The organism is Chryseobacterium paludis (assembly GCF_025403485.1).
GTDB classification, from domain to species: domain Bacteria; phylum Bacteroidota; class Bacteroidia; order Flavobacteriales; family Weeksellaceae; genus Chryseobacterium; species Chryseobacterium paludis.
Genome location: NZ_CP099966.1, coordinates 4,671,542 through 5,050,391 on the forward strand (window position 1 = coordinate 4,671,542; position 378,850 = coordinate 5,050,391).

The window sequence follows — 378,850 nt, forward strand, 5'->3', positions numbered from 1 at the left end:
CGCAGCAGGATATGTGATCTATGGTTCTTCCACCATGATTGTTTACACCACAGGAAATGGAGTGAACGGCTTCACCTTAGATCCTTCTTTAGGCACCTATTATCTTTCGCATCCAAATATGAAATTTCCGGCAACCGGAAAGATTTATTCCATTAATGAAGGGAACTATATTAAATTCCCTCAAGGAGTTAAAAATTATCTGAAATATTGCCAGATGGAAGAAGGCGATCGTCCTTATACATCCCGATATATTGGTTCTCTCGTGGCTGATTTTCATAGGAATATGCTAAAAGGAGGAATTTATATTTATCCATCCTACTCTCAATCACCTAATGGTAAGTTGAGATTATTGTACGAATGTAATCCTATGGCATTCCTTGCAGAACAGGCAGGAGGAAAAGCGACAGACGGATTCAGAAGAATTTTGGAAGTTGAACCTACTGAACTTCACCAAAGAATTCCATTTTTCTGTGGAAGCGTTGATATGGTAGAGAAGGCCGAGGAATTTATGCGAATAGATAGTGTAAAATAAATGATAGCTAAATATTCTAGATATTTATTAGAATTCAAACGCCCGAGTGGAACATCTCGTGGCGTTTTGCATGAAAAAGAGACCTTTATTCTTGAAGTTTCAGAAGGTGAGCAAAAGGGAGTAGGAGAGTGTGCTGTTTTCAGAGGATTAAGCTTTGACGATAGACCTGATTATGAAGAAAAATTGAAGTGGCTTTGTGAAAATATCGATCAGGATTCCCAGTTTTTAAAAGAACAGTTAAAAGAATTTCCATCCATTTGGATTGGATACGAACAGGCCATTCTCAATTTGCATAATGGTGATCACCTTTATTTTCCAAGTGAATTTACAAGAGGACAGATTCCCATTATTATCAATGGATTGATCTGGATGGGAGATGTTAGTTATATGGAAGAACAGATTCAGGAGAAACTTGAAAATGGCTTTCATTGTATTAAGTTAAAAATTGGTGTTGATTGGAAATCTGAACATACAGTTCTTCAAAAGTTAAGAGAAAAATTTCCGAAAGATGCATTAGAGTTGCGTGTTGATGCTAATGGTGGATTTAATACAGAAGAAGCAAGAATGGTCTTAAAGCAACTTTCCGATTTGCATATTCATTCTATAGAACAGCCTATTAAAGCCGGAAACTGGACCGATATGGCTGCATTATGTGCGGAAACTCCAACACCCATTGCTTTGGACGAAGAATTAATTGGGGTAACTGAAAATGATGAAAAGAAAAAACTCTTAGAAGCCATCAGGCCACAATACATTATTCTAAAACCCTCATTAATCGGAGGTTTTTCAGGATCTGATGAGTGGATTAATCTCGCAGAAGAACAAAAAATAGGATGGTGGATAACTTCAGCTTTGGAAAGTAATATCGGGTTAAATGCGATTGCACAATATACATTTACAAAACATAGTAAATTGCCTCAAGGCCTTGGCACTGGAGGCTTATTTACTAATAATTTTGTCAACCATATGAAACTAACTGGGGAACGCTTGCTTTTTAAAGCATGATCTAAACATGGAAATGTGTTAAGGTTTCCTGTTTGAAGGCATCTAACTAAATCTCATCATTTATGAAAATCGTTTTTTTAATGTTTTCTAATAAAATAGAAAACTTTTCTTTAAACTTTTTCATTGCCGGAAATTTTAATTAATTCTCTAGTCTAAGAAATATGCAATCTTCATGCCATTTCGGGCTTTTTACAAATATTAACACATTATTTTATTGTTAACTCTAAATTAATTAATCATTTTGAGACAATGATGAAGGTGTTTTCATTATTGCTTATTCTATTGGTAATGAGGTTGCTGTCGGTTCCATTTAAAGTTTGGAAAATATCATTTTGAACCTGCGAGCTGGATAGGTATCCCCAATGATTTCCAAGTTCAAATTTCAGACCATTCTTCAAATCATTTTCAATAAAAGTACAGTCGATGATAGAAACAATATCCTTAAATTTCTGAATATCACTTGGACCATGTTTTCCCAGCCTTGGCGTAAGAATATTTTTGTGAATTGTGAAATACCGAGGACTGCGTCTTTTCGGTTTAAATAAATTGAAATCCGGTTGGCAAGTAAGGGAAGTTTATTAAAAGAATCTTCAGAGTCTTCGAAAACTTTGTAAGTTACATCGGCGTTTAGCAATAATACCTGATCAATAACTCTTAGAATATTTTCACTTTTTAAGCTATAGAGCATACTTTGGAGTACTCTGTTTCCCAGAGAATGTGCCATCAGATGTATTCTCTGATTACAGGGAGCAAGATCCCGGTTGGAAAAAATATCTTTTAAGAACTGGGTATAGAAATAGAACAGCCTCATTAAAGAGGTTCCTGAATTGATACTTGAAGCCTTATCATCAAAATATGTTAGAGGAACAATACTGCTTGAAGCCGGCCAGCTAACGAATAGAATATGCTCAACAGGAGATTCAGGGCTATCAATAAATAGCTTTTTCAGATCGATGATGGCTTCTAATTCATCATCAAAATCATAGGCATAGCCATGAATAAATATTAACACATCACTTCTGGACTTTGTAGAGGACATGTTTTTATATAATTCATAAAACAACCTTTGCGTTCCCCCAAGGTTGTTGGCAGTGAGCTTTGATTTTTTTATCTTTTTCTCACTTAATAATACTTCAAGAACATCTTCGTATCCTTGCTTTTCCGGTTCCGAGAAAAGCTGATAATTTAAAATATTCCTGTTGGTATAATCTTTTTTCTTTTTTGCCTGAGCAGTAGGTTCTGTATAATTATCGAAATCACATTTTGCAATTCTGAAATTAGGGATAGAGTACTCGTCATTGGAAAATGAATCAATGGTTTCGTTTTTATGACGAATGATCTTCCGATTACTTAATATATAAACGGCCATAATGAATGATTTTGTGAGTGGTTTTTAACTTTATAAATTTCGGAAAAATTATTGGATAATAGTTCATTGTAGTTTTCATTCATTACTTTCATAAACCCTAAATTTTCGCTAAATTTGCACAAAGTCCACGAGCTTTATAAAGTTAATTTAATGGAAGAAGAAAAAAAATCACTCAATTTTATTGAGCAAATTATAGAAGATGATTTGGTAAACGGTTTGAATAAAGATCAAATCCGTTTCCGTTTTCCCCCTGAACCTAATGGGTATCTGCATGTAGGGCACACAAAAGCGATCTGCATCAATTTTGGGTTGGGTGAAAAATACAATGCTCCCGTAAACCTTCGTTTCGATGATACAAATCCTGAAAAAGAAGAGCAGGAATTTGTGGATTCCATCAAAAAAGATGTAGAATGGCTAGGTTTCAAATGGGATAAAGAATTGTATGCATCCGACTACTTCCAGCAGCTTTATGATTGGGCTGTTAGACTTATTAAAGAAGGGAAAGCTTATGTAGATGAGCAACCATCAGAAGTAATTACAGAACAGAGAAAAAACCCTGCAGAGCCAGGAGTTGAATCTCCATTCAGAAATCGTCCTGTAGAAGAATCTATTGATTTATTCGAAAGAATGAAAAATGGAGAATTTGAAGAAGGTACGATGTCTCTTCGTGCTAAGATTGATATGATCTCGCCAAATATGAATATGCGTGATCCTGTGATGTACAGAATATTGAAAAGACCTCACCACAGAACAGGGACACAATGGAAAATCTATCCAATGTATGACTGGGCGCATGGAGAATCGGATTATTTGGAGCAGGTATCTCACTCATTGTGTTCTTTGGAATTTGAAAACCACAGACCACTTTACAACTGGTATTTAGATCAGGTATATGAAGAGCCTAAAGTAGCGCCAAAACAGAGAGAATTTGCAAGGATGAATGTTACGTACATGATTACTTCTAAAAGAAAACTGCAAAGGTTAGTTGCTGAGAAGGTGGTAACAGGCTGGGATGATCCTAGGATGCCTACTATTTCAGGAATGCGTAGAAAAGGATTTACACCAGCTTCTATCAGAAACTTTATTGATAAAGTTGGGGTAGCAAAAAGAGAAAATCTGATTGAAATTCAGTTATTGGATTTCTGTGTTCGTGAAGACCTGAATAAAGTAGCTAAACGTGTGATGGCTGTGGTAGATCCTGTAAAATTAGTGATCGAAAACTACCCTGAAGGACAGGAAGAATGGTTGGAAACTGAAAATAATCCTGAACAGGAAAATGCAGGAACAAGAGAAGTCCCTTTTTCAAGAGAATTATATATTGAACGTGAAGATTTTAAGGAAGAGGCAAACAATAAGTTCTTCAGATTAAAGTTAGGAGGTGAAGTTCGTTTAAAATCCGCGTATATTATCAAAGCTGAAAGAGTGGAGAAAGATGAGAACGGAGAGATCACAACTATTTACGCTACTTACGATGAGAAGAGTAAGTCTGGAAGTGGAACAGAAGAGAGCTTAAGAAAAGTAAAAGGTACGCTGCACTGGGTATCAGCAAAACATGCAATTCCTGTAGAAGTAAAAATTTATGATCAGTTATTTACTGTAGAACAGCCTGATGCTGAGAAAGATGTTGATTTCTTAAACTTCATCAATCCTGAATCTGTGTCAACAATTCAAGGATTTGCTGAACCAAGTCTGAAAGATGTAGCAGTAGGTGAACCACTTCAGTTCCAAAGAATTGGATACTTCACGAAAGATCAGGATTCTACAGAATCTAATTTGGTATTTAACCGTACGGTAACATTGAAAGATTCTTACAAACCAGAGTAGGATCATTCCAATATAAAATAAAACAGGATCTATTTTTTAGGTCCTGTTTTTATTTTTACATGTTTTATTTAGGCTTAGAAAATAAATGACATTACTTCAGGAAATTTTTCTTTTCAAATGCCGGATCAGGGTAAGCATAAAACCCCTTTCCAGAAACAATACCTAATTTCCCTTTATCCACGTACTCCTTCTTTAATTTCTTTGAAATTTTAATTTTAATAGAAGATTTTGTGGAATCTGCTGCTATTTTATTGATGTTATAAACTGTAGTAATACCAACTACATCCATTATTCCAAAAGGACCCATTGGTGCTCCAGTTGCTACCATCCATGTTTTATCAATGGTTTTAATATCTGATATCTTGTTCACCCACAACTCTAATGCAGAACTTAGTAAAGGCATTAATAACGAATTGACGATATATCCAGGCTGTTCTTTATGGATAGGAAGTGTAACCATTCCAATTGCTTTGGCAAAGTCAATGACAGCATTAAAAACCTCTGCTGATGTTTCAGGATGTTTCATTACCTCTCCGGTATTATGTTTCCAGATTTCATTGGCGAAATGTAATGCAATAAACTTTTCTGGTCTTCCTGTTTTTTTTGCAAGCTTACTGGGAAGTAATGATGAAGAGTTCGTTGCAAATACCGTTTTTTCAGGAGCGACTTTTGATACCTTTTGGTAAAAATCAATTTTGATCTTAAGGTTTTCAGGAACAGCTTCTATCAATAGATCAGCGTTTTTTAATGCTGCCGAAAGATCAGAAGTATAATTTAGGTTTTTAAATGCCACGTTCAGTTGCTTCTGAGTGGCATTTAAATCTTTTTTAAAAGCTTCACTAAGTATATTGAATTTTGTCTTTGCCTTTTCTAAGATTTCGTCACTGATATCATAAACTGTGACATTGAAGCCATAAAAAGCTGCTTGAAAAGCTATTTGATATCCCAATACACCGCTACCGGCAACAGTTACATTTTTAAAATTCATAAAATTTAAATTTAATAAACCATATTAGTAAGAATTAAAAACCGAACAATGGTACGTCCGGTTTTCATAAAATTTATTTTAACTTTTTATACCTTTAATCCAGTCCTGGAATTTATTGATTTGCTCCATAAAAAAGGATTCATGCTCTTCTTTTTCTACCGGATTATTGACCAGGATATGTTCAAAATAAGTTCCTTTTAATATTCTTCTTAGAATTCCCTCACCAAGGAACGGTTGATAGTCATTTAAGGCTTGGGTTGCTTTTAGAAGATGACGGATGTCATATTGCAAAGGATTTATATCCGGAACCTGTTTATTCAGGTTGAGTAAATTATAGACCGCTAATCTTCCAGTCCTTATAGAGCTCTCCATAGTAAATACCACATCATTATTGGTTTCTACAAATTGTCCCACCAAAGCTAAATTTTTACAGCCTTCTGGAACGACTCTTGGACGGTCACCTTTTGCTCTCGGCATAAACATCGAAGTGATATAAGGCATAAATGAAGATCGAACGATTGTGTTTTCAATGACATTGTCCAGCTGATCAATAATTCCAAGATGATAACATAGTTCAGCTAAAATTTCATCCCCTGTACATTCAGGCATCGTTTTCTTTACATAATTACCCTGTTTATCCATTAGTAATGAATATACCCAAAGAACAAGGACATCGTCAGGTTGGGTTGGAAAATGGGGCTGTCTGTTGCAGGTAAAACTCATCACCCAGTTAGAATCTGTAATGGTAATGATGCCTCCCGTAACTGTTCTTCCTGAATAGGGATCATTAACGGATAGTTCTTTTAATTTATCAACAAAAGCCGAAGGTTTACAGGTAAGCGTTGCAGATTCCCAGGCAGATTTTTCAATATTACTACAGAATTTTTCAGGTTTTCCAAATACTTCTGATTTTGCAGCGAGGTTTTTCCATAGCATCCATCCGGCACTTTGTCCGCTTGTACTATTATCGATATTGATAATTGGAGCTTTTTTGTTATCTCCATAGAAAGTGCTTTCGGTCATAGATCCTGTTGTTACGATCACATAATCATCTTTACCCACAGGGATTTTTACTTCCTTACCATCCTGCTCTGTAAGAATACCTTCAACTACTTTTCCTTCGGTATTAATGTGGATATCCAAATCTTTAACCAGTGTATTTAATTGGATTTGTACCCCTTTTTCAGTAAGGAATTTTCTTAATGGAGTTACGAAGGTGTCATACTGATTATACTTCGGAAACACTAAACATGAGAAGTCTTTCATACCATCTATGGCATGTAGAAATTTGTGCATATAAAGTTTTAATTCCAATAAACTGTGCCAGTTTTCAAAAGCAAACATAGACCGCCAGAAAAACCAGAAATTGCTGTTTAAAAACGATTCACTGAAATAATCCTCAATTGATAGATCATCAAGCTCTTCTTTTTTCTTTAATAAAAGCTTTATAATAGCAAGCTGATCTTTTTTTTCCAATCCGAATTTACTGAAATCCTGTATCTGTCCCTGATTATGAATTAATCTTGCTTTGGAATAATTAGGATCATTATCATTTACAAGACGGTATTCATCTAAAACAGTATAAGGAGCGGGTAGTTCTACAGCAGGAATATCCTGGAAAAGATCCCAAAGATTTTCGTAAGTCATATCCATCTCACGACCACCACGAATAATATATCCATCCTCTGGATTTCCCGCACCATCCAATGAACCTCCATCTATATGCAATTGATCTAAGAAAATTATATTTTTTCCGGGAACATGTCCGTCACGGATAAAGTAATAGGCTGTAGCCATTCCTGCAATACCACTTCCTACAATATAGATTTTACTGTTTTCGTAGGATTGGGTAGGAATACCTTTATTACGTTGATAGTTTCCAATCTGATCGGAAAAAGGCATTGTCTTTCCGGGGGTGTTAATTTGAACTTCCTTGCTTGAATCTGGTTCGTGATTTACTTTTCCATACTCATTTGAAGCTTTTAAAACTTTGTCGAATTTAGAATTGATCGTACTCATTTTATATTGTTTTTTTATTAACAGAATAAAGGTACATCTATTCTAGAGGGGCAATATGTCCCTAATGTCAGAATTAATATCCCCTAATTCTTAAGGCTGAATTTTTTTTTCCGATATTCAGAAGGGGAAAGAGAAGTCTGTTTTTTGAAAAAACGGCCAAAGGCTGACGAAGAATTGAACTGAAGCTGAAAGGATATCTCTGATATCGTTATCTCAGGAGTTCCAAGTAAAACATATGCTTCCTTTAATAATGCTTCATCTATCACTTCATGAGGTGTTTTTCCGGTTGCCTTTTTTACGATCTCTATAAGATATTTACTTGAAACAAAAAGATGATCAGCATAAAGCTGCACTGTTCTGTAGTGGTGGATGTTTTCACGGACTAATTTGCAAAACCTAAGATATAGATCGGTCTTTCCTTCTTCTTTTTCTTCAAGGTTATCGTCCGCATTGTTGAGTATTTCGGCAACTTCCAATAGCAGATTAAAAATGGTAGTTCTGATAATTTCTTCAGAATATTTTCCTTTTTGCTCTGCTTTTTTTTCCATATATCCCATTAAGTCTATTAGTATAGATGCATTTTTATTGTTTGTTTTTAAAAGACTATAAGAATTGTTGTGAAATAAATTCATTTTCTCAATGATAAAAGGATCTGAGATGTTTTTGAGTAAAAAATTCTTATCAAAAAATAACAACTTCATGGTGAAGTCCTTATGGGTATTCATAAACCTGACAATAGTAGAAGGCGCTGAAATAAGACAGCTGTTAATTCCCAGATGATATTGATTACTGTCTATTTCAAGATCTATTTCACCACCAGTGCAAATGCAGATGGCATAATAATCCATCCTGAAAGGAGTGTCGGGAAACTCAAAAATTGTTTTTCCGGAAGAAATATAATAGGATTTATGACAATCTATACTATAAAATGATAAGGTATCCTGTAAATTTTCGTAAGTTATCATTCTAATATTGAGTTGATTTAATTTAGTTAGATCCTAAAGATTTGTATAATGAATCTTGCTTTAACTGCAATTTACGAATTTTATAAAATTGAAATAAGGCAATGAGTTAAAATAATACTTGTTTTTTTATCATTTTCACTTTGTTTTTTATTTCTTCATAAAAATTAGGATTTTACGTTTATGCTCTGGCTTAATTTACCTAATTTTGTGTCTTCTAATTTTTCCCCAAACAAAATCCGTGAAATTATTAAGTATCTATACAAGCTCCTTTAAAGGGCTTTCTAAAGAAAGCTGGATGTTGGCATTGGTAATGCTTATCAACCGTGCCGGCTCTATGGTACTTCCTTTTTTGGGAGTATATATGACTGCTCATTTGAATTTCAGTATTGAAAATTCAGGAATAGTCCTGAGCTTTTTTGGAATTGGTTCTGTAATAGGTTCATGGCTTGGAGGGATGATTACCGATAAGATCGGTGAGTATAAAGTTCAGAGTTTAAGCTTGCTACTCAGTGTTCCTTTATTTTGTATGATTCCTCTCTTTACAACAGAAGTAGGGTTAGCGGGAATTATTTTGGCACAGAGTATTGTAAGTGAGACTTTCCGTCCTGCCAATTCAGTAGCGATCACTAAATATGCGAGACCTGAAAATATCACCAGGGCCTTTTCGTTGAATAGAATGGCCGTGAATTTAGGATTTTCAATAGGTCCGGCTTTAGGAGGTATTTTATCTGCTATTTCTTATGAGTTTCTATTTTATAGCAATGCTTTGGGAGCACTTATAGCAGGAATAACCTATGTTGTATTTTTTAGAAAACGAGATAAATTAGCAACTAGGAAAGCTAAAAAAGTAAAAGAAACTATTGCTATTGCCAAAGAAGGGTCACCTTATCGGGATGGAAAATTCTTGATATACTGTTTCTTTTGTATGCTGTTTGCCATATGTTTTTTTCAGTTATTCAGTACACTGACTATTTTCTATAAAGACACGGCACATCTTAGCCAGGAGCATATCGGTTATTTATTAGGGTACAGCGGTTTTCTGATTGTATTGCTGGAAATGTCATTTGTACAAATTGCTGAAAAGTATTTTAAATTAGGTGTTACGATGCTTTTAGGAACTTTCTTATGTGGTTTTTCATATGCAATGATGGCGTTTGATTATAGTATCATAACATTGCTTATTTCAATGACCATCTTATGTATTGGCGAGATATGGACACTTCCTTTTATGTCTACTATTACTGCCTTAAGATCAGGAGCCAATAATAAAGGAGCTTATATGGGATTAAATGGAATGTCTTTTTCCATTGCGTTTATTGTAACTCCTTACGTAGGAACTTTAATTGCTGAGAAATTTGGATTTACAGTACTATGGATAGGTACCGGAGCTCTCGCAACTCTAATTGCCATTGCATTTTATTTTATTGTTCCATGGATGTTAGCTGAAAAAAACTCAAAAGAGGAAACAGTTTAAAGAATCATTTGCTAGTTTTGTAGTATGGTGAGGATCTGCTTTTTACTCTTTATCATTGCTTGCCCATTTTTCTCTTCACAAAAAAGAGATTCTGCTGAACTGATCTCAGAAGTGAAAATTGATGCATATAAAAAGCCAACTACTTATATTACCTCTACAAAATCTGTTTCTGTAATTTCAGGAGTGCTTCTCCGTCAGAACACACCAGAGAGAATGCTTGAATCCATTAATCAGATCGCTGGAGCAAGAATAGAAGAACGTTCTCCTGGAAGTTACAGGATTTCGGTGCGTGGAAGCACGCTAAGATCACCTTTTGGGGTAAGAAATATTAAAGTATACCTGGATGACTTTATCCTGTCTGATGCTTCGGGAAATACCTATTTTAATCTCATCTCCCCTGAATTGATCGATAGGATAGAAATATATAAGGGGCCGGAAGGAGGTGATTATGGGGCTGCAACTGGTGGGACACTTCTTCTTCAGACAAGATCTTCAGAAAATTTATCTGCTCATCTTTCTGTCGGTAGTTATGGGGCATTTAACCAAAGCTTTGACCTTTCAAAGCAATTGGGAAAGCATTTTTTTGAAATTTTTCAGAATTATTACAGAACGGATTCTTATCGAAAACAATCTGCTGTAGAGAGGAAACAGATTTTTTTAAAAGACAGATTTCAATATACTAAAAAAGCATCATTGAATACCATGCTTTTATTTTCTGATCTTGATTATCAAACACCTGGTGGCCTTACATTAGAACAAATGCAGGTGGATAGGAAACAGTCAAGACCAGCGACCACTACAATCCCTGGTGCCAGTGAGCAAAATGCGGGAATAAGAAATAAAATGATTCTTGCAGGAATTTCTCATCAGCTGGAACTTAGTCCGAAACTTTCACATTTCATGATGTTGCAAGGTTCATATGTTGATTTTGAAAATCCTTTTATTACCAATTTTGAAAATAGATTTGAACAAAATTTTGCATTGCGAACCCATCTTAATTATACAGAACACTGGGATAAAGTTGAAATGGCATGGCGATTTGGATTTGAAGGTGGGATTAATTCCATTCTGGTTAAAAATTATGATAACAATATGGGATCAGAAGGAAGTCCTCAAAATTTTGACAAACTAAGGAACAGATCCGGATTTTATTTCCTTTCACAAAAATTTAGTTTTAATGAAAAATTATTTACAGATATTTCACTAAGCCTGAATTCAAATTCATACCAATGGGATAGGGTATATCCAAGTAATGAAAGTGGAAAGATAAATTTTAAAAAACAATGGCTTCCAAACATTGGGCTGACCTATCTTATAACAAAAGGATTTTCTGTAAGAGTGAAAGCCGGAAAGGGAAATTCGGCTCCGACAAATGAAGAGATCCGATCTTCTGATCAGCAGTTCAATCTGAATCTTGCTCCTGAATATGGTTGGAATAAGGAGATTGGAATCCGAAAACAATTTGGCGATATTTTGTTCGTAGAAGGAAGCTATTTTGATTTCAGAATGAAGAATGCTATTGTGAGAAGACAAAATGAAAAGGGACAGGAATTTTTTATTAACCAGGGAAGTGCTGTTCAAAAAGGATTTGAAACCTTAATAGAATCAAAGAATTTCAACTTTCGCAGTGAAGTGTTGAATCATTTCAAATTCAGACTTTCCGGTAGTTTTTATAGATTTAGATTTGAAGATTATAAACAGGATAACAAGGATTTTTCTGGAAATAGCTTAACAGGGGTTCCTGCAACGACAATAAATAGTTTGCTCAATTTCATGGTTTTAAAAATCATTTCTATTGATTATTCTCATTTCTATACTTCAAAAATTCCTTTGAACGACGCCAATTCAGTATGGTCTACATCAACACTCATTGGTAATTTACAATTCAGGGTTCCTGTTCAATTTCAAAAAACAAAACTCGATGTATATCTTCAGATTCAAAACCTGTATAATACAGATTATGTTTTAGGATTTGATACCAATGCATTTGGCAACCGCTTTTACAATCCGGCTGCAAAACGGAATTTTATTTTTGGTGTAAAAGCCGATTTTTAGTATTTTAATGTTGGGACCTTAGTGTATTTTTCTTGTTTTTTACTTGAAATGGGTTGGATTTTCATCTTCCGTTTCCCTTGGAATCATGATTGAGATTGCTTCGCTTCGCTACCAATGACGGCCAAATCTTAAAAACTCAGAATTGGAGAAAAGTTGTGTCTTTGTGATTAACCAAGAGATGAAAGAGTCGCCAATATGTTCTTTATAATCATTCTGGCATGAATTCTGGAGTTTTCAATAAACCACAGATGGGTATCTTTTCCTCCACAAACAACTCCCGCCAGATATAGATTTTTAATGTTCGTTTCCATTGTTTCAGGATGGTGTACAGGCTTAAGACAATCTCCCTGTAATTCAATTCCAGAATTTTTTAGAAAATCAAAATCGGGTAGGTAACCAGTCATGGCAAGGACAAAATCATTTTCAATCTCATTCATCTGACCTTTTTCATCCTTAAACACAACGCTATGCTGTTTTATCTCAATAATTTCAGAATTAAAGTGGGCATGGATGCTGCCTTCTGCAATTCGGTTGTCGATATCCGGTTTTACCCAATATTTTACACTTTTTGATATTTCAGAATGTCGGACGATCATCGTTACTTCAGCTCCTTTTCTGTACGTTTCCAAAGCTGCATCTACGGCTGAATTACTTGAGCCTATAATTGCGATCTTTTGTTTAGCATAAGGGTAGGGTTCAGAATAATAATGTTTTACTTTTGGTAAGTCTTCACCGGGAATATTCATCAGATTTGGAATATCGTAGAAGCCTGTGGAAATGATCACATTCTTTGAGTAATACTTGGCTTTGGAGGATTCAACTTCAAATATACCATCTGTTTTAGAGACTTTAATAACCCTTTCATAAAGGTGAATGTTAAGGTCTTTCTGTCTGGTAATTCCCTGATAATATTCTAATGCTTCTTGTCTGCCTGGTTTTGGTGCTGTGGATATAAAAGGGATTTCTGCAATTTCTAATTTTTCAGCCGTAGAAAAGAAACGCATATATAAAGGATAATTATACAATGAATTAACAATTGTTCCTTTTTCGATAATTAAATATGAGAGATTGTTTTTCTGAGCTTCGAGTGCACAATTTAACCCAATAGGTCCTCCTCCGATAATGAGAATATCTAAAACTTCCATTCAACAAATTTACTTATTTTTCTGGCATTAGTTTTGGTGATTTTCTATAATTAACATTAAAAAAAGATGAAGAAACTATTCATTTCAATATTGATATTAAGCGTTATAGCTTGTAAAAAAAATCCGGAGAAGCCTGCAACAAACTCTATCGATTCTATTGCTCAGACAAAAACGGATAGTACAGCTGTTCCGAAAATGAGTGAAGCTGAAAAAAAAGAAATTTTAAAGAAAACTAATGATGAGGTTTTGCAGACTCTAAAAAGTAAAGATTATCAGAAATTTTCAGAATTTATTCACCCACAAAAAGGGATTCGTTTTTCCATGTATGCTTTTATAGACATTAAAGAGGATAAGCACTTTTCGAAGACTGATTTTGAAAAATATGTTCAGACACAAACGCAATTTACCTGGGGTTCACATGACGGTTCAGGAGACTTGTACAAAGAGACGATCAAAAACTATCTTGGGAAATGGGTCTTTTCAAAAGATTTTACAATATCTTCCTATTCTCTTAATGAGTTTCAGGGAGGTGGAAATTCATTGAATAATTTAAAAGAGATCTATCCAAAGCATGATTTCACAGAAAATTATATTAAAGGAACAGAGAAATATGGAGAGATGGATTGGAAGACCCTTCGTTTTGTATATGAGGAATTCCAGGGGAAATATTATTTAATAGCTGTTATTAATGATCAGTGGACAATTTAAGCTAATACTTCAGCTAACTTTTTAGTGAGATTTCTTCTTGAGAACTGTTCAATATTCTGAGCATTTTCAAGAAGATTTCCATTTTTCCAAAGATCAAATTTTTCTAATATAAAAGCTTTTATTGCATCATCATCTTGATAACTGAAATGCTTGCCGGATTGAGTTTCTTCAAGTATTTTGGAAACGTCAGCTTTATCAGGACCAAATGAAATGATTTGTTTTCCTGTGGCTAAATATTCAAATATTTTTCCGGGAATAATGCCTTTTGAAGATTCATTTGGAAAATTAGTGATCAACAGCATATCAGAAGATTGCATTTCTACAATTGCTTTATCATGGGAAAGATATCCCAAATCTAAAATGTAATTTTTTAAACTTGAATTTTTTAGAGATTCTAAAATCTTATCATCCACTCTTCCTGCAAATTTCAGCATAAAATACTTAGCAAAATCCGAATTTGTCTGTACAAGATCACTAAGTATTTTCCAAAGGTTTTCAGGATTACGAAGCTGTTCTAAAACACCAATATAACTCAATATAAAATGAGTGTTTGGGTTTGAGGATTCAAGAGATTGTATATTATTTTTGATTTCACTATTATTTTGCCCGCTCGTTTTTTCATCGGTTAAGTTGAGCGAAACATCTTCATCAAATCCATTGGTAATACAAATCGCATTGGCACCATTTTTACGGAAGTTTTCAGCATCTGTATAGCTTGTTGCCAGAGTTATATCTGCGTTTTTAAAAACTTCACTTTCTAGCTGTCGGTGCTTTTTATCTGAACTTTTGGTTAGCCTTAAATGCCTATAATAAGAAATCTCTGTCCATGGATCACGAAAATCTGCAATCCATTTTAGTGTTGGAAGTTTCTTTTTAAGTTGCAAACCAATGAGGTGTAAGGAATGAGGTGGCCCCGAAGTAACCACAACATCAATTTTATTTTGTTTTAAATAATGCTCTAAAAATTTCACAGAAGGCTTTACCCAGAAAATCCTGGCGTCAGGAATGAAGAAATTTCCTCTTACCCAAATAGAGAGCTTAGATTTCCAGCTTTGATTTTTACCAACATCAAACTGTCCTGCTTTAAACTTTTTATTACTTTTATTAAGTTTTTCGGCAAGCTGATAAGGTTCCCAAATAGGCGTCTTTATAATTTCTAGATCTTGAGGAACATCTTTTATTAAACTCTCATCCAATAAAGGGTAGCTGGGGTTTTCAGGTGTATAAATAATAGGATTCCATCCAAAATCAGGTAGGTATTTTGCAAATTTCAACCACCTTTGAACACCCGGACCTCCTGCAGGAGGCCAGTAATAAGTGATGATAAGAATTTTCTTCTTTTCCATGGAATGTCAAACCTCGAACTTAAACTTTAAGCAGTTTTTTTAACTAGGTCTCTCTTCTTTTTGTTCACCCAGAAAATACCAAAACCACTTAGAGCAATGAATAATCCGAAAGAAAGCAAAGATATCCATTTCCCTTTTTCAATAACCTCGGGTTCGAAAACCATTCTGATGTGGTGATTTCCAGCAGGAACATGAACAGCACGAAGTAAATAGTCTGCTTTAATATAAGGTACCTCTTTTTCATCCACAAACATCTTCCATCCATGAGGATAGTAGATCTCAGAAAATACGGCCAATTGTGGAGTCTTAGATTTAGATTTAAACTCTAACTCGTTAGGCTGGTATTTTGTTAAATTAATAAATGCTGTAGAATCAGCCTGAACTGGTTTATTGGTAAAATATGATTTATCTTCAGAAGCAACAACTGCCGTTCTTTTGCTATTGATAACACCAATTGATTTTATTTCTTCATTCGGTGTATTGGCAAATTGGATATCACTTACAAACCAAGCATTGCCGTTGGCTTTTGTATTTGGCATTGTTTGTGGTTTTTCCGGACCTCCAAGAACCCAATATTTTGCATTCAATAGACTAAGAACATTCGGAACTTTTACAGAATCCATTACCTGGAAATACTCGTTGATCACATCATCATATCTTCTTAGTTTTACAGCATGATAACCTCCAATAGAAGATTTGAAATAAGAAGTATTCGTTTCACTGAAAGTTCCTAAAATATTATTGAAAATTCTATAGTGTGTTTTATCTTTTTCAGCAATTGTTTCTAATGTTTTATTGACATTCACGTTAGCTAAAATAGATCCAAGAGCCGGATTAGCCTGTACTTTTTCTGCCAGAAGATCAGAGCTTTCAGTCTGAAATGGATTTTCAGCAAATACTTTATCTACATAGTTTTCGTCATTCAGATATCGCTTGTTTACGGTCCATAGGTCAAATAAACTTACCACACCAATTATAACTAAAGCAATATTCTGATTTAACCTTTTCTTCATAGTAAGGAATAGAACTACAGCCGCTATTGCTACGTAAAGAAATGCTTTGATTGCATCTATTTTGAATAATTTAAATCTCTCATCCACCAGATAATCCAGTAGGAAAGGAGGGAAATATAGCTTCTCGTTGTCTGTGGCAAAACCTAACAAACCTTTACCAAAGATTAAAAGAATTAATATGAATCCTAACGTTCCACCTCCTACATAAAAAAGTATTTTCTTTTTATATTCTTCGGTTAATTTTTCATCCGTAAAGAATCTATACAATCCAATAATAGCAATTAATGGAAATAAGAGTTCAACAACAACTAAAATAGAAGATGGGGCTCTGAACTTGCTATAAAATGGTATGAAATCTATAAAGAAGTCCGATAATGGCATAAAGTTACTTCCCCAGGCCAATAATATGGTAAGAATGGAAGCACCTAAAATCCAATAACGGTATTTTTTCCATGCGAAAAAGAAGCCTAAAAGAGCCAGAAAACATACAATAGCTCCCTGATAAGCAGGTCCTGATGTTCCGGGCTGATCTCCCCAATAGGTCATTCCAGCAAAGCCTTTAGAAATTCTGTCCATTTCTTCCTGGCTGGAAACATTTTCCTGAACCATTTCCTGAACTTTATTCATCATTTCTTTGGCCTCAGGCTCCTGGCTTCCACCACCCATTAACCTTGGAATAAATAAGTTCAGTGTTTCCAGTTTTCCATAACTCCACAACAGAATACTTTCTTTATCCATTCCTGATTTTCCTGCAGTATGGCTATCGGTATTTAAAATTTGTTTTCCACGAACGGTTTCTTTGATATATTCCGAATTGGCCATGATTCTCTGTGAATTCATTCCAACACCGATTACACAGGAAGCTGCAATAATAGCTGAAGAAATAAGGAAATGCTTCATCAGAGTCTTTTTCTGAATAACTCTGATCAATTCTGAGATAAATAAGAATCCTAAGGCAAGAAATAAATAATAGGTCATCTGCGGATGGTTTGCCGCAATTTGTAATCCCATAAATAGCGTCGTGACAATAAATCCGACGATATATTTCTTACGGATATAAACCAGTAAAATACCGGCTAAAAGCGGTGCGAAATATTCAATAGTATTAACTTTACCGTTATGTCCCGCTGCAATTATAATGTAAAAATAGGTTGAAAGACCAAAGAAAGTGGCTCCTAATAAAGCGTATTTCCAGTTTCTGACCACAACCATTCCTAAGAGGAAAAATCCAGCAAAAAGTAAAAACAGATAATTAACAGGTCTTGGAAGAAAGTTCAGGTTACTGTCGATTTTTTTTATGATATCACCTTTAAACTGGCTACCCATTTGATACGTTGGCATTCCTCCGAACATAGAATCACTCCAATAGGTTTCCTTTTCATAATTAGCTCTATAATCGAGAAGTTCTTTTGCACCCCCTCGATACTGAACGATATCATGTTGGAAAAGCTGTTTCCCTGTAAAAACAGGAGTGGAATATAAAAATGCTAAAACTATAAATACAACTAATGAAATTGCAATATAAATTAAGTTTTTATTTTTCGCCATGCTGGTTATTATCTTTTATTTTCTTGGAATTTATCTTTTATCCTTAGTCTCTTTTACTTCTTCATAATCAACAGTTTCTGCGTCCCAGTTGATTTTCTTATTAATATCCTTGTTTGAGTTTTGTATATCCTGCTTTTTATTATTCTGGTTATTGAATCTATAACTATAGAAGGTCTTAAAGAAAAGTCTTCTAAGAATATTCCAGACAAAGAACATAATAATAGCGGTAAGTACTAGCTCAAGAATCCACTTCATATCTTTTAAATTTTATAAACCTAAACTATTTAGCAGATGGATTTACCATGACCGAAGAATTAGAAACACTTTTCATGGACTGAGATTGTTTTCCGTCTGAAATAGTTTCTACCTGAGTTGTTTTTACCGTGATATTTTGGTTGGTAATCCATCCCGTATTCTCGTCAAACTTAATAGTACCATTTTGTTCCAGTTCACTGCTGATGCTGTGAGTCATAGGTCCCTGTGCCTGTTTGTCTGTTTTTTTTGGAATTCCACCTGTTACAGCAATTTCAGCAACACCGTTACCTACACTTTTTAACTGATAGTTTGAGGTAACTTTAATTTTACCATTTGGATCAGCATTTTCTGTATTAGTCCATTTTTCTCCAACTTTTACCCCTTTTTTAGGCATAATAGTAAGGTTTTTACTGAACTGATCTTTCAATACTTTTTCATTAAAGCTTTCCTTAAGACTAGCTACAACACTTGCTTTTTGATTGGCATCTTTTACCAAAGTACCTACTGCATTGGAAACTTTAGTATAAACAGGCTCAAAACCTGTAATGGAAATTACATTTCCTTTAGTATCCATTTTCATGCTCAGCTTGTTGCTTGTAAGAGCTCTGTTGATATTCCAGATCATTTTAAGATCATCCTCTTTAGGAATAGGTTGTTTGGTGTCTACCACAATTGTTTTTCCTTCTGCAGTCTGAGAATTTCTCTTGGCAATAAGATTCAGCGTAATATCATAAACATTATTCTTAACATCATTTACAGTAAAACTCATCTCATCAGTAGATTCACTTGTTCCGTTCAATGTTTTTCCCTGTGGGTCAGTCATTGTCTTTACATCTCTCTGATACGTTGTTAAAGGATATGTTTTTCCTATTTCAAGCTTGAAAGTTTGTTTATAGACGCCTGCCGAATCTTTAATGGCAGCATTCTCTGCAACCTTTGCAATTGAATCAGCCGGAACTTCCACTGTAATGGTTTTCCCTGTTTTTGGATCTACTTTTGTAATTTTTGCTGTTTCTTTTTTACAAGAAACTAATGCTATTGATATTAGCGCTATCGCTGCTATATTTTTCATTTAATATTTTTTTAATTTTACTACTATTTTTGTTGTCTATGGATTGGGAATCACAGACATTTTCTGTCTTACTGCTTCATATAAAATCGCTCCACATGCTACGGAGACATTTAAAGATTGAGTTTTCCCTTCAATTGGTAATTTTATTTTTTCATCCGAATGGTGTAAAACTTCTTTGGATATTCCTGTTTCCTCATTACCCATAACAATAGCACAAGGTCCAGCAAAATTAACGTCATAGATCAACTTCTGTGCTTTTTCAGTAGCTGAATAGACTGCAATTCCACTTTGTTGAAGGAAATCCACAGTGTGTGCTAAATTCGCTTCTTTACATATTTTTACATTGTAGATAGCTCCTGCTGAAGTTTTTATGGCATCTGAATTAATTGGAGAAGCTCCTTTTTCAGGTATAATTACGGCATCAATTCCCACGCATTCAGCTGTTCTGCAAATGGCACCAAAATTTCTTACATCAGTCAATCGATCAAGAATTAATAAAAAAGGAGTTTTTCCTTCTTCAAATAGTTGTGGAACAATGTCTTCTATTTTATGAAACGGAACATCCGAAATAAAGGCAACAACCCCCTGGTGGTTTTTTCTTGTAAAACGGTTCAGCTTTTCAATTGGAACGTAGTTTGGACGTATTTTATTTTGTGCTAAAACTGTTTTCAGTTCAGCATAAATAGGACCTTGAAGTGCATTTTGCAAAAAGATCTTGTCAATAGTTTTTCCCGCCTCAATAGCTTCTATTACGGGGCGTAGCCCGAAAATAAAATCGTCTTTCTTATCTGTCATTTTAATATTTTTCTCCTAAAATTGCTCTTTTCTGTGACATGATATAGCCATAATGAAGGCTTTCATGCATATTGTTAAAGATGATAGCATCCTGAATACTCTTCAGATCCATACCAAAACTTGTGGTATAGGGTGTATAATCTGCAAAGAAATCACTGTCATAATCTTTCATTAAAATTTTTGAAGTTTCGGTTAATAAAAACTCCAGATCTTCAACCTCAGACTTTTGAACATTTAAGTTCGGTAAGGTTCCTTTTTTGTAAGTTTCAATCCAATATTTATCAATTCGGAAGGGGTTACCACTTAGGTAATAGTGCAGAAGCTGTTGTGTTGCAACAGTATGTGCAATATTCCAGTACATGTTATTGTTGAAGCCATCCGGGATGAGCAAAAGATCTTCATGGGAGGTATTTTGCAATATTTCCAAAAGGTTTCTTCTTACCTGTCTGTGAGCTTGAAAATGATAATTCATTTTACAAAAATTTTAATCACCAAAAATAGTTTAATAAACTGAAAATGACAATTTTTTGGCTGGAGTATTAAAGTAAAAGTTTGTAAATCCTAATAAATGCGGTCTTTATTATTTTCTTTTTTGCAAAAAAATCCCACCAGTGAAAAAAATTCAAAGGTGGGTTTTATTGTTGTTCAAATCATGTGATTTGGAGATATGAGTTAAAGTAATTGTACTTTAGTAGGTTGTTACACCGCATTGGTAACTCTTCTCATGTTTATTTTTTGATGATCTTATGTTTAAAAGTGGTTCCATCTTTTAGCACAATATTCAAAAAATAAATTCCTATACTATAAACTGAAAGATCTATCCTGTTTTCATTGTAATTTTCAGATAGTTTTTTTCCATCTATACTGAAAAGACTGATCGAAGCTACATCTGCTTTTGATTTTATATTAACGAAATCGGAGGTAGGATTAGGGTATATGTTGACGTCTATTGTTTTAACATCACTTACATTTAAAACAGCATTGCTTTTACCTTGCATATAGACTGATAAATAAACATCTCCTTGCTGCTGATTGAAAACAGCTGTTGGTATTGTATGTTTCAGGGTGTGATTGCCGGCAGTCATTGTAGGTAATGTAAAGCCTCTGATCGGAACAGAATTACCAGGACACCAGTTGTTCCATGAGGTCCAGTCTGCGAATGTTTTTGGAGTAGCTCCATAAATTCCGTTACCTTGCGTATTATAGACTCTATAAGGTTCGCAAGAGATTCCCCCTGGTGTATAAGTCAGTACCTGGACATCATCCATGTATGTGTAGTTTTGTCTTCTTACATATTCCTCGCCACCACTATTGGCACCATGAGGGGTTGATATTACAAAAAAGCGGGCATTGCTAACAGCAGTTGGAAGGTTAAAATTTACTATTCTAACGGTTTCACCGGTCACGTCAGTACTATTATAATTATTAAGCCTGCTGTAAGTAAGTATAGGAACCAAACTATTATGATCTGTTGACGTTGCTCCTGTATTTGTTGAAAAAAAAGTTAGTGTTCCGGAAAAAACATCAATCCTACCAGAACATCCTGCGACCTGAGTCTGCGCCGCATATGGAACGCCAAAAACATCGAGTTCCATATATAGATCTGATGTGCTGCGTAAACCGGTATCATGAAATACGTTGTACAAATTACTCAGGTCATAAGTATAAGGAACCTCTAGAGGAGAGCGGTTTTTATTCATAAATGGAGTAATGTATCTCCCAATTTCAATTCTTTTTACATTAGCATCGTTGATGGTGTATGTGGGTTGGTTTTTAGGAACCATTGCCAAAAAGACGCTCCCCAGACGGTCATAATTGTCGCATAGAGCACCTATAGTCACTCTCATTGCGATCTTTGCTTTAAAAGAATCGAGTTCAGCATCTGTAAGTTTTCTTGCATATCTTGTATTCGATAGTCGGATTAATCCAGGAGGTACCGGAGTTGATACAGTAGCTGCATAGCCATCATAATAAGTTGCCTGTGAAATCACATTCGTCATTGTTGTGGTCTGTGATTTGAAAAGGCCAATAAAAAGAAGACTTAAAAAAAATAGCTTTTTGTGCATATTATTGGTGTTTGATACAAATATATTAAGATGTATGGTTAATTAATCATTTTTATTATAAAAATTAAAACTTTAATGCTAAATTAGCATGTCATACCTTATTAATTCTATCATATATGAAAAAAATATTACTTTTGTCTTTGTTATCAGCAGTATTGATGCTTAATGCTCAAATAAACTTAAATATTGGAAGTACAAATGTCGGAACAGCACCAATAAGTAGTTTTTTTTCCTATTCGTACGTTCAGCAGATATATCCTAAACAGGAAATAAATACCAATGCTGCAGGAAATATTACAGGACTTGCATTTTATTTGGATTCCTCCGCAAGTATTAATGATTCTTCAAATTGGACGGTCTATCTTGGGCACACAACAAAAACATCCTTCACATCCGGAACAGACTGGATACCTTTTTCACAACTTACTCAGGTTTTTGCAGGAACAATAACCAATAATAATGGTAAGGTAGAAATTTCTTTTACAACACCATTTGCTTATAATAATACAGATAATTTAGTTGTAGCTGCAAAAGAAAACGCTCCAAGTATTGATATTAATAATTTTGACGAAGTTTTCCGGGTTTATGATCATATTCCATATTCTACTCTTTATTATAAAGGAGATAATGCAGTTGTTGATCCGGCGTCTCCACCAGGAGGAATAAGAGCTGATTATAAATCATCGGTTACAATTTTAGGATTAACACCAAGAACTACTCCTGCTTGTCCTTTTGTTGTTTATCCTGTAAATAATGCCCCATCAGTTCCTTTATCCCCCAATATTAAATGGTTTCCAGTTTCAGGAGCAGATTCTTATAAAGTTTCAATAGGAACCACTCCGGGAGGAACAAATGTTATTAACCAGCAAGTAGTTACTGCTACTAATTTTTCTCCATCAACGGCACTTAATCCCGGAGTTAATTATTATTTAACAGTTACTTCTGTTTCTGGTGGTGTTGAATCGTCTGGTTGTGCAGATGTTATTTTTAAAACAGTTCCTCCAGTACCGACAAATGATGCTTGTTCGGGAGCTCTGTTAGCGTCTGTTTTCCCTTATACCTATACACAAAGTGATGCTATATCCACTACTAATAATGCTGGGAATATCAGTGTGTGTGCTGATGCGATGAATGATGGCACCTGGTTTAAATTTGTTGGCGATGGTAGTCAATATACCATTAAAGTAACAATGCCTTCAGGTAGTGCTTTTGACCCTCAAATAGGGATATATAGTGGTACTTGTACCAATTTAGTATGCGTAAATACGGTGGATAATGGAGGTGCTGCTGCTGCTGAAACGATAACTATTACCACAACAGCAGGAACTGAATATTACATAAACGTAGGGTCGTATGAAGAAACAACAGATGTCGCGGAAGATACTTTTACTATTACAGTGACTAAACTTTAATATTCCAAATAAACATATATTATTTCATCATGTTTGTCGATTTTTATAGTCAATTATAGGCATGAAGAATTGTTGTGATAGATGGTGTTGAAGTAATAGAACAGCACTGGATTCTTCTTTAAACGCTGGAATATTTAACAAACTTTAACTCAAAAATGGCATTTATTGTGTTGATTAATGCGAGTATTTATTAGAAATTTACCAATTATTTTAAATTAAGCTATGTCAGATACATACCAAGCAGAAGATATTCGTCAGTTAACAGAGAAGGTAAAAGAAAAGAATTACTTGTTTTCTCTTCTAAGACAGGAAATCAACAAAGTTATTATTGGACAGGAATATATGATAGACCGCCTTTTGGTAGGTCTTTTGGGGAATGGACATGTTCTTTTGGAAGGTGTACCCGGTTTAGCCAAGACTTTAGCTATAAAAACTTTGGCAGAAGCTGTTCATGGTGATTTCTCCAGAATCCAGTTTACTCCTGATTTACTTCCTGCTGATGTTGTAGGAACGATGATATTCAATATTAAAGACAATGATTTCTCCATAAAGAAAGGTCCTGTATTTGCTAATTTTGTACTTGCAGATGAGATCAACCGTGCACCGGCAAAGGTACAGTCAGCACTGTTGGAAGTGATGCAGGAGAAACAGGTTACGATTGGAGATGAAACCATGAAGCTTCCTAAGCCATTTTTGGTATTGGCCACTCAAAACCCGATTGATCAGGAAGGAACCTATTTATTACCTGAAGCTCAAAGTGACCGTTTTATGCTGAAGTGTAAAATAGATTATCCTGAATTTGAAGATGAAAGAAAGGTAATGAGAATGGTCTCTACCTCTCACCAGCCTACCGTTCAGCCAGTAATAGGTCTTCAGGATATTGTAGATGCAAAAGAGCTTATCAATCAGATCTATCTGGATGAAAAGATCGAGAAATATATTCTGGATATGGTTTTTGCAACCCGTTATCCTGAGAATTATGGACTTTCAGATCTTAAAAATTATATCAGTTTCGGAGCTTCACCAAGAGCTTCCATCAACTTAGCAATAGCTTCAAGAGCCTATGCATTTCTAAGAGGAAGAGCATTTGTAATTCCTGAAGATGTAAAAGAATTGGCTAAAGATGTTTTAAGACATAGAATAGGTTTAACATTCGAAGCTGAAGCAGAAGAAATTTCATCAGAAGAAATCGTTAATAGAATTTTGGCTAAAATTCAAGCTCCTTAATATTATTTTATGAATGATGTTGTTATAAGAAAAGCTTTTCAGGAAGACTGCGTTCCAATGTTGGAGCTTATTAAAGAACTTGCTGAATATGAAAAGGCTTTGCATGAAGTTACTGTTACTTTAGAGGAATTTATAGATGCCGGATTCGGGAGTTCTCCTGTCTGGGGAGCTTTTGTAGCGGAAGTTGATGATGAAATAGTGGGGATATCTTTATATTATAACAGATATTCAACATGGAAAGGAAGGAGATTGTATTTAGAAGATCTGGTAGTGACTGAAAGAATGAGAGGAAAACAGATTGGGAAGAAATTATTCGATGCTACCGTGGAATTCGGAAAATCAAATAATTATAGTGGAATGATGTTTCAGGTATTAAACTGGAATGAGTCTGCGATTAACTTCTATAAAAAGTACAACCCTAAATTTGATGATGAGTGGCTTAATGTATCCATTGAGTTTAAAGACTAAAGCAAGAAGTTGAAAATTTAAAGTTGAAAGTTGAAAATTTTTGGTTTAGCACAAATAATTTGTAGTTCATCACTTTCACTTCTCCATTTTCAACTTTCAATTACCAATTAATCTATGCAGATAAAAGATATTGTAAAAAAAGTAAAACAGATAGAAATCCGTACCCGCAAGAAAACGGAGGCTACTTTAATGGGACAATATCATAGTGCTTTTAAAGGGCAGGGCATGACTTTTTCTGAAGTTCGTCCTTATCAGTTTGGAGATGAGATCCGTAGGATAGATTGGAATAAAACAGCTCGTTTCCGGGAACCTTTCGTAAAAGTAATGGAAGAGGAAAGGGAACTGACAATGATGATTCTGGTCGATATATCGGCATCGATGGACTATGGAACAAAAAAACAGCTCAAAAGAGAATATGTAGCAGAGATTGCTGCGAGCCTTGGATTTTCAGCTGCAGGAAATAATGATAAAGTAGGATTGATCTTATTTGCAGATAAAGTATATAAAGTAATTCCACCTCAAAAAGGGAGAAAACATATCCTTTCCATTATCAGTAATATTTTAACTGCAGATTATGTACCTGCGGTTTCAAAGGTTGATAAAGCTTTAGAGTACATGATGGGAATTTTCAAAAGAAAATCACTCGTTTTTCTCTTTTCGGATTTTGATGATGAATATGATTCTAAAATGTTGAGGGTCACTTCAAAGAAGCATCAACTATTGGGAATGAGGATTTATGACGAAAAGGATAATGAGATTCCGGATGTAGGATATGCATTATTTTATGATGCGGAAACAGGAAAGCAGGTTTGGGCAAATACATCAAGTGCCAGATGGAGGTATACCTTTGCGGAGGCACAAAAGCAAAAAGTACGGGCATTAGAAGAAGATTTTGCTAACAGCTCTGCTAGTTTTATGAATGTAGCTGCAGGTGAAGATTATTCAAAATTATTATATAATTATTTTCAAAAAAAGTAATTGTATCAACAGGTGTGATTTTAAGAACGCACAATAATAAAAAACAGGTAGGGCTTTTCAGCCAAAATTGAATTGAAATTGAAAAAAATACTATTTATAATATGTTCTCTGGTCTGTGTAAATACTTTTTCACAGATCCTTTCTTCCCATCTTGAAAAACAGACTCTTGCTTTAGGAGAAGTGAATCATTTTGTTATTAAAATTGATAACCTGAACAATCAGCAGGTGGGTGCAGCAGCTAAAAATGAACTGCTGCCTTTCCATTTTGAAGAGGTGAAAGACAGCATTGGTACTAAGCCAGATTTATATGAGAGAAAGATCGAATTTGCTGTTTATGAAGAAGGGAAATTTACCATTCCTGAACTCGAATTTAAAGTAGGAGATAAAATATTAAAAACCATTCCTTATGAAATAGACGTCATTAATACGGCCCAAAAAGGGGATCAGATTAATGATATCATGAAGAATAAAGAAGTAAAACTGGGAACTAAAGATTATTGGGAGCTTTATAAATGGTATATTTTGGCTGCCTTATCGGTTATTGCCCTTATCATTGCAATCATTATGTATCTGAAGTGGGGAAGGAAATCAAAAAGCTCTCCTGTCGTAGCTACCAATCAGACACTGAAGGAACTGGACTCGCTTAAAAAGAAAAAATATATAGAAGAAGGAAATTATCGTTCTTTTTATGTTGAATTAATTGAAATTTCAAGAAAATTTATCACTAAACAATATCATTTACCGGCGGATGTATTGCTTACAGATGATCTTGTACATTTAATGAAAGAGAATAATACAATATCATTGGAGAATGAAAAGGTAGTTGAAGAGGTCTTTCTAAGGGGAGATTTAGTGAAGTTTGCCAAAACTTTCCCTGATCAGAAGACCATGGAAAATGACTTTGCAGATATCAGAGAGTTTGTAAAAAGATCATCAAAAGATCTGGAATTTGAAAACTTAAGAAAGGATGTTTAATTTCGAATTTTATAGCCCCTGGTTTTTTCTGCTTTTTCTGTTGTTTATTCCTCTTTTGTTTAGAGACATAAGCAAGCAGAAGAAAAAAGGTATAAAAGTACCTACAGTAAAAAGTATGGATAGCAGCAATGGAATTGTGGCTGTATTATTTTTACTTAAAATATCAAAGTATATTATACTTTCTGCACTTATTATTGCGATGGCAAGACCAAGAACCTTTACGATCTCTCAAGACAGAGATGATACAAAAGGAATTGATATTATGCTTTCTGTGGACGTATCTTTAAGTATGCTTGCTAAAGATTTAACACCCGACCGATTAACGGCTCTTAAAGATATTGCAATAAAATTTGTTGAAAAACGACCTAATGACAGATTAGGTTTGGTGACCTACTCAGGGGAGGCATTTACAAAGGTTCCTGTGACATCTGACCATCAGGTGGTGATAGATGAATTAAAGAATCTTAATCCACTGGAACTTCAGCCGGGAACAGCTATTGGCGAGGGACTTTCTGTAGCGGTAAACCATTTAAAGAATAGTAAAGCAAAAAGTAAAATTATTATCCTTATGACAGATGGTGTAAATACCATTGAAAATGCGATGCCTACTCAGGTGGGTGCAGAGCTGGCAAAGAATAATAACATCAAAGTATATTCTATTGGGATTGGAACAAATGGATACGCTCTAATGCCAACCCAAACCGATATTTTCGGAGATCTTGTCTTTACGGAAACAGAAGTTAAAATTGATGAGCCTATTTTAAGAGAAATTGCTCAGACAACGGGAGGTAAATATTTCAGGGCTACCTCAAACAGCAGTCTGGAAGAAGTATATGACGAAATAAACCAATTGGAAAAGTCTGATGTGAAAGTTTCCAAACTGTATAATTATCAGGAATATTTTAAAATTTTCCTGTGGATCGCTTTAGGGATGCTCGTTATTGATGCATTTCTAAGATGGTTTTTTTATAAATTTTTGAGTTGATGGATTGGTATTTAGGGAATTATTGGTATTTGTTGTTGCTGTTGCTTTTGCCGCTGCTCGGTTTTTTATTGGTTCGTTACCTGAACTGGAAGGATAAAAGAAAAGTGATTTTTGCGGATAATCAGTTTCATGAAGATCTTTTTGAAAAAAAATCAGGATTTACCAAAGTATTTCCCGTCTTATATCTTTTGGGAACCCTCTTTTTAATTTTTGCAATTATTGATTTATTAAATGGTTCTGAAGAAATTAAAACCAATCAAAAATTAAATAATGTCATTTTTATGCTTGATGTTTCCAATTCGATGAATGCGGAGGATATCAATCCAAATCGGTTGAATGAGGCAAAAAATCTAATGATCAATACGATGCAGAAGATGAAAAGTGATAAAATAGGAATTGTGATTTTTGCAGGTGAAGCTACTTCTATAATGCCTTTGACAACGGATTATACTTCCGCTGAAACGTATATCAACGCAATTGAAACGAATTCTATGCAAATCCAGGGAACCGATTTTCTTAAAGCCATGCAGGCAGCGGTCAGTAAGTTTAAAAATGTAAGCAAAGGAGCCCGGAAGGTTGTCTTATTAAGTGATGGAGAAGATAATGAAGGGAATGATAATGCAGCAATAAAACTTGCTAATAAGGAGGGTATTATGGTTACTTCTGTAGGAATAGGTTCGGATGAAGGAGCGCCAGTCCCGGAATATGTATTTGGCCAGTTAATGGGATATAAAACCGATAGAGCGGGAGAAACTGTTATTTCAAAAAGACAGACCGGAGCACTAAAAAAAATAGCAGAATCTACAGGTGGATCATACGTTGATGGTAATAATATCAATGAAACACCAGACCGAATTATTGATGCCTTAAATAAAAAAATGTCTTCCTCAGAAACACTGGTAAAATCTCAAAACGCAAATCATTATTATCAATACTTTTTAGCAGTGTCCTTATTGTTTTTTTTCCTAATTTACATTTTCAATCCAAAAAGAGATTTTAATGTGTGATTTTTCTAGTTTTTTTCCTATTTTTTCACCAGATACTTTAACCCAATTTTAACAAATAAAAGCCTGTTTATTAACATATAAAGGAATAATTTTGCATATAATGAATACTAAAATCATTTTTTTATCGTTTATAATTGCTTTTCTAGTGTCAGGGACGTTGTTTGCTCAGGAAAACTACAAGACTTTGGTGTATGAAGGCAATCAAAAATTCAATGGTAAAAACTATGATGGCGCATCTTCTAAATATATGGAAGCTATAAAATCCAATGAAAAAGATTTTACAGCACATTACAATTTAGGAAATGCATTGTATAAAAATAAAAAATATGAAGAGGCCAGGACTGAATTTGAAAAAGCACAAAAGCTATCTCAGACCTTGCCGGATAAAGCAGCGGCTCTTTATAATTTAGGGAATACTTATATGCAGATGAATCAACCTGATAAAGCTGCAGATTTTTATAAGCAATCCTTAAAACAGGATCCCTATAACGAAGCTACGAGAAAGAATTATGAAATTGCTAAGTTGAAGGAAAAAGAAAGCCAGCAAAAGAAAAACCAACAGAGTAAATCTGGAAAAGGTGGCGGTGGTAAAGACCAACAACAAAATGATGATCAAAAAGGCAATCCAAAAGATCAAAAACAAGATCAGGGCAAAGGCCAGCAAAATCAAGGTGAAAGTCAGCAGAACAATGATCCTGACCAAAACCAGAATAATGAAGGTAAAATGCCAAAAGATCTTGAAAATGCAATATTGAATAAAGTAAGCGAAAAAGAAAAAGAGACCGCCAAAAGAATTTTAAATAAAGATTCTTACTCAATGCCTGAAAGCAATGAGAAAGATTGGTGATGCAATATAAACTGTTTTACATACTGGTTATCCTTACTTCCGTAATTTCTTACGGACAGGTAAATATTTCCGTAACCCCAGATAAAACAGATTACAGCAGCAAGGACATTGTAAACCTTACCATTATTCTTGAATTGAATGGGAGTGAATATAATCAGCAAACACCACTTCGTTTACCCGATCTATCAAAATTTAATATGGTGGGTAGTGGATCTGTAAGCAGTGGCTATATGGATCCTGAAACCAATACTGTGATTACTCAATATGTAACCAGAGTAGCCCTTGAACCTAAACAGAAAGGAAAAGTAAAAATCGGGTCTGTACTTGTTACCATAAATAATAAAATTTATAAAACCGAACCTTTCGACATCTTTGTGAAAGATGTTGAAAAAAAATCTGTTGCTAATGCTTCAAATGATGTCTATCTTAATATGGAGATTGAAGACAGAGAGGTTTATCAGGATCAACCAACTATTGCCGTTTTAAAAGTTTATTCTAAAAATATAGACAACTTCAGAAAGGTGAAAAATATTCATCTTCCGGATCAGGATAATATCAATGTTCATCCCATTAATTTCAACAGATCAGAAATTGATCCTTCAGGTTACGGAAATATGGCTTCGCAGGTTTTAGCTATGTTCATGGTTTTTCCAAATGAAGCAGGATATGTCGAAGTTCCCTCTGTTTCAGCTTCTGTAAGTACATATGCGAACAAGAATAAAATTTTGTCAAATAAGGTTAAGCTTAATGTAAAAAAACTACCCGAAGGTTCACCAGAGTATTTTAAAAATGCAGTAGGAAATTTCAATGTGAGCGTTTACAATACTTCCAACGAAAAAGTAGAGGTTAAGAAACCATTGAATATCATTGTAAAGGTTTCCGGTGTAGGAAATTTAACAGATATGATTTTGCCAAAAATTGTTGAATCTCCGGATTATGATTTATTTGCACCTAAGATCACTTCGAAAGTAGTTCCTGATATGACTGGAATAAAAGGAGAGGTTTTAGCAAACTATGTTGTGATTCCCAAGAAAGCAGGTCCTATATCAATTAAAACTGAACAGTTTGCATTCTTTAATCCTAATAGTAAGGAATATATAGATCTGGGTCAGGAAACATTAGCCGTAAACGCTTTTTCACATGATCAGATTATGGAAGCCCGCTCTACGGTTGAAAGAGTAAATGAATATACCAATACTCTCCTGGAAACGGTAGATACTCCGGTATTAAAGACTACAACATTTAAAGTTAAAGAGAAAAACAAGTTCCATTGGAGTATCCTTTTAACGAATATTGGAATTCTTTTAGGCTTATTTATTGCATATATTCTATTTAAGACTTGGCAAAAAAAACGTAAATTAATTAAAGAAACTGTACCGATGAAACCTCTTGGATCAGTTGCTGAAACAGAAAATGAAATAAGACAAAGACTGAAAACTGATGTCAATGATTATTTCAGTTATTTAGAGAATCTTAAAGATAGTGAAGATTATCAAAAGTTCTTTCAGACGGTTGATGAATTAGATGAAGAAGTTAGAAAAGAGTATTTTCAGGGCTCTACAAAAGATTTTGGAAAATTTTTAGAAAGTTATAAAGGGATTGCTATTGCTGAAGAGTATAGAACGCTTTCACAAAAGATTCAGATTGAAAAGTTCTCACCTGTGAAATCTTCAGAGGGAATTGATGAACTTTTAGTTGCTATTGTTAATTTGTATTCTAAGATTAGCAAATAGTCAATTTTTTTTCATATTTTTGCGAAATTTTTAATTACAAAAGATGGAAGTTTTTGATCATTTTTCTTTAAAAGAAGTTCTAACCTGTTTTATGGTTCTTTTTGCTGTAATCGATATTATAGGCTCTGTTCCCATTGTTGTTAGTTTGCAACAGAAATTCGGGCAAATAGAGGCTGGAAGGGCATCGATAACGGCAGGAGTAATTATGATGGTCTTTTTATTTGTGGGAAATAAAATTTTGAAATTCATCGGAGTGGATGTTAATTCTTTTGCTATTGCCGGTGCTTTTGTAATTTTTATTATTGCTTTGGAAATGATCTTAGGAATTGAAATTAATAAAACAACAGAGGCTAAATCGGCGTCTATTGTTCCTATTGCTTTTCCTCTTGTTGCCGGAGCAGGAACGCTAACTACCACATTATCGTTGAGAGCTGAATTTCATGATATTAATATTATTTGTGGAATTATTCTCAATACAATTTTCGTATATTTGGTGCTGAAATCAGCTAAATGGCTGGAAAGAAAAATGGGCGAGGCCACATTGGCAATTTTGCAGAAAGTTTTCGGAATCATCCTTTTAGCAATTTCAATTAAATTATTTACCGCTAACTTTGCCCAATTGGTGCAGAACTATATTAATTTTTAAGAATCATGCAGAAGTTTTATAAAGTATTTTTAGTACTATTTATCGTTTTCATCGCAATTAATCTTTATGCGTTAGACTGGCAGTCAGAAGTTTTATCAGAAGATAATCTGAAGTTTGTTTTTTCAATTGCTTCAGCGGTTATCGGATTGATCTTGCTTTTTGTATTGAATACCTGGAGTAAAATCGGAATAAAGAAGTAATCTTAATATTAAAATCAATTATAAAACCTCTTTAAATTTTTTTGAAGAGGCTTTTTTATTTTAAGATAATGAAAAATAAGACAGTAGAAATAAATAATTTTCTATTGAAAATTAAAGAAGAGTGATTACAAGATTTTGAAATTGTTGATCTTTGTGAAGCAGATACCACTGCCATAGGATTGACGAAAAACAAAAATTAGTATATATATTTACTTTTCATTATAATATCAAGATAAAGTACAACATAGTTGTAGAAGAATATAAGCCAGGCAAGTTATTAAAGGGTGAAAAAGAATGCTCCTATCAAGGATTAATTGACACTCTTAATAATTTGTAATATATTCTATATTATTAAATTTGATTATGAAATTTTTTTTGGATATTGATGGAGTGATGGTTCATGCTAATCCTTATAAAAAAGTTGATATAGAGAAAGATGGATTTTATAAGTTTAATGACGCTGCTATTACAATAATAAATTCTCTTTATGATTTTAATATAGAGATTATTTTATCAACTTCTCACAGATTTAGATTTACTATTTCTGAATGGAAAAATATTTTCCTAGGAGAAATATTAAATTTAAAGAAATCTCTATTGTAGATATACCGTTGAATATTAAAATATCAAGAAGAGAAGAAATAGAGAAATGGATCAATGATAATGAAATGGATCCCGATGATTTAATTATTATCGATGATGATAAATCATTACACGAATTACCTGAGCGTTTAAAATGGAGATGGTTACAAACTGATTCTTACATCGGTTTAATTAATTCAAGAGAGTTAATTAATATCTTAGAAAAGGACAGGAAATAATATTAATAGTTGTAAAAGATGATAATAACAGAAATAGAACAACAGACCCTAGATATAGATTGGTTTCTCACAGATGGTAAATACATCGGATTCATGGCGTCCGGAGGAGGGAAATTACCAGATTCAGTGGCTAAGTCTGCAGAAAATCATAAAAAAATGGTTTCTTATTTTAGGAACTTGCCTGAAATATCAGATTTTGTAATTAATCCTGAATTAGATGCACTATTGATCAAAAGATCTGGAACTGGCGCCGATGAAAGGTATCTAACAGATTATGTTTCGATGACCAAAAAAGGATTATATTCATTTGATAAAAGTAATTTTAATAATTTTCTTGATGGTCAATATCATTTAGTTGCAAGTCCTGTAAAACCTATGACGGTTGGTGATTTACCAAATGAAATATTAGAGATTTTCATGGAAACTCAATGTTTAGATAGTATGCGAAATATTATAGATATTAATACAATAGAATAATATCCCGATTATATTCTTACTTCACCAAATCCCGTGGTGCATTTCCAAAATGTTTTTAAAGGCAAAAGAAAAATGAGAAACGGCTCATAAAAACAATAATTACTTTTTCAAATTAGTCCTTATCTTTTCTTTGTTATATCGAGCCAGACGGTTCTTGCGAGCAGTACAAAATTCTCTGGGGTTCATGGTGTAATTTTGCTGTCCATCATAACCATTAATTTTTCCTTTAATTAAAAACAAAAAGAAACGTTCAGGAATAAACTGTTCCGGAGATATCTCAGGACCTATCTAACACGATTTTATTTCTGTCAATTTCTAAGATATACTAATTTAGATCATTCAAAGGGAAATAAGTATTAACGGACATTTTTCCACCATTCCTTAAATGGTTGTTGAGGATTATCTAATTCTACCAACTCACCGATCATAGGGGTTGCTAAACGATAGGGTTGATTTTTAGACAGGGCAGAGATTTTTTCCAAAGGTTCTTTCCAGGGATGATTTGCCAGGGTGAATTTAGAATTATGTACAGGTAATAGGTTTTGTGCTTTAAGCTCTTTTGTAGCCAGAGCAACTTCTTCAGGGAGTTCATGTACCGACTGCCAGGCTTTGTTATATTGGCCACATTCCATAATTGCCCAATCTATTTTTCCATATTTTGAACCGATTGTTTTAAAGCGGTTATCACGTCCGCCATCACCGCTGTAATAAATATTCGTTGAGGGTGTCTGAATGAAATAAGATAGCCACAAAGCTTGTCCGCTTGTAAAACCGCGACCGGAATCATGGTGGGTGGATTCTGTCAGTATTTTAAATCCGGGTTTTACATCAACGGATTCATACCAGTCTTTCTCAATGATCTGCTTTGGTGTATAGCCCCAACGCTCAAAATGAGCCCCATTTCCAAGTCCGCAAACGACGAATTTTACTTTGTTTTGTAGTGCTTTTATAGTTTCAAAATCCAGATGATCATAGTGATCATGGGATAAAAGTAAATAATCGATGTCTGGTAAATCATTCACTGTGTAAATGTCACTTCCTTTATAGGCTTTTACACCGCCCGGTAAAGGGGAAGCTTTTCCACTGAATACAGGATCTGCAAGGATCTTTATGCCATCCAGTTGAAGGAAAAACGAAGAGTGTCCAAACCATACTAACACATTTTTTTGAGTATCAATTATTTTTAAATCCGTTTTCACAGAAGGAAGGGAATCAATAGGATATCTATTGGGGAATTCTGTAAACAGTGTTTTATACAATACGCCCATCATGTTGTATCCTTTAGTAATTGTAGGTCTCTCCACCAGATTCCTGAATCGGCCATTTTTATAATGGGGTGAAGATTTCACGAGCTCCAAACGTTTTCCTTCAGGTAAAGATCCAAATTCCGCTCGCCTCATATAGAAAAAGATGGTTACACTAAGAACCACCAGGATAACTGCTAATACAACAAATATTCTCTTAAATATTTTAATCACTTTCTTCATTTTAATAAAGTGTTAATATTTTTTATTTCAGAAATGTTCTCAACCATGGAATCTTTATTGCCTTTGATGGCTTTGTTATTCTGTGGACATTCTGGCAAAAGATCTTTGTTTACCATGCTTTTTGCTCTGGCAATAATGCTATTCATATGGGTGTTTTTATAATTTCCAAGTTACAATATTCAATCAAGAAATGAAAGATCTTGGTCAAGTTGTTGTAGTGAATTGTATTGAACTAAGCTTTTTAAAGTGGCCAGAATAGCATCTTCATTAGTCTGGGGTTGCCAACCCAATACCGTTTTAGCTTTTGCATTACTGGTCTTTCTATTGACTCCCGGTAAAGCAACAATTGCTTTAGCTTTCTGATACAAATTTCTGCCAAAATCTTAATATTCTATTTTGTTGAAAGGTTCAGATTAACTTTGTTGAAAAATCCTTTTCCTAATCTAAGGGATCGCATATATACATAAAAAAGCCCCAAAAATGGGGCTTATGAGTGATTTGATATTATCTTATTGAAATATCTGGAAAACTATGCAAGTTTTACGTTTACTGCGTTTAATCCTTTTTCACCTTTTTGTACTTCAAAAGTCACTTTATCATTCTCACGAATGATTCTAGTGCTTAATCCTGAAGCGTGTACAAAAATATCCTCTCCTCCGTTTGATGGAGAAATAAATCCGAAACCTTTTGTTTCGTTAAAAAATTTTACTGTGCCTTCTTGCATTGTAATTGTATTAAAATTGTTGTTGTTATTATTATTTATTTGACCAATTGAATATCAATAGCAGAAAATCCTTTCGGAGATCTCTCTTTTTCAAATGATACTTTATTTCCTTTCTTTACTAGTTCCGTGCAGTTGTTGGTGTGGAAAAATACATTTTCCTTACTTTTATCTTCAGTAATAAAACCATAACCCTTATCACTGAAAAAAGTGATAATTCCTGTCTTACGGATTTCTTCTTCGGGAATAGGTGCAGCTCCTAACTGGATATCATCAAGATTGATTTCATGTGTTTCTTCAGGTGGAGTAGAGGTAAGTCTTCCATATGAGTCAACATATGTTAACATCTCATCAAGTCCTTTTCCCTTATTGTTATTAGTTTTACGGTCTTCACGACGTAAAGCCTTTTCTTTTTGTTTTTGAATTTTTTTCTTGAAATTTTCTTTTTTAGAGAAAGAATCTGCCATAAATTAATTTTATTATTTAGTTATTGTATTGAAATATTTTTTCGGACTGCAGGCATTATATAGCCTATCCGTTTTTTCTTTTTTTTCAACAAGAAATACTGATTGATCAACAATTTTCGCTGTAGAAGAAATAGGACTTGCCTTAATTTCTATAGGATTGTTTAAGAGCATGTCAGCAAATTTCCGAATATTTTCTGATATTGTTGAAGAAAAAAGTAAGGTCTGTCTTTTTTGAGGAATAAGTTTAAGAACTTTCTTCACATCATTTATAAAACCCATATCAAGCATTCTGTCTGCTTCATCCAAAACCAAAATTTCGATCTTGGAAAGATTAATATGTCTTTGGTTAATTAGATCGAGTAGTGCAGCAGGTGTTGTTATAAGAACGTCCACTCTTATCCTTAAAGCGGCAAGTTGATTTCCTTGTGAAGTTCCATCATGAATAGTAAGTTGGGACAATGGAAGGTATTTGCTGTACACTCTGAAGTTTTCTTCAATCTGAATACCCAGTTCCTGAGTAGGTGTTAATATAAGAGTTCGTACTTCTTTATGTTCAGGAGAACTTTTTTTCAGTAATTGAATAACCGGCATTGCAAATGCAGCCGTTTTTCCCGTTCCCTTCGGAGCATAACCAAGAATATCTCTACCAATCAGAATTTGTGGAATAGCACCACTCTGTATTTCTGTAGGTTTTGAATATCCTGCTTCTGTTGCAGCGCGGATAATGGGATTTATTAAATTTAAATTCTTGAAATTCATCTATAAGGGTTGCCGAATCTTCGACCTTTTATCAATTCTTTATCAGAAATTGAAATATTTATTTTACTATTGGTATATGGTTAAAATAAAGAATTAATTCTTCGTCTTTCCATTATTTTATTTTGCTTTGTTCACCAATAATCTGAATATATAAAGATCGTTGCTGAGTTTGCAATAGCGTGTCATGCCTCGTGTTAGTTGAGCACTTCTATACGCCCGTAAACCCTTGAGCCTGCGGAATGGTCTTCTTTTGTAATTTCTACTGAGAGTAAATCTCCTAAAGGAGTAAAAGGATGTTCAAATTGTTTTTCTATTGTTTGAGTTTTAAAGTTGCCGATATAAATATTCATTCATGAAATAAATAAGGGTTAATTTTTGGCAGCTGAAAAAGCAAAAACTGAAAGAAAAAAATAAGTATTCTAAACTGTAACAGAAAGCAAAGGCAGAGGCCTGTTTATTTATTATATGCAAATATACAAAAAAATATGGAATAAACTATGTTTTAAATGATTGATTTTCAAAAAATTGTTTGTAACTTTATATGTAATCTAAGTTGTTTGCAGGTGCAGATGATTTTAATCTTCTAACCATGCGACCATATCCCATCAACCAGCCCCAAGAACAATCTTTCAGAAGTCTTTCTCCGGAATCAGTGAAGATTGCTTACTTTATTATGGTTCATGATAAACCGGAAAGATTTGTTAACTTGTTTCACAAGATATATTCCAGGGATCAGTTTTATCTTATTCATATCGATCGAAAGGCTAGTGCAGAGGTAACTGAGGAAATTCAGTTGTTTCTGGTACAGTTTCCAAATGCCTATATTCTGGAAAGTATGAATATTACTTCCGGGGGATTCAGTATGATCCAGGCTGAGCTGGATGCAATGGAGTTTTTGTTGAATGTAAGTAAGGATTGGGATTATTTCATTAATTTAAGTGGTGAAGATTATCCTTTAAAATCACAACATATCATTCGTCAGTTTCTCAGTATCCGTAAAGGTAAAAACTATTTATTCTATTATGATCAAAAATTTTACAGACCGGATACCCTGCAGAGGATACAAAATCATTTCACAGAACTGGCGCACAAGATATCTTCTTTAATCTATAAAAGAGAATTTATGAAAGGAGTTGTTCCTTATATTGGGGGCAAGTGGGTCATTCTTACCAGAGACACTTGCGCTTTTTTAAGTAATAATAAGAAAGTAATGGATTTTGAAGATTATTATCTAAACACTCTTTTACCAGGAGATTCTTTTTTTCAAACTGTTCTAATGAATACTTCTTTTCATGATATTATCGTAAATGATGATAAGAGGGCTGTAATTGGAAAGAAATTTTGTACAACCGAAAGTCCGGAAGAATTTATTGAGTATTTAAAATCAAACAATCAACTTTTTATAAGGAAAATAGATGACGCCACGGATGAGAGTATTATCCAGTACATTCATGAAAGTTATCATATTCCATTACCTGATGTTAATGAGATCGAAAGGGAACTCAGAGCCGGTGGTTGGCAAAATAACTGAATCTAATGCATTAACAAAGCATCACATACTCTGGATCCCTGCACATTATTTACAGGGATTATTAAATTATCGTAAAAAACATATTATGAAAAAGCCATCCAACTGCTTTTTTCATGGATATCATCCAATGCGTTAAGGTTTTTATGGTGGTGCATGGAAGCGAGAATACTTACAATTTCATGTCTTATCATCTGAATGGTATGATCTGTAAGGTCTTGATTAAATCCTGAATTATTTAATTCTAATAAATCATTTACAGTAATAATTCGCGCAATTACTTTTCCTAAATCGATCATTTTTCTCTGTGATATTACTGCATCGATCTTGAAATTCAACTCTTTGCTGTATAATTTAGAAGCATTTTGTGTTAACTCATTTACAGCCAGATAATCTCCGAAATGTTCCGTTTTCTTTTTCTTCATGTCTTTCAGAATTCCTTCTGATATCTGAGTGTATAGCATTTCATTGGAACCCTCAAAGATCTGAAAAGGACGACTGTCCATAATTCCTCGACCTCCAATATGGGAAGTTCTGTATCCTTTTGCTCCGGAAAGCTGAACATATATTTGAGCGGATTCCTGCATCATATCAGTGACCAGAGCTTTCATACTGTTGGCATGAATACCACTTCCGGAAACATCATTATCAATGCCGCTTATTTTACAGCTTTTTGCACACATTGCAGAGCAAAGGGTAAAAAATGACTGCATTTTTGACAGCTGATACTGAACCTGATCCAGACAAAAAAGGTTAGAAGTTCCTACGATCCTATCTTTGCAGTGTTGGGTAGCCTCATCCAGCATTCTTTTCAGAAAACCCATTCCCATTCCTGGAAACTGAAACCGACTGCGGTGCAAAGTATCTAACATTATTTTTAAGCCCGTAGATTCCGGAATAAGCTTATAATGTTCCGGAACTTTAATATCAATCTTATTAAGGCCATAAGGAATCATGTATAATCCAGCATTGTCATAATATTCAAGAACCTGAATATTCTGATCTTTTTGATGAGTGTCTGCAATAAAGAAATCAACATCTCTTGACAATTTTCCTTCAGCATTTAAATTTCGTGAAGTAATCAGCCAGTAATCCGCCATTCCTGTTAATCCCTGCCAATGTTTTGTTCCTTTTACATGATAATAATCTCCTATCAGCTCATTCTGTGTCCTCATATTGAGTGCATCACTTCCATAATCAGGCTCTGTGATCATTAATCCTCCCATCGCCTTATGATTTAAAAAATCGTTGAAAACAGGGCCTTTTGCGGATTCACTGCCATATTTTGCCAGAGGCTCAAGAAAAAGGGCGATGTTGATTCCAAATGTTAAGGACAGAGAGAGTGATTCATAAGATGCAGCCGATAGGACTCCCAGACATTCTTTTACGTGTAATCCCCGTCCTCCAAATTCTTCCGGAATTGCAACAGAGAGTGGTTTTAAATTCATGATCTCCTTCCATACATTAGGAGGTAGACCCCGCGAAAGGCTAAGCTGATCTATATTTTCTTCCTGAAAAAGTGTATTTAATGAAGTTTTGAAATGGTCAAGAAATTCCGGGTATGTTTTTTGGGGTTTATCAAAAGCGAATCCATTCATAGTAGTATTGAAGTTTAAATGCTGCACGCCATCTATACAACAATATCATAAAGCGAAGCGAATGGCAACAGAACTTAAAAATCAAAATATCGGCAGCTCCACGTATATTTATGTAAGGTACAATTAATTAAATGGTTCTATTTAAACTGGGTGTGAATTATTCTTTTTTTAACGAAGTTCATCACACTGCCCTGAGACTGCTTTAAGTTTTCTTTATATCCAATTCGTAAATATGGCCAGGAAGGGAAAATGCTTTTAAAATGATATTTTCTTTAAAAATAAATCCATGATCCTTTAAAAATGAAATAATAGGGCTATTTTCAGCAATACTGATCCATATACTATCGGTAAATGTAATAGCTGATCTGCTTTTGCTCCATAATGACTGTCTTACCTCGGGTTGATCATATTCCGGAAGTATGGCAAAATCTATAATCTCCGTCATTCTTTTTCCTTCAGAAGAGCCGGAATAAGTGGAGCCACTTTTAAAAAGGCAGTAGCCAACGGGTTCATTGTCCGCAAATACCATGATAAGCTGAGTTGACAGATCGTTTAAAATATTGATCATTTTTCTATACTCAACATGTTCGCTAAGGTATTCTTCTATTTTTTCCGGTGAAATATTTTCGTGATAGGCATTTCTGATATAAGGTCTCATAACGGCAAAGAGATTGTCGATCCCCTGATCTGATCCTACTGTGAATTTTGAAATGATCTCCATTTAGATTCTTTTTTTATTCAAAGCTACAGGATTATTAAACTAAAATGTGGGTACAGTTCGCGACAATTGAGTCGGTACAGTTTATTATTTTATGCCAGTACATTTGTACATTTGTTCTGAAAAAGATGAATCCTTATGCAGACGTACAGATATGAGATTTTTACTTCTATCATTGAAAACAAAATAAAAAAAGGAATATTAAAACCGGGAACCCGATTACCTTCGGTCAGGGAAATTAAGGCGGACTATCATTTAAGTATAAGCTCCATTCAAAGCGGTTATGATCTTTTGGTTATTAAAGGATTGGTTAAAAACGTTCCTCGTTCCGGGTATTATGTCGCTTCGGATGTGCATCAAAGCATTTCTGAGCCTTTATTAGAACCATATGCTGTCGCGAAAAATGGGGCTTTCAATAAAAATATTGCGTTGACCTCTGTCAGAAATAAACCTTCTGAATATAGCTCTTTTAATGCAGCAACCCCAACCGATCTGTTGATACCACAAAAGCTTATTTTAAGAAAGATGCAGGAAGTCATTCGTGAAAAAGGAGCTTCTCTTCTTCGCTATTATCCATCCAATGGTCTACCAGAATTGAGGAGTCAGATAGCTGACAGAGCCTTACAATATGGATGTAGATTCAATCCTGAAGAATTGATCATCACAGATGGTGCATTGCAGGCACTTTATATTGCTTTGGCAAGTGTTACCAATGCGGGTGATCTTATTGCTGTTGAAAGCCCATGTGTTTTTTCTGTTCTGGAGGTGATCACTAATCTTAAGCTTAAAGTCCTGGAAATCCCTATTCATGGTGAAGACGGATTTGACACAGAATATTTGAAAAAGGTTTCTGCTGCCAATGATATCAAAGCACTTGTTGTTACCCCAAATTTCCATAATCCAACAGGGAGGTTAATGACTGATAATACCAAAAAGGAGCTGTTATCCATTGCCATGGATCATCAGTTTCCGATCATTGAAAATGATCTGTATGGAGATCTTTATTTTGGTGATGAACGTCCTTCCAGCATACGCAATTTTGATGAATATGGCTGGGTGATGACCTTTTCTTCTTTTTCTAAAACATTGGCACCGGGTATTCGTCTCGGTTGGTTACATTCAGGGAGGTACCATGCAAAGGCAGAGAGGCTGAGGTTTTCTCTGGGAAGATCGGTAGCTCCAATATATCAGGAGTTATTGCTTAAATTACTTGAAGATCACAGCTATAGTAAGCATTTACGTTCGTTTCGTAAACAATTGTATGATCAGGCTAGAGATGTTTTACAGGCGTTACGTACTTCTTTTCCAGAGGGTTCATATTTTGAGGATCCGCAAGGGGGATACAGCATTTGGGGAAGCTTATCAAAAGCAGTTGATATGAAGATGTTTTATAGGTATTGCGATGACCAGAGGATTTTATTTACCCCAGGAGAAATCTTTAGTTTGACAGATCAGTTTAGTCATCATTTTCGGATTGTTTTTGCTGACCGTATTACTTCTCACAGTTTAATATCTTTGAAAAATGCAGGCGAGAAAGTTAAAGAGCTTTTATAGCTGTTTTTTGCAATATAGTATACTTTTAACCTGACTTTTTTCAAAATGAAACAGGAAGAGGTGATTATGAATTTTAGTTTTCTCTCAATTCGCATGAGATCTTTTTTGATATTTATAGCATATGTTTTTTCTAAAAAACGTCCTTAGCATTCCTTTTCGACAATTTATTTTTATATGATTTTTGTCATTTAGTTATTTTTTTAAAATTTTGAATTACTTTTAATTGTCATATTTACAGGCTGTTGTAAAATCCTAACGCTTGTTCGTGAATTAATATATTAACGTTTCAATAAAATAGTTATATTTACCACCAAGGAGTTCATTTAAACTTCTTTATCAACCGAAACTGGTTACACTTAGCTGTGAATTAAAAGGGAATCGTGTGTAAATCACGAACTGTCGCGCAACTGTAAGTAACACTCAAAAGGTTTTTATCAATCAAGGTCCACTGTTCGCTCTTGTGAATGGGAAGGACGATAAAAATCGTTACAAGTCAGGAGACCTGCCTATTTCGAATTGACGATGCTTTCGCGATCTGAAGCTTATAGTCAGGTATGATACGTTTTGATAATCGTGCACAACTTTTTCTGGGTACATTATCATAATTTAGAGATAGTTTGTAGTATTAGCTTTTAAAGTTATGCTGTATCTATAACTCTGGCGTATCACCCCTTTCCATAATTTTCTCTCTTACAAAGTATTGTGAAGTTTATCACCCTCTTTTTATAATGATTTATAAACATTAAAAAGATGATTGTATACCCATTCAGCCGTTCGCTAAGGTTTATAGGTCGTTTGATTAATTTAACAGAATTTAAAAAAGATAATTTTTTAAATTGTTGATGGTATGTGAGTTAAATACATTAAAACGAACAATAATATTAAAGATGAGTAAAAATGTTAGTTTAGAGTCTGCCGGATTACGGTTTCGGGAGGCGATGCAAAAAGAAAGTCCTCTTCAGATTGTAGGAGCGATCAATGCTAATCATGCATTGTTGGCACAGCAGGCAGGTTTCAATGCCATTTATCTTTCAGGAGGAGGGGTTGCTGCAGGTTCTTTAGGAGTTCCCGATCTGGGAATAACAACCCTTGAAGATGTATTAATCGATATTCAACGGATAACCAACGTATGTGATCTGCCATTATTGGTGGACGTGGATACGGGCTTTGGTCCTTCAGCATTTAATGTGGCAAGAACTGTAAAATCCTTAATTAAAGCTGGAGCTGGGGCTTTACATATTGAAGATCAGGTAGGAGCAAAACGTTGTGGACACCGTCCTGGTAAAGAAGTAGTGAGTAAAGATGAAATGGTAGACCGCTTAAAAGCTGCGGTTGATGCAAGGACAGATGAAAATTTCGTTATCGGAGCAAGAACAGATGCTTTTGCGAATGAAGGATTAGAAAGAACATTGGAAAGAGCAGTTGCTTACAAAGAAGCCGGGGCAGATTTTATATTTGCGGAAGCTGTTCCTGATTTAAGCTATTACCAAAAATTTGTCGATGCAACAGGTATTCCCGTATTAGCCAATATCACCGAATTTGGAATGATCAGAATGTACACTGTTGATGAACTTAAAAGTGCTGGAGTAGGTTTGATTTTATATCCACTTTCGGCCTTCCGTGCAGCGAATAAAGCTGCTCAGAATGTTTATGAACATATCCGAAAGGATGGCACTCAGGTTAATGTACTTGATACTATGCAAACCCGCGACGAGCTTTACAAAAGTATCGGCTATCACGACTATGAACAAAAATTAAATAACCTATTTCAAAAGAACAAAAATATCAATGAATAATGAACCTATTTTTAAGCCCAAAAAAAGCGTAGCGCTTTCGGGTGTAACAGCTGGTAATACTGCTCTCTGCAGTGTTGGTAAAAGCGGAAATGATCTCCATTACAGAGGTTATGATATTTTGGATCTTGCGGAAAAAGCACAATTTGAAGAGGTAGCTTACCTTCTTATTTATGGACAATTACCAACAGCAGCTCAATTAAAAAACTATAAAGCCAAATTAAAATCATTGAGAGGACTGCCTCACTCTGTAAGAAATATCTTAAAAAGTATTCCGGCAGCTGCACACCCGATGGATGTCATGCGTTCAATGGTTTCAGCGATTGGAAGCATTCAGCCTGAAAAAGATGATCATAATGTAGCAGGAGCAAGAGATATTGCTGACAAATTATTGGCATCATTCAGTTCCGGGCTTTTATATTGGTATCACTATACTCATAATGGGAAAGAGATTGATGTAGAAACTGATGATGATACTATTGGTGGACATTTCCTGCACTTGTTGCATGGTAAAAAGGCTCCTGATTCTTGGGTAAAAGCAATGGAAGTATCCCTTAATCTCTATGCCGAGCATGAATTTAATGCTTCTACTTTTACTGCTCGTGTTATTGCTGGTACATCTTCAGATTTCTATTCCTGTATAACAGGAGCAATCGGAGCATTAAGAGGCCCTAAGCATGGCGGTGCTAATGAAGTTGCTTTTGAGATCCAAAGCCGTTATAATTCTCCTGATGAAGCGGAAGAAGATATTAAAAAACGGATTGCCAACAAGGAAGTAATTATTGGATTCGGACATCCGGTCTACACCATATCAGATCCAAGAAATGTAGTGATAAAAAAAGTAGCTAAAGAACTTTCCGAAGAAGCTGGAGATATGTTGCTTTATAATATTGCAGAAAGATTGGAAAAAATCATGTGGGACGAAAAGAAAATGTTCCCTAATCTGGATTGGTTTTCAGCGGTATCTTACCATTTAATGGGAGTTCCCACCTTAATGTTCACTCCATTATTTGTCGTTTCGAGGGTAACAGGATGGAGTGCTCATATCATCGAGCAGAGACAGGATGGAAAAATTATTCGTCCAAGTGCCAATTATACAGGGCCTGAAAACAAAGATTTCGTTCCTATTGGAAGCAGATAATAAATTCAATTCAAATAAATAATAATTCAAATCAAAATAATAAAGATGTCATCACACATTTCAAATGAAAGACCACAACCGGATCGTGTATTAACCGATATTGCAGATTACGTATTGAACTACGAAATTAAAAATGATTTAGCCTGGAAAACGGCTCATTACTGCCTTTTAGATACTATTGGATGTGGGCTGGAAGCTTTAACCTATCCTGCCTGTACCAAATTGTTGGGACCAATCGTAAAAGGAACTGTTGTTCCGAATGGCGCTAAGGTGCCGGGAACTCAATTTCAGTTAGATCCGGTTCAGGCTGCTTTTAATATTGGGGCCATTATTCGTTGGCTGGATTTTAATGATACCTGGTTAGCCGCAGAATGGGGGCATCCTTCAGATAACTTAGGCGGTATTTTAGCAACTGCAGACTGGTTATCAAGGACCAATATTGCGGAAGGAAAAGCACCTTTGAAAATGAAACAAGTGTTAGAGGCAATGATTATGGCTCATGAAATGCAGGGTGTTATAGCTCTTGAAAATTCATTTAACAGAGTAGGCCTTGATCATGTACTATTAGTAAAGCTTGCGTCTACTGCCGTTGTAGGGAAATTAATTGGATTAAGCCGTGATGAGTTGATCAATGCTATCTCTCTTGCCTTTGTAGATGGACAGTCTCTAAGAACCTACCGTCATGCTCCAAATACCGGAAGCCGTAAATCATGGGCTGCAGGAGATGCTACTTCAAGAGCGGTACGTTTAGCATTAATTGCTAAAACAGGAGAAATGGGATATCCTTCAGTGCTTACTGCTAAAACATGGGGATTCTATGATGTTTCATTTAAAGGAAATGAATTTAAATTTCAGCGTGAATACAGTTCTTATGTGATGGAAAACGTATTATTCAAGATTTCTTTTCCAGCAGAATTCCATTCACAGACTGCAGTAGAGGCTGCTATGACCTTGCATCATAAATTAAAAAACTTGGGTAAAACTACAGACGATATCAAAAAAATTACCATTCGTACGCATGAAGCTGCGATCCGGATTATTGATAAAAAAGGACCATTAAACAATCCTGCTGACCGTGATCATGCGATTCAGTATATGGTAGCAGTGCCACTTATTTATGGAAGGCTGACTGCAGCAGATTATGAAGATAACATTGCTTCAGACCCTAGAATTGATATACTCCGTGATAAAATAGAATGCGTTGAAGAAGTTCAATTTACTCAGGATTATCATGATCCTGAAAAACGTTCTATTGCTAATGCATTAACAGTTGAATTAAATGACGGAACTGTTTTGGATGAAATAGTGGTAGAATATCCTATCGGACATAAAAGAAGGAGAGATGAGGGTATTCCTGAGTTGATTAAAAAATATAAAGTTAATCTGGCTCGTATTTTCCCTGAGAAACAACAAAGACAAGTGTTAGAAAACTCTTTAGAATACGATAAACTAATCAGTCTCAATGTTAATGAGTTTGTAGATCTATTGGTTATTTAATTAATGCAAAGTTGAAAATTGAAAGTTGAAAAATGGAATCCAGTTCTCAACTTTCAATTTCTACCTCTCAATTCACTAAAATAGTATATCAGAAAAGTGAAAATATTAATCGATGGAGCTTTTATAGAAAGTAAAGCTATCGAACACTTACCTGTTGAACATCTAACTACACGAGAAGTACTGCTGAAGTACCTTTAACATGCTTATCAGAAATTGATGAAGCGATAGAGGCTGTAACATAAGTGTTTAAGACTCCAGCTAGGTTTGTCTTTTTGTGTAATTCTTTTTTTTGTTGCGGGAATAACACAGCTAATTGAAGAAGAAAAAGCAGGAAAGCCGCCAAGTGTAAAATCAGAATACTATTGAATAAAATCATGATATTAAAATTTTATGGTTTTTTAAATAATAGAATCCACAGGACAGACAAATGATAACGGCGATTAGATGTGAAATTAAATGGCCTGTTTTAAAGTCGGGATGAGATAATACCACACAAAAATCCATTGCAGGAATTATTGTTCCCAAAATGAGAATTAAGCCAAGAGCAAATAATTGTTTCTTCCATAAAAGAATGATAATAATTAATCCAAAGAAAAAATCCCGCACACCTTTAATATACTGAAAAGAAAAATCTCCATTGGTTACGGTATGAATGCCATAATCGATTTCTGCACCTATCGGGTTAATAAAAAAACGGATGCCGATGTAAAGAAGGCCAATCCCTGAAAGAAGGCTAAGCCAAAATGCTGTTTGTTGTTGTAAACGTTTCATAAGAATTTTGTTTTTGTTGATACAAAATTCTTCAACTCTTGATAAATATTAATGCACCTGGGTTAATAAATCAAAAAAGGGATATTCTTTTTCTGATCCGGCTTAGAGATTGTGGCTTTACACCTACATAAGAAGCAATGTAATATTGAGATAACCGTTGTTGCAAATCAGAGTGTTCTTTAAGAAACTTCTCATAACGGGATTTTGGAGAATCAGTATAGAATGAGTTTCTATCTTTTAATGTTTGAATGAAAACCTGCTCAATAACAATCCTTCCAAATCTTTCCCCGAGCTCTATTTCTTCATAAAATTTCTGCAGATTTTCATAAGAAATTGTCCAGATTTCAGTATCTTCTAAAGCCTGAATAATCTGATTTGATGGGGTTTGTGGGACAAAACTTTCATAATTACAGGTAAACTCATTTTCTTTTGAAAAGCCATAGGTTTTTTCCTCTCCATCATCATTGATGTAATAACGTACAATACCATTTTTGATAAAGCCCACATACTTACAAACTTCGCCTTCTTTAAGAAAGAAATCTCCTTTTTTATATTCTTTTAATTTGAATAAGTCTTGAATTATTTCTTCTTCATCCGAACTTATTTTTATTGTACTTTGTATGGCTAGAAGTAGTGTGTTATTCATTTTAAAAGCAAGTTAATTACAGCTTCTAAGGTACTGCTTTTACTAAAAAAGGAAGGAGATTACTCCTTTTGTATTTTACCTTTTCACTTTTTACTTTTTAGAGTGCCTTGTAATCATATTCAATATTACTCCATAAAACTTCATCACCTGGTTCGGTCATTTCAGATGGTGTAGTAAATGAACTATTTCCGAATATGGTGGTGTATTGAGAAATTCCAAAAGTACTATTACGAGAAACAAATAAAGGAGTAGAATTATTCCTGGGAACTTTTTTTACATATTGAAAAGTTCTTTTTAGAGTAAAAGATGGCTCTTTTTGATTGAAAGTTCCTATATACTTCAGTTCATTATTGTTAATGATAAACAAAGAATCTTTTGAAACTTTAATCGGATACGATACATCTGCAGATGTCCCGGAAAGCAATTTTATCAAATTGCTTTTTGTATCTACACTGATCTTTTTCCAAATCGGCTCCTTATAAGAATTCCAGTAATTGTTTAGATATGACTCCCCGGGATCAGATTCATGAGCGATGGGTCCTTTGTAAAGGACAATATTTTTCAAATGGTAATTTTTATACTCGAAATTGTGTACATTCTTTTCTGCTGGCTGTGGATTTTCGGAAGTGTCATCATTTCCGCTGCATGAGACTGCTAATACAGAGGCTAAAAGGATCGTGAAAATAGTCTTCATTGTGCTGTTTAGATTTCTCAATCTGAGATTGGTTTTGTTTATAAATAATTCACTATAAAGGTACATATTATTGTTTGAAATCAGTGCTAATATAATGTAGAAAGGCGATTAGAAATATATTTATTGATGCAATGAGCTTGATTTTAGCTATTTAAAATTTATTTATTTTTATTAAATTTTGTTAATGAGGTTATGTTATTGAATGTTGAGTTGTTCTATTAATGAACGCTTAAGTTAGCACTACGATATATTATTAAACTATTTCCAAAAGAACATTTTATGAGAAGAACAGTCTCTACTTACATTTTTTGCTTGGTACCATTATTTATATTTTCTTTTATCTCTGGTCAAAGAAAGGATGTTGTCACATTTTTTAAAGAATTACACGCTGACCAACAATTTAATGGCAATGTATTAATTGCTGATAAAAACGGTATTGTTTATCAGCAGTCGCTGGGTTTTGCTAACTTAACAACGCAACTACCTCTTTCATCAGATTCTAAATTTCCAATAGCTTCTATTTCTAAAACCTTTACATCAACGGCTATATTGCAGCTTAAACAAAAAGGAAAGCTTAAACTTAGTGATCCTGTCCAGAAATATCTTGCCGATTTTCCATATAAAGAGGTTACTATAAAGCATCTGCTCAGTAATACTTCAGGTTTGGTAGATTATTATCACCTCTTTGATTCTGTAATGGAACAGAATCCTGATAAGATTATAACCAATAGTGATATTATTCCGACATTGATTCAGTATAAAGTTCCACTTAGCTTTGCTCCCGGAGAAAAATGGGAATATAACAACGTGAATTTCTGCATTGCGGCACTGATTGTTGAGAAAGTTTCAGGAATACCATATTCCAAATATTTACAGGAAAATATCTTTAAACCAGCTGGGATGAAAAACAGTATACAGCCCTTTGATAGAAGTGTTTTACAGGAAGGAGAGGTTGAGCGTTATAGTTTTAGAAATCTTTATACAACAAAGCTTGAGAATGTTCACAGCATGCCGGAAAATTTCAAAATAAGTGAGCATAGCAATTTTTATGGGAATGGAGGAATAGTAAGCACAGCGGAAGATCTTTATCTTTTTGACCAGAGTCTTTACAGTGGTGTGTTGCTGGGACAAGAGGAACTCAATGAAGCATTTACCCGGGTAAAACTTAATGATGGAAAAACAGCAGTATATAAACTTGATGAAAAAGAAGTAGGATATGGATTGGGATGGGAGATATATTTGGATGAAAGTAATGGAAAAATTGTTTTTCATGATGGGTCTATAACGGGTCTTACAAGTATATTAGTGAGAAATATTTCTCAAAAACAGTCCGTTATTCTACTGGAAAATAATGGAAGCAATGCTGTTTTTTCTGCATCAAATGCCATGATAGCATTATTGAATCAGAAACAATATGATCCGGTTCGACAGGCTTTTTCAAGGATATACGGAAGTACACTTGTAGATAAAGGAGTAAAAGAAGCCAATCAACTGTTGAACAAATACAATAAAAACCCTCAAAAATATAGGGTCACCGAAAGAGAATTGATTCGAATGGGTTATGAACTTGCCCGACAGAAAAAATTAGCTTCAGCACTTCATGTTTTTAAAACCACGACTCAAATATTCCCGGAAAGTTGGAATGCATTTGATAGTTATGGAGAAACTTTATTACTAAATAACGAAAAGGATGAGGCGATAAAAATGTACAAAAAATCAATAGAACTCAATCCTAAAAATGAAAATGGGAAAAAAGTTTTGAAGGGATTGGGTGAAATTTGATAGTGTAAAGAATAATATCTTAAAACGATACGAAAGTGTTTTTAAAAAAGGTGAAAAAAAAACCTCTGAATTTTTCAGAGGTTTTTTTGGGAGATTATACTAAGTAATGACTTAATCGAAAAAAGGTAATGACAGTATTTTTTAACAAATGGTAATTGTCAACTCAATGACAACCAGTAACTTTACAATTGTAAAACGGAGTACCTGTTCTCGAAATAGAACTTTTGTTATAATAATTTTAAAAAATAACAGTACGGAAATTTTATATACACGAAACTGGGAAACAAATGATTTAAAAATTATTTTGTATTCAATTAAAATATCATAAAAGAGATTGCTATTTTACTCTTTTTTGAAATTATTATTACTGTATTTCTAATGATAATGATTAGAGTTTTTCATTAAAACATTAAACATTAAAAAAAAGATCATGAACAATAAAAGAGTTTTATTAACAGGGGTGTCTGGCTTTTTAGGTCTACACACAGCAATCCAGCTTTTGGAAAAAGGATATACAGTTATCGGGACATTACGAAACCTCGAAAGGGCAGGTGCCATTAAAGCAATCATTGAAAAACATACCTCAAATGCTCAAAATATTTCTTTTGTTGAAGCAGATTTGAAATCGACAGATGTTTGGTTTCAATTGACAGAAAATATTGATTTTATTCAACATATTGCATCACCATTTCCTCGTGTTTTACCTAAAAAAGAAGAAGAACTCATAGAACCTGCAAAATCAGGTACTTTAAATATACTAAAAGCGGCATCAGCAAATGGTGTAAAGCGTGTGGTGATAACTTCGTCCCTAGCATCAGTAATGTATGGCAAAACAAAAAATGAACTTGCTTCAACATTAAATGAAAACCACTGGACCGATGAAAATAATAAAAAAGATACAACACCTTATATCAGAAGTAAGACAATTGCAGAAAAGTCAGCATGGAAATTTATTCAAAAAGATAGATCTGGTTTAGAATTAACTACTGTTTTACCAGGAGCTATATTAGGACCTGTATTAGAAGATGATTTCGGTACTTCTGCAAATATAGTGATCAAATTAATGGATGGAAGCACACCAGCATTACCTAAAATAGGATTTGATATCGTTGATGTTCGTTCTGTTGCAGACTTATTAATAAGGGCTATGGAATTGCCACAGGCAAAGAATCAGAGATATATAGCTTCATCAGGATATTTGACTTTTAAAGATATTGCAGCAATACTAAAATTACATAATCCAGACAGGAAAATACCATCTAAAGAGCTTCCAGATATATTTGTAAAATTACTTTCTAATTTTGATACCGCTTTAAAGCCAATTTTAATAGATTTGAGAATAAAAAGGAAAATAGATACTTCAAAAGCAATAAATGAACTACAGTGGAAACCATTATCTTTAGAAGAAGCTGTTTTATCCTGTGCAAAAAGTATCAGTGAATTGGGAATTATAAAATAAAAATGGAAAAGTTAAGATCATCTTTAAGTTTTGGAGGTATTTTATCACAAGAGAGCATAGATCATGTCTCATTGTTATTCAAAAAAAATGAACTCAAAGCTAATGAGCATTTTCAACAGATTGATGGAGTTTCAAATAAAATTGGGTTTGTAGAAAATGGGATAATAAGGGGTTATTCTATTGGTAAAAATGATACAGAGGTTACAAAATACTTTGTTCGTGAGAGTCAATTCTTTGTTGATCTGGAGAGTTATTATGCATCATTACCAAGCAAGGATGCTTTTCAGGCGGTTACAGACTCAACAATTTATTCGATCCAAAAATCGGTTATTGAAAAACTGAGTGAAGATCTTCCCAACTTTTATATTTACCTGAAAAGTATAACCGAAGCGCAACTTTTAAACAAATTAAAAGACAATGATTTTTTAAATTATGGTGATGCTAAAACGAAATATCTTGAATTTATTAGCCGTTATCCAATTTTAGCATTACAAGTACCACAACAATATATTGCTTCTTATTTAAAAATAACACCACAGTCTTTAAGTAGGATTAGAAATATAATTTCGAAAAAAAGCAAGTGACTTATTATATGTATAGCTTGTTATCATTTTCGGCTACTGCCTTTTTGCAATTGTGATTTCCTCATAGGTATCACCCATTACTGTATTGAATTGTGAAACGGTTAATTCATCTCCTTTAATTGAAGCATTATAAATAACCCCATTGAATATCATACTTCCATTGCCAAATGTTCCTTTTTGTGTAGTGTAATGATCACAGGTAGAGTAGGATACAAAAGTAGCATCACTAGGCTGAGTGATTTCATAATATGACTTTGCAGTGCAGGTGCCTTCATGTATCACAGTAAATGTTACGATATTATTTTTTCTGGTTAGTGATTTGTAAACAAAATATTTTGTAGATTTTTTGATTTCAGGAGGAGGAGCATCATAATCACCCAGGCATGAATTTAATAGGAGAATTGAAGATAAAATAAATACTAATAATTTCATTTTAAAACACTGATAATTGTCTTACGTTAGTTCGCTGATTTCTTTTTTTCCAGCCGTAAGTCTTTTAAGAAAAGCCCATTGTTTTAGAGTAGTGCGTGCTTCGGCAGCAGGATAACCAAGATAGGTTTTACCAGCAGGTACATCGCCTACAACACCAGACCCCGCACCTATAGTGGCGCCATCGCCAATAGTAGTATGGTCTTTAATAGAGGCGCTTCCACCAATAATAACACCATTACCCAGAGTAACACTCCCTGCAAGTCCACTGTTACCAGCCATAATACAAAACTTACCCAGTATACTGTTGTGACCGATTTGCACAAGATTATCGATCTTACATCCATCGCCAATAATGGTAGAGCTAAATTTACCACGGTCAACACAAGTACCGGCACCAATTTCTACCCAATCCCCAATGATAACATTACCAATTTGTGGGACTTTTGCCAATCCCCTTTCAGGGCATGGTCTAAACCCAAAACCATCTGCACCAATAGTTGCATTGGGATGAATTATTGTGTTTTTACCAATATGACAGTTTTCTCTAATAACAACACCGCTCCATATAGTACTGTTTTTACCAATAGTGCTTTTGTCTAAAATCGTAGCATTTGGGTAAATGGTTACATTGTCACCCAATTCTACATTAGGGCCAATATATGTACCTGCACCAATACGTACACCTACACCAATAATAGCAGAAGGGTGTACCGAAGCTGTAGTATGAATATCTGTATCGAATTGTGGATGAAGGGGTGCAAACAATTCCAGTATCTGCGACATGGCAAGGTCAGCATTATTAACCTTTATAAATGCTCTGTTTTCACCGGGCTCAATAGATATATCATTATTTACAACAGCTACCGATGCTTTACTGCATGCCCAAAGTTTTTCGTATTTTTTACTACCTATAAAAGTAATTTGATGATTTCCGGCGAGCTCTATTTGCTCAGGAGAGGAAACAGAATGCGACGTACCGCCTACTATGTAACCTTTTAATAACGTATTAATTTCTAATGCTGAAAATGATTTCATAAGTAGTTGTTTTTGCTGTTTTTGCAGTAATCAAATGTTAGTGAGGGGATTACCATAAACTAAAAAGGAAAGTAATGACATTTAATTGTTGGTTTATGGGCATATATTAGTAAAACGCAAAAAAAAGAAAATTATTTTAATAAACAAGTATTTTTATTGTTAAGTTTTTAATAACCAGTCGTCAATATAAATTATTTCGATAAAATTTATGATGAATTTTTCATTTTTTGTTAATTGGAGATGGTGGGAATCTTCCCTTCTGTACTGGTGTGAGAGTCACTTTAGGGATAAAAAATAATCCTGAAAAACTGATTGATAGGCTTTTACGGCTGTATTTTGTGAACTGATATACTATGTGACAGTTTGATAATTGGGTCATTTTTCCGAAGGAAATACAAGTTGTAAAGCTATTTATATTATTGCAGTATAATTTTATAGTATCCTTTTTCTTCTTTAACATCAAAACCTACTCCCGTAAATGTCAGTTTGTTTATTTGGAACCCATCACAGCCTCCTTTGAATTCGGACGACTGTATTGAAAAATTAAAAGTTTTGACTGAAGAATAGAATGTGTAATTTTTTGTGCCATTATATTCACCTACATTCTCTAAAATAATCTTGTCATCATCTGTTTTGGAAGCCTGTATCACAACTTGATTTTCGTCTTTGACTGAAAAGTTATTAAGAGTTCCGTTGGTAATTAGGTTTACATTATCAACATCAACGAATTCAAAAATGATAGGCAAAGGAGCATTATAACAATCGTTTCCACAGGCTGTCAAAACAAAAGTCATTAAAAGAAATAGTATTATTTTTTTCATGTGAGAGATTAATTCGGTGAAATGTGAAGTTAATCATTAAACGAATGTGGTCAAAATTATAAAGAATATTCTTTACATCTCGGATCTGCAAAAATTGAGTGGTATAACGAATCACCAGAAGCAATGTTTTTCGGACGTATATTCTCTAAATTAACAATCGGTTACTAAAAAATAAAGCCGGAAAAGCATCGCTTTTCCGGTTGAGTACCATAACCGAAAATGTAGTTTGAAAAAAAACACTGTTAATCAGTGATAAGTCTTATTAACTTTCATTTTTGGAGTTGCGATTTTAAAAACCATACATACCACCCGAAACGGAAATTTGCTCACCCGTAATCCAGGCTGCATCATCTGAAGCCAGGAATACCGCAGCTTTTGCAATATCTGCAGGCTGTCCTCTGCGGCCAAGTGGTGTTTTTTCGATAAACATTTTTTCATACTCACTGCCGGCGGTAACGCCTGCACTGGTTGCACCTTCTGTTTCCGTAGCGCCGGGCAAAATAGAATTGATACGGATATTTTTTCCACCCAGTTCTTTAGATAATGCAATGGTGAACGCATCTATTGCGGCCTTGGTTGAAGAGTATAATGATGCATTTGGAAGTGGGTATTTACTTGCACCCGAACTAATATTGATGATGTTTCCGCCCTTATCTCCAAAAAGTTTCAGAGCTGCCTGGATAGTCAATACAGTTCCTAACACATTGACGTTGAAACTTTGGTGGAAATCCTTTACCGAAATTTCTTCAATAGGTGCATATCCCTGAGATACCGCATTATTGACTAAAATATCCAGGGTGCCGAAAGCATTCTCGGTTTCTTTAAACAACCTGATCACATCTGCTTCGTTCGATACATCTGCTTGTACTGCAATGGCTATTCCACCATTATTTGTTATTGCTTTAACGACTTTGTCTGCTCCTTCTTTGCTGGAGGCATAATTTACAACAACCTTTGCACCTGCTGCTGCAAAATGTTTGGCAATAGCTGCACCAATTCCTTTGGAAGCACCGGTAACTATCGCTACCTTGTTTTCTAATTTACTCATGATTTCTATTATTAATTGCATTGAAATTCTTCAGGTTTTTTTCCTTCTGAAGTATATGCAAAGTTGCTGCATCATAACGAGCTGCACGTTGAGATGGATCATTGATTACAAGTGACAAATATCAATTCAAAGTGATGATTTAAATCAAATAGATATGTTAAAAGGTTGTAAAAAAGCGACTTATGGAAAATGTGAAAATGAAAAAAAGAGAATGCTAAAGGATCACAAAGGCATAAATTGCATCATTAAGTACTTTTTCATTGGGGGAAGGGACAAAATTGCATAATCCAAATTGGGGTATCCGGCGGAGGTAATTTACAAATTATACAAATCCGGGCATTGATTTATAGGATGTTTATGTCAGGTGGGTAGAAGATCCTTAGGTGATTCAATCTAACAGGCGTAAAATGATAGCGAATCCTAAGATAGTTAAAGGATCTATTTTAAAGCGTTTTTCTTTATCCTGCTCAGAGTTTCAGATGTTAATCCAAGATAAGAAGCGATCATGTTTTGCGGAAACCGCTGAAGAAAATAAGGATAATTTTTGACGAATTCCTCATAGCGCTCTTCAGCTGAATAGTTAATAGCCAGCATCCTTTTCTGAGCTGCAATAGTATTGTTTTGGCTAATCACGTTCGACATCGCAGAAAAAGCAGGGATATGCTTGAGAAATTCTTCAATTTCCGCGTTTGTTGATTGTAGGATCTCAAGTTCCTCCAACGCTTCAATATTAAAGCGGCTTGGTGTTAGAAGGTAAAAGCTTTCAAAATCTGTCAGCCACCAATTTTCTATAGACAATTTTAGTATATTTTCATGTCCTTTCTCATCTACTGTAAAGGTTCTGGCGGAGCCCTTTACAATAAATCCAATATATTTGCAAACGTCTCCTTCCTGTAAAAAATATTGTCGTTTTCGAAGTTTTTTGGGTTTGAAATGTACTGTCAATAATTGCTTATCATCTTCTGATAGCAATTTTCCTGATATTTCTTGAATGTAATCAAAAAACGTTTCAAAATTGGACATTATAAAAGTATCTTAATGGTTTGCAATTTACTCAATTTAAAACATATCTCTATAATGCAGAAAACATATATTAGGGTACTGCCTTTTGTAATTTGTTGATTATCAAAGTGTGTTAAATAAAATGGCACTAACTGTTTTTAGTTAGTGCCATTTTTCTTTTGTACCCAGTACCAGAATCGAACTGGTACATCTTTCGATACTAGAGTTTGAGTCTAGCGCGTCTACCAATTCCGCCAACTGGGCTTGTTTTAAATTGGTGTGCAAATATAGAAACTTTTCTGAAAATTTAAAAATTTTTTATGAACTTTTCTTTAAAATTTTATTTCCAAACCGTCGTAAGCAAGGTGCATTCCGGGTGGAAGTAGTTTATCTTCAACATCATGCAAACCTAGGTGATGGCTTATATGAGTAAGAAATAATTGTTTAGGTTTTAGTTCTTCATGGAGCTGGATAGCATCTGGAAGAATAAAATGAGCCGGATGGGGATCAAATTTTCGGATGACATTTAAAATTAAAACATCAAGATCTTTTAATTTTTCTTTTTCAGTTTCAGAAATAAAGCTGGCATCCGTGATGTAGGCCAGTTTTTTGAACTTATATCCAAAGATAGCTATTTGATGATGCATTACCTCGATTGGAGTTATCTCTGCATCTAAAATATGAAAAGATTTATTTTCAATTTCATGAAGATCAAAAGCTGGGGCGCCGGGATATCTCACGTCGGCAAAAGCATAAGGAAAGCGCTCTCTAATTTCATTTCCTACTCTTTTATTACAGTAAATAGGCATGTTTTCGCCACTTTTGAAAATAAGTGGCCGCATATCATCTAGCCCGATGATATGATCATTATGCTCATGGGTAATTAGAGCGATATCTACTGTATTTTCGTGGTTTGCCAACATCTGCTGCCTGAAATCCGGGCCGCAGTCGATGAGTATTTTTCTGTTTTCTTCTGTAGAGATCATTACGGAAGATCGCAAGCGATTGTCTTTTGGATTATCCGAAGTACAGACCTCACAAGTACAGCCAATAACGGGTACGCCCTGAGAAGTACCAGTTCCTAAAAATTTCAACTTCATTTTGTTTTGAGGTTGGTATTATTTTGGTAAATTTACAAAAAATTTAATGTCCTAATGTATCAGAAACTAACTCCTAAACAAAAAGCATTAACAATTAATCTAGATCCTACTATTTATGGTACTTTCGCGGAAATTGGAGCAGGGCAGGAGACTGTTCGACATTTTTTTAGAGCAGGTGGGGCTTCCGGTACAATTGCTAAGGCGATGTCTGCATATGACAAAGATTTTAGTGATGCCATTTATGGGAAAGAGGCTAAAAACAGGTATGTTACTCAGAACCGACTTCGCAAAATGCTTCGATATGAAGTTGCATTGATAGAAGAAAGGATTTCCAGAGAAAACAGTCCAAACAGAAAGTTCTTTTCCTATGCTAATACGGTAACTACCATTAATTTTGATAAGACCCTTAAAGGGCACGGTTGGGTAGGAATCCGTTTTCAGGTAAAAGAAAATGAGGACTATAACGAAATTGTTATCCACGTAAAATTCAAAGAGAATGATGCTACTTTACAGCAGGAAACTCTTGGAAATTTAGGGGTAAATCTTATTTTCGGAGCCTTTACTTATTATGACAATCCACGAACATTAATTGAGTCTTTATATGATGATGTAGCGACTGACAATCTTGAAATTGATATGATCGATTTCAGTGGTCCTGCCTTCGACTATGTGGATAACAGATTGATGTCTTTACAACTGGTGAAAAATAACATGACTGATGCTGTTATTTTCAATAGCCAGGGTAATAATATGTTACCGGCAGATATTCTTTACAAAAAAAATATTTTTGCGGTAAGGGGAAGTTTCAGACCGGTAACCAAAGTAAATATTGACATGCTGCAAAATGGTATAGATATGTTTATGAAAGATGCTGCTTGTACCCAGGAACAAACCGAAATTTTAATTGAAATTACAATTTCCAACCTTCGGGCTGATGGTGATATCGATGAAAGGGATTTTATGGATAGGGTGGATATCTTAGGGAAATTAGGATATACGGTAATTGTTTCGAACTTCTCAGAATATTATCGATTGATCGATTATTTTGCTTCCTATACTACCGGAAATATTGGAGTGGCAATGGGAGTAAATAATCTGTTGATGGTGTTTGATGAGAAATACTATAAAAACCTGTCAGGTGGAATTCTCGAAGCCTTTGGTAAGTTTTTCCGTAACGGAATGAGAGTGTATCTTTATCCATATAAAGATCCGGAAACACACGAATTACTGGATGCTTCTACGCTTAAGGTAGAAGAAAATTTGAAAGAGCTTTACAAATACTTCAAATTGAACAATCGTATCGTAGACATTAAAAATTATAATCCGGAGTTCCTGGAAATTTATTCCAGAGAAATATTAAGAAAAATTGCTTGTAATATCAAAGGCTGGGAAACTCAGGTTCCTGAAGGTGTTGCGGAAATGATTAAAGAACGTGGGATGTTCGGATATAAAGAAGAATTTTCATTAAAACAACTCTCTTAAAACAACAATATAATGTCAGAATTAAAGAAAAGGCTTTCTTCTATTCTTGAAAGCCCAAAACATAATACAGAAGAAAAACTTCAGAAAGTTTGTCACCTGCTGGATCAGGAAATTTCCTATTTCAATTGGACGGGTTTCTATTTTAAAAATGGAGATAAGGAGGAATTGATTTTAGGTCCTTATGTAGGAGCTGAGACGGATCATACTATTATTCCATTTGGAAAAGGTATTTGTGGTCAGGTTGCAGTTTCTAATGAAACCTATGTAGTCCCTGATGTTAAGCAGGAAAGTAATTATTTGAGCTGTTCAATTGATACCAAGGCAGAAATCGTAGTTCCGATTTTTAAAAATGGAGAAAATGTTGGACAGATCGATATCGATTCTCATAAAATAGATCCTTTTACGGATGAAGACCGTGAATTATTAGAATGGCTTTGTAAAGAAGTTTCCAAAATTTTATAATCCATCTTAAAGAAAATACAACTCCGGTCACAAGCCGGAGTTTTTTTGTTTTTATGGTCTTAGCATTTATTCTAAAGTATCTGCGGGCAATAAAACATATTCATTTATTTAATAGAAATGGGCATAGTCATAAATTATTTAGAATCTGAATCTATCTCAGCAATCAATTCTTTAAAATAATCTTCACATTTTGCAATGTGTGTTCCATACCAGGAAAATGCTTCCCCATCAACAATCATCATTTTTTTATCGGGATAATATTCTTTTAACTCTGCAATATGTTTTTCTTTAAATGGAAAGGGTTCAGAAGAAAGCATAATGATATCGGTTTCAGCAAGATCTTCGACCGTAATTTCCGGATATCGGGTTCTGTCCTGGAAACTGTTTTCAAATCCTATTTCCGTTAAAATCCGGTGAATGAAAGTGTCTGAACCTATTGTCATATAAGGGTTTTTCCAAATAAGATAGGCTACTTTGATTTTTGAGTTGATTTTTGCAAGATTTAATACCTCATAGATCTTCAGATTATATGCTTTCGCTTTTTCCTCTTGATGGAAAATGTTTCCTAAGTTTTTTAATAGATAATAGTTGTCTTCTATGGTTTCAACATTTGTCACTATAACTTTAAAATCTTCCATCAGAGCTTCAACCTGTTCTTTAATATTCTCTTCTTTATTGGCAAGAATAAGATCTGGTTTTAAGCTTTTAATCTTTTCAATATTCAGGTTTTTTGTTCCACCGATAATGGGAACATTTTTTACTTTTTCCTGGGGATGAATACAAAATTTTGTTCTTCCAATAATCTCATTTTCAGTTAACCCTAAATCAAATAATGCCTCCGTTATAGAGGGTACCAGAGAAATAACTTTCATTTTTAGACTTTGCCTAAAATTACAAAAGTTTACCGGTTAAGAAAAGTCCGGCTACGGAAAAGTAAATAATTAATCCTGTTACGTCCACTAACGTAGCTACAAAAGGGGCGGATGAGGTAGCGGGGTCAAGTTTTAATTTTTTTAATATAAAAGGGACCATAGAACCTGAAAGTGTTCCCCAAAGTACAATTAACACTAAAGAAACCGCGACACTTAAACCTACATATACCCAATGGGCACCGTAACTGAAGAAGCCTGCTTCATGCCAGATCATAATTCTTAAAAAGCCAATAATACCAAGGATTCCTCCTAAAAAGAGGCCTGTAAAGATTTCTTTCTTCATGACATACCACCAGTCCTTTAAGCCTATTTCCTGCAGTGCCATAGCTCTAATGATAAGCGTTGCGGCTTGTGAGCCTGAATTTCCACCACTGGAAATAATTAATGGAACAAACAGTGCCAATACAACTGCCTTTTGAATTTCGTCTTCAAAATATCCCATTGCTGATGCTGTGAGCATTTCAGAAAAGAATAATATGATCAACCACATTCCTCTCTTTTTTACCATTTCGATAAGCGAGGTTTGTGTATAAGGTAAATCTAATGCTTCAAGACCCCCAAATTTCTGGATGTCTTCCGTGTTTTGTTGTTCGATCTGGTCAAGGATGTCATCAATAGTTACAATCCCTACAAGGACGCCTGATTCAGTGATAATAGGAAGTGCAGTACGGTCGTATTTTTCAAAATATGTAACGGCATCCTCTTTTGAGGTCATCGTTGTTATAGCCACAAAATGATTATCAGTGAGATCAGATACCAAAGTGTCTTCCTCTGCTAATAATAAACTTCCTACTGCTAAGTCATCAATTAAACGGTTTCTTTCATCCACCACATAAAGATGGTTCATTGTTTCAACCCTTTTTCCAACCTTCTTGATCTGTTGCAGACATTTCTTTACTGTCCACTCTTTACGGATCTGGATGTAGTAGGGGGTCATTAATCGGGCAATGGAATCAGAATGGTATCCCAAAAGTTTCAATGCAATCCTTCTTTCCTGTGGGTTAAGATGATTGATGGAATATTTAATAAGTTCATCCGGAAAATCTTCAAACAGTGCCGTCCTGTCATCTGGAGTCATCGCATTCAGGATCTCTGAAACATCATCACTTCCAATACTTCTGATAGTTTCTTCCTGGAAGTCCGGATCGAGATGAGAGAATACCTCTGCTTTGTATTCTTTGGGAACTTTCAAAAATGCCAATAGCCTCTCATCAGCAGGAAGATCGCTAAGAGTTTCGGCAATGTCGGCAGGATTTAAGATAAGTTCGTCAGTATAATTCAAAACGTGAGATTTTTGGATACGCAAAAATAATTCAATTTTTTAGAATTGCCCAATGATGTGGCAAAATTAAGGATTTATTAAAGTTTTATTCTTGTGATCTGTGGTAATTGGCATTGATCTATAGGGGATATTAATGAAAAAACATCTGTGGGGGACAGATGTTTAAATTAGTTTAAAAAAAAATAAGTTTTTTATTCAAGCGGTTCGCAAACAGGAAAGGGAGATACCATACAAATTCCTCCACTGCAGCATTCTCCAGCCCAGCATTGAGTTGAATCTTTGCACTTTCTGATAAGCCCGCTGCCATTTATTTCTTTTTGCATCAGCCTGTCCAGTTTTTTTAAATTTACATTTTTCATGGTATTTGATTTAAATTAATCTTCAATACAAGCTTGCGGTACACAGATTCCATTGCAGCACCATGCTCCAAAACATTGTGCGTGGCTGGTGCATCTTTTAAGAGCTCCGCCATTAATTGCTTTTTGTTCTTGTCTGTTAAGTTTTTTTAGATTTTTCATAAGGTTTTAATATAAAGTTAAACTGATAGGTGTTATTAATCTTCAAAGCACGCATCCAGAACGCAAACCCTGTGGCAGCAAAATCCTCCAAAACACTGTGAGTTGTCAGTGCATTTTATAATTCCACCTCCATTAATTGTTTTTTGTTCTTGTCTGTTGAGTTTTTTTAAATTTTTCATAGTGTAAAGTATTTGGTTTTAATGTGTTACTAAAATAATGAAAATATTTATATTATTCACTCATTTGTAGAGTTAATTGTTTCCTGCTAATCTTTATCAGATGAGAATTATGGTATAAAAAACAAAACACCCGCAAAAATTGCGGGTATAATAATGAATTTAAAAAATGAAGAGATTTATTTTGTTTAATTAAACTTCGGGTAGGTGGTGAGTACGATATACTCTTTTTCGACATGATCTATCAGTACATCTAAAATGCTTAGTTACATCTCAAGCTGTAACACTAGGGTTTCAATGCTTGCTTCGGGTTGGTTTTTGATTTTTCATGGTCATTAGTTTGTTAGTATGAAACTAAATTAATCAAAATATTTGAATTATTCACAAATAAATTGAATTATTTTTATCAAAATTTATTAAAATTTTGATTTCTAATGAGATGTGTGGAATGTAGTGATAGTGATGTAAAACTAAAAACCAGATTCTGAAGAAGGTTTTAGTTTTCTTAATTTTTTCAGAATACTTTTTATTGCTCCGTTGGTTCCTATCTTGATAGAGTTCTCTGCTGAACCTAAAAGACGCATATTTTTACGGTAAGTATCATAATCCGATTCTGTAATAAAATTCCCCGATGCATCAAAAAGTTTCATACTTACAATAACCTGATTGGAGAAAACATACTTTCCAATTCCTACTTTGAAATATTTTACCTTAGGAACGATCGCAAAATCAGCATCATTGTTGATGCAGTAGTCAGCAATGGTTTGGGTATCTACACTATCAAAAGGGATCTGGACTTCAGTTCGAAGCATTTTATTTTTCTTATAGCCGCTTAAATGATCTGAGACAGCACTAAAAAATGCATGATTGGTAGGCTCTTTTATTTCTTCAATATCAGGTTCTACTTCAGGATTAAAGTATAGAACTTTTTTTATTTTGTCCTCTGAAGCACCTTTTTGTGCTTTTACTGAAGCGATACCGATCAGTAAAAGAGTAGAAGCCGTGGTAAAAAGTAAAATTTTTCTCATTTGTATTCGTTTGCAAAATTACTGTCTTTTAACGGGATGGCATAAAATTTATTAAGAAATTTTTAACATTTTTTTCTATCATTTTTGATATATGAAATCAATAATGTTTTGCTGACTTAAAAAATAGTTGTACTTTTGCACCCGTTACATAATAATCATTAAACAATATTGGAATGTACTTAACAACAGAAAAAAAGCAGGAAATTTTCTCAAAACACGGGAAATCTGCACAAGACACAGGAAGTGCTGAAGGACAAGTAGCTCTTTTCACTTTCAGAATCAATCACTTATCTCAGCATTTAAAGGCTAACCGTCACGATTTTGCAACGGAAAGATCTTTGGTGAAATTAGTAGGTAAAAGAAAAAGTTTATTAGATTACCTTAAAAATAAAGATATCGCAAGATATAGAGCAATTATTGCTGAACTAGGTTTAAGAAAATAATCTACAAAGATTTTCAAAATAAAAAGCAACTTCGAAAGAAGTTGCTTTTTTGTTGGTTTAATAGTAATTTGAAATTTAATTTAAATAATTATTAATTTATTGTGAATGAATGGTTAGATTTGCCAGTCTTTAAACTAAATTGATGTTTTTTAGGTATTTCTGTCTGATTGTACTTTCTTTAATTTTTGATTTTTGCATTGCGCAGGAAAAAGAAATCATAGTGCCATCTTCTTTGGCATTCTCCGGTGGAACGGAGTACGGAAATTTTTTTCGCACCAATGACCCCCTGAAAAGTTATCAACGAAGTGACTATATGGGATATTCTTTTCAGGTTTTAAAACAGACCAATGGTAAGAAGGATTGGGAAAAGGCTTATAATTATCCTCAATATGGTATTGGATTTTTCGCTTTTGACTTTCTCAAAAACAAGGAAATGGGAAGTCCATTTGGAATCTATGGTATTTATAATGGAAAGCTCAAGCAGTGGGGTAAGCTGAAATGGTATCATAGTGTTAACTTCGGAATTTCATTTAATTCTAATCCATTTGATGAAGATCATGGCTATTACAATACATCTGTAGGATCTAAAACGAATATGTTTATCAGTTTAGGAACCGGAATGTATTATGAATTAGGAAAGCATTTTGATCTAGGATTAAATCTCAAGTTTAATCATCTTTCCAACGGATCATTAAAATTCCCGAATAAAGGTCTTAATACTTATGCCCCTCAGTTAAGTCTTGTTTATTATCCCGAGCGGGCAGTATCTCATGTACGAGATACCGTTTTTGTTGATCATAAAAGGTATAATACACTGGAATTCTCAGTTTTTGGAGGACGGAAAAATATCTTTTATCGAGGTGGACAGCGTGATGAGTTAAGAAAACGGTATGATGGGTTTAATTACTCAGTATATGGTGCAGAAGCTTTTTATATGCGGCAATATTCTCCAAAATCAGCTTATGGAATCGGTATTGGTGTTACTCATGATGAGCAATATAATCACACCATGTATATATCAGATAGTACACTGTATCAGAAAAAACGTTTCTCGAATGATCGGTTGCTATTCAGTGTTATTCCTACTTATCGGTTAATGATTGGTAAATTGTATGTAAATATTGGTGCAGGATATTACATTTTTAGAAAAGAACGGAAATATGACAGTCCAGCTTTTTTTCAAAAAATAGGCTTGCATTATCAGATCACCGACCGGCTTTTTGCTTCATTTGGAATTAACGCGTATGATCTACATATTGCTGATTATCTTGAATGGAGATTAGGATATACATTTTCTAAAAAAGAAAGAAGATAGATCCGAAATCGAATTTTAAAAATTAAATAGGCTTCATTAAAACCAGTTCTAATCATTCAGGTGATCGATTTTAATGAAGCCTAAGCTTTTATAATATAATAAATTAGTTTAATGTCCTGACTTGGCTTCTGTAGTTTCTACATGTCCCAGATATTTAGTGCAATAGGCTCCGAAAATCAGAATGACCAGATAACAAAATACTGGAATAATAAAGGAGTGCTGCACGCCAAACTGATCAGCAAGGAATCCCTGGAAAATAGGAACAATAGCACCTCCTAAAATGGCCATAACCACTAGAGATGAACCCTGGCTCGTATATTTTCCTAATCCTGAAATAGCAAGTGTGTAGATATTAGAGAACATGATAGAATTGAAAATCCCGATTCCTAAAATACTATACATGGCCAATTCACCATGATTCACCATAGCGGAAATCAGCAATATGACATTTACTGCAGCGAAAATAGACAATGTTCTTGCAGGAGCTGCCTTACCAATGAAGAAAGCAATAAAATTAAGTACGATAAATACAAGGAAAAAGCTAATCTGAGAAAAGGTAAGATTAACGATACTGAAGATGACTAGAAAGACAACAGTAGCAGCTCCAAGCATGTAAATAGCCTTTTTTCCCTGACTGATCGATTGGTTTAAAGAAATAGCTCCTAAAAAACGTCCGATCATAGCGCCACCCCAATATAAAGAAAGATAGTTCTTGCTGATGATTTCATTAAAGCCCATCACTTGTGGCTGCTCCAGGAAGCTGATGATAAAACTTCCAACAGCTACCTCCCCACCTACGTAACAGAACATAGCAAAAACGCCAAATTTCAAATGGCTGAATTCCAATGCTCCCCAACCTTTTATAATTTCTTCTTCATTAGTCTGAAAAGAGGGAAGTTTTACTCTTGAGATCAATAAAGCAACTAACAAAAGGATTCCTGCAAAGATTAAATAAGGGATTCTTGTTGCTACTGCACTGAATGATCCGTCTGGTGCTGAGAAAAATTCGAAAATTAAATGTCCGCCTAATACCGGAGCAATAGTTGTCCCAAAAGCATTGAACGCCTGAGTCATATTTAAACGGCTGGAAGCAGATTCTTCACTTCCTAATAAAGAAACATATGCATTCGCTGTAATTTGTAATACGGTGAATCCCAGGCCTAGAATAAACAGGGCACCCAGAAATAAAGGGTAGTAAGAAAAAGTAGCGGCTGGATAGAATAGAACACATCCAAAGGCAGCCAGGAAAATACCAAATATAATTCCTTTTTTATAACCAACTTTATTAATAGGATCTCCACTAGAAATAGAAATGAAAAAGTAAATTAATGAACCAATAAAATAAGCTCCGAAGAAACAGAACTGTACCAACATAGATTCGAAGAAGGTGAGATTGAAAAGCTGCTTGAGATAAGGGATCAAAATATCATTCATACAGGTAATAAATCCCCACATAAAAAATAACAAGGTGATGGTGATCAAAGGAACCGTATAATTCCTGCTTTGCGACTTTACTTCTTTATTTTTAATCATAAACATTTATTTAAAAGAAAGAGATGATGATATACTCTTTCAACGAGTTATAAAAGTTGGAACTTTAAAACTGTTTTATCATACATAAAACAGACTTTAAAAAGCAAGGCAAATATAGGGGAACAACTTTTTTTTCTGCAACTTTTCTTAACCTTTTTATGTTAATTTTATCCTTAAACACAATTATTATCTCTGATTGAGACAAAAATAGACCAAGAAAATTTTCATAGATAAATAAAAGAGTGAAAAGTGGAGTTAACTTTAATAGATATACTTTTGAATTGCTCAATATGATAAGCTTCACAGTTTGAAATGGGCAGTGACTTTTAAAAATCTGACTAAGTTGTTGCTAGATAGTTATTTAATGACTGGATCTCTTTTCTTTTTTATGCTGGCAGTTACCGAGAAAATAGCTTATATTTGCAAACGAAATTTTAGACGAATTTATATCAATCACACTCAATACGGAGTGTTTAAACAAAAATTATTTATGAGTATACCTCAAGCGTTTACAGAAACGATTACTCTTGCAGACGGCAGAGAAATCACAATTGAAACAGGTAAATTAGCAAAACAGGCTGATGGTTCTGTAGTAGTAAAAATGGGTGGAACAATGCTTTTAGCAACTGTTGTAGCCAATAAAGAAGCTAATCCTGGAGTAGATTTCTTGCCATTAACAGTAGATTACAGAGAAAAATTCTATGCAGGAGGAAAGATTCCTGGAAACTTTTTCCGTAGAGAAGCAAGACCTTCAGATCAGGAAATTTTAACAATGCGTTTGGTGGACAGAGTTCTTCGTCCGCTTTTCCCTGAGGATTTTCATGCTGAAGTTCAGGTTATGATTTCCCTTATTTCTTATGATGGAAAATCTATTCCTGATGATTTAGCAGGTTTAGCTGCTTCTGCTGCAATTGCTATTACTGATATTCCTTTTAACGGACCAATGTCAGAAGTTAGAGTAGTAAGATTTGACGGAAAACTTTCTGTTAATCCAAGTTATGAAGATCTTAAGAACTCTGAGCTTGATATTATGGTTGGAGCTACTAAAGATTCAATTGTAATGGTAGAAGGAGAGATGAAGGAGATCTCTGAGCAGGAAATGCTGGAAGCGATCATCTTTGGACATGCCGAAATTAAAAAGCAGATTGAAGCTCAGGAAAGATTAGCTGAAAAAGTTGGTAAATCTTTACCTAAAAGAGAATATAACCACGAAAATCACGATGAAGCAATCCGTGAAAAAGTGTGGAAAGAAACTTACGATAAAGTTTATGAAGTTGCAAGAACTCCATCTGGTAAAGAAGAGAGAGGAGAAAAATTCAAAGCGCTTCGTGAAGAGTTTTTAGCTCAATATGTTGATAATGCTGAAGAATTAGAAAGAGTAACACCTTTCGTAAAAGTATATTATCATGATGTAGAGAAAGAAGCAATGCGTCAGATGATCTTAGAAGACAATATCCGTCTTGATGGTCGTGATCCTAAGACGATCCGTCCTATCTGGTCAGAAATTGATTACCTTCCGGGAGCTCATGGTTCAGCAGTTTTCACAAGAGGTGAAACTCAGTCTTTAACAGCTGTAACTTTAGGATCTGTAAAAGATGCTAATATGGTAGACAGCGTTATGGCAAACTATGATGAGAAATTCTTCTTACATTATAACTTCCCTCCATTCTCAACTGGTGAAGCAAGACCTTTAAGAGGAACTTCAAGAAGAGAAGTTGGACATGGAAACTTAGCTCAGAGAGCTTTACAGGCGGTTATTCCTGCTGAAAATCCATATACGATCAGAATTGTTTCTGATATTTTAGAATCTAACGGTTCTTCTTCTATGGCAACAGTTTGTGCTGGAACATTAGCATTAATGGATGCTGGGGTACAGATTACAAAACCAGTTTCTGGTATTGCAATGGGTCTTATTACAGATACAAAATCTGGAAAATTCACCGTACTTTCTGATATCTTAGGAGATGAAGATCACTTAGGAGATATGGACTTTAAAGTAACAGGAACTGCAGATGGTATCACAGCTTGTCAGATGGATATCAAAATCCAGGGACTTTCTATGGATATCATGGAGCAGGCTTTAATGCAAGCTAAAGACGGAAGATTACACATCTTAAATAAAATTACAGAAACTATTGCAGCACCAAGACCAGATGTGAAACCTCATGCTCCGAAAATGGTAGTGTTAGAAATTTCTAAAGACTTTATTGGTGCGGTAATCGGACCTGGTGGAAAAATCATTCAGCAGTTACAGAAAGATACAGATACAGTTATTGCGATTGAAGAAGTTGGTGAAATCGGACGTATTGAAATTGCAGGAACAGACAGAGAGAAGATCAATGCTGCTATTGCAAGAATCAACGAAATTACTTTCGTACCTGTAGTAGGTGAAGTATATAAAGGAAAAGTAGTGAAAGTAATGGATTTTGGAGCTTTCGTAGCAATTGCGAAAGGTACTGAAGGTTTACTTCACATTTCTGAGATCGAATGGTCTCGTTTGGATAAAGTTCCTTATGCAGAAGGTGATGAAGTGGAAGTGAAATTTATGGGTTATGATGACCGTAAGAAAATGAAGTTGTCTCGTAAAGTTTTGTTGCCAAGACCTCCAAGACCGGAGCAGAAGCCAAGACAGGAACAACAAGCAAGACCTGAAGGTGACAGACCTTCAGCTCAAGCTCCAACAGAAAATCAAAATCCTTCTTCTGAAGCATAAAATTTTAGTCTTACTAATATATAAAATCCCTCTTTATGAGGGATTTTTTTGGAATAGAACTATTTCTTTTAATAGCTTTTCATAATGACTATACTTGCTATATCATTTTAAATAATCTATCGATTTCTTTTTTAGTAGAGTCATTTGGGCTCACTTTGTAAAATTCCTTAAGTAAATCTAAACTTGTGGGCTTTTTCGGATATTGATTATTTAAAAGGAAGTTTTTCAAGGCCATATTTACCTTTTCTTCTCCAAGCAGTTCACTTAGTTTTACCATTGCGACGGCCCCTTTCGAATAGGCAATATGTGGGTTATCTCCTGATACCCTGTAAATAGGTTGGTTTTCGGATAAACCTTTTTCATTATCATAGATCTGCTGATGCATTTTTATTCGATCCATCATTTTTTCTTTTCCATGCATTTTTTTATAAAGCATCATTTCAGTGTACATGGCAACCGTCTCTGTTAGCATTACTGAGCCTTCTCTGTCGTCAGGATCGATCTGGCTATTTCCCCACCAGAGATGGGAAAGTTCATGACCCGCCAGTTCATTGATAACATCCTGTTCTTTATCTGCATGAATATTAGCATGAAAAACCATGTCTTCGGGCATAAAGATCGCTGAAGGATAAGCAGTAGCAGCAAAGCCTTTAGTAAAAGAGGAAATTTCCGTAAAATTAATTGATTTAAAAGGATATTTTCCAAAATTCCTGATACAGTAATCTAAGGTGATTTTGGCATTTTCAATAAGATGATCTACGTTTTCAATATGTTTTGATGGTAGTATAGATTGATAGCAATTCCTTTATAGTTAGTACCTTTATGCATATAGCTTGCTGAAGAAACGGCAAATCGGAATGGGATACTATTGACCTTATACTGAAAATAATTTCTATTGCCATTTGTCCATTGTTTTATTAAATCTCCAGTTCCGATCGCTGTTTGATCCTTCTCTGTTGAAACAGTCATATTTAAATTAATAAAATCCTTTTTAAATACTTCCTGAGCTTCAAGTCTTTTGAGCTTTGAAGCTTTTCCCAATTTGAAGTCTTTTCTTCTTTTTTCATCCTCAATTTCATAACTTTTCTGATAGCCAATACTTGGATAATATCGGCTTATTCTCATAAAAGAACCATTTTCAATAATAGCATTAAAAGATTCATGGCCGTTTACAGCGACCCATTGATAGGATAATCTGAAATTTAAAGTTGCTGTCTCATTAGGTTGTAAAGATCGTTTTAAATGAATTTCTGTCACTTCCGCACTCATTTTCTTTGATTCGAAAGAGGTTGCAAAAACGGCTGATTGTATCTTTAAATTTGGATTAAAATTAATTAAAACCTTTTCCATCATTTTATCCGTATCATTGATAAGTGTATACTTTCCTTCAATTATATAAGAGTTTTCTGAAGGATGCAGCATAATTTCCGTAACAACATCCGTTATCGTAGGTTGAGGCAGATTTTCGTAAACTCTGAATTTTTTTTCATAATGAACCGCTTTTATAATCGTTTCTTCATCATCATGAGGAATAAAACCCCTCATAAAAAGAGATCCGCTGATCATTCCTGTGACTAACATGATGAAAGCGAAAATTGTTTTTTTAATCGTCCATTTTTTAGTTTTAATTAATGGAAGGATTATCCATAAAAATATGATCAAACCCGCTCCAAATAAGAGTCTCCCGGCAAAAGAGTTCTCATAGATCCCATAACCGTTGAAATCACTGTATACACCTTTGAAATCAGAAAATATTCTTAACAAAGGATAAGTGATGACTTTTTTTGATATTGGGCCGGTCAATAGGAAAACAGCCAAAACAGAAATTCCCAATGCTACAAACCTGTTTTTAATACTGTCATTGATGAGTAATAAAAAACCGGAAAAAAGAATTAATGGTAAAGTATTAAAAAGGATAGTACCAAGATATGCACTCCAATCAATATGAAAATAACGGTATCCCAACTGAAAGATCAATCCTTCAATAATATGGATCCCCGTGAAAAAGAAGATCAGAATACTTGCTGAAAGGAAATGTCCACCCAATTTATTACTTGAAAAATATGTGCTTTTTTCAATCATGTAAAATCCTGAAGACTGACTTCTCCAATAAAGATCGTTAATGAAATAGGTCATAATCAATAGACCTATAAAATGAAAATTTTCAGAAATAGTTGTTGCCATCAATCCCGAACTGGCATATTTTTGTGGCAGTCGGATTCCCTTTTCGATTTCAGCATACATTTCCATACCTACAGCAAATAGTAACAGGATAGAAATAGCTATGATGGTAATACTCTTAAAAAGGTAGATCAAATCAATTTTCGCAAATGATAAAACAGATTTAAAAGAGGTTATACTTCCGAAGTCTGATTGTGTAATATGATAATCTGATATAATCGTTTTAAGGGAAGCAAAGGATTCATTTTTCTTTTTGGATTTTTTGTTTGAAAGACCTCTAAAAGAAAAGAATCGATAGGAGAGTACTAGGAATAATATGGACAGGATGATGAAAATAGATCTGTTGATCAAAAGATATCCTGAGAATGGGACGACCAATTTGTTTTTCTGATGAATTGTATATTCTTTAGCATCAAAAAAGTAAGATGATATACCAAACGGATCAAGTAAAGCCGACAGTTGTTGTGCTTTTTCTGATTGGGGCAGACTTCCTGCCATAAAAGGGGAATTAGAAAATAGCAGGACTACCATATACAGAACATAAAGCAGTAAACCACCGACTACGACCAAAAGTTTTCTTTTAGTAGAAAAGGATATGAGGAATAAAAGACTACAGACTAAAAAACAATTGATAAAACCTAAAATAAATAGAGGATATATATAATACCAAAGATTAAAATAAGGCTGTATTTCTGTTCCTGTTCTTATATTTTGACCGATTATAAAGCCTGATATCAATAATACAAAACTGAGAAAAGTCTGTAGAAAATAGGATATAAATTTTCCTGTCAGGTAAGTCCATTTTGAGAATGGGAAAGAAAAAAGGATACTATCAAATTTTGAATCCCAGTCTTTAAAAAGCTGTTGGTTCGCGTAAATGATTGCCAAAAAAAGTATGGAAAGACTTAACATCCCAATCATAAAACCTATTGTATATGGTGAATTGAGATAAATCCCTTCCCCAACACTAAGATTGAACTGATTTCCACAAAAGACACCAAGCATTACGAGGGTTATGGCAACAAGATAACTTAGCCAATGCTTACTGCTGCGCTTGGCTTCGAATAAAAATAATGGATTCATGATTAAGGTTTTTGTCTGAGAGTATGGAAGTAAACGTGCTCCAATAAGGGAGAAACAGAGTTAAAGCCATTTGGCTGCTCTTCGGAAAATGTCGTGATATACAATTCCCTTTCAATCAGCTGCTGACTGATGATATGGTGGCTCAGCTGATAGGTTTCCCATTCATTTTTATCAATAGGTTTTGACCAGATTCTGTTTTCGAGTTCAGAAATAAGATCATTGGGTTTTCCTTTTCGGAGAACCTGACCCTTATCCATAATAGCCATTTCAGAACATAAATTTCTGACATCTTCTACAAGATGAGTAGAAAGGATCACGATAACCTCTTTACTGATGTCGTTTAATAAAGAATTAAAACGGTTACGCTCTTCCGGATCTAAGCCTGCTGTTGGCTCATCAACGATAATGATCTTAGGATTTCCCAGTAAGGCCTGAGCAACTCCAAAACGCTGTTTCATACCGCCGGAAAAAGTATGGACTTCTTTATTTCTGAAATCAGATAAATTAACTTTTTCCAATAAATTAAAGACCTGATCCTTACGCTCAGAATGCTCTTTAATCCCCTTTAGAATAGCTATATGATTCAATAGATCATAAGCTGAAATTTTTGGATAGACTCCAAAATCCTGTGGTAAAAATCCTAGATTCTGTTTTATGCAATCAGGGTTTTTAGAAATGTCGTTTCCATTAAAAAGGATATTTCCGGAACTGGGCTTCTGCAGACCGACAATTGTTTTCATTAAAGAAGATTTTCCGGCTCCATTCGGGCCAAGCAAACCGAACATGCCGTTTCCGATCTCCAATGAAATGTCTTTAATTGCCTGAGAGCCATTTTTATAGGTCAGGCTGAGATGGTTGATAGATAATGTGTTCATAATCTTGAGTTTGGGTAATAAAATAGCTGGCAATGTTTCCATTGCTTTTTGAAAATGATATGTGGTTGTGATTAGTTGATGATGATGTAGGAGGGATTTATGATTTTTAGAATAAAGAATAAAGAGAAATAAAACTTTAGAGGTTCAATTTTAAACTTTTATTCCAGATCCTTACTACTCTCTATACTCGAGAATATCTCCGGGTTGGCATTCCAGGATTTTGCATATTGCTTCCAGCGTATCGAAACGGACACCTTTGGCTTTTCCTGTTTTTAGAATAGATAAATTAACAGGTGTAATTCCTAATTTTTCTGCCAATTCTTTACTCTGCATTTTTCGTTTGGCAAGCATCACATCTAAGTTGACTATAATCGGCATATTATATAAATAGGTCTTGTTCGTTTTGCAAATGTAGTCCTTGCTTGAAGATATTAGCAAGAAACAGACAGAAAATTCCTAACATGAAATGGATAAAAACCAGTCCCCATATCATACTTTCCACTTCCACGAAAAAACTTGCTATAATCACAATAGGCAAAGGAAGGAAAATATTGTATATGTAAAATCTTTTAAGCTGTATGATATTTTTTTCGTTGAATAGCTTTGGTTGAAAAAAAACTTTAAAAACTCTCGCCGAAAACCAGAAGAAAATACCATATGTAATTAAAACTGTCATAAATGAAAATAAAATGTAAGGATAATTATTCTCAATATTGAGAAAAGGCTGATCCGTAAAAGGAAAATTGATATGAAGAAATTTGTTTTCCTTGTATGGAGTAGTAGCAAAGCCTGTAATAAGACAGAAAACAGAATATACTGCCGTCAACATATAACCTGCTGACAATACAAGGCAGAGATAGTAAAGAATCCTTGAAATAATTTTAGTCTGGTTCATAGCACGATTAATATTAATAATGCAAATGTATAATTAATTATCGTAAAACAATAATTAATTTACTTTTTATTTTTTGCTAAAAAGATAAAAGCGAAAAAACCTCCGAGAAATAGGAGGTTTTTTCTAATTACTACAAATTAAAACGAACAACTTTTTATAAAGTTATTTTTGCGGTTGATGAATTTGGATTATCCTTTCCAAACAATATCTTTATAACATCTCAACATGTCAATTTAGCATTACTTAAGTGATCATTTTCTGTGCAGTTACTTTAGGGATTATAATTAAATAATCATAGCCACCCAGTAAATTTTTAAGAGTACCTGATTTAACAGAAGTATTTTGTTTCTTTATCTCTTCGTTAATTTTAGTGAGGTCAAATAAGAGCCATTGATTTTCCTTATTGACCAATCGATAAAAGGGTCTTAAGAATAAAACATATTCAGCGTCATTGCTTTCCGAAAGAAAAGAGCCGGTTTTACCAGATTTTTGTATAATAGCGATATGTAAAGATTTTTCCTTTTCTGAATCAGCTAAAGCAGAAGCTAGATTTCCAATATCAGAACTGTTTTGTAATAAGCTTTTATCTTTAGCAGCATGGTTTGCTCCAAACTTAAACAAATTTCTTTTGCCTTTAATTTTATCAAGATTTTCAAGAAAATTCTCTTTCATCGACGAGCTTCTCAAAAAGTTAGATTCTGCTTCTTTTTCTTTATTTTCGAGGATGTATATCTCGTTGCTGGTTTTCAGTTTATTGATAGCACGATATTCGTAGTCTGACAGTTTTAATTTTTGAAGCTCTGCAAGATTCTTACCCAGATCATCAGAAAACAGATAAGGGCGATTGGAACCATCCTTAAGCGGAACCAGGTTTGATTCTTTTTTATATCTATCCCATCGGGTTGTGGATTCTTTTAATAAAGCTTGATATTTTGTTTTTGCTACTTTATTGGTTGTTATTTTAATAAGTTCCTGGAAAATAACTGCATCAGAATTGTAATAAACCTGATCAAGACCTATCACAGTCTTATTGTTTTCGAAAAAATAATCTAATAGATTATGATCTTTATTAAATGAGAAAAAAGAAAATTTATCATTAGAGTTAGGTGCAATAGACTGATGGTCTTTATTTTTTTTACAATCTTTTTTAAGGATATCAATAGTGAACTGATCAGTTTCTGTGATATAATTGTCGAAGTTGATATGATTAGTAAGGTAAGTTGTAAAATCCAGGACTTCATTATTAAGATGATCCTCACCAATTAGAACATATTTATGCTTTGCAATAGTCTGAGTAAGGTTTGTAATTCCTTCACCCGAAAAATGGTTATTCTCGAAATTTATAATTTGATAATGTTGTGACGCAATCTTAGTAACTAAAGAATCCTGTGCCTGGATGGTGAAGCTAAGCAAGAATGCAGTTAAAAAATATACTACTTTCATTATTTTTTTTACAAATTTAGATTACTATCAGCGCCAAAAATTGTAAAAATGTAAAGCATATCTATACACTAAATCTGTCATTGCGATGAATTAATCTCTAAGTCAACTCTTAGTACTTTCAATTTTAACCATACAATCTTTCTCTTATTTCAACCAATATCTTTGTTGTCTTTTCCAGATCCGGTTCTTCAGGAAGTGTAGAAACTGAGTGGTATTGATCAATAGACTTTACCAGATCTTCAGCTTTTTTCATTACCTCATCATAAGACCAGTTTCCAGCTTTAATATCTAATAATTCATCTCGATTTTCAACACGGATATGCATCGATCCAGTTTTAAAAATATGTTCACAAGACTGCAATAAACGGATGGTATGCATCATGTTTTTGCTGTCATAGTTTTGTCCATGATTTTGATTCACGTTATAACGGTCTTCATTTCGTTCTGAGACCCATTTCCAGTATTCTTTATAATCTTTACAATACACAGAGTAGGCATCAAGATTGCAAAAGAGATAGGCAGCGGTTTTTTCTCCTTTAGGAACAGAGGATACTGAAACCTGATTAGCTTCCTCATTCCGGATAATTCCTTTATAACCTAATGTGTGGGTATTATCATAAAATAAAGCAAACATTCCTTTAGTATGATCGATGCTGACCAATCCACATTTCTCCTGAACTTTTTCATTTCTGAAAAGCCATTCTTTCAACGGTACTGAGCGGTGATCTTCAAGAATAAAACAGAAATCGAGAATGGATTTCCTTTCTTGATCTATAGGATTTAGGATTTTCTTATTTAATCCTTTAGCCTTTTTGATCTGTGAGATAGCATATCCTGCAAAGGTGTCTTTGCATAATTTTGACAGGAAGTCTTCGGGTTTTAGAAGATCCATCAGAGGGTGTTTCTCTAAAATACAATCTTCCGGACTGGCCAGAATCTCAAGAATGTTCGGATTGTTTTTTTGCAGTAGCTCTATGAGCCTTCCGATTTCATAGTAGGTAATATCATTAGTCTCATTAGAGATTTGCGGAACATAATTCAGTCCAAAAAAATCTTCTTTCGGAATATAATATATCCCTCGGATATCGGTGTCAGAATTTTCCGTCGCCAATCCGAAAGCACGGCTTCCGGAAATGGCTTCGAAAAGGATTAGTTTTTTATTTTTAAGATCCTGGATCGTCATATTGAATTGTTATTATTACTGAAATTCTATGTTTTTCAAAAGCTTTAATATATTGAAATACTTATCATCTTTTATCTAGTCTGCTAATATTTCCCTAAATACTTTTTCCATCTCAACTTTATCCGCTTTTCTAGCAGATAAACTCTTTGCTCTATCCTCAGTCTCAGTAACTACACTTTCAAGAAATCCGAAAAGTTCCCAATCGTTGGCGTGATAATAAAATTCTCCTTTAGTCGCTTTTAGAGCAACAAGGTTTTCTATTTTAACTCTCGTAAAGTCATCTACTAAAACCAATAGATCACTGAATAAAACCGGAGGTACAGTTCCTTTTTCTAATATCCATTTTCCGGTAAGCGCCGTTCTAAGACAGTAGAAATAACTTTTTAATTTTACCTCATCATGTCTGCAGGCTTCCAGATATTTCTTACTCATACTTAAATAGTGATAAGAAACGGCTACGGGAGAAAAACACGCGTCTGCCAATGGTTTAAATAATTCCACAAATTTCTCGTTTTCCATATAAACGATAGACGAGTAGGACCAGCTTAATAATGCAGCATTGGATTTCAACAAAAGATGAAAAGTCTTTCGAAGGTCCCAACCAGAACCATCTAGATCATCTTCTGTCATAAATTCTATCGTTTCATCTTTATCCCAGGGAGAAAGATACCAGTCTTTTTTATGTCGGTATATAAACCGTATATCATAATCACTGTCCGGAGAGGCAAAACCCCAGGCTCTGCTTCCTGATTCTACGGCAAGAAGTACTTCTATACCACGTTTTTCTTCAACTTCTTTTAGTTTTTCTAATATTCTATCTTTCATTGTTGTTGTTTTATGATACAAATTAATAAATGATTTGCGCGGTCTTTTTGCGCAGTAGATTTTATTTGCGGATTAGAATATTATTGAATAAAAAATTGAATTTGTAAGATTTGCAGTTTTAAATAATTTTAATGCATCAATGAATGTTTTTACCAAGGCGATTACATTTTTTGTAATATTGTAATTTAAACAAGAAATATGACATTAATAGGTGATCTGGGCAAAATTATTGCTTTTTTGTTTTTGCTGCTTGTGATCTTTTTGATAACAGCAAAAAGTAAAAGAAAATTACCTAATTATTTATTTGCTTCATTTCTTCTCGTTTCTTCCATTGATTTATCGGGTCTTTTTTGGTCTCCTTCCAGCACTTTTTTTAGAAGCTTTAAATCTGCCAGTGTCTTATTACAGATGCCTCTGTATTATCTGTATGTAAAATCAGCCTGTTATTATAATTTTAACTTAAACAAAAAACACCTTTTACATGCATTACTATTCTTACTTTCCTTTGTTTTATTTATTTCAACAGACATTTCAAAACAAGGCTATCGGTTATTTGATATGCTATTGACAGTACAATATTACTATTATATTGTTGCCGTATTTCTTGTGCTGAGAACATTTAAGAAACTATACCGGGAAAATTACTCGAGCAATCATCAACAAGTTTATCAATGGTTGTTAAGAACTACAATTTTATTTTTAATAGGTAATTTTTTTGTACTGCTCAGGGGTTTCATTAAGAATAACGACATTCTGTTGTATTTGTATACATTTACAGGTTTCTTTGCATTATTTATGATCAGTTGGTTTGTGTTAAATTGCTTATACAGACCGGATTTATTTGCTGGAATAGATAAAGATTTAGTTCCGGTAAAGAAAGCTCCTGACTTTAAGGAGGAATCAGAACAGTTAAAAGATCTCCTGATTCTGATGGAGATGGAAAAGCCTTACTTAGATGATACGTTAACGTTACAAAAACTAGCAGAGAAAATCAACTTGCCGGAAAAACAACTATCATTGTTGATCAATCAGTCAGTGGGAAAACATTTTTTTGATTTCATTAATGAATTCAGAATTAACAGTGCTAAAACTCTTTTAAAGGAAAATCCACAGCTAACAGTCTTGGAAGTATTGTATCAGGTAGGTTTTAATTCTAAATCTTCATTTTATACAGCATTTAAAAAAGAAACGGGTGTTACCCCTACAGATTACAGAAAATCAATCAGTTAAATACTGTTCGACTTTAAGTCGGACTGATTTTTCTAAACAAAAGAGTCCGATTTTCGGTATCCGGATATTTATTTCAGCGCAAAGTTTCAGATTTGTTTCATTAAAAATTTAAAAATGAAATCACACATTAAACTTGCGTTATGTATTTTCTTTCTAATGGGCTTTGGATTAGGATTATATTCCAGTCAATTCACTCCAAAAAATGAAATCAGAAAAGCCGATTCGCTATTAAATACATATGCTAAGGCGAATGCTCCCGGAATGGCCATAGGGATCATAAAAGATGGGAAAGTAATCTATAAGAAAACATATGGGCAGGCCAATCTGGAGGATCAAATTTCCGTAACAGATTCCACTGCTTTCAATATAGCATCAGTTTCCAAGCAGTTTACAGCGTTGGTTGCACTTATGGCCGTAAAGGAAGGAAAGCTTTCTTTAGATGATGATATCAGAAACTATCTTCCTGAGCTTAGCAGTTTACCTTATAAAATCAGCGTCCGCCAATTGGCGAATCATACCCATGGCTTACCCAATTTTACGGAAATTAATGAATTACAAGGTTTTGGTGATGAGTTCAGACTGACAAATAATGAAGCTGTACAGACCGTTTTAGGAATTAAAAGTATTAACTATACTCCGGGAGAACAGTATCAATATAATAATACAGGTTTCATGCTGCTTGCGGAAATCCTCCGCAGAGTATATAAGAAGGATTTTGCCCAGATACTAAAGGAATTCATTTTTAATCCACTTGGTATGAAGCATAGCGTAGCAATAGATGATCCTGAAAAAATAATCCCAAATAAGGCAGAACCATACCTGCAAAAAGGAAATATATTTTTAAAATTTCCAATCGGACAAATGGTTTATGGAGCATCTAATATTTATATTACTTTAAATGATTTATGTACATGGGCCATCAATTTTCAAAAGCCAACCGTTGGCAGTCGTGAACTTTTTAATACCATGCAGAAAAATACAATATTAAATAATGGAAGTCATATCGAATATGGTTTAGGACTGCAAACAGGAACGTATAAAGGGTTGAATTTAGTTTTTCATGGTGGTGGTACTGCAGGTTATTGCTCTTATATTCTTCATATTCCTTCTCAAAACTTCTCTCTTGTTGTATTAGGAAATAAGAGGGCTTTTGACGGTTTCTTAATTGCCTATCAGCTGATTGATTTATTTCTTGCCAATAAGCTAACTCCAGATATTAGACCACAAAAAACAACATATACACCATCAGAATTAAAGAACTTTGAAGGGGTATATGAACTGAGTCCGGGAAACTATCTTGAAATTTCAGCAGATGGGAAAGATCTTTATGTAGGGACCTATAATCATAAAGGTAAAGAAGTTTTACCAGGAGTAGGGGACGGTAAATTTAATATTACTTCTATTCCTACCGCAAGTCTTACATTTAATGGAGGATTAGTGACCTTTAGAATTGGTGATTTTACATACACCGCAAAAAGAGTAACATTGAATCCGCCTAAAGCAGAGACCATGGATTTGAAACAGTTTGTTGGATTTTACAGAAATGACGAGTTTAATACAACTTATCAACTGGTTATTGAAAATAATAATCTGGTAGCAAAACACCCTATAAATGGCGATATTCCAGTATTTCCTCTAAAACAGATGAGTTTTAATTCGACGCAATCCTATTTTGGACAGCTCGATTTTAAAGTGGGAAAAGAAGGTGATATAAGCGGATTTATGCTGTCGGGTTCCAATCTTGTCAATATAGAATTTAAAAAAATAAACTAACAGTTTTATTGTCTTAAATGATTAATACCCTTGTACTTATAAAGCGCAAGGGTATTTAAAAAAATATACTTGTAATTGATTATAATTAAATTTTTTTGAATTACATAATTTAATCTCTTGCAGGTTTTACAATTGTGGCAGATTAATATTATAAAAAATCTACGTGATCTGCTTAATCTGCGAGAGTAAAATATATTCAATAATCAATCAGGCTTAGTATCAAGCCTTTTTAAATTTCCTTTTCTTTTTCCATGGGGCATTTTTTCCGACATCACCTGCCATGATACATCCGTAAGGCATCACCTCATCCAGTACTTCACATAATCCATATTCCTCGATTTGAGCTCTTACGTTTTTAGCGCTCTTATAGGCGGTAGGTAATTCAGAAATGTCAATTTCATTCGAGAAGAATCGGATATCCAGTCCTTCGGTTTCTTCAGCAAAAACTTCTTCAATGGTTTTATGAGCCAATGATCTTTTATGCTGACTTCTGCTGAAATTTCTTCCTGCTCCGTGAGGGGCAAACCCGAGATTTCTCTCATTGGTTTTTCCCTGAACGATCAGAACGGGTTCTGCCATATTTAGTGGAATCAATCTTGGTCCCGTAATATCAGGCATAAATTTATCATCCAATGGAGTAGCCCCTTTTGCATGGTAGAATAAATCTCCATCCTTGAATACGAAATTATGCTCGTTCCAGAATCTGTTTTCTTTTTCAACTTCCATCTTATTTAAAACAGCATCATGAATAGATGTATGGTTTTCTTTCGTCCATGTTCTGATCAATTGAAGTGCTTCCCAATATGATTTTCCTTCTTCTGTATCATATGGGATCCAGGAATTCTCTTTTAAAGTTTCCGGTGAAATATCCTGTCTGAAACGGTTTGCAACTTTCATTCCTTTATCATACAAAGCAGCACCCGGAGCTCTTGATCCGTGATGGGTTACCAACATTGTATTTCCCGTATTTTTAGAAATTCCAACGAATAAAAAATGATTTCCATCTCCCTGGGTTCCCATATGAGAACGGGCAATACTGATCAGTCTTTCATCATTCAAAAAATAGTTTTCCCTGAACGCATCCATTAGTTCCTGAGACATTGGCATTTGCTCACCTCTTGGTCTTCCACCGTATCCGAAATGTGTTATTGAATGTGCAGCATCCAGTACTTCTTTAGGATTCGCCTTTCCAAAGTCTGTCAACATAACGGAACAACAGATATCTGCGCTATGAAATCCTGGATGGATAGCATTTTTAGCGACAACAACTCCGCCAACGGGAATATGACCTTCCGGACCAGTAGGGCAGGCATCAGGCATTAAAGCTCCATCCACTAATGTTGGTGTTTTCATTAAAACCTGCATTGTTCTGATTACTTTTTCTACATTGTCAAGTTCACTTTCGTTCTCAGCTCTGATGTTAATAATGAAATCTTTTGGAGTTTCATGCAACGGCATCTGATCCGGTTGTTCGAACTGTTCCAGATAAATTTTAATCTCAGATTCATCCAGATTGTTAATGTTGATATATCCGATTGCTTCTTTAAACCATTTTGCTGGTCTATATCCTAATTCTATTAAGTGATTTCCGTTAAATTCCATGTGTTCTCTCATTTTGATAATGCAAAGTAATTACGCAAGTGTGCAATGTTTTTGCGTAGATGATTTTTTTTTGATTATTTTTACATCAATCTTTTTAAAAAATAAATATTGTATGTTATTGGAACAATTAAAGAACTCACCTGAAGAGATTCATTTCAAAGACGTTATTACTTATATCGATGAGAATTATAACTTTACACCAACAAAATTTAAAAACGGAACTACAGCGAATGAAGCAGATCAAAATAATGGATCTTGTAAAGTATTTAGTTTTGCAAAGCTGAATGATCTGTCAAAAAGGGATGTTTTAAATCTTTTTGGAGAATTTTACAGAGAAGATGTTCTTAAAAATCCTGAAGGGGTTGATCATCAGAATATCAGAAACTTTATGGAGTTCGGATGGGACGGGATTGTTTTTGAAGGGGAAGCGTTAAGAAAGAAATAATTCTGGCACAGCGATAGTAAAATACGATGAATGAGATTGCTTCACCTTCGGTTCGCAATGACGATGTAGCATAAGCCAGCCAATACCCACTAAACACAAGAAAAATGTCATCCAATAAAAACGCTCTGATCCGCTATAAGACTCTGGATAAATGCCTTAAGAACAAATACCGCCAATACACATTAGAAGACCTGATCGATGAATGTTCCGAAGCGTTGTTTGAGTTTGAAGGAAAGGAATCCTTTGTAAGCAAACGTACCATACAGCTGGATTTGCAGAATATGCGCAGCGAAAAGTTCGGTTATGAGGCTCCTATTGAAGTTTATGAGAGGAAATATTACCGATACAGTGATCCTGAATACAGCATTCATAATATTTCGGTGAATGAAAGCGATCTGAAAGCAATGAACAATGCCGTTCAGATCTTGAAGCAGTTCAAAGATTTTTCTATGTTTAAAGATATGAATGGGGTGATCCAGAAACTGGAAGATTCAATTCATTCAACCAATCAGAAATCCATTATTCATCTCGATAAAAATGAACGGCTGAAAGGATTGGAACATATTGATATTTTATATGAAAGTATTTTAAACAGGAGGGTATTAAAGATTCTGTATAAAAGCTTTAAAGCAAGGGAATCTGATTATTACATCGTTCATCCGCAGTTACTGAAAGAATATAATAACCGTTGGTTTCTTATCTGTTGGTATAAAAATAAAATGTATAATCTGGCATTAGACAGGATGGAAGAAATCTCTATTGAAGAAGCTGTTACATACATCGATAAGGAGTTTGATTCTGATCGTTATTTTGGAGAAGTGATCGGGGTTACTGTTTCAGATGGGCAACGTCCTCAGAATGTTATTTTTAAAATCAATGCCAAGCACGCTCCGTATGTTAAAACAAAACCTTTTCATCATTCTCAGGAAATTATAAATGAAGATGATAGTGGGACAACATTTAAAATATGTGTGCAGCTTAATTTCGAATTAGAAAGGATGATCCTGGGATTGGGTGAGTTTATTACTGTTTTAAAACCGGAACGGCTTAAGAGAAGAATCCAGGCCAGCCTGAAAGAGGCTTTTCAGAATTATCAGAATCTTAATGAAGGGGTCTGATTTAATAAATGGCGCAAAAATTGTAATTGTTAATCAAAATAAATAAATATGAAATCAAGAATTCTTAAAGCAGTCATTGCTATAGTTGCCCCACTTGTTATCGAGTATATCGTAAAAAAAGTGAGTGAAAAATTAGATAAAAAGGATGAGGCTAAAAAAAAGCAGATTACAGCTTAAGTTAGACATCATTCACTATGATAAAAAGGCTGTCTGTTATGGACGGTCTTTTTTATATAAAATCATAGACACCGTTTTTCCAGCCCAATACTTTTGAAGAATCTGCTTTTAGCCAGTTCCTGAGGATCGTAGCATATACTTTCCTGAAATCTTCAGTATAGATCAGATCACCCTCATTCAGGTTTTGTAAATCGGGAAGGGTATTTAGAAATCCTTTCTTTTTAAGCCCGCCACTGATAAAAAACATTTGATTTGCTGTTCCATGATCGGTTCCATTACTGGCATTCTGAGCAACACGACGTCCGAATTCTGAAAAGGTAATTAGAAGGATGTTGTCAAAGAGCCCGTTCTCCTTCATATCGGCCACAAAAGATTTTACTGCTTCATTGATATCTGTGAATAGCTTTTGTTGCCTTTCATTCTGATTAACATGGGTATCGAAACTTCCTACGGAAAGATAATAGACCTGTGTATTAATGTCTGATTTGATCAGTGATGCTATTGTTTTGAAGTCTTTACCCAATGTTGAATTTGGGTAGGTTTGATCCGTTTGTTTGGATTTGCTTTTTTCAAAAATGTAACTGGCATTATTGATCGTAGAACCTAAGGTCTGATAAAGATAAGAGACAGTTTCATCTTCGTGATGGTGGTCATAAAGTGATTTGAAATATTTTTCCTGACTGGTTTGATAGAGTCTCTTTGGATCTTTGAAAGCAAATGCCTTATTATTTTCGCCTTTTAATGCCAGGCTCAGCATATCATCAACTTCCAGAGCCTGAGTAGGATGTTCACAACGGTAACATTCTTCATCGAGAAAGCGTCCCAACCAACCAGTTTCTAAGAACTCATCACTTTTACTTGCGGACTGCCAGATATCCATGCTTCTGAAATGTGATTTGTCAGGATTCGGATAGCCGACATTGTTCAAAATAGCCAATTCTCCATTGTCGAAAAGATCTTTGAAATAGGAGAGAGCAGGATTGATTCCTGTTTCATCATTTAATCTTAGAGAATTATTGATCGCAATATTTTTTCTTTCCCTGAAGTACACATCATTTTTTATCGGAATAATTGTATTTAATCCGTCATTCCCTCCTGTAAACTGTAGCACGATCAAAATATTTTGACTGGGTTGTAGCGCGTTATCCAACCTCATGGATCTCAGGAAGTTTGGAACTACCAGTGAAGCTGTCGCTAACGAACTTATCTTTAGAAATTCTCTTCTTTTAATTAACATCTTACTGCTTTTAAGGAGGTTACATCAATTGATACTCTGGTGTGGACATCAGATTAATTATATTCATTTTTACACTCTGATCAGAAAAGTTTTTCACAGAACTCATATCCAGGGATTTCGAGTTTTGGAGAAGATAGTCCTCCCCTTTTTTATTCTGAAAAACCTTTTCTACACGATTCCAGTCGATGGTGATATTTGGATTTTTAAACGCTTTATTTAATGCTGTTTCACGGGACTTCATTCCCATATCAATATCATCATCCTGTCGGGGGCTGTATTCTAAAGGTCTTAATCCGGACCAGATCTGAGGGATCTGAAGTCTTAGCATCAGTGTAGAACTGTCGATCCAGGATTTCCCACTCGGCCATCCCGCCACATTGGGTGGATAAAGAAGCATCTGTCCTAATAGTTTTTGATAGACGATGAGGTTTTCAGGAGCTTGAATATTCATAGGTAAAACTCTCATCATTCCTACCATGAGCTCAATAGGGGATTTTATTTTTGTTCCGATATTTTTTGGATCATAAAACCATGAACCTGAAAAAATGTGCTGCAAAAGCTTTTTTATATCGTAACCTGAATGGTAAAAATCCTCACTTAATCGATTGATAATGGTATTGTCAATGTTTTCGTTAACGAAAAATTTATAAATTTTAGTTGTTATGAATTTGGCCGTAGCCTTTTGTTCCAGAATAATATTTAAAATATCATCGCCTGTGAAATTTCCAGTTTTTCCTAAAAACGTTTTGGTTCCTGTATCGTGAAGTCTTTTTCTTTCATTAAAATTTCCATCCTTATCATATCCCCATCCTGTAAAGGCTCTGGCGGCTTCTCTGATATCTTTTTCATTATAATTTCCCCGTCCCATGGTAAATAATTCCATAACCTCGCGGGCGAAGTTTTCATTGGGATGGTCTTTTTTATTCTGTTGATTGTTGAGGAAACTCAACATAGCAGGAGAGCGGCTGACATCAAAAAGCAACTCTTTAAAATTACCCAATGCATTTTTTCTGATACTGTTTAATAACTGTCTGTTGAATTTTGAATTATTAATTCTTGTAGCGAAATGGCCATGCCAGAAAAAAGCCATCTTCTCTCTGAGTTGATCTGGACTGTTGATCATGCTATCAAGGAAATTAAGGTTAAGCTCATTATTCTGCTCTCTGTTGATCTTCTGATTTTCTTTTCTCTTTTCGGCAGGTGTTGGTGAGTTCATATAATCAACAGCAGCTACATCCGGGGTATTATAGGTCAGTTCAGTAAAAGCTTTTTCTTTAAACAATTCATCGATCAAAGTTTTATTTGATAGAGTTTGTATGTCTTCAAACTGGCTAATGCCGGGACCAAAGCCTGCACGCCAAAGTAAGTGCTTGTTATGAAGTATTACAGGAAATGCCATGAATAGATTTGTATTTTGGATATCATAAACTTAAAGAGGTTAAAAATTAGAACGTTTAATACGTTCATAGATTGTTTTTTTAACATTAATTAAACATTTATTTAAATTTTAACAAAAATTAACTATTTGATTTTCATGCGTTTGTGTTTCTTGTAGATGTTAAAACAGTGAAAAAGTGCCTGGTTGGCATGATTTTTACATCATACTGATTAGTAAAATTTAAAGATCAGAAATTATGAAAATGTTTAAACAAGCAGTTTTATTAGCTGGAATTTTAACAGCAGGTATTGCAAGTGCACAAAGCGTACAAATGAATAATATGCTTAAAGTAGGAGCAAATGTTGGATTAGCTGTTCCTTCAGATAATCTTTCCGCTGCTGTAGGGGTGGATGTGGCTTACCAAAATCTGATTACTCCGGGATTCGGATTAGGTATCGCAACTGGTTATTCCCATTATTTTGGAAAAGAAAACAATGGATATAAAAATAATGATGTGGGAGTAATTCCTGTTGCAGCATTAATAAGAATTTATCCAAAACAAACTGGTTTCTATTTTGGAACTGACTTAGGGTATGGTTTCTTGGTAGGTGATGATAAAGTAGCTTCAAATACTTTGGTTGACAGACCAAGTGGAGGTTTTTATATCAAACCTGAAATTGGATACCATAACAAAGACTGGAATTTCTTCGTACAATATCAGAAGGTATTTACAGGAAGTAAAGGCGATTTAGTGAATCAAGACTACAATGTGGGTAACATTGGTGTTGGATTTTCTTACAATATTGCGTTAGGAAAGTAGTTAGATTTATATATAAACAATTATTAGCCAAAACCTTTTCATTTTTTTGAAAAGGTTTTTTACTACCATATACGATTTCCGAAAACTATTATTATATTTGATAAAATTTGTGATTATGAACTTAAATCCAAAATTTCCCCTTTATTTACCGGGTGTAAAAGACAGTAATAATGATGATGTTTCTATCATTGGAGCAAACTTACGTGAAGATATTACTACATTGGGTTATTACATATCTGGCAACGGAGGACTCGATATAAAATTACAAACCAGCTATCCGACAAAAGAGTTTTCCTCTTTTTCGGCGATCCTGAAAAAGTTTATTCAGGAGAATCAGCTGAATAATGTAAAACGTTTAGGAATAGCTGTTCCGGGACCTGTCCTTAACGGGAAAAGTAGTCCTGTAAGATTGGGCTGGAATTTCGATGTTGAAGAATTTAAAAATGAATTCGGTTTCGAAAAAGTTGATATGCTTAACGACCTGGAGGCATCTGCATATGGAATGGGACTTCTAGAGGATAGTGAACTGGACGCAATTTATACAAGCGGGCATCTGGAGAAAGGAAATGTAGCTATTTTAGCACCAGGAAATGGGCTGGGAGAAGCGGGGTATTTCTTTGATGGAAAGTATCTAAGACCATTTGCAACAGAAGGTGGTCATTCTGAATTTTCTCCAAGAACAAATGTTGAAGTGGAGTTTTATCAATTCTTAAATAATATTTATGGAATTGTAAGTTGGGAAAATGTTCTTTCTAAAACAGGATTATTTAATATTTACAGATTCTTAAGAGATGTAAAAAGACACCCTGAACCGGAGTGGCTGGCAGATCGTTTGGCAAATGGAAACTTCTTACAGGAAATTTATAAAGCCGCTGTAGAAGAAGATGTGCTGATCTGTAAAATTGCTTTGGATACATTCCTTGAGTTTCTTGCAAGGGAAGCTAATAACCTTACTTTAAAGGTTAAGGCTACCGGAGGTTTATTGATCTCAGGAGATATTCCTCAGATGCTGATCGACTATATGGATAAAACGAAATTCTATGAGAAGTTTAAGATAAGCGACAAAATGGAGGATATGCTCAGAAATATTCCAATCTACCTTATTAAAAGTAAGCTGACAGGATTACATGGCATAGCGCTTTATACCGCCTACTATGAATAAATAAATATCAACTCCGGAATTTCCGGAGTTTTTTTATGCCTGATATTATTCATGAAAATAATTGATTTTATTGATCTACATCAATAAAATCTATCGAATAAGATAGCTACATTTGTATCGTTAAATAAACAATTAAATAACTTTATTCAATGAAAAAAATATTATTATTAGCGGTTTTAGCTAGTGGATTGGTTTTCGGACAATCAAAAAAAGTAGTAGCATCTGATGTACACTGGTGGGGATACAAAGTAGCAAAGTCTGAGGCTAGTTCTCACGATGGTACTGTAAAAGTGAAGTCAGGAAATCTGGTAATGAAAGGAAATAACCTTGTAGGTGGATCTTTTGTTCTTGATATGACTTCTATTACTTCCACAGATCTTACCGGAGAATATCAGACTAAATTAAATGGTCACCTTAAAACAGGAGATTTCTTTGAGGTTGAAAAATATCCTACAGCTGCTTTTAAAATTACTTCTGTAAAGAAAAACGATGACAAAGTATATAACTCTTTAGTAACTGGAGATCTTACAGTAAAAGGAAAAACAAACAGTATTTCTTTCCCTGCAAAAATTGCTTACAGCAAAGGAGTAGCAAGTTTAGTATCTAACAAATTCTCTTTCGACAGACAAAAATTTGATATTGCTTACAAATCAACAATGCAAGATGTTTTTGTGAAAGATGACATTGATATGCTTGTAAAAGTGACTGCTAAATAATTTAATCAAAAAAAGATTGTTAAAAGTGTAGAAGTTCTACACTTTTTTTTATTTTTGTTGAATTGTAAATAAAAAAGAATGAAAAGATTACTATTGTTTGCTATGATGTGTGTGAGCATATCATTTGTTTCTGCTCAAAGAAAATTTGATAAGGTTTCTAAAGTTACTTCTTCTGAGATAAGATGGACTGGCTATAAGGTTGTAAAAACCGTGGCATCATCACATTCGGGTACCGTAAAACTGAAAAGCGGAAAATTCAATTTTGATAAAACAGTTTTGGTAGATGGTGAATTTGTAATTGATATGAGAAGTTTGATGGCTGGAGATGTTTCCGATGAGGATCAGATCAAGCTAACCAACGATCTTAAGAGTACTAATTTCTTTGAAGTTAAAAAATTCCCGATCGCTCTATTTCATTTAACCAAAATTATTCCTTTGGCAAACAGTGAGTACAATTCAACAGTATATGGAGATTTTACATTAAAAGGGGTTAGAAAGACAATTACTTTCCCGGCTAATGTTTATGTTACTCAGTTTACTGTTGTTGTAGAGTCTGCTAAGTTCTCGCTAAACAGAAGAGACTTTAAAGTATTCTATCAGTCTTCATTAAAAGATTATTTCATTAAAGACGAAATGGACATTCAGTTCAAAGTTTCTACTGAGAAATTGGATAACGATAACAGAATTCCTGTAAAGAAAAAATAAAAGGAATTACTTTTAACAATAAATTAGATATGGGCAGCTTTAAATAGTTGCCCATATTTTTTATTTTAGCAATATGAAAATTTACATAGTAAGCGGACTCGGTGCAGATTTTAAAGTGTTGGAAAAATTACAGTTTCCAGATCACCTTGAAGTGGTGTTTATTGATTGGCTGATCCCGGGACTGAATGAGAGTTTTCTGGAGTATATCAACAGAATGGCATCTAAGATTAATGATTCTGAACCTTTTTACCTTTTAGGGTATTCGTTTGGTGGAATCATGGTACAGGAGATCAATAAAATAAAGCCTGCTGAAAAAGTAGTGATCCTGGGAAGTATAAAATCTGATAAAGAAAAATCCAAATTAATAAAAGCAGGACAGATTACCGGAATCCCCAAGATTCTGCCGGTTCGTTTCTTTAATGAAAGGAGCGCAACGGCTTACTCTGTTATGAGAAAATTTTTCGATCCTAAGAACCCGAAGGTGTTACAGTATTTCAGAGTTAAAGATCCTTATTACCTAAAATGGTCTATAGAAAAGATATCAGATTGGAGTTTTGAAGAAAATCCTGATGTAATTCAGATATTGGGAGATCGAGATATTGTTTTTCCTGTGAAAAACTCAAAACCCAATTATATCATCAAAGGTGGGACGCACCTTTTTCCAGCCACAAAACCTAAAGAAGTTTCAAAAATTCTAAATGAAATATTTCAGTGAAATATTATTATTTTGATTTTATCTTAAAATATTTAGGGGTATTTTTGTTTTAAAATATGTTTTTATAAAATTTATCTCTATTTTTGATAGGGTTAAAATTAAATTTTATGAAAATTGGTTTAAAATGGAAGATCTCCTTTGCTGTGATCACAATTGTAGCGATTGGAGGTTTATTCTGGACTCCGGCAGCAGATCTGCCTAATTCAGGTGAATTTTTAAGCGAGGATAAAATCGTTGGCGCCGATGTCGCATGGATCTTAGCAGCCGCAGGTCTCGTCTTGCTTATGACGCCGGGATTATCATTCTTCTATGGTGGAATGGTAGGTAAGAAGAATGTTATTTCGACCATGCTGCAAAGTTTTATTGCTTTAGGAGTAATTTCTATTTTATGGGTGGTCGTTGGATTTTCGTTATCATTTGGTGATTCTCTGGGTTTTGAAATGAATGGAGAACATTATGGATTAATAGGTAATCCTTTAAGCTATCCATTTTTCAACCATGTCGGTGTTTTACCGCATAAGGCTATGGCTTCTACAATACCGTTTATTCTGTTTGCCTTATTTCAGATGAAATTTGCTGTTATAACCCCCGCGCTGATTACCGGTTCTTTTGCAGAAAGGGTGCGTTTTATTTCCTATCTGTTGTTCATGGTTCTTTTCAGCATCTGTATTTACACCCCACTTTGTCATATGGTCTGGCATCCAGATGGCCTTTTGAATAAATATTTTGGTGTCAAAGATTTTGCGGGTGGAACAGTCGTTCATATGAGTGCCGGATTTGCGGCATTAGCTGGTGCGATGGTTGTTGGAAACAGGAAGAATCCTCATCACGAACCTTCTAATATTCCTTATGTTCTCTTAGGTACAGGAATGCTTTGGTTCGGATGGTTTGGGTTCAATGCGGGATCTGCTTTAGGAGCTAATGCGACAGCTGCCACAGCCTTTGGAACCACTACCATAGCATCTGCTTCAGCAATGATGACCTGGATATTTTTTGACAGGATCAATGGAAGGAGTGTTTCTGCATTAGGAGCATGTATTGGTGCAGTAGTAGGATTGGTAGCCATTACACCTGGTTGTGGTTTCGTCTCCATTTCGGAAAGTCTTTTCATAGGTTTTATAGCTGCGATCGTTTCCAATATGATGATGAACTGGAAAAAACTCAAAAAGATCGATGATACACTGGATGTGTTTGCCTGCCATGGAGTAGGGGGAATCATGGGAATGATCTTAACAGCTATTTTTGCTCATGGTGAAAATGCCAGTCTTCTGCATGGTGGTATTGAGGTTTTCGCCCATCATATGATGGCTCTGGTTTTGGTTTCTGCATTTGCCTTTTTTGGATCTTTAATGTTGTATAAGATTACAGATATGATCATTACTTTAAGAGTATCAGAAGAATCGGAAAATATAGGTCTGGATATCTCTCAGCATGAAGAGAGTTTGAAGTGGTAGAAGGTGTTTAAATATTTATTTAATCCTTAGCTGAAGAGAAGTAAGATAAAGATTTATCATGTATCTTTGTTATGAGGAAAAATGATGAATCTTTTATGGAATCAATATCAGTATTTGAAATTATTAAAGTAGGGATAGGTCCGTCGAGTTCGCACACGATGGGACCTTGGAATGCAGCTTCTGCATTTATCAGAATTATAAAAAGGGAAAGATCAATCGCAGAGGTGAAGGAAGTTTTCCTTGAATTTTTTGGGTCTTTAGCGAAAACCGGGATTGGACATGGAACAGATATCGCCGGAATGCTGGGACTAAATGGTGAAGATTTTAAGACCATCAATACTTCAAAAATTGATGAAAAAATAGAGAAAATAAAAAAAGACCAGATTATTAACCTGGGTGGAGAAAAAGAAATTCCTTTTATCTATGGCTATCATTTGATTTTAAATATGCAGAAATCTCTGGATTTCCATCCCAACGGAATGATTTTTAGAGCTGTTTTTGAAGATGGAACCGAGCTTGTTCAGGATTTTTATTCTGTAGGTGGTGGGTTTATTGCAAGTCAGGAAAAAAACTCTATAGAAAAACACTGTATCCGAACGCTGTACCCATGTCATCATGGTTCAGATATTATAAAATATTGTGAAAAGTTGGGATTTCAGAAGTTTTCAGATCTGATCCTGATCAATGAAGAAAGCTGGAGAACTCAGGAGGAAACAAGACAAGAGGCACTGAATATCTGGAAACAGATCAAAGAATGCGTCTATAAAGGAGTAAACAAAGAAGGAATTTTGCCGGGTGGTTTAAATGTTACCAGAAGGGCAGCCGGGATCAACAGAAAACTTTTAGGAGATAAGATCTATAAAAATATCGATGAATGGTTTCAGCAGGTAGTTGACGCCGAAGAAAACTTTACCAATATCAATAAATGGATCGCCTGTTTTGCATTAGCCGTGAATGAGGAGAATGCGAGCTTCGGAAGAATTATCACAGCTCCTACGAATGGAGCAAGTGGTGTTATTCCTGCTGTTTTAATGTATGCTCAGGCTTTTACCCCTTTTACAAGTGAGGATGATATTGTAAGATTCCTATTGGTTGCCGGAGAGATCGGAACCTTATTTAAAAAGAATGCCACTATTTCCGCTGCAATGGGTGGATGTCAGGCTGAGGTAGGCGTTTCTTCTGCAATGGCAGCAGCGGGCTTAACTGAGATCTTGGGCGGAAGCATAGGCCAGGTATTGATGGCTGCTGAAATAGCAATGGAACATCATTTAGGTTTAACCTGTGACCCTATCAAAGGACTGGTACAGATTCCGTGTATTGAAAGAAATACAATGGGTGCTATGAAAGCCATTACTGCAGCCAATATCGCTCTTGAAAGTGATCCTGCAAAAGCAAAAGTAACTTTAGATGAAGTTATTCAGACCATGTGGGAAACCGCACAATCGATGAGTGACCGATTTAAGGAAACTTCTGAAGGTGGATTGGCTATTGCAGTGAATGTTCCTGAATGCTAGGTATATATATTGCTATTTTTCTCTGTCATTCCGACGAAGGAAGAATCTCAATAAATTATAAAATTAACATTTAGTAATTCCTTTTCTTTTGTCTTGAAACAAAAGAAACAAAAATTCAAGACTGGAAACTACGACTAAAAATAAGATTCTATTCTCTAAAAACTCTAAAACTCGTGCGGATTTTAAGTATGTTTATTATTAACTATTTATCCCGCACTCAGACAGTAGAATTTTTTATACGTTCATAGAATTTATTTTTTTAACGTCTCCGCTTCCTAGGTCGTTATTTAAAAATATAAAATAAGAGGATTACTTATCAAGTATTCCTCTTATTTTATTAGCATTGGAAATTAATTCCGTCAAATATTCATAATTCTCTTTTTCTAACGCGGCTTTAAACTTTCGGAGCTGAGAGATATGTTCATTAAGGACATCCAGTACATTTTCTTTATTCTGCTCGAAAATAGGAACCCACATTTCAGGATGTGATTTTGCCAATCTTACGGTACTGGAGAAGCCTGAACTCGCCAGCTGAAAAATGGTATCTTCCTCTCTTTCTTTCTCTAAAACCGTATTAGCCAAAGCATAAGACGTAATATGGGAGATATGGGAGATATAAGCAGTATGTACATCATGATCTTCAGCATTCATATAGATGAGGTGCATATCAAGACCCGCTACAATTTTTTGAACAAGCTCCAAAGCATCGGCTGCTGATTCTTCTTTATTGCAGATCACCCCGGCTTTTCCTGAAAAACTCTCGGCAATAGCGGATTTTGGACCACTATTCTCGGTACCCCACATCGGGTGAAAAGCTACAAATCTTGATCTTTTCGGATGGTCTTTTACACCATTCACAATTCCGGCCTTTGTAGATCCGGCATCCATTACGGTTTGATCATCAGAGATCAGATCCAAAACTGCAGGTAGGAGCTTTCTTGCCGAATCCACAGGAATAGCTATGATAACAAGATCTGAGTTTTTAATACCATACTCCAGATCTACCTTTGCATCAATGATCTTTAAGCTTAAGGCTTCATCAAGATGCCTGCTGCTGTTATCTATTCCATATATAAAATCAGCAATCCCTTTTTCTCTTAGTTTTAAAGCGATAGAACCTCCAATGAGTCCTACACCAATAATACTTATTTTCATCTTTTTAATATTTAAAATAAAAAACCCCGTCCTAGGACGAGGTTGTATATCATTTATAAGAATCCCTATCCCAGATCTGAGCTAAATATTCTATAGTAGTATGTTCCGTTATTTGTAATCACGAAGCGAAGGTATAAAATATTTTTTAAATGATAAATATGATTTTTATGTAAAGTGACTGAATGTTGAGTTTCACTTCAAATAATGACCCTCTACTTATTCTTCCCCAGAACTTGCAGATAGCTTTCGAAAATGCCGGTCAGTTTTTCTTTAGATTCACTAGACGATTGCAAATTTTCTTTTTCTTTTGAAGCTATTTTGGAATTAGAATTCTGATATCACTTTATTACATTAATTATTTTACTATTAATCATTTTGTTATAATCTCCTTCAAAAAGATTATTATCATATTTCTTATAAAAATCAAGCTTATTTGTTGAAAATATATAATACGAAAGACCATTCTTTGAAAATTGTTTGCCATCAAGATAATTTGGATAATTTTTATAATCTGAATCTTTTTCAATAAAATATTTACTTGGGATTTTAACTGAAATACTATCTTTCAATTCGTAAATCTTTAATATGTCAGAATAATTAATATTAGATTCTTCATATTCAGGTTTCCAGTACATCACTCTTTGACCTACCGGATACAAAATTTTATTCTTATATAAGTAAATTTTCCAACCAAAGTGATTGTCCCCGTCAATTGGAAAGAAAATAATATGATTTTTAGATTTACTAGAAAAATATATCAAAGGTGTAGATGTCTTCATATCTTCATTATTAATTTTTCGAATGATAGCTTTTTCTATATCTTTAAAAGAAATGGTAACAAGCTCGTATTTATTATTACCATTTCCTTCTAATACAGTATTTGATATTTTAATGTTATAGCACTTTAATGTATAATTTGGAGAATCAGATTTTTCTGGCTCACAATTGATTTTAATTAACTCAAATGGTTCTTTCTGTAATACTTGATTAATTTGATCAGCTTGTTTTGTCTTTCTGTATATTTTTTTAATGGCCAATTTTTCAAAACGTTCTGATGTTTCAGTCTGTTTTTTCTCATCTTTATCTTGTCCTTTACAAAATTGTAAAGGATTAAATACTAAAACGGAAATAATTAAGTATAAAAATTTATGCATTACTTTTCTTATAGTGATAAGTGTAAAGTGTTTTTATTTTAGTAATATAATACAATAAAAATATTTTCAATTTTTAAATTTCTTGAAAATATAGGGTGACTTTACTTTGATCCGTATTGCATTGCTCAAATTTTCTGACTCTGTAATATCATCAGATATACCATAAAATTTCTTTCCATTTTTATATAAAGTTAAAACTGGGCTAATGTTAATTCTATTCATTTCTTTTGGTTGTTTATCTGTATTATTAGTTTTCTCAAATAGACTTATCGTGTCTCCGGTGATTTTATAATTACATTTATAATTAATATATAATCCCCCTGGAGACTCTGTAGGGAATTCTGATTCCATTCTTTTATCACTTTCAAAAGTTATTTCATCTGCTTTTATGGTCAGTTTATACCAACCTACTCTTTTTATAATAGAAGCATATGATTCCATTTTTTCTATATCTGTATTTAAATATACACCATGCCATGCATTTAAGCTCTTTTGAATTTTAGAGGAATCATCAAAAAACAAAGTATATTCTTTTTTAAAATTAACTAAGTCTACATTTTTAAATTTTTTATTCTTGTATAATATTGAATACCAGCTACTATTAAATTTTGGGATAGTTTTTATTTTAAACCTATCTATATAAGCTATTGTTATGTTTTCATATTGGTTTGAATATTTTCCATGTAACGAATCCATAAATTCTATTGCATTGGCATAGTAGTAATTGGCATCATCTGCGATAATGTAAAAATCTTCTCCATGTTTTTTTTTCAATTCTTCAATTCTTTTGCTACTAGGTAATATAAACAAAACAGTGTTCTCTTTTAATAATAGAGTGTCTTTATTTGTAAGACTGATTTTGTCTACATTTTTTTTACAAGAAATTGGAAAAAAAAATATTGATATGAATATTATTATAAATATATTTTTCATAAATATTATTGTTTTATTTCGATGTGATAACAGCGATTTTCATCTAGTACTTTATACGCTTTTAAAGTAATCTCGTACTTGAAATCTTTTGGATTACTCATCGTTTGAGCTACGTCAAATACATTCATTATTTCTGGATCTTCACAATGTTTAGACACGGTTGTCGCTCCCAATTCACGTATTTTAACTTCCATCTCTTTAATTGTTTCTTGCTTATTTTTGTTTTTTGATATCTCATAAATATCCAATACTTTTTGTCCTGGAACTTTATAAATTTTTCTTTGTTCTTTTATTCCTGTCTTTGCTATATTCTCGTACATAACTCTCGCTTGGCTGTATGGATCTCGTGCTGTGCTTGTAATTGTTATAATAAAATTTTTAGTTTTTTCTCCTACTTCTTGTAAAATACGTAATGATTTTTCGCTAATTACAGATTCATCTGCGTTACTTCCAAATTTGATTATTACTTTTGATGTACCTTGATGTTTTGAATTTAACTTTTTTCTCGATATACATTCATCAACGCGAAATATAAATTTCATTGAATCTTCTTCCTTAATGGTATATGACTTTTTTGAGGTATCATCATCTATATACCATTTTCCACCAAGAAGATAAGCGATTCTTTTTGTTTTTGATTTTGTAGCACTATTAATAATTTTGATAACTTCTAAACATACATCTTTGGTTAAACCTTTTTTAGCAGGAATATACATTTTATGAAAATGCCAGTCACCAAGACCAGATAATAAGGCTTCTGTTGGTGTGAATTTAGAATTGTATTTTCTACCTGATTTAATACTTAAAATGTTCTTACCTAAAACAAAATTGACATGTTTTTCTACATTGATGTAATTATTTTTTCCAGTAATTTGGAGCATTCCTCTACCTCTGTATCTCCAACCTTCATTAAAAACTTCGCTTAAGTTTTTATTATCTTCTGGAGCAACATTTCCCAAATCTTTAGCTTTTGGATTTAGTCCATAAATAAAATTAGCAATCTTAATTTGTCTTTCTATTGATAAAGAACCCTCATTCTCTTTTCTCCCCAAATCTCTAGCCATTTCGATTCCGTTTTTATTTCCAAATAGATATCTGGAGGAAACATTTTTTAATCCAGTATTTAGTAATCCACTTATAGAGTAGTTCATACTTTCACCATCAATAGCTGGAGATAAGGAATCTGTACTTTCTTGTTTTGCTTGTGCAAAAAAATGTGCCTTTAAGGTACAAGTATTGATATTAAATTTATCACAATATAGATTAAATGAGCTAACAATTTCTGTGATTAATTTCTGATTTAGTGCGTACGGAAATACTGCTTTTAGCTCTTTTTCTGTAAGTTTTTTGCATCGTGGGCATTCTCCATCTTTATTTTTTTCCAGACTTTGTTGATTTTGTACAATTATTGGACTATTTCCTGTATCCAGTAGCTTCGGTTCTTCGAGTAACCCCACATCAATAATCTGTGATTTTGTAGAGATACTATGAAAGATTACTTCTGCAAAAATTTCCTGCCACCTTCCGGTCCAGTATTCACAGCTCTCTGGATTTTTTGGATCTTTACCTACTTCACCTATTTTACGCATTTCATCAGTTAGAGTAATTAGTACTTCTTGCTTATCTGCGTTAAAAATATGGGTATTATTGTATACCAGATCATTGTCTCCGGTGTTATCATGTTCCCAGAGTTTGAGAGTGTATTTTTTTCCAATAACATCTTTACCTTCTATAATGAGTTTTATGGTTTCTCCGAAGTTCGGTTTTCTGGAAAAAGCTTTCCCGTTTTTATCTACGAGTTTTATGTTGTGGATATTTCCTTTTTGGTCAGGCTTATTATTTGTTGAATTTGGGTTAGTAGATCCTTTAGGGGTTTCAGGTTTGGGTTGAGGCTTTTTAACGGATAGGGGAGGAACTTTGTATTGTGGATTATTGGTATTTACGTTATCGGAAGCTTGTATCTTTCCATTGTATTCTGCGGTTACGTAATATTCCTGATATTTTTTATTGTCCTCTCTTTTAAGGGATAACGTTACAAAAGTTGGTATTAGATTGAAATTCCAACGGGCATAGCCTTTAGTATCGACCAAAATAGGTGGGGATTTAATAATCAGTTTGTTCTTTTTACTGTGACCATTACCTTTTTCATAATTTTCCCAAAGCCCTAAATTAATGAATTGTCCCTCTAAGTTTTTGCAATGTGCAATAGCACGAAGTCTATCCCTATAACTTAGTGGTTTGGTCACTCTCGAGCCGTCTTGGTAAGTAATTTTCACCCCTGTAATGGCTTTTTCTTTTGACAACTTTTCGTTGCTTAGCTGAGGCTGAACGATAATAGCCATTGGTTCTTTACCTTCAGGTCTATGCAGGTAGCCTTCTACTTTGAAAGTAAATTGATGACTTTTTCTTCCAAAAGTAAATTCACCGATTCCTCTTTTTTTGATACCCGTTGTTATAAATCTGCCATCTTTATTTTTCCTGAATAACTCCCAGACGATCATTGATTCTTTGCGATCGGAGGAAGGGGTATCAGGATACCATTCTGTAACTTTGTACAAAGTTTTATCTCCTGTTTTAGGTTTACTGTTGCCCGTGATTTTATAAACTCCTTTTTTAGCCATACCAGTTTGTATTAAAGTTACCAAGCATCGGCTTCATTTTCTTCCATTTCCTCTTTGAATTCATCAAAATTAACCACAGGATTGTAGATTTGTTGCTCTAGGCACTGGGCATTACCGATCTGAATATTGGTTACCTCACTCTGTTGCCCATGTTTAAAAATACTTATCTTTCCTCCTGTACAGCACGTTAATTCAGAAATTTCAGTAAGGCAGCTTTTCCCCATTATTTTCACTTTTTCATATGTTTTCTGCCATTTTCCTGAAGGGATATAGGTGCAAGGTAAATATCCTCCAGAAGTTGGTTTTAATTTACATTGTCCAAATGGCTGTACACTAGGATCAAATTGCAGGTCATCTTCTGTAACAGCAAGATAATCGGCTTTACCTTCCGAATCATTCCAGTAGTGTTTTTGGTGGCTGGTTACTTTAAATTTTGGAAATTTAAAACCCTGATTGCATTGAACCAGTCCTTTTTGTACAATAAAATATTTGCTTTCATGAGAACTCTCTTTCTTTTCATCTTTTTCTAATGTCGTTTTTTCTTGTCCCGGATCATTATAGCGGCTATTCATATGATTAACAAGAAATGGAGAATTGTTTTTTACCCTTTTACTTTCTTCTAACAGGAACTGCGGATCTTGGGGGATGAGAATACTTTTACCGGGAATAGGTTCCTGCATGATATCTTCCTGACGGCAATAAAGATTATGGTAGGTCTTTAATGTTCCTTCATTCTTGATTTTGAATAGTTTTGAAAGCGAACTGAAAGTATCACCTTTCCGGATAACATAATTTTTCATACGATTTGTGTTAGAATTAGATTGTGTTTTTGATATAGTATTCCTTCATGAGAGATCACCATAGTAGATTCTGCTTCAAGTAGGTTTTTATTTATTTTGTCGGTTTTATACTTTATGCATATTTCTGCATTTAAAGCTTCCTGGGAGTCTCTGTCGGGATCTCTTACTCCTCGTTTTAATTCCTGTAAACTGTAAGATTCTTGTAAATTTCCTTTAATCATTGTTTCTACAAAATCAGGATGATTATGATCTGTTTCAGTTTTTAATACAAATGGAACGGAAAATGAATTTTGGAAGAGATAAAAATTCTCTATCCAGGAATTTTTTCGATGGAACCAATCCATTTTTGGAAATAAGGTTTGAAAAAGAAAAGTGGATTGGAGTTGCTTAAAAAAATACTTTTCATCACAAATAGATTTTTCAAAAGAATCGATATAAATTTTCGAAGCTTCACCGGTATAAAACTCTTCTAAATCAAAACGTAGGTCTTTGAACCTCTTAAGAATCTGATCATAATCATGAAATCCTGCTATTTTCCCTGTAGGTGTTAAAATGATGGAAATAGGAGAGATGTTTCGCATACAAGCCAGAGAAAGATCACTCATTTTATCATCAGGTGATTCCCCATTGGTTTTAAAATCTTGTCGATCAAAATTTACAATCTGATATTCATTAAATTTATCAATCCCTAGATTTACAATATAATTTATGAAAAAAAACTTTTTAAATGGATCTTCAATGGTTTCCTGAGCAGCATATTTCTTAGAATAAAAGGAATCAAACAATTCTAAATATGGAAGCTCATTCTTTCTATCACTTTCTTTTTGATTTTCTGTTTTAAAATGAAGTGGGATAAGAAGAAAATCAACATAATTGAGATTGGAAAACCAGATAACATCCATTTTTTCGCAATGGGTATTATGGAACAGCTTAAGTTCCTCTTCAGTAATGCCTAACCGAAGGGATATAGAGTTGAGTGTATCACCATTTTGTATTTTGTATTTTAAAAATTCCATTTCTTTTGAAAATGAATTCGAATAAATCTATAAAAAAAAATTAAAATGGATTTTTGGATGATTATAATAAGCTTTTGTATTGCTGCAGAATTATTTCCTTATAAAGATTTATAATACGACAATTTTTGTCGCATTAGAGGGATAACTTTGTAAAAATGAAAGAGATGAGGCTCATTATTTTTAATGATTTTTTTTTGCTGTGACGTAAAAAGAGTATTTTTGCGGAATTATAAAATAAAACTAAAACTCATTAAACATAAGGCATGAAAAAACTCTATATGAGTGCACTTTCACTGTGCATCATGGGCGTATCTGCCCAGCAGGTCATTTGGCAAAAGGATATTAAATCCAGTACACAGGATTTCCTGAGCCAGGTGACAACAACGATAGACCAGCAGTATTTAATTACTGGAAGTGCAATTCAGGCATCTAAAACAGAAGGTGAACAAAATAATGGGTACGATTTTCATTTGGTGAAACTGAATCAGCAGGGAGATCAGGTTTGGGAGAAATACTTTGCAGGAAATAATCATGATTATCTTTCTTCAACTGTAACAACGCAGGATGGAGGATCGCTTATTTCAGGAACCACTTTTTCTGGAAAATCATTAGACAAAAAAGAAGATTCTAAAGGTGGATCAGACATTTGGCTCATTAGAATCAATGAATTTGGCGATGAATTGTGGCAAAAGACTTTAGGAACGAGTGCTGATGAAGAAGCAAGATCAGTTATCCAAACTACTGATTTAGGTTTCTTTGTAGCAGGTAATGTACAAAACTCTGCTAAAGGTTATGGTTCAAAAGATGTCTTGATTATAAAACTTGACAAAAATGGAAAAGAACTGTCACAATCTGTATTTGGTGGAAGAGGAAATGACGAAGTTGAAAAGATGATACCAACTCGTGACGGTGGAGCTTTGTTAGGAATCTATTCCAGAAGTAGTGCTGGAGGTTCAAAACAAACTGAAAACTTTGGTGAAGGTGATTTTTGGATTATAAAACTTTCAAAAGAAGGAAAAGTAGAATGGGAAAAGAACTTTGGAGGAAAAGGAGATGATCATTTGAGAACACTGGCTCTAACTTCAAATGGATATATCATTGGTGGAGAATCAAGATCTGAAAGATCAGGAAATAAAACTGTAGGAATTGAAGAAGGAACTGATGTTTGGTTAATTTCTTTAAATGAAAGAGGTGATGAGCAGTGGCAGAAATCTTACAATTTTAAGAATAGAGATGTTTTAATGGGAATTAGTGTGATTCATTCTGCAGATGATAAAACAAAAGGAATTCTATTAGGTGGTTATACCCAGGCGGAGGGAAGAATAGAAGCTGATGATGAGAAATTCTGGATGCTATATCTGGATCAAAACGGAAATGAACAGTGGAGGAAACATGTGGAAGGGGAATCCAGAAAGAGAGAGGAAAGGTTATCTGATATTAAGCTCAACAGAGATGGCTCAATCATACTTGCAGGAACAAGTGCAGAAGAATTAGGAAAGGAGAACTGGAAGATTATCAAACTAGGTGACAAACAATTGGATCAGTTAATAGAGAAACAAGATATTAAAATTTATCCAAATCCGGTTTCTGATTATGCGTATGTAGAAATTGGTTTTGACTTTAAAGACGCAGATATCACATTATATGATATGGGTGGAAGACAATTACAGAGTTTGAAAACGAAGAATAAAGTAACGAAGATCAATACTCAGGCATTGATCCAGGGAGCATATTTGATAGTCATCAAAACGGATACTAATAAAACAGCGAATGCTAAACTGATTAAGAAATAACTATGAAAAATTATATAAAAAAAACTTTACCTATCCTATTAAGTTTTTTATCCATTTCTTTTTATGCACAGGATTATAACAGTTTGTTCTCTTCAAAAGGGGCAGCAGACGGGACTGATGCTTTTAATATTGTTCCTCCTTCTCCCGAATCATTTTTCAGGACGCAATTTGGAAACCTAAACTTTAATGAATTTAAGGGATCCCCAAACATCCAAATCCCAATACATGAACTAAAAAACGGAAGTTTAAAGCTTCCCGTTTCTTTAAATTATTCTAAAGTAGGGGTGAAGGTGAATGATATTCCTAATAGTGTAGGAATGAACTGGATCTTAGAGACTGGTGGTATCATTACCAGAACCATATATGACCTTACAGATGAGCTTGCATCACAAAGATTAGTTCTCAGTCAGACGGAGTTAGGTAATTTATCTTCTCAGGCCGGAGCTCAGGATCTGGGAGTTTATTCCCATGATATATCAACCTCAATAGATAATGAAATTGATGTATTTAATTATTCAATTCCGGGATATAGTGGAAGCTTTTATTTAGATAAAACCTTCAAACCTGTACTTCTGACTCAGGATTATAATCTTAAACTTGAAGCTGTAGATAATAACTTTAAAGTAAGTAACGCCTTTACCATTACTACCTATGACGGAACAAAATATACTTTTGGTGGAGTGGGAGCTACAGAAAAGACATTTGTAAGACTGCAGGGAAATCGCAGTGGGATCACCAGCTTTTATTTAAAAACAATTGAAGATGTTTTGCATAATAAAATTGAATTTAATTATAATCAGGCGAATTCAAAAATAATTCCATTAGGTGAACAGGAAACAGGACAGTTGGAGTCCTCAGCCACAGCCTCAGGAACAATAGATGTAGCACCATCTGGCGCAGGCATTGGGACTTCTGGTAAAGTACTTAATGTAGTTGAAGCTAAATTTCTTGATAAAATTACTGCTGGAGATGAAATTATCCAATTCAATTACATTATAGAAACAAACAGTCCTTTTCAAAAGTTGGGGAACATAGTTATTTCTCAAAAAGGGGTTAATATCAAGAAAATGTCCTTCGATTATCTTAATAGCGCTGGGGCAACAGTCAGTGAAAAAAGATTTTTCCTGACATCTGTTAAAGAATATGCCATCCATAGCAATGTAGATACTTTTGTCAATGAGTATACTTTAGACTATAATAATGCATTAGATCTTCCTAAAAGACTATCCAGAAGTGTTGATTATCTTGGATACTTTAATGGTAAAAATAATACAGCATTATTACCTAATCTGAAATTATTTGGAGAGCAGTATGCCCTTTTTAATATGAATGGTAATTATGCAGACCGCAGAGTTAACTTTGGTTATGCGCAATTTGGAACCCTGAAATCTATTACTTATCCTACAAAAGGAAAGACGATGTTCGAATATGAGTCAATAGAGGCTAAAATTCCCATCAATTATATTGGTGATTGTGTCATTGGAAATACAAATTATTTAAATCTTCCTTTGGTTTTCGAACAAGATTGGCTCCCATTAACCAATGAATCAACATTTACCCACCATGTTTCAACGATAGATGGAAATAGTGTCAATGCTCAAATTACTTTGATGCTTCATTCTGACAAGGAAATAAATCAACCCAACAAAGCAAATGCATTATTTGAAATTACAGATCTGGCAACCAATCAAGTGGTCTTTAGTAAAACGATCACTGTAATAAAAATGATCCAGGATATAACCAATACATATACTTTCACATTAGCCAATAACAAATCTTACAAATTCAATTTTAAAGTAAAAGATATTTGTTATGAATGTAACGGAAATGCACATATAGAATATCCGAATGTCTGGCAAAGAGTAGAAGACTCTAATATCAGGCTAAAAAGACAGTATGATGTTTCTGAGACCGGAACGATCAATATTAAAAGACTGTATTATACAAATTATCAAAATATTAATAATTTTGATGTTCTTAGTGCGCCTTTACATCCTGGATTTAAGTCCTATGTATATAATCAGGTACAAGGGACTACTACATTACCGCCGCCAAATGACTGTGCTACTTGTTTTTCTACCATGTATGAAACGCTTTTTCATTCAGATATTCAAAGCACAAGAATGGGTTCGGTTTTACAGGATGGAGAAGAGACTTATATTGATCTTAATGATCCTGTATATCCCTTGGTTACAATTAGCTATGGGGGAGATAACTTTGAAAAAGGAGGAGAAGAAAAGATATTTGATATGAAGGCTTATACAGTTCTTAATACTATTCCTTTCAGGTTGCCAAATGTAAGCGGAATGGCTAACAGTCAAATAGATAATTCAAGCATTTTAAATTTATTATCCGGGTCAGCTGAAAATACCCTGTATAAGCAGTTACCATTAGGTAATATTCAGGGGAAATTAATTTCACACCGTATATTTAATAATAAAAACGGGACTTTATTTGTAAAGAACAGTGTTAAAAATGATTACACTGCAACAATGGGAAATACGGTTTATAGTGTTGCCGGTATTCAGCTTTATCCATATGTAACCCTGCCTCCAGGAGTAAATGCGTCTACCTCATTAGATAATATGTACATTGGAGCTTATAGATTTCCAACGTATTCTTCTTTCCTGAATTCAAGTAAAACTACAGAATATTTAGAAGATGTGCCTCTGAATGTTACAGATGATACTTCTTATAAAAAATTGATTACAACTACAAATTACGTATATGACAGTTTAGATAAGCAGCTTTCAAAAAGCACCACGCAGACCACTGATGGTAGTGTTCAGGAAACAACTTATTTGTATGCACGTGAAAAAAGCAATCAAAAGTTGATTGATGCCAATATGATTGGTATTCCTTTAGAAACTATAGCAGTTCAAAAGCAAAATACAGGAGATTCCGGAAAAGTAGTTTCCAGATCAGAAACAAAGTATGATGCCCTTAATAGTTGGCTTCCAAGTTCTGTACTGTCCTACGATATGTTAAATAGTACGCCTTCCACAGAAATTACTTATGACTGGTACGATGGAAAAGGACATATCATGCAGTATACTCCAAAAAATGGAATTCCGGTTACTATAATCTGGGGATATGGTAGTACCCAGCCTATTGCTAAAATAGAGGGAATTGCCTATAGAGATCTACTTAGTATTGCTCAGGCTAATGTTACACAGATTATGACGGCTTCAGATTCAGATCTAATTAATTCGGCTACTGAACCTGCACTGATAACCGCATTGGATAATTTCAGAAAGAACGCTGATTTGTCAGCTTATCAAATTACAACCTATACGTATGATCCATTGATCGGAGTTACCAGTATCACTCCACCTTCGGGAATCAGAGAAGTCTATATCTATGACACAGCCAATCGATTAAAAGAAATCCGTCAACAGGAAAAAGACAGTTCTGGAAATATGGTATATAAGGTGGTTAAAGAGTTCAAATACAATTATAAAAACTAAGACACGATGAAAAAAATACTCATTCCAATAGGAGCTTTGCTAATGAGTGGACTGGTCCATGCGCAGCTTTCTCCTACAGAAAACTATATATATTCAAAAACCTATCTGGATTATAACGGAACTCAGCCCTCAAAATTTTCAGAAACTGTTCAGTATTTTGATGGATTGGGAAGACCTAAACAGGTAGTTAATATCAAAGCATCTCCGACGGGAAAAGATTTAGTAACCCCTATTTTATATGATGGTTTTGGAAGACAGACCAGAGATTATCTTCCTGTTCCTCAGCAGTCAACTACTGGCGGAGCCATATACAGTCAGACTCCAGGTTTGATTGATTTCCCTGTAGGTGATCCTTCCGGAATGTATCCGGGAGAAAAGGCTTTTTCTGAGAAAAAGCTTGAAGAGTCGCCTTTAGACCGACTACTGGAACAAAAACAGGTTGGAACTGCATGGAATGATAAACCTGTCAGATTTGAATATGGCACAAATGTGGCATCAGAGGTTAAAAAGTATGTAACCGTAACAACCCCAGCCAATGGTACTACATCTTCAGCAATAGGCTCAACTACGGCTACCTATGGTGCTAATCAATTATACAAAACTACGGTTACTGATGAAGATGGAAACAAAACCATAGAGTTCAAAAATGGAAAAGGACAGGTTTTATTAGTGAGGAAAGTAATTAATGCTAGTGAAAGTGCAGACACATATTATGTTTATAATGAATATAATCAATTGGCTTTTGTCATTCCCCCAAAAGCATCTGTAGTTGCTAATGTAAATACTGTATTAGGTAGTCTATGCTATATTTACAGGTATGACGGAAGAAATAGGCTTGCGCTTAAAAAATTGCCTGGAAAAACCTGGGAATATATGGTGTATGATAAACAGGACAGGGTTATCATGACTCAGGATGCTGTAATGGGAGCCAATAAACAGTGGCTTTTCACCAAGTATGACCAGTTCGGAAGGCCAGCTTATACCGGAATATATACCTCAACACAAGCTTATGGGCTTGTAGGAAGAGAAGTGGAACAGACAAAGGCAGATGCAGCAGGCAGTAACAATGTAGCTAGAACCGCTTCTGTAGGATTTAATGTTGGTGGACGTGGGGTATATTATGACAACACCGCTTCTACAAGCTATCCTAATTCCATTACTTCGCTTTTAAGTATTAATTATTACGATACCTATCCTGTATATGGATTTAATCCAACATTTCCGACCAATATTTTAGGAATCCCTGTAATGACAGATAATTCGACAGGAAACTCTGTAAGTACAAAAAGTCTTCCTGTGATGAGTATGGTAAGAAATATCGAAGATACTAACTGGACCAGCAATTATACCTACTATGATAACAAAGGAAGAGCCATAGGAACTCATTCTGTTAATCACTTAGGTGGGTACACAAGAACAGAAACTGAACTGGATTTTGCCGGGATAGCTAAGAGAACTAATACAACGCACCTAAGAAAGCTTGGTGAAATAGGGGTCAGCATACAGGAGCGTTTTGTTTATGATGCTCAAAACAGGTTAAAGCAACATTACCATCAGGTGAATAGCGGAGCTGAAGAGCTTCTGACAGATAATTCTTACAATGAGCTATCACAGCTGAATAACAAAAAAGTAGGAAACAATCTTCAAAGTATAGATTATAGCTACAACATAAGAGGCTGGTTGACCGATATCAATAAAAACCAGATGTCGGTAGCCAATCTGGAAGGGAAACTGTTTTCTTATAAAATTAAATACAACCAGAAAGAAGGGGTTACCAACCCTGATTCGGTATTGTTTCCCGGTAAAAATGTTGAGGCTAAATACAATGGAAACATTGCCGAAGTAGATTGGAGAGCCGTGGAAGCAATTGGAGCTAATCCGTCACTTACACCCAAAAGATATGGTTATGTTTATGATAAGCTAAACCGACTAACGGCAGGTTATTATCAAAATCCAAATAACCCCAACAGTAAAGAAAATACAGAATCTTTAACCTATGATTTGAATGGAAACATTACCAATCTTTACAGAACCTCTGTATTGCAAGGGACAATCGCCACAAAAATTGATGATTTAGAATATACTTATCTAGGAAATCAGGCAATATCAATTAAAGACAACAGTGGTAACAGTACCGGTTATGAGGGTACTGCTGGTCTTCCGATCACTTATGATCTAAATGGTAATATGCAAACGATGGCTGATAAATCTATTTCAGGCATTGCATACAACCATTTAAATTTACCTGATCAACTGGCAATAGATAAAGGGACACAAGTTGCCGAAATTTCCACCAAATACAGTGCTAACGGAATGAAGTTGAGGAAAGAAAACTATACCTCTTCTTCAGGAGTTGCAGGGACAACATGGTCAAAAGTAGTTACAGATTATCTTGATGGATTCCAGTATGTGAATCAAACCAGCTCAGGAGGAGGTAGTGGTGGTGGAAGTACCGAGATGATGATGGATAAACTTGAAACATCAAGAGCTTTGGAAATGGAAGCTTATTCTGTAGAACCAGTAAGTGCTATGGTTGGTTTAGAATCAAAGAATCCTGAGCTTCAGTTTTTCCCAACAGCAGAAGGATTTTATGATTATACAAAAGATCAGTATATTTACCAGTATAAAGATCATTTAGGAAATGTAAGAATAAGTTTCGGAAGAAACAGCGCAGGTGCTCTTGAGATTACAGATGCTAATGATTATTACCCATTTGGGATGAATCATTTAAAAACAGGAAATTCTTTCTTTAGTCCGAGTGCTTATAAAAACTATAAGTACAATGGCAAGGAGCTACAAGAGACGAGTATGTATGATTATGGAGCAAGGATGTACATGGCGGACATTGGTAGATGGGGTGTGGTAGATCCGCTAGCAGAAATATACCCTTCAACAAGTCCATTTAATTACTGTAATAATAACCCCATTATGTTTATTGATCCTACTGGAATGACAATAGAAGATCCTGATGATCTAGTGAAAAAACAGAAAGAGATGTTAAAGGATACAAATAGTGCAATTCAACAATTTGTTAAAAGTGGGGGTATGGATGCTGATTTGGGAAATAAATTAATTTCTTTTAATGAAAAAGTTCTTGGAGAGATTTCAAGTCTAGAAAAGTCTGACCAGGTTTATAATGTTTCAGATGTTGGTACGGGGGAGAGTGGAATGTCATATGATGCTAGTAATGCTAAGGTAATTATAAAATCCGAAAATGATTATGGATTACTTGGACATGAATTAAAACATGCATACCAATTTGAAAAAGGAGAAACATCACTTGCAATTGATAACAAAAGCTATGGCAGTTTATATGATGTTAGTGATGAAACAGAAGCATACAATAGGGAGAGATATCATAAATCCGGTAGAGATTATATTGAAAAATCAAGTACATATGTTTGGAAGAACTCGGATGTACTAAAATTTGGTACTACAATGACTCCTCCGGCATATCAAACTTTACCAGCAGGTCCAATAAGTATTAACTCTAAAGAAGGTAAGGAATTAATAAAAAGAACAATAGAAGCTGGTAAATTAGGAGTTCCTGCTAAAGAAGTATATAAAGGATGGCAAAAAGACTATCAAAAAGGAAGTGAAAAAAAATAATGTAATCATGAAAAAAAAAATTAACCTATGTTTCATTTTAATGTCAATTTGTATTTTTTCACAAAGTAAATCAGGTGTATATTCATATAAAGCACCTCATTATTTTGAAAGTATAAATTTATTAAAAAATGGAACTTTTAAATATTACAAAAAAACAGAATTTTTAAAAGAGGAAATATTTGGAAATTGGCAGCTAAGAAATGATAGTATACTCGTATTAGATAGTTATCCTCAAAAGTCAAAATTAAACGTTATTGAAGGATTAATAAAGAAAAAGAGGACCATTATTCATGTTAAAGATTTTAGTGACAATCCGTTTCACTATTATTTATATTCAATATCAACTCAAAATGACACAATTATTTATAAAGATCAATTTGAAACAACTATCATTAAGGAGAAGCCTATTTCTTTTTATTTAATAAGTTCAGAAGGTTTACATTCTCCTGTTTATAAGATCAAAGGAACAAGAAGTAATTTTTTCGATGTAAAATTTGAACGACAAAGGATATTTGAAAATGAGCAATGGAAGTTTTTAGAAAATAGTTTAATTCCCTTAGGTCTAGATGGTAAAAATTCAAATTATAAATTAGTAAAAGAATAACCTACGCTGCCGCACGAATCGTTTCGTGTGGCATTTTTTATTAGCGATACAAAATTTATAAGTTATTGATTAATAAGAACATGTAAATTATTACTTTCGATAGGCTTCTTATCATCACTGATAATGTATGCTCAAAAGGACATTGAGTATAAATTTTTAACTAATAATCAGTACAAAAATAAAATCTACGAAAAGTTTGAAAGGCAGGAAGGTGATAAAATTTATGTTTGGCATAATGAAGAACAGGCATTTGAAAACGATCCATCGACAGCATTTACCGAATATTACTTACAGATAGATTGTAAAGCTAAAACTAGTGTTTTAAAAACCATAATTTAAAAACTAAGTTTCTAAAGTTATTGAAAAAGTATTACAGTTGAAAAAGTAAAAAAGACATTTTAAAACAAATGTAAGTTTGTAATCTTTAGAAAAAATATAATTGTAAAATCTATTGATTTTATGATAATTGTGGAAAAGTCTTCTTTTGAATAAGGGAGACTTTTTTTTACATTTACATATTATGAAATATGATAATGACTATATTAGAAAAGAAGCTGATGACAAACTGAAAGGTAAATTCAGAAATCTTTTTATGCAAAATAATATAAAGTTAAAAGAACATTCGGGTTCAGCAGGAGAAGATAATGGAACAAACTTTTATTTTGACGTAACAAATGAAAATGAGGAACATATTTTTTTCATTATAAATCAGAATAAAGGAACTTGTACGGATTTACAGATTAAGAATGAAGAGATATAAATTTTGGTAAAATATATCACAGAATTAGTCTAATAAACGCAATCAACTATTATACTGAATTTGACGAAGCAATAATTTTCACGATATGTGATTTGGCAAATAATAATATTTATTGGTATGATATACAAAATGATATTATTTTAAGAGACAGGATTTTAGAGCAAAAAAGTAATGATATTGACGCTAGTCAAATATATATACCAACGGAAAATATTTTGAATGAGAGTACATTTAATGATTTTCTTAATAAGATTGAAAATGCGAAATTAATTCAAATTCGAAAGAAAAATATTTTAAATGAAAATTACGAAGCTGATTATTCCAAAATAGAAACTGAAATAAGTGAAAAACGTACTATTGATAAAATTGATTATACATTAAATTTATTTGAAGGAATAAAGGTTTTTCCTACAAAAGTAATTTGTAAATTATTGTCTTTTGGTGAATCTGACGATAGTAAAAGCCACATAAGTGGATTTAGTTTTTACACTTATAATGAAGAGTTCTTTAGTTTAATGGAAAAAGTAAAATTGTCAAATAACCAATTTACATTAACAGATAATGAATCATTTGTCAATAATCAAAATGAAAAAATAAAAAATATAGTTTCTTTTTTACTAATAAATCATATTCACCATATCTGGTGGAGAGGAAAAGAACAAAAAGAACAGATTTGTGTACATAAGTTTCATTATAATAAATGTAATTGTGAGAGATGTAGTTTAGGAAGATGTAAAAAAGTATTTTAAAATAATAGTATGAAAACTTACGACCTTAATTTTACCCCTTAGAGGTCATTGAACTTTTTATTTCCAATATTATATATGAAATTTAATGGCACAACAGAATTTTAAAATCGTCGAAACAAATTATAATCTTAATGATTATGAGTCAATTAGAAAGGATTTACTAAATTTTGAATTTTTTAGACAAAATCTAAATACACATAGAACCTGTACTAAACACAAGGCAAAAGATGAATTTAGAGTTATGGCGAATGATAACAAGAAATTCTTTTTAATGATAGATAATGAGGAAAATGCATTAGCTTTTTTAAATGCCGATGAAGCACTTGATTATGGATTATTGGAAACGGACTTTCAGGAGGAGATAGAAAAAATCACTTCAGAAAACATTGAGAAAAAAGCTGAAGAATTTTTAAACCGCTTTAATAAAAAATTCCAACTTGATGTCAATTATAATCCAAGCGAATCAGATATTGAGGAAATCGACAGGAGAGTAAAAAAGACTATCTGGGATAAGGAAAATCGTTTTCTATTAAATTTTTACATGATGGCGGTAACCAAAAGAAAATTCAATTTTTCTGAATGGAAGTTTGAAAAGATAAATACTTTTAATCCTTTTTATATTCCTCAATACGTTAGAAGGAATGGTTCTTTTAACACTTATTACGGTATTTTAAATCCAAAGTCAAGAAAATACTTTGATTTCAAACAGTATATAGGGCTATAAAAGATATTAATTGCCACAAAGCAGGCGATAATATATTACAGAAGAGTGACGAGGGTTTTAAAGACAAACCGAAATTTAAAATTATGTATATACAAAATATAGAAAAGAAATATGAGATAATTACTAAAAAAAGAGCCCACGCCGTTGTATATACTATTAAGTATTCAGTGAGTGTTCATGACCGCAACTTGTGGATGTACAAGTACCCTCGTAATTTTTTTCCAGTTTTCCAATGATTAATTCGATACCAGCCATTTCTGCTTTGTATTTTATTTTGGTCTGCAATTCCTATCTTCTCTTCCTGATTTTTAAGAATAAGTGTGCCCGGCTGTTGTTTGATGCAGAAATCGATATGCCTCCTGCTGTACAAATGAAGCCCATGACTTACATACCTGCTTTCCAAATTCTCTGTTTTATAAAGAGCCCTTTGTTTCTGTTAGCTCTTTTCCGGAACGTGCATAGGCAATGCCGGTTTGAATCCTTTTTCGACTTGCCTGCATAATCACCTGGGTGGGTATACAAAAACAGAGACAGAACTTTATTTTGCAGGGTACCTAAACAGTACAAAGTCTATCATAAAAGGCTTTCTATAGATATAGAAAGCATCATCACTCAGACATTTAAAAGAAAAAAAAGCGGACAACTTGGTGGCTTTTATTAATAAATATAGGGACAAATCCGGGACTGCTTTTCACAAACCCCAATTAGCTTATTATTTTGTAAGTCTCTCTTAAAATCTTCCTAATGCTGGTGTATTCTATGACAAATTTTAATGAAACATTTTTAAATATAAATTGATCTATAAGGGCTCTCATAATCTTGAGGTTTTTTTAATTATAAAATTTGAGACATTTATAGCCAAACAATACTACATTTTACTTTCTACATTCATTAAAGCCTTATTGCTTTATAACTTTATTCACTTATGTAATGAAAAAATGGAAAAAGAAAATAGTGTAAATGATAGGGTAGAAAAAGTAAAAGATACTTTACTGGTATTAAACAATACGATCAATACCATCGGACTTGTTCAGGGTGTTGATAAAGAAGGCAATCTCAAAGAAGTTTTACCTAGAAATACAGATTCCCAACAAATGATCAGTATTGATGCCGATGAAGGCTCATTCACCAGTTTCTTTACGGATTTTTACAGTCAGCTTAAAAACCCTTCTGATTTCTCCCCCTTGCTGGCGCGAGCGTCACGCTCGTGTCCGAATAAAGATTAATCTATAAATAAATCCGGGAAGGTATACTTTCTCGGATTTTTATTAGCTATGTTTTTAGAATTATACAAATACTATTTCTTTAGAATTAAGTAATATTAAAGGTTTTTGAACAAAAATTAAATTACACCCATCAGAATCCTATTGAACGTGGTTTTGTAACAGAGCCTTATGCATGGAAATATAGTAGTGCAAGAAATTACTATAATGATGATCAGGAAATTTTGGAAATAGAGTTAAATTTGTAATTAATGAATAGGCAACGAGCGTGACGCTCGCGCCAGCGTGGGGAGATAATAGTAAATAATCTAGATTTCAAATACAATCAAGAGCATCATTATGGAAACCAATAAAATGATAAACCAATTAAATTTTTTATTTGAAAGGTTAGACTTTAAAACAGTATCAACTTCAGATAATAATGATTTTAGAACATTAGCGCATAGTTTCTTCACACAGATAAACAAACTTAGAGATGAAGGCTTGATTTTAAATGATGATTTTAAAAAATTGATCAATGATAAACATATTGAATATGATGATGATAATTATGGAAGTGATCCACTTTTTGAAGAAAGAATGCAGCATATTCTCTCTGAATTAACAGGATTCTGCTCACCTCCTTGGTTTTGGAGCACGCCATTTGATGAATATCTGGCTAATAAATGGTAATATCAGGTCGATTTTGTTATTGATATAAGTTCGTCTCTTAGTAATGGGAAAAGAAAGATAGATAAACTATAATCTTATGAGAAAAATAAAAATAATTACGAATACTATATCTATTTTATTACTAGCATATCTACTGGTGGATTTAGTTTTCTTTAGAATAAACACAATGCCTATTCTAACTCAAATCAAGCATGATGATTTTATTAAAGAAGCTGAAAATATAAAGGATTTAGCTAAATCTAAAACGGAACTAAAAAAATGGATCAATGAGAGATATCGTTCTGCGTATTCGCAGAATGATTTAAATGTGAGATACCTCTATATTGTTGTTTCCTTATTTTTAATAAATGTTTTTAACACCTTATTTAACGGTAGAAATAAGCATAAATATACGGAATCCAAAAAAGTGAATAAGTTTTCAAGATAAGTAGAATGGGAAGGGAATGAGCATGACAATGTTTCTAAGTTTTTAACAAAGGAATATTTATTTTTAGGGTAGTTAATAATCCACAATAAAACGACAAACCACAATTTTCTTTATATTTGTACAAAGCACATTTAAGATCACTATGGAAAAGCTAAAAAGTCTAAGAAAGCAAAGAGGATATACTCAGGAATACATGTCGAACATCTTATCAACAGATGTTTCTAATTACTGCAGAAAGGAAAATGGAGATGTGAAAATATATGATGATGAATGGGAAAAACTGGCTAAAGCTTTAGAAGTTCCAGTGGAAGAAATTAAGGAAGAAAGAACTCCTGCTGTAGTGCAGAATAATGAAAACTTTAGTGATAATGCTGCAGGGATAAATTACAATTACTATAACGTTCCCAATCAGATCATGGATAACCTACAGGATTATATTAAAATGCTGAAAGAACAGGTTGAATTCCTGAAACAGGAATTGGAGAAATCGAGATCTGAAAAATAATTTGTTATTAAAATAACTGATCATAAAACAAATGCTGCTTCATCATGGAGTGGTATTTTTTGTTAACTATATTAATGTGTTTTAATTATGGCAAAATAAACCGATTCAAAAAATTTTCCTCAATTTATTGCTCGGAATAATAAAACACAAAGTTTGCTAACAGTTCAAGAAGTCTTTAACCTCATTAAAGAAGAAAGAAAATTTCTAGGCAATTATGGGTATTAAAAAAGCTACGTAAAAAACAAATAATTATGAAATATTCAATCTTTTTTTTACTGATTTTACTAATGAGTTCCTGTGCTTCATATGTAGATATATCAACGAACAGTATACATAACGACAGTATGATATTTGAGTATGGTAATAAAGAAAATAAGTTTGGGTATACAAGTAAGGTAAATGCTTCCACAGATCATGAAATATATTATACAACTAATTTTTCAATAATTTTACCCAAAGGGATAATAAATTGGACAATGAATAATAATAATTTTTTCTTTGAATATGATAATAAGCAAATCATATACATATATTCTGCTTATAAAAATGAAGGAAATGAATCTGATAATTGGAAATTATCAGAAGTCGAGTTAGGTGAATTGAAAAATTATTTAAGCGATTACTGGGATAAGAGAGGGTATAAAGAAAAATATCTATTGAAAGAGCACGTTGGAAGAATATCCAAAGTTTATACAAATGGGAAATATAAAATATTGCTTTATAATATAAAAAGTGAAAGATTCTCTATATTTATTCAGAGCGCAAAAACATTTACTACAAATTTATAAATATTAAGAAACAATCTCGTTTTTAGAGCAATTCCTCTACGCCACTAAGCAGTCTATCATAACCAAACAAAAAAGACCAGCTTTCAAAAGCTGGTCTTTTAATACCTGTATTCTCATACAGGTAACGATCAAACAAATTATGGATTAGATATAATAAGAGCTGAAGGAATATCGGATAACCAGATACTTTTGGTATCGATCAATCCTTTCCAGCTTTTACTGCTGATGAGCATAAGATCCTGGGAATTTAAAAATTCTTTTTCGATCTTTTTCTCGTTATATAAAGTGATGTGATTGGGTGCAACCTGTTCGATGCTTCTGATGAGTTCTTTCACTTCAATATTATTGCGGATCTGTCCTGCGACATCCAGAATAATGATCTGTGAATTGTTATTGTTGATCAGTCTTTTAGCATATTCCAATAAATAGAAATCGCTAAGATTGAAGATCGGAACAAATACTTTATCAGCGCTTTTGAAATCTTTTTCTACAAGGACACCGACTGGAATGTTGGTCTTATCTAAAATCTGTAAAGTAAAATCGTCAAAAGGAGAGTTGTTGAAAATATAACCTTTTCCTTTTACGGTATTCAATAATTTTTCAGGGTTAATGATTTTCGTTGTGAAACCTAATAACCTGCCCAATAAACTTCCTTCATACATCGATTTCCCAAGCATGATCAGAAGAAGGTCATAATTGCCTTTGTTGGAGATGCTGGTAAGGTCATTTTCAATATCTGTAGAAGCTTTGAAAAGGGTAGTTACTTCCAATTTCAGGTCATGGGAGGTTTCTATGACATTCTTAAACTGTTCATTCTCATATTCATTGATCTCATAAGCGTGCATTTCTTCCACCGGAGCGATATTCATTGCGGTAATACTTTTGTTACCATTCATTTTATTGGTGAAATCGTGGGCAAGCTTCAGTAAAGTACTTCCTGATTCAGGATTATCGAAAGAGAGTAAAACACGATACTTGGAATCATTATGCTCCTGAGGTATTACTTCATCCTTTTTAGATTTAAAAACATAATTGATGAAATCCAATGCCGGACCAGTCATAAAAGTGGTAAATAATGCCATAATGACTAGCATAGCGAAGATCTCAGGACCTAATACCCCAAGGTCATATCCAATGTTCAGGACGATTAATTCCATCAATCCTCTGGTGTTCATTAATGCACCGATCGTTAAACTTTCCTTCCAGTTGATGCCAAGGAATTTAGCGGCCAATGCACTTCCTGCAAACTTACCGGCAACGGCAATCAGAATAATAAATCCTGCAGTCATCCAAAGGTGACCATCGTTTAATAATCCTATTTGCGTACGAAGTCCCGTAAATACAAAGAATAAAGGCAGTAAAAGAACCAAAGCAACATCTTCTACTTTATCGATAAACATCGTACGGAATTTAGCATTTTCAGGCATGATCGCTCCCGCCATAAATGCTCCGAATAAAGCATGGATTCCAATAACTTCCGTCACATAGGCAGAAAGGATAAGGGTTAAAAAGAAGATGGCAACCATCGGCTTATTGATGGTGTTTTTACCAGCCTGTAAATCTCCTATCCTTTTAAGGAAAGGTCTTACGATTTTGATCATGAAAAATACATATCCGATCGCCATTAAGATCACATAGATGGAACTGGCAAAAGAACCAGCTTTTACAATAGCGATCACTGCGGCAAGGATACACCATGCGGTAATATCATCGGCTGCAGCACAGGTAATAACGATGGTTCCCAGTTTTGTTTTCTGAAGGTTTCTCTCCTGAACGATCCTTGCCAATACCGGAAAGGCCGTTATACTCATCGAAATAGCAATGAATAAGGCAAAAGAGGTAAACTGAATACCATCCGGAGCGAACTCCTGATAGATATAATAGGAAAGACCGATACCCAATGCAAACGGAATAATGATACTTGCATGACTGATCACAACAGCATCATGAGCCTTTTTTCTCAGAACGCTAAGGTCAAGTTCCATTCCAACGATATACATAAACAGGATCAATCCGATCTGACTTAAAAACTGTAAGTTACCCAATGATTCTTTTGGGAAAAGGAAACCTGAAAAATCAGGAAAATACATTCCCAGTAATGAGGGGCCTAAAACAATACCTGCAATCATTTCTCCGATTACGGTAGGTTGTTTTATTTTCATACAGATCCATCCGAATAATCTGGCTACCAGGATAATGGTAACGATCTGAGCCAGCAGAAGGGCTAATGGATGATGAAGATTTGTTTTAAAGGCTTCTACAAAGTTATCCCAGGTAGATCCTGTATTGGTTTTTACAACAAGGTTTTCTTTTACCTCCAATGTCTGTCCTTCAATAATGAAGTAGTACATCAGGCAAGAGAAAACAGCAATCGTGGTTGCATAAAAAATTATATTTCTGTATTTCCCCCAATTCATAGTACCGTTATTTTAGTGTAAATTTCTAAAGAATATATGGATAGTAGATATTTTTTTTCGCAAAATGTAATAAATGCCATAAATAATGTAATGAAAAATCTATTTTAAAGAATATCCTAAGCCAATACCCATTTTCCAGCTTCCATTTTGTGTGGAGGTCTTGGTGTTATAATACACAGGAATCTGAAGGGCTATTTTTTTATAGACAAAGGTAAGACCTGCTCCAAGATTGGGAGTGATCAAATTGTTTTTTGTGCCTTCTGACTTGTCTTCTTTTATTCTCAGGGATGGAAGCATTCCCAGGATAAATTTTGTGTTGCGCCAGGTAACATTGATATTAGGCCCTGTAAAGTTGATGAATGCCCCATGATCTACATATCCTGCTACTGCCACTCCGTCAAAAAATGCTGCTTTAACTTTAGGAGCAGATTCCTGAGAAAAGCAAAAGCCGGATATGAGAATTCCACATGCATAAAGAAGTCTTTTCATTATCAAATCATTTAATCAGATGCAAAAATACATCGACAAAACGTTTTAAATAGGGACTTGTAATGAAACGGCTGAATTCTGCAGTGAAAACCAAATTCTTTGAAAGATCTACTTTCCAAACATTTCCATTAAAGAATTTTTGTAGGTATCTCCAATTTGCAGTTTAAGGAAATTATCGTCTTCTGTTTGCATCGTTGTAATAATTTCGTTGGTTGAAAATACTTTTATGGCAGACAGTGCAATGATCTCTTTTTTGTTGACCTGGGCAAAACCTTTAGCGGGAAGCATTTCCAAAAGATTTTTGAAATTAAGGTTTTTCAAAACGATATTCGTACCGTCATTGAGGACAATATCCTTATCACGGCTGTCAATCTCGGACGTTTTGATATAAGCGATCTGTTCCGTGAAAATAATGGTTTTCCCAATATTGGTATTCCACTCGATAAAGTCTTTTTTCTGTGGAGCAGCAACCAGCTCTTTTGCTTTTTCAAAAGCTTGTATCAGTCTTTCTTTTTTGATCGGTTTCCGTACGTAGTCCACCACATTAAGGTCAAAGGCTTCAGCAGCATATTCCTTATAGGCAGTGGTAAAAATGATTTTTTTTGAATCAGAGATGAGTTCCGCTACCTGAAGACCTGTCATTCCAGGCATTTCAATATCTAAGATGCAAACATTGCAATCGATGGAGTTGATTTCACTGAGAAAGATCTTAGGGTCGTTGAACGCCTTTACGACCTCTACATTATCGATCTGTTCGCATAGAAGTTTTAAATAACTTATTGCCAGCAATTCATCATCAAGAATAACGCATTTTATCATAGAATTCTCCTAAATTGATTTGTAATTCTGCGGTGAAGATACCGTTTTTTGAACTTTTATGAAGCTGATAGTGGGTATTGTAAATCATTTTCAATCTCTGATCTAAAGACTGACTTCCAAAACCGCTTTTTTCTTTTTCTAAAACCGTTTTCAGGGAAGCTTTATTGCTTACCTTCATTGTATAGATGCCATCTTGAAGCTCCAACTGAATGGATATAAATGAATCCTGAGCTAAGAAATCGGTGTGTTTAAAAGCGTTTTCAATAAGATCAACAGAAATGAGCGGGGCAAAAACCTTCTCCTCAAAAATACGATCCGATTTATCGATTTTAGATTTGATTCTAAAGTCAAAAAGAGGGTTGATCTTGATCTTATTGATTTCAATAAGGCTCAATGCAAAAGTGAGCTCTTCCTTCGGGCTTACAAATTTGTTGTTGCTTTCATATAAAATATAATCCAGAACGTTCGCCAACTTGTCCAGAGACATGTAGGTCTGATAGGCATGTGACTGAACTGAATTAAGGATGTTTTTAAACAGGTGCGGATTAAGCTTGGTACCGATATGTTCCAGCTGAACCTCATTCAACCGTTGTTCGATTAATTTATTGGTTTCAGAAAGTTTGGTATTCCGCTGTTTGTATTTTTTATTCTGACCAAACAGATAAATGCTTACCGTAAGAAAAAAGAAAATGGCAAAAACTCCAATGAATATCAGATAATCATGAATCATATAGTAGTTGCCGTCCATTACCGTTTTCTTTGAATATAATTGTTTATTTCAATTTTTTCAGGCCGTTCAACATAAGGGTTTCCTCACATTTTTCGTACTCTATTTCGTAGGTAGGATTCGTTTCAGGATAAACCAAAATATAGCTCGGACAAGGTTTCTTCTGAGCGTGGCTTCTATCAAAATCCACCTTTCCTTTAGTGATGATGCTGTCTTTTAAAAACTTTTCATCAATCTTATAGGTTTTCATTTCAGTGGTGAAACTTTCAGAATACTTAAAATCCTTTGAAAGTGATTCAGCGATCACACGGCTGTTGGGTAGATAACCTGTACAGCTTGCGCCTTTCTTGTTTAAAATAAAAAATACAATGATAAGCCCCGGAATAAGGCCTACTAAATAGAACTTCAGTTTTTTCATTAGAAAATTAAAAGATTGATATCATGATAAGTAAGTCCGAAACGGTCGCAGATAATTTTTTTGGTATGTCTTCCTTTATACATATAAAGACTCTGCTTCATTTCATTTTTGCGGATCAGCATGTTTTCGAAACCACCTTCTTCGTCGTAATTTAAAATATAAGACAGGAAGAAATTAGAAATAGCCTTTGTCGTTGTTCTGGGCATTTTTGAAGTCAGGTTAGGAAGTCCGCAATGGATAACACCATGTTTGATAATATAAGGCTCTTCCATAGTAGTAAGCTCTGATGTCTCGATTACTTTACCATTATCAATCGTAATATCAATGATCACACTCCCTTTTTTCATTTTCATCACCATATCTTCGGTAACGATAGGCTGCATATTTAATCTTGGAAGCGCTCCGATCACAACATCGGCACGTCTTAATGCTTTGCCAAGTTCTTTAGGATCGATAATAGAGGTCGGAACTCTGCTGTCAACTATCGTGTGAAGTCTTCGTAATTTTGAAAGTGAGTTGTCAAAAACCCTTACACTTGCTCCAAGTCCGATGGCAGCTTTTGTAGCAAACTCACCTACGATTCCTGCACCGAGAATAAGAACCTCTGAAGGTCGCACCCCAGTAATTCCACCTAACATTAATCCATTGGACAATGCCAGTAATTCTGAAGCATATAATATAGAAACAGTTCCGGCAATTTCACCTACCAATCGTACCAAAGCAAGCTGTTTATATTCATCAATGATAAACTCGAAAGCTATAGCATTGATTTTTTTCTCAGCCAGTTTTAAGAAATATTCTTTTTCTCTTAAATTGATCTGAAGAGCAGAAACCAGATAGGTATTAGGCTTCATAAAATCAATTTCCTCCTCTGTAGGTGGATTGATTTTTAAAATTAAATCCTGTCCGAAAGCTTCTTTAGGATCCGTAGTGATCTTTGCCCCTGATTCAGAATACTGTAAATCTGTAAAAAAAGAACCTTCTCCGGCTCCGGCCTCAATGATGATCTCATGACCGTGATCTACCAATACCTGTACTGCATCTGGTGTTATACAGGTTCTTCTTTCGTGAAGACACGTTTCTTTAGGAATACCAATGCTAAATTGTTTGCCCTTTTTTATAACTTCCAATTTTTCCTCTTTCGGCATTAATTCTTCTTCAGTAAAAGGAGTGAAAATATTTGTAGTACTCATTCTTTACATTAATTATGTCTTACAGATAATTGTTTTACAATGAAATTTAGTAAGCAAAGATACATAATATTTACTCGAATGTAATTTCTCTGTTTTCTCCGGTATTCAGAATGCTCATACTATGATATTTTAAACCATACAGCTCTTCTTCATACACTTCAGGCCATTCTATAATACATAAAAAAGCATTGTCAAGATATTCTTCAATACCAATATCGTAAACCTCTTCAATATTTTTTAACCGGTAAAGATCGAAGTGATATACCTTACCTTTCGGTGTATTGTATTCATTGACGATAGAGTAAGTAGGGGAGTTAACCTCATCCTTACTTCCCAGGTTTTTAAGCAAAAACTGGGTGAACGTTGTTTTTCCGGCTCCCAGATTTCCTTTTAAAAGAAAGATGTTATGCTGCAACTGAGGGACGATCTTCTCGACAATGCCCTGCCAGTCTTCGAGACTTTTTATATGAAATTCCATGAAAGTAATTTGTTGCAAAAATAGGAATTTTTGGATTGTTTAGATGTGATAGAATGAGAGCGTTTTAAGGTTTGAAAGCAGTGGATAATAATGGAAAGTTAATGACAGGGTTTAAAGATTGAATTTCGATTAAACTAAGTCTAACATCTAACTTCTGATACCTAACATCTACTTAAATTTCCTTATTTTTACATCATGATTTCCAAACAGACCATAGATAAGATATTCTCCACAATCAGGGTAGAAGAGATTGTAGGAGAATATGTGCAGTTGAAGAGGGCAGGGTCGAATTACAAGGGGCTCAGTCCCTTTCATGAAGAAAAATCTCCCAGTTTTGTTGTTTCTCCCAGTAAGCAGATCTGGAAAGATTTCTCAACCGGAAAAGGAGGAACTGCGATTTCTTTCCTTATGGAAATCGAAAACTTTACCTATCCTGAAGCACTTCGCCATGCAGCAAAGAAATATGGAATTGAAATTGAAGAAGATCAGCGGGAGTTTTCTGAAGAAGCTAAAAATGCACAGTCTGAAAGAGACCTGCTGTATAAAATTCATGAAGTTGCGAATGATTATTTTCAGAATTTTCTTTGGGAAGCTGAAGAAGGTAAATCAATTGGTTTTGCCTATTTTAAAGAGCGTGAGCTAAAGGATGATATCATCAAGAAATTCCAGCTTGGATATTCTCCGGAACAGAAAAATGCTTTTACAGCGTATGCTTTAGAAAAAGGATATGCTAAAGATATTTTAGAGAAATCAGGACTTTCAATTTTCCCGGAAAATGCTCCGAATGGTATTGACCGCTTTCGTGAAAGAGTAATTTTTCCTATTCATAGTTTTTCAGGCCGGGTACTGGGTTTTGGAGCAAGAATTCTTAAGAATAATGTTAAAACAGCCAAGTACCTCAACTCTCCGGAAACCGAGATCTATCACAAATCAAATGTTCTTTATGGTTTAAATCAAAGTAAACAGGCGATTTCCAGAAAAAACATCTGTCTTCTGGTAGAAGGATATATGGACGTGATCTCACTTCATATGTCGGGGATTGAAAATGTCGTGGCAAGCTCAGGAACTTCTTTGACGACAGAGCAGATCAAACTCATCAAAAGGCTTACAGAAAATGTAACCATCCTTTTCGACGGAGATAACGCAGGGATTAAAGCCAGTTTCCGAAGCATCGATATGTTGCTTACGGAAGGAATGAATATTCGTGTATTGTTATTCCCGGAAGGGGATGACCCCGATTCTTTTGCCAGAAAGCATCCGCAGGATTATGTGGAAAAGTTCATCGAGAATGAAGCGATGGATTTTATTGATTTTAAAGCTGAAATACTTTTAAAAGAAGCAGGAAACGATCCCATTAAAAAGGCTGAAGCAATCAGGAATATTGTAAAATCAGTAGGATTTGTTCAGAATGCTCTTAAAAGAGAAGTTTATTTAAAAGAGGTTTCCAATAAGTTCGGACTTTCTGAACAGAGTTTATTTAATGAGCTGGATGTTCAGCGTCAGATCACTCAGAATCAAACCCAGCACGTTCAGCAACAGAAGGAACATACTCCCATAAAGATGGATCTTGTGCCTCTTGATGAAGACAAAGGTGATCCCTTTTTATATGATGTCCTGTTTATGGAAAGTAAACTTGTTGATCATATGCTGATGTTTGGCGATATTGTTTTAAAACGAACTGATGACAAGGATCAGGAGTACCAGATTACAGTGATTGAAGAGATTCTTCATCATTTTGAGGAAGAACAATATGAGTTTTTAGTGAAGGGAAATGAAATCATCATTAATCAGGTAAGAGAGGGGATTCAGCAGGATGAGCTTAGAAGTGGAAACTTTTTTGTAACTTTTATGAACGAAGAAATTACGGCTAAGGTTGTAGATGCATTGATTCCTTTAGATGAGCTTGAAGATTGGGCCTCCAGAAATATTTTTCCACCCAATTATGGTGATAAAGTGGCAGAGCAGATCAAAGGAGACGTATTATTACATAAATACAGATATATCGATTATCTGATCAAAGAAACAGCAAAGGAACTTGATCAGCATAGTGGTACTGATGAAGAGAAATATTTTGAGTTGATTAAAAAGATCACCTTACTGAAACAGGCTTCAATGAAACTCAGCGATATGATCGAATATTCACCTATTAAAGGTATTTATAGAGACCGAAAGAAGTAATATTCAGACAAACTGTAGATGGATAGATGAGGTATTCCTGACAAAAAGTCCTATAAAATTTTAGGAATAAAAGTTGTAATTTAAACTTTAGAAAAATTTAAAATAATACCAATAGAAATATGGACATTAAAAAAGAATTCAGAGATTTCTCTGTAAAGCATTTAGGAAACAGCGGTTTGGTTACCGATCAGTATATGGGAATGTATGGTCCAACAAATCTTACACCTTATATTATGGAAGAGAGAAGATTAAACGTTGCTCAGATGGACGTTTTCTCTCGTTTGATGATGGACAGAATTATTTTCCTGGGAACTGGAATTGATGATCAGGTGGCTAACATCGTAACAGCACAGCTTTTATTCTTAGAAAGTGCTGATCCTTCAAAAGACATTCAGATCTACATCAACTCTCCTGGTGGTAGTGTATATGCCGGTTTAGGTATTTATGATACCATGCAGATCATTAAACCTGATGTAGCAACGATCTGTACGGGTATTGCTGCTTCAATGGGAGCTGTATTATTGGTTGCAGGAGAAAAAGGAAAGCGTTCTGCTCTTAAACACTCAAGAGTAATGATCCACCAGCCTTCAGGTGGCGCACAAGGTGTTGCTTCTGATATGGAGATCAACTTAAGAGAAATGTTGAAATTAAAGCAAGAGCTTTATGACATCATTGCCGAACATTCAGGACAAACGTATGAGTGGGTTGAAAAATCTTCTGACAGAGATTACTGGATGACTTCTGAAGAAGCTAAAAACTTCGGAATGGTAGATGAGGTTTTACAAAGATCTAAAGAGAAGAAATAATTTTCTTTAAAATACTAATGAAAGCGTGCCAATAGGTGCGCTTTTCTTTTTTAGGGTTTCAATTTACTGAGAGATATTCGATTTACCGTCAGTTCGAGTGTTTTTCTCAATACAGGATGTAATCCTGCGAACGTAGTTCAGGAGAAAAATATATCGAGAACATTATTCTACTCAAACCACCAAAGCCACAAAAGTTTTTAGAATCTTCTATTTTCACTGCAGAATACTGTATAAGAAGTATATACATAAGTTTCTAAAAAATCTTTGATTTCTTCGTCGAATCTCCGATTTCAAGACAAAGGAAATTAAGCAATATTTAAAATACAATTATCATTCAATTCAAGATAAGTTCACACTTGCTGTTTACATTCGCAACCATAAAAAGTAAACATGAAAAAACTTCTTCTTTCATCTCTTATCCTTGGTGCTTTATGGTCTTGCAATGATAGTGACGATATGGTAAGCAATCAGGATATCAATTATTCTAAACTACCTCAGGAATTTCCTTTTACCACAGTAGCTACGGTAAATGGAGTAGCGGTTATTAACGGCGGTTTTGGTTCTGGTGCCACAGCCCACCCAACCAGAAAAGGAGAATTTTATGTGATTACGGATCGTGGTCCCAATACAGCCTATTTGGATGGGATAAAATTTCTGATTCCCAACTTTACACCAACAATAATGCATTTTAAGATCAATGCTGAAGGAAATATTGAGGTTATTAAATACATCAAACTTAAGAATCCTTCCGGGCAGCCTATCACCGGGCTTCCAAATCCTCAGGGAATGGGAAGTACAGGTGAAATTGCTTATGGTGTTAATGGTAATGTTTTAGGGACGGATAATTATGGATTAGACAGTGAAAGTATTGTGGCTGCGCCTGATGGTACATTCTGGGTTTCTGATGAATATGGTCCTCACATTGTGCATTACAATGCAGATGGTGTTGAAATGGAGCGAATCAGCCCGATCGGAGTGAATACAGGAAACAGAAAACTGCCTGCCGTATTTGCAAAAAGAAGACCCAACAGAGGGATGGAAGGCATGTGTATGACACCAGACGGAAAAATGTTGGTGGGCACTATGCAGTCAACGATGTATGTTCCTACAAAAGTTTTAGCGACCAATACTACTTTAACGAGAATCGTAACGTTTGATCTTGCAACGGGACAGACAAAACAATACTTATACAAACAGGATGGCGGAGCTTCTGATTCTGTATGCGACATTACAGCAATTAGCAATACTGAGTTTCTAGTCATCGAAAGAGATGGAAAATTTGGATCACAGGGCGGGTTGAAAAAAGTATACAAGATTAATCTGACAGGTGCATCAGATGTTAATGGACCTGATCTTGCAGCTGTTGATGGATTGAAAATTAATGGAAAAGCTCTAGAACAGTCAACGTGGGCTGAGATTGCATCTGCTGGATTGCAGCCTGTTTCTAAAGCACTGGCGGTAGACCTGGTTACAAAAATAGGTTATGAACATGATAAATTTGAGGGAATAGTTTATTTGGGAGGAAACAAGCTTGCTGTTTTCAATGATGATGATTTCGGTGTTACCGATGATGGAAACGGAAATCCAAAAGCTAAGATTCTACCAAAAACAGGAAAAGTAGATAAAGGAACGATGTATGTTGTCGATATTCAATAATTAGATTTTTTAAAAAAGAAAAGCGGCGGAATGAAATTCCGCCGCTTTTTATTTCCGTGATATTTTTCAATAGGAGTGGGCTTTAGCCCTTTTTTTAATTATATATTCCAATGGCTTTAGCCAGGACATATAATCTTACCTAATATCTATACTAGTTAAAAGCCTCAATAATTTTAGAGAAATCTTCTAGCTTTAAAGCGGCTCCACCAATTAATCCACCATCAATATCCGGTTGAGAGAAGATCTCTTTTGCATTATCAGGTTTTACAGAACCTCCGTAAAGGATAGAAACTTCATCAGCTACTTCCTGTCCATATTTTGCTGCAATAATACTTCTGATATGAGCGTGGATCTCCTGAGCCTGTTCAGGGCTTGCTGTTTCTCCTGTTCCAATTGCCCAAACAGGTTCGTAAGCGATGACTACTTTTTTGATTTCTTCAGCAGAAAGTGTAAACAAAGCAACTTCAGTCTGGTTTTTAACCACTTCAAAATGTTGTCCTGCTTTTCTTTGCTCAAGAGTTTCTCCGTTGCAGTATACAGGGATTAAACCTTTATCTAGTGCTAATTTTACTTTTCTGTTACAGTGTGAATCAGTTTCCCCATGGTATTGTCTTCTTTCAGAATGTCCGATCAAAGAACCGGTTACATCAATAGATTCCAACATATCCGCAGAGAGTTCTCCCGTGTAAGCGCCACTTTCATATTCACTCATATCCTGGGAGAAAACACCTATTTCATCCTTTTCATAGATGTCCTTTGCCATCATAAGATACAAAGATGGTGGTGCAATCCAAATCTCACAATTGGTCGTACTAGTGTTTTTATAGCTTAGTAATTGGATCATTAATTGCTGAGCATCAATTACATTTTTGTTCATTTTCCAGTTTCCTGCAACTATTTTTCTTCTCATAATTATTCTTATTTTAATCTTCTTCTATTTTAGTATCAGTGAATGTATAAGTAGTATCTTTTTTACCCATTAATTCGATTGATTGAAAGTTGACGTCACCATTATCCAGTACCTTATAATTATATACATCAGTGACATTGTCATATTTATGAAGCTCATAATATTTACCATCTTTAGTCCACCAGCTACCATTTTCGGTCTCCTGAGTTACATTGCCATCTTTGTCAATGGCAACAAACATAAGTATACTTTTTCCTTTTTCAAGTCTGCATGAAACCCAATATTTTGAAAAACCTTCTACTTGTTGATTGCTCTCAGAACCTTTATAGCATCCTATCATGTTAGGATCAAAATCCTTTTGTTGGGCTGTTATCCCTATTCCCACTAAAAGTAGAGATAAGGTAATTAATTCTTTCATAAATTATTTGTTAATTCCTTCTAGTTTAAACATAAAAGCATAGACCAGAGCAGTATCCTTCAGGTAATCAAACCTTCCTGATGCACCACCATGACCATAAGCCATATCTGTTTTTAAGAACAGTATATTTTTATCGGTTTTCATATCCCTTAATTTAGCTACCCATTTTGCAGGCTCAAAATATTGTACCTGAGAATCATGCAAACCGGTTGTTACCAAAAGATTAGGGTAATTTTTCTTTTCTACATTTTCATATGGAGAATAAGATTTCATGTAGAAATAGGCTTCCTTATTGTTAGGATTTCCCCATTCATCATATTCATTGGTTGTCAATGGTATGCTTTCGTCAAGCATTGTGTTCACTACATCTACAAACGGAACATGAGCAATGACGCCATTCCATAAATTCGGACTCATATTAGCGATAGCTCCCATTAGCAAACCTCCTGCACTTCCTCCTTGAGCATACATATGTTTTGGAGAAGTGTATTTTTCTTTAACTAAATATTCTCCGGCATCAATGAAATCAGTAAAAGTATTTTTCTTTTTCATCATTTTACCGTCTTCATACCATTGTCTGCCCATTTCCTGACCTCCACGGATGTGTGCCATCACATAAACGAAACCTCTGTCTAAAAGACTTAGTCTGGGGCTGCTGAATGATGCATTCGAAGAGTTTCCATAAGAGCCATAAGCATAAAGCAATAAAGGACTGTTTCCGTCTTTCTTAAATCCTTTTTTGTAAACAATGGAAAGAGGGATCTTAGTGCCGTCTTTTGCTGTAGCGAAAAGTCTTTCAGTTACATAATTTTCTTTATTATAACCTCCCAGAACTTCCTGTTGTTTCAGTAATGTTCTTTTTCCGGTTTTAAGATCCTGCTCAAATTGAGAATTGGGTGTGATCATAGAGGTATATCCGAAACGGAAATTGTCTGTATTATATTCTGGATTTCCTGAAGGAGATACTGTATAAGTAGGCTCATCAAATTTCACAAACTCCTTTTTACCGGTTTTTCGGTCATAGATCACCAGTTGGGAAAGTCCATTCTGTCTTTCGCTGAAAACCAGATAGTTTTTGAATTCACTGATTCCCTGCATCAGTACATCTTTTCTGTGTGGGATGAAATCTTTCCAGTTTTCAACACCTGTTTTGTCTAAAGGTGTTTCTACGACTTTAAAGTTTAAAGCATCTTTATTCGTTGTGATCAGGAATTTATCTTCTAGAGGAGTTACATCATACAATACATCCTTTATTCTTGGCTGAAAAACTTTAAATGTTCCATTAGGATCATCAGCGTTCAGGTATCTTGTCTCAGATGAAGTGGTTGCTGCAGAGTAGATCATAATGAATTTTTCATTCTTTGATTTTCCTACTCCGATATAATTGGATTTGTCTTTTTCTTCATAAACCACGACGTCCTTGCCTGGATCCGTCCCCAATGTATGTCTTTTGATCTTTTCAGATAATAAGGTTACCGGATTGTTTTCAGTATAGTAAATGGTCTTATTGTCATTAGCCCATACGGCATCACCTTCGGTATTTTTAATGCCAAGATCTACAGTTTTTCCTGTTGAAAGGTCCTTTAAAAACAATTTATACTGTCTTCTTGAAACATCATCTACACCGTAAACTAATTTAGTGTTGTCCGGGCTTATACTAAATCCTGAAGCAGAATAATAAGGATGACCTTCTGCTAGCTGATCTACATCCAGTAGAACTTCCTCAGAGGCTTTTAGATTTCCTTTCTTTCGGCAATATTTGAAATACTGTTTTCCTTCTTCAGTACGGGTATAGTAATAATATCCGTTTTTGAAAGAGGGAACAGACTCATCTTTTTCTTTGATCCTAGATTTCATTTCCTGAAAAAGCTTATCCCTGAAAGGTTCTGTATCTTTCATCATCCCCTCCCAATAGGAATTTTCTGCCTTTAAATAATCAACAACTTTCGTTGAATCTTTTCCTTTCTTGAAATAGTCGATCATCCAGTAATACGGATCATTTACTTTATCACCATGTATAGTCCTAATATGTTCCTTTTTTTCGGCAATAGGAGCTTTAAGGTCAGGAAATTTTTGAGATTGAATTGTGGAAGCACTCATGATTAATAATCCTAGATAAAATTTTTTCATGTTAATATTTTGTTTTTTTGTGTGTCTTGGTGCTTAGCTTAAATGCCACATATTCTTTAAAAGCTTATAGAAAGTATGCTCTTCGTCGGTTACTTTGTTGTCAGCTTTTATAAGTGTTTTGGCAAATTTCGCAAATTTTACGCGCTCCTCTTCCGTAGAATCATCATGAAAACAACGTGCGTGGAATTCGAAATGATCTTTCCATTCTTCAGGTTGAAGTAGAGCAATCGTTTCCAATTCATTGTCTAAATTCATTTTAAATGGAAATTCATCAGCTAAATATTGTTGAACAAGCATTCCTTCTTCAGGAGCAAATTCTCCGTCTACAGAAGATAGAATCATTAACAGGTGGTATCCGGCGATTGATTTATTTGATTTTTGCATTTGTTGAGTTAAAGTTTAGTGTTTAAAGTTGAATGTTGGTGATGAACACTTCATGTATTTCATTATTCATCATATTATTTATTTAATATAATCTTTTGCAGGCTGTTTGTCTACAATTTTTCCGTTTTCTAATATCAATACGAATGGATTACTTCTGGCAATCGTTTTGATGGCTGTTCCATCCATCATTACATTCTTAATTGTTTTGAATGTACTGGGCTCTGTTGAAACACCATAAATTAATGCGCCTTTTTGAGCGTTCACTTTGGCTTCAATTTTTTGAAGTAATTCCGAAGAAACTTCTTTTGGATGATAAGAGAATACTAAAATTGCTTTAGGAGCTTTAATAATTTCATCCGTAACCTCAAGTCCTGTCGGGTCTTCAATTTTAAATTTAACAATTTCAGATTTATAACCTTCTTTTACAAGAATAGATTCGTTCTTTCCTTCCTCAATTTTCCACGGCGAACCTTCAGCCCAATATTTTGTTTCTTTAATGTAATCATCCTGATTTACCTTTAAAACTTCTCCCGTCTTTTGGTTTTTAAGAGAGTAGAACGTTTTGTATTCAGAAGGGTTTTTATTGATTTTTTCTTTTTCACTCTTGAGATCTGTATCTATTTTATAATCCCGGAAATCGATCGTAGGCTCATGCATAAGTCCTTGTGCCATAATATAGATCATAACAAGAGCGAAAGCGCCTAAAATATAGTATTTATATTTTGCAGGAGATTTTTTTACAGTATTGCTATATTCATCTTTTTTAACGAACTCTTTTCTGTATAAAACAAACAGAATAATAAGTCCTACCAGAAGTACAACGTCCTTAACAAAGCTCTGCCAAGGAGTAAATTTTATAGCATCCCCAAAACATCCGCAATCTGTTACTACATTAAAGTAGGCTGAATAGAATGTAAGGAACCCAAAGAATATACAAAGTACAATTAATGCTGATAAAGTGAACTTGAGTTTTAATTTTATTAAAAGCATAAATCCAAGGAAAAGCTCCAGGACGACCACAATGATAGAAAAGAGTAAAGCAAACTTTTCCAGAAAAGGCATATTGAAAACAGAGGGTGAAAAGTATTCTTCCATTTTAAAGGAAAAACCTACCAGATCCACTGCTTTTACAAAACCTGAAAGGATGAAAATAACAGCAATAATAAAACGAAGTACACCTTTGATCATTTTAAATAGTTTTAGGTTCGAAATTGTTTTCTTTTTCAGAGAATTTTATAAGGCAGAAAACAGCATAATTCAACATGTCAAAATAGTTCGCATCCAAGCCTTCAGAAACAATCGTTTTTCCTTGATTGTCTTCAATCTGTTTAGTTCTTAAAACCTTTTGATAAATCAGATCCGTAATTGAAGAAATTCTCATATCTCTCCATGCTTCACCATAGTCATGGTTTTTTCTTTCCATTAATGCCTGAGCCTCAGATGAATATTTATCATAAAGACTTAGAATTTCTTCATTGTTTTCGTTGAAATCATTAGAAAGACCTTTTTCAAGCTGAATAAGTCCGATAATGGAGTAGTTCACGATCGCGATAAATTCATCTTCTTCACTTTCCTCTATCATTTTTTTATCAGTCATCTGCAGGGTACGGACCCTATTGACTTTAATATAAATCTGATCCGTAATTGAACTTGGTCTTAAGACCCTCCATGCTGCACCGTAATCCTGTAGTTTTTTACTGAAAAGATCGCGACACTGACTGATAATTTTCCCGAACTGTACTGAAGTTTTTAACATAAATTCTCTTAATAGCCCAAATATACAAAATTAGGTATTAGGTTGCAGGAATTAGGTTTTAGTTTTTACTTTTGTACAACATAAAATAGTGTGTGATTATTAATGTTTAAAATATGAAATTTTAACAAAATACAACTGATAATCAGACATCATATCAACTATAACGTATCAATTATCATTTATGAACAATCACTCCATCAACTGTAACGGTAAACTTATAGATTTAACGAGCCCTAAGATTATGGGGATTTTAAATCTTACTCCAGATTCTTTTTCTGATGGCGGGAAATTTAATAATGAAAAATCGGCTTTAGAACATGCTGAGAAATTGCTAAAAGATGGTGCAGAATTAATTGATATAGGTCCTCAGTCGACTCGTCCAAATGCAGAGTTTCTTAGTAGTGATGAGGAGATTAAAAGATTAGGAAACCTGATTTCTAGGATCAAAAAAGAATTTCAGGAAGCATTGATCTCACTGGACACATTTTATTCTGAAACCGTAAAATTTGGCTTTAATGAAGGAATTGATTTGATCAACGATATTTCAGGAGGTCAGTTTGATGGGAGGATGTTCGACACCGTAGCAGAAACTCAACTTCCTTATCTATTAATGCACGTAAATCCTTCTTATGAAACAATGCATGACAAAAAGAAATTTGAGGATATTACATTGGAAGTAAATAGATATTTTAGTGAAAAGACAAATGAACTTCTACAAAAAGGGGTAAAAGATATTCTATTGGATCCAGGTTTTGGTTTTGGGAAAACGGTAGCAGATCAAATGAAAATGCTTGATGAAGTAGAATTTCTTGGATTTGGAAAATTCCCTCTATTAATTGGTATTTCAAGAAAGTCTTTTATTTATAAACCACTTGGAAAATCTCCTTTGGATATCAATGAAGAAACGCAAAAACTACATTTAAAAGTTTTAAAACAGGGAGCTAAAATCCTCAGGGTACATGATGTTGCGGAAGCAAAGAAAACACTGGAGGTGTTCTTGCATGGAAATTACTGATAAAAGATTTGGTTAATCGCAAAGGTGCAAAAGTTTTTTTAAAGGCGCCAGAATTTTAGTGTCGTCATTGCGAGGAGTGAAGCGACGAAGCAATCTCTCACAAATTGAAGCCGTTATTGTAAGGGATTGCTTCGCCTTTAGCTCGCAATGACGAAATCTGAATGATCTATAGTTAAAAATAAAACCACAAAAGTCACAAAAGTTTTTAAACACTTGAGTTATTTTAAGTACCAGAATGCTGCATAAGAAGTATACCTAATTTTTTTTAAAATCTTTGATTTTTATGATTGCTTGAATTTTAAAAGGTGTTATAAAAAAAACTTTGCGTTGAAAAAAATCCAGCGCAAAGTTTTCAAGCTCTATTTTCAAGCCAGTATTTTATCTTTCCAGTATAAAATTCGGGATAAGCTTAGGGCGTTCAGTTTCATTGGCAACTTTCCAAGAAGTTCTGTACATCCATTCCGTCATTTTATATAGTTTTTTGTAATTAATATTTTCCGATTCATCCTGTGGTGTGTGATACTGATCATGTAAAACACTCGTAAAGAATATAGCCGGAATTCCAACTTTAGCATACGGAAGATGATCACTCCTAAAATAGAAATATTCCGCATGGCTGGGAGAGTCCCAGTCTTTAAGATATCTGAATTTTGTGCTTTCATTATTGGCATCTTCAGCCATTTTTACCAATTCTTCAGAGTTTTTGTGTGGAGCATTTCCGCCTAATAAAGCAGCTTCTTCAAGGCTGTTTCTTCCGATCATATCACCATTTAATACAGCAACAATCTGCTCTTTTGGAACAACAGGATGCGATGCATGCCATCTCGATCCCAGCAAACCTCTTTCTTCGGCACCATGGAAAACAAAAAGAATACTTCTCTTACCAGGTTGTTTTTTATAAGCCCTTGCCATAGCTAATATAGCGACACACGTGCTGGCATTATCATCGGCGCCATTGTAAATGGTGTCGTTTTTTACAGGATGCCTGATTCCATCATGATCCTGATGTCCACTCATTAAAACATATTCATTTTTCAATTTAGGATCTGTTCCTTCAATTTTCCCGATTACATTAACGGAAGGGTATTTATAAGTTTCAGTGATCAGGTTTATGGAGATCTTAGGGTTGTTTTTCACCCAGTTTGCATTTTCTCTTTTGATCCATAGAACAGGAATATTATTAGTGATGGTTTCTCTCAACCCCTCAACTCCGTAGGAACCTCTCGTCATTTGAGGAAGAATTTCTACCCAACTTTTTTCCGAAGTATCATCAGTGATGAAGATAATGGCTTTAGCACCAAGGCTCAGTGCTGTGTTATAATATTTTGTTCTTACAAATCCGGGATACCTTCTTACAAAAAGGGTCATTTCCTTTTCAATATTTTTATCAGATGCATTTACAGCAAGAACTTTACCCTTAAGATCGAGTTTTGATAAATCTTCAGGTTCTGTATTTCCGGCATATACAATATCAGTATCCAAATTAGCATTTACGGGCTCAGCAACGAGGAAATCTTTCCATAATTTTAAAGTCGTGTTACCTATTTTTACAGTACTTTGAGGAATGACCTGATGTCTGTACATATCAAAATACTGGAAAAAAGTTCCATTGTCACCCGCAGGAGCCATTCCTGCCTCTTTAGCTTTGTCAGCAAGCCACATCGAAACTTTAAGCTCATTTAAAGTTCCTGCCTCACGTCCCCAAAATTGGTCAGCAGCCATTTCGTACATATCTTTTTTAATATCCGACTCTTTAATAGCTGATACCAAAGGTTTTTTGTAATTCTGGCCGTTTGTGAAACTGATGATAAATAAACCCAACAGTGAAAGAAGATAGTTCTTATTCATAACTTTTAATGTTAATTCAGATTGGATAATTTCTCAGAAAACTGCTTCGAAAATTCTTTTCTGTCCTCTTCCAGTTTCTCTTTTTCTGCAGGTAGAATATAGTTAAATAAGACCTTTTCTTCACGGTCGATAAAAATGATTTCTTTTTCTTCTCCATCGATCATTTGTAAGAATATCTCCCACATAGAAACGTCTTTTAATCGTAATAACTCAAAAAAATCGTCTGCTTTTATTTCTATTTTTTTCATGTCTTAATTATTAAAATTCCAATAGCTTTAATTTAAACTGTACCGCAAAATTTTGCTTAAAATTGGAAGTTGTATAATATCCAACTCTATAAAATACTCCTAAATTAAAATAACTCGAAAGGAAGTTATTCCATTCCAAACCTACTTCCTGATACAAATGGTCCAGCTTTTTGAATCTGAAATCATGATATTCAGGATGTTTCATATCTCCGATAGTTCCTCTTAATACAAAGTCGAAACTGGAAACATTTTGTCCGATACTTTTTAAATAAAACGGAAGTTTATGGGTAAAGTAATAGGCAATAAATTTATCGTTGTAATATTTTCCACCTTCCAATGTGGCAAAGCCCAGATATGAAGTAAGGTTAAAATTGATATCTCTGCTCGGAGAGGCAAGACCATTCATGGTGAAATTTTTCCAGATCGGAGCTTCTCCCAAAACCAATCCACCATATAACCTTACGCCAGTTGTTCCTAAAACAGTTTTAAAGTTGTGAACAAAAAGCGCATCAAAACGGGTGTAATTGAAGTCACCACCTAAAACTTTATAACTCTGTTCATAATTAAAATAAAGTTCAGGATATTTCTGATCGATAATAGATTTGCCTTGAGGCGTCATAATATTCGTGGAATTCGGAGAAAACTTTAAGGTAAATAAAGTATTGAAATTTTCAAACGAGGAACCGCTATTTCTGAATTGATAATCGAACATGGCCTGCTCAAAATTTCTTCTCGCGGCAAAAACCAGGGTAAGACCATTGGTGACGTCATTTAAGTAAGATAGGGAAGCTCCTCTAAAATGATAATACCTGTCATTATTAAGGTTGTTCCCGTAGTTCATCATTCTCATTTTGAAATTCCAGAGCCTTCTGTAGAATTCGCCTGAAGCTGTTACATCATTGTAGTATTCAATTCTGAAAAAAGAGTTTTTTTCCAATGTGGTCTTCATATCAAGACCAATTCCGTATTTCCATTTATCATCCTTGAATCCATAGGCAAAATAATAATCCGGAGAAAAATAAGGATTAAAAGTTTCGTTCAATTTAGCTTTTAATCCCAGTCTGAAACCTTCATACAAGTTATAATTTACAATTTCGTCCACCGCAAAATCAACAATACCAACTCTGATTTGCCCATTGATAAGTCCTGTTAGTATTTTCGCTTTGTTATCGATATTATAAATTTTCCCCAGGCTGTCTATCGTCGTATAAGTATTCCTTTCCCGTTCTGTTAAAGGATCTGTCCTGTATTGATCCAATGATGTTCCGTCAGAATTTTTTACAGAGAAAGTATAACCTTTAAAATCTTTGGAATTTTCCTCAATAGGAGAGTTGAAGTCAAAATATTTTGAAGTCAGAAAAGCATACGTTCCAAAACTATTTTTAGATTTTTTGAGGGAATCATTATCATCATTTTCTTTACCTTCATCTTTCATCGCCATTTTACTCATTCGAAGTTTTACCTTTTCATGAGCTAAAAACCACTTGTTATTATAGAAGACCCATGTACTCGTAATAATCCCATCGTTTTTATTTTTACTGATATTTTCAATTTTCTTAATACCATATGTTTCGGTATCTACATAAATTGCTCCGTTATACTTTCGCTTTTTATCCGATTTCTTATAATTCACTTCACGAAAACGGATCACAAAATTCTTTCTGCCATCCAATTCGATCGTATCAGTAAGAAAATACCTGTATAAACCTCTGTTTTCCTGTTTGATCTGATTCGGAATACGGTCCCTGTTACTTTGTTGTAGGGCGATCATTTCATAAATAGGTTGCTTAAGGCCCGAGATCCTGTTATCCAGAATATTGATCTTCTCCCCATATTTTTTTGAATACATAAATTCCTGAGCCCTTTCCCAAAGGAACAGTTTGCTTTTTGAGAATATCTTTCTTGCAGAAATGTTGTTTAATGAATCTTTCTCCCTTTTCTTTTTGAAAAAATTGGTGTCATTAAAAAATTCATTAAACTGAGAAATGCTGTCTTCATCAATATCCAAAGAGACCTTCTCATAGGATTTGTAAGCATAGGAACTTAGACTTTTCGGAGAATTGTCTTTGAAATATTTATTGACCTTATTAAGGATTTCCAATGCCCTCGGATCACTCTTGTCTTGTAGAATAACGGTTTCAATAGCCGTAGTTTTTGAAGAAGTTTTAAGAAGTGAAACCTGCATACGATCTTCTACCAAAGCAATCTCATTCTGGTAGTGATTTGCCTGAATTTCGACACTCTTGCATTTAGTTTTAAATTCAAAGGTACCCTTTGAGTCTGTTTCTCCCAGAAGCTTATTGTCACAAAATACTTTTGCATTGGAAATAGGGAGTTTGTCTACTTCGTCTATGACCTGGATTTTTGATTGTGAGTAACCAAAAATAAACGTCCAGAAAAATATAATAAATAGAACCCTTTTCATGAAATAAATGTAATCCAAAATTAATGATATTTCTTGTTCCGAAAAAGTTTTGTTATAGTTATTAATATAATTTTCATCTTGATTTACAGGACTGTTTTAGTAGAAATGCAACTAAATAATATTATACAGGTTATAGCAAAATAAAAACTCCCAAAATTTTTGGGAGTTTTTATTATTATCTATAAAATATTGCTATTTAAATATTTTAAAGGATACTTAATTTTATCTTTATGCCAAAGTTGTCTTTAAATTGAGATGTTTGATAATGTCCTAATCTGTAGGATAGTCCTACACCGAAACTTGTGCCCAAAAATCTGTTCCAGATAAATCCAACTTCCTGATAATAATGATCGAGTACCTGAAAATCAAACTGATGGTCACCTCTGTTTTTAAAGTTTCCTATAGCAGATTGATATTCAATTTCTATGTTGGAATACTTTGTACCTAAAGTTTTGAATCGGAATGGCAGATATTGGGAAATTTTAAATGCAACAAATTTATCCGCAAAGAAAGTCCCTGAAGGCATTGTTGTAAATCCTAAATTAGATGGAGTATTAATATTTGAATACCACTTGTCAGAATTTTGATCTTTTTGCCCGGCTATTTCAAAATTCTTCCAGATAGGAGCAGTTCCCGAGGATATTCCCCCGAAAAGTTTAATGTTGGTATATCCTAATTTAGATCTGAACTGGTGAATAATCAACGCGTCTAACCGGTGATAATCCAGATCTCCACCTAAAGCATCAAATCCTTTTTCATAATTTACAAAAAACTGAGGGTAACTTTTTTCATAGGTGTATTTTCCACTGGGAGTCATGATGTTTTTGTCGTTGGGAGCATATTTTAAAGATAATGTTGTACTTACATTGTCAAAGCTATTACCCAGATTTTTATACTGATAGTCGAAAAGAGCCTGTTGTTTTTCTTTATTTACAGCAATTTTCATGCTTAATGAATTTGAAATATCATAAAGAAATGAAGCTCCCCATTTTTGGCTTTTATAAAAAGTTTCGTTATGAAGATCTAAATTGATATCTGAAACTTTCATCATCATATCCCACATATTGTTGCTAAATCTACCCGCTGCAAAGACATCATCTACATAATCAATACGGAAAACAGATGTCCTTTTGTGGGATAATTTCACATCCAGGCCTAATCCATATTTCCAGTGGTGATCTTTAAAACCATATCCGACATATCCATCAGGAGAAAATGTTTTGTTGAATTTTTCGTTGAGTTTTAGACCTGCTCCCAAACGTAAACCCTGGTACTTGTCATAACTCAAAAATTTAGTAAGATCAAAATCAATCATTTTGTAACGCAGATTTCCTCTCATTAACTGTGTTAAAAAACCTAGTTTCTTTTCAAAATCATGCTTTTGAACAAAACTATCGATTTTAGCATAGGTAGCACTTTCTCTTGTAGTAAGACTGTCGGTTCTGTATTTCTGAAGCAAACTTCCATCGGAACTTTTCATTTCAAGAGAGTAGCCTTTGAAGTCGGATGCTTTCTGCGCTTCGTTGATTTCAAAATCAAAAAATCGGTTTTTTACATACAGATAGCTGCCAAATCTCTTTTTGTTATATTTTACCTTTTCTCCTTCTTTTAAACTGTCTTTTTTAGACGTATTAAAGCTTTGGCTGCTCATTTTTAATTTAATGTCTTCATAATCTAAAAACCATTTGTTATTAATCGGTTTCCAGACAGAAACGATGTTTCCTTCGTTCTGTTTTTTATTAACACTTTCAAACTTTTTTAATGCAAAACTTTCCGCATCTACATATATTTTTCCGTTGAATTTTCTTGGATTCTGTTTTTTCTTATCAGTAATTTCTTTGAATTTGATGACATAGGTTTTTCTTCCATCAAGCTGTAAAGTGTCAGAAAGATAAAAATTAAACAATTCCCTGTTTTCCGGTCTCAGTTGTCTCGGGGTTCTGTCTAAGTTCGAAATATTAATTGCCAATGCTTCATAAATTGGATTTTTAAACCCTGACATTCTGTTGTCTATAATATTGGTTTTTTCGCCAAACTTCTTAGAATATTTGTATTCTGTAGCTTTTTCCCAAAGGAACATCTGACTTTCCTGGGATGCATTAAGGAAATCTTCGTTAATCAGCGAATCTTTCTTCTGACCTTCTTTCTGTTTAAAATTCTTATGATCTACCTTGGAAAGAGAATCTTTTCTTATCGCTAAAAAATTTTTAAAGGTTTCGACGGAGTCTCTATCGACATCAATAGAAGATTTACTATATGATTTAAAACTGTAAGAATCTAAAGACTTCGGAGCATTATCTTTAGCTCTCTTATTAACTTCATCCAGTATTTTTAGTGCTCTCGGATCACTTTTATCATTAATAACAACCCTGTCGATATTGTCCATTTTTTCAGACAAAGGCTGAAGTGATATCTCCATTGTTTTTTTTACGTCAACCGTAGCATCTTCAAAATTGCTGGCTAGAATTTCTACTTTTTTACATTTTGTTTTAAAAGATAATAAGCCTTCATGATTGGTTTTTCCAAGGAGATTATCATCACAGTAGACCGCCGCATTTTGAATAGGCTTATTATTGGTTTTACCAAATACCTTCAATTGTGTCTGACCGAAAATTAATACCGTAAAAAATAAAAATAATAGAGATGAAAATTTTGCCATTAGCTTTTTATAGATAAGACAACGCGATTGAAAAAAAGTTACAAAATGATGTAAGAAAATAATATTCGGTCAAAAATAAAGCAGCTGTTAAAAAACAGCTGCTTTATTATATTTTGATTTTAATTGTAAAATTAAATATTCAAAGCTTTTTGATAAGCATTTTCTAAACCATCAAGATTTTTCCCACCAGCCGTAGCAAAACCAGGGTTTCCGCCACCTCCGCCTTGGATCTCATTAGCTAATTCTTTTACGATAGCTCCAGCCTGATAATGAGCAGCCAGGTCATCAGAAACACCTACAGTGATCATCGGTTTATCATCAGCATTGGAAAGAACGATCGTTACAGAAGTTGGGATCTCTTTTTTCAGCTGGAAAACAATATCTTTTACTGAACCCGCATCTAACGAAGTTTTCTTAACCAATAATTGCTTATCTCCTTTCTGTTCATAAGCACTTTTCCAATCACCAATCTCCCCTTTAGCTTTCTCTTTCTTCAATGATTCAACTTCAGATTTCAGAGACGTATTTTCTTCGATTAACTTTTCGATAGATCTTACAACATCTTTCGATTTTAATAATTGAGAAAGTTCTGTAATCTGTTGCTCCAGATTTTTAAAATATTCAGCAGATTTATCTCCGGATATCGCTTCAATTCTCCTGATCCCTGCAGCTGCAGAATTTTCAGAAGTAATCTTGAAATGACCAATTTCACTCGTGTTCTTAACGTGAGTTCCACCGCATAGTTCCTTTGAACTTCCAAACTGGATCATTCTCACGCTGTCACCATACTTTTCACCAAATAAAGCCATCGCTCCTTTGTCAATCGCTTCCTGGATAGGAATATTTCTAAACTCCTGTAAAGCAATGCTGTCTTTGATCTTTTGATTTACTTTTTCTTCTATTACAGCCAATTCTTCTTCTGTCATCTTGTTGAAATGAGAGAAGTCAAAACGCAAATAATCGGGTCCTACATAAGAGCCTTTTTGTTCTACGTGAGTTCCCAAAACTTCTCTGAGAGCTTCATGCAAAAGGTGAGTAACAGAATGGTTTGCCTGAGAATTTTTTCTCTCTGTAGCATTTACCTTAGCATAAAAAACCGCTCCGGCATCTTTTGGAAGACCGTTGATCAGTGAAATGATCAATCCATTTTCCTTTTTCGTTTCTAATACTTCAAAACTTTCTGTAGCGTTTTCTAAAACACCTTTATCGCCGATTTGTCCACCTCCTTCAGGATAAAAAGGCGAGTTGCTTAAAACAACCTGATAGAATTCGCCATCCTTGTTTTCAACTTTTCGGTATCTTGTTATATAAGTTTCAGCTTCAAGCTCGTCGTATCCAACAAAAGTTTCAGGCTTTTCTTCCAAAACTACCCAATCGTAAACCTTAGAAGCAGAGTCTTTTTTAGAACGTTGCTTTTGTTTTGCCATTTCAGCTTTAAATCCTTCCTCATCAATAGTCAGCCCTTTTTCTTCAGCGATAATTCTTGTTAAATCGTCAGGAAAACCATAAGTGTCGTACAACTCAAAAACCTCAACGGAAGGTAATACCTTTGAATTGTCAGCGATAGTTTGCTGAATCAATCTTTCAACTCTTACCAGACCACTTTCAATGGTTTTTAAGAATGATTCTTCTTCACTTTTAATTACTTCGGTAACCAGATTTCCTTGTTTCTCCAATTCAGGGAAATAAGGTCCCATCTGATCTTTAAGTACCGAAACCAATTCGAAAAGGAAAGGTTCTTTCATTCCTAAAAATCGATAAGAATAAGAAATCGCTCTTCTTAAAATTCTTCTGATCACATATCCAGCACCTCCGTTTGAAGGTAATTGTCCGTCTGCAATAGCAAAAGAAACGGCTCTGATGTGATCTACCACCACACGGATAGCAATATCTTTTTCGTCTTCTAAAATTCCCGTATACTTCTTGCCTGAAAGTTCTTCAACTTTAGCAATAAGCGGAGTGAAAACGTCTGTATCATAGTTGGAAGATTTCCCCTGTAATGCCATACAAAGACGCTCAAATCCCATTCCCGTATCAACATGCTGTTGTGGGAGTTTTTCTAAGCTTTTATCCGCTTTCCTGTTGAATTCCATGAAAACCAGATTCCAGACCTCAACAACCTGCGGGTGGTCATTATTTACTAATTCCAGTCCTGAAACTCTCGCTTTTTCTTCAGGTGTTCTAAGGTCAACATGGATTTCTGAACATGGTCCGCATGGTCCACTTTCACCCATTTCCCAGAAATTATCTTTTTTATTTCCATTGATAATTCTATCTTCAGAAATGTGAGATTTCCAGAAGTCATAAGCATCCTGATCTCTTTCAAGATTTTCAGAAGCATCACCTTCAAAAATAGTTACATATAAATTTTCTTTAGGAATTCCATAAACTCCAGTCAACAATTCCCAGGCAAAAGCAATAGCATCTTTTTTAAAATAATCACCAAAAGACCAGTTTCCTAACATTTCAAACATGGTATGGTGGTAGGTATCTCTACCTACATCATCCAGATCATTATGTTTCCCTGAAACCCTCAAACATTTTTGAGTATCGGCAATTCTAGGGGCTGTAGGTACTTTATAACCCAGGAAAAAATCCTTGAATTGAGTCATTCCCGAATTAGAGAACATGAGTGTAGGGTCGTCTTTCAACACAATAGGTGCTGAAGGAACGATAAGGTGGTCTTTACTTTTAAAATAATCTAAAAATTTTTGACGTATCTCTTGTGATGTCATAAGTATATGTATTGCTTTGCTTTTTTATGATAAGATGCAAATTTAAGATTTTTGAGTGATTTTCTACCAAATATTTGATAGTGTAGTTTGGGTGTATTAAAAAATAGTTGTGCTTCCGATTTTGTGTCGATCAAAAAGACACGAAGAATCTTTATCCTAATAAAACTTTGTGTCTTTCCATTTAACTTATTATCTTCGTTAGTATCTGGAAAGATAAAGATTACTATGACAAAAAATGAAGCGCTGAAAAACTGGGTTGAAAAATACTCAGAATCTCTTTTGAAAAGAGCAATGTATCTGCTTTCAGACAAAGATGATGCGAAGGATGTAGTTCAGGAAGTTTTTCTTTCGGCGTTGTCATCCTATGATTCATTTGAAGGAAAAAGCCAGCCACTTACATGGCTGAATGCGATTCTTCAAAGAAAAGTTGCTGATTTTTATCGCAAGAAATATAAGTCAGAACCTGAAATTAAGCTTGATCATTTTTTCGATGATACCGGTTCGTGGAAAAATAGTGATGTACTGAACGATTGGAATGTTTCAAACAGGGAATCCGAACTTTTGGATGATCAGGACTTTAATAAAACTTTGGAAGATTGTATTGAAGAACTGCCCTCCAGGTGGAAGATTCCATTAAAAATGTATTATCTTCAAGAAAAAAAAGCACCGGATGTGAGTCAGGAATTAGATATTTCTACGACTAACTTATGGAAGATTTTACAAAGAAGTAGAATGCAGCTGCGAGAATGTCTGGATTTTAATTGGTTTGCAAAATCATAAAGTATTTAAAAATGTTGAAAAAATTGATTCATTTGATATTCCTTCCATGCAGCACGGCCACATTGCTTATGGAAAAGAGAAACGCCGGATCCATTTCCCAGAAAGAGGACCGGAAGCTTTCTATGCATCTTAGAATTTGTAAATGGTGCAGGGCTTATCAAAAAAAGCTGGAGATCCTTGATGAGATTATGAAAAAAACTTTTGTACAAAAGGAAAATGATAAAATAAATGATTCTGATATTCAAGGATTTAAGAATGATGTGATTAAAAAGATAAATTTTTAATAAAAATTCTGTCAGGATTTTGAAGCTGTTCCGACTATACTTTTGAAAATAATAAAGTATACATTCAAAATCTTAAAAATATGAACGGAACATCACAAGTACTGACCAAGGAACAACCGACGTATAAACTTGGTTATTACATTTCACTTTTCGGAGCAGCGCTTATCCTACTATGGATAGGAATTTTCAAATTCACTCCTACCGAAGCGCAGGGAATAAAAAGCTTAGTCGAAAACCATTTCCTCACCTTTTTCGTATATAAAATAGCAAGTGTACAAACGGTGTCAAATGCTATCGGAGCGATAGAAATTATCATTGCATTATTACTGATATTTAGTGCGAAATTTGTATTTCTAAGACGATATGCAGGAATAGGTATGATCATTACTTTTCTGGTTACCTTAAGTTATTTATTTACAACACCGGGAATATGGAAAGTAGTGGATGGAATACCAATAACGGATTTTTTCATTCTGAAAGACCTAATGTTTTTAGGATTTGGATTGATGATATTTCAAAAAAATAAATAGTGAATAAAAAGATAAAAATGAAAAGTATATTAATATTACTCGGAATTATTCTGGGGATTGCAGTATTTGCAAGAAGTTGTGGAGATTCAAAGAAATCCACAGAAGTAAAAAAAGAAAATGAGACCATTATGGATAGTAAAAATGTAAAAGAAGTTTATTTTGCAGGTGGATGTTTCTGGGGAACAGAGCATTTTTTTCAACAAATTCGTGGAGTTGTAGGAACGGAAGTTGGTTATGCCAACGGAAACAAAACAAATCCTACCTATGAAGAAGTAGTAAGTCATTCTACAGGTTTTGCAGAAACGGTAAAAGTGAAGTATGATCCTGAGCAAGTGGATTTAAAACTATTAATTGACCTGTATTTCAAAACCATCGATCCTACAAGTTTAAACCAACAAGGAAACGATAGGGGAGACCAATACAGAACGGGGATTTATTCTACTGATAAGGCTACAGAAGCCATTATAAAAGAAGAGGTGCAAAAGCTAGCTAAGAGTTATAATAAACCCGTTGTAGTAGAAACAATTCCATTGAAAAATTTCTATAAGGCAGAGGATTATCATCAGGATTATTTGGATAAAAACCCAGGGGGATATTGCCATATAGAGCCAGGACTTTTTGAAATGGCTAAAAACGCGAATCCACTTCCAAAAGCTAAATATCAAAAACAGGATAAAAAGGTTTTAAAAGAAAAACTTACTGCTGAACAATACAGCGTAACGCAAGAAAATGCTACTGAAAGACCTTTTCAAAATGAATACGATAAAGAGTTTCGTGAAGGGATTTATGTAGATATTACAACAGGGGAACCGTTGTTTATCTCAACAGATAAATTTGAATCTGGTTGTGGATGGCCAAGTTTTTCCAAACCAATTACTAAAAATGTAATTGATGAGAAAATAGACAAATCTGTAGGAATGACCAGAGTTGAAGTTAGAAGTAAAACAGGGGATGCTCACCTCGGACATGTTTTCACAGATGGGCCTGCAGACAAAGGAGGATTACGTTACTGTATCAACAGTGCTTCATTAAAATTCATTCCCAAAGATGAAATGCAGAAAAAAGGATATGGTGAATATCTTCCTTTACTGGATAAAAAATAATTGACAAAAGGTTGCTGAAAAGCAGCCTTTTTTATTTTTGTGTCATTCGGAACAGAGCATAGTGAGGAATCTTTTTTTAATTTAAAATAGTTGATTTAGATTCCTACGGAATGACACGGTTAGTCGATTACTTTAGCTCAATTTACGTACTTGACGGGATTCCTGTTGATTTGAAAATTTTCTTTAAAACTTAACATCGACATATGAAGTAAGATTAAAAATCCAAAAATAAGCAGGAAAGTTTGTTTGGGAAGTTTTATTAAGATATCAGTAAACTTATCATAACCTTTCGGTTCTATATATTTTAAGTAAGCTTCCCAATTATTTTCTACTCCTGAATCAATTGGAATTGCGATAACATCACCACATAAAAAGCATTCTTCTTTTTCTGGGTTTATGTAGGTATGAATAGCGAAAAAGTGTCCTGTTTTATTTAGGTCTAAAGCATATTCTTCATTTTTTGTAATATGCATGTCATTAAGTAAAGAAGCGAAATCTCCATATGTATTATGATCGTCCAGAATAAACTCAATTCCTGTTTCTTTTTCATTCCTTTTCTTAAGGTTTTGAATTTCCGATACATACAATTTTGAATTTTCCTTTGCAGTATTTGGAAGTACTCTTATTTTTTTATAATTCCAATTTCTTATCGATTCGAAAGAAGCTCTATTATTTTCATCTCCCGATTTGGCCTTGACAGGAAGGCCAATATCAATAACATTGAGGTTAATTTCTTCAAACTTTTGATTTCCATAATACCAAAACAAAAGCGGAATGAGAGCAGCGCTTATTAATCCGGGAACATAATATATCTTTTTCATATCAATACTTTTCTGTTGATTTGAAAATTTTCTTTAATACTCAACATTGAGATATTTAAAAATAGTAAAAAGCCGAAAATGATATAATATGCATTTTTTGGAAGCTTCGCCATATTGTTAAAGAAAAATTCAATATTTATTTCACGTATGAAATCCAGATTAAAGTTCCAAACTTTCTGATCATTGGGGTCTACACTTATTATATGATCGTTGCATAAATAACATTCTTCTATTGGACTTTTAGTAATAGGCGAGGTGTATGAAACAAAGAGGTGTCCGGTGTCATTGAGATCAAAACCGTAAGTGTCCACCTTTGCAACACTCAAATCATTTAAGAGAGAAACGAAATCGCCATAAGAGTTCTTTTTATTTAATACAAATTCGATTCCGGTTTCTTTTTCATTTCTTTCTTTGAGTTTCTTTATTTCTGAAACATAAAGATTTGAATTCTTTTTAGCTCTATTGGGGGGAACAATTAACTTTTTATAAGTCCAGTTTTTAGGAGGTATGAAACGTCCCATTTCACCACTGTTTTCGTTTCCTATTTTAGATGGTAGCCAAACATCTATTACATTGATTACTGTTTTATCAATCCGAAGACCCGCATAGTACCAAAACAAAAGCGGAATAAGAATAGCGCTTATCAATCCGGGAACATAATATATTTTCTTCAAGACTGGCATTTTGATAAAATTAGAGAAAAATTGTCAAAGATTGATTGATGAAATGTTTTAATTATAGATCCACATCAAAACCGGTTTGGAAGAATTTTTCAGTAAAGGATCTATTGCTCTTAGGGCATCATTAGACACCGTTGGACATCCCCATCCCTCAGGAGAGCCATTGGGATATATTTCTTTATTACTCATTTTATTCCAGGAGTGGAAAACGATTGTTCTTTTCAATGCATTATCATTAGTTTCATCTAATCCATGCATTAAGTACTTGATATTAATTCCCCATTCACTGCTTCCTCTTTCTCCGATTCTGTATTTTCCCAATGAAGAAAGATGACTTCCGTCCTCATTGCTAAAAGTCGGATTGTCTTTTGATTCATCCGAACTCCACGAATTATTTCCACACCCATGACCAACCAAATACTTCTGAGTGACTTTTTTTTTGATTAAAATCATACACGAAAAATCTGTTTAAACCAGAATGTAAACTCATGTCTATTAAAATACAAAAGTCTTTATTAAAGTTATTTTTCTTACAGAATAATTGAGCTTCTTCAGCCTTTCTATCTGTTTTTTCATCATCAGCGATAGGTGGTTTTGCTGTATTGATTGCAGGATTTGGAATAATGGGCTCTGTTTTTTTTGAACATGAAATACCTATGGATGTTGCCAGAAGTATACTCAGAATCAGTTTCATCATTGTTGATAAGGGGGAATTTTAATAAGAAAAAGTGATTCAAAAAATGAACCACTTTTAATATTTTAATTTTAAATCTTTTAATTAAAAAAACTACCAGTCTCTCTTTCGTAAGATCCAGTAAGAACCGAAAATAAAGATCCCACTCCAAACGATACAAGCAATTAAGCTTTCTGTAGGATAGGTAAACTCATACTTTAATCCCATCATTTTTGCCATATTTAGCCTCATCATGGGATTAGGAATAAGGTTGGACATACTGTCTAATGGTAAAAGGTGAGTAAAGAAGAAATCGTCTTTCAGGATTTTCATTCTTTCCAGTTCCTGTGTACCGCGAACCTTTAAAAATACTTCGATGGCTGTTAATATTCCCTCTCCGATCCAATACACAAAGAAGCCAAGGAATACAAACATCGATTTTCTCAGTAGTATGGAAAGAAACATCAGGAAGCAGAAAAAAGCAAAGAGTTTAACAAAATAGTTTCCAATAAAGAACATTTCCTTAAAAACCATTTCAGAGCCGGTCACCTTAGAATAACTTTCTCCTAAAAGAAGTGTAATAATAAAGACAATAACGGTTGAAACAATAGTGAAAACACTTATCGTTAAGAGTTTAGAGGCAATAAATTCCTTTCTGCTTAATCCATCAATGGTATTTTGCTTGAACATTCTGTTACTGAATTCCTGAGAGATTGAAAAGACAATGATCAGACCCAGGAAGATCTTTAATAATGCTACGATCCATGTGGTGAAATTCCAGATCTCCGGGAAGTTATAAATTCCCTGTTCTTTTAAATTGATGGTCGCTCCAAAAACATCCAGATCTACTAATCCAATAAAAAGGAGTGCCACCAGTATCGCAAAATATAATATCGTAAAAACCTTGAATGGTCTGTAATTCAGGTTTTTGTAGTACTCGAGTTTTAGTAATTTAAGCATTGGTATTGGTGTTTTTTACAAGTTCAAGGAATTGAGTTTCAAGAGATAGTTTTTTCTTAGATAAGTGAGACAAGAAAATACCTTTTTCTGCTAATTTTTGATTTAAATTAGAAGCAGAGATAGAAGCGTCTTCACGAATCTGAGCTTTTATGATATCATTTTCCAGGGTTACAGAAGTAAACCATTGAAGCTCTTCTAAGGCATTTAATAATGCGGTATTGTTGTCAGCTTTCAATTCGAAAAAGCCTTTGTTACTTGTAATTTCATCTACTCTTCCACTATAAATTGAATTTCCCTCTTTTAAAACAATCACATGACTGCATATTTTTTCAATCTCATCCAGAAGGTGGCTTGCAATAATAATGGTAATACCTTGTTTGGCAATATTGGAGATGATATCCCTGATCTGAATGATACCTTCAGGATCAAGTCCGTTGGTAGGTTCATCTAAGATCATGACCTCAGGATTATTTAACATCGCTGAAGCTATAGCCAGACGTTGTTTCATTCCCAGGGAAAAGGTTTTAAAAGTATCTTTTTTTCTTTCGAAAAGATGAACGGTCTTTAAAACTTCATCTATCCTTTCGTAAGGAGCGCCCTTGATTTCGGCAACGATCTTTAAGTTCGTTTCAGCACTCAGATAAGGATAAAAATTAGGCTGTTCGATAATCGCACCTATTTTTTTTAAAGTATCTGAATCAGTGCCTTTTTTTCCAAACCAATACCAGTCGCCACTTGTGGGATTTATGGTTGAAAGCAACATTCCGAATGTAGTGGATTTTCCACTTCCATTGGGGCCCAGAAGGCCATAAACATTACCTCTTTCTACATCAAATGAGATATTGTTTACTACGACTCTCTTGAATTTTTTAGTTAAATTCTTTACTGACAAAACTTTTTCCATGTAATTTGTTTTACATAGTAGTAGTCTTAGTTTTAAACAAAATGTTACAATATTTAATCAAATTGTCTGATATTTTATGAGATTAAAATATTAAATTTGATCGTACAATTCGTGAATATGAAGTTAATTGAACTTGCCAAAGAATTAAATATTTCCGCAGAAGCGATCAAACAATTTATACAGGATTTTGATCTGGAATTAGGAGTGTGTATGAGTACTAATTTTGAGATCAAACAGGATTTTGAAAAATTTGCCCGGGAAAACATAGATTTTTTAAGACGCTATGAAAAAGATCTGGATAAGAATAAGACACTCGAACAGATTGCTGAAACCATCAACCAACCTAAGGAAAAGATAGAAAAAGCAATACAGGATACCACGCCTAATATTTTTGATAACGGATTATTCCGTTCTTCGATTTCAAGTTATGGAATTGATAATAAATTGGGTGGAAACTATCAGTTTGTATATGATTACTTTGGACAGAAGACGAGTCTTCAGCATCGTGATTTTATAGGCTATCGTGATTTATTTTTTTATATATCTAGTGTTTTAGAACCTTTTTTAAATAAACAACAGATTAAGGACTGGGGAATTAATAAGCCTGCAGGAATTATTCTTTATGGACCTCCGGGAAGCGGTAAGATTTTCTGGGCGAATAAAATTGCCGAAATTATCAGCTATAAGTTTAAGGAAGTTAAAAAGCATTATCTGGGAACTTCTTTAATAGATGGGAATAAAACCAACTTCAATGATTTTCTCATGAATATGATGAAAGAAGATAAGGTGCTTCTTTTTATGGATGATTTTGATGATATCATGATGGAAAGGAGTGCGGAAAATAATGTAGCATCCTGTAATCTGGAAACCCAGGAAATTATTCTCCATTATATAGGAAAGTTCCAAAAAGAAGATATTCTGATGGTAGGATCAGCTAATTCTGTTTCTGAAATTGATGAAGAGATATTGTCTCCGGGGAGATTTGATGTGATGATCCCAGTATTTCCACCCAATGCTGCAGAGCGTTCAGAAATTATTCTGTATGGGATGACAAAAGGATTGGAAAGTGATTCCTTATTGTATAAGATCCTTAAAAATAACAAAGCAGATAAAATCCCTTTCTGGAATGAGAGTGCTTCTAAAATGAAAGCCTTTAGCAATACCATGTTAATGGATTTTACACAGAGTCTGAAAAAAAGAATCAAAAATCTATACCAACGAACAAAGAATGAAAAGCTTATTATTGATCAGACTCTTTTAAGTGGAGCTCTGAGAGATGCAGCTGGTAAACTTACAGAAGAATATTTAGAGCAAGTTGAACGATTTTTAAATGATGCTATTATCAATAATTTCGATGATTTTCAGTACAGAATAAAATCTTTAAGAACCGAACTTGAAACTTATAAAGTAGTGGAAGAACCAACCAGAGAGATCGGTTTTCATCATAATGGGGAAGAAGGAAACGGAAAAGACAAAGAATAGTCACTTTAGTCGTCAGTCTTTGGATATGTTTTAATAATTCATTATTTATCAACGATAATTATCCACCATATGATCAATTCTAGCATTTGGGAACTTGAAACTTTTTATAGAAAAAGAGATGTCATCATTATTGGTGCTGGTTTCACCGGATTATGGACAGCTATTTCTATTAAAGAAAAATATCCCGAACGATCTGTTTTGATTCTTGAAAGGAATTCTATTCCTTTGGGAGCTTCGACGAGAAATGCAGGTTTTGCCTGTTTTGGAAGTCTAACGGAGATTATTGCAGATCAGGAAAAGATGGGTTGGAATAAGACCTTGGAATTAGTTAAAATGAGGTTTGAGGGACTTCAGAAAATTCAGACTTATTTTAAGAGTTCAGAAATTAATTTCGAACTGAGTGGGGGATATGAAATATTGAATAATGATCATCCTTTGCAAAAATTGGATGAGGTGAATGAAAATCTTACATGTATTACCGGAATCCCAAATACCTATTCTTTACAACAAAATAAAATACAGGAATTTGGATTAGGGAAATCTAATTTTCTCATTGAGAATCCATGTGAAGGAAGTTTACACTCTGGAAAACTTCTGCATAAGCTACTTGAAAAATGTTATGAACTTAAAGTGGAGTTCCTTTTTGGAACAGAAGTAACAAATGTTGATGAAAATGCTGATGTGATTCTGGTTCAATTATCAGATGAATTATCTATTCAGGCTCATCAAATTATATACTGTACCAACGCTTTTAGTTCGAAATTTTTAGAGAATGAAGAAATTATTCCGGCACGTGGTCAGATTTTGCTAACAGAACCTATTGAAAATTTGAAATTAAAAGGAACTTTCCACTGCGATGAAGGGTTTTATTATTTCAGAAACCTGGCAGATAGAATTTTATTGGGTGGGGGGAGAAATCAGGATTTTAAAACTGAAGAAACAACTGATTTTCAAACCACAGAATTCCTACAGATTCACCTCGAAAACTTTTTAAGAGAAGTGATTTTACCCAATCAGGAATTTCGAATAGCTCTTCGCTGGTCTGGGATCATGGCAATGGGTTCCGAAAAAACTCCGATTGTGAAGCAACTTTCAGAAAGGCAATTTTGTGCTGTAAGATTGTCTGGAATGGGGGTGGCTCTTGCTCCGAAAATTGGTGAGATTGTAGCAGATATGATTAAATGATATAATTAGATGTAGATATTCTAATTACTCATCTCTTATAACTCATCACCTATAACTATTCCTAAAACTTTTATCCTTATTTTTGCAAAAAGAAAATTTCGTGATTAACAACGACCATATAAAAGATGTTCAGTCGAGAATTGAAGATCTACACAGATACCTTCAGATTGAAAAGAAAAAAATAGAAATTTCCAATGATGATGAGAAAACGGCAGCTCCTGAATTTTGGGATCAACCGAAAGAAGCTGAAGTATTTTTAAGGCAGCTTCGTTCTAAGAAAAGATGGGTGGAAGATTATGAAGAGATCACTACTCAGTTTGAAGATTTACAGGTTTTAATGGAATTTGCAAAAGAAGATCCAGATTCTGAAAAAGAACTGGATGAGGCATTTCCAAAATTAGTAGAGAAAATCGAAGATCTGGAGTTTAAAAATATGCTTTCTAATGAAGGAGATGAACTTTCTGCGGTTATTCAAATCACTGCAGGAGCAGGAGGCACAGAAAGTTGTGACTGGGCTGCCATGTTGATGAGGATGTATACGATGTGGGCAGAGAAGCAAGGTTATAAGATCCGTGAGCTCAATTACCAGGAAGGGGAGGTTGCAGGTGTGAAAACGGTAACCCTGGAAATGGATGGTGAATATGCTTTTGGATATCTTAAGGGGGAAAACGGTGTTCATCGATTGGTAAGAATTTCTCCTTTTGACAGTAATGCAAAAAGACATACAAGTTTTGTGTCTGTATATGTATATCCTTTGGTTGATGATACTATTGAAATCAATATTAATCCCGCAGATATTTCATTTGAAACCATGCGGAGTTCAGGAGCAGGAGGACAGAATGTAAATAAAGTAGAAACAGCTGTCCGTCTTCGTCATGCACCAACAGGAATTATCATTGAAAACTCAGAATCACGTTCACAGCTTCAGAACAAAGAAAAAGCAATGCAGTTGCTTCGTTCCAGATTATATGAAATGGAGCTTGAAGAACGTTTAAAGGCCCGAACCGAGATCGAAGCCAATAAGATGAAGATTGAGTGGGGAAGTCAGATCAGAAATTACGTAATGCATCCTTACAAATTGGTAAAAGATGTACGTTCAGGACATGAAACTTCAGATGTTGATTCGGTGATGAACGGAAATCTTACTCCATTCCTAAAAGCATTTCTAATGGCTGATGGAACGGCAGTTTCCGATGATGACCTCGACCTCTAGGATATAATCTTAGTTTTTTAGTTAAAATCTTATAATTAATTTCCTATTCAGACTTTTTAGACTTATTTTTGTTACTTATCAATATGTATGGAAGATTTCAATAGCTGGAAAGATTTATTAAACCCAGAGTTTTATATAAAAATGGGTGGGTTTTGGCTTATACTGTTTATTATTTTTGCTGAAACGGGACTTTTTGTAGGATTTTTTTTACCGGGTGACTCGTTACTGTTTGTTTCAGGAATTTATGCTGTTGAAATTATCAAAGAGACCTTTGGCTCCACAGGGAGCGATCTGCTTGATACAACTATTCTTGCTACTTCCGTTGCTCTAGCTGCTATTGTCGGTAATGAAGTTGGATATTATTTCGGCGTAAAAGCCGGTCCTGCATTATATAAAAAACAGGATACCTTCTTATTCAAGAAAAAATATCTGTACCAGGCTCATGACTTTTTCGAAAAACATGGTGCTTTGGCTATAATTATGGCGAGATTTCTACCTGTTGTCAGAACTTTTACGCCTATCGTTGCAGGTATTGTAAAGATGGATAAAAAAGAATTTTTGAGAGATAATATTATAGGAGCTGTATTGTGGTCATTTATTTTGATCTTTGCAGGACATTATCTGGATAAGTTATTTCAGGAACAATTTGGAATCAATCTTAAAGAAAAGCTGGAATTAATAATCATTGTTATTGTTCTTATTACAACACTTCCAATAATTATTAAGTTTTTATTTGGTAAGAAAGTTGATCATTCTAAATACGAAGACAATTCACCTGAATAAGATCAAAGAATTTAAAATTTAAATAACCTGCTTTTGGCGGGTTATTTTTTTATCCATTCCAGAATGTTGGGATAGATAATGCTGTCTCTTTTTCGTTTACTGAAAAATCTGGGTGCATGACCTGTATTTTTCATAAAAACTAATTTATGAGGGATATTTTGGCTCGCTAAAGCTGAGTCTAATGCCAACCCTTGATTTTTATTAACAAGGAAATCTTGGTTTCCCTGAAATAGCAGAGTCGGAACATTGGTAATATTTGCAATTGGGCTCGCTTTTTTAAACTCTTCAGACAGATGATGACGATCGAATTTTGTGCCTACCACCTTTTGTACAGTTGGTGAAGAGTATTTTGAATAAAATGAATCCAGGTATTCCGGGGAGTAAAAATCGGTTGGGCCACTCAAAGAGATTATTTTTTTTATCTGATCAGGATGCTGATATCCATATAATAAAGTTAAATGACCGCCAGCACTTTCCCCCAACAGAATATAATTGTCTGGTTGTAATTCTGCTTTTCCTGCTAAAGAATTGAATTTATTAATAACAGAACTAATATCTTCCAGCTGCTCTCTGTAAGTGATCTTTTTGGACTTTGATACCAGTCGGTAATTCATATTGATACTTGGAACTTTATTCTTAAAAAGCATTTTCTGAATCTGGATCATGTGCTCTTTTCTTCCATATTTCCATGCACCTCCATGTACAATGAGAACTACGGGAGAATCTTCGGAATATCCGGATGGAAGAAAAATATCCATCTTTTGTCTTTTATGTTCACCGTATTTTAAGTTGTAAATTTTCTGCTGATTGTTATCCCCCATCCAAACTCTGAACCTTGAATTACAAGAATTTAATAAAAAGCCAATACACCCTAAAACAAAAAAATGATATCTGAGTATGAGCTTTTTCATACCTCAAATGTAAGAAAAATATAGTGATTTTATAGCTGACAGAAACCTGTGTTGTATCAGCTTTTCTCTGCTAATTCTTTTAGCTTCTGATTCATATTGTTGAAACCGGTTACAGTATTATCAAGATTAAAAAATGGGACAAGAAAGCCTGAGAATTGTTCTGACTGAATGAACCGGGTTGTACCGTTTTTATTATCAATTAATTCAAACTTATGCTCTCCATCGAATATTCCTTTAAACATTAGCTTTCCCAGCCAACTGAGTTCATTATTTTCCTTTTTTGATAATATCACAGGCTTGAAAACCATTCCTTTTCCACCTTGTGGTTCAATCTTTACCTGTATTTGATTACCTTCTTCTACAGATCCCTGAATATTGGTAATGAATGGATTCCATACAGGATAGTTTTCAAAATCAGTTAATATTTTCCAGATCTTTTCAGGGCTTGCGTGAATGGTAATTTCTGTTTCAATTTTCTTTGACATGTTATAATAATTTATACCACAAAGTTCGGGCAGAATAAAAAAATACCACTTGATAAAAATCAAAGATTTCCGTTTGCTATTTTATTTCTTATGCGACTGAAAGTTTCAGAGGTCATCCCAAGCATTGAAGCGATATATTGTAAAGGAACCTGATTAAATAATTTAGGGTTTTCATTAAAAAAGCATTGGTATCTTTCCTCAGCAGTCATCGATAAATGACCGTAAATTCTTGTTTCTATTGTTGTGAAGCAGTGAACAATAAATGCTTTTTCTAAAATATGCCATTGAGGAACTTTATCCTGTAGTCTTTCGTAATCAGCCTTCTCAATCGTAAACAATTCTGTATCTGTAAGAGCCTGAATGAACCATCGTGCAGGGATATCTGATATAAAGCTCGATAGATCGGTTACAAAATATCCTTTTGTTGAAATCCACTGTGTAATCTCTTTCTTTTCGGTTTCACAAAAGATCCTTAAAAATCCGGATCGGATAAAACTTAGCTTTGTACTTTTCTTTCCAGCTTCCAAGAAAAATTCATTTTTCTTAATAAGTTCCGGCTTAAAAAAAGAGACAATTGTTTTCAGATCATCAGCTTCAATATCTTTAAAATAAGAAGTAAGATTCTGTTCCAGATCAGTGGTGGTCATGTTCATTGATTTATCGTTTCTAAATTTTCAGCATATCTGTATAATGAATTGTTATATCTGGGCAGATGCTGTGATAATGCTTTTAATGCTAAAGATAATGCTTCTTTGTTTTCTCCCGCAGAATAAAGAGAAAGAGCTAAAAAAGAGTCTACAGCATCATTTAACTCATCTGATTCATTTAATTTTTCTTCTCTGAGGATTTGAATGCTTTCGTCAATTTTCCCATTGTTTCGTAAAGTACTGGCCAACTGAATTCTCGCCCTCCTTCTTCGTAAACCCGATAATCCATGATCTAAAGCAGATCTATACAATGGTTCTGCTTCTTTTTCATGTCCTGTAGAGTCAAAGGCACATGCCCGTTCAAAATCAGCAATAGCTTTTGCATCATGAAGAAGGCTCGTATGATCTTTTATCAGTTGAATAAAATCCTTATTGCTTATTTTTCCCAGCTGCAGCCAAATAGATTGCAGCTTACTTTCCCAATTCTCTGTTTCATTCATATGGTTGATTATCTTATAAGAATACAAATATGAGAAGATCAGTGCACTTTAAAAAATTAAAATGATGCAGTAGCTGTAAATTAAAATGGAAGAGTGAACTTTCTATGCATACAAATTATTATTTTGACCTAAAATGTTTATAAATTCATTCTTATTTTTTAAAACCGGAATTAAATATTATTTTTGTTCAACTTAACAAATATTAAAAAAAATTAAATGGCGTCTGGTTTTTTTGCAATTTTAGATGATCTTGCTGCCTTGATGGATGATGTAGCTGTTACGAGTAAAATAGCTACTCAGAAGACGGCTGGGATTTTGGGTGATGATTTAGCAGTAAATGCAGAAAAAGCTACAGGTTTCATTTCATCCCGTGAGATACCTGTTTTATGGGCAATTACCAAGGGTTCATTTATTAATAAATTAATTATTCTTCCCATCGCATTTTTGCTTAACTGGCTTTATAAACCGGCTATAGAAATTATACTGGTTTTAGGAGGTTTTTATCTGGCATTTGAAGGAGTAGAGAAAATTATTGAATTTTTATTCCATCGCGATAAAAAAGGACATGAAGTAGTGGAAGAGAGCGTAATAGATGAAGATGAAGAGAATTCTGAAAAATCTAAAATAAGATCTGCCATTACAACAGATTTTATTCTTTCTATAGAAATTGTAATTATTGCATTGGGAACTGTTCTTGAAGAGCAGCATCCATTATTAACTCAAATCGTTACGGTGACTCTTGTTTCATTTCTGGCAACAGTAGGAGTTTATGGTATTGTAGCGCTGATCGTAAGAATGGATGATGCAGGTTTTAAGCTGATTAAAAAAAGCAAGGATAAAGGTTTGTTTTCCAAGTTGGGCCACTTACTCGTAAAGGCATTGCCTGTAATTATTAAAATTTTAGCGATTGTTGGAACTATAGCTTTGATCTTTGTTTCAGGTGGTATTTTCGCACATAATATTTCTTATTTACATCATTTTCTTCCAACCTGGCCTTCTGCTCTTAAAGAATTGATCTTTGGATTGAGTGGTGGATTGCTTGCTGTCGCATTATTTACGATAGGCAAAAAGATTTATACATCGGCAATACGCAAATAATTGAGGAAAGTTTGCTTCTGAAATTTAAAATACGAAGTCAGGATAATTTTACACAAACAACTATAACAATATATCAGGTTCATTGATTATTATGAGAAATTTATCGATTGATATATTAAAAATTATCCTCGCATTCTTTGTCGTTTTTTTACATATGCACCTTCTTAGGGATTCTTATCCTGAATTGAGTTTTGTACTTGTTAATGGAGTTTTCAGAATGGCAGTACCTACTTTTTTGATTATCACAGGATATTATTTTTATTATGTAGATAACACGGATAAACTCAAAAAATGGTTAGTAAGAACCTTTTCTCTTTATGTGATCTGGTCTATAGTATATTTGCCTTTTTGGAAAGAAGAAGATACTTGGATGAACATCCTATTTGGCTACCATCATTTGTGGTATTTAATTGGAACCTTCTTTTCAGGTATTATTTTGTTTTTTATAAGAAAGAAGTCAGTGAGTTTACTGGTCACTCTTATTCTTCTGCTGTCTAGTCTCGGATATGGGATGCAATCTTTAGGTAATTTTCATTACTTTAAAAATGAAACGGATTCAATAATCAATCTGTTTCCATCTTACAGAAATTTTCTCCTGGTCTGTTTCCCTTTTTTGACCATCGGATACCTGATTAATAGACTGAACCTGGACACCAAATACAAGCCTTCGTTAATAACTGTACTAGCTGTAGTGGGACTTGTTGTTTTAGAATCATTTCTAAACTATAAAATGATTAGTCCAAATGAAAATATTGACCTTTTGTTTTCTTTACTGATAGCATGTCCTTTGGTATTTATGTATTGCAAGAATATATCAGTAATGGTAGATACTAAAATTTTAGCAAGTTTATCGACAGCTATTTACCTAGTACATCCATTGCTTATGAAGTGGATTTTAGGTAGATATCTTCCATATGAAACGATCATATTTATAATTCTATTGTTGGTTTCCAGTTTTATTCTGGTCTTCTTAAATAGAAAACTAAAATACCTCTTATAATTAAAACTTAGGGTCTGATTAATTATTGGTGATTTTTAGACCATTTATAAAGGCAAGCCTAATCTTGTTTGCACCTATAAACTCTGAATAATTGAGATTAATATTTTTCTCCAGTTCCAACTGTTGATAGAGATTGAAAATTTTACCTTTATAGGGACAATGATCAATAAAATGATTGAAAAATTTTTCAGCAACCTCTTTTTCTGAGAAACATAGTAAGAAATCTAGAGGTAAAAGAGAATGTTCAGACCATTCGTTGAACTTTGTTCCATTCTTTTTTAAAAACTCAATAGCTTGATCTTTAGAATTGAAAATATCAAAAATGGGGAAGATGTACTGTTCGATTTGTTCTGCTATTTCATTAGTGTTTTTCTTGTAAACACAATCTGCCAGATTCCATTCTTGCCACTTTTTGGATGGCGTTAAATATCCTAATTGCCCCCCGAAAATAAGACCCTGAGAATATTCGCTGTTCGTATGCTCTACTTGCCACTTTTTCAGATTTTTTGAGAATATATGAATGTGAGGAAGAATCTGAATGTAAGAAGAATTATTCTTGGCACTGGATTGAAAATAAATTTCAAAATAAAGATCTTTATCGGGAGAATATTTTCTTATTCTCTGCCCCTTTTCAAAGTCCTTGAAACCTTCTAGTTTATTAAAAATCTCATTACAGGCTTGTAAGAATGTAGTTCTGGAGTCCATTTATGAATTATTCATATGTTGAATTAGCGGTCAACAAATATAATGAAACAAATAAAAAGAGACCTTTTAACAAGGTCTCAATTATATTTTAGTTGAATAGATCTTTTACTTTATCAAAGAACGTTTTTTCCTTTCCGGATGGTTCTGCAACCATTTCTCCACTTGCCATTTGCTTTTCAAAGAAGTCTTTCTGATCTTTAGTAAGCTTTTGTGGAGTCCATACATTGATGTGTATAAACATATCGCCTTTTCCATAGCTATCAATACTAGGAAGACCCTTTCCTGCCAATCTTAAGATTTTTCCAGACTGAGTACCCGGATCAATCGTAATTTTCACTTTTCCGCCTACGGTTGATACTTCTTTTTTAGTTCCTAAAGAAGCCTCTGCAAAAGAGATGTATAACTCCTGGTGAAGATTATCACCCTCTCTCTTGATTGTTTTATCTACCTCTTCCTCTACAATAACAAGTAAATCTCCCGGAATACCTCCGAAAGGAGCATCGTTACCTTTTCCTCTTACATTAAGCTGAATTCCATCTCTTGCTCCAGCAGGAATGTTGATTGAGATTTCCTCTTCATCTTTTATTAACCCCTGTGCATTGGCTCCTGCAGGTATTTTATCAGCAACTTTTCCGATACCCTGACAAGTTCCACAAGTGGTTTGTGTTTGCATTTGCCCAAACATGGTGTTCATTACTTTTAGCTGAACTCCAGATCCGTTACATGTAGGGCATGTTTTCGAAGTGGCACCTTCTGCCATCTTCATCTTTTTAACTTTAAGAGTCTTTTGGGTTCCATTTACCATTTCTTCAAGATTCAGCTTGATTCTGATTCTTAAATTAGAACCTTTCACCTGCTGACGCCCGCCGCCGCCAAAACCACCGCCACCGAAGTGACCACCAAAAATATCTCCAAACTGACTGAAAATATCTTCCATGTTCATTCCGCCTCCGAATCCGCCACCTCCGAATCCGCCGTTACCACCAACACCGGCATGACCAAACTGGTCGTATCTTGCACGCTTTTGGTCGTCGCTTAATATTTCGTAAGCTTCAGCAGCTTCTTTGAATTTTTCCTCAGCTTCAGTATCACCCGGATTTTTATCAGGGTGAAATTTGATAGCCATTTTACGGTATGCTTTCTTTATTTCGTCGGCTGAAGCAGATTTGCTTATTTCAAGAACCTCGTAATAATCTCTTTTTGACATGACAATTGTATAATTGATTAGATAAATGACAATAGATATTCAGAGTGTATAAGTGAAATAGATCAATTATCACTCACCATTTATCACTTATTAATATTAGTTTCCTGTTACTACTTTAGCAAAACGAATTACTTTATCACCTAAAGTATAACCTGTTTCGATAACGTCTACGATTTTACCTTTTAGATCATCAGATGGAGCAGGAATTTGAGTAATTGCTTCGTGAAGATCTACATTAAAAGAATCTCCGGCTCTTACCTCCATTGTTTTCAATCCTTTTTCGGTTAATTTATTCTTGAATTTCTGATAAATAAGTTCAACACCTTGTAAGTCTGTAGGATTTCCATTTTTGGCGATTTCTTTTAAAGCTCTTTCAAAGTCATCCAGTACTCCAAGCATAGAAACCATCATGTCCTGATTAGCATATTGGAAGAACTCCATTTTTTCTTTAGAAGTTCTCTTTTTATAATTTTCAAATTCAGCATAAAGACGAATATAACGGTCTTTTTCCTCTGCCAAAAGTTCTTCTGCGGTTGGAGTATTTGTCACATTTTCTTCAGAAATATTTTCATTCTGAATGTTGTCTTCTTGTTGCTTATTGATGTTTTCTTCGTTGATATCCTGATTTTCCATATTCAATAACTATTTTACAGAGATGTTTGTCAAAGATTCTGCCAAATAGTAAATATGGACATTAAGGCAGAAAAATTATTCTCCAGAAAATGTCTGATACAGTAAGTAAAGATTTAAAATAATAATGATGATTGAAATAAACCATACACAAACTTTCATCATTGGTTTATTTACGAATTGTCCCATTTTAGCTTTGTCATTCGTGAACATAACCAGCGGGACCACAGCAAAGCTGAGCTGCATGGATAAGATGACCTGACTTAATACCAACAGATCTGTTGTTCCTTTTTCACCATACAAAATGGCGACGATTAAAGCGGGAATCACAGCAATAAGTCTTGTTATTAATCTTCGTAACCAAGGTTTTAATCTGATATTTAAGAAACCCTCCATGACGATTTGTCCTGCCAGAGTACCTGTTAATGTTGAATTTTGACCGGAAGCCAGTAATGCTATTGCAAAAGCTATACTTGCCATAGAAGCTCCCAAAATTGGGGTTAACATTTTGTAGGCATCATGAATATCTGCAACATGTTTATTTCCTGTTATATGAAAGGTCGCTGCGGCTAAAATAAGAATAGCAGCATTAATAAAAAAAGCAAGCATTAAAGAAACTGTACTATCCAGAGTAGCAAATTTTATAGCCTCTTTTTTTCCTTCATTATCTCTTGTATAATCTCTTGTCTGTACAATACTGCTATGCAGATAAAGATTATGAGGCATAACGGTGGCTCCTAAGATTCCGATTGCTATATAAAGCATGGCCGGATTCTGAATAATTTCTTTTTGCGGAACCAGCCCTCCTAAAATTTCATTAATGGCAGGTTTGGAAATTATAATTTCATAGATAAAACAGGCTAAAATAATAAAGATCAGTCCACCAACGATACTTTCTATCCATCTGAATCCTTTAGCCTGTAAGAGAAGGATAATAAGTACATCTACGGTTGTGATAACAATTCCCCAGGTTAATGGGATGTGAAAAAGGAGATTAAGAGCAATTGCAGAACCGATAACCTCGGCGAGATCACAGGCCGCAATTGCAATTTCACAGAGTATCCACAAAATGAAATTGGTAGTAGGATTGAAGTGGTCCCTACAAGCCTGAGCTAGATCCCTTTCTGTGGCAACTCCCAATTTTACAGATAAATGCTGCAAAACCATAGCAAAAATATTAGAAATAAGGATTACTGATAGTAGGGTATAGCCAAATTGAGCTCCACCGGCAATGTCAGTAGCCCAATTCCCAGGATCCATATATCCTACGGCAATCATTAAACCAGGTCCAGCAAATGCAAGATATTTTCTCCAGAAAGAGCCGTTTTTCGGAACCTTAATTGATGAATAAACTTCTGGTAATGAGTGGAGTGTTTTATCTTTTCGCCAAGGGGCTTTTGTATTTAAGTTCATAAATGTTAGAAATGACTAACAAATTTAATTAAATAAATGAAAATAGAAAATTTATAAACAAAAAATCCCGAAAAAAACTTTCGGGATTCATTTTAATGTATGGTTAAAGATTATTTTGCAAACCTTATAGACATTTTTCTGTCTGCTGCTCTTTCAGCATCAGAAGCTTTTGCATCTACTGTAGCAAATTTACTTCCATATCCTTCAGCACCTAAAACCTGTGTTCCAAGGTTTTGTTTTCCAAGCCAATCTTTAATGAAGTTAGCTCTTGCTGTAGAAAGTTTAACATTAGAAGCTTCATTACCTGTTTTATCAGTATAACCTCCGATTTTGATCTTTGCATCAGGATAAGCTTTTAAGATAGCAGCTAAATTATCAAGTTGTCCTTGAGAACCTGCTTCCAGCTCCGTAGAACTTCCCATTTTGAAGTTTACATGGTCAAAATCATACCAGGTGTTTTTCAATGCAGCGTCATCAGCAGCGTTTTTATAACCGTCAGATTTTAAGAAAGCAATCATTTTATCTTCCATTCCGCCTTTATAACCTTTAAGAGCAGTACCGTTCAAGTCGATGTTCTCATCAGTTTTTGTAGTCGCAGGTGTCGTTGCAGCTGTATCTGTAGGAGATACTGCTGTTGCCGTATCAGAATGTGTTCCTGTAGAATCTGCTCCCATTGTTGTGGTAGTAGTTTGTTTTTTCTCACACTGCTTCCATAAGAAATATCCTGCAGCAATTAACAATAAAAGCGGAAGTAACCATTTCCAGATTGATCCACCACCATCATTTCTTTCCGGAGTTGTTCCTGTAGGAGTTGTACTTCTCGTTACTTCTATTTTAGGCTCGTCTTGTACAGGCGTTTTTATAGCGTCATTGTCATTATCAAATTTGTATCCTTTAGCCCAATCACCAATGTTTAGTGAAGCTAAAGAAAGTCCAGCCGGTAATAAACTTGAAATAATACCTTTCTGATCATTCAATAAACCAGAAATTCCTGATTTATCTAAATTATTATCAGCCGCGTATTTTCCTACTGTTCCTACTGTTGCTCCTGTTACCAAGTTCAGTAAAGAGCTTGAAGAATTATTGCTAATTCCTGCAAAAGAAGCAATAGAATTAACCAAGCCGCCAAGTTTGTCACCAAAGAGAGAAGACAATAAACCTGTGATTACAGAATTGTTAGAAGAACCACCCAATAAATTACTTAAAATTCCACTGGATGAAGCACCGCTAATTGCATCTAAAACCCCAGGGTTATCAGCGTTATTAGCTAATCCACCAACAACGGCAGGCAATAGCCCTCCGATTGCTTTTGAAATACCAGACTCACTTTCTCCAAACTGCGAAGCAGCTTGAGAAACTAATGCGGGACCCAATTGTCCTTTAATTAAATCAATAACGTTTAAAGACATAATAAATTATTTTTTAGATTAATGTTGACATAAAATTAAACAAAAATCTGTCCAAATGTCAATTTTTTTAAATATTTATTTGAATTTCAACGCTTTTTTTGCAAATGATTTAAATTATTAGTATGCTTTAGCGAACAGTACCCGTCTTTTTGATGGCTTTCCAGAAATCAACGAAACGCCTTCTTCTATATCGTCATCTTGAGGAATACATCTGATAGTAGCCTTCGTTTCTTCCTTTATTTGTTCTTCTTCTTCCTCTGTTCCATCCCAATGCGCATAGATAAATCCACCTTTTTCTTCAAGAACCTTTTTAAACTCTTCATAAGAATCTACTTTAGTCAAATTATTCTCTCTGAAACTAAGAGCTTTAGTATAAAGATCCTTCTGAATGGTTTTTAATAAATCGTCAATATAAGAATCTAATCCTTCAATAGAATGAGCTTCTTTGGTAAGATTGTCTCTTCTTGCTATTTCAACGGATTTGTTTTCTAAATCTTTTGGACCAATTGCAATTCTGATAGGAACACCTTTTAATTCGTATTCAGCAAATTTCCAACCTGGTTTATTTTGAGTATCATTATCAAATTTAACGGAAATACCCTTTGCCTTCAGTTTAGCCTGGATATCCAAAGCCACTTCACTGATCTGTTCTAATTGCTCTTCTCCTTTAAAGATAGGAACAATAACAACCTGAATAGGTGCTAAAGTAGGAGGTAATACCAATCCGAAATCATCAGAGTGAGTCATGATAAGAGCTCCCATCAAACGGGTAGATGTTCCCCAAGATGTTGCCCATGCATGTTCTATTTTTCCTTCTTTATTCGTGAATTTTACGTCAAATGCTTTTGCAAAATTTTGACCTAAAAAGTGGGAAGTACCTGCCTGAAGAGCTTTTCCATCTTGCATTAATGCCTCAATACAATATGTCTCATCAGCTCCTGCAAATCTCTCAGATGGTGTTTTTAATCCCTGAACTACAGGCATAGCCATAAAGTTCTCTGCAAAATCTGCATATACTTTATTCATTTTTTCTGCCTCCTCTACTGCTTCGTCTTTTGTAGCGTGAGCAGTGTGCCCTTCCTGCCACAAGAATTCAGAGGTTCTCAAAAATAAACGGGTTCTCATTTCCCATCGTACAACATTTGCCCATTGGTTGATCAGTAATGGTAAATCTCTGTAAGATTGAATCCAGCTTTTATAGGTGTTCCAAATAATCGCTTCTGAAGTTGGGCGAACAATAAGTTCTTCCTCTAACTTAGCATCAGGATCTACAATCAGCTTATGAGGATTATCAGGGTCAGTTTTTAACCTGTAGTGAGTAACAACGGCACATTCTTTTGCAAAACCTTCTGCATTTTTCTCTTCAGCTTCAAATAAGCTTTTGGGTATAAATAGAGGGAAATAAGCATTAACGTGACCTGTTTCTTTGAATTTTCTATCCATTTCATCACGCATTTTTTCCCAGATTGCATATCCATATGGTTTAATAACCATACTTCCACGCACCCCTGAGTTTTCAGCCAAATCTGCTTTCACAACTAACTCGTTATACCACTTGCTGTAATCTTCGCTTCTTGAGGTTAATTTTGCCATTATTTTTTTTAAATTTTTTTAACTTTTTAACATTATTGTTATCTAAAAATAAAAATCTATTTTTGATAGATTTTTAAGCCGATGTTTGGTACATTTTTGGTACACATTGCAAATATAATTTAATTTAAAAATTTTTACGTTATCATGAAAAAAAATATACATAAAAATTTATTTGGTATGCTAAAATCCAAAGGCGTTTTAGCAATATCAAGTGGATTACTACTGATGTCTTGTGGTGCTCAAATGGGTGGGTACAGCGAGACCGATGGGGTTTATTATGATCCCAATAAAGACACACTTCCAGAAGGAGTAATCATTAATGGCGGAAATAGAGTAGGAGAAGATTATGACTACTACCAGGATTCAAACGTTATCCAAAATGCAGAAACGAATTCTAAAGATCAGGATAACAGGTACAGCACTTGGGGTGGAGATTCATGGAACACCAATGCAACAGACTCTGACTGGGGTGCTTTTGCAGGAGCTCAAACCAATTACTATGACAACTCTTGGGGTTCACCTTGGGGTTGGTATGGTGGTTATAGCCCATACTGGGGCTGGAACAGAGGTTTCGGTATGTCCTTTGGCTGGGGAGGCTCATGGGGTTGGGGAGGCTCATGGGGATGGGGCGGTTATCCTTATTGGGGATATGGCGGATTCTATGACCCTTTCTGGGGTGGCGGCTATTATGGCGGTTACTACGGAAACCCTTATTGGGGTTGGGGTGGCGGATACTGGGGTAGTGGATACTACAACAGACCTGCTTATAGAAGAAGTGGCGCCAATGGAAGACTTGGATATGGACTTACTAACGGATATAACGGAAGTAATGGATCAGCATATAGAAATAATATAGCTAATTCAGCTTTTAGAAATAACAGCTCAGGATTTAGAAACAATAATTCAGGGTTCAGAAATAATACGAATGGTAACAGTGGCGGATTCAGAAATAATAATTCAGGATTTAGAAGCGGAAATACGAACGGTAACAATGGCGGATTTAGAAATAATAACTCAGGTTTCCGTAATCCAAATATGAATACTCAGAATAATCCTAGACCAAATTATAATAACCAACCTAGAAATGATAGTGGCTTTAGATCCAATGATAACGGATTTAGATCCGGAGGATTTAATTCCGGTTCAAGCGGAGGTGGATTTAGAGGTGGATCTTCTGGCGGCGGAGGCGGATTTAGATCTGGCGGCGGCGGAGGCGGCGGTTTCAGATCTGGTGGTAGGTAATTTCAACTTAATAAACTATTCAAAAAATAATGTTAAAAAAATCGTTAGTAGTAATGAGTATTGCTGTAGCCTATTTTGCACAGGCGCAGGATATCTCTACGATCAGAAATTCAATTGATGTTTATTCTAATACTCCAATGATTGGTTCATCAAAGTTCAATGCGATGGCTGGTTCCAACGGAGCTTTAGGAGGTGATGCTACTTCATTGATGACCAACCCAGCGGGATTAGGTGTTGCTATTGCAGGTGATGTTTCAGCAACTTTGTTTCTTAGTAATAATAAGAATACAAGTTCTCTGAATGGATCTTCAATAAATTATAAGATAGATAAATTTACCCTTGGTAATGCTGGTGGTGTGGCAACAATCCCATTGATGACTGAATCAGCTTGGAAATTTATTAATATCGGAGCCAATATCTCTACGCAATCTATTGAAGATTATGTTGAGAGCCCCGGGAATGGGAATATTATAATTCCTAAGAATCTGGTCGATTCTAATGGAAATGCAGTTATTGGAAATATGTCTTACCAGGGACATGCTTATAACAGATATGGAAATCAGACCAAATTCAATCTTGGTGTTGGTGCCAACTATAACAATTCATTGTATGTAGGAGCGAGTATCAATATGCATTATGCTGAGATAGATCAATATGACAGTGCGCTATTTGGTCTTAATTTAGATAATTCCGTAAATTCATTTGATAAGCAGTATAGTCCTTTTTCTGAAAAATCGAGTGGTTTTTCAGCGACAGTAGGGGTTATAGGAAAACTAAGCAACCAGTTTAGATTGGGAGCAGCAATTGAAACACCAACATGGTGGAATATTGATAGAGTTTTCCGTGAATATTCTGATGGAAATGATGGAATTTACTATGACAACTATGTTGAAGACAGAAATTTCAGATCACCAATGAAAGCAACAGTGAGTGGAGCTTTTGTTCCAAATAAAAACTTTGCGATCAACGTAGACTATACTTTAGGTTTAACGAAACCTAAATATGAAGTACAAGGTGCTGCAGAAAGAGAGCTAAATTCTTTCTTTAATGATAACTATAAAAATCTATCAGAGGTAAAAGTTGGAGCAGAATACAGAATCAAAGCATTTAGACTGAGAGGTGGATATTCATATGCCTCAAGTCCTTTTGATGCGATCACAATTAATTCTTATTCCAATGCCGGAGTTGCAGGAGATAATAATTATAGTAATTTGATCTTAGGTGAGAGAAATACTATCGGAGCAGGTATAGGATATGATTTTGGCAACATTTATGTAGATGCGGCTTACCAAAATGTAAGTTCTAAATACAATAATCCTTTTCTAAGAGGCAGTGCCGATAATGGAACAGGATACTACTCAGGAGACTTCGATGTTAGTACACCAACATCTGTGGTTTCTAATGTAAAAAATACCAGAAGTAACTTCTTTCTAACAGTCGGCTGGAAATTCTAATTTCCGGATTGTGTAGTGAGTGATTAAATTGAGGCTCCGAATTTTTAATTCGGAGCTTATTTTTTACATATAAATTTTCAATTAATGAGTATGAGAATGGGAGAGATGCATGATAAGGGCTAAAGAAACACCCACAATCACCAAGCCTATTTTTGTCCAGTCAATATTGTGATTTTTGTTACTCTCAAAAATAATCACTGACGAAATATGTAGAAATATACCACCTACAATAGCCAGAAAATAAGGCTGTAGATCAGGATTGAAATAATTACCTAATAACATTCCCAGGGGTGAAGCAAGAGCGAATAGTGCTATAATCAGGTATGTAGGATACAATGACTTGCTCTGGCCTTCTTTTCTGTTAAATAAAAAGGCACCTAAAATAAAAGAAATAGGGATATTGTGAAAAACAATACCTAAAAGATAGGGTGATAAAACAACCTTTTCATTAGCTAAAGGAATTCCTTCTATAAAAGCATGAACAAATAACCCAACCATTAATGCTACAGGAAGTATATTGTGCTCACTATGATGATGAAAATGACCATGTTCGAAGCCTTTAGTTAAAGCTTCAAGGACCATTTGTAATAAAACTCCTAGGATAACGAAAATACCAATACTACTGCTTTTTTCGGAAGTATAAACTTGTGGAAATACCTCATTCAGACAAATGGTAATCAGAAACCCGGCACTTAAAATCAAAAGATTTTTTGCCAGTTTTTCTTTTTTACCAAAATGCTTTCCAAGGAATACCCCAGCAATTACACTTAAAATCAGTAAGAAAACTATAATCATGCTTTTTTCTTAAATAAATTGATACAACGTGGTGAAACTTCTTTATTAAAATCATTAAGCTGATAATCGCCCCATATTTTTATTCTCTCAAATCCACATTCCGAAGCATAAGAATTGATAGCATCCAACGTATGCAATTTTACTTTTTCAAAGAAATGATATGGCTTTCCATCAGCCTCAAAGCGGATGTCTTTAATGATATGTCTGCCCTCAATTTTCTTGAGAATTTTAAAATCAATGTCTCCCCGATTGATTAAAGATTCCGGAACTATTTTATTCCTTACATATTGCTCATTTAAATAATCTAAAACGAAATAACCTCCGGGTTTTAAAATAGAATATACGGATTGAAATACCTTTTTATCATCATTCTCCTGATCAAAATATCCGAAACTTGTAAATAAATTGAAAACGGCATCCATAGGATCAGCATCAATAGGGTTTCTCATGTCGTGAACGTCAAAAAGAAGGGTTTGATTTTCAAATTGTTTATCGAATTCTATACTTTGTCGGGATAGGTCAAGTCCCAAAACATCATATCCTAATTTATTAAGAAAAACAGAATGCCTTCCTTTTCCACAAGCTAAGTCAATAATTTTAGCAGAAGGTGGCAGCTGAAGACTCTCTGTGAGCTTCGTTATAAAGTTTTCTGCTTCTGTATAGTCCCTGTTACTATAGAGCAAATGATAATAAGGGGTATCAAACCAAGATTCAAACCATTCCATAATGCAAAAATAACTAAATTTGCAGTCTAAAAAACAATTAAGTCCTTTTATTAAAGTAAATGTTTAATTTTAAAGGATTTATAAATTGAAACGAAATAATAGAGAAAAACGATCTTGTCCACTTGCTCATTTGAGGTGCCAAAGATTATCGGTTCTTTAATGAAAAAGAGAGAGAGACAGTGCATTTATTTTAATACTAAAGATAAAATCTTGAGCTCCAGCTATGATGGTTGGTAATCAGGTTGATAATAATATATGGATACAGAAAATATAAAAATTCAGATAAAAACTTTCTTCGGATTGGAGCAGATCTTAGCTGAAGAAATTAAAAAATTAGGCGGGAGAAATGTTGAGGTTAAAAACCGTGCAGTAAACTGTGAAGGAGATTTAGGGTTCCTTTATAAGATCAATTATTCGGCAAGAACGGCATTAAAAATCTTAGTACCTGTTTTGGAATTTAAAGCTTTTAATCAACACCAGTTCTATGATAAGCTTTTTAAAATAGAATGGGAGCAGTTTATGGATGTAGATCAATCATTTGCAATTGATTCAACGGTAAATTCTGAAACATTTAAGCATTCACAGTTTGTCACCCTGAAGATGAAAGATGCTATTGTGGATTACTTTCAGGAAAAATTTAAAAAACGTCCCAATATAGAAACGAAAAGCCCGGATATTAAATTTCACCTGCATATTGACAGAGAATTGGTTACCATTTCTCTGGATTCTTCTGGTGATCCTTTATTCAAAAGAGGATATAGAAAAGAACAGGGTGAAGCACCTATCAATGAGGTATTGGCCAGTGGAATGCTTCAACTTGCAGGTTGGGATGGGAAAGGAAATTTCCTTGATCCGATGTGTGGTTCCGGAACCCTTTTGATTGAAGCTGCAATGATTGCTTTAGATCTTCCTGCACAGATCTTCAGAAGAAGATTTGCATTCCAAAACTGGAGTAACTACGATGCTGATTTATTTACAAAGATCAGAGAGTTCAGAGTAAACAGAGTAAGGGAATTTCATGGAAAAATTGTAGGGTACGATATTGATGGTAGAATGTTAAATGCTGCCGCTGTAAATATTGAAGCCGCTGAAATGGAAGATGTTATTGAGGTTAAAAGACAAGATTTTTTCGAATCTAAGAAAGAGCTTTTCCCTTTACTAATGGTTTTCAATCCGCCTTATGATGAAAGGATCTCGATTAATGATGATGATTTCTATAAGAAGATAGGAGATACCTTTAAGACCCATTATCCAAATACTTTAGCATGGCTGATTTCTTCGGATCTTGAGGCTGTGAAGAAAATAGGTCTTCGCCCATCCAGAAAAATCAAGCTATACAATGGAAAATTGGAAACGAGATTTTTACAGTATGAGATGTATGAAGGAACTAAAAAAGTACATAAACTGGAAAATAATAATGATTAAAAAAAGCCTTCCAAATTTTGGAAGGCTTTTTAATTATTCAATTTTCTTATCTTCTTCTAGAAGGTTTCCATTCTCGTAAACGTTCATTTTTATAACCTTATTTTTTTCCTTTATAAATTCGAAAATAAGGTCTCTTTCTTTAGCGAAAAATTTGTTTGGGATTTCGGGATAAAGTACAAGTGTTTTACCTCCGGCAACCAGATTTAAAACGGAATTTTGAGTTTCTATAGAAATAACACCGTTTTTAGCACTGTTGTATTTTCCGTTATATATTTTTAAAATCTCGGAACTTAATTTCACTTCTTTTCTTTCATTTAGATAAGGAGCGGGACCATGGTTATAGCTTAAGACCCGTGACATTTTCCAAGCTCCATTTTCCAATATCCACAGATCAGTAAATTTTGCTAAACCATCGCGAAATTCTTTTTTACCAGTTTCATTGATATAGAAATAATGGTCACCAGAAATAATCAAGCCGTAAAGTTTATCATCTTTTTTCATTGGAAAAGTCTGAACCGTTTTATCAATAGCCTCCCTTCTTAATCGGAAGTCTTTATTACCGCATAGATTTCTTTGAAAAGTGATCTCTAAATTAGAAGCCCCTTTCGTTATACCGCCTTTATCGTGATAAAATTCTACATCATTGGGAATGAAACGCATCATTTCGCTAACATTACATTTGTTGTAAGCTGTCCAGAATAAACTGTCACTTTTTATTGCTTCTTTTATGAGGGCTTCATTGTTTTGAGCAGATAAAATTTGGAATGGTGAAATTAAGATGAACAGCGTGAAGATATAGTTTTTCATTATTTAAGGTTGAATATTCTGATTACGAATATGAGGATTTTTTTTGAACTAAAATTTCTATTTTTGTTGAAATTCACTTGATTTAAAATTAATCTATGTCTTGGAATATTTTTGAAGTTGTAGAGGTTGTTCTTGATGCGCTGAATCTATTGAGTGATTCATCAGTTCCAGAATGGAAAGATGAGAAAAGCATTATAAAAAGGAAAAAAACTGAATTTGCAATAGAATGGATAAGCACTGGTTTAGCTTTAGCCGGTTTTCTATTATTGTTTATTGTTTTTAGCAATTCCTTATCTTATGAGAATACTTTTCAAGTTACTGTCATTGCTACTCTGATTGCTGTTTTAATGGCGTCTGCATGTTGTTTCATCTTGCATGTGTTGACTTTGTTTTATTTCAGAAGTTTCTTTTCTATGTTATTTTTCTGCTTCTCTTTGATCCTTTTTTCAACGGCTTTACTATTGGTTGTCTACTTTAAATCAGGTTTATTTTGATAACTACCTTATCATGGATGGTGCATAACCATATTGCTTTTTAAAAGCATAAGAGAAATGTGATAAATCTTCGAAACCGACTTCCATAAAAACATCCGTTGGTTTTTTATTCTTTTCGGCAAGGTGATAATGAGCCAATTCTAAGCGTTTATGGGTAAGCCAACGTTGAGGTGTGGTTTTAAAGGTCTTTCTGAAATCCCGATTGAAGGTTGATAAGCTTCTACCCGTGAGATATCCGAATCTTTCAAGTGGCATGTTGAACATGTAATTTTTCTCCATAAAGTCAACCAGATTGATCTTTCCAGGTTCCTCAAAATTGGCTAACACGGTGTCAATATCTGGATTGATTTCCCTTAGGATACTAATCGATTCCATGATTTTTAATGACGCAATATTTTCCGGAAAAGGCTGTGTCATCTCAAAATAAGGAATAAGAGAAGCCAGGCAGCTTTCTAATAAGGGATGATTGCTGAAACTGAAAATTCGAGGTTCTTTTCTGATAATAGATTGTTCTGTATCAATTGATGAGTAGAACTGTTTTAAGCGTTCTGTAGTGAGATGCATGACCACAGCTTTATGAGGACGTCCATCTTTTGGATAGTTAATAATCGTAGCTAATTGATTTCTTGGAATAAGAAAGATATCTCCTGATGTAAAGTGATAAGAGCGATCAGCCTGGATAATTTTTGTTTCACCGGATATAAACCATACTAGCATATGAAACTCAAAAACGGTTTCCGTTTTGAAGAGCTTATCTTCATAAGAAGAAAGTTTGATATCCGGTGTAATATACTTAATATGAAAATCCATTGATTTTAGTTTTCACTAACAAAATTATTCATAAAAAAAATATTAATCAACATTAAACTGAATTCCAATCATTTCTTCGCTGAATTCCCACAATCGTTTTGCATTTTCTTGATCCAGAGAATAGTATTGAACTCCTCTAATTGTTGAAGGTTCATCAAATCTGTGTTCAATCTGTCCATGGTCTATTTCTGCAATATCACAATTTTCACAGTATACACCGCCAATGTTATCTAGTAAGGGACTTGTTGCACACCAAATGGTAGTCGCCGCTCCCTGTGGAATGGTTTTTAATTTGGCTTCAACTTCAGGTTTTATATTTCCATCAGCATCATGAGTTCCCATTTGTTTATAAAGTTCAATAGGCTCTTCTCTGCCCAAATCAGTTCCATAAACAGATCCAGGATGTAAAGAATAGGCTCTTACATTATAGGCTTTACCTCTTGAATCCAGCTCTACAGCAAAAAGATTACTTGCCGTTTTTGATTGTCCATATCCCAGTAATGTTTGGTATTCGCGGTTTTCAAAGTTTGGATCTTCAAAATTAAAAGGTGACATTTGGTGTCCATAAGATGAGACATTAATTACTCTTGCCCCATTAGCCTTTTTAAGTGCTGGCCATAATTTTGCTGTAAGATGAAATTGTCCTAAATAGTTTGTAGCTAGTTGTGACTCTATTCCACGGCTGTCTCTGCGTAATGGAACCCACATAATTCCTGCATTATTGATCAACAGATCGAGCTTTCTCCCTGAAGAAATGAATTTCTCTGCAAATGCATCAATAGAATTGGGATCTATTAAGTCCAATAATTCTATTTCAATATTTTGTATTCCAGCTAAGTTTTTTGTAGCTTTTTCAATGTCTCTCGCTGGAACAATTACCCTGGCACCGGCCAAAACCAATATCTTTGTTGTTTCTAAACCAATACCGGCATAGCCACCTGTAATAATAACTGTTTTTTCGGAAAGATCAATTCCTTTAATCACATCCTCACTGGTAGATTTTGCATTGAAGCCTGAATAGATTGGATTCTGTAGATTTTTGTTTTGTATCATTTTTTTATCTTTAATTGTTGATACAAATTTAGATCAGGCACATGATCTTTGTTTTGTTTAAACTGTCAATTTACTTTGTTTAAAATTTCATATCTAAGAATTTAAAAAATTAAAAGACCCCGTTATATTGAGAATACGGTTATAATTAAAGGTTATTTTGCCTTAAAGTGTTAATTTCGGTGAATACCTGTTAAACTGTTTGTAAATTCTTTTATGAATGGTTAATTTTGACAAATTTTCAACTTGAAACCTACAATTTCCATCGTTATCGCCATATTCAATCGAAAAGATGAACTTTTTGAATTGTTAAACTCCTTGACTCAGCAAACTGATAGAGCGTTTGAAATTATTGTTGTCGATGATGGCTCTTTAATAGATCTCAAGCCAACCATAAGGAATTTCGAAGAAATGTTATTGATCAAATATTTCAGAAAAGACAACTCTGGACCTGGTTTGTCGAGAAATTTTGGCGCAAAAAGAGCAGAAAATGAGTGGCTGGTTTTTGTTGATAGTGATGTTATTGTTGAAAAGGAATATATAGAAAATATTAAGAAAGATATCCTGGAGATTCCTTGTGATGCATTTGGTGGTGCTGACAAAGCGCATAAAGGGTTTAATCTAATGCAAAAAGCTATTTCATATTCTATGACCTCTGTTTTTACAACAGGTGGTATTCGTGGAAATAAAAAAGCCGTTTCCAAGTTCCAGCCTCGCAGTTTCAATATGGGAGTGAAAAAAGAGGTGTTTGATAAAGTAGGTGGTTTCTCTGAAATGAGAATAGGAGAGGATCCGGATCTTTCAATGACACTTTGGGAAAATGGTTTTACAACAGCTTTCTTTAATAATATTGCAGTGTATCATAAACGTAGAGTAGATTTTGGAAAATTTTCCAAGCAGGTATTTCAGTTTGGTTGTGCAAGACCCATTCTTAATCAGAGACATCCTAATTACGTGAAAATTTCATTTGCTTTTCCAAGTCTATTTTTATTAGGTTATATTTTTGGATTTATCGAATATTTTTTACTCGGAAGAGGAATTATTCTTGCCTTTTATGGTTTATATACTTTTTTGGTTTTCTTCCATGCATTATTGGTTACAAAAAATATAAGTATTGCAGGAATGGCAGTAATTTCTACTTATGTTCAGATGTTTTCATATGGATATGGATTTTTAAAATCCTGGATTCTATTGAATATTTTCAGAATGAAACCGGAAGACGCATTTCCAAAACATTATCATAAAAAATAAATGCTGTTGAAATTCAACAGCACTTATTACGATAATTAGTATATGGATGTGTTTTCATGGTGGTGTAGAACGCCTGTTCTTAGCATACATTCTTTCATTTTTTGATATGTTCTTTCAATATCATGGTCCAGGCCAATTGAGAATCTGATTAATCCATCAGAGATTCCCATTGCAGTACGTTCTTCTTCAGGAATTTCAGAAGAAGTCGAACTACCCGAGCATGAGAATAATGTTTTGTAGAACCCTAAACTAACTGCTAAATAACCAAGATTTTCCTGTTGCATGAGTTCCATCAATTCGTTTGCTTTATCAGTAGTTCCAGCATCTAAAGTCATCAGTCCTCCAAATCCGTATTCTTCATACATCATGCTTTTCATCAGTTCATGGTTTTTATGAGAAGGTAATCCAGGATAAGAAACTTTTAATCCATCCTTTTCGAATCTTTCAGCCAGATATTGGGCATTATAACTATGCTGTTTCATTCGGATATGAAGCGTCCTCAGATTTTTTAAAATACTTGCCGAACGGAAACTGTCCATTGTGGGACCGAGAAGCATACACGCACCGTTATTTACGTTTTTCGTGTCATTAATGAATTCCTGTGTTCCACAATAAACACCACCTACTGTATCACTGCTTCCGTTGATAAATTTAGTTAAACTGTGAATCACTATATCAGCACCAAGTAAAGTTGGAGAAATTGAAAGCGGTGAAAAAGTGTTATCAACGATCAGTTTTAGGTTGTGTTTTTTACAGATTTCGGAAAGTTTTCTCAAATCTGCAACCTCAAGAAGCGGATTGCTTACACTTTCACAATAGATAACTTTAGTGTTTGGCTGTATAGAATTTTCAATAGATTCAAAATTATTGATATCTAAGAAGGTAGTTTCGATATTAAAAGGAGGAAGAAAATTTTTGAGAAATGCATAAGTCCCACCATATATAGTTCTGCTGGAAATAATATGATCACCACTTTTACATATCTGTAAAAGAACAGAAGTAATAGCTCCCATACCGGAAGCAGTAACATTAGCAGCTTCGGTATTTTCCAATTTAGCTAAAGCTTGTGCAAGGTAGAGATTCATCGGAGAAGAATGTCTTGAATATAAATAGCATCCTTCTGCATTCCCTTCGAAAGTATCGAACATCGTTTTAGCGGAAAGAAACGTATATGTAGAACTGTCAGAAATTGAAGGATTTACTCCACCAAATTCCCCAAAGTACTGCAAATCCTGTATCTCATTTGCTGCATTAAAATCTTTCATATTTTTTGTTTTTAAATTTGAACTATTTTAAGTTTTATTACAATGAAATATTTAAATATTAGAATATAAATCTATTATTTATTATTATATTAGAAAATATGTTTGTTATATTTGAATAATATAAACTTTTTCCAAAAAAAAATCTATGAGCTTTGATGAAATTGATAGAAAACTGTTGCTGTTTTTACAGGAAGATTCCAAGCAAACGACCAAAGAGCTGTCCTATAAACTAGGTTTATCAGTTACTGCAGTGTATGAGCGTATTCGAAAACTTGAAAATACAGGTGTTATTTCCAAATATGTAGCATTACTTGATAAGCATAAAATTGAGCGCGATTTTATGGTATTATGCCATGTAAAACTTATTCAGCATAAAAAAGAATATGTTTTACAATTTGAAAAAGAGGTAATGGACTTGCAGGAAGTTACAGAATGCTTTCACGTAAGTGGTGACTACGATTATATTCTTAAAATTTGTGTACAGGATATGGCGGATTACCGCAACTTTATGTTGACGAAACTGACCACTTTACAGCACATAGCAAGTACACACAGCTCCTTTATGATTTCTGAAGTGAAAAATACAACAGCCGTTATTCTTTAGACTAAAACTCCTTGTTTTGATAAGATAGGATCTGGAAGATCTTCTTCACCCATCATTTGTAGTAGATCGATTTCTATTGTTCGGCAAATGGAAAGCATTGGAATATCAAACATCAGTCCGGCAAAAGGGTTTTCAGAATAGTCTCCCACTAATTCCATAACAATATAAAGCCATCCGACAACAACACAGAAAGGGATACAGGTCCATAGTCCCCAAACACCTAATCTTGCAAATTCATTTACTAAACCCAATGGAAGGAGTATAATAAAAATAACAATAAGGATAAATCCCGTATTTGCAAATTGTCTTGGTGATGGAAATTTTTTTATTCTCTCCGCTCTCCCTTGATGTTCATAAAATTCATTAAGGCAGGTCTGAAGCTGCATCTGGTTAAAATCCGAAATGTAATTGTTATTCTTTAAATCATTGATTTCTTTTGCCTGTTTTGAAATGAGGTAGGTTGCAAAATTTTTATACTCTGATTGTAAATTGAATTCTTCTTCAGACAGGTATTTCCTTTGAAAAAGTAAAGTTCTGCCATAATCAGGAAATCCTGCTTTTATAAGCCTGTGACGTTTTTGATTAACGGCTCCGAAATGTCTGGTCAGGCTAATGTGTTCCCATTCTGTAGGAACTAACAACTGTTCACGGAAAGTGTAAAGCCATGCAATATGGCGGTACACTATTTCCTTTCTTTTTATATTCAAACGGTCTGAGTCTCCATTTTCAGTAGTAAAAGCATATATCATAGAACTAAATGATCGGCTGGAATTCACAATGCTTCCCCATATTTTTCTGGCTTCCCAAAGCCTATCATAAGCCTGATTGTTTTTGAAACCAACAAAAAAAGCTACCGCAGTTCCTACTAAAGCTACCGGAATCCATGGAATGACCATCCATTCCCAGTCAAAAAAATAAAAAAGCGCTACCACTAAGGTACACCAGCATGTAAGCCATATCAAATGGGCACCTGCCAAATGTAAAACTTGTTTATAATTAAAATACTTTGTTGTGATCATAAAAGGGATGTGTTTTTACTGAGGGTGTCTGGAGCAAAATAAATACCAAGTTGCATAAGGTATTGACTTATTTATTGATGTTAAAATAGAATTAAATGGTATTTATTAAATTTTTTTCTGTTTTAATGCTTCATAATTAAATAATATGCATAAATATATATTAAAATTATTAAAAAAATGCATAAAAAAACCTCTAAATATTTAGAGGTTATATATTGTAGATAAAATTTAATGTTGTAACATTTCTTCAATTTTCTTCGCTAACTTTTCGGCGTTTGGAAGCATTTCTTTTTCCAAGATAAGATTAATAGGCACTGCTGGGGTGTTTAAAGATCCCATTGTTTCTACAGGGGCATCAAGATATTTGAAGCAATTTTTAGAAATACGATGTGCAAAAGCTTCTGCAAATGAATTGTTGATCTGCTCTTCAGTAAGAACAATACACTTTCCATGGGCTTTTACTCTTTCAAAAACAAGCTCTTCATCGAGAGGAATTATTGTTCTCAGATCGATTACTTCAATTCTTCCGTTAAAGTTTTTAGCAGCTTCTTTAGCCCAATAAACTCCCATTCCATAGGTTACAACTAATAATGTTCTGCCTTTAGATATTTCGTCTTTCTCAGCTTCAATAATTACTTTTCCTTTTCCAAATGGTAAGATATAGTCTTCTGCAGGTTCTATCGTTTTTGCATCTTCAGTTCCCGGAACTTTACTCCAGTATAAACCTTTATGCTCCAACATGATTACTGGATTCGGATCATAATAAGCTGCTTTTAATAAACCTTTAAAATCAGCTGCATTACTTGGATAGGCTATTTTAATTCCTTTAATATTGGCTAATATACTTTCAACACTTCCACTGTGGTAAGGTCCACCACCGCCATAAGCTCCAATCGGAACACGAATGATGTTGCTTACAGGAAATTTTCCGTTACTTAAATAATTAGATTTTGAAATTTCTGTAATCAATTGGTTGATTCCAGGATAAATATAATCTGCAAACTGAACTTCAACAATTGGTTTTAAACCAACCGCACTCATTCCAACTGTGGAACCTATAATATATGCTTCCTGAATAGCCGTGTTAAAAACTCTTTTACTTCCGAATTTTTTTCCTAATGTCACCGTCTCACGGAAAACACCACCGATTCTTTCTCCAACATCCTGCCCATAAAGTAATGCCTCAGGGTGTTTCCACATCAATTCCTGGATAGCATGAATAGCAGCATCTACCATTACGATTTTTTCTCCACCCGCAGGCTCACGTGTTCCCACTTCTTCCACGATTGGTGTTGGAGCAAAGATATGCTGCATTACCGTTTCAGGTTTCGGATCTTCTGCTTTTTGAGCTCTTTCAAAAGCTTCTTCAGCTTCTAACCTTGTTTTCTTGGTAATTTGTTTTAATAATTCTTCATCAGCTCCAGTTTCCAGCAATTGTTTTCTAAGGATTTCTCCCGGATCTTTTGCTCTGTGTTTTTCTAGATCTTCATCATCTCTATAAAATTCTCTTCTAACTCCTGAAGTATGATGTCCGATAAGTACCGTTTTTGCACAAACCACTAATGGTTTTCTTTCAGTTCTTACAAAGTCTACGGCTTTCTTCATTACCTCGAAACTTTCTGCAAAGTCAGTTCCATCCACTCTCATTCTGCTTAAACCTGTAAATCCTGCAACAAAATCATAGGCATCACACGTTCTTGCCTCTTCTTTGGTTACTGAAATTCCCCATTCATTATCCTGTACCAGAAATATGATAGGAAGTTGATGTAAAGCAGCAAACTGTAAGGCTTCACTTACTTCACCTTCTGTTACTGAATTGTCTCCCAGACTGCATACCACAACAGGGTTGTTTTCAAAATTTTGTAAATTAAAATCCTGAATATATTTTATTCCCTGCGCTACTCCTGTCGTTGGAATGGTCTGCATTCCCGTAGCGGAGCTTTGATGAATAATTCTAGGCATTTTTTCATCTCTACTCGAAGGGTGTGAGTAATAAGATCTACCTCCGGAAAAAGGATCATCAGCTTTCGCTAATAGCTGTAGCATTAGCTGGTAAGGTTCAAAACCAATACCAAGTAGAATACTTTCATCTCTGTAATAAGGAGATACCCAGTCTTCTTTTTTTAACTGATAAGCTGTCGCTAACTGGATTGCTTCATGACCTCTTGAAGTACTATGAACATATTTACAAACATTTCTGTTTTCTTCGTAGATGTCTGCCATCGCTTTGGCAAGCATCATATGGGTATAAGCTTTAAGTAAAATATCCTGAGAAACTTTCTCGTGAAGTGTATTTTCCATAGGAAGCAAATATACATAAAAATTCAAAATACTAACAATCGTTAGTATTTTGAATTAACCTATTTGATTTATAGATTTTTACTTCATTAATTAAATATAATTTTAGAGTATTCTATTATTTTGATGGATAAAATATATGTCGTAAATTGATCTTAATTCACAAAAAACTAATTAAAGACAAAAAAAATTGGAGTAACTTTACATTCTCTTTTTTAATTAAAAAGCTAGAAAATACATGTATTTAGTTTTTGACACAGAAACCACAGGGTTACCAAAGAATTTCAATGCTCCACTTTCAGATTCAGATAACTGGCCAAGAATGGTACAGATCGCATGGCAATTGCATGATAATGATGGAACATTAATTGAAAATCAGGATTATATCATTAAACCTGAAGGTTATGATATTCCCTTTAATGCAGCCCGGATCCACGGGATTACTACAAAGATAGCAAATGAAGAAGGTAGGGATCTTGAGGAAATTCTTATGGAGTTTTCTAAGGTTCTGGAAAAAGTAAGGGTAGTTTCGGGACACAATGTAGAGTTTGATTACAATATAGTAGGTGCGGAATTTTTCAGAAAAAATATAAATGACCATCTTCAGGAGAAGCCGAAGGCTGATACCATGATCCTTGGGACCAATTTTTGTCAGCTTGGAGGAGGAAGAGGAGGGAGGTTTAAACCTCCGAAATTGGAAGAGCTTTATGAAAAATTATATGGAAATAAATTTGATGAAGCTCACAATGCTGCTGCCGACGTAAATGCTACAGCTCAGGTTTTCTTTGAAATGATGAGGATAGGAATTGTTCCTGCGGAGGTTTTGAAGATTTCTGAAGATCAGCTTTCTTATTTTAAATCATTATATCCAGATCCTATTAAGCCTTTCGGAATTGTAATCAGAAGGCAGGTTGCAGATTTTCATAATAAGAAAAAACAAACCGATTTTGGAAGTATTGATGAAATTGACCTTGGAAAATATTTCAACTTTGATAATCATAGTGTTTTCTCTACATTATCAGCAACATCCAGTATTTCAGATCTGATCAAAAAGGCGACCGATGATAATTTCCCAGCCGTAGGAATGGTGGATCTTGGAAATATGATGGGAGCCTTTAAATTTGTTTCAGCTGTAGAATCCACGAATTCAGATCGATCAAAAAAACATAAAGAATATCTTGCTAAAAAGCAGGAAGCCGAAGAACAGGGAGAAGCCTTTAATGAAGAGGAACCTGTTTTAGAACCTTTGATCCCGGTTGTAGGTTGTGAATTTTATATCTCTGATCGATACGAACAAAAGCAGTTTACGAAAGATGATCCAGATAGAAGAACGCAAGTTGTGTTGCTTGCTAAAGATTTTAATGGGTATAAAAATTTAGCGAAACTTTCCAGTATTGGTTTTCTAAAAGGATTTTATTTTGGGGTTCCAAGGATAAGCCGCGAATTGATAGCTGAATATAAAGAGGGTTTAATTGCTCTTACTTCCGGTATTCTAGGAGATGTTCCAAATGCTATTTTAAATACAGGGGAGCAAAAAGGAGAAGAGCTTTTTAAATGGTGGAAAGATACTTTTGAAGATGATTTTTATGTTCAGGTTCAAAATCACAACCTTCCTGAGGAGGAGCATTTAAATGAAGTCTTATTATATTTTGCAGATAAATATAATGTGAAAATTTTAGCGCAAAATGAAACTTTCTATACTAATAATGATGATTCTAATATTCAGGATATTGTAAGTTGTATCAAAGATGGGGAGAAGCTGTCAACGCCTGTTGGAAAGGGTTTCGGGAAAAGAAGGGGTCTTGCTACTGGTGAATATTATATAAAGAATAGTGATGAAATAAAGGAAACATTTCTAGCTTATCCGGATGCTTTTGAAGCGTATGAAGAGTTTTTCGCGAAATTCAGCCCCTATACTTTAAAAAGAGATGTACTACTTCCGAAGTTTGATATCCCACAAGAGTTTATACATGCTGAAGATGAGATAGATGGAGGAAAGCGTGGTGAGATGGCTTATTTAACGCATCTTACTTATGAAGGAGCAAGAAAGAGATATGGTGAGGATGGGATTACAGCAGATGTGAAAGAGCGTCTTGATTTTGAATTGGATGTAATTGCCAATACAGGATATCCGGGATATTTCCTTATTGTACAGGATTTTTGTAACGAAGCACGGAATATGGGAGTTTGGGTAGGTCCTGGAAGGGGATCTGCGGCAGGATCTGCTGTTGCTTATACAATCGGAATTACCAATGTAGACCCCATTAAGTATGATCTCCTTTTTGAGAGATTTCTGAATCCTGAAAGGGTTTCGATGCCCGATATTGATATTGACTTTGATGATGAAGGAAGGGACAGGGTTATTAAATGGGTAATTGAGAAGTATGGCCAGAGTCAGGTCGCCCAGATTATTACCTATTCAGTTCTTGGAGGTAAATCGGCTATTAAAGATGCCGGTAGAGTATTGGATGTTTCAATTCCAGAAACCAATAATATTGCAAAGCTAATTCCTTCAACACCAGGAATGAATATCGCTAAAGCTTTAGCAAAATATGATAAATTAAAGCCTGAAGAACAAATGCTCGTTGACGAGATGAGATATATTCTTGACAGCCCTGAAGATTCTCGTTTCGATGTTCTTGCGAGTGCAAAAAAAATGGAAGGCTGTATCAGGAACACTGGGATTCATGCTTGTGGTGTTATCATTACGCCGGAAGATGTAAGTAACCTGGTTCCGGTAACGATTGCTGCAAAAGATGCTGATATCTTAGTTTCACAGTTTGATAACTCGGTTGCAGAGAGCGCAGGATTGTTAAAAATGGACTTCCTGGGTCTTCGTACTTTAACGATTATTAAGGATGCTGTAAAATTGGTTAAAGAGCGACATAATGTAGATATTGATCCGGATACCATTCCTTTGGATGATGCTAAGACCTATCAGTTATTTAAAGAAGGTAGAACGATCGGTATTTTCCAGTACGAAAGTGCCGGAATGCAAAAGTATATGCGCGAATTAAAGCCTACTGTTTTTGCCGATCTTATTGCAATGAACGCTTTATACCGTCCGGGTCCTATTAAATATATACCTAACTTTATTAATAGAAAGCATGGTATTGAAGAGATTGTTTATGATTTACCGGAGACTGAAGAATATTTAAAAGAAACATACGGAATTACCGTGTATCAGGAGCAGGTAATGCTTCTGTCTCAGAAATTGGCGAACTTTACCAAAGGTGAAGCAGATACACTGAGAAAAGCAATGGGTAAAAAGCAAATCGATGTACTTAATAAAATGTATCCCAAGTTCATTGAAGGCGGAAAGATCAATAACCTTGATGAGGACAGGCTGAATAAAATCTGGAATGACTGGAAAGCTTTTGCAGAATATGCCTTTAACAAATCTCACTCGACCTGTTATGCTCTAATTGCTTATCATACTGCTTATTTAAAGGCGAATTATCCGGCGGAGTATATGGCGAGTGTGATGAGTAATAACATTAATAACACGGATTCAATTACGCTGTTTATGGAAGACTGTAAGAGTATTGGGGTTGATGTTTTGGGTCCTGACGTTAATGAATCTCAGTATAAATTTTCAGTAAATGAAAAAGGTCAGATCCGTTTTGGTTTAGGAGCGATTAAAGGGATCGGAGAGGGACCAAGTGAAGGAATTACAAAGGAAAGAGAAAACGGGAGGTTTAAAAATATATACGATTTCTTTGAAAGAATATTGCCATCTCAAATGAACAAAAGAGTTGCAGAAAGTTTAGTATTGGCAGGTGCTTTTGATGAATTGAGCTCTTTTCACAGAGGTCAGTATTTTGATATAGATATGGCTGGAAGGACAAATCTTGAAAGATTAATAAGATATGGACAAAGCTTTCAGGAAGGTAAAAATGAAATGGAAAATTCTCTTTTTGCTGATTTTGCCGAAGAAGTTCAGATCGAGCAACCCAAATTGGCACCTTGCCCGGAATGGCCTAATATGCACAAGTTAAATAAGGAGAAAGAAATTATAGGATTCTATCTTTCGGCACATCCTTTAGATGAATTTAAATATCAGTTCCAGTTTATACAGGGGCAGCTTTCTAAAAAAGCGGTATTGGAAAAAGATGAAGGCGAAAAATTAGTCGTAGATGAAGTTCCTATTCTTGAGGTAGATACACCAGATGAAATAGTAGATGTTGCAGAAATTATTTCTGATGAATTACTGACTGGAGAAGAAGAATTAATTGAGGAAGTCGTTAAAAAAGCTGAACCAAAAGGTAATTTTGGATTTTTAAATCTCGATGAGGTGGATGCTTTTAAAGAGCAGGCCTTTGCTAATAAACCTGAAGAATTATTTGAAGAAAAGAAAAAAGACTGGAAAACTTTACAAAAGGAGAGAGAGAATGGTGGTGCCGGAAAAGAATATACAGTTGCCGGTTTGATCACAGAATATAGAGTTCAGGATGGTTTTAGGAGTGGTGAAAAAGTAGCTTTCGTTACTTTGGAAGATTACTCGGGATCTTATTCTTTTAGGTTAGGGGATAGGGATTATATGAAATTGAAAGAAAAACTGGAAGTCCAACGCTTTGTTATCTTTAAAATAAAATTTGCTCAGGTAAAAGACGGAAGGGTTTTTGTAAATGTAAATGATGTTATTGAGCTTCAGGAGGCTTTTGAAAGATTTGCAAAAAGTATCTCTTTGGTAATGGATGTAATGGATTTCAGGCCGGAAGATTTGGAGTTTTTCAGAAACGTTCTTGATAAAAATAGGGGTGATCAGAAGTTTAAATTTTACATTAAGGATATGGATGATGATTCACAGATTGAAGTACAGTCGATGAAACATTCTGTTGACCTCAATGGAGACCTTATCAAGGAAATTCAATTACTCAATAAATATGAATTTTATTTGAACTAATTTATTAGAATTATATAATATAAAAAAGTGGCTTTTGGTCACTTTTTTTTGTTTGCAGTAAAAATATTAAAAAAATATTTCTAAAAATAAATTCTGCATTTTTGATGTTTTGTAGAAAAAAATTATGTGCAATAAGGGATGGGTTTTGTTTTTAAATGAATGATTATCAATTGTTTGAAATTAATTCCACAATTATTGATTTTTTAAGTAAAATCAAATGTTTGTTTAGTTTTGTTTAATAAAATTGGTTAAAAAACTTATTAATTGATAATGATTTTAATTAATAGTTAAATTTAATTGAAATATTTCATACTTTTATCGTCCAATTTAATTTTTTTACTACATATGAAAAAACTTCTACTATCGTGTATGTTAGCTCTCGGTATCGGGGCATCAGCACAAATTTTAGTCAATGAAAGCTTTGAGGGGTCAAGCTTACCTTCGGGATGGACAAGCAGTACGACCGGAACAGGGTCAACTAGTTCCCCCAGTGGATATGGAACAAGCGCGGGAACGCCTTGTGCTGGTAGTAAAGCGGTATATAAAAATATTTACGGGACAACTTATACAGGTTGGAATGTAACATATACTTCTACTGCTTCTAATGCAACAGCTCTTACTTATTCTTTTAAATACCTTGCAACAGGTTATGGAAGCACAGGTCCAATCAGCGGAAGCGTTGCTGCAGATTATTCTGTGGATGGCGGTACGAATTGGGTTGATTTGCTTAGTACTGTAACATTAGACAGTCCAAATGGTACTCCAATACCTTGTACTGCCGTTTCAGGAATAATCCCTGCGGGAACAATTCCAACCGGAGCCAGTTTTAAGCTGAGACTTAAAAGCACAAGTACGGCTACCGGAGATTTTTATATGGGTTTTGATGATGTTCAATTGTCACAAACTGTAACAAGTGCTCCTGTATGTACTACAATTTCTGCTCCTGCAAATGCTGCGACGGGAATTTCTATAACGCCTACTATAACTTGGGCAGTAGCTGGGGGTGCAACAAGCTACACCCTGAATGTAGGAACTACTGCTGGAGGAACTGATATCATCAACGGACTTGATGTAGGAGGTGTTACTTCATACACGATGCCTTCTGCAACACCTTTGGCTTATTCTACCCAGTATTATGTAACCATAATACCTAAGAATAGTATAGGGTCTGCAACGGGTTGTACTGGAAATTCATTTACGACGATAACAATGCCTTGTCCAAGTGTTAGCTCGCCTCCTGGTACTGCAACCGGAGTTTCAACCATACCTACTTTTGCTTGGAGTTCTGTTACTGGAGCTACCGGGTATAAAATTACACTGGGAACTACATCTGGAGGTACGGATATTTTAAACAATACAGATTTAGGTAATGTTACTTCGTATACAATGCTTACCTCTTTAAATCCATCAACGGTATATTATTATACAATTACTTCTTATAATGCAGTTACAAATTCAGGAACTTGTACTGAAAGGTCATTTACGACTACTTCAGTTGCTCCGCCAATTAATGATAACTGTGGAAATGCAACTGTATTAACTGTGAATGCTGATTTAGCATGTGGCGTTGTTACGGCAGGTAAGACATTGGGGGCTTCTCTATCTATGGCGGCAACACCTTGTAACGGAAATCCTGATGATGATGTTTGGTTTAGCTTCGTTGCTAGTGGTCCTGTGCATGTTGTTAAACTTTCTGATGTTGTTTCAACAGGTACAACGTCAACCACGGATATGTATTTCCAGGTATTAAGTGGTGTGTGTGGTTCTCAGACAAGTGTTTTATGTTCTGATCCTAATTCAGCTACTGTAAGTGGTTTAACGGCAGGTGAGACTTATTATGTGAGAGTGTATACTTATTCAGGATCTGGATACAATGCTAGTTTCAATATCTGTGTTGGAACACCTCCGCCACCGCCATCAAATGATAACTGTGCTAATCCTATACCTTTAACAGTAGGAGGTACATTTGATACTAATTTTATTACAACTACAAACGTTGGTGCAACAGCAGATGGTACAGCTCAATCTTGCCAAACAAGTGCAACAAACAATGTATGGTACTCTGTAGTGGTTCCGGCTTCTGGAACATTGAAGATTGAAACCAATTCAGTTGCAGGCTCTACCTTTAGTGATTCAGTTATAAATGTATTTAGCGGTACATGTGGTTCATTAACAAATGTTTCTTGTGATGATGATTCTTCAGCAGATGGTAACTTCTCGCTTGTTTCATTAACTGGTCAAACTCCAGGAGCAACATTGTTGGTAAGTGTTTGGAGATATTCTTCAGGTACAGGAACTGATGGGGAGTTTAAGATTTCTGCTTATGATGCTTCTTTATTAGGAACTAATGAGGTTTCTAATAATAAGAATAATCTTAAAGTTTATCCGAACCCATTTGCTGATGTATTGAATATTTCTGATGTATCTAAAGTGAAATCTATTTCAGTTTCAGATGTTGCAGGAAGATTGGTGAAAACAGTCATTAATCCAAGTTCAACCCTTCAGTTAGGAGAGTTAAAATCAGGAATGTATCTGGTAACACTTGAAATGAAAGATGGTTCTAAACAAACGATTAAAACAATCAAAAAATAAAATTCGATTTAATTTATAAATAATGATGGCAGCTAAAATATTAGCTGCCATTTTTGTATTGTATTTGTTATTTTATTAGTAAATTAGTTCCTTAAACACTATATACTTGAATTTATGACAAAATTTTTACTTTCATGCTTTTTCTTTGTAAGCATGGCCTTAAGCGCCCAGATTGATTTGGGTACAGGAAGTACTGATGTTGGAGTTGCTCCAATAAGTACCTATTACGGATACTCTTATGTACAACAGATTTACCCTAAACAGGAAATCAACGCAAATGCTGCCGGAAATATCACCGGTCTTAAATTTTATCTGGACCCAACGATGTCTTTGGCAAACTCATCAGATTGGGTAGTGTATTTGGGACATACTACAAAGACGAATTTTATTTCTGATACAGATTGGATTCCTGTTGCTCAGCTCACACAGGTTTATGCGGGAACGATTACCAATGCAAACGGAGTGGTAGAAATTACTTTTGCGACACCATTTCCGTATAATAATGTAGATAATTTAGTGATAGCTGCCGAAGAGAACTCTGCAGGTTATGATGATAATGATAATGATGAGGCGATGTATGTATATCCTTCAGCCCCTAATTCTCTACTTTTTTATAAAAATGATAGTACTAATCCAGATCCGACTACTCCTCCGGCAGGAAATTTAGAAGGATATAAGTCGGTGATAACTATTACCGGATTAACGATGAGTGCAATTCCAGCTTGTCCATTGATTACTTATCCAATGAACAACGCGACATTTGTTCCACTATCGCCAACAATTACCTGGAATGCCACTTCGGGAGCCACTAGCTATAAAGTGTCAATAGGTACAACACCAGGAGGAACTGATGTAGTTAATCAACAATCTGTAACAACCAACAGCTTTGCTCCGCCCACTGCATTAACTCCTAATACAATGTATTATTTACGAGTGGTGTCTGTGGCAGCTGCCGGTGAATCATCAGGCTGTTCTGAAATTGCGTTTACATCTGCACCACCATTACCTACAAATGATGACTGTGCAGCAGCAATTACTTTAACGGTAAACCCTGATCTAAATTGTGGTACTGTAACCTCTGGTTATACATTAGGAGCCACCGACTCAGGATTAATTCCTGATCCGTGTTATGGTGAACCGGATGATGATGTTTGGTTTAAATTTGTAGCGACCGGTACAACTCATAAAATTTCTCTTTTGAATGTGGCCTCAATTGGAACAGTTGATGATACTGATACTTATTTTCAGGTATTTAGCGGAGCATGTGGTACTTTATCAAGTATTTTATGTTCAGATGCGACTTCTTCTGTAGTTTCAGGACTTACTGCAGGTGAGACTTATTACGTAAGAGTATATAGTTATTCTGATGCAGGAAGTAATCAAAGTTTTGATATCTGTGTTGGAAGTATTCCACCACCACCAGTGAACGATGAATGTTCCGGAGCGTTAGTTGCTTCTACTTTCCCTTATACCTATGTACAAGCTGATGGAGGTGGTGCTACGAATAACGGCGGTTTTGTTAATGCTTGTTCTAATACAATGAATGATGGAACATGGTTTACATTTGTAGGCGATGGAGGAGTTTTTGATATTACAGTTACCATGCCGGCAAATAGTGATTTTGATTCACAAATAGGTGTCTATAGTGGTACTTGTGGAAGCCTATCATGTGAGGACACCGTTGATGATACGGGTTCAGGAGAATCAGAGACCATATCAATACCTACACTGTCAGGAAATACTTATTATGTAAATATTGGTAATTTCAGTGGATTTACAGATAATCTTGAGGGTGCATTTACGATCACTATTAGTAAAAATAATTTAGGAACTTCTGAGGTATCAGGAAATAAAAATGGTCTGAAAGTTTATCCAAATCCATTTAATGATGTCTTAAATATATCGGATATTGCTAAAGTTAAAACAATAACAATTTCTGATTTTTCAGGAAGATTGGTGAAAACTATTGATAATCCTGGTTCTGTACTTCATCTGAATGATATTAAATCTGGAATGTATTTAGTAACAATGACCATGAAAGATGGTACTAAACAGACAGTTAAAGTAATCAAAAAATAAAATAAAAAATTAACTTGTAAATAATGATGGCAGCTAAGTTTTTAGCTGTCATTTTTTTTATTTATATGCTGTTTTATTGGTAAATTAGTGTCTAAATAACAAAAACTTTAATTCATGAAAAAAATTTTACTCTCATGCTTATTGATGATAAGCATGGCTTTAAACGCCCAGATCAATTTGGGTATGGGAAGTATTGATGTTGGAGCAGCTCCAATAAGTACCTATTATGGGTACTCTTATGTACAGCAGATTTTTTCAAAACAGGAAATTAATGCTGATGCAGCTGGGAATATTACCGGGCTTTCATTCTATCTGGATCCTACGAAACCTATTGTAAATTCGTTAGATTGGGTAGTATATTTAGGCCATACAACAAAATCGAGTTTTGTTTCTGATTCGGATTGGTTACCAGTTTCGCAACTTACACAGGTGTATGCGGGAACTGTAACAAATATTAATGGAGTGGTAACAGTAACTTTTCCTACTCCGTTTCCTTATAATAATATTGATAATTTAGTTGTAGCTGTTGATGAAAATTCTCAGGACTATGATGATAATAGCGATGAGGTGATGAATGTATATCCTTCAGCACCTAATTCAACTCTTTATTTTAGAAATGATGGGACTAATCCGAATCCTTCTTTCCCTCCTATAGGAAATTTAGCTTCATATAAATCGGTGATTACCATTAATGGATTAACAAAAAAACCAATTCCGGCTTGTCCTTTAATTGTTTATCCAACGAATAATACAGTTTTTGTTCCATTATTACCGACCATTATCTGGAATGCCGTTGCCGGAGCTACAGGGTATAAAGTGTCCATAGGAACAACACCAGGAGGAACTGATATTGTTAATCAGCAGTCTGTAACAAGTGGTAGCTTTGCTCTGCCTACTTTACTAAGTCCTGATACCATGTATTATTTACGAGTAGTTTCTGTAGCAGCTGCCGGTGAATCATCAGGCTGTTCTGAAATTACATTTAAATCTGCACCACCATTACCGATAAATGATAATTGTATAGGAGCGAAGACCCTAACAGTGAATTCTGATCTGGATTGTGGTGTTGTAACCTCCGGTTATACATTAGGAGCCACACCTTCAGGATTAACTGCAGCTCCATGTTACGGTGATCCTGATGATGATGTTTGGTTTAAATTTGTAGCGACAAAGACAAGTCATAAAATTTCCCTTTTGAATGTGACCTCTATTGGTACATTTGACGATGATGATATCTATTTTCAGGTTCTTAGCGGAACGTGTGGTGTCTTGTCCAGTGTTCTGTGTTCAGATGCTACTTCATCTATAGTTTCCGGACTTACAATAGGCCAGACTTATTATGTAAGAGTATACAGTTATTATGATACGGGTAGTAATCAAAGTTTTGATATCTGTGTTGGAAGTATTCCACCACCACCGGTAAACGATGAATGTTCCGGAGCGTTAGTTGCTTCTGCTTTTCCTTATAATTATGTGCAGTCTGATGGGGGAGGAGCTACTAATAATGCTGGATTTATTACTGCATGTGATAACGGAATGAATGATGGAACATGGTTTACATTTGTAGGTGATGGGGACATATTTAATATTGCTGTTAGTATGCCGCCAGGTAGTGATTTTGATCCTCAGGTAGACGTTTACAGTGGTACTTGTGGTAATTTATCATGTGAAGGTACTGTGGACAGTATGGCTTCGGGAGAATCAGAATATATATCGGTAGCAACAGTACCGGGAACTACTTATTATATTAATGTGGGGCATTATAGCCAATTTACAGATGAATTGGAAGGCACATTCACTATTGATATAAGCAAAGGAACTTCTCAGTCTGACAAAAATGCTTCGGGAGCTTCTAAGGTTATACCAGTTACAAAAGGTAATGGAGTTTATCCAAATCCATTTACTGATGTTTTAAATATTTCAGATAGTGAAAATGTTAAGTCAGTTATGGTTTCTGACTTTGCTGGAAGAGTAGTGAAGACTATAGATAACCCCGATTCTGTAATTCATTTGAACGGTATTCAATCGGGATTGTATTTGGTGACAATGACTATGAAAAACGGTTCTAAACAAACAGTAAAAGTGATCAAAAAATAAATTTGATTCACGTATAAATAAAAAAGGTGGCCACTGGCCACCTTTTTTATTTATAGATTTCATTATTTAGCAGGGACAGGCTGTATATCTCCTGTACTCATATGTTCGAAAATGGTCGGAAAAAACATCACTAATATAAAATAAATGATGATCATTAAAGCAACTAAGGCGAAAAGGATAATTACTAAACTGTTTGGCTTATTTTTCTTTTGTGGTTCCATGATATTGTGATATTGGGTTAATAGATTAGTTTGATAATTAATATTAAGCTAATTTCTTGCCACATTGTTTGCAATACCTTGCATCATCATCAATATCTTCATTTCCACACCGATCACAGATCATTTCAAGATTTTGTCTTTTATTTCGCATTTCTGCTGTCACGATTCCCGTAGGAACAGCAATAATAGAATAACCAGCGAGCATCAGTATAACTGCAAAAAATTTCCCCATTGGCGTAATAGGAGATACATCACCATAGCCAACTGTGGTTACGGTAACAACAGCCCAATAGATAGATTGTGGGATCGTTTCAAAGCCTTGTCTTCCACCTTCTACCATAAACATCAGAGAGCCTACGATTACTGAGAAAATAATTAAGAATAAGAGAAAGATATAAATTTTTCTTGAACTGTTTTTGAGTGCCCGTACGATGAGATAACCGTCATTCATAAAATCCAGTAAATTGAAAATTCTGAAAACCCTCAACATTCTCAGCATTCTGAATATCAGGAAATACTTTGTGATTGGAAAGAAAAAACTTAGGTAAAAAGGAACCAGAGCCAGGAAATCTATAATGCCAAAGAAACTGAAAATGTAATTTTTTTTATTCTTGACAACTGTAATTCGCATCAGGTATTCAACAGAGAAAAACAAGGATATGATCCATTCCAGGATGATAAAAGTAATATGAAATCTTTTATCTAATTGTGGGACACTTTCCATCATGATAATAAGGGTGCTCCCAAGAATTAATGCTAATAGGACAATGTCAAAGAGTTTTCCCAGTTTTGTGTCGGATCGGTAAATAATACGGTACAGAAATCTTTTCCATAGGGTATCTTCAGGAACAAGATTGTGTTCTCTTTCCATAATAGGAGTTTTTTTAAATTTAAGAAATTATCCTTATTTTCGTAGCAAACATACATAATAAATGACAATTCGTGAAGTAATTTCAGAAATAGAAAAACGCATTCCAATACAGCAGGCAGAAGATTTTGACAATGTAGGTTTGTTATGTGGGTTTCCTGACCGTGAGGTAAATGGAATTCTGGTTTGCCATGATGCTCTGGAGAACGTCATAGGTGAAGCTATTGAAAAGAATTTGAACCTTATTGTTTGTTTTCATCCTATTATTTTTTCAGGATTAAAATCTTTAACCGGAAAAAACTATGTAGAAAGGGTTGTTTTAAAGGCAATTGAAAATAAGATTGCCATCTATGCAATTCATACCGCTTTTGACAATGATTTCTTTGGTGTAAACGCAGGAATATGTAATCAATTAGGATTAAAGGATCTAAAGATTCTTCAGCCTAAAAAGAATAGTTTGAAACAACTTACAGTTTTTGTCCCGAAAGATCATTCTGAGCAGATGAAAGAATCTCTTTTTTCTGCAGGGGCCGGAAATATTGGATTTTATGACGAATGCAGTTTCAGTATTAAAGGTAATGGTACTTTCAGACCCATCGCAGGATCAAATCCTTATTCAGGACAGCATGATGTACGGGAGAATGCAGATGAAAATATGATTTCGGTCATTTTTGAAAGCTATAAGCAAAATCAGATTATTTCGGCTATGAAATCTTCACACCCCTATGAAGAAGTTGCCTATCAGATTTATAGTCTGGATAATGAAAATCAATATTCAGGATTAGGGATGTATGGAGAATTTGAAGAAGAAATGGATCAGAAAGATTTTTTACAATTTGTAAAAGAGAAATTTAACCTTGAAGTGATAAGACATTCCGGGTTCAATGATAAGAAAATCAAAAGAGTAGGCGTTTTAGGAGGTTCCGGAGCGAGTGGGATAAAATCTGCCTTATCTAAAAAATGCGATGCATACCTCACTGGAGACGTTAAATATCATGACTTTTTTCTGGCAGAATCAAAAATGTTGGTTTGTGATATAGGTCATTATGAATCAGAACAATGGGTTGTGCAACAATTATTTGAAATTTTGTCACAAAAATTTAGTACATTTGCAATCTCAAAATCCAACGAAAAAACAAACCCAGTAAATTATTTCCTTTAGATATGGCAAAAACCAACGATATTTCAGTTGAAGAGAAATTAAGAGCTTTATACGATTTACAAATCATAGATTCAAGATTGGATGAAATCCGAAATACAAGAGGAGAATTGCCAATTGAGGTTGAAGATCTTGAAATCGAAATTGAAGGGCTTGAAAAAAGAGCTGAAAAATTTCATGCAGAAATTAAAGATCAGGACGATCAGATCAAAACAAAGCATGAAGTAATTAACCATGCTAAAACTTTAATTGATAAATACAAGTCTCAACAAGATAACGTAAGAAACAATAAAGAGTTTGAAGCTTTAGGTAAGGAGATTGAATTCCAAGATCTTGAAATCCAGCTTGCTGAGAAAAGAATTAAAGAATTTGGTGTTAAAATCACTCATAAAAATGAGACGGTAGACGAACTAAATTTAAAAATCAACGATTTGAAGAACCACTTAAAATTCAAAAAAGAAGAATTGGAAGGTTTGGTTTCTGAAACTCAGAAAGAAGAAGATTATTTGATAGAACAATCTAAAGAATATGCAGGTAAAATTGACGAGAGATTACTAGCTTCTTATAACAGAATCAGAACAAACTCTATAAATGGTTTAGCAGTTGTAGGATTAGAAAGAGGTGCTCCAAAAGGATCATTCTTTACAATTCCACCACAAAAGCAAATGGAGATTGCTCAAAGAAAGAAAATTATTATTGATGAACATTCAGGAAAAATCTTAGTGGATGATGAATTGGTAATGGAAGAAAACGAAAGAATGAAATCTGTAATTAAGTTTTAATTACCGTTTTTTTAAATATAAAAGCTGTTTCAGAAATGAGACAGCTTTTTTTATTTATAGTTTCTTTATATTCTTTTTAAACCACAAAAGCCACAAAAAGTTTTAAACACTTCAGTCATCATGAAAGTCCTCGAATATTGCATATAAAGAACATATAAGTATCTTAAACCTTTGATCTTAGTAGATCAGGATAGTCAGGATTAGTGTCATATTCTACGTATAAAAATAGTCATTCCATTTGTCAGAAAACGAAATTCAAATTGACTCTGGTCTAAACCTGAATATATAAGATACAAAAAAACCGCTTCAATAAAGAAGCGGCTGATATTTTTATTCATGATGCTCATACATCTTATTGTATAAGTCTATAAACTTCTCTTTAATTGCTTTTCTTTTTAATTTTAAAGTAGGAGTCAGGAGTCCGGCATCAATACTCCAGACTTCTGGAGTTAGCTCGATTTTTTTAATTTTTTCCCAATTTCCGAGATGTTCATTAATACCATCGATCTCTTTTTCTATTCTTTCTTTTAACTCTGGACTTTTAGCGATCTCCTGTGGAGTAGAACCTAAGTTTATGTTATTTCGCATTGCCCAGCTTTTGGCAAATTCAAAGTCAGGCTGAATAAGTGCACAAGGCATTTTTTCACCATCACCAACCACCATAATTTGTTCAATGAACTTGGAAGCTTTTGCCTGGTTTTCGATAATTTGTGGTGCGATATACTTACCTCCGGATGTTTTAAACATTTCTTTCTTACGATCAGTGATTTGTAAGAAGCCATCAGCATCAATATTTCCGATATCTCCGGTTTTGAAATACCCGTCATCCGTGAAAACTTCTTTTGTCATTTCTTCATTTTTAAAATAACCTTTAAAAATAGAAGGACCTTTTACTGTTATTTCACCGTCTTCCTGAATTTTTACATGTAAGTTATCTAAAGGCAAACCAACAGTTCCGATTTTCATTTTGTCGAAGCTGTTTACAGAAATTACCGGAGAGGTTTCCGTTAATCCATATCCTTCCAGAATTGGAATTCCGGCATTTTGAAACATCAGATTTAATCTTGTAGATAGTGCTGCAGAACCTGAAACAAGAGTTACGATTTCACCACCCAATCCTTCTCTCCATTTTGAGAATACCAGTTTATCAGCAATGATCTCGAAAAGTCCTGATGGTTTTGAAACCTCTTTCTTTTTAGAAATAAGGTTTAAAGCCCAAAAGAATATTTTTGTTTTTAATCCACCGGCAGAAGATCCTGTACTATAGATTTTATCATATACTTTCTCCACTAATCTTGGGACAACACTCATATAGTGAGGCTTAACTTCTTTTACATTCTCACCCATTTTATCAATGCTCTCGGCAAAATAAACTGAAAAACCATTGTATTGGAACAGGTAGAAAAGCATTCTTTCAAAAATATGACAGATCGGTAGAAAGCTTAAGATCCTGGTATCCTTATAATCAAGGCCTTTTTTCTTAGGAATTCTAGGAACTGATCCCAGAACATTAGAAACAATATTATGATGCGTAAGCATTACTCCTTTAGGCCTTCCTGTGGTTCCTGATGTATAAATAATCGTTGCCAGATCCTCGGAATTGATTGCGTTAGAAAGCTCTTCTACTTCAATTTGTGTAGAATCATCTTCACCCAGATCCAAAATTTCGCGCCAATTGGCAGCACCACTTATGGTGTCAAAAGTGAAAACTCCCTGCAAAGATGGTATATTGTGTTTCACTTTCATTACTTTAGTAAGCAATTCTTTATCGGAAACAAAGCAGTATTTTATTTCAGCATTACCAAAAATGAATTCATAGTCTTCATGAGATATGCTTGGGTAGACAGGCACAGAAACCACTCCGATCTGAGAAAGTCCCAAATCCATGATAGCCCATTCTGTACGCGTATTAGTTGTAATTAGAGCAATTTTGTCCCCGGGTTTAATTCCAAGTTTTAAAAGACCTCTGGATATTTTATTTCCTTGATTGATAAATTCTTGCGTAGATGTTTTTTTCCATTCACCCTGATGCTTTGTCACAAACATATCCGTTTTAGGAAATTTATCCAAAGCATGATGAGGTATATCGAATAATCTTTTGATCGTCATAATTTTTTATGTAATTTTTAAAGAAATTTAAATATAAGCATTTTTGTGAAAACAGCATAAATCTACTCGCAATTTTCGGATATCAAATATTTTTTCAGGTTTGCTTAAAAAGTGTAAATTTACGACCATCTAATTATTAATTTTTATGGACTTTAATTTATCGGAAGAACAGCTGATGATTCAGCAGGCAGCAAGAGATTTTGCACAAAACGAACTATTACCAGGGGTTATTGAAAGAGATCGCGATCAAAAATTCCCAACTGAACAAGTGAAGATGATGGGTGAAATGGGACTTTTAGGAATGATGGTAGATCCTAAATATGGTGGAGCAGGTATGGATAGCGTTTCTTACGTTTTGGCTATGGAGGAGATTGCAAAAGTGGATGCCTCTGCAGCAGTTGTAATGTCTGTAAACAATTCATTAGTTTGTGCTGGTCTTGAAAAGTTTGCTTCTGAAGAACAAAAACAAAAATATCTTACACCTTTAGCGAGTGGGAAGGTAATCGGTGCATTTGCTTTATCTGAGCCTGAGGCAGGATCTGATGCAACTTCGCAAAAAACAACTGCAGAAGATAAAGGGGATTATTATCTTTTAAATGGAATTAAAAACTGGATCACAAATGGAGGAACTGCTTCTTACTACGTTGTAATTGCTCAGACTGATCCTGAGAAAAAGCATAAAGGAATCAATGCATTTATCGTAGAAAGAGGTTGGGAAGGTTTTGAGATCGGACCAAAAGAAGATAAATTAGGAATCAGAGGGAGTGATACACACTCTTTAATGTTCAATAATGTAAAAGTACCTAAAGAAAACAGAATTGGAGAAGATGGTTTTGGTTTCAATTTTGCAATGGCTGTATTGAATGGAGGTAGAATAGGAATTGCTTCTCAAGCTTTAGGAATTGCTGCAGGAGCTTATGAATTGGCGCTTAAATATGCTAAGACAAGAAAGGCTTTTAAAACTGAAATTATCAATCATCAGGCTATTGCTTTTAAATTAGCAGATATGGCGACGCAGATTACTGCTGCAAGAATGCTTTGTTTCAAGGCTGCAACAGAGAAAGATGCTGGAAAAGATATTTCTGAAAGTGGGGCTATGGCAAAATTATACGCTTCTCAGGTAGCTATGGACACTTCTATTGAAGCGGTACAAATCCATGGTGGATATGGATACGTGAAAGAATACCACGTTGAAAGATTTATGCGTGATGCTAAGATCACTCAGATTTATGAAGGAACTTCTGAAATCCAGAAAATCGTGATTTCCAGAAGTATTTCAAAATAAAAACATAAACAAACACAACTACTTATGAAAAAAACTTGGTGGATCACTCTGGGAATCGTTTTACTTCTAATAGGAGTATTCGTATGGTATAAGTTTTTCTTCGTTTTTGGCGAAGGAGTAAAGTCAGGTTATCTGAACTATGCTATTAAAAAAGGCTATGTATTTAAAACCTATGAAGGTAAATTGATTCAGGAAGGTTTTGGAAGAGGAAAGACTGGAAGTATTACAAGCTATGAGTTTGAATTTTCTGTGAATGATCCCGAAGTTTTTAAACAATTGGAAACAAACAGTGGTAAAACCTTTGATCTTCATTACAAAGAATACAAAGGCACATTACCTTGGAGAGGAAACACAAAATATGTGGTAGATAAAGTAGTAAATATGAAATAGTAAAAGGCTCTCAATTTGAGAGCCTTTTACATTCACGCACCACAAAATATTAAGATATAATATTATTTTTTTTCTTTTTAATACAGTAGCTAAAAAGCAGATTAAAGTTTATTTGATGATCAGTTGACCTGATTTTGGAAATTGATCGATGATATCATCGCCCACACCAAAATTACCTTTTAAAATATCTCTCGGATTTCCACCAATCCAGCTGCTTAAATCAATAGCTTCGTATAAACCATTATTAAAACCAAGCAATACAATAAGTTTTTCAGTACCTACATTTTTGATGTAATGTCCGGCTCCCATTGGAACATAGCCAACATCACCTTTTTCAAATTTGTCTTTCACAAATTGTCCTTCTGCCAGAAAAACACCCATTTCCGCTTTTCCTTGAATGTAATATTGCCATTCGTCAGCATTTGGATGCCAATGCATTTCACGCAGTCCACCGGGTTCAATTTCAAATATACTTCCGGTAATGGTTTTAGCAATGTGAAATTCTTTCTGGGTAACAACTCTCTGGATGCCACCACCTGGTATAACAATGGGCTGTTGTGATCCTAGTGGATATCGGTGCTTTGAAACTAGACTTACTTCATTTCTTGGAGAAGCCAGACCAGAATAAATATCAGGAAGCTCACACTGGGCAAAATAGGCTTCACCCTGATAAAGCTGTTTTACTTCTTCCTGAGTTATTCCTAAATTTTGTGCGGCAATTTCTACCGGAACACTAGAAATAAAATCTGTAATACTGAAGGTATGATCCTCAGAAAAATCTCCATTATCAAATATGAGTATAAAATGACAGCTTTCACTGCTGATACACTGTAAAACATGGCCAAAACCTCTTGGGAAGTACCAAACATCACCGGGATTGAAAATGTCTGTAGAAACCTCTCCCTTGGGATCAATTACTGTCGTCCGCATTTGACCTTTCAAAACATATCCCCATTCTGCAGCGTTGGCATGCCAATGAAGTTCGCGAATGGCTCCCGGCTCTAAATGCATACTTACCCCGGCAAGATTTTCTGAAGCTTTAAATTCTTTTACCGAAACACCTCTTGTAATACCACCCGGTCCAAGTCGTGGTTCTTTTTTTTCGAGCTCATATTTGAAGTTAGGAAGGTGGTTCATTGGTGTTAGTCTTTAAGTTTTAATTTGGTATTATAAAGTTAACGAAGAATATTTTCCTTAAGTACCTGCAGATGATTAAAATATTATTAAAAATAAAAAATCCATCAGCGATGATGGATTAGAATGTTAGTTAGACTGGTTATTAGGGATGTTTTTATTTTTCTTTTTGTAGAAATAATATCCGATTCCTATAATTAAAAATAAAGGCCAAAAGGGAAGCATAAACAAAAAGATACCTGTAATTACACTCCAGCCAGAAGAGATCGCATCAAAAGATTCATCTCCGAAACTTTTAGGTTTATCGATTCCTGTATAACCTTCAGTAGTTCCATAAAGTGTAATTTCTAAATCAGACATTGTATTTTCAACATAATTCTGTCCGGATATTTCAGTTCCCTTATTTTCAATAACACCAATCCTGCTTATATCATCCATTAGATAGTCAAGCTTCTGAATAGGAACCTTTACTTTTAGATAGGCAATTTTTTTTTCATTGTTATTTAGAGAAATATTTTCACTTTGTATAAAACCATCATATTTTTTCACTTCCTGAGTTACGATGTCTTTTGCGGTTTCAGTATTTTCAACATTTAATTCTAGTGTTCCGGTCTTTAGCATTTTGTTTTTAGGAGGATTCAATTCATCATTTTCTTTCTTTTTTTATCCTTATAAATCACTTTAGTTTCTTTAATGATCTTTGGAGAAGGTACATTGATCACAATTTTTTCAGAGCCTTTTTTAGTTGAGTCCTTTTTTTCTATTTTAGATTCTAATTTAGTAGAAGCTATTTTATTAGATAAGGAATCTACACTTTTTGAGGTCGCTTCAATTTTTTCTTTGATCACATTTTTTGTGTCATCAAATTCTTTGATTTTTACATTGGCCGAATCAAAAACGGCTTCCGCTGTATTGGTTATATCACTGATCTTATCAGATGTGGCTGTAACGGTACTATCGGCAGATTGTACTGCTCCTTCAAGCTGAGATTTTGTTGCTTCACTTTTTTTACACATGATGAAAGTGCTGGATACTGCAACTAGTAAGATGAACTTTTTCATAAGATTAATTTTTTTGATGAAGTAAAATTAGCAGGGCTATCAAAGTTGTTTTTGTAAATGAGGCGTATTGTTTTGGTAAATCTGTAAATATTTAATATCTAGTGGATTAAAATGATTTACAATTTTTTTACAAGAATTTTTACAGGTGTATTTGATTTCTTGGAAGAATTAAAGGAATGATTGTAATTAAGATTTTACAGAATAATTGTGTGAGGGATAATTAAAAAATATCACCATATCAATTGGTAATCAAAAATAGTGGAGATCGTATGAAAGTGAATTGTTCAGACAAATCTGGATTTTTTTAATGAAGAGAATGCCTATTGTCTCGTGGTGAATGTTTAATTAGTTGATTTTTAAAAGGTTTTAAGTTTTTTATGTAAGAATATTTTTCTATTTTTGACTATGAATATATTAGTAAAATTTTCAATTATTTCTATTTTTTTGTTTTTGTTGGTGTTTTCCTGCGCCAATTATAAAAGGAATATAACTCCAGGTAAGAATGCTGAAAAAGTAGAATTTACTGAAATAAGAAGGTTGAATGCTGAAATTAATTTAAAAGAATATACTCTGATAAATTCAACAAAGGGGATTAAAGAACTATACAGACAGTTAGATAATTCCAAATTTTCAAGATCAGCACCTATACCAGTATTAGAAGAATCGGGTGCATACTTTTTAGTCTTAAAGCCTCAGTTAAAGAATAAAAAATACGGAGATATTGAAATTGAAAAATTGGAAATGAATAATTCTATTCTATTAGTTAATTATAAAGAGATTGAAAATAGGGAATATGCAGAAGAAAAACAATCAAATCCTATTGTAATACTTAAGGTATTCAATAAACCAACTGAAATAAAGCTAAATTTAATTAAATAAATGTATATGAAAAAAAGATTACTAATTCTTGCAGGTTTTCTCGTAATATCATCTATGGGATTTGCACAGCAAAATCAATGGACAAAGCTTTCGAAGCAAAGTATCAAAGAAACAAAGGAATCATCTGTTAGAGTATCTGACTATGAATTGTTAAGACTGAATACAGATGAACTTAAACAACAACTATCGAATGCGCCCGACAGAAATAAAACGCCTTTGGCAAAGGGTGTTTTAATAAAATTTCCTAATGACCAGGGAGCATTTGACACTTATGAAATATTGGAAGCATCAACAATGCATCCTGATCTTCAATCAAGATATTCTGATATCAAATCATACACAGGACATAGAGTAGGCGATCCAGCTACTAAAATAAAATTCTCATTAGATCCTTATTTTGGTTTAAATGCGGTAATCAGGGGCTCTAAAGGAATGTATTATATAGATTCATACTCACCTGATAATAAGGTTTACAGATTGTATGACAGGAAAAATGCTCAATCAGCCAGTAAATTTGAGTGTCTTTTTAAAGATGATAATTCATTGAAACAAATTGGTTCCGGATTGGAAGGAAAAACAGTTGTTGATGGATTATTGCGTAAATACAGGCTTGCGATTTCTACCACGATAGAGTATACAGCTTATATTGCCCTGCAGGCCGGGGTAAGTACGGGGACTGATGCTCAGAAAAAAGCTGCTGTTTTAGCTGCTGTTAATTTAGTTGTAGCGCGCCTTAATGAAGTTTTTGAAAATGATATTTCTGTAACATTGCAGTTAATTGCTAATACAGATGTTTTGTTTTTTACCAGTGTAGATACTTACGACCCGCTTGATGCTTATCAAATGATTGACGAGAATGTAGTGGTAACAAATAATGCTATTGGAGCGGCAAATTATGATATAGGTCATGTCTTTTTTCAAGCAAACCAAGGAAACGATAATGGTTTAGCTTATACACCTGCCGTTTGTAGCAATACAGTGAAAGCAGGAGGTGTTACTGGATCTGCTGTTCCTGTAGGTGATCCTTTTGTTATCGATTTTGTAGCACATGAAATGGGACATCAGTTTGGGGCAAATCATACACAGAATAACGCATGTAACAGAAACGATGCAACTTCGATTGAACCTGGAAGCGCAAGTTCAATTATGGGATATGCAGGAATCTGTCCTCCTAATGTTCAGAATAACAGTGATGCTTATTTCCATGCGGTTAGCATTCGTGAAATGTATACAACGATCACTTCTCCTTCAAGAAACTGTAGTGTGAATACAGCAACAGGTAATAATGAACCCACTGCAAATGCAGGACCTGATAAAACGATACCAAAACAAACTCCATTCATGCTAACAGGGGTTGGAAATGATCCGGATGGTGATGCTATCACTTATAACTGGGAACAAATTGATTTTGGAGCGGCTCAAATGCCTCCAAGACCGGCAAATGCAGTAGGACCAATGTTCAGATCTTTATGGGCTACCACCTCACCATCAAGATATTTTCCGAGATTATCTACAATTATAGAAGGTTATAATCCAACAATAATTACAGCAAGTAATTACAGAGCCTGGGAAAAATTATCTTCTGTTGCCAGAACATTGAATTTTTCATTATTGGTAAGAGATAATAATCCGGCTGGCGGACAAACAGGTCGCGATGATATTCAATTAACAGTATCAGATGCGGCAGGACCTTTTGTTGTTACTTCTCAAAATCTTCCGGGAGCAGTTTGGAATACAGGTGAGTCTAAAACGATAACCTGGGATGTTGCCAATACAAATGCAGCTCCTGTAAACACTGCAAATGTAAGTATTCTACTTTCGACAGATGGTGGACTTACATTCCCTCACGTATTGGTTGCAAGTACCCCGAATAATGGATCTTATACCTTCAATGTTCCTGGTGGATTAGGTACAGCAAGTAATGCAAGATTAATGATCAAGGCAATTGATAATGTCTTTTTAAACGTAAATACAACAAACTTTACCATCAATTCGACATTAGGAGTAAGTGACTCAGAAAAATCGGAAGCCGGATTTGCTATTTATCCAAATCCTTCTAAAGGTATTTTTACTATCGAAACTAATACGAAAAAAGGAATATCTTATACTGTTTTTGCTATGGATGGAAAATTAGTAAGTCCGAAAAAAGATATTAATAAAACAGGTAAAATCTCCGAACGCGTTAATTTATCTGAACTTCCTACTGGAGTTTATATCATTCAGGTAGATAAAGACGACCAAAGAATTTCTAAGAAATTAATCATTAATAAATAATCAATATCTGTTTAATCCATAAAAAAAAACGTTCAGTGTTACACTGAACGTTTTTTTATTTTTAAGATACATGATCTTACTGGTTAAATTCACTGATGAAATGTAATTTCACATTCGGGAATTTTTCCTGTGTCATATGTATTGTAAAGGAAGAATCTGCCAGAAATACCAGTTGATTGTATTTATCTCGGGCTAAGAATCTCTGTTTTAGTCTTGCAAATTCTTTGAATTCCTCAGATTTCTCATCAGCCTCTATCCAACACGCCTTGTGCATAGAAAGTGGTTCGTAAGTACATTTTGCCCCATATTCATGTTCCAGACGATACTGGATAACCTCATATTGAAGTGCACCCACAGTTCCGATAATTTTTCTGTTGTTCATTTCAAGGGTAAATAACTGGGCAACACCTTCATCCATCAGCTGATCAATACCTTTAGCAAGTTGTTTCGCTTTAAGTGGATCATTGTTGTTGATATATCGGAAATGTTCCGGAGAGAAACTAGGAACTCCTTTAAAGCTCAATTTTTCACCACCTGTTAACGTATCACCGATTCTGAAACTTCCTGTATCATGTAAACCAACAATATCGCCAGGAAAACTTTCATCTACAACTTCTTTTTTATCTGCAAAAAAAGCATTTGGAGAAGAAAACTTCATCTTTTTGCCCTCCCTTACCAATAGGTAATTTTCGTTTCTTTTAAAGGTTCCAGAAACAATTTTAACGAATGCCAATCGGTCTCTGTGTTTAGGATCCATATTCGCATGAATCTTGAAAACAAATCCAGTGAAAGTATTTTCTTCGGGTTTTACGATACGGGTATCACTTTCTTTTGGTTGGGGCATTGGTGCAATTTCAATAAATGCATCCAATAATTCACGAACTCCAAAATTATTTAATGCAGAACCAAAGAAAACGGGCTGCAAATCTCCTTTCATGTAATCCTCACGGCTAAATTCGGGATAAACAGACTGTACCAGTTCAAGTTCATCACGTAAAGACTTAGCTGCTTTCTCTCCAATCAATTCATCGATTGCCGGATCATTGATATTATCAAACTTAACGGAGTCACCAACTCTTTGTTTCTTCTCTTCCAGGAATAATTGGATATTATTTTCCCAGATATTATAAATACCCTGAAAATCACTTCCCATTCCGATAGGTAAAGAAAGAGGAACTACACTTAATCCTAATTTTTGTTCAACTTCATCCAGTAAATCAAAAGCATCTTTACCTTCACGGTCAAGCTTATTAATGAAAACCAGCATGGGGATGTTTCTCATTCTACAAACCTGAACTAATTTTTCAGTTTGCTCCTCAACCCCTTTTGCAACGTCTATTACGACGATTACGGAATCTACGGCTGTTAATGTTCTATAGGTATCTTCTGCGAAATCCTTGTGACCAGGAGTATCCAGAATATTAATTTTGTGTCCTTTATATTCAAAAGCTAATACGGAAGTGGCTACAGAGATCCCTCTCTGTCTTTCAATTTCCATAAAGTCGGAGGTTGCTCCTTTTTTTATTTTATTGGATTTTACAGCACCTGCTTCCTGAATTGCACCCCCGAAAAGCAGAAGTTTTTCTGTAAGAGTAGTTTTTCCGGCATCCGGGTGAGAAATAATTCCAAATGTTTTTCTTTTTTGTATTTCTTTGATTAAGTCTGACATAGTGTATTTTGAAGTTGCAAAAATCGTGATTTTTTATGAGGATTCAAATAAATTAATAAACAAAAAGAAAACACGGTATCTACTTTTTAGATTGGAGGTATCAATATTTGAACAGGTGTCAGCTTGAAAAGTAAAGAAATAGATTTTATAAGAACTTTTTTATTTGCCTATTATAAAACCTGTAAAGGCTTTTTCCGACAAGTAGATGAATGAAGAATTTTCTTTTTTAGTTGTTTGGGGCTTTTAAAAAAATTACCTTTGTTTATTAAATTTTTACAAAGAAAAAACATGGAAAGCAGCAAATATCCACAGTTTACTTTTACATGGATCGGAGGCGTTGTTTTATTAGGCGGGTTGTTTGTAGGAACAATGTTCGTCTCCTTTTTTAATATTTTTTGGATGTTTGTTTTTAAAGAAAACCTGCAATTCAAAGATTGGTTTTTTATGCTTTCAAATGCTGCAGGATTCTTGACGGCAATTGCTTTTTTTGATTTTTTTATCGTCAGGCCAACCACAAAAAGAAAACTTAATTTTAATTTTTCTCCTACCAATTTTTATACCTATTTCCTGATTTTCCCTTTGATGATAGGGATGATGTTTATTTCAGAATTTATAACTGCTCAGATTCCTACTACAGGTCCTTTCTTTGGTAAGTATTATGAGTTTTTCAGTGAACTGATGAATCAACTGACGGATGATCCTGTTGTAATGATCATCACAGCCGTGATTATGGCCCCGATTTTTGAGGAGATTATTTTTAGAGGGATTATTCAAAAAGGATTAATTAATAAAGGAGTAAAACCATGGAAAGCAATTGTATATGCTTCCATTATTTTTGGATTGGTGCATGGTAATCCCTGGCAGTTAGTAGGTGCTGTTTTATTGGGATGTGTTTTAGGGCTTGTTTATTTTAAAACTAAATCTTTGTTATTACCAATGCTTCTGCATGGGTTCAATAATTTATGCTCATCATTATTGATCACCTATACGAAAAATGAAAGTTTTTCAGAAGCTCTTAAAGTTTCTGAATGGATATTACTGGCAGTAGGAATTGTACTTTTCTCTTTATTCTATTATCTTTTTATGAAAAAGTATAAAGTACATTATTCGGAAATTTAATTTAAAAAAATGAAAAAGGATATGGAATTATTAGTTGCAACACACAATCAACATAAAAAAGAAGAGATCCAGCAAATATTAGGAGCTGATTATCTTGTTAAGAGTCTCACGGATTATGATATTCACGAAGAGATCGTAGAGGATGGAGATTCTTTTAATGCTAATGCTTTAATAAAAGCAAAATACTGTTTCGAGAAAACCGGGATTCCAAGTTTAGGCGATGATAGCGGATTGGTTGTTGAAGCGTTGGATGGCAGGCCGGGTATTTTTTCAGCCCGCTATGCCGGGGATCATGACTTCGGTAAAAATATTGAAAAGGTATTAAGTGAGATGGAAGGTGTTGAAAACCGGAAAGCCTACTTTATTACTGTTTTATGCTATTATGATGAACAGGGAGCTCAGTATTTTGAAGGCAGAGCTTATGGAAATTTATTAACAGAGAATAAAGGTTTTAAAGGTTTTGGATATGATCCGATTTTTGTGCCACAAGGGTATGACAGAACATTTGCAGAAATGAACCCGGAAGATAAAAATGAAATTAGCCACCGTAAGCAGGCTTTAGATCTGTTTTTGAACAATTTAAAAGTTGTAGATGGACAGTAATAATAATTTAGGATGTAAGTATATCCAAAATTTCTGTTGTACATTTGTTATAATAAACTATTGATTTGAGTACTTATTTAACGATATTAGGTTTTAACTCAGCGATTCCTACAATTAATACTTCTCCGACAGCGCAATTGTTAGAAATGGAAGAACGACATTTTCTTATTGATTGTGGAGAAGGAACCCAGGTACAGCTAAGAAAAGCAAAAGCAAGATTTTCGAAAATTAATCATATTTTTATTTCCCACCTTCATGGGGATCACTGCTTTGGACTTCCCGGCCTTATTGCATCCTTTCGGTTATTGGGACGTGATACTCCTTTACATGTATATGGTCCGAAAGGAATTAAGAAGATGCTAGAGACTATTTTTACAATCACTGAAACGCATCGGGGATTTGAGATTGTTTATCATGAGCTGGATAAAGATTATTCTGAAAAAATTTATGAGGACAATAGGGTAGAAGTTTATACTATTCCTTTAGACCACAGGATTTATTGTAATGGCTATCTTTTTAAAGAAAAACCAAAAGACAGACATATCAATATGAAGGAGATTGCCAAATATGACGAGATTGAGGTTTGTGATTATCATCATATTAAAGCAGGAAAAGATTTTGTACTTAGTGATGGATATGTTCTGAAAAATGAGATCTTAACCGTTGATCCTATACCGTCAGTTTCCTATGCCTTCTGTAGTGATACCCGGTATCTTGAAAGCGTTATTCCTATTATTAAAAATGTAACGGTTTTGTATCATGAATCAACATTCTTACATGATCTAAAAGAAATGGCAGATTATACAGGACATGCGACAGCTTTGGAGGCCGCTACAATAGCGCAAAAAGCAGAAGTGGGGAAATTAATTTTGGGACATTTTTCCAATAGATATGGAGACCTTACCGTATTTACTGATGAAGCCAGAAATGTTTTTCCTAATACTTTTTTACCAAAAGCACTGGAAAGTGTGAAAATCTAAGTGGAGTTATGAAATTTGATGAATTAAAAGATTTTTTAAATGAGAAATCTGATCAATATAATAATTATGATTTTATTGAATATGATCCCATACAGATTCCGCATCGTTTTTCTTTAAAACAGGATATTGAAATTGCCGGTTTTTTATCAGCAACAATATCATGGGGAAATAGAAAAGCCATTATTAAATCTGCTGAAAAGATGTTAGATATTATGGGAAATTCTCCTTACGATTTTGTAATGAATTTTTCAGAAAAAGATCTGCATTCAATTCAGGATAAAAGTATCCACAGAACTTTTAATGGTGAGGATTTTACTTATTTCATTAAGCAGTTCAATAAAATCTATAAGGAGAATGAAAGTTTAGAAAGCTTATTTAAGATTGAAGATGCTGAAACTAATTTTTTACACGCTATTGAGAGATTCAGGGTTTCTTTTTTAGAAACCGGAAAGCATAGAAGTCACAAACATGTAAGTTCACCCTATAAAAATTCATCTTCAAAAAGAATTATCATGTTCTTGCGCTGGATGGTAAGAAAAGATAAACGCAGTGTCGATTTTGGAATTTGGGAGAATATAGATCAGAAACATTTATCTATTCCATTAGATGTTCATACAGGGAATATTTCCAGAAAATTGGGGTTAATTACAAGAACTCAGAATGATTGGAAAACGGTAGAAGAGTTAGATAAGGTGATAAGGCAATTTGACGATAAAGACCCGGCAAAATATGATTTTGCTTTGTTTGGATTAGGAGTTAGTAAAGAATTTTTATAAAATTAAAAGTGATGAAAACGCAGACCGAAAAAACAGAAATTCTGGAAAAGATTGCTACTGGTATTACCTGGTGGATTGGTTCTATCCCGTCACTCATTGTTCATACCCTATTTTTTATAATTTCATTTCTCCTCCCGTTACTACATATTGTAGAGTTCGATAAAATGCTTTTGATTCTAACCACAGTGGTATCTCTGGAGGCAATTTATCTTGCTATATTTATTCAGATGTCTGTTAATAGAAGTCACGAAAAAATTGAAGATATTCAGGAAGATATAGAAGACATTCAGGAAGATATCGAAGAGATTAGCGAAGACATTGAAGAGATCAGTGAGGATATAGAGGAAATCAGTGAAGATATAGAAGAGATTAATGAAGATATTGAAGATATTCAGGAAGATATAGAAGAGATTAATGAAGATGAAGATGATGAGGATCATAATGAAAGGGCAAAAAAAGTGATATTAAAAAGCAGCGTGAACTCGAATAAAAATGAGATCAAAGCTTTAAAAGATCAAATTCTCCTTCTTCAAAATGAAATAAATAATTTAAAGAAAGAATGATAAATGAAATTGATCAAAAATCACTTTTTTTAGTTCAATAAGGATTTCTTAATCATTTTTTAATATAGCTTTTTTCTAATTTTAAGCTAAATATTAAATTTTTTATTGCTAAAAACTGCCCAACTAATTGTTTAATTATGGTGAAATATTAAAATAGTATTTATTTTATCTAATACTGTTTTGATTCATAAAAAACGAACATCATATCTTTATTTTTATTATTTTTGGACAAACAATACCAAAATGTTAAATTATAGATTGAAAAACTACTTTTTCTTTTTAATATTACTATTAGCTCCCCTATTTTTATTTTCTCAGAATACGAAGAAAATGCCTCAGCGGAAAGTGAAAAAGGAGAAGTTTACGGCAGCAAGTATGAAAACTGGAGCATTTATTGATGTAAATGTAGCTTCCTATGCTCCTTCTGCTTTTACTCCGGCACAGCTTGTTAAAGACATCCTTATTAATGGAGGGACGAATTGCTCAACACCTAATGTAACGAATGTAACAGTTAGCCCTAATCATGATGTTGGGAATAATGACAGATTTTGGGGGTACTTTCATAAAGGAACAACCAGTTTCCCTTTTACAGATGGAATCGTTTTAACGACAGGATATGCAAGAGAGGCGGGAAATACCTTATATACCGGAGGAAGTTTGTCTGGGACAATTTCATCACAAGGTGATCCTGACCTTGCTGCGGCTACCGGTACTAGCCAAGGTAGTCAGCGTGATGCAGTTGCTTTAGAGTTCGATTTTGTTCCTAATTCTAATCAGGTTAAATTTAATTATTTGTTTGCATCTGAAGAATATTCCGGAGGGTATCCATGTAATTACTCAGATGCCTTTGCATTGCTTATAAAACCTGTAGCCGGAGGACCTTATGTCAACGTAGCGATTCTTCCTGGAACGGCAGGTGCAGTAAGTGTTACCAATATACGTCCCGCAAATGAAGATAACGGAGATCCTTTAACTTGTGGGGCTCTTAATGAAGCATATTTTGCAGGATATAATACAGCTAATATAGAGACGAATTATAATGGAAGAACAATTCCTTTAACAGCGATTGCAGATGTTACTCCCGGTGTTGCTTATCATTTTAAAATGGTTTTATCAGATTATAATGATCAGAGTTTAGATTCAGCTGTTTTTTTGGAAGGAGGATCTTTCGATATAGGAATAAAAATTGTAGATGGAACGGGTGCTATTTTACCAGATACCATCCATATGTGTGATAATACACCACAGATATTAAAAGCGCAAGTAAGCGCTGTACCGGGAATGACTTTCCAGTGGTTTAAAGATGGGGCTCCTATTCCGGGAGCTACAAATGTCCAGTATATTGCAACACAGCCTGGTGTATATGAAGTAAAAGTTTCTGTACCTGGAAATCAGTGTCCGGGATCAGCAACAATAACAATTATAGGGGGGACGACACCAACAGCACATGATGCTATATTGAAGATTTGTACGACTCCAAATGCACTTAATTTTGATCTAAATACAGCAACCCCATTAATTAGCACAACGACAGGTGCTGTATTTCATTTCTATGTAAATCAGGCAGATGCTGTTGCTCAGAATAATAGCTTTATCACTAATTTATCTAGTTATGATGGTACAGATGGTCAGATTTTATACGTAGTGGTTTCCAATGGAGCATTTTGTAGCAAAATGATTAAGCTAACCCTTAAAAAAGAAGCTACTCCGATCGCTCAGGTCGTTTCTTCAAAAATGAAAATCTGTTCAGGTGAATCTGCTATACTTACAGCTTCCGGTGGTGTTACCTATTTATGGAGTGATGCGTCAACGACTGGTGCAGTAAGAACCGTAAGCCCTACTCAAACAACAACGTACACAGTATATGCTATCGGAGCACAAGGATGTAAATCATTGCTGCCTGCTACTGTAACGGTAGAAGTGGTTCCAGCTATTGTTTCTTCTCTTAAGGGGGGAATGATTTGTACTGGTGACCAAATTACCTTAGATGCAGGATCAGGACCTAATTATACTTATTCCTGGAATACAGGTGCAACTACTCAAACCATTACTGCAGCTACACCGGGTACCTATACCGTAACGATCGACAATGGTGTTTGTTCTAAGATATTTACTACAGAAGTAATTCAGGCTATTCCTCCAGTTGTGATTAAGGTAGATTACAATGCTAGTGGAACTATGGTTATTACTGCTAGTAATCCAAGTAACGGACCACTGGAGTATTCTGTTGATAACGGATTAACATGGCAGCCTTCTAATGTATTCAATAATGTTCCTAAAAATAAAGTTATAGCAATCAGGGTTCGAGTGAAAAATACAAGTTGCGTAGGATACCTGGAATATTTTACTTTTATAATGAAAAATGTAATTACACCTAATGGAGATAATGTAAATGATATTATTGACTTTAGAGGAATTAACGAGTATAAAGATTTTACAGCAAGTATATTCGACCGTTATGGACGTGAGGTTTATAAAGCTGAAAAAGTAAGACCTTATTGGGACGGTTATTTCCAGGGCAAACGTTTACCTTCATCATCATATTGGTATCAGGTAACTTTTGAAGATCCTGCAAGTAAAGAAAAAGCGGTAAAAACTGGTTGGATATTATTGAAGAACTTTGAATAATTTGAATAATGTATTAATCATACTTATAAAAAGACTAACGATACGTTAGTCTTTTTTTGTTTTTTAATTAAATTTAAATGGATAGTTTAATATAAATAAGTTTATATTATTAATAATACAATTTGCTTTGATATGAATTTCAATCAAAAAAAATAGTATTTTTGTTGAAAACAATATAAAATGTTAAATAGGAGGACAGGAAGTTTATTTTTGGCTTTATTTTTAGTTCTTGTAGGTACTCTGGTTTTCTCTCAAAGCAGAGGGAAGGTTGTTCCATCGAAACCACCTAGAGCTGAAAGTATGAAAGCCGGAGTATTTATTGATGTAAATGCGCCCGGATATCCAGAATCGAACTATAACATTACTCAATTGGTTAAGGATGTCTTGATAACAGGAGGTTCTACATGTACCACAGCAAATGTAAGTAATGTTTCCGTATCTCCTAATTTAGCAATAAGTGATCAGAATAGAAGTTGGGGTTATTTTAATAAGGCAACTACCAACTTTCCTTTTGCAAAAGGAATTGTCCTTGTAACGGGATTTGCAAGAAAGGCCGGGAATAATTTTCAGGGTACTTTAAGTGATGGCTTACCATCAGGTGGAGATAGCGATTTAGCAAATGCCATTGGTGTCAATAATTCTAGTTTAAAAGATGCAACTTTTATAGAGTTTGATTTTGTTCCAAGCTCTACAGAGGTTTCATTTAGATATATATTTGCCTCTAAAGAATATAATAGTCAGAACCAATTTGCATGTAGTATTTCAGATGGTTTTGCCTTATTATTAAAGAAAGTAGGTGATCCAAATTATACCAATCTGGCAGTGCTTCCTAATGGCGCCGGACCTGTAAGTGTTACAAATATACATCCATTAATTCCTCCTAGCAGCACTTTTCCAGGTTGCGGTCCTGTCAATCAGCAATATTTTGCAGGAATGAATAACCCACAAATTGAAACCAATTTCGATGGACGAACTGTTCCATTAATTGCAAAAGGAACTGTGATTCCTGGCCAGACTTATCATTTTAAAATGGTTTTAGCGGATTTCCAGGATGTTAATTTTGATTCTGCAGTTTTTTTAGAAGCCGGATCTTTTGATATAGGAGTTCAGATTTTGGGACCTGCAGGGGTAGCACTTCCACCATCTATTAATGTTTGTGATAATACACCACAAGTACTTACTGCTTCAGTTCAGAATTCAACCGCTTCTTATCAGTGGTTTTTAAATAATGCTCCTATTCCCGGAGCAACAAGTGCTACTTATACAGCAACACAACCAGGAGTTTACACTCTTCATGTTCTGCTTGCTGGAAATACGTGCCCCGGAATAGCTACTGTTACTATTGTTGGTGGAACTTCTCCTACAGTTCAGAATTCAACATTAACAGCTTGTTATGCTCAAGGAAACGCAATTTTTAATTTGCCGGCTGCGCAAGCATCGATCAGTGGAACACCAGGAGCTACTTTTTCTTATTATGCAAGTTTAGCTGATGCTAACGCCGGAAATGCTAATACTATTGCTACACCGACTGCGTATTCTAGCCCCGGAGGACAAACAGTATATGTTTTGGTGAAAAGTGGTTTTTGTTCAAAAGTAGCCCAGCTGCAATTGATCAAAGCACCACAGATGACAGGGACTATAGCACCGCCAACAGCCTTAACATGCGCTAACTCACAAATAACACTGAATGCTTCAACATCAGTATATCCACCTGGATCTACATTCAACTGGACTACGACTGGTGGAAATATAGTTTCCGGAGGGAATACATTAACTCCTGTAGTAAACACTGCAGGAACTTATACACTAACAATTTCTAATACCTATCAGCCAGGAAATATAACCTGTACGGCTACTGCTAATGTTACCGTGGTAGGAGACAGTGCACCACCTACAACAACGGTGGTAGCGACAAAAGTATTGATCTGTGCTGGAGAAACAGTTACATTAACAGCTTCTGGAGGTGCTACTTATAATTGGGTTGGACTACCTGGAACGGGAAATACACAAACCGTTACACCTGCAGCTACCACAACTTATACGGTAACAGCAGTAGGAGCAAATGGCTGTGTTTCTCAAACTGCAGCAACAATAACAATTGAAGTTTCCCAACCTATTACGGTTCAAAATGCCACATTATTAAAATGTTATCAGGCTGGTAATATAACCTATGATCTGACCTCTGCTCAACCACAAATAACTAGTGTGGCAACAGCTACATTTGCTTATTATGTACTTTTGGCAGATGCCAATGCTGGAAATGGAAATACAATTGCAACGCCTGCCACTTATTCAAGTCCAGGAAATCAGACTGTATATGTTTTAGTGAGAAACGGTGGTTGTAGCTATGTTGTTACACTGCAATTGCTAAAAACAGCAGAAACTACTCTAACAATTGCAGCACCACAAAGTATTACTTGTACAACGCCACAATTAACATTAAACGCTTCAGCTTCAATAATTCCTGCTGGTTCTTCAATATTATGGACCACTACCGGAGGTACTATCGTTTCGGGAGCTAATACGTTAACTCCTGTTGTGAATGCTGGTGGAGTTTATACTCTAACAGTACAAAATACCACACAGCCAGGAAATTTAAGCTGTACCTATACAGCAAATGTTACCGTAATAGAAGATAAAACACCTCCCGTTGCCACGGTAATCTCTTCTCATGCACAAATTTGTTTAGGAGAATCAGTTACTTTAACTGCAAGTGGAGGAGTAACTTATAATTGGGTTGGATTAACGGGTAACGGTAGTACGCAGGTTGTCTCTCCAGCACTAACAACTACTTATACTGTTTTCGCAGTAGGAGCAAATGGATGTATTTCAACAAATCCAGCAACTGTTACGGTTGTAGTGGGGCCTCCTGTAGCAACAGTTTCTGCTTCAAAACTAAAAATATGTGTTGGTGAATCAGTCACTTTAACTGCTTCCGGAGGTATTACATACAATTGGGTAGGATTAACGGGTAATGGAAATACACAAGTTGTTTCCCCAACTGTTACCACCACCTATTCGGTGTATGCATTGGGAGGAAACGGATGTACTTCTGTTAATCCGGCTAAAGTAACCATTGAAGTAGTTCCTGCTATTACTTCTACTTTAGAAGATGTGTATGTGTGTGTAGGTGAAACTGGAGTTTTAGATGCCGGAAGCGGTCCTAATTACACTTATATCTGGAGTAATGGCGCAACAACCCAAACTATTTCAACAAATGTCACCGGGACTTATACAGTGACAATTAGTAACGGAACCTGTACGAAAGCTTTTACAGCTCAATTATTGAATCCTAATTTGCCTCAGTTTACCAATATTGTCTTTGAAAATCATGTTCTTACGCTAAGTGCAACGAATCCTACAGGGGGTATTTTAGAATATTCTATCGATGGAGGAGTTACCTGGCAAAATTCCAATATATTTTATAATGTTTTAAATAACAACAATTATAATTTAGTGGTAAGAGTAAAAGATGCCAAATGTAGTACAACTTTAAGTTATTACACTTTTGTAATCAATAATGCAATTACTCCTAATTCTGATGGGTTAAATGATACCATTGATTTCTCTGGAATAAGTAGTTATAATAATTTTGCAGCTTCTATTTTTAATAGATATGGACAGGAACTCTTTAAAGCTACAAAGCTTGAACCTGTCTGGAGAGGAAATGTAAAAGGACTTAATCTACCTACTGCTACCTATTGGTATAGAGTGCAATGGGAGAATCCTGCAAGCAAAAAGTTAGAATTACGAACAGGTTGGATATTATTGAAAAATAGGAATTAATATTCAAAAATATGCGATAAAAGTAAAGTCTTCCATAAACGGAAGACTTTACTTTTTTAACATAATAATGTTAAATATGTATGTGGTATGTTTAAAAAAAAATTAAATTTGTTGAAACAAAAATATTATGAAGAGATATCTCCTATTGTTTTCTTTTTTTTTAATCTCATTGAATTTTTATCATTCACAAACTACACCAGCCAGAAAGCCCCAAGTAAAAAAACTTTCGGCTTCGGCAGCCAAAGCAGGTACTCTTATTGATGTAAATGCTCCTGGGTATAATGAGTCGAATTTTACAATGGATCAATTAGTGAGGGATGTGTTAATATCATCAGGAACTAATTCATGTGTTACACCGAGTGTGACAAATGTTGTAGTAACTCCTAATTTACCAGCTAGCGACGTGGATAGGGCTTGGGGATATTTTCATAGATCCACAAGTAGCTTTCCTTTTAAAGATGGAATTGTATTAGTCACAGGAAAGGCTAATCGTACAGGGAATACACCGGACACAGGGCTTAGTGATGTGGTCGGGACGGGTAGTGATCCTGATCTAGTAGCAGCAACAAATCCAAGTAAACCACTATTTGATGCCGTAATCTTGGAATTTGATTTCGTTCCTACGTCATCTCAGGTTAAATTTAATTATTTAATGGCTTCTGAAGAATATACAGGTAGCTATCCATGTGGATTCGCGGATTCATTTGCTTTACTAATCAGACCATCTACGGGTGGACCTTACACTAACATGGCAGTATTGCCTAGTGGAGGAGGTCCTGTAAGTATTACAAATATTCACCCCGAAATTACAGGTTTTGGAGGATGTCCTGCTATAAACGAAACATTTTTTGCAGGTTATAATCCGCCCATTAGTGATACAAACATTAATGGGAGAACAATTCCCCTTACTGCAACAGCAACCGTAGTTGCTGGTCAGCAATATCATTTTAAGATGGTAATTGCAGATGCTGGAGATACTTCTTTTGACTCAGCGGTATTCTTAGAAGGAGGATCTTTTAATATTGGTGTAGATTTGTTAGATCCTTCGGGAGCTACTTTACCATCGGATATTAATGTTTGTGACAACGTACCACAAGTGATCACAGCGTCTGTGAGTGATCCTAATTTATTATATCAATGGTTTTTTAACGGAACACCTGTTACAGGTGCAACTACTAACACGATCACGGCTATTCAACCTGGAACATATACTATTGAAGTAAGTGTCCCGGGGAATCCATGCCCGGGTAAGGCATCTATCCAAATTCATGGTGGAACAACTCCTAATGCAAATGATGCTACATTATTACTCTGTACTACTCCTGATATTACAACATTTGATCTGGTTGCTGCAATGCCAACAATGAGTACAACACCAAATGCGGTATTTCATTTTTATGAAAATCAGGCTGATGCTATAGCTCAAAACGACAATTATATTACTACTCCATTGAGCTATAATGGAAATGATGGTCAGATACTTTATGTAGTCGTTTCTAATGGGGGCTTCTGCAGTAGAATGGTTGAACTTAAACTATTTAAAGAAGCTTCTCCTACTGCGCATGTTGTTTCTACAAAATTAAAAATATGTCCAGGTGATTCTGTAAATCTTACTGCGACTGGTGGGGTAACCTATCAATGGAGTAATTTTACAGGTACTGGTAACACTCAAACGGTAACTTTATACAATACAACAACATTTACAGTATATGCAGTCGGTGCAAAAGGATGTAAATCTTTGCAACCTGCAACAGTTACTGTAGAGGTAGTACCTGAAATTGTTTCTCCTTTAAAGGATGTTGAAATGTGTATTGGGGACAGAGTGACATTAGATGCAGGAGCCGGTCCTAATTATAAATACTTATGGAGTACAGGTGCAACTACACAGACTATTTTTGTAGATCAATTAGGAATCTATTCTGTAACGATCGATAACGGATACTGTACAAAGGTGTTTACGTCTAAAGTAATGGCAGCTACATTACCTTTTATTACAGGATTAGATTATAATAATAGCAATACATTAACAATTACTGCTGTAAATCCATCAATTAACAATAATCCTGGAGTACTGGAGTATTCTGCTGATGGTGGAGTTTCATGGCAGACCTCTAATGTATTTCCTGGTTTAATAGATAATACAACGTATAATCTACAGGTAAGAATACAAGGAACACATTGTGTAGGAACCCTTGACTTCTTTACATTAAAGATATCGAATGTTATTACTCCTAATCAGGATGGAATCAATGATGTTCTTGATCTTAAATCGCTCGGTGATTTTGATAATTTCACAGGATCTATTTATGATAGATATGGTGTTGAAATGTTCAGGTTCACCAAACAGAATCCAGTCTGGGATGGAACAGTAGGAGGTAAGAGATTATCGACTGCTACATATTGGTACAAGTTCAACTTCCAATATCCTAAATCAAAAGCTCAGATGAACTGGTCGGGTTGGATCATGCTTAAAAACAGAGAATAAATAGATTATCAATCATATAATTCATAAAAAAGCCTTTCAGATTTTGAAAGGCTTTTTATATTCTTATCTTTTTCAGTTATAGATTCTCTTTCCATTGCTTGGTGAAAGCTATAAAATCATGAATACTAAGTTCTTCAGCTCTTTTGTCTAAAAATTCATGAGTTTTTAATACTTCAGGAATGTTCAGTATTTTAAGTGAATTAGATAATTTCTTTCTCCTTTGGTTGAATCCCGCTTTTACGATCTGCTTAAAAAGAACTTCGTTACCAGCTAATCCTTCCTTGGGATTTCGGGTCAATTTGATAACTCCGGATTTCACTTTTGGAGGTGGGTTAAAAACATTTTCATGAACCGTGAACAGATAAGAGACATCGTAATAGGCCTGAATAAGTACCGATAAAATTCCATAATCTTTTGTTCTGGGAACCGCTGCAGTCCTTTCAGCAACTTCCTTTTGGAACATCCCTACCATTTCTGGTACCAGTTCGTAATAATCTATTATTTTAAATAAAATCTGTGAAGATATATTATAAGGGAAATTTCCAATAATAGCAATTTGCTCATTGTTTATAGAGGCGAAATCCTGTTTTAGAAAGTCTCCTACAAAGTTTTTCTCTGTAATTTTAGAATAGTGCTTTTTGAGATATTCTATAGATTCATTATCTATTTCTGCCAGATAAATATATTGATCTTTTTCTAAAAGATATTTTGTGAGGACTCCCATTCCTGGTCCCACTTCCATGATATTATTGTAATTTTCAAAGCTTAGGCCCTCTACAATTTTTCTCGCGATATTTTCATCTGTCAAAAAGTGTTGACCAAGATGTTTTTTTGCTTTTACACTCAAAGTTTTTTATGATTTCGTTAACAATGATTTTCTCCTTTTCGTCCCAAATTTCGGAAGATTTTTTCTATTTTAGCCAAAAAATTTAATATTAATGGCGAAATCTGTAGATGAATTTAATAAGAAAAGGCTTAGGTCTAGCAATATTACAGTAGTAATAAGTATTGCCTTAGTGTTATTTTTATTAGGGTTAATGGGATTGATCTTAATTAATGCCCAGAAATATTCTGACTATATCAAGGAGCAATTAGTTGTGAATGCGTACTTTGACGAAAATTATGATGCTAAAGATTCTGTAAAGATTGCAAAACTCGAAGAAGAAACTTTTAAAAAAGTACAGACCTTAGCTCCTGTAAAGAGAGCAACTTATATTTCAAGAGAGATGGCAGCCAAAGAGGCGAAAGCGAGTATGGGAATAGATAGTGATGCACTATTTGAAGACAATATCTTCCCCTCATCTATCGAAGTAGCCTTAAAACCTGAATATGTAGATCCTGCTAAAATTGATGCGGCAATAAAAACACTAAAATCTGTTCCGGGTATTATAGATGTGAAAAATAACAGTACCTTGATGGTCGATGTTTACAATAATTTGAACCGGATTTTAAAATGGATCTTAGGGTTTTCGATCTTATTCCTTGTTTTAGCGGTCGTTTTAATTAACAACTCAATTCGTCTGAAGATATTTTCGAAAAGATTCATTATTAAAACAATGCAGCTTGTAGGAGCAAAAAGAAGATTTATCCTCAAACCTTTTATTATTGAAGCCCTGATTTTAGGATGTATAGGATCTGTTATTGGCCTTCTTGCATTATTTGGGGTATGGTATTACTTTACGAGTCAGATCGGGTCCGCTTTTGTACAGGATAATAATCAATATTTCTGGTTGGTTCTACTTGTATTCGGAGTGGGAATTTTTATTACCGTTTTAAGTACTATTGTGGCTACCTGGAGATTCTTAAGAACAAACGTTGACGACTTATATTACTCTTAAAAAAATGAGCAAAAAAACAAATAAATTTTCCGCAGCAGAATTTGGTACTGATACCAAAGCTCCACAGGAAAACACTTTTTACTTCGGGCAACAAAACTTTAAATGGATGTTAATAGGATTAGCATTTATTGTAGTTGGTTTTCTGTTGATGATGGGTGCAGATGCTAACACTGTCGATGGGAAATATGATCCTAATTCCTGGAATGATGGTATTTTCTCTATTCGAAGAATCAGAATAGCTCCATTGTTCGTAGTCATAGGTTTCGCTATCGAAGTATATGCGATTTTAAAAAGAAAATAATTTTTTATTAAAGATTAAGAAGTTGAGAAGTTTAGATTTTTCTGAATTTCAAAATCTCTTAATCTTTTAATTTTATAGATATGGATTTATTCAAAGCAATTATTATTGCCATTATAGAAGGTCTTACGGAGTATCTTCCAATTTCTTCTACTGCACACATGGGCTTTACAGCCAATTTAATGGGTTTGAAAGAGGATGAATTTTTAAAGATGTTTCAGGTCTCTATTCAGTTTGGTGCTATTTTATCTGTTGTAGTTGCTTACTGGAAAAAATTCTTTGATTTTAATAATATTAAATTTTACTATAAACTGGCATTTGCTGTAGTACCAGCTTTAGTTTTAGGATATCTTTTTGATGATAAAATAGAAGCTATTCTTGGTAATCAGATTGCCATTTCGTCTGTCCTTGTTTTAGGTGGAGTTGTGCTTTTATTTGCTGATACATGGTTTAAAAATCCGGTTATTGATGACGAAAAAGGGATAACAATAAAAAAAGCTGTAACAATAGGTTTTTGGCAGTGTCTGGCAATGATGCCTGGAACCAGTAGGAGTGCTGCTTCCATCATTGGAGGAATGACACAGGGATTAACCCGAAAAGCAGCGGCTGAATTTTCTTTTTTCTTAGCTGTTCCTACCATGTTAGCTGTTACTGTATATTCTGTTTTTGTTAAAACATGGGGAAAAGAAACCCCTCATCCTCAAAAAGGATATGAGATGATTTTATCATCACAGGATCATCTTACTATTTTCATAGTTGGGAACGTGGTAGCATTTATTGTAGCATTAATTGCTATAAAGGCATTTATCGGAGTACTCAATAAGTATGGTTTCAAACCTTGGGGATGGTATCGTATCTTTGTTGGAGTAGCTTTGCTTATTTATTTTTACTTTTTTAAATAAAACTTATTCCTTTATTGATTTATTTATCATTCATCACTAATTTATGACTGCTGAAAACGTATTAGAAGGCCATATATTTTTACTTGATAAACCATTGGATTGGACTTCTTTTCAAGCGGTAAATAAAATGAAATATAAACTCAAAAGTGAGTTTAACCTTCCCAAGAAATTTAAAATAGGACATGCCGGGACCTTAGATCCAAGGGCAACCGGTTTGCTTATCGTATGTACTGGGAAATTTACAAAGAGGATTCCTGAAATACAGGATGCTCCTAAAGAATATTGGACAGAGATCAAAATAGGAGTTCAAACAGAATCTTATGACACCGAAAAACCTGAAATCCTTCACCAGGATATTTCAAATATTTCTGAAGAGCAGATAAAAGAGGCTTTACAAAAATTTATTGGTGAGATCGATCAGAAGCCTCCTGTTTTCTCAGCAATAAAAATTGATGGTAAAAGAGCTTATAATCTGGCCAGGGCAGGTGAGGAAGTAGAAATGAAGTCCAGAAAGACAACCGTTTTTTATATTGAGAATATTGAAATCAATCTTCCTTTAGTAAGTTTTACGGTAGGCTGTTCAAAAGGAACTTATATCAGAAGTCTGGCACACGATATTGGGCAAGAGTTGAATGTAGGTGCTTATCTAACGCAGCTGAGGAGAACAAAAATAGGGGAGTATAAAATTGAAGATGCTACTGATCAGTTTTTAGAAAACGATTATAAATTTGAAACTATATGAAAAAAGCTCTCTCTTTGTTTATAAGCTTGTTTTCAATATCTCTAGCATATTCCCAAAATACAGAAGGTAAAAAACCAAAAATGGATTTTTATATTAATCCTTCTCTTAATCTCGGTTATAATCTGGGAAATAGTATCAAGGATAATCAGAATTCAGACTCTCCTTATTATCAGCAAAACATAGCTCCTTATGTGCCAAACAAAATTACTTACGGAATGACCGTAGTTGGAGGATACAATTTTCTTCCTAATTTTGCACTTGGAACTGGACTAAAGTATAGTTTTATTGACAGTAATTTTCATTTATTGTATTGGGTTATTCAGCCTAAATTTATTTTTGCCCCGGGAGATGAGCCTTTTTTTATAGATGTTAATTATGCAAAACAAATCAATAATTCTGTGGTTTCAAACGCCGAAATGTGGGGACTGAAACTGGGGAAACAGATCTCATATTCAAAAAGATTAAGCCAGGAAGGAGGAATTGTTCTTGAAAATCATAAATTTGATCAATCAAGTGCCTTTTTTATCGGTTTGAGTTATGGCATAACAATTTTCAGCAATAAAAATTATACTGGTTACGGAGAAGATTAATGGAAAAAACACGTATTAATAAATATTTATCAGAAGTTGGTTTCTGCTCGAGAAGAGCAGCAGATAAGTTATTGGAAGAGGGTAGGATAAAGATCAACGGGAAAATCCCAGAATTAGGAACAAAAGTTTCCGATGAAGATGTAGTAGAAGTTGATGGTAAGCCTATCAGAGAGTCTGAAGAAAAGCCTGTTTATATTGCTTTTAACAAACCTGTGGGTATTGTTTGTACAACTGATGCCAAAAGAGAAAAAAATAATATTGTCGATTATATAAATCACCCCAAAAGAATTTTTCCTATTGGGAGATTAGATAAACCCAGTGAGGGTTTAATCCTATTAACTAATGATGGTGATATTGTAAATAAGATTTTAAGAGCAAGAAATAACCACGAAAAAGAATACCTTGTTAGAGTTGATAAGCCTGTTAATCCAAGATTTTTGGATAAAATGAGGAATGGTGTTCCGATCCTAGATACAGTAACGAAAAAATGTGAAGTAGAGAAAGTGGATGATATGACTTTCAGGATTATTCTTACTCAGGGTCTCAACAGACAGATCCGTAGAATGTGCGAATACCTTGGCTATGAAGTAAAAAAGCTTAAAAGAATTCGTATTATGAATATTAAATTAGATCTTCCAATGGGTAAGTGGAGAGATTTGACCGATGAAGAATTAGCAGAGCTGAATATGCTTCTTGAAGATTCCAGTAAAACCTTTGACTAGTTTTTTAATCTTATAAAGTATAAACTACTAAACCTCTAAAAAATAATCCGGAACTGTAAACTTATATCTCGTACCGGGAATTTTACCTATTTCATGTACAATTTCATCCTTGCCTCGTACTCGGGTTTTAGTTTAAGCAACTTCCATATTTTTTTATCATCTGGATCACTTATCCGATGGTAAATGATCTTATCTGCTGAATACTTAAAATAAGGATGGTTCTTTAACCATTCCTCAGGAGCATCAACCAATGTGTATTTTGTGATAATAGAGGACTCTAATTTGCAGGTAGATGTTAATTTTTGAACCAGGTTAATATCGATATTGTAGGTATCTAGAATTTGTTGTTTATTAATAAAACCGCCTAATTTTTTTCTAAAACCGATAATAGATCCAGCACTTTTTTCATCCAGACCAAACTCCAAAAGCTGCTTAAAGGTAATTAAATTCAGATCTATGGTTGCAAAGTCAGTTTTCTGCTGCGTAATTTCAGCTTTTCTTTCTACATTTTGTGAAACATTTATCTTAATATAGGGGCGTAATTCCTCAAACTTTTCTAGGGAAATGACAAAACACTTTTTAATATCATCTAGGTTTGTAAAATTCCCTTTTAAATTTTTGTCTCGATAATTAACAATTGTTCGGGCTTGATTCTGTGAAAATCCTAAAGATTGCCAACCATCAATATTTAAAGTATTGGGATCAAAAGAATGAAGCTTTATTAAAGGCTTAGACTCTTTGTTGCTTACGGAGTTTTTATAGTTGTCAGGAGTCTTTTCCGGTAATATTAAATATGGAGATAGTTGCTGATAATTTTCATCTGTAATGATAAAGCAATCTTTGAACTTTTCCTTACTGACAAAACTACCCCCTAAATAAGCCTTGTATTTTAAAATTGCTTGTGCCTGTTTCTCTCTAAAGCCTATTTCTTCCCATTGTCTTTCTGATAAGTGATCGGGATTGAATTTTCCGGATACTGAGATCGATTTTCTTTCTGAATATTGAGAATGAAAAGTTTTCCCCTTGTTTTTGCTTTCGGGAAGTAAAATATAGGAACTGATCTCTGCAAATTTTTCTTCTGAAATGGCATAGCATTTCTTTAATTGCTCCTTAGACGTGAATTTCCCACCTACAATTTTTTTGTAATTTAATATGGTTGATATTTGCTTTGATGAAAAACCTAAGCTTTGCCATTGCTTCTCATCAAAATCGTTAGGATTAAATTCGGCTAATAATATTGGAGATGCCTCTTCCGAAACAAATTGTACATCAGGAAAATTTTCTTTTTCTCTACTTGTATATTCTTGAAAGGCGAGCAAAATTAAGAGCAAGATACCTAAAAATGCAACCTTCTGGTAATAGCTTCTTTTCATCATAAAGTAAACTTATTAATAAACCAGAACTAACCAAAATAGAATATGGTTAATTTGATTAAGAGTAGGTAATCAATTGTTTTTGTCGTTTTTTTGAATGAAAAATAAGTCAGAATTGTATTTAAACCTAATTATTTTAATGTTGCTTGTAAACACTTCTTATCATAGTAGACAAAAAAATCCTCAAAATTACTTTGAGGACTCTATTTAATTGATAATCGAGTGTACTTATTGGCGCACTAAATTATATTCTGTTCCTTTGGTTTCTTTAGTCCATGCGCTACCACTATGCATTTGAATTGTTTTATCATTAATGACTGAAAATGTGGTTACTCGGTCTGCAATATTTAAGTAGATCAGAATTATCTTATTCAAATTTTTATCATATTTCCAGGTTCCCGTACTCGACATTGGATCAGTGCTGCCAGGAAGTGTTTCAGCCAATGTAAAAGTATTATCGTTCTTAAAAATAATTTCAACATTTTGTTTAGAGTCCCCCAAAGGGATTGTTCCACTGTAAGTTCCGATAAAAAAGGTTGAAGTTTTTGAAGTTGAAGCATCTTCTTTTGATTTTTTCATTGTACTACAAGAAGTAAATCCAATTAATGACACACAAAGTGCTGCTACAAATATTTTTTTCATAATATGTTTTTTAAAGATGTCTTCTTATTTGCTAAAATAGTGCCAAAAATAAGCGGGAATAGTGGATCATACCTAAGTAAGAATGCTTAGATATAAGAAAGGGAAATCTTAATTAACCTGATCTGTAAATGTTGAAACAGATTGTAGTAAGTTATATTGCGTGAATTTAACTAAAGAGTTATAGATTAAGAAAGATACAATGTTGGATGGTCTTTATTCGCTGTCTTTTTCTACCAAAGATTCTTTTAGCTTTAGTAATTCTGCCTTTACAAATTCTAAGCGATCTATTATAGTAACTGTTTCAGAAATTTTGCTGTTTGTAGTAAGTGCGATCTTTGCACCATCTAAAGTGTAGCCTTTTTCTTTAACCAGATGATAGATAATCTGTAAGTTCTTAATGTCTTCAGGAGTAAAGTATCGGTTGCCCTTTTTGTTTTTTTTAGGTTTGATGATAGGGAATTCCTGCTCCCAATAACGTATTAATGAAGTGTTTACATCAAATGCTTTGGCAACTTCTCCTATAGAATAATATAGCTTGTCTGGTAAATTTATCTTCATTTTACGAATCCTAAACATCAAAGATAATTTTTTTTAAAATTTGTTACAAATATAGGCTCCAAATTATGCTGTTTATCGTCTCTTTTTTTATTCAGTTAGTTTATGTAGCTGAATAACTAGGGATTTTAATCTTTTTTAATCTATTTAACGAAAATGCAAAATTGACGTAAAGTGCCTTGTTTGTTTTGATTTTTGATAAATAATTCCCTTTTGGATTAATAAAATGACAATTTAAGTGATTCTGAATTTTGTTTATTCTAAATTTTTATAGTAATTTAGAAAGCATATAATTCATAACAAGAGGCAGTTATGAAATTTTTTGTAGGATGAAGAGGCCATTTAATGTAGAAGATAAAAAGAGAAGAAAATTATCATTAAAATTATACTAATATGAAGCGTATTTTATTAATTTTTTTACTGCTAACTCCTTTTTTAGGATTTTCGCAGTGGTCCAGAACTGAGTTAAGGACCCAAAGAGTCAAGAAATCTCAGGAGAAACTAAAATTTTCTTCTCTGTATGTATTGGATGCTAATCAATTAAAAGAAAGCTTAGCACAAGCTCCTTCACGTTCTTTGAACAGTAAGGGAATTATTATTTCAATTCCTGGTGTAAGTGGTAAAATTGAAAAATTTCAGGTTTGGGAATTTTCTAATATGGCTCCCGAATTACAGGCAAAACATCCTGACATAAGATCCTATGTCGGAAGCAGTGTTGATGATCCAAGCGCGTATTTAAGATTTAGTTTATCTCCAGTAGGTTTCTCGGCAATGGTTATCCGGTCTGGAGTTTCAGAATTTATAGAGCCTTATACTGAAGATAGAACAGTATATGCTGTTTTTGATTCAAAATCAAGATCAAATCAGGATTCTGAGCCATTTCAATGTTCTACCATAGATGATGTGGATAAAAGTGCAGTTCTGAAAAATACAAATTCAGTCACAAATAAATTAGCAGGTTTTAATACATTCAGAATGGCATTGTCCTGTACGGGAGAATATGCTCAATATCATCTGACGGTAGCCGGAACCCCTTCGACCGCTACGGATGCCCAAAAGAAAGCGGTGATCCTTGCCGCAATGAATGCTTCTATGACGCGATTAAATGGAGTTTTTGAAAAAGATCTATCCTTACATTTTAATTTGATCGCCAACAATGAAGCAATCATTTTTCTTGATCCTGCAGCTGATCCCTATACTGGTGGAGGCCCTAGTCAAGGGCAAGCAGGAATAGCTGGAGTAATTCCTTCAACAGATTATGATATGGGACATTTGATAGATAAGCAAGATGCCAATGGTGCTGCCGGATTAGGGGTTATATGTAGTAATGGTCAAAAAGCAAGAGGATGGACTGCCCACAATTTCCCGGAGGGAGATAAATTTGACATTGATTATGTTGCTCATGAAATGGGACATCAATTGGGAGCCGGACATACCTACACTTCACATAGCGGCCAGGCTGATCAGACTGTGGAGCCGGCAAGTGGAAATACTATAATGGCATACACAGGGATTATAGGAGGGAATCTGGATGTTCAGTTTAATTCCAACGATTATTATCATATTAATAGTGTCAATCAGATTAAGAATAAAATTAATGCTGTAACGTGTGGAACGAATGTGGCATTTACCAATCCTGCGCCTACGATTACGCTTGGAGCTGGCTATACGATTCCAAAATCGACTCCTTTTGTTCTAAGAGGAACAACAACAGATCCCAATACGGCTTCCTATACCTATACGGTTGAGCAAACAGATCAGGCTGCAACTGCACAGATCGGGACTAATTCATATGCATACCCAACAAAACCGACAGGTCCTACCTTCAGATCTCTGGCACCAACAAATATTCCGGCAAGATATTTTCCTGACTTTAATAAAGTGTTGGCAGGTTTATTAACTACAAGATGGGAATCTGTATCCAGTGTGGCAAGAGCACTTAATTTTAATATGTCTGTTAGAAATAATAGCCCTTTGCAACCTCAGATAGGACAAAGCTCGACAGTAGTAACAGTTGATGCTGTCTCTGGACCTTTTCAGGTTACAGCTCCAACATTTGGACAATCCGCAAGTTCCGGTAGCACTACTACTGTAACATGGGATGTGGCGGGTACCACTTTAGCTCCTGTAAGTACTGCTAATGTTAATATTAAATTATCTATAGATGGGGGGCTTACTTTCACAAATCTTATAACAAATACACCTAATGACGGAAGTGAACAGGTAACAATTCCTGCAGGTTCTACTTCTTCTAATGCATTTATATTAATTGAAGCAGCCAATAATATTTATTATGCGGTAAGCCCAAGTTTTGTTATTGATTATTCTGTAACAGGAGAGACGTGCGCTACTTATGCTTATACAGGAAGTCCAGTGAATATTACTGATGGTCCTGGTGGATTAAATATTTCTTCACCTAAAATAACGATTCCTCTAATGGTAAATAATCCTGGAATTATTACTAAAATTAAAGTAACACCATCTATTACACATACCAATGTGAGACATTTAGCAATTGGTATTGAAAGTCCTGAAGGTTCTTCAGCGCTTATCTGGAATCGTGCCTGTAATGGAAGTTCTGGAATCACAGCCTCTTTTACTGATATTGGAAATGCTGTTACTTGTGCTTCTCCTGTTCAGGGTGAAACAAAATCTTATGAATCTCTGGGAATTTTCAAAGGACATAAAGCACAGGGTGAATGGAAGTTATTTGCATCGGACAATAACTTAGGTTCAGCTGGAAGTGTTACAGCATGGTCACTTGAAGTTTGTACCCGACAAACACAAACATTGGGTGTTAAAGATGTTTCTTCTGCCTTAGGAGATGATATCAAAATATACCCTAACCCAAATAATGGTAACTTCTTTATAAAGTCGAGAAACCTACCTGGAGAATTGAAAGTAAATCTGTTCGATTCTAGTGGTAGATTAATTTATTCTTCTGGAGCATACCAAAGCAATGGAGATAATACCAAAGAGTTTAATGTAAATGCACCTAAGGGAGTTTATATTATCAATGTAAATTCATCAAAAGGAGATTACAATCAAAAATTAATTATAAAATAATATCTCAAAGTATATTTAAATAAGGGGTCGGCTTATGCTGACCCTTTTTGTTGAAAAGACTAATATTGCTTTAATTCATTTTATCTTTAAACGTTGCTAGGATTAAATAAACTCTTTCTTTATTTTTGAATTAAATTAAAAAGTTTGGATTCCATATCAGTACTTCATATTGATCTTTTTCAACCAGGAAAGAATCCGTCAGATTTTTATTTCAATACGATGAAAGATCATCTGGTTTCCAGCCATAAACACATAGAGAAGCCGCACCGTCACGATTTTTATGTTACTGTTCTTTTCACAAAGGGAAAGGGGACGCATGAGATCGATTTTCAGAAATATGATGTTTCTGAAGGGAGTCTTTTCTTTCTATCGCCGGGACAGGTGCACAGTTGGGAGCTTTCAGATGATACAGATGGATACATCTTTTTTTTCTCCCAGGAATTTTATGATATGCATTATGTCAATCAGCATCTCAGAAATTTTCCCTTTTTCAATTCTGTTGTTTTTTCCAGAAAACTTCAGCTTGAAACAGCGGATCTAAAGAAAGCGGTTATGGTATGTAAGGAAATTGAAAATGAATATCATTCCCAGAACCTGATGAAGGAAGAGCTGATACTCTCTCTTATTACTAAAATGTATATCAATTCGGCAAGACAGTTTTCTAAAGATTATAATACCCTGAATTCATCGGCCAGCGTTTCTTATTTTAAGCATTATCAGGATTTCGAAAATTTACTCGAAAAATACTTTACTATCCAGAAATCAATTTCTCATTATGCTTCCCTAATGGATATCTCGCCAAAACATTTGAACAGAATTACACAGACAATAGTTCAAAAAACAGCTACTGAAGTGATTACGGAAAGAGTGATGCTTGAAGCCAAGCGGATGCTGATGTATCTTAATGAGAGCCTTGTTGAGATTGCTTTTAGATTAGGCTATGAGGAATATTCATATTTTGTAAGAGTATTCCGGAAAAGCTCCGGAATAACTCCCACACAATTCATAAAAAAATATAAATCTTAGTTTCTGACTTTATAACAAAAGCTTAAATGGGCCTTCAAAAGTGGTTTCAAAAGAATCCAGTATTTCTCCTTTCTCATCATAAACTGCAATGATCATATTTTGTTTTGAAAATTTGATCTCTTCCTCAGGGAATGTGATATTGATATTTCCTTTCAGAATTTGATCTTCTTTTAAAACAATTCGATCCGAACCAAAGAAGTTGATCTCTCCATTTCTGGGACTTATCACTTTAATAGTTAATGTTTTTTTCTGATTGGTTTTATTCAGGAAAGTATAGATAAATGTATTTGTTATTTTGCCGTCTTTAATGAAAAAGGTAGATCCTGCAGGTTTAATAAACTTTGCTTCCATAGATCCGCGGTCATACATTAAAAACCCAAGGAACCCAATCAATAATGCCAAAAATACTGTTGTTACTTTCATCCTTGAGGTAAAAGTAAATTTCGATTGGTTCTCAATTTCAGCTTCAGTGGCGTAGCGAACCAATCCTTTCGGAAGGCCAACTTTTTCCATCACCTCGTCGCAAGCATCAATACAGGCAGTACAGTTGATGCATTCCAGCTGTTGACCATTTCTAATGTCAATCCCTGTAGGGCATACGACTACACACTGCTGGCAGTCAATACAGTCTCCTTTTCCTTCTGCTTTTCGATCTTCGCCATTTCTCCACTTGGATCGATTTTCTCCTCTCTTAAAATCATAATACACATTAATTGTTTGCTTATCGATCAGGACTCCCTGCAGTCTTCCGTAAGGACATACCAATGTACAGACCTGCTCCCTAAGCCACGCGAATGTAAAATAGAAAACTGCAGTGAAAGAAAGCATGACAATGAATTTTAATGAATGTTCAGCAGGTCCTTCACTCATAATCTTAAAAACCTGCTTATATCCAACAATGTACATAAACATAAAATGACTGATAATTAAGGAAATCAATATAAACACTGACCATTTCAGTCCTTTTTTTCTGATCTTCTCAGCATCCCATTCCTGGCGGTCGAGTTTCATCTGCTTATTACGGTCACCTTCAATCCAGTATTCTATCTTTCTGAAAATCATTTCCATGAAAAGGGTTTGAGGACAAAGCCATCCGCAGAATATACGTCCGAAAACTACCGTAAAAAGCATAACAAAAATAACTGAAGTCACCGCACCTAAAGCTAAAATGAAAAAATCCTGCAGATAAAAAGGCTGACCAACAATAAAAAACTTTCTGTCTATAACATTAATGAGAAGGAAAGGATTACTGTTTATGGTGACAAATGGTAAACCAAAAAATAAAGATAGCAGAAGGTAACTTGTATAGTTTCTGTAATTAGTATATTTCCCTTTTGGTTTTCGAGGGAACACCCACTTTCTTTTTCCGGTGTCATCCATTGTTCCGACCGAATTTCTAAAAGCTTCATTTTCTAAAACGGGATCTTTTATGGGATTGGTTTCTATGCTCATTATTTTAATTTAAATGATCAACTTTAATAATTTCTTATTATGATGGTATTTCAAACAAAAAATATCTGTTGATTTTCCTGTTGCAAAGCTCTTAATTAAAAGGGTTTATTACTAATAATATATACTTACAAAATAGGATAATTCGGACATTTTATTTTTTTTGTATTGATTAGAAGAGACATTTTTAGTTTATATTGAAATGGAATACTTTATGATTATTATTGTATCAAATTGAGATAATATTTCTTGAATTTTATTGTTTCATGTCGTACATTGTGGGCATTAAATGAAAAAGAAATGAAGAATGTCTTTAAGATGAGCTGGATTGGTTTGGTTTTAGTACTACTTAATTGTAAATCAGTAAACGGTAGTAATATGTTTTATCACGATATTAAGCCTGAGAGGGTTTCAGATAAATTTAGTTTTACTGAAGGTCCTTCTTCAGATAAAGAAGGGAATGTATATTTTACAGACCAGCCAAATGATAAAATTTATTATTGGGATTGGAAAAGTAAGGAGATCAAAGAGTTTTTAAGTAAAACGGGAAGGGCAAATGGAACTCATTTTGATAAAGATGATAATCTAATTACCTGCTCTGATGATCAGGGGGAAATCTGGAAAATATCGAAGGATAAAAAGGTTCAGGTCTTGTTAAAGGGTTTTGAAGGGAAAAGACTCAACGGTCCCAATGATGTTTGGGGAGATTCTTTTGGAGGAATGTACTTCACAGATCCTTTGTATAAAAGAGATTACTGGGTGAATTTCAAACAGGAGATTTCTCATAAAAGTCTTTATTACAGAACTAAAGAAGGAGTGGTTAATAAGATAGATACTTTTACGCAACCCAATGGAATTGCGGGAAGTGAAAAATATAAAAAATTATATGTTTCAGATATAGATGCTGGAAAGACCTATGTTTATGATATTTTAGAAGCGGGGAAACTTTCAGAAAAGAAATTGTTTTGTGAAATGGGCTCAGATGGAATGACACTTGACAAGCATGGAAATCTTTATTTAACAGGTAAAGGTGTAACCGTATTCAATCGTGACGGTAAAAAGATCTATCATATTCCAATAGAAGAAGAATGGACTTCCAATGTCACATTTGGAGGGCAGCATAATGAAGTTCTGTTTATTACTGCTTCAAAGTCAGTTTATACTTTACCTACAAGAGTAAAAGGAACAAAATAATTGTTTTCTCTTAAGATGTCATTGCGGAAAGCTAAGAAGCGATCTCGGTTCGCAATGACATTTTAAGGGTTTTATGCACATTAATAAGCCACCTCCATTTTTATTTTTTTGCCCTTCAGTTTCTCGTTGGCCAGTTTTTTTAATAAAGCATTGACCATTTTCCTTGAAACAGCAACGTAAGAAGTGGTATCTTTTACTTCGATCAGGCCAATATCTTCTTTTTGTAATTCACCTTTTTTGATCAGGTAACCTACAATATCCACTTTGTTTACCTTATCTTTCTTTCCAGCACTGATGTAGATGGTTTGAAAAGGTGTTTTTTCAGGAACTTTGTCGTATCCGGAAACACTTTCTTCAGGGGTATCGCTTTTAATGAAGGGGAACTTTTCTTCCGCAGTCATAATCAAATAAGCGAAACCTTTAGCATTCATTCTGGCAGTACGCCCATTTCTATGGATGAAAGCATCTTCTTGTGAAGGAAGCTGATAATGAACAATAGATTCTACTTCAGGAACATCCAATCCACGGGAAGCCAAATCTGTAGTGATCAGGATCCTTGCAGAGTCATTTCTGAACTTTAACAAAGCGCGTTCTCTTTCATCCTGTTCCATTCCGCCATGAAATGTCTCTCTGTCAATTCCTTTTTCATATAAAAGATCTGAAATACGGTCTACGGCTTCACGGTGGTTACAGAAGATCAACGTTCTTTTGTTTCCTATCTTACAGATCAGATTAAAAAGAGTATCCAGTTTTTCCTCAGAAATAGTCATTACTTTTCTTAATTGAATATCAGGTTTTACTTCAGCTAATTTTAAAAAATCAATAACCTTTTCATTTTTTAAACCAGTAAAATCAGGAATTTGATCCATTGCTGTGGCTGAAGTTAAAATACGCTGGGAAAGGGCTACTTGTGAATTAATAATATATTCCATGTCATCATGAAAGCCTAATTCCAATGCTTTATCAAATTCGTCCAGAACCAATGTCTGGATCGTTTTAGCAGTGAAATTTTTATTTCTAAGGTGGTAGGCAACCCTCCCTGGAGTTCCTATTAACACGGCTGGAGCTTCAATTAGATTATTTACTTCAATTTTTTTATCGTGACCTCCATAGCAGACAGAAACTTTAAAATCAGTTCCCATCGCCTTGAAAACCTGTTCGATCTGTAAAGCTAATTCTCGTGCTGGAACTAAAATCAATGCCTGAATTCCTGAAGCCTCTTTTTTAAGATTACGAAGAACAGGGAACAAAAAGGCTAAAGTCTTTCCTGATCCGGTAGGAGACAGTAGGACAACATCAGTATTGTTTTCAGTAGTTTTATAAGTAGATTTCTGCATCTGATTCATATCCTGAATCTGCAGCTTTTGATAAATTGATTCTAATTCCATTTTGCAAAGATAGTGATTTTAGGCGGTTGGGATTCGAGTTTCGGGATTCGAGTTTCGGGATTAGGAACTACGCTGTGAATGAATGTTATTGTCATTGGCTACGTCTAATCTTCGATTTCTGAACGGATTGAAGAATCTGTTTTTATTAGTATGCCTCATCAATTATCAATTACCATCTGTATTTTTTTCTGGAGCTGTTTCCCGCTTTTCGCTACAATCTTTTTTTTCAAAAAAGGATTTCTACTACAATCGGGGCTAGGTTCACTCCTGTCATTGCGAGGAGCGCAGCGACGAAGCAATCTCATTAAAACTTCATACAGCAGACGGAGTTACTGGAACCAAGACAAGGACCCTAGCCCCGATAGAAACGGTTACCCCGCAGTAAGCCTTGGGAAAGATCAGGCGCGAGGAGTATGAGTGGATAGCGGGAAGCAGCTTCTAAAAAGGAAGAAGTTAGAAGATGGATGTTGTATCTGACTTTCCAATCTTTTAATTTTTAAATTCCTGAATCTTTTAATGTTGACTATCAGTTATTTATGGATGTAATTTCTGTGCTTGGAAATGTTGGTTATATAAAATAAACTTCGTATATTTGCAGCCACTTTTTGTGGTCAAGGTTTGAAAAGGTAAAATATTAAAAATTAATTACTTCCGTATTTTTTAAATCCACATTTATTCAAACCATTAAAAAAGAAGGAATACAAATTTTATTAGAAAATGTCAAAAGAGACAAATTCAGCAGAGGTTTTATTAAACCAAAACGTAGCACCAGAACAATTTGATTGGGATTCTTTCGAATCAGGTCTTGATGCAGATGCGAGAAAAGAAAAAAGTGATTTAGAAGAAATCTACAACGGATCTCTAAACAGCCTAAACGATAACGACGTTTTAGTGGGTAGAGTTGTAAGATTAACTGATAAAGAAGCTATCGTAGACATCAACTTCAAATCTGAAGGTGTTATTTCTCTTAACGAATTCCGTTACAACCAAGGCCTACAAGTAGGTGATGAGGTAGAAGTAATGGTTGACAGAAGAGAAGACAAAACTGGACAATTACAATTATCTCACAGAAAAGCTAGAACGCTTAAAGCTTGGGATAGAGTAAACGAACTTCACGAAACTGGAGAAATCGTTAACGGTTTTGTGAAATCAAGAACTAAAGGAGGTATGATCGTTGACGTACACGGAATCGAAGCATTCTTACCAGGTTCTCAAATTGATGTTAAGCCAATTAAAGACTACGATCAGTTCGTAGGTAAAACTATGGAGTTCAAAGTTGTGAAAATCAACCCTGAGTTCAAAAACGTAGTAGTATCTCACAAAGCATTGATCGAAGCAGATATCGAAGGTCAGAAAAAAGAAATCATCGCTCAGCTTGAAAAAGGTCAGGTTCTTGAAGGTACTGTTAAGAATATTACTTCTTATGGTGTATTCATTGACTTAGGTGGTGTAGATGGATTAATTCACATTACAGATCTTTCTTGGTCTAGAGTGAACCACCCATCTGAAATCTTAGAAGATGGACAAACTGTAAAAGTTGTTATCCTTGATTTTGATGACGAGAAAACAAGAATCCAATTAGGTATGAAGCAATTAGAAGCTCATCCTTGGGATGCTCTTTCTGCTGATATGAAAGTTGGTGATAAAGTAAAAGGAAAAGTAGTAGTTCTTGCTGACTATGGTGCATTCGTAGAAATCGCTCCAGGTGTAGAAGGATTAATTCACGTTTCTGAAATGTCTTGGTCTACTCACTTAAGATCTGCAGGTGATTTCGTGAAAGTAGGTGATGAAGTTGAAGCTGAAGTACTTACTTTAGATAGAGAAGACAGAAAAATCTCTTTAGGTATGAAACAATTATCTAAAGATCCTTGGGAAAATATCGAAGCTAAGTATCCGGTAGGATCTCAGCATGTAGGAACTGTAAGAAACTTCACTAACTTTGGTGTATTCGTAGAGCTAGAAGAAGGTATCGACGGTTTAATCTACATTTCTGATCTTTCTTGGACTAAGAAAATCAAGCATCCATCTGAATTCTGCGCTGTAGGAGACAAATTAGATGTTATTGTATTAGAATTAGATATCCAAGCTAGAAGATTATCTTTAGGTCACAAACAATTGACTGAAAACCCTTGGGATAAATTCGAAACTAAATATGCTGAAGGAACTGTACACGCTGGTAAGGCTGTAGAAGTACACGATAAAGGTGCTTCTGTACAATTCGAAGATGCTGAGGTTGAAGCATTCTGTCCTTCAAGATTATTAGAGAAAGAAGATGGATCTAAAATCAAAAAAGGTGAAGACGCTCAATTTAAAGTGATCGAATTCAACAAAGAATTCAAGAGAGTAGTAGTATCTCATACAGGGATCTTCAGAGACGAAGAAAAGAAAAATGTAAAAGAATCTAGCAATAGATCTAATACATCTTCTTCATCATCTTCTAACGAAGAAAGATCAACACTTGGAGATATTGATGCATTAGCAGAATTGAAAAGAAAAATGGAAGAAGGTAAATAATCTTTAACCATTATGAATAATGAAGCCACTCGAAAGAGTGGCTTTTTTTATTTGCTGATATTTTGTTTTCAATAGATGTAGCTTATCGTTTTATATAATTTAATTATAAAAAACAAATAATGTAAATGATTAAAACACTGATGGATAAAAGAAGAATAAATATATAATTATTTTTGTGTAATAAAATTAAACAAAATGATTTTTGATTAGCAAATATTTGTAAATTAGCGGCTTTATTAATGTATATGAAAAAGATAACTCTACCTATTTTATTTGCTGTATTCGCAGTATTTCAATCTTCCAGTTTATTTTCTCAGGATAATGAAAGACTTATCAAAGATTATATTTCACAAAATAAGATCAGAGAATATAAAAAGTCAGATTTAACGAACTTCAGTATTGATGTTAAAGATCATTCTGAAAGTATGAATGCGGATGTTATTAAGATACAACAAGTATTTAATGATATTCCGGTATATGGATCTCTTGGATCTGTATTGTTGAAGAACGGGCAAATTATTCTTTTTAATGATAACTTTGAAAAAGATTATCAAAGAGCAGATTCTTCTTCACCTCAAATTTCTAAAGAAAAAGCCTTTGCATTTGCAGCTAAAGGAACAAGTATCGAGGACGCCAGTAAAATAAAGCTTTTAAACTTTTCTGATGCCGATACGAAAGATATGCTATTTGCAAAATCAAGATTAGTATATGCTAAAAAAGATCAGGAACTTATACTCTGTTATGAATTTGTATTTCCTGAAAAGAAATCAGCAAATTATTGGAATGTATTAATAAATGCATCTACAGGAGAAATTGTAGAAAAGAACAACTTAAATGTAAGCTGTAATTTTACAGATCATCCTTACGAACATTCGCATGAAAATAATTCAATAGTATTTCCTTTAGCTAATGATAGCCATAAACAGGTTAGTGCAAATCTTTTCCTTTCTCCGGATAATGCGTCTTATAACATATTTCCATTTCCTATAGAGGCACCAACATTTGGTGCAAGATCTGTGGTTTCAAATCCATGGATTTTAGCTTCTTCGCCAGAAGGATGGCATTCGGATGGTACTACCCATTATACAACTACCAGAGGTAATAACGTTTTTGCGTATCAGGATCTAAATGATGATGATGATTCTTCTGTTGGAGTAACAGTAGATGGTGGTGCAAGCAGAAATTTCAATTTTCCGTATGACCCAAATGCACATGCATTAAATAATAAGGATGCTGCAATCACCAATTTGTTTTATGCAAATAACATGGTCCATGATGTATTTTATAAATTTGGTCTTAAGGAGAATACAAGAAATTTTCAAAAAAATAATTTTGGATTAGGTGGGGTAGCAAACGATTTTGTAAATGCTGAAGCTCAGGATGGAGCAGCAACACCTGTTACACCTACGGTTTCTAACTATAATAATGCAAATTTTGCAACACCACCAGATGGAAGTAGCGGAAGAATGCAGATGTATTTATGGATTAATAATGCTCAAAAACTATTTTATACTGCTCCTGCTTCTGCTGTTACAAGAACACCTGCTTCTTTTATTGCCCAATTTGGACAACAAATAACTGGGGTGCCTGTAACAGGGACGGTAAAATTATCACCTGTTTTAGATGCCTGTACAGCTCTTCCTGCCGGATCTTTGACTGGATTCATAGGTTTAGCTGAAAGAGGAACCTGTGATTTCAATGTTAAAGTTGAAAACATGCAAAATGCAGGTGCGACTGGAGCTATTATCTATAATGCGGTGAGCTCCGCAGCACCAGGTAATATGGGAGGAGCTAATCCTAATGTTTTTATTCTTTCTGAATTAATTGATAATGCAGAAGGTGAATATATTAAATCTCAATTAGCAAATAATACACCTGTGAATGTTTCAATGAGTTACAATGTGAAACAGGATGGAAGCTTTGATAATGGAGTGATGATCCATGAATATGGACATGGAATCTCCAATCGATTAACTGGAGATGGATATAGCTGCTTAAATGCGATGCCATTTACTGGAAATTTAACGTATTCTAAAGAACAGATGGGTGAGGGCTGGTCGGATTTCTTTGCTTTAATGTTAACAAATAAGCCAGGAGATAACGCATCTGTAGCCAGAGGTATTGGTACATATGTTTCTGGACAGGCTATTACTGGAGCTGGTATCAGGCCAGCAAAATACTCTCCTGATTTCTTAATCAATGATTTCACCTATGGTGATACCAACGGGATGGAATTTAATAACGGTTCTGCTATTGTTCCTGATGTACATTCAATAGGATTTGTATGGGCAACAATGCTTTGGGATCTTAATTGGCAGTATGTTGCTAAATATGGATATTCTTCTGATGTAACTGCGAATACAACTAACGGAAGTTCAAGAGTATTACAGCTTATTACCGATGCATTAAAAATTCAGGCATGTGATCCAACGTTTATCGATGGAAGAAATGCTATACTAGCGGCAGAACAAGCAACTACAGGAGGAGAAGATAAATGTATGATCTGGAAAGTTTTTGCTAAAAGAGGTCTTGGAGTTAATGCAAATGCAGGAGTTAAGACCAATATCAATGACCAGGTTCAGGATTTTACTACGCCTCCAGAATGTCCTTTATTAGCGACTGATGAGGTGAAATCTGTGAAAAACAACACAATTTCTATTTATCCAAATCCTGCTAAGAATGAATTCTATATCAATTTCCCAAGCGAAACAATGGGTAAATTCAGTATTGAGATTTATGATATGTCAGGGAAATTAATTTCTTCTGAAGATAAAATTTCTCCGGATGCCAAAAAAGCAATTTCAACAGATAAAATGATCAACGGAACTTATATGGTAAAAGTAAAAGGCTTAGGCTTTGATGCAGTATCTAAAGTAATCGTTAAAAAATAACTATTATAGTTAATGATCAATAAATGAAAATAAAGTAATCGCCTAATAAAGCGGTTACTTTATTTATTTTAATAATCATAAATAGAATCTAAATTTTATTAAGTATACATGAAAAAAATAAGACTACCTCTTATGGTCGCTGCATTTGCAGTTATTCCATCATTACAGTTATTTTCGCAAGAGAATACACAACTTATCAAAGATTATATTTCTCAAAATAAGATCAGGGAGTATAAAAAATCTGATCTTACCAATTTTATTATTGATAATATAGATACTTCAAGATCATTAAATGGGGATGTTGTTAAGTTTCAACAAACTTACAATGGAATTCCTGTATATAGTTCTGTAGGAACAGCACTTATCAAGGATAATAAGATTGTTTATTATACTGATAATTTTGTAAAAAACTACACTCAGTCTTCTTCCAGCTCTGCTCAAATCACAAAGTCTGCTGCTCTTGAAAAAATAGCTGGTGAACTTGGAAATCCTGAGATCTCTTCATTTTCTATTCAAGGTTTTTTTGAGAAAAGCCCAAATAATGTAAAGACAGCAAAACAACGATTGGTATATGCCAATGATGTAAATGGAGATTTACGTTTGGCTTATGAATATATTGTAAGAGAACCGAAATCCTCAAATTACTGGAATATTTTAATAGATGCTCATAACGGAGGTATTATTGAAAAGAATAATTTAACATTATCTTGTAATTTTAAACCCGATTCTTATGCCTCCGATGCATTAGATATTAATAGTATTAATCAATGGGTTGGTCCTGAGAATAATACTCAGCAAAATTTTGTTTTAGTGGCTGATCCTGCCAGTTATAATATATTTGCAACACCACTGGAAGCTCCTACCTTCGGATCAAGATCAGTGGTATCCAATCCTTGGATTTTAACTTCTTCACCAGAAGGATGGCATTCGGATGGTACAACACATTATACCAACACCAGAGGTAATAATGTGTACGCATATGAAGATACTGCTCACACAAATACACCAGGATTTTCTCCTGATGGAGGAGCATCAAGAAATTTCAACTTCCCATTTAATTTAAATGGTACTCCAGCTAATAATCAAAGTGCAGCTATTACTAATTTATTCTACATTAGTAACAGAGTGCATGACGTCTTCTATAAATTTGGATTTACCGAATCTGCAAAAAATTTCCAACAAAATAATTTTGGACTAGGTGGATTGGATGATGATTCTGTTTTTGCAGAAGCTCAAGATGGTGGAGGTACCAATAATGCCAATTTTTCAAGCCCGCCGGATAATTATAATCCAGTGATGCAGATGTATCTTTGGTCAGCCACCAACAGACTTTTCTTTTATAATGCTCCAGGGACTGCAGTGCCTCGTCAACCAGCTGTGGGAGTTGCTCAATATGGTTCTGTATTAAATGCTGCCGGAGTTACTGGAAATGTACAATTATCATCTGTATTGGATGGATGTACTGCATTACCAGCAGGTTCGCTTACAGGGAAAATAGGTTTAGTTGAGCGTGGAACCTGTTCTTTTGTAGTTAAAACGAAGAATTTGCAAACTGCAGGAGCAACAGCTGCTATTATTTATAATGGAGCAGCAAATGGAGATATTATAGGAAATATGTCCGGAACTGATGCTACTGTTACTATTCCATCAGTATTAATTACAAATACAGAGGGAGAATACATTAAGGGCCAGCTTTCTGCTGCGGCAACTGTAAATGTAACTTTGAAAAATGATCCGGCAACAACTGTAATTCCAGATGGTAGCTTTGATAATGGAATTGTAACCCATGAATATGGTCACGGAATTTCTAACCGATTAACGGGTACCGGATATGGATGCTTGAGTTCTTCGGCAGATAAAGAACAGATGGGAGAAGGTTGGTCCGATTTCTTTGCTTTAATGTTAACAAATAAACCAGGAGATAATGCCTTAGTACCAAGAGGAATGGCAACATATGCTGCAGGAGAACCTACAAACGGAGAAGGGATACGTCCTGCAAAATATTCTCCTGATTTCTCCATCAATGACTTTACGTATGGAGATACTAATGGTATGGAATATACTAATCAAAATGGGATTATTGTTCCTGATGTACATTCGATAGGATTTGTATGGGCAACAATGCTTTGGGATCTTCACTGGCAATATGTTGCTAAATATGGTTACTCGTCAGATGTTACAGCAAATGCTACCAACGGTAGTTCCAGAGTATTACAGTTAGTTACCAATGCTCTAAAACTTCAGGCATGTAATCCAACGTTTATCGATGGAAGAAATGCAATATTGGCGGCGGAACAAGCTACTACAGCAGGAGAAGATAAATGTATGATCTGGAGAGTCTTTGCAAAAAGAGGTCTTGGAGTAGGTGCACAAGCGGGATCTATGACTAATATCAATGATCAGGTGGAAAGCTTTATTGTTCCTGACGAATGTCCTTTACTGGCGACTGATGAGGTGAAATCTGTAAAAAACAACACGATTTCTATCTATCCTAATCCTGCTAAAAATGAATTCTATATCAATTTCCCAAGCAAAACAATGGGTAAATTCAGTGTTGAGATTTATGATATGTCAGGGAAATTAATTTCTTCTGAGGATAAAATTTCTCCGGAAGCTAAGAAAGCAATTTCAACCGACAGAATGATCAATGGAACTTATATGGTAAAAGTAAAAGGCCTTGGCTTTGATGCTGTTTCTAAAGTGATCGTTAAAAAATAGACTATTTTATTATTTTTTTATATCACCCCAGGCTTGCTTGGGGTGATTTTATTTATCTATATGAGCTATTACCTTAAGGTGAATTAAATTATTATATTGTAACTTTGCCGGCTGTTAAAAAGATTATGAAGAAGAAAAATTTATTGAAAGGAGTGTTATTTGTCGGTATTGGAGCAAGTGTATACGGTATGTTGGCCACATTTGTTAAAATGTCTTATCAGGAAGGATACACTACATCTGAGGTTACTACATCTCAGTTTATGTTAGGATTGATCGGGCTTTTAATGCTCAATTTCATCCAGACTGTCACCTCAAAATCAAAATTACCATCGCCTACCCGTAAAGAGGTTAAAATGCTTTTGGTAGCGGGTACATCTTTAGGTTGTACAAGTTTATTTTACTATATCGCAGTTCAGTATATCAATGTTTCAATAGCCATTGTATTACTTATGCAGTCTGTATGGTTCAGTGTTGTTGTAGAAAGTTTTTTGACCAAAAAATTTCCTAATGCAAGAAAAGTAATAGCTACAATCATTGTTCTATTGGGAACCGTATTAGCAACCAATCTTATCAATGTCGATATAGAGCTAGACTGGCATGGTGTCTTTTGGGGATTAATGGCAGCCTCATCATATACATTAACGATGTTTACATCAAATACGCTGGCGACCCATTTACCTGTTCTCAGAAAAAGTATGATTATGCTTACGGGAGGTTCTATTGTGGTTCTGGCATTTTTATTCTTTGCTCAGATTGGGCCACTTTATTTTGATGGATTAAGATCAGTTTATTTAAACTTCACTGAAAACACGCAACATATCCATTCATTTGACTATTCTATATTTTGGACCTACGGATTTATTCTTGCCGTGTTTGGAACTATTATTCCACCTATTTTATTTAATATGGGATTTCCGAATACAGGATTGGGATTGGGAAGTATTATTTCTTCATTAGAGCTTCCGGTATCCGTAACCATGGCTTATGTTTTATTGGGTGAAAAAGTAATTTTGGTTCAGTGGGCAGGAATTGCACTCATTCTTTTTGCTATTGTCTTGATGAATTTACCAGCCAAAAAGGAATTGAAAGTGGCTGAACAATTATCTTAAGCTTATAATTAAAATAAAAAAATAAAAAACCGTTTCTTTTGGAACGGTTTTTTTAATTTTAATACACAAATAAGATTTCATGATGTATTTTAAAAATGTAATCACGCTTATGCTGTTTTTGATAGCACCAACTTTAGTATTTTCCCAGTTGAAGCCCTTGGATGGAATGCTTACTAATTATCAGTATCCCTATGAAGTTCATTTTGTTGATTTGAATTCTCAGAATCAGAATTTGAAAATGGCTTATATGGATGTACAGCCAAAAAATCCCAATGGAAAGATCATTATGCTTCTTCATGGGAAAAATTTTAATGGAGCTTATTGGGAACAGACTGCAAAAGATCTTTCAGATAAAGGGTTTAGAATAATTATTCCTGACCAGATCGGATTTGGAAAATCTTCAAAGCCCAAAAGTTATCAGTTTTCTTTTGCACAGCTCGCTGTCAATACAAAGGCTATTTTGGATGGACTTAAGATTAATAAACTAATTGTTCTGGGGCATTCTATGGGTGGAATGGTTGCAACGAGATTTACACTGATGTATCCTGAAGTAGTAGAGAAGTTAATTCTTGAAAATCCTATAGGTCTTGAGGATTATAAAGTTTTGGCAAAATATCAGACAATCGATGCAGCTTACCAGTCTGAATTGAAAAATACTTATCAAAGCTATAAAGACTATCAGTTGAAGTTTTATTACGATAACCACTGGAAACCTGAATATGATAAATGGCTGGATCTGTTAGCAGGCTGGACATTAAGTAAAGATTATCCTTCAGTCGCATGGAATGCAGCATTAACCACCGATATTGTATTCAACCAACCCGTAGTATATGAATTTAAAAATATTAAAGTTCCCACACTATTAATTATAGGAACAAGAGATCGAACGGCAATAGGAAAGGACAGAGCTCCCAAAGAAGTTCAGGCAAAAATGGGACAGTATCAGGAATTAGGAAAGAAAACACAGGCTGAAATTTTGGGATCAAAATTGGTTGAATTAGAAAATGTTGGACACCTTCCTCATATTGAAGTGTATCCAAAGTTTTTTGATGCTTTGTATAACTTTATTAAATGAGAATAAAAATAAGGTTGTTTCGAATTTAACAGTCATTATTTCTAAATCTTACATTTTTTAAAGATATGAATAAATAAAAAGAGGCTTTCTAAATTTAGAAAGCCTCTTTTTGTATGTATTGTTGTCTGAATTATTTCTTTTTGTAAGCAGCGTCTTTGATTCTAGCTTTCTTACCTCTAAGATCTCTGAAGTAATAAATTCTAGATCTTCTAACTCTACCTTTTCTGTCAACTTCAATTTTTTGAAGAGCTGGCATATTGATAGGAAATACTCTTTCTACACCTACATCACCACTCATTTTTCTGATTGTGAAAGTTTTTGTAGAACCTGTACCTCTTAATTGGATAACTGTTCCTTTGAAGAACTGAGTTCTTGTTTTTTGTCCTTCTTTAATTTCGTAATACACTGTAATTGTATCACCTGCTTTGAATTCCGGGAATTCTTTTTTTGCAATGTACTTCTCTTGTACGTACTTTAATAAATCCATTATTAATGATAATATAATGTTAAGGCTAAGCAACTTACACGTTTTTCGTCAGAGGTTGAATAACAGGTTGCAAATGTACAAAATTACTTTTATATAATCCAAATAATTTTATATTATGAAACAAGATATTTTCAGTGGGTTTCCGGTCTAAAACTTAACACAGCGTTTACTTTCCCATGAGCCTGAGTTTACATAGGAAATCTACTTTTGCAAAAAAGTAAAAATAACGGGATATTTCTTTTCAGATTTATCGGAATACAGTAATACCCCATTCAACACCACCTAAAATTAATCCATTATGAGAATTTGTTTATTTCTTCTTTGTTTTGTCGTCCAGATGGCATTTGGACAGGCATTATTTCCCTATTTACAAAATCCGACACCCAATTCAATGATCGTCAATTGGAAAACCGGATCGAACAGTGAAACGACAGTGCTTTATGGTACTTCATCAACAAATTTAAATGTTACCGTAACCGGAACGACTAATATTTTTTCGGATACAGGTTATAATAACAATTATTTTTATCACACCGCTAAGATTACCAGCCTGCAACCTAATACCAAGTATTATTATAAAATAAAAACGGGTACAAGTGAATCTGCGATATATAATTTCAGAACCCTTCCTTTACCAGGACAAGCTACTACTGCAGATGGTAAAATACGCTTCCTGATTATGGGAGATAACCAGATCAAAGCAGAACCAAGATATGATACCCTTACCTTAAATGCATTTAAAAAATTAAAGCAAAAGTTTGGTGCGAACTCAGATCCCTCAGATAATGTGGCTCTTACTTTTATGGTAGGAGATCAGGTAGACGTCGGGACGTTAGATCATTATGAGAATGTTCATTTTAAAAAGAATATTAAACTATCACCATACCTTCCTATTCAGACAACAGTCGGAAATCATGAAACATATGGAACATTAGGGATGAATTCTTACTATGCTCACTTTTATATTGATGAAATTAAATACAATAATATAAGCTCAGGAAATGAAAATTATTATGCTCAGCAAGCTGGAAATGTCTTATTTGTAAGTTTAAGCTCTGAACATACGGGTGCAGCACAACAAACGTGGTTGCAACAAATTTTAACAGAAGCCAATAATGACCCTAATATAGATTGGATTATTTCTCTAAGTCACAGACCCTATCAGGCAGAACAATATGTAGGTGATATTTCAACATGGGTGCGAAACAATGCAGTTCCTCTTTTAACTTCATCAAGCAAATATTTAATGCATGTTGGAGCGCATCATCATTTGTATCACAGAGGACAGTTAAAAGATACTCCGAATTATCAGATTATTTCAGGTGGAACTGCCTGGGATCAGTATTGGGGAATGTCTACAGAACAGGATTTTGATGATGTTCAGAAAACACTAACAGACTGGACCTATCAGATCGTAGAAGTAGATGTAACCAATGGTAAAGTAGATGTAGAATGCTATTCTATTGGTGGTGTTTATACTAAGAAATATAATGAACTTGTAGATTCTTTTCACAGATATAAAAATCAGCCGAAACCAACAAAACCAAGTATCACCAATACTTTTTCAGGTCCTATAATATTACCACTAACCCTAAACGGAAGTGCTTTTGCATCACCTAATGGCGAACTTTTAAATACCACACAGTTTCTAATCAGTAAAGCAGCAGATTTTTCTGTCATTGAAAAAGAATTTTATCGTGATTATGAAAACTGGTTTGGAAAAGATGGAACACCGGATAAGGCTAAGAACCTTAATGCGGGAGTGGATATTACAAAAGTTACTTTCCCTGCCAATTCAATTTCTAATGGAATTTATTATGTAAAAGCCCGTTACAGAGATAGAAATTTAGAATGGAGTGACTGGAGTGATGTAAAACAATTCCAAGTTTCTGGAAGTGTAGTTTCAAATCCTACATTTACTTTAAATGCCACAGAATACCTGCAAAATACTCCAATTATCGCTACCTATACTGGTGGACCTGGAAATCAAACAGATTGGGTCGGAATTTATAAAAAAGGGCAGATTCCTGCTACTGTAACTTCTCAGACATACCTTTATACCAATGGTCAAACTGCAGGAACTGCGACTTTCAATAATGGATTAGCTGTAAAAGGGCAATATTTTGCTGGATTTTTTGCTAATGATGGGTATACCGAAATTACACCGAGGAAAAATTTCTATGTTGGACCAAAAGTAGTATTACAGGCAACAGCAGATACTTATCCTGTAGGCGGAACTGTGAAAATTAACTTCACGAACGGACCAAATTTAGTAAAAGACTGGATTGGGATTTACAAAATGGGACAAAGCCCGGGAACTAATACTTCAGCAACTTATCAATATGTAACAACTGCTGCAGGAAGCCTTAACTTTACAGGACTTCCAAAAGGATATTATTTTGCACAGTATTTCCTTGAAGATGGGTACACCGCGATTGGTGAGAAAGTTTTCTTTAAAGTAGGAGATATTGTCACCGAATTATGGATCAATAAACCTGTTTATACTTTAGGGGAAAATATTACTGCTTCATGGACCGATTCTCCGGGAATCATCAAAGATTGGTTGGGAATCTATCCTCAGAGTGTTCAGACACCAGACGACAACTTTGTTTCCTATACCTATTTTGACGGAATAACTCAGGGAACAAAAACATTAAGCGGTGCAGCATTACCTACAACTCCCGGAAATTATTATATGGTTATGTTTACCAATGATTCTTATACTGAAGTTTCAAACAGAAAGCAATTTCAGGTTACTTCATCAACTTTAGGAACTGATGATGTGCAAAAAAGCACTGAAAAAAATGTAGTATTATATCCAAATCCTACAAAACCAGGTGAACCTACATTTATTAAGAGTGATTATCCAATTGATAAGATTGAATTATTATCCGCAACAGGCGATTTATTGTATGAATCTAAAAACGTACATAATCAGCGTTTCTCTTTAGTGAATGAAAACCTTCCAAAAGGAGTGTATTTTGTGAAAGTTCACACCAGAAAACTATTTACATTAAAACTTATTATACAATAATAGTTCTATTACACTAATAAAAACCGCCACTTAAATTTTAAGTGGCGGTTTTTTATTTTTCTGAAACTCTTATTTAAAAGACTATTTATATTTAAAAAATATTATACAATAAATTATCTTCCGATATACCGGTCTGGGGGCTATAATTTGTTTCATCCTGTTCCGAATCGGCTAAAATTTTCGAATCCTGAGTAAGTTTTCCATTGGAATCATAAATCTTTAATAATATCCATTTTCCACTGCGTTCTATTTCTTTTGTGCCAGAATCTATTTTAAATTTAATCTTTCCACTTTGAAGAATTCCATTTTTTACAACAGCTTTGTTGGCCGGTTTACCATTGATATATTGTGCAATTTGTGCCGTAAAAAGATAGCTTTCATCCACTGGTTGATTATAAACGTAAAGAATAGCTCCCTTATCATTATAAACAGTTGCTTCATATGTGTTTTTATCAGCGTTTAATTTCTTTTCGTATTGCAGTTTAGTTCCTTCAAAAAATGTCTTCGAATGCACTAAAACCCCATCTTTATAAAGTTGTTCATTATGGTCATCATATGAAGTGCCATTATAAGGCAGATCGTTTTTGTAGGTAATATTGGATTTTAAAGTGCCACTATCATTATAGTATTTCATTTCCTGTACAGAATCATCTTTAAGAATTTTCTCTGAGTATAACTTTCCATTATCACTAAAGCTTTTATTTAATACAAGTGACCCGTTTTTATAAACATCAATGGTAGAAATTTGCAAATAATCATAAGTAAATTGATAATCTTCACCTTCGTAAGGTGTAAGATATTCAGCTTCTGTATTTGATTTATATACTAAATTTCCTATTTTTTTTCCGGATTCATCGTAGGTTGTTTTGTATCCGTCTTTTTTGTTTTTTTTCTCTTCTTGTAAAAGATTTCCATTTTTGCCAAATACAGTACTCTCAATTACATTTCCATTTTTATATTTTTCAATTTTAGAAACCCGCATTGGATTATAATAATATTCTACAACAGTACCACTATTGGTTGTGGATGAAGAATAGCTGTTACTACCAAGTGATTTACCTTTATCCCCGTAGTATTTAGTTTCAGAATCTCCATTTTTCTCAATGCTCGTCTCATATCTGATTCCTTTGATGTCTTCATCGTAAATTATTGTTTTATATACTTCAGGACTTTCATATATGGTTAGAGAATTAAAATAAGATGAATTTTCAACATCTTTGTAAGCGTAGCTCTTTCCCTTATAGCCGCCATCTGAATTATAGGTGAAATCCTCAAGTATTCTTCCTTTCTCATCAAATGATTGAGCTGGACCCAATTGTTTTCCTTTAGAAAAAGTGGTAGAATTGATTACTTTTCCTTCTTTTGTATACCAGGTCACTTTTCCTTCATATACTTCATTTTGTGGAGTTATATCTGAAGCTAAGCCTTCCATTTGAAGAGTTCCGTTTTTGTAATAATCTTTTATTAAGGTAAACTTACCTTTTGGTTCAGTTTCCCGATAATATTCCATTTTATTTTGAGTGGTCTTTTCCCAGTTTTCATCAAAATAGATTTTCTCTTGTGAATAGACCTTTATTGTAAATAGTAGCGCTAATAGCGTTAGGGTAAATAATTTTTTCATGTATACATTAATTTTTGTAAAGGTGAAGTTTAAAAATTGATCTCGATGAATTTCTTCATCTTAAGTCATATATTCTTTGGAATTAAATAAGAAGATATTTTTATCTGTGATTAGATATAGAGTAGGAGAAACGGCTAAGCTGCAGTTAGGTATTTTTTTTCTCATGGAATTAATTTGTGTTTGCTAAATAATTAATATACTAACTATATTAACAGGTCTGAATATGTGGTAAATAATTTTCACCAAATATAGACCAATTTTAGAAAAAAAATAAGGAAAAAGTTCTGGTTATTGGCTTTCTAAAAAATATTTAATCCTTTGTAGATTTTAGTGCCCATGCTATCAATGGAGCCTGCATGAAAAGCCTTGCCAATCTCTGACTATCTGTATTAAGACCAAAAGAATCCCTTCTGTTCCTATATTGAGCAATATTTCCGGGAAGAACGGCCACAAAGAATCCAGCGAGAACTTTTCCCATTGTTTTCCTATACTTTTGAGGAGTCACAATCGCTGCTGTTCCTAAAAGGATTTCTGCGATTCCTGAATATACTACAGTATCATCTTTTTTTAAAGGAACCCACTCCGGAACCTGAGCCTGAAATTCCTTTCTCGCAAACGTAAGGTGACCTATTCCTGCTGAGATGAGAAATGCACCAAGTGCTACCTTTGATATATCTTTTGTTTCCATAATACTGTTTTTTTGAGGCGCTTGTCAGTTGAACCTTATAATTACTTATTGTATTAGTTCCAAAATCTAGACCATTAAAAAAAGTAAATAATTTTTTAATATGTAATCTTAATATACTCAGTTAGATAGGATTGTCGTTATAAGACCTGGACGGAACTTTTTTTTGTACCTAAAGAAAATTTGGTCTGCAAATTGTCGCATTAATTCTAATTACCGGATTTTATGATGTTAATTATAAATGTTTTTTCTGCTTAAAATAAAATGATTTTAAAAAGAAAAAAATAAAATAGTTTGATATTCAATATTTGGATTGATAAAAACGTTCAATTTTAAATTTGATATAATGAAGCCAAAAAAAATTCCTGGAATACCACTACAAAAAGAAGGCGGATTTCATGACACTGAAAGTCAAAAGTATTATAATGATGCCGTATTGGCAGCAGAAAAGTTTAGTATTTTAAAAGAAAGATTCTTCTCGGTCAATCAATGGCAACAATTTAGCGGAGAAAATACATCAGATTTTAAACTTTTTGATTCCAACAGAAAGCCTCTCGACCGTTCTCCTGAAATAGGAGATTTTATTAGGATTAATATACCTGGTCCCGGTGAAGCAGAAGCAAAAGGATATGATTGGGTAGAAATTGTTAATATATTTCATCAGGTTGCTGATGAGTTTGAGAGTTTTTTAGTAACCTGCAGCCCATCGAAAATCCCTGGGAATGACCAAAATGATCATGTTGCACATTTTTACAGTGATAAAGCGACATCAACTTTTCTTATTTCAAGAAATGGCAAAGAACTGACGGCTGCGATATATGGACGGAATGAATCTCCAAATTATAATGCTGCATTCGTTGATAAACTTAGAAATATGATGGTTGGTTTAGGAGGAATGGTGGGAATATCAAAAATCCAATGGAAAGCACTTTCAGACGGATTACTTGATTTTGAATAATGTAAAGTAAGATCTGCCTACTGAATCTGATCTCTATAAAAAAGTATGTAAACTGATTTTTAAATCCTGTTTTTTCGAATATGAACTTTTATAAGTTCAAATAAAAATCCAGACTACCACAGTTACGAGAAAAATTATTAAATTTAGCCAACAGAAAATCTAATATTTAATGATTGATAAAAGAGTAAAAAATGCACAGGAAGCCATTGAAGGTATTCAGGATGGAATGACTTTAATGTTAGGTGGATTCGGTCTTTGTGGTATTCCTGAAAACTCCATTAATGCATTGGTAGAAAGCGATGTAAAAGACTTGACATGTATTTCCAATAATGCAGGAGTTGATGATTTTGGATTAGGATTACTGCTTCATAAAAGACAAATTAAAAAAATGATTTCTTCCTATGTTGGAGAAAATGCAGAGTTCGAAAGACAGATGCTTTCCGGAGAATTAGATGTTGAACTTACTCCTCAGGGAACGCTTGCTGAAAAATGCAGAGCAGCTCAGGCTGGAATTCCTGCTTTCTATACTCCTGCAGGATATGGAACAGAGATTGCTGAGGGTAAAGAAGTAAAAGATTTCGATGGTAAGCCTCATATTTTAGAACATGCCTATAAAGCTGATTATTCTATTGTAAAAGCCTGGAAAGGAGATTATGCCGGAAATTTAATTTTCAAAGGATCTGCAAGAAACTTTAATCATCCAATGGCGGGCGCTGCAAAAATTACAATTGCTGAAGTGGAAGAATTAGTAGAAGATGGAGAATTGGATCCTAATCAGATACATATTCCCGGAATTATGATTCAGAGAATTTTCCAGGGTGAAAAATTCGAAAAGAGAATTGAACAAAGAACTGTTAGACAAAAAGAATAATTTCTTTTGAAAAACAACATTTAAAATAAAAACAAAGCGCTGAATAATTTATTCAGCGCTTTGTTTATTCTTCCGAAATAAGCATTTTTCTTTCTCCGATTTGTTGTCGCCACATGGCATAATACAATCCTTTTTCGGCAATTAGATTATCATGAGATCCCATTTCTATGACTTGTCCGCGTTCAAGTACATAAATTCGGTCTGCATGCATAATAGTGCTTAAACGATGGGCGATAAGAACTGTAATTTGTTCCTTTTCCTTTGAAATATTTTTTATGGTGGATGTTATTTCTTCTTCAGTAATACTGTCCAAAGCTGAAGTCGCCTCATCAAAAATCAATAAATGGGGCTTTCTTAAAAGTGCCCGAGCGATAGCGATTCTTTGTTTTTCCCCACCACTCAATTTCAGCCCTCCTTCACCAATAACCGTTTCAATACCTTTTTCTGCTCTTTCTAATAATGCAGTACAACTTGATTTCTGTAAAGCGATTTCCAAATCCACTTCTGTAGCTTTAGGATTTACAAAAAGAAGATTTTCTTTGATCGTTCCTGCAAAAAGCTGAGTATCCTGGGTTACAAAACCAATTTGATTTCTCAATTCATCAAAGTCAAATTCTTTTCCATTAATTGTATTGTAAAAAATATTTCCTTCCTGTGGCCTGTAAAGCCCAACCAGTAATTTTACCAATGTACTTTTCCCTGAACCACTAGGTCCTACAAAAGCAATGGTTTCTCCATTTTTCACATCAAAAGAGATATTATTTAAGGCTTTATACTGTGCCGACTGATGTTTGAAGGAAACATGTTTAAATTCTAATTCTTCAATAGCACCAATTTGTTTTGGATGAAGTGGTTTTTCTTCCACCTCTTTTTTCATTAAACGATCAAAGTTATTAAGAGATGCTTCTGCCTCACGATAAGAAATGATAATATTCCCAATTTCCTGCATCGGTCCGAAAATAAAAAAACCATAAAACATCAGAGACAGGTATTGTCCGGGAGTAACAATATTTTTGAAAATTAATAATAACAGGGTCAGGGTAATCATCTGTTGAAGAAAATTGACCATCGTTCCCTGGATGAAACTTAAAGAACGGATACTTTTAACCTTTCTAAGCTCAAGTCCAAGAATCTTATACGTATTATTATTTAAACGGATAACTTCTTGATTGGTTAGTCCTAAACTTTTAACAATTTCTATATTTCTTAAACTTTCTGTAGTACTTCCAGCTAAAGCCGTTGTTTCTGAAACAATATTTTTCTGAATGTTTTTTATCCTTTTGCTCAATAAATTGGTGATAAAAGCAATCAGGAAAATTCCACAGATATACACAGGCATAATCGACCAATGTAAACGAATAGCATACACGGAAACGAAAATAATACTGACTAATATTCCGAAGAATATATTAATGAAACTGGTGATGAATTTCACCGTATCCTCTCGTACTTTCGTTAAGATCGATAAGGTTTCACCACTTCTTTGGTCCTCAAATTCCTGGTAGGGTAATGCCATTGAATGCTTTAGACCATCAGTGAATATTTTCGCACCAAACTTTTGGGTAATAACGCTTACCGCATAATCTTGAAATGCTTTGGCAATTCGGCTTATCATTGCTGTTCCGATAAGCAATGTTAAAAAATAAAACGCCCCGTGGTAAATTCCATTTCCATATAAATATTGATTCAGATTTCTGGGAATGAGTTTTTCCTTATCAAAAAAATTAGGATGGGTAACCAGCTGATCAAGGATATTACCGGTAATTGCCGGTGCAAATAAAGAAAAAACCTGATTAATGGTGGCCAGTAACAAAGAAAGGGCAATCAACCATTTGTAAGGTTTAAGATATCTTAAGAGTATTTTCATTCGATTAAATAATCCTGCAAAATTAAAGATATTATTTTGACTTATGATGTTAATAATTTGGAATAATAAAGACCTTTTGTATTCAATTGAAAATATTTAAATTGCAGTCTAAGTTTTTATTATGCTCACAAAAGAACAAATTGCTAAAAGAATTTCAAAAGAACTGAAAGACCGCTACTATGTAAACCTGGGAATAGGGATTCCTACTCTGGTTGCCAACTACGTTCCAGATGGTATAGACGTAGAGTTTCAGAGTGAAAATGGAGTTCTCGGAATGGGACCTTTCCCTTTTGAAGGCGAAGAAGATGCCGATATTATTAATGCCGGAAAACAGACGATTACGATATTGCCAGGAGGATCATTCTTCGATTCTGCTTTCAGTTTTGGAATGATCAGAGGTCAGAAAGTAGATCTAACCATTCTTGGAGCGATGGAAGTTTCTGAAAATGGAGATATTGCCAACTGGAAAATTCCTGGAAAAATGGTGAAGGGAATGGGTGGTGCAATGGACTTAGTAGCTTCTGCTGAAAATATCATCGTTGCAATGATGCACGTAAACAAAGCAGGAGAAAGTAAAATTCTAAAGAAATGTACGCTTCCATTAACAGGTGTAAACTGCGTGAAAAGAGTAGTGACAGAATTAGCAGTACTGGATGTCACTCCTGCAGGTTTTAAGCTCGTTGAAAGAGCACCAGGAATTTCAGTAGAACATATTATCAAATCTACAGAAGCAGATCTTATCATTGAAGGGGATATTCCTGAAATGCAATTCTAAATAAAAAATAAAGGCTGTTACAATTTCTGAAACAGCCTTTTTTATATATATAATTGTAATTTTAAAATCTAAGATCATTTTCCATCCTGAGCTCCGAAAACCTTCTGCAATATACTTGTCGTTCTCATAGCCGGAGTATTTCTTATTCCACTTTCTTTTTCTGCCACCATTTTGAATACGCCATTAATAGTTTCTGTGGTAACATATTCGTTAAGATCAGTAGTTACAGACTGTCCAGTAAACATATTGTATTTTGAAATAAGATTTTTCCAAACCGTATCAGCTCCTACTTTTCCTAAAGAAGCCTGTACTTTTGGCTGGAAAGCGGTAAACAGTTGGCTTTGGGTTTTAGTCTGCAAATAATTGGTTGCTGCATTATTGGAACCTAATAAAATATTTTTAGCATCCGTAATGGTCATGGAAGTAATGGCATTCGTGAAAATAGGAGCGGCTTCTGTTACCGCATCTTCAGCAGCTCTGTTTAATAATTTTACCCCCTCATCTGCTAGTTTACCCATTCCTAAAGAACGTAACGTAGTGTCGACTTTCCGTAATTTTTCAGGCATTAAAATTTTTACAGCCTCATTTTTTAAAAATCCATCAGTTAAAGCCAGTTTTTTTACACCATCAGTTACTCCAAGACTTAAAGCTTCCTTTAATCCAGATGAGATCTGTGATGAGGTAAGATTGTTCAGATTAATAGAGGACGATCTATTGGGAGATGAGGTAGATATGGCAGTCGTATTGGATGTAGTGGTATTTTTTGTTTTACCGGGATTATTTAGATCAACTCCCGTTTTATCCTTAACAGTAGATTTTATAATGTCTAAAAGTTGGGCTTGAGACGAAACTGAAAATAATAATCCAGCAGCCAGAAAAATAGTTTTTCTCATTGTATTTTTTTGCAAATTTAGATGTTTTATTATTTAATAAGTTAAAATGAGCAAAAGAGTTTTAGAAAATAATTATCTTAGCTAAAACCTTAATCATACTTAAATGCGACGTTTTCTATTTATATTTTCTGCTATTTTTTCCACTGTTTTTCATGCTCAGAAGAAACCAAATTTAATTCCTTATCCACAAAGTGTAAATATGCAGGCCGGGAAGTTTGAAATTCCAGAAACACTAATACTGAATGATAAACTTCCGAAAGAAGAAACAGAATATTTAAAAAAACGTCTAGGTTCCCAGGTTAAATTTAAATCCAGTAGCAGTACAGAAAAAGTTCATGTGATGCATTTGCTGTTTCCACAGCCAAAAATCCCAATTAATGCTGAAGCAGATAAAGAAAAGTATTCTATTTACATTTCTCCCAAAAGAATTTTGATAAGTTCCTATACCAAGCAGGGGTATTTTCTTGCACTTCAAACGTTGATTCAGTTGTTTGAAGAGCATAGGGAAGACAAGCAAATTCCTGCTATGGAAATTAATGATTCTCCAAAATTTGCATGGCGTGGAATGCATCTGGATGTTTGTCGTCATTTTTTTACCGTGGATGAAGTGAAACAGTATATCGATTATCTGGCGATGTATAAGCTGAATACTTTTCACTGGCATTTAACTGATGACCAGGGATGGAGAATTGAGATCAAAAAATATCCAAAGCTTACCGAAATAGGTTCTAAAAGAAAAGAATCGATGATCGGAGCTTATGTTGATAATACATTTGACGGAAAACCATATGGCCCCTATTTTTATACCCAGGAGCAGATTAAGGAAGTGGTTAAATATGCTGAACAAAGACATATCACTATTGTTCCCGAAATTGAAATGCCGGGTCATGCTTTAGCTGCACTTTCAGCTTATCCAGAATTAGCTTGTACAAAAGGACCTTTTGAAGCTGCTACGAAATGGGGTGTTTTTGATGATGTATTTTGTCCAAAAGAAGAAACTTTTACATTTTTGGAAAACGTTTTGGACGAGGTTATGCAACTTTTTCCATCTCAGTATATCCATATTGGTGGCGACGAGTGCCCGAAGACCAGATGGAAAGAATGTGCACATTGTCAGGAATTAATAAAGAAAAATAACCTGAAAGACGAACATGGTTTACAAAGTTATTTTATTCAGACCATTGAAAAATATGTGAACAGCAAAGGAAGAAAAATAATTGGCTGGGACGAAATTTTAGAAGGTGGATTAGCTCCAAATGCAGCCGTAATGAGTTGGACAGGGGTAAATGGAGGAATTGAAGCGGCGAAATCCAAACATTTTGCCGTGATGACTCCCGGAGCTTTCTGCTATTTTGACCATTATCAGGGAGATCCACAATCGGAGCCAAATGCTTTTGGTGGATTTACTCCTTTAGATAAAGTGTATTCCTATGATCCTATCCCTTCGGAATTAAATGCTGAGCAGGCAAAATACATTTTGGGGGTTCAGGCTAATTTATGGACTGAATATATTCTCGATTTTAAACAGGTGCAGTATATGATTTTTCCAAGGTTAATGGCACTCTCAGAAGTTGCTTGGGGAACAGCGGATTCTAAAAATTATAAAGATTTTGAAAACAGGGTCATACAGCAGTTTAAGGTTTTAGATAAAATGAAGGTGAATTATGCTAAAAGCATTTATAATATTTCAGGAAAAGTAATTCCTGCAGTGAATGGTGTTGCTTATGAATTGTCAACTTCTCAAAATTCCAATGGAATAAAATACACAACGGACGGAACGGATCCGACAATAAACTCTCAATCTTATCAGGAGGTTATTCCTGTATCTAAGGCCATGACAGTGAAGTCTGCCTATTTTGAAGAAGGTCAACTAAAAAGTGCTGTTTCCACACAACAGTTTACCCCTTCCAAAACGACAGGAAAGAACATTAGCCTGGAACAACAGCCAAGTGAAAATTACTCTTTTGGAGGCGCTTTCACTTTAGTGGACGGGATTATTGGAAATCAAAAGCAGTTAGGGAAAACGTGGTTAGGATTTAATGGAAAAGATGTTGTAGCAGTTATTGACTTAGGACAGAAAACACAGTTTTCAGAAATCTATTTCAATACTCTGGAGAATAAGGGAAGTTGGATTCATCTTGCTAAATCAACACAGATTTTTGTTTCCGATGACAACACTAATTTTAAAATGATCAAAGAAATTGGAAAAGAAGAAATTCAGAACTCAAAAGGAAAAGTAAGATTGAATATAGGAAATCAGAACTCAAAATATATTAAAATTAAAATAGAAAATGCAGGAATTATACCAGCCGGAAATCCGGGAGCTGATTCTAAAGCTTGGCTTTTCGTAGATGAAATAGGAGCTTTATAATTATAAATAGTAAAAATATTCCTGCAACCTAATACCAGAAAAATATGAACTCAAGAAGAAAATTTTTAAAAAATACAGCACTTGCTTCTTCAGCATTATTAATGAATCCTTTGGATTTAATAGCTAAAGAGCTTCCTGAAAATAATAAAATCATCAATAAACCCATTGTACTTTCTACATGGAACTTTGGTTTAAAAGCCAATGAAGAAGCATGGACAATTCTTGGTAAAAACGGAAGAGCATTAGATGCTGTTGAAAAAGGAGTACGTTTGGTAGAGTTGGATCCTACGGAGAGAAGCGTAGGTTATGGTGGACGTCCCGACAGAGATGGAAGAGTAACACTAGATGCCTGTATTATGGATGAAAATTATAATATCGGATCTGTTGCCTGTATAGAAAATGTTAAAAATCCGATTTCTGTAGCAAGAGCGGTTATGGAAAAAACACCCCATGTTATGTTGGTGGGAGATGGTGCCCTTCAATTTGCCTTATCACAGGGTTTTAAAAAAGAAAATCTATTGACCCCAGAGTCTGAAAAAGAGTGGAAAGAATGGCTGAAAAGCAGCAAGTATCAGCCGGTTGTCAACATTGAAAATCATGATACGATAGGAATGATCGCATTAGATGCACAGGGAAATCTTTCCGGAGCATGTACAACTAGTGGAATGGCTTTTAAAATGCATGGAAGAGTAGGAGATTCTCCAATTATCGGTGCCGGTTTATTCGTAGATAATGAAGTAGGCGCCGCAACAGCTACGGGGCATGGAGAAGAAGTGATCAGAACAGTGGGAACGCATCTGGTAGTAGAACTAATGAGACAAGGGAGAAATCCCCAGCAAGCCTGTAAAGAAGCAGTAGAAAGAATTGTAAAGATTGCACAAAGAAGAAACAAAAACCTAAAAGATATTCAGGTGGGTTTTATAGCTTTAAATAAAAACGGGGAATATGGATCTTATTGTATCCAGGATGGATTTAATTTTGCGGTTCATGATCAAAAAGGAAACCGATTGGAAACTCCTGAATTTGCATTAAAAAAGTAATTAAAAATCAATAGAATAAATTAATTTCATTTTTGGAATTACAAGAATGAAATTAGTTTTAGCTAAAATATAAACAGTAGAATTTAAGAATGTCAAAGATAGAAATAGCCTGCTTTAACCCACAGTCTGCAATAATTGCTTTTGAAAATGGCGCAGACAGAATAGAATTTTGTGATGGATTAAGTGAAGGTGGTACAACACCAAGTTTTGAAACAACAAAAGAACTCAGAGAAAAAATAAACATTCCGGTTTTTGTAATGATTCGTCCTCGTGGGGGAGATTTTACCTATTCTGAAGCAGAATTTGAACAGATGAAGAACGAGTTGACCCAATTGAAATCATTAAATGTTGATGGCTTTGTTTTCGGAATTTTAGATGAAAATGATGAGGTTAATGTTGAGCAAAATAAAATTTTGGTTCAATTAGCTCAACCTCTTCCATGTACTTTTCATCGTGCTTTTGACAGAGCAAAAGGATTGGAGGATTCTTTGGAAAAAGTAATTGATTGTGGTTTTAAAACCATTCTTACTTCTGGACAAAAGCCTAATGTTTCTGAAGGCAAAGAAAACCTTAAAACATTAGTTGAGCTGTCTGATGGGAGAATAGAAATTCTTATTGGCGGAGGGCTAAGATCAACTAATATTCAGGATATCAGGGAATTTACCAGTGCTGGATACTTTCATTCTTCAGCTATTACTGATGGTGGACAATTTGCGAATGCAGATGAAGTAGTTGCTTTGAAGAATAAGTAGTTTCAAGTTATTAATATACTCAACATTTATTATTAATGACTGTTTTTTTTCATTCAGAATGAAGCGGAATGAAAGAATCTCAACATAGCTAAATAGAGATTCTTTCGTTCCTCTGAACGATGGATGAGATTGAATATTTTTTAAACGCAAAGATTTAATATTATACTTTATTGTTTTAAGGAGCAAAGCATTGCGACAAAGTCGCTGATTAAGCTGCTGCATATAACATTCGCTTCATCAAATCAATTTTAATTGATTAAAAACTTTGCTAATTTACGATGTGAAGGAAAAAAAATAAAACTTTGCGTTAAAAAATAAAGTAAACACAAAACACAAATGAATGACAGAAAATGAATTGTCCTATAAAATTATAGGTGCAGCGTTAGAAGTTCATAAAAATATAGGAGTTGGACTACTAGAGAATGCTTATGAGACTGCATTGGCTTATGAATTAACAAAGATGGGCTTACATTACATGTAGAGAAACAAATTTCCTTGCCATTAAGATACAAGGAAGTAATGATTGAAAATTCGTATAGAATTGATATCATGGTTAATAATAAGGTAATTGAAGTAAAGTCGGTGCTAGAAATGAATCCTATATTTTATTCGCAAGTATTGACTTATTTAAAACTGACAAATATTAAACTTGGATTACTGATTAATTTTAATTGTCCTCTTATCAAAGATGGAATCCATAGAATTGTAAATAAACTTATTAATGAATAAAACGTTCCTTTTTATTTTTCTATTTATCCAAAATCTTCTTTTTGCACAGTTTTCAGAGCGCAGTTTGTCCTCTGAAAAATGGCAGTTTAAAAATTCAAAAGAACAAAAATGGCTTCCTGCAAAAGTGCCAGGAACGGTTCATTTGGATCTCATGAATAATCAATTGATTCCGGATCCTTACAAGGATGAAAATGAGAAGAAATCTCAATGGATAGAAAATGAAGATTGGGATTATCAGACCCATTTTAATATATCATCTGAAGAATTAGAAAATCAAAATATAGATCTTGTTTTTGAAGGATTAGATACTTTTTCTGAAATTTACCTTAACGGAAAACTCCTCAAGAAAACAGATAATATGTTCAGGAAATGGGAATTTCTTGTGAAGCAATATGTAAAAATGGGCGACAATCTTCTGCAGATTAAATTCAGATCGGCAGTAAATGTAGGAAAAGAACTGGCAAAAAAGGTTCCTTTTATGATGCCCGAAAGCCCAAGAAGTTTTGTGAGAAAAGCTCAATATCAATTCGGATGGGATTGGGGTCCTAGATTAGTGACAGCAGGAATTTGGAAAGATGTAAAACTGAGCTTCTGGAATAATGCTAAACTTGAAAATGTAAAATTTGAACAAAAAGGCCTAACCAAACAAATGGCTGATTTAAATTTTCATTTTGAAATCTTTGCTGATAATGAAGGCATCTATGAAATTTCGATTGATAATAAAAAAAATCAACTCCAATTAAAGAAGGGAAGCAATAATGTAGATATTCCTTTTACAATAGAGAATCCCAAATTATGGCAGCCAAATGGATGGGGAGATCCTAATTTGTATACGGTTAAAGTTTCCTTACAAAAAGATTCAAAAATTATTTCAAATGAGGATTTGAGAATCGGATTGAGAACGATAGAATTTATTCAGGAAAAAGATGGAAAAGGAAAGTCTTTTTATTTTAAAGTAAATGGACATCCATTATACATAAAAGGAACCAACTGGATTCCGGCAGACAGCTTTTCACCAAGAATTACCAAGGGGAAATATCAGCAATTGATCAAAGATTCTAAAGAAGCAAATATGAATATGATTCGTATCTGGGGAGGTGGGATTTATGAAGATGATGAATTCTATAGAGCCTGTGATGAAAATGGAATCCTGGTATGGCAGGATTTTATGTTTGCTGGCAGCTTTTATCCAGCTGATGAGGACTTTTTGAATAACGTAAAAGAAGAAGTAAGAGGTCAGGTTAATCGATTACAAAATCATCCTTCTATTGCTTTATGGTGTGGGAATAATGAGGTAGATGAGGCTATTGTTAACTGGGAATATCAGAAGCAATTTAAATATTCAAAAGAAGATTCCCTACAGGTTTGGAAAGATTATAAAAAGGTTTTCCATGAAGTAATTCCAAATACTTTAAAAGAGAATTTAGCTGCTGATAAAAATATCTATTGGCCAAGTTCACCATCCATTGGTTGGGGTCATAAAGAAAGTTTAACAGAAGGTGATTCTCATTATTGGGGTGTTTGGTGGGGTGAGCAGCCTTTCGAAATATATAATGAAAAAGTAGGTCGCTTTATGTCGGAATATGGTTTCCAGGGAATGCCAAGTCTGGAAACGACTGAATCTATGTTTTCTGGAGATCCTGATCTAAGCTTGCAAAGTCCTACGATAAAAGCTCACGAAAAACATGGAAGAGGTTGGGAGATCATTAACAAATATATGGAGCGCGATTATCCTGTTCCAACTGATTTTGTAAAATATAATTATGTTTCTCAATTGCTACAGGCTCGAGGAATGCAAATTGCAATTGAAGCCCACCGTCGTGCAAAACCCTATAATATGGGAACTTTATACTGGCAGCTAAACGATTGCTGGCCCGTTGTTTCATGGTCTTCCATTGATTACCTGGGAAATTGGAAAGCTTTGCACTATCAAATAAAAAGAAGTTTTGAACAGCAGGTTTTATTGACTGAAGAAAAAGAAGGGACTTTGAATTTGTATGCTATCAATGATAATCAGAATGTATTTAGGAATCTGACTGTTGAAATAAAGGTTGTTAAGTTTAATGGAGAAGTGATCGGGACAGTGAGTTCTGAAGAAAAAACGCTGAATGAAATTGTAAAATTTGATCCAGTAAAAATAGATCGTTTAATTTCTGATTCATCTAAAAATGAAGTCTTTTTAAAGTTGACCTTAAAAGGCGAGAATGCTAAAATAGTAGCTGAAAATAATTTCTTTTTTGGAAAACCTAAAGATTTAAAGCTGACTAAACCCAATATTACAATCAGGAAAATTTCACCAACTGAAATTGAAGTCTCTACCGATGTTTTAGCAAAAGATGTTTATTTATTAGGGGATATTCATTTTAGTGATAACTTTTTTGACTTACTTCCAAAAAGCTCAAAACGGATTAAACTATCAAAATCTTTAGAAAAAGTTGAGGTAATGAGCTTGTGGAACACAGTTAATCCCTGATTAAATCTAAACAGTCCTATATGTTAAATCAATTAAATCCGATAAAACATAAAGATCTGAGTAATCCGCAAAATCTGCGGGAGATAAAATAGCCATCGCATAGCATATCAATAAAAAATAGATTGATTTTCACGGTCAACTAAAAAATCAACCTTAAATTTGCGAGATAGTCCAACACAATTATGGTGAATTTTGTTTTGATCGCGGTATGTATTTTGGCTGGAATGCTATTGAAAGCAACTAAATCCATCCATCCTGATGCTCACAAAGGGATCAATACCTGGATCCTCTACCTTGCTCTTCCAGCGGTTTCATTCAAATATTTGCCGAAAGTTCATTGGACACTGGAAATGCTTTTTCCTATTGTTGCTACATTTCTTATTGCTGTGTTCTGTTTTGTTTTTATGGCGGTTTATAGTATGAAAAAAGGGTATTCAAGGCGTTCGCAAAGTACGATGGAACTCATTAGTGGATATAGTAATACTTCTTTTATCGGCTTTCCTTTGATCAGTGCTTTTTATGGAGAGCGTCTTTTAAGTATTGCTGTAATTTGTGATCAGACCATGTTTTTCAGTCTTTCGACTTTAGGAATTATTGCAGCAGTAAAAGGCGGGAGCACCTCAGGAAAGGTTGGTGCTCAGTTTATTTTAAAAAGGCTGATCACCTTTCCGCCATTGGTAGGATGTATAAGTGCAATCATTCTTTCTCAGTTTATTGATTTTACAGTGGCAGAACCATTGTTTGACAAATTAGCAGCAACGGTGAGCCCATTAGCTTTGTTTTCTGTAGGATTGCAACTTAAATTCAACGGTTGGAAAAAACTTATCCCTCAAATGTCGGTTTCCATGTTATATAAGTTAATTTTAGCACCAGCTATTGTTTTGGGATTGGCCCTGTTATTAGGAATAAAAGGAGATGTTGCTAAAATTACTATTTTCGAAGCAGCTATGCCTACTGTTGTTACTTCAAGTATTATTGTTGAGCAGTTTAGACTCAATACCAAACTAACTAATTTGACCATTGGTTTCAGTATTATCGTAGGGTTTTTAACAACTGCTGTCTGGTATAGAATAATTGAAATGTTCTTTTAATTAAAGATATGTTTTGATAAAGAAAACTGTAGTAATTATAAAATTAAAAATAACGATTCCCATTCTTAATTTCGCAGGATCGAGTTTTTTTGTAAAATGTGCCCCAAAATAGCCTCCCAGAATTGTTGCCATCATCATGGTACAGGTTTCAGGCCAGTATACTTTTCCTGCCCAAATAAACAGAATAACTGCCACAGCATTAGCTATTCCTGTAAAAAGAGTCTTATTGGCATTAATAACCTTAATATCCGATAATCCGAATAATGCCCAAACAGCCATCATCATAATTCCAACTGCTCCACCAAAATAACCGCCATATATTCCTAAAAGAAATTGTGCTCCAAGTACCAAACCAGCACCAATATGCATTCTTTTTCTAAGCCAGTTACCAGCTTGTTTTCCAAATGCAAAGGCCAGAGAACCTAGTAAAAGCAACCAGGGAACAACGAGATTAAAACCACTTGATGGGGTATATAACAACAATAGACCTCCCGCACAGCCCCCTAACAAAGTAAGGATGATCATTGCGGTGATTGAAATATCAGGAAAAGGCTTAATATATTCTTTGAATTTCCAGGCACTGGCCAGGCTTCCGGGAAATAAGGCAACCGTACTTGATGCATTGGCCTGAATGGGAGGAACCCCTGCATAAATAAGCGCCGGGAAAGTAATAAACGATCCGCCTCCTGCTGCCGCATTGATCGCTCCAGCCATGAGTCCAATAAAAAATAACAGGATATAATTTTCCATGAACAAAGAATGATTAACAAAGATAAGGTACAGAACATGGAATCACGAATAAAAAATTGCAGTTCTGTAAAGAATGATTTAATTTTACACTTTAATTATTTCTCTTGCGATACGCCCAAATTGTTTTACCATTAAATTTAAAAGGTTCTTTCACTTACAAAGTACCTGAAGAGCTAATGCCTGCAATACAAACGGGAATGAGGGTTTTGGTGCCATTTCGTGGAAAAAAGATCTATACTGGAATTGTTTTTGAAATTCATGATATTGAACCGGAAGGGTTTATACCAAGAGAGGTTATCAGTATTTTAGATGAGTTTCCAATATTGCCAAAGGAACAAATTGATTTCTGGAACTGGCTTTCAGGATATTATTTATGCAGTTTGGGTGAGATCTATCGTTTTGCATTTCCATCCTCTTTGAAATTGGAAAGTGAAACTTATTTAAAATTAAAACCTAATGTAACGGTTGATTTTGAAAATCTGGACGTTAACGAAATGTATCTTATCCAGGCACTTGAAGTAAGACAGCTTATTAACCTTACTGATCTGGAAGCATTTATTCCCAAAAAAGATATTATTAAAACCATCAATTCATTAATTGATCTTCAATATATAGAGATTGATGAAAAAATAGGTGAAAAATATAAAGCCAAAGAAGTAGCTTATGTGAAGATCAATAAAGATCTTTTAGATAATGAAAGTCTTACAGCCATCTTGGCAAAGTTGAATAAAGCACCTAAGCAAAAAGACCTTTTTTTAATTATTTTATCTCAACAGACAGAAAGCCCGGATAGCTTTATCAAAAAATCTGATCTTTTTGAAGATGGCACTTTTGGACATTCTCATTTAAAGCCACTGATAGATAAGAATTTTGTTGAAGAATATTATTTGCAAAAAGACAGATTAGAAAGCTATGAAGGAGAAATTGAAGAGATAGAGGAGCTTTCTGAATCTCAGAAAGTAGCAAAAGAAGAGGTTGACGAAGCTTTTGAAGAAAAGAGAAACGTATTGCTTCATGGGGTAACTTCTTCTGGGAAGACTCATATTTATTTAGAGAAAATAGAAGAATGTGTAAATAATGGTAAAAATGTATTGTTTTTACTTCCTGAAATTTCCCTGACAAAACAAATTACGCAGAGGCTTGAAAAAAAATACGGAAGAAAACTAGGGTTCTATCATCAGAAATTAACCGATTTCGAAAAGGTAGAAGTTTGGCGAAGAATTAAAAATAATGATATTCAGATTCTTATTGGAACAAGGAATGCTTTATTCCTGCCATATCAGAACATAGGATTGGTTATTGTAGATGAAGAACACGATTCTGCTTACAAAGCGAGAGAGGTATCACCATATTTTAATGCTAAAGATTCTGCCCTGATATTTGGGAGTTTCTATGATGCACGGGTGATTTTAGGTTCTGCCACCCCTTCCGTCGAGAGTTATTATCTGGCTCGAAAAGAGAAAATGAAGTATATTTTCCTTAATGAAAGATTTGGAAATGTCCAGCTTCCTGAGTTTGAATTGATTAATTTTAAAGAAGCCCAGGATTCTAAAAAAGTTTCCGGAAATTTCTCTTTACAGTTGATTGATGAGATAAAAAAAACATTAGAAGAAAGAAACCAGGCGATGATTCTTCACAATCGCCGGGGTTATGCTAATGTTTTAGAGTGTGAATCTTGTGGATATGTTAATTATTGCTCCAATTGTGATGTGGTTATGACCTACCATAAAGCGGCTAACGAAATGAAGTGCCATTATTGTGGTCAGCGGGCTTCCAAACCAAAAGCCTGTCCAAAATGTCATTCCGAAAATCTAAATGAAAGGGGAGTAGGTGTTGAGCAGATTCATGAAGAAGTTTCTAAATTATTCCCGGATAATGAAGTGGATAGGATGGATGTTGATTCTATGCGGAAGAAATTTGCCTATGAGAAATTATATGAAAAAATAGAAGACCGCGAAACGGATATCGTTGTAGGTACACAAATGATCTCTAAAGGGCTGGATTTCGATCATATCGAATTGGTAGCCATTCCGAAGGCTGATTCCTTATTATATGTTCAGGATTTTAGAGCAGAAGAGCGCGCTTTTCAGTTGATTACGCAGGTTGCAGGAAGAGCAGGAAGAGTTTCCGGGAAGGGTAAGATCTATATCCAGACCTTTAATCCCGAACATTCTGTTTTTCAGCTGCTCAAAATGAATAAGGTTTCTAAGATCTATTATTATTTTTTAAAAGAACGTCAGAAATTTCATTATCCACCTTTTACAAAGCTTATTATGATCGAGCTTAAACATAGAAAAGAAGATAAAGTAAATCGGGCATCTCAGTTTTTAGGTTCTGTATTAAGAAAATATCTTCCTGAAGAATGTGTTTTAGGTCCGGAAAGATCTCAAATTGCACGAATCAATAATCTATATCAGTTTCAGATTTTACTGAAGCTTCCCCGAGGTAAAAACTATGAAAAGTATAAGAATCAAGTTTTGCTAAGTTTGAAAGATTTCGATGAAATTACTGCTTACCAAAGCATCAAAAAAGACGTTTTCGTGGATTTTTAACAATTTTTAACAAAATTTATAGGCTTTTATTAGATTATAATGGTCTGATTTCTAACAATATTTTCTACTTTTGGTCGTTGATTAATTGTTTGGCTCTTTTATTGGATGGTTATAACTAATCGTTTTTTATGAGACAGGCATAAAAACAAATACTAAGATAGATGGTAAATTTCAGAAAATATATTTCAAGTGTAGCGGTATTGGCTTCTGGGTTTTTCCTTGCTCAATCTACCGTTTCTACTGTTCTTTATTCTCAGGCTTACGACAATCAAAAAACGAATTTAAATTTACCTTCTCCGGTAACTTCGGTGGTTGAGAGGACGATTTTGTCGGCTAAAGAACTTGTAGATATTAATGTAAACACAATGGTGTCGGATCCCGTACTCAAAAATGCGGAGTGGGGATTTGTAGTGTATGACCCGAAAACTAAGAAAGTAATTTCTTCGTACAATGAAAATACTCCTTTAGTTCCGGCTTCTACAACGAAATTGTTAACCACTGAAACAGCTTTAAACCTGTTAGGGGAAAACTATCGTTGGATGACGCAGTTGGAATATTCAGGAAGTATAGATGAAAATGGAGTTTTAAATGGTAATCTTTATGTGGTAGGAAGCGGAGATCCGTCCCTTGGGACTAATAAAGGTGGAGCTTTATCATATAGAGAGATCGTTTCAGATTTCCTAAGTGGAATTTCACATGAAGGAATCAAAAAGGTAAATGGTGATATTATTATTCAGACAGCGCTTTTCAAAGGTAATATTGCGAGGCTTCCGGAAAATGTTGTTTGGCTAGAGAATAATAATTACTATCTGCCTGTAGGAACCACTCGTGAAATCAGTCCGGCAAACGAAAAACTGATTGTGAAAAAAGCGGGTTCTTTCTCTTCTGATAAAAAGTATTTTTATGTTTCTCCTTATGCCAATCAAATGGTGTATGCAGATAAATATGAAGGGGAAGGTATATTGACAACCAAACTGCCTGATGCTCCTGCTTATTTAGCTAATACTTTAAGAGCTTCTATGGTAAAAAGTGGTGTGGCTGTTACAGGAAAAGTAACTCCTAGAATGACAGATCCTACACCTGAGAGCAGAAAATTGATTTCAGCGTATAAGTCACCTACTTTAGGTGATATTATTTATTATACCAACCAACATAGTGATAATTCATTAGCTGAAGCCTTATTGAAAACAGTAGGTTTTCAGAAGTTGGGAGATCAGACTTCAGAATCAGGGAGAACTGTAGTAACAACCCATTTAAGAGAAAACGCTTTTGATATTAATGGTTTAAGCTATATAGATGGAAGTGGGCTTTCAAGAAATAATACGGTTACTCCAATTTCACAGGCAAAGTTTTTAACTTCTTTAATGGAGCAGAAATACTATAAGACCTATTTGACTTCACTTCCGGTAGGTGGGCAGTCAGGAACTTTAAAAAGAATGTTTATAGGAACCGGGAATGGACAAATTTTTGCTAAAACCGGAACTTTAAATAAAGTAAAAACATTAGCTGGCTACATGAAAACGAACTCAGGGAAAACACTGGTTTTCTCTTTGATGGTTAATAATTACGCAGGATCTGTAGATATGGTGAAGAAAAGAATGGAAAAGCTCTTGGAACCAGCATTAGATCTTTAAAAATATTTAATTAAATATCATAAGAACCTTTTAATCAATGATTAGAAGGTTTTTTTTATCTTTGACCATATTATAAATTTAAAAATGAAAAAACTCTATCTGGTAATTTTGTGCATTATTTCGTTTGAATCATTGCGTAGTCAAAATCAAAATGTTGAAATGAAAGGATTAATAGCAAAAGAAATGAAATCCTTTACTCAAAAGATGACCGCTCCAAATGTCAATCCTAATACATTAAATTATGATTTGCAGTATCAAAGAATGGATGTGAGTTTAGATCCTGCTATCTATACTATTTCTGGCTCTGTTACTTCACATTTTAAACCCAATCAAAGTATGGCCAGTATCTATTTTGATCTTGCCAATACTCTGACGGTTTCTCAAGTGAAATACCATGGGAATAATCTTAATTTCCAGCAGTTAGCTACGAAAGAAGTGAAGATTGATTTTCCAGCTTCTCTTCCGGCGAATGTATTAGATTCTTTAACAATACAATATTCAGGTCCACCTGATACCGCTAATAGTGCATTTTCTACAGGTTCACAAAACGGTAGTCTAATTGTTTCTACATTAAGCGAGCCTTATGGAGCACAAGACTGGTTTCCAACAAAACAAAGTCTTAATGATAAGATTGATCGTTTTGATTTTAAAATAACCACTCCGAATCAATACAGTGTAGCAGCCAATGGAAAATTTATGTCTGAGATAGCACTTCCAAATAGCAAAAAACTAACATTCTGGAGAACTATGTATCCTACCAGTGCTTATCTGGTGGCTCTTGCAATTACAAATTTTGTTAAACTGAATGATACAATGGGAAATCCCCCGTTTCCTTTTGTAAATTATGTATATCCTACCACAATAAATAATCCAGCTGTAATGTCTAATATAGAATGGACAAAGCAGATCATGAATACCTTTGAAACTTATTTTGGTCCATATCCTTTTCGCAATGAAAAGTATGGGCATATGGAGTTTCAATATGGGGGTGTCTGTATGGAGCATCAGACAATGTCTTCTATGAGTAGTTGGGGAAGATCGGTTATTGCTCATGAGCTGGCACACCAATGGTTTGGTGATAAGGTAACCTGTGGTTCATGGAATGATATATGGTTGAATGAGGGGTTTGCAACATTTGGAGAACATCTTGCGAATGAAAAATTATTGATGACCCAATCTCAATTTATGGATTATCTGGAAGATCAGAAAGATTACGTTACAAGTGCTCCTGGAGGAAGTACATATGTGGCTGATGCTAACCTGGGAAGTCAAGGAACTATTTTCAGTGGAAGATTGTCTTATGCAAAAGGAGGGTATATTCTTAGAATGTTGAAATGGATTTTAGGTGATGCTACTTTTTATCAGGCCATTAAAGAATATCACTCCAGACCGAATTTAGCCTATAATTATGCGAAAACTGCAGATCTGACTGCTTCTTTATTGCAATCTACAGGTAGAGATTTTACTGGATTTTTCAATGATTGGGTGTATGGCGAGGGATACCCAACCTATGATATCCGATGGAGGCAGTCTTCGAATCAGACTATAACGATTAAGGTAGGGCAGACTCAAAGCAATGCTTCGGTAAGCTTTTATGAAATGCCGCTTCCAATAAAAGTAAATGGTACTGCAGGTCAGGTGGCCTATCTTGTTTTAAATAATACTTCAAATAATCAGTATTTTGTAGAATCTGTACCATTTCCTATTGCCAGTGTACAGTTCAATTATGAGTATCAGATTTTAGAGAACAACTCTACAGTAACAAATGATAATACTTTAAGTACTCAGGATTTTGAGAAAGATCAATTTGCACTGTATCCAAATCCGGCTAAAAACGAATTATACTTTAAAGGAATAGATAAGCCAACAGATTTTATCATCTATTCAGCTGAAGGAAGATTGGTGAAAACAGGAATTTATCAACCTGGTAAATCTATTAATGTTGCTGAATTAATTCCAGGAGTGTATGTATTTAAAATAAAAGAAAGGAATATTAAGTTTGTGAAGGAGTAAAAAATTAATCAGAATATCGTGTTTTTAATGAAATGCGATATTTTGATTAAATGTAACATTTTTATTGAAAAATATTTAATTATTGAAAATAATAGTTAAATTTGATATAACAAATAAATGAAAATGTTATGAAAAAAATTTTACTATTGCTGTCTTTGCTTAGCAATTTGATAGCGTATTCTCAGGTTATTTTTAGCCAGGGTTTCGATACTTTCAGTACTTTAGCAGCTGCGGGCTGGACTACAACTAATCAAAGTAATCCAGCAGGATTAAGTTTATGGGCGCAGGGTGGAGGTACTGCGTTTGCCGGTGGTGGGCAAGCTGGCGGTGCTACTTCTTTTACATTATGTAATTTTAATAGTGTAGATGGGAGTGGTACTATAAGCAATTGGTTAATTACACCACCAATTACTGTAAAAAATGGTGACGTAATCTCGTTTTACACAAGAAAAGGAGGAACTTCAGGAAATTTTCCTGATAGATTGGAGTTTAGATTAAGTGATCAGGGAGCAGCTTCAACAATCCCCGCGGGAGAGACTGGGGTGGGTTCTTTCACGAATTTGGCAGTTTCTGTTAATCCAAACCTGACGACAAATACAACAGCTGTAAATGGATATCCTTTAACCTGGACTCAATATTCTTATACAGTTACCGGATTAGCTGCAGATACCAGTATGAGAATGGCTTTCCGTTATTTTGTTACTGATGGTGGACCTGATGGAGCCAATTCAAATATTATAGGAGTTGATACTTTTGCAGTAACAAGAACTACATTGGCAACCAACGAAGTAGAAACAAAGAAAAGTCTATCAGTTTATCCTACAATAGCTGATAAAGAACTGAATGTAAGTCTAAAAAATGATCAGCAAATAACAGCTATTTCAATCTATGATATGTCAGGAAAGGCAGTTCAGGTAGTGAAATCTAATGTTATTGATAAGAGCCATTCTGTAATTGATGTTTCGGCTTTGACAAGTGGTAATTATATTGTGAATATTCTAACAAAAGACTCAAAATATACAGGCAAATTTATTAAGAAATAGCTTGAAAGAAATAAATAGCTTTGAAAACTCAATACGAAAGCCTTCTTAAAATGAAGGCTTTTTTTATTTAATAACTCTTATAATCTCTCAAAAAAGTAGGCTAGCAATTTATAAATGGATCTAGGAAGTAAAATTTCGCGTATCTTTCATTATATTTTGCTTTAAATTTGCAATGCAAGAAGAGGTAACGAGCGTGACGCTCGTGCCAGCGGGGGTACCAATGACTAGGACAAATACTAGATTTTTTAAACCAGACAAAAAATAATTATAAAATGACAAATAGGAATAGAAATTTACTAATAATTCTAATTACTATTGCTATAATAATTTTATATAAATTTATTTTTCCTTCCAATAAACGGGATAACTTTTTAGATGAGATGAAGCAGCGGGAAATAAAATCAATAGTGTATAAAGAAACAATTGATTTTGAAAATCACGGTATTCCATATATTGTGTATGGAGAAAAGGATAGTATAATTATTTACAGAGACTGGGAAGACAAGATAGAAATCGGAGATTCAATACTAAAACCTAAAGGGTCTTTAGAGGTTGTAATTAAAAATTTAAGTAAAATTGAGAGGCTAAATTATGAAGATAAATTTGGTTTAGAATAAAGATCCCTCTACTGGTGTATTCTATGACAAAAGCAAATAAAAAGATTAAAGTTTAAGATGCAAACTACAATGATTTTAATTACATTTATTATGTTCATTTCTTGCAAAAGCCAATATTTGCCAATAATTGGAGATGAATACATTTATGAAAATAATAATAGAAAAGTATCTATTCAAATATTAGATAAAAATAATCTTATTATAAAAAGTATATTTAACTGTACCAATATTGATGATCAATTCAAAAATATAATCTTTAAAAAGAAATATCGTATTTCTAAGAACAAAATAATAATTTTAAATCCTGAAAAGGAGGAATTTAAATTACCTTATTTTAACGATAGTGATTGTAATTTTTTAAGCGAAAAATACAGAACAAATATAAGACACCTGTATGATGGAAGAAACTTTTACCCTGATAAATCTTTGTATAGTATCCCTAATATTGATACTTTAACTATAATGCAAAATAATAGCCTGTTTTATTACAAAAAAGTCACGAATGGAAGTGTTGGATTTATATTTAAAAAAAGTAGCAACACAAAGTTTGTGATTGTAAGTCAATATAAACGATAAAGCTACTTGTTTCACTTTATATAATAAATTACGAACATTGGGGTTTAGGTCTATTCTCTTGATAGTAAAATATAGACTGAGGTACTACAAAGATTTGAAGCAAGGGATGATCCCCCGCTACCGCACGAATCATTTCGTGTGGTACTCCATCCAGCTGCTAGCTTCGCAAAGTCTATGATTTTGAGCTAAACAAACAATCTAGGAAAAACCATTCCTGGATTGTTTGTTTGCAATATTCCCTACTATTTACATGATAAGAAACTAATTTTATCAAGTTATAAAAATCCCCTAGCTTACGCGAGCGTCCCGCTCGTGTCCGAATAAAATTGGTTTACAAATTATAAAAGATCCAAGAAAGTAGAGTTCTTAGGTCTTTTATTATATTATCGTTTAAATTTGCAAGTGAGAGTTGGTAACGAGCGTGATAGCGAGGAGAAAAGGAACTTTTGGATAAGATTGTGGTTTTTAGAATGTTTGATTGATAATATTTTAACCACACGAAAGGATTCGTGCGGTAGCAGGGGCAAGTCCTGGTGATATTGGTTTTTCAGTTTTTCAAATGAATGCATATGGAGAGAAAGATGGAGCAAAATATACTAACGTTTTTGAGGGTGCTACAGGTTATTCTACAGAATTTTCCGGCTCTGTTTTTTATGGAGGTTCTCATAGTTTTAGCGCAAATGATGATAATATAAGGCGTGCTGATTATGGAACTCAGGCTACAAGTTTTAATTTAGGAACTGGTTATGATGCAGGAGTTTCAAGAACAAATACAACTGATATAACTCAGAAAGTTAATAACGCTCCATCAGCAATTGGAAGTTGGCTTCGTAAAAATGTTAAACATTCCCCCTCAATTTAATTAAAGATGAAACAAAGAATAAGTTTAATTATATGTTTAGTAATTGTGTTGATCTTCTTCATTTTTACAAACCGTATAGATCATCAAAGTAATGCAAAGAGACTTGCAGAGGAAGAATGTATTTTAGTTGTAGAAACACCTCCTTCATCATATACTTCTGAGATGTTTAGAGCTAAAGGCTATAATCCTTTAACTAACAAATCTTGTGAGTGTAATCACCATAACAGGTGGTGGAGTTCATATAAAGATCAAATACAAGCTGGTGATACTATTGTGAAGAGGAAAGGTGAACTAATATTCAGTATCCATAAAAAAGATAGTATTATTAATCATAGATATAGATTATAATAAACAAAAAATAAAAGCGGAGATTTTTCCGCTTTTATTTTTTTGGTATAATATCAAAATCAAGTCGATAAGAAATTATTTTAATTGAATCATTTTCTTTTTGCAGTCTAAAATATTCTTTTGTTTGAGTGGAATTTCTTGTAACAAGATATGAAAGTTCATATTTGGAGATGGGATTAGATCCCTTAATTATGTGTGTCCAGCTATCTGTAAGTTCATAATCTTTTACTTTTCCAAAATCATTATCTGTTTTATCTAAAATTTGTTCAAATCTTTCTTTTCCTACTTCCTTAAAAAAACGATTACTAAATAATTTAAAAAGCTCTTTTTTATTATCTTCTTTTACTAAAAAATAAAATTTATTAATAATTTTTTGGGCGTCTTGTCTATCCTCTTCTCTATTTTCATAGATTTTATCGTAACTACATCCTATAAAAAGAAAAGGAATCAGTATTAAAATATACTTTTTCATAATGCAGCAATATTTTTAATTTTAAGAGCTTGAATAAATCCATCTACTACAGAAAGCAGATGTTTTTTAATTTCAGGATCGAGCTTTTCGATGTCGTTGAAACGGTTGAGCATTGCAGGATCTTTAAAGATGTTTACATCCTCTGTCTCTTCCAGAAGATAACCAACTGTAGTTCCTAAAATCTTAGCAATATTTTTAGCCACTTCAATAGAAGGAATCATCTCATCACGCTCATACTTCCCAATTACAGAATAAGAAGTATTTAAAATCCCTGCCAAATCCTTTTGGGGAAGGCTTTTGGCTTCTCTGCATTCTCTTAATTTTTTACCGAAAGTATCCATTGCTTATATCTTTTAAGGTATTAAACCACTGTATTTTATTAATAACAAGCAAATATAAATACTTTATAAGGTAAATAAAAATCTAATAATTTTTGCAAAATAGATTTTATAGTATGTCTTTGTACTCAATAAGGTATATAAAACTTTTTTTCAAAAATTTTTAATCACTGGAAATCTCCACCATCAAACACCATTTACGTTTATCCTCAGTCCTTCGTCATTACAACCTTGAACCCCTCGCTGCCGCACGAATCCTTTCGTGTGGCATTTTGTTTATATATTACTAAAAGAATTAAAAATAAAACACAAATAACATCTTCTTATATGTTTCTTAAAATCCTAAATTTGTAATGCAACAAATAACAACAACTTACACAATCACTAAAAATAATTCATATGAGAAAATTAAAATTACAGATGCAAATGACCATTGATGGCTTTGTGGCTGGTCCTAATGGCGAGCAGGATTGGGTATGGCTAAGCCCACCGGATCCCATTGGCTTTCAAAAAATCGTTGAACTGGCTGAGACCAGTGATACACTTTTAATGGGACGAAAAATGGCGCGGGAGTTTATTGATCACTGGGAAAATGTAGCAGATAATCTACCGGATAATCCAACGAATGCTTTAGCAAAACTGATCGTTGATATGCGTAAGATTGCTTTTAGCAAAACGGAAACAGATATTACTGGCAGGAACTTAGAAGTAGAAAACGGAGATTTGGTTTCTAGGGTAGAAGCTCTAAAAAAAGAATCCGGTAAAGATATTTTGGTGTATGGAGGTGCTGATTTTGTAAGTTCTTTGATCGATAAGGATCTTATTGATGAATACTATATCATCGTTAATCCGGTTGCCATTGGAAAAGGACTTCCTGTTTTTAATGGGAGAAAAGTTTTAAAATTAGAAAGTTCCCTTGCCCTTAATAGTGGGAAAGTACTTAATAAATACCTTCCGGTTAAGGAAAATCAATAACAGTTGAATAAAAACTGGAAATTGGAACATAGAAAACAAGCCTTCATTACGAAGGCTTTTATTTTATCTTGAGATTTTTGAAACTGCTCTTTTCGCTTTCCTATGTGCTTTTCCCACTTTAAATTTAAACCATCTTTCTTTAAACAAATTCCGCATGGCATTATCGAAATGCCTGATCATCACAAGATTTTTAAAACCCCGCCACTTCTCGAGCAAGCTGGACGGCAGGGCTCTTATCGAAACAGAATACCCTTCTGTTTCATATTGGATATAATGCCACCATCCGGAAGGAATATAAAGCGTTTCGCCGGGATGAATGATCGCTTCGTAACCATTTACGTATTTCAGAGCAGGAAATTCATTATAGTCGGGTTCTTTGATATTGGCTAAACTATGAAAATTATAAGGTAATTTGTACATCAGACTCGATTGTTCCCATGGAAACAGCCATATTTTTTTGATGCCTTGAAATTGAGTAATGAAAACGTGGGACATATCAATGTCGATGTGATTTCTGGTGATGGATCCTTTACCTCCAAAGAACATAAACGGAAGCCATTTTAAAATTTTGCCATTGGTGACATCGTTGTAATGAATGTCACTTTTCATTTCCGGTTTTATCGTTAGGAGATTAAAAAGGAAGAGTCTCTGTTCGGTAGGTTGGGTACTGATCAGATTCAGGTATTCAGAAAAAGGGGTTTGTGAAATAGGTTTACTGGCCACTCTGTCTAAAGATTCCAAATCACTGCCATAAATATTGACCAGATGATTCCCTGCAATCTCTTTAAAATAATCATAATTCCATTTTTTAAAAGCCGGACTTTCCGGATCTACAAAATCTTCCAGGATAACAGGCACGCAAGGTTTCATATATAAATTCAGGAAGTTTCTGGAGGGTATTTTTCTAACTTTTTGTACCGTTGTTAATTTCATTTTTAGAATTTAAAGGACAAATATAAAATTATTATCCTACTAAATTAGTAGACTATTTGTTAAAATGAATGTTTTACCTCAATTTTTTAGAATAAGAATCATAAAATAGGATAGTTTACCGCCTTTTTACTAAATTAGCGCATCTAAAAAATTACTAAAAATGATCTCTGAAAAATATCTTCAAAATTTACAGAACGAACTTAAAAATATTGAAAACGACGGGCTTTACAAGAGAGAAAGAATCATTACTTCTCAGCAAAGTGCGGAAATAGAAGCTAATGGTAAAAAGCTGTTAAACTTCTGTGCGAATAATTATTTGGGATTATCCAACAATCCGGAAGTGATGAAAGCTTCTCAGGATATGATAGGATCTCATGGATATGGGATGTCGTCTGTTCGTTTTATCTGTGGAACTCAAGATATTCATAAGCAATTGGAAGAAAAGATTGCTCAGTTTTTAGGATTAGAGGACACGATCTTGTATGCAGCTTGTTTTGATGCGAACGGTGGTGTTTTCGAACCGTTATTTACAGAAGAAGATGCTATTATTTCAGATGAACTGAATCACGCTTCTATTATCGATGGGGTTCGTCTTTGTAAGGCAGCGAGATACCGTTATAAAAACAATAATATGCAGGATCTGGAAGCTCAGTTGATTGCAGCTTCTGAAAAAAATCACCGATTTACCATTATCGTTACCGATGGGGTTTTCTCAATGGATGGTATCGTTGCTGACCTGAAAGGTGTTTGTGATCTTGCCGATAAATATGGAGCTTTAGTAATGGTGGATGATTCTCACGCAACCGGTTTCATTGGGAAAACAGGCCGTGGAACACACGAAGCCAATGAAGTAATGGGTAGAGTAGACATTATTACTTCTACTTTAGGAAAAGCATTAGGTGGAGCATTGGGTGGATTTACTTCCGGTAAAAAAGAGATCATTGATATGTTGAGACAGCGTTCCCGTCCATATTTATTTTCAAACTCATTAGCTCCTGGAATCGTAGGTGCAGCATTGAAAGTGTTAGATATGATCTCCGACGATACTTCACTTCGTGATCAGGTAATGGAAAATGCAGAATATTTCAGAAAAGAAATGAAAGCTAAAGGTTTTGATATTCCTGATGGTGATGCAGCAATTGTTCCGGTTATGTTATACGATGCGCCTTTGGCTCAGAAGATGGCAGAGAAACTAATGGATGAAGGAATTTATGTAATCGGATTCTTCTATCCTGTAGTTCCGAAAGGAAAAGCTAGAATAAGAGTTCAGCTTTCTGCAGCTCATACAAGAGCACATTTGGATAAAGCAATCGCTGCTTTTGAAAAAGTGGGGAAAGAGCTGAGTGTGATTTCTTAAAACAAAAAAATACAGGCTTATGAAAAATATACTTTTGATTATCGGTTTTATCTGTTTTCAAAGTTTTTCTGCTCAGAATATTATGGATTTTGATCTTAAAAATGTTGAGCTTCAGGGAATGCAGCCTGTAAAAATAAATAAAGAAATGAAATCTATCGGGATTACCCAGGTACCATTTGTAACAGATAATCCCGGTATCATTTCAAAAATTGCCAATCAGGATATTGCCCCAAAAATTAAAAAGCTGTACGCGTTTCCTTACTACAGTCCAACAGATGAACTGAATGATGGTGGCGTTTATGTGTATCAGTTCGGTTCAAAGAAAGACTTGGATGAGTATCTTACCAAAAACTTTGAACAACCCAATTACAGGGTTTTGGTTAAAGATCTTTTTTATATCCGAATCTGGAGTGATTATGGGTATAATATTAAAGGAAAAGAAACCAGCGATGACCATTTGAATAAAATGGAAAAGTATTATACCAAGTTGGGCGCAAAAAGAATCATGTTAAAACCGGATCCAGATAGTACAGATACTGTGGTAACGAAGTAGATATAAAAACTAGAGTGCACTGATGAAAAAGGTGATTAGTTCCTAAAAAAAATAGAAAAGTTTAAAATGCTTTACACAATAATCAAGGCGCTGCACATTATTTTTATGGTCAGTTATTTTGCGGGAATTTTTTATCTCGTAAGACTATTTGTTTACTATAAAGATACCGATGAATTTGCTGAAGAGAAGAAGAAGATCTTAAGAGAACAGTATACATTCATGGCGAGAAGGCTGTGGAATATTATTACGGTTCCTGCAGGAGTTATTATGACCGTTTGTGGATTAGTCATGATCTGTCTTAATACAGGGTTAATGAAAACGCCTTGGTTTCATTTAAAACTCACTTTCCTGATAGGTCTTGCGATTTACCATTACTGGTGTTGGAAAAAGGTACTTCAATTAAAAGCCCTGAATGGAAATACTTTGGAAACGGCGAATATAAAACTGAGACAGGCAAATGAGATTGCTACCTTCATTTTATTTCTGGTGGTCTTCACGGTTATTTTAAAATCTTCAGTGATCGAATACTGGTGGCAATTAATTACCGGATTTTTCGTTCTTGTATTTTTAATCATGATGACCGTAAAACTGGTCAATAAAAACAAAAAGAAAAAATCTTAATCCCCCAACAATAGATTAAAATATAATTGATAAGGTAATTTTTGCTCTGCAACCTATTACCTAAACCCTAAATAAAACTATGATTGCAATTTTTAAAAAAGAACTTTGGAGTTACTTCGGGAACTGGAGTGCGTGGATCATCATCGCAGCTTTCAGTCTGATAGCGACTCTTTTTTTGTTTTTTTTCGATAACGATTCTAATATCTTTGAGATCGGAATGGCCTCTTTACAGAGCTATTTTGTTTTAGTCCCTTGGTTATTGATGTTCATTATTCCTGCACTTTCCATGAAAACATTTGCAGAAGAACAACAGACCGGAACTTTAAACTGGTTGTTCTCACAGCCTTTAAAAGTCTCAGATTTGGTATTGGGAAAGTTTCTTTCCGTTTGGGTAGTTGGGATCTTATGCCTGATTCCTTCACTGATCTATCTGTATACCGTGTATGTTTTAGGAGTTCCTGAAGGAAACATTGACCTGGGAATGACTTTCGGAAGTTATATTGGGTTGATCATGCTTATTGCCGCTTTTTCGGGAGTTGGAATTTTAGCTTCATCGCTTTCTCAGAATCAGATCATGGCTTACTTGTTGGGTGTTTTCATGTGCTTTATCATGTATTTCGGAATCGAACAGTTAGCGAGTTATAAATTATTAGGCGGAGCCGATTTTATCTTACAGAATATAGGTTTTTATCAGCATTTTCTTGGATTTACAAGAGGGCTGATTGACTTTAAAGATGTAGCCTATTTTGTTTTCATCATTGGTGTTTCGTTAGTATTGTCCAATCATTTTATCAATAAAAAGAAGTAGAATTATGAAGAAGATATCATTCAAGTCTCCATTAGGAATTTTACTGTTTGTGATCCTGCCATTGGTTATTATTTTGGCCATTTCAGGAATCAGATTGGATTTAACGAAAGAAAAAAGATACACCCTTTCTGATAATACGATTAAAGTATTGGAATCGGTTAAAAAGCCTTTAACCGTTGAGGTTTATTTAGAAGGTGATTTCCCGGCAAGTTTCAAGCAGCTGCAGAGTGAAACAAAGTTTATGCTGGAAGAATTCAGAAAGATCAATCCAAAAATAGATTTTAAATTTATCGATCCCATTAAAACCAAAATGTCTCAGGATACGTTAATGGCTATGGGAATGCAGCCTTCCGTTCTTCCGGATGTAAAAGATGGTAAAGTTTCACAGATCGTATTGTTTCCGTATGCGGTGCTTAAATACAACAAAGGCGGAGTTTCTATCCCGTTGGTGGTACAGCAGGCGAACATCAATGCGGATGAGCAGCTGACGAAATCTATTGAGAATTTAGAATACAATCTTGTTTCCAATATCAAAAATATTGCGACCGATAAGAGAAAGAAAATAGGGGTTTTGGTGAATCAGGATGAATTAAGTCCCGGTGAATTCCAGGGTTTCATGCATTTGGCATTAGAAAATTATGATGCCGGACCGGTTATTCCTAAAAATCAGGTTGAGCTAAGTGCGGCGGATATTCCTTTGTTAAAGCAGATGAGCGCCTTAGTCATTGCAAAACCTAGAAAAGCATTTACAGATGGTGAAAAAGTGATCCTGGATCAATACATCATGAATGGTGGAAAAACATTATGGATGATCGATGCGGTGAATGCAGAAATGGATACGCTGACAAGATCTAAAAAAGTAATGCCTTTCCCTGTTGATATTAATATGACGGATTTCTTCTTTAATTACGGAATCAGGATCAATCCTGCTTTGGTAAAAGATGTAAAGAAATTTGCTTTGTTGAGGTTAGTAACAGGAGAGGTTAGTGGTAATCCACAATATACAAGCCTTCCATGGCCGTATTTCCCATTAGGAATTGCTGAAAAGAACGATCCGATTACTAAAAATATCAATCCGGTGAAATTTGAATTTCCGACATCTATTGATACTTTAGGAAGAAAAAATATTAAAACCAAAGTTCTTTTTGAATCGAGTGAAAGAACTTTATTGAAACAGGTTCCCAACTATGTTGATCTGAAAGAGATTTCAAGTGTCGACAGTCTGGGACAAATGGAAAAACCAAGTACTCCGAAAATCTTTGCCGTAGCATTGGAAGGGAAATTTACTTCTGCATATGCATCAAGGATTGAAAGAAAATCGTATCCAGGTTTTAAAGGTGAGAGCCCTAACAATAAAATGATCGTTATTGCGGACGGTGATGTAGGGAGAAATAAAGTGATCAAAGGAGAGCCTTTGCCGCTAGGAGTGGATCTGATGACGAATGAGCAATTCGGAAACGAACAGTTTTTAAGAAATGCTTTAGATTACCTTTTGGACGACAGTAACCTGATGGAATTGAGAAACCGAAACATCGAAGAAAGATTATTAGACAGACAGCGAATCACCGAAGAAAAAACCAACTGGCAGTGGTTTAACTTACTGCTTCCACTAGTGATCATAGGATTACTGGGCGGATTGTTCTTCTGGTTGAGGAAAAGGAAATTTAGTTAGATGATATAAAAAAAGAGAAACTGTGGGGTTTCTCTTTTTTATTGTGATTAACTTTTGTCTACCTATTTTTATGACTCCAGGCTTTTCTCAACTCCATCTCGTATCGCCTCCCCAAGCACTTCAATATTGATATCCTTCAGTGCTTTGAACTTAATACAATACCCAGTTACACTCGCTTTTCCTATTTTTTTTCCATAGGTTTGAGGTAAATAGTTCTTATCATTAATTCCAAGAACATAAACAGAAATACCAGCTGTGTTGGCACTAATACCAATTTGATAAAAATCCCTGGTGCTTCCATCAGCATATTTCATGACATGAAACCCATATCCGATATTAGGATTGGAAACCGTTTCTCCCTTATCGTTTTTACCATCCAGAAACCATAATTGACAGTCCGGCATTACCTGCAGAATGTACTGATGCAACGTTTCCATATCGTGGCGTTTTTGCCCAGGTTGACTAATGATGTATTCTTGGATTTGTTCTTCTGTTGTCATATAGGGAGTTTATGAGAATAAGAAAATAAAAGATCTATTTAGATTTTAACTTCTGATTTTCCTCTTTTAAAGCTTCAATCTGCTCTTTTAAAACTTTAATATAATCCTGTAAATTTTCTATCACAGAATCTGGAATATTAAATTGTTGATTATAAAAATTACCGGAATTTGAGTTGTCGCTAAAAGTTGAGTTATCATTATGTACAATACCTGTTGGCCTTTCTTCTTTTATCTCTTCCACGGGTACATTTAAAGCTGCCGCCAACTTTTCCCATTCATCATCATATATTCTTATTTCTCCTCTTTCCTTACGAGAGTAATTGGAAGGATCGGTTGCGATGATACCTGCCAGTTTTTCCTGAGAGAATCCTCTCTGTTTTCTTAGATTTCGTAGCTTTTCCATAATGAGATTGTATCCGTGTTTTGTACAAATATAAAAAAAAAATGACTCAGTTTTTTTTACGTTTTACTTTTAATAGATGGAAGGAGGTGTTTTTTTAACGCAAAGAAAAATTGGATACATACATATAAAGGCAATAAAGACTTTAAATCAATGAAATTGATTTTTCAAAAGCTAACTTAATCGGCGACTTCGTCGCTACTCTTTGCAAACTTATAATAAAGCAGTTTGTAGCTAAAACTTTGCGTTTAAAAAATAACTACAAAAGCCACAAAAGTTTTTGAACACTTTAGTTTCTTAAAGTTCATTAGTGCTGTATAAGAAGTTCACATAAATTGAAAATCAAAGATTTTCGAGATAGAATCCTTTTTCATTATTGGAGCTCTTTACCAAAATAAATTTTAAATTTATAAGATATTAAAAATGAAAATTTATGAAGAAAACATTATTAACATTTTCTTTATTAATGGCTTCTTTTTTATTTTCACAAGATGTAAATCCTCCAACAGTTAATAAACCTTCGGCAAATAATAAAATATTAGTTGATCAGTTAATTGAGTCTACGGATTTTGAAAATTATTTCATGGCATATTGCAAAAGAAAAATAGAACAAGCAGCTAAAAATAAGAATTGGGATAATAGTAAAAAGCAAAAAATAATTAGCTCTGTCGATTTTAAGTTATACAAAGACACTATTTACAATGCATTTTCTTTTGATTCTGATGAGGATTTAAAAAGTATGGTTGATTTATTTAAAAAGATAAATAAAGATCGCAATTATTCAATGTCAAAATTATTTCCTTTTGATGCTTTAATGCAATATAATTTAGAAGGATATGTTGAAACAGTAATTGACGAAAAATATATAAAACAATAGCAAAACACCACCACAATAATGTGGTGTTTTTATTTTAGAAAATGTTGAATTCTATCACTTCAAGGGGTAGAAACTTCTCGATACGATTTTCTTCAAAAATCTACTCGAAGTGACGACAACGCTTAGAAATCTGTATACATCGTCAGTTCGAGTGAAATGATTGGGAATGGAAAATCATTTTGTATCGAGAACATGTTTCCGAGAACCTTATAAATTGGTGAAATTATTATTAAATAATTACCATCTTACATTTTAGTTGAGCTTCACCTTATAACTTAAGTAAAACAGCGACAAACTTATTAATAAAAATAAAGAACCACTGAAATATAAATAAATTTTAAAATCATTAAACCAATTTTCAAAATACAAAGGTTTAAAAGGGAATGAAGCATATTTTAGAAAGATGATCAGAAAGCTGAGAATGATAACCATTAAGGAGTTGAACCAGCTTATTTTTCGTTTTGAAGAGATCCAGATGCAAATCAAACAACCTATTACAAATCCATAAATTTGGTAATTTCTAATTGTATTGATGAGATCATTGAATTTTAGTATATCGATCTTATTTTTATCGAAAAACACTGCCAAATCCACGGAACTATTAGCCGAATTTAGAAAAAGCTGCGAAAGTTGCATATCCGTTAAATACGAAAATACTTGCGGTGAAAGAACAATGAAATTAAATGCAATAATCTGGATGATGATGTATTTAACTTCTATTTTACTGAAAAAATTCATGGCATTATATTAGTCAACAAAAATATAAAACAAAAAAGAGAAACCTTTAGGTCTCTCTCAAAATCATTAATACATATTACTTTTTACATGGTACAAAAAATTACCACGGACTAATTCCTATCTCATCTTCAATATCATTACTGTAAAATTGTCCTGTCGGGGCATTTTCATCAGTCAGCGTGTGTTTAATAATGAAAGATGCGGCGCTTTCTACAGAACCCGGACCACTGTGGGCATTGAAATCAGTTGCGGTATAACCGGGATCAATTACATTGACTTTAAAAGGAAGATCTTTTAATTCATACGCTAATACAATAGTGTAAGCATTTAAAGCTGCTTTTGATGTTCCGTATCCTGCTGTTTTAAAATTGTAATATTTCCAGGTAGGATCGCTGTGTAGGGTTAAAGAACCAAGTCCCGAGGTAATGTTACTGATTCTCGGACTGTCAGATTTTTTAAGTAAATCTAAAAAAGCCTGTGTAACAGTGATTACTCCAAAGAAATTGGTGTCAAATACATTTTGGATCTCTTTGATCGAGGTCTCTGATGCCGTTTGAGGGTTGGTTCCTAAGATACCTGCATTATTGATCAGGATATCCAGTTTTCCCTGTTCTTTTTCTACAATATTCTTAGCTGCAGCGACTGAATCGGGATTGGTAACATCGATTTCAATGGCTTTGATATTCTGATACCCATTTTGATTAAGTTCCTCTACTACGGCTTCTCCTTTTTCGAGATTACGACTCCCTAAGTAAACGAATAATCCTTTTGCTGAAAGTTGTTTTGTTATTTCAAGGCCAATACTTCTGTTGGCTCCTGTTATTAATACTGATTTCATTTTCTTGTTTTTATTTAATAATGTAAAGGTCAAACATTTGAAAATAAAATCTTTTGCCATTTGACAAAAAGTGATCTTAGCGTATATTTTTTCTTATTCTACTGAGTGAAGACTGCGTAATGCCTAGGTAAGAAGCGATATAAGAAAGCGGAATACGGTTAACAACGGTAGGATAGATCTCTAAAAACTTGAGGTATCTCGTTGTTGCATCCTCCGAAACCAAAGGACTTCTTCTTTCCACTTTTTGGATCAATGCTCTTGAAATAATTTTATGAACAATGGCTTCCCATCCAACAATGGTCTGTAAAAGCTCCAGCCAGTTTTTTCTTGAAAAAACGATCATGGTACAATCAGTAACTGCCTGAACATAGGTGCTGGAACAGATTTCATTATCAAAACTTTCCAGATCTACGACCAGATTATTTTCTTCAATAAAATATTTGGTGATCTCTTCGCCTTTATTATCGTAATAGCAGACTCGTAAAATACCGTCCACGATGAATCCTACCTGACGGGCAATTTTTCCTGCTTCCGAAAAATAGGCATCTTTTGGAAAATGAAGTTTAGTGGCTTTGCTTGTGATAAAGTCGATTTGCTGTTGGTTGAGATTTCCAAATCTTAAAATAAAATCGAATAGTTCTTTCATGTCCGAAATTTATACAAAGATAAATCTAAAGTATTTGCCATTTGGCAAAAAGTGAATAGGTTACTGGTGTTAATATCAAATTGGGAATGTTTATACGCAAAGACGCAAAGTTTTTTTAGTTATTGCGTTTTTAAGACGCAAGGATTTTTATCTGCGATAAAAATTTCAAACAATCTGTGTGATCTGCGAAATCTGTGAGAAGCAAAAAGTTCTTAAACACTTAGCTATTTTAGATTTAAATGATTTTGCATTTGAAATATACATAAGATGAAAATCGAATAATTTCTTGTTTAAATTATCAAAATATTGATGTTAGATTCTTTCAGAATGACAAAGATTGAGGATCAATGAGTTATCGGATTTTAACAATTTTCCGATATGATTTTCTTCAAAAATCAACTGGAAGTGACGATAAGACTTTGATCGTTTTGTATACCGTCAGTTCGAGTGAAATTATTTGGAATGTAATGGAAAATAATTTTGTATCGAGAACCTGTTGCCGTAGTTTTGAATTTGTCATTAATTACATTTAATCTTCGATTTCACAACGAAGAAGAAAGTTAGTCATTTAATCAAAAATCGACACGAAGTTACGGCTGTTCAATTCATTATTTTAGAGATTACTTACTTATAAGCAACTTTGCTGGAATGGTAGCTAGTGTGGTATTGGCATGGGTTGGTCATTAAGATTTTCTCCTACGTAATAATCATCAATAGTAAACATTTTGTTCTCCCATTTAGATTCAATTTTTTTTGAATCCTCTGGTCCATTATTCAATTTTTTATAGAAGATCGTCTGGGTCTTTGTGTCAAAACCAATTTCAAAATTTTTAAAATAACGGCTGGGATAATTAGCTTTGATACGTTTATTGTTGGCAAACCTTAAATACTTCCTTAGACTTCCATCGCTCTTTTCATCATAATCAACAGAATTTAATTTGAATGACCTCCCTTTAAATGCATTCATAGTTTTCCATTGATTGTTTTCAGTGCTTACAACAAATGCTCTCTGTCCATGATCTCCCATGTCTTCGACCAGTAAAATATGAGTGTTATCAATTGTCTCAAATTTTGAGATCGGGGCATTTGATGTTAGCGCCTTACTTTCAAAAACAATTTTGTTCTTTGCATTATCTTTTATGTAATAAGTGCCTTCTCCATTGAGTTTATAGTAATAAATTATATATTGCTTTTCACTTATTGTAAAGGGTTGAATATAAAATGAAACAAAATTGGATAACTGATAATCATAGATAGGATAAAGGACAACCTGATAATACACATTATTTTCTAATGATTTATTGTAAGGATCGATTCTTAAAGATTTGAAAGAGTAATTGTTGTTGCCAATGATGTAATCTGTTTTATTATCGATGCTGTTACTTTTTAAATGATCCAAGTTCTGACTGTCTTTATGCATGATAAATTCAAGAAATGCTTTTTCAGCATTTTGTTTGAATTTTATGGTATTGGCTTCTGTTTTAGGCGTTGAATTTATTTTACCAAGATCATAATTGATTAAAAAATCAACCTCTTTTCTGAATTTTTCCAGTTCCTTAACCTGGCCGAATGAATAAAAGCCCAGCAATAGCGCTCCAAGAAATAAAGACTTAAGTTTCATGTTTTAGTTTTTCAATAAGGTTCTAAATATATTAAAATTACGGAATGGTTGCTTTAAATAAAAAAGAAACCCGAAGGCTTCTCTTTTATATTTTAATTACTTAAAACAGGAATCAAATGTTCCCAATTCAGCTGTCTTGCATAATCGAGTGCTGTTTTTCCGTTCTTGGCTTGTGCATTCTTATCAGCACCGGCTTCCAGTAAGATTTTTATTGAAGTTAAATTTCCAGCAATTGTTTCTCTGTGAAGAAGTGTAAATCCATTTTCGTCTGCATAATTCATCTCATCAGGATAATCTTTTAAAAACTGGACAAAATTTTCCTTGGAGTTTCTACTCATTGGATGTTCGATGAGGTTTTCGGGTTGTTCTTTCTGCCCATGAACGATTTCAATGTCGTTATAATCTCCAAAATCCAGCCCCCAGGCTTTGTCATGTTCTTTTCTTTCTGAAGCTGACATATCGGAACGCATCTTCTGAATGGTAAAACCACCATAAGCTTTTGGTAAAGGTTCTGCTGAAGATGAGAAAAGTTTAGAGAGACCTTTGGGCTTTGGGGTCATTGGGGTCATGGCAAAAAGCCAGTCACTGATTTCATTTAAAGGGACATCCACATAATCACCAACTTCTATATTGGTAAGGTCATTGGGTTGGTTGATCAAGATTCCTTTTACACGATCACCATCGAAATCAATTTCATTAAGCCACATATGTTCTACGATTGGCTCATCAGAATCTGGGTTTTCCTGAGAAAAAGCAGCTTTTACACAAGAAACATTAAGTCCCGGAATAATTCTGTTATACTCCCAGGATTGTTCTCTCCAGAAGTATTTAAAAGTTTCCTGAGCCTTTTTATAGGCTTCAATCATTTTCGGATCGCTTCCGTCTGCAAAAAAAACGGTACTGTTTTCCATTGTATCTAAAATATTTTGTGATTAAGGTTAAAAGAAAGAATCGGAATAAGTTGCTGAAAAGCATTACAAACACTTATAAAGCCGAACTATTTAATGGACTAAAATACGAAAAATAGTACTTGATGGTTTGGGATTTATGATAAAATTTTCTTAAAAAACGAGACTAGATGTAGTTTTATATTGAGCAATGTTAATAAATATTTGGCAAAGCTAGTGTAAGAAATTTTTAAAATACCTAAAATTGCACATTGAAATCTGAAGGTTTAATAAAAGGAGAAAAGTTAAATGGGAATAGTAAAGAAGTTGTTTTTTTTAATGTTGATTGGTGCTTCAAGTTTAATCTTATCACAGACTAAAGCGAAAGTAATAGGTATCAAAGATGGAGATACTATTTTGGTTCTTGATCAAGATAATAACCAAGTTACATTGCGCCTCGCAGAAATAGATTGTCCGGAAAAAGGACAGCCATTTGGAAAAAATGCCAAGCAGTTCACGAGTGATCTTGTTTATGGTAAACAAATCCAATATTACAAAACCAATTCTGACCGATATGGTAGAATAATAGCTAAAGTGTATTTTAATAATGACCAGTATCTCTCTGAAAAAATTATAAAAGAAGGTTTTGGATGGTGGTATTATCAATATTCTGATAACCAAAATTTAGGGGTATTAGAATCTAAAGCAAGATCTCTTAAATTAGGACTTTGGTCGGGTAGTGGAACCGTTTCACCTTGGGAATGGAGAAAAGCAAAAAGAGCAGCTTATCAAGAGAGAAAAGCAAAAGCTAAACTATCATCAATCTCGTTAAAGGAAATTTCAAAGTAAATTGACTGATTTCAATTTTAAGTTGTCTTACTAAAGAATGTTTTTTGAAGGTTAAACATCCTTTATAAAGTCTTCATACTCATAATAAAATCTTTCGAAACCATCCATTTTTTCAACAAAAAATTCGAAAATATCACTCCAGGTGTTTTTATTAAAGATGGAAACGTTATGTTTTTCGATCCAGATTTTACTGATCACTTTTCCGTTATCTAAAGTGAAATATTCATCTTTATTGAACTCGCCCACATAATCTTTAAGAATGTCCTCCAAAGACCATATCTTCTCATAATACGCGTTCCTAAAAATTTCATCCTTCATTTCAATATCCAGAGAAACTTCAGCTTTTTTATTATCTGCATTAAATTTAAATGCAAAGTCTTTCACTTTTGTATCATATAACATCCATTTTCTTGGAAACGACTTTCCAAAAGCCGTCCAAAACTCCTTCTTTAGCTGCTGTGCTTCTTGTTTACTGAACATAAAACAAACTTAATGAATTATAAGGAAAAGTGCAAAAGTATAGATATTGAAATCGCAGGATAAGTAATTTAATCCATTTACCTAAATCGGGGGAGATCGTGTATAAATGATTAGAATTATGGGAGTAGAAGTATTTATTAATGTAACTTAGTACAAGATACATAGTGTCGCTTGTGGCTAAGTAGAGTTTATTACACAATTGAAACTATTTTCTTAAATTTGCTGTAATGTTGTCAAAAAAATCTCAATATGCTTTTAAGGCACTTTCATATCTTGTAGAAAAAAGAAATGAAGGGCCTACGCTTATTTCCGAAATCGCAGAACATAAGAAAATTCCGTTGAAATTTTTGGAAAATATTCTGCTTGAACTAAAAAAATCAAGCATCCTTGATAGTAAGAAAGGAAAGGGTGGTGGATATTTCTTTAAAGAAAATCCCGCGAATGTGACGCTTGCTAAAATTATCCGTTTAGTGAACGGACCTATTGCTATGCTTCCCTGTGTAAGTTTAAATTTCTATGAAAAATGTGATGACTGCAATGAAGATCACTGTGGTCTACACGATGTACTTATCGAAGTTCGGGATGCCTCACTTAGGATCCTTGAAGAAAAAACATTAATGGATTTGATCGACTGATCTGATCCTTTTTTTTGAATTATTAGTCTACATTTTTGGTAGGATAATTATTTTGTTTGATATTTGCAAGACGCCAAATGAACAGACTATGATTCCAAAAAATGATGCAGATGCATTAAAAAAGCTTTCAGGAGAGGATAGTATAAAGATTGTCTCTAAATTGCCATATAGATTTATCTTTTCAGAATCCATGGACGGAAATTGGAACCTTATAAAATTAATGATTGTATAAGATGGTAATTTCAAGAAAAGTCCAGGTAAGGCTGAATGTGCTGCTGATTACTATTGCAGTATTGTTTATTGTAATTTTCTCAATGTATAATTTAGGATATCTAGACGAACTCCTGAATATCTTAGCCAAAGACAATTATATTTTTTACTGGATGCTTTTAGTAGGTGTTTTTGCAGAAATTGTAGCTGGATCTATGGGAATGGGTTATGGCGTAATATGTACAACAACACTGCTATTTCTGAATATTCCGCCCCATATTGTAAGTGCAAGTATTCATTCTGCGGAAAGCTTTACGACGGCTGCAGGAAGTATAAGTCATATCAAACTGAAAAATGTAAGTAAAAGTTTAGTTAAGAAATTAGCCATTCCTGCGGTAATAGGAGCGGTTATCGGTGCTTTGTCTCTGACTTATCTGGGCGAGTATTATTCTAAGATTACCAAAACCATCATTGCTTTTTATACTTTGTATCTTGGTATTCAAATTCTTTCCAATGCTTTTAAGCCCAAACAGAATAGAGCTTTAAAAAGGAAAACAAATCTTACGAGATTAGGCCTGATCGGAGGTTTTATAGATTCTTTTGCTGGTGGAGGATGGGGACCGTTAGTAACGGGGACTCTAATTAAAAATGCTTTTACACCAAGGTTTGCAGTAGGAAGTTCAACGGTTGCCAAATTCATTTTAACTATTACCGCAGCAGTTACCTTCTTTTTTACACTGGGAATTCAACACTGGAATATTATTCTGGGACTTTTAATGGGTGGGATTGTAACGGCTCCTTTTTCAGCGATGCTTACAGCGAAGCTGCCTGTAAAAAAGATGTTTTTGTTTATCGGAAGTTTGGTCATTGTGATGAGTTTAATTACTATTTATAAATCCATTTTCAAATAAACATCTGATTGTTGTGGAAAAATAAAGGCCTTAAAAATACATTCGGTTTTGAAAATATTTTACTTTTACACGATAATAAATAGAGTATGAATTTACATATCGTTGCGCTTTTTAAGTTTCATGAAAACTACTTAATGGAAGCGGTGGAATTATTTCAGAATTTAGTAAGGGAAACAAGAAAAGAAGAGGGCTGTCTGCAGTATGATCTTATTGAAGATAAGGATAATAAAGGAACCTTTTTTATGATTGAATTATGGGAAACGGTAGAACACCATAATAACCATATAGGTCAGGATCACCTTCTAAATTTTCGTACCGATACTTCCAGGATGATGGAAAGTTCAACTGAGGTATATAAAGGATTTAAGATCTACTAAGAAACTTAATTTTAAAAGGCTGCTTACAATGGTAGGCAGCCTTTTATTAGAAAAAATAGAAAGTATTAAAATTTAAAAGTTTTATTTTACAATTAACTTTTTGGTTTCGGTGTTTCCACCATAAGTTATTTTTACCAGATAAGTTCCGGAAGTAAGTGTTGATAAATTCAGGTCTTGCTTATAGAAACCAGTTTGATTGGTTAATTCAGCTTTGTAAACTTGCTTCCCTGAAAGATCATATACTTCAACATTTCCTTTGTTGTTTGCTTTTTCTTTTACATCAAACAAAATTGTTACTTTTTTATCAGATGCTGTAGGATTCGGATAAATTCCAAAAGAAGCTTTTGTGCCTACTTCTTTAATTCCTAAAGTAGAGGTAATGTTTTTGTATTTGAAGTACATATTACCTGAAGTGGCACCACCATTAGATGTAAAGTACATTCTGTAATAATCAGCCCCTTGTTTTACATAGTAGACAACATCATTATAAATTCCTGAGGTAGGTTTCCATGAATGACCAATTGCAGTAATATTACTGGAAAAAGCATTGGATGCAGGAATAGTAGATGTAGCAGTTGCCTGTGTTTCTGGTTTTACCTTTGCTACGGAAATTGTTGGACTTTGAATAGCTCCTGACATTCTGTACTTCATTGTTTGTGGGTTTCCCTGTGGGTCAACATAAGGATAATCAGTCCAATATCTTGTAAACATCAGATCCCAATTAGCTTTTGATGGTTCAAGGTTGGCTACTTTATCTCCTGTAGCGAAAGAAAAGTAATTAAAGTAAGCATCATCCGTTCCATTGGCTATAGTTTTTGTTTGGGTAGCATCCCAAGATGTTCCGTTCCATTTTGAATATTTAAAAGTATATCCACCAAAATAATCAGTAATCATGAATTTCACATACGTATTTGTGGTCACATATTTTAAAACGAAAACCACTTTTCCATCAATATGATGTGTTCCGCCATTATAATCTCCCCATCCGTACATTGCAGTTCCCTGTTCAAATGCCCCTTCCTGAAGAGAAGTAATTTGGTCAGGATTATACAAAGGAGCCCCCCAGGAAGCAATATTGGCAATATTAATATTATCCCAGTCTGTAGGAACTGCAGAAGCCTGATATACTTCTACGTTTTGAGCATCATTGATTCTGGTTCCAAAACTCATGCTTGAATTTCTGAAGAAAGCAACATCCCAGGTGTCTGCTGGTTGCGATACAATATTATTGGCACTAAAATCAAAAAACACACGATTTTGGTAATTTGCTCCTGTTGTTAAATTAACCGTAGTATATCCATTTGCATCTGTTTGTGCCAATACTGTCTGTTGAACACCGAATGCAAACATTGAAGCCAAAAGTAGTTTTGTTCTCATCTCCTTAATTATTATTTAGAATTATTCTACAAAAGTATGTTTTTATTTTTAATGAGTCTAAATAAAAACATGATTTTTATCTTGTTTGACCAATTAATCACACAATTTTATCTGTGTTGATCGATATTTAGAGATGCTTTTAAATGAAAAAAGGGCGGCTTTATAAAAGCCGCCCTTAATAAAAACGTAAGGTAATATCTAATAAATCTTACTTTTTAATAAATTTTGATTTCGTTACTGAACCTTCAGCGGTTTCAATCGCGATATAGTAAATACCAGTTTGAAGTTTACTGATATCAAATCTTTGGTTATTTAGTTTTCCTTCAGCTAATTTTTGTCCAGTCGCAGAATAAATCTGAATATTCTTCGGATCTTTTTTAGATACAAATTGTAAAGCGGTGTTTTCTGAGTTTACAGCAAACTTGATAGTGTTTGTTGATTTTACATTATTAGAAGTGCCAAGTGATCCTGCAGCAGTTAATACAACATTATCTAAACGTAATGCCTGGTGTACCATACTTGCAGAAAATTTAAATGCTATATACTGATAAGTTGAAGTAGGAACATTTACAGTTGTAGTTGTTGCTGTAGAGCTGCTTAATGCTATGGCATTTCCAATAGGAGTAAATGTTGACATATCTGTTGGACTTGCCACTAATCCAATTTGAAGAGTTCCAGTTCCTCCTGGTACACCTCCAATTCTTAACGTACTTACTGATAAAGTCTGACCAACGGTTGGTGCTACAATTTGTGGTGAAATTAAGTAAAACGGTACGTTTGGAGAAAATAGTGAATATGCCTGAATATATTTATCAGCTGTCCCTTCAACAGTTAAAATAGGGTCTGAAGCAGGATCCACAACATTAATTTTTGTAGTCCAGTTGTTTTGTGGTAATGACCCTGTACCTACAGTAGCAAACGAATCAAAGTTTTCATTGATAGATGCTAATTGAGCATTAGCTGTAATAGCGGAAAACATAAAAGCTCCAAAAAGTAGTTTTAGTTTCATAACATTATTTTTATTTAGAATTATTCGACAAAAGTAATAAATTATTTTTAACTGTTCTAAATAAAGCATTATATTTGTCGAAAATTTTGCGTCTATGAAGAAGAAGGTGCTTTCTATACTCTCATTATCCACTGTCTTGTGGATGAATGCACAGGAAAAAGATTCTCTAAATCAAAAACAGATAGAAGAAGTTGTCGTTACGGGACAATATAGACAACAATCAATTAATAAATCCATTTATAAAGTTGAAGTGATCAATGAACAACAGATTAAAAATATGGCGGCTACCAATGTTGCCGATGTTTTAAATCAAAGTTTGAACGTTCTGATTGTTTCTGATCGTAATTCAGGAAACTCAACAGCGAGTCTTATGGGACTTGGCGGAGAATATACTAAAGTTCTTATAGATAATATTCCTGTTGTGGGAGATATTGGTCTTGGGAATAATATAGATCTTACGAAATTGAACATTAATAATGTTGAACGTATTGAGATTGTAAGAGGATCAATGGGCGTAGACTATGGAAGTAATGCTGTTGCAGGCGTAATTAATATTATTACCAAGAAGAACAGTCAGAAAAAGTTGACTTTAAATGCTTCGGTACAGGAAGAAACTGTTGGTAAAGAGTATGACTGGTATAAAAAAGGAGAAGGAAGACATATCCAAACTTTAAATGTAGGTTATAATATTGATGAGCATTGGTATGTTGGCGCTAATATAAATCGTAATGATTTTCAGGGATTCAAAGGGAGTCAGGAGGGGTATAAATACTTTGAACAAGATAAAAAAAGAGGCTATTTGTGGCAGCCAAAAGATGTTTTAAATGTTGATGGAATATTGAGATATAGTAAAAATAAGACTTCAATTTTCTACAAATTTGGTTTTTTAAATGAAAAATTAAATTACTATAATCCTACTGTTCAGGAATATTTTTATGATGTAGAAAATATGACATATGCCGGAGTAGATAGAGACTATAAAACGACACGATATCTAAATCAGCTTAATGTACAGACTAAATTGGGAAGCATAAATTATACAGGTGATTTCTCTTATCAAACACAGGATAGAAAATACAGAGATTACACTTATGATATTCCTAACAGAAAGCTGGCTAAAAGTAAAGACGAGTATCAATCTTATAATAAGTCAGATGTTTTTTATTCCAGAGGTGTATTTAGTAATTTTTTAGATAGTAAAAAAATTGATTTCCAATTAGGATATGAATTAGATCATACCTCAGGTTATGCTGGTAATATCGCAGGAGATTTTGGTGGTACGGATAACATCAAAAGAAAAATATTTAATTATGCTAATTTCATGTCTGTTGAATGGAATGCAACAGATTGGTTATCACTTCGTCCGGGCTATCGTTTAGCCTTAAGTGATAAGTTTAATACTTTACATAATTACTCTTTAACTGCAAGAGCAAAAATCACTGAAAATGACAATATTAGATTGGTGGTTGGTAGTGCAAACAGATTTCCAAATTTTGATGAATTATATACTTTTAGAGTAGATAGTAATCATGATATTCGTGGAAATGAAGATCTAATTCCGGAAGAAGGTATAACGGCCTCTTTAAATGCAGGAAAAAGAATAAAAACATCTTCTGGTTGGGATCTTAACTTGGGAGCAAGTGCAACTTATATGAAAGTAAAAGACAGAATAGAACTTGCTTTAATCAATCCACAACCACTAAAATATAAATACATCAATATAAACAATTTCCGTTCTTATATTTTTGAAGCTAATTTCCGGGCTCAAAAAGGACCGTTCTCGTTTGCTGCAAATGGAACTTATTATGGAATTTCAAAAGAATTAAGTGAAGGTGGTGTTACCTCACCAGATGATTTTTTTGGAACTTTTGAAGCTAATGTAGCTGCAAACTATACTGTACCAAAGTTTAATACGACTTTGTCCTTATTCTATAAATATACTGGAAAATCACAAATGTTTGTTTTAGTATCTCCAGATCTAAAAACATCTCATTACGAAATTGGAGAACGTGGAGATTTCAACATGATGAACTTTATTGTTACCCAACCTTTCTTTAAAAATCATTTTGAAGTGAGCTTAGGGGTTAAAAATATTTTTGATGTATCCTCTGTAAGAGATACCACTATACCTGGAAATGCTCATGAGTCAGCAGACCCAAATTCGAATCTTTTTTATGGCAGAAGTTACTTTGCAAGAGTAGGCTATAATTTTTAAAATTAAAAAAATGAAAAAATTACTATTGTATCTTTTAATAGGTGGATCGTTTATTTCACAATCTTGTATTAATGACAATGAAGATCCGGTACCATATACTGCTTCGCAAGGAGTAACCGTTGATGCACGTGTTGGTGGCCCAACGGAACCCAATCAAGTGTGGATCGATTTAAGTAATGTAGATCTTCAGGGCCAACCCAGCCAAGTACTTACGACCAGAACCGACTGGGATCTTGCATTTTATTCTGGATCTGAATTTAAAGTTGTATTAAATTCTTCAATTATTATGGCTGCTTCAAAAATTCCTAATGCCACAGATATTAATGCTGTTAATTCATTAAGTGTAGCGTCATTACAAGGCCTAGTACAAGTTGCAAATTTCAAACCGGAGAATACGATATATATTGATGATGTAAAAGGAGATTTTCCAAATGGTTATACTGCAATTGGAGAAGTAAAAGCAACTGAATCTGAAAACGGAATTTACCTTATTAATATGGGTAAAGAGGTTTATCAAGGAAGTGTTGCCGTAGGATCAGTAGCGAATGGTGGAGATGATAGAGGCTGGATGAAGTTCCAAGTGATAAGAGAAGGTGCTGCTTATAGAATAAAATATGGTGATCTAAATGCAACAGGTTCTCAGATTAAAACGGCAATAATCAATAAGAACGCTGCTTACAATTATAATTTTTTCAGTTTAAAGAATAATCAGGAAGTTTCAATTCAACCTGAGAAAAATAAATGGGATCTTTGTTTTACTGTATTTACGAATATAATTGAAGGAGCTGGAAGTTATGTATATGCAGATTTTGTAACAACAAATAATATGGGGAATGTTGGAGCTTATGAAGTGCATGTCTCTTCAGGATCTACAATTGAAGCATTTAATAACTTTGATATTTCAAAAGTGGATAATACAAAATTTGTTCATAATGATCAACGGGTAATCGGGTCAAATTGGAGAGAAGTAGGACCTTCAGGATATCAGGTAAAGGGTGATGTATTCTATGTAATTAAGGATGCCGCCGGAACTTATTATAAGTTAAGATTTACTAGACTTACGAGTGCAGAAGGTGTACGAGGAAATCCTAAATTCCAATACAAAGTTTTATAATAAATCAAATAATAGTATATCATGAAAAAAATAATTTTAGTGGCATCCGTACTTTTAGCGGTGTACTCTTGTAAAAAAGAAGGGGCTAAACAAGAAAACGGAACAGAAACGGTTTCATCCGAAACACCAAAAAGTAATAATAAAATTGTAACCTTAAACGGTGGAATTACAGAAATTGTAAGTGCTTTAGGGCATGAAAAAGAAATCGTAGGAACTGACGTTACAAGTACTTACCCGGAAACTTTGAAAGCGACAGCTAAAGATCTGGGACACGTAAGATCAATGACTATTGAGCCTATTATGGCTGTAAACCCGACATTGATATTAGCTTCTGATAAAGATATTAACCCTGAATTACTGGGGAAAATCAAATCTTCAGGAATAAAAGCTGAGGTTTTCAAACAGGAATATTCAGTTGAAGGAACTAAAAAATTAATCGAACAGGTTGCAAAAGCAATTGGAAATACAGATTATCAGAAATTAAATGATAAAATAGATGCTGATCTGAAGCAGGTACAGCCGATTGCTAAAAAACCTAAAGTATTGTTCATCTATGCGAGAGGAAATATGTTGATGGTTTCAGGTACAAAAACGCCAATGGATGCGTTGATCAATCTTGCTGGCGGACAAAATGCAGTAAGTGAATTTGAAGATTTCAAACCATTGACTCCGGAAGCAGTTGTAAAGGCTAACCCGGATGTACTGTTCTTCTTCTCATCAGGCTTACAAGGAGCAGGAGGAAATGAAGGTGCTCTTAAAATGCCGGGTGTTTCTCAGACGAATGCGGGTAAAAATAAGAAGATCATCGCTATGGATGGAGGCTTGGTATCAGGTTTCGGACCAAGATTAGGAGAGGCTGCAGTTGGATTAAACAAACTATTAATTGAAAGCACAAAGTAAATTATACTTTTATTTAACTTTAAGTACCATACTGCTTGTTATTATAGCAGTATGGTCACTTAATACTGGGGTTTATGATTTTAGCGGGGCTTCTCCGTATAAAATTTTATGGCAGGTAATAAAAGGAGATGAGGGTTTATCATTAAGTGATAAATATGTAGTATGGGATGTTCGTGCTGCAAGAATTATTATGGCCATTTTAATTGGCAGTATGCTGGCTGTTTCAGGAACGGGATTGCAGGGACTTTTTAAAAATCCATTGGCAACAGGGGATTTAATTGGATTGACTTCAGGGGCAACACTACTTGCTGCAATTGCTATTGTTTTAGGTGGATATTTCAAACAGTATCTTCCTGAAGTTGTACAATTTTCCTTAGTAGGTATTTCTGCTTTTATAGGAGCTTTTCTATCTATGATGTTGGTATACAGGATTTCTTCAAGCGGTGGAAAAACGAATGTGGTCATGATGCTGCTTACAGGGGTTGCTATCACTGCGATTGGTTTTTCAATCACTGGTTTTTTGATCTATATTTCAAAAGATGAACAGTTGAGAGATTTAACGTTCTGGAATTTAGGGAGTTTAGCTGCAGCAACCTGGACGAAAAATATTGTTTTAGTGACTGTTTTGATTATTTCTTATGTCATTTTGATACCGAAAGGAAAAGCGCTAAATGCGATGATGTTAGGGGAAAAAGATGCTCAGCATTTAGGAATTAATGTTGAAAAACTAAAAAAGCAGATCATTATCATTGTAGCATTGATGGTTGGAACCTCAGTGGCATTTTCAGGAACGATAGGTTTTGTGGGTCTTATTGTACCTTACATTTTAAGGCTTTTATTCAAATCGAATTACGCTTTTATCCTTCCTTTGTCTGCAGTTTGTGGAAGTATTCTGCTATTAACGGCTGATACTTTCAGCAGAAGCATTGTGCAGCCTTCAGAATTACCGATTGGTATTCTCACGGCACTAATGGGTGGACCTATTTTTATAGCTATTTTAATTAAATTTAAAAAATCACTGTAATGATAAAAGCACATCAAATCAGCTATAAACATAAAGAATTTCATATTCTGGATGGAGTAGATGTATCATTGGGATATGGTGAGTTTTTAGCTATTGTAGGACCAAATGGAGCTGGGAAATCAAGTTTACTTAGTGTTCTTGCAAATGAAGTAAAGTCTGGAAAACAAAAGGTTTTATTTAAAGATAAATCGATCAGTGAATGGAATGTAGGAGAATTATCCAAACATAAGGCTAAATTTTCTCAACACAACAGCAATGATATTCCTTTGGATGTAAAAGATGTTGTCATGATGGGAAGGTATCCTTATTTTGATGCACAGCCGAGAAAAGAAGATCTTGAAGCGATGAATAATATGATGTATGAAACGGATGTATATCATTTAAAAGACAGAGAATATAATACACTATCGGGAGGAGAAAAACAGCGGGTACATCTTTCACGGGTATTGGCACAATTACAAAATGAGATCGCTCATAAATTACTGTTTTTGGATGAACCTCTGAATAACCTCGATGTTAAACATCAATATAAAGCGTTAGAAATTATAAAGAAATTCACTACAAAAGCAAACAGTGCCATCGTAGTTTTACATGATTTGAACTTAGCGGCTCAATATGCCGATAAAATATTATTAATGAAATCAGGACGTGTTTCAGCTTATGGGACGCCGGAAGAAGTTTTTACTGCTGAGAATATCAGCAATGCATATAACTTCCCATGTACCATTTGTGATCACCCCTTAACGAATAACCCAATGATCATTTTTGGATAACCATGGAAAAAGATGAACTAAAAATCCTCGCTCAAAATCTTGCCAACCCACAGGGAGAAAAAGGGATCGAGATTGGTGAAATGATGAATGCTACGAATATTAGCATGACTTCGGAAAGCATCAGAACATTACTGATAGAAGATGACGAAGGCATTCTGGAAATTGGACACGGGAATGCGGGACACCTGAAAACTATATTGGATAAAGCAAAAAATATCCGCTATACAGGGATCGATATTTCTGAAACAATGCATAATGAAGCCAAAAAAATAAATAAGGAATTTGAAATACAGGCTGATTTTGTATTATATGAAGGAAAGAAACTTCCCTTTCAAGATAAAACATTTGACAAGATATTTACAGTCAATACCGTTTATTTTTGGGAAGAGCCTGTTGCATTTTTAAATGAAATTTACAGAGTCTTGAAAAGTAACGGAACATTTGTACTGACTTTTGGACAACGTGATTTCATGGGAAAGTTACCATTTACACAGTACAATTTTAACCTGTACAGTAACGAAGAAATGGAAGAGGTGGTTTCTAAAAGTCATTTTAAGAGAATGAAGATTTCGGAAAAAGAGGAAGAGATAGCAAGTAAAACAGGAAACGAAAAAATAACAAGAATTTATACAGTTTTAACCATAAAAAAATAAAATAAATAAAAATGAGCACATTAGTTAACGAACTGAAAGAAAAGTGGGACGCTCTAAAAGCAGAAAATCCACATTTAAGAATAAGAAATGCTGCTTTACAATTAGGTGTAAGCGAAGCTGATTTATTAGTAACTAATATCGGTGATGGGGTAACCATTCTAAAACCAGAATTTCAAAATATTTTAACTGAGGTTGAACAATTAGGTAAGGTAATGGCTCTTACCCGTAATGACGAGTGTGTTCATGAGAGAAAGGGGATTTACCTTAATGGAGACTTCAGCAGCCCTCATGCACAGCTTTTTGTAGGTGAAGATATCGATCTTAGAATCTTCCTTAACTCTTGGAAATTTGCTTTTGCAGTAGTAGAAGGAGATAAAAAAAGTCTTCAGTTCTTCGGAAAAGACGGATTGGCTCTTCATAAGATCTACCTTACAAAAGACAGTAATGCAGAAGCATTCGATACCATTGTTGAAAAGAATAAAGCTGAAGATCAGAATGAAGTTTTCACTTTCGAAGCAATTGCACCAAAACCAGCTGAAAAACCTGATTCTGAAATTGATGCTGAAGGTTTCAAAAAAGCATGGACTGAGCTAAAAGATACCCATGAGTTCTTCATGATGACAAGAAAATTTGGTGTTAGCAGAACACAGGCTCTAAGATTAGCTCCCGAAGGATTTGCTAAAAAAATCGATAATGCTAAAGTAGTCAACATTCTTGAAGATGCTTCTGAAAAGAATGTTCCAATCATGGTTTTTGTAGGAAATAGAGGTATTATCCAAATCCATACTGGAAACATTAAAAAAACACTTTGGCACCAACAATGGTTCAATGTAATGGATCCTGATTTCAATTTACATTTGGACGTAACTAAAATTGATGAAGCATGGATCGTTAAAAAACCAACCGAAGACGGAGAAGTAACAGCTATTGAAGTTTTCAATAAAGAAGGAGACTTCATCGTTCAGTTCTTTGGAAAAAGAAAACCTGGAATTCCTGAACTACAAGAGTGGAAAGACCTTGTAGCAGAATTGGAAAAATAATAGTTAGATGATTTGATTTAGACCGTTTTGTTTTTTGTAATTCAAAGCGGTCTTTTTATTTTTACATGATAATAGGATAAATGCAAATTAGCCATTCACTGTTTCACAGTTTTACAAAAAACGGGAGCAATGGTGAAAATTAATCAGTGTTTAAAAATTTAAAAGAATAACAATGAAGAATATATTCATCGCAATATTAATGATGGGTTTTGGTTTTACAAATGCCCAAAATTTTAAAGCTTATCAATTTTATGATCAAAAAGGAAAGGAAATAGACACAGATAAATTAGTAAAAGAATTGGCTAATTACGATGTTATTTTCTTTGGTGAAAATCATAATAGCTCTATCAACCATTGGCTTCAATTGAAATTGACAGAAGCTTTGTATGAAAAGAAAAACGGAAAGATTACTTTAGGAGCTGAAATGTTTGAAAGAGATAATCAAGAGCAGTTGAATAATTATTTAAGCGGAAAATTTGATACCAAAACATTGAAGGATTCTGCCCGTTTATGGAATAATTATGCAACGGACTATAAACCGTTAGTTGATTTTGCAAAAGATAAAAAACTGAATTTCATTGCTACAAATATTCCTCGAAGATATGCTTCTCAAACTGCAAAAGAGGGGTTGGAGTCTTTAAATAAGCTTACGGCAAAAGAGAAAACTTATATTGCTCAATTGCCCATTAAAGTAACCCTGGATACACCTGGATATCCTGAAATGAAAAAAATGATGGGTGATCATGCAGAAGGAACAAAAGTAATGAACTTTATTTCAGCTCAGGCAACCAAGGATGCGACAATGGCGGAATCTATCCTGAAAAATATTCAGTCGGGAAAGACTTTTATTCATTACAACGGAAATTATCACAGTAAAGAATTTGGTGGAACGTATTGGTATATCAAACAAAAGAATCCCAATCTTAAAATGGCAGTGATCTCTGTTTTTGAATCTGAAAACCCAGAATTGAAAGTTCCGGAAAAAGAATATATCCCAACAGACTTTAATCTGATCATCCCAGCTGATATGACAAAGACTTTTTAATTCAATATCTGAGATATCTTGGTTATAATACAAGTATTTGACTATTTTAGGGAATCTGTAAAATGTAAAAAGTATTCATGTAAAATGATGTTGAAAGTCAACGTAGAAATTGTATACTTTTTGATAAAAAATAATATATCAGGATAATCTTGAATACATTTTACGTTAATACATCAATACAATTAAAAATGATAAAACTATCTTTTCTGTTACTTTGTTTCATGAGTTGGGCCCATGCTCAAAAATTGACATCGAATGAACTTTCAATTATCAACCAGGGTGATATTAGTTCGGCATTACCAATTTATCAGACTACAGATTCTAATCAGCATAAAACATTACTAAGCCTTTCTACAGAAATTGACCCTGTTGATCCGAATACGGCTATATTAGTTAGTAGGATGAAGAAGTCTCTTTTAGCCACAGATGGAGGAGTAGGAATTGCAGCACCACAGGTTGGCATCAACAGGAAAATAATCTGGGTTGAACGTTTTGATAAGAAAGACAATCCATTGGAATATTTTATTAATCCCGTGATCCTTTGGAGATCTGATCTTGAGAATCTTGGACCTGAAGGGGATTTGTCTATTCCTGAATTCAGAGATCAGTTTTATAGAAGCAAGGTGATTCAGTTAGAATATGTCGACCTGAAAGGGCAGAAGTATTCAGAGATTGTGGAAGGTTTTACAGCAGTTATTTTCCAGCATGAAATAGACCACCTTTTTGGAATCTTAATTTCTGATAAAAAGGAAAAAGAAAAGAATAATTCTTATTTGAAAGTGGATGCTTTTCAAAAAGAGAAATAAACAAAAACGGTTATCCAAATTGGATAACCGTTTTTTTATTTTTCAATTTTACTTAAAATCTTGTTGATCGAATTTTTAAGTTCCAATAGATCTTCGGGCTGGACATTTATTTTTTTCAGGATCTTATCGGGAACGCCACACGCATTCTCCTTCAGTATTTTCCCTTTTTCCGTTAAAAATACCTGTACCACTCTTTCATCTTCTTTTTTACGGTTTCTGGAAATAAATCCTTTCGTTTCCAATCTTTTAAGTAGCGGTGTCAACGTACCACTATCAAGAAGCAACTTTTCACCAATATGGGTAACAGGAAGACCATCTTGCTCCCAAAGCACCATCATTGCCAAATATTGCGGATAAGTAATGTCCAGTTCATCAAGAAATGGACGGTATAATCCGGTAATCTCCTTTGCAATAGCATATAGAGGAAAGCAAATCTGATTTTCGAGTTTTAGGTTTTCTGAATTTTCCATGATCTTTTAAATAAGCGTGAAAAGTTAGGATATATTATTTTTTAATGATGAATTCTTCCATCGGAACACGAACTTTCTTCATGGAAGATAACCAGTCTTTTTCTTCATCCCTGTATCCCAGGTATAAAAGGCTTACACTTTTTAAACCTAATTCTTTAAGTCCAAGGATCTCATCTACTACTTCATTACTGAAACCTTCTGCCGGTGTACTGTCTATTTTTAATTCTGCAGCCTGTGCTAAAGCCATACCTAAAGAAATATAGGTCTGACGGGCAGTATGAAGAAAATGTTGTTCTGGAGTCTGAGACCCATAGATCTCTTTTAATTTATCCGTATAACTGTTGAAACGGCCTTTTGGTAAATCTCTTACTTCGGTATGGTAATCATAAACCTGATCTATTTTTTCGTTGGAATAATTATCCCATGCAGCAAATACCAGGACATGCGAAGAATCTCTCATCACCTCTGGATTTAATGCTCCCTTTACCATCTTCTCTTTTAATTCCTGATTTTCTACCACAACAATGCGGAAAGGCTGTAATCCTGATGAAGTGGGAGCCAATCTGGCTGCTTCTAAAATTGTATTTAAATCTTTTTCTGATACTTTTCTTGACGGATCATATGCTTTTACTGCATGTCTCCAGTTTAGATCTTCTATTAACGACATTTTTCTATTTTTTCTTTAATTAAAATATTTAATAGCTAATTTATGGTATTAAATAACGGGACAAAGTTACAAATAAATTGAATTGCACACAATATAATTTTAAGTAATGTATTTTAGATAAAATCAATAATTATGAAACTCCACAAGTTTCGGATTTCAAAAGACAGTCTGTATTCTAATCTTTGCTGTAGAATTTTAAACAAAATATCATGCAAAGATTTAAAGACAAATTCGCCTTAGTAACAGGCGGAACAAATGGAATGGGCTATGCAGTGGCTCAACAGTTTATTGACGAAGGTGGAAGAGCCATCATTACAGGAAGAAGTTTAGAAACAGTAGAGAAAGCGATAAACCAATTAGGTGAGAAAGCTTTTGGAATTGTTTCAGATGCCGGAGATATGAAAGATTTATTGAACCTGCAGGCTAATGTGAGAAAATACACCAATACCATTGATCTGCTTTTTGCCAATGCAGGTTATGGAAAATTTATGCCTATTGAAAATGTTAGTGAAAGTGATTTCGATGAGCTTTTCAATATGCTCGTAAAAGGACCTTTTTTCACGGTTCAACAAATACTGCCACTAATGAAAAATGGAAGTTCTGTTATTTTTAATACTTCTGTAGCTACTGAGATTTCAATGCCTAATTTCTCTATATATTCAGCTGCTAAATCTGCTGTACAGTCTTTTATTAAAACCTTTGCGACTGAATTAACGGAAAGGGGAATTCGTGTGAATGGAGTGAGTCCAGGACATATTAAAACCAATATTTTCAATAATACAGGGTTAAACAGAGAACAAATTGAAGATGCTATCCAGAATATTATTCCAACAATACCTTTTAAAAGACAAGGTGAGCCATCAGAAATAGCAAGTGCTGTACTTTTCCTTGCTTCAGAAGAAGCTTCCTATATTCATGGAGCGGAAATAAAAGTAGATGCTGGGATTTCAGTGGTAGGATAAGTAACAAATAAAGGTTTTAGAAATTATTTAACATCATTAATCTGTTTAATAATGTTGGTTTTGTTTTCAATACCGATGCTAAATGGCTTTCCTTTCTTTAGACTTTGATTTAATTTATCCAAAAGAGATTTATAGGTAGATTCTTTTTTTGATAGATAAAAAACCTGTGGACTGATTCCAATAGATATACGAAGAAAATCTTCCGGCTTATCCGGATCTTCAGAAATTTGACTTATGGTAGCATTTTTATACCATGTTAAGTTTTGGGAACCTGAACTACCAGAGCAAGATGTTATCATAAATAAAAATAATATTAAGATCCATGTTTTCATAAAAGTGTGTTATTAAATAAAACTGCTCCTGCCAATTTATGCATAATAAAGACAGGAGCAGTTTAAATTGTTAGTATTAATTAGAATCCACAAGATGATACATCTGGAGCCGGTGAAGGAGAACATCCGGAAAGTGATGTAAATTTAGTCAGTACACAATTGGTATTGATTAAGTTGTTATCATACAGATAAGAATTACTTGGGCTTCTGTAATATACATTTCCAGCAGTATTAACGTAAGAAGAAACTGATGCCGATCCACAAGAAGTATTAATACATGCATTTCTCCATGCAGTATCTGTTACAGGTCCGCTTGAAAATAATGAAGGGTCAATAATTCTCTTTTCAGTTACTCCGGAAGCATTTTTATAGCTTACCAATATAGCTACGTGATAGCTCCATCCAACGCAACAAGTACCTGTAGAAGCTTTTAAGTTTCCATATACAAACTGCTTTTCACAGTCGTATCCATTGTTGATCAGAATTTGTCTCATTTTGTGAGCTCTTGCATAACATCCATCAACAGGATATCTGAAGGTAATACAAGGTGATGAAGCAGTAGAAGTACCACAAGACTGATTTTTAATCTGAGTAAATAAACTGTTTAATGTTGCCACATTTGGAATTACACTAGCTAATTTACTTTCTTGTCCTTTTGCTTCTTTTGTTAAAATAGATTTAAAATACCTTGTGTCTTCCAGGCTTACCGATTCTACTTTTGCTATTTCATTAGAATTAGGTTTAAGGAAAACATGTATTGGAGATTCATTTTTTATGGCCTGTCTGATCATACCAATATACTGTTCATTCTCTTTACTAGGCTTAATCTCGTAGAATTGTGCGGTAACAATAAATGAAACTTTTAGCATTCCATTTTCCTCGTCTATCCCTACCGGAACAGTTTTTCCGAAATCCTTCAGAGAAGCATTGTTTATACTCGATTTTTCTTGTGCGCTTGCCTCTTGATTACCATTGGAATCGGCACAGGCATTAAATGTCAGGATGGTCACAAAGGCCATCATTGATAAAAAAAAGTTTTTCATAGTAATTGTAATTTGGTTTTTAATAATGAGTTCTGATTTGTTTTTTGACTATTAATTTTTATTGTGATATACTTCACGTTTTGGTGAAAATAAAAGTAATAAAAAATTGAATACAAACAAGTTATTTTTATAAAAAATCAAGTTATTTACAACTTTTGCATTATTTTATGCATTAAAAACCAGTGTTTTGTCAAGTGGTAATAATGGCTTTACATTTTTTATTGACAGGGTAAAATATTTATGGAAAAGTTTTGATGTTCAATAAAATAATAAATTACACTAATGAAATGGGGTTGTTGTTTTGCGTTATCTCTTAACCAAATTACTTTGTAGTACAATATCTCTGATTAAAGTTTCAAAATAATAAAAGAGATCATTTTTTTCACTCATTTGGTTTTCCAATATAATGACACTTACATCAGAATCAGGAATGTAAACATTTAAAGATGCAAAACCATCTCCCAAACCGGTGTGTCCAAAATAATTGATTCCATGAGCTTTTACAATTCGGATGGCATAACCATAACCCATTTTACCCTTTCCAAATACATCGTGCTCCGACATCACCGATGTAGTGGTCATTGATTTATAAGATTTTGGGTTTAAAATTTTACCTTTATGAAGGAGGTTATTCCACAGTGCTAAGTCTTTGGCTGTTGTAACAACTCCATCTGCGGGTAAGTTTTCATCATTAATGAAAGAATTCTCAACAACTTTAAAATCAGTATCATTGCTCATATGCCCGGATACAAGCTTCCGTAGATTGGTCTTCGTATAACAAAATGTATCCTTCATTTTGAGCTCTGTGAACAGGTCATTAGCCAATTCAGCATATTTTTTATGGCTCATATTTTCAATGATTTTCCCTAAAAGAATATACGATAAGTTGCCATATTTGAAGTCACTGCCCGGTTTAAAAACCAAAGGTTTTTCAATATCTACAATTCCGTGGGTATGATTCAATAATTGGTGTACGGTAACAGAATCTGCCCAGGATTGAGTTAGAGAAGGAAGATATTTTTTTATAGGAGCCTGTAGATCTACTTTTCCCTTTTCAACTTCTTTCAATAATAAAACGGCAGTTACTTGTTTTGTATTTGACATGATTTCAAACTGGTCATCCATTTTTAAAGGAGTTCCCGTATTAATATTGGCAACACCAAATGCTTTGAAATATTTAATCTTATCATTTTTGGTGATCAAAACAACACCATTGAACTTTCTGGGACTTTTAATCTCAATTAAACTGTCAATCTTTTTTGTGTAATTATCTTTTTGTGCATACAAATAGGGATGGACAAAGAATAATAGCAGATAACAAAAGAGCTTAACTATTGATTTCATTTGGTGTTAAGTTTAGATTAAAAGTTGTGTAAGATCGATTGCAAAATAGTAAATCCAAAGCAAAACTTCTAGATTTTTTTAATCAAATAAAACCAAGCTTTTTTTAAATATAGTTTTTAAAATATTTGTCCACAGCTTCCTGATTGTATTGGTCTTCACCACGCCAGTATTCTACAAAAACCCAATCATTTTTTCCTCTGCTAGGTCTATCATATGAATTTGGTTTTAGTATTTCTATACAAGCCAGTATTTCAATTAATACTTTTCTTTCAGGTTTTGTTGATTTCAGGACATCTGCCAAATTCTTTTCTAACGCACTTGGATAGTCACCAGGTTGCGAATTTTCAATTGTATTTAAGATGGTTTTAAAAATAGAAACATCCTCATCGGTTGGTTGGGGAATTTGGGCCTGTTGTAATTGTTGTAAATCAAATAGGGTGTAGATTAAATCTCCATGTCGAACACCGCCCCATTTTATTCTTTCAAAATTCAGGACATTCAGGTCTTCATTTTTATATTCCTTATCACCAATAATACCATACTTTAGATCCCTACAAATACCACAAGTGTAACTTCTATGACTTACTTCTCCATTTTCATCATAGCTTTCTCCACTTACTACTTTAGTATATGAATGTGGAATTAATTGTTTGGCAATAAAATATGAAGCCAAGCCCGAACGCCAGTCCAAACGTCTGGTTGAAAGACTGCTTAAAAAAGCTTTTGAAATTTTATCAAATGAAATGGTTGGGAGAATTTTAAATATATCTTCTAAACATTTATCATGTGTTGTGGTTATTGGATCAAACATTAATCCCATTGATTTTGCATACTCAAAATCTGTGGAACTTATTTGCCTTTCTCCGTCTTCGATCCAGCCATTTTTCCAATATGTTTTAAACAATATATTTTTTGCTTTTTTATCCATTATCCATAGTTAAAGTTCTATCTAATATAAAAATATTTTGAATATTATTAGAATTATCTTAAACAGGAATCCGACGAAATTAATCGTAAAATAATAAATATATAATTAAAACATGGGACTTTGTTATTCCGTAGGAATCTAGACTTTAATATACAATTCTAAATTTAGATTCCTACGGAATAACAAGAAGTAATTTTTAGAAATTAGTTATAGTTACTGGTTTTTTATGAGTTATTTCAGCTCCAAAAACATCCGCAAAATGCTTTGTGATCTTAGTTTTGATATCCTTCATTTCTTCAGGAGAAAGCTCTCTTTCAAGTTCTCTTTTTAAGGAAGTAACCTGTTTATCTTTTATGCCGCAAGGTATAATATACTCAAAATATCGCATATCGGTATTCACATTTAAAGCAAAGCCATGTAAGGTCACCCAACGAGAAGCTTTTACGCCCATTGCACAGATCTTTCTGGCATAAGGTTTCCCTGGATCCAGCCAAACGCCTGTTTCTCCTTGGGAACGCTCTCCTTTGAGACCATATTCTCCAATAGTTCTGATAATTACTTCTTCCAGATTCCTCATATACAAATGGATATCCGTAAAGAAGTTTTCAAGATCTAAAATAGGATAACCCACAACCTGTCCATATCCATGATAAGTAATATCTCCACCACGATTGACCTTTACAAAAGTAGCATCGATCTCCTTCAATTGATCAATACCGGCTAACATGTTTTCTTCATGTCCGCTTTTTCCCAAAGTATAAACATGAGGATGCTCTACTAAAAGTAAATGATTGGGAGTGGTCATATGCTGTTCAGCAGGGAGATCACGATTTTTTATTTTGGTATCAATAATATCCTTCATCAGTTTTTCCTGATAATCCCATGAGGACTGATAATCCTTGATGCCTAAATCTTCGAAGTCTACTACTTTATTTTGATTTGTATTCATATGTTGATATCATACCATTTTTCGATACAAATTTAGTGATTTTTAATTCTTTATTGAATTTATAAAATCTATGGCATTGATCTTCCAATCTTTATTTTGCAATAATATATTCACGAAAGCAGTTCCTATAATTCCACCATCCGCTTTTTCGGTTACGTTTTCAAAATCTTCTTTAGATTTTATTCCAAAGCCAATCATCACCGGATTTTTAAGCGGAAGAGAGGCTATCCTGGAAAGATAGTCTTCATTTTTCAAAACAGCATTTTTATTTCCTGTTGTAGATGAGGAACTTACAGCATATAAAAATCCTGAACTTAGAGAATCCAAATATAAAATCCTTTCATCCGAAGTTTCAGGGGTGATTAAAAATGTAAAATTGAGATCATACTTCTTAAGGATTTGCTGATAGTTTTTCTCGAATTCAATAGGAGGAAGGTCGGGAATAATTAAGCCTGAAACTCCACTTTCCGAACATTCTTTGCAGAAATTTTCGAAACCAAAACTTAAAACAGGATTAATGTAACCCATTAAAATAATCGGAATTTTGATCTCATTTTTAATGGATTTCAGTTGTGAAAGTAGTTTTTTAATCGTCATGCCATTTTCCAGGGCCAGTTCATGGGCTTTCTGAATAACTGGCCCATCAGCGACAGGATCAGAATAAGGCATTCCGATTTCCATCATATCCGCTCCGGAATCCTGTATTAATTTTATAATATCAGCAGTATCTTCCAGTTGTGGAATCCCCGCCGTGAAGTATATGTTGAGTTTTTTCATAGAGTTAAATTGTATTGATGTATTCATGTATAATATATTGATGATATCTCCAGTGAATTATCATCTTAAATTAAAGAAGCATGATTTTCTTTGGCAACTTTCAAAATCATTTTACATAAATACTTTTTACAGATTAAAGATTAGCTAAGTACGTTTCCATATCCTTGTCACCACGTCCGCTTAAACAGATGACAACAATATCATTTTCATTGAATTTCTTTTTATCTAAAACTGCCAGAGCGTGAGAGCTTTCCAATGCAGGAATGATACCCTCTAGTTTGGTCAGTTCAAAAGCACATTTTAAGGCTTCATCATCATTGATGCTGAAAAATTCAGCACGCTTTTCTTTAAATAAATGAGCATGAAACGGTCCGATTCCCGGATAATCTAAACCTGCAGAAATAGAGTGGGGCTCAATTACCTGCCCGTCATTCGTCTGCATAACAAGACTTTTACTGCCGTGTAAAACACCTAAAGTTCCAAGAAAAGTAGTAGCAGCTGATTTCCCTGATTCTACGCCGAAACCACCTGCTTCTGCGGCAATAATTTTTACACTTTCTTCTTCTACAAAATGATAGAAAGTTCCTGCGGCATTGCTTCCACCACCCACACAGGCGATGACATAATCAGGGTTCTCTCTTCCGATCTGTTCCTTAAGCTGTTCCCTGATCTCTTTTGAAATAATACTTTGAAATCTGGCAACAAGATCAGGAAAAGGATGCGGTCCTACCACACTTCCAATCACATAGTGGGTGGTTACCGGGTGGTTGATCCAATCCCTTAAGGCTTCATTAACGGCATCTTTTAATGTCTTTGATCCTGAAGTTGCAGGAATCACTTCTGCACCCAACATTTTCATTCTTGCTACATTGGGAGCCTGTCTTTGAATATCTACTTCACCCATATAAACGATGCATTCCAACCCAAGCAAAGCACAGGCTGTAGCTGTGGCAACACCATGTTGTCCAGCACCGGTTTCAGCAATGATCCTGGTTTTTCCAAGACGTTTTGCCAATAGTACCTGACCAAGTGCATTGTTGATTTTGTGTGCTCCTGTGTGATTGAGATCTTCTCTTTTTAAATAAATGTTCGTATTGTATTTATTACTTAAATTCTTCGCAAAATAAAGTGGAGTAGCTCGTCCTACATAGTTTTTTAGTAAATCCTGATATTCTTTCTGAAATTCTTCAGATTCGATGATTTCAAGATAGTTTTTTTGGAGCTCTTCTACATTGGGGTAAAGCATTTCAGGAATGAAAGCCCCTCCGAATTCTCCATAATATCCATTCTTATCCGGGTTTTTATAATTCATTTTCTTTATTGTTATTGTATTAAATAATCGGGATCCGTTGAATCAAGCTGTTTGAGCAGGTTTTTATTTTCTTCAGATAAGTGAATAATTGAGATATCATTTTCTTTTCCCAAAGCTCTATGGGTCTTTTTATTTTAAAGTCTGCCAGCTATTCTGTCTTTTTAATATTATAAATCATTGTTTACATTATTGATAAATGACAGATTATGATCAAACTGTTGTCTGGTGATCTGCTTGTTCATATATAAAAATTTTATTTTACTCGCTATACTGATTAAAGTTTCCATATCAAGTTTTGAGTGATACATTTTAAATATCAGTTCCAGATTGTCCAGTAAATAATAAGAGTCTAATTTTTCATATGATAGGAAGATCTTAAAGTATATTTTCCCCAAATCATAGTTAACATTGGTTCTAACCGTGTTTTCCATAAGTTTGTCTGCGATCATCACCAGATGATATCCATCCCATAAATGAATGGTTTTAAAAAAATATTGAATGTCCAGTTCATCAAAATCTTTAATGATATCAATAAATTGGGATAATAAACCTCCCATTTCCCAGAAGTCCGTTGTACTATCATTTTCGGATATAAATTGATAAAGTTTTTTTACATTTTTATTATCAAACCTTGGTGGAAACAATACCTGATAAAACTGTTTTTTTAATGATTTTATATTCATAGGTTTGAGTTTAATAGGTTAGACTTAAATAAACGTACTTTTTCCAAATCCTTAATTCCTGGTGTGATCTCAAATTTTGAATTGATATCCAGAGCAAAAGGCCTTTGATTCAGGATTTTTACGTTATCAATATTTTCTTCTGAGATCCCTCCACTTAAGAAATAGGGGATTTTTATTTCCAATTCATTCAATAATGACCAGTCAAATTGCTTTCCTGTTCCTCCAAATGACTGACTGTCTGTATCAAACAAAATGTAGTCCACATCGAATTGTAAATGTTTAATTGTAGACTTCAGCTCTTCTATTGTGTTGGCTATTCTAAATACTTTTATAATCTTAGTAGCAGGGTTTAGCTTTTTTCTTAATTCCGAAATATAATGCAGGCTTTCGTCACCATGAAGCTGAATGAAATTCAGATCAGCCTGTTTCGCAATTTCTAATATAATATCTGGTTCCGCATTTACAAAAACACCTACTTTTCCCTCATGAATAATTTTCGAAATATCTTTTAAACTTAAACGATTAAGTGCATATCTGGGTGATTTTTTATAGAATATAAATCCAAGGAAGTCAATATTCATAGAAATTAATTCGTGAATTTGATCGAGTTCTGATAAACCGCAAACTTTTATATGTAAGTTGTTGTCTGTCATTATACAGCTACATTATCGATAAATTCCTCAAATGCCTTCGCAGGATTTTCATTCTTCATAAAATATTCACCCATCAAAAATCCATCAAAACCCTTTTCTTTCAAATAATGAAAATCTTCAATATGATAAATTCCACTTTCTGCAACAGATAAGACTTCCTTTGGTAGCTGATTTTTCAATTTAACAGAATGTTGTAGGTCAACTTTAAAATCTTTTAAATTCCTGTTATTTACTCCCACCAAATCAATGGCAGAGTGGTAGTGCTTCAGTTCTTCTTCAGTATGGATTTCCAGTAGAACCTCCAATCCGAGCTTATGAGATAAATCTGTGAATTCCAAAACCTGCGCAGGAGAAAGACAAGCAGCAATTAATAGGATTACATCAGCACCCATATTTTTCGCTTCATAGAACTGGTATTCGTCGATCATAAAGTCTTTTCTAAGAATAGGAACTGCAATATGATCCCGAACACTAAGGATATCTTCGAAACTCCCCCCAAAAAAATCGCTATCTGTCAGAATAGAAATTCCGCTTGCTCCAAAATTTTCATACGCAGAAACAACCTCTAAAGGAGAAACCTTGTTGTTGATAATTCCTTTTGATGGTGACTGTCTTTTAAATTCGGCAATAATTCCGCTTTTTTCTTTTAGCGACGTTTTTAAAGATTTGGTTTGTCTTCCAAAAAAAACAGAATCTTTTAATTCTTCAATGGAAATACTTGCCTTTGAAAAAGCAACCTCTTCCTTTTTTTTCGATATAATTTTATCTAATATGGTCATTTAATGTGTGTTTTTTTATGCTTTTATTTCAATCAAATCTTATCCATTGTTATTATTCCAGTAATAGTTCCATACTTCTCAAAGCTCTACCACTTTGTAAACTTTCCTGAGCCAATAAAAGGCAATCATCATAACTCCCGAATTTTTCGGTATGATAAAGCGCAATGGAAGCATTTGCCAAAACCACAGAGTTTTGTGATTCTGTTCCCTTACCTTCTAAAATGTTTCTGAAAATAGTTGCCGCTTCCTGAATTGTTTTACCTGCCTGTATGCTTTCTGGAGTTACCGGATCAAATCCAAGATCTTCCGCTGAATAAATATTCTCACCTTTTTTGGTAATAATTTTACTGTCATGGGTTAAGCTTATTTCATCATAACCATCCAGACCATGAACAAGAATAAACTCCTGGGAATCTTTTTGTAATAGATATTGATAAATCCTTGCAATCTCCAGATTATAAACTCCGATCACGGAAAATTTTGGTTTAGCAGGATTTACCAACGGACCTAATAAATTAAAAAATGTTCTTAACCCTAGCGATTTTCGTAATGCACCAACAGATTGAAGGGCAGGATGAAAGTAGGGAGCATGTAAAAAGCAGATATTGGCTTTTTCAAGATCACGGCTTAGCTTTTCAGAGTCATTATTCATTTGATAACCGAGCTCTTCTAAAACATTGGAAGAACCTGTAACTGCTGAAGCTCCATAATTTCCATGTTTAGTTACTTTTTGCCCGGCTCCGGCAATAACAAAACTTGCCAATGTTGAAATATTAATAGTGTTTTTCCCATCACCTCCGGTTCCAACAATATCTATAGCATCACTGGCATCTATATTTACAGGAACAGCCATTTGTAACAATGCTTCTCTAAAGCCTTCCAATTCTCTCAACGTAATATTACGCATAAGGAAAACACTAATAAAGGCAGTGACCTCCGTTGTGTTAAACTTATTTTGAGCAATTTCAATCATGATAGCCTTAGCTTCAGATTTTGATAAGGTATGATGATTAAACAAATATTGCAAAATTTCTTTCATTTGTGGTGTTTTTATGGTTGAGGTGCTTTCTAATGTTTTCAATGTAAAAGGAAGTTTTTAATGATTACTTCTCCATCAGGAGTTAAAATACTTTCAGGATGAAACTGTACACCATGTACATCATAGGTTTTATGCTGCAAGGCCATAATCATTCCATCTTTATCAACAGCTGTTATTTCCAGTTCTTCAGGAAATTGGTCGGGATCTACAGCCCAACTGTGATATCTTCCTACCTCAAGTCCTGAAGATAAATTTTGAAAGAGTTTTGTTTTATCTTTTGTCAGTTCAGCCGTCGTGGCTACGCCATGAAAAATTTCAGAAAGATTAATTAGCTTTCCACCAAAAGCCTCGGCAATAGCTTGCTGCCCAAGGCAAACTCCCAGAATACTTTTTGTGGAGGCATATTTTCTGATTAAATCCAATAAAATCCCTGATTCTTCAGGAATTCCCGGACCGGGTGACAGAATGATTTTATCATATTTGTCAATATCTTCTAAACTTATTTCATCGTTTCTGAAGACATCTACTTTTTGATCCAGAATTTTTTCAATAATCTGTACAAGATTATAGGTAAAGCTATCATAATTATCAAAAACTAAAACTTTAGCTGTTGATTGACCTTCTATATTTTTATTCATCTCTTTATTTATCATTATTGGTTAGCATTTATTGTACAAAATTTTAACATTAAAGTACAAACAACTAATAATTTAGTTTGTCAGCTTTTTCTACTGCCTTTTTTAATGCATTTAGTTTATTATTAACTTCCTGTAATTCACTTTCAGGGTTTGATTTGGCTACTAATCCTGCTCCTGCCTGATAAAATAACGTATTGTTTTTACTTAGAAAAGTTCGGATCATGATTGCCTGATTACAGGTTCCATTAAGTCCCACCATTCCAATGCAACCTCCGTAATAGCCACGGGAATCTTTTTCATATTTATTGATCAGCTGAAGAGCTTTGTGCTTGGGTGCGCCACTTAGAGTTCCTTGTGGAAAGGTGGATGAAACAACCTCAAAAGGATTCGTATCTCTTGGTAATTCCGCTGTAACTTCACTTACCATATGGATAACGTGAGAAAAAAGCTGAATTTCTTTCAATTTGGTAACGGTAATATTTTTCCCCATTTTCCCAAGATCATTTCTTGCCAGATCCACCAACATGGTATGTTCTGCGTTTTCTTTAGGATCATTTTTTAATTCCTCAATAGACTGCAGATCGATATCAAAGTTTCCGGTTCTTTTGAATGTTCCGGCAATAGGGTGGATGATCGCTTTATGATCTTTAATAATTAACTGGCTTTCGGGACTGGATCCAAATAATTTATAGTCTCCATAATCGAAAAAGAATAAATAAGGAGAAGGATTGATATTTCTTAAAGCTCGATACACATTGAACTCATCACCCAGGAATTTTTGCTCAAACCTTCTGCTTAGTACCAATTGGAAAACGTCTCCTCGCATACAGTGTCTCTGAGCTGTTTTTACCAATTCAAGATATTCTTCATCAGTAATGTTTGAAGTTTCCGCCCCCGTTTTTTCGAAAGGATAGACTACTGAGCTTTTGTTCTTTATTAAATTTTCCAACGTATAAAGTTCAGATTTAACACCTTCAATTTGATTTTCAATAAAATGCATCTCATCATTGTAATGATTAATAGCAATGACATATTGGTATAGTCTGTATCTGACTAAAGGAATTTCAACCTCTTCACTTTGTGCTTTAAAATTGACATTCTCAAAAAACTGAACTGCTTCAAAACTGGTATATCCAAAAAGATTTTGTGCAGTTTCTTCAATAGGATCTGCTGTTTTCTCACAGTCGAAAACTGAAGAAAAATCATGCAGAATATCTGCTATCTTATGATCGATGATGAATTGTTTTACAGGTTCTGAATTGGGAAGCTTTATTTCAAACTCTTTTAGATTCTTTACCTCAATTCCAGCAATGGCATTTACTGCAATAAAAGAAAAATTATTATCGATATTTTTAGAATCTGAACTCTCCAAAAGAATGGTATCTCTAAATTTATCTCTGATTTGTAGATAGATATTCATTGGAGTCTGGAGATCCCCCAATGTTTTTTTCGAAACTGTTTTTACTTTTATTTTTTTGTTAAACATTTGCTGTTTTATTTTGTTTGAGATTAAATAATAAAAAAAAGACTTCAACGGAATCCGTCAAAGTCTTTGTATTTTGTTTTATCTTATTTTCTGTAAGCGTAGCTTAACAGTTAGCAACATGATAATAACTTCAGACCCGACGAAGAGTTTGAATGCCACCACCAAAAATTATTGCTCGTATTAAACATGGCACAAATGTAGATAATTTTTTATTATCAAAAACTAAAAAAAATGAAAATTAAAAAAACTTAAGATAAAATTAACTATTTCAATTGTTTTAAATTATTCTTCAATTCTTCTAATTTTATGCTGTAATTTTTATCGTTATATACCTGTAAATAAGCCTCTAAAGCGGAAATGTATTCTTGTATAAATTCTTTATTGGTCGGATCTGCTTCATATTTAATTTTTGCAGTATTAATGGGAGCCTGCATTTCATATTGACGTAAGTTTTTACCTTCCTCAGATTCATTGTAAAGAATGACTATATTTTTCTCATAACCCGGAATGTATTTTACAGGAAAAGTCTTGTTTACTTGTGGGATACGAATGGCATTTTCAATAGGGTATATGGATGCTGAGGTGGTTGAAAAATTCGTAGTCGCATATTTTCCATCCTGTTTCTTTACAATGGCTTCATAATCATGGATATACTGATCATTTAAGGTAGAATTTGTTTCAACATCTGAAGTGATTATTGCTGTGCTTTCAATGCCGTATTTATTTAAAAACCATGCATTTAAAAACTGTCCTGCGAACCCATTTGCAATTGACAAAGGAATAATAGGAAGCAGCATCCACCACTTTTTAGTAATAAATGACAGAAAACAGAAAAAAATAATAAGAAGTATCACAGTATAAAAACCATGATGGCTTGTGAAAAACAGAATTTTAGAAATAAAGATCATGGTTTAAAATTAAAATTTTTATTTAAATATGCGACCATTTAATGATTATATTCCAGATAAATTATTATTAAAAGGGATATTTATCATCAGTTTAAAAATTTATTTTTTATACTTTTGCTTAAATTTTATAGAAAAAATAATGAAAAAAGTATTAGCACTTGCATTTATCGGAGGTTTATTAGTTGTAAACTGCAAAAAAGCCCCAGATCATTCATTACAAGACAGCAACACAATGCTTGAAGAACCTGAAGCAACGACTGTTGTAGATTCTACAAAAGCTAAACCTGCTACCGCTGCTGCACCTGTTGCTGCAACACCAGCACCAGCTGCTAAAACAGACTCTACTGCGAAAAAATAATGAAGAAATTATTTTTGACAGGATGCATTGGATTTTTAATTCTTTCCTGTTCCAAAAAAGAAAATACACCTGTTGACGCTTCCTCTTCAGAAACATCTGTTGTTTCGGAACCTGCAAAAACTAATCTTTCGGGAAGTCAGATTATTGAAACATTAGATTGTACAGGGTGTCATACGGTAAATGAAAGAATGATAGGACCTTCTTATCAGGAAATAGCAGATAAGTATTCTGAAAAAGATATTGAAATGCTGGCTTCCAAAATTATAGAAGGCGGAAGTGGAGCTTGGGGAAGTGTACCCATGCAACCCCATCCTCAGGTATCTAAAGAAGATGCTAAAAAAATGGTAGAATATATTTTAAGTCAGAAAAAATAAAATATGACTACTGAAAAATCCAGTCTGCACACAAGAAATTTACATCGCAATCCCTATGATTTTGATCAACTTATTTCTTGTGTGCCAGAACTGAAACAGTATGTTTTCATTAATGCTTATCAAAGGGTAACCATTAATTTCAGCCTTCCAAAGGCGGTTAAACTGCTTAATAAAGCTTTATTGCTGCACTTTTATAATATTAAGAATTGGGACATTCCTGAGGCTAATCTATGTCCACCCATTCCAGGACGAGCTGATTATGTACATTATATTGCAGATTTATTATCCGAACAGCAAAGTGAAATTCCAAGCGGAATTTCGATATCTGGTTTAGATGTGGGAGTGGGGGCAAACTTAGTTTATCCCTTAATTGCCCATAGATCTTATGGATGGAAAATGTTGGGTACAGATATCAATAAAGATTCTTTGGAAAATGCCCAACGTATTTTAGACCATAATCCCGATTTGTCATTTGCTATTCAATTAAAACAACAGTTGAAACCCAATAATATATTCAAGAACATTATTGGTGTTGGAGATCGGTTTGCATTTTCGATGTGTAATCCTCCTTTTCATGATTCAGAAGAATCTGCACTAAAAGGAAATGTCAGGAAAACTAAAAATCTTAACAGGTCAAAAGTGCAGAAACCTTTACTTAATTTTGGTGGACAACAATCAGAATTGTGGTGCGAAGGTGGTGAACTGGCTTTCATTGCAAATATGATCAATGAAAGTACATTATACGGGTCTCAAATCCTCTGGTTTACCTGTTTAGTTTCTAAAAAGGATAATTTACATAAGCTAACCAGACTCTTAAAAAAAGTCAAAGTAGCAGATTTTAAAACCGTTGATATGGCTCAGGGACAAAAGATAAGTAGAATACTGGCTTGGACGTTTATTCCTCAACAGGACCGAAAAGATTGGTTCTTGTAAAATAACTTTCTCTTTAACTGCATTTTTACAGAAATAAATTATATTTCTGGTAAAAGTCATTGACAGTCAACTCAAAAATGCCTAAATTTGTAGGCTTTTAGAAAAATAAGAAATGCAATTATCAGAACAAGAAATCATTAGAAGAGAAAAGCTTAATAAGCTTGTTGAAATGGGAATCAATGCGTTCCCTGCAGAAGAATACAAAATTACAGATACAACAGAATCTATAAAACAGGATTTTTCTGAAAGTAAACAGGTGAAGATTGCTGGCAGATTGATGTCCCGAAGAATTCAAGGGAAGGCTTCTTTTGCTGAATTGCAGGATTCTACAGGTAAAATTCAGGTGTATTTCAACAGAGATGAAATTTGTACGGGAGAAGATAAAACCTTATATAATGAAGTTTATAAGCATCTTTTAGATATCGGAGATATTATCGGTATTGGAGGTGATCTTTTTACCACGCAGGTAGGAGAGAAGACGGTATTGGTAAAGAACTTTACGCTTCTTACTAAATCTCTACGTCCTCTTCCACAAGCGAAGACGGATGAGAATGGCGTAATACATGATGCGTTTAACGACCCTGAATTAAGATACAGACAACGTTATGTAGATTTAACAGTAAATCCTCATATTAAAGAGATCTTTGTAAAGAGAACAAAACTGTTCAATGCCATGAGGACTTTCTTTAATGATGCTGGATACTTTGAAGTGGAAACACCTATTCTTCAGTCGATTCCGGGAGGAGCTGCTGCAAAGCCTTTTATTACGCATCACAATGCCTTAGATATTCCTTTATATTTAAGAATTGCCAACGAACTATATCTTAAAAGATTGATCGTGGGTGGATTTGATGGGGTATATGAGTTTTCTAAAAACTTCAGAAATGAAGGGATGGACAGAACACATAATCCAGAGTTTACAGCGATGGAAATCTATGTAGCCTACAAAGATTACAACTGGATGATGCATTTCACAGAGAAATTATTGGAATTCTGTGCAGGTCAGGTGAACGGAAATGCAGAATCTACTTTTGGAGAACATACCATTAATTGGAAAGCTCCTTATCCAAGAGTTTCTATGACCGAAGCGATCCAAAAATATACAGGTTTTGATATTACAGGAAAGACTGAGCAGGAATTGTTTGTTTTTGCTAAATCTATCGGAATCGATGTAAATGAAACAATGGGTAAAGGAAAATTAATTGATGAGATCTTCGGTGAAAAATGTGAAGGAAACTTCATTCAGCCAACTTTTATTACTGATTATCCTATTGAAATGTCTCCATTAACGAAGAAACACAGAAGCAAAGAAGGCTTAACAGAGCGTTTTGAACTAATGGTTTGTGGAAAAGAAATTGCGAACGCATATTCTGAGTTAAATGACCCAATCGATCAGAGAGAACGTTTCGAAGCACAAATGACTTTATCAGAAAGAGGTGACGATGAAGCGATGTTTATCGACCAGGACTTCTTAAGAGCTTTGGAATACGGTATGCCGCCAACTTCAGGATTAGGAATTGGGATGGACAGATTGATCATGTTCTTAACGGATAATGCATCAATTCAGGAAGTATTATTCTTCCCTCAGATGAGACCGGAAAAAACAGTTCCTCAAATTGAATTAGGTGAAGATGAAAAAGTGATCCTTGAGATCTTAAACTCTCAGGAGGAACCATTCTCTTTAGCTGAAGTTAAAGAAAGAAGCCAGCTATCTGGAAAAAAATGGGATAAAGCATCTAAGACTTTAACCAAAAATAATTTAGTAAAAGTAGAGAAGATTGAGGATCAGGTTCTGATGAAACTGGTTTAAAAACTTTACAATAATATATTAAATCCTGAACAATGCTTCAGGATTTTTTTGTGCTATAAACTATAAGTTGATATTTCCCGTTATTTAGAAAACTCAATTTCGATGAAACTCTTTGTTTTATTTTTTTTGTTTTTATGTGTTGAAATTCATTCCCAAATGATTCAATCTATATATTTTGCTCACGGTTCGTATGAGCTTGATAAACAATCTGAAAAGAAATTAGATAGTTTGGCTCAGCTAAAGAACAATTTAAAATTCAGGATTTTTGGAAACTGTGATTCTGTAGGAAGTATCAATTATAATAGGATATTATCTGAAAATCGAGCCAATACAGTTAGTAAATATCTAAAAACGAAAATTACGGATAACATAAAATTGGAAAATATTGTCGGTCTGGGTGAAGAAAAACAGATTAATGATAACAGTTCAGAAGAGTTGCGTGGAAAGAATAGAAGAGTAGATATTTTTATTGATAGAGAATTTGCTGAAGGAGAAAAGATTTCAGGCAAAACTTTCCCAAGTTTTTTGGGCTTAAAAGTTTCTGAAATGAAGGTTCAGAATACTTATTCGCTTCCCAATGTCAATTTTATAGGAGGCAGACATATCTGGCTTTCCTCAGGTAACGAAACACTTTTCCAATTATTTAAGATATTGAGGGATAATCCAGCAATGGAGGTTGAATTGCAAGGACATATTTGTTGTGACTATGATAATTTTGATGGTAAAGATCTTGATTTGAATACTTTTAATCTTTCGTATACAAGAGCCAGCGCTATAAAAGAATTTCTTCAAAAGCAAGGAATAGAATCCAGTCGGATAAAAGCAAGTGGACAAGGGCATCTTGATCCAGTCGTTTATCCCGAGCAAACGGAAGTTGACAGGACCAAGAATAGGAGAGTTGTAATCGTTTTGCTTAAAAAATAATTTTCTATTTTCTCAGTTTACTAAATGAGAACATCAGATAAAACAAAAACGGCAGAATAAATAATGAACCGAGCATTAATGCCCAGGCTAGTGCTGAGATTGTTTTTGGTGCGGCTACATGTTCTAATAAAGAAAGATGTTGTCCATTGCCTAATAAAATAATATCAGGATTATGTTGATAGGTTGCTGCAATTAAAATCATAATTACCTGAAATCCAGCTAAAGCACGTACAGGAAGTAGTTTGCGTCGTTTCATAGCACGGAATATCAATCCTAAAGCAACAGTAGCAAAAGCAATAGACATAATTCCCAGAGGTTTTGAGAAGACCCACTTTACTAAAGGAATTCCAGAAAGATAAGCGGAAAGAAATACCAATGCTCCCGTAATAACCACAAATAGCATTGTTTGTTTAGATTTTCTGATCATCAAACTTAATTCTAATCTGTCTGTTGTTTCTCTTAACGAAAATATAGACGCCAGATAGGCGCAAAGTGATACTGTAAACAAACCTACAGCAACGCCAAACCAATTAAGCCAACTGAAAATATATAAGTCTAAAAAGGTGGTCGCATCAGGATTTATAGACTGAGAAACGGTAGCAGCAGCAATTAATCCCAAGAAAAAAGGAGTTAAAAGGCTTGCGTAATAAAAGATCTGTGTATATAAAAACTGCCAGTCATCCTTTACTGCATCATAATGTCTGAAAGTAAAAGCTGTACCTCTTGCAATAATTCCTACCAGCATAAGAACCAAAGGAATATGCAAATAGGTGGACATGGTTGTATAAATTTCAGGAAAGCCTACAAATAAGATAACAATTGCGATGATCAGCCACATATGATTAGCCTCCCATACAGGAGCAATAGATTCATACATGATCTCCTTAGTTTTATGGCGTGATTTTTTATTGGTAAACAATTCTACAATTCCAGCGCCGAAATCTGCTCCTCCTAAGATTACATAAAGGCAAATTGAAAGCCAGAGAAAGCCAATAACAACATAGATCATGATTTCGTATTTTTAGAATTAAACTGAGTATCTGTAGGGTCGTAAAGTTTCGGTACCATTTGGATCTGTCTTTTTAAAAGAAAAATTAAGATCAATGATAAGGAAACGAAAATTGCTGTGAAAAAATAGAATGAATACTGGATTCCCGGCATTGGAGTTACAGCATCAACGGTTCGCATGATCCCATAGATGATCCAGGGTTGCCTACCGACTTCAGTAACTGTCCATCCTGCTTCTAAAGCAATATAACCGAAAGGAGTAGCAATGAGAAAAGTCTTAAGAAACCAATTTTTACTCAGCCATTCTTTTTTGAAAAATAGGGAATAAACATAAAGGATACCAATGCATATCATAACAACACCAAAAAAGATCATGATCTGAAAAGAATAATGTACAACAGCAACTGGTGGCCACTCATCTCTAGGAAAATCATTTAATCCTTTTACTTCAGCATTGAAATCATTGCTTACCAGAAAACTTAATACTTTTGGGATCTTTAAAGCATATTTTATTTCGCCCTTCTTTTCATCAGGGATACCACCAATTACAAATGCAGCTCCTTTTTCTGTCTCAAAATGTGCTTCCATTGCAGCCAATTTAATAGGTTGTCTTTTCGCTACAGATTTAGCGGCAATATCACCACTTAAAGGAGCGCCAAAAGCACCGATCAAGGCGAAACCGGCAGCAATTTTAAATGCTTTGGTATGGAACTCTACATTTCTCTTTCTCATGATTAAAAAAGCATGTACACCCGCAACGGCGAATCCGGTAGCACAAAAAGCAGCAACTGTCATATGAAGTGCCTGCGGAAACCAAGCTTCGTTGAACATGGCTTTTATAGGGTCTATATTTAAATATTGTCCGTTGATATAATCAAAACCTGCCGGAGAGTTCATCCATGCGTTAGCGGCCACAACTAAAATTCCAGAAGCCAAGCCACTTAAACCTACTAAAAAGCCACAAAACCAATGAAACCATTTATTGAATTTATCCCATCCATATAGAAAAAATCCAATAGCTATTGCTTCAATAAAAAATGCCGTTCCTTCGAGGGAAAAAGGCATTCCGAAAATGGGTCCTGCATGTTTCATAAATTGTGGCCACAGAAGTCCTAACTCAAAAGAAAGCATAGTTCCGGAAACAGCACCAGTCGCAAATAAAATAGCTACCCCTTTACTCCAGGCTTTAGTGAGACCTTTGTAGACTTCATTTTTGGTCTTAAGGTATTTCCAGTGGGCAAAAGCCATTAAAAAAGGCATTACCATACCCACACATGAGAAAATAATGTGGAAGCCAAGGGACATGGCCATTTGGGCACGAGCGGCAATGAAATCGTCCATAATATCAATTTTTGAGTAAATAAATTTAAGCATTAATTATAGAAGAGCATATGATTTAAAACAGTTGATATTGTTGAAATACGTGATAACTTTGTTATTTTTAAGAAAAAAAGAGCCTTCTTTACCATTGAAAGCTCTGTCTTTTTTGACATATTTTAACTTTCATATTTCGAAAAAAATCACGATATTTGTAGGTCATTGCGCTTAGCAAGATTTAATAATTTTATATGAGTCAGAAACAATATACAGCTAGTAGTATTCAGGCATTGGAAGGAATGGAACACGTTCGTATGCGTCCTTCAATGTACATTGGTGATGTAGGAGTAAGAGGTCTTCATCATTTGGTTTATGAAGTAGTAGATAACTCTATTGACGAGGCATTGGCAGGATACTGTGACACCATCTTGGTTACCATCCACAAAGGAGAGAGTATTTCTGTAAAAGATAATGGTAGAGGTATTCCCGTAGATTTACATGAAAAAGAACAAAAATCCGCTTTAGAGGTTGTAATGACCAAAATTGGGGCAGGAGGGAAATTTGATAAAGATTCTTATAAAGTATCCGGAGGACTTCACGGAGTAGGTGTTTCTTGTGTAAATGCGCTTTCAACTTTGTTAGTAGCTACGGTAAGCCTTAACGGTAAAATATACCAACAAAAATATTCAGAAGGAAAGGCACTTGCCGATGTTGCTGAAATTGGAGTTACGACAGAAAGAGGAACAGAAGTTTTCTTTCAGCCGGATAGTACAATTTTCCAGGAACTTGTTTATAATTATGATACCCTTGCTACAAGATTAAGAGAACTTTCTTTTCTTAATAGAGGAATTACAATAACTCTTATAGATGAAAGGAACCCTAATGAAGATGGTTCATTTCCTGCAGAAGTTTTCCATTCTGAAGGAGGATTGAGAGAATTTGTTGAATTTATCGATGGAAGCCGTGAGGCTATCATGGAGCACGTAATTTTCATGGAAGGAGAGCGAGACAGTATCCCTGTGGAAGTGGCAATGCGTTATAATACATCATTTAATGAGAATTTACATTCTTATGTTAATAATATCAATACCCATGAAGGAGGGACTCACTTAGCAGGTTTCAGACGTGCTTTGACGAGAACTTTGAAGAAATATGCTGATGATCTGGGTATTCCTCAAAAAGAAAAAGTTGAAATTACTGGTGATGACTTCCGTGAAGGTTTAACGGCTATTATTTCAGTAAAAGTAATGGAGCCTCAGTTTGAAGGACAGACAAAAACTAAATTAGGGAATTCTGAAGTTTCTGGAGCTGTTGATAAGATTGTAGGGGAAATGTTGACCAACTTTTTGGAAGAAAATCCTAATGAGGCGAAAATTATTGTTCAGAAAGTAGTTTTAGCTGCAAAAGCTAGACAGGCAGCCAAAAAAGCTCGTGAAATGGTTCAGAGAAAATCGCCTATGGGTGGATCTGGACTTCCAGGTAAACTATCTGACTGCTCATCAAAAAGTCCCGAAGAATCTGAACTTTTCTTAGTAGAGGGAGATTCCGCAGGTGGAACTGCAAAACAGGGTAGAGACAGACATTTCCAGGCTATTTTACCATTGAGAGGTAAAATCCTTAACGTGGAGAAATCCATGCTCCATAAGGTGTATGATAATGAGGAAATTAAAAATATTTATACGGCCCTTGGAGTTTCTGTAGGAACAGAAGAAGATAGTAAGGCATTAAATATGGCTAAATTAAGATATCATAAAGTAGTTATTATGACCGATGCCGATATCGATGGTTCTCACATTTCTACTTTAATTCTGACCTTCTTTTTCCGTTTTATGAAGGAGCTTATTGAGAATGGGTATGTATATATTGCGCAACCTCCTTTGTATCTACTAAAGAAAGGAAACAAAAAAGTATATGCTTATAACGAAAAAGAGCGTGAAGAATTTACTTTAGATATGTCTCCGGATGGAAAGGGTGTTGAGGTACAACGTTACAAAGGTCTTGGGGAAATGAACCCTGAACAGCTTTGGGAAACAACTCTAAACCCTGAACACAGAATTCTTAAGCAGGTAACGATTGATAATGCAGTGGAAGCTGACAGTGTTTTCTCAATGTTGATGGGAGATGAGGTTCCACCAAGAAGAGAATTTATAGAGAAAAATGCAAAATATGCTAAGATTGATGTATAATTAATTTTTAAAATATAAGAACAAAAAAAAAGACTTCAGAAATGAAGTCTTTTTTTGTGCATGAAATTTAATTTTAACATTTGTTAAGATTTCGTTACTTTTGCTAAATTTTTGTAACCAATGATGAAAATCCTGACCGTAGGAGCTGTATGTGTAGCTTCTGTTTACTACTCTCAGAATTACCCTGTGTCGGCAATTCCTGAAAATCTGAAGAAAGATGCTAATGTTGTTATTCGAAAAGATTATACAACTGTTCAAATTGAGAAAATTGATGAGATCAAATATCAGATCAATACTGTGACTACCGTTTTAAATAAAGATGGTGATTCTAAAGCACAAGCTTATATTCCTTATGAAAAAGGAGATCACATTTCAGATGTTAAAGTAATCGTTTATGATGAGTCGGGTAAAAAAGTAAAAACATATTCAAAGTCAGATTTTGGAGATTTTGCAAATAATTCCCAGGGAGTATTTTATTCTGATAGTCGATATTTAGCATTACCCTATACTCCAACACAATATCCGTATACTATTGAATTTTCTTATCAGATAACGAATGAAAATACCATTTTCATTCCTGACTTCGTTCCATTTACCGATACCAATACTTCAGTAGAAAACAGTCAGTTTAAAATAATAAATAATTCAGGTATTGAACTTCGTACAAAAACATATCCATCTCCGTATAATTATGCATCAGTTACAGAGAGTGGGAGTGGAACAGGGAAAATGTATTCCTATAAGAATGTTCCTGCTATTGATGATGCCTTTTTGCTTCCAAAGCCAGTTGAAATTTTACCTAAAGTGAGTTTTTCACTTATAAAATTTAACCTTGAAGGAAAGCAGGGAAGTATAACCAATTGGAAAGATTTTGGATCGTGGTATTATAATAGCATTTTACAGCCGGTATCTGTTTCTACACCTTCCATAAAAGCTGAAGTGGCAGCTCTTCAGCTGAAAGGTTCAACTGAAGAAAAAGTGAGAAAGATATATCAATATATGCAAAGTAAAACCAGGTATATAGCTGTTGGACTTGGGATTGGTGGTTGGCAGCCTATGATGCCTGATGAAGTTCAGAAAAAAGGATATGGAGATTGTAAAGCTTTGTCAAATTATATGAAGATCTTACTTGATGAAGCTGGAATTCCATCATATTATTGTAAGATAAATTCAGATTCTTCACCAGTTTCTTTTGATAAGGATTTTCCAAAAATGGGTGGCAACCATATTATTTTAATGGTTCCTTCCGAAAAAGGAAATATCTGGTTGGAAAATACATCTCAGCAGATTGCTTTTAACCACTTAAGTTATAATACGACGGATAGGAATGTTCTTTTAGTTAGTAAAGATGGAATTGAAGTTGTTGATACTCCTTCTTATTCTGCTGAACAGAATAAAGAAAAACAAACATTGAAGATTAAGCTCAATGAGGATAACAGTATTACAGGACTGGGACAGTTTTCTTTCACAGGAATCCAATATGACTATAGTTTAAGATATGCTTTGTTATCACCCAAAGAAAAAAATGAGGCTATAAAAAACCAATTGGGTCTTTTACATTTTGAAAAACTTGAAATGAAGGATTTTATTAACGATAGGGAAAATGCAGTGGCACAATACAGTCTTGATTTTAAAGCAAATAATTATTCTAAAAATGCTGGAAATAGTATGGTCTTCAGGGCTATTCCTATTTTTTCAGACAATAATTATAAAACTGATGAAAAGAGGGAATTGCCTTTCGAAATAATGCAGTCGTTTGAAGATGATTACCAGATCAGTTTTGAAATTCCTAAAAATTATAAAATAGAAGAAGTTCCAGCCGATATAAAATTACCCTCCGAGTTTGGAACGTATCAACTAAACTTTGTAAAAAATGGAGAGGAATTAAAGGTAACCAGAACCATCAGAGTGAACAAAGGGATATATCCGAAAGAAAAGTACAACGAGTATATCAAATTCAGAAAAAAAACAGTAAACATGGATAATTCTAAAATTTTAATTACTAAGATATAAACATGAAAAAAATATTATTAATCGCTTTTACATCAATAAATATTATTTTTATTGATGCTCAAAAACAGGAGTTTCTTAATACACCCAAATTTAACGAAGCTGATCTATCAAAACAAAAATCAGTACTTGATGAAAATGCACCCGCAGAAATATTATACAAATCTGTACATTTTAATATTGATTCAAATAATGGGACTCTTCAAAAAAAAGCTTTTTACAGAGTAAAGATTTATGATAAAGATAAAGCTGAAGACTGGTTAAATCTTGAAATTCCTCTTTATCAAAATGGCAGTGATAAAGAGTCAGTATCTAGAATTAAAGCATTTACATATAATCTTGAAAATGGGAGTGTTTTAACAACCAAAGTTGATAAGAGCTCAAAATATAAAAGCAAAGAGAATAAATACATAGAGGTAACCAAGTTTGCATTTCCCAATGTTAAGAATGGTTCGGTTATAGAATATGAATATGAGGTTACATCTCCATTTACATATGCAATTCCACAAATATTAATTGAATCGGATACTCCTTCATTATACACAGAATATGTATTGGATAGTCCTGCTAATGTATCCTATAATGTAAATTACACAGGTTCTCTAAATCCTAAATACAGACAGGTTGAAGAAAAGATGTTGTACGGTACAAATTACAGAACCTATAGATTTGGATATGAAAATCTTAAAGGTTTTAAGACGGAAAAGTTTATAAAAAACGATAGAAATTACAGAACTAAAATTAGTGCAGAATTACATTCTACCAATTTTAGAGAGCTGAAACTATACTCTTCATCGTGGGATAAGATCAAAGACAGATTGTATGAAAATGAAGATTTTGGAGATGAACTAAAAAGAACAAAACTGGCCAAAGAAAATATGCCTGCCGGAATTCTAGATTTACATTCAGAGAGTGAAAAAGCTGATGCCATTTTTAAGTATGTTCAAAAGACATTTACGTGGAACAAATATTCTGGGGTAAGAACAGAAGATGGGATAAAAAAATTATTGGAAACAAAAACAGGAAATGCAGCTGAAATTAACCTTTTTTTAGTAATGATGCTTAGAGAGGCTGGATTAAAAGCTGATCCACTATTGATTTCTACAGTAGGTAATGGAATGATCAATCTTGCATCTCCCAATGTTTCGAATTTAAATTTTGTTATTGCAACCGTTAAATTGGGGGATAATTTTCATTTATATGATGCTACTTCAAAGCAGTCTTCTATTGATATGTTGCCTCCAAGAGATTGGAATGGTCTTGGAATTTTACTTTCTAAAGATAAAGTACAGCAAATATCCATGACTAATGCAAAGCCTAGTTTTTCTTATCTTACTGCTGTTGCGAAAATGAATGAAGATGGAGGTATTAGTGGAACCTATTCTGATAAAGATACAGGAAGTTATGCAATGTCTGCAAAAGAAAGTTATGATGATAATATGGAGAAGTATAAAAAGCAGTATAAAGACAACTTTTCCATAGATTTTACCAATATAGACTCTAAAGTGCTTGAAAATGGAGATTTTGAAAGTACAATGAACTTTACATCTGAAAACTTAATTGATAGGATAGGTAAGAAAATGATCATCAATCCAATGCTATTCCTAAATAAAAATTCTAATGAGTTTGATCAGACAGAAGAAAGAAAATATCCGATAGATTTTATTTCAGGATATACAAAAGCTAAGAAAGTGATTTTTGAAATTCCTGAAGGTTATGTGATTGAAGAAATGCCGAAAAATAAAAAAATTGTAACAGATGACAAAGAAATTGAGTATAGTTATATGGCTGAGCAAAAAGGGAATAAGTTAGAAGTAACTTCAACGACAAAGGTTCTTAGTCCGGATTATCCCAAAGAATATTATCCTGCATTTAAACAAATATGGGGGGTTGCTTCAAAAAGCGAGAACCAGGTTATAAGTTTAATTAAAAAATAACTAAAAAGCTTCTAGTATATAGAAGCTTTTTTCTATATTTGACCAAACCAATAAAAAATAATAATATGTTAACTCTTTTACAAACAGATCCTTATGATGGGATGGATTCTGCTGCTGCGGCCGGAATTGGAATCGGAATGATGATTTTCTATTTAATCATATATCTTTTTTATGGATATTGTATGTATAAAATATTCCAGAAAGCAGGGCGTGAGGATGCTTGGGCTGCTTTTATTCCGATTTATAATATAATTGTTCTTCTTGGTATTGTTAAAAAACCAACTTGGTGGATTATCTTATTTTTTATACCATTTGTTAACCTATTTGCCTCTTGGATGGTTAATGATGGGCTTGCAAAAGGATTTAGCAAAGAAACACCATTGTATACTATTCTTTTATTCTTCTTAGGTTTTATCTTTATTCCGGTATTGGCTTTTAATGATGATAAATTTGATAGCCAGAAAGTACCAGCTAGTTAAGAAAAAAAATGAAAATAATTATAAAACCATTCATCTTTTGAATGGTTTTTGTATTCATATGAAAAATTTAAAATATGAAAAACATTATTGCTACTTTAGCGCTATCTTCTTTCTTTGTTTTTTCAGCATGTAAAAAGACAGATCCAAAAGATGCCGGGCAAACCCAAACGGAGACACAAGAGCCTCAAAAATTTATTGTAGACTCTGTGAAAGTAAATGATTCCACGAAGATCAGTGATTCTCTCTCTGTTCAATATTCTTCTAAATTCCTTGTTTTTCCAACAATTAAGGATAAAAAGCTTTTAGACAGTATTTATTTTGGTAACAAAGGCATTAATGATTTTTCAAAAGAGGGGCTTCAGAACCTTTTGCAAAAAGAAAAAAATGAATATTTTGCTTCTATAAAAAAGGATAGTAAAGATTTAGCATCTCTACCTTTCAACCAGGATTGGAATTCAGATTTTACGATGACTTTGAAATCCAACAATAATGATTTTATGCATATAGAATATTTGTCGAGCTCTTATGAAGGTGGGGCACATGGTAATTATAATTATGCTGAAAGAGTTTTTGACCTAAAGAATAATAAAAAAGTTGAGCTTAAGGATATTACCTCAATGCCTAAAAATAAAATGGAAGGTATTTTAATGAAGAATATCAATAAACTTAACAGTGGAACTACAGACGCTGATGGAGAAGTGAAAAATTCAGATATGCTTTTAGTTGAAGTGATCCCGGCATCTGATAACTTCTATTTTGATGATAAAAATTTATATTTCCACTACAGCCCATATGAAATTGCAGCTTATGCAGCGGGAGATATCGTTATTCCTGTCTCATGGGAGGATTTAAAAGGAACTTTAATTCCAACATTTAAAGAAAGAATGAAAATTAAATAAGAATAATGCTTCCAAATCAGGAAGCATTTTTTATTTTTGCTCCAATGGAAAAAGTAGCTTTTATCATCAACCCGTTTTCTGCAAAAAAAAATTATCAGCCATTTCTTAATGAACTGAAGAAAAAGGTTGAAAATCCTCTTTATTATATCTCTGAATCCATTCAGGGGACTGATGATTTTATTCAGCAATATTTCAATGAAATAGATATTTTTGTTGCGATAGGAGGTGATGGAACTATTTCTACTGTAGCTAGGCAGCTAATCAATACCGATAAAATTTTGGCAATTTTCCCTGCAGGTTCAGGGAATGGTTTTTCCAACGAAACCCAGTTTAGCAAGAATTTGGATGAGCTGTTGGAAAAGATAAAAACCAAGAAATCTAGGAAAATTGATACTTTCACAGTAAATGATAAACTTTCCATTAATGTATCAGGGACAGGGTTTGATGGAAAAGTGGTGAAAGAATTTGAAAAAACAGATCGTGGTTTCAAAAATTATATTAAGGTTTCACTTAAAACATTCTTTAATTATAAACCGATTAAAGTGAAGTTTACGGATGAAAAATATCAAGAGTATAATGGCAGATATTTAATGTTGAATATTGCAAATACCCGACAGTTTGGTAATAACGCATATATTGCTCCGAATGCGAGTAAAAGTGATGGGTTAGTTGATATGGTTTTGGTTAAAAAGTTTCCATTAACTTATTCCGCATTATTTGCTTACAGGATGTTTACCAAAAAATTGAAAGATGATGATTATGTGACTTATCTTCCGGTTTCAGAAATTGAATTTAAGGTCAATACCAAAAACTGGCATTTGGATGGTGAATTCAACAAGATAAAGTCTCCCATTCATGTTAAAGTTCTTCCTGCCAGCCTCACCATTCTGATTTAAAATCCCCCAATTCAAATAAGAAAAAATTCTTTTGATAACTTTGAATGCTTTATACTAAACTTCTAGTTTTTTTTCCATCTCTTGTGGATGATTTAAAGAATATTTCAGCTGATCTTTGTCTAATTGCTTTTCCCAGTTGGCTACGACTACGGTAGCAACTGAATTACCAATAACATTGGTTAGAGCTCTACATTCGCTCATAAATTTATCAATTCCAAGGATCAGGGTCATTCCTGCGATCGGAATTTCAGGAACAACAGCTAATGTTGCAGCCAAAGTAACAAAACCTGCTCCAGTAACTCCAGCAGCACCTTTAGAGCTTAACATAGCAACAAGTAATAGCATTAATTGTTTCTCAAGAGGTAAATGAATATTGAGTGCCTGTGCGATAAATAATGAAGCCAGGGTCATATAGATATTTGTGCCATCAAGGTTGAAAGAATAGCCTGTAGGTACTACCAATCCTACAATTGCTTTTGAGCAACCTGCCTTCTCGAGTTTTTCCATAATTCCCGGAAGGGCAGATTCTGAAGAGCTGGTCCCTAATACCAAAAGGAGCTCTTCTTTAAGATAATACATTAGTTTAAAAATGCTAAAACCATTGTACCACGCCACTGCACCCAATACCAGGACAACAAATAAAATTGAAGTGATATAGAATGTACCCACTAAAAATATGAGATTTAAAACAGAGTGAAGTCCGTATTTTCCAATCGTAAAAGCCATTGCCCCAAAAGCTCCGATAGGGGCTAGCTTCATAAGCATATGAACTATTTTGAAAATAGGAGTTGAAAGATCTTGTAGGAAATTTGTTATTTTCTGGCTTTTCTCTTTTGTAAGAACAAGAGCTACTCCCATTAAAATGGCAACAAGCAGAACCTGAAGAATATTCTCACCAACCAATGGACTGAACAATGTTTCAGGAATAATATTCATCATAAATCCGGTAAGTGTAGTGTCGTGGGCTTTCTGCTGATATTGTGAAACATCTCCCGAAAGAGTGGCAGGGTCAATATTTAACCCAGAACCAGGTTGTAAAATGTTTCCAACGATAAGACCGATGATCAAGGCTAAAGTTGAAAATGTAAAAAAATAGATCATTGCTTTTACAGCAATTCTACCAACTTTTTTAAGATCAGTCATATGAGCAATTCCCAATGTCAGAGTAATAAAGATCACTGGAGCAATAATCATTTTTACAAGTTTAATAAAACCATCACCTAATGGTTTCATTTTTTCTCCTAATTCAGGATAAAACCTGCCTAAAAGTATACCTGCAATGATGGCTATAATTACTTGGAAATAAAGCTGCTGATAAAATTGTTTTGCTTTCAATGGAGATGTATTACATTATTAAAGGATGAAAAATAAGAAAAAAATGTTACGATTTGTGATAGATATCATAAAAAATACTCTTTTTTCCTTAATCCATCCTTTTGTATTTTTGTTGAAGGTGCTTATTAATAAATAGAAAATTATTCTGTGGCAACAGAATCGTCTCCACGCCCATCTGCAACAGCGTGAATATTTCCATTGTTATCAATGACGATCATTTCTGTCTTTCCTATCTGTTTTATTTTTTCGATAACATAGTTTTTTGCTTTCAAATCATTAATGGTAGACTCTGGAAAATCATTTTCTACCGTTACGGTCTCTGGAAGCCACTGATGGTGAAATTTAGGAGCATTTACAGAGATATTAGCATTTAATTTAAAATCCACCACATCCACAATAGACTGATAAACTGATGTAGCTATCGTTGTTCCACCAGGTGTTCCAACTACCATAAAAGGTTTTCCGTTTTTTAATAAAATGGTTGGTGTCATTGAAGAAAGCATTCTTTTATTTGGCTGAATAGAATTCGCTTCACCACCTACAGCTCCAAACATATTTGGAACACCAGGTTTAATTGAGAAATCATCCATCTCGTTATTTAGAAAGAATCCTGCACCAGAAACAAAAACCTTACTTCCATAATATCCATTAAGGGTTGTAGTAACGGATGCTGCATTTCCATCTTTGTCAATGACTGAAATATGAGTGGTTTCTGTAGATTCTTTAGGTTGTTTAATGATCTTTCCTACTTCAGAACTTGGAGTTGCCTTTGAGAAACTAAAGCTTTTCCACCTGTTTCTTAGGTAGTCATCAGAAATCAGATAGTTTGTTTTATCAGCTATAAAATCAGGATCACCCATATATTCTGCTCTGTCTGCATAAGCCCGTCTTTCAGCTTCCACCATGATCTGTACCGCAGGCGTAGAGTTAAGCTGATATTTTTCCAGATTTTCATAACTGGCCATTCTAAGCATTTGAGCTAGAAGAATCCCCCCACTTGATGGCAGCGGCATAGAAACGACATTGTTTCCCTTATAGTCGAACTCCAGGGCTTTTCTTTCTGCTACTTTATAATTTTTTAAATCTTCAGAAGTAATTATACCATTTCCTTTTTTCATCTCGGAAACAATTAGGTCAGCTGTTTTTCCTTCATAAAAACCTTTGGCTCCCAATTTTTGGATGAGTTTTAAAGTCTCTGCAAGCTCTTTCTGAACCAGTAAATCCCCAGCTTTCCATGGGGTGTTTTTTACAAAAATAAAGGTTGATTTATTATTTTTTTTAAAACTTTCTTGATGAGTGTTCAGCATATCTGCTTCTTTTTCTGTAATAGCAAATCCTTTTTCTGCTAGATCAATAGCTGGCTGGATAATTTTATCCATAGGAAGTTTACAGTATTTTAAAGTAGCAAAAAATCCTGCAATGCTTCCGGGAATACCTACTGCTAATCTGCCGTTTTGAGAAAGATCTGTATTCGCCTTTCCTGTTTTGTCGATATACATGTCCTTTGATGCATTTTTAGGAGCTGTTTCCCGATAATCTATAGTGAATTTTTCACCATTATTTTTTACACCTACTAAAAAACCACCACCACCGATATTTCCGGCTTGAGGGTATACAACGGCTAGCGCATATTGTGTGGCGACAATAGCATCATAAGCATTTCCACCCAGCTTCATCACTTTTGCGCCCGCTTCACTGGCTAAAGGATGTGCAGAAACCACAACTCCCTTATTTTTTACTTTAACTTCTTTTACGATGTTGAAATCGGTAAACTGACTCCAATAAAAATTTGTACTTAGAATTATTGCTGCGAATAATAACTTCTTCATATCATTTTGTTTTTCCTTGAAGCAAAATTATATATTTTTTAACAAAATTTTCCTTTTCTAACCCATAACTATTAAGTGAAAATAGGGATTTAGTTAAATTTGTTTCATTTGTACAGAAATGTGGATAATGTTATATTTTGTTTATTATTTGTTAGGTTTAAATAATTATAATTTAATAAAATTGACTTTTAATTGTGTTTAAATTGTTTTTTAAAGATAATTCATTACTTTTGGAAAAAAAGCAATATGATTAAAAATTACCAAAAAGCTATTTCCTTAGGCTCATTATTTTTAGTTTCCATGTATGCGCAGGCGCAAACAGATTCTACAAAAACAAAAAATATAGAAGAGATCAAAATTACATTAGGATCCCGGAATAAAGCGAGGGTAGCGACAGATACTCCTGTGCCTGTTGATGTTATCAATATTGGCTCACAATCTGTTATGACTCCGCAGATGGATCTTAATCAAATTCTTAATTACGCCGCTCCTTCATTTACATCAAATTCCACGACAGTTGCCGATGGAACTGACCATATAGATCCCGCACAATTAAGAGGGTTAGGACCAGATCAAGTACTGGTTCTATTGAACGGCAAAAGAAGACATACTTCATCTTTAGTTAATGTAAATGGTTCGCCCGGTAGAGGTTCTGTGGGAACAGATCTAAATGCATTACCAGCTTTTGCAATAGAACGTTTGGAAGTATTAAGAGATGGTGCTTCAGCTCAATATGGTTCTGATGCTATTGCGGGTGTTATTAATGTGATCATGAAAAAAAACACCAATGCATTAAGTGCTGCGATTACGGCTGGAGGTTTTAATAGTAATGGCTCAAATGATCATACTGGAGGTTGGGATGGAGGTAAATATCAGGTAGACCTTAATTATGGTACTGGACTAGGGAAAAATGGATTCATCAACTTCACGGCAAGTTTAATGAAAAGAGACGAGACGAGAAGAGCTAATACGGCAACAGGTAATATTTTTAATGCATATAATGCTATTGAACGAAGAGCATCAGAAAATGGAGTTAATATTTCTTCTCTTTTTGGTAATATAGGAAATACACCTAATCAGCAACAAATCGTTGATTACATTCATCAATACGCCCAGGGCGTGAGCTATTTTAATCCTTCTTTTCAGTCACAGATTCAAAACACAAATAATATTGCTGGATTGCAGGATCTTTTGCGCACAGATTTTACAGAAAATGAATTGGCCTACAGAGGGCTGACAAGAAATGATTTTAATATGAGGGTTGGACAGTCCAGGTTGACATCGGGACAATTTTTCATGAACTCTCAATTTGATTTATCTTCCTCTATACAGGGCTACGCTTTTGGTGGAATTTCTTACAGAAGTGGTAACGCTGGTGGATTTTTCCGTAGACCGAATGAGGGCAGGGCTTCTACTTCCATTTATCCCAATGGTTTCTTGCCTGAAATTGCTTCTGATGTAATTGATCTTTCTTTCGCTGCTGGTTTTAAAGGAAAAATAGGAAATATAAATTATGATATAAGCAATACTTTTGGACGTAATACATTTGATTACACCATAAAAAATACAGCTAATGCTTCGATGCCTTATCCAAGTAAAACAGAATTTAATGCCGGAGGCTTAAATTTTTCACAGAATACCATTAATGCAGACTTTGATACAAAAGTTGACTGGCTTCAAGGATTTAATATTGCTTTTGGTGGTGAGGCTAGGTTTGAAAGGTATAAAATTACAAGCGGAGAGCAGGATTCGTGGGCATTATATGATATTAACGGCAATGTTCAAAATGCTTCAACTCCTGACAATTTAAAACCAACTGATTTTTTGGGAACAGTACGACCAGGAGGAGCACAGGTTTTTCCGGGATTCAGGCCTGCAAATAGTTTAAACAAGGGAAGAAGTTCCATTGCCGGATATCTGGATACTGAACTTGATATTACGGATAAATGGCTTGTGAGTGGTGCAGTAAGGTTTGAAAATTATTCAGATTTTGGGTCTACATTTAATTATAAAATAGCTACCCGATATAAGCTTACTGATCAGATTAATGTTAGGGCTGCGCATTCCACTGGATTTCGTGCTCCATCTTTGCAGCAGATTTATTATAATGCAACATCTACACAGTTTGTAGGTGGGACGGCTTTTGAAGTAGGAACCTTTTCTAATGATTCTCAAATAGCAAAGAATCTGGGGATTCCTCAATTAAAACAGGAAGAATCTGTAAGCTATTCTGCAGGTTTTACAGCTAAAATACCTACGGCTAACCTTACGCTTACGGTAGATGGATATTATATTAAAATTAAAAATAGGGTGGTTCTTACTGATCAGTTTTTGAGACCCAATGGAACTTATCCAGGTGGAAGTTTTCTATATGATCTTCAGGTTGAATTTGATAAAGCCAATGCCAATGCAGCAACATTCTTTGCCAATGCTATTGACACCCAAACAAAAGGCTTGGAGGGTGTAGTTTCACATAGAGCTAAATTCTCTCCAAAAGTTTCATTGAACTCTGACCTGGCAGTAACTGTTTCTAAAACAAATAGGGTAGGGAATATTCACGGTTCAGATCTTTTAATCAATGCAGGACAGATCAATCGTTATTATTCTGAAACAAGTCGTATATATATTGAAGAAGCGGTTCCAAGATTTAAGGCTTCACTTAATAATGCCTTGGAAATCAATAGATTTAGCGTTTTTCTAAGAAATGTTTATTTCGGAAAAGTGACTGATCCAAATACGATGGACGTTAATGGGGATGGTAAAATTGGTTATGAAATGATCAATGGGAGTGTTGTTGAGACAGAGCATCCGGTGTGGGGTGCAAAAATAATAACTGATCTTTCAGTAGGATATAAGTTCAATAAAAGTTTTATTTTGACGATTGGTGCAAATAACCTGTTTGATATCTATCCGGATAAAAATTATGGGCCAACAGCTGTTCAAAGGGCTTCTATGAATACTTCGGGAAATATAGAATATAAGCCAGCTACTATTGATCTCTCTAATCAGAATCAGTTTGTGTATTCAAGAAATGTATCACAGTTCGGGATGAACGGCAGGTTTCTTTTTACAAGGCTTAATTTAAATTTTTAAGAAATCTTATAAATGTTCTAAAGGTGTGTTTTTACACACCTTTTTTTACTATGGTAAGCATGATTTTTTTACTTTTGTAAAGTTCAAAATCTAAAAGATATAAAAATGGAATCCTATACGGAAAAAATACTGATTACAGGTGCTTTAGGTCAGATCGGCACTGAACTTACCAACAGACTTGTTGAAATCCACGGAGCTGAAAATGTTGTAGCATCTGGATTAGACAGATGGCAGAAAGGAATTACTTCTGCCGGATACTATGAGAGAATGGATGTTACCAATACTCAATTGGTAAGACAGGTTATCAAGGATTATGACATTACTACAGTTTATCACTTGGCGTCTTTACTATCCGGAACCTCAGAAAAACAACCGGTTTTTGCATGGAAACTGAATCTTGAGCCTCTACTTCATTTTTGTGAAATGGCAAAAGAAGGATTGCTTAAAAAGATCTTCTGGCCAAGTTCAATTGCTGTTTTTGGTAAAGGAATTCCTAAAGAAAATGTAGAGCAGGATGTTGTTTTGAATCCAACTACTGTATATGGTATTTCTAAAATGGCGGGTGAAAAATGGTGTGAATATTATTTCGATAAGTATGGGGTAGATGTAAGAAGTATTCGTTATCCTGGATTAATTTCATGGAAGACCCCAGCTGGAGGTGGAACCACTGATTATGCAGTGGAGATTTTTTATGAAGCGATCGAGCAAGGAAAATATACAAGTTTCATTTCCGAAAATACAGGAATGCCTATGTTGTATATGGATGATGCCATCAATGCAACTTTGAAACTAATGGATGCTCCAAAAGAAAGTTTAACAGTTCGTTCTTCTTATAATTTAGGAGGGATGTCTTTTACTCCAAAAGAATTGGCAGAAGAAATCAAGAAAGAAATTCCAGAATTTACAATCGATTACAAGCCAGATTTCAGACAACAAATTGCAGACTCTTGGCCAGCTTCAATTGATGATTCAATTGCAAAAAAGGACTGGGGACTTACTTATGATTTTGGAATTTCTGAGATGACAAAAGATATGATCAAGAATCTTAAAGTGAAATTAGATAAAAATTAATTACTTTAAGTTTAGCTTTAATTAAAAGTGTTTTTAACGTCTCATTTTTAATTGTTTATGAATTTTATATAAAATTAACTTTAAATGATATTATTGACTTTTAACATCGTAGATATTGAAGCAGAAGCCAAAAATGGAGTTCAGATTTCCAATGATGACAGGTTAAAAATAACAAATGACAATACAAAAGCTATTCTTAGAATTTTAGATATTCACGATACCAAAGCAACATTTTTTGTTGAAATTTCTATCATTGAAAAACTTCAAAATCTTATAAAAGCAATTTCAGGCCGCGGGCATGAAATTGCTTTTTATAATAAAAACTCTACCCTTCACGAAATTGAAAAATTGAAGAAATATATCCAGGAATGTTTTGGAAAACAGATCCGGGGAATTCGTCAAAAAGAGGTGAAGTTCCCCCAGGAGAATTTGAAATTATTGGAGTTCAATTATGTTTCAAATATTGATAATGCAAATATTCTTTTTCCTTTAAAACGATTAAAAAGAGACACTGAAATTTCAGAAGAAGACGGATTAAGTATTATTCCTGAAAGTATATCTCCGTATAGTCAATTGCCATACAATGATTTTGTATTTCAAATATTGCCAATGAAGTATTATCAGAATATGGTCTTTGAAACCTTGAAGAATGATGACTTTGTTCTGATCTATTTAAATTCGTGGCAGTTCACCGATTTTAAAACCTATCCTTTTGAGATTCCATTTTACAGGAAATTCTTTTCAGGAAAAAAAATGGAGGACAAATTAAATGCCCTCCTTACCTGGATTAATGAGAAGGAGCTTGCTACTTCCCGCATGAAAGATTATATTTTTTAATCCTATTATTCATTTTTACAGATTACTAATAAATCTGTAGAATATTGCATATCTTTTTTAAAGAGAATATCTTTAAAGGAATATTCTGATAAAAAATAGTTTTTAGCAGTACTTGGTACAGAGTTTTTCTGATTGTTGGATTTTGATTTTTTTATAAAATCGAATAATTTTTTTTGAAGTTTTAAAAGGAAAACTCTTAAGAAATAAGGATAAAAAAACAGAGTTGACGGCAACGTGATTGTTCTTTGTTTTTTTGTTCGTTTAATCTCCTCCAAAACCAAGTCCGACTCAGAACCTATTTTTAAAATTTCTACTTTTTTAAAATGTTTTAAAAGCATTTTTTGCAAACTTTCAGGAGTGTATTCTTTGAGATGGAAGATATTCCAGGGCTGTTGTATATATCTAAAAAGTCTGTGCTTTTTATCCGGAGTTGAAATAATCAGAATGCCACCAGGATTCAACATCTTTTTTAAATGGGCAGTATATTCACGATCGTTGGGAACGTGCTCTATAACTTGAAAAGATGTTATAACATCAAATTTTTCATTTTCCAATTCAGAAATTGTCATAAAGCGTAAATTAGAAGCGCTATATTCTTTTTTTGCATACTCAATAGCTTCATCACTTATATCAGCGCCAATAATGCTTTCTGTGTTCTCTGATAGCATATGAGTACCATAACCTGAACCACATCCGTAGTCCAAAACCTTTTTGTTTTTTACAAAGTTTCTGGCATATTCATAAGTAGCAATATGCATCAAATGAAGATATAATTCAGATTTATTGTTGAAATTTTCATTTAAAATATGCCTTTCTCCAGTGTCTTTCATACTTATAATATTTTGATTTCTACTAAAATATACAATTTAAGACAACTCAAAAAGAGTGATCTCCGGTAATACACCCACTCTTCCAGGGTATCCTAAAACTCCGAATCCTCTGTTTACATAAAGAAACTTACCTTCACTTTCATAAATATCAGCCCATTTCGGATAACGATACTGAACAGGTGACCATTTTATGTTTTTTAAGTCCAATCCGAACTGCATACCATGAGTATGTCCTGATAAAGTCAGTTGGACGTTTCCGGGGTGTTGTTTTACGACGTAATCAAAATGAGTAGGGTCATGGCTCATTAATATTTTTGCTGCTGATTCAGGGACGCTTTCAAGTGCTTTGTCCAAATCTCCAAATTGTGGAAATGGTTTTAATCCCCAGTTATCAACTCCTAAAATATAGAGTTTTTCACCATTCTTTTCGATGACTCTATGTTCATTTCTCAACATATCGAACCCTGCTTGTTTTTCGTAATCGATAAGTGTGTCAAGATTCTTTTTCTTGGCATCCAAAGAAGACCATGTTACATAATCTCCGTAATCGTGATTTCCAAGTACTGCCAATTTACCATCTTTAGACTTGATTTTTGAAAACAAAGGAATGAAAGGCAGGAATTCTTCCGAAACATTATTTACCATATCTCCGGTAAACAAAACCAGATCTGGGTTCTGTTCATTGATCAGTTCGATGGCGTGTTCCAGTTTACTTGGGTCGGCAAAACTTCCACTATGGACATCTGAAATCTGTATAATTTTGTACCCTTTAAAGCTATTCGGAAGATTGGTGAGTTTTACTTTTACCTTTCTTACTTTATGGCGATATTTTCCAAAAGTAATTCCATCAATAAAAAGTGCGGATAGTACTCCGCCTAACCCCAGTCCCATTAAACTTAGAAACTTTCTTCTTTCAGGAAAAAAATTCTCCGCCGGATTTCTAAAACCTAAAATATAGGTTCCTGTTCTGAAAATATCATCGATCAATAAAAACAGGACAATGAAAATTTTTGGGAGAATGAAAATCAGAAAAAGAGACATCATCCATTGGATTCTAATAGAACTTCGATCTGATTTCTGAAAATGAGTGATCTCATAAGCGAAAATTCCATAAATAGCTAGTGATAACACGCAGTAGCCGATTTTTACCCAGGAATTGTCTGTTAATGTTCTTATTGCCTGGTAAATATATACTTCCAGGAATAGAAAAATAGCGGCAATAATTAAAAAATTTTTTTGCATAATCAGATTTAAAAAAAGCACAAAAGAAAAATTCCCTTTGTGCTTTTTAATATTTTTAAATTATTTATTCTTAAGGAAATTTATAAACGATCGCATTGATGTTCATTCCGGCACCTACCGAAGTCATAACAATGTTCCCTTTATCTTTAAACGATTGACCATCCATTTTTCCTTTAATTATTAAATTAAACATGGTAGGAATAGTTGCTACAGAAGAATTTCCAAATTCCTGAATCGTCATAGGAGATATAGAATGATCATAATCTTTAACGTCATAAAGCTTATGGAGTCTTTCTATCATTGCATAATCCATTTTTGCATTAGCCTGGTGGATAAGTATTTTATCAATGTCCTCAATAGAAAGTCCTGCGTCATCAATAGTCTCTTTAATTGCTGCAGGTACATTTTTTAAAGCGTATTCATAGATCTTTCTTCCCTGCATTCTTACAAAAAGACGTTTTTGGTCTGCGTCTTTATTGATAGATGGGCCATTTTCCAGGTAACATAATTCAGGACCATTATCACAGATCGTATTGTGTGCTATAATTCCTACATTCTCTTCATCTGTTGCTTTTACAACTACTGCACCAGCACCATCAGCAAAGATCATTCTGTTTCTATCATGCGGATCAGTAACACGGCTTAAAGTCTCAGCTCCAATAACAAGAATCGTTTTGGCAGATTGAGCTTTGATCAGATTATTAGCGAGGATCATTGCTTCAACCCATCCCGGACAACCAAAAATCATGTCATAAGTAATACACTTTCTATTTTGTATTCCCAATTTATTTTTTACTCTTGCAGCCATATTAGGCATGAAGTTTACATAGCCATCCACTGTAACTTCCCCGAAATTACTTGCGTAAATAATATAATCTAAATCTTCAGCATCTATTTTTGCATCCTCAATAGCAGCTTTAGCTGCTTCATATCCAATTTTTGAGTTGGACAGGTCCTCTTCAATAAACCTTCGGTTTTCTATTTCGGTAATTTCTACAAACTTTGCAATAACTTCTTCAGCAGGCTTTTCTATCTTCTCACCTTCATCTGTATAGAACTCAGAATTCATGAAAAAGTCTCTACCTATAATTCTATTAGGAATATAAGATCCAGAACCTATAATGATCGTATTCGGCATTCGCTTAAATGATTTTTTAAAAACGCAAAGTTAATAATTAATCTTAATAAGAAAGAATTAAAAATATTATTAAATTTGCAAAAATTGTACTTTACAGTCTATGAAAAATAATCCATCCTTAAAAGGCTTAGCTATTGCCGTTGTGGCGTTTATAATTGCCTTTGGGATTTATTTCCTTTTTTTAGCTAAGAAAAATTATTACTTAGTGGATAACCCAACTCCTAATACTTATTACTATAGAATTAATAATGGTTCTGAAGGTATTATTTCAGCAGGGCAGTCGGTACCCGTCGATTTAAATCAAGGAAAAAATTCTATTAAAGTTTTCGACCAAAACAAAAAAATACTTTACGATTCTGCTTTCCAGGTAAATAAGATTCGTGGGCTTTTAAACATCGCTCATCAGGATTATTATATTAACCGACAATATTATGGATACAATCTTAAAAAAGATTCATTACTTTTGGAGCTTAATAAAACCGTAATAGACGGAAAAGAATATTTGGGCGGAGCTAAACATTTCAATAAGCTTTTTACAGATGACTTTTATTATAATGTAGATGAGGATTATGATAAATTAATCAAGAATATTGATAAAGTGGAATCCCGTTCAAAAATCTTCAGAAAACAAGATTACCTTAATTACTATAAAGAATATTACAAGTTTTGACAAAAGATATCAACCAAGTAACCCCCTACAATTCTGAGGCTACAAAAAAAAGCCAGGTAGAGGATATGTTCGACAATATTGCACCCAAATATGACCTTTTAAATCGTGTTTTATCAATGAAAATTGATATCATATGGAGAAATAAATTGGTAAAATGGATGAAAAGTGATAACCCCCAAGAAGTGCTGGATGTGGCTACAGGAACGGGAGATCTGGCAATCACAATTGAAAAAGGAACCAGTGCAAAAGTAATTGGTTTAGATTTATCGCAACAAATGTTAAATGTTGGCGTTATTAAAATAAAAAAACTTAATTTAGACGGCAAAATTTCCATGCAGAAAGGGGATGCAGAAAATTTACCTTTCGAGGACAATAGATTTGATTCTGTTTCCGTTGCATTTGGAGTAAGGAATTTTGAAAATCTTACAAAAGGTTTATCAGAGTTGAGAAGAGTAGTTAAAGATAACAAGAGTGTTTTTATACTTGAGTTTTCAAAGGTTGAGGGGTTTTTGGGACCATTTTATATGTTTTATTTTAAAAATATATTACCTGCAATAGGCAAGTTGGTTTCTAAAGATAATAGGGCATATACATACCTTCCGGATTCTGTAAATGCTTTTCCTTTCGGGGAAAAGATGAGACAAATTCTTTTAGATACAGGATTTAAAAAAGTTGAATATAAAAAACTAAGTTTAGGTATAGCCACAATTTATAAAGCAACAAAGTAACCTATGAATAAATTTTTATTAAAAGTACTGGTTTTAGCCTCAGTAAATATTGCAATCTTTGCAGATGCGCAATTTAGAACTCGAAACAGAATGGATAAGTTGGAAGAGTTTGATCAACAAATCTTTAGTTGGGGTTTTTATCTGAATGGTAATTTACTAGACTACCGTATAGTACTTAACCCAAGATACGGTATGAATGGGAATCATAATCTTGTTTCATCTAAAAGTAGCACAAGCTTCGGAGCCGGACTGATCGGAAAATGGAGATTGAATGACTATTTGGATCTAAGAGTTGAACCAGGCTTACAATTTGCTCAAAGGGAACTAACTTTTAATACACAATCGAATGATCAGTATGCAGCTGGTACATTAACAAATCCTCCTTTTACTCCGATTCTTTTACACGAAAAGGATAGAGTAAGAGAAGTGAAATCAACTTTAGTGGATATTCCGGTAATGTTGGAACTTCATGGGCAGAGATGGTATAATTCAAGACCATATGTTGCTGCAGGGGTAAACTATATCGTTAACCTGCAGTCCAATTCTGATTCTACTGATGACAATTTGCAACAGGTCTTCAGATCCACAACGCATAACTTTGCATGGTCTGCGGAAATGGGAATTCAGTTTTATTTCAATAAATTTAAGCTGACTCCAGCGATCAGAGGAACATTCATTATGAATAACGAAATAGTTTCGGATAATGCGAATACGCCTCCTTATTGGTCTGCTGCAGTATCTACTTTACAAACCAGAGCAATCATGTTTGTACTGAAATTTGAATAGAAAATTTACTCTAAATAGATATAGGAGATGCAAAAGCATCTCCTTTTTTGTGCATGATATCAAAATATAGAGACATTTATTTTTGTTAATGTCATTATTTTTATATTTTTGCTAACAGTTAGAATATATAAAACCTGAAATGCTTCAAGATTTAGAAAATAATTTTTCAGAGCTGGAAAAAAAGATTTTGAATTTACATAAAAACTATCAGAATCTCAGTGAGAAATTTACGGAATTGAATACAGAGCATGATGAATTGAAGAAGAGATATGATGAGGAAAGAAAGAAAAGTCAGGTATTAGCAGAAGAACAAAAAAAGATAAAACTTTATTCAGCAATATCAGGAAATCCTGAACACAATAGATTAATGAAAAACCATATCAACCGATTGGTAAAAGAAATTGACTTTTGTATTGCTCAGCTTCAAAACAGTGGATTATAATGGAGGTAAGAAGAATAACCATAAACATTGCGGGAAGAGTATATCCGCTGAACGTACCAGCCGCGGAGGAAGAAACTTTGCGTAAAGTAGGGAAGCAGATTGAAAGTATGATTAAAGATTTTGAACAAAACTTCGATGTTAGAGATAAACAGGATGCTTTGGCAATGTGTGCCCTGAAATTGGGAACTAATGCAGAGGTTGTATCTCTTAACTACGAAAAGAATATAAATTCAACCAACGAAAGATTAGCGAAAATTAATCTGACGCTGAATGAAATTGGGAAATAGATTTTTTTTCCTGAAACAACTGCCTACAATAATTCTAACACATTAAAGGTAAACTCAACGCTAAACAATTACCGAACAAATGTCCATCGAATGGCGTGCCGGTTCTCCGGATTACAGACAGTGGAAATCAGTTCAAATCGTGTTGATTAGGAGTTTACTCTATATCACTGGATTATTGTAGGCTTTTTTATTTTAAATATTAAAGACAATTAAAACTCAATATATATGACAACAGCCATTATAGTCGGCGTTATTTGCTTGGTGATTGGTGCAGTAATAGGGATTCTTTTCTCTAAAAGCTCACTCAATGCTAAGGGAAAATTTATTATAGATGATGCAAAGAAAAATGCTGAAAACCTTATAGAAAAAGCTAACGTACAAGCCGAATCCATAAAAAAAGAAAAGAACCTTCAAGCTAAAGAAAAATTCCTTGAATTGAAATCTCAACATGATGCTGATATTCAGGTTCGTGAAAAGAAGATCCAAGAGGTTGAAAAGAGAACAAAAGATAAAGAAAATAAGCTGAATGATGAGCTTAGTAAGACTGGAAAGCTTGAAAAGGATCTGGATAAACAGATTGCAGATTATGCTAAGAAAATTGAGATCTTAGATAAGAAACAACAAGAGTTAGATTCTGTAACTTCTAAAAAAGTTGAGATTCTTGAAAAGATATCAAATTATACTGCTGAGGAAGCTAAAGCTGAATTGGTAGAATCAATGAAAGCAGAAGCTAAGACCAGAGCTCAGGCGCATGTTCAGAGTATCATGGAAGAGGCTCAGTTAAATGCTAAAGGAGAGGCGAGAAAGATCGTTATTCAGACGATCCAGAGAATTGGAACAGAACAGGCCATTGAAAACTCTGTATCTGTATTCAATATTGAATCTGACGAAGTAAAAGGCAGAATTATCGGTAGAGAGGGTAGAAATATCCGTGCATTGGAAGCGGTAACAGGAGTGGAAATTATTGTAGATGATACCCCGGAAGCTATTCTACTTTCATGTTTCGATCCTGTAAGAAGAGAGATCGCAAGATTATCTCTTCACAGATTAGTTACGGACGGAAGAATTCACCCTGCGAGAATTGAAGAAGTTGTAGAAAAGACAAGAAAACAGATTGAAGAGGAAATTATTGAAGTTGGAAAAAGAACAATTATAGACCTAGGAATTCATGGATTACACCCTGAATTGATTAAAATCGTAGGTAGAATGAAATACCGTTCTTCTTATGGACAGAACCTATTACAGCACTCCAGAGAAGTAGCAAACATAGCTGCAACAATGGCCGCTGAATTAGGATTAAATGTAAAATTAGCTAAGAGAGCAGGTCTTTTACACGATATTGGTAAAGTTCCTGAACAGGAATCTGAACTTCCACATGCTTTATTAGGAATGCAGTGGGCTGAGAAATACGGTGAAAACCCAGAAGTAATCAATGCGATTGGAGCTCACCACGACGAAGTTGAAATGACCTCTTTATTATCACCGATTATTCAGGTCGCCGATGCTATCTCAGGAGCAAGACCAGGAGCGAGACGTCAGGTATTGGAATCTTATATTCAAAGACTGAAAGATCTTGAATCTGCAGCATTAAGTTTTGAAGGTGTATCCAGTGCTTATGCTATTCAGGCAGGGAGAGAGCTAAGAGTAATGGTTGAAAGTGGAAAAGTAAATGATGAGATCGCTTCTCAGTTATCTTATGACATTTCTGAAAAGATCCAGAACGAATTAACATATCCTGGACAAGTAAAAGTAACAGTAATCAGAGAGACGAGAGCTGTGAATATTGCCAGATAATAATTTAATAAAGATATTCTATAAAAACCTTTCAAGAAATTGAAAGGTTTTTTATTTTTATCAAAATTTAAAAATGCAAGAACTATCCATGTCTTCAAAACTGAAGTACATTTTCTCTATTCCAGTAATTATTTCTGCCTTAGGCTATTTTGTAGATATTTATGACCTCCTTTTATTTGGTATTGTAAGAATTCCCAGTTTAAAAGCTTTGGGTCTAAATCCCGATGTTGATGGTACCTTTATTCTAAATTGTCAGATGATAGGTTTGCTGATTGGTGGTGTTTTCTGGGGTATTTTTGGAGATAAAAAAGGAAGACTTTCCGTATTATTCGGTTCTATTCTTGTTTATTCTTTAGCAAATATAGCCTGCGGGTTCTTGCCATACTTTCCAAAAGAACATTTGGTATATCAATATGCAGGATTAAGATTCATTGCAGGTATTGGACTGGCTGGAGAGCTGGGAGCTGGAATTACACTGGTTTCTGAGAGCCTTCCTAAAAGCCTGAGAGCAATTGGAACATCTGTTGTTGCTGGCTTCGGATTAATGGGAGCTGTAGTTGCACAACTAACTGTGGAGCTGGCAGGAAGCTGGAATATTTCTTATATCATTGGTGGTGTTTTAGGTATTATGCTCTTATTTTTAAGGATAAGTGTCTCCGAATCTGGTATTTATAAAAACATTGAACATAAAACGACCGTTTCAAAGGGAAACTTTCTTTCTTTTTTACCAATAAAGATCGTTTTATACGTTATATTAAGTGTATTGCTGTTGGCCTTCCAACATGGTATTGCATTGGTATTCTTGCTGTTTTAGCCAATCAGTTTGCACCTGAGATGGGGATAAAAGAAATAAACCCAGGAAAAGCAATTATGTGGGGTTATGTTGGGATCTCAATAGGCGATCTGATGAGTGGATTTATTTCACACCTCTTGAAATCAAGAAAAATGGCCATTTTTTATATGCTTGCTTTCACTTTAGTTGGGGTGGTAATAATGCTTTTTGGAAATACAAATACGGAAACCAAGTATTACATTTTCTGTGTATGGCTGGGATTGGGAACAGGATATTGGGCTATGTTTGTAACCCTGGCTGCAGAACAGTTCGGAACCAATATCCGAAATACAGCGACCACTACGGTTCCTAATATGGTAAGAGGATTGGTACCTGTAATGATCTTAGCATTTGATCTCCTTAAACATAATTTCACAGTGATCATAAGTGCTGCCATTGTAGGACTGGTCGTTTTTGGGCTTGCATTTTATTCTGCGATCACTATTTCCGAAACACATAATAAAGACCTTGAATTTACCGAATAATATGAGGTGTTTAATATTTTATTGCATTGATTTTTATATAGTTAATTTAATAACTATTAGAATATAAATTAATTATGAATTTTTTCATAAAACTATGCCTTGAATATTAATTATTTGTTTAAATTTGAAATCACTAAACTATATTGTTCAATCTCAAAATCAAATCACATGTCAAACAACATTTTTAAAAACGCTAAGAAATTAAACAAAGGAGAGCTTAAAAACATCGTAGGTGGTATAGGTAATCCAGATCTTTCTTTATGTGGATGCAGTTGCTCAGGATCTGTAACCGGTCCAAAATACTGCATTCAGTATATTGCTTGTCCACAAGTATATACTTGTGATCAATCAGCGATCTAAGAACTATTTCAATAAGAAATAAACATTTCCACATTTAATATGCAAAAGCCCTTTGGTTATCCAAAGAGCTTTTGTTCTTTTTAATGAATAATATATAATAAGCTTCCAATACTTATTGTAATCCATAACAGTATAGCTACAGCTAGTGGTTTTAAACCTATTGTTTTTAATGTCTGTAGTGAAAGGGTAGAGCCAATTAGGAATAGTGTTAAATTTAGTCCGGATTTTGAAATGGATGTTATTATCGAGCTGAAGTTTTCAAAAAATGGAATGTAAGTATTTAATAATATTGCCAGAATAAAGTACGCGATAAACCATGGAATCTTAATTTTTGATTCTTTATTTTTAAAAATAAACATAGTGATTATAGAAACAGGAATAATCCACAAGGCACGAGCCAGTTTTACAGTTGTTGCTATTTTTAATGCCTCATTTCCGAATTTACTGGCTGCTCCTACTACAGAACTGGTATCATGAATGCCTATTGCGCACCACAATCCAAATTGTTCCTGAGATAGGTGTAAAGCGTTTCCAATAGCAGGATAAACAAATAAAGCGATTGAATTTAAAGTGAAAACGATGGCCAATGCTAAGGAGATTTGCTTAGTACTAGGCTTAATAATAGGAGAGGTAGCTGCTATAGCACTTCCCCCACAAATTGCAGTTCCCACTGAAAGTAAATAGGTTAATTGCTTTTCAAGTTTAAAGACTCTTCCTAAAAAGTATCCTAAAATCATTACCGTTGAAATACTGATAACAGTTAATATCAATCCTGTTTTTCCAGCTTGTAATGCTTCATTAAGTTTCAATCCGAAGCCTAAACCTACAATTGATATCTGAAGCAGCAAATGGATGTATTGATGAAGATACTTTTCAAACGGATTGCCTAAAAATACCGCCAGTATAAACCCTAATGCTAAAGCAATTGGTGATGAAACCCATGGAATGAGGGTAGCAATTGCTAATCCAATAAAAATTATTTTTTTTGTGCTCTCATTTTGAATGAAACCGATCGTGTTGTAAAGTTTTGAATTCATGCTTCAAAATTCTACAATTTATAATTACAAAGTAAATCGTATTTTGTTATATTGGATAACTTTTAGTTATAACTGATGAATTTTAAAAAGAGTTTTATGAGTTCAGATTGATCTCCTTTTGGAAGGATGTAATGAAAATTTCTTTCGATACTGAAATTTTTAATATCAATGATGCTTAACGTATTGTTTTTCAATTCATTCAAAACAGTACTGATGGATAAAAAAGCCATGCAGTCTGAATGTAATAAATAGTTTTTAATACTTTCACTATTTCCTAATTGCATGATTACATTAAGATTTTCAATATCAATTCCTTTTTCCTTTATGCGGTTTTGAATAAACTCCTGTGTTCCTGAACCCTGTTCCCGGAAAATTAAATCTATAGTATATAGATTCTTTAGATTCAAAGTTTTGTTTACCAGTGGATGATTGGCTTTTGCCACAAGTACAATCTCATCTGCTTTAAAGATTTCATAATTAAAATAAGCAGATTGAGATTCCCCTTCTATGATACCCAGATCTATTTTGCCGTCTTTTAAAAGTGTTGATATAACTTCTGTATTATAAATTAACAGTTCAATTTTTATATCCCGATAATAAGAATGAAATTTGGCGAGGACCTCAGGAAGAATATATTGGGCAACTGTTGTGCTCGCCCCGATTATTAATTTTCCTTTATGTTCTGAGTTCAGTTGATGAATTTCAAACTCGAGATCTCTGTAAATATTCCGAATTTTTTCTGCATATTCATAAAGTACGATTCCACTGCGCGTTAGTTGAATAGAAGTACCTTTTCTGTCAAATAATTTAGTATTAAGTTGATTTTCTATTTCTTTAATATGTTTTGTGACTGCTGGTTGTGAGATATTCAACTCCTCAGACGCTCTTGTAAAGCTCAGCCTTGAAGCAACTGTATAGAAAACCTTGAGTCTGTAATCAAACATTGTAAAGTGCAAATTTAGAATACACAAACTTACTTAAATTGATCATAAGAATTTTAATTAAAGATCAGAAAAGCTTTTGTCCTGATCACTCTCATATCTGCTATTCTTAGATTGTCCAATTCTTTGTTTGAGGTAGATACTATTTCGCCCGGATAATAAATAAGAAACGATACATGAAATTGCGATATAGATTCCGGACTCAGCTCCAAACAATTCTATACCCATAAGCATACAGGCTAAAGGAGTATTCGTGGCGCCAGCAAAGACGGCTACAAACCCCATTCCCGCTAAAAGACCTACAGGAAGCGGTATAAATAATGATAAAGCACTTCCCAGAGTAGCGCCAATAAAGAATAAAGGTGTTACTTCACCACCTTTAAACCCGGCGGCTAGAGTGATGATGGTAAAAATCATTTTTAAAGCAAAATCATAAACCGGAAGTTGAGTATTAAATGATTCAACTATGGTAGGAATTCCTAAACCGATATATTTTGTGGTTCCAATTGCAAATAGGGCAATAGCAACAATACTGCCACCTACGATAGGACGAAATGGAGGATATTTAATGTTTGATTTAAAAATAGTTCCGATCCAATGAATCATTTTACTAAACGTTGCAGCACAAATTCCAAAAGCGATTCCCGCCAGAATACTATAGAGAATAGGCGAAAGTTCAAGTTTGGGAATAAGGTCAATATGATAGTGCGTATGTTTAGCCTGCCAGAGATTTGTGACCCAGTCTGCAAAAATAGCAGAAGTAAAAGCCGGAAAGATGGCATTATAGCGTATTCTTCCTATTAAAAAAACTTCCAAACCAAATAATGCTCCGGCTAAAGGAGTTCCAAAAACAGAACCGAAACCAGCAGCAATGGCAGAAATAATTAAGATCCTTCTTTCAGTTTTATCTAATCTAAAAGGTTTGCTGAGCTGATCTGCGATTGCCCCGGCCATTTGTATTGCCGTTCCTTCCCGACCAGCTGAACCTCCGAAAAAATGAGTGACTATTGTTCCAAGGTATACAAAAGGAGCCATTTTGAAAGGAATGGTTTCTTTGGGATCATGAATAGTGTCAATCAGTAAATTATTACCTGCTTCAACATTCTGTCCAAAGTAATGATATAGTAAGCCTATTAAAAATCCTGCAACAGGCAGAAAAGCAATGATCCAAATATGATTTTCCCGAAAATCTGTAGCCCATTCCAACGACTTTAGAAAACCTGCAGATGCACTTCCCGCAGCAGCTCCGATAATAATACTGATGCAAAGCCATTTTAATATATAAGGAATTGCAGGAAATTTCCTAAAGAAAAACCTTGAGTGAAATCGTACTTTTCTGTTTACTGTTCGTGAATTTTTAGACATAATAATCCTGATTAATTACGGTTGATAATCTATTAATCAGGCGTCATCAGCTTTTGTAAAGCGGTTGGGTAAGGAAGAACACCATTTCCTTTTCGGTTACAAAGATAGAAATTAATATTAATTTTTGTAGTGCATCGCCTTATTAATCTCAATCGGATTATTGTATTTTTTTATGACCTCCTGCATACTTTTGGTCTGCGTGTTGAGCTCATCTACGGTGTGTATTTCTTTTCCATTGATGTTGATATTCAGATTAGTATTGGTTTTACTGAAATTCGTTCTTTCAAATGCAAAAGGGTCATTGTAAAACTCCAACATTAGTTTCTGTTTTTGCTTCTCATTAATAGGGATCGCTTTGTTTCCGAAATTGGATTCCAGAAAATCTTCGGTTGAGAATATTCCGGTAAGTTTCTCGCTCTTTACAAGGTGATAGATAAAATTTTTATTTGAATCTGATAATTCAAAAATTAAGCCCGGCAATCCACGAAATTTGAAAGGTCCCTCATTAAACGGAATATCTTTGCAAAACCATGCGATCCAGTTTCTTCCTCCAAAGTTTGTGGTCGCTTTCTGTAAAGTATAATTCTCAACCTTTTTGATTTCATCAGATATATTCCAGTTAATCTTGTCGGTAGTTTTAAATGAGTAGTAGCCAGCTTTTATATTAATGAAGTTTTCATTATCAAAAGAATTAGTTTTTCTCTTGACAACCTGTCCGGACATATCAGTATGACTGGAATTCATTCCAAATTTTTTATTTAAGGAATCTGTAGTCATCAGGTTTTGCCCATAAAATTTAACTTCTTTGGGGGTAATATCCAGAATCATATTTAGCTTTTCATAGCCCGTTTCCGTAGAATCCATTTTATACTGGAGTTCATAAATAAAGCGATGAGTCTGAGACTGCAAGAAAACGATAACAAGTACCGCAAATAATGTTAGAATATTTTTCATGATAGGGGCAGGATGTTTTATTATATATAATTATTACATATCGTTTTTCATGTATCTTATTATCACATTCTCAACTTCGTTCATATGAATCGCATACCTCGGAGCTTGAATTTTGTCACAAAAAAGGTTTCATCTCATCTTCAATCTGAGTTCTAAGATCCATTAATCGTTTAGCATACTGCTCTTGTTGCTTTTCAGTTTCAGTTTCAGGAATCCATTTTCTGACAGGCAATTTTTTACCATTTTCATCAACAGCAACAAAAACAATAATACAATGTGTTTTTTTATCAAAAGTTGGCTGTTTAAGATTTCTTGAAAATACATTAATAGAAATATGCATACTCGAAGAACCCGTATAAATTACCTGGGCCTCTACTTTTACAATTTCTCCGATCTTAATAGGTTCATAAAAACGAATTCCACCCACATAAACAGTTACCGAATAATTTCCACTCCATGTTGTAGCACAAGCATAGCCTGCCTGATCGATCCATTTCATCACGCTTCCTCCGTGAACATTTCCTCCATAATTAACATCTGACGGTTCCGAGATAAATTGAAACGTAATAGGCTTGTTCTCCATTTTTATAAAATTTGAATAAAGATATTTAATAATTTTCAAAGTCCTGGATTAAATCATAATTTTGAAGAATCAAAGCTTACAAGAAGCTTTTTAAGACAATTAAAAATCATAGTAAAAGATGAAAAAAGTATTCCATCTAAATACCTGCGATACCTGCAGAAAAATATTAGCACAGTTTGATCTCTCAGGTTGGGAGCTTAGAGAAATTAAAAAAGAACCAATTACGGAAGTAGAATTGGCTGAGATGTATAAAAAGACAAAATCTTATGAAGCGTTGTTCAGCAAAAAATCTACTCAAATAAAATTAAGGGAATTAGATGTAAAATCTTTAAAGGAAAATGACTTCAAAAATTTATTATTGGACCATTACACATTTTTAAAACGTCCAGTTTTTATTACTGATACAGAAATTTTTGTAGGGAATGATAAGACCAATGTTGATAATCTTAAAGAGTTTTTTAAGGTTAACTGATTGAAATCATTTGACTTATAAAATTAAAATTGTATTCACGAATTTTAATAAAAACTTAAAATTACAGTTGATTTCAAATTTAATTTCTGATTTTAAATATTTTAGACTATAAATAAATATAAACTAAATAATATCCAGTAAGATCTACTGGATATTTGCTTTTCTATAGAAATTTAATCAAAATTTCGAATTTTATTTTTTTTGTATGTTCGCAATGATGAAAAAATAATTCCCTTCTTAATTCTTTTAAGGCTATAAAGTCTGTATTAAGTATTTTTTTTCATCAATAATTATAAAAACACAAATAAAAATAAAGTTATGATGGAAAAAGAATTTAATCCTGTAATTAAAGCTGTACAAAGCTTAAGAAAGCTTAGTGTAGATATTAGATTGAGTAATCTGGAAATAAAGGACAGTAATGATGAAGCAACAAAGCAGATTTCTGAAGCCGGAAAATTAATAGTTGCCAGTAATGATAGTATTGTCATTAATTTATGGATCAATGAAAAAGCGAAATTGTTAGAAAACACTTCTATACTGCTGGGTATCCTTCAAAGTCTCGAAGATAAATTTAAAAATAAAGATTGCTCGAATCTGTTGGAAATCTGGCAGACTCATGATCATTATAGGGAAATTGTAATCAATACTTTAGAAGAATTACAAAAGATTGGGAATGTAATTTTTATCAAAGAAAATCTTCAAAAATGGGAAGATATATGGCAGATTATTTCAGCTAACGTTGGGCGTATTTTGTCAATAGCAGAGACTTATAAGCTGAAGCTTGCGATGATGGAAGCTTTAAAACCTGAAGAAATTGATATGTTGACGAATGATATTCTCAAGCATATTCCTTGGAATTATTCTGATGATGAGGCTTACAAATATGAGAAAGAATACTTAGAAGCTTATAATGAACTGAAAGAATCTCAATCGAAGAAAAAGAGTTTATGGGATAAAGTACTTGATGTTTTAGCAGGTGGAGTAGAAGAAACTCCAGCGCACAGGGTACAGATGAGAAGATGGATGGAAGGTGCTCCCGCATAATTAATTCTTTGAACTTTCGAAATAAACGATTTTGTTTTATAAGTCTTTATTTCAGTTATTTAGCATTAATATTTTTGTAGTGAATATAAATGGTATAGGTGAAAACTCTATATTTGTTAATACCAAAAAAAATATTATCATGATTACAAATGTTCAAAAAATCAAAAGCTTAAGCAGAGCAGACTTGAGGCAAATTAATGGTGGTGTAAGACCTCCGGTCCCAAATTGTGACTTCTTATGTGGCGGTGGAGGCGGAGTGGTCTCTAACACACCTGGAGTTGGGGATGTATGTACTCCAGATAGAAGACTCTGCTGTATATGTAGATAATTTAGAAAGAGATTGTATTGTTTACAGTCTCTTTTCTTTTTAATTCTAGCTAATAGAAAAGTAAACCTTTTTAGCAAAATTTGTTCACTGATCTGCGTACATTGGAAGAAGCCTGTATTACTTTGTAATGTTGAGCAGGGATATAATGATCCAACATTAAAAATAAAACACCGTAGAAACAATTCTACGGTGTTTTTATTTAAAATATTATTTTAATTATACAAAAGGAGCTTTCACCACTTTTGCAGGAATATTCTTGTTTCTAACCTGAATAAAGATCTCGGAACCTAATTTAAAGTGTGGTTTAGCAACATAAGCTAATCCCAACCCAATTTTTTTCATTGGAGATTGTGTTCCGGATGTTACTTTTCCAATAACATTTCCTTCGGCATCTACCACAGGGTAATCATGTCTTGGTACCCCTTTGTCCTGAAGTTCAAAGGCTACTAATTTTCTGGTAACCCCTTCCTCTTTTTGTTTTGCAAAAGTATCTTTAGAAATAAAATCCTTATCAAACTTTGTGATCCATCCTAAGCCAGCTTCAATAGGAGAAGTAGTATCATCGATATCATTTCCATACAGACAGAATCCTTTTTCCAGTCTTAAAGTATCTCTGGCAGCTAATCCACAAGGGATGATTCCTTCTGCTTCTCCAGCTTTGATTATTGCATCCCAAAGTGTTACAGCATTTTCATTTTTGAAATAAATTTCAAATCCTCCGCTTCCAGTGTAACCTGTATTCGAAATAATAACGTCATTTATTCCTGCTATAGATCCTACAGTGAAATTGTAATAAGGAATCTCAGATAGGTTTACATCAGTTAACTTTTGAAGAATTGCTGTAGCATTAGGACCTTGGATTGCTAAAAGAGACATATCATCAGAAGCATTGGTCATTTTAGCACCAAAAGTGTTGTATTTTGAAATATGATTCCAGTCTTTATCTATGTTTGAAGCGTTTACAACCACGAAATATTTTTCATCGTCCATTTGATAAACGATAAGATCATCTACAATTCCACCATCTTCATTAGGAAGACAAGAATATTGAGCTTTTCCTTTTTCCAAAGCATCTACATTGTTTGTCGTAACGAATTGTAAAAGCTCTTTAGAACCAGGTCCTTCAATAAAAAATTGTCCCATGTGAGAAACATCGAATATTCCCGCTTTTTCTCTTACTGCAAAATGTTCTTCCGTAACTCCGGAATATTGTACAGGCATTTCGAAGCCTGCGAAAGGTACTATTTTCGCTCCTAAAGAAACGTGTTTGTCGTACAAGGCTGTTTTCTTCATATTTATTTCTATTACTTTATTTTAAAACTATTGAAAGTCTCGTTGAAAAGGTTCATATAATTACCGTTCCAATATTTTTGTCCACAATTTATGGATATAAGAAACAGGTTTTTGTCCTTTTGAAAAACTTTGGTGATCCAGAACAGTTTATCATGTTCATCAAAATACTCATAAAGGTATTCAGTATATCCTTTCTTACCTTTGCTGGCTTTTATTTTACTTTCTTCGTCCTTGGATTTATAAAGAGCAAGGATGAATTTTTTTGTTTCTTCCTTTGGAATATTAAGATCGTGATATTCTGAAATAGTGATGGCTCCGATCTCATTGGTTGGAAAAACATTTACAATGCCCTCGTCATTGGTTGATTTCCATCCTTCGGGAACATTAATTGAATAGTTGGCACTTTCATAAGTGTTTGCTTTCTGAGCAAATGAAAGGCATCCAAGCATACATGTAATTACTACTATCAGGTTCTTTTTCATCTAAAAATGATGTTTATATTCTTCCAGAATGATCTTAAACCATTCTGTGAAATTTGTTGGATTTTCGAGGATCTCCTTGTCCAGGTCATTCATGGAAATATACCTTACCTCGTCAACTTCTTCTTTATTTAAATTAAAATCAGCACCATAATTTCCTACAAATACATGATCTAATTCATGCTCCCATAGCCCACCACCAACATCAGCTTTATAAATAAAGTTGAATTTTTCTGAAAGCTCAGTTTCTATTCCTAATTCTTCTTTTACTCTACGTTTTGCACCTTCCAAATAGCTTTCACCATTTCTTGGATGTGAGCATACGGCATTGGTCCATTGGTTAGGAGAATGATATTTTTTAGAAGCTCTTTTTTGCAAAAGCATCTCTCCTTTATCATTAAATAAAAATACTGAAAAAGCACGGTGTAGCAAGCCGTTAACGTGAGCCTGCTGTTTTTCCATCAAACCTAAAACATCGTCGTCGTGATTTACTAAGACTACCAATTCTTCCATTCCTACAAATGTAAGTTTAATAAATGTATTTTGGAAATTTTTGGTAAAACATCATATAAGAGTGAACTACAAAGAGAAATAGTGAAATTTAAGAACTCATTGAACGTACTGCTACTTTTCCTCTTTTCTTAATGCAGATGAAGAGAGTCCAAAATGCTTTTTTAAAGTTTTATTTAAATGGCTCCCATCTGTAAAACCTAAACTCCAAGCAATCTCCTGCAAAGGATTTTGGGTGTATTTTATCCTGTTAACTGCTATCTGCAGCCTTGTTTTCTGAATATATTCCTTTAGTGATTCATCAGATTTCCTTCGAAAATACTCACTGAAATATTTATTGGAAATATTAAATTTTTCAGAAAGATAGGCAATGGATAATTGATCTTCATTGATGATATTTTGATTGATATGTTGAATGATCTCTGAAAATTTATGATCACCTTTTTCTTTTTCGCTGATTAATTTTGAACTTATTATTGTTAGTATGGATGAAAGTGAATTGGCTACCAGTGTTTCTGAATATTCTGAAGCCTGATCCTTTTCATTAGCAATTATTTCAAACAATCTTTTTACCTGATCTCTTTCTTTGATATTGTTAAAAGGAAGTCCCAGACTGAAGTTATAAAATCCGATAATATAGTTTAGTTTGCTATACCACAGGGAATAATTGATCTTCGTGTTTTTAAGATTTTTAAAATAATGTTCTGTAAACCGAATAAATAAAAACTTTGTGGGTTCAATAATCTCATATGCGTGACACTCTGAATAGGGTAGAAGAAAAAAATCATTCGGCTTGTAATCCTGGGTTTTATATTCAATACTTTGTATTCCTTTTCCATCAAGTATAAATACCAATTCAAAGAAACTATTTTTACGAAAACGATCTTTCCATTCTGATAATTCTATTATTTCTATTTCAATAAGCTCTCGTATATGGTCCATCTCAACATTGATTAGATCGTACAAAAGTAAATCTTTTATTTGTACTCAATGTTCTCTTTTTTATACCCTTTCAAAGGCAGGAATCTCTATAATTTTGTAAAAAAAAGATGGATTATAAAAGTATTGCAAAGCAAACGGTAGGGCATTTATATCAGGCTCATTCAAGTATTAGAAATTCTGAAATTGATAATCAGCTTATTGCATTGGCTGAACTAAGAATATCTCAATTAAATGGATGTGCTTATTGTTGTAGTTTTCATTCTGCTGAATTGAGAGAAATGGGAATTGAACAATCTTTAATTGATAAAATACCAGGATATAAACATTCCATATCATTCAATGATAAACAACTCTTAGTCTTAAGATGGGCAGATGCCGTAACGGGTTTAACAGAAGACATTGATCCCTTACTAAGAGAATTAAAGTCAAAATTTTCTGAGAAAGAAATTGTAGAACTTACCTCCAGTATTTCTTTGATGAACGCTTTGAACCGTTTAAGAATTAGTTTAGGAGAAAAATTCTAGATGATATTAATTGTTTGCATAATTCCCGGAAATAACTTTAAAATTGAGGTTATTTCCGGGAATTGAATTGAGCCATAACAGAAAAATTTCAATCAAAATTATGAAATCAGTAGTAATATTGTTTATTTTATTCATTGAATAGCGATTATAATGGTTTAAATTCAATATAAATCAAGTTTAACAATAGTCTTCACCGTAAAAATTGTAACTTTGTAATTCAAATTTTTATGATGGAGCTAGAATATATCGAACACATAAGTCCAATACTTAAGGACGGAGTAAAAAACTATTTAATAGATATTGATGGAACAATTACAGACGATGTTCCTAACGAAGAACCTGAAAGAATGGTTACTTGTGAGCCTTATCCAGATGCTTTGGAAACGGTAAACAAGTGGTATGATGAAGGACATCAGATCTGTTTCTTTACTTCACGTACTGAAAATTTAAAACAAATTACAATAGATTGGCTGGATAAACACGGATTTAAATATCATAGTGTTTTATGTGGAAAGCCGAGAGGTGGCAATTATCACTGGATCGATAACCACTTGGTGCGAGCTACAAGGTATAAAGGGAAGTTTACAGATTTGGTAGAAAAGCAAGTGACCATTGAAGTTTTCAAAGAAGATTAAAAAATATAATTCAAAGATTTAAAGATTAAACGAAAAAGTAATACACTTGATTTTTTAATTTTTAAATCTTTTCACTTTAAATATAAACTGTATTTATGAAAGTTTTAGCAAATGACGGTCTGGATCAATCTGGAATTGATGCATTAACTAAAAAGGGGTTTGAAGTAATCACAGCGAAAGTTCCACAGGAGTTTTTGGTAGATTATATTAATGAACATAAGATCCGCACTTTACTGGTTCGTAGTGCAACTCAGGTAAGGAAAGATATTATCGATAACTGCCCATCTATTGAAATTATTGGTAGAGGAGGTGTTGGTATGGATAATATTGATGTAGATTATGCAAGAGAGAAAGGGATTCATGTGATTAATACGCCTTCTGCTTCATCAGAATCAGTTGCTGAATTAGTATTTGCACATTTGTTTTCTGGAGCAAGATTTTTACAGGATTCCAACAGAAAAATGCCTTTAGTAGGTGATACCGAATTTGCAGGCCTTAAGAAAGCATATGCTGAGGGAATTGAACTAAGAGGAAAAACGATTGGAATCGTTGGTATGGGACGAATCGGACAGGAAGTTGCAAGAATTGCTTTAGGTCTTGGGATGAGGGTAATTGCGGCTGATAATAACGTGGGACGCGCCAGTATTAAAGTAAAATTCTATAATAACCAGTTCATCAATGTAGATATTGAAACTGAACCTTTGCAAGAGGTTTTAAAGCACTCAGATTTTATTACATTACACGTTCCTGCTCAAAAAGAAGGGTATATGATAGGAAAGAATGAGTTTGAAATCATGAAAGATGGAGTAGCGATTGTTAATTGTTCCAGAGGTGGAGTAATTGATGAAGCAGCTTTAATCGAAGCATTGAATTCAGGAAAAGTGAAATTTGCCGGATTAGACGTTTTCATTAATGAACCGACGCCTTCTAAAGAAATCCTTAACCATTCAAAAATCTCTTTAACTCCACACACGGGAGCATCAACATTAGAAGCTCAGGATAGAATTGGTCTTTCCTTAGCAGAACAAATTTCAAGTATACTACAGATTCACTAATTTATTTAGGAATTATTAAAATAAAAAGAAACACCTCAATTGAGGTGTTTTTCTATTATATGTTATTTTTATTTTTTAGCAAATCTCTGATTTCCATTAATAATTTTTGATCATCAGTGGGTCCCGCAGGAGCAGGTTCTTCCTTTGGTTTTGATATTTTGTTAATTCCTTTAATCATCATAAATAAAACCAAGGCAATACATAAAAAGTTAATGACTGCAGCTAAAAAGTTACCATAAGTAACACCATTCCAGGCCAATGTTTTGATATTGTCAGCACCTGCAGCTTTCATAGCTGGATTAAGTAAAAGAGGTGTAATTACATCTTCTACAAATGATGAAACAATTTTTCCAAAAGCTGCACCAATAATCACCCCTACTGCAAGATCAATGACATTGCCTTTGACTGCAAATTCTTTAAATTCTTTTACAAATCCCATAATTTATTTTTTTAAAGTTGTGTATAACACAAATATAAATAAAATTGTTATTTTTTTCGCTTTTGTGGGATATTTATTTATATTCTTTTTAAATAAAATGAATGTAGGATAATGGCCTTTACATTATTAAAAAATATTATAAATTAGTCGCATACTAATATGAAATGAAAATATTTACGAAGGAGCAAATAAGGGAGTGTGACCAATTTACAATACTGAATGATCACATTTCATCTATAAAATTAATGGAGCGTGCCGCCCAATCATGTGCACACTGGATATCAGAACACTGTAAAAGTCATAAAAAGTTTGTGATCTTCTGTGGAAACGGAAATAATGGTGGAGATGGGTTTGCTATAGCAAGATTACTGCATACTGAAGGCTTTGATGTAGATGTGTTTGTGAGCAATCCAAAATCAAAATTTTCTGATGATGCCCAGGTTAATTTTGAAAGATTAGAAGGGGTGTCAGGAATTTCAGTTAAGAAATTTGACGAAGTTGATCAATACAGTTTCGATCATGAAACTCTTATCATTGATGCTCTTTTTGGAACCGGTTTATCTAGAGTTCTCGACAGTGAATTTAAAGATCTTATTGATTATTTAAATACAATTAATACCGTTAAAATCTCTATTGATGTCCCTTCCGGATTATTTGCTGATGGAATTTGTGATGATAACTCTTCTGTTTTTAAGGCGGATTACACATTGAGCTTTCAATTCTGGAAGAAGAGTTTTCTACATCCCGAAAGTGGAAAGTTTACAGGAAAAGTTGAAGTTTTAAATATTGACTTAAATAAAGATTATATCACGACTGCAGAAACTTCTGATTTTGTCATTGATGATGACCTAATCAAAGGGGTCTTTAAACCTAGGCTTGAGTTCTCTCATAAAGGGACCTACGGAAAAGTAACTATTGTTGCCGGAAGTTATGGAAAAATGGGAGCCGCAGTACTTTCAACAACAGCTGCTTTGAAAACAGGTGCTGGACTTACTTTTAGTCTTGCTCCGGACTGTGGATACAATATTTTGCAGACTTCATGCCCCGAAGCAATGTTTATAAAAGGAGGGGATCAATATATTGATAATTTTGAGATTGATGAAAATTCATTTTGTGGTATAGGTCCTGGTATAGGTACAGGTGAAGAAACTCAAAAAAGTTTTTTACAATTTCTAAAAGAACATTCTAAGCCGTTGGTTTTAGACGCAGATGCCTTGAATATTATTTCAGAAAATAAAAAGAACTTAAAGCTTATTCCGCAAAATACAATTATCACACCTCATCCGAAAGAATTTGAAAGACTATTTGGAGCTACTGAAAATTCTTTTGAAAGGTTGGAATTGGCTCGCAAGAAAGCGAATGAATTTCACATTTATATTGTTTTGAAAGATCATCACGCCCAAATAATTACTCCGGAAGGAAATGTATATTACAATATTACCGGAAATGCAGGTTTAGCTAAGGGCGGAAGTGGTGATGTTCTGACAGGAGTGCTAACGTCCTTATTGGCACAAGGATATTCTGAGGAAGAAGCTGCTATTTTTGGGGTATGGTTACATGGAAAGGCTGCCGATTATGCGGCTGAAAAATATTCTAAAGAATCAATGCTTCCAACTGACCTTATCAATGAATTTGGTAATGTGTTTGAGAGGATTAATAAGAAAATTGCTCGTAAATTATAGGTTATAGTATTCTATTGATTTGAGTTGATCTACAAAAAAAGCCACAATTTAATTGTGGCTTTATATATTATTGGAAAATAATTTTATTCTGGTTTAGCATTTTGCTCCGGAGTAATTTTAAATTTCTTAGAGATGATCATGATCACAACTCCTGCAATCATAAATGGAATAGAAAGTACCTGTCCCGTATTTAAACCTCCAATCTGGATAAATTCGTCTCCCTGAGGTTCTTTTAAAAATTCTACAAAGAATCTGACAGCCCAAAGAATGATAAAGAACAATCCGAATAACCATCCTTGTTGGTATTTTTTATCTGTTTTCTTATACAGAACCCATAATAAGATGAACAGGCAAACGTAGCCAAATGCTTCAAATAGCTGTGTAGGATAACGCGGAACTGTAATACCATATTCACTGCTTTGTTGTGGGAAAAGTAAAGCAAATGGTGAGCTAGGATCAACAGGCTTGCCTACGATCTCTGAATTGAAAAAGTTACCCATTCTTACAAAGGCACCCCCTAAAGCAACCACAATACCTATTCTGTCATATACCCAAAATGGATTCTTTTTGATAATTTTAAATGAATAATAAAGTGTAGTAAAGATCAATGCAATAGTTGCACCGTGACTTGCCAATCCTGAAAAACCCGTGAATTTCAAGCCATTTTTAGTGCTAATTGGTAAAAATACACTCCAGAAATCTTCTTTAAATAATTCCGGCTGATAGAAAATAACGTGCCCTAATCTTGCACCCAGAATAGTTCCTATTAAAGTCCATGTAAAAAGAGGTTCTAAATATTTTATATTAACATTATCAATTTTGAAAATTCTTGCCATTATAATATAGCCAAGTCCAAAAGCAAAAATGAACATCAGACTATAGAAATGAAGTGTAATCGGACCTAACTGAATTCCATTTGAAGGATCCCATATTTTAAAAGGAGTTTTCAGCTCAACTTGATCAGCAGCTGTAATTGGTTTGTTTGATTTTACAGCATATTTTAAAGTTTCTATATTTTCCTTAGTAATAGCAGTATTTATCAGCTTGAAGTGTTTATCAAAAAATTGATAATTAGCATTCTTATATTTGATCAGAATTAGAGAGCTGGAATCATAATAAGCAGGCTCAAAGTTTGATTTATTCAGAATTACCAGAACATTATTGCTAATCGGCTGATCAACAAAAGAGCTTAAATTCACTACTTCAGTTGTTGAATAGATTTTTACGGGAATTTCGGTAGAATTCACTTTTAAAGTTCCGTCTGATAGACCTCCCGGGTATTCCTGTGCAAAAAGACATTGGGTAATGAATGCAAATGCGACAAGGTAAATTCTGAAAAAAATATTACTCATTTCTATTTTTTTGATAGTTTATATTGAATTTTTTATTTCTTTGGGGGAACAGGATCATATCCACTTCCTCCCCAAGGATGACATTTTGAAATTCTTTTTATACCTAACCAGAAACCTTTAAAAATACCATGAACCTGCAATGATTCCACCATATAATGTGAGCATGTGGGTTCATAACGGCAGTTTTTAGGAAGTAAGGGCGAGATAAACCATTGGTAAAATTTAATTAAAATTACCAAAGGAAAAGTAATGATTTTATTGATTGTTAATTTCAAAACAATGCAAAAATAGGGTAAAAAAATGAAAATTAGTTTAAATTTGTTAGAAGTTTCAGGCTTTTAAAACTGAAACATTCAAACAAAAATTGTAAAATATCTTGAATCAAAATATTCCATTAGCTGAAAAATTAAGACCTAAAACTTTAAATGAAGTTTTAGGGCAGGAGCATCTTACCGGAGATAAGGGAACGATAAAAAAAATGATCGAGAATGATGCTTTGAATTCTCTTATTTTGTGGGGACCGCCGGGAACAGGAAAAACAACATTGGCTGAGATAATTTCTGAAAAATCAGGTCGGAAATTTTATAAACTTTCCGCTGTTTCATCAGGTGTAAAGGATGTTAGGGATGTGATAGATGAAGCTAAAAAACAGAATCTGTTTTCTGGAAAATCTCCTATTTTATTTATTGATGAAATTCACCGATTTAATAAATCGCAACAGGATTCTTTGTTGCATGCTGTAGAAAAAGGATGGATTGTATTAATTGGTGCTACTACAGAAAACCCCAGTTTCGAAGTAGTTTCTGCTTTACTTTCAAGAAGTCAGGTCTATATTTTAAAGGCTCTGAGCTATGAAAAATTGGAAGAGCTTGTTGATATTGCATCAGAAAGATACAATGAGGAAGAGAAAACCGAATTTAAGATATTAGAAAAAGAAGCATTTATTCAGTATTCCGGAGGTGATGCAAGAAAGCTTATAAATTCTGTAGAACTGGTTTTGGGTCAATATAAAAACTCTGAAACGAAAGAAATTCTGAATGAAGATGTTCTTGCTGTTCTGCAGGAGACTATGGCTCTGTATGATAAAAATGGAGAGCAGCATTATGATATTATTTCTGCTTTTATAAAATCTATGCGTGGTGGAGATCCTAATGGAGCAGTATATTGGTTAGCAAGAATGATTGCGGGGGGTGAGGATATTAAATTTATTGCCAGAAGAATGTTAATTCTTGCTGCTGAAGATATTGGTCTGGCCAATCCGAATGCATTGGTGATTGCCAATAATTGTTTTCAGGCAGTAAATGTAATTGGTAATCCGGAATCGAGGATTATTTTGAGTGAGACAGCGGTATATCTAGCCGTTTCGCCTAAAAGTAATTCCACTTATATGGCTATTAATGAAGCGCTAGCTTTGGTTAAAAAAACAGGAAACCTTCCTGTGCCTCTACATCTTAGAAATGCACCTACGAAACTTATGAAAGATCTCGATTATGGTAAAGATTATAAATATGCCCATTCTTATGAAGGAAGCTTTGTAGAGCAGGATTTTCTTCCGGAAGAAATCAAAGACATGAAGTTATATGAACCCGGAAATAACGCCACAGAAAAAAAGATTCATGAAGAGCTTAAGAAAAAATGGAATGATAAATACTAAAAATAAAAGGATACTCGGGTGAGTATCCTTTTTAATTATATTTTAAAATCAGTTCTTATTTTTTAGTAGTTGTAACGAACAATGATTTTTTACCATTATAGTCCTTTACTTCAACTTTTGCTAAAATATCACCAAAGACACGTGTATCCATATTAGTGAATTCATACCCTTCAATCATTACAGGAGTTTCTTTTGGTAGATTGTTTAAAGTGTTAAGCTCTCCAAGCGTTAATCTATCCAGATTTTCATAACCTTTTTTAATCTTAACTTCTGCTAATCCATTTTCTGCGATATAGCCGAATTTTTTAAGATTCTGTGGTAAGTTAGCTGGAGTTTTATAAAGATTCATGCTTTGAACGAAATCTTTTTTAGTATTGAACATATCTACTGTTCCAACAATATCATTTGCCACAGCAAATTTAGTAGCAGGGTTCTTCTGACCAAATAAACAAGCCGAAGAGAATAGTAAGAAAGAATAGAGGATTTTTTTCATAATCTATAGAATAAGGTAACTATTAAAAACTTGTTAAATATAAGTATTTTTAATAAAATCTGAAAAGGAAATTGGTGTAAATTAAAAATTATGTATAAATAATGAATTTTATTACGATTCTAAATTTTTACTTTCATCAGTTTCTTCCTTTTTATCAACAAGATTTTTAATCATATTTTTTAATCTCTGGAACATAAATGAACTTAGTAATAAAATGACTCCTAATAAGATAAATGCAATGATTCTGGAGATATTGTCCATCTGCCAGACGTCATATGCATAGAGTTTTACTACCATGATACCTATCAGAACAAACCCAATTCTACTAAATTCGGAATTGTCTTTTTTTAGTCCAACATAAATAAAGATACTTGCGAGAATAGCCCAGATGATCGGTAAATATAAAATACTAAAGTGTTTTTGAAGTTCATAAAGTTTTGAAAAATCTACCGCATTTCCTAAGATATATAGGTGATAAAGTTCACAACTGATAACGATAACCAAAGCACATGCCGCCAACCAATATGCAATTTTTGTTCTTAAAAAATCTAAAGTTGGGAAGCGTTTCCAATACAGATAAATAAAAGGAATCAGATATAAGAGGTAAATGCCATAAAAGGTAATTGACGACTCTTTTAATAGAATGGAGATAATCAGTTCTGAACCACATGATGAAACATGAATAACGGTAAGTACTAAGAAAATATATATTAACCCTGTATCAAACAGCTTGTTTATTTCCAGCTTCTTACTTAATAATAATAGAATAATGATGTAATACAGACTTAATAATAATCCTAAACTGGCTATTATTACAAAAGGTCTTTCAGATACTTGATAAATCAGCTCAAATAGCAATGCAAAGTAAATAATAGCATAGCTTAATAATTTGAATACATTTTCGAAGAAGTTGTTTTCAGACGAATCTTTTCCTGGTAATTTTTTTAGTAAAACTAAATTAGCAAGTGTTGTGATAATGGTAATAAAGCTTGTAAGAAAAACAGGGTTGAAAAATAAAGTAAGATTTTTTAAAGTGAAATATTGTGACCATGTAATGATCTGAGCGATTATAACCAATGGAAAAAGGATATAAAAGAATATTTTGAAAATATTGAGTTTTGTTTTTTTCCATATGAAAAGAAGTAGTGTAGCCTCAATTGCCCAAATACTGGTAATTAAATGAGTTTTAAATTGTAAAGCGACGGCAATTGTGATAAGACTTACTGTGATTCCGGCAAAAACTGAATAATGACTTCCAAAGTTTTTCTTTGTGTATTCTTTAAATAATAAGAAACCATTAATAACAGCAAAAATAAGAGGGAAAATTATTACAGGTTCATATCCAAGCTTATTAAAAATATAGATCAGACTTAATGTACTAAAGAAATTTACCAGTACCAGCAATACAATATCAAGAGAAGAAAGAATATTTTTCTTTATATAATTCAGTAATGCAAATGCATAGAAGATCACATAACTGATAAGGTAGAAATAAACGCTAAGTATTTCAGGCTTTTCTACAATCCAGTATAATAAATAAAGATGAGTGAAAAAGAAAGCGATTCCGCCAACACTTTTCCAGTGTTTTAAGAATGTAATGATCAGCATTCCAATATTTAAAACAGAGATGTACGTGAATAAAAACAAATAGTTGCTCTGACCCGTACTTATCATTAATGGAGCTAAAAACCCTCCGAATAATGAGAAAATAATAAGGACTTCACTTTTATAATAATAAGAAAGAATAATGGAGAGTAAGGTAATACAGCATGTGATTATGAAAGCTGTATTTTGAGCAAACAAATGATACTCCCGGAATGCTATGGTAGTCGTAAAATATAAGATCGCAATGCCACCACCTAGAATAATGGATGAAAAGATCGTGTAGTTTTTTCTTAAAAAATGACCAGTAATAATGATGACAGAACCTATAGAAAATCCAATACCAGCTCTTGCAATTTCGCCGATCCAGTTTTTATCAATTGCATATTTTACAAAATAACCTATTCCGAGAACAAGAGTGAAAATTCCAATAATGGCTAAGATATTTTGTTTGAAAAAAATGAAAATAGGTTCAAGCCAGTCTTTTTGGTTATCTGTTGGAAAAACTTCGGATTGAACAGTTTTTTCTTCGTTTGAAAGTAATTGCGGTTCCTGTTGGATTTCCGAAGATGCAGCTATTTGTGGAGAAAGTTTTTGTTCTTCTTTTGTATAAGTTTTTGTTTCAGTATTGCTATTCTTCTCCAGATCTGAAATCCTGTCTTCAAGTTTCCGTATTTTATTATTCAGTTGGTTGTAAATAACTATAACCAATACAATACACATAATAATTAGGAAATTTTCTGCCATACTTTCATTTGTTTAATCAAATATAGATAAATGTTTGGTATGATTGGTTATAAACAATTAATCCATCATATCTGCATATGATGGATTAAAGGTGTATAGTGATTAAATTAAATAAAAGTCTTAGTTAGACACTTTGTAAATGTAGAATGAAGCAACACTTGATCCTAATAAACCTACGTCAAGAACTGATGATCCAACAAGTCCGAATGAAATTTTATCTCCGGTTTGTAAAGAATACAGCGAGTTCAAGCTAGATTCTGAAATTGTTAAGCTTAATAAAATTAAGTTGGCACCACTGAACGCACGGCTATCTATTGTTGTAGCTACACCTGCTCTTGTTCTTACGATCCCTACTCCAGGAGAGTTTGCTAATATCGAAGCCTGTAATCCAGTACCGTAACGGAACGTAAACCCAATTGCATAAACCCCATCTGATGGAATTGTATACGTGTTGTCAGTATCCGAGAATAATGCAGCACTACCAAGTGTTCTTTCAGCGTTAAGGAAATTTACTGCTCTGAATCCACTAGGAAATAATCCTAAGCTTAATAAACTGATCCCAGCTGTCTTCTTTGCTGCATAAAGAGTTGGGTTAGTACTGGAAGCACTGGCCAATAATGCAGGATTCGCTTGTTCAACTTCTGATGATGCTGTATTGTACATTAATACGTTGTACCCTGTTGTCGTTGCCGTCGTAGGAACCGTTCTTACTTTCACGTCTCCGTTTACGTCTAGGGTAGCTGCTGGTGTTGTTGTGTTGATTCCTACCTGTGAAAATGCCTGAACTGCTATCAAAGATAGAATTAGAGTGGAAATTTTAGTTTTCATGTTATAAAAGTTTAAATTGTTATGGTTGACTCTAGTTAGTTTTGTTGTTATACAGCAAAAATTATGCCTGCGTGTTATATATTATATAATATTAATCTATCGTTTGTCAAAAATTTTTAACAATTTATAAATTATATTTAAGATATTATTACGTATTTATACTATGAGTGTTTATACTTAAATTATTTTTGGATTAAAGATAATGAAATAATTCTAATAAATCCCTTTTAGTTGAATAATTTTTTGTTAACATAAAAAAAAAGCTGTCACATTTTGTGACAGCTTTTGCTTAAAATAGTGACATTAATGCATCATAATGCCATTATTACATGATTTTATTAAAGTGTGAAATTAGCTTTCCAAAAGAAACTCCTTGTAATTGCCTAAAAAGTCAACTGTTGCTTGTATGGATTCCAGCTCTAGTATTGCATTTTCATGCAAAATTGGTTGCCATTCTCCTGCTACATTGATGTAGAAAAAATAATTTCCAAGTCCGGTTTTTAAAGTTCTTGATTCAATTTTACTGAGGTTCATTTTTCGCCATGCAAATACAGAGAGTACCTGATGTAAACCTCCTGCATGATCTTCCGGAAGGGTAACTAAGAGTCCGGACTTTTCTCCCAGAATGTCAAGGTTTTCATTTTTATAAAAATGTCCTTCTTTAGAAATAACAATGAAGCGGGTATGATTCTGTTCGAAATCCTGGATATTTCGATTGATGATCTCTAAACCATAAAGATTAGCCGCAAACTGATTGGCAACAGCCGCAATCTTATTTTCTGGATTTTCGGAAACATATTTAGCCGCCGCCGCAGTGGAAGAAAAGTCTTGCCTTGGGACGTTTTTATAATGAGTATCTAAAAAGTGAAAACTTTGTGCTAAAGCCTGTGGATGAGAATAAATCCTCTCAATATCTTCAATATTGTTATCAGGATGAATCATTAAATGGTGGGCTATAGGCATTACAGCCTCAGCTTCAATTTTTATAGACGGAGTTTTATATAAATAATCCAATGTCATAGAAACTGTACCTTCTATGGAGTTTTCCAAAGGAACTACAGCTTTATCAACATCTCCGTTTTCTACTGCAGTAAAACAGTCTAAAATATTAGCCTGTGGTAAAAGATCTTCGTTTGGAAAAAGCTGTGTAGTTGCAAGCTGAGTAAAGCTCGCGTGTGGACCTAGAAATGCAATCTTCATGTATCTATTTGATTAAAATCTAAAATTAATGTTTAGCAAAGGAAAGAAATTATTTATTTTAATAAAGAATCTCATGGCTAATTATGCAACATATTATCATTCTGTTTTCCAGTTTTCTTCAATAAGCCTTAGAAGATAATCTGGGCATTTGATGATTTTATTGGTTTTTGAATCTAAAAAAAACAGAGTAGTGGAGGCTTCCGTGATTTTTATACCCTCTTCATTATAGATTTCATAATCAAATTCTATTCTTACTCCAGGTATTTTTTTTATATATGTATGAATTTCTAATTTTTGATCATACAAAGCTGGTTTTAAATACTTAATTTTATAATCAGAAACTGGTAACCAAATTCCTTGATTTTCAATTTCATCATATGATATTCCTATGGCTCGAAATAGCTCAACTCGGCCAATTTCGAAATACGCTGCATAGTTGCCGTAGTATACATATTTCATTGGGTCTGTTTCGGCGTAACGTACTCGTATTGAGTGTTTTGTATGTATCATTTTGGGTCTCAAATTATACATACAAATATATTTTTAAATAATCAATACCTGCAATATTTTTTTTTGAAAATAAAAAATTAGACCTTTGTCTTCCTTCTAAACACAGTACTAACTAAAGAATTAATCGGGGCATAAAT

346 protein-coding genes, 1 tRNA gene and 2 riboswitches (1 of these 349 only partly in view) are annotated in these 378,850 nt (G+C 34.1%); of the genes, 180 read left to right on the forward strand and 167 right to left on the reverse strand.

Going from position 1 to position 378,850, the window contains the following annotated elements; translation table 11 throughout:
• Together fbp and NG806_RS21265 are read left to right on the forward strand one after the other, a co-directional pair.
• Positions 1–532: the 3' portion of a class 1 fructose-bisphosphatase gene (fbp, locus tag NG806_RS21260; RefSeq protein WP_214832162.1), read on the forward strand. 485 nt of this gene lie to the left of the window's left edge; the window shows 532 of its 1,017 coding nt (coding positions 486–1,017); its start codon lies off the left edge, out of view; the stop codon is at positions 530–532.
• Positions 533–1,537 (forward strand): o-succinylbenzoate synthase, encoded by a 1,005-nt coding sequence (locus NG806_RS21265; RefSeq protein ID WP_261511262.1) that lies wholly within the window; start codon positions 533–535, stop codon positions 1,535–1,537. It begins immediately after the preceding gene.
• 394 nt (positions 1,538–1,931) lie between these two features.
• On the opposite strand, the gene NG806_RS21270 is transcribed toward NG806_RS21265, so the two are convergent.
• The gene (locus tag NG806_RS21270; RefSeq protein WP_261511263.1) at positions 1,932–2,906 is read right to left on the reverse strand and encodes an alpha/beta hydrolase; all 975 of its coding nucleotides are present in this window, start codon (positions 2,904–2,906) and stop codon (positions 1,932–1,934) included.
• Positions 2,907–3,056: 150 nt separating this feature from the next.
• Between NG806_RS21270 and NG806_RS21275 the strand changes: the two genes are divergently transcribed.
• Positions 3,057–4,730, forward strand: a complete 1,674-nt coding sequence (locus tag NG806_RS21275; protein ID WP_261511264.1) for a glutamine--tRNA ligase/YqeY domain fusion protein — start codon at positions 3,057–3,059, stop codon at positions 4,728–4,730.
• 91 nt (positions 4,731–4,821) lie between these two features.
• Here the strand turns inward: NG806_RS21275 and NG806_RS21280 are convergent, their stop codons facing one another.
• The 3 genes from NG806_RS21280 to NG806_RS21290 form a co-directional block, all read right to left on the reverse strand.
• Positions 4,822–5,718, reverse strand: coding sequence for a 3-hydroxyacyl-CoA dehydrogenase (locus NG806_RS21280; protein ID WP_261511265.1), 897 nt, complete (start codon positions 5,716–5,718; stop codon positions 4,822–4,824).
• Between the two features lie 78 nt (positions 5,719–5,796).
• A complete protein-coding gene (locus NG806_RS21285) occupies positions 5,797–7,737 on the reverse strand; it encodes an oleate hydratase (RefSeq protein WP_261511266.1) in 1,941 nt (646 codons plus the stop codon).
• A gap of 83 nt (positions 7,738–7,820) precedes the next feature.
• A complete protein-coding gene (locus tag NG806_RS21290) occupies positions 7,821–8,702 on the reverse strand; it encodes a helix-turn-helix domain-containing protein (protein ID WP_261511267.1) in 882 nt (293 codons plus the stop codon).
• A 295-nt stretch (positions 8,703–8,997) separates the two neighbouring features.
• Between NG806_RS21290 and NG806_RS21295 the strand changes: the two genes are divergently transcribed.
• Together NG806_RS21295 and NG806_RS21300 are read left to right on the forward strand one after the other, a co-directional pair.
• On the forward strand, positions 8,998–10,176 hold the full coding sequence (locus NG806_RS21295; protein ID WP_214833193.1) for an MFS transporter: 1,179 nt from the start codon (positions 8,998–9,000) through the stop codon (positions 10,174–10,176).
• A gap of 24 nt (positions 10,177–10,200) precedes the next feature.
• On the forward strand, positions 10,201–12,231 hold the full coding sequence (locus NG806_RS21300; protein ID WP_261511268.1) for a TonB-dependent receptor: 2,031 nt from the start codon (positions 10,201–10,203) through the stop codon (positions 12,229–12,231).
• A gap of 167 nt (positions 12,232–12,398) precedes the next feature.
• Here the strand turns inward: NG806_RS21300 and NG806_RS21305 are convergent, their stop codons facing one another.
• Entirely contained in the window at positions 12,399–13,376 is a 978-nt protein-coding gene (locus NG806_RS21305) for a YpdA family putative bacillithiol disulfide reductase (protein WP_261511269.1), read from the reverse strand.
• Positions 13,377–13,442: 66 nt separating this feature from the next.
• On the opposite strand from NG806_RS21305, the gene NG806_RS21310 reads away from it, so the two are divergent.
• Positions 13,443–14,084, forward strand: a complete 642-nt coding sequence (locus NG806_RS21310; protein WP_261511270.1) for a hypothetical protein — start codon at positions 13,443–13,445, stop codon at positions 14,082–14,084.
• On the opposite strand, the gene NG806_RS21315 is transcribed toward NG806_RS21310, so the two are convergent.
• From NG806_RS21315 to NG806_RS21345, 7 genes are all read right to left on the reverse strand, one after another.
• Entirely contained in the window at positions 14,081–15,430 is a 1,350-nt protein-coding gene (locus NG806_RS21315) for a glycosyltransferase family protein (RefSeq protein WP_261511271.1), read from the reverse strand. The genes NG806_RS21310 and NG806_RS21315 overlap by 4 nt on opposite strands.
• Before the next feature lie 26 nt (positions 15,431–15,456).
• A complete protein-coding gene (locus NG806_RS21320) occupies positions 15,457–17,991 on the reverse strand; it encodes a YfhO family protein (RefSeq protein ID WP_261511272.1) in 2,535 nt (844 codons plus the stop codon).
• A gap of 30 nt (positions 17,992–18,021) precedes the next feature.
• Positions 18,022–18,246: a hypothetical protein gene (locus NG806_RS21325; RefSeq protein WP_214832112.1), complete on the reverse strand. Its 225-nt coding sequence runs from the start codon at positions 18,244–18,246 to the stop codon at positions 18,022–18,024.
• 25 nt (positions 18,247–18,271) lie between these two features.
• Complete coding sequence (locus NG806_RS21330; RefSeq protein ID WP_214832110.1) at positions 18,272–19,318, reverse strand: DUF6263 family protein; 1,047 nt, start codon at positions 19,316–19,318, stop codon at positions 18,272–18,274.
• 36 nt (positions 19,319–19,354) lie between these two features.
• Positions 19,355–20,113 carry a 23S rRNA (guanosine(2251)-2'-O)-methyltransferase RlmB gene (gene rlmB, locus NG806_RS21335; RefSeq protein ID WP_214832108.1) on the reverse strand — a complete coding sequence of 253 codons (759 nt, stop codon included), beginning with the start codon at positions 20,111–20,113 and terminating at the stop codon, positions 19,355–19,357.
• A 1-nt stretch (position 20,114) separates the two neighbouring features.
• Entirely contained in the window at positions 20,115–20,585 is a 471-nt protein-coding gene (locus tag NG806_RS21340) for a DinB family protein (RefSeq protein ID WP_214832100.1), read from the reverse strand.
• A 256-nt stretch (positions 20,586–20,841) separates the two neighbouring features.
• Complete coding sequence (locus NG806_RS21345) at positions 20,842–22,179, reverse strand: peptide-N-glycosidase F-related protein (RefSeq protein ID WP_261511273.1); 1,338 nt, start codon at positions 22,177–22,179, stop codon at positions 20,842–20,844.
• Between the two features lie 116 nt (positions 22,180–22,295).
• Between NG806_RS21345 and NG806_RS21350 the strand changes: the two genes are divergently transcribed.
• The 14 genes from NG806_RS21350 (at position 22,296) to NG806_RS21410 (ending at position 33,955) form a co-directional block, all read left to right on the forward strand.
• On the forward strand, positions 22,296–23,591 hold the full coding sequence (locus NG806_RS21350; protein ID WP_261511274.1) for a hypothetical protein: 1,296 nt from the start codon (positions 22,296–22,298) through the stop codon (positions 23,589–23,591).
• 222 nt (positions 23,592–23,813) lie between these two features.
• The gene (locus NG806_RS21355) at positions 23,814–24,818 is read left to right on the forward strand and encodes an AAA family ATPase (protein ID WP_214832082.1); all 1,005 of its coding nucleotides are present in this window, start codon (positions 23,814–23,816) and stop codon (positions 24,816–24,818) included.
• A gap of 9 nt (positions 24,819–24,827) precedes the next feature.
• Entirely contained in the window at positions 24,828–25,286 is a 459-nt protein-coding gene (locus tag NG806_RS21360; protein ID WP_214832080.1) for a GNAT family N-acetyltransferase, read from the forward strand.
• 114 nt (positions 25,287–25,400) lie between these two features.
• Positions 25,401–26,264 carry a DUF58 domain-containing protein gene (locus tag NG806_RS21365; protein WP_214832078.1) on the forward strand — a complete coding sequence of 288 codons (864 nt, stop codon included), beginning with the start codon at positions 25,401–25,403 and terminating at the stop codon, positions 26,262–26,264.
• Positions 26,265–26,342: 78 nt separating this feature from the next.
• Positions 26,343–27,239 carry a BatD family protein gene (locus NG806_RS21370; RefSeq protein WP_215174881.1) on the forward strand — a complete coding sequence of 299 codons (897 nt, stop codon included), beginning with the start codon at positions 26,343–26,345 and terminating at the stop codon, positions 27,237–27,239.
• Positions 27,232–28,224: a VWA domain-containing protein gene (locus NG806_RS21375; RefSeq protein WP_261511275.1), complete on the forward strand. Its 993-nt coding sequence runs from the start codon at positions 27,232–27,234 to the stop codon at positions 28,222–28,224. Before NG806_RS21370 ends, NG806_RS21375 begins: the two co-directional genes overlap by 8 nt.
• Positions 28,224–29,231 (forward strand): vWA domain-containing protein, encoded by a 1,008-nt coding sequence (locus NG806_RS21380; protein WP_261511276.1) that lies wholly within the window; start codon positions 28,224–28,226, stop codon positions 29,229–29,231. Before NG806_RS21375 ends, NG806_RS21380 begins: the two co-directional genes overlap by 1 nt.
• Before the next feature lie 100 nt (positions 29,232–29,331).
• Positions 29,332–30,078 (forward strand): tetratricopeptide repeat protein, encoded by a 747-nt coding sequence (locus NG806_RS21385; RefSeq protein WP_261511277.1) that lies wholly within the window; start codon positions 29,332–29,334, stop codon positions 30,076–30,078.
• Positions 30,078–31,811 (forward strand): BatD family protein, encoded by a 1,734-nt coding sequence (locus tag NG806_RS21390; protein ID WP_214832049.1) that lies wholly within the window; start codon positions 30,078–30,080, stop codon positions 31,809–31,811. Before NG806_RS21385 ends, NG806_RS21390 begins: the two co-directional genes overlap by 1 nt.
• Positions 31,812–31,854: 43 nt before the next feature.
• The gene (locus NG806_RS21395) at positions 31,855–32,457 is read left to right on the forward strand and encodes a MarC family protein (protein WP_214832040.1); all 603 of its coding nucleotides are present in this window, start codon (positions 31,855–31,857) and stop codon (positions 32,455–32,457) included.
• A gap of 5 nt (positions 32,458–32,462) precedes the next feature.
• Positions 32,463–32,657 carry a hypothetical protein gene (locus NG806_RS21400; protein WP_214832038.1) on the forward strand — a complete coding sequence of 65 codons (195 nt, stop codon included), beginning with the start codon at positions 32,463–32,465 and terminating at the stop codon, positions 32,655–32,657.
• A gap of 393 nt (positions 32,658–33,050) precedes the next feature.
• The gene (locus NG806_RS23060; protein ID WP_390882594.1) at positions 33,051–33,260 is read left to right on the forward strand and encodes a hypothetical protein; all 210 of its coding nucleotides are present in this window, start codon (positions 33,051–33,053) and stop codon (positions 33,258–33,260) included.
• Complete coding sequence (locus NG806_RS21405) at positions 33,206–33,478, forward strand: HAD domain-containing protein (protein ID WP_261511278.1); 273 nt, start codon at positions 33,206–33,208, stop codon at positions 33,476–33,478. The genes NG806_RS23060 and NG806_RS21405 overlap by 55 nt, the downstream gene beginning before the upstream one ends.
• 18 nt (positions 33,479–33,496) lie before the next feature.
• Positions 33,497–33,955 carry a hypothetical protein gene (locus tag NG806_RS21410; protein WP_261511279.1) on the forward strand — a complete coding sequence of 153 codons (459 nt, stop codon included), beginning with the start codon at positions 33,497–33,499 and terminating at the stop codon, positions 33,953–33,955.
• Between the two features lie 356 nt (positions 33,956–34,311).
• Here the strand turns inward: NG806_RS21410 and NG806_RS21415 are convergent, their stop codons facing one another.
• The 6 genes from NG806_RS21415 to NG806_RS21440 all read right to left on the reverse strand — a co-directional run bounded on the left by NG806_RS21415 (position 34,312) and on the right by NG806_RS21440 (position 37,389).
• Positions 34,312–35,442, reverse strand: coding sequence for an MBL fold metallo-hydrolase (locus NG806_RS21415; protein ID WP_261511280.1), 1,131 nt, complete (start codon positions 35,440–35,442; stop codon positions 34,312–34,314).
• A complete protein-coding gene (locus tag NG806_RS21420; RefSeq protein ID WP_261511281.1) occupies positions 35,439–35,588 on the reverse strand; it encodes a hypothetical protein in 150 nt (49 codons plus the stop codon). The genes NG806_RS21415 and NG806_RS21420 overlap by 4 nt, the downstream gene beginning before the upstream one ends.
• 33 nt (positions 35,589–35,621) lie before the next feature.
• Positions 35,622–35,810 (reverse strand): hypothetical protein, encoded by a 189-nt coding sequence (locus tag NG806_RS21425; protein WP_261511282.1) that lies wholly within the window; start codon positions 35,808–35,810, stop codon positions 35,622–35,624.
• A gap of 161 nt (positions 35,811–35,971) precedes the next feature.
• Positions 35,972–36,166, reverse strand: coding sequence for a cold-shock protein (locus tag NG806_RS21430; protein WP_214832027.1), 195 nt, complete (start codon positions 36,164–36,166; stop codon positions 35,972–35,974).
• 35 nt (positions 36,167–36,201) lie between these two features.
• Positions 36,202–36,630 carry a cold shock domain-containing protein gene (locus tag NG806_RS21435; protein WP_214832026.1) on the reverse strand — a complete coding sequence of 143 codons (429 nt, stop codon included), beginning with the start codon at positions 36,628–36,630 and terminating at the stop codon, positions 36,202–36,204.
• A gap of 12 nt (positions 36,631–36,642) precedes the next feature.
• Positions 36,643–37,389, reverse strand: a complete 747-nt coding sequence (locus NG806_RS21440; RefSeq protein ID WP_214832024.1) for a DEAD/DEAH box helicase — start codon at positions 37,387–37,389, stop codon at positions 36,643–36,645.
• Between the two features lie 589 nt (positions 37,390–37,978).
• Here NG806_RS21440 and NG806_RS21445 point away from each other — a divergent pair.
• Positions 37,979–38,920 (forward strand): beta-1,6-N-acetylglucosaminyltransferase, encoded by a 942-nt coding sequence (locus NG806_RS21445; protein WP_261511283.1) that lies wholly within the window; start codon positions 37,979–37,981, stop codon positions 38,918–38,920.
• A gap of 83 nt (positions 38,921–39,003) precedes the next feature.
• On the opposite strand, the gene NG806_RS21450 is transcribed toward NG806_RS21445, so the two are convergent.
• Together NG806_RS21450 and NG806_RS21455 are read right to left on the reverse strand one after the other, a co-directional pair.
• Positions 39,004–40,515: an acyl-CoA dehydrogenase family protein gene (locus tag NG806_RS21450; RefSeq protein WP_214832019.1), complete on the reverse strand. Its 1,512-nt coding sequence runs from the start codon at positions 40,513–40,515 to the stop codon at positions 39,004–39,006.
• Between the two features lie 202 nt (positions 40,516–40,717).
• Complete coding sequence (locus NG806_RS21455) at positions 40,718–41,236, reverse strand: hypothetical protein (RefSeq protein ID WP_214832017.1); 519 nt, start codon at positions 41,234–41,236, stop codon at positions 40,718–40,720.
• A gap of 135 nt (positions 41,237–41,371) precedes the next feature.
• Here NG806_RS21455 and NG806_RS21460 point away from each other — a divergent pair, with 135 nt between their 5' ends.
• The 4 genes from NG806_RS21460 (at position 41,372) to NG806_RS21475 (ending at position 47,218) form a co-directional block, all read left to right on the forward strand.
• Positions 41,372–42,787 carry an aminotransferase-like domain-containing protein gene (locus NG806_RS21460; RefSeq protein WP_261511284.1) on the forward strand — a complete coding sequence of 472 codons (1,416 nt, stop codon included), beginning with the start codon at positions 41,372–41,374 and terminating at the stop codon, positions 42,785–42,787.
• A gap of 330 nt (positions 42,788–43,117) precedes the next feature.
• A riboswitch (cobalamin riboswitch) is annotated at positions 43,118–43,311 on the forward strand.
• A gap of 363 nt (positions 43,312–43,674) precedes the next feature.
• The gene (gene prpB, locus NG806_RS21465; protein WP_261511285.1) at positions 43,675–44,583 is read left to right on the forward strand and encodes a methylisocitrate lyase; all 909 of its coding nucleotides are present in this window, start codon (positions 43,675–43,677) and stop codon (positions 44,581–44,583) included.
• Positions 44,576–45,721 (forward strand): bifunctional 2-methylcitrate synthase/citrate synthase, encoded by a 1,146-nt coding sequence (prpC, locus tag NG806_RS21470; protein WP_261511286.1) that lies wholly within the window; start codon positions 44,576–44,578, stop codon positions 45,719–45,721. Before prpB ends, prpC begins: the two co-directional genes overlap by 8 nt.
• A 45-nt stretch (positions 45,722–45,766) precedes the next feature.
• Positions 45,767–47,218 (forward strand): bifunctional 2-methylcitrate dehydratase/aconitate hydratase, encoded by a 1,452-nt coding sequence (locus NG806_RS21475; RefSeq protein ID WP_261511287.1) that lies wholly within the window; start codon positions 45,767–45,769, stop codon positions 47,216–47,218.
• 372 nt (positions 47,219–47,590) lie between these two features.
• Here the strand turns inward: NG806_RS21475 and NG806_RS21480 are convergent, their stop codons facing one another.
• The 3 genes from NG806_RS21480 to NG806_RS21490 all read right to left on the reverse strand — a co-directional run bounded on the left by NG806_RS21480 (position 47,591) and on the right by NG806_RS21490 (position 49,329).
• Positions 47,591–47,989 carry a DUF4267 domain-containing protein gene (locus NG806_RS21480; protein ID WP_214831996.1) on the reverse strand — a complete coding sequence of 133 codons (399 nt, stop codon included), beginning with the start codon at positions 47,987–47,989 and terminating at the stop codon, positions 47,591–47,593.
• Positions 47,990–48,059: 70 nt separating this feature from the next.
• Positions 48,060–48,635 (reverse strand): Crp/Fnr family transcriptional regulator, encoded by a 576-nt coding sequence (locus tag NG806_RS21485; RefSeq protein WP_214831994.1) that lies wholly within the window; start codon positions 48,633–48,635, stop codon positions 48,060–48,062.
• Positions 48,636–48,732: 97 nt separating this feature from the next.
• Positions 48,733–49,329, reverse strand: a complete 597-nt coding sequence (locus tag NG806_RS21490) for a hypothetical protein (RefSeq protein WP_261511288.1) — start codon at positions 49,327–49,329, stop codon at positions 48,733–48,735.
• Positions 49,330–49,608: 279 nt separating this feature from the next.
• On the opposite strand from NG806_RS21490, the gene NG806_RS21495 reads away from it, so the two are divergent.
• The 3 genes from NG806_RS21495 (at position 49,609) to NG806_RS21505 (ending at position 53,154) form a co-directional block, all read left to right on the forward strand.
• Entirely contained in the window at positions 49,609–51,111 is a 1,503-nt protein-coding gene (locus NG806_RS21495) for a serine hydrolase (protein WP_261511289.1), read from the forward strand.
• A gap of 430 nt (positions 51,112–51,541) precedes the next feature.
• A complete protein-coding gene (locus tag NG806_RS21500; protein WP_261511290.1) occupies positions 51,542–52,570 on the forward strand; it encodes an SDR family oxidoreductase in 1,029 nt (342 codons plus the stop codon).
• Positions 52,571–52,572: 2 nt separating this feature from the next.
• Entirely contained in the window at positions 52,573–53,154 is a 582-nt protein-coding gene (locus tag NG806_RS21505; RefSeq protein WP_261511291.1) for a Crp/Fnr family transcriptional regulator, read from the forward strand.
• A gap of 33 nt (positions 53,155–53,187) precedes the next feature.
• Here the strand turns inward: NG806_RS21505 and NG806_RS21510 are convergent, their stop codons facing one another.
• The 7 genes from NG806_RS21510 to NG806_RS21540 all read right to left on the reverse strand — a co-directional run bounded on the left by NG806_RS21510 (position 53,188) and on the right by NG806_RS21540 (position 58,592).
• Complete coding sequence (locus NG806_RS21510) at positions 53,188–53,586, reverse strand: hypothetical protein (protein WP_261511292.1); 399 nt, start codon at positions 53,584–53,586, stop codon at positions 53,188–53,190.
• A gap of 21 nt (positions 53,587–53,607) precedes the next feature.
• Complete coding sequence (gene lpxD, locus NG806_RS21515; RefSeq protein ID WP_214831982.1) at positions 53,608–54,621, reverse strand: UDP-3-O-(3-hydroxymyristoyl)glucosamine N-acyltransferase; 1,014 nt, start codon at positions 54,619–54,621, stop codon at positions 53,608–53,610.
• A 416-nt stretch (positions 54,622–55,037) separates the two neighbouring features.
• A complete protein-coding gene (locus NG806_RS21520) occupies positions 55,038–55,442 on the reverse strand; it encodes a membrane lipoprotein lipid attachment site-containing protein (protein ID WP_214831972.1) in 405 nt (134 codons plus the stop codon).
• 289 nt (positions 55,443–55,731) lie between these two features.
• The gene (locus NG806_RS21525) at positions 55,732–56,490 is read right to left on the reverse strand and encodes an SDR family NAD(P)-dependent oxidoreductase (protein ID WP_214831964.1); all 759 of its coding nucleotides are present in this window, start codon (positions 56,488–56,490) and stop codon (positions 55,732–55,734) included.
• A 438-nt stretch (positions 56,491–56,928) separates the two neighbouring features.
• On the reverse strand, positions 56,929–57,513 hold the full coding sequence (locus NG806_RS21530) for a Crp/Fnr family transcriptional regulator (RefSeq protein ID WP_214831961.1): 585 nt from the start codon (positions 57,511–57,513) through the stop codon (positions 56,929–56,931).
• A 161-nt stretch (positions 57,514–57,674) separates the two neighbouring features.
• Positions 57,675–57,756 (reverse strand) — tRNA-Leu (locus tag NG806_RS21535).
• 68 nt (positions 57,757–57,824) lie between these two features.
• Positions 57,825–58,592, reverse strand: coding sequence for an MBL fold metallo-hydrolase (locus NG806_RS21540; protein ID WP_261511293.1), 768 nt, complete (start codon positions 58,590–58,592; stop codon positions 57,825–57,827).
• A 54-nt stretch (positions 58,593–58,646) separates the two neighbouring features.
• On the opposite strand from NG806_RS21540, the gene NG806_RS21545 reads away from it, so the two are divergent.
• Positions 58,647–60,074 (forward strand): TonB-dependent receptor, encoded by a 1,428-nt coding sequence (locus NG806_RS21545; RefSeq protein ID WP_214826580.1) that lies wholly within the window; start codon positions 58,647–58,649, stop codon positions 60,072–60,074.
• A gap of 12 nt (positions 60,075–60,086) precedes the next feature.
• On the forward strand, positions 60,087–60,536 hold the full coding sequence (locus tag NG806_RS21550; RefSeq protein ID WP_214826577.1) for a GAF domain-containing protein: 450 nt from the start codon (positions 60,087–60,089) through the stop codon (positions 60,534–60,536).
• A 134-nt stretch (positions 60,537–60,670) separates the two neighbouring features.
• Here NG806_RS21550 and NG806_RS21555 read toward each other — a convergent pair whose 3' ends face one another.
• The 5 genes from NG806_RS21555 to NG806_RS21565 all read right to left on the reverse strand — a co-directional run bounded on the left by NG806_RS21555 (position 60,671) and on the right by NG806_RS21565 (position 64,472).
• Positions 60,671–61,408 (reverse strand): ABC transporter substrate-binding protein, encoded by a 738-nt coding sequence (locus tag NG806_RS21555; protein WP_261511294.1) that lies wholly within the window; start codon positions 61,406–61,408, stop codon positions 60,671–60,673.
• Positions 61,409–61,427: 19 nt separating this feature from the next.
• Positions 61,428–62,750 carry a magnesium transporter gene (mgtE, locus tag NG806_RS21560; RefSeq protein WP_214826570.1) on the reverse strand — a complete coding sequence of 441 codons (1,323 nt, stop codon included), beginning with the start codon at positions 62,748–62,750 and terminating at the stop codon, positions 61,428–61,430.
• A gap of 374 nt (positions 62,751–63,124) precedes the next feature.
• Positions 63,125–63,268, reverse strand: coding sequence for a bacteriocin-like protein (locus NG806_RS23110; protein ID WP_449243611.1), 144 nt, complete (start codon positions 63,266–63,268; stop codon positions 63,125–63,127).
• A gap of 35 nt (positions 63,269–63,303) precedes the next feature.
• The gene (locus NG806_RS23115) at positions 63,304–63,447 is read right to left on the reverse strand and encodes a bacteriocin-like protein (RefSeq protein ID WP_449243612.1); all 144 of its coding nucleotides are present in this window, start codon (positions 63,445–63,447) and stop codon (positions 63,304–63,306) included.
• Positions 63,448–63,914: 467 nt separating this feature from the next.
• Positions 63,915–64,472: a pyruvate decarboxylase gene (locus NG806_RS21565; RefSeq protein ID WP_214826567.1), complete on the reverse strand. Its 558-nt coding sequence runs from the start codon at positions 64,470–64,472 to the stop codon at positions 63,915–63,917.
• Between the two features lie 173 nt (positions 64,473–64,645).
• On the opposite strand from NG806_RS21565, the gene rpsO reads away from it, so the two are divergent.
• Both rpsO and NG806_RS21575 read left to right on the forward strand, forming a co-directional pair.
• Positions 64,646–64,915, forward strand: a complete 270-nt coding sequence (gene rpsO / locus NG806_RS21570) for a 30S ribosomal protein S15 (protein WP_214826564.1) — start codon at positions 64,646–64,648, stop codon at positions 64,913–64,915.
• A gap of 142 nt (positions 64,916–65,057) precedes the next feature.
• Positions 65,058–66,230, forward strand: a complete 1,173-nt coding sequence (locus NG806_RS21575) for an acyloxyacyl hydrolase (protein WP_261511295.1) — start codon at positions 65,058–65,060, stop codon at positions 66,228–66,230.
• A gap of 108 nt (positions 66,231–66,338) precedes the next feature.
• On the opposite strand, the gene NG806_RS21580 is transcribed toward NG806_RS21575, so the two are convergent.
• Complete coding sequence (locus NG806_RS21580) at positions 66,339–67,763, reverse strand: sugar MFS transporter (RefSeq protein ID WP_261511296.1); 1,425 nt, start codon at positions 67,761–67,763, stop codon at positions 66,339–66,341.
• 490 nt (positions 67,764–68,253) lie between these two features.
• Between NG806_RS21580 and NG806_RS21585 the strand changes: the two genes are divergently transcribed.
• On the forward strand, positions 68,254–70,476 hold the full coding sequence (locus NG806_RS21585) for a polyribonucleotide nucleotidyltransferase (protein WP_261511297.1): 2,223 nt from the start codon (positions 68,254–68,256) through the stop codon (positions 70,474–70,476).
• A gap of 97 nt (positions 70,477–70,573) precedes the next feature.
• Here the strand turns inward: NG806_RS21585 and NG806_RS21590 are convergent, their stop codons facing one another.
• The 8 genes from NG806_RS21590 to NG806_RS21625 all read right to left on the reverse strand — a co-directional run bounded on the left by NG806_RS21590 (position 70,574) and on the right by NG806_RS21625 (position 78,961).
• Positions 70,574–71,263 (reverse strand): M1 family aminopeptidase, encoded by a 690-nt coding sequence (locus NG806_RS21590; RefSeq protein WP_315941773.1) that lies wholly within the window; start codon positions 71,261–71,263, stop codon positions 70,574–70,576.
• On the reverse strand, positions 71,233–73,740 hold the full coding sequence (locus tag NG806_RS21595) for an aminopeptidase (RefSeq protein ID WP_261511298.1): 2,508 nt from the start codon (positions 73,738–73,740) through the stop codon (positions 71,233–71,235). The genes NG806_RS21590 and NG806_RS21595 overlap by 31 nt, the downstream gene beginning before the upstream one ends.
• Before the next feature lie 2 nt (positions 73,741–73,742).
• Positions 73,743–74,615 (reverse strand): ABC transporter ATP-binding protein, encoded by an 873-nt coding sequence (locus NG806_RS21600; RefSeq protein ID WP_261511299.1) that lies wholly within the window; start codon positions 74,613–74,615, stop codon positions 73,743–73,745.
• Positions 74,616–74,789: 174 nt separating this feature from the next.
• Positions 74,790–74,993: a helix-turn-helix domain-containing protein gene (locus tag NG806_RS21605; protein ID WP_040995723.1), complete on the reverse strand. Its 204-nt coding sequence runs from the start codon at positions 74,991–74,993 to the stop codon at positions 74,790–74,792.
• Position 74,994: 1 nt separating this feature from the next.
• Positions 74,995–75,510: a DUF2975 domain-containing protein gene (locus NG806_RS21610; protein ID WP_214826543.1), complete on the reverse strand. Its 516-nt coding sequence runs from the start codon at positions 75,508–75,510 to the stop codon at positions 74,995–74,997.
• Positions 75,511–75,753: 243 nt separating this feature from the next.
• Positions 75,754–76,953 (reverse strand): hypothetical protein, encoded by a 1,200-nt coding sequence (locus NG806_RS21615; protein ID WP_214826540.1) that lies wholly within the window; start codon positions 76,951–76,953, stop codon positions 75,754–75,756.
• Between the two features lie 124 nt (positions 76,954–77,077).
• On the reverse strand, positions 77,078–78,136 hold the full coding sequence (locus NG806_RS21620) for a nucleotidyltransferase domain-containing protein (protein ID WP_261511300.1): 1,059 nt from the start codon (positions 78,134–78,136) through the stop codon (positions 77,078–77,080).
• Between the two features lie 75 nt (positions 78,137–78,211).
• Positions 78,212–78,961 carry a nucleotidyltransferase domain-containing protein gene (locus tag NG806_RS21625; RefSeq protein WP_261511301.1) on the reverse strand — a complete coding sequence of 250 codons (750 nt, stop codon included), beginning with the start codon at positions 78,959–78,961 and terminating at the stop codon, positions 78,212–78,214.
• A gap of 198 nt (positions 78,962–79,159) precedes the next feature.
• On the opposite strand from NG806_RS21625, the gene NG806_RS21630 reads away from it, so the two are divergent.
• The gene (locus NG806_RS21630; RefSeq protein WP_261511302.1) at positions 79,160–80,191 is read left to right on the forward strand and encodes a helix-turn-helix domain-containing protein; all 1,032 of its coding nucleotides are present in this window, start codon (positions 79,160–79,162) and stop codon (positions 80,189–80,191) included.
• 114 nt (positions 80,192–80,305) lie between these two features.
• Entirely contained in the window at positions 80,306–81,964 is a 1,659-nt protein-coding gene (locus NG806_RS21635; RefSeq protein WP_261511303.1) for a serine hydrolase domain-containing protein, read from the forward strand.
• Positions 81,965–82,183: 219 nt separating this feature from the next.
• On the opposite strand, the gene NG806_RS21640 is transcribed toward NG806_RS21635, so the two are convergent.
• Positions 82,184–83,566 (reverse strand): RtcB family protein, encoded by a 1,383-nt coding sequence (locus NG806_RS21640; RefSeq protein WP_261511304.1) that lies wholly within the window; start codon positions 83,564–83,566, stop codon positions 82,184–82,186.
• Positions 83,567–83,678: 112 nt separating this feature from the next.
• Here NG806_RS21640 and NG806_RS21645 point away from each other — a divergent pair, with 112 nt between their 5' ends.
• From NG806_RS21645 to NG806_RS21655, 3 genes are all read left to right on the forward strand, one after another.
• Entirely contained in the window at positions 83,679–84,011 is a 333-nt protein-coding gene (locus NG806_RS21645; protein WP_261511305.1) for a HopJ type III effector protein, read from the forward strand.
• Positions 84,012–84,115: 104 nt separating this feature from the next.
• Positions 84,116–85,129, forward strand: a complete 1,014-nt coding sequence (locus tag NG806_RS21650) for a helix-turn-helix transcriptional regulator (RefSeq protein WP_214826520.1) — start codon at positions 84,116–84,118, stop codon at positions 85,127–85,129.
• A gap of 48 nt (positions 85,130–85,177) precedes the next feature.
• A complete protein-coding gene (locus NG806_RS21655) occupies positions 85,178–85,306 on the forward strand; it encodes a hypothetical protein (protein WP_261511306.1) in 129 nt (42 codons plus the stop codon).
• 52 nt (positions 85,307–85,358) lie between these two features.
• Here NG806_RS21655 and NG806_RS21660 read toward each other — a convergent pair whose 3' ends face one another.
• Both NG806_RS21660 and NG806_RS21665 read right to left on the reverse strand, forming a co-directional pair.
• Positions 85,359–86,543, reverse strand: coding sequence for a DUF1501 domain-containing protein (locus tag NG806_RS21660; RefSeq protein ID WP_261511307.1), 1,185 nt, complete (start codon positions 86,541–86,543; stop codon positions 85,359–85,361).
• Positions 86,544–86,562: 19 nt separating this feature from the next.
• Entirely contained in the window at positions 86,563–87,942 is a 1,380-nt protein-coding gene (locus NG806_RS21665) for a DUF1800 domain-containing protein (protein ID WP_261511308.1), read from the reverse strand.
• A 235-nt stretch (positions 87,943–88,177) separates the two neighbouring features.
• On the opposite strand from NG806_RS21665, the gene NG806_RS21670 reads away from it, so the two are divergent.
• The 7 genes from NG806_RS21670 (at position 88,178) to NG806_RS21700 (ending at position 95,007) form a co-directional block, all read left to right on the forward strand.
• The gene (locus NG806_RS21670; protein ID WP_214826511.1) at positions 88,178–88,741 is read left to right on the forward strand and encodes a transporter; all 564 of its coding nucleotides are present in this window, start codon (positions 88,178–88,180) and stop codon (positions 88,739–88,741) included.
• 115 nt (positions 88,742–88,856) lie between these two features.
• Entirely contained in the window at positions 88,857–89,903 is a 1,047-nt protein-coding gene (locus NG806_RS21675; RefSeq protein ID WP_214826508.1) for a glucokinase, read from the forward strand.
• Positions 89,904–90,052: 149 nt separating this feature from the next.
• Positions 90,053–90,619, forward strand: coding sequence for a YceI family protein (locus NG806_RS21680; RefSeq protein WP_261511309.1), 567 nt, complete (start codon positions 90,053–90,055; stop codon positions 90,617–90,619).
• 78 nt (positions 90,620–90,697) lie between these two features.
• On the forward strand, positions 90,698–91,324 hold the full coding sequence (locus NG806_RS21685; protein WP_214826502.1) for a YceI family protein: 627 nt from the start codon (positions 90,698–90,700) through the stop codon (positions 91,322–91,324).
• Between the two features lie 73 nt (positions 91,325–91,397).
• The gene (locus NG806_RS21690; RefSeq protein WP_261511310.1) at positions 91,398–92,039 is read left to right on the forward strand and encodes an alpha/beta hydrolase family protein; all 642 of its coding nucleotides are present in this window, start codon (positions 91,398–91,400) and stop codon (positions 92,037–92,039) included.
• Between the two features lie 107 nt (positions 92,040–92,146).
• Positions 92,147–93,493, forward strand: coding sequence for an ammonium transporter (locus NG806_RS21695; RefSeq protein ID WP_214826499.1), 1,347 nt, complete (start codon positions 92,147–92,149; stop codon positions 93,491–93,493).
• Positions 93,494–93,588: 95 nt separating this feature from the next.
• On the forward strand, positions 93,589–95,007 hold the full coding sequence (locus NG806_RS21700; RefSeq protein ID WP_261511311.1) for an L-serine ammonia-lyase: 1,419 nt from the start codon (positions 93,589–93,591) through the stop codon (positions 95,005–95,007).
• 309 nt (positions 95,008–95,316) lie between these two features.
• Here NG806_RS21700 and NG806_RS21705 read toward each other — a convergent pair whose 3' ends face one another.
• From NG806_RS21705 to NG806_RS21730, 6 genes are all read right to left on the reverse strand, one after another.
• A complete protein-coding gene (locus tag NG806_RS21705) occupies positions 95,317–96,162 on the reverse strand; it encodes a prephenate dehydrogenase (RefSeq protein WP_261511312.1) in 846 nt (281 codons plus the stop codon).
• A 338-nt stretch (positions 96,163–96,500) separates the two neighbouring features.
• Complete coding sequence (locus NG806_RS21710; RefSeq protein ID WP_261511313.1) at positions 96,501–97,316, reverse strand: hypothetical protein; 816 nt, start codon at positions 97,314–97,316, stop codon at positions 96,501–96,503.
• Positions 97,317–97,382: 66 nt separating this feature from the next.
• A complete protein-coding gene (locus NG806_RS21715; protein WP_261511314.1) occupies positions 97,383–98,249 on the reverse strand; it encodes a hypothetical protein in 867 nt (288 codons plus the stop codon).
• A gap of 5 nt (positions 98,250–98,254) precedes the next feature.
• On the reverse strand, positions 98,255–100,870 hold the full coding sequence (locus NG806_RS21720; protein WP_261511315.1) for a hypothetical protein: 2,616 nt from the start codon (positions 100,868–100,870) through the stop codon (positions 98,255–98,257).
• A 17-nt stretch (positions 100,871–100,887) separates the two neighbouring features.
• The gene (locus tag NG806_RS21725; RefSeq protein WP_261511316.1) at positions 100,888–101,670 is read right to left on the reverse strand and encodes a DUF4280 domain-containing protein; all 783 of its coding nucleotides are present in this window, start codon (positions 101,668–101,670) and stop codon (positions 100,888–100,890) included.
• Positions 101,667–102,686, reverse strand: coding sequence for a LysM peptidoglycan-binding domain-containing protein (locus tag NG806_RS21730; RefSeq protein WP_261511317.1), 1,020 nt, complete (start codon positions 102,684–102,686; stop codon positions 101,667–101,669). Before NG806_RS21730 ends, NG806_RS21725 begins: the two co-directional genes overlap by 4 nt.
• 263 nt (positions 102,687–102,949) lie before the next feature.
• On the opposite strand from NG806_RS21730, the gene NG806_RS21735 reads away from it, so the two are divergent.
• The 12 genes from NG806_RS21735 (at position 102,950) to NG806_RS21795 (ending at position 118,007) form a co-directional block, all read left to right on the forward strand.
• Positions 102,950–104,479 carry a T9SS type A sorting domain-containing protein gene (locus tag NG806_RS21735; protein WP_261511318.1) on the forward strand — a complete coding sequence of 510 codons (1,530 nt, stop codon included), beginning with the start codon at positions 102,950–102,952 and terminating at the stop codon, positions 104,477–104,479.
• A 2-nt stretch (positions 104,480–104,481) separates the two neighbouring features.
• The gene (locus NG806_RS21740) at positions 104,482–107,946 is read left to right on the forward strand and encodes a hypothetical protein (RefSeq protein ID WP_261511319.1); all 3,465 of its coding nucleotides are present in this window, start codon (positions 104,482–104,484) and stop codon (positions 107,944–107,946) included.
• Positions 107,947–107,952: 6 nt separating this feature from the next.
• Positions 107,953–111,555, forward strand: a complete 3,603-nt coding sequence (locus NG806_RS21745; protein ID WP_261511320.1) for an RHS repeat-associated core domain-containing protein — start codon at positions 107,953–107,955, stop codon at positions 111,553–111,555.
• Positions 111,556–111,562: 7 nt separating this feature from the next.
• On the forward strand, positions 111,563–112,159 hold the full coding sequence (locus NG806_RS21750) for a hypothetical protein (RefSeq protein WP_261511321.1): 597 nt from the start codon (positions 111,563–111,565) through the stop codon (positions 112,157–112,159).
• Between the two features lie 520 nt (positions 112,160–112,679).
• Positions 112,680–112,919, forward strand: coding sequence for a hypothetical protein (locus NG806_RS21755; protein ID WP_261511322.1), 240 nt, complete (start codon positions 112,680–112,682; stop codon positions 112,917–112,919).
• Between the two features lie 92 nt (positions 112,920–113,011).
• Positions 113,012–113,668, forward strand: a complete 657-nt coding sequence (locus NG806_RS21760) for a hypothetical protein (protein ID WP_261511323.1) — start codon at positions 113,012–113,014, stop codon at positions 113,666–113,668.
• A 241-nt stretch (positions 113,669–113,909) separates the two neighbouring features.
• On the forward strand, positions 113,910–114,392 hold the full coding sequence (locus NG806_RS21765) for a hypothetical protein (protein WP_261511324.1): 483 nt from the start codon (positions 113,910–113,912) through the stop codon (positions 114,390–114,392).
• A gap of 938 nt (positions 114,393–115,330) precedes the next feature.
• Positions 115,331–115,618: a hypothetical protein gene (locus tag NG806_RS21770; RefSeq protein ID WP_261511325.1), complete on the forward strand. Its 288-nt coding sequence runs from the start codon at positions 115,331–115,333 to the stop codon at positions 115,616–115,618.
• A 351-nt stretch (positions 115,619–115,969) separates the two neighbouring features.
• Complete coding sequence (locus NG806_RS21780) at positions 115,970–116,287, forward strand: hypothetical protein (protein WP_261511326.1); 318 nt, start codon at positions 115,970–115,972, stop codon at positions 116,285–116,287.
• A 76-nt stretch (positions 116,288–116,363) separates the two neighbouring features.
• Entirely contained in the window at positions 116,364–116,714 is a 351-nt protein-coding gene (locus NG806_RS21785) for a hypothetical protein (RefSeq protein ID WP_261511327.1), read from the forward strand.
• A 142-nt stretch (positions 116,715–116,856) separates the two neighbouring features.
• Entirely contained in the window at positions 116,857–117,219 is a 363-nt protein-coding gene (locus NG806_RS21790) for a helix-turn-helix domain-containing protein (RefSeq protein WP_261511328.1), read from the forward strand.
• A gap of 251 nt (positions 117,220–117,470) precedes the next feature.
• The gene (locus NG806_RS21795; RefSeq protein ID WP_261511329.1) at positions 117,471–118,007 is read left to right on the forward strand and encodes a hypothetical protein; all 537 of its coding nucleotides are present in this window, start codon (positions 117,471–117,473) and stop codon (positions 118,005–118,007) included.
• A 137-nt stretch (positions 118,008–118,144) separates the two neighbouring features.
• On the opposite strand, the gene NG806_RS21800 is transcribed toward NG806_RS21795, so the two are convergent.
• The 7 genes from NG806_RS21800 to tsaE all read right to left on the reverse strand — a co-directional run bounded on the left by NG806_RS21800 (position 118,145) and on the right by tsaE (position 124,548).
• A complete protein-coding gene (locus NG806_RS21800; RefSeq protein ID WP_214826461.1) occupies positions 118,145–120,424 on the reverse strand; it encodes a cation:proton antiporter in 2,280 nt (759 codons plus the stop codon).
• Positions 120,425–120,523: 99 nt separating this feature from the next.
• A complete protein-coding gene (locus tag NG806_RS21805) occupies positions 120,524–120,913 on the reverse strand; it encodes a hypothetical protein (protein ID WP_261511330.1) in 390 nt (129 codons plus the stop codon).
• Between the two features lie 108 nt (positions 120,914–121,021).
• Positions 121,022–121,732 carry a LytR/AlgR family response regulator transcription factor gene (locus tag NG806_RS21810; RefSeq protein ID WP_261511331.1) on the reverse strand — a complete coding sequence of 237 codons (711 nt, stop codon included), beginning with the start codon at positions 121,730–121,732 and terminating at the stop codon, positions 121,022–121,024.
• Positions 121,710–122,480 (reverse strand): histidine kinase, encoded by a 771-nt coding sequence (locus tag NG806_RS21815; RefSeq protein WP_214826458.1) that lies wholly within the window; start codon positions 122,478–122,480, stop codon positions 121,710–121,712. The genes NG806_RS21810 and NG806_RS21815 overlap by 23 nt, the downstream gene beginning before the upstream one ends.
• Before the next feature lie 25 nt (positions 122,481–122,505).
• The gene (locus NG806_RS21820; protein WP_261511332.1) at positions 122,506–122,877 is read right to left on the reverse strand and encodes a hypothetical protein; all 372 of its coding nucleotides are present in this window, start codon (positions 122,875–122,877) and stop codon (positions 122,506–122,508) included.
• On the reverse strand, positions 122,877–124,070 hold the full coding sequence (locus NG806_RS21825; protein ID WP_214826454.1) for an alanine dehydrogenase: 1,194 nt from the start codon (positions 124,068–124,070) through the stop codon (positions 122,877–122,879). The genes NG806_RS21820 and NG806_RS21825 overlap by 1 nt, the downstream gene beginning before the upstream one ends.
• 70 nt (positions 124,071–124,140) lie before the next feature.
• Positions 124,141–124,548: a tRNA (adenosine(37)-N6)-threonylcarbamoyltransferase complex ATPase subunit type 1 TsaE gene (gene tsaE, locus NG806_RS21830; protein ID WP_214826452.1), complete on the reverse strand. Its 408-nt coding sequence runs from the start codon at positions 124,546–124,548 to the stop codon at positions 124,141–124,143.
• A gap of 195 nt (positions 124,549–124,743) precedes the next feature.
• Here tsaE and dnaG point away from each other — a divergent pair, with 195 nt between their 5' ends.
• The 3 genes from dnaG (at position 124,744) to NG806_RS21845 (ending at position 129,188) form a co-directional block, all read left to right on the forward strand.
• Positions 124,744–126,726, forward strand: coding sequence for a DNA primase (gene dnaG, locus NG806_RS21835; protein WP_214826450.1), 1,983 nt, complete (start codon positions 124,744–124,746; stop codon positions 126,724–126,726).
• A gap of 119 nt (positions 126,727–126,845) precedes the next feature.
• A complete protein-coding gene (gene clpP, locus NG806_RS21840; RefSeq protein WP_214826448.1) occupies positions 126,846–127,532 on the forward strand; it encodes an ATP-dependent Clp endopeptidase proteolytic subunit ClpP in 687 nt (228 codons plus the stop codon).
• Positions 127,533–127,922: 390 nt separating this feature from the next.
• The gene (locus NG806_RS21845; protein WP_261511333.1) at positions 127,923–129,188 is read left to right on the forward strand and encodes an esterase-like activity of phytase family protein; all 1,266 of its coding nucleotides are present in this window, start codon (positions 127,923–127,925) and stop codon (positions 129,186–129,188) included.
• Positions 129,189–129,339: 151 nt separating this feature from the next.
• Here the strand turns inward: NG806_RS21845 and tpiA are convergent, their stop codons facing one another.
• The 6 genes from tpiA to NG806_RS21875 all read right to left on the reverse strand — a co-directional run bounded on the left by tpiA (position 129,340) and on the right by NG806_RS21875 (position 134,786).
• Positions 129,340–130,098, reverse strand: a complete 759-nt coding sequence (gene tpiA, locus NG806_RS21850) for a triose-phosphate isomerase (protein WP_261511334.1) — start codon at positions 130,096–130,098, stop codon at positions 129,340–129,342.
• Positions 130,099–130,111: 13 nt separating this feature from the next.
• Positions 130,112–130,516, reverse strand: a complete 405-nt coding sequence (locus NG806_RS21855) for a hypothetical protein (protein WP_261511335.1) — start codon at positions 130,514–130,516, stop codon at positions 130,112–130,114.
• Positions 130,517–130,519: 3 nt separating this feature from the next.
• A complete protein-coding gene (locus NG806_RS21860; protein ID WP_261511336.1) occupies positions 130,520–132,646 on the reverse strand; it encodes a S9 family peptidase in 2,127 nt (708 codons plus the stop codon).
• A gap of 33 nt (positions 132,647–132,679) precedes the next feature.
• Entirely contained in the window at positions 132,680–133,030 is a 351-nt protein-coding gene (locus tag NG806_RS21865) for a TerB family tellurite resistance protein (protein WP_214826438.1), read from the reverse strand.
• 78 nt (positions 133,031–133,108) lie between these two features.
• Positions 133,109–134,218: a BT_3928 family protein gene (locus tag NG806_RS21870; protein WP_261511337.1), complete on the reverse strand. Its 1,110-nt coding sequence runs from the start codon at positions 134,216–134,218 to the stop codon at positions 133,109–133,111.
• Between the two features lies 1 nt (position 134,219).
• Complete coding sequence (locus NG806_RS21875) at positions 134,220–134,786, reverse strand: DUF1599 domain-containing protein (protein ID WP_261511338.1); 567 nt, start codon at positions 134,784–134,786, stop codon at positions 134,220–134,222.
• A 181-nt stretch (positions 134,787–134,967) separates the two neighbouring features.
• On the opposite strand from NG806_RS21875, the gene folP reads away from it, so the two are divergent.
• Positions 134,968–135,801, forward strand: coding sequence for a dihydropteroate synthase (gene folP / locus NG806_RS21880; protein WP_261511339.1), 834 nt, complete (start codon positions 134,968–134,970; stop codon positions 135,799–135,801).
• Positions 135,802–136,179: 378 nt separating this feature from the next.
• Here the strand turns inward: folP and NG806_RS21885 are convergent, their stop codons facing one another.
• From NG806_RS21885 to alaS, 5 genes are all read right to left on the reverse strand, one after another.
• Entirely contained in the window at positions 136,180–137,649 is a 1,470-nt protein-coding gene (locus NG806_RS21885) for a M28 family peptidase (protein WP_261511340.1), read from the reverse strand.
• Positions 137,650–137,660: 11 nt separating this feature from the next.
• Positions 137,661–137,897 (reverse strand): hypothetical protein, encoded by a 237-nt coding sequence (locus tag NG806_RS21890; RefSeq protein WP_214826429.1) that lies wholly within the window; start codon positions 137,895–137,897, stop codon positions 137,661–137,663.
• A gap of 10 nt (positions 137,898–137,907) precedes the next feature.
• On the reverse strand, positions 137,908–140,322 hold the full coding sequence (locus NG806_RS21895) for a hypothetical protein (protein ID WP_261511341.1): 2,415 nt from the start codon (positions 140,320–140,322) through the stop codon (positions 137,908–137,910).
• Between the two features lie 205 nt (positions 140,323–140,527).
• Positions 140,528–142,981: a DUF5686 family protein gene (locus tag NG806_RS21900; protein WP_261511342.1), complete on the reverse strand. Its 2,454-nt coding sequence runs from the start codon at positions 142,979–142,981 to the stop codon at positions 140,528–140,530.
• Between the two features lie 131 nt (positions 142,982–143,112).
• Positions 143,113–145,716 (reverse strand): alanine--tRNA ligase, encoded by a 2,604-nt coding sequence (gene alaS, locus NG806_RS21905; RefSeq protein ID WP_261511343.1) that lies wholly within the window; start codon positions 145,714–145,716, stop codon positions 143,113–143,115.
• A gap of 225 nt (positions 145,717–145,941) precedes the next feature.
• On the opposite strand from alaS, the gene NG806_RS21910 reads away from it, so the two are divergent.
• The 4 genes from NG806_RS21910 (at position 145,942) to msrB (ending at position 148,413) form a co-directional block, all read left to right on the forward strand.
• Positions 145,942–146,496: a sigma-70 family RNA polymerase sigma factor gene (locus tag NG806_RS21910; RefSeq protein WP_261511344.1), complete on the forward strand. Its 555-nt coding sequence runs from the start codon at positions 145,942–145,944 to the stop codon at positions 146,494–146,496.
• A 68-nt stretch (positions 146,497–146,564) separates the two neighbouring features.
• The gene (locus NG806_RS21915) at positions 146,565–146,780 is read left to right on the forward strand and encodes a hypothetical protein (protein WP_261511345.1); all 216 of its coding nucleotides are present in this window, start codon (positions 146,565–146,567) and stop codon (positions 146,778–146,780) included.
• Between the two features lie 80 nt (positions 146,781–146,860).
• Positions 146,861–147,310, forward strand: coding sequence for a DUF417 family protein (locus NG806_RS21920; protein WP_214826420.1), 450 nt, complete (start codon positions 146,861–146,863; stop codon positions 147,308–147,310).
• 17 nt (positions 147,311–147,327) lie between these two features.
• On the forward strand, positions 147,328–148,413 hold the full coding sequence (gene msrB / locus NG806_RS21925) for a peptide-methionine (R)-S-oxide reductase MsrB (RefSeq protein WP_214826419.1): 1,086 nt from the start codon (positions 147,328–147,330) through the stop codon (positions 148,411–148,413).
• A 137-nt stretch (positions 148,414–148,550) separates the two neighbouring features.
• Here msrB and NG806_RS21930 read toward each other — a convergent pair whose 3' ends face one another.
• From NG806_RS21930 to NG806_RS21955, 6 genes are all read right to left on the reverse strand, one after another.
• On the reverse strand, positions 148,551–149,234 hold the full coding sequence (locus NG806_RS21930; RefSeq protein ID WP_261511346.1) for a hypothetical protein: 684 nt from the start codon (positions 149,232–149,234) through the stop codon (positions 148,551–148,553).
• Positions 149,231–149,917: a hypothetical protein gene (locus NG806_RS21935; RefSeq protein WP_390882542.1), complete on the reverse strand. Its 687-nt coding sequence runs from the start codon at positions 149,915–149,917 to the stop codon at positions 149,231–149,233. The genes NG806_RS21930 and NG806_RS21935 overlap by 4 nt, the downstream gene beginning before the upstream one ends.
• 48 nt (positions 149,918–149,965) lie before the next feature.
• The gene (locus NG806_RS21940) at positions 149,966–150,367 is read right to left on the reverse strand and encodes a murein L,D-transpeptidase catalytic domain family protein (RefSeq protein ID WP_261511348.1); all 402 of its coding nucleotides are present in this window, start codon (positions 150,365–150,367) and stop codon (positions 149,966–149,968) included.
• Positions 150,306–150,611, reverse strand: coding sequence for a hypothetical protein (locus NG806_RS21945; RefSeq protein ID WP_261511349.1), 306 nt, complete (start codon positions 150,609–150,611; stop codon positions 150,306–150,308). Before NG806_RS21945 ends, NG806_RS21940 begins: the two co-directional genes overlap by 62 nt.
• A 90-nt stretch (positions 150,612–150,701) precedes the next feature.
• Positions 150,702–151,547, reverse strand: coding sequence for an ABC transporter permease (locus tag NG806_RS21950; protein WP_261511350.1), 846 nt, complete (start codon positions 151,545–151,547; stop codon positions 150,702–150,704).
• A complete protein-coding gene (locus NG806_RS21955; protein WP_261511351.1) occupies positions 151,540–152,451 on the reverse strand; it encodes an ABC transporter ATP-binding protein in 912 nt (303 codons plus the stop codon). Before NG806_RS21955 ends, NG806_RS21950 begins: the two co-directional genes overlap by 8 nt.
• 117 nt (positions 152,452–152,568) lie before the next feature.
• On the opposite strand from NG806_RS21955, the gene NG806_RS21960 reads away from it, so the two are divergent.
• The 4 genes from NG806_RS21960 (at position 152,569) to NG806_RS21975 (ending at position 157,114) form a co-directional block, all read left to right on the forward strand.
• Positions 152,569–153,933 (forward strand): ATP-binding protein, encoded by a 1,365-nt coding sequence (locus NG806_RS21960; RefSeq protein ID WP_261511352.1) that lies wholly within the window; start codon positions 152,569–152,571, stop codon positions 153,931–153,933.
• Positions 153,934–154,002: 69 nt separating this feature from the next.
• Positions 154,003–155,118 carry an NAD(P)/FAD-dependent oxidoreductase gene (locus NG806_RS21965; protein WP_261511353.1) on the forward strand — a complete coding sequence of 372 codons (1,116 nt, stop codon included), beginning with the start codon at positions 154,003–154,005 and terminating at the stop codon, positions 155,116–155,118.
• A 100-nt stretch (positions 155,119–155,218) separates the two neighbouring features.
• The gene (gene prfB, locus NG806_RS21970) at positions 155,219–156,331 is read left to right on the forward strand and encodes a peptide chain release factor 2 (RefSeq protein WP_214826410.1); all 1,113 of its coding nucleotides are present in this window, start codon (positions 155,219–155,221) and stop codon (positions 156,329–156,331) included.
• Positions 156,332–156,418: 87 nt separating this feature from the next.
• Positions 156,419–157,114: a DedA family protein gene (locus NG806_RS21975; RefSeq protein WP_214826409.1), complete on the forward strand. Its 696-nt coding sequence runs from the start codon at positions 156,419–156,421 to the stop codon at positions 157,112–157,114.
• A 41-nt stretch (positions 157,115–157,155) separates the two neighbouring features.
• On the opposite strand, the gene NG806_RS21980 is transcribed toward NG806_RS21975, so the two are convergent.
• From NG806_RS21980 to NG806_RS21995, 4 genes are read right to left on the reverse strand one after another with little or no spacing between them, the layout of a single operon-like run.
• Complete coding sequence (locus NG806_RS21980) at positions 157,156–158,025, reverse strand: alpha/beta hydrolase (RefSeq protein WP_261511354.1); 870 nt, start codon at positions 158,023–158,025, stop codon at positions 157,156–157,158.
• Between the two features lie 56 nt (positions 158,026–158,081).
• On the reverse strand, positions 158,082–158,510 hold the full coding sequence (locus NG806_RS21985; protein WP_261511355.1) for an SRPBCC domain-containing protein: 429 nt from the start codon (positions 158,508–158,510) through the stop codon (positions 158,082–158,084).
• Positions 158,511–158,569: 59 nt separating this feature from the next.
• Entirely contained in the window at positions 158,570–159,163 is a 594-nt protein-coding gene (locus NG806_RS21990) for a Crp/Fnr family transcriptional regulator (RefSeq protein WP_261511356.1), read from the reverse strand.
• A complete protein-coding gene (locus tag NG806_RS21995) occupies positions 159,160–159,657 on the reverse strand; it encodes a tetratricopeptide repeat protein (protein WP_214826406.1) in 498 nt (165 codons plus the stop codon). Before NG806_RS21995 ends, NG806_RS21990 begins: the two co-directional genes overlap by 4 nt.
• A gap of 216 nt (positions 159,658–159,873) precedes the next feature.
• On the opposite strand from NG806_RS21995, the gene NG806_RS22000 reads away from it, so the two are divergent.
• Together NG806_RS22000 and NG806_RS22005 are read left to right on the forward strand one after the other, a co-directional pair.
• Positions 159,874–160,755 carry a DUF808 domain-containing protein gene (locus NG806_RS22000; RefSeq protein ID WP_214826405.1) on the forward strand — a complete coding sequence of 294 codons (882 nt, stop codon included), beginning with the start codon at positions 159,874–159,876 and terminating at the stop codon, positions 160,753–160,755.
• Positions 160,756–160,846: 91 nt separating this feature from the next.
• Positions 160,847–161,755, forward strand: a complete 909-nt coding sequence (locus NG806_RS22005) for an acyltransferase family protein (protein WP_261511357.1) — start codon at positions 160,847–160,849, stop codon at positions 161,753–161,755.
• Between the two features lie 18 nt (positions 161,756–161,773).
• On the opposite strand, the gene NG806_RS22010 is transcribed toward NG806_RS22005, so the two are convergent.
• The 6 genes from NG806_RS22010 to proS form a co-directional block, all read right to left on the reverse strand.
• On the reverse strand, positions 161,774–162,460 hold the full coding sequence (locus tag NG806_RS22010) for a hypothetical protein (RefSeq protein ID WP_261511358.1): 687 nt from the start codon (positions 162,458–162,460) through the stop codon (positions 161,774–161,776).
• An 88-nt stretch (positions 162,461–162,548) separates the two neighbouring features.
• Positions 162,549–163,667 (reverse strand): molecular chaperone DnaJ, encoded by a 1,119-nt coding sequence (gene dnaJ, locus NG806_RS22015; RefSeq protein WP_214826403.1) that lies wholly within the window; start codon positions 163,665–163,667, stop codon positions 162,549–162,551.
• A 96-nt stretch (positions 163,668–163,763) separates the two neighbouring features.
• Positions 163,764–164,300, reverse strand: coding sequence for a nucleotide exchange factor GrpE (locus tag NG806_RS22020; protein ID WP_214826401.1), 537 nt, complete (start codon positions 164,298–164,300; stop codon positions 163,764–163,766).
• A 75-nt stretch (positions 164,301–164,375) separates the two neighbouring features.
• Positions 164,376–165,710 carry an Nramp family divalent metal transporter gene (locus tag NG806_RS22025; protein ID WP_214826399.1) on the reverse strand — a complete coding sequence of 445 codons (1,335 nt, stop codon included), beginning with the start codon at positions 165,708–165,710 and terminating at the stop codon, positions 164,376–164,378.
• Positions 165,711–165,820: 110 nt separating this feature from the next.
• Entirely contained in the window at positions 165,821–167,119 is a 1,299-nt protein-coding gene (locus NG806_RS22030) for an OmpA family protein (RefSeq protein WP_214826397.1), read from the reverse strand.
• A gap of 117 nt (positions 167,120–167,236) precedes the next feature.
• Positions 167,237–168,712 carry a proline--tRNA ligase gene (proS, locus tag NG806_RS22035; RefSeq protein WP_214826394.1) on the reverse strand — a complete coding sequence of 492 codons (1,476 nt, stop codon included), beginning with the start codon at positions 168,710–168,712 and terminating at the stop codon, positions 167,237–167,239.
• 177 nt (positions 168,713–168,889) lie between these two features.
• Here proS and NG806_RS22040 point away from each other — a divergent pair, with 177 nt between their 5' ends.
• Complete coding sequence (locus tag NG806_RS22040; RefSeq protein ID WP_251040499.1) at positions 168,890–169,954, forward strand: prolyl-tRNA synthetase; 1,065 nt, start codon at positions 168,890–168,892, stop codon at positions 169,952–169,954.
• A gap of 29 nt (positions 169,955–169,983) precedes the next feature.
• Positions 169,984–171,408 (forward strand): OmpP1/FadL family transporter, encoded by a 1,425-nt coding sequence (locus NG806_RS22045; RefSeq protein WP_214826392.1) that lies wholly within the window; start codon positions 169,984–169,986, stop codon positions 171,406–171,408.
• 81 nt (positions 171,409–171,489) lie between these two features.
• Here the strand turns inward: NG806_RS22045 and NG806_RS22050 are convergent, their stop codons facing one another.
• Both NG806_RS22050 and NG806_RS22055 read right to left on the reverse strand, forming a co-directional pair.
• On the reverse strand, positions 171,490–172,200 hold the full coding sequence (locus NG806_RS22050) for a ZIP family metal transporter (RefSeq protein ID WP_214826648.1): 711 nt from the start codon (positions 172,198–172,200) through the stop codon (positions 171,490–171,492).
• The gene (locus NG806_RS22055; RefSeq protein WP_214826391.1) at positions 172,200–172,928 is read right to left on the reverse strand and encodes an SAM-dependent methyltransferase; all 729 of its coding nucleotides are present in this window, start codon (positions 172,926–172,928) and stop codon (positions 172,200–172,202) included. Before NG806_RS22055 ends, NG806_RS22050 begins: the two co-directional genes overlap by 1 nt.
• A 255-nt stretch (positions 172,929–173,183) precedes the next feature.
• Between NG806_RS22055 and NG806_RS22060 the strand changes: the two genes are divergently transcribed.
• The gene (locus NG806_RS22060) at positions 173,184–174,353 is read left to right on the forward strand and encodes a THUMP domain-containing class I SAM-dependent RNA methyltransferase (protein ID WP_214826390.1); all 1,170 of its coding nucleotides are present in this window, start codon (positions 173,184–173,186) and stop codon (positions 174,351–174,353) included.
• Positions 174,354–174,386: 33 nt separating this feature from the next.
• Here NG806_RS22060 and NG806_RS22065 read toward each other — a convergent pair whose 3' ends face one another.
• Positions 174,387–175,160, reverse strand: coding sequence for a nuclear transport factor 2 family protein (locus NG806_RS22065; protein ID WP_261511359.1), 774 nt, complete (start codon positions 175,158–175,160; stop codon positions 174,387–174,389).
• A gap of 95 nt (positions 175,161–175,255) precedes the next feature.
• On the opposite strand from NG806_RS22065, the gene NG806_RS22070 reads away from it, so the two are divergent.
• Positions 175,256–175,654, forward strand: a complete 399-nt coding sequence (locus tag NG806_RS22070; RefSeq protein WP_261511360.1) for a branched-chain amino acid ABC transporter substrate-binding protein — start codon at positions 175,256–175,258, stop codon at positions 175,652–175,654.
• A gap of 3 nt (positions 175,655–175,657) precedes the next feature.
• Here NG806_RS22070 and NG806_RS22075 read toward each other — a convergent pair whose 3' ends face one another.
• Positions 175,658–176,464, reverse strand: a complete 807-nt coding sequence (locus tag NG806_RS22075) for a helix-turn-helix domain-containing protein (protein WP_261511361.1) — start codon at positions 176,462–176,464, stop codon at positions 175,658–175,660.
• A 42-nt stretch (positions 176,465–176,506) separates the two neighbouring features.
• On the reverse strand, positions 176,507–177,517 hold the full coding sequence (locus tag NG806_RS22080) for an SDR family NAD(P)-dependent oxidoreductase (RefSeq protein ID WP_261511362.1): 1,011 nt from the start codon (positions 177,515–177,517) through the stop codon (positions 176,507–176,509).
• Between the two features lie 243 nt (positions 177,518–177,760).
• Between NG806_RS22080 and NG806_RS22085 the strand changes: the two genes are divergently transcribed.
• Complete coding sequence (locus NG806_RS22085) at positions 177,761–178,765, forward strand: glycosyltransferase (protein ID WP_261511363.1); 1,005 nt, start codon at positions 177,761–177,763, stop codon at positions 178,763–178,765.
• 35 nt (positions 178,766–178,800) lie between these two features.
• Here NG806_RS22085 and NG806_RS22090 read toward each other — a convergent pair whose 3' ends face one another.
• Positions 178,801–180,030, reverse strand: a complete 1,230-nt coding sequence (locus tag NG806_RS22090) for an aminotransferase class I/II-fold pyridoxal phosphate-dependent enzyme (protein WP_261511364.1) — start codon at positions 180,028–180,030, stop codon at positions 178,801–178,803.
• A gap of 145 nt (positions 180,031–180,175) precedes the next feature.
• Here NG806_RS22090 and NG806_RS22095 point away from each other — a divergent pair, with 145 nt between their 5' ends.
• Complete coding sequence (locus NG806_RS22095) at positions 180,176–180,634, forward strand: Lrp/AsnC family transcriptional regulator (protein WP_214826381.1); 459 nt, start codon at positions 180,176–180,178, stop codon at positions 180,632–180,634.
• On the opposite strand, the gene NG806_RS22100 is transcribed toward NG806_RS22095, so the two are convergent.
• Together NG806_RS22100 and NG806_RS22105 are read right to left on the reverse strand one after the other, a co-directional pair.
• Positions 180,631–181,653 carry a bestrophin family protein gene (locus NG806_RS22100; protein ID WP_261511365.1) on the reverse strand — a complete coding sequence of 341 codons (1,023 nt, stop codon included), beginning with the start codon at positions 181,651–181,653 and terminating at the stop codon, positions 180,631–180,633. The two genes, NG806_RS22095 and NG806_RS22100, sit on opposite strands and share 4 nt — an antisense overlap.
• Before the next feature lie 228 nt (positions 181,654–181,881).
• Positions 181,882–183,954, reverse strand: a complete 2,073-nt coding sequence (locus tag NG806_RS22105) for an alpha-ketoacid dehydrogenase subunit alpha/beta (protein WP_261511366.1) — start codon at positions 183,952–183,954, stop codon at positions 181,882–181,884.
• A gap of 235 nt (positions 183,955–184,189) precedes the next feature.
• Here NG806_RS22105 and dnaE point away from each other — a divergent pair, with 235 nt between their 5' ends.
• The 4 genes from dnaE to NG806_RS22125 all read left to right on the forward strand — a co-directional run bounded on the left by dnaE (position 184,190) and on the right by NG806_RS22125 (position 195,625).
• Positions 184,190–188,857 (forward strand): DNA polymerase III subunit alpha, encoded by a 4,668-nt coding sequence (gene dnaE, locus NG806_RS22110; RefSeq protein ID WP_261511367.1) that lies wholly within the window; start codon positions 184,190–184,192, stop codon positions 188,855–188,857.
• Between the two features lie 345 nt (positions 188,858–189,202).
• Positions 189,203–191,449 (forward strand): T9SS type A sorting domain-containing protein, encoded by a 2,247-nt coding sequence (locus NG806_RS22115; protein WP_261511368.1) that lies wholly within the window; start codon positions 189,203–189,205, stop codon positions 191,447–191,449.
• A 114-nt stretch (positions 191,450–191,563) separates the two neighbouring features.
• Complete coding sequence (locus NG806_RS22120) at positions 191,564–193,528, forward strand: T9SS type A sorting domain-containing protein (RefSeq protein WP_261511369.1); 1,965 nt, start codon at positions 191,564–191,566, stop codon at positions 193,526–193,528.
• A gap of 114 nt (positions 193,529–193,642) precedes the next feature.
• Positions 193,643–195,625: a T9SS type A sorting domain-containing protein gene (locus NG806_RS22125; protein WP_261511370.1), complete on the forward strand. Its 1,983-nt coding sequence runs from the start codon at positions 193,643–193,645 to the stop codon at positions 195,623–195,625.
• A 62-nt stretch (positions 195,626–195,687) separates the two neighbouring features.
• On the opposite strand, the gene NG806_RS22130 is transcribed toward NG806_RS22125, so the two are convergent.
• Both NG806_RS22130 and NG806_RS22135 read right to left on the reverse strand, forming a co-directional pair.
• Positions 195,688–195,846, reverse strand: coding sequence for a hypothetical protein (locus NG806_RS22130; RefSeq protein WP_214826372.1), 159 nt, complete (start codon positions 195,844–195,846; stop codon positions 195,688–195,690).
• 43 nt (positions 195,847–195,889) lie between these two features.
• Complete coding sequence (locus NG806_RS22135) at positions 195,890–196,717, reverse strand: ion transporter (RefSeq protein WP_214826371.1); 828 nt, start codon at positions 196,715–196,717, stop codon at positions 195,890–195,892.
• Between the two features lie 61 nt (positions 196,718–196,778).
• Between NG806_RS22135 and NG806_RS22140 the strand changes: the two genes are divergently transcribed.
• On the forward strand, positions 196,779–197,876 hold the full coding sequence (locus tag NG806_RS22140; RefSeq protein ID WP_261511371.1) for a Nif3-like dinuclear metal center hexameric protein: 1,098 nt from the start codon (positions 196,779–196,781) through the stop codon (positions 197,874–197,876).
• A 2-nt stretch (positions 197,877–197,878) separates the two neighbouring features.
• Positions 197,879–198,655: a zinc ribbon domain-containing protein gene (locus tag NG806_RS22145; protein WP_214826367.1), complete on the forward strand. Its 777-nt coding sequence runs from the start codon at positions 197,879–197,881 to the stop codon at positions 198,653–198,655.
• Between the two features lie 330 nt (positions 198,656–198,985).
• On the opposite strand, the gene NG806_RS22150 is transcribed toward NG806_RS22145, so the two are convergent.
• Entirely contained in the window at positions 198,986–200,764 is a 1,779-nt protein-coding gene (locus NG806_RS22150) for an AMP-dependent synthetase/ligase (RefSeq protein WP_214826364.1), read from the reverse strand.
• Positions 200,765–200,909: 145 nt separating this feature from the next.
• Between NG806_RS22150 and NG806_RS22155 the strand changes: the two genes are divergently transcribed.
• On the forward strand, positions 200,910–202,049 hold the full coding sequence (locus NG806_RS22155; RefSeq protein WP_214826363.1) for an acyl-CoA dehydrogenase: 1,140 nt from the start codon (positions 200,910–200,912) through the stop codon (positions 202,047–202,049).
• Positions 202,050–202,073: 24 nt separating this feature from the next.
• On the forward strand, positions 202,074–202,439 hold the full coding sequence (locus NG806_RS22160; RefSeq protein ID WP_214826361.1) for a hypothetical protein: 366 nt from the start codon (positions 202,074–202,076) through the stop codon (positions 202,437–202,439).
• 108 nt (positions 202,440–202,547) lie between these two features.
• Here the strand turns inward: NG806_RS22160 and NG806_RS22165 are convergent, their stop codons facing one another.
• The 3 genes from NG806_RS22165 to NG806_RS22175 form a co-directional block, all read right to left on the reverse strand.
• Positions 202,548–203,576, reverse strand: a complete 1,029-nt coding sequence (locus NG806_RS22165; RefSeq protein ID WP_261511372.1) for a cupin domain-containing protein — start codon at positions 203,574–203,576, stop codon at positions 202,548–202,550.
• A 126-nt stretch (positions 203,577–203,702) separates the two neighbouring features.
• Positions 203,703–204,194, reverse strand: coding sequence for a DUF4349 domain-containing protein (locus NG806_RS22170; RefSeq protein ID WP_261511373.1), 492 nt, complete (start codon positions 204,192–204,194; stop codon positions 203,703–203,705).
• A gap of 17 nt (positions 204,195–204,211) precedes the next feature.
• The gene (locus NG806_RS22175) at positions 204,212–204,634 is read right to left on the reverse strand and encodes a hypothetical protein (RefSeq protein ID WP_261511374.1); all 423 of its coding nucleotides are present in this window, start codon (positions 204,632–204,634) and stop codon (positions 204,212–204,214) included.
• A gap of 405 nt (positions 204,635–205,039) precedes the next feature.
• Between NG806_RS22175 and NG806_RS22180 the strand changes: the two genes are divergently transcribed.
• Together NG806_RS22180 and NG806_RS22185 are read left to right on the forward strand one after the other, a co-directional pair.
• Positions 205,040–205,513, forward strand: coding sequence for a hypothetical protein (locus NG806_RS22180; RefSeq protein ID WP_214826357.1), 474 nt, complete (start codon positions 205,040–205,042; stop codon positions 205,511–205,513).
• A gap of 6 nt (positions 205,514–205,519) precedes the next feature.
• Positions 205,520–207,787, forward strand: a complete 2,268-nt coding sequence (locus tag NG806_RS22185) for a zinc-dependent metalloprotease (protein WP_261511375.1) — start codon at positions 205,520–205,522, stop codon at positions 207,785–207,787.
• Between the two features lie 76 nt (positions 207,788–207,863).
• Here the strand turns inward: NG806_RS22185 and NG806_RS22190 are convergent, their stop codons facing one another.
• Complete coding sequence (locus NG806_RS22190) at positions 207,864–209,456, reverse strand: peptide chain release factor 3 (RefSeq protein ID WP_261511376.1); 1,593 nt, start codon at positions 209,454–209,456, stop codon at positions 207,864–207,866.
• A 288-nt stretch (positions 209,457–209,744) separates the two neighbouring features.
• Here NG806_RS22190 and NG806_RS22195 point away from each other — a divergent pair, with 288 nt between their 5' ends.
• The 8 genes from NG806_RS22195 to NG806_RS22230 all read left to right on the forward strand — a co-directional run bounded on the left by NG806_RS22195 (position 209,745) and on the right by NG806_RS22230 (position 222,396).
• A complete protein-coding gene (locus NG806_RS22195; RefSeq protein ID WP_261511377.1) occupies positions 209,745–210,575 on the forward strand; it encodes a CPBP family intramembrane glutamic endopeptidase in 831 nt (276 codons plus the stop codon).
• A gap of 9 nt (positions 210,576–210,584) precedes the next feature.
• Complete coding sequence (gene rdgB / locus NG806_RS22200; RefSeq protein ID WP_214826351.1) at positions 210,585–211,178, forward strand: RdgB/HAM1 family non-canonical purine NTP pyrophosphatase; 594 nt, start codon at positions 210,585–210,587, stop codon at positions 211,176–211,178.
• A 65-nt stretch (positions 211,179–211,243) separates the two neighbouring features.
• Entirely contained in the window at positions 211,244–212,158 is a 915-nt protein-coding gene (locus NG806_RS22205) for a ribonuclease Z (RefSeq protein WP_214826349.1), read from the forward strand.
• Positions 212,159–212,166: 8 nt separating this feature from the next.
• Positions 212,167–212,934 carry a TIGR02757 family protein gene (locus NG806_RS22210; protein ID WP_261511378.1) on the forward strand — a complete coding sequence of 256 codons (768 nt, stop codon included), beginning with the start codon at positions 212,167–212,169 and terminating at the stop codon, positions 212,932–212,934.
• 11 nt (positions 212,935–212,945) lie between these two features.
• Entirely contained in the window at positions 212,946–213,497 is a 552-nt protein-coding gene (locus tag NG806_RS22215) for a DUF1003 domain-containing protein (RefSeq protein WP_214826345.1), read from the forward strand.
• Positions 213,498–213,740: 243 nt separating this feature from the next.
• Positions 213,741–216,125 (forward strand): choice-of-anchor L domain-containing protein, encoded by a 2,385-nt coding sequence (locus NG806_RS22220; protein WP_214826343.1) that lies wholly within the window; start codon positions 213,741–213,743, stop codon positions 216,123–216,125.
• A gap of 180 nt (positions 216,126–216,305) precedes the next feature.
• On the forward strand, positions 216,306–219,911 hold the full coding sequence (locus NG806_RS22225; RefSeq protein WP_261511379.1) for a choice-of-anchor L domain-containing protein: 3,606 nt from the start codon (positions 216,306–216,308) through the stop codon (positions 219,909–219,911).
• Positions 219,912–220,038: 127 nt separating this feature from the next.
• Complete coding sequence (locus NG806_RS22230; protein ID WP_214826339.1) at positions 220,039–222,396, forward strand: choice-of-anchor L domain-containing protein; 2,358 nt, start codon at positions 220,039–220,041, stop codon at positions 222,394–222,396.
• A gap of 76 nt (positions 222,397–222,472) precedes the next feature.
• Here NG806_RS22230 and rsmA read toward each other — a convergent pair whose 3' ends face one another.
• A complete protein-coding gene (gene rsmA, locus NG806_RS22235) occupies positions 222,473–223,243 on the reverse strand; it encodes a 16S rRNA (adenine(1518)-N(6)/adenine(1519)-N(6))-dimethyltransferase RsmA (protein ID WP_261511380.1) in 771 nt (256 codons plus the stop codon).
• Positions 223,244–223,334: 91 nt separating this feature from the next.
• Here rsmA and NG806_RS22240 point away from each other — a divergent pair, with 91 nt between their 5' ends.
• The 6 genes from NG806_RS22240 (at position 223,335) to rluF (ending at position 227,488) form a co-directional block, all read left to right on the forward strand.
• Complete coding sequence (locus NG806_RS22240; protein ID WP_214826335.1) at positions 223,335–224,234, forward strand: cell division protein FtsX; 900 nt, start codon at positions 223,335–223,337, stop codon at positions 224,232–224,234.
• 4 nt (positions 224,235–224,238) lie between these two features.
• A complete protein-coding gene (locus tag NG806_RS22245; RefSeq protein WP_214826333.1) occupies positions 224,239–224,535 on the forward strand; it encodes a DUF3098 domain-containing protein in 297 nt (98 codons plus the stop codon).
• Between the two features lie 80 nt (positions 224,536–224,615).
• The gene (locus NG806_RS22250) at positions 224,616–225,434 is read left to right on the forward strand and encodes an undecaprenyl-diphosphate phosphatase (protein WP_214826331.1); all 819 of its coding nucleotides are present in this window, start codon (positions 224,616–224,618) and stop codon (positions 225,432–225,434) included.
• A gap of 43 nt (positions 225,435–225,477) precedes the next feature.
• Positions 225,478–226,176, forward strand: coding sequence for a tRNA pseudouridine(55) synthase TruB (gene truB, locus NG806_RS22255; RefSeq protein ID WP_214826329.1), 699 nt, complete (start codon positions 225,478–225,480; stop codon positions 226,174–226,176).
• Positions 226,177–226,256: 80 nt separating this feature from the next.
• Positions 226,257–226,766, forward strand: a complete 510-nt coding sequence (locus NG806_RS22260; RefSeq protein ID WP_261511381.1) for a hypothetical protein — start codon at positions 226,257–226,259, stop codon at positions 226,764–226,766.
• Positions 226,766–227,488: a 23S rRNA pseudouridine(2604) synthase RluF gene (gene rluF, locus NG806_RS22265; RefSeq protein ID WP_214826325.1), complete on the forward strand. Its 723-nt coding sequence runs from the start codon at positions 226,766–226,768 to the stop codon at positions 227,486–227,488. Before NG806_RS22260 ends, rluF begins: the two co-directional genes overlap by 1 nt.
• 86 nt (positions 227,489–227,574) lie before the next feature.
• Here the strand turns inward: rluF and NG806_RS22270 are convergent, their stop codons facing one another.
• From NG806_RS22270 to NG806_RS22280, 3 genes are all read right to left on the reverse strand, one after another.
• A complete protein-coding gene (locus tag NG806_RS22270) occupies positions 227,575–228,864 on the reverse strand; it encodes a helix-hairpin-helix domain-containing protein (RefSeq protein ID WP_261511382.1) in 1,290 nt (429 codons plus the stop codon).
• 225 nt (positions 228,865–229,089) lie between these two features.
• Positions 229,090–229,503 (reverse strand): copper resistance protein NlpE, encoded by a 414-nt coding sequence (locus NG806_RS22275; protein WP_261511383.1) that lies wholly within the window; start codon positions 229,501–229,503, stop codon positions 229,090–229,092.
• A gap of 213 nt (positions 229,504–229,716) precedes the next feature.
• Positions 229,717–230,061, reverse strand: a complete 345-nt coding sequence (locus NG806_RS22280) for a MerR family transcriptional regulator (RefSeq protein ID WP_214826320.1) — start codon at positions 230,059–230,061, stop codon at positions 229,717–229,719.
• A gap of 390 nt (positions 230,062–230,451) precedes the next feature.
• Between NG806_RS22280 and NG806_RS22285 the strand changes: the two genes are divergently transcribed.
• Positions 230,452–233,124 carry a reprolysin-like metallopeptidase gene (locus NG806_RS22285; protein ID WP_261511384.1) on the forward strand — a complete coding sequence of 891 codons (2,673 nt, stop codon included), beginning with the start codon at positions 230,452–230,454 and terminating at the stop codon, positions 233,122–233,124.
• 144 nt (positions 233,125–233,268) lie between these two features.
• A complete protein-coding gene (locus NG806_RS22290; RefSeq protein ID WP_261511385.1) occupies positions 233,269–234,150 on the forward strand; it encodes an AraC family transcriptional regulator in 882 nt (293 codons plus the stop codon).
• A 9-nt stretch (positions 234,151–234,159) separates the two neighbouring features.
• Here the strand turns inward: NG806_RS22290 and ccoG are convergent, their stop codons facing one another.
• Positions 234,160–235,602: a cytochrome c oxidase accessory protein CcoG gene (gene ccoG, locus NG806_RS22295; RefSeq protein ID WP_214826314.1), complete on the reverse strand. Its 1,443-nt coding sequence runs from the start codon at positions 235,600–235,602 to the stop codon at positions 234,160–234,162.
• A gap of 297 nt (positions 235,603–235,899) precedes the next feature.
• Between ccoG and NG806_RS22300 the strand changes: the two genes are divergently transcribed.
• The gene (locus tag NG806_RS22300; protein WP_214826312.1) at positions 235,900–236,793 is read left to right on the forward strand and encodes an SMP-30/gluconolactonase/LRE family protein; all 894 of its coding nucleotides are present in this window, start codon (positions 235,900–235,902) and stop codon (positions 236,791–236,793) included.
• An 80-nt stretch (positions 236,794–236,873) separates the two neighbouring features.
• Here NG806_RS22300 and NG806_RS22305 read toward each other — a convergent pair whose 3' ends face one another.
• The gene (locus NG806_RS22305) at positions 236,874–238,181 is read right to left on the reverse strand and encodes a DEAD/DEAH box helicase (RefSeq protein ID WP_214826310.1); all 1,308 of its coding nucleotides are present in this window, start codon (positions 238,179–238,181) and stop codon (positions 236,874–236,876) included.
• Positions 238,182–238,898: 717 nt separating this feature from the next.
• Between NG806_RS22305 and rpsA the strand changes: the two genes are divergently transcribed.
• The 5 genes from rpsA to NG806_RS22330 all read left to right on the forward strand — a co-directional run bounded on the left by rpsA (position 238,899) and on the right by NG806_RS22330 (position 248,488).
• Positions 238,899–240,695, forward strand: coding sequence for a 30S ribosomal protein S1 (gene rpsA / locus NG806_RS22310; RefSeq protein WP_214826308.1), 1,797 nt, complete (start codon positions 238,899–238,901; stop codon positions 240,693–240,695).
• 245 nt (positions 240,696–240,940) lie between these two features.
• Positions 240,941–243,586: a T9SS-dependent M36 family metallopeptidase gene (locus NG806_RS22315; RefSeq protein ID WP_261511386.1), complete on the forward strand. Its 2,646-nt coding sequence runs from the start codon at positions 240,941–240,943 to the stop codon at positions 243,584–243,586.
• A gap of 108 nt (positions 243,587–243,694) precedes the next feature.
• A complete protein-coding gene (locus NG806_RS22320; RefSeq protein WP_261511387.1) occupies positions 243,695–246,304 on the forward strand; it encodes a T9SS-dependent M36 family metallopeptidase in 2,610 nt (869 codons plus the stop codon).
• Between the two features lie 125 nt (positions 246,305–246,429).
• On the forward strand, positions 246,430–247,413 hold the full coding sequence (locus NG806_RS22325; protein WP_261511388.1) for an EamA family transporter: 984 nt from the start codon (positions 246,430–246,432) through the stop codon (positions 247,411–247,413).
• Positions 247,414–247,492: 79 nt separating this feature from the next.
• Complete coding sequence (locus tag NG806_RS22330) at positions 247,493–248,488, forward strand: alpha/beta fold hydrolase (protein ID WP_261511389.1); 996 nt, start codon at positions 247,493–247,495, stop codon at positions 248,486–248,488.
• Between the two features lie 130 nt (positions 248,489–248,618).
• Here NG806_RS22330 and rplS read toward each other — a convergent pair whose 3' ends face one another.
• Entirely contained in the window at positions 248,619–248,975 is a 357-nt protein-coding gene (gene rplS, locus NG806_RS22335) for a 50S ribosomal protein L19 (protein WP_214826301.1), read from the reverse strand.
• Between the two features lie 298 nt (positions 248,976–249,273).
• Between rplS and NG806_RS22340 the strand changes: the two genes are divergently transcribed.
• A complete protein-coding gene (locus NG806_RS22340; RefSeq protein WP_261511390.1) occupies positions 249,274–252,009 on the forward strand; it encodes a fibronectin type III domain-containing protein in 2,736 nt (911 codons plus the stop codon).
• Positions 252,010–252,100: 91 nt separating this feature from the next.
• Here the strand turns inward: NG806_RS22340 and NG806_RS22345 are convergent, their stop codons facing one another.
• Positions 252,101–253,630, reverse strand: a complete 1,530-nt coding sequence (locus NG806_RS22345; RefSeq protein ID WP_261511391.1) for a membrane-binding protein — start codon at positions 253,628–253,630, stop codon at positions 252,101–252,103.
• 310 nt (positions 253,631–253,940) lie between these two features.
• Positions 253,941–254,318: a DoxX family protein gene (locus tag NG806_RS22350; RefSeq protein WP_261511392.1), complete on the reverse strand. Its 378-nt coding sequence runs from the start codon at positions 254,316–254,318 to the stop codon at positions 253,941–253,943.
• Between the two features lie 343 nt (positions 254,319–254,661).
• Here NG806_RS22350 and NG806_RS22355 point away from each other — a divergent pair, with 343 nt between their 5' ends.
• Both NG806_RS22355 and NG806_RS22360 read left to right on the forward strand, forming a co-directional pair.
• Positions 254,662–255,273, forward strand: a complete 612-nt coding sequence (locus tag NG806_RS22355; RefSeq protein WP_261511393.1) for a hypothetical protein — start codon at positions 254,662–254,664, stop codon at positions 255,271–255,273.
• 169 nt (positions 255,274–255,442) lie between these two features.
• Complete coding sequence (locus NG806_RS22360) at positions 255,443–256,144, forward strand: CoA transferase subunit A (protein WP_214826294.1); 702 nt, start codon at positions 255,443–255,445, stop codon at positions 256,142–256,144.
• A gap of 64 nt (positions 256,145–256,208) precedes the next feature.
• Here NG806_RS22360 and NG806_RS22365 read toward each other — a convergent pair whose 3' ends face one another.
• Positions 256,209–258,011 (reverse strand): ABC transporter ATP-binding protein, encoded by a 1,803-nt coding sequence (locus NG806_RS22365; protein ID WP_214826292.1) that lies wholly within the window; start codon positions 258,009–258,011, stop codon positions 256,209–256,211.
• A 121-nt stretch (positions 258,012–258,132) separates the two neighbouring features.
• On the opposite strand from NG806_RS22365, the gene NG806_RS22370 reads away from it, so the two are divergent.
• Positions 258,133–258,786 (forward strand): CoA transferase subunit B, encoded by a 654-nt coding sequence (locus NG806_RS22370; protein ID WP_214826290.1) that lies wholly within the window; start codon positions 258,133–258,135, stop codon positions 258,784–258,786.
• A 74-nt stretch (positions 258,787–258,860) separates the two neighbouring features.
• On the opposite strand, the gene NG806_RS22375 is transcribed toward NG806_RS22370, so the two are convergent.
• Positions 258,861–259,679, reverse strand: coding sequence for a DUF4197 domain-containing protein (locus tag NG806_RS22375; RefSeq protein WP_214826288.1), 819 nt, complete (start codon positions 259,677–259,679; stop codon positions 258,861–258,863).
• A gap of 103 nt (positions 259,680–259,782) precedes the next feature.
• Between NG806_RS22375 and NG806_RS22380 the strand changes: the two genes are divergently transcribed.
• From NG806_RS22380 to NG806_RS22405, 7 genes are all read left to right on the forward strand, one after another.
• Positions 259,783–262,050: a glycoside hydrolase family 20 protein gene (locus NG806_RS22380; RefSeq protein WP_261511394.1), complete on the forward strand. Its 2,268-nt coding sequence runs from the start codon at positions 259,783–259,785 to the stop codon at positions 262,048–262,050.
• A 44-nt stretch (positions 262,051–262,094) separates the two neighbouring features.
• Positions 262,095–263,090, forward strand: a complete 996-nt coding sequence (locus NG806_RS22385) for an isoaspartyl peptidase/L-asparaginase family protein (RefSeq protein WP_261511395.1) — start codon at positions 262,095–262,097, stop codon at positions 263,088–263,090.
• Between the two features lie 89 nt (positions 263,091–263,179).
• The gene (locus NG806_RS22390) at positions 263,180–263,842 is read left to right on the forward strand and encodes a copper homeostasis protein CutC (RefSeq protein WP_261511396.1); all 663 of its coding nucleotides are present in this window, start codon (positions 263,180–263,182) and stop codon (positions 263,840–263,842) included.
• Between the two features lie 340 nt (positions 263,843–264,182).
• The gene (locus tag NG806_RS23015; RefSeq protein ID WP_315941742.1) at positions 264,183–264,323 is read left to right on the forward strand and encodes a GxxExxY protein; all 141 of its coding nucleotides are present in this window, start codon (positions 264,183–264,185) and stop codon (positions 264,321–264,323) included.
• A gap of 38 nt (positions 264,324–264,361) precedes the next feature.
• Complete coding sequence (locus tag NG806_RS23020) at positions 264,362–264,571, forward strand: GxxExxY protein (protein WP_315941743.1); 210 nt, start codon at positions 264,362–264,364, stop codon at positions 264,569–264,571.
• On the forward strand, positions 264,564–267,044 hold the full coding sequence (locus NG806_RS22400; protein ID WP_261511397.1) for a beta-mannosidase: 2,481 nt from the start codon (positions 264,564–264,566) through the stop codon (positions 267,042–267,044). Before NG806_RS23020 ends, NG806_RS22400 begins: the two co-directional genes overlap by 8 nt.
• A gap of 182 nt (positions 267,045–267,226) precedes the next feature.
• Positions 267,227–268,135 carry an AEC family transporter gene (locus NG806_RS22405; protein WP_261511398.1) on the forward strand — a complete coding sequence of 303 codons (909 nt, stop codon included), beginning with the start codon at positions 267,227–267,229 and terminating at the stop codon, positions 268,133–268,135.
• On the opposite strand, the gene NG806_RS22410 is transcribed toward NG806_RS22405, so the two are convergent.
• Positions 268,136–268,885: a sulfite exporter TauE/SafE family protein gene (locus tag NG806_RS22410; protein WP_261511399.1), complete on the reverse strand. Its 750-nt coding sequence runs from the start codon at positions 268,883–268,885 to the stop codon at positions 268,136–268,138.
• Positions 268,886–268,989: 104 nt separating this feature from the next.
• Here NG806_RS22410 and priA point away from each other — a divergent pair, with 104 nt between their 5' ends.
• From priA to NG806_RS22450, 8 genes are all read left to right on the forward strand, one after another.
• Complete coding sequence (gene priA / locus NG806_RS22415) at positions 268,990–271,437, forward strand: replication restart helicase PriA (protein WP_261511400.1); 2,448 nt, start codon at positions 268,990–268,992, stop codon at positions 271,435–271,437.
• A 161-nt stretch (positions 271,438–271,598) separates the two neighbouring features.
• Positions 271,599–273,071 (forward strand): D-alanyl-D-alanine carboxypeptidase/D-alanyl-D-alanine endopeptidase, encoded by a 1,473-nt coding sequence (gene dacB, locus NG806_RS22420; protein WP_261511401.1) that lies wholly within the window; start codon positions 271,599–271,601, stop codon positions 273,069–273,071.
• Between the two features lie 159 nt (positions 273,072–273,230).
• The gene (locus NG806_RS22425) at positions 273,231–275,084 is read left to right on the forward strand and encodes a M1 family metallopeptidase (RefSeq protein WP_251040495.1); all 1,854 of its coding nucleotides are present in this window, start codon (positions 273,231–273,233) and stop codon (positions 275,082–275,084) included.
• Positions 275,085–275,212: 128 nt separating this feature from the next.
• Positions 275,213–276,127, forward strand: coding sequence for a T9SS-dependent choice-of-anchor J family protein (locus tag NG806_RS22430; protein WP_261511402.1), 915 nt, complete (start codon positions 275,213–275,215; stop codon positions 276,125–276,127).
• A 272-nt stretch (positions 276,128–276,399) separates the two neighbouring features.
• Complete coding sequence (locus NG806_RS22435; RefSeq protein WP_261511403.1) at positions 276,400–276,744, forward strand: hypothetical protein; 345 nt, start codon at positions 276,400–276,402, stop codon at positions 276,742–276,744.
• A 57-nt stretch (positions 276,745–276,801) separates the two neighbouring features.
• Positions 276,802–277,320, forward strand: coding sequence for a hypothetical protein (locus NG806_RS22440; RefSeq protein ID WP_261511404.1), 519 nt, complete (start codon positions 276,802–276,804; stop codon positions 277,318–277,320).
• Positions 277,321–277,879: 559 nt separating this feature from the next.
• Complete coding sequence (locus NG806_RS22445; protein WP_261511405.1) at positions 277,880–278,182, forward strand: hypothetical protein; 303 nt, start codon at positions 277,880–277,882, stop codon at positions 278,180–278,182.
• A 6-nt stretch (positions 278,183–278,188) separates the two neighbouring features.
• A complete protein-coding gene (locus tag NG806_RS22450) occupies positions 278,189–278,530 on the forward strand; it encodes a 6TM ABC transporter family protein (RefSeq protein ID WP_261511406.1) in 342 nt (113 codons plus the stop codon).
• Between the two features lie 34 nt (positions 278,531–278,564).
• Here the strand turns inward: NG806_RS22450 and NG806_RS22455 are convergent, their stop codons facing one another.
• Positions 278,565–279,002, reverse strand: a complete 438-nt coding sequence (locus NG806_RS22455) for a hypothetical protein (protein WP_261511407.1) — start codon at positions 279,000–279,002, stop codon at positions 278,565–278,567.
• Positions 278,999–279,343 carry a helix-turn-helix domain-containing protein gene (locus NG806_RS22460; RefSeq protein WP_261511408.1) on the reverse strand — a complete coding sequence of 115 codons (345 nt, stop codon included), beginning with the start codon at positions 279,341–279,343 and terminating at the stop codon, positions 278,999–279,001. The genes NG806_RS22455 and NG806_RS22460 overlap by 4 nt, the downstream gene beginning before the upstream one ends.
• A gap of 396 nt (positions 279,344–279,739) precedes the next feature.
• Here NG806_RS22460 and NG806_RS22465 point away from each other — a divergent pair, with 396 nt between their 5' ends.
• A complete protein-coding gene (locus NG806_RS22465) occupies positions 279,740–280,315 on the forward strand; it encodes a dihydrofolate reductase family protein (RefSeq protein ID WP_261511409.1) in 576 nt (191 codons plus the stop codon).
• A gap of 63 nt (positions 280,316–280,378) precedes the next feature.
• On the opposite strand, the gene NG806_RS22470 is transcribed toward NG806_RS22465, so the two are convergent.
• On the reverse strand, positions 280,379–281,248 hold the full coding sequence (locus tag NG806_RS22470) for a cupin-like domain-containing protein (protein ID WP_261511410.1): 870 nt from the start codon (positions 281,246–281,248) through the stop codon (positions 280,379–280,381).
• A gap of 160 nt (positions 281,249–281,408) precedes the next feature.
• Between NG806_RS22470 and kbl the strand changes: the two genes are divergently transcribed.
• The 5 genes from kbl to gldG all read left to right on the forward strand — a co-directional run bounded on the left by kbl (position 281,409) and on the right by gldG (position 286,259).
• Positions 281,409–282,605 (forward strand): glycine C-acetyltransferase, encoded by a 1,197-nt coding sequence (gene kbl, locus NG806_RS22475; protein ID WP_214826262.1) that lies wholly within the window; start codon positions 281,409–281,411, stop codon positions 282,603–282,605.
• 19 nt (positions 282,606–282,624) lie between these two features.
• On the forward strand, positions 282,625–283,158 hold the full coding sequence (locus tag NG806_RS22480; protein WP_214826261.1) for a hypothetical protein: 534 nt from the start codon (positions 282,625–282,627) through the stop codon (positions 283,156–283,158).
• Between the two features lie 66 nt (positions 283,159–283,224).
• Positions 283,225–283,779 carry a CopD family protein gene (locus tag NG806_RS22485; RefSeq protein WP_214826260.1) on the forward strand — a complete coding sequence of 185 codons (555 nt, stop codon included), beginning with the start codon at positions 283,225–283,227 and terminating at the stop codon, positions 283,777–283,779.
• Positions 283,780–283,858: 79 nt separating this feature from the next.
• Positions 283,859–284,587, forward strand: coding sequence for an ABC transporter permease (locus NG806_RS22490; RefSeq protein WP_214826259.1), 729 nt, complete (start codon positions 283,859–283,861; stop codon positions 284,585–284,587).
• Positions 284,588–284,591: 4 nt separating this feature from the next.
• Positions 284,592–286,259 carry a gliding motility-associated ABC transporter substrate-binding protein GldG gene (gene gldG, locus NG806_RS22495; protein ID WP_261511411.1) on the forward strand — a complete coding sequence of 556 codons (1,668 nt, stop codon included), beginning with the start codon at positions 284,592–284,594 and terminating at the stop codon, positions 286,257–286,259.
• Between the two features lie 68 nt (positions 286,260–286,327).
• Here gldG and NG806_RS22500 read toward each other — a convergent pair whose 3' ends face one another.
• On the reverse strand, positions 286,328–286,759 hold the full coding sequence (locus tag NG806_RS22500; RefSeq protein WP_261511412.1) for a DUF1801 domain-containing protein: 432 nt from the start codon (positions 286,757–286,759) through the stop codon (positions 286,328–286,330).
• 34 nt (positions 286,760–286,793) lie between these two features.
• A complete protein-coding gene (locus NG806_RS22505; protein ID WP_261511413.1) occupies positions 286,794–287,162 on the reverse strand; it encodes a helix-turn-helix domain-containing protein in 369 nt (122 codons plus the stop codon).
• A gap of 430 nt (positions 287,163–287,592) precedes the next feature.
• Here NG806_RS22505 and NG806_RS22510 point away from each other — a divergent pair, with 430 nt between their 5' ends.
• Positions 287,593–288,036 carry a hypothetical protein gene (locus tag NG806_RS22510; RefSeq protein ID WP_214826253.1) on the forward strand — a complete coding sequence of 148 codons (444 nt, stop codon included), beginning with the start codon at positions 287,593–287,595 and terminating at the stop codon, positions 288,034–288,036.
• Positions 288,037–288,288: 252 nt separating this feature from the next.
• On the opposite strand, the gene NG806_RS22515 is transcribed toward NG806_RS22510, so the two are convergent.
• From NG806_RS22515 to NG806_RS22535, 5 genes are all read right to left on the reverse strand, one after another.
• Positions 288,289–288,774, reverse strand: a complete 486-nt coding sequence (locus NG806_RS22515; protein ID WP_261511414.1) for a hypothetical protein — start codon at positions 288,772–288,774, stop codon at positions 288,289–288,291.
• Positions 288,775–288,874: 100 nt separating this feature from the next.
• Entirely contained in the window at positions 288,875–289,612 is a 738-nt protein-coding gene (locus NG806_RS22520) for an SDR family oxidoreductase (RefSeq protein WP_261511415.1), read from the reverse strand.
• Positions 289,613–289,688: 76 nt separating this feature from the next.
• On the reverse strand, positions 289,689–290,258 hold the full coding sequence (locus NG806_RS22525; RefSeq protein WP_261511416.1) for a Crp/Fnr family transcriptional regulator: 570 nt from the start codon (positions 290,256–290,258) through the stop codon (positions 289,689–289,691).
• Between the two features lie 655 nt (positions 290,259–290,913).
• Positions 290,914–291,879, reverse strand: coding sequence for a hypothetical protein (locus tag NG806_RS22530; RefSeq protein WP_261511417.1), 966 nt, complete (start codon positions 291,877–291,879; stop codon positions 290,914–290,916).
• A 92-nt stretch (positions 291,880–291,971) separates the two neighbouring features.
• Positions 291,972–292,790: a DUF2314 domain-containing protein gene (locus NG806_RS22535; RefSeq protein WP_261511418.1), complete on the reverse strand. Its 819-nt coding sequence runs from the start codon at positions 292,788–292,790 to the stop codon at positions 291,972–291,974.
• Positions 292,791–293,075: 285 nt separating this feature from the next.
• Between NG806_RS22535 and NG806_RS22540 the strand changes: the two genes are divergently transcribed.
• Positions 293,076–293,615: a thermonuclease family protein gene (locus NG806_RS22540; protein WP_261511419.1), complete on the forward strand. Its 540-nt coding sequence runs from the start codon at positions 293,076–293,078 to the stop codon at positions 293,613–293,615.
• A gap of 51 nt (positions 293,616–293,666) precedes the next feature.
• On the opposite strand, the gene NG806_RS22545 is transcribed toward NG806_RS22540, so the two are convergent.
• Positions 293,667–294,095 carry a DUF4268 domain-containing protein gene (locus NG806_RS22545; protein ID WP_214833842.1) on the reverse strand — a complete coding sequence of 143 codons (429 nt, stop codon included), beginning with the start codon at positions 294,093–294,095 and terminating at the stop codon, positions 293,667–293,669.
• Between the two features lie 227 nt (positions 294,096–294,322).
• Here NG806_RS22545 and NG806_RS22550 point away from each other — a divergent pair, with 227 nt between their 5' ends.
• From NG806_RS22550 to NG806_RS22565, 4 genes are all read left to right on the forward strand, one after another.
• Positions 294,323–294,730 carry an RrF2 family transcriptional regulator gene (locus NG806_RS22550; protein ID WP_214833839.1) on the forward strand — a complete coding sequence of 136 codons (408 nt, stop codon included), beginning with the start codon at positions 294,323–294,325 and terminating at the stop codon, positions 294,728–294,730.
• A gap of 88 nt (positions 294,731–294,818) precedes the next feature.
• Positions 294,819–294,962, forward strand: coding sequence for a hypothetical protein (locus NG806_RS22555; RefSeq protein WP_214833837.1), 144 nt, complete (start codon positions 294,819–294,821; stop codon positions 294,960–294,962).
• A gap of 1 nt (position 294,963) precedes the next feature.
• Complete coding sequence (locus NG806_RS22560) at positions 294,964–295,851, forward strand: sulfite exporter TauE/SafE family protein (protein ID WP_214833834.1); 888 nt, start codon at positions 294,964–294,966, stop codon at positions 295,849–295,851.
• 86 nt (positions 295,852–295,937) lie between these two features.
• The gene (locus tag NG806_RS22565) at positions 295,938–296,228 is read left to right on the forward strand and encodes a putative quinol monooxygenase (protein WP_261511420.1); all 291 of its coding nucleotides are present in this window, start codon (positions 295,938–295,940) and stop codon (positions 296,226–296,228) included.
• Between the two features lie 81 nt (positions 296,229–296,309).
• On the opposite strand, the gene NG806_RS22570 is transcribed toward NG806_RS22565, so the two are convergent.
• Complete coding sequence (locus NG806_RS22570; RefSeq protein WP_261511421.1) at positions 296,310–297,605, reverse strand: T9SS type A sorting domain-containing protein; 1,296 nt, start codon at positions 297,603–297,605, stop codon at positions 296,310–296,312.
• Positions 297,606–297,813: 208 nt separating this feature from the next.
• Positions 297,814–298,614 carry a T9SS type A sorting domain-containing protein gene (locus tag NG806_RS22575; protein ID WP_214833825.1) on the reverse strand — a complete coding sequence of 267 codons (801 nt, stop codon included), beginning with the start codon at positions 298,612–298,614 and terminating at the stop codon, positions 297,814–297,816.
• 94 nt (positions 298,615–298,708) lie between these two features.
• On the opposite strand from NG806_RS22575, the gene NG806_RS22580 reads away from it, so the two are divergent.
• The 9 genes from NG806_RS22580 (at position 298,709) to NG806_RS22620 (ending at position 308,184) form a co-directional block, all read left to right on the forward strand.
• Positions 298,709–300,829, forward strand: coding sequence for a TonB-dependent receptor plug domain-containing protein (locus NG806_RS22580; RefSeq protein ID WP_214833822.1), 2,121 nt, complete (start codon positions 298,709–298,711; stop codon positions 300,827–300,829).
• 10 nt (positions 300,830–300,839) lie between these two features.
• Positions 300,840–301,943, forward strand: coding sequence for an HmuY family protein (locus tag NG806_RS22585; RefSeq protein ID WP_214833820.1), 1,104 nt, complete (start codon positions 300,840–300,842; stop codon positions 301,941–301,943).
• A 21-nt stretch (positions 301,944–301,964) separates the two neighbouring features.
• Positions 301,965–302,843 carry a heme/hemin ABC transporter substrate-binding protein gene (locus NG806_RS22590; protein WP_214833817.1) on the forward strand — a complete coding sequence of 293 codons (879 nt, stop codon included), beginning with the start codon at positions 301,965–301,967 and terminating at the stop codon, positions 302,841–302,843.
• Positions 302,827–303,867: a FecCD family ABC transporter permease gene (locus NG806_RS22595; protein ID WP_214833814.1), complete on the forward strand. Its 1,041-nt coding sequence runs from the start codon at positions 302,827–302,829 to the stop codon at positions 303,865–303,867. The genes NG806_RS22590 and NG806_RS22595 overlap by 17 nt, the downstream gene beginning before the upstream one ends.
• Positions 303,867–304,640, forward strand: a complete 774-nt coding sequence (locus tag NG806_RS22600) for a heme ABC transporter ATP-binding protein (RefSeq protein ID WP_214833811.1) — start codon at positions 303,867–303,869, stop codon at positions 304,638–304,640. The genes NG806_RS22595 and NG806_RS22600 overlap by 1 nt, the downstream gene beginning before the upstream one ends.
• A gap of 2 nt (positions 304,641–304,642) precedes the next feature.
• Positions 304,643–305,293 carry a class I SAM-dependent methyltransferase gene (locus NG806_RS22605; protein WP_261511422.1) on the forward strand — a complete coding sequence of 217 codons (651 nt, stop codon included), beginning with the start codon at positions 304,643–304,645 and terminating at the stop codon, positions 305,291–305,293.
• A gap of 11 nt (positions 305,294–305,304) precedes the next feature.
• On the forward strand, positions 305,305–306,333 hold the full coding sequence (locus tag NG806_RS22610) for a hemin-degrading factor (protein WP_214833805.1): 1,029 nt from the start codon (positions 305,305–305,307) through the stop codon (positions 306,331–306,333).
• A 172-nt stretch (positions 306,334–306,505) separates the two neighbouring features.
• Entirely contained in the window at positions 306,506–307,378 is an 873-nt protein-coding gene (locus NG806_RS22615) for a ChaN family lipoprotein (protein WP_261511423.1), read from the forward strand.
• Between the two features lie 188 nt (positions 307,379–307,566).
• Positions 307,567–308,184 carry a peptide deformylase gene (locus NG806_RS22620; protein WP_261511424.1) on the forward strand — a complete coding sequence of 206 codons (618 nt, stop codon included), beginning with the start codon at positions 307,567–307,569 and terminating at the stop codon, positions 308,182–308,184.
• A gap of 35 nt (positions 308,185–308,219) precedes the next feature.
• Here the strand turns inward: NG806_RS22620 and NG806_RS22625 are convergent, their stop codons facing one another.
• Together NG806_RS22625 and NG806_RS22630 are read right to left on the reverse strand one after the other, a co-directional pair.
• Entirely contained in the window at positions 308,220–308,654 is a 435-nt protein-coding gene (locus NG806_RS22625; RefSeq protein WP_261511425.1) for a MarR family winged helix-turn-helix transcriptional regulator, read from the reverse strand.
• Positions 308,655–308,688: 34 nt separating this feature from the next.
• Positions 308,689–309,321, reverse strand: coding sequence for an NAD(P)H-dependent oxidoreductase (locus tag NG806_RS22630; RefSeq protein WP_261511426.1), 633 nt, complete (start codon positions 309,319–309,321; stop codon positions 308,689–308,691).
• Between the two features lie 209 nt (positions 309,322–309,530).
• Here NG806_RS22630 and NG806_RS22635 point away from each other — a divergent pair, with 209 nt between their 5' ends.
• Entirely contained in the window at positions 309,531–310,283 is a 753-nt protein-coding gene (locus NG806_RS22635) for an SDR family oxidoreductase (protein WP_261511427.1), read from the forward strand.
• A 23-nt stretch (positions 310,284–310,306) separates the two neighbouring features.
• Here the strand turns inward: NG806_RS22635 and NG806_RS22640 are convergent, their stop codons facing one another.
• From NG806_RS22640 to NG806_RS22705, 14 genes are all read right to left on the reverse strand, one after another.
• On the reverse strand, positions 310,307–310,615 hold the full coding sequence (locus NG806_RS22640) for a hypothetical protein (RefSeq protein ID WP_261511428.1): 309 nt from the start codon (positions 310,613–310,615) through the stop codon (positions 310,307–310,309).
• An 80-nt stretch (positions 310,616–310,695) separates the two neighbouring features.
• Positions 310,696–311,658: a protein-glutamine glutaminase gene (locus NG806_RS22645; RefSeq protein WP_261511429.1), complete on the reverse strand. Its 963-nt coding sequence runs from the start codon at positions 311,656–311,658 to the stop codon at positions 310,696–310,698.
• Between the two features lie 306 nt (positions 311,659–311,964).
• Positions 311,965–313,002, reverse strand: a complete 1,038-nt coding sequence (locus tag NG806_RS22650; protein ID WP_214833782.1) for a serine hydrolase domain-containing protein — start codon at positions 313,000–313,002, stop codon at positions 311,965–311,967.
• Between the two features lie 103 nt (positions 313,003–313,105).
• Positions 313,106–313,930 carry a hypothetical protein gene (locus tag NG806_RS22655; protein WP_251040655.1) on the reverse strand — a complete coding sequence of 275 codons (825 nt, stop codon included), beginning with the start codon at positions 313,928–313,930 and terminating at the stop codon, positions 313,106–313,108.
• Positions 313,931–314,126: 196 nt separating this feature from the next.
• Positions 314,127–314,879 (reverse strand): lipoyl(octanoyl) transferase LipB, encoded by a 753-nt coding sequence (gene lipB, locus NG806_RS22660; protein ID WP_261511430.1) that lies wholly within the window; start codon positions 314,877–314,879, stop codon positions 314,127–314,129.
• Between the two features lie 42 nt (positions 314,880–314,921).
• Positions 314,922–315,656: a tryptophan synthase subunit alpha gene (gene trpA / locus NG806_RS22665; protein WP_261511431.1), complete on the reverse strand. Its 735-nt coding sequence runs from the start codon at positions 315,654–315,656 to the stop codon at positions 314,922–314,924.
• A gap of 133 nt (positions 315,657–315,789) precedes the next feature.
• Positions 315,790–316,968 carry a tryptophan synthase subunit beta gene (trpB, locus tag NG806_RS22670; protein ID WP_214833771.1) on the reverse strand — a complete coding sequence of 393 codons (1,179 nt, stop codon included), beginning with the start codon at positions 316,966–316,968 and terminating at the stop codon, positions 315,790–315,792.
• A 167-nt stretch (positions 316,969–317,135) separates the two neighbouring features.
• Positions 317,136–317,651, reverse strand: coding sequence for a hypothetical protein (locus NG806_RS22675; RefSeq protein ID WP_214833768.1), 516 nt, complete (start codon positions 317,649–317,651; stop codon positions 317,136–317,138).
• A complete protein-coding gene (locus NG806_RS22680) occupies positions 317,648–318,304 on the reverse strand; it encodes a phosphoribosylanthranilate isomerase (RefSeq protein WP_214833765.1) in 657 nt (218 codons plus the stop codon). Before NG806_RS22680 ends, NG806_RS22675 begins: the two co-directional genes overlap by 4 nt.
• Positions 318,304–319,083 carry an indole-3-glycerol phosphate synthase TrpC gene (gene trpC, locus NG806_RS22685; RefSeq protein WP_214833762.1) on the reverse strand — a complete coding sequence of 260 codons (780 nt, stop codon included), beginning with the start codon at positions 319,081–319,083 and terminating at the stop codon, positions 318,304–318,306. Before trpC ends, NG806_RS22680 begins: the two co-directional genes overlap by 1 nt.
• 52 nt (positions 319,084–319,135) lie before the next feature.
• Positions 319,136–320,122, reverse strand: a complete 987-nt coding sequence (trpD, locus tag NG806_RS22690; protein WP_214833759.1) for an anthranilate phosphoribosyltransferase — start codon at positions 320,120–320,122, stop codon at positions 319,136–319,138.
• A 38-nt stretch (positions 320,123–320,160) separates the two neighbouring features.
• Positions 320,161–320,760, reverse strand: a complete 600-nt coding sequence (locus NG806_RS22695) for an anthranilate synthase component II (protein ID WP_261511432.1) — start codon at positions 320,758–320,760, stop codon at positions 320,161–320,163.
• A 64-nt stretch (positions 320,761–320,824) separates the two neighbouring features.
• Positions 320,825–322,246: an anthranilate synthase component I family protein gene (locus tag NG806_RS22700; RefSeq protein WP_214833756.1), complete on the reverse strand. Its 1,422-nt coding sequence runs from the start codon at positions 322,244–322,246 to the stop codon at positions 320,825–320,827.
• 263 nt (positions 322,247–322,509) lie between these two features.
• Positions 322,510–323,043 (reverse strand): hypothetical protein, encoded by a 534-nt coding sequence (locus NG806_RS22705; protein WP_261511433.1) that lies wholly within the window; start codon positions 323,041–323,043, stop codon positions 322,510–322,512.
• 250 nt (positions 323,044–323,293) lie between these two features.
• On the opposite strand from NG806_RS22705, the gene NG806_RS22710 reads away from it, so the two are divergent.
• The 5 genes from NG806_RS22710 (at position 323,294) to NG806_RS22730 (ending at position 327,553) form a co-directional block, all read left to right on the forward strand.
• Positions 323,294–323,512: a hypothetical protein gene (locus NG806_RS22710; protein WP_214833750.1), complete on the forward strand. Its 219-nt coding sequence runs from the start codon at positions 323,294–323,296 to the stop codon at positions 323,510–323,512.
• Positions 323,512–323,886: a c-type cytochrome gene (locus tag NG806_RS22715; RefSeq protein WP_214833747.1), complete on the forward strand. Its 375-nt coding sequence runs from the start codon at positions 323,512–323,514 to the stop codon at positions 323,884–323,886. The genes NG806_RS22710 and NG806_RS22715 overlap by 1 nt, the downstream gene beginning before the upstream one ends.
• Before the next feature lie 3 nt (positions 323,887–323,889).
• On the forward strand, positions 323,890–324,819 hold the full coding sequence (gene rlmF / locus NG806_RS22720) for a 23S rRNA (adenine(1618)-N(6))-methyltransferase RlmF (protein WP_261511434.1): 930 nt from the start codon (positions 323,890–323,892) through the stop codon (positions 324,817–324,819).
• A 112-nt stretch (positions 324,820–324,931) separates the two neighbouring features.
• Positions 324,932–326,629: a lysine--tRNA ligase gene (gene lysS / locus NG806_RS22725; protein ID WP_261511435.1), complete on the forward strand. Its 1,698-nt coding sequence runs from the start codon at positions 324,932–324,934 to the stop codon at positions 326,627–326,629.
• A 156-nt stretch (positions 326,630–326,785) separates the two neighbouring features.
• On the forward strand, positions 326,786–327,553 hold the full coding sequence (locus NG806_RS22730; RefSeq protein WP_261511436.1) for an OmpA family protein: 768 nt from the start codon (positions 326,786–326,788) through the stop codon (positions 327,551–327,553).
• Between the two features lie 4 nt (positions 327,554–327,557).
• On the opposite strand, the gene NG806_RS22735 is transcribed toward NG806_RS22730, so the two are convergent.
• Positions 327,558–328,562, reverse strand: coding sequence for a cytochrome d ubiquinol oxidase subunit II (locus NG806_RS22735; RefSeq protein WP_214833734.1), 1,005 nt, complete (start codon positions 328,560–328,562; stop codon positions 327,558–327,560).
• The gene (locus tag NG806_RS22740) at positions 328,559–329,902 is read right to left on the reverse strand and encodes a cytochrome ubiquinol oxidase subunit I (RefSeq protein WP_214833731.1); all 1,344 of its coding nucleotides are present in this window, start codon (positions 329,900–329,902) and stop codon (positions 328,559–328,561) included. Before NG806_RS22740 ends, NG806_RS22735 begins: the two co-directional genes overlap by 4 nt.
• A 227-nt stretch (positions 329,903–330,129) precedes the next feature.
• On the opposite strand from NG806_RS22740, the gene gyrB reads away from it, so the two are divergent.
• The 6 genes from gyrB to NG806_RS22770 all read left to right on the forward strand — a co-directional run bounded on the left by gyrB (position 330,130) and on the right by NG806_RS22770 (position 338,285).
• On the forward strand, positions 330,130–332,064 hold the full coding sequence (gyrB, locus tag NG806_RS22745; protein ID WP_261511437.1) for a DNA topoisomerase (ATP-hydrolyzing) subunit B: 1,935 nt from the start codon (positions 330,130–330,132) through the stop codon (positions 332,062–332,064).
• 120 nt (positions 332,065–332,184) lie between these two features.
• A complete protein-coding gene (locus tag NG806_RS22750) occupies positions 332,185–334,077 on the forward strand; it encodes a DUF3857 domain-containing protein (RefSeq protein WP_261511438.1) in 1,893 nt (630 codons plus the stop codon).
• A gap of 2 nt (positions 334,078–334,079) precedes the next feature.
• Positions 334,080–336,011, forward strand: a complete 1,932-nt coding sequence (locus NG806_RS22755) for a transglutaminase domain-containing protein (protein WP_261511439.1) — start codon at positions 334,080–334,082, stop codon at positions 336,009–336,011.
• Positions 336,012–336,076: 65 nt separating this feature from the next.
• Positions 336,077–336,490: a DUF5684 domain-containing protein gene (locus tag NG806_RS22760; RefSeq protein WP_214833714.1), complete on the forward strand. Its 414-nt coding sequence runs from the start codon at positions 336,077–336,079 to the stop codon at positions 336,488–336,490.
• Positions 336,491–336,564: 74 nt separating this feature from the next.
• Positions 336,565–337,389, forward strand: a complete 825-nt coding sequence (locus tag NG806_RS22765) for a DUF3298 and DUF4163 domain-containing protein (protein ID WP_261511440.1) — start codon at positions 336,565–336,567, stop codon at positions 337,387–337,389.
• A gap of 44 nt (positions 337,390–337,433) precedes the next feature.
• Positions 337,434–338,285, forward strand: a complete 852-nt coding sequence (locus tag NG806_RS22770) for a diacylglycerol/lipid kinase family protein (RefSeq protein ID WP_214834029.1) — start codon at positions 337,434–337,436, stop codon at positions 338,283–338,285.
• 54 nt (positions 338,286–338,339) lie between these two features.
• Here NG806_RS22770 and NG806_RS22775 read toward each other — a convergent pair whose 3' ends face one another.
• Together NG806_RS22775 and ggt are read right to left on the reverse strand one after the other, a co-directional pair.
• Positions 338,340–339,620: a dicarboxylate/amino acid:cation symporter gene (locus NG806_RS22775; protein ID WP_214833708.1), complete on the reverse strand. Its 1,281-nt coding sequence runs from the start codon at positions 339,618–339,620 to the stop codon at positions 338,340–338,342.
• Between the two features lie 140 nt (positions 339,621–339,760).
• On the reverse strand, positions 339,761–341,449 hold the full coding sequence (ggt, locus tag NG806_RS22780; RefSeq protein WP_261511441.1) for a gamma-glutamyltransferase: 1,689 nt from the start codon (positions 341,447–341,449) through the stop codon (positions 339,761–339,763).
• Positions 341,450–341,695: 246 nt separating this feature from the next.
• Here ggt and NG806_RS22785 point away from each other — a divergent pair, with 246 nt between their 5' ends.
• The 3 genes from NG806_RS22785 (at position 341,696) to NG806_RS22795 (ending at position 346,450) form a co-directional block, all read left to right on the forward strand.
• On the forward strand, positions 341,696–344,542 hold the full coding sequence (locus NG806_RS22785; protein WP_261511442.1) for a TonB-dependent receptor plug domain-containing protein: 2,847 nt from the start codon (positions 341,696–341,698) through the stop codon (positions 344,540–344,542).
• Positions 344,543–344,647: 105 nt separating this feature from the next.
• Complete coding sequence (locus NG806_RS22790; protein WP_214833703.1) at positions 344,648–345,613, forward strand: NAD-dependent epimerase/dehydratase family protein; 966 nt, start codon at positions 344,648–344,650, stop codon at positions 345,611–345,613.
• An 84-nt stretch (positions 345,614–345,697) separates the two neighbouring features.
• The gene (locus tag NG806_RS22795) at positions 345,698–346,450 is read left to right on the forward strand and encodes a polysaccharide deacetylase family protein (RefSeq protein WP_261511443.1); all 753 of its coding nucleotides are present in this window, start codon (positions 345,698–345,700) and stop codon (positions 346,448–346,450) included.
• Between the two features lie 5 nt (positions 346,451–346,455).
• On the opposite strand, the gene NG806_RS22800 is transcribed toward NG806_RS22795, so the two are convergent.
• The 3 genes from NG806_RS22800 to NG806_RS22810 all read right to left on the reverse strand — a co-directional run bounded on the left by NG806_RS22800 (position 346,456) and on the right by NG806_RS22810 (position 349,660).
• Positions 346,456–347,280, reverse strand: a complete 825-nt coding sequence (locus NG806_RS22800) for a class I SAM-dependent methyltransferase (RefSeq protein WP_261511444.1) — start codon at positions 347,278–347,280, stop codon at positions 346,456–346,458.
• A gap of 36 nt (positions 347,281–347,316) precedes the next feature.
• Positions 347,317–348,522 (reverse strand): metallophosphoesterase, encoded by a 1,206-nt coding sequence (locus NG806_RS22805; RefSeq protein ID WP_261511445.1) that lies wholly within the window; start codon positions 348,520–348,522, stop codon positions 347,317–347,319.
• Between the two features lie 70 nt (positions 348,523–348,592).
• A complete protein-coding gene (locus tag NG806_RS22810) occupies positions 348,593–349,660 on the reverse strand; it encodes a 3-oxoacyl-ACP synthase III family protein (protein ID WP_214833691.1) in 1,068 nt (355 codons plus the stop codon).
• A 100-nt stretch (positions 349,661–349,760) separates the two neighbouring features.
• Here NG806_RS22810 and NG806_RS22815 point away from each other — a divergent pair, with 100 nt between their 5' ends.
• The 9 genes from NG806_RS22815 (at position 349,761) to NG806_RS22855 (ending at position 356,044) form a co-directional block, all read left to right on the forward strand.
• A complete protein-coding gene (locus NG806_RS22815; protein WP_261511446.1) occupies positions 349,761–350,330 on the forward strand; it encodes a hypothetical protein in 570 nt (189 codons plus the stop codon).
• Positions 350,327–351,058 carry a bifunctional demethylmenaquinone methyltransferase/2-methoxy-6-polyprenyl-1,4-benzoquinol methylase UbiE gene (gene ubiE / locus NG806_RS22820; protein ID WP_089029696.1) on the forward strand — a complete coding sequence of 244 codons (732 nt, stop codon included), beginning with the start codon at positions 350,327–350,329 and terminating at the stop codon, positions 351,056–351,058. Before NG806_RS22815 ends, ubiE begins: the two co-directional genes overlap by 4 nt.
• Before the next feature lie 3 nt (positions 351,059–351,061).
• Positions 351,062–351,844: a type IX secretion/gliding motility protein PorT/SprT gene (gene porT / locus NG806_RS22825; protein WP_214833685.1), complete on the forward strand. Its 783-nt coding sequence runs from the start codon at positions 351,062–351,064 to the stop codon at positions 351,842–351,844.
• Between the two features lie 139 nt (positions 351,845–351,983).
• Positions 351,984–352,286, forward strand: a complete 303-nt coding sequence (locus NG806_RS22830) for a V-type ATPase subunit a family protein (RefSeq protein WP_214833682.1) — start codon at positions 351,984–351,986, stop codon at positions 352,284–352,286.
• On the forward strand, positions 352,286–352,573 hold the full coding sequence (locus tag NG806_RS22835; protein WP_089029699.1) for a cell division protein ZapA: 288 nt from the start codon (positions 352,286–352,288) through the stop codon (positions 352,571–352,573). The genes NG806_RS22830 and NG806_RS22835 overlap by 1 nt, the downstream gene beginning before the upstream one ends.
• Positions 352,574–352,798: 225 nt before the next feature.
• Positions 352,799–354,367, forward strand: a complete 1,569-nt coding sequence (gene rny / locus NG806_RS22840; RefSeq protein WP_214833679.1) for a ribonuclease Y — start codon at positions 352,799–352,801, stop codon at positions 354,365–354,367.
• A gap of 73 nt (positions 354,368–354,440) precedes the next feature.
• The gene (locus NG806_RS22845) at positions 354,441–355,181 is read left to right on the forward strand and encodes an MFS transporter (protein WP_261511447.1); all 741 of its coding nucleotides are present in this window, start codon (positions 354,441–354,443) and stop codon (positions 355,179–355,181) included.
• Between the two features lie 20 nt (positions 355,182–355,201).
• On the forward strand, positions 355,202–355,684 hold the full coding sequence (locus NG806_RS22850; RefSeq protein WP_261511448.1) for an MFS transporter: 483 nt from the start codon (positions 355,202–355,204) through the stop codon (positions 355,682–355,684).
• A gap of 168 nt (positions 355,685–355,852) precedes the next feature.
• Positions 355,853–356,044 carry a hypothetical protein gene (locus NG806_RS22855; RefSeq protein ID WP_214833674.1) on the forward strand — a complete coding sequence of 64 codons (192 nt, stop codon included), beginning with the start codon at positions 355,853–355,855 and terminating at the stop codon, positions 356,042–356,044.
• Between the two features lie 80 nt (positions 356,045–356,124).
• Here the strand turns inward: NG806_RS22855 and NG806_RS22860 are convergent, their stop codons facing one another.
• The 5 genes from NG806_RS22860 to NG806_RS22880 all read right to left on the reverse strand — a co-directional run bounded on the left by NG806_RS22860 (position 356,125) and on the right by NG806_RS22880 (position 360,924).
• Complete coding sequence (locus NG806_RS22860) at positions 356,125–357,081, reverse strand: YeiH family protein (protein WP_261511449.1); 957 nt, start codon at positions 357,079–357,081, stop codon at positions 356,125–356,127.
• Between the two features lie 62 nt (positions 357,082–357,143).
• Positions 357,144–358,025, reverse strand: coding sequence for a LysR family transcriptional regulator (locus tag NG806_RS22865; protein ID WP_261511450.1), 882 nt, complete (start codon positions 358,023–358,025; stop codon positions 357,144–357,146).
• Positions 358,026–358,082: 57 nt separating this feature from the next.
• Entirely contained in the window at positions 358,083–359,387 is a 1,305-nt protein-coding gene (locus NG806_RS22870; protein WP_261511451.1) for a voltage-gated chloride channel family protein, read from the reverse strand.
• 30 nt (positions 359,388–359,417) lie between these two features.
• Positions 359,418–359,485, reverse strand: a riboswitch (Fluoride riboswitch).
• Positions 359,486–359,504: 19 nt separating this feature from the next.
• Positions 359,505–360,341: a GLPGLI family protein gene (locus NG806_RS22875; RefSeq protein ID WP_261511452.1), complete on the reverse strand. Its 837-nt coding sequence runs from the start codon at positions 360,339–360,341 to the stop codon at positions 359,505–359,507.
• A gap of 115 nt (positions 360,342–360,456) precedes the next feature.
• Positions 360,457–360,924 (reverse strand): acyl-CoA thioesterase, encoded by a 468-nt coding sequence (locus tag NG806_RS22880; protein ID WP_214833660.1) that lies wholly within the window; start codon positions 360,922–360,924, stop codon positions 360,457–360,459.
• Between the two features lie 118 nt (positions 360,925–361,042).
• Between NG806_RS22880 and NG806_RS22885 the strand changes: the two genes are divergently transcribed.
• Positions 361,043–361,396 carry an arsenate reductase family protein gene (locus NG806_RS22885; protein WP_261511453.1) on the forward strand — a complete coding sequence of 118 codons (354 nt, stop codon included), beginning with the start codon at positions 361,043–361,045 and terminating at the stop codon, positions 361,394–361,396.
• A 318-nt stretch (positions 361,397–361,714) separates the two neighbouring features.
• Positions 361,715–362,440: a hypothetical protein gene (locus NG806_RS22890; protein ID WP_261511454.1), complete on the forward strand. Its 726-nt coding sequence runs from the start codon at positions 361,715–361,717 to the stop codon at positions 362,438–362,440.
• 544 nt (positions 362,441–362,984) lie between these two features.
• On the opposite strand, the gene gcvT is transcribed toward NG806_RS22890, so the two are convergent.
• From gcvT to NG806_RS22910, 4 genes are all read right to left on the reverse strand, one after another.
• Positions 362,985–364,061: a glycine cleavage system aminomethyltransferase GcvT gene (gene gcvT / locus NG806_RS22895; RefSeq protein WP_261511455.1), complete on the reverse strand. Its 1,077-nt coding sequence runs from the start codon at positions 364,059–364,061 to the stop codon at positions 362,985–362,987.
• Positions 364,062–364,072: 11 nt separating this feature from the next.
• Positions 364,073–364,543 carry a hypothetical protein gene (locus tag NG806_RS22900; protein WP_214833647.1) on the reverse strand — a complete coding sequence of 157 codons (471 nt, stop codon included), beginning with the start codon at positions 364,541–364,543 and terminating at the stop codon, positions 364,073–364,075.
• Positions 364,544–365,053 (reverse strand): isopentenyl-diphosphate Delta-isomerase, encoded by a 510-nt coding sequence (gene idi / locus NG806_RS22905; protein ID WP_214833644.1) that lies wholly within the window; start codon positions 365,051–365,053, stop codon positions 364,544–364,546. It lies immediately after the preceding gene.
• A gap of 111 nt (positions 365,054–365,164) precedes the next feature.
• Positions 365,165–365,992 carry an AraC family transcriptional regulator gene (locus NG806_RS22910; RefSeq protein WP_214833641.1) on the reverse strand — a complete coding sequence of 276 codons (828 nt, stop codon included), beginning with the start codon at positions 365,990–365,992 and terminating at the stop codon, positions 365,165–365,167.
• A gap of 107 nt (positions 365,993–366,099) precedes the next feature.
• Between NG806_RS22910 and NG806_RS22915 the strand changes: the two genes are divergently transcribed.
• The 3 genes from NG806_RS22915 to NG806_RS22925 all read left to right on the forward strand — a co-directional run bounded on the left by NG806_RS22915 (position 366,100) and on the right by NG806_RS22925 (position 368,206).
• Complete coding sequence (locus tag NG806_RS22915) at positions 366,100–366,516, forward strand: carboxymuconolactone decarboxylase family protein (RefSeq protein ID WP_261511456.1); 417 nt, start codon at positions 366,100–366,102, stop codon at positions 366,514–366,516.
• 230 nt (positions 366,517–366,746) lie between these two features.
• The gene (locus NG806_RS22920; protein ID WP_214834026.1) at positions 366,747–367,151 is read left to right on the forward strand and encodes an LNS2 domain-containing protein; all 405 of its coding nucleotides are present in this window, start codon (positions 366,747–366,749) and stop codon (positions 367,149–367,151) included.
• Positions 367,152–367,246: 95 nt separating this feature from the next.
• Positions 367,247–368,206 (forward strand): D-2-hydroxyacid dehydrogenase, encoded by a 960-nt coding sequence (locus tag NG806_RS22925; protein WP_261511457.1) that lies wholly within the window; start codon positions 367,247–367,249, stop codon positions 368,204–368,206.
• A 55-nt stretch (positions 368,207–368,261) separates the two neighbouring features.
• On the opposite strand, the gene mscL is transcribed toward NG806_RS22925, so the two are convergent.
• Positions 368,262–368,645 (reverse strand): large conductance mechanosensitive channel protein MscL, encoded by a 384-nt coding sequence (mscL, locus tag NG806_RS22930; protein WP_214833633.1) that lies wholly within the window; start codon positions 368,643–368,645, stop codon positions 368,262–368,264.
• Positions 368,646–368,809: 164 nt separating this feature from the next.
• On the opposite strand from mscL, the gene NG806_RS22935 reads away from it, so the two are divergent.
• Entirely contained in the window at positions 368,810–370,327 is a 1,518-nt protein-coding gene (locus tag NG806_RS22935) for an NAD(P)H-hydrate dehydratase (protein ID WP_261511458.1), read from the forward strand.
• Between the two features lie 83 nt (positions 370,328–370,410).
• Here NG806_RS22935 and lgt read toward each other — a convergent pair whose 3' ends face one another.
• Both lgt and yidD read right to left on the reverse strand, forming a co-directional pair.
• Complete coding sequence (lgt, locus tag NG806_RS22940) at positions 370,411–371,277, reverse strand: prolipoprotein diacylglyceryl transferase (protein ID WP_390882595.1); 867 nt, start codon at positions 371,275–371,277, stop codon at positions 370,411–370,413.
• Positions 371,278–371,711: 434 nt separating this feature from the next.
• On the reverse strand, positions 371,712–371,954 hold the full coding sequence (gene yidD, locus NG806_RS22945; protein ID WP_214833626.1) for a membrane protein insertion efficiency factor YidD: 243 nt from the start codon (positions 371,952–371,954) through the stop codon (positions 371,712–371,714).
• 101 nt (positions 371,955–372,055) lie between these two features.
• Here yidD and NG806_RS22950 point away from each other — a divergent pair, with 101 nt between their 5' ends.
• Positions 372,056–373,333 (forward strand): replication-associated recombination protein A, encoded by a 1,278-nt coding sequence (locus NG806_RS22950; RefSeq protein ID WP_214833624.1) that lies wholly within the window; start codon positions 372,056–372,058, stop codon positions 373,331–373,333.
• Between the two features lie 55 nt (positions 373,334–373,388).
• Here NG806_RS22950 and NG806_RS22955 read toward each other — a convergent pair whose 3' ends face one another.
• The 5 genes from NG806_RS22955 to NG806_RS22975 form a co-directional block, all read right to left on the reverse strand.
• Positions 373,389–373,826 (reverse strand): hypothetical protein, encoded by a 438-nt coding sequence (locus tag NG806_RS22955; protein ID WP_214833621.1) that lies wholly within the window; start codon positions 373,824–373,826, stop codon positions 373,389–373,391.
• A 111-nt stretch (positions 373,827–373,937) separates the two neighbouring features.
• Positions 373,938–376,175, reverse strand: coding sequence for a DUF2339 domain-containing protein (locus NG806_RS22960; RefSeq protein ID WP_261511459.1), 2,238 nt, complete (start codon positions 376,173–376,175; stop codon positions 373,938–373,940).
• 120 nt (positions 376,176–376,295) lie between these two features.
• Positions 376,296–377,003: a hypothetical protein gene (locus NG806_RS22965; protein ID WP_261511460.1), complete on the reverse strand. Its 708-nt coding sequence runs from the start codon at positions 377,001–377,003 to the stop codon at positions 376,296–376,298.
• A gap of 351 nt (positions 377,004–377,354) precedes the next feature.
• Entirely contained in the window at positions 377,355–378,203 is an 849-nt protein-coding gene (gene pheA / locus NG806_RS22970; RefSeq protein ID WP_261511461.1) for a prephenate dehydratase, read from the reverse strand.
• Between the two features lie 96 nt (positions 378,204–378,299).
• Positions 378,300–378,713 carry an acyl-CoA thioesterase gene (locus NG806_RS22975; RefSeq protein ID WP_261513145.1) on the reverse strand — a complete coding sequence of 138 codons (414 nt, stop codon included), beginning with the start codon at positions 378,711–378,713 and terminating at the stop codon, positions 378,300–378,302.
• Positions 378,714–378,850: the final 137 nt, after the last annotated feature.

Bases quoted from the DNA above. Each gene is read 5' to 3' on its own strand.
- NG806_RS21265 (WP_261511262.1), top strand. From the start codon at position 533: ATGATAGCTAAATATTCTAGATATTTATTAGAATTCAAACGCCCGAGT.
- NG806_RS21270 (WP_261511263.1), bottom strand. From the start codon at position 2,906: ATGGCCGTTTATATATTAAGTAATCGGAAGATCATTCGTCATAAAAAC.
- NG806_RS21275 (WP_261511264.1), top strand. From the start codon at position 3,057: ATGGAAGAAGAAAAAAAATCACTCAATTTTATTGAGCAAATTATAGAA.
- NG806_RS21280 (WP_261511265.1), bottom strand. From the start codon at position 5,718: ATGAATTTTAAAAATGTAACTGTTGCCGGTAGCGGTGTATTGGGATAT.
- NG806_RS21285 (WP_261511266.1), bottom strand. From the start codon at position 7,737: ATGAGTACGATCAATTCTAAATTCGACAAAGTTTTAAAAGCTTCAAAT.
- NG806_RS21290 (WP_261511267.1), bottom strand. From the start codon at position 8,702: ATGATAACTTACGAAAATTTACAGGATACCTTATCATTTTATAGTATA.
- NG806_RS21295 (WP_214833193.1), top strand. From the start codon at position 8,998: ATGTTGGCATTGGTAATGCTTATCAACCGTGCCGGCTCTATGGTACTT.
- NG806_RS21300 (WP_261511268.1), top strand. From the start codon at position 10,201: ATGGTGAGGATCTGCTTTTTACTCTTTATCATTGCTTGCCCATTTTTC.
- NG806_RS21305 (WP_261511269.1), bottom strand. From the start codon at position 13,376: ATGGAAGTTTTAGATATTCTCATTATCGGAGGAGGACCTATTGGGTTA.
- NG806_RS21310 (WP_261511270.1), top strand. From the start codon at position 13,443: ATGAAGAAACTATTCATTTCAATATTGATATTAAGCGTTATAGCTTGT.
- NG806_RS21315 (WP_261511271.1), bottom strand. From the start codon at position 15,430: ATGGAAAAGAAGAAAATTCTTATCATCACTTATTACTGGCCTCCTGCA.
- NG806_RS21320 (WP_261511272.1), bottom strand. From the start codon at position 17,991: ATGGCGAAAAATAAAAACTTAATTTATATTGCAATTTCATTAGTTGTA.
- NG806_RS21325 (WP_214832112.1), bottom strand. From the start codon at position 18,246: ATGAAGTGGATTCTTGAGCTAGTACTTACCGCTATTATTATGTTCTTT.
- NG806_RS21330 (WP_214832110.1), bottom strand. From the start codon at position 19,318: ATGAAAAATATAGCAGCGATAGCGCTAATATCAATAGCATTAGTTTCT.
- rlmB (WP_214832108.1), bottom strand. From the start codon at position 20,113: ATGACAGATAAGAAAGACGATTTTATTTTCGGGCTACGCCCCGTAATA.
- NG806_RS21340 (WP_214832100.1), bottom strand. From the start codon at position 20,585: ATGAATTATCATTTTCAAGCTCACAGACAGGTAAGAAGAAACCTTTTG.
- NG806_RS21345 (WP_261511273.1), bottom strand. From the start codon at position 22,179: ATGCACAAAAAGCTATTTTTTTTAAGTCTTCTTTTTATTGGCCTTTTC.
- NG806_RS21350 (WP_261511274.1), top strand. From the start codon at position 22,296: ATGAAAAAAATATTACTTTTGTCTTTGTTATCAGCAGTATTGATGCTT.
- NG806_RS21355 (WP_214832082.1), top strand. From the start codon at position 23,814: ATGTCAGATACATACCAAGCAGAAGATATTCGTCAGTTAACAGAGAAG.
- NG806_RS21360 (WP_214832080.1), top strand. From the start codon at position 24,828: ATGAATGATGTTGTTATAAGAAAAGCTTTTCAGGAAGACTGCGTTCCA.
- NG806_RS21365 (WP_214832078.1), top strand. From the start codon at position 25,401: ATGCAGATAAAAGATATTGTAAAAAAAGTAAAACAGATAGAAATCCGT.
- NG806_RS21375 (WP_261511275.1), top strand. From the start codon at position 27,232: ATGTTTAATTTCGAATTTTATAGCCCCTGGTTTTTTCTGCTTTTTCTG.
- NG806_RS21380 (WP_261511276.1), top strand. From the start codon at position 28,224: ATGGATTGGTATTTAGGGAATTATTGGTATTTGTTGTTGCTGTTGCTT.
- NG806_RS21385 (WP_261511277.1), top strand. From the start codon at position 29,332: ATGAATACTAAAATCATTTTTTTATCGTTTATAATTGCTTTTCTAGTG.
- NG806_RS21390 (WP_214832049.1), top strand. From the start codon at position 30,078: ATGCAATATAAACTGTTTTACATACTGGTTATCCTTACTTCCGTAATT.
- NG806_RS21395 (WP_214832040.1), top strand. From the start codon at position 31,855: ATGGAAGTTTTTGATCATTTTTCTTTAAAAGAAGTTCTAACCTGTTTT.
- NG806_RS21400 (WP_214832038.1), top strand. From the start codon at position 32,463: ATGCAGAAGTTTTATAAAGTATTTTTAGTACTATTTATCGTTTTCATC.
- NG806_RS23060 (WP_390882594.1), top strand. From the start codon at position 33,051: ATGGTTCATGCTAATCCTTATAAAAAAGTTGATATAGAGAAAGATGGA.
- NG806_RS21405 (WP_261511278.1), top strand. From the start codon at position 33,206: ATGGAAAAATATTTTCCTAGGAGAAATATTAAATTTAAAGAAATCTCT.
- NG806_RS21410 (WP_261511279.1), top strand. From the start codon at position 33,497: ATGATAATAACAGAAATAGAACAACAGACCCTAGATATAGATTGGTTT.
- NG806_RS21415 (WP_261511280.1), bottom strand. From the start codon at position 35,442: ATGAAGAAAGTGATTAAAATATTTAAGAGAATATTTGTTGTATTAGCA.
- NG806_RS21420 (WP_261511281.1), bottom strand. From the start codon at position 35,588: ATGAATAGCATTATTGCCAGAGCAAAAAGCATGGTAAACAAAGATCTT.
- NG806_RS21430 (WP_214832027.1), bottom strand. From the start codon at position 36,166: ATGCAAGAAGGCACAGTAAAATTTTTTAACGAAACAAAAGGTTTCGGA.
- NG806_RS21435 (WP_214832026.1), bottom strand. From the start codon at position 36,630: ATGGCAGATTCTTTCTCTAAAAAAGAAAATTTCAAGAAAAAAATTCAA.
- NG806_RS21440 (WP_214832024.1), bottom strand. From the start codon at position 37,389: ATGAATTTCAAGAATTTAAATTTAATAAATCCCATTATCCGCGCTGCA.
- NG806_RS21445 (WP_261511283.1), top strand. From the start codon at position 37,979: ATGCGACCATATCCCATCAACCAGCCCCAAGAACAATCTTTCAGAAGT.
- NG806_RS21450 (WP_214832019.1), bottom strand. From the start codon at position 40,515: ATGAATGGATTCGCTTTTGATAAACCCCAAAAAACATACCCGGAATTT.
- NG806_RS21455 (WP_214832017.1), bottom strand. From the start codon at position 41,236: ATGGAGATCATTTCAAAATTCACAGTAGGATCAGATCAGGGGATCGAC.
- NG806_RS21460 (WP_261511284.1), top strand. From the start codon at position 41,372: ATGCAGACGTACAGATATGAGATTTTTACTTCTATCATTGAAAACAAA.
- prpB (WP_261511285.1), top strand. From the start codon at position 43,675: ATGAGTAAAAATGTTAGTTTAGAGTCTGCCGGATTACGGTTTCGGGAG.
- prpC (WP_261511286.1), top strand. From the start codon at position 44,576: ATGAATAATGAACCTATTTTTAAGCCCAAAAAAAGCGTAGCGCTTTCG.
- NG806_RS21475 (WP_261511287.1), top strand. From the start codon at position 45,767: ATGTCATCACACATTTCAAATGAAAGACCACAACCGGATCGTGTATTA.
- NG806_RS21480 (WP_214831996.1), bottom strand. From the start codon at position 47,989: ATGAAACGTTTACAACAACAAACAGCATTTTGGCTTAGCCTTCTTTCA.
- NG806_RS21485 (WP_214831994.1), bottom strand. From the start codon at position 48,635: ATGAATAACACACTACTTCTAGCCATACAAAGTACAATAAAAATAAGT.
- NG806_RS21490 (WP_261511288.1), bottom strand. From the start codon at position 49,329: ATGAAGACTATTTTCACGATCCTTTTAGCCTCTGTATTAGCAGTCTCA.
- NG806_RS21495 (WP_261511289.1), top strand. From the start codon at position 49,609: ATGAGAAGAACAGTCTCTACTTACATTTTTTGCTTGGTACCATTATTT.
- NG806_RS21500 (WP_261511290.1), top strand. From the start codon at position 51,542: ATGAACAATAAAAGAGTTTTATTAACAGGGGTGTCTGGCTTTTTAGGT.
- NG806_RS21505 (WP_261511291.1), top strand. From the start codon at position 52,573: ATGGAAAAGTTAAGATCATCTTTAAGTTTTGGAGGTATTTTATCACAA.
- NG806_RS21510 (WP_261511292.1), bottom strand. From the start codon at position 53,586: ATGAAATTATTAGTATTTATTTTATCTTCAATTCTCCTATTAAATTCA.
- lpxD (WP_214831982.1), bottom strand. From the start codon at position 54,621: ATGAAATCATTTTCAGCATTAGAAATTAATACGTTATTAAAAGGTTAC.
- NG806_RS21520 (WP_214831972.1), bottom strand. From the start codon at position 55,442: ATGAAAAAAATAATACTATTTCTTTTAATGACTTTTGTTTTGACAGCC.
- NG806_RS21525 (WP_214831964.1), bottom strand. From the start codon at position 56,490: ATGAGTAAATTAGAAAACAAGGTAGCGATAGTTACCGGTGCTTCCAAA.
- NG806_RS21530 (WP_214831961.1), bottom strand. From the start codon at position 57,513: ATGTCCAATTTTGAAACGTTTTTTGATTACATTCAAGAAATATCAGGA.
- NG806_RS21540 (WP_261511293.1), bottom strand. From the start codon at position 58,592: ATGAAGTTGAAATTTTTAGGAACTGGTACTTCTCAGGGCGTACCCGTT.
- NG806_RS21545 (WP_214826580.1), top strand. From the start codon at position 58,647: ATGTATCAGAAACTAACTCCTAAACAAAAAGCATTAACAATTAATCTA.
- NG806_RS21550 (WP_214826577.1), top strand. From the start codon at position 60,087: ATGTCAGAATTAAAGAAAAGGCTTTCTTCTATTCTTGAAAGCCCAAAA.
- NG806_RS21555 (WP_261511294.1), bottom strand. From the start codon at position 61,408: ATGAAAGTTATTTCTCTGGTACCCTCTATAACGGAGGCATTATTTGAT.
- NG806_RS23110 (WP_449243611.1), bottom strand. From the start codon at position 63,268: ATGAAAAATCTAAAAAAACTTAACAGACAAGAACAAAAAGCAATTAAT.
- NG806_RS23115 (WP_449243612.1), bottom strand. From the start codon at position 63,447: ATGAAAAATTTAAAAAAACTCAACAGACAAGAACAAAAAACAATTAAT.
- NG806_RS21565 (WP_214826567.1), bottom strand. From the start codon at position 64,472: ATGAGAAAAATTTTACTTTTTACCACGGCTTCTACTCTTTTACTGATC.
- rpsO (WP_214826564.1), top strand. From the start codon at position 64,646: ATGTACTTAACAACAGAAAAAAAGCAGGAAATTTTCTCAAAACACGGG.
- NG806_RS21575 (WP_261511295.1), top strand. From the start codon at position 65,058: ATGTTTTTTAGGTATTTCTGTCTGATTGTACTTTCTTTAATTTTTGAT.
- NG806_RS21580 (WP_261511296.1), bottom strand. From the start codon at position 67,763: ATGATTAAAAATAAAGAAGTAAAGTCGCAAAGCAGGAATTATACGGTT.
- NG806_RS21585 (WP_261511297.1), top strand. From the start codon at position 68,254: ATGAGTATACCTCAAGCGTTTACAGAAACGATTACTCTTGCAGACGGC.
- NG806_RS21595 (WP_261511298.1), bottom strand. From the start codon at position 73,740: ATGAATCCATTATTTTTATTCGAAGCCAAGCGCAGCAGTAAGCATTGG.
- NG806_RS21600 (WP_261511299.1), bottom strand. From the start codon at position 74,615: ATGAACACATTATCTATCAACCATCTCAGCCTGACCTATAAAAATGGC.
- NG806_RS21605 (WP_040995723.1), bottom strand. From the start codon at position 74,993: ATGCCGATTATAGTCAACTTAGATGTGATGCTTGCCAAACGAAAAATG.
- NG806_RS21610 (WP_214826543.1), bottom strand. From the start codon at position 75,510: ATGAACCAGACTAAAATTATTTCAAGGATTCTTTACTATCTCTGCCTT.
- NG806_RS21615 (WP_214826540.1), bottom strand. From the start codon at position 76,953: ATGAAAGTAGTATATTTTTTAACTGCATTCTTGCTTAGCTTCACCATC.
- NG806_RS21620 (WP_261511300.1), bottom strand. From the start codon at position 78,136: ATGACGATCCAGGATCTTAAAAATAAAAAACTAATCCTTTTCGAAGCC.
- NG806_RS21625 (WP_261511301.1), bottom strand. From the start codon at position 78,961: ATGAAAGATAGAATATTAGAAAAACTAAAAGAAGTTGAAGAAAAACGT.
- NG806_RS21630 (WP_261511302.1), top strand. From the start codon at position 79,160: ATGACATTAATAGGTGATCTGGGCAAAATTATTGCTTTTTTGTTTTTG.
- NG806_RS21635 (WP_261511303.1), top strand. From the start codon at position 80,306: ATGAAATCACACATTAAACTTGCGTTATGTATTTTCTTTCTAATGGGC.
- NG806_RS21640 (WP_261511304.1), bottom strand. From the start codon at position 83,566: ATGGAATTTAACGGAAATCACTTAATAGAATTAGGATATAGACCAGCA.
- NG806_RS21645 (WP_261511305.1), top strand. From the start codon at position 83,679: ATGTTATTGGAACAATTAAAGAACTCACCTGAAGAGATTCATTTCAAA.
- NG806_RS21650 (WP_214826520.1), top strand. From the start codon at position 84,116: ATGTCATCCAATAAAAACGCTCTGATCCGCTATAAGACTCTGGATAAA.
- NG806_RS21655 (WP_261511306.1), top strand. From the start codon at position 85,178: ATGAAATCAAGAATTCTTAAAGCAGTCATTGCTATAGTTGCCCCACTT.
- NG806_RS21660 (WP_261511307.1), bottom strand. From the start codon at position 86,543: ATGTTAATTAAAAGAAGAGAATTTCTAAAGATAAGTTCGTTAGCGACA.
- NG806_RS21665 (WP_261511308.1), bottom strand. From the start codon at position 87,942: ATGGCATTTCCTGTAATACTTCATAACAAGCACTTACTTTGGCGTGCA.
- NG806_RS21670 (WP_214826511.1), top strand. From the start codon at position 88,178: ATGAAAATGTTTAAACAAGCAGTTTTATTAGCTGGAATTTTAACAGCA.
- NG806_RS21675 (WP_214826508.1), top strand. From the start codon at position 88,857: ATGAACTTAAATCCAAAATTTCCCCTTTATTTACCGGGTGTAAAAGAC.
- NG806_RS21680 (WP_261511309.1), top strand. From the start codon at position 90,053: ATGAAAAAAATATTATTATTAGCGGTTTTAGCTAGTGGATTGGTTTTC.
- NG806_RS21685 (WP_214826502.1), top strand. From the start codon at position 90,698: ATGAAAAGATTACTATTGTTTGCTATGATGTGTGTGAGCATATCATTT.
- NG806_RS21690 (WP_261511310.1), top strand. From the start codon at position 91,398: ATGAAAATTTACATAGTAAGCGGACTCGGTGCAGATTTTAAAGTGTTG.
- NG806_RS21695 (WP_214826499.1), top strand. From the start codon at position 92,147: ATGAAAATTGGTTTAAAATGGAAGATCTCCTTTGCTGTGATCACAATT.
- NG806_RS21700 (WP_261511311.1), top strand. From the start codon at position 93,589: ATGGAATCAATATCAGTATTTGAAATTATTAAAGTAGGGATAGGTCCG.
- NG806_RS21705 (WP_261511312.1), bottom strand. From the start codon at position 96,162: ATGAAAATAAGTATTATTGGTGTAGGACTCATTGGAGGTTCTATCGCT.
- NG806_RS21710 (WP_261511313.1), bottom strand. From the start codon at position 97,316: ATGCATAAATTTTTATACTTAATTATTTCCGTTTTAGTATTTAATCCT.
- NG806_RS21715 (WP_261511314.1), bottom strand. From the start codon at position 98,249: ATGAAAAATATATTTATAATAATATTCATATCAATATTTTTTTTTCCA.
- NG806_RS21720 (WP_261511315.1), bottom strand. From the start codon at position 100,870: ATGGCTAAAAAAGGAGTTTATAAAATCACGGGCAACAGTAAACCTAAA.
- NG806_RS21725 (WP_261511316.1), bottom strand. From the start codon at position 101,670: ATGAAAAATTATGTTATCCGGAAAGGTGATACTTTCAGTTCGCTTTCA.
- NG806_RS21730 (WP_261511317.1), bottom strand. From the start codon at position 102,686: ATGGAATTTTTAAAATACAAAATACAAAATGGTGATACACTCAACTCT.
- NG806_RS21735 (WP_261511318.1), top strand. From the start codon at position 102,950: ATGAAAAAACTCTATATGAGTGCACTTTCACTGTGCATCATGGGCGTA.
- NG806_RS21740 (WP_261511319.1), top strand. From the start codon at position 104,482: ATGAAAAATTATATAAAAAAAACTTTACCTATCCTATTAAGTTTTTTA.
- NG806_RS21745 (WP_261511320.1), top strand. From the start codon at position 107,953: ATGAAAAAAATACTCATTCCAATAGGAGCTTTGCTAATGAGTGGACTG.
- NG806_RS21750 (WP_261511321.1), top strand. From the start codon at position 111,563: ATGAAAAAAAAAATTAACCTATGTTTCATTTTAATGTCAATTTGTATT.
- NG806_RS21755 (WP_261511322.1), top strand. From the start codon at position 112,680: ATGAAATATGATAATGACTATATTAGAAAAGAAGCTGATGACAAACTG.
- NG806_RS21765 (WP_261511324.1), top strand. From the start codon at position 113,910: ATGGCGAATGATAACAAGAAATTCTTTTTAATGATAGATAATGAGGAA.
- NG806_RS21770 (WP_261511325.1), top strand. From the start codon at position 115,331: ATGGAAAAAGAAAATAGTGTAAATGATAGGGTAGAAAAAGTAAAAGAT.
- NG806_RS21780 (WP_261511326.1), top strand. From the start codon at position 115,970: ATGATAAACCAATTAAATTTTTTATTTGAAAGGTTAGACTTTAAAACA.
- NG806_RS21785 (WP_261511327.1), top strand. From the start codon at position 116,364: ATGAGAAAAATAAAAATAATTACGAATACTATATCTATTTTATTACTA.
- NG806_RS21790 (WP_261511328.1), top strand. From the start codon at position 116,857: ATGGAAAAGCTAAAAAGTCTAAGAAAGCAAAGAGGATATACTCAGGAA.
- NG806_RS21795 (WP_261511329.1), top strand. From the start codon at position 117,471: ATGAAATATTCAATCTTTTTTTTACTGATTTTACTAATGAGTTCCTGT.
- NG806_RS21800 (WP_214826461.1), bottom strand. From the start codon at position 120,424: ATGAATTGGGGGAAATACAGAAATATAATTTTTTATGCAACCACGATT.
- NG806_RS21805 (WP_261511330.1), bottom strand. From the start codon at position 120,913: ATGAAAAGACTTCTTTATGCATGTGGAATTCTCATATCCGGCTTTTGC.
- NG806_RS21810 (WP_261511331.1), bottom strand. From the start codon at position 121,732: ATGATAAAATGCGTTATTCTTGATGATGAATTGCTGGCAATAAGTTAT.
- NG806_RS21815 (WP_214826458.1), bottom strand. From the start codon at position 122,480: ATGGACGGCAACTACTATATGATTCATGATTATCTGATATTCATTGGA.
- NG806_RS21820 (WP_261511332.1), bottom strand. From the start codon at position 122,877: ATGAAAAAACTGAAGTTCTATTTAGTAGGCCTTATTCCGGGGCTTATC.
- NG806_RS21825 (WP_214826454.1), bottom strand. From the start codon at position 124,070: ATGAGTACTACAAATATTTTCACTCCTTTTACTGAAGAAGAATTAATG.
- tsaE (WP_214826452.1), bottom strand. From the start codon at position 124,548: ATGGAATTTCATATAAAAAGTCTCGAAGACTGGCAGGGCATTGTCGAG.
- dnaG (WP_214826450.1), top strand. From the start codon at position 124,744: ATGATTTCCAAACAGACCATAGATAAGATATTCTCCACAATCAGGGTA.
- clpP (WP_214826448.1), top strand. From the start codon at position 126,846: ATGGACATTAAAAAAGAATTCAGAGATTTCTCTGTAAAGCATTTAGGA.
- NG806_RS21845 (WP_261511333.1), top strand. From the start codon at position 127,923: ATGAAAAAACTTCTTCTTTCATCTCTTATCCTTGGTGCTTTATGGTCT.
- tpiA (WP_261511334.1), bottom strand. From the start codon at position 130,098: ATGAGAAGAAAAATAGTTGCAGGAAACTGGAAAATGAACAAAAATGTA.
- NG806_RS21855 (WP_261511335.1), bottom strand. From the start codon at position 130,516: ATGAAAGAATTAATTACCTTATCTCTACTTTTAGTGGGAATAGGGATA.
- NG806_RS21860 (WP_261511336.1), bottom strand. From the start codon at position 132,646: ATGAAAAAATTTTATCTAGGATTATTAATCATGAGTGCTTCCACAATT.
- NG806_RS21865 (WP_214826438.1), bottom strand. From the start codon at position 133,030: ATGCAAAAATCAAATAAATCAATCGCCGGATACCACCTGTTAATGATT.
- NG806_RS21870 (WP_261511337.1), bottom strand. From the start codon at position 134,218: ATGATCAAAGGTGTACTTCGTTTTATTATTGCTGTTATTTTCATCCTT.
- NG806_RS21875 (WP_261511338.1), bottom strand. From the start codon at position 134,786: ATGTTAAAAACTTCAGTACAGTTCGGGAAAATTATCAGTCAGTGTCGC.
- folP (WP_261511339.1), top strand. From the start codon at position 134,968: ATGAACAATCACTCCATCAACTGTAACGGTAAACTTATAGATTTAACG.
- NG806_RS21885 (WP_261511340.1), bottom strand. From the start codon at position 137,649: ATGAATAAGAACTATCTTCTTTCACTGTTGGGTTTATTTATCATCAGT.
- NG806_RS21890 (WP_214826429.1), bottom strand. From the start codon at position 137,897: ATGAAAAAAATAGAAATAAAAGCAGACGATTTTTTTGAGTTATTACGA.
- NG806_RS21895 (WP_261511341.1), bottom strand. From the start codon at position 140,322: ATGAAAAGGGTTCTATTTATTATATTTTTCTGGACGTTTATTTTTGGT.
- NG806_RS21900 (WP_261511342.1), bottom strand. From the start codon at position 142,981: ATGGCAAAATTTTCATCTCTATTATTTTTATTTTTTACGGTATTAATT.
- alaS (WP_261511343.1), bottom strand. From the start codon at position 145,716: ATGACATCACAAGAGATACGTCAAAAATTTTTAGATTATTTTAAAAGT.
- NG806_RS21910 (WP_261511344.1), top strand. From the start codon at position 145,942: ATGACAAAAAATGAAGCGCTGAAAAACTGGGTTGAAAAATACTCAGAA.
- NG806_RS21915 (WP_261511345.1), top strand. From the start codon at position 146,565: ATGGAAAAGAGAAACGCCGGATCCATTTCCCAGAAAGAGGACCGGAAG.
- NG806_RS21920 (WP_214826420.1), top strand. From the start codon at position 146,861: ATGAACGGAACATCACAAGTACTGACCAAGGAACAACCGACGTATAAA.
- msrB (WP_214826419.1), top strand. From the start codon at position 147,328: ATGAAAAGTATATTAATATTACTCGGAATTATTCTGGGGATTGCAGTA.
- NG806_RS21930 (WP_261511346.1), bottom strand. From the start codon at position 149,234: ATGAAAAAGATATATTATGTTCCCGGATTAATAAGCGCTGCTCTCATT.
- NG806_RS21935 (WP_390882542.1), bottom strand. From the start codon at position 149,917: ATGCCAGTCTTGAAGAAAATATATTATGTTCCCGGATTGATAAGCGCT.
- NG806_RS21940 (WP_261511348.1), bottom strand. From the start codon at position 150,367: ATGATTTTAATCAAAAAAAAAGTCACTCAGAAGTATTTGGTTGGTCAT.
- NG806_RS21945 (WP_261511349.1), bottom strand. From the start codon at position 150,611: ATGATGAAACTGATTCTGAGTATACTTCTGGCAACATCCATAGGTATT.
- NG806_RS21950 (WP_261511350.1), bottom strand. From the start codon at position 151,547: ATGCTTAAATTACTAAAACTCGAGTACTACAAAAACCTGAATTACAGA.
- NG806_RS21955 (WP_261511351.1), bottom strand. From the start codon at position 152,451: ATGGAAAAAGTTTTGTCAGTAAAGAATTTAACTAAAAAATTCAAGAGA.
- NG806_RS21960 (WP_261511352.1), top strand. From the start codon at position 152,569: ATGAAGTTAATTGAACTTGCCAAAGAATTAAATATTTCCGCAGAAGCG.
- NG806_RS21965 (WP_261511353.1), top strand. From the start codon at position 154,003: ATGATCAATTCTAGCATTTGGGAACTTGAAACTTTTTATAGAAAAAGA.
- NG806_RS21975 (WP_214826409.1), top strand. From the start codon at position 156,419: ATGGAAGATTTCAATAGCTGGAAAGATTTATTAAACCCAGAGTTTTAT.
- NG806_RS21980 (WP_261511354.1), bottom strand. From the start codon at position 158,025: ATGAAAAAGCTCATACTCAGATATCATTTTTTTGTTTTAGGGTGTATT.
- NG806_RS21985 (WP_261511355.1), bottom strand. From the start codon at position 158,510: ATGTCAAAGAAAATTGAAACAGAAATTACCATTCACGCAAGCCCTGAA.
- NG806_RS21990 (WP_261511356.1), bottom strand. From the start codon at position 159,163: ATGAACATGACCACCACTGATCTGGAACAGAATCTTACTTCTTATTTT.
- NG806_RS21995 (WP_214826406.1), bottom strand. From the start codon at position 159,657: ATGAATGAAACAGAGAATTGGGAAAGTAAGCTGCAATCTATTTGGCTG.
- NG806_RS22000 (WP_214826405.1), top strand. From the start codon at position 159,874: ATGGCGTCTGGTTTTTTTGCAATTTTAGATGATCTTGCTGCCTTGATG.
- NG806_RS22005 (WP_261511357.1), top strand. From the start codon at position 160,847: ATGAGAAATTTATCGATTGATATATTAAAAATTATCCTCGCATTCTTT.
- NG806_RS22010 (WP_261511358.1), bottom strand. From the start codon at position 162,460: ATGGACTCCAGAACTACATTCTTACAAGCCTGTAATGAGATTTTTAAT.
- dnaJ (WP_214826403.1), bottom strand. From the start codon at position 163,667: ATGTCAAAAAGAGATTATTACGAGGTTCTTGAAATAAGCAAATCTGCT.
- NG806_RS22020 (WP_214826401.1), bottom strand. From the start codon at position 164,300: ATGGAAAATCAGGATATCAACGAAGAAAACATCAATAAGCAACAAGAA.
- NG806_RS22025 (WP_214826399.1), bottom strand. From the start codon at position 165,710: ATGAACTTAAATACAAAAGCCCCTTGGCGAAAAGATAAAACACTCCAC.
- NG806_RS22030 (WP_214826397.1), bottom strand. From the start codon at position 167,119: ATGTCTTTAAACGTTATTGATTTAATTAAAGGACAATTGGGTCCCGCA.
- proS (WP_214826394.1), bottom strand. From the start codon at position 168,712: ATGGCAAAATTAACCTCAAGAAGCGAAGATTACAGCAAGTGGTATAAC.
- NG806_RS22040 (WP_251040499.1), top strand. From the start codon at position 168,890: ATGCTAAAATCCAAAGGCGTTTTAGCAATATCAAGTGGATTACTACTG.
- NG806_RS22045 (WP_214826392.1), top strand. From the start codon at position 169,984: ATGTTAAAAAAATCGTTAGTAGTAATGAGTATTGCTGTAGCCTATTTT.
- NG806_RS22055 (WP_214826391.1), bottom strand. From the start codon at position 172,928: ATGGAATGGTTTGAATCTTGGTTTGATACCCCTTATTATCATTTGCTC.
- NG806_RS22060 (WP_214826390.1), top strand. From the start codon at position 173,184: ATGGATACAGAAAATATAAAAATTCAGATAAAAACTTTCTTCGGATTG.
- NG806_RS22065 (WP_261511359.1), bottom strand. From the start codon at position 175,160: ATGAAAAACTATATCTTCACGCTGTTCATCTTAATTTCACCATTCCAA.
- NG806_RS22070 (WP_261511360.1), top strand. From the start codon at position 175,256: ATGTCTTGGAATATTTTTGAAGTTGTAGAGGTTGTTCTTGATGCGCTG.
- NG806_RS22075 (WP_261511361.1), bottom strand. From the start codon at position 176,464: ATGGATTTTCATATTAAGTATATTACACCGGATATCAAACTTTCTTCT.
- NG806_RS22080 (WP_261511362.1), bottom strand. From the start codon at position 177,517: ATGATACAAAACAAAAATCTACAGAATCCAATCTATTCAGGCTTCAAT.
- NG806_RS22090 (WP_261511364.1), bottom strand. From the start codon at position 180,030: ATGAAAGATTTTAATGCAGCAAATGAGATACAGGATTTGCAGTACTTT.
- NG806_RS22095 (WP_214826381.1), top strand. From the start codon at position 180,176: ATGAGCTTTGATGAAATTGATAGAAAACTGTTGCTGTTTTTACAGGAA.
- NG806_RS22100 (WP_261511365.1), bottom strand. From the start codon at position 181,653: ATGATCACAACAAAGTATTTTAATTATAAACAAGTTTTACATTTGGCA.
- NG806_RS22105 (WP_261511366.1), bottom strand. From the start codon at position 183,954: ATGGAAAATACACTTCACGAGAAAGTTTCTCAGGATATTTTACTTAAA.
- dnaE (WP_261511367.1), top strand. From the start codon at position 184,190: ATGTATTTAGTTTTTGACACAGAAACCACAGGGTTACCAAAGAATTTC.
- NG806_RS22115 (WP_261511368.1), top strand. From the start codon at position 189,203: ATGAAAAAACTTCTACTATCGTGTATGTTAGCTCTCGGTATCGGGGCA.
- NG806_RS22120 (WP_261511369.1), top strand. From the start codon at position 191,564: ATGACAAAATTTTTACTTTCATGCTTTTTCTTTGTAAGCATGGCCTTA.
- NG806_RS22125 (WP_261511370.1), top strand. From the start codon at position 193,643: ATGAAAAAAATTTTACTCTCATGCTTATTGATGATAAGCATGGCTTTA.
- NG806_RS22130 (WP_214826372.1), bottom strand. From the start codon at position 195,846: ATGGAACCACAAAAGAAAAATAAGCCAAACAGTTTAGTAATTATCCTT.
- NG806_RS22135 (WP_214826371.1), bottom strand. From the start codon at position 196,717: ATGGAAAGAGAACACAATCTTGTTCCTGAAGATACCCTATGGAAAAGA.
- NG806_RS22140 (WP_261511371.1), top strand. From the start codon at position 196,779: ATGACAATTCGTGAAGTAATTTCAGAAATAGAAAAACGCATTCCAATA.
- NG806_RS22145 (WP_214826367.1), top strand. From the start codon at position 197,879: ATGGCAAAAACCAACGATATTTCAGTTGAAGAGAAATTAAGAGCTTTA.
- NG806_RS22150 (WP_214826364.1), bottom strand. From the start codon at position 200,764: ATGACGATCAAAAGATTATTCGATATACCTCATCATGCTTTGGATAAA.
- NG806_RS22155 (WP_214826363.1), top strand. From the start codon at position 200,910: ATGGACTTTAATTTATCGGAAGAACAGCTGATGATTCAGCAGGCAGCA.
- NG806_RS22160 (WP_214826361.1), top strand. From the start codon at position 202,074: ATGAAAAAAACTTGGTGGATCACTCTGGGAATCGTTTTACTTCTAATA.
- NG806_RS22165 (WP_261511372.1), bottom strand. From the start codon at position 203,576: ATGAACCACCTTCCTAACTTCAAATATGAGCTCGAAAAAAAAGAACCA.
- NG806_RS22170 (WP_261511373.1), bottom strand. From the start codon at position 204,194: ATGCTAAAGACCGGAACACTAGAATTAAATGTTGAAAATACTGAAACC.
- NG806_RS22175 (WP_261511374.1), bottom strand. From the start codon at position 204,634: ATGAAAAAGTTCATCTTACTAGTTGCAGTATCCAGCACTTTCATCATG.
- NG806_RS22180 (WP_214826357.1), top strand. From the start codon at position 205,040: ATGAATATATTAGTAAAATTTTCAATTATTTCTATTTTTTTGTTTTTG.
- NG806_RS22185 (WP_261511375.1), top strand. From the start codon at position 205,520: ATGAAAAAAAGATTACTAATTCTTGCAGGTTTTCTCGTAATATCATCT.
- NG806_RS22190 (WP_261511376.1), bottom strand. From the start codon at position 209,456: ATGTCAGACTTAATCAAAGAAATACAAAAAAGAAAAACATTTGGAATT.
- NG806_RS22195 (WP_261511377.1), top strand. From the start codon at position 209,745: ATGGAAAGCAGCAAATATCCACAGTTTACTTTTACATGGATCGGAGGC.
- rdgB (WP_214826351.1), top strand. From the start codon at position 210,585: ATGAAAAAGGATATGGAATTATTAGTTGCAACACACAATCAACATAAA.
- NG806_RS22210 (WP_261511378.1), top strand. From the start codon at position 212,167: ATGAAATTTGATGAATTAAAAGATTTTTTAAATGAGAAATCTGATCAA.
- NG806_RS22215 (WP_214826345.1), top strand. From the start codon at position 212,946: ATGAAAACGCAGACCGAAAAAACAGAAATTCTGGAAAAGATTGCTACT.
- NG806_RS22220 (WP_214826343.1), top strand. From the start codon at position 213,741: ATGTTAAATTATAGATTGAAAAACTACTTTTTCTTTTTAATATTACTA.
- NG806_RS22225 (WP_261511379.1), top strand. From the start codon at position 216,306: ATGTTAAATAGGAGGACAGGAAGTTTATTTTTGGCTTTATTTTTAGTT.
- NG806_RS22230 (WP_214826339.1), top strand. From the start codon at position 220,039: ATGAAGAGATATCTCCTATTGTTTTCTTTTTTTTTAATCTCATTGAAT.
- NG806_RS22240 (WP_214826335.1), top strand. From the start codon at position 223,335: ATGGCGAAATCTGTAGATGAATTTAATAAGAAAAGGCTTAGGTCTAGC.
- NG806_RS22245 (WP_214826333.1), top strand. From the start codon at position 224,239: ATGAGCAAAAAAACAAATAAATTTTCCGCAGCAGAATTTGGTACTGAT.
- NG806_RS22250 (WP_214826331.1), top strand. From the start codon at position 224,616: ATGGATTTATTCAAAGCAATTATTATTGCCATTATAGAAGGTCTTACG.
- truB (WP_214826329.1), top strand. From the start codon at position 225,478: ATGACTGCTGAAAACGTATTAGAAGGCCATATATTTTTACTTGATAAA.
- NG806_RS22260 (WP_261511381.1), top strand. From the start codon at position 226,257: ATGGATTTTTATATTAATCCTTCTCTTAATCTCGGTTATAATCTGGGA.
- rluF (WP_214826325.1), top strand. From the start codon at position 226,766: ATGGAAAAAACACGTATTAATAAATATTTATCAGAAGTTGGTTTCTGC.
- NG806_RS22270 (WP_261511382.1), bottom strand. From the start codon at position 228,864: ATGATGAAAAGAAGCTATTACCAGAAGGTTGCATTTTTAGGTATCTTG.
- NG806_RS22275 (WP_261511383.1), bottom strand. From the start codon at position 229,503: ATGAAAAAAATATTTGTAGCAGCACTTTGTGTGTCATTAATTGGATTT.
- NG806_RS22280 (WP_214826320.1), bottom strand. From the start codon at position 230,061: ATGAAGATAAATTTACCAGACAAGCTATATTATTCTATAGGAGAAGTT.
- NG806_RS22285 (WP_261511384.1), top strand. From the start codon at position 230,452: ATGAAGCGTATTTTATTAATTTTTTTACTGCTAACTCCTTTTTTAGGA.
- ccoG (WP_214826314.1), bottom strand. From the start codon at position 235,602: ATGAGCATAGAAACCAATCCCATAAAAGATCCCGTTTTAGAAAATGAA.
- NG806_RS22300 (WP_214826312.1), top strand. From the start codon at position 235,900: ATGAAGAATGTCTTTAAGATGAGCTGGATTGGTTTGGTTTTAGTACTA.
- NG806_RS22305 (WP_214826310.1), bottom strand. From the start codon at position 238,181: ATGGAATTAGAATCAATTTATCAAAAGCTGCAGATTCAGGATATGAAT.
- rpsA (WP_214826308.1), top strand. From the start codon at position 238,899: ATGTCAAAAGAGACAAATTCAGCAGAGGTTTTATTAAACCAAAACGTA.
- NG806_RS22315 (WP_261511386.1), top strand. From the start codon at position 240,941: ATGAAAAAGATAACTCTACCTATTTTATTTGCTGTATTCGCAGTATTT.
- NG806_RS22320 (WP_261511387.1), top strand. From the start codon at position 243,695: ATGAAAAAAATAAGACTACCTCTTATGGTCGCTGCATTTGCAGTTATT.
- NG806_RS22325 (WP_261511388.1), top strand. From the start codon at position 246,430: ATGAAGAAGAAAAATTTATTGAAAGGAGTGTTATTTGTCGGTATTGGA.
- NG806_RS22330 (WP_261511389.1), top strand. From the start codon at position 247,493: ATGATGTATTTTAAAAATGTAATCACGCTTATGCTGTTTTTGATAGCA.
- rplS (WP_214826301.1), bottom strand. From the start codon at position 248,975: ATGGATTTATTAAAGTACGTACAAGAGAAGTACATTGCAAAAAAAGAA.
- NG806_RS22340 (WP_261511390.1), top strand. From the start codon at position 249,274: ATGAGAATTTGTTTATTTCTTCTTTGTTTTGTCGTCCAGATGGCATTT.
- NG806_RS22345 (WP_261511391.1), bottom strand. From the start codon at position 253,630: ATGAAAAAATTATTTACCCTAACGCTATTAGCGCTACTATTTACAATA.
- NG806_RS22350 (WP_261511392.1), bottom strand. From the start codon at position 254,318: ATGGAAACAAAAGATATATCAAAGGTAGCACTTGGTGCATTTCTCATC.
- NG806_RS22355 (WP_261511393.1), top strand. From the start codon at position 254,662: ATGAAGCCAAAAAAAATTCCTGGAATACCACTACAAAAAGAAGGCGGA.
- NG806_RS22360 (WP_214826294.1), top strand. From the start codon at position 255,443: ATGATTGATAAAAGAGTAAAAAATGCACAGGAAGCCATTGAAGGTATT.
- NG806_RS22365 (WP_214826292.1), bottom strand. From the start codon at position 258,011: ATGAAAATACTCTTAAGATATCTTAAACCTTACAAATGGTTGATTGCC.
- NG806_RS22370 (WP_214826290.1), top strand. From the start codon at position 258,133: ATGCTCACAAAAGAACAAATTGCTAAAAGAATTTCAAAAGAACTGAAA.
- NG806_RS22375 (WP_214826288.1), bottom strand. From the start codon at position 259,679: ATGAGAAAAACTATTTTTCTGGCTGCTGGATTATTATTTTCAGTTTCG.
- NG806_RS22380 (WP_261511394.1), top strand. From the start codon at position 259,783: ATGCGACGTTTTCTATTTATATTTTCTGCTATTTTTTCCACTGTTTTT.
- NG806_RS22385 (WP_261511395.1), top strand. From the start codon at position 262,095: ATGAACTCAAGAAGAAAATTTTTAAAAAATACAGCACTTGCTTCTTCA.
- NG806_RS22390 (WP_261511396.1), top strand. From the start codon at position 263,180: ATGTCAAAGATAGAAATAGCCTGCTTTAACCCACAGTCTGCAATAATT.
- NG806_RS23015 (WP_315941742.1), top strand. From the start codon at position 264,183: ATGACAGAAAATGAATTGTCCTATAAAATTATAGGTGCAGCGTTAGAA.
- NG806_RS23020 (WP_315941743.1), top strand. From the start codon at position 264,362: ATGATTGAAAATTCGTATAGAATTGATATCATGGTTAATAATAAGGTA.
- NG806_RS22400 (WP_261511397.1), top strand. From the start codon at position 264,564: ATGAATAAAACGTTCCTTTTTATTTTTCTATTTATCCAAAATCTTCTT.
- NG806_RS22405 (WP_261511398.1), top strand. From the start codon at position 267,227: ATGGTGAATTTTGTTTTGATCGCGGTATGTATTTTGGCTGGAATGCTA.
- NG806_RS22410 (WP_261511399.1), bottom strand. From the start codon at position 268,885: ATGGAAAATTATATCCTGTTATTTTTTATTGGACTCATGGCTGGAGCG.
- dacB (WP_261511401.1), top strand. From the start codon at position 271,599: ATGGTAAATTTCAGAAAATATATTTCAAGTGTAGCGGTATTGGCTTCT.
- NG806_RS22425 (WP_251040495.1), top strand. From the start codon at position 273,231: ATGAAAGGATTAATAGCAAAAGAAATGAAATCCTTTACTCAAAAGATG.
- NG806_RS22430 (WP_261511402.1), top strand. From the start codon at position 275,213: ATGAAAAAAATTTTACTATTGCTGTCTTTGCTTAGCAATTTGATAGCG.
- NG806_RS22435 (WP_261511403.1), top strand. From the start codon at position 276,400: ATGACAAATAGGAATAGAAATTTACTAATAATTCTAATTACTATTGCT.
- NG806_RS22440 (WP_261511404.1), top strand. From the start codon at position 276,802: ATGCAAACTACAATGATTTTAATTACATTTATTATGTTCATTTCTTGC.
- NG806_RS22445 (WP_261511405.1), top strand. From the start codon at position 277,880: ATGAATGCATATGGAGAGAAAGATGGAGCAAAATATACTAACGTTTTT.
- NG806_RS22450 (WP_261511406.1), top strand. From the start codon at position 278,189: ATGAAACAAAGAATAAGTTTAATTATATGTTTAGTAATTGTGTTGATC.
- NG806_RS22455 (WP_261511407.1), bottom strand. From the start codon at position 279,002: ATGAAAAAGTATATTTTAATACTGATTCCTTTTCTTTTTATAGGATGT.
- NG806_RS22460 (WP_261511408.1), bottom strand. From the start codon at position 279,343: ATGGATACTTTCGGTAAAAAATTAAGAGAATGCAGAGAAGCCAAAAGC.
- NG806_RS22465 (WP_261511409.1), top strand. From the start codon at position 279,740: ATGAGAAAATTAAAATTACAGATGCAAATGACCATTGATGGCTTTGTG.
- NG806_RS22470 (WP_261511410.1), bottom strand. From the start codon at position 281,248: ATGAAATTAACAACGGTACAAAAAGTTAGAAAAATACCCTCCAGAAAC.
- kbl (WP_214826262.1), top strand. From the start codon at position 281,409: ATGATCTCTGAAAAATATCTTCAAAATTTACAGAACGAACTTAAAAAT.
- NG806_RS22480 (WP_214826261.1), top strand. From the start codon at position 282,625: ATGAAAAATATACTTTTGATTATCGGTTTTATCTGTTTTCAAAGTTTT.
- NG806_RS22485 (WP_214826260.1), top strand. From the start codon at position 283,225: ATGCTTTACACAATAATCAAGGCGCTGCACATTATTTTTATGGTCAGT.
- NG806_RS22490 (WP_214826259.1), top strand. From the start codon at position 283,859: ATGATTGCAATTTTTAAAAAAGAACTTTGGAGTTACTTCGGGAACTGG.
- gldG (WP_261511411.1), top strand. From the start codon at position 284,592: ATGAAGAAGATATCATTCAAGTCTCCATTAGGAATTTTACTGTTTGTG.
- NG806_RS22500 (WP_261511412.1), bottom strand. From the start codon at position 286,759: ATGACAACAGAAGAACAAATCCAAGAATACATCATTAGTCAACCTGGG.
- NG806_RS22505 (WP_261511413.1), bottom strand. From the start codon at position 287,162: ATGGAAAAGCTACGAAATCTAAGAAAACAGAGAGGATTCTCTCAGGAA.
- NG806_RS22510 (WP_214826253.1), top strand. From the start codon at position 287,593: ATGAAGAAAACATTATTAACATTTTCTTTATTAATGGCTTCTTTTTTA.
- NG806_RS22515 (WP_261511414.1), bottom strand. From the start codon at position 288,774: ATGAATTTTTTCAGTAAAATAGAAGTTAAATACATCATCATCCAGATT.
- NG806_RS22520 (WP_261511415.1), bottom strand. From the start codon at position 289,612: ATGAAATCAGTATTAATAACAGGAGCCAACAGAAGTATTGGCCTTGAA.
- NG806_RS22525 (WP_261511416.1), bottom strand. From the start codon at position 290,258: ATGAAAGAACTATTCGATTTTATTTTAAGATTTGGAAATCTCAACCAA.
- NG806_RS22530 (WP_261511417.1), bottom strand. From the start codon at position 291,879: ATGAAACTTAAGTCTTTATTTCTTGGAGCGCTATTGCTGGGCTTTTAT.
- NG806_RS22535 (WP_261511418.1), bottom strand. From the start codon at position 292,790: ATGGAAAACAGTACCGTTTTTTTTGCAGACGGAAGCGATCCGAAAATG.
- NG806_RS22540 (WP_261511419.1), top strand. From the start codon at position 293,076: ATGGGAATAGTAAAGAAGTTGTTTTTTTTAATGTTGATTGGTGCTTCA.
- NG806_RS22545 (WP_214833842.1), bottom strand. From the start codon at position 294,095: ATGTTCAGTAAACAAGAAGCACAGCAGCTAAAGAAGGAGTTTTGGACG.
- NG806_RS22550 (WP_214833839.1), top strand. From the start codon at position 294,323: ATGTTGTCAAAAAAATCTCAATATGCTTTTAAGGCACTTTCATATCTT.
- NG806_RS22555 (WP_214833837.1), top strand. From the start codon at position 294,819: ATGATTCCAAAAAATGATGCAGATGCATTAAAAAAGCTTTCAGGAGAG.
- NG806_RS22560 (WP_214833834.1), top strand. From the start codon at position 294,964: ATGGTAATTTCAAGAAAAGTCCAGGTAAGGCTGAATGTGCTGCTGATT.
- NG806_RS22565 (WP_261511420.1), top strand. From the start codon at position 295,938: ATGAATTTACATATCGTTGCGCTTTTTAAGTTTCATGAAAACTACTTA.
- NG806_RS22570 (WP_261511421.1), bottom strand. From the start codon at position 297,605: ATGAGAACAAAACTACTTTTGGCTTCAATGTTTGCATTCGGTGTTCAA.
- NG806_RS22575 (WP_214833825.1), bottom strand. From the start codon at position 298,614: ATGAAACTAAAACTACTTTTTGGAGCTTTTATGTTTTCCGCTATTACA.
- NG806_RS22580 (WP_214833822.1), top strand. From the start codon at position 298,709: ATGAAGAAGAAGGTGCTTTCTATACTCTCATTATCCACTGTCTTGTGG.
- NG806_RS22585 (WP_214833820.1), top strand. From the start codon at position 300,840: ATGAAAAAATTACTATTGTATCTTTTAATAGGTGGATCGTTTATTTCA.
- NG806_RS22590 (WP_214833817.1), top strand. From the start codon at position 301,965: ATGAAAAAAATAATTTTAGTGGCATCCGTACTTTTAGCGGTGTACTCT.
- NG806_RS22600 (WP_214833811.1), top strand. From the start codon at position 303,867: ATGATAAAAGCACATCAAATCAGCTATAAACATAAAGAATTTCATATT.
- NG806_RS22605 (WP_261511422.1), top strand. From the start codon at position 304,643: ATGGAAAAAGATGAACTAAAAATCCTCGCTCAAAATCTTGCCAACCCA.
- NG806_RS22610 (WP_214833805.1), top strand. From the start codon at position 305,305: ATGAGCACATTAGTTAACGAACTGAAAGAAAAGTGGGACGCTCTAAAA.
- NG806_RS22615 (WP_261511423.1), top strand. From the start codon at position 306,506: ATGAAGAATATATTCATCGCAATATTAATGATGGGTTTTGGTTTTACA.
- NG806_RS22620 (WP_261511424.1), top strand. From the start codon at position 307,567: ATGATAAAACTATCTTTTCTGTTACTTTGTTTCATGAGTTGGGCCCAT.
- NG806_RS22625 (WP_261511425.1), bottom strand. From the start codon at position 308,654: ATGGAAAATTCAGAAAACCTAAAACTCGAAAATCAGATTTGCTTTCCT.
- NG806_RS22630 (WP_261511426.1), bottom strand. From the start codon at position 309,321: ATGTCGTTAATAGAAGATCTAAACTGGAGACATGCAGTAAAAGCATAT.
- NG806_RS22635 (WP_261511427.1), top strand. From the start codon at position 309,531: ATGCAAAGATTTAAAGACAAATTCGCCTTAGTAACAGGCGGAACAAAT.
- NG806_RS22640 (WP_261511428.1), bottom strand. From the start codon at position 310,615: ATGAAAACATGGATCTTAATATTATTTTTATTTATGATAACATCTTGC.
- NG806_RS22645 (WP_261511429.1), bottom strand. From the start codon at position 311,658: ATGAAAAACTTTTTTTTATCAATGATGGCCTTTGTGACCATCCTGACA.
- NG806_RS22650 (WP_214833782.1), bottom strand. From the start codon at position 313,002: ATGAAATCAATAGTTAAGCTCTTTTGTTATCTGCTATTATTCTTTGTC.
- NG806_RS22655 (WP_251040655.1), bottom strand. From the start codon at position 313,930: ATGGATAAAAAAGCAAAAAATATATTGTTTAAAACATATTGGAAAAAT.
- lipB (WP_261511430.1), bottom strand. From the start codon at position 314,879: ATGAATACAAATCAAAATAAAGTAGTAGACTTCGAAGATTTAGGCATC.
- trpA (WP_261511431.1), bottom strand. From the start codon at position 315,656: ATGAAAAAACTCAACATATACTTCACGGCGGGGATTCCACAACTGGAA.
- trpB (WP_214833771.1), bottom strand. From the start codon at position 316,968: ATGAATTATAAAAACCCGGATAAGAATGGATATTATGGAGAATTCGGA.
- NG806_RS22675 (WP_214833768.1), bottom strand. From the start codon at position 317,651: ATGAATATAAAATCATTAAAAAAACAGTTTTATCAGGTATTGTTTCCA.
- NG806_RS22680 (WP_214833765.1), bottom strand. From the start codon at position 318,304: ATGACAGACAACAACTTACATATAAAAGTTTGCGGTTTATCAGAACTC.
- trpC (WP_214833762.1), bottom strand. From the start codon at position 319,083: ATGACCATATTAGATAAAATTATATCGAAAAAAAAGGAAGAGGTTGCT.
- trpD (WP_214833759.1), bottom strand. From the start codon at position 320,122: ATGAAAGAAATTTTGCAATATTTGTTTAATCATCATACCTTATCAAAA.
- NG806_RS22695 (WP_261511432.1), bottom strand. From the start codon at position 320,760: ATGAATAAAAATATAGAAGGTCAATCAACAGCTAAAGTTTTAGTTTTT.
- NG806_RS22700 (WP_214833756.1), bottom strand. From the start codon at position 322,246: ATGTTTAACAAAAAAATAAAAGTAAAAACAGTTTCGAAAAAAACATTG.
- NG806_RS22705 (WP_261511433.1), bottom strand. From the start codon at position 323,043: ATGCTGCTTCCTATTATTCCTTTGTCAATTGCAAATGGGTTCGCAGGA.
- NG806_RS22710 (WP_214833750.1), top strand. From the start codon at position 323,294: ATGAAAAAAGTATTAGCACTTGCATTTATCGGAGGTTTATTAGTTGTA.
- NG806_RS22715 (WP_214833747.1), top strand. From the start codon at position 323,512: ATGAAGAAATTATTTTTGACAGGATGCATTGGATTTTTAATTCTTTCC.
- rlmF (WP_261511434.1), top strand. From the start codon at position 323,890: ATGACTACTGAAAAATCCAGTCTGCACACAAGAAATTTACATCGCAAT.
- lysS (WP_261511435.1), top strand. From the start codon at position 324,932: ATGCAATTATCAGAACAAGAAATCATTAGAAGAGAAAAGCTTAATAAG.
- NG806_RS22730 (WP_261511436.1), top strand. From the start codon at position 326,786: ATGATTCAATCTATATATTTTGCTCACGGTTCGTATGAGCTTGATAAA.
- NG806_RS22735 (WP_214833734.1), bottom strand. From the start codon at position 328,562: ATGATCTATGTTGTTATTGGCTTTCTCTGGCTTTCAATTTGCCTTTAT.
- NG806_RS22740 (WP_214833731.1), bottom strand. From the start codon at position 329,902: ATGGACGATTTCATTGCCGCTCGTGCCCAAATGGCCATGTCCCTTGGC.
- gyrB (WP_261511437.1), top strand. From the start codon at position 330,130: ATGAGTCAGAAACAATATACAGCTAGTAGTATTCAGGCATTGGAAGGA.
- NG806_RS22750 (WP_261511438.1), top strand. From the start codon at position 332,185: ATGATGAAAATCCTGACCGTAGGAGCTGTATGTGTAGCTTCTGTTTAC.
- NG806_RS22755 (WP_261511439.1), top strand. From the start codon at position 334,080: ATGAAAAAAATATTATTAATCGCTTTTACATCAATAAATATTATTTTT.
- NG806_RS22760 (WP_214833714.1), top strand. From the start codon at position 336,077: ATGTTAACTCTTTTACAAACAGATCCTTATGATGGGATGGATTCTGCT.
- NG806_RS22765 (WP_261511440.1), top strand. From the start codon at position 336,565: ATGAAAAACATTATTGCTACTTTAGCGCTATCTTCTTTCTTTGTTTTT.
- NG806_RS22770 (WP_214834029.1), top strand. From the start codon at position 337,434: ATGGAAAAAGTAGCTTTTATCATCAACCCGTTTTCTGCAAAAAAAAAT.
- ggt (WP_261511441.1), bottom strand. From the start codon at position 341,449: ATGAAGAAGTTATTATTCGCAGCAATAATTCTAAGTACAAATTTTTAT.
- NG806_RS22785 (WP_261511442.1), top strand. From the start codon at position 341,696: ATGATTAAAAATTACCAAAAAGCTATTTCCTTAGGCTCATTATTTTTA.
- NG806_RS22790 (WP_214833703.1), top strand. From the start codon at position 344,648: ATGGAATCCTATACGGAAAAAATACTGATTACAGGTGCTTTAGGTCAG.
- NG806_RS22795 (WP_261511443.1), top strand. From the start codon at position 345,698: ATGATATTATTGACTTTTAACATCGTAGATATTGAAGCAGAAGCCAAA.
- NG806_RS22800 (WP_261511444.1), bottom strand. From the start codon at position 347,280: ATGAAAGACACTGGAGAAAGGCATATTTTAAATGAAAATTTCAACAAT.
- NG806_RS22805 (WP_261511445.1), bottom strand. From the start codon at position 348,522: ATGCAAAAAAATTTTTTAATTATTGCCGCTATTTTTCTATTCCTGGAA.
- NG806_RS22810 (WP_214833691.1), bottom strand. From the start codon at position 349,660: ATGCCGAATACGATCATTATAGGTTCTGGATCTTATATTCCTAATAGA.
- NG806_RS22815 (WP_261511446.1), top strand. From the start codon at position 349,761: ATGAAAAATAATCCATCCTTAAAAGGCTTAGCTATTGCCGTTGTGGCG.
- porT (WP_214833685.1), top strand. From the start codon at position 351,062: ATGAATAAATTTTTATTAAAAGTACTGGTTTTAGCCTCAGTAAATATT.
- NG806_RS22830 (WP_214833682.1), top strand. From the start codon at position 351,984: ATGCTTCAAGATTTAGAAAATAATTTTTCAGAGCTGGAAAAAAAGATT.
- NG806_RS22835 (WP_089029699.1), top strand. From the start codon at position 352,286: ATGGAGGTAAGAAGAATAACCATAAACATTGCGGGAAGAGTATATCCG.
- rny (WP_214833679.1), top strand. From the start codon at position 352,799: ATGACAACAGCCATTATAGTCGGCGTTATTTGCTTGGTGATTGGTGCA.
- NG806_RS22845 (WP_261511447.1), top strand. From the start codon at position 354,441: ATGCAAGAACTATCCATGTCTTCAAAACTGAAGTACATTTTCTCTATT.
- NG806_RS22850 (WP_261511448.1), top strand. From the start codon at position 355,202: ATGGGGATAAAAGAAATAAACCCAGGAAAAGCAATTATGTGGGGTTAT.
- NG806_RS22855 (WP_214833674.1), top strand. From the start codon at position 355,853: ATGTCAAACAACATTTTTAAAAACGCTAAGAAATTAAACAAAGGAGAG.
- NG806_RS22860 (WP_261511449.1), bottom strand. From the start codon at position 357,081: ATGAATTCAAAACTTTACAACACGATCGGTTTCATTCAAAATGAGAGC.
- NG806_RS22865 (WP_261511450.1), bottom strand. From the start codon at position 358,025: ATGTTTGATTACAGACTCAAGGTTTTCTATACAGTTGCTTCAAGGCTG.
- NG806_RS22870 (WP_261511451.1), bottom strand. From the start codon at position 359,387: ATGTCTAAAAATTCACGAACAGTAAACAGAAAAGTACGATTTCACTCA.
- NG806_RS22875 (WP_261511452.1), bottom strand. From the start codon at position 360,341: ATGAAAAATATTCTAACATTATTTGCGGTACTTGTTATCGTTTTCTTG.
- NG806_RS22880 (WP_214833660.1), bottom strand. From the start codon at position 360,924: ATGGAGAACAAGCCTATTACGTTTCAATTTATCTCGGAACCGTCAGAT.
- NG806_RS22885 (WP_261511453.1), top strand. From the start codon at position 361,043: ATGAAAAAAGTATTCCATCTAAATACCTGCGATACCTGCAGAAAAATA.
- NG806_RS22890 (WP_261511454.1), top strand. From the start codon at position 361,715: ATGATGGAAAAAGAATTTAATCCTGTAATTAAAGCTGTACAAAGCTTA.
- gcvT (WP_261511455.1), bottom strand. From the start codon at position 364,061: ATGAAGAAAACAGCCTTGTACGACAAACACGTTTCTTTAGGAGCGAAA.
- NG806_RS22900 (WP_214833647.1), bottom strand. From the start codon at position 364,543: ATGAAAAAGAACCTGATAGTAGTAATTACATGTATGCTTGGATGCCTT.
- idi (WP_214833644.1), bottom strand. From the start codon at position 365,053: ATGGAAGAATTGGTAGTCTTAGTAAATCACGACGACGATGTTTTAGGT.
- NG806_RS22910 (WP_214833641.1), bottom strand. From the start codon at position 365,992: ATGGACCATATACGAGAGCTTATTGAAATAGAAATAATAGAATTATCA.
- NG806_RS22915 (WP_261511456.1), top strand. From the start codon at position 366,100: ATGGATTATAAAAGTATTGCAAAGCAAACGGTAGGGCATTTATATCAG.
- NG806_RS22920 (WP_214834026.1), top strand. From the start codon at position 366,747: ATGGAGCTAGAATATATCGAACACATAAGTCCAATACTTAAGGACGGA.
- NG806_RS22925 (WP_261511457.1), top strand. From the start codon at position 367,247: ATGAAAGTTTTAGCAAATGACGGTCTGGATCAATCTGGAATTGATGCA.
- mscL (WP_214833633.1), bottom strand. From the start codon at position 368,645: ATGGGATTTGTAAAAGAATTTAAAGAATTTGCAGTCAAAGGCAATGTC.
- NG806_RS22935 (WP_261511458.1), top strand. From the start codon at position 368,810: ATGAAAATATTTACGAAGGAGCAAATAAGGGAGTGTGACCAATTTACA.
- NG806_RS22955 (WP_214833621.1), bottom strand. From the start codon at position 373,826: ATGAAAAAAATCCTCTATTCTTTCTTACTATTCTCTTCGGCTTGTTTA.
- NG806_RS22960 (WP_261511459.1), bottom strand. From the start codon at position 376,175: ATGGCAGAAAATTTCCTAATTATTATGTGTATTGTATTGGTTATAGTT.
- NG806_RS22965 (WP_261511460.1), bottom strand. From the start codon at position 377,003: ATGAAAACTAAAATTTCCACTCTAATTCTATCTTTGATAGCAGTTCAG.
- pheA (WP_261511461.1), bottom strand. From the start codon at position 378,203: ATGAAGATTGCATTTCTAGGTCCACACGCGAGCTTTACTCAGCTTGCA.
- NG806_RS22975 (WP_261513145.1), bottom strand. From the start codon at position 378,713: ATGATACATACAAAACACTCAATACGAGTACGTTACGCCGAAACAGAC.